395 protein-coding genes, 5 tRNA genes, 1 pseudogene and 1 riboswitch (2 of these 402 running past the window's edge) are annotated in these 461373 nt (G+C 55.9%); of the genes and pseudogenes, 208 read left to right on the top strand and 193 right to left on the bottom strand.

Going from position 1 to position 461373, the window contains the following annotated elements:
- From H6815_02240 to H6815_02230, 3 genes are all read left to right on the top strand, one after another.
- Positions 1 to 832 carry the 3' portion of a beta-lactamase family protein gene (locus tag H6815_02240; protein ID MCB9859247.1) on the top strand. It extends 428 nt beyond the left edge of the window, so the window shows 832 of its 1260 coding nt (coding positions 429-1260); its start codon lies off the left edge, out of view; the stop codon is at positions 830 to 832.
- Positions 833 to 1935: 1103 nt separating this feature from the next.
- Positions 1936 to 2736 carry a hypothetical protein gene (locus tag H6815_02235; protein MCB9859246.1) on the top strand — a complete coding sequence of 267 codons (801 nt, stop codon included), beginning with the start codon at positions 1936 to 1938 and terminating at the stop codon, positions 2734 to 2736.
- A gap of 506 nt (positions 2737 to 3242) precedes the next feature.
- Positions 3243 to 4052 carry a hypothetical protein gene (locus H6815_02230; GenBank protein ID MCB9859245.1) on the top strand — a complete coding sequence of 270 codons (810 nt, stop codon included), beginning with the start codon at positions 3243 to 3245 and terminating at the stop codon, positions 4050 to 4052.
- Between the two features lie 272 nt (positions 4053 to 4324).
- Here H6815_02230 and H6815_02225 read toward each other — a convergent pair.
- The 3 genes and pseudogenes from H6815_02225 to H6815_02215 form a co-directional block, all read right to left on the bottom strand.
- Positions 4325 to 5356: pseudogene (locus H6815_02225) on the bottom strand (transposase).
- A gap of 291 nt (positions 5357 to 5647) precedes the next feature.
- Complete coding sequence (locus tag H6815_02220; GenBank protein MCB9859244.1) at positions 5648 to 6952, bottom strand: PRC-barrel domain-containing protein; 1305 nt, start codon at positions 6950 to 6952, stop codon at positions 5648 to 5650.
- Between the two features lie 208 nt (positions 6953 to 7160).
- The gene (locus H6815_02215; protein ID MCB9859243.1) at positions 7161 to 7601 is read right to left on the bottom strand and encodes a BLUF domain-containing protein; all 441 of its coding nucleotides are present in this window, start codon (positions 7599 to 7601) and stop codon (positions 7161 to 7163) included.
- 173 nt (positions 7602 to 7774) lie between these two features.
- On the opposite strand from H6815_02215, the gene H6815_02210 reads away from it, so the two are divergent.
- Positions 7775 to 8359, top strand: coding sequence for an ANTAR domain-containing protein (locus H6815_02210; protein ID MCB9859242.1), 585 nt, complete (start codon positions 7775 to 7777; stop codon positions 8357 to 8359).
- 122 nt (positions 8360 to 8481) lie between these two features.
- Here the strand turns inward: H6815_02210 and H6815_02205 are convergent, their stop codons facing one another.
- The 5 genes from H6815_02205 to H6815_02185 all read right to left on the bottom strand — a co-directional run bounded on the left by H6815_02205 (position 8482) and on the right by H6815_02185 (position 11210).
- Positions 8482 to 9729 carry a mechanosensitive ion channel family protein gene (locus H6815_02205; protein MCB9859241.1) on the bottom strand — a complete coding sequence of 416 codons (1248 nt, stop codon included), beginning with the start codon at positions 9727 to 9729 and terminating at the stop codon, positions 8482 to 8484.
- A gap of 261 nt (positions 9730 to 9990) precedes the next feature.
- Positions 9991 to 10455, bottom strand: a complete 465-nt coding sequence (locus H6815_02200; protein ID MCB9859240.1) for a PA2169 family four-helix-bundle protein — start codon at positions 10453 to 10455, stop codon at positions 9991 to 9993.
- Between the two features lie 50 nt (positions 10456 to 10505).
- The gene (locus H6815_02195) at positions 10506 to 10694 is read right to left on the bottom strand and encodes a hypothetical protein (GenBank protein MCB9859239.1); all 189 of its coding nucleotides are present in this window, start codon (positions 10692 to 10694) and stop codon (positions 10506 to 10508) included.
- A 90-nt stretch (positions 10695 to 10784) separates the two neighbouring features.
- Complete coding sequence (locus H6815_02190; GenBank protein ID MCB9859238.1) at positions 10785 to 10967, bottom strand: DUF1328 domain-containing protein; 183 nt, start codon at positions 10965 to 10967, stop codon at positions 10785 to 10787.
- A gap of 138 nt (positions 10968 to 11105) precedes the next feature.
- Positions 11106 to 11210 carry an entericidin A/B family lipoprotein gene (locus H6815_02185; GenBank protein MCB9859237.1) on the bottom strand — a complete coding sequence of 35 codons (105 nt, stop codon included), beginning with the start codon at positions 11208 to 11210 and terminating at the stop codon, positions 11106 to 11108.
- A 331-nt stretch (positions 11211 to 11541) separates the two neighbouring features.
- Here H6815_02185 and H6815_02180 point away from each other — a divergent pair, with 331 nt between their 5' ends.
- From H6815_02180 to H6815_02165, 4 genes are all read left to right on the top strand, one after another.
- Complete coding sequence (locus H6815_02180; protein MCB9859236.1) at positions 11542 to 12216, top strand: response regulator transcription factor; 675 nt, start codon at positions 11542 to 11544, stop codon at positions 12214 to 12216.
- A 1-nt stretch (position 12217) separates the two neighbouring features.
- The gene (locus tag H6815_02175; GenBank protein MCB9859235.1) at positions 12218 to 13684 is read left to right on the top strand and encodes a hypothetical protein; all 1467 of its coding nucleotides are present in this window, start codon (positions 12218 to 12220) and stop codon (positions 13682 to 13684) included.
- Positions 13685 to 14239: 555 nt separating this feature from the next.
- Complete coding sequence (locus H6815_02170; GenBank protein ID MCB9859234.1) at positions 14240 to 14629, top strand: hypothetical protein; 390 nt, start codon at positions 14240 to 14242, stop codon at positions 14627 to 14629.
- A gap of 102 nt (positions 14630 to 14731) precedes the next feature.
- The gene (locus H6815_02165; GenBank protein MCB9859233.1) at positions 14732 to 14926 is read left to right on the top strand and encodes a hypothetical protein; all 195 of its coding nucleotides are present in this window, start codon (positions 14732 to 14734) and stop codon (positions 14924 to 14926) included.
- A 517-nt stretch (positions 14927 to 15443) separates the two neighbouring features.
- Here H6815_02165 and H6815_02160 read toward each other — a convergent pair.
- The 3 genes from H6815_02160 to H6815_02150 all read right to left on the bottom strand — a co-directional run bounded on the left by H6815_02160 (position 15444) and on the right by H6815_02150 (position 19216).
- Positions 15444 to 15857 carry a DUF3224 domain-containing protein gene (locus tag H6815_02160; GenBank protein MCB9859232.1) on the bottom strand — a complete coding sequence of 138 codons (414 nt, stop codon included), beginning with the start codon at positions 15855 to 15857 and terminating at the stop codon, positions 15444 to 15446.
- A gap of 560 nt (positions 15858 to 16417) precedes the next feature.
- The gene (locus tag H6815_02155) at positions 16418 to 17644 is read right to left on the bottom strand and encodes a hypothetical protein (protein ID MCB9859231.1); all 1227 of its coding nucleotides are present in this window, start codon (positions 17642 to 17644) and stop codon (positions 16418 to 16420) included.
- A 45-nt stretch (positions 17645 to 17689) separates the two neighbouring features.
- Complete coding sequence (locus H6815_02150) at positions 17690 to 19216, bottom strand: hypothetical protein (protein MCB9859230.1); 1527 nt, start codon at positions 19214 to 19216, stop codon at positions 17690 to 17692.
- Between the two features lie 24 nt (positions 19217 to 19240).
- On the opposite strand from H6815_02150, the gene H6815_02145 reads away from it, so the two are divergent.
- Together H6815_02145 and H6815_02140 are read left to right on the top strand one after the other, a co-directional pair.
- Complete coding sequence (locus tag H6815_02145; GenBank protein ID MCB9859229.1) at positions 19241 to 19885, top strand: sigma-70 family RNA polymerase sigma factor; 645 nt, start codon at positions 19241 to 19243, stop codon at positions 19883 to 19885.
- A complete protein-coding gene (locus tag H6815_02140; protein MCB9859228.1) occupies positions 19878 to 22658 on the top strand; it encodes a serine/threonine-protein kinase in 2781 nt (926 codons plus the stop codon). Before H6815_02145 ends, H6815_02140 begins: the two co-directional genes overlap by 8 nt.
- 248 nt (positions 22659 to 22906) lie before the next feature.
- Here H6815_02140 and H6815_02135 read toward each other — a convergent pair whose 3' ends face one another.
- The 3 genes from H6815_02135 to H6815_02125 all read right to left on the bottom strand — a co-directional run bounded on the left by H6815_02135 (position 22907) and on the right by H6815_02125 (position 28388).
- Complete coding sequence (locus tag H6815_02135) at positions 22907 to 24460, bottom strand: hypothetical protein (protein MCB9859227.1); 1554 nt, start codon at positions 24458 to 24460, stop codon at positions 22907 to 22909.
- 38 nt (positions 24461 to 24498) lie between these two features.
- Positions 24499 to 27078, bottom strand: coding sequence for a hypothetical protein (locus H6815_02130; GenBank protein ID MCB9859226.1), 2580 nt, complete (start codon positions 27076 to 27078; stop codon positions 24499 to 24501).
- Between the two features lie 68 nt (positions 27079 to 27146).
- Positions 27147 to 28388: a DUF3466 family protein gene (locus H6815_02125; protein MCB9859225.1), complete on the bottom strand. Its 1242-nt coding sequence runs from the start codon at positions 28386 to 28388 to the stop codon at positions 27147 to 27149.
- A 717-nt stretch (positions 28389 to 29105) separates the two neighbouring features.
- On the opposite strand from H6815_02125, the gene H6815_02120 reads away from it, so the two are divergent.
- Positions 29106 to 29684, top strand: coding sequence for a hypothetical protein (locus tag H6815_02120; GenBank protein ID MCB9859224.1), 579 nt, complete (start codon positions 29106 to 29108; stop codon positions 29682 to 29684).
- A gap of 209 nt (positions 29685 to 29893) precedes the next feature.
- Here H6815_02120 and H6815_02115 read toward each other — a convergent pair whose 3' ends face one another.
- From H6815_02115 to H6815_02100, 4 genes are read right to left on the bottom strand one after another with little or no spacing between them, the layout of a single operon-like run.
- Entirely contained in the window at positions 29894 to 30400 is a 507-nt protein-coding gene (locus H6815_02115) for a hypothetical protein (GenBank protein MCB9859223.1), read from the bottom strand.
- Between the two features lie 12 nt (positions 30401 to 30412).
- Positions 30413 to 33604, bottom strand: a complete 3192-nt coding sequence (locus H6815_02110) for an efflux RND transporter permease subunit (GenBank protein MCB9859222.1) — start codon at positions 33602 to 33604, stop codon at positions 30413 to 30415.
- A gap of 11 nt (positions 33605 to 33615) precedes the next feature.
- Positions 33616 to 35073 carry a hypothetical protein gene (locus H6815_02105; GenBank protein ID MCB9859221.1) on the bottom strand — a complete coding sequence of 486 codons (1458 nt, stop codon included), beginning with the start codon at positions 35071 to 35073 and terminating at the stop codon, positions 33616 to 33618.
- Complete coding sequence (locus H6815_02100) at positions 35070 to 36506, bottom strand: TolC family protein (GenBank protein ID MCB9859220.1); 1437 nt, start codon at positions 36504 to 36506, stop codon at positions 35070 to 35072. The genes H6815_02105 and H6815_02100 overlap by 4 nt, the downstream gene beginning before the upstream one ends.
- A 305-nt stretch (positions 36507 to 36811) precedes the next feature.
- On the opposite strand from H6815_02100, the gene H6815_02095 reads away from it, so the two are divergent.
- A complete protein-coding gene (locus tag H6815_02095) occupies positions 36812 to 36958 on the top strand; it encodes a hypothetical protein (GenBank protein MCB9859219.1) in 147 nt (48 codons plus the stop codon).
- Between the two features lie 440 nt (positions 36959 to 37398).
- On the opposite strand, the gene H6815_02090 is transcribed toward H6815_02095, so the two are convergent.
- The 5 genes from H6815_02090 to H6815_02070 form a co-directional block, all read right to left on the bottom strand.
- Complete coding sequence (locus tag H6815_02090; GenBank protein MCB9859218.1) at positions 37399 to 38751, bottom strand: HD domain-containing protein; 1353 nt, start codon at positions 38749 to 38751, stop codon at positions 37399 to 37401.
- Positions 38752 to 39327, bottom strand: coding sequence for a hypothetical protein (locus tag H6815_02085; protein ID MCB9859217.1), 576 nt, complete (start codon positions 39325 to 39327; stop codon positions 38752 to 38754).
- 358 nt (positions 39328 to 39685) lie between these two features.
- Positions 39686 to 40540, bottom strand: coding sequence for a hypothetical protein (locus tag H6815_02080; protein MCB9859216.1), 855 nt, complete (start codon positions 40538 to 40540; stop codon positions 39686 to 39688).
- 258 nt (positions 40541 to 40798) lie between these two features.
- Positions 40799 to 41443, bottom strand: coding sequence for a hypothetical protein (locus H6815_02075; protein ID MCB9859215.1), 645 nt, complete (start codon positions 41441 to 41443; stop codon positions 40799 to 40801).
- Between the two features lie 72 nt (positions 41444 to 41515).
- Positions 41516 to 42265 (bottom strand): hypothetical protein, encoded by a 750-nt coding sequence (locus H6815_02070; protein ID MCB9859214.1) that lies wholly within the window; start codon positions 42263 to 42265, stop codon positions 41516 to 41518.
- A gap of 129 nt (positions 42266 to 42394) precedes the next feature.
- Between H6815_02070 and H6815_02065 the strand changes: the two genes are divergently transcribed.
- On the top strand, positions 42395 to 42997 hold the full coding sequence (locus tag H6815_02065) for a sigma-70 family RNA polymerase sigma factor (GenBank protein ID MCB9859213.1): 603 nt from the start codon (positions 42395 to 42397) through the stop codon (positions 42995 to 42997).
- Positions 42994 to 46461 (top strand): protein kinase, encoded by a 3468-nt coding sequence (locus H6815_02060; GenBank protein ID MCB9859212.1) that lies wholly within the window; start codon positions 42994 to 42996, stop codon positions 46459 to 46461. The genes H6815_02065 and H6815_02060 overlap by 4 nt, the downstream gene beginning before the upstream one ends.
- 24 nt (positions 46462 to 46485) lie before the next feature.
- Here the strand turns inward: H6815_02060 and H6815_02055 are convergent, their stop codons facing one another.
- Positions 46486 to 48114 (bottom strand): sigma 54-interacting transcriptional regulator, encoded by a 1629-nt coding sequence (locus H6815_02055; protein ID MCB9859211.1) that lies wholly within the window; start codon positions 48112 to 48114, stop codon positions 46486 to 46488.
- 199 nt (positions 48115 to 48313) lie between these two features.
- On the opposite strand from H6815_02055, the gene H6815_02050 reads away from it, so the two are divergent.
- The 9 genes from H6815_02050 to H6815_02010 all read left to right on the top strand — a co-directional run bounded on the left by H6815_02050 (position 48314) and on the right by H6815_02010 (position 56235).
- Entirely contained in the window at positions 48314 to 49876 is a 1563-nt protein-coding gene (locus H6815_02050; GenBank protein ID MCB9859210.1) for a TROVE domain-containing protein, read from the top strand.
- A gap of 459 nt (positions 49877 to 50335) precedes the next feature.
- Positions 50336 to 50409 (top strand) — tRNA-Pro (locus tag H6815_02045).
- A gap of 181 nt (positions 50410 to 50590) precedes the next feature.
- Positions 50591 to 50663, top strand: a tRNA-Arg gene (locus H6815_02040).
- 34 nt (positions 50664 to 50697) lie between these two features.
- A complete protein-coding gene (locus H6815_02035) occupies positions 50698 to 52200 on the top strand; it encodes an RtcB family protein (protein MCB9859209.1) in 1503 nt (500 codons plus the stop codon).
- 29 nt (positions 52201 to 52229) lie between these two features.
- The gene (locus H6815_02030) at positions 52230 to 53243 is read left to right on the top strand and encodes an RNA 3'-terminal phosphate cyclase (protein MCB9859208.1); all 1014 of its coding nucleotides are present in this window, start codon (positions 52230 to 52232) and stop codon (positions 53241 to 53243) included.
- A 57-nt stretch (positions 53244 to 53300) separates the two neighbouring features.
- Positions 53301 to 53897 (top strand): YdeI/OmpD-associated family protein, encoded by a 597-nt coding sequence (locus H6815_02025; protein MCB9859207.1) that lies wholly within the window; start codon positions 53301 to 53303, stop codon positions 53895 to 53897.
- Positions 53898 to 54019: 122 nt separating this feature from the next.
- The gene (locus tag H6815_02020; GenBank protein ID MCB9859206.1) at positions 54020 to 54385 is read left to right on the top strand and encodes a winged helix-turn-helix transcriptional regulator; all 366 of its coding nucleotides are present in this window, start codon (positions 54020 to 54022) and stop codon (positions 54383 to 54385) included.
- A 341-nt stretch (positions 54386 to 54726) separates the two neighbouring features.
- The gene (locus tag H6815_02015) at positions 54727 to 55350 is read left to right on the top strand and encodes an SRPBCC domain-containing protein (GenBank protein MCB9859205.1); all 624 of its coding nucleotides are present in this window, start codon (positions 54727 to 54729) and stop codon (positions 55348 to 55350) included.
- A gap of 195 nt (positions 55351 to 55545) precedes the next feature.
- Complete coding sequence (locus H6815_02010) at positions 55546 to 56235, top strand: DNA alkylation repair protein (protein ID MCB9859204.1); 690 nt, start codon at positions 55546 to 55548, stop codon at positions 56233 to 56235.
- 114 nt (positions 56236 to 56349) lie between these two features.
- On the opposite strand, the gene H6815_02005 is transcribed toward H6815_02010, so the two are convergent.
- Both H6815_02005 and H6815_02000 read right to left on the bottom strand, forming a co-directional pair.
- Complete coding sequence (locus tag H6815_02005; protein ID MCB9859203.1) at positions 56350 to 57078, bottom strand: hypothetical protein; 729 nt, start codon at positions 57076 to 57078, stop codon at positions 56350 to 56352.
- Positions 57062 to 57436: a hypothetical protein gene (locus tag H6815_02000; protein ID MCB9859202.1), complete on the bottom strand. Its 375-nt coding sequence runs from the start codon at positions 57434 to 57436 to the stop codon at positions 57062 to 57064. Before H6815_02000 ends, H6815_02005 begins: the two co-directional genes overlap by 17 nt.
- A 135-nt stretch (positions 57437 to 57571) precedes the next feature.
- Positions 57572 to 57731, top strand: a riboswitch (SAM riboswitch).
- A gap of 57 nt (positions 57732 to 57788) precedes the next feature.
- On the opposite strand from H6815_02000, the gene H6815_01995 reads away from it, so the two are divergent.
- From H6815_01995 to H6815_01980, 4 genes are all read left to right on the top strand, one after another.
- Positions 57789 to 59036: an aminotransferase class I/II-fold pyridoxal phosphate-dependent enzyme gene (locus H6815_01995; protein ID MCB9859201.1), complete on the top strand. Its 1248-nt coding sequence runs from the start codon at positions 57789 to 57791 to the stop codon at positions 59034 to 59036.
- Positions 59018 to 60727: a homoserine dehydrogenase gene (locus tag H6815_01990; GenBank protein ID MCB9859200.1), complete on the top strand. Its 1710-nt coding sequence runs from the start codon at positions 59018 to 59020 to the stop codon at positions 60725 to 60727. The genes H6815_01995 and H6815_01990 overlap by 19 nt, the downstream gene beginning before the upstream one ends.
- Positions 60702 to 61751 carry an aspartate-semialdehyde dehydrogenase gene (locus tag H6815_01985; GenBank protein ID MCB9859199.1) on the top strand — a complete coding sequence of 350 codons (1050 nt, stop codon included), beginning with the start codon at positions 60702 to 60704 and terminating at the stop codon, positions 61749 to 61751. Before H6815_01990 ends, H6815_01985 begins: the two co-directional genes overlap by 26 nt.
- Positions 61752 to 61924: 173 nt before the next feature.
- A complete protein-coding gene (locus H6815_01980; protein ID MCB9859198.1) occupies positions 61925 to 62722 on the top strand; it encodes a hypothetical protein in 798 nt (265 codons plus the stop codon).
- Here the strand turns inward: H6815_01980 and H6815_01975 are convergent.
- Positions 62708 to 63958 (bottom strand): aminotransferase class I/II-fold pyridoxal phosphate-dependent enzyme, encoded by a 1251-nt coding sequence (locus H6815_01975; GenBank protein MCB9859197.1) that lies wholly within the window; start codon positions 63956 to 63958, stop codon positions 62708 to 62710. The two genes, H6815_01980 and H6815_01975, sit on opposite strands and share 15 nt — an antisense overlap.
- Before the next feature lie 185 nt (positions 63959 to 64143).
- On the opposite strand from H6815_01975, the gene H6815_01970 reads away from it, so the two are divergent.
- Positions 64144 to 64797, top strand: a complete 654-nt coding sequence (locus H6815_01970; protein MCB9859196.1) for a YceI family protein — start codon at positions 64144 to 64146, stop codon at positions 64795 to 64797.
- A gap of 69 nt (positions 64798 to 64866) precedes the next feature.
- Here the strand turns inward: H6815_01970 and H6815_01965 are convergent, their stop codons facing one another.
- Positions 64867 to 65940 carry a hypothetical protein gene (locus H6815_01965; GenBank protein MCB9859195.1) on the bottom strand — a complete coding sequence of 358 codons (1074 nt, stop codon included), beginning with the start codon at positions 65938 to 65940 and terminating at the stop codon, positions 64867 to 64869.
- A 34-nt stretch (positions 65941 to 65974) separates the two neighbouring features.
- On the opposite strand from H6815_01965, the gene H6815_01960 reads away from it, so the two are divergent.
- On the top strand, positions 65975 to 69196 hold the full coding sequence (locus tag H6815_01960; GenBank protein MCB9859194.1) for a valine--tRNA ligase: 3222 nt from the start codon (positions 65975 to 65977) through the stop codon (positions 69194 to 69196).
- Positions 69193 to 70209: a DUF1570 domain-containing protein gene (locus tag H6815_01955; GenBank protein ID MCB9859193.1), complete on the top strand. Its 1017-nt coding sequence runs from the start codon at positions 69193 to 69195 to the stop codon at positions 70207 to 70209. The genes H6815_01960 and H6815_01955 overlap by 4 nt, the downstream gene beginning before the upstream one ends.
- Before the next feature lie 6 nt (positions 70210 to 70215).
- Here H6815_01955 and H6815_01950 read toward each other — a convergent pair whose 3' ends face one another.
- From H6815_01950 to H6815_01920, 7 genes are all read right to left on the bottom strand, one after another.
- Complete coding sequence (locus H6815_01950; GenBank protein ID MCB9859192.1) at positions 70216 to 72381, bottom strand: penicillin-binding protein 2; 2166 nt, start codon at positions 72379 to 72381, stop codon at positions 70216 to 70218.
- Positions 72381 to 72746: a hypothetical protein gene (locus H6815_01945; protein MCB9859191.1), complete on the bottom strand. Its 366-nt coding sequence runs from the start codon at positions 72744 to 72746 to the stop codon at positions 72381 to 72383. The genes H6815_01950 and H6815_01945 overlap by 1 nt, the downstream gene beginning before the upstream one ends.
- 42 nt (positions 72747 to 72788) lie before the next feature.
- Entirely contained in the window at positions 72789 to 73808 is a 1020-nt protein-coding gene (locus H6815_01940; GenBank protein MCB9859190.1) for a LysM peptidoglycan-binding domain-containing protein, read from the bottom strand.
- Between the two features lie 264 nt (positions 73809 to 74072).
- Entirely contained in the window at positions 74073 to 75077 is a 1005-nt protein-coding gene (rsmH, locus tag H6815_01935; GenBank protein ID MCB9859189.1) for a 16S rRNA (cytosine(1402)-N(4))-methyltransferase RsmH, read from the bottom strand.
- A gap of 15 nt (positions 75078 to 75092) precedes the next feature.
- Positions 75093 to 76430 (bottom strand): glycosyltransferase family 4 protein, encoded by a 1338-nt coding sequence (locus H6815_01930; protein MCB9859188.1) that lies wholly within the window; start codon positions 76428 to 76430, stop codon positions 75093 to 75095.
- Between the two features lie 24 nt (positions 76431 to 76454).
- The gene (locus H6815_01925) at positions 76455 to 77690 is read right to left on the bottom strand and encodes an aminotransferase class V-fold PLP-dependent enzyme (GenBank protein ID MCB9859187.1); all 1236 of its coding nucleotides are present in this window, start codon (positions 77688 to 77690) and stop codon (positions 76455 to 76457) included.
- Between the two features lie 27 nt (positions 77691 to 77717).
- Positions 77718 to 78737 (bottom strand): NAD-dependent epimerase/dehydratase family protein, encoded by a 1020-nt coding sequence (locus H6815_01920; GenBank protein MCB9859186.1) that lies wholly within the window; start codon positions 78735 to 78737, stop codon positions 77718 to 77720.
- A 73-nt stretch (positions 78738 to 78810) separates the two neighbouring features.
- On the opposite strand from H6815_01920, the gene H6815_01915 reads away from it, so the two are divergent.
- From H6815_01915 to H6815_01900, 4 genes are all read left to right on the top strand, one after another.
- Complete coding sequence (locus H6815_01915) at positions 78811 to 79590, top strand: triose-phosphate isomerase (protein MCB9859185.1); 780 nt, start codon at positions 78811 to 78813, stop codon at positions 79588 to 79590.
- Positions 79591 to 79745: 155 nt separating this feature from the next.
- Positions 79746 to 82637: a 2-oxoglutarate dehydrogenase E1 component gene (locus H6815_01910; protein MCB9859184.1), complete on the top strand. Its 2892-nt coding sequence runs from the start codon at positions 79746 to 79748 to the stop codon at positions 82635 to 82637.
- 91 nt (positions 82638 to 82728) lie between these two features.
- On the top strand, positions 82729 to 84027 hold the full coding sequence (gene odhB / locus H6815_01905) for a 2-oxoglutarate dehydrogenase complex dihydrolipoyllysine-residue succinyltransferase (protein MCB9859183.1): 1299 nt from the start codon (positions 82729 to 82731) through the stop codon (positions 84025 to 84027).
- A gap of 229 nt (positions 84028 to 84256) precedes the next feature.
- Positions 84257 to 85021: an rRNA pseudouridine synthase gene (locus H6815_01900; GenBank protein ID MCB9859182.1), complete on the top strand. Its 765-nt coding sequence runs from the start codon at positions 84257 to 84259 to the stop codon at positions 85019 to 85021.
- Here the strand turns inward: H6815_01900 and H6815_01895 are convergent.
- From H6815_01895 to H6815_01880, 4 genes are all read right to left on the bottom strand, one after another.
- Positions 85018 to 86094 carry a hypothetical protein gene (locus H6815_01895; GenBank protein MCB9859181.1) on the bottom strand — a complete coding sequence of 359 codons (1077 nt, stop codon included), beginning with the start codon at positions 86092 to 86094 and terminating at the stop codon, positions 85018 to 85020. The genes H6815_01900 and H6815_01895 overlap by 4 nt on opposite strands.
- A gap of 92 nt (positions 86095 to 86186) precedes the next feature.
- Positions 86187 to 86951 (bottom strand): SDR family oxidoreductase, encoded by a 765-nt coding sequence (locus H6815_01890; GenBank protein MCB9859180.1) that lies wholly within the window; start codon positions 86949 to 86951, stop codon positions 86187 to 86189.
- On the bottom strand, positions 86948 to 87394 hold the full coding sequence (locus H6815_01885; GenBank protein ID MCB9859179.1) for a hypothetical protein: 447 nt from the start codon (positions 87392 to 87394) through the stop codon (positions 86948 to 86950). Before H6815_01885 ends, H6815_01890 begins: the two co-directional genes overlap by 4 nt.
- A gap of 34 nt (positions 87395 to 87428) precedes the next feature.
- The gene (locus H6815_01880; protein ID MCB9859178.1) at positions 87429 to 88754 is read right to left on the bottom strand and encodes a COX15/CtaA family protein; all 1326 of its coding nucleotides are present in this window, start codon (positions 88752 to 88754) and stop codon (positions 87429 to 87431) included.
- Between the two features lie 485 nt (positions 88755 to 89239).
- Here H6815_01880 and H6815_01875 point away from each other — a divergent pair, with 485 nt between their 5' ends.
- The 12 genes from H6815_01875 (at position 89240) to H6815_01820 (ending at position 104207) form a co-directional block, all read left to right on the top strand.
- Positions 89240 to 90067 carry a hypothetical protein gene (locus H6815_01875; GenBank protein MCB9859177.1) on the top strand — a complete coding sequence of 276 codons (828 nt, stop codon included), beginning with the start codon at positions 89240 to 89242 and terminating at the stop codon, positions 90065 to 90067.
- Between the two features lie 77 nt (positions 90068 to 90144).
- The gene (locus H6815_01870) at positions 90145 to 93756 is read left to right on the top strand and encodes a TAT-variant-translocated molybdopterin oxidoreductase (GenBank protein MCB9859176.1); all 3612 of its coding nucleotides are present in this window, start codon (positions 90145 to 90147) and stop codon (positions 93754 to 93756) included.
- Positions 93753 to 95300, top strand: coding sequence for a polysulfide reductase NrfD (nrfD, locus tag H6815_01865; protein MCB9859175.1), 1548 nt, complete (start codon positions 93753 to 93755; stop codon positions 95298 to 95300). The genes H6815_01870 and nrfD overlap by 4 nt, the downstream gene beginning before the upstream one ends.
- A 2-nt stretch (positions 95301 to 95302) precedes the next feature.
- Positions 95303 to 95914, top strand: coding sequence for a DUF3341 domain-containing protein (locus tag H6815_01860; GenBank protein ID MCB9859174.1), 612 nt, complete (start codon positions 95303 to 95305; stop codon positions 95912 to 95914).
- 57 nt (positions 95915 to 95971) lie between these two features.
- Positions 95972 to 96853, top strand: coding sequence for a cytochrome c (locus H6815_01855; protein MCB9859173.1), 882 nt, complete (start codon positions 95972 to 95974; stop codon positions 96851 to 96853).
- The gene (locus tag H6815_01850; protein MCB9859172.1) at positions 96853 to 98121 is read left to right on the top strand and encodes a hypothetical protein; all 1269 of its coding nucleotides are present in this window, start codon (positions 96853 to 96855) and stop codon (positions 98119 to 98121) included. Before H6815_01855 ends, H6815_01850 begins: the two co-directional genes overlap by 1 nt.
- Before the next feature lie 48 nt (positions 98122 to 98169).
- The gene (locus H6815_01845) at positions 98170 to 98514 is read left to right on the top strand and encodes a hypothetical protein (GenBank protein ID MCB9859171.1); all 345 of its coding nucleotides are present in this window, start codon (positions 98170 to 98172) and stop codon (positions 98512 to 98514) included.
- Positions 98515 to 98537: 23 nt separating this feature from the next.
- A complete protein-coding gene (locus tag H6815_01840) occupies positions 98538 to 99494 on the top strand; it encodes an SCO family protein (protein ID MCB9859170.1) in 957 nt (318 codons plus the stop codon).
- On the top strand, positions 99491 to 100690 hold the full coding sequence (locus H6815_01835) for a c-type cytochrome (GenBank protein MCB9859169.1): 1200 nt from the start codon (positions 99491 to 99493) through the stop codon (positions 100688 to 100690). Before H6815_01840 ends, H6815_01835 begins: the two co-directional genes overlap by 4 nt.
- Positions 100691 to 100742: 52 nt before the next feature.
- Complete coding sequence (locus H6815_01830) at positions 100743 to 102524, top strand: cbb3-type cytochrome c oxidase subunit I (protein ID MCB9859168.1); 1782 nt, start codon at positions 100743 to 100745, stop codon at positions 102522 to 102524.
- Between the two features lie 63 nt (positions 102525 to 102587).
- Positions 102588 to 103265, top strand: a complete 678-nt coding sequence (locus tag H6815_01825) for a cytochrome c oxidase subunit 3 family protein (GenBank protein MCB9859167.1) — start codon at positions 102588 to 102590, stop codon at positions 103263 to 103265.
- 57 nt (positions 103266 to 103322) lie between these two features.
- Entirely contained in the window at positions 103323 to 104207 is an 885-nt protein-coding gene (locus H6815_01820; protein ID MCB9859166.1) for a cytochrome C oxidase subunit IV family protein, read from the top strand.
- 73 nt (positions 104208 to 104280) lie between these two features.
- On the opposite strand, the gene H6815_01815 is transcribed toward H6815_01820, so the two are convergent.
- Positions 104281 to 104751 carry a GNAT family N-acetyltransferase gene (locus H6815_01815; protein ID MCB9859165.1) on the bottom strand — a complete coding sequence of 157 codons (471 nt, stop codon included), beginning with the start codon at positions 104749 to 104751 and terminating at the stop codon, positions 104281 to 104283.
- A 173-nt stretch (positions 104752 to 104924) separates the two neighbouring features.
- Between H6815_01815 and H6815_01810 the strand changes: the two genes are divergently transcribed.
- Positions 104925 to 105668 (top strand): hypothetical protein, encoded by a 744-nt coding sequence (locus H6815_01810; GenBank protein ID MCB9859164.1) that lies wholly within the window; start codon positions 104925 to 104927, stop codon positions 105666 to 105668.
- A 21-nt stretch (positions 105669 to 105689) separates the two neighbouring features.
- Here the strand turns inward: H6815_01810 and H6815_01805 are convergent, their stop codons facing one another.
- Positions 105690 to 106115, bottom strand: a complete 426-nt coding sequence (locus H6815_01805; protein MCB9859163.1) for a hypothetical protein — start codon at positions 106113 to 106115, stop codon at positions 105690 to 105692.
- Positions 106116 to 106381: 266 nt separating this feature from the next.
- On the opposite strand from H6815_01805, the gene H6815_01800 reads away from it, so the two are divergent.
- From H6815_01800 to H6815_01785, 4 genes are all read left to right on the top strand, one after another.
- Complete coding sequence (locus H6815_01800) at positions 106382 to 107140, top strand: hypothetical protein (GenBank protein MCB9859162.1); 759 nt, start codon at positions 106382 to 106384, stop codon at positions 107138 to 107140.
- Positions 107137 to 107712: a LemA family protein gene (locus tag H6815_01795; protein MCB9859161.1), complete on the top strand. Its 576-nt coding sequence runs from the start codon at positions 107137 to 107139 to the stop codon at positions 107710 to 107712. The genes H6815_01800 and H6815_01795 overlap by 4 nt, the downstream gene beginning before the upstream one ends.
- Complete coding sequence (locus tag H6815_01790; GenBank protein MCB9859160.1) at positions 107709 to 108203, top strand: hypothetical protein; 495 nt, start codon at positions 107709 to 107711, stop codon at positions 108201 to 108203. The genes H6815_01795 and H6815_01790 overlap by 4 nt, the downstream gene beginning before the upstream one ends.
- A 226-nt stretch (positions 108204 to 108429) precedes the next feature.
- Positions 108430 to 109329 carry a hypothetical protein gene (locus tag H6815_01785; protein MCB9859159.1) on the top strand — a complete coding sequence of 300 codons (900 nt, stop codon included), beginning with the start codon at positions 108430 to 108432 and terminating at the stop codon, positions 109327 to 109329.
- A 124-nt stretch (positions 109330 to 109453) separates the two neighbouring features.
- Here H6815_01785 and H6815_01780 read toward each other — a convergent pair whose 3' ends face one another.
- Complete coding sequence (locus H6815_01780) at positions 109454 to 110569, bottom strand: hypothetical protein (GenBank protein MCB9859158.1); 1116 nt, start codon at positions 110567 to 110569, stop codon at positions 109454 to 109456.
- Positions 110570 to 110625: 56 nt separating this feature from the next.
- On the bottom strand, positions 110626 to 112824 hold the full coding sequence (locus H6815_01775) for a hypothetical protein (GenBank protein MCB9859157.1): 2199 nt from the start codon (positions 112822 to 112824) through the stop codon (positions 110626 to 110628).
- 480 nt (positions 112825 to 113304) lie between these two features.
- On the opposite strand from H6815_01775, the gene H6815_01770 reads away from it, so the two are divergent.
- From H6815_01770 to H6815_01760, 3 genes are all read left to right on the top strand, one after another.
- Positions 113305 to 114162, top strand: a complete 858-nt coding sequence (locus tag H6815_01770) for a hypothetical protein (GenBank protein MCB9859156.1) — start codon at positions 113305 to 113307, stop codon at positions 114160 to 114162.
- A gap of 69 nt (positions 114163 to 114231) precedes the next feature.
- Positions 114232 to 114948: a hypothetical protein gene (locus tag H6815_01765; protein MCB9859155.1), complete on the top strand. Its 717-nt coding sequence runs from the start codon at positions 114232 to 114234 to the stop codon at positions 114946 to 114948.
- A gap of 9 nt (positions 114949 to 114957) precedes the next feature.
- Positions 114958 to 115671: a hypothetical protein gene (locus tag H6815_01760; protein MCB9859154.1), complete on the top strand. Its 714-nt coding sequence runs from the start codon at positions 114958 to 114960 to the stop codon at positions 115669 to 115671.
- Positions 115672 to 115689: 18 nt separating this feature from the next.
- Here the strand turns inward: H6815_01760 and H6815_01755 are convergent, their stop codons facing one another.
- Positions 115690 to 116280 carry a hypothetical protein gene (locus H6815_01755; protein ID MCB9859153.1) on the bottom strand — a complete coding sequence of 197 codons (591 nt, stop codon included), beginning with the start codon at positions 116278 to 116280 and terminating at the stop codon, positions 115690 to 115692.
- 66 nt (positions 116281 to 116346) lie between these two features.
- On the opposite strand from H6815_01755, the gene H6815_01750 reads away from it, so the two are divergent.
- A complete protein-coding gene (locus H6815_01750) occupies positions 116347 to 116847 on the top strand; it encodes a TFIIB-type zinc ribbon-containing protein (protein MCB9859152.1) in 501 nt (166 codons plus the stop codon).
- A 5-nt stretch (positions 116848 to 116852) separates the two neighbouring features.
- On the opposite strand, the gene H6815_01745 is transcribed toward H6815_01750, so the two are convergent.
- Both H6815_01745 and aroC read right to left on the bottom strand, forming a co-directional pair.
- Positions 116853 to 117638 (bottom strand): TIGR00730 family Rossman fold protein, encoded by a 786-nt coding sequence (locus H6815_01745; GenBank protein MCB9859151.1) that lies wholly within the window; start codon positions 117636 to 117638, stop codon positions 116853 to 116855.
- Between the two features lie 43 nt (positions 117639 to 117681).
- Positions 117682 to 118866 (bottom strand): chorismate synthase, encoded by a 1185-nt coding sequence (aroC, locus tag H6815_01740; GenBank protein MCB9859150.1) that lies wholly within the window; start codon positions 118864 to 118866, stop codon positions 117682 to 117684.
- Positions 118867 to 118894: 28 nt separating this feature from the next.
- On the opposite strand from aroC, the gene H6815_01735 reads away from it, so the two are divergent.
- Positions 118895 to 119806, top strand: a complete 912-nt coding sequence (locus tag H6815_01735; GenBank protein ID MCB9859149.1) for a thiamine-monophosphate kinase — start codon at positions 118895 to 118897, stop codon at positions 119804 to 119806.
- Positions 119807 to 119819: 13 nt separating this feature from the next.
- Here the strand turns inward: H6815_01735 and H6815_01730 are convergent, their stop codons facing one another.
- Complete coding sequence (locus H6815_01730) at positions 119820 to 120395, bottom strand: N-acetyltransferase (GenBank protein MCB9859148.1); 576 nt, start codon at positions 120393 to 120395, stop codon at positions 119820 to 119822.
- A gap of 38 nt (positions 120396 to 120433) precedes the next feature.
- Complete coding sequence (locus H6815_01725) at positions 120434 to 122959, bottom strand: hypothetical protein (protein MCB9859147.1); 2526 nt, start codon at positions 122957 to 122959, stop codon at positions 120434 to 120436.
- A 502-nt stretch (positions 122960 to 123461) separates the two neighbouring features.
- Between H6815_01725 and H6815_01720 the strand changes: the two genes are divergently transcribed.
- Complete coding sequence (locus tag H6815_01720) at positions 123462 to 124109, top strand: sel1 repeat family protein (protein MCB9859146.1); 648 nt, start codon at positions 123462 to 123464, stop codon at positions 124107 to 124109.
- Between the two features lie 698 nt (positions 124110 to 124807).
- A complete protein-coding gene (locus tag H6815_01715; GenBank protein MCB9859145.1) occupies positions 124808 to 126556 on the top strand; it encodes an SEL1-like repeat protein in 1749 nt (582 codons plus the stop codon).
- Between the two features lie 11 nt (positions 126557 to 126567).
- Here H6815_01715 and eno read toward each other — a convergent pair whose 3' ends face one another.
- Positions 126568 to 127869, bottom strand: a complete 1302-nt coding sequence (eno, locus tag H6815_01710; protein MCB9859144.1) for a phosphopyruvate hydratase — start codon at positions 127867 to 127869, stop codon at positions 126568 to 126570.
- Between the two features lie 243 nt (positions 127870 to 128112).
- On the opposite strand from eno, the gene H6815_01705 reads away from it, so the two are divergent.
- Positions 128113 to 128820 (top strand): hypothetical protein, encoded by a 708-nt coding sequence (locus H6815_01705; GenBank protein ID MCB9859143.1) that lies wholly within the window; start codon positions 128113 to 128115, stop codon positions 128818 to 128820.
- Positions 128821 to 129064: 244 nt separating this feature from the next.
- Here H6815_01705 and H6815_01700 read toward each other — a convergent pair whose 3' ends face one another.
- The 4 genes from H6815_01700 to H6815_01685 form a co-directional block, all read right to left on the bottom strand.
- Positions 129065 to 130018, bottom strand: a complete 954-nt coding sequence (locus H6815_01700) for a hypothetical protein (protein MCB9859142.1) — start codon at positions 130016 to 130018, stop codon at positions 129065 to 129067.
- A 256-nt stretch (positions 130019 to 130274) separates the two neighbouring features.
- Positions 130275 to 132866 (bottom strand): prolyl oligopeptidase family serine peptidase, encoded by a 2592-nt coding sequence (locus H6815_01695; GenBank protein ID MCB9859141.1) that lies wholly within the window; start codon positions 132864 to 132866, stop codon positions 130275 to 130277.
- 51 nt (positions 132867 to 132917) lie between these two features.
- Positions 132918 to 134279 carry an FIST C-terminal domain-containing protein gene (locus H6815_01690; protein ID MCB9859140.1) on the bottom strand — a complete coding sequence of 454 codons (1362 nt, stop codon included), beginning with the start codon at positions 134277 to 134279 and terminating at the stop codon, positions 132918 to 132920.
- 83 nt (positions 134280 to 134362) lie between these two features.
- The gene (locus H6815_01685) at positions 134363 to 135874 is read right to left on the bottom strand and encodes a hypothetical protein (protein MCB9859139.1); all 1512 of its coding nucleotides are present in this window, start codon (positions 135872 to 135874) and stop codon (positions 134363 to 134365) included.
- Between the two features lie 503 nt (positions 135875 to 136377).
- Between H6815_01685 and H6815_01680 the strand changes: the two genes are divergently transcribed.
- Positions 136378 to 138168 (top strand): TolC family protein, encoded by a 1791-nt coding sequence (locus tag H6815_01680; GenBank protein ID MCB9859138.1) that lies wholly within the window; start codon positions 136378 to 136380, stop codon positions 138166 to 138168.
- 101 nt (positions 138169 to 138269) lie between these two features.
- On the opposite strand, the gene H6815_01675 is transcribed toward H6815_01680, so the two are convergent.
- Positions 138270 to 139241, bottom strand: coding sequence for a hypothetical protein (locus H6815_01675; protein MCB9859137.1), 972 nt, complete (start codon positions 139239 to 139241; stop codon positions 138270 to 138272).
- 303 nt (positions 139242 to 139544) lie between these two features.
- Between H6815_01675 and H6815_01670 the strand changes: the two genes are divergently transcribed.
- The 6 genes from H6815_01670 to accC all read left to right on the top strand — a co-directional run bounded on the left by H6815_01670 (position 139545) and on the right by accC (position 146540).
- Complete coding sequence (locus H6815_01670) at positions 139545 to 140120, top strand: threonylcarbamoyl-AMP synthase (GenBank protein ID MCB9859136.1); 576 nt, start codon at positions 139545 to 139547, stop codon at positions 140118 to 140120.
- A gap of 171 nt (positions 140121 to 140291) precedes the next feature.
- Entirely contained in the window at positions 140292 to 141755 is a 1464-nt protein-coding gene (locus H6815_01665) for an isocitrate dehydrogenase (GenBank protein ID MCB9859135.1), read from the top strand.
- Between the two features lie 74 nt (positions 141756 to 141829).
- Positions 141830 to 142330 carry a hypothetical protein gene (locus H6815_01660; GenBank protein ID MCB9859134.1) on the top strand — a complete coding sequence of 167 codons (501 nt, stop codon included), beginning with the start codon at positions 141830 to 141832 and terminating at the stop codon, positions 142328 to 142330.
- 44 nt (positions 142331 to 142374) lie between these two features.
- Positions 142375 to 144435 carry an asparagine synthase (glutamine-hydrolyzing) gene (gene asnB / locus H6815_01655; protein MCB9859133.1) on the top strand — a complete coding sequence of 687 codons (2061 nt, stop codon included), beginning with the start codon at positions 142375 to 142377 and terminating at the stop codon, positions 144433 to 144435.
- Positions 144436 to 144665: 230 nt separating this feature from the next.
- Complete coding sequence (gene accB / locus H6815_01650; GenBank protein ID MCB9859132.1) at positions 144666 to 145136, top strand: acetyl-CoA carboxylase biotin carboxyl carrier protein; 471 nt, start codon at positions 144666 to 144668, stop codon at positions 145134 to 145136.
- A 60-nt stretch (positions 145137 to 145196) separates the two neighbouring features.
- A complete protein-coding gene (accC, locus tag H6815_01645; GenBank protein ID MCB9859131.1) occupies positions 145197 to 146540 on the top strand; it encodes an acetyl-CoA carboxylase biotin carboxylase subunit in 1344 nt (447 codons plus the stop codon).
- A 2-nt stretch (positions 146541 to 146542) separates the two neighbouring features.
- Here accC and H6815_01640 read toward each other — a convergent pair whose 3' ends face one another.
- Both H6815_01640 and H6815_01635 read right to left on the bottom strand, forming a co-directional pair.
- Entirely contained in the window at positions 146543 to 147496 is a 954-nt protein-coding gene (locus H6815_01640; GenBank protein MCB9859130.1) for a toll/interleukin-1 receptor domain-containing protein, read from the bottom strand.
- 23 nt (positions 147497 to 147519) lie between these two features.
- Positions 147520 to 148782 carry an insulinase family protein gene (locus H6815_01635; protein MCB9859129.1) on the bottom strand — a complete coding sequence of 421 codons (1263 nt, stop codon included), beginning with the start codon at positions 148780 to 148782 and terminating at the stop codon, positions 147520 to 147522.
- 303 nt (positions 148783 to 149085) lie between these two features.
- Here H6815_01635 and H6815_01630 point away from each other — a divergent pair, with 303 nt between their 5' ends.
- Positions 149086 to 149757 (top strand): hypothetical protein, encoded by a 672-nt coding sequence (locus H6815_01630; GenBank protein MCB9859128.1) that lies wholly within the window; start codon positions 149086 to 149088, stop codon positions 149755 to 149757.
- A gap of 127 nt (positions 149758 to 149884) precedes the next feature.
- Here the strand turns inward: H6815_01630 and H6815_01625 are convergent, their stop codons facing one another.
- Entirely contained in the window at positions 149885 to 150241 is a 357-nt protein-coding gene (locus tag H6815_01625) for a hypothetical protein (GenBank protein ID MCB9859127.1), read from the bottom strand.
- A gap of 333 nt (positions 150242 to 150574) precedes the next feature.
- Here H6815_01625 and H6815_01620 point away from each other — a divergent pair, with 333 nt between their 5' ends.
- Together H6815_01620 and H6815_01615 are read left to right on the top strand one after the other, a co-directional pair.
- Complete coding sequence (locus tag H6815_01620; protein MCB9859126.1) at positions 150575 to 150907, top strand: hypothetical protein; 333 nt, start codon at positions 150575 to 150577, stop codon at positions 150905 to 150907.
- Positions 150908 to 151081: 174 nt separating this feature from the next.
- On the top strand, positions 151082 to 152347 hold the full coding sequence (locus H6815_01615) for an amidohydrolase family protein (GenBank protein MCB9859125.1): 1266 nt from the start codon (positions 151082 to 151084) through the stop codon (positions 152345 to 152347).
- A gap of 42 nt (positions 152348 to 152389) precedes the next feature.
- Here H6815_01615 and H6815_01610 read toward each other — a convergent pair whose 3' ends face one another.
- Positions 152390 to 152599: a hypothetical protein gene (locus tag H6815_01610; protein ID MCB9859124.1), complete on the bottom strand. Its 210-nt coding sequence runs from the start codon at positions 152597 to 152599 to the stop codon at positions 152390 to 152392.
- A gap of 129 nt (positions 152600 to 152728) precedes the next feature.
- Here H6815_01610 and H6815_01605 point away from each other — a divergent pair, with 129 nt between their 5' ends.
- Together H6815_01605 and speA are read left to right on the top strand one after the other, a co-directional pair.
- Positions 152729 to 153571: a phenylalanine 4-monooxygenase gene (locus H6815_01605; GenBank protein MCB9859123.1), complete on the top strand. Its 843-nt coding sequence runs from the start codon at positions 152729 to 152731 to the stop codon at positions 153569 to 153571.
- A gap of 137 nt (positions 153572 to 153708) precedes the next feature.
- Complete coding sequence (speA, locus tag H6815_01600) at positions 153709 to 155745, top strand: biosynthetic arginine decarboxylase (GenBank protein MCB9859122.1); 2037 nt, start codon at positions 153709 to 153711, stop codon at positions 155743 to 155745.
- Between the two features lie 5 nt (positions 155746 to 155750).
- Here the strand turns inward: speA and H6815_01595 are convergent, their stop codons facing one another.
- Both H6815_01595 and H6815_01590 read right to left on the bottom strand, forming a co-directional pair.
- The gene (locus H6815_01595; GenBank protein MCB9859121.1) at positions 155751 to 157310 is read right to left on the bottom strand and encodes a PDZ domain-containing protein; all 1560 of its coding nucleotides are present in this window, start codon (positions 157308 to 157310) and stop codon (positions 155751 to 155753) included.
- A gap of 34 nt (positions 157311 to 157344) precedes the next feature.
- Entirely contained in the window at positions 157345 to 158520 is a 1176-nt protein-coding gene (locus tag H6815_01590; protein MCB9859120.1) for a DegT/DnrJ/EryC1/StrS family aminotransferase, read from the bottom strand.
- Between the two features lie 511 nt (positions 158521 to 159031).
- Here H6815_01590 and H6815_01585 point away from each other — a divergent pair.
- The 5 genes from H6815_01585 to H6815_01565 all read left to right on the top strand — a co-directional run bounded on the left by H6815_01585 (position 159032) and on the right by H6815_01565 (position 167084).
- Positions 159032 to 159919, top strand: a complete 888-nt coding sequence (locus H6815_01585; protein MCB9859119.1) for an efflux RND transporter periplasmic adaptor subunit — start codon at positions 159032 to 159034, stop codon at positions 159917 to 159919.
- 195 nt (positions 159920 to 160114) lie between these two features.
- Positions 160115 to 162166, top strand: a complete 2052-nt coding sequence (locus tag H6815_01580) for an HlyD family efflux transporter periplasmic adaptor subunit (GenBank protein ID MCB9859118.1) — start codon at positions 160115 to 160117, stop codon at positions 162164 to 162166.
- Positions 162167 to 164359, top strand: a complete 2193-nt coding sequence (locus H6815_01575) for an efflux RND transporter periplasmic adaptor subunit (GenBank protein MCB9859117.1) — start codon at positions 162167 to 162169, stop codon at positions 164357 to 164359.
- Between the two features lie 7 nt (positions 164360 to 164366).
- The gene (locus H6815_01570; GenBank protein MCB9859116.1) at positions 164367 to 166376 is read left to right on the top strand and encodes a hypothetical protein; all 2010 of its coding nucleotides are present in this window, start codon (positions 164367 to 164369) and stop codon (positions 166374 to 166376) included.
- Positions 166377 to 166478: 102 nt separating this feature from the next.
- Positions 166479 to 167084 (top strand): hypothetical protein, encoded by a 606-nt coding sequence (locus H6815_01565; protein MCB9859115.1) that lies wholly within the window; start codon positions 166479 to 166481, stop codon positions 167082 to 167084.
- Between the two features lie 13 nt (positions 167085 to 167097).
- Here H6815_01565 and H6815_01560 read toward each other — a convergent pair whose 3' ends face one another.
- From H6815_01560 to H6815_01550, 3 genes are read right to left on the bottom strand one after another with little or no spacing between them, the layout of a single operon-like run.
- Positions 167098 to 168408 carry a SpoIIE family protein phosphatase gene (locus H6815_01560; protein ID MCB9859114.1) on the bottom strand — a complete coding sequence of 437 codons (1311 nt, stop codon included), beginning with the start codon at positions 168406 to 168408 and terminating at the stop codon, positions 167098 to 167100.
- Positions 168409 to 168464: 56 nt separating this feature from the next.
- Positions 168465 to 169016 (bottom strand): DUF192 domain-containing protein, encoded by a 552-nt coding sequence (locus H6815_01555; GenBank protein MCB9859113.1) that lies wholly within the window; start codon positions 169014 to 169016, stop codon positions 168465 to 168467.
- Positions 169013 to 170014, bottom strand: a complete 1002-nt coding sequence (locus H6815_01550) for a tRNA glutamyl-Q(34) synthetase GluQRS (GenBank protein MCB9859112.1) — start codon at positions 170012 to 170014, stop codon at positions 169013 to 169015. The genes H6815_01555 and H6815_01550 overlap by 4 nt, the downstream gene beginning before the upstream one ends.
- Before the next feature lie 155 nt (positions 170015 to 170169).
- Between H6815_01550 and H6815_01545 the strand changes: the two genes are divergently transcribed.
- Entirely contained in the window at positions 170170 to 170478 is a 309-nt protein-coding gene (locus tag H6815_01545; protein ID MCB9859111.1) for a 4a-hydroxytetrahydrobiopterin dehydratase, read from the top strand.
- A 173-nt stretch (positions 170479 to 170651) separates the two neighbouring features.
- Complete coding sequence (locus H6815_01540) at positions 170652 to 171200, top strand: hypothetical protein (protein ID MCB9859110.1); 549 nt, start codon at positions 170652 to 170654, stop codon at positions 171198 to 171200.
- Between the two features lie 62 nt (positions 171201 to 171262).
- Here H6815_01540 and H6815_01535 read toward each other — a convergent pair whose 3' ends face one another.
- Complete coding sequence (locus H6815_01535) at positions 171263 to 172081, bottom strand: type III pantothenate kinase (GenBank protein MCB9859109.1); 819 nt, start codon at positions 172079 to 172081, stop codon at positions 171263 to 171265.
- Between the two features lie 51 nt (positions 172082 to 172132).
- On the opposite strand from H6815_01535, the gene H6815_01530 reads away from it, so the two are divergent.
- From H6815_01530 to H6815_01490, 9 genes are all read left to right on the top strand, one after another.
- A complete protein-coding gene (locus H6815_01530; protein MCB9859108.1) occupies positions 172133 to 173215 on the top strand; it encodes a hypothetical protein in 1083 nt (360 codons plus the stop codon).
- Between the two features lie 319 nt (positions 173216 to 173534).
- Positions 173535 to 177254 (top strand): hypothetical protein, encoded by a 3720-nt coding sequence (locus H6815_01525; protein MCB9859107.1) that lies wholly within the window; start codon positions 173535 to 173537, stop codon positions 177252 to 177254.
- A 122-nt stretch (positions 177255 to 177376) separates the two neighbouring features.
- The gene (locus H6815_01520) at positions 177377 to 177733 is read left to right on the top strand and encodes an STAS domain-containing protein (GenBank protein MCB9859106.1); all 357 of its coding nucleotides are present in this window, start codon (positions 177377 to 177379) and stop codon (positions 177731 to 177733) included.
- Positions 177734 to 177820: 87 nt separating this feature from the next.
- Positions 177821 to 178279 (top strand): ATP-binding protein, encoded by a 459-nt coding sequence (locus H6815_01515; GenBank protein ID MCB9859105.1) that lies wholly within the window; start codon positions 177821 to 177823, stop codon positions 178277 to 178279.
- A 217-nt stretch (positions 178280 to 178496) separates the two neighbouring features.
- Entirely contained in the window at positions 178497 to 179759 is a 1263-nt protein-coding gene (locus tag H6815_01510) for an IscS subfamily cysteine desulfurase (protein MCB9859104.1), read from the top strand.
- Positions 179760 to 179818: 59 nt separating this feature from the next.
- Positions 179819 to 180244, top strand: a complete 426-nt coding sequence (gene iscU, locus H6815_01505; protein MCB9859103.1) for a Fe-S cluster assembly scaffold IscU — start codon at positions 179819 to 179821, stop codon at positions 180242 to 180244.
- Between the two features lie 83 nt (positions 180245 to 180327).
- Positions 180328 to 180693, top strand: a complete 366-nt coding sequence (locus H6815_01500) for an iron-sulfur cluster assembly accessory protein (GenBank protein MCB9859102.1) — start codon at positions 180328 to 180330, stop codon at positions 180691 to 180693.
- A gap of 354 nt (positions 180694 to 181047) precedes the next feature.
- Positions 181048 to 181527: an acetolactate synthase gene (locus H6815_01495; protein MCB9859101.1), complete on the top strand. Its 480-nt coding sequence runs from the start codon at positions 181048 to 181050 to the stop codon at positions 181525 to 181527.
- A 30-nt stretch (positions 181528 to 181557) separates the two neighbouring features.
- Positions 181558 to 182283 carry an SOS response-associated peptidase gene (locus H6815_01490; protein MCB9859100.1) on the top strand — a complete coding sequence of 242 codons (726 nt, stop codon included), beginning with the start codon at positions 181558 to 181560 and terminating at the stop codon, positions 182281 to 182283.
- Between the two features lie 71 nt (positions 182284 to 182354).
- Here the strand turns inward: H6815_01490 and H6815_01485 are convergent, their stop codons facing one another.
- Complete coding sequence (locus H6815_01485; protein MCB9859099.1) at positions 182355 to 184685, bottom strand: S41 family peptidase; 2331 nt, start codon at positions 184683 to 184685, stop codon at positions 182355 to 182357.
- A gap of 350 nt (positions 184686 to 185035) precedes the next feature.
- Positions 185036 to 186928 carry a hypothetical protein gene (locus tag H6815_01480; GenBank protein ID MCB9859098.1) on the bottom strand — a complete coding sequence of 631 codons (1893 nt, stop codon included), beginning with the start codon at positions 186926 to 186928 and terminating at the stop codon, positions 185036 to 185038.
- A gap of 95 nt (positions 186929 to 187023) precedes the next feature.
- Between H6815_01480 and H6815_01475 the strand changes: the two genes are divergently transcribed.
- Both H6815_01475 and H6815_01470 read left to right on the top strand, forming a co-directional pair.
- Positions 187024 to 187515, top strand: a complete 492-nt coding sequence (locus H6815_01475; GenBank protein MCB9859097.1) for an LURP-one-related family protein — start codon at positions 187024 to 187026, stop codon at positions 187513 to 187515.
- 58 nt (positions 187516 to 187573) lie between these two features.
- Positions 187574 to 187930 carry a hypothetical protein gene (locus tag H6815_01470; protein MCB9859096.1) on the top strand — a complete coding sequence of 119 codons (357 nt, stop codon included), beginning with the start codon at positions 187574 to 187576 and terminating at the stop codon, positions 187928 to 187930.
- A gap of 81 nt (positions 187931 to 188011) precedes the next feature.
- Here H6815_01470 and H6815_01465 read toward each other — a convergent pair whose 3' ends face one another.
- Positions 188012 to 188230, bottom strand: coding sequence for an antitoxin (locus H6815_01465; protein MCB9859095.1), 219 nt, complete (start codon positions 188228 to 188230; stop codon positions 188012 to 188014).
- Between the two features lie 38 nt (positions 188231 to 188268).
- On the bottom strand, positions 188269 to 189558 hold the full coding sequence (locus H6815_01460; GenBank protein ID MCB9859094.1) for an NADH-quinone oxidoreductase subunit D: 1290 nt from the start codon (positions 189556 to 189558) through the stop codon (positions 188269 to 188271).
- 119 nt (positions 189559 to 189677) lie between these two features.
- Between H6815_01460 and H6815_01455 the strand changes: the two genes are divergently transcribed.
- The gene (locus H6815_01455; protein ID MCB9859093.1) at positions 189678 to 190478 is read left to right on the top strand and encodes a hypothetical protein; all 801 of its coding nucleotides are present in this window, start codon (positions 189678 to 189680) and stop codon (positions 190476 to 190478) included.
- Positions 190479 to 190688: 210 nt separating this feature from the next.
- The gene (locus H6815_01450) at positions 190689 to 191390 is read left to right on the top strand and encodes a hypothetical protein (GenBank protein MCB9859092.1); all 702 of its coding nucleotides are present in this window, start codon (positions 190689 to 190691) and stop codon (positions 191388 to 191390) included.
- 164 nt (positions 191391 to 191554) lie between these two features.
- Here the strand turns inward: H6815_01450 and H6815_01445 are convergent, their stop codons facing one another.
- Entirely contained in the window at positions 191555 to 192451 is an 897-nt protein-coding gene (locus H6815_01445) for an OmpA family protein (protein ID MCB9859091.1), read from the bottom strand.
- A gap of 637 nt (positions 192452 to 193088) precedes the next feature.
- On the opposite strand from H6815_01445, the gene H6815_01440 reads away from it, so the two are divergent.
- The 3 genes from H6815_01440 to H6815_01430 all read left to right on the top strand — a co-directional run bounded on the left by H6815_01440 (position 193089) and on the right by H6815_01430 (position 196856).
- Entirely contained in the window at positions 193089 to 194339 is a 1251-nt protein-coding gene (locus tag H6815_01440; protein ID MCB9859090.1) for an amidohydrolase family protein, read from the top strand.
- Positions 194340 to 194542: 203 nt separating this feature from the next.
- Positions 194543 to 195016, top strand: coding sequence for a hypothetical protein (locus H6815_01435; GenBank protein ID MCB9859089.1), 474 nt, complete (start codon positions 194543 to 194545; stop codon positions 195014 to 195016).
- A 136-nt stretch (positions 195017 to 195152) separates the two neighbouring features.
- The gene (locus tag H6815_01430) at positions 195153 to 196856 is read left to right on the top strand and encodes an AI-2E family transporter (protein MCB9859088.1); all 1704 of its coding nucleotides are present in this window, start codon (positions 195153 to 195155) and stop codon (positions 196854 to 196856) included.
- 12 nt (positions 196857 to 196868) lie between these two features.
- Here H6815_01430 and H6815_01425 read toward each other — a convergent pair whose 3' ends face one another.
- Together H6815_01425 and H6815_01420 are read right to left on the bottom strand one after the other, a co-directional pair.
- The gene (locus H6815_01425; protein MCB9859087.1) at positions 196869 to 197339 is read right to left on the bottom strand and encodes an Rrf2 family transcriptional regulator; all 471 of its coding nucleotides are present in this window, start codon (positions 197337 to 197339) and stop codon (positions 196869 to 196871) included.
- 159 nt (positions 197340 to 197498) lie between these two features.
- Positions 197499 to 197582: transfer RNA gene (locus H6815_01420), tRNA-Leu, on the bottom strand.
- 125 nt (positions 197583 to 197707) lie between these two features.
- Here H6815_01420 and H6815_01415 point away from each other — a divergent pair.
- Positions 197708 to 198292, top strand: a complete 585-nt coding sequence (locus tag H6815_01415) for an asparaginase (protein MCB9859086.1) — start codon at positions 197708 to 197710, stop codon at positions 198290 to 198292.
- On the opposite strand, the gene lpxK is transcribed toward H6815_01415, so the two are convergent.
- The 3 genes from lpxK to maf are packed head-to-tail and all read right to left on the bottom strand — an operon-like array spanning position 198284 to position 200606.
- Complete coding sequence (lpxK, locus tag H6815_01410; GenBank protein ID MCB9859085.1) at positions 198284 to 199378, bottom strand: tetraacyldisaccharide 4'-kinase; 1095 nt, start codon at positions 199376 to 199378, stop codon at positions 198284 to 198286. The two genes, H6815_01415 and lpxK, sit on opposite strands and share 9 nt — an antisense overlap.
- The gene (locus tag H6815_01405) at positions 199375 to 199821 is read right to left on the bottom strand and encodes a hypothetical protein (protein ID MCB9859084.1); all 447 of its coding nucleotides are present in this window, start codon (positions 199819 to 199821) and stop codon (positions 199375 to 199377) included. Before H6815_01405 ends, lpxK begins: the two co-directional genes overlap by 4 nt.
- A complete protein-coding gene (gene maf / locus H6815_01400; protein MCB9859083.1) occupies positions 199818 to 200606 on the bottom strand; it encodes a septum formation protein Maf in 789 nt (262 codons plus the stop codon). Before maf ends, H6815_01405 begins: the two co-directional genes overlap by 4 nt.
- A 116-nt stretch (positions 200607 to 200722) precedes the next feature.
- Between maf and H6815_01395 the strand changes: the two genes are divergently transcribed.
- Positions 200723 to 201565 carry a carbon-nitrogen family hydrolase gene (locus H6815_01395; GenBank protein ID MCB9859082.1) on the top strand — a complete coding sequence of 281 codons (843 nt, stop codon included), beginning with the start codon at positions 200723 to 200725 and terminating at the stop codon, positions 201563 to 201565.
- Here the strand turns inward: H6815_01395 and H6815_01390 are convergent.
- The 3 genes from H6815_01390 to H6815_01380 are packed head-to-tail and all read right to left on the bottom strand — an operon-like array spanning position 201531 to position 206841.
- Positions 201531 to 203333 carry a glycosyltransferase gene (locus H6815_01390; GenBank protein ID MCB9859081.1) on the bottom strand — a complete coding sequence of 601 codons (1803 nt, stop codon included), beginning with the start codon at positions 203331 to 203333 and terminating at the stop codon, positions 201531 to 201533. The two genes, H6815_01395 and H6815_01390, sit on opposite strands and share 35 nt — an antisense overlap.
- Before the next feature lie 41 nt (positions 203334 to 203374).
- Positions 203375 to 205090: a glycosyltransferase family 2 protein gene (locus H6815_01385; GenBank protein MCB9859080.1), complete on the bottom strand. Its 1716-nt coding sequence runs from the start codon at positions 205088 to 205090 to the stop codon at positions 203375 to 203377.
- A 29-nt stretch (positions 205091 to 205119) separates the two neighbouring features.
- Positions 205120 to 206841, bottom strand: coding sequence for a glycosyltransferase (locus tag H6815_01380; protein ID MCB9859079.1), 1722 nt, complete (start codon positions 206839 to 206841; stop codon positions 205120 to 205122).
- A gap of 78 nt (positions 206842 to 206919) precedes the next feature.
- Between H6815_01380 and H6815_01375 the strand changes: the two genes are divergently transcribed.
- The 3 genes from H6815_01375 to H6815_01365 are packed head-to-tail and all read left to right on the top strand — an operon-like array spanning position 206920 to position 208696.
- Positions 206920 to 207606: a PH domain-containing protein gene (locus H6815_01375; GenBank protein MCB9859078.1), complete on the top strand. Its 687-nt coding sequence runs from the start codon at positions 206920 to 206922 to the stop codon at positions 207604 to 207606.
- A 13-nt stretch (positions 207607 to 207619) separates the two neighbouring features.
- Positions 207620 to 208120, top strand: coding sequence for a hypothetical protein (locus H6815_01370; protein ID MCB9859077.1), 501 nt, complete (start codon positions 207620 to 207622; stop codon positions 208118 to 208120).
- 51 nt (positions 208121 to 208171) lie between these two features.
- Positions 208172 to 208696 carry a hypothetical protein gene (locus H6815_01365; protein MCB9859076.1) on the top strand — a complete coding sequence of 175 codons (525 nt, stop codon included), beginning with the start codon at positions 208172 to 208174 and terminating at the stop codon, positions 208694 to 208696.
- Between the two features lie 72 nt (positions 208697 to 208768).
- Here H6815_01365 and H6815_01360 read toward each other — a convergent pair whose 3' ends face one another.
- The 9 genes from H6815_01360 to H6815_01320 form a co-directional block, all read right to left on the bottom strand.
- Positions 208769 to 209785 carry a tyrosine recombinase XerC gene (locus H6815_01360; protein MCB9859075.1) on the bottom strand — a complete coding sequence of 339 codons (1017 nt, stop codon included), beginning with the start codon at positions 209783 to 209785 and terminating at the stop codon, positions 208769 to 208771.
- 142 nt (positions 209786 to 209927) lie between these two features.
- Complete coding sequence (locus tag H6815_01355; protein ID MCB9859074.1) at positions 209928 to 210737, bottom strand: hypothetical protein; 810 nt, start codon at positions 210735 to 210737, stop codon at positions 209928 to 209930.
- Between the two features lie 132 nt (positions 210738 to 210869).
- A complete protein-coding gene (locus H6815_01350; GenBank protein MCB9859073.1) occupies positions 210870 to 212267 on the bottom strand; it encodes a PD40 domain-containing protein in 1398 nt (465 codons plus the stop codon).
- A 220-nt stretch (positions 212268 to 212487) separates the two neighbouring features.
- Positions 212488 to 213159, bottom strand: a complete 672-nt coding sequence (locus H6815_01345) for a flagellar basal body L-ring protein FlgH (GenBank protein ID MCB9859072.1) — start codon at positions 213157 to 213159, stop codon at positions 212488 to 212490.
- A 21-nt stretch (positions 213160 to 213180) separates the two neighbouring features.
- On the bottom strand, positions 213181 to 214230 hold the full coding sequence (locus H6815_01340) for a flagella basal body P-ring formation protein FlgA (GenBank protein MCB9859071.1): 1050 nt from the start codon (positions 214228 to 214230) through the stop codon (positions 213181 to 213183).
- Between the two features lie 45 nt (positions 214231 to 214275).
- A complete protein-coding gene (gene flgG / locus H6815_01335; GenBank protein MCB9859070.1) occupies positions 214276 to 215082 on the bottom strand; it encodes a flagellar basal-body rod protein FlgG in 807 nt (268 codons plus the stop codon).
- Between the two features lie 64 nt (positions 215083 to 215146).
- The gene (locus tag H6815_01330; GenBank protein ID MCB9859069.1) at positions 215147 to 215911 is read right to left on the bottom strand and encodes a flagellar hook basal-body protein; all 765 of its coding nucleotides are present in this window, start codon (positions 215909 to 215911) and stop codon (positions 215147 to 215149) included.
- Positions 215908 to 216141, bottom strand: a complete 234-nt coding sequence (locus H6815_01325; GenBank protein MCB9859068.1) for a hypothetical protein — start codon at positions 216139 to 216141, stop codon at positions 215908 to 215910. The genes H6815_01330 and H6815_01325 overlap by 4 nt, the downstream gene beginning before the upstream one ends.
- A gap of 138 nt (positions 216142 to 216279) precedes the next feature.
- Entirely contained in the window at positions 216280 to 217374 is a 1095-nt protein-coding gene (locus H6815_01320; GenBank protein MCB9859067.1) for a sigma-70 family RNA polymerase sigma factor, read from the bottom strand.
- 663 nt (positions 217375 to 218037) lie between these two features.
- Between H6815_01320 and H6815_01315 the strand changes: the two genes are divergently transcribed.
- From H6815_01315 to H6815_01300, 4 genes are read left to right on the top strand one after another with little or no spacing between them, the layout of a single operon-like run.
- On the top strand, positions 218038 to 218682 hold the full coding sequence (locus H6815_01315; GenBank protein ID MCB9859066.1) for a superoxide dismutase: 645 nt from the start codon (positions 218038 to 218040) through the stop codon (positions 218680 to 218682).
- A gap of 11 nt (positions 218683 to 218693) precedes the next feature.
- The gene (locus tag H6815_01310; protein MCB9859065.1) at positions 218694 to 218981 is read left to right on the top strand and encodes a hypothetical protein; all 288 of its coding nucleotides are present in this window, start codon (positions 218694 to 218696) and stop codon (positions 218979 to 218981) included.
- Positions 218878 to 219621, top strand: coding sequence for a hypothetical protein (locus H6815_01305; protein MCB9859064.1), 744 nt, complete (start codon positions 218878 to 218880; stop codon positions 219619 to 219621). Before H6815_01310 ends, H6815_01305 begins: the two co-directional genes overlap by 104 nt.
- A complete protein-coding gene (locus tag H6815_01300) occupies positions 219618 to 220115 on the top strand; it encodes a hypothetical protein (GenBank protein ID MCB9859063.1) in 498 nt (165 codons plus the stop codon). Before H6815_01305 ends, H6815_01300 begins: the two co-directional genes overlap by 4 nt.
- Here the strand turns inward: H6815_01300 and H6815_01295 are convergent.
- Entirely contained in the window at positions 220096 to 221442 is a 1347-nt protein-coding gene (locus tag H6815_01295) for a DUF1015 domain-containing protein (protein MCB9859062.1), read from the bottom strand. The two genes, H6815_01300 and H6815_01295, sit on opposite strands and share 20 nt — an antisense overlap.
- 164 nt (positions 221443 to 221606) lie before the next feature.
- The gene (locus tag H6815_01290; GenBank protein MCB9859061.1) at positions 221607 to 222308 is read right to left on the bottom strand and encodes an SDR family oxidoreductase; all 702 of its coding nucleotides are present in this window, start codon (positions 222306 to 222308) and stop codon (positions 221607 to 221609) included.
- Between the two features lie 67 nt (positions 222309 to 222375).
- Here H6815_01290 and H6815_01285 point away from each other — a divergent pair, with 67 nt between their 5' ends.
- Entirely contained in the window at positions 222376 to 223965 is a 1590-nt protein-coding gene (locus H6815_01285) for an extracellular solute-binding protein (GenBank protein MCB9859060.1), read from the top strand.
- Between the two features lie 20 nt (positions 223966 to 223985).
- Entirely contained in the window at positions 223986 to 225605 is a 1620-nt protein-coding gene (pyk, locus tag H6815_01280; protein MCB9859059.1) for a pyruvate kinase, read from the top strand.
- 1104 nt (positions 225606 to 226709) lie between these two features.
- Here the strand turns inward: pyk and H6815_01275 are convergent.
- Positions 226710 to 227642, bottom strand: coding sequence for a universal stress protein (locus H6815_01275; GenBank protein MCB9859058.1), 933 nt, complete (start codon positions 227640 to 227642; stop codon positions 226710 to 226712).
- Positions 227643 to 227775: 133 nt separating this feature from the next.
- Here H6815_01275 and lepA point away from each other — a divergent pair, with 133 nt between their 5' ends.
- Together lepA and H6815_01265 are read left to right on the top strand one after the other, a co-directional pair.
- Positions 227776 to 229665 carry an elongation factor 4 gene (lepA, locus tag H6815_01270; GenBank protein MCB9859057.1) on the top strand — a complete coding sequence of 630 codons (1890 nt, stop codon included), beginning with the start codon at positions 227776 to 227778 and terminating at the stop codon, positions 229663 to 229665.
- A gap of 3 nt (positions 229666 to 229668) precedes the next feature.
- Positions 229669 to 230349 (top strand): hypothetical protein, encoded by a 681-nt coding sequence (locus H6815_01265; protein MCB9859056.1) that lies wholly within the window; start codon positions 229669 to 229671, stop codon positions 230347 to 230349.
- Between the two features lie 2 nt (positions 230350 to 230351).
- Here the strand turns inward: H6815_01265 and phrB are convergent, their stop codons facing one another.
- Entirely contained in the window at positions 230352 to 231782 is a 1431-nt protein-coding gene (gene phrB, locus H6815_01260; protein ID MCB9859055.1) for a deoxyribodipyrimidine photo-lyase, read from the bottom strand.
- Between the two features lie 118 nt (positions 231783 to 231900).
- Between phrB and H6815_01255 the strand changes: the two genes are divergently transcribed.
- Complete coding sequence (locus H6815_01255; protein MCB9859054.1) at positions 231901 to 233385, top strand: AMP-binding protein; 1485 nt, start codon at positions 231901 to 231903, stop codon at positions 233383 to 233385.
- Between the two features lie 61 nt (positions 233386 to 233446).
- Here H6815_01255 and H6815_01250 read toward each other — a convergent pair whose 3' ends face one another.
- Entirely contained in the window at positions 233447 to 234895 is a 1449-nt protein-coding gene (locus H6815_01250) for a hypothetical protein (protein ID MCB9859053.1), read from the bottom strand.
- Positions 234896 to 235124: 229 nt separating this feature from the next.
- Positions 235125 to 236120 carry a type II secretion system protein gene (locus H6815_01245; protein MCB9859052.1) on the bottom strand — a complete coding sequence of 332 codons (996 nt, stop codon included), beginning with the start codon at positions 236118 to 236120 and terminating at the stop codon, positions 235125 to 235127.
- 774 nt (positions 236121 to 236894) lie between these two features.
- Here H6815_01245 and H6815_01240 point away from each other — a divergent pair.
- Positions 236895 to 237371: a RidA family protein gene (locus H6815_01240; protein ID MCB9859051.1), complete on the top strand. Its 477-nt coding sequence runs from the start codon at positions 236895 to 236897 to the stop codon at positions 237369 to 237371.
- Between the two features lie 10 nt (positions 237372 to 237381).
- On the opposite strand, the gene fsa is transcribed toward H6815_01240, so the two are convergent.
- Genes fsa through H6815_01210 form a run of 6 tightly spaced genes read right to left on the bottom strand, consistent with a single transcriptional unit; the run spans position 237382 to position 244657 of the window.
- The gene (fsa, locus tag H6815_01235; protein MCB9859050.1) at positions 237382 to 238029 is read right to left on the bottom strand and encodes a fructose-6-phosphate aldolase; all 648 of its coding nucleotides are present in this window, start codon (positions 238027 to 238029) and stop codon (positions 237382 to 237384) included.
- 45 nt (positions 238030 to 238074) lie between these two features.
- Positions 238075 to 240315 (bottom strand): hypothetical protein, encoded by a 2241-nt coding sequence (locus H6815_01230; protein ID MCB9859049.1) that lies wholly within the window; start codon positions 240313 to 240315, stop codon positions 238075 to 238077.
- A gap of 10 nt (positions 240316 to 240325) precedes the next feature.
- A complete protein-coding gene (locus tag H6815_01225; protein ID MCB9859048.1) occupies positions 240326 to 241540 on the bottom strand; it encodes a glycosyltransferase family 4 protein in 1215 nt (404 codons plus the stop codon).
- A complete protein-coding gene (truA, locus tag H6815_01220; GenBank protein ID MCB9859047.1) occupies positions 241537 to 242973 on the bottom strand; it encodes a tRNA pseudouridine(38-40) synthase TruA in 1437 nt (478 codons plus the stop codon). Before truA ends, H6815_01225 begins: the two co-directional genes overlap by 4 nt.
- A 3-nt stretch (positions 242974 to 242976) precedes the next feature.
- A complete protein-coding gene (locus H6815_01215; GenBank protein ID MCB9859046.1) occupies positions 242977 to 243165 on the bottom strand; it encodes a hypothetical protein in 189 nt (62 codons plus the stop codon).
- Between the two features lie 58 nt (positions 243166 to 243223).
- Positions 243224 to 244657 carry a bifunctional folylpolyglutamate synthase/dihydrofolate synthase gene (locus tag H6815_01210; protein MCB9859045.1) on the bottom strand — a complete coding sequence of 478 codons (1434 nt, stop codon included), beginning with the start codon at positions 244655 to 244657 and terminating at the stop codon, positions 243224 to 243226.
- Positions 244658 to 245174: 517 nt separating this feature from the next.
- Here H6815_01210 and H6815_01205 point away from each other — a divergent pair.
- The 4 genes from H6815_01205 (at position 245175) to H6815_01190 (ending at position 248935) form a co-directional block, all read left to right on the top strand.
- The gene (locus H6815_01205) at positions 245175 to 245858 is read left to right on the top strand and encodes a sigma-70 family RNA polymerase sigma factor (protein ID MCB9859044.1); all 684 of its coding nucleotides are present in this window, start codon (positions 245175 to 245177) and stop codon (positions 245856 to 245858) included.
- 290 nt (positions 245859 to 246148) lie between these two features.
- The gene (locus H6815_01200) at positions 246149 to 246856 is read left to right on the top strand and encodes a hypothetical protein (GenBank protein MCB9859043.1); all 708 of its coding nucleotides are present in this window, start codon (positions 246149 to 246151) and stop codon (positions 246854 to 246856) included.
- Between the two features lie 108 nt (positions 246857 to 246964).
- Positions 246965 to 247690 carry an SDR family NAD(P)-dependent oxidoreductase gene (locus tag H6815_01195; GenBank protein MCB9859042.1) on the top strand — a complete coding sequence of 242 codons (726 nt, stop codon included), beginning with the start codon at positions 246965 to 246967 and terminating at the stop codon, positions 247688 to 247690.
- Positions 247691 to 247702: 12 nt separating this feature from the next.
- Positions 247703 to 248935, top strand: a complete 1233-nt coding sequence (locus H6815_01190; GenBank protein MCB9859041.1) for a hypothetical protein — start codon at positions 247703 to 247705, stop codon at positions 248933 to 248935.
- Positions 248936 to 248949: 14 nt separating this feature from the next.
- Here H6815_01190 and H6815_01185 read toward each other — a convergent pair whose 3' ends face one another.
- A complete protein-coding gene (locus H6815_01185; GenBank protein ID MCB9859040.1) occupies positions 248950 to 249375 on the bottom strand; it encodes an EVE domain-containing protein in 426 nt (141 codons plus the stop codon).
- 69 nt (positions 249376 to 249444) lie between these two features.
- On the opposite strand from H6815_01185, the gene H6815_01180 reads away from it, so the two are divergent.
- Complete coding sequence (locus H6815_01180; GenBank protein ID MCB9859039.1) at positions 249445 to 250485, top strand: Gfo/Idh/MocA family oxidoreductase; 1041 nt, start codon at positions 249445 to 249447, stop codon at positions 250483 to 250485.
- Positions 250486 to 250492: 7 nt separating this feature from the next.
- Here H6815_01180 and ispG read toward each other — a convergent pair whose 3' ends face one another.
- From ispG to H6815_01155, 5 genes are all read right to left on the bottom strand, one after another.
- Positions 250493 to 251860, bottom strand: coding sequence for a flavodoxin-dependent (E)-4-hydroxy-3-methylbut-2-enyl-diphosphate synthase (gene ispG / locus H6815_01175; protein MCB9859038.1), 1368 nt, complete (start codon positions 251858 to 251860; stop codon positions 250493 to 250495).
- A gap of 61 nt (positions 251861 to 251921) precedes the next feature.
- Positions 251922 to 254966 (bottom strand): phosphoribosylformylglycinamidine synthase, encoded by a 3045-nt coding sequence (locus H6815_01170; protein ID MCB9859037.1) that lies wholly within the window; start codon positions 254964 to 254966, stop codon positions 251922 to 251924.
- Positions 254967 to 255041: 75 nt separating this feature from the next.
- The gene (locus H6815_01165; protein MCB9859036.1) at positions 255042 to 255746 is read right to left on the bottom strand and encodes a hypothetical protein; all 705 of its coding nucleotides are present in this window, start codon (positions 255744 to 255746) and stop codon (positions 255042 to 255044) included.
- Positions 255743 to 256462: an RNA polymerase sigma factor gene (locus H6815_01160; GenBank protein ID MCB9859035.1), complete on the bottom strand. Its 720-nt coding sequence runs from the start codon at positions 256460 to 256462 to the stop codon at positions 255743 to 255745. Before H6815_01160 ends, H6815_01165 begins: the two co-directional genes overlap by 4 nt.
- A gap of 106 nt (positions 256463 to 256568) precedes the next feature.
- Complete coding sequence (locus H6815_01155) at positions 256569 to 257267, bottom strand: cobalamin B12-binding domain-containing protein (protein MCB9859034.1); 699 nt, start codon at positions 257265 to 257267, stop codon at positions 256569 to 256571.
- Between the two features lie 337 nt (positions 257268 to 257604).
- Between H6815_01155 and H6815_01150 the strand changes: the two genes are divergently transcribed.
- The 5 genes from H6815_01150 to H6815_01130 all read left to right on the top strand — a co-directional run bounded on the left by H6815_01150 (position 257605) and on the right by H6815_01130 (position 261097).
- Positions 257605 to 258009 carry an NADH-quinone oxidoreductase subunit A gene (locus tag H6815_01150; protein MCB9859033.1) on the top strand — a complete coding sequence of 135 codons (405 nt, stop codon included), beginning with the start codon at positions 257605 to 257607 and terminating at the stop codon, positions 258007 to 258009.
- A gap of 3 nt (positions 258010 to 258012) precedes the next feature.
- A complete protein-coding gene (locus H6815_01145) occupies positions 258013 to 258498 on the top strand; it encodes a DUF2752 domain-containing protein (protein MCB9859032.1) in 486 nt (161 codons plus the stop codon).
- An 86-nt stretch (positions 258499 to 258584) separates the two neighbouring features.
- The gene (locus H6815_01140) at positions 258585 to 259286 is read left to right on the top strand and encodes a hypothetical protein (GenBank protein ID MCB9859031.1); all 702 of its coding nucleotides are present in this window, start codon (positions 258585 to 258587) and stop codon (positions 259284 to 259286) included.
- A gap of 45 nt (positions 259287 to 259331) precedes the next feature.
- Positions 259332 to 259994: a hypothetical protein gene (locus H6815_01135; protein ID MCB9859030.1), complete on the top strand. Its 663-nt coding sequence runs from the start codon at positions 259332 to 259334 to the stop codon at positions 259992 to 259994.
- Positions 259991 to 261097, top strand: a complete 1107-nt coding sequence (locus tag H6815_01130) for a hypothetical protein (GenBank protein MCB9859029.1) — start codon at positions 259991 to 259993, stop codon at positions 261095 to 261097. Before H6815_01135 ends, H6815_01130 begins: the two co-directional genes overlap by 4 nt.
- A 3-nt stretch (positions 261098 to 261100) precedes the next feature.
- Here the strand turns inward: H6815_01130 and pyrF are convergent, their stop codons facing one another.
- Positions 261101 to 261958 (bottom strand): orotidine-5'-phosphate decarboxylase, encoded by an 858-nt coding sequence (gene pyrF / locus H6815_01125; protein ID MCB9859028.1) that lies wholly within the window; start codon positions 261956 to 261958, stop codon positions 261101 to 261103.
- Positions 261959 to 262190: 232 nt separating this feature from the next.
- Between pyrF and recG the strand changes: the two genes are divergently transcribed.
- Positions 262191 to 264554, top strand: coding sequence for an ATP-dependent DNA helicase RecG (gene recG, locus H6815_01120; GenBank protein ID MCB9859027.1), 2364 nt, complete (start codon positions 262191 to 262193; stop codon positions 264552 to 264554).
- 18 nt (positions 264555 to 264572) lie between these two features.
- On the opposite strand, the gene H6815_01115 is transcribed toward recG, so the two are convergent.
- The 5 genes from H6815_01115 to H6815_01095 form a co-directional block, all read right to left on the bottom strand.
- Positions 264573 to 265703 carry a hypothetical protein gene (locus H6815_01115; GenBank protein ID MCB9859026.1) on the bottom strand — a complete coding sequence of 377 codons (1131 nt, stop codon included), beginning with the start codon at positions 265701 to 265703 and terminating at the stop codon, positions 264573 to 264575.
- An 81-nt stretch (positions 265704 to 265784) separates the two neighbouring features.
- Positions 265785 to 266048: a hypothetical protein gene (locus H6815_01110; protein ID MCB9859025.1), complete on the bottom strand. Its 264-nt coding sequence runs from the start codon at positions 266046 to 266048 to the stop codon at positions 265785 to 265787.
- A gap of 87 nt (positions 266049 to 266135) precedes the next feature.
- The gene (locus tag H6815_01105; protein MCB9859024.1) at positions 266136 to 266312 is read right to left on the bottom strand and encodes a DUF1328 domain-containing protein; all 177 of its coding nucleotides are present in this window, start codon (positions 266310 to 266312) and stop codon (positions 266136 to 266138) included.
- Positions 266313 to 266420: 108 nt separating this feature from the next.
- Positions 266421 to 266837 (bottom strand): VOC family protein, encoded by a 417-nt coding sequence (locus tag H6815_01100; protein ID MCB9859023.1) that lies wholly within the window; start codon positions 266835 to 266837, stop codon positions 266421 to 266423.
- Between the two features lie 59 nt (positions 266838 to 266896).
- Complete coding sequence (locus H6815_01095) at positions 266897 to 267769, bottom strand: NERD domain-containing protein (GenBank protein ID MCB9859022.1); 873 nt, start codon at positions 267767 to 267769, stop codon at positions 266897 to 266899.
- A 227-nt stretch (positions 267770 to 267996) separates the two neighbouring features.
- On the opposite strand from H6815_01095, the gene H6815_01090 reads away from it, so the two are divergent.
- From H6815_01090 to polX, 3 genes are read left to right on the top strand one after another with little or no spacing between them, the layout of a single operon-like run.
- Positions 267997 to 268554: a helix-turn-helix transcriptional regulator gene (locus H6815_01090; GenBank protein ID MCB9859021.1), complete on the top strand. Its 558-nt coding sequence runs from the start codon at positions 267997 to 267999 to the stop codon at positions 268552 to 268554.
- Positions 268469 to 268837 (top strand): hypothetical protein, encoded by a 369-nt coding sequence (locus tag H6815_01085; GenBank protein ID MCB9859020.1) that lies wholly within the window; start codon positions 268469 to 268471, stop codon positions 268835 to 268837. Before H6815_01090 ends, H6815_01085 begins: the two co-directional genes overlap by 86 nt.
- Positions 268838 to 268872: 35 nt before the next feature.
- Positions 268873 to 270687, top strand: coding sequence for a DNA polymerase/3'-5' exonuclease PolX (gene polX, locus H6815_01080; GenBank protein MCB9859019.1), 1815 nt, complete (start codon positions 268873 to 268875; stop codon positions 270685 to 270687).
- 41 nt (positions 270688 to 270728) lie between these two features.
- Here polX and H6815_01075 read toward each other — a convergent pair whose 3' ends face one another.
- From H6815_01075 to H6815_01020, 12 genes are all read right to left on the bottom strand, one after another.
- Complete coding sequence (locus H6815_01075) at positions 270729 to 271772, bottom strand: class I mannose-6-phosphate isomerase (GenBank protein MCB9859018.1); 1044 nt, start codon at positions 271770 to 271772, stop codon at positions 270729 to 270731.
- Positions 271773 to 271776: 4 nt separating this feature from the next.
- A complete protein-coding gene (locus tag H6815_01070; protein ID MCB9859017.1) occupies positions 271777 to 272340 on the bottom strand; it encodes a hypothetical protein in 564 nt (187 codons plus the stop codon).
- A gap of 28 nt (positions 272341 to 272368) precedes the next feature.
- The gene (locus H6815_01065) at positions 272369 to 272539 is read right to left on the bottom strand and encodes a histone H1 (protein ID MCB9859016.1); all 171 of its coding nucleotides are present in this window, start codon (positions 272537 to 272539) and stop codon (positions 272369 to 272371) included.
- 171 nt (positions 272540 to 272710) lie between these two features.
- Positions 272711 to 273814 carry an aminoglycoside phosphotransferase family protein gene (locus tag H6815_01060; protein ID MCB9859015.1) on the bottom strand — a complete coding sequence of 368 codons (1104 nt, stop codon included), beginning with the start codon at positions 273812 to 273814 and terminating at the stop codon, positions 272711 to 272713.
- A 54-nt stretch (positions 273815 to 273868) separates the two neighbouring features.
- Positions 273869 to 274738 (bottom strand): ribosomal RNA small subunit methyltransferase A, encoded by an 870-nt coding sequence (gene rsmA, locus H6815_01055; protein ID MCB9859014.1) that lies wholly within the window; start codon positions 274736 to 274738, stop codon positions 273869 to 273871.
- Between the two features lie 15 nt (positions 274739 to 274753).
- Positions 274754 to 276208, bottom strand: coding sequence for a GGDEF domain-containing protein (locus H6815_01050; GenBank protein ID MCB9859013.1), 1455 nt, complete (start codon positions 276206 to 276208; stop codon positions 274754 to 274756).
- Positions 276209 to 276228: 20 nt separating this feature from the next.
- On the bottom strand, positions 276229 to 276801 hold the full coding sequence (locus H6815_01045; GenBank protein MCB9859012.1) for a hypothetical protein: 573 nt from the start codon (positions 276799 to 276801) through the stop codon (positions 276229 to 276231).
- A gap of 71 nt (positions 276802 to 276872) precedes the next feature.
- Positions 276873 to 278117 carry a UDP-N-acetylglucosamine--N-acetylmuramyl-(pentapeptide) pyrophosphoryl-undecaprenol N-acetylglucosamine transferase gene (locus H6815_01040; GenBank protein MCB9859011.1) on the bottom strand — a complete coding sequence of 415 codons (1245 nt, stop codon included), beginning with the start codon at positions 278115 to 278117 and terminating at the stop codon, positions 276873 to 276875.
- The gene (locus tag H6815_01035) at positions 278110 to 279525 is read right to left on the bottom strand and encodes an FtsW/RodA/SpoVE family cell cycle protein (protein ID MCB9859010.1); all 1416 of its coding nucleotides are present in this window, start codon (positions 279523 to 279525) and stop codon (positions 278110 to 278112) included. The genes H6815_01040 and H6815_01035 overlap by 8 nt, the downstream gene beginning before the upstream one ends.
- Before the next feature lie 70 nt (positions 279526 to 279595).
- On the bottom strand, positions 279596 to 280243 hold the full coding sequence (locus H6815_01030; protein ID MCB9859009.1) for a hypothetical protein: 648 nt from the start codon (positions 280241 to 280243) through the stop codon (positions 279596 to 279598).
- Positions 280244 to 280249: 6 nt separating this feature from the next.
- Positions 280250 to 280576, bottom strand: a complete 327-nt coding sequence (locus H6815_01025) for a signal peptidase I (protein MCB9859008.1) — start codon at positions 280574 to 280576, stop codon at positions 280250 to 280252.
- A 306-nt stretch (positions 280577 to 280882) separates the two neighbouring features.
- Positions 280883 to 281269: a VOC family protein gene (locus H6815_01020; protein MCB9859007.1), complete on the bottom strand. Its 387-nt coding sequence runs from the start codon at positions 281267 to 281269 to the stop codon at positions 280883 to 280885.
- A gap of 226 nt (positions 281270 to 281495) precedes the next feature.
- Between H6815_01020 and H6815_01015 the strand changes: the two genes are divergently transcribed.
- The 5 genes from H6815_01015 (at position 281496) to H6815_00995 (ending at position 287197) form a co-directional block, all read left to right on the top strand.
- Positions 281496 to 282407: an AraC family transcriptional regulator gene (locus H6815_01015; protein ID MCB9859006.1), complete on the top strand. Its 912-nt coding sequence runs from the start codon at positions 281496 to 281498 to the stop codon at positions 282405 to 282407.
- Positions 282408 to 282616: 209 nt separating this feature from the next.
- The gene (locus tag H6815_01010; GenBank protein MCB9859005.1) at positions 282617 to 283396 is read left to right on the top strand and encodes a hypothetical protein; all 780 of its coding nucleotides are present in this window, start codon (positions 282617 to 282619) and stop codon (positions 283394 to 283396) included.
- Positions 283397 to 283540: 144 nt separating this feature from the next.
- A complete protein-coding gene (locus H6815_01005; GenBank protein ID MCB9859004.1) occupies positions 283541 to 285259 on the top strand; it encodes a methylmalonyl-CoA mutase in 1719 nt (572 codons plus the stop codon).
- Positions 285256 to 285732, top strand: a complete 477-nt coding sequence (locus H6815_01000; GenBank protein MCB9859003.1) for a GNAT family N-acetyltransferase — start codon at positions 285256 to 285258, stop codon at positions 285730 to 285732. Before H6815_01005 ends, H6815_01000 begins: the two co-directional genes overlap by 4 nt.
- 79 nt (positions 285733 to 285811) lie before the next feature.
- Entirely contained in the window at positions 285812 to 287197 is a 1386-nt protein-coding gene (locus tag H6815_00995) for a hypothetical protein (GenBank protein ID MCB9859002.1), read from the top strand.
- Between the two features lie 7 nt (positions 287198 to 287204).
- Here the strand turns inward: H6815_00995 and priA are convergent, their stop codons facing one another.
- Positions 287205 to 289616 (bottom strand): primosomal protein N', encoded by a 2412-nt coding sequence (gene priA, locus H6815_00990; GenBank protein ID MCB9859001.1) that lies wholly within the window; start codon positions 289614 to 289616, stop codon positions 287205 to 287207.
- A 16-nt stretch (positions 289617 to 289632) separates the two neighbouring features.
- Here priA and carA point away from each other — a divergent pair, with 16 nt between their 5' ends.
- Both carA and H6815_00980 read left to right on the top strand, forming a co-directional pair.
- Positions 289633 to 290892, top strand: a complete 1260-nt coding sequence (gene carA, locus H6815_00985; protein ID MCB9859000.1) for a glutamine-hydrolyzing carbamoyl-phosphate synthase small subunit — start codon at positions 289633 to 289635, stop codon at positions 290890 to 290892.
- 138 nt (positions 290893 to 291030) lie between these two features.
- A complete protein-coding gene (locus H6815_00980) occupies positions 291031 to 292260 on the top strand; it encodes a PQQ-dependent sugar dehydrogenase (protein MCB9858999.1) in 1230 nt (409 codons plus the stop codon).
- 13 nt (positions 292261 to 292273) lie between these two features.
- Here the strand turns inward: H6815_00980 and H6815_00975 are convergent, their stop codons facing one another.
- Entirely contained in the window at positions 292274 to 292777 is a 504-nt protein-coding gene (locus tag H6815_00975) for a hypothetical protein (protein MCB9858998.1), read from the bottom strand.
- Positions 292778 to 292967: 190 nt separating this feature from the next.
- On the opposite strand from H6815_00975, the gene H6815_00970 reads away from it, so the two are divergent.
- Positions 292968 to 293462, top strand: a complete 495-nt coding sequence (locus H6815_00970; protein ID MCB9858997.1) for a hypothetical protein — start codon at positions 292968 to 292970, stop codon at positions 293460 to 293462.
- Here H6815_00970 and H6815_00965 read toward each other — a convergent pair.
- Positions 293449 to 295125 (bottom strand): 2,3-bisphosphoglycerate-independent phosphoglycerate mutase, encoded by a 1677-nt coding sequence (locus H6815_00965; GenBank protein ID MCB9858996.1) that lies wholly within the window; start codon positions 295123 to 295125, stop codon positions 293449 to 293451. The genes H6815_00970 and H6815_00965 overlap by 14 nt on opposite strands.
- A 153-nt stretch (positions 295126 to 295278) precedes the next feature.
- Between H6815_00965 and H6815_00960 the strand changes: the two genes are divergently transcribed.
- Entirely contained in the window at positions 295279 to 296196 is a 918-nt protein-coding gene (locus H6815_00960; GenBank protein ID MCB9858995.1) for a YggS family pyridoxal phosphate-dependent enzyme, read from the top strand.
- 11 nt (positions 296197 to 296207) lie between these two features.
- Here H6815_00960 and H6815_00955 read toward each other — a convergent pair whose 3' ends face one another.
- The 5 genes from H6815_00955 to H6815_00935 form a co-directional block, all read right to left on the bottom strand.
- Positions 296208 to 296567 carry a hypothetical protein gene (locus H6815_00955; GenBank protein MCB9858994.1) on the bottom strand — a complete coding sequence of 120 codons (360 nt, stop codon included), beginning with the start codon at positions 296565 to 296567 and terminating at the stop codon, positions 296208 to 296210.
- A gap of 92 nt (positions 296568 to 296659) precedes the next feature.
- On the bottom strand, positions 296660 to 298018 hold the full coding sequence (locus tag H6815_00950; GenBank protein ID MCB9858993.1) for a 2-oxo acid dehydrogenase subunit E2: 1359 nt from the start codon (positions 298016 to 298018) through the stop codon (positions 296660 to 296662).
- A 36-nt stretch (positions 298019 to 298054) separates the two neighbouring features.
- Complete coding sequence (locus H6815_00945; GenBank protein MCB9858992.1) at positions 298055 to 298993, bottom strand: DUF4268 domain-containing protein; 939 nt, start codon at positions 298991 to 298993, stop codon at positions 298055 to 298057.
- Positions 298994 to 299007: 14 nt separating this feature from the next.
- Positions 299008 to 300090 carry an alpha-ketoacid dehydrogenase subunit beta gene (locus H6815_00940; protein ID MCB9858991.1) on the bottom strand — a complete coding sequence of 361 codons (1083 nt, stop codon included), beginning with the start codon at positions 300088 to 300090 and terminating at the stop codon, positions 299008 to 299010.
- A gap of 145 nt (positions 300091 to 300235) precedes the next feature.
- A complete protein-coding gene (locus tag H6815_00935; GenBank protein ID MCB9858990.1) occupies positions 300236 to 300874 on the bottom strand; it encodes a hypothetical protein in 639 nt (212 codons plus the stop codon).
- A 252-nt stretch (positions 300875 to 301126) separates the two neighbouring features.
- Between H6815_00935 and H6815_00930 the strand changes: the two genes are divergently transcribed.
- The 3 genes from H6815_00930 to H6815_00920 all read left to right on the top strand — a co-directional run bounded on the left by H6815_00930 (position 301127) and on the right by H6815_00920 (position 304067).
- Entirely contained in the window at positions 301127 to 302920 is a 1794-nt protein-coding gene (locus H6815_00930) for a sodium:alanine symporter family protein (GenBank protein MCB9858989.1), read from the top strand.
- 97 nt (positions 302921 to 303017) lie between these two features.
- Positions 303018 to 303530 (top strand): N-acetyltransferase, encoded by a 513-nt coding sequence (locus H6815_00925; protein MCB9858988.1) that lies wholly within the window; start codon positions 303018 to 303020, stop codon positions 303528 to 303530.
- 174 nt (positions 303531 to 303704) lie between these two features.
- Complete coding sequence (locus H6815_00920; GenBank protein ID MCB9858987.1) at positions 303705 to 304067, top strand: hypothetical protein; 363 nt, start codon at positions 303705 to 303707, stop codon at positions 304065 to 304067.
- Between the two features lie 94 nt (positions 304068 to 304161).
- Here the strand turns inward: H6815_00920 and tig are convergent, their stop codons facing one another.
- On the bottom strand, positions 304162 to 305544 hold the full coding sequence (tig, locus tag H6815_00915) for a trigger factor (GenBank protein ID MCB9858986.1): 1383 nt from the start codon (positions 305542 to 305544) through the stop codon (positions 304162 to 304164).
- Positions 305545 to 305821: 277 nt separating this feature from the next.
- Positions 305822 to 306226 (bottom strand): fluoride efflux transporter CrcB, encoded by a 405-nt coding sequence (gene crcB, locus H6815_00910; GenBank protein ID MCB9858985.1) that lies wholly within the window; start codon positions 306224 to 306226, stop codon positions 305822 to 305824.
- Positions 306227 to 306375: 149 nt separating this feature from the next.
- On the opposite strand from crcB, the gene H6815_00905 reads away from it, so the two are divergent.
- From H6815_00905 to H6815_00895, 3 genes are all read left to right on the top strand, one after another.
- Complete coding sequence (locus H6815_00905; GenBank protein ID MCB9858984.1) at positions 306376 to 307434, top strand: hypothetical protein; 1059 nt, start codon at positions 306376 to 306378, stop codon at positions 307432 to 307434.
- A 108-nt stretch (positions 307435 to 307542) separates the two neighbouring features.
- On the top strand, positions 307543 to 308763 hold the full coding sequence (locus H6815_00900) for a PEP-CTERM sorting domain-containing protein (protein MCB9858983.1): 1221 nt from the start codon (positions 307543 to 307545) through the stop codon (positions 308761 to 308763).
- 127 nt (positions 308764 to 308890) lie between these two features.
- A complete protein-coding gene (locus H6815_00895; protein ID MCB9858982.1) occupies positions 308891 to 309793 on the top strand; it encodes an alpha/beta fold hydrolase in 903 nt (300 codons plus the stop codon).
- Here H6815_00895 and H6815_00890 read toward each other — a convergent pair.
- A complete protein-coding gene (locus H6815_00890; GenBank protein MCB9858981.1) occupies positions 309782 to 310183 on the bottom strand; it encodes a flavin reductase in 402 nt (133 codons plus the stop codon). The two genes, H6815_00895 and H6815_00890, sit on opposite strands and share 12 nt — an antisense overlap.
- Before the next feature lie 352 nt (positions 310184 to 310535).
- Between H6815_00890 and H6815_00885 the strand changes: the two genes are divergently transcribed.
- From H6815_00885 to H6815_00855, 7 genes are all read left to right on the top strand, one after another.
- Positions 310536 to 311006: a hypothetical protein gene (locus tag H6815_00885; protein ID MCB9858980.1), complete on the top strand. Its 471-nt coding sequence runs from the start codon at positions 310536 to 310538 to the stop codon at positions 311004 to 311006.
- A gap of 360 nt (positions 311007 to 311366) precedes the next feature.
- A complete protein-coding gene (locus H6815_00880; GenBank protein ID MCB9858979.1) occupies positions 311367 to 312248 on the top strand; it encodes a hypothetical protein in 882 nt (293 codons plus the stop codon).
- Between the two features lie 213 nt (positions 312249 to 312461).
- A complete protein-coding gene (locus H6815_00875; protein MCB9858978.1) occupies positions 312462 to 313301 on the top strand; it encodes a spondin domain-containing protein in 840 nt (279 codons plus the stop codon).
- A gap of 360 nt (positions 313302 to 313661) precedes the next feature.
- Positions 313662 to 314819, top strand: a complete 1158-nt coding sequence (locus H6815_00870) for a hypothetical protein (protein ID MCB9858977.1) — start codon at positions 313662 to 313664, stop codon at positions 314817 to 314819.
- A gap of 223 nt (positions 314820 to 315042) precedes the next feature.
- Complete coding sequence (locus H6815_00865; GenBank protein ID MCB9858976.1) at positions 315043 to 317901, top strand: hypothetical protein; 2859 nt, start codon at positions 315043 to 315045, stop codon at positions 317899 to 317901.
- Between the two features lie 315 nt (positions 317902 to 318216).
- On the top strand, positions 318217 to 319224 hold the full coding sequence (locus H6815_00860; protein ID MCB9858975.1) for a hypothetical protein: 1008 nt from the start codon (positions 318217 to 318219) through the stop codon (positions 319222 to 319224).
- A gap of 281 nt (positions 319225 to 319505) precedes the next feature.
- Positions 319506 to 322766, top strand: a complete 3261-nt coding sequence (locus H6815_00855; GenBank protein ID MCB9858974.1) for a hypothetical protein — start codon at positions 319506 to 319508, stop codon at positions 322764 to 322766.
- 17 nt (positions 322767 to 322783) lie between these two features.
- On the opposite strand, the gene mutS is transcribed toward H6815_00855, so the two are convergent.
- Positions 322784 to 325594: a DNA mismatch repair protein MutS gene (gene mutS, locus H6815_00850; protein MCB9858973.1), complete on the bottom strand. Its 2811-nt coding sequence runs from the start codon at positions 325592 to 325594 to the stop codon at positions 322784 to 322786.
- A 60-nt stretch (positions 325595 to 325654) separates the two neighbouring features.
- Between mutS and H6815_00845 the strand changes: the two genes are divergently transcribed.
- Positions 325655 to 327136 carry an NAD-dependent succinate-semialdehyde dehydrogenase gene (locus H6815_00845; GenBank protein MCB9858972.1) on the top strand — a complete coding sequence of 494 codons (1482 nt, stop codon included), beginning with the start codon at positions 325655 to 325657 and terminating at the stop codon, positions 327134 to 327136.
- Positions 327137 to 327445: 309 nt separating this feature from the next.
- On the opposite strand, the gene H6815_00840 is transcribed toward H6815_00845, so the two are convergent.
- Genes H6815_00840 through icd form a run of 4 tightly spaced genes read right to left on the bottom strand, consistent with a single transcriptional unit; the run spans position 327446 to position 330630 of the window.
- The gene (locus H6815_00840; GenBank protein ID MCB9858971.1) at positions 327446 to 328615 is read right to left on the bottom strand and encodes a hypothetical protein; all 1170 of its coding nucleotides are present in this window, start codon (positions 328613 to 328615) and stop codon (positions 327446 to 327448) included.
- A gap of 51 nt (positions 328616 to 328666) precedes the next feature.
- Positions 328667 to 328840 (bottom strand): hypothetical protein, encoded by a 174-nt coding sequence (locus tag H6815_00835; protein ID MCB9858970.1) that lies wholly within the window; start codon positions 328838 to 328840, stop codon positions 328667 to 328669.
- A complete protein-coding gene (locus H6815_00830) occupies positions 328837 to 329310 on the bottom strand; it encodes a PIN domain-containing protein (GenBank protein ID MCB9858969.1) in 474 nt (157 codons plus the stop codon). The genes H6815_00835 and H6815_00830 overlap by 4 nt, the downstream gene beginning before the upstream one ends.
- 3 nt (positions 329311 to 329313) lie before the next feature.
- Positions 329314 to 330630 (bottom strand): NADP-dependent isocitrate dehydrogenase, encoded by a 1317-nt coding sequence (gene icd, locus H6815_00825; GenBank protein ID MCB9858968.1) that lies wholly within the window; start codon positions 330628 to 330630, stop codon positions 329314 to 329316.
- Between the two features lie 262 nt (positions 330631 to 330892).
- On the opposite strand from icd, the gene H6815_00820 reads away from it, so the two are divergent.
- From H6815_00820 to H6815_00805, 4 genes are all read left to right on the top strand, one after another.
- On the top strand, positions 330893 to 331864 hold the full coding sequence (locus tag H6815_00820; protein MCB9858967.1) for a hypothetical protein: 972 nt from the start codon (positions 330893 to 330895) through the stop codon (positions 331862 to 331864).
- A 7-nt stretch (positions 331865 to 331871) separates the two neighbouring features.
- Positions 331872 to 332420, top strand: coding sequence for an RNA polymerase sigma factor (locus H6815_00815; GenBank protein MCB9858966.1), 549 nt, complete (start codon positions 331872 to 331874; stop codon positions 332418 to 332420).
- The gene (locus tag H6815_00810; protein MCB9858965.1) at positions 332413 to 332748 is read left to right on the top strand and encodes a hypothetical protein; all 336 of its coding nucleotides are present in this window, start codon (positions 332413 to 332415) and stop codon (positions 332746 to 332748) included. Before H6815_00815 ends, H6815_00810 begins: the two co-directional genes overlap by 8 nt.
- Positions 332749 to 332925: 177 nt before the next feature.
- Positions 332926 to 334659, top strand: coding sequence for an AbgT family transporter (locus tag H6815_00805; protein ID MCB9858964.1), 1734 nt, complete (start codon positions 332926 to 332928; stop codon positions 334657 to 334659).
- Here the strand turns inward: H6815_00805 and H6815_00800 are convergent.
- The 3 genes from H6815_00800 to H6815_00790 are packed head-to-tail and all read right to left on the bottom strand — an operon-like array spanning position 334645 to position 337759.
- Positions 334645 to 335985: an Nramp family divalent metal transporter gene (locus tag H6815_00800; protein MCB9858963.1), complete on the bottom strand. Its 1341-nt coding sequence runs from the start codon at positions 335983 to 335985 to the stop codon at positions 334645 to 334647. The genes H6815_00805 and H6815_00800 overlap by 15 nt on opposite strands.
- Positions 335982 to 337409, bottom strand: a complete 1428-nt coding sequence (gene aroA, locus H6815_00795; GenBank protein MCB9858962.1) for a 3-phosphoshikimate 1-carboxyvinyltransferase — start codon at positions 337407 to 337409, stop codon at positions 335982 to 335984. Before aroA ends, H6815_00800 begins: the two co-directional genes overlap by 4 nt.
- Positions 337406 to 337759, bottom strand: a complete 354-nt coding sequence (locus H6815_00790; protein MCB9858961.1) for a co-chaperone GroES — start codon at positions 337757 to 337759, stop codon at positions 337406 to 337408. The genes aroA and H6815_00790 overlap by 4 nt, the downstream gene beginning before the upstream one ends.
- Positions 337760 to 337830: 71 nt before the next feature.
- Here H6815_00790 and H6815_00785 point away from each other — a divergent pair, with 71 nt between their 5' ends.
- The gene (locus tag H6815_00785; GenBank protein ID MCB9858960.1) at positions 337831 to 338382 is read left to right on the top strand and encodes an adenine phosphoribosyltransferase; all 552 of its coding nucleotides are present in this window, start codon (positions 337831 to 337833) and stop codon (positions 338380 to 338382) included.
- A gap of 10 nt (positions 338383 to 338392) precedes the next feature.
- On the opposite strand, the gene H6815_00780 is transcribed toward H6815_00785, so the two are convergent.
- From H6815_00780 to H6815_00765, 4 genes are all read right to left on the bottom strand, one after another.
- Complete coding sequence (locus H6815_00780; GenBank protein ID MCB9858959.1) at positions 338393 to 338968, bottom strand: PEP-CTERM sorting domain-containing protein; 576 nt, start codon at positions 338966 to 338968, stop codon at positions 338393 to 338395.
- An 80-nt stretch (positions 338969 to 339048) separates the two neighbouring features.
- A complete protein-coding gene (locus tag H6815_00775) occupies positions 339049 to 339663 on the bottom strand; it encodes a hypothetical protein (protein MCB9858958.1) in 615 nt (204 codons plus the stop codon).
- Positions 339664 to 339900: 237 nt separating this feature from the next.
- On the bottom strand, positions 339901 to 340449 hold the full coding sequence (locus tag H6815_00770; GenBank protein ID MCB9858957.1) for a PEP-CTERM sorting domain-containing protein: 549 nt from the start codon (positions 340447 to 340449) through the stop codon (positions 339901 to 339903).
- Between the two features lie 376 nt (positions 340450 to 340825).
- Positions 340826 to 341491 carry a CDP-alcohol phosphatidyltransferase family protein gene (locus tag H6815_00765; protein MCB9858956.1) on the bottom strand — a complete coding sequence of 222 codons (666 nt, stop codon included), beginning with the start codon at positions 341489 to 341491 and terminating at the stop codon, positions 340826 to 340828.
- 347 nt (positions 341492 to 341838) lie between these two features.
- On the opposite strand from H6815_00765, the gene H6815_00760 reads away from it, so the two are divergent.
- The 3 genes from H6815_00760 (at position 341839) to H6815_00750 (ending at position 348535) form a co-directional block, all read left to right on the top strand.
- Positions 341839 to 346131, top strand: coding sequence for a hypothetical protein (locus tag H6815_00760; protein MCB9858955.1), 4293 nt, complete (start codon positions 341839 to 341841; stop codon positions 346129 to 346131).
- Positions 346128 to 347192: a terpene cyclase/mutase family protein gene (locus tag H6815_00755; GenBank protein ID MCB9858954.1), complete on the top strand. Its 1065-nt coding sequence runs from the start codon at positions 346128 to 346130 to the stop codon at positions 347190 to 347192. Before H6815_00760 ends, H6815_00755 begins: the two co-directional genes overlap by 4 nt.
- A 131-nt stretch (positions 347193 to 347323) precedes the next feature.
- Entirely contained in the window at positions 347324 to 348535 is a 1212-nt protein-coding gene (locus H6815_00750; GenBank protein MCB9858953.1) for a hypothetical protein, read from the top strand.
- A 30-nt stretch (positions 348536 to 348565) separates the two neighbouring features.
- Here H6815_00750 and H6815_00745 read toward each other — a convergent pair whose 3' ends face one another.
- From H6815_00745 to H6815_00725, 5 genes are all read right to left on the bottom strand, one after another.
- Entirely contained in the window at positions 348566 to 349759 is a 1194-nt protein-coding gene (locus tag H6815_00745) for a phospho-N-acetylmuramoyl-pentapeptide-transferase (protein MCB9858952.1), read from the bottom strand.
- A 57-nt stretch (positions 349760 to 349816) separates the two neighbouring features.
- The gene (locus H6815_00740; protein ID MCB9858951.1) at positions 349817 to 351283 is read right to left on the bottom strand and encodes a UDP-N-acetylmuramoyl-tripeptide--D-alanyl-D-alanine ligase; all 1467 of its coding nucleotides are present in this window, start codon (positions 351281 to 351283) and stop codon (positions 349817 to 349819) included.
- A gap of 3 nt (positions 351284 to 351286) precedes the next feature.
- Positions 351287 to 352888: a UDP-N-acetylmuramoyl-L-alanyl-D-glutamate--2,6-diaminopimelate ligase gene (locus H6815_00735; GenBank protein MCB9858950.1), complete on the bottom strand. Its 1602-nt coding sequence runs from the start codon at positions 352886 to 352888 to the stop codon at positions 351287 to 351289.
- 87 nt (positions 352889 to 352975) lie between these two features.
- Positions 352976 to 353470, bottom strand: coding sequence for a hypothetical protein (locus H6815_00730; protein MCB9858949.1), 495 nt, complete (start codon positions 353468 to 353470; stop codon positions 352976 to 352978).
- An 18-nt stretch (positions 353471 to 353488) separates the two neighbouring features.
- Positions 353489 to 354046 (bottom strand): phosphatidylglycerophosphatase A, encoded by a 558-nt coding sequence (locus H6815_00725; protein MCB9858948.1) that lies wholly within the window; start codon positions 354044 to 354046, stop codon positions 353489 to 353491.
- A 221-nt stretch (positions 354047 to 354267) separates the two neighbouring features.
- Here H6815_00725 and H6815_00720 point away from each other — a divergent pair, with 221 nt between their 5' ends.
- The gene (locus H6815_00720) at positions 354268 to 354477 is read left to right on the top strand and encodes a hypothetical protein (protein MCB9858947.1); all 210 of its coding nucleotides are present in this window, start codon (positions 354268 to 354270) and stop codon (positions 354475 to 354477) included.
- A gap of 127 nt (positions 354478 to 354604) precedes the next feature.
- On the opposite strand, the gene H6815_00715 is transcribed toward H6815_00720, so the two are convergent.
- Positions 354605 to 357382, bottom strand: coding sequence for a hypothetical protein (locus H6815_00715; GenBank protein MCB9858946.1), 2778 nt, complete (start codon positions 357380 to 357382; stop codon positions 354605 to 354607).
- Between the two features lie 73 nt (positions 357383 to 357455).
- Positions 357456 to 360215 (bottom strand): hypothetical protein, encoded by a 2760-nt coding sequence (locus tag H6815_00710; GenBank protein ID MCB9858945.1) that lies wholly within the window; start codon positions 360213 to 360215, stop codon positions 357456 to 357458.
- Between the two features lie 108 nt (positions 360216 to 360323).
- Here H6815_00710 and H6815_00705 point away from each other — a divergent pair, with 108 nt between their 5' ends.
- The 4 genes from H6815_00705 to H6815_00690 all read left to right on the top strand — a co-directional run bounded on the left by H6815_00705 (position 360324) and on the right by H6815_00690 (position 365559).
- On the top strand, positions 360324 to 360941 hold the full coding sequence (locus H6815_00705) for a sigma-70 family RNA polymerase sigma factor (protein MCB9858944.1): 618 nt from the start codon (positions 360324 to 360326) through the stop codon (positions 360939 to 360941).
- Entirely contained in the window at positions 360942 to 363575 is a 2634-nt protein-coding gene (locus H6815_00700) for a serine/threonine protein kinase (protein ID MCB9858943.1), read from the top strand.
- 44 nt (positions 363576 to 363619) lie between these two features.
- Positions 363620 to 364096 carry an acyl-CoA thioesterase gene (locus H6815_00695; GenBank protein MCB9858942.1) on the top strand — a complete coding sequence of 159 codons (477 nt, stop codon included), beginning with the start codon at positions 363620 to 363622 and terminating at the stop codon, positions 364094 to 364096.
- 224 nt (positions 364097 to 364320) lie between these two features.
- The gene (locus H6815_00690) at positions 364321 to 365559 is read left to right on the top strand and encodes an HDOD domain-containing protein (GenBank protein ID MCB9858941.1); all 1239 of its coding nucleotides are present in this window, start codon (positions 364321 to 364323) and stop codon (positions 365557 to 365559) included.
- Positions 365560 to 365562: 3 nt separating this feature from the next.
- Here H6815_00690 and H6815_00685 read toward each other — a convergent pair whose 3' ends face one another.
- Complete coding sequence (locus H6815_00685; protein ID MCB9858940.1) at positions 365563 to 368229, bottom strand: alpha/beta fold hydrolase; 2667 nt, start codon at positions 368227 to 368229, stop codon at positions 365563 to 365565.
- A gap of 89 nt (positions 368230 to 368318) precedes the next feature.
- Between H6815_00685 and asnS the strand changes: the two genes are divergently transcribed.
- A complete protein-coding gene (asnS, locus tag H6815_00680) occupies positions 368319 to 369731 on the top strand; it encodes an asparagine--tRNA ligase (GenBank protein MCB9858939.1) in 1413 nt (470 codons plus the stop codon).
- Between the two features lie 100 nt (positions 369732 to 369831).
- Here the strand turns inward: asnS and H6815_00675 are convergent, their stop codons facing one another.
- On the bottom strand, positions 369832 to 370797 hold the full coding sequence (locus H6815_00675; protein MCB9858938.1) for a fasciclin domain-containing protein: 966 nt from the start codon (positions 370795 to 370797) through the stop codon (positions 369832 to 369834).
- A gap of 305 nt (positions 370798 to 371102) precedes the next feature.
- Here H6815_00675 and H6815_00670 point away from each other — a divergent pair, with 305 nt between their 5' ends.
- Together H6815_00670 and H6815_00665 are read left to right on the top strand one after the other, a co-directional pair.
- The gene (locus tag H6815_00670; protein ID MCB9858937.1) at positions 371103 to 371669 is read left to right on the top strand and encodes a sigma-70 family RNA polymerase sigma factor; all 567 of its coding nucleotides are present in this window, start codon (positions 371103 to 371105) and stop codon (positions 371667 to 371669) included.
- Entirely contained in the window at positions 371666 to 372505 is an 840-nt protein-coding gene (locus H6815_00665; GenBank protein ID MCB9858936.1) for an anti-sigma factor, read from the top strand. The genes H6815_00670 and H6815_00665 overlap by 4 nt, the downstream gene beginning before the upstream one ends.
- Before the next feature lie 263 nt (positions 372506 to 372768).
- Here H6815_00665 and H6815_00660 read toward each other — a convergent pair whose 3' ends face one another.
- Together H6815_00660 and elbB are read right to left on the bottom strand one after the other, a co-directional pair.
- Positions 372769 to 373095, bottom strand: a complete 327-nt coding sequence (locus H6815_00660; GenBank protein ID MCB9858935.1) for a hypothetical protein — start codon at positions 373093 to 373095, stop codon at positions 372769 to 372771.
- A complete protein-coding gene (elbB, locus tag H6815_00655) occupies positions 373092 to 373766 on the bottom strand; it encodes an isoprenoid biosynthesis glyoxalase ElbB (GenBank protein ID MCB9858934.1) in 675 nt (224 codons plus the stop codon). The genes H6815_00660 and elbB overlap by 4 nt, the downstream gene beginning before the upstream one ends.
- Positions 373767 to 374007: 241 nt before the next feature.
- On the opposite strand from elbB, the gene H6815_00650 reads away from it, so the two are divergent.
- Positions 374008 to 374745 carry a phage Gp37/Gp68 family protein gene (locus H6815_00650; GenBank protein MCB9858933.1) on the top strand — a complete coding sequence of 246 codons (738 nt, stop codon included), beginning with the start codon at positions 374008 to 374010 and terminating at the stop codon, positions 374743 to 374745.
- A complete protein-coding gene (gene tcmP / locus H6815_00645; GenBank protein MCB9858932.1) occupies positions 374711 to 375910 on the top strand; it encodes a three-Cys-motif partner protein TcmP in 1200 nt (399 codons plus the stop codon). Before H6815_00650 ends, tcmP begins: the two co-directional genes overlap by 35 nt.
- An 18-nt stretch (positions 375911 to 375928) precedes the next feature.
- Here tcmP and H6815_00640 read toward each other — a convergent pair.
- Positions 375929 to 376002 (bottom strand) — tRNA-Arg (locus H6815_00640).
- 342 nt (positions 376003 to 376344) lie between these two features.
- Between H6815_00640 and rpsT the strand changes: the two genes are divergently transcribed.
- The gene (gene rpsT / locus H6815_00635; protein MCB9858931.1) at positions 376345 to 376620 is read left to right on the top strand and encodes a 30S ribosomal protein S20; all 276 of its coding nucleotides are present in this window, start codon (positions 376345 to 376347) and stop codon (positions 376618 to 376620) included.
- A gap of 82 nt (positions 376621 to 376702) precedes the next feature.
- Here rpsT and fabF read toward each other — a convergent pair whose 3' ends face one another.
- Together fabF and acpP are read right to left on the bottom strand one after the other, a co-directional pair.
- A complete protein-coding gene (gene fabF, locus H6815_00630) occupies positions 376703 to 377986 on the bottom strand; it encodes a beta-ketoacyl-ACP synthase II (GenBank protein ID MCB9858930.1) in 1284 nt (427 codons plus the stop codon).
- Between the two features lie 176 nt (positions 377987 to 378162).
- Positions 378163 to 378411, bottom strand: a complete 249-nt coding sequence (acpP, locus tag H6815_00625; protein ID MCB9858929.1) for an acyl carrier protein — start codon at positions 378409 to 378411, stop codon at positions 378163 to 378165.
- Between the two features lie 500 nt (positions 378412 to 378911).
- Here acpP and H6815_00620 point away from each other — a divergent pair, with 500 nt between their 5' ends.
- From H6815_00620 to H6815_00610, 3 genes are all read left to right on the top strand, one after another.
- Complete coding sequence (locus H6815_00620) at positions 378912 to 379721, top strand: DUF1444 family protein (protein ID MCB9858928.1); 810 nt, start codon at positions 378912 to 378914, stop codon at positions 379719 to 379721.
- Positions 379722 to 379832: 111 nt separating this feature from the next.
- Entirely contained in the window at positions 379833 to 381344 is a 1512-nt protein-coding gene (locus H6815_00615) for a YihY/virulence factor BrkB family protein (GenBank protein MCB9858927.1), read from the top strand.
- A 9-nt stretch (positions 381345 to 381353) separates the two neighbouring features.
- The gene (locus tag H6815_00610) at positions 381354 to 382337 is read left to right on the top strand and encodes an FAD-dependent thymidylate synthase (protein ID MCB9858926.1); all 984 of its coding nucleotides are present in this window, start codon (positions 381354 to 381356) and stop codon (positions 382335 to 382337) included.
- A gap of 4 nt (positions 382338 to 382341) precedes the next feature.
- Here the strand turns inward: H6815_00610 and H6815_00605 are convergent, their stop codons facing one another.
- A complete protein-coding gene (locus H6815_00605) occupies positions 382342 to 384468 on the bottom strand; it encodes a SpoIIE family protein phosphatase (protein MCB9858925.1) in 2127 nt (708 codons plus the stop codon).
- A gap of 60 nt (positions 384469 to 384528) precedes the next feature.
- On the bottom strand, positions 384529 to 386247 hold the full coding sequence (gene dnaB, locus H6815_00600; protein MCB9858924.1) for a replicative DNA helicase: 1719 nt from the start codon (positions 386245 to 386247) through the stop codon (positions 384529 to 384531).
- Positions 386248 to 386368: 121 nt separating this feature from the next.
- Between dnaB and pdxH the strand changes: the two genes are divergently transcribed.
- Both pdxH and H6815_00590 read left to right on the top strand, forming a co-directional pair.
- Positions 386369 to 387067 (top strand): pyridoxamine 5'-phosphate oxidase, encoded by a 699-nt coding sequence (pdxH, locus tag H6815_00595; GenBank protein ID MCB9858923.1) that lies wholly within the window; start codon positions 386369 to 386371, stop codon positions 387065 to 387067.
- 184 nt (positions 387068 to 387251) lie between these two features.
- The gene (locus H6815_00590) at positions 387252 to 387701 is read left to right on the top strand and encodes a hypothetical protein (protein ID MCB9858922.1); all 450 of its coding nucleotides are present in this window, start codon (positions 387252 to 387254) and stop codon (positions 387699 to 387701) included.
- Positions 387702 to 387711: 10 nt separating this feature from the next.
- Here H6815_00590 and H6815_00585 read toward each other — a convergent pair whose 3' ends face one another.
- Positions 387712 to 390078 (bottom strand): right-handed parallel beta-helix repeat-containing protein, encoded by a 2367-nt coding sequence (locus H6815_00585; protein MCB9858921.1) that lies wholly within the window; start codon positions 390076 to 390078, stop codon positions 387712 to 387714.
- 90 nt (positions 390079 to 390168) lie between these two features.
- Here H6815_00585 and H6815_00580 point away from each other — a divergent pair, with 90 nt between their 5' ends.
- Complete coding sequence (locus H6815_00580; GenBank protein ID MCB9858920.1) at positions 390169 to 390831, top strand: nuclear transport factor 2 family protein; 663 nt, start codon at positions 390169 to 390171, stop codon at positions 390829 to 390831.
- A 28-nt stretch (positions 390832 to 390859) separates the two neighbouring features.
- Here H6815_00580 and H6815_00575 read toward each other — a convergent pair whose 3' ends face one another.
- Positions 390860 to 391297 (bottom strand): hypothetical protein, encoded by a 438-nt coding sequence (locus H6815_00575; GenBank protein ID MCB9858919.1) that lies wholly within the window; start codon positions 391295 to 391297, stop codon positions 390860 to 390862.
- A gap of 82 nt (positions 391298 to 391379) precedes the next feature.
- On the bottom strand, positions 391380 to 392348 hold the full coding sequence (locus H6815_00570; protein MCB9858918.1) for an isoprenylcysteine carboxylmethyltransferase family protein: 969 nt from the start codon (positions 392346 to 392348) through the stop codon (positions 391380 to 391382).
- A 95-nt stretch (positions 392349 to 392443) separates the two neighbouring features.
- On the opposite strand from H6815_00570, the gene H6815_00565 reads away from it, so the two are divergent.
- Positions 392444 to 393052, top strand: coding sequence for a carbonic anhydrase (locus H6815_00565; GenBank protein MCB9858917.1), 609 nt, complete (start codon positions 392444 to 392446; stop codon positions 393050 to 393052).
- Positions 393053 to 393062: 10 nt separating this feature from the next.
- On the opposite strand, the gene H6815_00560 is transcribed toward H6815_00565, so the two are convergent.
- A complete protein-coding gene (locus H6815_00560) occupies positions 393063 to 393803 on the bottom strand; it encodes a hypothetical protein (GenBank protein MCB9858916.1) in 741 nt (246 codons plus the stop codon).
- Positions 393804 to 394172: 369 nt separating this feature from the next.
- On the opposite strand from H6815_00560, the gene H6815_00555 reads away from it, so the two are divergent.
- The 12 genes from H6815_00555 (at position 394173) to H6815_00500 (ending at position 409743) form a co-directional block, all read left to right on the top strand.
- The gene (locus H6815_00555) at positions 394173 to 396353 is read left to right on the top strand and encodes a response regulator (protein ID MCB9858915.1); all 2181 of its coding nucleotides are present in this window, start codon (positions 394173 to 394175) and stop codon (positions 396351 to 396353) included.
- Positions 396354 to 396640: 287 nt separating this feature from the next.
- A complete protein-coding gene (locus tag H6815_00550) occupies positions 396641 to 398188 on the top strand; it encodes a diguanylate cyclase (protein MCB9858914.1) in 1548 nt (515 codons plus the stop codon).
- A gap of 168 nt (positions 398189 to 398356) precedes the next feature.
- Positions 398357 to 398656 (top strand): PilZ domain-containing protein, encoded by a 300-nt coding sequence (locus tag H6815_00545; GenBank protein MCB9858913.1) that lies wholly within the window; start codon positions 398357 to 398359, stop codon positions 398654 to 398656.
- Positions 398657 to 398885: 229 nt separating this feature from the next.
- Positions 398886 to 399092: a hypothetical protein gene (locus H6815_00540; protein ID MCB9858912.1), complete on the top strand. Its 207-nt coding sequence runs from the start codon at positions 398886 to 398888 to the stop codon at positions 399090 to 399092.
- A 147-nt stretch (positions 399093 to 399239) separates the two neighbouring features.
- Complete coding sequence (locus H6815_00535) at positions 399240 to 401540, top strand: PAS domain S-box protein (protein ID MCB9858911.1); 2301 nt, start codon at positions 399240 to 399242, stop codon at positions 401538 to 401540.
- 190 nt (positions 401541 to 401730) lie between these two features.
- Positions 401731 to 404877, top strand: a complete 3147-nt coding sequence (locus H6815_00530; GenBank protein ID MCB9858910.1) for a hypothetical protein — start codon at positions 401731 to 401733, stop codon at positions 404875 to 404877.
- Positions 404874 to 405977 carry a PEP-CTERM sorting domain-containing protein gene (locus H6815_00525; protein ID MCB9858909.1) on the top strand — a complete coding sequence of 368 codons (1104 nt, stop codon included), beginning with the start codon at positions 404874 to 404876 and terminating at the stop codon, positions 405975 to 405977. Before H6815_00530 ends, H6815_00525 begins: the two co-directional genes overlap by 4 nt.
- Before the next feature lie 59 nt (positions 405978 to 406036).
- Positions 406037 to 406297, top strand: coding sequence for a hypothetical protein (locus H6815_00520; GenBank protein MCB9858908.1), 261 nt, complete (start codon positions 406037 to 406039; stop codon positions 406295 to 406297).
- Positions 406294 to 407238, top strand: a complete 945-nt coding sequence (locus tag H6815_00515; GenBank protein ID MCB9858907.1) for a PEP-CTERM sorting domain-containing protein — start codon at positions 406294 to 406296, stop codon at positions 407236 to 407238. Before H6815_00520 ends, H6815_00515 begins: the two co-directional genes overlap by 4 nt.
- Positions 407239 to 407283: 45 nt before the next feature.
- Positions 407284 to 408387: a PEP-CTERM sorting domain-containing protein gene (locus tag H6815_00510; GenBank protein ID MCB9858906.1), complete on the top strand. Its 1104-nt coding sequence runs from the start codon at positions 407284 to 407286 to the stop codon at positions 408385 to 408387.
- On the top strand, positions 408359 to 408595 hold the full coding sequence (locus H6815_00505) for a hypothetical protein (GenBank protein MCB9858905.1): 237 nt from the start codon (positions 408359 to 408361) through the stop codon (positions 408593 to 408595). Before H6815_00510 ends, H6815_00505 begins: the two co-directional genes overlap by 29 nt.
- Positions 408596 to 408627: 32 nt before the next feature.
- Entirely contained in the window at positions 408628 to 409743 is a 1116-nt protein-coding gene (locus H6815_00500; protein ID MCB9858904.1) for a PEP-CTERM sorting domain-containing protein, read from the top strand.
- Positions 409744 to 409795: 52 nt separating this feature from the next.
- Here H6815_00500 and H6815_00495 read toward each other — a convergent pair whose 3' ends face one another.
- A complete protein-coding gene (locus H6815_00495) occupies positions 409796 to 411424 on the bottom strand; it encodes a SpoIIE family protein phosphatase (protein ID MCB9858903.1) in 1629 nt (542 codons plus the stop codon).
- 192 nt (positions 411425 to 411616) lie between these two features.
- Here H6815_00495 and H6815_00490 point away from each other — a divergent pair, with 192 nt between their 5' ends.
- Positions 411617 to 415684, top strand: a complete 4068-nt coding sequence (locus H6815_00490; GenBank protein MCB9858902.1) for a protein kinase — start codon at positions 411617 to 411619, stop codon at positions 415682 to 415684.
- Positions 415685 to 415798: 114 nt separating this feature from the next.
- Here the strand turns inward: H6815_00490 and H6815_00485 are convergent, their stop codons facing one another.
- Complete coding sequence (locus tag H6815_00485; protein ID MCB9858901.1) at positions 415799 to 417091, bottom strand: tyrosine-type recombinase/integrase; 1293 nt, start codon at positions 417089 to 417091, stop codon at positions 415799 to 415801.
- A 556-nt stretch (positions 417092 to 417647) separates the two neighbouring features.
- Between H6815_00485 and H6815_00480 the strand changes: the two genes are divergently transcribed.
- The 18 genes from H6815_00480 to H6815_00395 all read left to right on the top strand — a co-directional run bounded on the left by H6815_00480 (position 417648) and on the right by H6815_00395 (position 433855).
- Positions 417648 to 418358, top strand: coding sequence for a hypothetical protein (locus H6815_00480; GenBank protein MCB9858900.1), 711 nt, complete (start codon positions 417648 to 417650; stop codon positions 418356 to 418358).
- 130 nt (positions 418359 to 418488) lie between these two features.
- Positions 418489 to 419073, top strand: a complete 585-nt coding sequence (locus H6815_00475) for a hypothetical protein (protein ID MCB9858899.1) — start codon at positions 418489 to 418491, stop codon at positions 419071 to 419073.
- The gene (locus H6815_00470) at positions 419070 to 420902 is read left to right on the top strand and encodes a hypothetical protein (GenBank protein ID MCB9858898.1); all 1833 of its coding nucleotides are present in this window, start codon (positions 419070 to 419072) and stop codon (positions 420900 to 420902) included. Before H6815_00475 ends, H6815_00470 begins: the two co-directional genes overlap by 4 nt.
- Before the next feature lie 218 nt (positions 420903 to 421120).
- Positions 421121 to 421504 carry a hypothetical protein gene (locus H6815_00465; protein MCB9858897.1) on the top strand — a complete coding sequence of 128 codons (384 nt, stop codon included), beginning with the start codon at positions 421121 to 421123 and terminating at the stop codon, positions 421502 to 421504.
- Positions 421505 to 421576: 72 nt separating this feature from the next.
- A complete protein-coding gene (locus H6815_00460; protein MCB9858896.1) occupies positions 421577 to 422488 on the top strand; it encodes a hypothetical protein in 912 nt (303 codons plus the stop codon).
- A gap of 62 nt (positions 422489 to 422550) precedes the next feature.
- Positions 422551 to 423654, top strand: a complete 1104-nt coding sequence (locus H6815_00455; GenBank protein ID MCB9858895.1) for a hypothetical protein — start codon at positions 422551 to 422553, stop codon at positions 423652 to 423654.
- A gap of 72 nt (positions 423655 to 423726) precedes the next feature.
- Positions 423727 to 424191: a hypothetical protein gene (locus H6815_00450; protein ID MCB9858894.1), complete on the top strand. Its 465-nt coding sequence runs from the start codon at positions 423727 to 423729 to the stop codon at positions 424189 to 424191.
- 146 nt (positions 424192 to 424337) lie between these two features.
- Positions 424338 to 425213, top strand: a complete 876-nt coding sequence (locus H6815_00445; GenBank protein MCB9858893.1) for a hypothetical protein — start codon at positions 424338 to 424340, stop codon at positions 425211 to 425213.
- An 11-nt stretch (positions 425214 to 425224) separates the two neighbouring features.
- On the top strand, positions 425225 to 425857 hold the full coding sequence (locus tag H6815_00440; GenBank protein ID MCB9858892.1) for a hypothetical protein: 633 nt from the start codon (positions 425225 to 425227) through the stop codon (positions 425855 to 425857).
- Between the two features lie 11 nt (positions 425858 to 425868).
- Positions 425869 to 427452: a hypothetical protein gene (locus H6815_00435; protein MCB9858891.1), complete on the top strand. Its 1584-nt coding sequence runs from the start codon at positions 425869 to 425871 to the stop codon at positions 427450 to 427452.
- Position 427453: 1 nt separating this feature from the next.
- On the top strand, positions 427454 to 429520 hold the full coding sequence (locus H6815_00430; protein ID MCB9858890.1) for a hypothetical protein: 2067 nt from the start codon (positions 427454 to 427456) through the stop codon (positions 429518 to 429520).
- Positions 429521 to 429531: 11 nt separating this feature from the next.
- Entirely contained in the window at positions 429532 to 429996 is a 465-nt protein-coding gene (locus H6815_00425; GenBank protein MCB9858889.1) for a hypothetical protein, read from the top strand.
- 3 nt (positions 429997 to 429999) lie between these two features.
- Entirely contained in the window at positions 430000 to 430428 is a 429-nt protein-coding gene (locus H6815_00420) for a hypothetical protein (GenBank protein MCB9858888.1), read from the top strand.
- 30 nt (positions 430429 to 430458) lie between these two features.
- Positions 430459 to 431529 (top strand): hypothetical protein, encoded by a 1071-nt coding sequence (locus H6815_00415; GenBank protein ID MCB9858887.1) that lies wholly within the window; start codon positions 430459 to 430461, stop codon positions 431527 to 431529.
- A 2-nt stretch (positions 431530 to 431531) separates the two neighbouring features.
- Positions 431532 to 432047: a hypothetical protein gene (locus H6815_00410; GenBank protein ID MCB9858886.1), complete on the top strand. Its 516-nt coding sequence runs from the start codon at positions 431532 to 431534 to the stop codon at positions 432045 to 432047.
- A 7-nt stretch (positions 432048 to 432054) separates the two neighbouring features.
- Positions 432055 to 432321 (top strand): hypothetical protein, encoded by a 267-nt coding sequence (locus tag H6815_00405; GenBank protein MCB9858885.1) that lies wholly within the window; start codon positions 432055 to 432057, stop codon positions 432319 to 432321.
- Positions 432318 to 432530, top strand: coding sequence for a hypothetical protein (locus tag H6815_00400; protein MCB9858884.1), 213 nt, complete (start codon positions 432318 to 432320; stop codon positions 432528 to 432530). The genes H6815_00405 and H6815_00400 overlap by 4 nt, the downstream gene beginning before the upstream one ends.
- On the top strand, positions 432527 to 433855 hold the full coding sequence (locus tag H6815_00395; GenBank protein ID MCB9858883.1) for a hypothetical protein: 1329 nt from the start codon (positions 432527 to 432529) through the stop codon (positions 433853 to 433855). Before H6815_00400 ends, H6815_00395 begins: the two co-directional genes overlap by 4 nt.
- 222 nt (positions 433856 to 434077) lie before the next feature.
- On the opposite strand, the gene H6815_00390 is transcribed toward H6815_00395, so the two are convergent.
- Both H6815_00390 and H6815_00385 read right to left on the bottom strand, forming a co-directional pair.
- Complete coding sequence (locus tag H6815_00390; GenBank protein MCB9858882.1) at positions 434078 to 434593, bottom strand: hypothetical protein; 516 nt, start codon at positions 434591 to 434593, stop codon at positions 434078 to 434080.
- A 6-nt stretch (positions 434594 to 434599) separates the two neighbouring features.
- The gene (locus H6815_00385) at positions 434600 to 434950 is read right to left on the bottom strand and encodes a hypothetical protein (GenBank protein MCB9858881.1); all 351 of its coding nucleotides are present in this window, start codon (positions 434948 to 434950) and stop codon (positions 434600 to 434602) included.
- Positions 434951 to 435083: 133 nt separating this feature from the next.
- Between H6815_00385 and H6815_00380 the strand changes: the two genes are divergently transcribed.
- Positions 435084 to 441200, top strand: coding sequence for a hypothetical protein (locus H6815_00380; protein ID MCB9858880.1), 6117 nt, complete (start codon positions 435084 to 435086; stop codon positions 441198 to 441200).
- A 219-nt stretch (positions 441201 to 441419) separates the two neighbouring features.
- Here H6815_00380 and H6815_00375 read toward each other — a convergent pair whose 3' ends face one another.
- Positions 441420 to 441782, bottom strand: a complete 363-nt coding sequence (locus H6815_00375; protein ID MCB9858879.1) for a hypothetical protein — start codon at positions 441780 to 441782, stop codon at positions 441420 to 441422.
- A 105-nt stretch (positions 441783 to 441887) separates the two neighbouring features.
- Between H6815_00375 and H6815_00370 the strand changes: the two genes are divergently transcribed.
- Positions 441888 to 442562: a hypothetical protein gene (locus H6815_00370; GenBank protein ID MCB9858878.1), complete on the top strand. Its 675-nt coding sequence runs from the start codon at positions 441888 to 441890 to the stop codon at positions 442560 to 442562.
- Between the two features lie 17 nt (positions 442563 to 442579).
- The gene (locus tag H6815_00365; GenBank protein ID MCB9858877.1) at positions 442580 to 443644 is read left to right on the top strand and encodes an ImmA/IrrE family metallo-endopeptidase; all 1065 of its coding nucleotides are present in this window, start codon (positions 442580 to 442582) and stop codon (positions 443642 to 443644) included.
- On the opposite strand, the gene H6815_00360 is transcribed toward H6815_00365, so the two are convergent.
- The 6 genes from H6815_00360 to H6815_00335 form a co-directional block, all read right to left on the bottom strand.
- Positions 443641 to 443898: an RNA-binding protein gene (locus tag H6815_00360; protein ID MCB9858876.1), complete on the bottom strand. Its 258-nt coding sequence runs from the start codon at positions 443896 to 443898 to the stop codon at positions 443641 to 443643. The two genes, H6815_00365 and H6815_00360, sit on opposite strands and share 4 nt — an antisense overlap.
- An 87-nt stretch (positions 443899 to 443985) precedes the next feature.
- Positions 443986 to 444252 (bottom strand): hypothetical protein, encoded by a 267-nt coding sequence (locus tag H6815_00355; protein ID MCB9858875.1) that lies wholly within the window; start codon positions 444250 to 444252, stop codon positions 443986 to 443988.
- Positions 444253 to 444508: 256 nt separating this feature from the next.
- Positions 444509 to 446401, bottom strand: coding sequence for a hypothetical protein (locus H6815_00350; GenBank protein MCB9858874.1), 1893 nt, complete (start codon positions 446399 to 446401; stop codon positions 444509 to 444511).
- Positions 446402 to 446404: 3 nt separating this feature from the next.
- Positions 446405 to 448027 (bottom strand): hypothetical protein, encoded by a 1623-nt coding sequence (locus H6815_00345; GenBank protein ID MCB9858873.1) that lies wholly within the window; start codon positions 448025 to 448027, stop codon positions 446405 to 446407.
- Between the two features lies 1 nt (position 448028).
- Positions 448029 to 448394, bottom strand: coding sequence for a hypothetical protein (locus H6815_00340; protein MCB9858872.1), 366 nt, complete (start codon positions 448392 to 448394; stop codon positions 448029 to 448031).
- A 12-nt stretch (positions 448395 to 448406) separates the two neighbouring features.
- Positions 448407 to 448988, bottom strand: a complete 582-nt coding sequence (locus H6815_00335) for a hypothetical protein (GenBank protein MCB9858871.1) — start codon at positions 448986 to 448988, stop codon at positions 448407 to 448409.
- 24 nt (positions 448989 to 449012) lie between these two features.
- Between H6815_00335 and H6815_00330 the strand changes: the two genes are divergently transcribed.
- Entirely contained in the window at positions 449013 to 449399 is a 387-nt protein-coding gene (locus tag H6815_00330) for a hypothetical protein (protein MCB9858870.1), read from the top strand.
- On the opposite strand, the gene H6815_00325 is transcribed toward H6815_00330, so the two are convergent.
- A complete protein-coding gene (locus H6815_00325) occupies positions 449315 to 449941 on the bottom strand; it encodes a hypothetical protein (GenBank protein ID MCB9858869.1) in 627 nt (208 codons plus the stop codon). The genes H6815_00330 and H6815_00325 overlap by 85 nt on opposite strands.
- 91 nt (positions 449942 to 450032) lie before the next feature.
- Here H6815_00325 and H6815_00320 point away from each other — a divergent pair, with 91 nt between their 5' ends.
- A complete protein-coding gene (locus H6815_00320; protein ID MCB9858868.1) occupies positions 450033 to 450335 on the top strand; it encodes a helix-turn-helix transcriptional regulator in 303 nt (100 codons plus the stop codon).
- On the opposite strand, the gene H6815_00315 is transcribed toward H6815_00320, so the two are convergent.
- The 16 genes from H6815_00315 to H6815_00240 form a co-directional block, all read right to left on the bottom strand.
- Entirely contained in the window at positions 450309 to 450563 is a 255-nt protein-coding gene (locus H6815_00315; GenBank protein ID MCB9858867.1) for a hypothetical protein, read from the bottom strand. The genes H6815_00320 and H6815_00315 overlap by 27 nt on opposite strands.
- Positions 450560 to 451891 (bottom strand): hypothetical protein, encoded by a 1332-nt coding sequence (locus H6815_00310; GenBank protein ID MCB9858866.1) that lies wholly within the window; start codon positions 451889 to 451891, stop codon positions 450560 to 450562. The genes H6815_00315 and H6815_00310 overlap by 4 nt, the downstream gene beginning before the upstream one ends.
- Positions 451892 to 451976: 85 nt before the next feature.
- Positions 451977 to 452990 (bottom strand): phage Gp37/Gp68 family protein, encoded by a 1014-nt coding sequence (locus H6815_00305; protein ID MCB9858865.1) that lies wholly within the window; start codon positions 452988 to 452990, stop codon positions 451977 to 451979.
- A gap of 294 nt (positions 452991 to 453284) precedes the next feature.
- Complete coding sequence (locus H6815_00300; GenBank protein ID MCB9858864.1) at positions 453285 to 453704, bottom strand: RusA family crossover junction endodeoxyribonuclease; 420 nt, start codon at positions 453702 to 453704, stop codon at positions 453285 to 453287.
- Complete coding sequence (locus tag H6815_00295; protein MCB9858863.1) at positions 453688 to 454035, bottom strand: hypothetical protein; 348 nt, start codon at positions 454033 to 454035, stop codon at positions 453688 to 453690. Before H6815_00295 ends, H6815_00300 begins: the two co-directional genes overlap by 17 nt.
- Complete coding sequence (locus H6815_00290; protein MCB9858862.1) at positions 454032 to 455084, bottom strand: hypothetical protein; 1053 nt, start codon at positions 455082 to 455084, stop codon at positions 454032 to 454034. The genes H6815_00295 and H6815_00290 overlap by 4 nt, the downstream gene beginning before the upstream one ends.
- A complete protein-coding gene (locus H6815_00285; protein MCB9858861.1) occupies positions 455081 to 456766 on the bottom strand; it encodes a DUF87 domain-containing protein in 1686 nt (561 codons plus the stop codon). Before H6815_00285 ends, H6815_00290 begins: the two co-directional genes overlap by 4 nt.
- A 37-nt stretch (positions 456767 to 456803) precedes the next feature.
- Complete coding sequence (locus H6815_00280; GenBank protein ID MCB9858860.1) at positions 456804 to 457256, bottom strand: hypothetical protein; 453 nt, start codon at positions 457254 to 457256, stop codon at positions 456804 to 456806.
- Positions 457257 to 457373: 117 nt separating this feature from the next.
- A complete protein-coding gene (locus tag H6815_00275; protein MCB9858859.1) occupies positions 457374 to 458177 on the bottom strand; it encodes a hypothetical protein in 804 nt (267 codons plus the stop codon).
- Positions 458174 to 458323, bottom strand: coding sequence for a hypothetical protein (locus tag H6815_00270; protein MCB9858858.1), 150 nt, complete (start codon positions 458321 to 458323; stop codon positions 458174 to 458176). Before H6815_00270 ends, H6815_00275 begins: the two co-directional genes overlap by 4 nt.
- On the bottom strand, positions 458320 to 459456 hold the full coding sequence (locus H6815_00265; GenBank protein MCB9858857.1) for a PD-(D/E)XK nuclease-like domain-containing protein: 1137 nt from the start codon (positions 459454 to 459456) through the stop codon (positions 458320 to 458322). The genes H6815_00270 and H6815_00265 overlap by 4 nt, the downstream gene beginning before the upstream one ends.
- A 163-nt stretch (positions 459457 to 459619) precedes the next feature.
- Positions 459620 to 459693: transfer RNA gene (locus tag H6815_00260), tRNA-Arg, on the bottom strand.
- Positions 459694 to 459767: 74 nt separating this feature from the next.
- Positions 459768 to 460391 (bottom strand): hypothetical protein, encoded by a 624-nt coding sequence (locus H6815_00255; GenBank protein MCB9858856.1) that lies wholly within the window; start codon positions 460389 to 460391, stop codon positions 459768 to 459770.
- Positions 460378 to 460521: a hypothetical protein gene (locus H6815_00250; GenBank protein MCB9858855.1), complete on the bottom strand. Its 144-nt coding sequence runs from the start codon at positions 460519 to 460521 to the stop codon at positions 460378 to 460380. The genes H6815_00255 and H6815_00250 overlap by 14 nt, the downstream gene beginning before the upstream one ends.
- Entirely contained in the window at positions 460518 to 460769 is a 252-nt protein-coding gene (locus tag H6815_00245) for a hypothetical protein (protein MCB9858854.1), read from the bottom strand. The genes H6815_00250 and H6815_00245 overlap by 4 nt, the downstream gene beginning before the upstream one ends.
- On the bottom strand, positions 460766 to 461373 hold the 3' portion of the coding sequence (locus H6815_00240) for a hypothetical protein (GenBank protein MCB9858853.1). Its footprint extends 52 nt past the window's final position; 608 of the gene's 660 nt are visible here — the last part of the coding sequence; the start codon falls outside the window, past its right edge; it ends in the stop codon at positions 460766 to 460768. Before H6815_00240 ends, H6815_00245 begins: the two co-directional genes overlap by 4 nt.

The raw sequence follows: 461373 nt of genomic DNA, 5'->3' as shown, positions 1-461373 counted from the left end.
TCGCCCGGCAGAATACTTTGCGTCATGGGATAACGATCGTTCGCGTCATATCACAGTTGAGCAGTTGCTGACGCATACAAGCGGTTTTATCCAGGAGGGCTGGCCGGTTCCTGCGGCAAGCTTTGATACGCTCCAGGGAATCGTCGATGTTTGTGGCAAGCAGGGGCCGCAACTCTCTCCCGGCGATCAGTTTACCTACAGCGATGTCAACTCGTTCACGCTTGGCGCGCTCGTGACACATCTCTCGGGGATGCCTGTAGAGCAGTTTATTGCAACCGAAATTCTGATGCCGCTGGGTTTGAACGACACACACATTGGCTACTCACCGAGTGAACAATGGGCAAGCCAAATGAATCCAACGTATCAGCGCGACGACCAGACAAAGGAATGGTACAAGTATTGGACACCGCAGGAGTCAGAAGTCTTTCCATACTTTCGAGCTTCCGGCGGGCTTGTTTCAACAATCACGGATTATGCAAGATGGCTTTCGTACTGGATGGATTGGATCAATGAGAGCAAGGAAGATACTTCGCCATCCACGCGGCAGTTGCTGTCTCAACGTCTTGTAGAAGCGGCATTGACACAGCACGGCTTTGATCAGGACGGTGGTTATGGATATCACTGGAGTCTGTATGGAGATGATCCACTGGTCTTTGGGCACTCCGGCTCGGATGGCACAGTTGCCGTCGCGGTTCCGGATCCAGATGTCATCGTTCTGTTCTTTACGCAGTCGCGAGGGAGTGACAACGGCACAGTTGATGAGTGGTTTGCAGCCGCACGTGCATTAGGCCTGCATCGGGTTAACAGTGAAATGCCAGATGAATCATTATGATTCAAGATTGTGGAGTATTGCTACGCGATCTCGAGCATTCAGATACACCTTTCGGTTGGCTTGGTTTGGGTGATCTGGTTTTCAACCTTGAGGTTCTGCAACTGCCGCGCAAGGTCGATATGTTCGGTCGACGCAATCCGTGCAAACAACGGCAGGAGCAATCGCGGCACAGAAGCATCCAAGTCCACAGCAGATCAACTGCCGCGCCGAACGCACCAGCGTCTCGTGCGTTCGTGAAATGCGCGTAGGGTTTTGAACCCCAGAGTAATGCTGGCCAGCAGGGCCGATTGGGTGCCCGGCTGTCGCGAGAATAGACGGCCTCCGGGACACCAGCGCCCGAGGGTGCCAAATCCATCGGTTACGGCCACAAGGTGCCAGAAACTGCCAGCAACGGAAAAAGTTGCGCATACCATGCGCAGATGCGAGTTCTCAGAAATCGTGTAAGTATCGGTGAAAGCGGAGGTTCGCCATCTGCGCTTTCAGCTTGCCAACGTGAATGTCGAGGGTTCGAATCCCTTCACCCGCTTTGTCAGACAGGTGTCAGCGCGTGACTAGAGCAGCCAACTGCGGACAACATCCCCACTTACCAACCCGTTCTATCCAAAAACTGAACTCACGCCGTTTTTCGATGGTAGGAACGCAGTTAGCCGCTCAATCGTTCACTGCAACCAACTTCCGTTGATGGTTCATACTCGGGTGGTGAGGGCTTGCCGATTCGCACGTTGCCAAACCCCTGATGAGGACATCCTACCCAATTATTAAGCAGGAGCATAAGACGAGTGATGACAGTTACTTACTGGCATCCCGCAGCAGCAGCAACGACCACAACTCGTCGCCTGACTGCAGAGACATGTAGATTACGAGCTCATTTTCCTCCGCAAGTAAATCTCAACTGCCGGCTACTCGTGTGTGGGATGGCGAAGCAAAAGGTAATCCCATTGCATTCGAAACCCTTCGCGGTGCATAGAATCAAACTGAGTTGAGTATTTGGACCGACGTGCAAGAGGATAGCATTTCGACTGCCTAGCACATCTGGTCTATTAAATATAGGCACTCACTCGACATTACACTGATGACAGAGATACCGCATATACAAGGGGATTATGACAGTGATCAATAAGAACCCACAGGAACGAGCTACAGCTCCAATCTATGCTGCAATGCGTTCGCGTGTAGCTGAGGTGTCCAGTATCAAAATCTTGAATACGACACCGACTACTGGACAGCGACCAACACTTGGACTTCCAGGCAGTATGATGGTTTTCTTAAGCAAGGGGAACTCTCAAGCAATCGAGGAAGTCCGCACTGCAGCAATACAAGGCGGTGAACGGGCAGCAAGCATCTTTCGACACCTCAAAAAGCAATTCGCCTGCCGAAAGACGCTGCCAATTGGCGAGGCTATCGAGTTGATATCAAAACAAAGCGTGTTTGCCGAGTTGCGATACGGCGGTAATATATTGGCATCGGGCTTGGCAGTGCCGGATGACTTGGACTATACCGTGCTCGTCTTACCGTACAATGGTGGACGGCTGGCGCCGGAGGGTTTCGAACTTGTCGAATACCTCGAAGAGCCTGGACAGGCAGACAGACTCCAAGGGATAGTAATTCAGGTTACGCCAGATCTCAGTGAAGCTGAAGCAGAGCTGATGAAAGCTCAGAACGACATGGACCGCTGGAGGAACGTGGCCTACGAGTTCGATTGTGATACAACGGCATGGGCAGTCGCGGCGGCATTTGCGATAGGCGTTACAGTAGGCTTGGCTGTCACATGTGCCGGTTGTGTCGTTCCCGATCTTATGCACCTCGATCAATCTGACATCGATCGGCTCGGACCCAGCGCATCAGTTCAAGAGCTCTTGCAGCTTCGGCACCAGTATCTCAGGCAGATGGTTGGGTATGCATGATTAGATTTGCACTTGATTTCACCGCCATCGGGATTCTAGTGATTTGGTTCCTCTCATCGGTACTAGTGCTTATCCCGCAGTTGAAGCCAACTATTCGTCGTTGGGACCGCTTGTCGATGGTGCCAGTGTGGACGTTTTTTGCACCGAGGCCTCTCACGGGTGACTACCACTTGTTGTTTCAGGATAGATTCCCTGACGGGACGTCAACCGACTGGACCGAAATCAGGATGAGAAGCGCCCGTCGATGGTGGAACTTCATCTGGAATCCACAAAAGCGCAATTCTAAGGCGCTGTTCGATTCAGTCACGGAGATGGCCGAGTTGGTTCGCCGAGCGGATCGGGCGATCGTTGGATCGATACCGTACCTTACGTTACTGTACTTCGTGTCCTCTCTTCCGCGTTCGATCAAGCCGCAATCGACTCAGTTCCTTTTGATGCAGTCATTCGGAAGCCAGAGTGAAGAGCGACCGCGTGTTCTGCTTCGATCTGCCTTACACTCAATATAAATGAATATCGATCTACAGACATGCCTGTTATTGACCGCGAAGATTAGCGCTGTAGGGGTCGCGATTGCCGATGCCGAGTATTTGGCAAATCGGCGATTACTTACAAACTCAGGTCTTATGAGCTGGATACTGGGACGCTTGAGAGCACCTGTCTTCGCCGTCGGTACGCTGGCCACCTGCCTAGATTCGGTCCTGCGATATCCAAATGTACTGGTGCTTATAGGAATGCGCATGGCCCTCGCAGTGTGCGTGGTAGCAGGTGATGAAGCTGTGGCCTTAAATGGCCTGATTCTTCTGGCCATCGCTATTCTGTCTATGTCGCTTGTCGTCCGAACCACTTATGGTCATGACGGATCTGATCAGATGACCAGCGTCATATTTTGGCCACTTGGAATCTGTATGCTTGTTGGAACCGACCTAGTAACTACCGCCGGGGTGTGGTTCATTGCTATGCAAGCCTGCCTTTCCTATTTGACTGCCGGCGTCGCAAAAGCCTCTGCGCGAGGTTGGCGCGACGGTTCATACTTGGTCGGAATCGCGGGAACACAAATCTACGGGAATGCGTCGATTGCGGCTCACCTCAAGGCTCACCCGCGACTGGCCAAATTGATTTCGCGATTCATTATTGGATGGGAGTGCTTTTTCCCGCTCGTGATTGTCACTCCTTACCCGCTCTCAATCGCAATTCTCATCTCCGGAGTATTGTTTCATGCTTTGAATGCGGTGCTGATGGGGCTTAACTGCTTCCTTTGGACATTCGTTGCAACATATCCTGCGATCCTCTACTGCGTTCAATCGCGTGGTTGGTGATGAGAGTGGATTGCATCTTATTCACGCCGCTTTATTGACTGCAGCAACTGACCTGTTCAAATATTCGTGCGGCCTATAAGACCATGGTGCGACATCGTGTAGGGTCCAAATACTCAGTTCACGCTGCTTTCGGGTGATACGAACGGAGCAAGCCGCCCAATCGTTCGCGCGATTCGACGTTATCTGGAGGTTTGTCGGGCGTGTTCAACGACCCGATGATGCATCTGTTGCAAATGCCTTGATGCCGTCCCCGTCCTATCCAAATATTGAGTTCACGCCGCTTTTCGATGGTAGGAACGCAGCAAACCGCCTAGTCGCTCACTACAACCAACGTCTGTAGCCGGTTCATACTCGGGCGGTGATGGTTTGCCGATTCGCAGATTGCTCAACCCTTGGTGAGGGCGCTCTGCGTTGTAGTGTTCCACATACTCAGCTATAGCGTGGCGCAGTTGACACTCGCCAAACAGGATCATGTGGTCCAAGCACTCGCTCTTGATCGAGAGCACAAACCGTTCTGCAAAGGCATTGAGATTCGGACTTCTGGGCGGGAGTCTGACGCACCCAATGCCGGACTCTCTCAGCAGCCGTTGGAATGCCATTGTGAACATTGGATCTCAGTCGTGGATCACGAGCCGATTGTGAAGCAGGAAGCCATCGAAGACATCCGTGAGATTCCGAGCGACCTGCTGCATCCATGCGTCTGAGAGTTTCGACGTGATGCCAGCGACTTCGACTTTGTGCGACTCGAGTTCAATAACGAAGAGCACCCAGAATCGTGTGAGCCCTCTTGATGTCCACACCTCGACGGTAAAGAAGTCCGTTGCGGCTAGCACCAACCAGTGCCGCTTCAGGAACTTGCGCCATGTGGTGCGCTTTGATCGCTCAGGTGCTGGCTCAATGCCTTGCTCGTGCAGGATGTTGGCAACGGTCGAAGATGACACACGATGCCCGAGCACTTTGAGTTCACCAACAATCCGCTCATAACCACAATCGTTGTCAGTTGCCATCTGGACAACGAGTTTGCGTATGTGCTCCATGACGCGTGGTCTACCATCGTACTTGCGCGCGATCAACTTCCGATGCCAACGCAAGAGTGTTGCTGGAGTAACAATGCAGCACACATCCCGAAGTACTCTCCTGCCAAGCCGCTTCGCACGAACAGCCAGCCTGCGGCGCTGCTTGTCGGTGAATTTAAGTCGTCGCTTGCCGAACTGCTCCCTCAGCACACGATTTTCTTCACCTAGGTACTCAATCACCAACTGCTGCTGCTCGTTGAACAGACCTGCAACGATCACTGCGAGCATCTGCCAGGGCTTGACAATCTAATTCATATCGCAAAGGAATGAGAGCTAAACTCGCATGACAGCCTTGGATCCTGAGTGTCTGAAAGAGACTGCAGACCTAACGTTGATGTACTGAGACACCAAAGCGGGCGCTAGTGGTGTGAGAGTTGCATCCAATGCAGTTCTCATCAATCCACTAGCGCCACGACAGGGGGGCAAAATCGCAGAGTCATCTTTGGAAGGGGGACGAAAGCCGCACGCCACGTGGCTGGGAACGATATGTGACGGCGGCTCTCGTGCTCCCTTTTCTGTTCATCGATTATCTGAAGCGTCGCTGCTCCGCATCTGCTTTGTATTTGCATCATCCCAGTACGGCTTAACGTTGAATGTTTCATGAAGTCTGCGACTCCATTCAGCATCATCCCAGACAGGTTCATACTCATCGGTGAAGGTTGCTGCGGTATCAACCTGCTCCTTTTCGATGTTTACGATGCACTGCGTGTCAAAGAAATGGCATACTCCCATGGGAATCGCAACATTACCAGCATCGGTCCGAACAATCACAAACGCAACTCTGCTTCGCATGGGATCAATCACAAGATCGCTGATTGTGCCAACGTCCTCACCCTCGCGCGTCTTGAGTGTTTCGCCGACAACTTCTGATGCTTTCACAACTTCATACACTTCATGTTTGTTGTCGTTCGCTTCGACTGGGTTTGACGTCCATTGCAAGTTACTTTGCAGTGGCCAGTTGTCGTCGTCAAAGCCATTGAACGAATCGAGAACCTCGGTGTCGAAGCCGACAGTGAGTTTGTCATTTTTATAGTTTGCTAGTTCCTCTGTCGGAACAGCGTACAACGATTCGCCGATACCAAGGAAGCCGCCTCGACTTAGCACCCCGTAGACCACGCGGCCGGTTCTGCCCTGGATCGCGAAGTCACTAATTGTGCCGATAGATTCATTGCTGAAGTTTTCAACACGTGTATTCATGATATCGGTTGCTCGATACAGACGGGGAGCCCTGCTTGCATCGCTCGCTTCTGCGCGCTGGCTGTCGCCATACACGTTGTACATTGTGATCCGAGCTTCGGAAGGCCAATACATGTTTGAGGAGTTTGCAGCTGATGCCATTCCGACAACGCTCCCCTGGCGCATGTCGACAATGACGTCACGCACCTGTGAGTTCTCCATGACACATGTGACTGTTGCAAAGCATGATGGATTCACTGAATAATCTGTTGGTCGGTTTACATTGCTGGCTTCGTCTACGCTGTCCTCGCGCATCGGCAACTCTCGATTGAGGCGATTCTTGTACGACCTGACATCGATAATGGTGTCGATAGACGGGCTGATTCTGCATCCAATTGCGGTGCCATTACAATGCTTTTCAGCAATCTGAACAGCATTGGCAAGTGATGTCTGCAGCATCTCTGCCCGAGTTGCCAGCTGAATTGCCTGTCTCGATCCATAGAGCTCAATAGCAGTGGTGTGAGGCGAACTCTGTGTTGCTTCAGGTGTTTGCTTTGTTGTGGTAATGTTGCCATCAGTTTGTGCAAACGCTGTTCCAGCAAGTGTGCTGAGGAGCACGATCGATGCGGTTGTTGTCTTGTTTAACATGTGTATGTCTCCTTTATCTTCGTTGTGACCGGGCAGGGCAAGCTTTGTATAAGCTCAACATGATCCATCCCGAGTCAGCTAGAGACATATTCAGCTCGTAGTATGAACATCCCGTGACTTCAACATGAATTATGGTTCATATTTCGGTTTGTATTCCTGATCCTGTTAGTACTTGATGCCTTATGGAGATTCAGCACTGTTCGGGTTCTCAGAACCAGAACAAGCGAGTAAATGTGCCGAACAGTGTACGGTGCGGTGCGCTCTCTTCTGTTTTCTGCGGAATCTCACTTCCCGCTTCAGCAGAGATGAGTAGCTTCTTAATATCAAATCTTCCTTTGACGGGCACAACCTGCATAGAGAACCGCTCGAAGTGCCTTATTGGCAATGGTTGATCAATCAGCACCTCAACATTCGTGTGCCGGTGATCAGCACAGATTCTGTGCATAAGTGTGTGCAATACATCAGCCGCACCTTCCAGCAGTTGCGCAAAGTATGTGTCGTTGAACCAAAGACATCCGGTGACATCGAGTATTCTGTTCTTTCGCATAGCAGGGAGCACAATGCCGTCGATGATCTCGGAATCGGAAAGCGACGATTGTCGTTTGCTGCTGTATGCCATCATGTGCAACTGGCTTTGAGCTTCGTTCATGCGGTCCTCAGGTGTAGCTGCATATCTGCAGTTGTAGTTGCGTGTGAGAACTTGGTACTGTTGGTTGCATGTTTGTGCTCTTGACTTCTGGTGCTGCGATGGGAGTACAGTTTTACAAGGGGGTTGTTTCGGCATCGTGCCGCACCCCTTGTAGAGCCAATCAAGGAAAAACCATGATTCAAAATCTCAACGTTGTTATTGCTCATGGCAGCGACGATACATTGGAAGCCGTTGCTGCTGCCATACGCACCAGTCACAATATCGTTGCCAGATGTAGCACTATCGTTGAGTTGAAGTCCGCAATCACAGTTGATAAGCCTGATGTTGTTGTGACAGGAATCGTTTTTCCTGATGGGGATGGGCTTGAAACAATGATTGAAGTCGGTGAGATCGAACCGTGTGCGAGTGTGATTGTAACTGCACGACGTTCGATGGAACTCGTCAATAAGGCAATGGAAGATCATGTCATGGCGTATCTGATTGAGCCAGTTGTTGCTGAGGATCTGAAGGCAGCCATCGTGGTCGCTTACACACGATTTGAACAACTTCGCATTCTGACAGAGCAGATCGGAGACCTCAAACAAGCACTTCAGGACCGAAAGGTGATCGAGCGAGCGAAGGGAATCTTGATGGGGGAGAACGAGATGACGGAGGGTCAAGCCTTCGAGCAGCTGCGCCGCGCGGCTCAAGATAACAGAATGAAACTTGTTGAAGCAGCAAAGCAGGTGCTTGATACAAGCAGCGAGAAAAACACCTGATCTATGGGGTATACCCACTTCCGAACTCCAAAGGCAGGCAGTTCCAGCACGGAACAAAGTTACGCCAGCCCCTGACAACATCGGCAGGGTTTTGGGTAGTATGCGCTAGTCAGAATGAAATGTCAAGTTGCTGTTGCCGATTCGCGCACCTGTTCGGATTCAGTGGGTTTGAGCAGGTTTTTGCCTTCGCCATCCAACTCATTCTGATCAGCGAGCCGCTCGATCGTCGTGTCCTTCATTATGTCTGCAGGAGATGTTGCGGTGAATGGGACACGATGGCGAACTGATACAGACCCCGTGTCTCGATTTTCTCCTTGATGCGCGTTTTCGTTATGCTCGCTCAAATCGCGAACTAAAGTTTTGATTTTTTCTCCGAGGACTTTGATGCTGTAGATTGGTTCTGGCATGTCGATATCGAGACGATCGTACTCTGCTTTGACAGCCTGCATTGCTTGACTGCGTACACGACCGAAGTCATGCTTGGCCTGATCTACCCATCCGAACAGGTGGACGGTGATGCTTGAATCGCCTAGCTCTGTTATCTTCGCGAATGGTGGGGGAGATGTCATAACACCCTCGTTGTGTTTGAGTACGTTCACGCCAACACTGAGTGCTTTTTCAAGATCGACGTCGTATCCAACGCCGACTGTAAAATCAAATCTTCGCTCGGGGTTCGATGTATAGTTCATGATTGTTGATTTGAACACGGTCGCGTTTGGAATGCGCACAACATTGCCATCAAACGTTGTCAGTACGGTTGATCTTGTTGTCAATCGTGTCACGAGTCCTTCGTGCCCATCAATCAATACGTGGTCACGTGGGCTGAACGGTTGCCTGATTGAGAGGAGAATACTCGCGATGTAGTTTTCGACGAGATCACGAAATGCAAAGCCGATTGCGATACCGGCGACTCCAGCTGCTCCGAGCACCCCGCCCACAAGTGCCATTGCATCAAGCACCTCAAGTGCAAAGAGGATGCTGACAACAAGGCACACGATTTGTGTGAGTTTTTGTGTGATATCACGCAAGAACGGGTTGGAAACCATGTGCATGAATGGCCAGCGCCACTTACCGATCAACCAGGAAAGAAGCATGCCCGCAGCAACAATTGCAGCAGCAATGGGTAGCAAGGGAAGGTATGCAAGCCATTGCTCGGCTCTCTCGCCAACCCGATCCGCTGCTCCTCGTACGCGATCGCTGATGTTGTACGATAACTCGATCCGATTATCTATAGTTTCAATGCCCGTGATACTTTGGACAAGCTCGCTTGCCTTTGTGACCACGCCAGAATCAATGGCTTTACCAGTCAGCACAATATTGTCATCGAAGATATCTACATCACTTGAATCAAGTCCTGGGAGCTCAGCCAATGCTTGCTCTGCCCGAACAATTCTTTGGGGTAAGTCAGGAGCAGCCTCCTGAGACTGTGACTTGCACTCCCCCGCAGCACAGAGAACAGTTGTTGCGAGAAGTATGACAAGCCCGGTGAGACGCATTACCCTACTCCTTTGGTTACCGCAGAAGTCCAAAAAAAATGGGAAACCGGCCCTCAATCACCGTATCTGGTACGGAGTGAGAGCCGGCCTATCCCCACAAGTGCGACCTGTTCACCCTCTTTGTGAATGCCGCCACTATGCTCGAGCATCACGCATATCGCGAATAGTGTCGTGTGCTTCCTTGACAGATGCATACTGGCGCTGCAGCACCGCGTTGTAAGGGCTTCCGGCTGTTTCTTTCAGCACATTCTCATAGCGGGCTTTGATCGCATCTTCGCCTCGCTCGGCTTCTGAGAGTACAGCGTGCTCGTCACCCCCTTGCACCGTGCCACGAATGTTCAGCCACCATCGATGCACAGTGCCCGAGATACTGCCGTGATCTGTGGGATTTTCTCCAGTCGTTTTGATAGCTCGCTGGAGCTCGTGCGCAAATGTACCTCTACGCTCGCCGCAGCGACGGAAATAGTTTGCGATATCCTTGTTTTCAATCTGCTCGGCTGCAGCTTCGAAGCCGTGCTGACTGTCAAGATTGATGGTAATAAGATCCTGAAGGCCTTTGATCGTTGATTTGTCTAAATTCAGGACGGTTTCCATTGCCATATCCTTTCGTATTGTAAAGTTTGCATGCGATGTGAGTGAGGATTCCAGATTCAGTTGCTGTTTGGTGTTTCTGGTGATGCACTGTTCTCTAGATCATCCGTTGCGTCATCGACTTCGTCGGCGATTTCCTCAACGGTGTCCTCGATTGCATCGCCAGCATCATCCACGGTATCTTCGACTGTATCTGAAATATCGTCAATATCAGTTGAGTCCTCACAGCCTGTGATTGTTGCAATCATGCATGTGCCAAAGACTGTCGTTATGAGGAGCGTGATGATTGCACTTGCGTATCGTGCCATAATCGACCTCCTTTACGAAAACACAGCGATTTATACCAATGGATGCGATGAGCCGCGACGAACCAGTCCTGCAATAAGTGAGAGTAGGAAGAGCACCACAAAGACGAAGAATAAAATCTTTGCGATGGATGCCGCTCCGGCTGCGATACCTCCAAAGCCAAAGACTGCTGCGATGATCGCCACGATGAAAAATGCGAGTGCCCAGCTTAACATGATTGTCTCCTTTACTGTAACTGTGCTTAACTAATTCCGTTTGAGAATGCTGTTTTGTCAGTTCTCGTGCTTCTGGTGTAGTATCCATTGCTCGTATGAGATCACGCTGAAGGATGTGTGAAATCGAAATAATTCTGATTACTCACCATCTCGAGCATCTTCTGCAGTGTCAGCAATACCATCGCCAAGCGATTCAATATCCTCTCCAACTCCTTTGGCCGTGTTGCAGGCAGTTATCGACATACCAAGAAGTGCCAGCGCTGATGCTGCAAAGAGGCCGAGAGTGATCTGCTTTGCTGTGGTTCGTGTTGTGCGTGTCATTTTGTGTCTCCATGAATGAGCGGTGTCTGGTTCGTTGAGTTCAAGCTTGTGCCATGCGGCTGAACTCCACTAACCACATCTTCCTGAACCCACATGAGTCGTCTCTGAACCTTTTATGAAAAACAGTTCATTTTGCATCCTCTCAGGTTAAATAGATCGGAACCACTCCCACTGAACTGCGAGGAGAGATATAGTTTGTCGTTGTCGCTGTGATTCAGTTGATCACACTCAAAGCAAGTGAGAGGAAGCACGTATGCGCGTACTGATCGTTGAAGACAACCCGAAAATAGCAGCAGGACTACAGAAGGGCTTGCAGGAGAACGGCTTTGCCGCCGATATCGCGCATGAGGGCTTCAGTGGAGAAGAACTCGCAGCTGGTGGTGAGTACGACGTGATCATTCTCGATCTGATGCTCCCGGACCGCGACGGTGTTGAAGTCTGCCGGAATCTTCGACGCCGAAAAATTTCAACTCCTGTTCTCATGCTGACAGCGTTGTCCGGGACAGACGATAAGGTTGCTGGTTTGGATGCTGGTGCTGACGACTACCTGACAAAGCCGTTCGAGTTTGAGGAGTTGCTCGCGCGTGTTCGCGCCCTGCTCCGTCGCGGCGAAGCATCCGAGGGGAGAGTGCTGAAGTTTGAGGATCTCGAACTCGATCTTTACTCGCGCCATGCAAGACGAGGCGAGAGGGATGTAGAGTTGTCAAACAAGGAGTTCGCGCTGCTCGAGTATCTCATGCGGACTCCCAATCGAGTGCTCAGCAGAGCCCAGATCAGCGAGAAAGTCTGGGATATGAACTTTGATGCAAGCAGCAATGTTATCGATGTCTACGTCTCAAGTTTGCGCAAGAAAGTCGATCGTGGATTTGATCGGGAGCTGATACACACTGTCAAAGGCGCGGGCTACCGATTTGGAATCATGGATTAAAATGGATACCCGGGAGAAGAAAATCGAACATGCTCGTGGAGTTAGTCTCAGGACTCGCCTGACGCTATGGGTCTTTGCCATCTATGTTTTGATCAAGCTGGTCACGGGGTGTGGATACTATTTGATTCAGCGTGAAAATGCACAGCGCGAGTTTGACACAATGCTTCTGGAGCGAGCAAGCAACATGGTTGCTGCTATCGAAGGCACACTGCCTTCAATCTCAGCAACCGAACTCTACAACCTCTCAAACAAAGAGTTGGGCTTCGTTCAGTTTGAACGATTTGCTGTTGATGTGGTAGATCATGAAGGGAAAAGTATTGTCAATGATGTGGAAAGGTGGCCGAAAACAATCCAATCACTTGCACTTCCTGCCATTGAGAATGATGCTCCTTTGCAGGGGGATCTTCGTGACGAGACCCCAGTGTTCGAAAATACACAAGGAACACCCCGTGCTATTGCTTTGCCTTTGACCGATTCGTTTGGCAGTCATTTCGCTCTGATTGTCGTTACAACAGATGCATATATTGACAGACAGCTAGCGATGATTTCGCGTGTGCTGGTTATCGGCGCGTCGCTTGGATCGATTGCAAGTTTGATTAGCGGATGGTTTATTGCCGGAATTGCTGTACAGCCGCTCCATAGATTGAAAGAGATTGCCGGGCAACTCAGACCGGAATCCATCAGCCACGAGTTAACTATTGACAGCAAGAATGCTGAGGTTGCTGAGCTTACCGACGAACTCAATCAGGCACGCGAGCGCATCAGCAATGCCTTTGCAGCTCAGGAGCGATTCCTGTCGAATATATCCCATGAAATCAAAACACCTATCGCAACGCTCTTGCTGGAAGCGCAGACGCTCAAACGTGATCAGCTTGATGAGAATGCGGCATACTTTGTTGATTCAACAGAAGAAGAAATGCGGCGACTGGGTAAACTTGTTGAAAGTTTTCTGATGCTGACGCGTGTGCAAGATGGTCGCGACCTTGAGCGACGAGATACATATCCTGCGAATGAACTTGTGATGGACTCTGTAGAAAACTGTGCCGTCATGGCAGAACAGTACGGAGTTCAGTTGGTTCCCACACTTCTTGATAATGATGGGACCATCGATGCTGTAGTTATTGGCGATTCTGAGCTGCTTCGGACAATGATCGACAACCTGCTACGAAATGCTATTCGCTTTGCACCAAAGGGCAGCGATGTGCGTATTTCAACAACGTGCAAGGACAGCTGTCTGTACGTTGCTGTTTCGGATAAAGGGCCTGGTTTGCCACCAGAACTGCTCGACAAGATATTTGACCGATTTGTGCAGAGCAAGGAGGAGGTGAGGCGGGGACGCGGTCATGGGCTGGGGCTCAGCATTGCGCAGAGTATCGCAGAGCTACATGATGGCGAAATTACTGTGCGTAATCTTGAGACAGCCGGAGCGGAGTTTACAGTCAGAGTTCCAGTTGAGCTTGGGCGCTGACTTCGCATTGAATCGGCACGGATTGTTTGATACAAGTCATGCGATTTTACAACTTTATTCGATGCATGCAAAGAGTGGCAGGAGCAATCGCGGCACGGAAGCATCCAAGCCCACAGCAGATCAACTGCCGTGCCGAACGCACGAGAGGCTGGTGCGTTCGTGCAATGCACGGTGCGGATGGGGTTGTTGAACCCCGGAGAATGCATGCCAGCAGGGCCGATTGGTGCCGACTGTCGCGAGAATAGATGGCTTCCGGGATCAGCGCCCAAGTGGCCGAAATCCATCGGTTACGGCCACGAGGTGCCAGGAGCTGCCAGCAGCGGAAAAAGTTGCGCATACCATGCGCACATGTGAGTTTTCAGAAAACGTGTAAGTAGCGGCAGGAGTGGAGGTTAGCCATCTGCGATTTCATCTTGTCAACGTGAATGTCGAGGGTTCGAATCCCTTCAGACGGCCTCCAACAAATGGCTGGTTACTGAACGTAAGGATAATTGAGTTGTTGGAGAGCGAATAACATTGGTGTGCATTAATGGATTTCGGATCAAAAAGCTCCGTATGAGCTGCTTTGAGTTGTACGAAGGGAATAAAAGAGTCGCGACAAGAAAAATCATCGAAGCTTTAGGTTTGGAATGCTTAGCTATGCGAGCGAAAATCCACTGGATCAAGAAAGAAGAGGGAGGACGAAGCAAACCGCCAGCAGGTGTGGGTTCCCCTCCGTATATGACGATGGTGCGATTCACCGATGCTGACGAACCGTGGCCCCCAGAAATCGCATGGTCATTGGCAATCAAAAAGCGAGAGGCGGAAAGCTCTGAGTACGACTGGATTGCCGATGTCAGCTACAAGATGGAGAATGCTCCCCACGAGTCACTTCGTCCCGGCAGAATGTTCGAGTTGTACGAAGGCAACAAGTGCGTCGCATCCGGAACGCTCATAGGTGAATGAGCAGTTTGCGTGTTTGTTTGTTGCCCCCAGATATCGCGCTAACTGACCCGTGATCGACACGCGATCACACCACATGGATTCTGAGGATGATCTCTGGTTTGTATGATGATCGCAACTCTCTTTGCGAAGATAGTCGATCACCAACTGCTGCCCGCTGAGAAGACCGGCAACGATCACCGCGAGCATCTGCAGGGCTTCAATAATTCGATTCATAACGCAACGTATCGATACCGAGCAATGCCAGCATTAAACACAAGGATCATGGAAGAACTGAGAAGCTGGAAGGTAAACTATTGACGCATGACATCTTTCGTGCAACTGAATGACGGCTGGAACGCCGAACCCAATGCGCCAGATCCTCGAGCGAAGGTTGATGGGGTCGATTTGGTGCTATCGTTTTGGTTGAATACATGGAAGTTTCCTCGGTACAAGGAGGGTGACGTGGGGATGCTTCGATTTCGGCGTTGCTCACGGTATTGTTTGGGTTCGACAAACGACGAGGGGTGGTACCGAGGCCAGTGCCGTTTCAGCGGAGTTGCACCTCGGTGGGGTGAGTTTTATGAGGTAAGGGGAGATCTTCGTTTACCCCTGTGCCCGAACGACTGGATTCATCTCAGTCCACCGAGCACAGCTTCACGGCATTTTCTTTTCTATTTGCGAGATGGCACGTTTGAATGCGATGCTGAGGGTTGGGATTTCACGGTAGACCGACCAACGTGAAGCTCTCATGCTCAAAAATCTTCTAGAAGTGTTCTGTTGGCCACTGTCACCTTGATTCAATATCACGAACACTCTCTTGCGTACACTTTGATGTTTATTTGTCGGTTTCGGACTCAAACCAATACTCAAGGCGATAGAAATGCTTGCCGTCGGTGATATCGATTGCCATCTGACCAGCTAAACCCTCAAGTTGATCTGTTCCGGAATCGGGAACGACCGAGATCGATTGTGTCGGCACTCCCCTCTTCATTATGGAACTGTGCTGAAGAACGAAAGATCCGGTGCGTCCTGCCAATGTTCCCACAACGCGTTCCATAGCGACGTATCCTCCGGACCCATCGGTTGCTGAACGCACACCAAGCATTTGGCCAAGACTGTGGGCTTCGAGATCGCCGTGGAACTGCTTGTCGAGCGACATTCTGCCGATGTTCGGATCGCCTATGCCTGCCGCGTCAGATTGCATCGCGAGGTTTACATCGAAGGGGCCAGATGCGGTCTGCGTATCCATAGTCATCTCCGATTGTGGGACCCGCAGGCTGTCAGCATGGCACCCCGCGAACATCAGCAAGAAAAAACTTGTGGGGAGATAGCCGAGGAGAACGGGTTTGTGTCTCATTGGTAGACTGTAGGCGTATGTGTCTACAGCCGGCTATCCGAGCAGGCAAAGAGCTCTGAAACCAACCAGGATGTATCTCGGACATCAGGCAGAACACATACATCGCGTTTGGATACTTCACGGGATAGTACGCAACCGATGACAATGAACTTGTTTTGTGTCTTTGATTCAAACTCAACAACATCGGGAAGCCGTGTTCTCTTATCCTCGGAAATCGAGGTTCTCGTAACGCGATGAGCAGTTCCAAGTTCTCACGCACAGCGCATGAGCACTCGGTTTGGTTCTGGCGATTCACGCAAGTGAGATTTCGATCCATCGCGGATATCGATTGTGAATCGATGTGTTATCGTGCCAGCTTTTACCCTGTTCCGTCAAGCGACAGCATTGGTTGTGCCAAAGGGGAACGCACATTAACACCAGCGTCGCGCAGATGGATCATAGTTGCGTATGCATCAGTTGCCAATAGTAACCGTACCGAATGTGGCGCGATACGTTTTGGGAATGGTGTAGATCCCGACTCCTGAGTATGTTCCCGGATCAACAAATAGTGTGCCACCTTGTGGCGTAAAACCGGCTGCTTGATTGAAGCTGCCGTTGAACGGTTCCACGAACGAACCGACACCCGACCCGCCTGCGCCCTGTCGCAGCCAGCGATCGCCCGAGAATGGGTAAAGGCCTCTGCACGAGAGCGTGTCAATGAAGCTGAAATGGTCTCGCTGTCCGATGGCGTTCTGCCACTGGCTGTTCCATTGTGTGTTGACAGTGATCGTGTCCTGCCCGTTGCACGAGAACGCGCTGCGCCCATAGTGCATGAACGAGTCGAAGTCGTACGGTCCCCACACTGATGCGGCAGGCACAATGTCAAAGTTGAAGGCGCATGAGATAGGTGTACCACCAGTGTTGATGCAGAGGTTACATACGCTGGCGTTGCATGCATTGCCGGGGACAGTGCTTGATCCGCAGACATTGCCATAGTTGATTGTGACATAGGAACTGCGATCAAATGCGGACTGCTCGTGCCAGAAACCCAGCGCGTGATAGAGTTCGTGTACAATGATGATCTGGGTGTTCCACGAGACAATGTTGATAATCTGCGTGCCGCCCTGCATTCCCACGGCTGAGTTGTTGAAGGTGCTTGCCTGGAAGCGGACTCTATTTGCATCGCCAGCGACTGCTGGTCGGAAGACAACGCCAGCGCGCTGCCCAATCGCATTCATTGCATTGACTGCGGCGGTTTGCTGCGATGCTGTGACACCGCTCATAAAGTCGTATGGAACAACAACCGGCCAGTAGTTGACCGCGCCGAAGACGGCTTCGGGGCCGCTCATCTTCCACGCTTCCTGTTCTGCGGGCGAGAGTTGGATATCTCCCTGAATCACGATGTATCCCTCGGGCAGATCGGGCACGATCATGGAGCCAGCCATGCCCTCAAGAGAGATTCGCGGATCTACGGACGCTTGCAGTGCGTCTTCAGTTGCAATCAGACCGGGTATGGCGGTTGTTGCTTGTGTGCTTTGCATTGTGCCAACGCGCAGTTCTCGCGCGAGTTGTGCGTCACTTGCGGCATCGGGTCCAGCCTCATGGATCTGTCCGAATGCTGCGCCCGATGACATAAGTACGCACGCTGTGATTGCGATATGACGGATAAATGTGTCTTTGCTGTGCATTGTGTGCGTCATGAGAGAACCCCAATGGATCTGATCACATGAGTCGATGCGGCGATGTTACTGAAGATTCACAAGCACGAGCACCAGCCCCTTGCCCTCGTGCAGCGGTGTCATGGCCTTGCCGATGACGCACCCGTGCGATCGTTCGCGATCTGAAGCGACCATCGCGTGACCGGGAGTTGTCGAAGTTGTGAGTAATGCGCCGGGCTCAACTGCACCGAGTGTTGCGTCGACCATACACCATACGCGCCCTGCCATCGCAACAGCGTGCTGACCGTGCGCCATATTCACATCCTCTGCACCGAGCACCATGCCAGCATTGAGCCCGTTTGCTCCGCTGATCACTCCGGCAACTTTCATGTCGTACGATGTATCGCTGACGCGAAGCGCGCCGGGCTGTGCCGGATTAATCACGACAACCATGCCTGGCTTTGGTAAAGTTGAGTCTGCAGGTGCAATGTCGAATGACTCTGCAACATCCGCACCACCGAGGATTTGCAGTGTCTTTGTCTGCGTGAGTCCATCGACCCACAGGGCCGAGCCTCCAGCATTGTTTCTGAAGTATCCGCCCCATGCTCCGGCGTTGTTTGTAATGCCCGCAAGTGAGGCGTAGCCAGCTTCATCATTTACTGCGATAAGGGCGTTGCCAGAATCGTTCGTTGCATAGATTGCAGCGCCATTTGCGCTTGTCGCTCGCGCGTATACACCATAGGCACCGCCATCAGCGTACACAGCGGTTCCCTGGGTGAACGATGAGGTGATCGAACGCACACCATAGCCAGTGTCGGTGAACGCATATACACCGGTATTGCTCCCATCGGCATCGGCCCAAATTGCGTCCTGTCCAGGTCCAGCCCACGCAAAGAGTCGTGTCTGCGTTGATGCAGCGGGTGCTGTGCCGACACCAACATTGCCGTTGAGACGTATTGGCACCGAGTTACCACTATACCCTGCGATAATCAGTTCTGACGCTGTGCCAGTGCTTGTGGAGTTGTATGCTTCGAGCCATATCTTGTTGTCGTCTGGGTTGTTCGCTAGCACGAGAGCGCCACCGCCATTCTCTTCGAGTCCGAGACGCAGATACTTCCCGCTCACATCAAGATCAAACCCGTGATTGGCAAATGTTGCGTCCGGCTCGCGCCCGATGCCGACATGTCCATAGGTGTAGGCAAGGTCGTAGGTACCGGGGATCTGGTAGAACGGTCCCATTGCGTACTGGGCCATTGGCGCTGGGGTGATTTCTTGGAGTGGCGAAAGCGCGGTGTATGGGCCGGTTGATGCGCCGGGCCGAACTTCGGTCTGGAGCCACGTCTTGAAGCCTGTAAACTGGATCCCAAAGTCGAGTTCGACCGCAAACATTCCATCTGTGATCTGCACGTCTTCGATGTCAACAGGAGAGCCGGCGAGCACAGTACCCGTTTCATCGCCATACAGACTGAAACGAAGGTCGTAAATGCCGTTTGCTGGCGAACCGCCCGCGTCAAGCCGTCCCTGATACGTGAATCGCGTGTCAAGGGGTGTCTGTGCGGCTGCAATCCTGCAGCACAGAGCGACGGCCAATAGACCGATCTTCCGCGAACTCATGGCATTCTCCTCAGATACACTGATATGGACAACGAGAATGTGACCATCCTCCAGTCCACCCCGCGAGAAAACACTGTGCCTTCGGACACCGGTCCTGAATTTTCTTTTTCCGATGCCGTCGACGGGCTGAGCACGCGCGAACTGCTTTCGCGTACCTATCGCGATCTGCGTGCGATTGCCCGGTCCCAGATCGAGAAAGAGCCTTCCGGCCACACGCTTCAGGCGACCGCCCTCGTTCATGAGGTCTTTCTACGCCTGACATCCCAGCGTACCAAGCGGTGGGAGAATCAGGAACAGTTCCTTGCGATCGCATCAGTCATGATGCGTCGGATTCTTGTAGACCATCACCGAGCCAAGCACGCAGCAAAGCGGGGAAAGCATCTTGCTCGAACGCCAGTGACGGTCGATGTTGCACATACGGTGGCTATGTCAGACGTTGATCTTGTCGCACTCAACGATGCGATCGACACGCTGGCAGCGGTTGATGCGGATGCTGCAAAGATTGTTGAGATGCGATACTTTGGTGGCATGCGTGTTCAGGAGATTGCACGGCATCTTGGTGTGACCGAGCGATCAGTCCATCGCCGATGGACTTTCGCCAAGGCATGGCTCGCACGGGTGCTGTACCCGTTTGATAGCGAGCAGGAAGGGACGCCTTCCGATGCATGAGCCAGAATCACATTTACTCGCGCGCGTGCAGGAACTGCTTGAGCGTTCACTTGGATTGCGTGCGGATCAGCGCGAGAGCTTTGTATTGCGAGAGAGTGCAGATGACGAGAAGACCGCGCGCGAGGTGCTCTCGCTGCTTGATGCGCTGACACGTGCCGGTGATGCGCTCGAACCGCCGGAGATTGATGGAGAACGCTCAAGCAACGAGTCGCTGATTGGCGTAATGATCGGCACAGTGCGCATTGATGAACTGATTGGTCAGGGCGGCATGGGTGCGGTCTACGCAGGAACAGACATGAGGCTTCACCGACGCGTGGCTGTCAAGGTATTGCCCGCATCGCTCGCAACAGACGCTGATCGTCGATTGCGACTGGAGCGCGAGGCTCGAACTCTCGCGGCGCTCAACTGCCCCGGCATTGCAACAATCTATAGCATTGAGGATTCAACATCTGGTCCCGTGCTCATCATGGAGTATGTGCACGGACAGACGCTTGCTGCAAAGCTCAAGCGATCACGACTGACACACGAGCAGGCAGTATCCATTGCGGATGCAGTACTTGTCGCGCTTGCAGCGGCGCACGAGGCAGGTGTGATCCATTGTGATCTGACACCATCGAACATCATGCTTGGTGACGACGGTACTGTGAAAGTACTCGATCTGGGCATCGCGCTCGCAAGGCAATCTGAGGGAGTGGCCGAAAGCAGCGGTCGTGCGCATGTAGCGGGTACGCCTGACTACATGAGTCCGGAGCAGGCCCGCGGCGATGCTGTCGATCGACGGACCGACATGTGGTCCTTTGGTTGTGTGCTGTTTGAGATGATGGCAGGTGTGTCATACGCGCGATGCCATCCGCAGCAAATCGAAGCGCATCTTGAACGCATGCCGGATGCTGTGCGCCGCGTTGTTGCGTCGTGTCTGCGGACGGATGTTCAAATGCGCAGACGTGATGCAAGCGATGCTCGCATTGATCTGCGTGAGCCGGAGCGAAGGGAGTTGACTAACGATCCCGCACGAGTGCCATCGATTGTTATTGCGATTAGCGCGCTCGTGTTGATCCTTCTCGCGGCATGGATGACAAGCCCTCAATCAGGATATCTTCCCCATGAGCCGCCCCCTCTGCTGACGGCAACTCTTGACACCGGTGATCATGAGGTTTTTCTGCAGTGTGTTGGTGGTTGTTTTTCACTCTCACCAACACTCGATTGCGTGGTATTCACGTCGCGCAACCACGAGGGCAAGACGGTGCTCTGTGTACAGGAGTTGCTGTCGCAACAGACGCGACGGATCGAAGACACCGAAGGTGCGTTCTCGCCGTGCTTTACTGCCGACGGCAGCGCCGTTGTATATTACGACCATGATGATGGGCAGATCCGACGTGTGCAACTCGACAATGGCGCACCGATTGCATTATGCTCGCTTACAGACGCTGCATGGGGCCTGTGTGTTGCGCGTGACGGGTCGGTGTACACAGTTGGATCCAACGGACACGGTCTGTTCCGTGTCGATGCTGCTGCACGATCACTCCTGCCTGTCCCGGTTGTCGGGCTGAATATGAGCGAGGTACTGCTTTGTCAGTTGACGATATCGGCTGACGGTCGCTCGCTGGTACTTGTAGTGCATGAGCCAGCATTACAACACACGCGCATCGCATCAGTGGATCTCGAATCGGGTACTGTGCGCACGATTGTGGACAATGCCTCGTGTCCCCGCGTACTTGACGACGGATCACTTCTGTTTGTGCGTGATGGCGTGATCATGCATGCAACGATTGATCCGGTATCCGGCACCGCGTTGGGCGAACCCACAACCATTGTTGATGGCATCGGGTTTGAACTCGGGTTAACTTATCCTCGCTTCGATGCACGCAACACGTCCATGCTTGTGTTTGTCGGCGATGGTATTTCATACACATCGCGATCGTTCCTCGAATGGCACAGCGCAGAAGGAGAGCGGAGGATCATGTTTGATGCTCAGATGACGCTCGATATGCCACGTCTGTCATTGGATGAGCAAACGGTGGTCTACGTCGCAACCGACGAGTATGGCACTGATCTCTGGCGTGTCGACATTGCTCGCAGAGTACCGGTGCGACTGACCAGCGGAATGCATGTGAGTTTCCCGTGCTGGTCGAACGACGGCATGTCGGTGCTCTTCGCTGCACCAGATGCAGATGATGTCATGCATGTTTGGAGCATTGATGCGCAAGGAACCATGCCAGCCAGATCCATCTACACCCACACAGAAGCGCAGCGCGGCATTGTCCTGAGCGAGCAGTGGGAGGATGGCACGGTGGCGCTGGCAGTGGAGACCGACGGGCACGGTACAACAGACATCTTTCTGCTGCGTCCTGGCAGTGATTCGCTTGAGCGCGTGTTTGAAACGTCGGCTGATCGTGTAAGCCCCAGACTCAGCCCCGACGGCACGATGCTCGCATACACATCAATGGAGACCGGCGGGCTTGAGGTCTATGTCGAGTCATGGCCATTGCGCACGCGCAAAGTGCGCGTGTCCTCAGATGGCGGATTACGTCCGCAGTGGTTGCAAGGTGACGGCACCCTCGTTTATCGGCGAGCAGGCGATGTGTTTCGTGCGGTACTCAATGACGCGCTGGTGACAGCCGAGCCTCGGCGCACTCATACGGGCCTGCCGGACACGCGCTACGACATCACAGCCGACGGACGCGATGTGCTCAGCGCGTCGTACGCCGAGACAACACAACCGCATTCGCTATCAGTTCGAACAAGCTGGATGCTTCGGTCAACGATGCGATAAATGGGCCGAGCATTTACACACATAAAACGTGTGCCATCCAGATTATGCAGATGACGACCGAAATGAGCGACCACAACTCGCCATCTGATTGATGCGACTTGCGGATCATGAAATTTACCAAATAGTCCTGCTGGATGTTTATCTTGCACTTGTTCTAACATCTGCTATGGCATTGACAATGTGATTCGTGACACACATGTATAACAACGTGAAACGACAGCCAAGCTGGGATTGATTGACAGGCCAGCTCATTGGCATCCGTTTGAATATTTGTTGCCATAGCAGATGTAATCAAAGATGCTGAATCCACCGGATCCGTCACAATCCGCGTACGGATTCTGACTTGCGTATGCATTGCCAAAGCAGATGTAGTCAAATATGTTCAGCATGCCGTTTTCGTCGCAATCTGCCGGGCAGAGTGCTGTGCCTCCCAGATCAATCTTCACGACAACTGACGACCATGTCACCGGGTTGCTGGAGAACCCGTTACCCCATCCAGAGAAGTACGCATATCGACCGTTTGGATCGAGCGCGAGATTCTTCCAACTGAATGACGTGCTGCCGCCAGCGAGATCGCCCTCGACTGCATCGATCAGTGTCCCATCAGCTGCGAAGTGATGGATGATGTAGTCTGGCCCAGGCTTGTCTGTGTCACATCCGAGTCGAACCACCTCACCATTGGGAAATGTTGCGATGTTCAGGCTCTGGTCTTCTGCAAACGCAGGGCCGATTGATCCGTAGATGTTGAACAGCCTCACCTGTCCGGATGAAGTGTAGCCGAGCGTCTGGATGTCGAAGTACTCCCAGCTCCACCCTTTCCATGCTTCGCCAGTCGCGTAGACCTGATCGTCCAGACCAATCGCGAGCGCATAGCCACGATCCCACCCATTGCCCGGACCGTTGTAGTTTCTCTGCCAGACAACCGCACCAGTCGGCGAGAGTTTCACCGTGTGCATGTCATCGGTGGATGCACCGAGATCGACAGTGCCCGTTACAGCAAGATTGCCTGCTGAATCAAACTCGACATCGAATGCATCTGCATTCCCGGGCACGGACGGTTCTTTATAATATGTCCAGAGTGTGTTGCCGTTGGCATCCATCAATGACGCCATGTACGCGAGGATTCCCGGCGAACTTGTTTCTGATCCAGCAATACCGAGCCGCCCCTGCGCGTCAACAGCAATATCTGCGATGCGATCCCACATGTCACCCCCGCGACTGCGGATCCATTGCAGGTTACCATTGTTGTCGTACCGCAGAACTACGCCGTCTATAAAGTTGCTCCCAGGACCATACTCCTCGCCAGCAACATACACATTATCGTTCGCATCAAGGGCAATATGATGCGGGGTCGCGTTTTCAATACCAGCTGGGCCTGAGTACTCGTGAGACCAGACTGTGTTGCCGGTTGCATCGATGCGCACTGTGCGAATATTGTCGGGATCGCCGGTCGAGAGTGTGGTGGCTGTCCCGAACGTCGCAATGATGTCGCCGTTGGAGGCAATCGCAAAGTCCTCGAGGAAATCACTCTCTTCCCACTCTGACTGCCATTGCCAGAGAATGTTTCCATCAGGATCAAGTCTGACGAGCCAGCCATCGTACACGGGCACGTTTGTCGGGATGTTAAAGACTGTCCCAACAATGCGTGAGCCACCGACAATGACATCGCCGTTGCCTGCTACTCGAATCCGCGCGGGGGATCCCTCAAAGACACGCATCCATTGTTCGATGATGTCGGCTGATGTCGTTCCTGCAGCCAGCATCACTGCAGCGATCGATGTTGGAATGAACTGTCTCTTCATTGTTTGTGTCCTTGTGTCTAGTTGTTTTCCACCGTGTTTCAGTTGCACCCTGCCGCGTATGCGCTGCCGAAGCAGATGTAGTCGAAGATGTTCCACGCACCCGAGTTGTCGCAGTCGGCGTATGTGCTCATAGCTGCATACTCAACGCCGAAGCAGATGTAATCGAAGATATTGAGGCTTCCTGAGTTGTCGCAGTCGGCGTAGCAGGGCGCATCCGGCACTAGAGTGATCGTCGCGCTTGTCGCAGAGGTCACCTGGAATCGCTTGTCGCGAACGATGACACGAACGATCGCTGTCATAGGATCAACCAGTTCGGGAAGTTTCCAGTCGAACTGGGCTTTCGATCCATCGAGTTCCTGGGCAATCACGCACCAGCTTGCGCCGTTGTCGTATGAGGCGTGAATATCGACGTTGCGAACAAAGTCATCATCCGAGGCAGACCATGTAACAGGTACAGTCTGGTTGCTACCGTAGGTTGACGGCGATGTGAGCGAGGTGAGGCTCACTGTCGGCGGCGCATCACCTGTGCTTGCATCAGGCCGGATAGAGAAATACGGTGTGTACTCCCACTTGTAGAAGTTGTTACCATAGTTGAAACGAACACCGATACGTGCAAGGTCTGTCGATACAGCCGGTGTGTCAAGCCCCAGTGGCAGGCAACTCACGCCGGTGTGCGCGCCGCCGAGGGACTGCGCATACCGCATATCGTCGATGAAGAGATATACACTGGTCGTGCCGCTCGCACCCTGAGAGGTGTAGCAGACATCAACATTCTGTCCGGGTTGCAATGGTCCTGTGATTGGGGTTGGTATGACTGTCCCCGGAACATCCGAGATCGGGTATCCGAACATGACCTCATCAAACCCCTGCTGACCAAGCTCGTCGATAACAACAACACGGAACACCGCTGCATCGAGAAGATTTGATGGGACATGATCGGGGATCGTCACCGCGACACTGCGCGCATTCGGTGCGATATCGGGAACAAGAATCTCGAGTGGCAACCCATCGTGATCAGCAAAGTACAGGTGCTGGGTTGCAATAAATCCATCGTCCTCGACTTCCCAATGCAGGATAATCTGGTTCCCCTCGCGCTGGAGTGCACCGATTGGGAGCATTCTGACGAGCGGAGGATGGTTCGTTGTTTGGGGGGGTGTTGTTCTCCACGGCTGAACGAGTGTGTTTGCCGTCACATTATCTCCCTGGCCGGAAGGGTTATAGATTGCATGGTTGGGGCCAGACGGATCTCCCCACCAGTTGTTCATGGCAGTCGCGTTGTTGTTGTTCCGCACCTCAAGACCGTATGTGTTGTTCTCGAATGAGTTCGGATTCCACTGCCCGTCCATTCTGACGGAACCTGTTTGTGTTGAGGTCCGAATTCCAGCAACAGTATTGTTCGTAAAGATAGATCCTTTTACATCCAGAGTGCCATAGTTCGACACGTAAGCGCCCACTTGATTTTCTTCGAACACGCATGAATCGATATACGTCTTGGTCTCGTCACTAATTACCCCAAGCTCTGAACCAGTCATCTTCCAGTATCGCGCATGCGGGCGGTTTGAGTTGATTGCGAAGTTCACTGTGAGAAACTCGGTTCCAGGAATATGAGGCTTGAAAGTAATGGGCTGTTCGGGCGTTCCCATTGCGGTAATTTCGGAGTTGTATGTCGCCCAGAAATATGCACCGGGCATGAACTCAACTTCGACGCCAGGTTCAATATCGAGCCTTCCGCCTAGCCACATAGATTCGTTAGGGTCATGGTTGACCACGTACGGCATGCCAAGATTTGGGAATGTTACCCATCCCGAGATCTGTGGCACCGGCATATACAAATGGTTGTTGATGTTCCCTGATACGGGCAGAGTACTGCCAGGTTCAATGCCAGCGCCATCAAGAACAACCGGATATAGATTGTTCTGGATCGTGTTGTTGGGACCAAAGAAGTAATCGAAACCGTTAATGTGGAATGGCGCATCAGATGTGTTGTCCGATGCACTGACACCATCTATGTGGAGTGTTTGGGCAAGATGGTATCTGCCCGATCGGAATACAGTGTTGCTGAGTGTGCCCCCCTCATAAATCACATATGTGTCATTAAGGTCAATCGTTGCCGCACTGAAGTTGCAATCATAGATCGCAACAGTCCCCCATCGCGTATAGAAGCCGCCCTGATTTGTGAATGTGCAGTTGCGAGCGACGATTGTTGCAGCTTCTGAAAAGAGTGTGCTCGCGTTTGCAGTTGTCAATAGAGCAGAACATTGAGTATTCGCAAGATCAAGAACGCCGGATCGCGCGATGACAGGTGGAGAAAAAATGCTCGTGCCACCATTAATCGTCACCGGGCTCCCAGATGTTCCCTCAGCTCGGACGGTCCCGTCGATGCGTATCTGACCATTCGGCCCGATGTTTACCGTCACACCCGAATCAATGATGAGTGTGGCTGTATCGGGCACGGTGATCTGGCTCGAGACAGACACCGGACTCATCGCATTTGTCCAGTGCACCGTCTGACCAGGCCCAGGGACTGTCTGAGCGACTGCACTGGCACAGATCGAGATGGCAAGCGTTGCTGCGCATATCGATCGAGCATAAGAATGTGTGTGGAATAGGTCTGTCATTGTGTTTCTCCGTTTGCATTGTGTCTGCAATGGCTAGGTGTTTCGAATAGAAACGCAGTCTGTGCTCCTTACGGGCATCCAGTGCTGTACGCGTTGCCAAAGCAAATGTAATCGAAAATATCCCACGTGCCGTTGGAATCACAATCGGCGTACTGCGCCATGGCAGCATATTCGTTGCCAAAGCAAATGTAATCAAAGATATCTACCGAACCGCTCGTATCGCAGTCGGCGTAGCATGTTGAGTCGATCGGAACGAGCACGAATCCTCGCGATGTACCAAATCCAGGGCCGAAGTGGCCGTACCCCGCAATGTTGCCCGAGTTCGAGATCGAAACAGCCCGATCAAGAATGAAACCGCTCACAGGATCAACCAGATCATTCAGATCCTCAATGCCGTGTGATGGAGACCATCTGTACGCAACACGTGAGAATGTGCCCGCAGGAGCTGCTGCCCCAACAACGATGTTTTCATCATTGATGTCGAGTGGTGTGTTATTGCTGGAGAGCCCGCCCTGCAATCCGGGCAGATATTCGAATCCGCTGGCGAGAGACCATGTGTACGCGGTCTGCACAGCACCGTCCCAACCCTGCCCAACAACAACACCAGTGTTGTTGATCGCGTACGCGTTGCTTGTTCCAAGAGATGAACCAGCGAGCGCGAGGTGCAGATCGACATGCGTTCCTGTTACGGTGTCGTAATAGAATGCCTCAGTGTCTGTTTCCTGTGAGGTGACCGACACATATCCTACAACCTGTCCTGACTCGTTTGTGTCGTGGATCATGCTGGCGGCTGGAACAAACTGTGCCACATCGACTGTGCCCGTGGCCGGAGTCCAGTAGAACGCTCGGTCATATGACTGATTGCTCGTGCTGCGCCAGTGAGCCGCACCAACCACCATGCCTGTATCCGTCATTGCTGACGGGCGGATGTTGGCATAAGAACCGATCCCTGGAATAACAGCTGTCGAACCACTTATATACCTGACAACACTCCCAGCAACCAGATCACCTGTGTTATTCAGCGTGTCAATAGATGATGTAGCAGTATCCACAATCGAGCCGCCAGCTGGTGTCCACGTATACCCCTTGTATGACGTGCTCATGCTCCCACTGGGAAGGGTCGTCGTGTACGTCATGAATCCGACTGCAGTGCCTGCGTCGTTCACATCATGCGTATAGCACTCTGGAATCCCGAATGTGGACAGGGCCTCGATAATGTGCAACTCATACTCCGCTTGCGCAGCTGCACTGCCCGCCATTGCTGCGAGCAAGAAAAGTCCCGCGATACCTCTGGTTGTGTTGTGTGTCACTTTGTGCTCCTTCTTTCTTTTTCTTGCAGACCGGGGTGAGTTTGATCCAGAAAGGCACAGCACGACACGGCTGCATTGCCCTGACAGATGTAGTTGCAAGGCCCGTGCCAGTTCGAAGCCTGCGTATCTAAGCCTGCTGGCTCTGATATGTGTGGTTACAGAGAGTGAATGGCTTCATCTGGCCACTTGCTCTGAAACCTGCTGGCAATCTCTGGCCAGAGATATGTGAACGATGTTTCCGAGCACCCGTCTACACATAGCCAGACAGACTTGATCGCCGATCGTGCTGCGCAAGGTCTCCATGTTCACATGACGTGATCCGTGCAAAGAGTCGCAGGAGCAATCGTGGCATCAGAGCTTGCAACGCAAAAGGAGATGAGCCACCACGCCGAGTACACGAAGTGCTCGTGCGTTTCGGCTATGCGAGGTTATGCTCCGTAGAATGTTGGCTAACAAGGCTGATTTGTGCCCAACGTTGCACAATCGAGAGGTTGCCGGGCTCAGTCTCTGTGCAGGTCCACTCCATTGGTGACGGCAGGACGTGCCAAGAGCTGCCAGCAGCGGAAAATCGCCGCATACCATGCGCAGTTGCGTGGTTTTAGAGCACGTGTAAATGATGTCGATAGTGCAGGTGAACAATCTGCGTTTGCAGGTTGCAAACGTGAATGTCGAGGGTTCGAACTCCTTCATGTTAATACGGTGATGTAATAATATGTTATGGCCAAGGCTCCAACATGGCCACAAATCGTATTAATACAATGTGTAGCGGCAAAGGTAAATACAATGGCCCATGATTGTTTGACAAATACCGAGAGTAAGAAGACTGGAGCCTTCTGGAATAAACTATTCATTGCGATCGTTGTTGCTGTATTGTTAATAGTGATATTTATGCTAATATCTTCTTTGAACGGACTCGGTCCGGGAAACGTGCCTGCATATGGATATGATCAGACAGTCCAGTTTGAGAACAAGAGTTTAGGCTTGCTTTGGATAGCAGTAGAAGGAGATGTACAGTTTGCAACTGTCAACATGGAGACGGTGTTGATCGGCCCCGACAAGAGCAAGTGGATTCCGATTAAATCGCAAGAGGAAGTAGTTATTAGCGGCAAAGTATCAGATGCGTATGGTTTGTCGCGTAATGATCCTGTGGTTTTCTATGTGGCTATTGATTCAGACACAGGTCCTTCAGTAAAACATGCTGCGGCAGTTCGACTCGGTGAAGGCCGCTTCAGAGTAAAACTAAGGCTAGACGACAGTGGTTTACCGCATGCGGAGTTTGAGCGGAGCCCGTTGTAGCTTTCAAAGAGCCGCGTGACATGTGCTATCCAAATATTGGGTAGTGGGTCAGTTTGAGTCTGCCTTTTTCTTGTAGGCAGTCGCTCTTAATCGAAAGCACGAATCGCTTGCCAAAGAGATATCCACCGAACTAATCAGTGAGCTTCTGAGCAAGCTGTTGCATCAATGCGTTTCTTGCTCGGAGTTGGCACCAAATAACGAACAGCCGGTTATCTGGGTTGGATTGATCCGACGTGCTTTGTGCCGTCAGGTTTCTCGATCTCAATCCACCACATTGTGTCTTCGGGCAATGGATCGGGTGCAACTGCGTGGATGTCGTAGTCGTCGTGTGATGGTGCGTACTCACCCCTTGCAACAATCGACGCGAATCGATCCTCCGTGCCGATCCACGCACGAACAACAGTTGACCCATCATCGGAATAGGGAAGTTTAACAACGAGATGCAGTTCCTTCCCGGGTTCGATGGTCCCGTGCCCCTGGGCGCAGCTGATCTCGTGCCCGCCGATCAGCACACTGCCGAGACTCACCTCTTCGTCGTGTCCGTGATCATCACTGTGGTCGTGGGCGTGGTCATCGGCATGCTCATGACTGTCTGGTTGTGAGGTTCCAGTGGTCGAGTCGCCGGAGTTGTTGGTCGCGGGCTTCTTCTCGCACCCTGGAAGGGTAAGGGCTGCTGCCAGACCAAGTGCTGCAAAAATGTACCGTGTGTTTTTCATGATGGGTTCCTTTCAGTGTGTGTGTACGTGGTTGTGCTTGCTGGTGTTCTCTTGTATTGATGATGGTTTACAGAGCAGAGAGAACCCAGCCGGAACAATAACGAGATTAAGAAATGTCGAGCTGAGCAAGCCTCCCAGCGTGACAATGGCGAGTGGTGCAAGCAGTTCGCTGCCCGGCTCGCCAGCAGCCAGCGCGAGCGGCACAAGCCCCAGCGCAGCGCAGATCGCGGTCATGAGAATCGGTGACAGCCGCTCCATGGATCCCCGAACGATCGCCTCCTCGAACGGAACGTGATCAATGCGCATGAGATGGTTGTAATGGTTGATGAGCAGGATGCCATTGCGAACAGCGATTCCGAACAGCGTGATGAATCCGACAAGGCTCGCGATCGAGACAACCGGTGCAATATACCCGTTGCCCGAGCCGAAGATCCCGACGATGTTGCCAATAAAGCCGCTGCCCTCAGTGGCAAAGATGGCAATAACGCCGCCGATCATTGCCAGCGGCATGTTGAGCATGACAAGCAGTGATGCACGGAACGATCCCGTGGACATGTGCAGCAGCATGAGCATGATGACGACAACGCCGAGCCCTGAGATCATGATCGTTCGCGTTGCTGATTGCTGGGCCTCAAACTGCCCACCGAACACAACGGTGTACCCGGCCCTTTGGACGATCGGAGTGACACGCTCGCGAACCTCTGCGACAAGATCACCAAGGTTTGATCCTTCGGCAACATTCAGAGAGATCACGGCTTTTCGCTGGGCGTTCTCGCGCGTGATCAGGTTGCTCGACCGCTCAGGGCCAATGTCCGCAACATCGCGGAGTCGGATGGTTGCACCGCTTCGTCCGCGGAGCATGAGTTGCTCGATCTGCTCAATGGATTCACGCTGATCTTCTGTCAGTCTGACGACAAGCCCGTATTGCTTTAAGCCCTGATTCACCATGGCAACAGTCTCGCCGTAGATTGCCTGGCGGACCTGTTCAGCAGCATCGGCCGGCGCGAGCCCCGCATTTGCAAGGTCGAGATGTCTGTACCGGATTGGGAGCGATGTGATCATGACCTCGCGGTTCGCATTGACATCGCGAGCGCCTGGCAGTGATCTGAGCTCGGTCTCGATCTCCTTCGCAACGGATCGCAACTGCGACAGATCATCGCCATAGACACTGATTGCGATCTCGGCCGGTGTTCCCGAGAGCACGTGGCTGAGCCTGTGTTCGATGGGCTGTCCGACCTGCGTCACAATCCCGGGGACGGAACTGAGCACGGTATCAATCGCAGCGCGCACATCGAGCCTGTCGTAACCCGGCGAGATAGTGACCTCAATCTCGGAGTTGCTGACCGGTTCGGCGTGCTCGTCGCGTTCCGCGCGTCCGGTTCTGCGAGCAACCGTCTGCACACCATCGATCTCTGACAACCGCTGCTCGATACCGCGCGCGAGCCGGTCGCTCTCGATCAGTGACGTTCCGGGTGGCGCAAACAGAAACACCGTGAATGTTCCCTCGTTGAAACTGGGCAGAAACGATGTTCCGAATGTCGACGCAAGCCAGAGTGATGCTGCGGTGGCGACACCTGCCAGTGACAGCACAAGCACACGAAAACGCAATGCGAACCTGAGCGCGGGGGCATACCACGCTTTGAGCCATCGGACAAGAAACCCGTCCGTTTCTCCATGCGATTTGTTTCTTCCTCCACGAAGCAGCACCCTGCATAATGCTGGCGTAACTGTCAATGCGACCGCAAGCGATGCCAGAATGGAAACCATGTACGTCAGACCCAGCGGGCGAAAGAAACGCCCCTCGAGCCCCTGCAGAAACAGCAAGGGGATGAACACCATCACAATAATGATGGTGGCAAAGACCATCGCTGGTCTGATCTCGTTGCTTGCATCGAATACAACATCGGTGATGCGTTTTCGTTCCTGCTCTGGCGCTGCCGCGTTCTGCTTCAAACGCCGGAACACGTTCTCAACGTCGATGATCGCATCGTCAACCAACACACCAATGGCAACCGCAAGCCCACCCAGTGTCATCACGTTCAGTCCGAGATGCAGCCAGTCCATGATGAGCAGTCCTGCTGCGATCGACACCGGCAGTGCTGTCAACGTGATGATTGTTGTTCGGATGTTGAGCAGGAACAGAATCAGGATGAGGGTGACGATGATGACCGCATCCCGCAACACCTCAAGCACGTTGTGGATCGACCGGTTGATGAAATGACTCTGCCGCACGACATCCCGATTCAATGTCATGCCATCCGGGAGCACAGGCTCAATCTGATCAAACATCGCATCAAGCTTCTCTGTGAGTGCGAGCGTGTTCACGCCCGGCGTTTTCTTGATGGAGAGAATCACAGCCGGGAGTCCGCGTTCCGACCCTGTGCCGCGCTTAAGCGCAGGACCCAGTCTGACATCCGCCACCTGTCCGATTGTGACTGGCACGCCGTTGTGGTGTTTCACAATCGTGTTTGCAATGTCATTCTCGGATGTCACTCGACTCTGTTGCCTGAGTGGTATCTCCTGGTTGTTCGTGTTTGTGAGAAAACCACCACTGACTGTGCTGTGCGAGCTTCGTGCAGCTTCAACCACATCGGAGATGGTCAGGCCATAGAGAAGGAGTCGTTCCTGATCAACATTGACCTGGTATTCTGGAAGATCGCCACCGATTGCGACGACTTGCGCTACACCCGGTACAGACAGCACCTTATTGCGAAGATCAAACTCCGCGAACGATCGCAACTCCATCGGTGAAACGCTCCCGTCCGGCGACGAGACGGAGACAAGCATGATCTCGCCGACGATGGAGCTGATGGGTGTGAGTTCAACATGCACATCCTCCGGCAGATTGCCGCGTACCGCGTCTATCCGCTCAGAGACGAGTTGTCGTGCGCGGTACAGATCGGCACCCCAGTCAAGATCAACCCACACGATGGAGAGCCCGATCGCGCTGGAACTGCGAACACGACGCACGCCCGACAAACCGTTGACAGCCGCTTCGATGGGAAACGTGACATACTGCTCGACCTCGTCGGCCGCAAGTCCGCCTGCTTCAGCCATGATCACAACGGTCGGGGCATTCAGCTCTGGAAACACATCGACACTCATTCTCGGCACGCGATACGCTGCATACGCGACAAGCATGATCGCAGCAAGGATCACAATCGAGGAGTAGTCGAGCGAAAACCGAATCAGTTTCTTCAGCACAATCCAGCTCCTTACTTGTCTTCGCCCTCGTGGAACGTGCCATCCGCGTGGAAGTGCCCGCCTCGTTGCTGCGTGCCAGCCGACGCGGTCGCAAGCATGAGCTGGAAAGCGCCATCGAGCACAACCTCGTCTCCGGCGCGCACCCCACTGTTGACGACAACCCAGCGTCCGTCATCGCGCCCGAGATCCGCTTCAACGCGAACTGCTCTATCCGGGTTCTGTGGATCGCGACGAAAGAAAACGGGCACAAGTCCATCTCGTTGCACGGCTGCAGCTGGAATCGCCAGCGTCGGTGATGCGGACGCGTCTGTCACAATCTCAAGCTGCGCAGACATGCCCGCGCGCGCCCATGCTGAGAGCGAGTCTGGCACAACATACAGATCGATCGTGCGCTCTTCGGGGTTGCCTCCCGGTCCGAGCATGATCGTGCCATGCATTGAGTCCATCATGTCGATCACGTTACGATTTCGGGATGATGTTGGCGGAACAACGGTCGCATCCAGCCCGTCACGCAAAAGTCCGAGATCGGTCTGCAGTCCGCTCGCTTTGAAACGCAGACGATCCGGCTGAACGATCGTCACAACATTCTGCGAAACCTCGGCCCACGCTCCCTGTGTCAGCATCACCTGCTCGACGATGCCGTTGTCTGTTGCGAGCACCTCTACCGATGCGATTGTTTTCCAACGGGGTTCCGGTGCATGCTCAGTGTCAACGATAGATGTGAGTGCATCGACGGGCTGACGAAGCAGTGTTGATGCGGTGTGAAGAAGATACAGGCGCTTTGACACAGCTGCTGCGCGCTCTGACTTTGCTTCGATCTCTGTAGCCTCAATCTCAGCTTCTTTCTCAAGAATCTCAGCGAGTTCTGCCTGGGCTGTCGCTACAGCATCCCGTGCTGTGTTGAGTTCAGCGACACGACCACCGCCAGCCTGCGCAACGCTTTCGATCTGCGCGACGCGCTCCTGTCGAATCTCGATTGTCTGTTCGAGCTGCTTTTCATGGTTTCGATGCGCTTCTCGCAACGGCCCGAAGCTCTGCAACCTTGCTTCGACACGCTCTACCGCGGACTCCGCATCAACAAGCTGCTGCTTCAGGCTCCGCCAGTCGGGAGAGTCGATCCGGAAAAGCGGTGTTCCCGTCTCGACTGCGTCAAACTGATCGACAAGCAACTCAACGCGACCTGAGAGTGTCAGCCGGTACTCCCTGCGAGCCGATGGAAGGTACTCGAAGTGCCCTGGCACCCTGAGTGTTTGTTCAACGCGGCGCACCTCAGCTTGCACAAAGGTAATGCCTAAGTTCTGCCGAACCGAGGATGGGATATCAACTGCGTTTGACGGTCCTGTCTGCGCCGGGGCAGACTCATGGTCGGATGATGTGTGATCATCGCCTTGCGTGGTGCTGCGCCCGCATGAGCTGAGTGCAGCAGCAAGAAGACACAACAATGCTGTCTGAAGTGTGCGCGATGTCATCGCGATTCTCCTGATTGTGTTGGTTCGTGTGTGTTCGATTCGAGATGTTCCGGCATATCGCGTGGTCCAAGGATTTCAGCAATATTGATCGCGAGTTCGCTTTCTTGTTGCTGCAGTTCAAGTGCTCTGACCCTCGCGAGAGTGATTCGTGAGAGTGTCTCCACGAGCATCAGCGCATTTACCTCACCGAGTTCGGCAAGAGCTGCCAGCTCACGCGACTGTTCGTCGAGAAGCGTCAGCACGCGATGCTCATACTCCATTCGTTGCGATGTGGCTGCCTCATACATCGAGCGCGCCGATACCAGCGAGTTACAGATATCTTCGAGTGCACGCTCTGCATCTGCTCGCGCGATATCGCGGAGCGCAGCAGCTTCAGCAATTCCCGCTCTGTTGGCGTTGAGTATGGGAACAGGCAGCGACAGACCCAGCAGCAATCGGTGGTCGTCTTCGTTGCTGTACCCGCTTCCGATTGTGATGTCCGGGTACTGTTTCTGCACCTCAAGGCGCAGTGACTCTTCCGCAACCTCATACTCGGCGATCAACGCTGCAACCTCGGGGCTGTGCTCGATCAGATGTGTGTCAATCTGTTCAGGCAGTGGGGGAGGCTCGGCGTGAATCTGCGATTCGAACACAAGGTTCCCATCTGCAGAAAGCCCAAGCAATGCCAGCAGCGTCTGTTTCGCTTGTGTTCTGTCGATTTCAGCCTGGAGTTGATCTGTATGCAGTTGCTCGATGTCTATCTTCAGCAGCCTTGCTTCAACCCGGCTCATTTCACCCGCCTGCACGAGTCGATCAACAACTTGCTCAACGTCCGAGGCATAATCGATCGCTTCACTGAGCATGCGCTCCCGCTCGACCTGAGCAGACCATCGAATCCACGCCCTGCGAAGATCCATCCGCGTTGCCCATTCCTTGCTTGCAATACGTCTGAGCTGCGATTCGTGCGCAGCGTCCGCCCTTGCTCGTTCAACGCGCAGACGCCCCGAAACCGGCACAGTAAGTTGCAGCGTCACGCCATACTCGAACGGTGATGCGGGTGAGAGAATCTCTGCGCCGTCAAATCCCAGTTCGGGATCGTCCCAAAGCCCCGCGTTCTCCTTTGTCGCGAGCGTGAGACCAGCACGCAGGCGCTCAGTGCGTAAATCCGCGTTGTAAAACAGCGCGATCGCCTCCGCCTCATCCATACTGATGCCATCTGTCACATCGAATACGTGGGCGTCCGGCATGTCCGGCGACGGCGAAGATCGCATGTGTTCAGCAACAACGGACAACTGCTCCGCACGATGTCGGAACTCCTCGGCGTGCTGCTGTAGATCCAGAGGCGACGGCTGATACCGGGCACATCCCGAGAGAAGCACGAGACCACCGATACACGAAGCGAAAACCGCATGGCGCACACGCACGCTCGCAGCGTGACGAACACTCGTATCCATTTGAAAACTCCTGCATATACACAAAGCACCAACCGATACAGCGCATGCTGCTCAGGTTGCGATACCGGCATGCCAGCAGGAAACTAAATGATCAATCGTGTCGTTGAAACGATCCCGTCGCGTTGAGACGTAGCACATTGAATGTCACCGCTCCCAGGCGGAGTTCTGCGCGGACCAATCGCGACAAGTTGGTTGTAGACTCGCGCACATGGAACAGAACGAGCAGGAATATACCTGCCCAGTTGCGGGAACTGCACAAGCGTCAGTGTAACTGAATGAATGCACAATGCTTGGGAGCAATGGCAATGGTCGTGATCCTGTTCTGTCTCATGCACGCTGCCGCACTCACAACTGGAGTGCCAGTGCGTACTTATGTCGATGTGCGTGTGCTCACAGCCATGGGACGCGACACTATGCGACTCGAAACGATTGCTTCCAGAAAGACTGGATAGGAGGCATGCCACAAGCACTGAGAAAGCGAGGAGAGTTGGGCCGCATATCCGCATTCCACGTAGAGTATCGTCTCTTTCCCATCAGTTCCATAGCAGAACTGAATCAAATGGTGCTCAGTCGCCTTGTGGGCCGCAGACGTTGCAGCAGAGTCTCTAAATTCTGAAACAGGCCAGGAATGCACCCAGCGTGCGAATCCAGTTTTCGGTCGATGCCCGGTGCAGATACAGGATTAAACTCCGAAGTTTGCTGGTAAGCACGGCCAACTAGTGGCTGGCTGTAGTGCCAGACCAACGCACTAATAGGCCAAGTCTATGGGTTACGGCCAGCAGTTATCCCCAAAGTACCAGCAGCAGAAAAGTGCTGCATTGCATGCGTATATGTGAGTTGTTAGAGAAAGTGTAAGTAATGTTGAAAGCGAAGGTTTGAATCTTTTCAGATATTATACAGAAGGTGTCCAAGTCTCCCGTAGTTTCTTGGCATCGTTCCTCGCCTCTTTAGGGACATAGTAAATTCGCATTGGCGGCGGTAGATTCGTAACAGCGGCAAGACGAGGCAAGTATGATGATATTTCTATGGGGGCAGATTCTCCCTTTATGCGCACGCGTATCGCTGTGCTTGCACTCTGCTGCTGCCCCTCTTTTTCTGGCTTATAAGGTCGGCGATACTTGCCATCGACATCATCAAATAGACAGTAACAGGCTGGGTTCTCAAATCCCGCCTTTCCCACAACTTCTGCAAGTGCTTGTAGCCATTCGGAATCGCCACCGCTTTCTAGTGGGTTCTCTCCACTTGGGGCTGGTATCATGGCGAAACCATCACGATTGAGGAAACGATGAGCAAGATCGGAGAGCGGTTTATCTGGATGATTTCTCCAGACGTCAATTTGTGAAAGAACAGCGAACTCCTCGATCCGGAGGTATTTCTTTAGCGGCAAACTTCCAGGGGTTCGGTCTGAATGACTCCAGAAATCCTTTAGAACAGGCGTTGCATGCACATCATCGCCATTCTCCATAAGTGTTGTGGCACGTTGCCACATAGCTTGGAGCAACTGTTCAAAGCCGCGAGTTGTCTTGTGTAGATATACATTCTGATACATATAGAAGCGTGCGAAGATATATTCTTCAATAGCTAGTGCAGCTTTCTCAGGCCATACGAGATCGAAATCGGACGGGTCATCTCCAAACAACTCTACTGTTGTCAATAATCGATACCAATCAAAGTGTCCATATCCTGCACCTGTGAAGAGGCTGTCACGACGAAGATAATCGAGCCGATCTGCATCAAGTTGACTGGACAAAAGCAGTTTCTGCCAAGTCGGCTGATCATGATTATTCTCATCGATGAGGTTTGCGACTCTCTGAGGCAGAAAGTTGTCACGTTTTTTTAACGCAGAATGCACTTCTGATTCGGAATCTAGCACTACAGCGATTGACCACTTCTCATGCTTGATTCCGAGGCATGGTTCAAAGAGGTGGGAAAATGGACCGTGTCCAACATCGTGCAGGAGTGCGGCGGCAAGAAGTGCATCACGCGCCGCTCCGTCATTACTGACTTGTGGATAATTGCGCTGAAAGTGAGAAACAATCATCTGCATCAAGTGCACGACACCGAGCGAGTGAGCCAATCGATTGTGATCTGCTCCCGGATAGGTGTAGTTGCTGACACCAAGCTGGTGAATTCGACGAAGTCTTTGTACCTCGCGGGTATCAAGAAGTTTCAGCAACCAACTGTCTTGGTCACGGTCAACGCTGATGTAGTTGTACAGGGGGTCTCGAAAGACCTTGTCTGACATTCAATCACCTCGTTCTGAGGCATTTCCAGCAAATCGCTGCGCGAGTTTGAGAGCTGCCAGTGAAATGGGGTTTTTAGAATCTGCGCGCTTGTACTTGCACGCTTGGTCGAAAGCGGAATCCCAACTCTGGTTGGGATGCTGAGAGTGATAGAAGTAGAGGATCGTGGATCCGAGTTCGAGTTCCCGGAGTTCCCAGTTGAGCAGTTCAACTGCTCTTTTATGGAAGTTCTTGAACGATATGATTGATTCGTTATCGCCAATCCGCTCAATCATGCCGCGTGTGTTGCTGCCAAGCGTGTAGTCGTACTGGCCACCTCCCATGCCGCTGCCGCTCTGCTCATTCAGCAGACCTTCAGCAACCATAACATCTGTCACATTTGCCACTTCGCTTGAGTATGGGCCATAGTGATGCAGGGTGTAGTCAGCATAAATCGGACATCCTGCCTGTTTTAGAAAGTAGATCACTTTCTGCATGCGTTTTCGTCCTTTGATTCCTCCCAAGTTGGCATCTTCGGCCCACTTTGTCAGCAGTGCCAGTTGAAGTTTGTCCATACCGCGTGCCCCTTTCGCGCTCATTCATCGCGCCTTGATTGTACGGCATTTGTTAGCAGATTCAAGCCTGTTGCACTCCGTTTATTGTGCATATCGGTGGCAAGCATACACCATCTTGATGTCGTACGAGTGCATGTTCGTTGTCACTTGACATGCTTGAATTGGCTCCAGATCGACCAGAAATGGGTCATATGTCAAGCAGCAAACCACAATGGCATCCGTTTGGTCAAGCGTCGAAATGCTCTCGGATGAATGCCGGCCTGACACATGTGACCTGTCCAGTTGCCTGATATTCAGGTTGATAAATGGCGGTCTCTCAAACTTCGGCTGAAGGTCGTCTCACTTTGGTTCCTCTGCAGTTTGTCAACTTGTCTAGGGCAACTCATGGGCACCCAGCGGCATATGCATTTCCAAAGCAGATGTAATCAAAGATATTGAGCTGGCCGCTGCCATCACAATCTGCGTATGGGTCCTGCATGGCATAGGCGTTCCCAAAGCAGATGTAATCAAACAGATCAAGCGAACCACTGCCATCGCAGTCCGGGTAGCACGCCTTTTCTTCAATGACGATGTTGTCAATTGCTGTCGCGGGTGATGGTGATGGCTTATCAATGCTAATTGCAACGAACTCATCGAACCGCGTGTATCCCGGGATGACAAATGGTGGTGTGATCTGTTGTGTCACTGAGTTGAGCACTGCGCCGGTGCTGGGGTCGTACTCATCGACCATCACAGCTGTCGCGAGCACATCATTGCTTGTGTTCGAGTTCTCGATGCACAATGTGTGTCTGTAGAATCGTCCGGGTGTGAAGGTCGGCCATGTCCAGAACGATCCACCCGATGCCCACACCGCTTCATAGGAACTCGAACTCGTACCATTGAGTGTGAGCGTGATGTTTCCATTCGTGCCAACAAAGGTGTAGGTCGCAAGAGTGCCGATTGGCAATGAACCGGAATTGGAGACAGAGATATCAGCTTCGACACCTGTTGGAGAGACAGGATGCGCAACAATGACACTAGCAGAAGTTGTCGCAGCATTTGTTGCGACAAATGTCGTCAGTCCTGTACCCAGTGCGCCAAAGGTCCCTGCAGACGAAGGAGAATGCGCAGTGCACATGAGCGTGCCACCTGTGACATTCCAGCCAGCAGGTGCTGTTGCACATCCTGATTCAAAGTCGAGTATGACTGGGCCAAGCAAAGCAAAGAGCGCACCGATCATTGAGCAGACTCCTTTCATCGATCAATCGTTATAGTGTACCGAGTTTTAAGGGTTTTCATAGATGCTTTGCTCGGTTTCGAGGATTGCGATCTGCCAGCAGCTACAGAATCCATGACCGATCCGATTCGTCCGTCCGGAAACCATAAGGCGGAGATGCTTCAACGCAGTACAAAGAGTTGATCAATCTCAGGCACTTTGAAGTCAGGTCAGAACAGCGTCCCGGGTATCGAGGACACAATACCCGGGACGAACTGGATGAGAAAGTAGCTGGTGCATCTACCGCTTCCGACGGAGCGCAACCAGTCCGCCGAGACCAAGCAATGCGGTTGCGCCGGGTGCTGGTATAGGCATGCATTGCGTATCAATCACGACCTGATCGATCACAGTTGCAGCCCCAGCGATGCCGCCGAAGATTGTGATTCGTTCGAGCGATGGGCACGATGCGACATTCCACTTGGTCAGCTCGTGCACCCAGCCGTTGGGCAGGAATGTCTGCTGGGGCGCTCCAATCTGAGTGAACACTCCAGTGGTACCTGCAACGGAGTAGTTCGGCCCAAATCCCGCACCTGTCGCATCGTAGTATGTGACCTGAAGCCAGAGTTCCTTCTGATGCTGTTGAACGCCGGTGTTTGGCACCTCAAACTGCAGATCGCCGGTTGTGATTTCCCACACGTCGTTTGCACCTGCAAACGTCGGGAACCACGTGGATGTTGTGCTCGGCTGAAGCAGCGGCGTGCCGTATGGGTTGTTGAGTGGAAGCGCGTCTGGTGTTACTCCCGTTGGACCGCTGGAAAAATCCCAGTGCTGCACGGTCGTGCCGGGGTTGAAGCGCCACGGCGGCGGGGTCAGATCGTCGGCGTGTGCTGAACCAGCGAATGCAACCAGTGAAACAAAGGTGAGACGTGAAACTGTGGATGTCATGGTGATGCTCCTTCTTTGATTGAACAGTGAACGATGTCTTGAATGTGTGTGATGATGCGAACTGAAAACGTGCTATCTGCGCTGACGCCAGGCTGCGGTTACACCCGCAATGCCCATCAGGGCGAGTGGACCTGGAGAGGGAATGGGTGTGCCGATCCACATGAACATGAGATCTACCGCCTGCGCGTTCGGGGCGAGCAGGCTGTTTGTGAGTGTCATCCGGATCTTGCCGACGTTCTGTAATCCGCCGAGCAGGATGACTCCGCCCTGACCGAGATTTGGATCTGCGCTTGTGTCACTGACATAGAACCGAGACGCAAGCCCATTCGCACTCCGTTGTGTCGAGCTTGTTGAGAAGTACCCGGAAGATCCCGGCGCGGTGCTCGCGTACTCGGGTCCAATCTGTTGCCAGGTATTAACATCAATGGGGTTGTTTGCAAAGTCCCACGCGGCTATCTCGTACTCATAGTGATTGTGGATGTTTCCGAGAATCATCCGACCACCGGATCCCCACGCATACCCGGTTGAGAACGCAAACTCAGCGAATGACGACGTGCTTGTAGCACCGTTGATCTGGAAGCCGGTCGCAAAGGGGCCCTGATTTGTGATGGCTGTGGGCATTCCCCACGAGCCCGGTCCAGCAACGAATCCCGGATACACGCTCTCGCCTGTGATGGTCCCCGCGCTGCTGGTGTTGGTGAAGTTCCATTTGACGACGTTATTGGAGTTTGTCAGATTCGCAGTCCAGTCGTGATAGTCGTATTGAGCGAGTACTGGTGTCGTTGTGATTCCAGTCAATATGAGCGAAACTGCGGCTTTCATGGGTGGTTCTCCTGCTGGCTTGATGCCAGTTCCACACAGTCTGCGTTGCAAACAACTGAACCTTGCACTTGTGAAAAGAAGATATGATAAATTGCGTCTTCAACCCTCCGTTTCTGAATGGGAGCCATCATGCACCCGCTCGCGACCCGAACCACCACAGCCCTGCTCGCGGCTCTTCACGATGTCAGAGACCCTGCATGGGAAGCGTTCGACGATCGGTACCGACCAATCCTGTATGGGTTCGCGCGTTCGTGGCATCTGCCTGAAGCTGATGCAATGGACGTAGCGCAGGAATCACTGACGCAGTTTGCGCGCGACTATCGCGAGGGGAAGTACCAGCGAGAGAAGGGGCGACTCAGCTCATGGTTGATCTCAATTGCCCGGAACAGGATTGTTGATACCCAGCGATCCATGAAACGCCGGGGTCTGCTCTCGAACGAGACAGCGATGATCGATGTTGCAACAGAAGATCATCTCACGAGAGAATGGACGTTGTCGCGTGAACGCGCCATTCTTGATCAGGCGATGGCTCTCTTGCGATCAAACTCGCGCACTAGCGATGCAACTATGCAGGCGTGGGAGCTTGTTGCCGTAAAAGGTGTACCAGCCTCAGAAGCTGCCAGGCAAACCGGGCTATCTGTTGACGAGGTGTACGTTGCAAAGAATCGGGTGACAAAGCGGCTGCGCACAATTGTCGAGGATCTGACAGCGGCGTGGGATGATGAGCCATGATGGATGATGGACCATCGGTCGAATCATGCCCATCACCATCATCACTCGAAGCGTTTGCTGTCGATGGAATAGATCCGGGTGGCTCGATTGCATCACACGTGCACAGGTGTGATGCGTGCGCGCAGTATGTGATTGTATCGCGCGAGAATGCCCGGTTTCTTGCGAGCATGCCATCGGTCAGGCTTGCACCATCTCCAAGGGAACCAAAGCCGGTATCTTCAAGTATCGCACCCGGATACACAATCGTCCGCGAGATCGCACGAGGCGGCCAAGGAATCGTGTACGAGGGTGTGCAGATTGATACGAAACGACGTGTTGCTATCAAGATGCTCCACTATGCTGCGCTCGGTGCCGACGATGGGCGTCAACGACTGCGCCTCGAACGCGAGGCAGAGATTGCTGCAATGCTCCGTCATCCGGGTATAGCCACCATCTATGAAAGCAGCGAGATCAATGATGACGGTCGAATGCTGGTGATGGAGTACGTCGATGGCGTGCGACTCGACGACTGGCTTGCACAGATCGGCGAACCAAAGTCGCTGACAAGAGAAACGCTTCGAGACCGCCTTCTCGTCCTGCAGCGGGTGTGCGAAGCGGTTGAGCATGCACACAGGCAGGGTGTTATTCATCGTGATCTCAAGCCAGGCAATGTGCTCGTGCGGACACCGAAGGAACATGTCGACAGAGCAGGCACAGGTGAACACGAGATTGGTCCCACGCCATGCCTTCTCGACTTTGGGATTGCGCGTCCGCATTCACGCGAGCAGGACGATCCACTCTACACAATGACCGGAGCGTTCGTGGGCACGCTCGCTTACACATCCCCTGAGCAGGTTTCGGGCGACCCCGAACGTGTTGATACGCGCAGCGACGTGTATGCGCTCGGTGTTCTGCTCTACGAGGTCATTGTTGGTCACAGACCGTATGAAACAGACGGTCCGCTTCACGCAGCACTCGAACAGATCACCTCGCGAGATCCTGTCCGTGTCAAGGGGATGGATGGGGAGTTATGGACAATCATTGCCAAGGCCATGAATAAGGACGTTCATCGCAGGTACCAGTCGGCTGGAGCACTCGGCGAGGATATCCGGCGGTATCTCGCGGGAGAAGCAATCGATGCGCGCCGAGACAGCACGCTGTATGTGCTGCGAAAGGCGCTCTGGAAACGCAAGGAACTGACAATCTTTGCAGCGGCAGCCGTTGTTGGCGTGACGGTCTTTGGCATCATCATGGCATGGCAGGCTGGGATGTTGCGCATTGAACGGAATCAGAAGACACGGGCACTGCGTGAGCAGAACATCACGCTTGGGCGCACGCTCACAGTCACAGGAGATACACTCGGTGCTGCACGGTATCTTCGGAATGAGATACGGGTATCTCCAGACGAGAACTCGTTTTATAGTATTGATCCCCTCACACGTCGTGCAGCGTGGGGACTGCTCGAAGCCGCCACATACGACCCCAGACTCTGCGAGATCGATACGAACGCGGAACTGTCTGATACCAATCTGCCCGGGAATACACCTGCGATTCTGCATCTGCAGAATGACGTTGTCACGCTGACACGTGCAAACGGTATTGTGCAGTCGTGGCGCGTGTCTGACGGCAGCAGCACAGAACCAGCACAACTGACTCCTGTCTTTCTGCCATCGGACGATGAGCACGTTCGCCTTAGTGGGAGCACCCGATTCGCAGCAACGTGGTCACGCTCTTCCCTCCGCACGATTGACATGCAGACCGGTGAAAATGTTGCCAATATATCTCTTGACAAGGTTGGCCTGATCGATGGATCCTTTACTGCCGATGGCGCGAGATTCGGTGCAACCATGTCGAATGGTGAGATATGGATCTTCCCCGTTTCGCTGGAAACTCATTACGTGCTTCCAGCCGCTCAGGAAAACGGCAGCCGGCTCACCGCCCCTGTGTTTACTTCAGATGGAGCGTTTACACTCGTTGCAACCGATCGATCGTGCATTGAATCGCTCTACGTTTTCGCGCAGCTCGATCAGATTGCACGCGGCGAGATGGCAATGCAGCTCTCTCGGTTCCAGTCACAATCAGAGTTTGATTTCAGTTCTATTCATGTATCGCAACGCTCGCCTGTTGCTGTAGCAGTACATCCCGATCTGCTCTTCATGTTTCGAGCGGATAATGTATTGAACCCGACTTCACAGCAGCAGTCACGGCTTCTTCGTAGCGATGGTGAGTGGGCAGGTGAGGCTGCGTTCAGTGCCGATGGTTCAAGGATGTTCGTTGCACGGAAGGATCGGCGCGTGTCGGTGTGGGATACCAACGGGCTTCTTGTCACGGGATCCGAACCGACGGAGGGACCGCCAGCACAATACGTTACCGGTCAACTGCACGGAGAGTGCGTTCTGCTTGCTCCTGACGAGCACGGAGCCCGACTTGCTGCACTGGATCACACGGGAATGCTGACCGTGTTCGATGTTGATGCGTCATGGAAACGGACTGTCAATCCGTGGGATCAGATCTCAAATGTGAATCCTGGGTCGGTATCGGCTGTCGTCTGGAAAAAGAAGTGCATTCTCATTGGAGCAAAGGATTCGCCACGTGTGCGTGTGTTCGATCCAGCAGGGAACGCATCAAGACGAAGTGTGCAAGCACATGTAGGTGGGGTCGAGCACATTGTTACAGGAGTTGCAGTGAACCCGCTTGACACATCACAGTGTGTGTCGGTTGGGCGTGATGGTGTGTGTGTGCTCTGGGATGATGCAGACACCATGCTGGAGGCAGATCGCACCATTGAATGCCTTGGACCTGCGAATGATGTTGTGTGGTCACCCGATGGCACGTGGCTTGCCGTTGCATGTGACGCTGACAGTCAGGTAGCTGTGTTCCGTGATCTCGACTCCCACCAGGTGAACCGGGCGGAGATTTCTATCCCAGGGGTTGGCGAGGCACGCCGAGTTGCAGTCCATCCCGACGGTTCGCTGATTGTTGCGATCTTCGCAGCAGAGCCGCGGAGTGAGCAGGCCACGACACTCGCAATGATTGATCCGCAGAGTGGAAAAACCAGAACGATGTCGCACGAGATTGATCGTCCGAGTGCGATACGGTTTTCTGCAAACGGAGATCGGCTGTTTGTTGGGAGTGAGAATGCCAGGATGTATATCTGCAACCCGATGACCGGCAGCGTCCAGCGTGAGGGACCAATCCTTCATAGTGGTATCCTTGATCTTGCCCCTGATCCAAATGGAGCAGTGGTGTACGCAGCACTCCGCACCTCCGGATTTTATGTGCTTGATGCCGAGTCAGGGCAGGAGCTTGCGCGGGTGGCAGGGCCGGATGATGCCGAGTGGAGAACAACGTGCATTGACGTATCCAATGATGTGATCGTCACCGGGCATGCAAACAGCAGGCTGAGTCTCTCAGATATTGGTCGACTCATGCAGAGCACAAAGCTGAACATCAATCTGACGTTCGGCCAGCATGAAACGAGATAAGTTGCAGTCAGTTTTTAGAACTATTTACTTTGAAATGATGTCCCAACTCAGATCAAAGCGTGAAAGATACTTGCGAAGGCGATCGGCATCGTTTGTCGATGCTCGTCGCTTGCGCGATGCTGCAAACAACGCTCGACCTGCTTCGGAGATCGTCTTTGACTGCCTGCACACGGAGATGACAGCAGCAAGCTGCGCTCGATCAAAGAGGTCGATCGCGTCAAACTGTGCTGGTGTCAATACAGAGAAAATCAATGCATCGATGCTCTCAGCTTGCCTGCCCGTCGACCATGCCCCGCGCAGTCGATCAATCTCCTCACGGACAATGTCGCGCGAGATTCTCCCGCCCGGCGCAAGGGTCGCCATGCGGATCAGCGCAGCGTTGAGATCGCGGAAGTTCCCTGTCCATGCTGCATCCGCAGATGTTGCAAACTGGAGGAACAACTTCTTCGCCTCAGTGCTGAACCTGACAAAGTGCCCTCTCTGATGCGCAAACCGCTCAAGCTCGTACTCGATGTTGGGCTCGATGTCTTCTGGACGTTGCGACAGCGACGGCAGCGCAAACGACCACAAGTTGATTCTCGCAAGCAGATCCTCGCGGAACTTGCCATCGCGAACATGCCGGGCTAGATCGCGATTTGTTCCTGCGATCAACTGGAAGTCGCTGGTGATCTCCGTATCGGCACCAAGCGGAAGAAATCGTTTCTCCTCGAGCGCGCGAAGGAGCATCGCCTGCTCGTCGAGCCCGAGCTCGCCTATCTCATCGAGGAACAGCACGCCGGTGTGCGCGCTGCGCAACAGCCCCGGACGATCATTTATTGCACCCGTGAACGCACCCTTCTTGTGTCCAAACAACGTGGACATCGCAGCGTCCCCGCGGAGTGTTGCGCAGTTCACCTCAACAAGCTCACCAGCAACAAGTCTGCGATGCTTGCGAAGCTCATAAATACGTCCAGCGAGTCTGGATTTACCTGCTCCCGTAGGGCCGGTGATGAGCATGGGATCGGTTGTGCGCGCAGCGACGTGCTCAATCTGATCAATGAGTTTGTTGAATGCAGCGTTTCGTGTCTCGATCCCACCCTTGAGTGACGCCACCGCATCCTCGTGCTCGCGTTCGAAACGCGATGCAAGCCGATCGTACTTTGAAAGATCGAGATCGATCAATCCGAACTTGCCCGGGCCATCGGCTGCTCTGCGCGGCGGCGATGTCTGCATGAGTTTGCCTGGAAAGTATCGCGCTTCGGTCAAAAGGAATGTGCAGATCTGCGCAACGTGCGTGCCGGTCGTGATGTGGAACAGATAGTCTTCAGCATCAGGATCAAAGGGATAGCTTGATGCAAAGTCGTGGAGTGAGCTGTAGACCTCCTCAAAGTCCCACGGATCGCGCATGTTGATGATGTGGCGAACAACCTTCGTCTCGGGTGAGGCCGCGCCGATGTCTGCTTCGATGACATCGGCAAGTGAACCAGCGCGCTTGTCGTGGATGAGTTCGAGCCGATCGACGAGAAAATCCTCGTGCTGGCACAGCGACACGGTGGGCCGCCAGCGCTCCCATCGCTTTGGGCCCTTTCCTGCATCAAGGGTTGTGCCGAGCAACCCCACGACAACCGTGGGTCGCGGAGTTGCATAAGAAGTTGAAGTCGAACGACGGATCATATACGATACTATAGTATAAAAATGATACAAATCTATAGTTATTCAGCTTCAACAAACTCCTTTCGATAATCCCAATATCAAACCCAAACGCTATCTATGCGTTGGAATCAACGATTTTCAGCTGCCTTGCTCGATTGTCCCGTCGTTTGGCACGGTGTGTGCTTTTCTGGTCGGCATACCTGAGAACAGGAGACCGATCATGGCAAGTAAGTCACTCTTCAAATCAATACGCGGCCGACTCGCTCCGGCAGCCACAGCCCGCAACGAAGCGGGTGGAAACGCCTACGCGATGTCTGCAGAGCAGATGCTCGCACAGTACGTTGCGACCGGCTGCATGAACTCGACGTTCTATGCGAGCGCCCAGGATCAACTCGACACAGTGCTCGCGTTGTGCGAGAAGGTCTCACCAGAGTTCATCGCGCGAACCGCGCTGTACTGCCGATCGAAGGGGCACATGAAGGATCTGCCCGCGCTCTTGTGTGCGGTGCTCTCCGTCCGTTCGCCCGGGTTGATGGCTGAGGTGTTCGATCGCGTGATCGACTCGCCGAAGATGCTCCGCAACTTTGTGCAGATCATGCGCTCGGGTGTCGTGGGTCGTAAGTCTCTGGGAACACTGCCCAAGCGGTTGGTGCGCTCGTGGCTTGAGTCACGCACGGACGACGCGTTGTTCTTCGCATCGGTTGGGAACGATCCGTCGCTGGCGGACATCGTGAAGATGGTGCATCCCAATCCGCAGACATCGTCGCGTGAGGCGCTGTATGGGTACCTCATTGGGCGTGATCACGACGCGGACGCGCTTCCCGACATCGTGAAGCAGTTCGAGGCGTTCAAGTCTGGTGCGACATCAAACATACCGGATGTGCCGTTCCAGATGCTCACATCGCTGAATCTTGACACCAAGGCGTGGAAACAGATTGCGCGGAATGGATCGTGGCAGATGACGCGAATGAACCTGAACACGTTTGCACGTCACGGCGTGCTCAAGGACAAGGATGTCGTGAAGGTGATCGCAAACCGTCTCGCAGACGAGAAGCAGATCATGCGTGCACGGGCGTTCCCGTATCAGCTGCTGGTGGCGCATCGGATGGCATCGAAGGACGTGCCCGACACGATCAGGCACTCACTCGAAATCGCGACAGAGATCGCAACGCGCAACGTGCCTGCGATCGACGGAACGACGTATGTCTGTATCGATGTGTCCGGTTCGATGCACTCACCTGTGACGGGGCATCGAAAGGGCGCAACGAGCGCAGTGCAGTGCATCGATGTCGCGGCGTTAATCGCAGCGACCGTGCTCCGCAAGAACCCGGATGCGACGATCGTGCCATTCAACGACACCGTCGTGGCCATGCGTCTCAACCCGCGTGACACGGTGATGACGAACGCGGCGCAGCTCGCATCAGCACCGTGGGGTGGAACGAACTGCTCGGCTCCGCTTGTGCACCTCAACAAGTCGCGCTCGCACGTGGACACGTTGATCTATGTCTCGGACAACCAGTCGTGGGTGGATACCACGCCGAACTCGTGGCGCAACGGAACGCGCACGATGCAGGAGTGGAACACACTCAAGCAGCGCTGCCCGAAGGCAAAGCTCGTCTGCATCGATCTCCAGCCGTATGGAACGACGCAGGCGCAGGACCGCAACGACATCCTCAACATCGGCGGGTTCTCTGATGCTGTGTTCGAGGTGGTGAGCAAGTTCGCGTCGCAAGGCGCGGATGCAAAGCACTGGGTTGATGTGATCAACGCCGTGTCGATCTGAAAACATATGTGGTGGGGTCTCCGGCAATCGGGCCGGAGGCCCCGGATAAACAAGAAGAAGTACGCGAGTAACGGAAGGAAATATGAATCGTCTTCGCTGGATGCGGTCGTGACTCCATGGATTCCAAACCGTACATGTCTCGACCAGACCCTTGCCAGTGATTGCGATTCACAGTGAATGTTGGAGTGCCAGCAAATGCAATCGGGAGTACATTGGTGAATGCGGGTTCGAATCCCGGAGCACGTCGGCTTTGCGGCTCGTGCGATTCGTCTCTCGATACTGGTTGTTGCTGGCACACCGTGCGAATGTGCTGACAAGTGAATGCCTGTGGGACTACAGGTTTCAATCCTCGTGGTCGCGGGTTCGAGTCCCGCCAGCTCCGCTTGATCTTTTTCGGGGCTGTAGCTCAGCTGGTTAGAGCGCGAACGTCTCACGATCTCTTGTCACTGTCAGCCGATCTTGGATGTAGCTCAGCTTGGTAGAGCGTGTGCTTTGGGTGCACATTGTCGGAAGTTCGAATCCTCCCATCCAGATTCAGAAGGAAGCAGAACACGTGCAGGAAAGGAACGTGGATGGTTTCAGCGAATGCCCGAGGAACTACATCTGATCCGTATGTTGTGGGTTCGAGTCCCATCATCAGCATTGCTGGTGTAGCTCAACTGGTAGAGCACCGGGAACGTTTCTCAAGCCCTTGTCGCTGAAGCTGTGTGTAGAGCCCCGTAGCTGAGCGGATGAAAGCACCGCGCTACGAACGCGGAGATCGCAGGTTCGAATCCTGCCGGGGCCATTGCCAATCAATAATGAATGCAAAGGGATATGTCATGAGCAACGAATCAACACCATCTCCGTTCATCGCAACAGGCGAAGCAACCGCGATGCTCCCGCTCCCAAACGATCAGCGGCCTGTCACCGTCATCGGGACGGACGCGATCCGCGCAACCTTCGACGAGGGGTGTCTCAAGCAGACGATCAACTCCGCGATGGCGCCGGGTGTGTCGCATCTTGTACTCAACCCCGATGCGCACGTCGGCTATGGCACACCTGTCGGTTGCGTGATGTCGAGCCCGTCGCACATATATCCGGGCCCTGTCGGTGTTGACATCAAGTGCTCCATGAGCCTGCTCGCGATCGACATCGACAAGAGCGCGGTGACCGACAAAGCAGCGCGTCGCGCACTCATCAACGCCATCTGCGAACGCACGCCAACAGGTGCTGGTCGTGGCCAGCGCAGCGTACCCAAAGCGCGTGCTGTAGATCAGCTGCTCGGCGAGAAGGCGGTCACCGAAGGCGCATCGCGCGAGGTGTGCGAAGCACTCGGCATCCCATTCGATTGGGCGAGCCGATGTGAGGACAGCGAGCACACCGGACACGACGGTTCAACTGCTGCGCTCGTAGAACGCTTGCGTGTGCTTGGTCGTCAGCCCAAATTCCATGAGCGCTTTCCTGCGAAGATGCGCCAGCTCGGCTCATATGGCGGGGGAAATCACTTCGGCGAATGCGAGATCGTGCGTGTGCACGACAACGAGCGCGCACAACGTGCTGCGGAGGTCTTTGGTCTGCGCGATGGCGGCGTTGCGTTCCTGTCACACTGCGGTTCACGCGGATTCGGGCACGATCTTGCAAGCGGGCAGTTCCGCGTATTGCAGGACAAGTTCACATCGTGGGGAATCCCGCTCCCGGGCGGCGACAGACAACTCGTGCACGCACCGCTCGGATCACCGGAGGCGGACGCGTATCTCGACGACATGGCGCTCGGCGCGAACTTTGCGACCGTGAACCATCTGCTCATTAACGCGCTCGTGCTCGAAGCGTTCCAGGAGATCTTCCCGGGAGTCACCGGCCAGTTGGTGTACTTCATCAGCCACAACATCGCGCGAAAGGAAGTCGTCGATAACAAACTCGAGTGGGTGCATCGCAAAGGCGCGACGCGCGCGTTTCCCGCGGGTCATCACGAACTCAAGAACACTCCGTTTGCAGAGACGGGCCATCCCATCCTCCTCCCGGGAAACCCGCAGGCAGGGAGCGCTGTGATGGTGGCCGACCCCGGTGCTGCGCTGTCGTGCTACAGCATCAACCACGGCGCGGGTCGTGCGCTTGGTCGAAAGGCAGCGGGGCGCACACTCAATCAGGCGCAGGTCGACGCGTCGTTCGCAGAACGTGATATCCTCACCAACTGCAGAATGTATCCCATCGACGAGGCGCCCGAGGCGTACAAGGACTTCGACGAGGTGCTGCGATCGGTCGAACTCGCGGGTCTCGCCAGCGAGGTCGCGCGGTTGCAGGCACGGTTCGTGATCAAGGATGGTGACAAGGCGGATGATTAGTGACTCGAAAGTAACACATGGCAACAACAATGGTGCAACTTGACGGCTCAGTTGGTGAAGGGGGCGGGCAGATCCTGCGTACAGCGCTGTCGCTTTCAATGGTGACGGGCACATCGTTCTCTATCACCAACATCCGCGCCAACCGTCCCAAGCCGGGACTTCTTCGTCAGCATCTGACCGCCGTGCTCGCTGCGCGCGACGTCTGCAACGGCGAGGTGCAGGGCGCAACGGTCGGCTCGACGGAGGTCACGTTTACGCCCGGCACTGTATCGCCGGGCGAGTATCACTTTTCCATTGGCACAGCTGGAAGCACAACGCTGGTATTCCAGACGCTGCTCCCCGCGCTGATGACTGCGGACAGCCCATCAACGATCACACTCGAAGGCGGCACGCACAACATGTTCGCGCCGACAGTGCATTTTCTTCAGCGTTCATTCGTGCCGATGCTCGCGCGGATGGGACCGAAGGTTGATGTCGCACTCGAACGCTACGGGTTCTACCCAGCGGGCGGCGGTCTCGTGCGCATGCGCATCAAGCCGGTTTCAATGCTCACGCCAATAGAGTGTGTCGTTCGCGACGAGATCACGCACCGGCGCGCTATTGCAACGCTCGCGAGCCTGCCCGCTGAAATCGGAAAGCGCGAGCTTCATATCGTGAAGAACGTGCTTGCGCTCGGGGATCATGAGATGGGTGTCAACCAGCTTAAGGACACGGACGGCATGGGTAACGTGCTCGGTATCGAACTCGGCGACGCAAACCACGTCGAGGTGTTTACGGGGTTCGGCCAGCGCGGCGTCTCAGCAGAACACGTCGCGCGCAGTGCAGCCAACGAGGCGCGGGACTATCTCAAGTACGGCGCACCGATCGGCACGTACCTCGCGGATCAGTTGATGCTCCCGATGGCGCTCGCGGGTGAGGGGAGGTTCTGCACGGGGCCGTTGTCGCGCCACGCCGAGACAAATGCAGCCGTAATTGAGTCGTTCCTCGGCACGCGTATCCACCAATCACACACAGATCGGATCACACAGATCGAGATAGTCTAAGGTTGAATGACACGATATGACCGCTATAGCGAGGTTGATGCTGTATAATTCTGAGCTATGCACAGATTCAAAGCCCCCGATGAGTTTTACAACAATCCATCGCAATGGCATGACGAACTGCTCCGTTTACGGGAAGTGCTTCAGCAAACGTCACTTGACGAAACGATCAAATGGGGCGTTCCGTGCTACACGCACAACGGCAAGAACATTGTTGGTGTTGCTGCGATGAAGAACTTCTTTGCACTGTGGTTCCATCAGGGGGCGCTTCTGAAAGACCCGAAGAACGTGCTGATGAATGCGCAGGAGGGGGTGACCAAAGCCCAGCGACAGATGCGCATGACATCTATGAAGGACATCAAAGCGACCGTAATCAAAGCCTACGTGAAGGAAGCAATCTCGCTGCAGGAAGCGGGCAAGGAGATTAAGGCCGATCGAAACAAGCCGGTCGTGGTTCCGGCGGAACTCAAAGCGGCGCTCGCAAAGAACAAGAAGGCGCATGCAGCATTCAGCGCGATGCCCAAGGGCAAGCAGCGCGAATACGCCGAGCATATCTCAAGTGCAAAGCGCGACGAGACCAAGCAGACCCGGCTGAAGAAGATCGTCCCGATGATCGTGAGTGGTGTTGGATTGAACGACAAGTACCGAAACTGCTAAATAGTCCAATAAGTATAGTTGACTTTGGAACCCTCATTGACTTTGAGGCGTTTATGCCTTTGTGCTTGACAATATTTTACTTTATAGTAAAATAACTGATCGGTTGAATAAGGTAGTTCCACATGGTCGCACTCGATCCAATCAGTCAGAAACTCTCGGCACTGGCCGATCCGACGCGCCGGGCGATCCTGTCGAGACTCTCGCGGGGCGAGGCAAGCGTCACCGAACTGGCAGAGCCGTTCGACATGACTATGCCCGCGATTACAAAGCATCTGAAGGTGCTCGAACGCGCGGGATTGATCGAACGCAGGAGAGAAGCGCAGAAGCGGCCGTGCGTACTGGTGCCGAGCGCACTGGACGAGACACTGGAATGGCTTGAGAAGTTCAGGGAGCAATGGGAATCGAACTTCAATCGTCTCGATGCGGTGCTTGAGCAACTCAAGCGCGATCACACCACAGAGCACACTCAGGGAAGGGATCAGTCATGAGATCGGACGATCGCGAGATTCTGTTTACTCGTCACTTTGATGCATCACCCAATCTTGTCTGGCGCGCATGGACCGATTCAGATGTGCTGGGCGAGTGGTGGGGGCCAGACGGATTCACAACGACAACCCACTCGATGGACTTTCGCGTCGATGGCCAATGGCGCTTCGACATGATTGGCCCTGATAAGCGCGTGTATTCGAACCTGATCACCTATCAGGATATCGTTGAGAACGAACGGCTGGTGTACGCGCACACTGGTGTTGATAATACCGACGACGTTGCGTTTACTGCGATTGTGACATTCGATCGCACAGACACCGGAACAAAGCTGACACTTCGGATGGTGTTCCCATCGAAGGAAGATCGTGATCGCGTGTGCAGGGAGTACGGCGCAGTCGATGGCGGGATCCAGCACGTTGCGAATCTGGCAGCATACCTCGCACCTGGTTCGGATGCGGTGTCAAACGTGTTGACCATCGCGCTCCCGAACGAGCACGACATTATCTTCTCGCGCAACTTTGATGCCCCTCGCGATCTTGTCTGGAAAGCAATGACCGACCCCGACATGCTCAGGCAATGGGTGTTTCTCCCGCCGGGCTGGGAGATGACGATGTGCGAGGACGAGCACCGCGTCGATGGATCATTCCGCAGGGAGTGGAAGCACCCGCATGGCGATATGGCAGTGCATGGCACATACGCAGAGTTTCAGCCGCCGGAGCGGCTGGTGCGCAGCGAGATCTTTGACATGGGTTGCGATGCTCCGATGGCTGACGAGATCGCGACGCTGGTGCTGACCGAACTGGCAACGGAGCGTGGCACGATAACGAACATGCACATGACGTTCAGGTACACGTCACAGGCCGCGCGTGATGGCGCACTAAAATCCGGCATGGATCGGGGCATGGAAGCAGGATACAGAAATCTCGATGGCTTGTTCGCCGAAACCCATCACGCTCGGGGATAGCGCATGGCACCAAAGACAAAGCGAGCACCGACAAAGAAAACATCAAAGAAAGTACCAAGGAAGAAACCCACTGCGAAAAAGATTGTGGCGAAGAAGCCAGCAGCAAAGTCGCGACGGACTGCACCGAATGGGGGCGCTCGAACTGCGCAGGAGCGGAAGCAAATCGTCAGCGAGCTGGTCGATCAGCTGCGCGCGATGGGATCGGATCGCATCCTGAGCGACATGGTGTCTCGCTTCGGCATCATCACAAAGAAAGCGTTCGGCGTGCAGGTCGGCCGCATCAAATCACTTGCCAAGCCCATCGGCAGGGACCACGATCTCGCGCTTGCGCTCTGGAAGACGGAGTGGTACGAAGCGAGAACCCTCGCGTGCTTTGTTGGCGATCCGGACAGACTGACATCAGCGCAGATGGATTCGTGGTGCAAGGACTTTGATAACTGGGCGATCTGTGACACCGCGTGCTTCCATCTGTTTGACAAATCTCCTCACTCACACGCGAAGATCACGCAGTGGGCAAAGAGCCGCGACGAGTTCGTCAAACGTGCAGCGTTCGCATTGCTCGCTTCGGTTGCGCTCCATGACAAGAAGGCTAACGATGCAGAGTTTGCAAGGTACCTGCCATTGATCGAGCGCAGCGCGACCGATGACAGGAACTTTGTGAAGAAGGGTGTGAGCTGGGCGCTGCGCTTGATTGGGTCGCGCAGGCCGGGGCTCAAGGCTGACGCGCTCGCGCTGGCGAATCGGCTGGCTGCTTCTGACAACGCAGCTGCACGATGGATCGGGAAGGACGCGCTGCGTGATCTCTCCAGAGTAAAGCCGAGTAAGAAGGGTGCTGTGACGAAGAAGAAGCCAACGAAAAAGAGGACAAAGAGAGCAGCAAAGTAGATTCTGTGTTGTGTGTTAAACTCTAACTGCGTACGCTCGTATGCTGTCCGGCATTGATCTTCACTTCAGACGTATCAATGATCGGTTTGTACTCAATTGTTCGCACCTTTCTGATCACATAACACCTCCAACTCGCGCTAGTAGTGCATACTCCCGCACCCATTCAGGAATACGGCGTGTGCTGAGAAACTGGTCGATAATTGCTTCGCATCGGTCGGGGTATTTGTAGTGCTCATGTCCAAGCCCGTGGAGTGCGCTGATGTGACAGGTGCTAAGCTTGCACTCCTGTAGTATGATCGAAAGCACTTCAAATCCGGGATCAACCAGATGGGGAAACTCCTTTGGGAATGTAAACGGACTGGATATACAGTCCATATCCCAGATCATGTAGACAGCTCCATCGATCTTGGTGTGTGAGTAGTTTCCCGTGAGGCTAGTCAAATCAATATCAGGTGACCGACCTCTGTCGCCGCATACTTTGTCGTACAGATTGAGATACATCGAAGCAACAGCGCGGAGGCATGTTATCTGCTTTTCAACTGGGACGATGCTCTCTCGAACATGGTGGAGGTAGCTTGATGCAATACCAAAGAGAAACCATGTTGCATCTGCAATCTGATCATCTGTGTATCTGTCAGCGATGAACTCCGGCGCTACGAACAACCTGATCAGATAGTCGGTCAGGGTTTCATCATGGATGCGATGAAACCTGATTTCTCGCACATCTGCTGCTGGAGTATCGATGTCTTCACTGTACCCGGAGAAGTCTGCATATCCCTGCGTGAAGCAGTACTCGACCCATTCCTCGAATGTTGGCGTCTGGTCGTTACACATCAGATCCATCACGTTCTGTAGTGAGTTGTTGTTCCATTCTTGCGATTACACCTTCAAATCGATCCTGCAAATGCTCCCATCGATCAAGGATACGGCTGTACCGTTCAGCCTCTTCGAGCGACTGTTGCTGGATTTTTTGATTGATTTCATTCTGCGTGTTCCAATCAGCCATCTGTTGTTCCCATCGGATGCGATCTTCCTCTGCTTGTGCATTTTCACGCTGAAGAACTCGTTCGCTGTAACGGGATTCAAGCGTGAAGCGAATATGGAGACCACACTCAGGGCATCGACCGGATTCTTTCAGCCTACGCAGGTCGTACCCGCAGGCATAGCAGTTTGTTGATTCATGAATCGTGAAGTCAGACATGGGTACTCCTCGCATGTGTATATCACAGCATCAGATCCAAGGATACCAAAGATCGCTAGGGTGAGAACAATCAGCGGATCTGAGGAGTTGAACGAACCCCTTGACGTGCCAGCCGATATTGGGTACGCTCTGTCCAACTTGCATCAAGAGTCCCGGATCGCCTCTGACGGTTCCGGGCGGCAACCGAGCTGGAAACCCCAGCCACGGTGCCGAGGCCAGCCCCGGCGTGGGGAACGATGCGGACGAAACGAGTGCACCTTCTTGTGCAGCGGATTCGTCAAACGAGCAGCGATGGTCGCTGCGGTCCACGCCCATGTCTGGATGCTCTCGATGCTGTGAAGGAGTTCACAGCATGGGGTATCTCAATACCAACATCGATTCGTTCTCTCCCGCTCCGCTTACGCCCGAGCAGTACTGCCCGGGGATCGGGCACACCGGTCTCGATGGCGAGCCATTGGTCGCGTCCATCACGCAGTCGACCACGTTCTCGCGTGATTCGGTCGGCTCGACTGCGACGCACCAGTACTCGCGCGTCTCGAATCCGACGGTTGCGACGCTCGAAAAAGCACTGGGCGATCTCGAGCATGCGCTCCCCGCTGCGTGCTTTGCGACGGGTCTCGCAGCCGAAACCGCGCTGTTTCTCGCGCTCCTGAAGCAGGGCGATCACGTCGTCTGCGGCCGGTCTGTCTATGGCGGCACGACGCGTTTGCTCGATCAGGTGCTTCGCGATCTCGGTATCACATCGACGTTCGTTGATTCGACCGATCTCGACGAGATTCGCGCAGCCGTTCGCGAAAACACAAGGCTGATCTTCGTTGAAACGCCCGCGAATCCGTCGCTCGATATCACGGATATCCGCGGGATTGCACAGATCGCAAGGATTACCGGCGCGCTGCTGGCGGTGGACAACACGTTCCAGACACCGGTGCTCCAGCAGCCGTTAGACCTCGGCGCAGATATCTCCGTGTACTCGACGACGAAGTTCATCGACGGCCACTCTGTCGCACTCGGCGGCGCGCTGGTGACACGCGATCAGCACCTGCTCGATCGCATCCGGTTCATCCGCAAGTGCACGGGCGCGATCCAGACACCGTTCAACGCATGGCTGACCATCAACGGGCTCAAGACACTCCCGTTGCGCATCCGTCAGCAGGGGGCAAACGCGGAGACAGTTGCGCAGTGGCTGAACGAGCAGGCTTGCATCAAGGCTGTGTACCACCCATCGCTTGCGACAGGTGCTGCACGCGAGTGTGCCGAGGCCCAGCATCTCGGAACAGTCGGCAAGCACGGTGCTGTTGTGACGTTCGAAGTCGAAGGTGGGATCGATGCGGGAAGAGCGTTTGTCGAAAGCCTGACCCTGTGCACATTGGTTGAGCATGTCGGGTCTGTCGAGACGCTCATCACACACCCGGCATCAATGACGCACGCGGACGTGCCTCGTGATCAGCGGCTCGAAGTGGGCATCACCGACGGTTTGCTGCGGTTGTCGGTGGGGCTTGAGCCGACCGATGCTGTCATTGCCGATCTTGCCCGCGGACTTGAGGCAGCGCGTGCATGTACGTCTGCGCGAGAGGAGGCATCATGTCCGGCTCACCTCTGATCGTGCTGAAGTTCGGCGGTTCCGTGCTGATCGACGAGACAAGTCTGCGCATCGCGGTGCACGAAATATACCGTTGGCGGCGCGATGGATACCGCGTTGTCGCTGTGGTGTCAGCATTTGCTGGCGCAACCGATGCGCTCGTTTGTAAAGCAGAATCAATCTCCGACGACGCATTGCCACACACAAAGGCGGCGCTGATCGCAACCGGCGAGACGGTCAGCGCAGCAACGCTCGGCGTGTGTCTTGATGCAGCGGGGATTCCATCGACAGTGTTCTCGCCCGGAGCTATCCAGCTCCGTGCAACGGGTGATGCGCTCGATGCAACACCCGTCAGCGTTGATGGTGCACTGATCAAACGCGCTCTGGATCGTGACGGCGTTGTTGTTGTGCCAGGATTTGCAGCGATCGACGAATCGGGGAGGACGGTCACGCTCGGTCGTGGCGGGTCTGATCAGTCAGCGTTGTTTCTCGCTTATGCACTCGGTACTGACCGGTGCAGACTCATCAAGGACGTGGACGGGCTCTACGAGTGGGACCCTGCGATCGCGGGCACTCCGCCGAGACGCTTTGAGAGGATTTCGTGCGACGATGCGCTGCAACTCGACGGTTCCATCATCCAGCACAAAGCGGTGCAGTTTGCGCGTGATCACGAGATCACGTTCGAGCTCGGCGCGTTCAACGCAACGCAACCAACGGTGGTGAGCGGTGCCGCATCTGTGCTTGAAACTCCACGTGCTGCGGCTGCGCCGACACGCGTGGCGCTGCTCGGGCTAGGCACAGTGGGCAGCGGCGTGCTGGAACTGCTGAACCAGCTTCCCGATGAGTTTGATGTCGTTGCAGCGTGCGCACGCAATCCTGATCGACACGCTGACAAACCATTGAACGGGATTGTTGTGTCGGGCGATCCCGTTGTCACTGCTGACACAGATGCGGATGTTGTTGTCGAGGTCATCGGTGGTATCGACGTTGCAAGAGATGCTGTTACTGCAGCATTACGCAATGGGACGCACGTCGTGACCGCAAACAAGGCGCTCATCGCTGACTTCGGCGAGTCTTTGGCGATGCTTGCTGACAATACCGGTGCTGCACTATTGTGCTCAGGTGCTGTTGGTGGTGCTGTGCCCGTGCTGGAGCACGTGCGAGGGAAATCGGTGCAGGCTGTTCGAGGTGTCGTCAACGGCACGACCAACTTCATTCTGAACCAGATCGCTGATAGTATCAGCTTTGATGCAGCGATTGATCTTGCACAGGGTAATGGGTTTGCTGAAGCGGATCCATCGCGTGACCTTGATGGCACGGACGCTGTTGACAAGCTCCGCGTGATTGCGGAATGCGCTGGAGTACGTGCTGATGAGGTGCGTGTTGATCGCCAGCAATCAGTGAAAGATGCGGGCATGTCCAGATCTGACAATGGTGTGGTGCTGCGGCATGTCGCAACACTCGATCGCGACGGACGCATCGGAGTTTTGCTCACACCTGTGAGCCCGGACGATGCGCTGTACGACCTGCCCGGCGCGTGGAATGCTGTTGAGATTGTGTACTCGGACGGTTCGTCGATCGTGCTGCGCGGGAAGGGAGCAGGTAGACTGCCGACTGCTCAGGCGGTTGTGGCAGACCTGCTTGAGCTTCGCAGAAATCTGCAGAATACAGCGAATATTACTGAATATGAACCGGAGGTGGTGTGTGCTTGATCAACTGCGTATTGCTGTGGTCGGCGCTTCGGGTGCGGTCGGACGGGAGGCGATCTCTATCCTGCGCGAGCGTGGTGTTCCAGCAGCAAAGATCACCTTGTTCGGGTCGAGCCGATCCGCTGGAGAGTCTGTCGAGTACGGAAGTGATCGACTTGTGATTCGCGCGTTGAGTGAAGAGAGTGTGCCATCATGTGATGTCGCGCTCTTCTGTGCGGATGCAGACACCGCCCGGGAGTTCGCGCCGATCTTTGTTGCGCGTGGTGCGTACGTCATCGACAACTCGTCTGCGTTCCGTCTTGATTCTGCCGTTCCCTTGATCGTTCCCGAGATCAACACCGATCAGCTGCATGCCAATGATTCGCCCTGCATCATCGCGAATCCAAACTGCTCGACGATCATCATGCTGACAGCGCTCGAGCCGATCCGTCGAGCGTTCGGCGTGCGCAGCGTGATTGTGTCGACATATCAGGCGGTGTCCGGAGCTGGGATCGCAGCGATCGACGAACTCCGCACGCAGACACGGGCAGTACTCGACGGAATCGTAATCGCGCCGAGTGTGTTTCCTGTGTCGTGTGGATGGAACGTGTTTCCGCACGAATCCGCGATTGATCCGGACACGGGTTTGTGCGGTGAAGAGGAGAAGATGATTGCAGAGTCGCGCAGGATATGGGATCATCACAATCTTGCGATTGTGCCGACATGCGTGCGCGTGCCGGTGATGCGTGCACACAGCCAGTCCATTACGATCGAGACGGATTGCAGAGCAACAGTCGCTGAGATCGAACACGTGCTGAGGGATGCACCCGGTGTCAGATTCTGTGATGGTGTAGCACACCCACTTGCTACGCCGATTCATGCGACGGGACAGGACGACGTGCTCGTTGGTCGCGTGCGTGAGGACGTGACATCAAACGGCAGGCGCTTCTCGCTGTGGGTGTGCGGGGATCAGCTCCGCAAGGGAGCGGCCCTCAACGCGGTGCAGATCGCAGAATGCCTGCCTGTTGGTGCTCCAGCCCATGTATAAGCAGAGGATTAATCTGCGAAACGCAGGGCAGAAAAATCCCATAGAATAGGTGGATGCGATTCAATCAATATCAATGTCTCTTTGTTTTCCTGCTGCAGACTCTTGTAGCGACTTCATATGCAACTGCTCAGATCACTGCGCCGGACAATCAACCATCTGGACAGGAAGATGCTGTGCCCTTGGACGATGGCGAAGAAACGGCGAGGTTGTACAAGGAGATCGCAACGAAGCTGTCCGATTCGTGCAGAGATGTTGCGTGGTTGGAACTCAGCTACGACGGCTTCGAGATTCCGCTGAACATCTACGAGTACCCTATCCAGCCCTATCCCAATGCGCCGTTGCTACAGGATGTTCTCGACAGTTTCGAAGCTGCGCAGCCTGACATCGAGAAACTCATCGAAGTAACACGAAGGCCGGTGTGCACATTGGAGCACGCGGACATGAACGACGAGAATGATCCTGCTCATCAGAGAGTAATTGAGGTGGCGAGTTCACTTCGAAAATGTGTAAAAGTACTTGCTTGTGATGCGATCAGGCATCAAGGACTCGGTAACGAGGAAGCGGCTGTCGAGCGGATACTCGCTGTGTACAGGCTTTCCAATCATCTGATGCTGCAGGAGGATTGGACGTTCCTTCTGATCGGAATGGGAGGCGTTGACTATGCGAGGGGCCACGCAAACTGGCTTATCCGCTCATCCGGCAAAGCGCGAGTTTCCGACGAAAGCTGCAGGCGGATTCGTCGCGTCGTGAAGCAGATTGTCGATACGTCTCGTGTTGAGGTTCGGGAAAAATGCAGGGCGATGGCACACTGGCTGCATGATTCAGATGTGTACTCCGAAGATGTCAAGCAGATAATGTATTCAGATGGGTTTGATGAAGATATTATGTATGATAAGTGGCTGAAGAGTATCTACGCCTCAATTCATGCTGTTGATGATCGACTGGATCCGTATCGATTACAATCGCCGTAGGGCGCCGACTAACTCGTCAAGATGCTCCGTTGTGTGTGCTGCTGATATCTGCACACGCAGACGTGCTTCTCCTTCGGGCACGACGGGATACCCGAATCCGATCACGAACACGCCCATTTCGAGCAGTTTCTTGCTCATGGAGATGGCTGTTGCAGTCTCGCCGACGATGATGGGACAGATCGCGGTGGGGGATTCGAGCACGTCGAACCCTGCTGACTTGATGCCCTTGCGCGCGTAGGCGACGTTGTCGCGGAGCTTCTGCACCCGCTGCGGCTCGTTCATCAGGATCTCGATCGCTTTGTTCGCGCTGCACGCGACGGTGACGGGGAGCGCATTTGAAAACAGCGTTGGTCTGCCCCGTTGGATGAGCAGTTCCGTGCATCGCTTTGATCCAGCAACAAACCCGCCAGCACCGCCGCCGAGCGCCTTGCCGAGTGTGCCGGTGAAAAAATCAACCGCGCCACGCGAAGCATCGAATCCGCTCACACCGGGCAGCATGTTGTAGTGCTCGTGGATACCGCGCCCGGTTGTTCCCATTACACCGTGGCCGTGTGAGTCGTCAACAACAAGCATCGCGCCGAACTCATCGCACAATGCGCGCAGCTCGGGAAGCTTTGCGATATCACCCTCCATGGAGAACACGCCGTCGGTAATGACCCAGATTTGACCAGTGACATCCGGGTTCTGCACAGCAGCTTGCAGCTTCGCGCGCGCGTCGCCCATGTCAGAGTGCTTGAACACAGCCTTGTGGACACCCTTCTTGATGACGGGTGTCAGGCGCATCGCGTCGATGATGCACGCGTGGTTGAGTTCGTCCGAGATGATGATGTCACCGGCTTCGCTCACGGTTGGGAAGAAGGCTTCCGTCGCGGTCCAGCATGACACGAACGTGTAGCTCGATTCCGTGCCCATGTACTTCGCTATGGTGCGTTCGAGTGTTTCGTGAGGCTCAAAGGTGCCACAGATGAAACGCACAGAAGCGGTGCCTGCGCCGTACTTCTTGAGACCGTCGATGCCCGCCTGCACAACCTCAGGGTGATTGGCAAGCCCGAGGTAGTTGTTCGAGCAAAAGCACAGCGTGTCCCTGTATGCCCCGTCCGATTGACGCATGCGCACGACAGCGTCCATCGGCGAGTCAAGCATGTGCAGGTGTTTGTACTGGCCAGTGGTGTCCAGTTGCTGGAGTGTGGCGTCGGTACGGGTGTCGAACGGGCGGGATATCTTTGTTGTACTCATTAAAAGAAGAGTAGATGGGTGAACTGGTTGCGTAGGGAATGAACGACACGATTGGTGTGTTCGTCTGCCGAGGGTTGATTCGAACGCATGTCGCGCTAACATAATGCGAACGTGTTACTCAAAGGAACCACGACGCATCGAACACGGCCGCAGCGCACGACGCGCTGCACATGAGGAGTTCATACATGGATATTCGGAAGGTTGCACTTGGTCTTATTCTTGCTGGCGCAGCTGGCGTTGGTGTTTCGGTGCTGAGCGGCTTTGGGATATCAGATGCACCAAAGATGGAAATAACATCGGTTTCTGATTTCAGCAACAAGGCTGTCTACAAGGTTGATGGCGTGCATAGCTCGCTCGTGTTCTCCATCCGTCACAACGGTGTCTCAAACTTCATGGGACAGTTCAATGGGATCTCGGGGACATTTGTTGCTGTGCCGGAAACCAATCAGGTCGCAACGGTTGAGGTCTCTATCAAAGCTGATTCCGTGAATACCGGAAACGAAGGCCGCAACAACCACCTGAAGGGTGGCGACTTCTTTTCTGCAAAGGAGTTTCCGGAGATCACATTCAAAGGGTCAGGTTCAGCATTCGCTGACAGCAAAGGGAAGATACGTGGTGATCTGACCATGCTCGGCGTGACAAAGCCCATCGAAGCCGAGGCCGAGTTCATCGGCACTGGTGAAAGCCGCGGCAAGAAGATTGCAGGCTTCCAGGTGAAGTTCGAGATTAAGCGGTCAGACTTTGGTATGAACTACGGGATTGCTAACAACGCGCTTGGTGATTCGGTCACCATTACCGCGTCATTCGAGGGCGCTGAGCAGGAAGGCGAAGGCCGCTGAACATAACAGATTGATTCAGTGGTTCAATGAGTACTTCAGCGCGATCCGTCAGAGCATGGATCGCGTTTTTTATTCGCCGCCTCCAGCATCAGCCAGCTTCTGGTTCAATCTGTCAACCATGCGTGCTGCGTTCTCCGCACCGAGTTGTTCGGCACTACGTGCAAAGTCGAGCGCTTGGGCAAAGTCTTCAGCACGCTCGAACCATGCTGCTGTTTCCATCAGGAGCGTAGTGTTTTGCCGATCAACTTCCACTGCGCGCGCATACAGGTTCGCTGCGTCCTTCGGCCGGTTGAGCTTTCCACACACCTCGCCGTACAGCCTGCGCACATGCTCCTTCAAAAGAAAATTCACATTGAATGTTTGCAGGAGCAACAACGCCTGTTCTGGTTTGTTGATCCGATTGAGGCCTCGCGCCTCGATCAGCTTCCACACCTCGTTGTCCGGTTCCACCTTGCGTGCAATGGCGATCTGACGAAGTGCTTGCTCAACCATGTTGTCTTCGAGCAGCATGTCTGCGAGTGTACCTGCAGCGATTGCGTTTTCAGCGTCAAGGCGCAGCACCATCATCATGCTGGCTTCCGCTTCAGTGCGCTGTCCTGCGGTTCGCTGTAACTGACCAAGGTAAAGTGGGTGCTTCGGATCGTTGGGATCAAGTTGCTGCGCAGCTTTGTAATGGAGCATGGCGGCATCAGGCTGCCCGAGTTTGTTCGCGAGCGTGCCAGCAGCCGCTTCAATCCACGCCTGCTTCGGGCCAATCCGCTGCGATTCAACGTACTGCTCGTATGCCTGCTCTTCCTTGTGAACGCCGAGGAGTGACTCCGCGTACGCGACTCGAAGATCCTGGTCGGCAGGATAGTCGATAATGGCGAGTTCAAGCAGGACGCGCGCCTTCTCGGGCTGGTCCTCCCGCAGGTATGCGCGGGCGCTCTCCAGAATCTCCTCAGCATGTTCTGGCGTGCTGATGCCGGTGCCCTGCGTGTGATCCGGCGTGGTATTTGTCTGTGTTCCAATGAGTGTGTTCCACAGATACACGCTGCCACCGACAAGTGCCGCGAGTAGTACCAGCACGATGACAATCAGTACAGTCGACCCGCCTCGATGGTGTAGGGAACGAAAATCACGGACTGGCTGTGCGATGCGCATGTGTTCTCCTGCCAGCGTCAACCTAAAGTTGTTCATGACGAACGCAGAGCCCACTATCGAACACCAAACATCTGCTGGTGCGCTGCCGGAACTCCCGAAACAGTATCGGCCGGCGGACCACGAGCAAGGTATCTTCCAGCGCTGGCTGGACTGTGGCGCATTCGATGCCGATCCGAATCGCGTCGTCTCGGGCGAGGCAAAGCCGTTCGCTGTCCTGATTCCGCCGCCGAACGTCACAGCGAGGCTCCACCTCGGCCACGCGCTGAACAACACCCTGCAGGACGTGCTCGTCCGCTCCCATCGCATGAAGGGGTACGAGGCGATGTGGATGCCCGGCACGGACCACGCTGGTATCGCCACGCAGACTGTTGTTGAGAAACGCCTGATGCAAGAGGAGGGCAAGCGTCGCACCGAGTACGCACGCGAGGACTTTGTTGCGCGCGTCCAAGCGTTCAAGGATGATTACGAGGGGCAGATCACGGATCAGCTTCGCAGGCTCGGTGCATCATGCGACTGGAAACGCCAGCGGTTCACGATGGACACTGTGTGCGCACGCGCTGTGCGCGAGGCGTTCTATCGATTGTTCAAGGACGGATTGATCTATCGCGGCAAGCGCCTTGTGAACTGGGATCCGGTGACACAGACAGCGCTTGCGGATGATGAGGTCGACATGATTGATGTCGACGGGTTCTTCTGGTACCTGCGATATCCGGTGGTGGATGACAAGGGCAACGCCACTGGTGAGTATGTGACCGTCGCAACAACACGCCCCGAGACGATGCTCGGTGATACAGCTGTTGCTGTGAATCCGACTGATGGGGAGCGCGCAATGTTCATTGGCAAGCGCGTGAAGCTGCCCATCGTTAACCGCATCATCCCGATCATCGGCGATGACTACGTGGTCAAGCCCGATCCCGAATCGAGCGACAACAAAGCGAAGTACGCATCGGGTTTCCTGAAGGTGACACCTGCGCACGATCCGAACGACTGGCAGATCGGTCAGCGTCACAGTCTCGATGCGATCAACGTGATGGCGCCGAACGGGTCGATCTCGAACCAGCACGGCTGGCCCGAGGAAGACTTCGCACAGGCTGAAACATTCGCGTCGCACCTGCTCAACATGGATCGGTACGAGGCGCGCGAGGCGATCGTTGCGTGGTTCCGAGAGAAGAGCCTGCTCGAAGCGTCAAAGCCGTACACCCACGCCGTGGGACATTCGTACCGCAGCCATGTGCCGGTCGAGCCGTACTTGTCTGACCAGTGGTACGTGAAGGTGACAGACGATGCGCTGGTGGGTGCTGCGCAACGAGCCCTGCACAACGAAGGACTCACATTCCATCCGGACAGATATGCCCATTCGTACTCAGCCTGGCATGAGAACCTGCGCGACTGGTGCATCTCCAGACAGCTGTGGTGGGGGCATCAGATCCCGGTGTGGCACAAACGCATCGAAGCAAATGATGTTGCTGCCTTTGCAGATGTCGAACCGTTGATCAATCGCACTGTCCAGGGCGCATCGATCCAGGTTGTCAGCGCAGCCACAGGTGATCATGTCGATCACGCTGATGCAGCAGATGCGCTTGCAATAACAGATATCGACGTGTATCTGTGTCTTGAGGACACGGTACACACAGCACAGTGGGAAGCGATCGGGTTCGAGCGCGATCCCGACGTGCTTGACACGTGGTTCTCGTCGGCGCTCTGGCCGATGTCCACGATGGGCTGGCCCGACGCCGAACTCGCCGCACGTGACACAGGCATCACAGACTTCCCGGCGATGCTCCGCGCGTTCAATCCGACGTCGGTGCTGTCGACCGGGCGTGACATCATCACGCTCTGGGTGTCACGCATGGTCATGTTCAACCGGTACCTGCTTGCTGAGATGGACAACGCCCAGCCGGGTGACGGCAGGCTCCCGTTCCGTGATGTGTTCATCCATCCCACGGTGCAGGACGGGCAGGGGCAGAAGATGTCAAAGAGTCTCGGCAATGGCGTCGATCCGCTCGATGTTGTTGAGACACACGGTGCCGATGCGCTGCGTCTGACCATGTGCCAGATTGCGACCCAAACGCAGGACGTGCGCATGCCGCTGGAGATCATCTGTCCGCACACGGGCAAGATGTTCGAGCCGAAGATGACGACCACGCCAAACGGGCATCGCGTTACCGCGCCTGTGCAGGACTCTCCATTTGAGCCGGGCAAGCAGATGGTGACGCTGTATGGCGTTGTGTCAGGTCTGGCAAAGCCGACCGAGGACATGCCGCTCGCGTCGTGTTCGTCTCCGCGGTTCGATGCAGCACGCAACTTCTGCACGAAGCTGTGGAACGCGACAAAGTTCGCGATGATGATGCTCGGCGAGGTCGAACGCACCACCCACAAGACACCGGTCGATCCCGCTGATATGTCATTCATCGATAAATGGATGCTGTCAAAGCTGGCAAAGGCTGTGAAGGAGATCGACAACGCGATCAGCGAGTATCAGTTCGCGCACTACTCGCAGGTGGCGTACGACCTTCTCTGGCGTGATTTCTGCGACTGGTACATCGAAGCAATCAAGCCGACGCTCAAGTCAGACTCTCGTCAACAGGCAGTGCTCGCGCACACGCTCGAATCGATCCTGCGTGTGCTCCATCCGCTCATCCCGTTTGTGACGGAGACGATCTGGGGCGTGTGGAAACACGTCGAGACACGGCAGATCGATGGCGTCTCACTTCCCGCGCCGCGCAAGGGAGGCATGCTCTGCACCGCGGGCTGGCCCGAGATCGATGACGTGTGCATCTCTGATGATGCTGAGCAAACGTTCGAGGAACTGCGCACGCTGGTGTCAGCCATCCGTGAGGTCCGCGCCGAACAGCAGGTCAAGCCGCGTCAGAAGATCACGTTCCATCCAAACGCAGCGCTTGCAGCGAAGCTGGATGCCGACGGCGATTTCTCGCGGGCGCTCTGTACGCTTGCTGGTATTGGCGAGATCACAACAGCTGATCCCAAATCGAGATCGATCCCGCTTGTGATCGGTTCTGATGAGCACGCGCTCTCCGATCTGTCAGACGCTGTCGATGCAAGCGCTGAGCGAGAACAGTTCGCCAAGCGCATAGAAGAACTGACAAAGAGCGAGAAAGCACTCGCGGGCAGATTGTCCAATCCCGGGTATGTTGACAAAGCGCCCGAGCATCTGGTGAACCAGACCCGTGAGCAACTCGAACGCACGCGAGAGGAAATACGTACGCTCACGCAGGCGATGGAACAGCTCGGATGAATCGAACAGCTGCAACAATCCTGTGTGCAGGTATCACTGCGTTGTGCAGCTGCTCGTCGCACGCACCCGACGCTCGCTCGTCACCGAGCCCATCGTTGTACGCGGTCGAGCCGTGGCGCGCGATCAATGCCAACGGCGGACAGGTCGCGACCGCGTCGCACAAGCTGTACTTCACGAACGCAACATCTCCGCTTGTGCAACACCTGCCTGCATTTCTTGACGGCGCTTCGCTGCACTACGCAAATGCGCTTGCAAACCTACCGATTGCAAAGACGCAGTATCGCACGTTCATTACAACCACGCAGAACGAGTACAAGTTGCTCGCGACGCAGCATCTCGGATCAGACGCATCCGCGTTTGTCGGCATACGTCGCGGCGGATTCTCAGCGGGCGGCATCGCGATCTACATGGACATCGGACTCCACGACACGCTCATGCTCGCGTCGCACGAGGGCTGGCATCAGTACGCCCAGACTACTTTTACTGACCCGGTTCCGATCTGGCTCGACGAAGGTGTTGCGACGTATATGGAGGGGTTCCGTCTCGATGGAACGCTCGGTAAGCCGCGTTTTCTCCCGTGGGCAAATCTCGAACGATTCGATCGGTTGCGTCTGATCGTCGAAGCGAACGAACTCACGCCACTACCAACACTGCTTTCGCAGTCGCCCGATGAACTGCTGAAACAGTCCGAGAGTCGCGCACTCGATTACTACGCGCAGGTCTGGGCACTCATCCACTTTCTGCACGAGTACCGCGATGGTGCGTACGCAAAGTCGCTCTCGACCATGCTTGAGGATGCAGCAAACGGAAGATACGAGCTTGTGCTCCGTGCGCGTCTTGATGCACGCGAGTACGAGATCGCCCGCGCAACACGACGTGGATCGACAACGTTGCAAGCGTATCTCGCGCGTGATCTTAACTCTCTCGACCTGGAATACAGAGAGTTTACGCGCGAGATCACGCGCATTGGAGCTCGCAATAATGTCGTTATGGGCGAATCGCCAGTGCGATGAGACGATTTACTGGGGCTGAGAACTGGCGATCTGCTTCGGCTCAGCTTCTTCGATGATGTTCGGCATCGTTCCAAGATACGCCAGCGTATCTTCCATCACGCGGCGTACTACAGGCCCTGCAACATCAGACCCGTAGTACCGCACAGCCTTAACCATCTTCGGTCCGGGATCATCGATCAGCACCAGCACAACAATGCGAGGCTCTTCAACTGGTCCGGCTGCGACAAAACTGGAGATGTACTGGTTCGGGTAATACCCCTTTGCCAACCCATCGGGTTTGACCTTGCCTTCTGGCGGTGCGCCAATCGCAACTTCTGCTGTGCCGGATTTGCCGAACATGGTGTAGTGCCATGTCTCGACTGGCTCGTTGTCGAGTTTCTGGCGAGTCGCAAGTTTCTTTTCCATGTTCTTTGCGACTTCAGCCATGGGGCCTCGCGTCAGGATCGCTGCGTCAGCACCGACGGCTCGCTTGCCCTGCGTCGGGAACCCACCGTGGTCCGTCGTCAGCACCGTGATGTCCGGGATGGTTCCAGCAAGATCACCCGATCGTGCGAACGCGGAGAACGCGCGAATCATCTGGATCGGTGTGACACCGACCTCCTGTCCGAATGACACAGCGGTCTGCGAGTAGTAGCTCCAGTTACGCCGCGATGTGAGCATGCCCTTTACTTCACCGGGCAGTTCGATGCCGGTTTCCTCGCGAATGCCGAACTTCAGAATCGCGTCGCGAAGCTCTGTAAACTCAAGCTCGAGCGCACCGATCGCCATGCCAACGTTCGATGAGTACACCAGCACGTCGTACCAGCTACGTTCGTTGCGCGTCTTGCTGACGTCGTTGATTGCGCGGAAGAAGTCGCCCTTGCGCACACCATTAGACACATCAACCATCTGGTCCGGTTTCATCCCGCCATGATCAGTCACGATTGCCCAGACAATGGGCTTAAAGATCGAGCCGGGTTCGTATGTTTCGGTGAGGTTTCGATTGCGTCCCAGTGCAGGATGCAACTCCCGGAGTGGGTCCTTCTCGATGAGTCTGTATCGGGCGGGCACAAATGGTGTCGGTCTGAATCCTGGTACGGGTTTGTCCGACCAGCAGAACTCGTCGACAACATCAATATCACGCACAACGTCGTCCATCGCGAGCACTTCGCCGGTATGGGGATCGAGCACAATGATGCGCCCGCCAGCTGCGTCGGCGTACTCAACACCGCTAGCAAGATGTTCGTGGGCGATGCGCTGGATCTCGACATCGATGCTCAGACGCACGGTCGATCCGCGCTGTGCGCGCTCGAGTGCGTTCGGTGCGATCCATAGCGGCCTGCGGGCAGCATCACGCACGTACCGCACATGACCGTCAGCGCCAGTTAACTTCTTGTCCATCACGCGCTCAATACCGACGGTGCCGTTGATATCGACACCGCGCAATCCGACGATGTTCGCAACCAGATCACCGGTGGGATACTCACGCACGCCAATCGTTTCGATGCCAAGCCCCGGTATATCTTTTCGCAGCGCGCGAACCCGCTCTGTTTGTTCCGGTGTCAATGCGCCAGTCAGTCTGATGTACTGGTTGAAGTGGGGAGAGTCAGCGGTTGCAGCTTCGTCGTTTGTACTGCGACCAAGCCCAACCTGTGACTTGACCGCATCGATCAGTTCACGCCGAATCTCATCAGCACTGCGCGAGTTGTCAACATCATCTGGATGGATCCAGCCACGGCTGATGTTTTCTGCGATCTTTTCGTGGATTGTCTCGCCGAGCGCATCGGGCTCAATGTCCAGCGCATCCGCGAGCATCATGACGACAGGATCGACATCCTTTGGCAAGAGTGTCGGATCAAGAAACGCTGCGTGGCCGAGACGCGTCGTCGCGATGAGTCTGCCACGACGATCAATGATGTCGCCGCGCGCAGCTGTGACGGGTCGGCCCGAGATCGTCTGCAGCGACAATGTTTGCAACTGTGCAGGTGGACGATACTGCAACTGGGCAACGCGCCCGATGACTGCAATCAGGCCAGCAGCAAAGACGATTCCAATGACGCGTGAGATGCGGTTGATGCGGGTATCAATGCAAGCTGCCTGCTTGTCATGAGAAATGTCGCCATCATCATGCGTGCCAGGAACCTGCTCAAACAGTGTGGTTCCGTCATGTGAGTGGGCATGCCTCGATGTCATCAGTGCCCGCCTTCTGGTTGCGCATCATCCGGTTGCGAGAAGTCGATCTGATGGAAGATCGGCGCATCCGCATGGTCGATTGATGGCAGAACAAAGTCAATCAGTTCGGCGTCATATTCCGGCTCGGGTTCTGGAACGATAGGTGCAAGCTCGCCAAATCGCTTGGAGAGCTCGTCGATGCGCTCGGGAGTGACATTCGCAGCGATTTCGGCTCGCAGATCCCAGAGTGTGGCATCCAGAGAAAGAATGCGCAGACGTGCAGCTGCCATCTCGTGGTCGGCCTGCAATCGCAGATGCCGAGCAACCAGTAGCGTGAGCGCGCCACACGCGATCGACACAATCAGCACGACGAGCTTGGCGTGCATCGGACCATCTCTCCGATCTTCTCAGGTATCACACACACGTTGCTACTGGATGGGAATCTGCAGGGTCATGCCAGCAACGATCACATCGTTCTTTTTCAGACCGTTTGTTTCGAGCAGCACCTTGGTAAAGCGCACACTCCCAAGCTCACGCTGTGCGATATGTCCGAGCGTGTCGTTCTTTTTTACAACGTATGCACGAGTCTTCGCAGCATGGGCGTCGGCAATCTTTGCGGAGTCGACTGGCTTTGATGCGGGCTGCTCAAGCTTCGGCTCAGCCTTTGCAATCACCAGATTTGTTCCCAACGGAACTCGCAACTTCACACCCTGCTTCACGGAACCGCTCTGACTGACCTTGTCCGCGTTGAACTCGGCGATGCGCCGCCACTCATTGCCATTGCCGTAGTACTCCTCAGCAATAGCGTAGAGACTCTCGTTCTTGCGAACGGTGCGGAACTCCCAGTCGACCATCTCGTTGGCCGACTTTTCACCAGCCGGATGGAACCGACTCTTCGGATCCATGCTGAAGATGGCAGGATCATCGTGCTGCGCGAGCGTGGTTTGTCTGGTTTCCTGTGGAGGGGCAACCAGTAGACGCTCCGCCTCACTTGCTCCCTGAGGAGCAACGCGATCTGTCTGCGACGCAGGCTGCGCATTCTCAAGTGACCCCTTGATTGCATCTGCAAACCGGTCACCAAGTTCGCCTGCGGTCGCCAACATCCTTGTGCTGGCAGAAGAACGATCACTTTCGTTGGGCTCTTCGCTCTCTGCCGGCGATTCATTGCGGATCTGCGAACCTGACGCATGCGCATCCGAGAGCGCGCGAGTGTTAGAAGTGGGAGCGTTGTAATGCACACCGATCTGGCGCTGCTGCCCGGTGCCCGTCATGTCAACGAGTTGGATCGGTTGCGATGGCAGCAGGTCGTCGGTGATGAGACTGTCTTCCTGGCCAACCGCTGCCAGAGGTGTGTTGCGTTCACTCGACATGTGGTCGGTCAAAAGCACAAAGACCAACAGCACAACGGTTACGCCAATGATCAGACTCAGTTTGTGTTCGCTTGTCATCCGTGCAAACCCCTGGTGATACGCCATCCAGCCTCAGTCTGCACAATGCGCAGACCGACCAACACCGGAGCGGATGTCCCAAATCCACTCCTGATCTCAAACTGCACCACCACCAGTTGGTTTGTTCCGCGGACACCACTCCGCAGACTCCTCCAGAGTAGGCCATATCGTCGCCCGGGGCGATGCGCCTTGACCTGCCTCTTGTGATTCTGTTCTCTCCGATGGCTTCTGTCAAACCTCCGGCGTTTCGGAGCATCTGCGCGATCAGCCTCGAAGTCGAACAGCACGCAGCTTGGCCGACCTGGATCGGGGGTTCGCTGCGACTTCTTCTTCATCGGGGCGCAACAGTTGCTGGTTGATCCACGAGGCATGATCAGCCTCCACCAGCGCCCGCATAGACCGCTTGACCGGTCGATCCTCCAAAGAATGAAAGCTGATAATGCCGACTCGCGCACCCGCTGCCAGCCAGGGGTCGGTCTGTGCGGTTTGTATCGCGGGCCGGCTGTGCGGGTTGTGAGGCCCAGCTGCGCGGATTTCGGCAGCACGCTCGATCGATTTCAGCAGTCTCTCGAGCGAGCCGAGTTCGTCATTGACCGCGATGCGCAGTGCCTGGAACACGCGGGTTGCCGGGTCAATCCCCGGCTTTGCTCCTTTTCGGCTGGATTTCAGTGCGTCACGAACCACCGCAGCCAGCTGATGGGTTGTCTCGATTGGGGTGTGCTTGCGATGCTCCACGATTGCTCGCGCGATCTGGCCCGCGCCTGGTTCCTCACCAAACTGCTTGAAGATCCGCGCAAGCTCACGATCATCCATGGTCATCACAAGATCGCGTGCGGTCACTGGGATCGATCGGTCCAGACGCATGTCGAGCGGTCCATCAGCCCGGAACGACATACCACGCGACGGATCATCCATCTGGCTGGATGAAAAACCGAGATCGGCAAGCACCATGTCAGCGACAATCCCGCGCTTTTCAAGCTCACGAGGTGCGTCTGCAAAGTTTCCTCGGATTGTCTCGATGTGCGGAGCAATTGCTCTGGCCTGCACTCGCTGTGCTGCGCGTGACAGATTGCTCTCATCAAGGTCGACCAGCACGATCGTTCCACTTGGTCCCAAATGCGGCGCGATCTCGCACGCGTGTCCGCCAAGTCCTGCTGTCAGATCGACATACGTTTCGCCGACCTGCGGTGCAAGCGTGTCGAGCACTGTCTTTGGCAGTACTGGGACATGGTCAAACTGAGAGGGGGATGATGCGTCGCTGCTGGTCACACATGGAGCGTAGCTTCACTCGCTGGCGCTGGTTTCATCGTCCTTGGTTGTGATCTGGGCAAGGTCTTCTTCAGCCGCAAGGTCCTCAGGACGCAGTTCCTCGGTTGGTTCCGGGATCAGCTGGAGCATTTGCTGGGCAATCTGAGAGGGTTCGCACAGTATTGCGACACGTGCTGGCCCCTGCGATCGAGCGCTGGCTGCAAGCGACGGTGTGTCCAGCGCATGCATCAGCGCCTTTGCAAGCTGTTCATCATTGTCTGGAGGTGCTAGCAGCCCTGTGATGTCCTCGTCGATGATCTCCGCCTGCCCGCCAGCGTCGGATGCGACAACAGGCACTCCAGCTGACAATGCTTCGAGCACAACGGTGGGGAAGTTTTCGAATCGTGACGGCAGACACAAGGCTGCTGCGCTCTGCATCATGGGACCAAGGGACGCTCGATCGACACCGCCAAGAAACCGGATTGAGCTGTTCAGGTTCATTGCAGAGACAAGTGAGTTCAAGTAGCTTCGCATGGACGAACTGTGAAACGAGCTGTCACGCGTCGGTCCTGTGTGCGTGTCTGTGCCGACAATCACAAGCTGGGCATCCTTGTGGTGCATCTTGACACGAGCCCACGCACGAACCAGCGTGTCAACCCCCTTGCGCCATTCGAGCCGACCAACGTAGAGAATCGTTGGTTGCTCGAAGACTTGTTTCGTCTGGCACAACTGGGTGAAAGATTCCACGTCAAATGGATTTGGGATAACACGCTCGATCTTCGGCCAGCGATCACTTGATCCAAAGCGTGATCGCACACGATCTAAGAGCGCCCGAGAAGGGGAGACCACAACATCAGCCAGCAGGATCGACTGGATCTCCAGCCTGAATACAGGCACATGGTCCTTTGGGCTTGGGCGCTCGCGATTCAGCTCCATGCACATCTGCAAAGGAGTATGCAAGCGGACAACCAGTGTTGTTGCATGGATCTTGCCTAAAGCTCGCCACGCTCCGATGAGAGCACCCTCACCACCAAACTCGGGATATTCGACCAGATCGAATGGTTGTTCGAGCGTCAGAATGTGCATCGCTTCTGCAACAGCGCGCGCATAAATGTCGTTCCATGTGGGCGGAACCTTCGGAAGCGATGACTGAAGCACTGCCCGCGCACGATCAATGTTTACTGGATGGATATGGATACCATCCAACTCGCTCGCATCGCGAATCTTCAGATCAGGATGCGGCCCCGTGACGATATGTGTCTCACACCCGGCATCGCGCATTGCACGCGCCAGATTATTTGCATGCACCCCGATACCCGCACCATAAAACGGCATCAACTCGTGCGACACAATACAAACGCGTGGCCGAGTCACGGGATACCCCTTGCATTCACTCAGTCAGGAACTCACACTCGCACTTGCGAGCACTCTCGGTGTTGCCACACTATCGGCAAGCGCACTCAACGTTCGCTCAATATCGTGCGAAGTGATGTACGGCCCGAGGCTTAGTCTTGTTGCACCCAACGATCGGGGATTTTCCAGTGTTCCGAATGTGCGGTGTGCGCGGGGTGCGCAGTGAATGCCGCTTCGCACAAGAACCTGATGCTGTTCCAGTCGCTGTGCAAGTGTTGTTGGTGCAATAGATTGATGGACAACCGAGAACACCCCGACGCGAAGATCCATCCTGGCAGGTCCAAGCAGTTGAAGTCCATTGCAGGAAAGATCAGCAAACCCGCGAATCAACTGTTCTCCCAGTGTAACTTCATGCAGTCTCAGTGTTTCTACTGATTTCTGTTTGAGCCACTGCAGCGCAACGCGCCAGCCCGCGATACCAACGGTGTTGTGCGATCCAGCTTCGAAGCGCTCGGGCATCGCGTCTGGTTGCACGTCCAGTTCATAGCTGCTCCCCGTGCCGCCCTCGCGCACGGTTGTCATGCGCTGCTCGATGCCGGGCCTGATGTAGAGCGCGCCTGTTCCTTGTGGACCGAGCAGTCCCTTATGTCCCGGCACAGCAAGGAGATCAATGCCGAGTGTCTGCACGTCGATTGGCAGATGCCCTGCGGCTTGCGCTGCATCGACCAGCAGTGGGATGTTTCTTTTTCGGCAGATGTCAGCGATGGATGCGACGTCCTGAATCGTGCCAGTGACGTTCGATGCCATGTTGATCACGACGAGCGCGGTGTCGTCTGACATTGCGTCGCGAACAGATGCAGGCTCAATCACACCGGTCTTGGGATCGGCATCCACGCACGTCCATTGCACGTCGTGTTGAGAATGCATCGCAGCAAGTGGTCGCAGGACCGAGTTGTGGTCCATTCTGGTTGTAATCGCATGCACGGGGCGGGTGGTTCGCTTGCGTGAAAGGATTGCGTGACCGAGAATACCCTTGATCGCTAAGTTCAGTGCATCCGAGGTGTTGAGTGTGAAGATGACATGATTTGGATCTTCGCCGTTGAACAGATCGCACAGGAGTGATCGTGTCTCGGCGAGTATGGCTGCGCCCTGTTTCGCCTCTGCGTAGTGTCCTCGTCCAGGTGATGAGCCAATATGTGTGCCAAACTCCAGCATTGCTTCATACACGCCCGGCGGCTTAGGAAAGGATGTCGCAGCATTGTCAAGGTAGAGACGGACCATCGCGTGCATCGTAGGTCTGGAAACGAGCTAGTTGAGCATGTTTTCACGATACCACGCGACGGTGTTTGCAACGCCCTCGTGCAAGGGGGTGGCAGCGTGCCAGCCGAGAAGTGCTTTGGCGCGCGATCGATCGAGGCTGCGGCGTGCAACGCCGTCGGGCTTTGTGGTGTCCCACTGAATGTCGCCGGTGAACCCTGCTGCATCGCACGCGCATTGCACAAAGTCCTTCAGCGATGTCTCCTGTCCTGTACCAAGGTTGATCGGTACTGGTGCCTGATCGGTCACACGTTCGGCAGCAGCAACAACACCCTTCGCTGCATCCTCGATGTACAGGAACTGGCGCGTCGGTTTTCCTGATCCCCAGTTCGTGATGGTGGGTTCGTTGTTGTGCGCAGCGATCACGCAGCGCTCGATGATCGCTGCAGCAGCGTGCGAGGTCGCAGGGTCAAAGTTATCGCCGGGGCCGTAGAGATTCGTTGGTATGACGTATGCGCTGGGAAGTCCGTGCTGGGTGTGATACGCACGAAGCAGTTCAAGCGACGCGAGCTTTGCGACAGCATACGGGAACGAGCCTTGCTCGGGCTTGCCCTCCCAGAGTGTGTCCTCGTGGAACGGGACCGGAGCATCTGCCGGGTACGTCACCATAGAGCCGACAAGCACGATGCGACCGTTCCGTAGCGGGAGCATGTCGGTGCGGCACGCCTCGACGAGATTGAGTGCCATCGCCATGTTGTCGTGGAACATGCGCGCGGGGAAGTTGCGATTCGCGCCGAGACCACCGACGAATCCTGCGCAGTGGATAACGACATCGGGCTTTGCATGCTGATGGGCAAAGGCTTCACGCAGCATGGCAGATGCAGCACCGGGTTGCGTGAGATCGTACTGGTGGTGCGATGGTGTTGCGATGTGCCTAACCGGGACTCCACGCGTTCGCAGCACGTTGACCACATTCCGTCCAAGAAAGCCCGATGCGCCGGTTACAACCACGCGAACCTGCGTCCAGTCGATGGTGATCGGGAGTTGTGTCTCGGATGGGTCGTTGGGCATGGAGTATTCTTTGCACTTGATTGCTCGGCTTTAGAAGAAAGCGGAGCCGATTTGATCTGGACAGGAGATATCGATGGCACAGCGCAAGCCGATCGTTGGTGGAAACTGGAAGATGAATCTCGATCGTCAGCGATCAGTCCAACTTGCTGAAGCAACAGGCAGGGCAGTGCATGACGCGTCCACATCGGTGGATGTCACGCTGTTTCCAGCGTTTCCGTACCTTTATGCGGTTGGAGCCACTGTCCGTGCGAGTGCTGCTTCGGTCGAGATGGGTGCCCAGGACTGCAGCCAATATTCGGATGGTGCGTACACCGGCGAGGTTTCTCTGCCCATGCTAAAAGACTGTGGCTGTGCGTGGGTGCTCGTCGGACACTCAGAACGTCGCCACGTCATTGGTGAGACTGACGTGATTGTGAACCAGAAACTTCGAGCTGCACTCGATGCAGGCCTCGACGTGGTTCTGTGCATCGGTGAGACGCTCGATCAGCGAGAGGCTGGCCAGACAGACGCGATTAATGAGCAGCAGCTTCGATCTGGTCTGGCACTGGTGCCGGATGATGTTATAGGACGAATTGTTATTGCGTACGAGCCGGTCTGGGCAATTGGCACGGGCAAGACAGCAACTCCAGCCGATGCACAGGCAGCACATCAGCAGATTCGGGCTGTTCTGGCTGATATGCACGACGATCGGCTTGCCAGTGAGATCCGCATCCAGTATGGCGGCAGTGTAAAGCCGGGAAATGCGCCCGAACTCGCCCAGATGCCCGATATCGACGGGTTTCTGGTGGGTGGAGCATCGCTTGACGCAGGGCCATTTGCCCAAATCGTCGAGGCGATGGCTGCGAGCATCTGAGCGCGAAATCAGCCTTTCCACCCATTTTTCTTGTGCATTTCGGGGTGTCGGCTACGATTCAGCCGATGGCAAACGGACCTGCAGCGTTCGCCGGCTGAAGACAGGCTTTGGTTCGGCTCGTCCGCGGCTGCAAAGGCACGGTCCGAGGGACCCTTATGACCTCCACACGTGGAACAACCGGAACGAGCGCAAGTCCAGCAGCTACAAATGGTTGGAACGCAGCGTACCTGGATGCCCAGCACGAGCAGTACCGCACCAACCCGGATTCACTGCCGCCCGATGTCAGGGCCTTCTTTCAGGGATTTGAGCTCGCTTCAAGCCTTGGCAGCACCTCCGACAAGACCTCTGGCGTCGATCGTGGGATCGCTGATCTGATTTATGCGTACCGCCAGCTCGGGCACATCGCAGCCACCGTCGATCCGTTCGGCCGCGTCAACGAGCGTCCGAAGGCGATGACACTCGAACATCATGGGTTGGCGAAGGCAGATCTGACGCGCCACGTCGATCCATCAGCTGCGAGCCTGTATGCGGGCGGGCCCTTGCAAGAGGTTATCGATCATCTTGATCGAACCTATTGCAGGAACATTGGCTTTGAGTACATGCACGTGCAGAACACCGAAGAGCGCGAATGGCTCTGGCGTGTGATCGAGGAGAACGAGGGACGCATTCCCATCAGCGATGACACCCGCAAGCGCCTGCTCTCGCAGGTACTGAAGAGTGAATCATTCGAGACGTTCCTCGGCAAGCGCTATCCGGGCGACAAGCGGTTCAGTCTCGAAGGCGGCGAATCTCTGATCGTGCTGTTGGAACAGATGATCGAACGTGCTTCAGATCTCAATGTCGAAGAGACCGTGATCGGCATGGCCCATCGCGGCAGACTCAATGTGCTCAACAATGTTGTTGGCAAGAGCTACGAGCAGATTTTCACTGAGTTCGAGGACACGTGGGGCGAGGACTTTGTCGATGGCGGCGGCGACGTAAAGTACCATCGCGGATATTCCGGTCAGCGCACGCTGGCAAACGGAAAGACAATGCATCTTGCGTTGTCGAGCAATCCAAGCCACCTTGATGCGGTCGATCCCGTTGTGCTTGGCCGAGCACGTGCAAAGCAGTACCTTTCAGGTGATCTCCAGCGCAAGCACATTATGCCGCTGCTGATCCACGGCGATGCAGCTATTGCTGGCCAGGGCATCATCGCAGAGTGTCTGAACCTGTCGCAACTCGAGGGCTACACGGTTGGCGGCACGGTCCACGTCGTAATTAACAACCAGATCGGTTTCACAACGCTCCCCGAAGACGCTCGATCGACCCGCTATTGCACCGACGTCGCGAAGATGATCGATGCGCCGATCTTCCACGTGAATGGTGACGACCCTGAGGCGTGTGTGACAGCTGCGCAGATCGCGGTCGAATACCGCCAGAAGTTCGGCAAGGACGTGTTCATCGACCTTGTTGGATTCCGCAAGTATGGTCACAACGAGCAGGACGAGGCAGCATTCACCCAGCCCTTGATGGCGGACAAGATCAAGAAGAAGCCGAGTGTCCTGAACGTGTACGCTGACAAGTTGCTCGCAACCGGTGTCATCAACAATCAGGTGATGCAGGCGATCAAGGACGAGATCAACGAGGCGCTCGAGCGCGCGCAAGACGCTGCAAAGAACCAGCCATATGACCCTACGATCGATCCGGGTTCGCGCCGATGGTCGAAGATGAAGCGGTCGTGGGACTTTGAGCCGGTGAACACCGGTGTTCCAATGAAGACGTTGACGCTGATCTGCAACGCGCTTGGCACAGTCCCTGAAGGCTTCAATGTCCATCGAAAGCTTGTGAATCTGCTGAAGGATCGCAAGGAACTTCCAAAGACGAAGAAGATTAGTTACGCCGATGCAGAATCGCTCGCGTACGGGTCGCTGCTGCTTGAAGGCGTGCCGGTTCGTTTGAGCGGTCAGGACTGTCGCCGAGGCACGTTCAGCCACCGTCACGGTGTGCTCCGTGATGCAAAGACGGGTGAGGCATATATCCCGCTCGATCACATCACCGAGGTCGGTATGCCCGGTACCGATACACCGCCGCTCTCCAAGATGGACGATGGCAGAAAGCGTCAGGCGCAGTTCGGTGTGTGGGACAGCCCTCTTTCGGAAGCGTCCGTGCTCGGGTTTGAGTACGGCGCCAGCATGGTCGATCCGTATCAGTTGGTCTTGTGGGAAGCGCAGTTCGGTGACTTTGTCAATGGCGCGCAGACCATCATCGATCAGTTTATCGTCAACGCAGAAATCAAGTGGGATCGGTGGTCGGGTCTGGTGATGCTGCTCCCGCATGGATATGAGGGCGCAGGCCCTGAGCACTCGTCCGGTCGCATGGAGCGGTTCCTCCAGTCGTGCGCACAGAAAAATATCCAGGTCGTGTACCCATCCACGGGTGCGCAGATGTTCCATCTGATCCGTCGGCAGGTGCAGCGCGATTTTCGGAAGCCGCTTGTTGTGATGACGCCGAAATCAATGCTTCGCACTGCGACGAGCACAATCGACGAACTGACGAAGGGTTCATTCCTTGAAGTGATCGACGATCCGAAGTTTACAGCTGCGGGCGCGGGTGACAACGGCAAGCGCACTCGCAAGACATCCGTGAGCAAGGTCAAGCGTGTGATCCTCTGCTCGGGCAAGGTTTTCTATGAGCTTGCAGCAAAGCGCGACGAACTCGGACGCGACGACGTTGCGATTGTCCGCGTCGAGCAGGTGTATCCATTGCACACCGAACTTGTGAAGAAGACCGTCGGCAGGTATCCGACATCCGCAGAGTTGGTCTGGGTGCAGGAAGAGCCTCGAAACATTGGCGCGTTCCTGTTCCTGCAGGACAAGCTCCGCGAGAAGGCGGGCATCGAGATCGCACGATACATCGGGCGCGATGCGAGTTCGTCGTCCGCAACCGGTTCCAAGCGCATGCACAAAGAGGAGCAGGAGTGGCTCATCGCGCAGGCGTTCGCCGATGAACCCGAGAAATCATCCTCGGTTGCTGTACGAGCAAAGGCAAAGGCCGGCGCTAAGTAAGCTGCCTCCCATTGGTTTTGTTTTCTGATCCATTTTCTCTGCAACCATCCAACCACAGGCACCCACAGTGAGCACAACGGAGACAACAACCATGGCGACGGACATCGTCATCCCAACAGTTGGTGAGAGTGTGACATCCGGCGTGATTGCTGCGTGGCTGAAGCAGGATGGCGAATGGGTCGAGCGCGACGAGACCGTGCTCGAACTGGAAACCGACAAGATCACGATGGAGTTGCCAGCACCGGCTGCTGGTGTGCTCAAGCGCACCGCAAACGAGGGCGACGAGGTGGAGGTCGGCGCGACCGTCGGTTCGATCGATGAGTCTGCAGAGAAGCCGGCAGGTGCCGCTCCAGCGAAGCAGGAAAAAGCAGCAGCAGCGAACGCCTCAGCAACAACCGCTGCACCACCAAAGCCCGCTGCGACTGAAACGAAGGCATCACCCGAACCAAAGCCCGCGCAGTCAGCACCGGCAGCATCGGGTGGCGATGTGTCCATCACGCCCGCTGCACGCAAACTCGCGGACGAACTCGGCGTGAATCCTGCGTCGATTGTTGGCACGGGGCCGGGGCATCGTGTTCGCGAGATGGATGTCCTTGCGTTCCATCAGGCGCAGTCCAATGGCAGCGTCTCAATGAACGGCACGGCGCACGCAGCGCCTGCTCGGGGGTCGCGTAACGCGCCGCGTGAGTCGATGTCGCGCCTGCGCCAGCGTGTTGCCGAGCGCCTCGTTGATGCGCAGCACACCGCTGCCATGCTCACAACCTTCAACGAGATCGACATGACCGCGGTCATGGATCTGCGGAAGAAATACAAGGAAGACTTCGCGAAGAAGCACGATATCAATCTCGGTTTCATGTCGTTCTTTGTCGCGGCCGCAACCAGCGCGCTCCGCGCATTCCCCATGGTCAACGCGTTCATTGCGGGTGGCGACAAGGGGCCCGAGATCGAGAAGCATGACTACTGCGATGTCGCGATCGCAGTTTCGAGCCCAAAGGGACTCGTTGTTCCCGTGCTCCGCAATGCTGAGGGCATGTCGTTCGCAACGATCGAGAAGACCATCAAGGAACTCGCGATCAAGGCACGCGACGGCAAGCTCACTATCGAGGAGATGACCGGCGGCACGTTCACGATCACCAACGGCGGCATCTTCGGCTCGATGATGTCAACGCCGATTCTGAATCCGCCGCAATCAGCCATTCTTGGCATGCACGCGATCACGAAGCGCGCTGTCGAAGATCCAAGCAACCCCGGAAGCATCGCACTCCGCCCAATGATGTACGTTGCGCTGAGTTACGACCATCGCATCATCGACGGTGCCGACGCGGTCAGCTTCCTTGTCCATATCAAGAAGTCCATTGAGGATCCGTCACGCATCCTGCTTGACATGTAACAGCTGCACGCGTTGTGCAGCACGATCGTCGTGAGACAGATCACCCCGAAAGAGAGTTACAGTGAAACAACAACGAAGCGCACGCGCGCCGTCAAAGAGCGCGCCGAAGAAGAACTCATCCCACACAACTCGGAACGCAGCATCCAAGCCGTCGCGCCAGCATAGAAAGAACGACAACCGTCCGTCGGAACTGACCGACGCGTCGCGCGGTGAGCGTTTGCAGCGTGTGATGGCGGACGCGGGCATCGCCTCGCGCCGCGACTGCGAGCGCATGATCGAGGACGGGCTCGTCGAGGTCAACGGCAGGATTGTCACCGAACTCCCCGTGTGGGTGGACCCAGCGGAGGACACGATTGTCGTTGAGGGGCGCAAGCTGAAAAAGCCCTCAAAGAATGTCTATGTGATGTTCAACAAGCCCGCGCGCACCGTCACAACAACGCGCGACGAAGAAGGCGCGTTGCGTCGTATCGTGACGGACTTTGTGAACCATCCGCTCGCGCCGAGACTGTTCCCCGTGGGCAGACTGGACTTTGAATCGGTAGGCTTGCTGCTGCTCACAAACGATGGCGATCTTGCGCACGCGTTGACACATCCGCGGTATGGATTGCCCAAGACGTATCTCGTGCATGTGCGTGGTTCACTGGACGACGATCAGATCGAAAAACTCCGCGATGGTTTGTATCTGGCCGATCGAAAATCAGGAAAAACAGTCGGCGCGAGCCGGACTGCTGAAGTGAAAGTGGAACTCGTCAAACGCAACCGCGACACGACGGTGCTTGAGATGACGCTCCACGAGGGGCGGAACCGGCAGATCCGGCGCATGCTCGCACACGTTGATCATCCCGTCAAGAAGCTCGAGCGCATCGCGATCGGACCACTCAAGATGAAGGGCGTGCAGCGCGGTCACTGGCGCGAACTCACGCCGCCCGAACTGCACGGATTGCAGAAAGCCGTGAAGCGTGCATCGAAAGCAGCGGCTGCAAAGACCGATTAGCGTGGGTCAAGCATCGAGTAGTCGTACTCATAGTCATATGTACCACTCTCTGCACTATTGCCAGTATGCAGGAGAGCTGCGCCCGCACCGCAGAACACTGCTGCGATGACGACTGGCACGCTCAGTCGAATGGCGAGATGCTTGTTTCGTGTGATCTCAAGGAACACACTCGGCAGAGATACACCAAGCAGGATACAGATCCCCGCGATCGCGGGCTTCGTTGGTGTCATCCATGCAGAAGCAGAACTCGTCCACATACCGACCAGCCACGTCGTGGTCAGCACGACGATGGCTGCGCCTGCGAATCCTCTCGATGACGAGGTCCATCTGTCCGGTTCATTTCTGTGAATGACTCTGTATGTCACAGCGCACGCAACAATCGCTGCTGTGATGCCAGCAAATGTCGCGCCAAGTGCGGGCGGAAATGTTGACAGCCCCGCATCCAGCAACAACTTTGCTGCAATGCCCGCTCCGATCAACAGTGGGAGTGCAGTGCTGAAGAACACATTGCAGAGGAAGTGATGTGACGTTGTCTGCTTGTTGTCGCTGTCACATCTGCGCACGTGTACCGCGTTGTCAATCACGGTCCATGCAATCGCACCAAGCATAGATGCCGGCGCGATCCATGCAACTGTTTCGGTGATAGACCATGACTTTGAGATCAAACGCCAGTTGACGATGACGAGCGATGCTGCGATGGCACTTGCGCGAAGCGCAACGCCTGTTCCAGCGGTCAAGAGCAACTTCAATGTGGACTGTGATCCGATGAGTGTCCGTTGGCGCAGCAGATGCGCGAGAGACGAGACGGCGATTGCAACTATGCAACCAACAGTAATCGCCCACGGGGACCGATCGACCGCCCGCTGCAGCGGAAACGACTGAAATCGGATCAACAGGCCGAGCGCAATCGCAGCGGATGCGCACGCTCCCGTTGCAAGAAGCAGCGTGCGAAGCATCGAGTGGACCTTGCGTGTGCCCGCGACTGCACCGATCACAGCACCCACAGCACACGATGCTGCGGTCGCGATCATCGCGGCCTGGATTGCTTCAGCGGGTGGTGCGACTGCCTGCATGCACGGTTCCTAAGGAGTGCGAGTGGGAGTGCGTGTGTGATGCACGCGATGTACATCGGGTAACGCGGTGCAAACACTTCGCACAACAGGTCTTATTTCAGCGAGCGTCCGCCATCAACCGGGAGGATGTGCCCCGTGACATACGCAGCATCGCACGCAAGCCATGCGACTGCGCTTACGGCATCCTCGGGTGTTCCGGCCCGATTGAGCGGCACACGCGAAAGATACTGCTGCTGTATTGCCTCGTCGCTCTCGGGTCCATCTTCGGGCCACGCAACAACACCCGGCGCAACGCCGTTCACACGCACGTTGGGAGCGAGATCAACCGCAAGCGAACGGACCATCTCTGTGAGTGCTGCCTTTGACATTGAGTAGGGAATATGGTTCTTCCTTGGTAAACCCATCGCGTGGATATCGCACATGCACACGATTGCCCCACCGCTCGGGAGCGCACTCTTTGCAAGCAGTGGCGCAAGTGAAACGGACATCAGGAGTGGCGAGAGCGCGTTGATACGCATGCACGTGCTTGCGGTGTTGGTATCGATCGAGTGTAATGGTGTCGGATGGTAGATAGAGGCGTTGTGTACGAGGACATCGAGTCGAGGCAGATGCTCTGCGAGTTCCTTTGTCCACGCCCGAACACGGTCCGTGTCGTTCATGTCAACTTGGTACGTTGAAGTGCCTAGTGCAGCATTGATGGTGCGGATTTTTTCGATGGTTGCGTCGGGTGTTGTCGTGTGCCAGGTCAGTATGAGATCGAACCCGCGCGATGCGAACTCGCACGCGATAGCCTGGCCGACACGCTTTGAAGCGCCGGTGATGAGGGCAACAGGACGGGCAGCCTCTTTCTCACTCATCGCGACGGGCCTCCGTGCCGTGGTGGTGTGCGTGTTGGTCCATCCGATTGGTCATTCGCATCGTCATCATCGGAGTCGTCAACGTCCTCATCATCGAGACGCTGAGATAGTGGGGGTAATGGTGGATCAAAGCGTGGGTTGTGTGTGATGCGTCGGCTCGATCGTGTGTGCGAGTCGGGGTCAACGACATCGGGCTCGTCGAAGTCGTCAGCATTGACACGCTTTCCCGCTTCTGTCCACGGGTCGATATCGGTCTTCGCTCGCGTGGCCGATGCGCGAATCGAGCTGTGCTCGCGTACATGCTTCCGCCACAGAATGACAAAGCCAGTCAGGATCACAAGCGTACCAAGTGAGATACCAAGCAGAAGCACTGCGAGATAGCCGGCTGCCTTGCGGGCGGAGGGATCATCGGAAACGGAATGCGCGATTGTCAGCAGCATCATGTGTGGGATTGTACGAGTGAACTTTGCCAGCGTATCAGGTCTGGCTTGCACTGCTCGTATGACGTTTCAGCCAGCGACCCCACACACACGCCATTGCAGCGGCTGCAAGAACAAGTGCACCGTTGAACTGATGGGCTGCGGTCGTCAGAGCACGGCTCCATGGCACCTGCGACATCGTGGCGACATCTTCTGCATTGGGAATGACATTCTCATCTGGCTTGCCCAGCGTTCTCATGACCGCAAACAACGCCATGAATCCGAGCACGATCTGCAGCGACACGACCGCAATCGAAAACCACCCAAGCCGGCGTGCCGTGGGTTCGAACTCATCTTTCTCGGTGTCACTGCGCGAGATGAGCATGGCACCAGCAGCAACGCCAAAAAGAACAACAATTGCAGAGAATCCAAGATGTGTCCACAGCGCGTGGTTCGCAGCCGTTGAGCCGCTTGCTTTCATATGTCTGAATGTTGCGCCGAGGATCAACTGCAGGATTGACGCGTGCAGGAACCCCATGCCGAACAACTTGATTTTTCGATCACGCGGATGTGCATGAAGGGTGGAACTGGAACGATAAAGGGTGGTCTGCCAGACAATGCATGTAAAGACCAGTGCAAAGATGAGTTGTGCAAGCACGCCGTGAACAACTGCGAGGATTTGGCTCTTTTCTTCAACACGATTGCCGCCAATATATCCTTGGATGCTGATCAGTACGAGCGCAACCGTGACTCCGATGCGTGCCTTCTTTGATGCATCGCCAAGCCAGATGTATGCAACAGCAAAGATTGCAGCGATACCGATGAGCATTCCGAAGAGCCGATGAGTGTGCTCGAAGTAGATATTGGGCTGGGCCATCAGACTGAGCGGGTAGAAGAACATGTACGCAGAATCACTGCGTGGCCAGTCCGCGATAGCCAATCCGCTGCGTGTTGAGGTAACGAGACTCCCGGTTGCAATCAGAGGAACGAGTGCTCCCGCGAGCACAATAATCATTCGCTTCGGTGTCGTGCGCGCAGTCCATGTTGCACGGGCATGGATGAGCCACGCTGGTCCCTTGACAAGCACGCTCCCGAGGCTCGCGAGCAGTGCGCCAGCAATGCTTGCGCCAACAACAAACCCGATTGAGGCTCCAACAGCACCTGGTCGCAGCCCTTCTGCACCTGGTGCTGGAGTGTCGCCGACACTTGGTTGATGCACCATCGAAGACGAGAAAACAATGAGTGTGGTGAGTATTGCTGCAACTAATCCGGTCGTTGCGCCGAGCATGAATGCGCGCTGGTGCGATGCTGACCCGATCCCACACCAGAACAGCCCCAATGCAAAGAGTGCTGCAAGCACTCCAGCGGAAGACGATGTGTTCATGCTGAAGGCCGGAAAGTGTGTGATGTATGCCCCGAGCGCGACGATAACTGCGATTGCAACACCCTGCACAGTGCTTTGCGCCCAGATTGGTGAGGTTGGTTCGTTGGGGACGGAATGTTCGTTTTTTGTTTGCATTTGAGAGGCCGTGACTTGGGCAAAACACAGCCCGTCGATATATTGAGAATCATTCTCAGTTAAATAAACGACATGTGGGTACATTGAAAGATGCACCCGACTTGCAGACAGTAAACGCCCCGGTTCAGCGAGTCCTGCGTGAAGTCGCGGCACGTTCGATTCTGTTCAGATTTTTTCCCGACGGGCAGCGCAAACCTTGATTTCACCGGGGGGGCAGAAGTGCGCCGGATGGCGTGTTTGCTGTCGGTCTCGTGTTGTGTTGGAGGAGGCTTCGGTGTCCTCTGACAAGTGTTGGTGACGGCTTTCCTTACAGCTGCTGTTTTGCAGCGTTGGAGCAACGGAGAAGCGTTGTGGCATCACTGTTTCCGAAATGGATGAACGCGATTCCAACACTTGGTGCTGTGTTTGGGTTGTGCGGCGCATCCACCGTGATTGGCAGCGTGTGGTACTGGGCGACGCCCGAGTTCTGGGAAGTGGGATACATGCCCCGTCAGCCGGGTGGTGGATTTAACCATCAGATCCACGCGGGCAAACTTGGCATTGATTGCCGGTACTGCCACACGCACGTTGAAGAGTCTGACGAAGCGAACATTCCGAATGTTGCGACATGTATGGGGTGTCACACCGAAGGCAGACTGAATCTGGAAGTTGAGACAAAGGTCGGAGCAAAGGTGCAGTTCGTCCGCGATGCGTACGCAGCGGGCACCCGGTTTGAAGAGATCGAAGCGCTCCATCATGAGGGCATGCACGACGAGGCCGACGAGAAGCTTCACGAATACGAACTTGCAGGACTTGCGGTGGTTGAGGGTGGCGCATCGATCGAATGGCGCCGAGTTCACAAACTCCCGGATTACGTCCGCAACTTTCCGCACAGCGCCCATATCGCAGCGGGTGTGAGTTGCTACTCATGCCACGGCCAGATTGCGGGCATGCCTGAGGTCTACCAAGCCAAGAGCTTGAGCATGTCATGGTGTCTTGACTGCCATCGCCAGATTAAGGGCGAGAACAGAAATCATGAAGCAAATCCGCAGAACTTCCTCGTTCCGCCGGACAGAGTGACGCAACTTAAGTGGGTTGAAGACACGTGGTTTGCGAACAGGGAATCAAACAGGGCGCAGGCGATGGAACTTGCGGAGGGGTTGAACCCGCCGCAGGACTGTGGCAAGTGCCATTACTGAGTTGCGCACACAGCAGTTGAAGAGTCAGCGCAGGGGACGGGACAGCATCAACCCGAGCAAACGGAAGAACGCAACCGATGAAATCGCTCGATCAGTGTCCATCGACAACCGAATCGCACCCGGCGGAGATGCGCGCACAGACGCGACGCACGCTGCCGACACTTGGCGGCTCGCCGATCTGGCGCAGCTTGGACGAGTACTCCGATACACCGGAGTTTCGTAACTGGGTGGAACGTGAGTTCCAGTCTGGCGCGTCGGTGCTGGATGGTGAGTCGCGCCGTGACGTGCTCAAGATCATGGGCGCATCGCTTGCACTCGCGGGTGCAGTTGCATTGCCGGGCTGCCGCAGACCAGACCACAAGATTCTCTCGTATTCATCAGAGATCCCCGAGGAGACAATTCCGGGGCGAGCGCTGTACTTTGCGACAAGCATGCCCACACCGACCGGTGGTGCAGAGGGTCTGATCGTTGAGACGCACGAGGGCCGTCCGACAAAGGTCGAGGGCAACCCGCTCCATCCGGTGAATCAGGGCAAGAGTTCGCTCTGGGCGCAGTCGTCGGTGCTGGAGATGTATGATCCGGATCGTCTCTCTGGTGTGACGTTTATGAACCCCGCACGCGGGAGGCTCGACGCAACGTGGGCAGACTTTGATGTCTGGGCTGCCGAGCACTTTGCAAAGTATGACGGCACAAGCGGTCGTGGTCTTGCGTTCGTTGTTGACAAGGTTGACAGCCCCTCACGTGAGCGCATGCGTGAAAAGATCATGACTCGATGGCCCGAAGCGGAGTGGGTGCCCTACAACGCAGCCGAAACAAACGCTGTTGCAGAAGGCTCACGCATCGCTCTTCGCACACCCTGCCGTGAAGTGTTCAATCTGAAGAACGCGAAGGTTGTGGTCTCGCTCGATCGCGATTTCCTTGAGAATGAAGCTGGTTCACTCGTGGCGGCTCGCGACTTTGCCGCATCTCGCAGGGTGATGACCTCGCATGACGAGATGAGCCGTCTGTATGTTGTTGAGAGCCGATACTCGAACACTGGTGCAGTCGCCGATCATCGTGTTCGTCTTGCCCCCTCTCGTGTCAGGGCGTTCGCCGTTGCGCTTGCCAAAGCGGTGCTCCGCAAGGCGGGTGCACACGCAGAGGTGCTCGCAGCGCTTGATTCGATACAGGATCCCGGCAAGTTCGAGATTGAAGTGAACGAGGACTTCGCTGGGCGTGGTGGCACGTTCATTCAGGCACTGGTCGATGACCTGACAGCCAGCGGTATTGTTGGCCACTCGCTGATCATGGCTGGCGACTCACTGCCCGCAGAGATCCATGCCCTCGTGCATGCACTCAACAGCGCACTTGGCAACGTCGGCTCTACTGTGTCGTATCTGCCTATGCAGCCATCGCAGTATGCTGATTCTGCAAACGGTCTGACCAATCTTGTCGGCCTGCTTGATGCGAATCGTATTGGCACCGTCGTATGCCTGAACGTCAACCCCGTGTATGACGCGCCGAGCGATGTTGAGTTTGCTGGCGCCTTCATGAAGGCAGCCAACCGGATCACACTGACAGTTGGTCAGTCTGAGACACAGGCTGTGTCGACATGGTCGCTCAACGGCACGCACTATCTCGAGCAATGGGGTGATGTGCGTTCGTATGAGGGAACGATCTCGCCGATCCAGCCGATGATCGCGCCGTTGTATCGCGGTCGATCGGATATCGAGCTGCTTGCAACACTGCTTGGCGAAGCACCGGATGGTCACGAGATTGTGCGCGACACATGGCGTGAAACGCTCCAGTGGGGCGCAAACTTTGAGCGAAACTGGAAACGAGCACTGCACGATGGTGTGGTTGCAAACTCTGCACCAGCTCCCGGCAACTTGAACCTGAATGCACGCGGTATTGCGGACGCGGTCGGGCGAATCTCGCTGGCCGCGGGGCCATCGACTGAATCGATGGATGTGATCTTCCACGTTGGCAAGATGCACGATGGCCGATTCGCGAACAATGCGTGGTTGCACGAACTCCCGGAAACTGCAACGCGGGTCGCATGGGGAGCCCCTGCCTGCGTCAGCCCAGCTACAGCGGAAAAGCTCGGTCTTGAGCCCGAAGGCAACACCGAGAACGTGTACATACACAAGATGCCAAAGGGTGAGCATGTCACCATCACAATCGGCGATCGCAAGGTCACCATGCCGCTCTGGGTGATGCCCGGGTTGAGTGATGACACGATCGTGCTCCCGCTTGGATATGGCAGGACGGTGTGCGGCGCCGTTGGTAACGGCATTGGTCATAACGGGTTTGCGATGCGCACGGCTGCCGCACTTGCGATAGCGAATGGCGCGAAGATCGAGCGTGCGACCGGACGCGAACTGGTTGCTTCTACCCAGAACCATTGGTCGATGGAAAACCGGGAGGCAATTGTCCGGCAGATCGACTTCTCGTGGTGGAAGAAGCACGCTGCTGAGTTTGAGGCGAAGCACGACGGTCGTGAAGAGAAAATCGACAAGATGTATCGGTACGAGGATGAACTGAACCTCGCCGAATCAATGGGTGAGTTGTCGCATACACCTCCTAACAAGAGCATCTACGAGAATCCGCTCAACAAGAGCCACGCCGACGCCGCTGCTGGTTCGGTCTACTCCAAGGGACCGCAGTGGGGCATGACAATCGATCTGACAACCTGCACGGGTTGCGGCACATGTACTATTGCATGCCAGAGCGAGAACAACATCCCCGTCGTTGGCAAGTATGAGGTCGCGAAAGGTCGTGAGTTGGCGTGGATCCGCGTTGACCGCTATTTCACCGGCGACCTGAATAACCCGTCGCAGATGCTGCACCAGCCTGTTGCGTGCGTGCAGTGCGAGAACGCGCCATGCGAGACGGTGTGCCCCGTGACCGCAACAACGCACGGCAACGAAGGCATCAACCACATGGTGTACAACCGGTGCATCGGCACCCGGTATTGTGCGAACAACTGCCCATACAAGGTGCGTCGATTCAACTTCTTCGATTATGGTCAGGTGCGTCTTGCTGGCGGTTTGAATCAGGAAACAAAGAATCTGACAGGCGATAAGCTGAACGACAGCCTGCCGAAGAACATCAATCTCATTCCACCGCGTCTTCGTGAGCGTCTCACACAACTTGAGCGCATGCGTCAGAATCCGGATGTGACAGTTCGTGGCCGTGGTGTGATGGAAAAATGCACCTACTGCATCCAACGCATCAACGAGGCGAAGATCGAACTCAAGACAAAGTCAGGCATGCAGGACTTTGCCCGCGTGCCCGATGGGTTTGTGCAGTCAGCATGCCAGCAGGCATGTCCGAGCAACTCGATTACGTTTGGCAATCTGCTCGACAACAACGCAGCGGTGACAAAGCTGCGCAATAGCCAGCGTTCGTACATGCTGCTTGGGTACCTTGATACCCGTCCGCGTACGACGTACCTGCTGCAGATCCGCAATCGCAACCCGCTGCTCATGACAAAGGCCGAGATCGAGCACGATCCGCTGCATCATGGGGGCGGACATGGTGGTGATCACGGCGGCGGGCACAATGAGCCGCATCGTCCTGGCGGCGGACACGAAGAAGAATCACACACTGGCGAGGGTGAGCACGCATTTCTCGACCGCGTGAAGCAGGTAAATGAGAAGGGATACAGAATGAGCCTTCGAGTGCTGGGATCGGGGGTGCTGGCATGACCACACTCTCACCCGAACGCCAGAACGCAGATCTGCTTGCGGGGCGAGGTCACATTGGCGATCTGCCGCGTCCCGGTACGATCGACGGGACAGTCAACCTGCCCCCGGATGAGCGTGCGCCGCTTGTTCTCAACAATCGCTCATTCCATGAGATTACCGAAATCGTTTGCGGCTATGCTGAGAATCCGCTCGGCAAGTGGTGGCTGCCCCTGCTGGGCATGGCCGCAACACTGGTTGGTGTGTTGCAGTTGATGATCGGGTACCTGATCATCACCGGTGTCGGTGTCTGGGGTCTGACGAACCAGGTCGACTGGGCATGGGACATTACGAACTTCGTGTTCTGGATCGGTATTGGTCACGCTGGCACACTTATCAGTGCGATTCTGTGCCTGCTGAAACAGAAGTGGCGTACCGCTGTGAACCGCTCTGCCGAAGCGATGACAATTTTCGCAGTCATTTGCGCCGGCATCTTCCCTGGCATCCACGTCGGCCGAATCTGGTTTGCTTGGATGCTGTTCCCAATTCCGAACTCGAACTGGATCTGGCCAAACTTCCGTTCGCCGCTGTTGTGGGACGTGTTTGCGGTGTCAACCTATGCCACCGTTTCAGTGCTGTTCTGGTACATGGGGATGATCCCCGACTTTGCGACACTCCGCGATCGTGCGGATGCCGAGTGGCGCAAAGGTCGCCGGTCGATCGGACTATTCTTCCGCGCCTATGTACTCGGATTTCTCTCGCTGGGCTGGCGTATGTCGTCGCGTCACTGGCACAGATATGAAAAGGCGTACGTTCTGCTCGCAGGTGTGTCGACGCCGCTCGTGCTGTCGGTGCACTCAATCGTTTCGTTCGACTTTGCAACATCGGTACTCCCCGGTTGGCACACCACCATCTTCCCGCCGTACTTCGTTGCTGGTGCCGTCTTTGGCGGGTTTGCCATGGTGCTGCTGCTGCTGATCCCAGCTCGTGAACTGCTCCCGAACTTCAAGGATCTGCTGACAATTCGCCATCTCGAGAACATGTCCAAGATCCTTCTGGTCACCGGCTGGATGGTCGGGTTTGCATACATGATGGAGTTCTTCATCGCGTGGTACGGCGGCAACGAGTATGAGTGGAGTGTGTTCATCAACAATCGTGTTACGCCACTCTGGGTTGATCCGCACAACGGTGCGCCGTACTGGTGGGCCTACTGGACGATGATCTCGTGCAACGTGATCTCTCCGAATCTGTTCTGGTTCCGAAAGATGCGGCAGAATCCGGTCACAATCTGGATTGTCGCGATGTTTGTGACAGTCGGCATGTGGTTCGAACGATTCGTCATTATCGTGACGAGTTTGCACCGCTCGTTCCTGCCCGGTGAGTGGCACATGTTCCATCCAACCATCGTGGACATTCTCACGTTCGTGGGTTCGTGTGGGCTGTTCCTGACGTTGTTCCTGTTGTTCATGCGGTTCCTGCCCGTGTTCCCGATTGCGGAAATCAAGGCTGTTACACCGCAAGCAGATCCGCACGGTCATCATGATGATCATGCAGAGGGAGGGCACTGATCATGGCTGAGATCACACTCAGTGACTATCTGCCGTTCCTGTTCAAGCCAAAGCCGGCGAAGTTTGTCTCAGAGCGTGGTAATCCCGTGCATGGGATCGTTGCCGAGTTTGATACAACCGCCGATGTGACCCACGCAGCTGAGCACATCCGCGATGCGGGGTACACAAGCTGGGATGTGTACGCTCCGTTCCCGATCCACGGGATTGATGAGGCAATGGGTGTGAAACGCACCATACTTCCCGTCATTATGGCGCTCGGCGCATTTACGGGTGTTGGCGGCGCGTTCCTGATGCAGTGGTGGATGAGCGCGGTTGACTATCCGGTTGTTGTGCAGGGCAAGCCATACGGCGCGTGGGAGCCGTTCGTTCCCATCATGTTCGAACTCGGTGTTCTGCTCTCAGCGTTCACTGCGCTGGGCAGCATGCTCATGCTCAATGGTCTGCCGCGATGGAACCACCCGTTGTTCTCACACGAGCGGTTCCTGCGTGTTTCAGACGATCGATTCATGGTCTGTGTTCAGGCAGATGATCCGAAGTTTGATCCGCAGGGAGTGACATTAATGCTTCGAGAGCTTGGCGGCACACACGTCGATCTGATCGAGGATGAAGGCTGAACGAGTTTGAACAGGGTCCTGCACGTTTCGATGAAAACGCACGTTTCGGAATCACGCATGCATACGACACACACACACACAACCACATCAAGCTGCGCACGACTTGTGTGCAGTGTGCTGCTGGCTGTGACAGTTGCAACGGCGTTCTCCGGCCTGACTGGGTGCCGGGGTGATCGCTCACGCAAATCCCCACACCAGTTCTTCCCCGATATGGATGACCAGCAGAAGTGGAAGTCGCAAACAGAGAGCGATTTCTTTGCGGACAACCGAACCATGCGTCCGCGGGTTGAGGGCACGGTTGCGTTCTCGCGGGTTGCAGTATCTCCGGCAATGTTTGGTACCGACGCATCGCTTGCGGTATTTGCAAGTGATCGCGAGGATCTGCTCGGCGACAACGCACAGCTTTACTTTGGGACCAATGGTGCCGACGGCAACGATGGCGCGTTCCTCAACACCATACCGGTGGAGGTCACGACCGAACTGATTGCTCGCGGCAAGGAACGATACGACATCTTCTGCTCAATGTGCCATGGATATGAGGGCGAGAGCATCAACGGCGTTCGACCTGCGACAGTGGGCCAGCGGTTTGCCATCGCACCTGCGAACTTCCACGATCCAAAGTACACAGACAGCGCTCAGCGTCAGGGCAAGGACGGCTACCTCTTCAACGTGGTTCGTCACGGTGTGTGGAGCCAGTGGACGTTTGCTGATGGCGAGGCGTTGCCTGGAGGAAGCCAGACCATGCCTGGATATTCCCACGGCGTGAATGCGCGTGACGCATGGGCGATCGTTGCGTATATCAGAACATTGCAGCAACTCGGACCCACGAATCCGGTGCCAACAACAGCGGCTGCTCCCGAGCTCTCTTCGCAACCCGAGGGTGAGCCAAATCCTGTGCCACCGGATGAGAACACGAATACCGGGGAGGGTGGAAACTGATGAGCCACGCGATTTCAGTGACAAACCATCCCGCACTCGCGCCCGAGAACGTCACGCTCAAGCGCGAGATGATCTCGACTCGTGCTATGGCCATGATGGGTGTGGGCGCGGTGTGCGGCGTTGTTGCGATCATCATGGGCACCGCGATGGGCATGCAGAAGCAGGCGATCATGGGCTATCTTGTTGGCACCATGATCTGCATGGGGTTATCGCTCGGCGGGCTGTTCTGGACACTCGTGTTTATGATGTTCGATTCCGGCTGGACTGCGATGATCAAGCGCCCATTCGAGAATCTCGCCAACATGCTCCCGTTTGCGTTCGGGCTGTTCCTTGTATTCTACTTCATTGAGTTTCTGAGCGGTGGCATCGTCTGCTCATTCCGTGTCGAGAGCTACACAACCGGTGACGCGCTGTTTGAACACAAGAGCGCCTACTTCAGTGTGGCATTTGTACTTGCACGCCTTGTGATATACGCAATGATCTGGGGTTGGCTGCTCATGAAGGTTGTGCGTCCGAGCTTTGAGCAGGATCGCACTGGCGACAAGTGGATCACCGCGAAGCAACGTTTCCATGCGTCATACGGACTGCTGCTCTTTGGTTTCTCGGTTGCATTCTTCTCATTCGACTGGCTCAAGGCTGTTGCCGACTATCGATTCTTCTCAACCATGTGGGGTGTGTACTTCTTCGCGGGATGCGCATTCTCATCGGTTGCGTTTGTGACATTTGCCCTGACCCGTATCAAGAGCCTGGGTTTGCTCAAGCAGGGCGCAGCATCAGACGAGCACTTCCACGATCTTGCGAAGCTGATGTTCGCGTTTACGGTGTTCTGGGCCTACATCGCGTATTCCCAGTACTTCCTTATCTGGTACTCCAACATCCCGGAAGAGACGTCGTTCTTCTTGTTCCGCAAGCAGAGCTGGCCTGTGCTCACAGCGACACTGGTCATTGGGCACTTCCTTGTACCGTGGTACATTCTGTTGTGGCGTCCAGTCCGCCGCAACATGAATGTGCTCGCATTAGTTGCTATCTACATGCTGCTGATGCATGTGCTCGACATCTACTGGATTCTGCGTCCTGCAGTGGACCAGGGGCTCGACGCGGAGATCGCATATGGTGGTATGCACATCATTACAGACATTGTTTCGATTCTCGCGCCACTCGGGTTGTATGTCGGCTGGTACATCATGAACCAGATGGCTGCTCGTCCGGTTGTAGCATTGCACGACCCTCGCATTGGTGAGGCACTCGCACACAAGAACTATGTCTGATTGAGTTGTATGGGTTGATACTGGTTTGACACTGACGGAAAGATGCACATGGCACACGGACACGACACATCACACGGCAGCACGGTCGTCATGGACTCGTGGTTCCGCCATACCCACAGTGAGAGACCGCAGGAGGAGCACGGCTCGCACGTCAATCCGCTGCAGCTTGGCGTGTTCTTCGCGTTGCTCACTATCAGCGTTGTCGCCACCATCATTGTTGTCTCTATGTATTACAGCTCGCATATGACCACGGTCCGCATGCGGAAGATGGAGACCACCCTCCCCGCAGGACCATGGCTTGAGATGCGTGAGGCGGCAGAAACAAGATTCGATCAGGCGGCTGCGCTTCAAAACGCAGCGAATGCAGTTGTTGAGAGGTACAGCAGCAGATAACAGATCAATCGGAAGAGTACAGAATGTTAATCCGCACACTCATCACCAGCACATTCCTTGCGAGAATCTCTCGCGTTTGTGCTATTGCAATCGGTGTGATGTGTGTTGTTGCTACCTCGCACGCGCAGTACAACACCCTGCCAAAGGAAACCAACGATGTTGGTGTTGTTGATCGCATCGGCGAGAAGCTTCCACTCGATATCGATCTGGTCGACGAGAGCGGGGAGACAGTCAAGCTGGCAGAGTACTTCAACTTCCAGTCACGCTCTGGCGGTAGACCGGTGTTCCTTGCCATGGTGTATTATGACTGCCCGGTCGCATGCCCCGCGATGATTGCAAAGCTGAACCAGGCACTCAGCCAGATCGATTATGTTGCTGGAAAAGACTTCAATGTTGTTGTTGTGTCGTTCGATCCAACCAACACGACAGAGCAAGCGAATGAGATGCGTGAGGACACGCTTCGCAGCTACGCCAAGATGGCTAGCGACAAAGAGCCTCTGATCGTTGCTGATGGGTGGCACTTCCATACCACAACCGATGAGAACGCAAAGCGTCTTGCAGAGGCGCTCGGATTTCAGTACAAGTATCTGCCGAAGGTGGATGAGTACTCGCACCCGACAGCCGCATTCATTGCAACGCCGGAGGGTGTGGTTTCCACATACTTTGCAAACATGTTCTCGCTCGCGAGTTCGCCACGCAACGCGGAGCTTGCGCTGATCGAAGCATCCAATGGCAAACTCGCACGCGACTTTGCGGACAAGGTGGCAGCGTTCTGCTATCGCTTTGATCCCAAGGCGGGAACCGCATCATTCAAGGCGTTCCGCCTCATGCAGATTGTGGGTTTGGTCACGATGTTCGGGATTGCTCTGCTCATCGGATCGCTCAGATATTACGAAGTCAAGAAGAACAAGGCAGCACGCGGTGCAAAGACTCGCGCCGTGGCGCCTGCGGGGTCGACAGCTTTGGGGTCACAGGCATGACGTTGACAAACTTCATCACAGCACCCATGCAGATGCTTGCACAGACTCAGAGCAACGGCTCGGTCTGGTATGGTCCGCGCCATGACGACGCTGCAATCGGTGGTGTCGGGCATACGCAGCAGGGCAGCGAGGTGGAAGCGCTCTTTGCATTCATTAACTGGGTCTCCATTGTCTCACTGGTGCTGGTATGCGGCCTTTCGCTCTACTTTGTTGTTCGGTATCGCCGCAAGGCCGGTGTGCCGATCGAGCGGAGCCCCGCCCACAACGCACCGCTTGAGGTTGCGTGGACTGTTGTTCCAACAATCTTCCTTGTCATTATGTTCTTCTGGGGATTCTGGGCCTACGCCGACGGGCAGATCGCTGGTTCCGATGCAGAGACGATCGACGTCACAGCACAGAAGTGGAACTGGGATTTCCAGTATTCCAACGGAGCGCTTTCCACGGTGATTGTCGACAAGGGAGGATTCAAGGAAGCGAAGATGTTCCTTGTGCCAGCAGACACGCCTGTGCTGTTGCGTTTGAAATCACTTGACGTGATCCACAGCTTCTTTGTGCCGGATTTCCGCATGAAGTCAGACGTGTTTCCGAACCGCATGACGAGCTATGCATTCCAGACGCATCCCCTGACAGATGAGTACGGGTTCCGCTGGAATGAACCGGAGCAGAACAAGGAGCAAGGCCGTGAAGGTAACGTGGTGTGGACGACACGGTACAAGTACCGCGAGCACGTGATCTTCTGTGCGGAATACTGCGGTGATGCGCACTCCCGTATGAGCGCCGTCCTCCGTGTGGTTGAGCCGGAGGTGTACAAGGAACTCGTGAGCCAATGGTCAAGACCTGATCCCAACGCAACGCCGGAGGAAATCGGCAGGTGGGTCTACCTTGCCAAGAGTTGCAACGGATGCCACAGCGTCGATGGAAAAGCCAACACAGGTCCAACCTGGCAGAATCTCTTTGGGTATGAGCATCAGTACACCGATGGCTCGACGATTCTAGCCGACGAAAATCACCTCCGTGAATCCATTCTTATCCCGGGCGCGAAGGTTCGCGCCGGGTTTGCAAACCAGATGAGCATCATCCCGCTGACCGACAAGGAACTTAACAGCGTGATTGCTTACATCCGCAGTCTGAGCGACAAGGCACCGAGCACAATCATCCCATCGAACGGTGAATCGACCGAAGGCGGAGAGGGTTAAGCGGTGAACACATGTGTGCACACGCGTTTGTGTACATTGGAGTGAGTGCGATATGACGACGATTGACACATCAAGGCCAGCCGACCATGGTCACGATGATCACGGCCACCACGGGAGTTACCTGAAGTCCCGCGGTTCAATTTGGGCAGACATCATCAACTGGGCGACGACCGTCGATCACAAGAAGATCGGCGTGATGTACCTGGTTGCTGTGCTGTTCTTCTTCTTCTGTGGCGGATTGATGGCAATTCTGCTGCGCACCGATCTGCTTGATCCGATCCGCGATACAGCAACCGGAGTTACCGGAGGCAGTTCTTTCCTCGTGTTTAACAAACCGGAGTCGATCGGTGCTGCAGGGCAGAACTACAACCGTATCATGACGCTCCACGGCGCGATCATGGTGTTCATGTTCATCGTGCCGGGTATCCCCGCATCTCTTGGCAACTTCTTTCTTCCTCTGATGATCGGAGCGAAGGACGTTGCATTTCCAAAGCTCAATCTGTTCAGTTGGTACGTCTACCTGTTCGGGGCTCTGTTCGCGTTGTGGTCCGTTGGCATGGGTGGCGTAGAAACAGGATGGACGTTCTACACGCCATACTCGTCATCAGAAGCAGTCGACCACGCAAATGTGGTGCTTGTTGTGTTGGGTGTGTTCATCATGGGATTCAGTTCGATTATGACCGGACTGAACTTTGTGGTGACTGTCCACAAGCTCCGGGCACCGGGTATGGGATGGTTCGACATGCCGCTCTTTGTCTGGGCGGTGTATGCAACAGCCTTGATTCAGGTTCTTGCAACGCCCGTCATCGGTATCACAACCTTGCTGCTGATCTTCGAGCGTGTGTTCGGTATCGGTATCTTTGACCCGGCACTCGGTGGAGATCCGGTGCTGTTCCAGCACTTCTTCTGGTTCTATTCGCACCCGGTGGTGTACATCATGATCCTGCCCGCGATGGGTGTGATCTCTGAATGCATTGCTGTGCATGCCCGCAAGCCGATCTTCGGATATCACGCAATCGCGTTCAGTTCGCTCGCGATTGCTGGTGTTGCGTTCCTTGTGTGGGGACACCATCTGTTCACGTCCGAGGGTGAGCTTGCTGCAGTCGTCTTCTCCGCACTGACGTTCCTTGTTGCGATTCCCACCGCGGTGAAAGTGTTTAACTGGGTGAGCACGCTGTACAAGGGCTCAATCGCGCTGAACACAGCGATGCTGTATGCACTTGCGTTTATCTTTACGTTCTCGGTCGGTGGTTTGACGGGACTCCCGCTCGCGACGCTCGCGACGGACCTCCACCTGCACGACACCTACTACGTCGTTGCGCACTTCCACTATGTGATGTTCGGCGGCATGGTGATTGGCATGATGGCCGGCCTGCACCATTGGTGGCCGAAGATGTTCGGCAAGATGGTCTCTGAGCCGATCAGTATTACAGGCTTTGCATTGGTATTCATCGGATTCAACCTGACATTCATCATCCAGTTCATTCTGGGTGTGAACGGCATGCCACGTCGGTATGCAAGCTATATCGATGAGTTCCGTCAGATGCACCAGTTCAGCACGATCGGATCATGGATCCTCGCGCTCGGGTTCCTCATTCACCTGTTCGCATTCCTGCATTCGATGTTCAAGGGCAAGCCAGCACCAGCAAACCCGTGGGGCGGCCTGACATTGGAATGGGAAGCCGATGCGCCACCGGATGAGCACAACTTTGCACACGAGCCACTGGTGACTCACGGTCCATATGACTTTGATGATGTTGTGCCGCCGCACTGCGACCCGGCAGACTTCCCGCTGCCAGAACCGCTCCCTGCTGGTGCAAAGGGTCATCACTGACGCGATTGAATGTATCGATTGACGTGTTTCGACATGTGATTTGAAGCAGGTCCGGAGACCTTGATGACAAGTATCCACAGCACATCCGTAGACAATCGACCGTACCACGAGAGGTACGTGCAGGGCCATCACTGGCGTACCGCAGACGACGAGTTCGATGCTGCAAAGCTCGGCATGTGGTTGTTCCTCGCAACCGAGGTGCTGCTGTTTGCCGGTTTATTCTGCGCATACGCCGTCATGCGCATGCTCCATCCGGAAGCATTCTCGAACGGCTCCCACCTCCTCGACTGGCGATTCGGCGCAATCAACACAGTTGTGCTTCTTGTTTCCAGCTACACGATGGCGATGAGCATTCGTAATGCGCAGCTGGGTCAGTTTGCACGCATGAAGTTCAACCTTATCTTCACTCTTTTCTGTGCGGGGTTGTTCCTCTTTATCAAGCTCTACTTTGAGTATGGACCAAAGTGGTCTCAGGGCAAGCGTCCCGGCCGCTTGTTCAACTACCCCTTTGCAACCGATCCCAACGAACCGATCTGGTGGAGCGTGTATTACTGTGCGACCGGCATCCACGCGACGCACGTTATCATCGGCATGGCGCTGATCTTCTGGGTGTACATACGAACAGTTCGAGGTCACTTCGGGCCGAAGCATTACACCGCTGTCGAAAATGTCGGGTTGTACTGGCACATCGTTGACCTTATCTGGATCTTCCTGTTCCCGTTGCTGTACCTCATCCACTAATCTGTCCGGTAGATCGGTTCTCAGGAAAGCCCATAGAACACACGTACGAGTGAGCACATGACGACGCACAAACCAAATCCAAACTGGGACCCCAACGATCCGCACGGTTTTCACGCGGGTCATGGCGATCATGGGGCGCATCATGTCGTGCCAGCGTTCACGAATCGCACGGTGCTTGTGATTCTTCTGTTCTTCACGATTCTGACTGTTGCGTTCTCTCGTTTCGAGCAGAGTATTGCATCTGCACTCATGGTGACTGTCCCGCACTGGTTCAATGTCGGTGTTGCCATGTTCATCGCGCTTATCAAGGGCACGCTGGTGGTGCTCTTCTTCATGCACATCAAGTACGACAACAAGCTCAACGCGGTTGTACTTTCAACGTGTCTGCTCGGATTGATGCTGTTCATTGGTCTGACGATGCTTGATCTCGACAAGCGTCAGACAGTGTATGATTTCAAAGCAGCGCCGATGGTTGCTGGCGGCACCCAACATCAGGTCAAGCCAAAGGAAATAGACGAGCTGCTCGAACTGACACGCTCCAACACCCCGATCGTTGCCTATGCGAAACAAAGATATGTCAAGGAGCAGGGATTGCGTGAGTGGATTGCTCAGCGAGATCATCTCTCTGCCGAAGCAAAGAAGAATCTCAATCTGAAGAAATGGCTCAAGGACAACAAGGCTTCCAAGGAACCCGTCGACCTCGACTGGCAATGGATCGAAGCGCGAGGCGAAGAGATCTGGCAGCACGAGTTTGATCTGCATCATGCACATGGTGGTCACGGACACCATGTCGATGCGCATGCATCAAATGCTAACCAGACACGCGAGCGTCACGGCACGACGGCGCATCTGTTCGATGCCGATGCACCCACGGACCACCAGAGCCATGACTCGGAACATGACGCGGGTCATGCAGAGCCTGAGCACACTGAAGGGCACTGAACGTTACAGAACCTGATTTCAATCGAAACGGGGATCAGCCAATCCCCGTTTTTTCTTTGGTTGAACGCAGCGATCACTCTCCGTGTGGCACAAAGTGCATCCGCACATGCTGGATGCCAGCCTCGGTGAACTCGTCGCCCTGCTGCTGCCAGCCGAGTGAGGTGTAGAACCCGCTCGCGGTTGTCTGTGCGTGGCAGTAGATCTCACGCATGCCTAGCTCACCGAACGCCAGCGACTCGATTGCTGTCACCAGCCTGCGACCAACACCCTCGCGCTGACGCTGTGGATCAACCGCCATTTGGGTCAACTTGCCCATGGTCGGATCATCACCCGAAACCACGAGCGTCGCGGTTCCAATGATTTTCGGTCCTGTTGGATGATCGAGCACAGCCACCACGTGCATGCCTGCGTCATCAACCGCTGCGTACTCGTCACGGAATCTGGCAAAGGAGTATCCGATCGGCATGAGCAGCACCTGCTCGCGCAGCTGCGTCTGCTGGTGGTACAGCGGATGATCGGGTGAGATGTGTTCGATTCGGATCACGCAGCACTCCACGAGCAGTCCAAAGACTGAGACAGCACAAAGCATAACCACATACCCAATCAAACGCCAGCCCGGAGAGAGACGAAACCGGAGATACCTTCTCTGCGGATACCCTTTGCGGAGTTGAGTTCGCACCTGAAAAGAGATGCTCGTTTCCACCCCAAGGAGCATCCATGCAACGCACCCACCAGCCGGATCTTCCACGTCTCTGCGAACGCTGCGGCTACGACGTTGACTCCCTTTCAAAAGATCAGGTCTGCCCGGAGTGCGGATCATCTGTCGATGGTGTGAGAACGGGCAGCGCGTGGCAGCAGCAGCCTTCACTGGGATCATGGCTGAAAACAAACACTGCTGTTGTGTTGCATCCATTGCGTACATTCTCGAACATTATCCCGGAACATGCGCGATCGACAAGGCTGTTGTGGATCAACAGCTTCGTGACAGCGTTGTGCTTTGCAGTGATACCAATGCTGCCGGGGCCGAGCAGATCCGGTCTGCGCACGTGGCTGACGCACTCGTCGAGCACGCGTATCGAGTTTGTCGTTTCTGGTGCAGTCCTTGTGCTGGGAACGCTGGCAGTTGCTGGTTTGTCGCACGCAGAGAGTCTGGGATTCAGGCTGATCGGCAAACGCAGAAAGTGGCGCATCACACCCGATGTTGCACGGTCGATTGTTTCCCACGCGTCGATCGGCTGGCTGATCTTTGCCGTGGTAACGATCGGGCTCATGATCGTGGCAAACCAGATAGCAGACAACGCCCTGCGTCATGGATCGGGCGAGAAACGCCTGTACCTGATGTTCATGCCAGTGGAAGCAGCGCTGCTTGGGGCTGGGTTGTCGCTGTTGTGCTTTGAGACGCTGGCGTATATTGGATTGTTGCGATGCAGGTATGCGAATGGGCACTCGCCAGTAGTGTAACACTACTACTACGTATGATGATCATTGTTTAAAGTTGTCAATGTGTGTTAGTAGCAGATCATACTCACTTTGATGACAGAAGTCGAATCGAACCGACTCGTGATGGCCGTGTCGAGTCGCTCCTGCGAATGTGCTATGCCAATCACTGTTTTTACCTACAAACACTGGAGTATGGAAATCGCTGAACTGATCTGCTGTGATATCAATGATGTATTCGTCAAGTTCTGCCCATGCGTGGGTTGCGCATTCTCGTCTGCCATTAGCAACAAGCACGCCACGGTAGATGTGTTCTTTGTCGCTTAGTAGTTTTAGAAAAAATTTTGAAGAAACCGAGCAGCAGCTGTCCGGAAAAAGTTTAAGAACTTCCACATAAGTTCCTGCATGTGAACTTTCAAGATATCGTCTCAAAGCAGTGGCGTGCTCAATCAGCAAGTTTTCTATAGACATATGTGCTGCCCAAGTTGGTCTTTGTTAGACAGTATATCGTACTCAATACTTGATGGGCTAGTTCACTTTGAAAGTGACCGTTCCAGACTCAGTAAGTGGTTGTCTCGCTTCGTCGTAAAGTTCAACATGATGAGATTGTGTTCCTGTGTGGTTTGGGTCGTTGCTGTATTATAGTTCAAACTTAAGTCAGTCTTTAATCAGTAATGATTGATAGACGACTTGGGCGTATTTAGCCTGATTAGCCCATCTACTACCTACACTTTCCCATGCCTCCAGTGGTTCTCCTGCTCTTTGCACTCTTTGCACTGATAGCTATCGTTGCGGCTGTCATGGGCAGCAAGGCTGCGAACCAGCGCCGTGATGAGTTAATAGCGCTCGCACATCAGTTCGGGCTGTCGTTCTATCCCGGGCACGACCCGGACCATGACGATCACTACTCCCACTTTGAGATCTTCCGCAGGGGACACTCACGCAGCGCGTACAACACGATTGCAGGAATGCTGGAGGAGCACGATAGCCCGTTCTCCACCGCCATGTACGTGCGGATGGGCGACTTTCAGTACAAGGTCACGACCAACAACGGCAAGACAACGACAACAACCACATACAGATTCAGCTATCTCATTGTCCACATACCCTTTGCGCACTGCCCGAACCTGCTTATCCGGCGCGAGGGTGTGTTCGACTGGATCAAGGGAGCGCTGGGGTTCAACGATATCGACTTCGAGTCTGCCGAGTTCAGCAAGCGGTTCTACGTGAGCAGTTCCGATCGCAAGTTTGCCTACGACGTGATCACGCCACTGATGATGGAGTTCCTTATGTCGCATGACGCGCCGACTGTCGACATCGAACGCGCTCGTGTTTGTATCTCAAACGGCAGAACCAGATGGCAGCCCGCGGAGTTCGGGCAGCGTCTCGATTGGCTCTTCCGGTTCCTTGATCTGTGGCCTGAACATGTACGTGTTGAGCTTGCCCAGCGCAATACGATGCATCCTGATCATCAAATGCTGGAGGAACCGCGATGAATCCCGCTCTTGGCATTCTTCTCTGCGTCGGCTTCATCGTGCTTGTGGTGCTGGGATGGGGTATCGCGATCTACAACCGCCTCGTCAAGCTGCGCCTGCACATTCGCGAGAGCTGGTCTGACATTGATGTCGAGCTTGTGCGAAGGTACGAGCTGATCCCGAATCTTGTTGCGACCGTCAAGGGATACGCAAAGCACGAGCGGGAGACGTTGGAACGCGTTGTCGAGCTTCGCAACAAAGCAGCTGCAAACCGCGGCGCATACGACAGCCAGGCAAGCGATGAATCGTCGCTCATGCTCGGTGTGAAGCAGTTGTTTGCGGTAGCCGAGGCATACCCGCAACTGAAGGCCGATGTTCATTTTCTGGAGCTGCAGCGGGAACTCGCATTAACCGAGGACCGCATCGCAGCCTCCCGCAGGTTCTTTAACGCGAACGTGCGCGATTACAACGCGATGTGCCAGTCGGTGCCGACAAACATCGTCGCGGGCATGTTCGGGCACGAGCCGCAGACGTACTTTGAGATCCGCGACGAAGCCCAGCGCGTCGTGCCGAGGGTGGAGCTTGATCCATGATGAAGTGGATGCGTGGCTCTGTGGAGGACGAACGTGGCAAGTGTGTCGTGCTGTATCGTTGGTATCGCGGGAAGTACGACAAAGAAGTGAGCTTCCGAGAGCGCAAATCGCGCAGCGCGGTGTCATGGAAGTACTTTGTCATATTTCCTTGTGCTTTGGTTGTGCAGCTCATTGCACTCATGGTGTGTGCATTCAGCCCACGCAATCTACTGAATGGTCCAAGGTTATCGACGGGAGTGTTTTACAGTATTGGTGCATTACTTGTTGCGGAGTATGTGATGTATATGTTTGTCATGACAAACAAACAGCGAGCCCAGGCAACTGCCAATGCATGCCTTCGCCACAGACTGTGTCCGGGATGTGGATACTCGATCCGAGATCTGCCAACAGACGAACTTGATTGTGTGATATGCCCGGAATGCGATTCAGTGTGGAAGTTGTCGCGGCCAATCGGGTCACCGGGCGCAGCAAACACTGTGCGGTGTCCATAGCTGCATGTTCTGTCACAGGAGGAACGATGTCGGACAACCGACCGCTACCCGTGCAAAGACAGTTCGCATCCAGGGAACAGCGGTTGGAAGCCCACGCATTTCAGCAATCCCGCCCATGTCGCCTGTCTCCTATACTTTGGAACAGAGCAGATGACCGTACGTCTTATATTTGCAACATTAAAGATGCACTTTTTGTACCATTTTCGACTCGACAGGAGACTTCTCAATGCGCACTTTGGTTGTTACAGCACTTGCGATCTTTGCAACCCTCGGCGTGGCCTTTGCGGCGCTGGCAACGGGTGAGTATTCGTCCCAGCCCGACGACGTGAAAGCGCTCGACGGCGATTGGATCTTCGTTGAGGATCGCACCGAGGGCCGCCCCGTCGAGAAGCACCAGCCCAGCATGAGCACACGGGTCAGGTTGCGCGTCGAGGATGATGCACTCGTCCTGGTCCGCAGCAACAGGGAGATACGTATACCACTCGATGGCTCGCCCACCGAAGTTGCCTGGGAAAACTCGGCTTCGCTCTACAGTGGTCAATGGAAGGACAATGCCTTCACATACCAGAGTGAACCCGTGGGCGGCGGCGGTCTGATCCGGTGGGAGCTGCGCATCACGGAAGAAGGAATGATCGCCACTGTGATGGTTGATCCACCGGATGGCTTCACCTCGTCGGCGCTCTACCGCCATCCGGAGGACATCGAGATGCCAGCTCCGGCAAAGGCGAAGATTGACGACATGGCGTGGCTCACCGGCGCGTGGGTTGGAACGAGCGGCTCGAACGGCACGACATCGATCGAGGAGCGTTGGACCCCGCCACTGGGCGGCGCGATGCTCGCCGTGTCGCGCACGGTTTTACGTGACAGGTTGCGCGCGTTCGAGTACCTGCGCATCGTCGAGCGCGACGAGGGACTGGTCTACATCGCGCAGCCCAACGGGCGTCCGCCGACCGAGTTCATTCTCACTGAGATTGGCACAAATCGCGCGGTGTTCGAGAACCCGCGCCACGATTCTCCGCAGCGCATCGTGTACGAACGCTCGGCGGAGGGCGGCCTCACTGCCTCGATCGGCTATGCCAATGGTGGCACGCCCCGGAGGTTCGAGTTCGGTCCCGAAGGCAAGTAAATATGCCCGGCGTGTATCGTGAGTGATCGCGGATGATTTTTTGTGATGTGAAATATCTGTTTACGCATACCCAACCGCGCACGCATTGCCGAAGCAGATGTAGTCGAAGATGTTGAATGTGGCGTTACCGTCGCCACGCCGCTGGAACGCCATCGGCCTCCCACCAGACACCAGACTCGGGCAGACGGTGAACGACCTCTGGTGGGATCGGCTTTGGTACGCCCGGCGGTAGTGGGCCAAAGTCCGCGATCGCGTCGTAGCCATCGATTATCTCAACAACGCCGCGTTTGAGATCGCGCCGGAGCACGCGGACCCATGCTCTGCTCTTACAAAATCTCTTGGCCCGGTACGTCATCCACAATGCTGCCAACCCAGAACTAATAACGTGCGGCCACAAGTGCACATAGCCCGTCCAGATCAGGACAACCATCACCGGGAGTGCGACCATGACTGCTGCATATACGAAGTAGTACATCGGGTCGGCGTTCAAGGAGGCCCTCTTGACATAGCCGGCAAACTCCTTGATTTCTGCGGCATCGAGCGTTCGCTCACTCGCACATTCCTTTGCGCGCGGGCTCACAGGTCCCTGTGCAGGCTCGATGAGCGGGAGAGGTGAGACGGGCTCAGTGATATGCTGGGCGACCAACGATGACTGCATTCGCGTGATCGTGCGCACCGCGACGATTGGCAGAAGACGCGGCACACGGTCGCCGACACACAGCACGGCGCATGTCTTTGGGTCGAGCCAGATCTCGCGCGGCGCACCCGCGTAAGGGATGGGCTGACCCAGCGCTTCGGCAGCCGCGGCCTCCGCCTGGATGTGCTCGCCGAGAACGAAACACTCGATCTTGTCACGCTTGAGCGCACCCTTGGACCGCACGCGGAACTTGTCATGATCGATCGCCAGCAGCAAGCCGACCATCACCAGCGCTACAGATACAACGACACACACCGTCACGATCACGTTCCCGATCACAGCGCCGGTCTGCGGGCGGAGATCCTGGATGATCGGGACGCCGGCGAACACGATTGCCACGGGGACAAGCAGCGAGATCAGCCACCACCGTCTTCGCCATGTTGAACGACGGTGGAGCGCGGTGACTCTTTCGCGGAGTGCCTGGGGCCATTCGGTGAGGCCGATCGAGCGGTAGTCACCGATCCACCGATCTTCCTCTGCACCGACATCTTGCCCGGGATCGGAGTCCCAGCGAGGTTGCGGGTTGCCGTGCGATGATGCCATTCATACGTATCGTCGATGTGACCAGCCGCTCGTGAGAACTGATCGCCCGGCGGCGATTATGGGCAGCCGGTGGCGTACGCGCTGCCGAAGCAGATGTAATCGAAGATGTTGAATGTGCTGTTGCTATCGCAGTCTGCGTACGGCTCGTTGTTGGTATAGGCGTTGCCGAAGCAGATATAGTCGAACATGTCGATCATACCGGATTCGTCACAGTCCGCGTAGCAGGTGAGCTCAAGACGCGCGAATCCGGGTGAGGACAACTCACCAACAGAATCGAACTCTCCCGCCATCAGCAGGTGACCTTGGTGTGAGGCAATCGTCCGAATCCACTCATCCGGCCCATTGCGAGATATACCAATCCACTGCTCGCCGTCATATGCGTTGATGTATGGTGAGATCGAGTTACCCAGCACATAGAAGTCACCCGACGCAAACAGCAACCCGTTATGGACCGCGAGATCGGACACATGCTTGTTGGAGTCGCCTATGCCATTGACCGGATGCCATTGGCTGCCATCCCAGCGTGCAATATGATCGCTCCGCATCCCGTTGATGTAGCTGAATCGACCACCAATGTATAGATCGCCGTTGTACTCTGCAAGGACACCTGGATCTGCAAACGACTGGAATGTGCCAACCCGAGTCCATGCTGTTCCGTCGTAGCGATCGACGTACGTGCCGGTTTGGAAATAGCCCGTAAGGTAAAGATCACCGTTGTATACTCCGAGTGCTTTTGCATCGGTCAGGGTGCCATCGCCGAACTGGTGCCATGTGCTTCCATCCCATCGTGCCAAGCACTTGACATTGATTTTGTTGATTGTGTCGAACCTTCCGCCGAGAATGAGATCGCCGTTGTACGACACCATCGTCCTGACCTGATCGTATGATGAGCCGGCATCTTTACTTGCAATTGATTCCCACGCCGTGCCGTTCCACCGCATAACAAGATCGTACACGTTGATCGGTTCAGTGACTTGAAAAATACCGCCAACATAGAGATCGCCTTTGTGATGTTCCAACGTGGTTCCATATGGATCAGGCCCGAGCGGGCCGAGTACCCGCCACGTGCAACCGTCCCATTCAACGACCCCGCCCTCGAATCCGCCCGTAGCATACAGATGCGTGCCGACAGACTTGAAGTCGAAGACATAGTCGCCGATGCCGCAGGCAAGCGGCGACCACGTTGCGCCATCCCAACGCACGATGTGCTGCGCTTTGTGTGGCGCATTGTGCGTGAAACTGCCGCCGACGAGAAGATCCTGACCGAATGCCTGCACCGCAGAGACAATGAGTGTGCTGTCAACAATGCCGCCACCGATCGCTAGCCACTGACCTCCACTGAGCACATACGGCGGGTTCGGCGGTGAGGGGGGCCATCCCTTTTTTCCGGTCAGGATGAGTTCCCCGTTCCAGACATCGAGCCGTGGCGATTCGAGAGCAATCGCTGGGGCAGCTTCGACCCAGCCCGTCGGTGTATCACGAAATATTCGTGTTGTGACGTAACCTTCCGTAATCGCAACATAGAGTTCGCCATTGTGCATAACACACGACCAGCCGCGATATGTACTGGAGTTCGGTAGTGGCATGGTGGTCCATGACGTGCCATCCCACCGAGCGCAATGTGCTCCAAAGAGCAGATTCTGTTCGCCGATCACATAGAGAAAACCGTTACCGACAACAAGATCCCGCACAGTCCCATGAAGTCCTTCACCGAGCGTCTTCCAACTCAAGCCGTTCCATGCAACAATTCGCTGCGCTGTAATGGGAACGGAGAAACTGCTTCTGGCACGACGGAAACTCCCCCCCAGAATAAGATCGCCGTTGTACTCAGCGAGCGCATACACATTGCCATCGACACCGTTGTAGTTGGCGCCGTTCCCGGCAAGTGGTACCCAGTCGCTCCCGTCGTATCGCGCAATGTGGTTGAGGCTCGTCGATGAGCCGTTCGCTTTGTCAAAGAACCCGCCAATATACAACTCATTGTTCCACTCGAACACTTCGGACACTTGGGAGTCTACACCTTCACCGAGAGGTTGGAACGTAGCGCCATCCCAGACTGCGACGCCGCCTGTCGGCGACTTGCCCGCAAACTGAAAGCCACCGACAACTACGACGACGGGGTCGGCGCCGCCCGGCCCATCAGCATCCCACATCATCAGATCCGACACTGCGTTCTCTGTGCCCGGATACCCACCGTCCGCTTTCCACCGCGGATACCACTGCGCTTCTGCACGCACAGCAATGGCCAATGTCATCAGACACAGGAGACTTTTCGAAACCGAGAGCCTTCGAATCATGGGTTGATGTCCTTGCATGGTCGGCTGAGATGGATCGGCGCGGGCAGGAACAGGCCCGCTATGACTTACGATACCTGAATCAACTGGAGATGACAAGACACTTGTTGCGATATCCGGATCTGTGTCTGCACAATGCAAAGCATCCATGTATGTATGGCATTCCAGCCTCGTTCGATTGAGAGCGGGTGCATGAGAACCACGATCGGAACCTCTGGCATCGAAGCCCTACAGATGCAGGTTGCGATCGGGCAGTAAGGACCGCCGACCTTGCATTCCTGCTTCACGGTCCACTGGCTGGAAATCGCATTCCCGCAGGATGGGGCCGCGATCCCCCCTCACGGGATCGGCATTTCATGCGCGTTGGATCGCTCAATATTGGTATCTGCACGCCGTTCTTCTTCGCCGAAAATCACCATCGCACCGGCAAAGGCGGAGATCATGACAATCAAAGCCTGCGTTGGCACGAATGTTCGCATGTCAAGGCCGTATCAAGGGCAAACCGGCGTCCGTTCGATGTGCATTGCAACACACGCCATCCGCGCGAAACAAACGCAACGCCTCGAACGAGACACCGAAATCGAACCCAAGCGAGACCGCACGATGCCCACCGTCCCAAAGCCAAAGAACAAAGCCATCGAGTGGTACGAGCAGCGCGCAGCGGATTGGGTTGCAAACGCACGCGACATCGGGCTCTCCGTTGATGTTGCATCCCGCATCGAGTCGCTCACGCAGATCGCGCGGCAGAAGCGTGACGCGGCACAGATCGCAATGATTGCTGCGAAGAACGCGACGCTCGAAGCGGACACCGCACTCGCGGAACTGCGCGCGATCGGTGGCAAGGCCATCGTCACCGTGCGCGCCTATGCCGAGGTCCAAAGCGATCCGGCCAGTGTGTATGCGCTCGCCAGTGTGCCACCTGTTGCATCGCACGGCTCGCAAGCACCCGAAGTGCCGCACCAGATCACGGCGACGCGCACCACCGAGGGCTTTGTACGTCTGTCGTGGAAGGCGCGATCGCGCGGCGGCACGGCGTACTTCACTGTGTCACGCTCTGTCCAGCTCGCGCCGGCGCATCCGGGCGATCCGATGCCCGCGCCGTTGCCAACCGAGCAACTCGGCGTTGTCGGCGCGCGGCAGTATCTCGACACGACCGTCCCGCCGTGCACGCAGTCGGTGCAGTACACCATCACAGCGCACAAGAACACCTATGCGCCAGCAGCGTCGATCCCGGTCTCGATCATGCTCACGCCCGCGGCCTATGCACAGCCGAACACACCGATGCGCATCGCAGGGTAGATTGCTTGGGATGCAATCGCTGAGGATAACAAGCGCGGTGCCGCGGTGAACACGAGATAGAATACTGTTATGGGTGCAACACGGAAGCATCTTCGTCGTGGGATCGTTGCGATCATTGTCGGTGTCGTTGCGACGGTTGTTATGTCGTGGCTAGCGATGTCAACGCTGCTGTTTCGGAGTTTTGAGGATGCCTTTATAGACACAGATTTTCATGTGATTGCAACCAGTGATCAATGCGTATGGAAATCCAGTTTTTTAGAACAGTACTGGGTCACAGTAATGCTATGTGATCTGACGTCAAACAAACCTGACGTTGAGCTTGACACAAGGGACCATCATCGCGTTCACTTGGCTGATCTTGCAGCTTTTCCCGAGTTCATTCGTTCTCGAATGTTTCTTCAGCAGGAAGCAGACGATGTGATTATCATCGCGGCAGGATGGCCGATGCGATCGCTGATCTGTGATACAAGAATCGAGCCTGGCGCTACCCGGCATTCCGAGAATGTCGTTACTTATGGCGGTGTGCAACTCTTTCGCAATCGGATCATTGAGTTCTTTGTGATTCCGTATGTTCCCATCCTCCCCGGCTTCATTATCAACACACTCTTCTACGCGACGATCTGGCTCGGCATCGCGCTCGGCATTGGCGCGTGGCGATCGCGTCGAAGAGTCAGGCGAAACCGCTGCGCCAGGTGCGGGTACTCGCGTGAGGGGTTGAAACACTCCGCTGCGTGTCCGGAGTGCGGAACGGCTCCGAAACAAACGGCACCGATCGGACAACACTAAAATAGGGCAATGCGTTGCACTCGAAAACACATTCGCCGTGGTGTTGTCGCGATCTTCGTTGGCGTTGTCGCGACGGTTGCTGTGGCATGGGTTTCGATGGCTCTTGTGCACAGTAAATACGTTTTACTCAACGCGCCAACCATATCATTGGTTTCGTCAAAGGATGGGAAAAACCTATGGGTTTTGACCAGTTCAACTGGTGAATTGTATAGATCGTTTATATACTTTGATCGTACTGGAACAGTTGAGGAGTTTGCGTCTCAAGCAGGCGACCGATTGCCAATTGTTGTTGAAATGGATTCTATTTCCGTACACTTGAGGCCACAATCACACGATGGATCTGGCGATTTTCATAACTTCTGCGATGTTGGTTGGCCGCTGTGCTCCCTGACATGGTCGGTTCATCAGGAATTTGACTCGGTTTATGTAGCATCACCATCTGGGGAATACCTGCATCATCGTGTTCATGTTGCTGGCGCGTGGCATTTGAATAATGACAAGGAAGGGGTGCCAAACGTACTTCCATTTATGCCCGTCGTTCCTGGCTTCATCATCAACACACTCTTCTACGCAACGATTTGGCTCGGCATCACGCTCGGCATTGGCGCGTGGCGATCGCGCCGCAGGATCAGGCAAAACCGTTGCGCCAGGTGCGGGTACTCACGTGAGGGATTAGAGTCGGCATCAGCGTGCCCGGAGTGCGGGACATTGCTTACTAACTAATAACAATCAATCTAGGGCCTAGTTTGTGTCGAATACCATCTCGTTGACACGTTCAAAGACGCGCATCGCGCTCGGATTTGGTTCGTCGCCGGTGAAATATACTTCTTCCACACCCACGTGATCGTTTGATGCAGGAAACTCCATTGTCAGCAGGTGCATATGCGCACGATCCCGATCGCCTGTCAGTGTCACAAGGGAGAAGTGCGCGACAGTGCCATCGAAGGAATCAAGACGCAGGATCGGCTGGTTTCCCTGCGGGCAGTAATGGCGACAGTACACCACGCCCTGATCGCGGTAGAACACGGTGATCGAGTGGACGGGTTCGTTCTTTCTGCGCCACGTTTCCACAATCGATCCGCCGCGCGATGCATTCTCAAATGTGACGTACGTTGTTCTTGCTCGCTCCGTTGGCACGAGGAATGTGCCGTCCAGTTTCGAGAGACGTTCGAAGAGCGCAGTTGATTGTTTTACGAGGCTCTCGTCTGGTGTGTCGATTGCGGCAACAGTGGAAGACGCGGTGTCCTGTCTGACAGTGCACCCTGACAGCAGCGAGAGAACACAGAAGATCTCGATGGCTCTTGTCGTTCGGTGTGGTTGTGTGACAGTCATGCTCGCATCATAGCAAATCAAGCGACACAGCAACGCACCAGAAGCACCGCCTCTATAGAATCACACATGCCGCTTGCACGCGCCAGGCTGTGGATGGGTATCACACTCGTGTGTGCTGCCCTGTGCATCTTGTTGCTCGTCGCGTGGTTCGCGACACGGCATCGCACGTCGTTCTATACATACCAGCCGAAGTTTGTCGAGATCCATCGCGGAAATGTCGTGCTCATGTCGTCGATCTGGAGCGGCGGGCTCTCAAGCAAGGGCTGGATGTACGACGTTTTCTTTGTAAGCAAACCGAGCTTCCATCCGACATACTTCAGGATCGGTCAGTCATATCTCGGCACGCCCGCGTTCAACACGAGGTTGTACGGATTGTTCATCCCGATATGGAATATTGCAATCGTGCCGGGGCTGATTGCGATCTTTGCTGGCCGGCGAGCGAGAAAACTCTGGCACATTGCAATGGCGCACGGATGCCCGAAGTGCGGCTACTCGAGCGAGGGGCTTGTTACTGAAGACTCGAACACAGCAGTATGTCCCGAGTGCGGCACGCAGATCGCAGTGTAATGTTGTCAATGCTCGCCGAGGAACCAGATTCTGTGCGGCTTGCGTGCGATTGCGATCTCACGTGCGTTCCGCTGCATCATGCTCTTTACAACACAGATCGCTTCGTTCACATCGTCGGTGACTGTCATCAGATCGATATCTTCCGGGCTGATGGTTCCCTGTGGCACGAGCGTGTTGCGGAGGAAGTCGAGCATCGGCTTCCAGTACTCCGTGCCCATGAGGATGACCGGGAAATCCTCGATCTTGCGTGTCTGCACCAGCGTGAGCGTCTCGTAGAGCTCGTCGAGCGTGCCGAACCCACCGGGCATGATGACAAAGGCGTGCGAGTACTTGACGAGCATGACTTTGCGCACAAAGAAATATCTGAACTCGACAAATTTTTGGACGTACGGATTTGGTTGCTGCTCGTGCGGGAGTTGGATGTTCACACCGATGCTCTTGCCACCAGCCTCGTACGCGCCGCGATTCGCAGCTTCCATAATGCCGGGTCCGCCGCCGGTGAGCACAGTCAGCTCGAGCTTTGCGAGTGCTGCGCCGACCTGTCTTGCGAGTTCGTAGTACCTGTTGCCTTCCTTGAACCGTGCCGAGCCGAAGACGGTCACGCACGGACCCGCAAAGTGGAGAGCACGGAATCCTCTGATGAACTCACGCGAGATACGGATGACGCGCGCAAGCTCGGTGCGCCGAAACCCTCGCTCCTCAAGGAAAGCTGATTCATGCTTACTTGCTGCTTTTCCCCAGCGCTGGTGTTGTTGTTTGGTTGGCGGGGGACACTGGAACTCGTCAGCCATTGTTGATACGTCTCTTTCTCTCTGTCTTCGTCTTCAGTGTGTATTACTCGGTTGCCAGCTTTCTTGCTGCATCAAGATGATGCTGCCACGCGTGGACGAACTCGTCCACGGTATCGCCAGCGTACTTTGCCATTGCAGCACGCGCGATCTCGAATGCGACAACATTCTCCATCACGACGCTCGCCGCTGACACAGCGCACACGTCGCTGCGTTCGTACTGGCTCTGCTCGGGTTGCAGCGTATTGAGATCAATGCTTGGCATGCCCTGGAGTAGTGTCGAGATCGGCTTCATCGCGCCGCGCACAACGATGGGCTGCCCGTTTGTCATGCCTCCCTCGATGCCGCCCGCGTTGTTGCGTGATCGCACAAATCCGAGTGCTGGTGTGCTCCTCAGCGATGCGTCATACCCGATTGGATCATGCACCTGCGAGCCGGATACATCCGCGACATCGCGACCCATGCCAATCTCGACGCTCTTGAACGCTTGGATGCTCATGACCGCAAGTGCGATGTTTGCATCGAGTTTATCACGCCAGTCGACGGTCGAGCCGAGTCCGATCGGGCACCCAAACACATGCACCTCGCACATGCCGCCGAGTGTGTCCTTGTCGATCTTCGCCTGTCGGATCAACTCGCACTGTCGCGATGTAACTGCATCGTCCGGGCAGTATGTCTCGCTGGCGTTGCGAGCGATGAGCGCATCACGCCAGTTTGTTGCATCAACTGTGACATTCGTGCGCACGCCGCCGATGGACCTGACAAACCCAAAGACCTCAACCCCGATCTCGCGGAGCAGGCATCGTGCGACCGCACCCGCAGCGACTCGACCTGCAGTCTCGCGTGCGCTGGCGCGTTCGAGCGTGTTCCGGCAGTCCGTTGTCAGCGTCTTGATCGCGCCAGCAAGGTCCGCGTGCCCCGGTCTTGGGCGCGAGACTGGCGGCGTGCGTTCCAGATCATCAAGGCGGCTGTCCCTGTTGACGACGCTGATCGTCAGCGGGCTGCCGATCGCTTTGCCCAGACGAACACCAGAGAGAAACTCGGCGCGATCTGTCTCGATCTTCTGTCTGCCGCCGCGACCGTACCCGCCCTGCCTGCGCGCGAGCTCAGCATTGATAAAGTCGGTATCAACTGCGAGCCCAGCGGGCAATCCCGTGATCGTTGCCAGCACACACGGGCCGTGCGATTCACCCGCGGTACCATAGTCGAGACCGGTGTTGCGTCCTGCCATGCAACAGGGTACACCGGATGAGTCAGCCATGCGAGAACAGGATCTGCTCAACCACATCGAACAGCGCTCGCGATCACTCGCGGGCAGGTTTGGCATTGTTGTGCCGCCAGGCGATGACTGCGCTGCGATCCAGACAAGCGCGGGCATCCAGCTGCTGACCGTCGATCATCTCATCGAGGGCCGGCACTATCTTCCGTCCGCGACGCCCGAGCAGATCGCGCACAAAGCCGTTGCTCGGAGTGTGTCGGACATCGCTGCGATGGGTGGCACACCAGTGATTGCGCTCGCAACAGCAGCAATGAAACGGAACGACCAACGCGCAAATGCCATCTTCGATGCGATGCATGAAGCCGCGCTGCGCATGGAATGCCCATTGGTGGGTGGCGACATTGCGATGTATGACGAGACACTGCACGAGGGCGCGCCCACAATGTTCACAGTGACAGTGGTGGGGAACGCGCATCCGATGCGAGGCCCAGTGCTGCGATCTACAGCAACGCCGGATGATGGTGTATATGTGACCGGGAAGATCGGCAGCTCTTTCAAGACAGATCATCATCTGACATTCACGCCTCGGGTGCGCGAAGCAAAGCAGTTGTGCGATCAGCTCGGCAATGCGCTCCACGCGATGATCGATATCTCCGATGGGCTCGGCATTGATGCGGGCAGGGTTGCCATGGCGTCCGGAGTTGCAATCGAACTCGATGCAGTGGCGATTCCATTGCGTGTATCAGGTCAGGATCCGGTGGAAGCAGTGGGGAATGGCGAGGACTACGAGTTGCTGTTGACCGCGAACGACGAGATAGCGAGCCGATTGATTACAGATGTCCCATTGACCCGGATAGGGCGCGTTGTCGACGGCACACTGGGAACGGTCCACCTTCGCATAGAGAACAACATGGTTGCTGTCCACTGTCGCGGCTGGGACCACGGAGTATAAAAGACGCTGTGTATCAAACTGATCGCATATCGAGCTGTGCGCACGCATCTGCAACACTGAGCACCTGCTTTGGTGGATCAAGATCATCCACCAGATGCAACTGCCAGTACCCGACACTGCGCCACGCATTCATCTTGTATCCGACGTGCTCGAACACACCCGCTTTTTTGAATCCCATCGATTCGTGCAGACGCACGCTCGGCTCGTTCGGCAGCGCAATCCCACCAATGGCTGTTCGGTAGTTCTGCGCCTTCAAAATCGTAAGAGTTTGTGTGTACAGAGCCTTGGCGATCCCCTTGCGGTGATGGTCGGGGTGCACATACACGCCAAGCTCAACAGCCCAGTCGTACGCGCATCGCGATTTCCACTTGCTCGATCGCGCGTACCCGATGCACTGTGCTTTCCCATTCTCATCTTCTTCAACAGCAACCACCCACGGGAGCATCGCGTGGTTCTGACGGAAATCTGCAAGATCGTCTTCGACTGCAATTGGACATGTGGCAAAGTGCGCGAACGATGTGGCAATAGACTGATTGGTTATCGCCGTAATAGCGGGAACATCATGCTCGGTTGCCAGACGGGTATGCATGTGAAACAGTATCCGCGATCACAGCAAACTCTCAAGGTCTACTGGCATGCAGCAAAGTTATTTCCAAACGCGATATAGTCGAAGATGTTCAAGGTGCCGCTTTGGTCGATGTCCGCTCTCAAATCTCCCGCTGCATACGCATTGCCGAAGGCGATGTAGTCGAAGACGTTCTTGGTGCCATTGTGGTCAAAGTCTGCGATGGGGCACGGGGTAAGGAGGTATTGCGCAAGCAGATCAAGCCAGACCTCCGCCTGGATCGTGTTGCCTCGAGCTGTAATATGCGCAGTATCCGATCTCATACCATCGGTAATCTGCTGCTCAAACGTACCAAGTCTTGGATCGTCAAGGGATGACAGCCCGATCACATCTGAGTTGTCTGCATTGTCAATAATATACTGATGCCATGGAGCCTGCGTTGCTCCTGGGCCGCCACCGTGAGACATCTCGCCAGCCCATATGATGTCGCAGTTGGGAAGCGCTTGCCGTATGAATGTTGTGTATGCCAGCATTGTTGGTGGCTGAGAAAACTGGTTTGCTGTTACCTGCAACCAGATATCCGCCTTGGTTTCTTTCATCCACTTCACTATGGCTTCAGGAGAGGACTTGTCGATCTGGAGCTGATATCCGTTGCCTCCCCAGCCGACGGAGCCCATGATAAACCCGTTTACATTCGGCCTGTATGCGTTGACTGAAAAGACGACCGCGCCCGCTCCCCCCGGGACTTCCGCGAACTCGAACCCTCGCCATGTGTTCGGATCACCGGATGCAACCTGTGCAAACTCATACGAATAGACACGCATCTCAAACGGACCTGTTGCAATCTGGTCACCTGCGCCTGGTGTTGCGTGGAGAGGGTGCTTCAGTGTTATTGACGTGTGTGTGCCGTTTAATACAACACTCTCGATCACACCGCTTGAGGGAAACGCAGGCCCAGTTGTTACAACAAGCAATGCTCCTGGTGCGTACACCGAAGTATGATCACCCTCCAGTTTCACAACCTGTCCAACGACTGAGTCGTTGGATCCAAGTGTGTGTGTGTGGGTGCTCGTGTCACATGGGACAACGGTTGGTGCAGCGGTTGTCCCGACCGTTGCCTGAGATGGACCACGCTCTGGAGTGATACGAAGCATGCTTGCGCCGGGATACGCGAGGTAGTTTGCCTCAACAACAAGCGGGGCGTCAGACGTCATAAGCGAGCCTGGCTCAGATTGCGCCTTGATCGCACACAAACCGCCGTCAAACAACCAGACTCCGGCTCCCGGTCCATTTGAACTTGCCCCGACAGATCCGGTATGCAAGTGAGAAAAATCACGGCACGGATGGTTTGTGGTGGTCTGCATGATCGATTCCACCGTGCCGGAATGCCGCATGACTTCCTGCCGAAAGCTGAAACCGAACCATGTGTGCAGTGTCGGAAAGGTCCAAAGTGACAAAGGGCGCTGTGCTATTCCCGCGATGCTGCTGCGATGTGTTGCAAGAAATCCGTGCAAAAAGTTCGGCGCATCTCCACCGTCACCATCGAGAAAACGCATTGCGCGGCTATTGGCACTGATGACAACTCGTACCAGACCGTTCGGCCCCTCAAGCAACTGTCGCGCCCTGTGTGCAAACTCGTGTCCGGCGATATCCTCTGTCGGACCATCGGTGGGCACGGGACGCACAAAGAAACCGTCAAATGGAGGTTCAAAGTGCGACACATATACGAGATCCTGCACATGGGAAACCGGTTGCACAACACGGAGCCGATTGTGCCAGTGCATTGATGTCCCGCCAAATGTGCTGTTGTACACGTGTACGTTTGTTGGAATCACGCTGCTTCCAACGGTCGCAGATCGTGTGTAAAGAGTGCCACCAACACCACCATCAAGGGCGCCAGCGGTCATGCCATGACCCACCATCCAGCGACAGCCATCGACACCATTCATGTAGCCGCACGGGTTCGGGTTCGTGTACATATGTGGTGCGAGAAAATCATGGCTGGCATACATCTGCTCCATGTCACATGATCCAAGCACATGCGTACGGAGTGCGACAAGACCAAGCATGCCCTGTAGCGACGGCGTGCCTGCTTTGTCGGCACCGATGTGGAATGTGCCCGTCGCAGGACCGAGGCTTTGAGTGCCTAAAGCAGCCAAGGAAATCGTGTTGCTGGCGTGGAGTCCGGATGAAGTATGTGTCCAGCAACGAAACACAGCGTTTGCACGGTCAACGCTCACTCCGATCAGTGACCACTCGTTTGTCGGGAGAGGGAATGGGACATCAGCTATAAAAGGGCTGCCGATGCTCGATGAAGCGAGCACAACTCGGGTGCTGGTTGGCAGGGCAACAACTGAAAGAACACCCGGGTAATCGAGAACTGAAGCACTACCACTGATCGCCTGCTGCGGAAACACCCAGCACAGAAGTGAAAAATCGTTCGAGAGAAACTCGTTTGGAACATTGACTGCATCGAACTCGACTCGCGCATTTGGTCCCTGCGTTACAAACTGAGCTTGAACACGGCTGAAAGAGAAAATCAGCAGGGCAGCACATGCGAGACCAAACGTCCGATAGTGTTGTGACACAAGAATGCTCCAATGCGAACGATGAACAGTGCTTGTTTCGGTGATCGCGCGAGAAGAAAACAACGACTGGCATGAACGTCCAGTAACAAATATGGTTGCATATCAACCACGAATCCATCCCATGGCAAACATCACGGATTGACGCTGCTGCTGATTGCAATGCTTGATGCCATGAGTTTCAGCCAATCAACAGGGTTTTCAGCTATGAACATATCCGATTATGACGAATTTGCAAAAAAAAACGATCAAATGGGTTGCACAGACCAAAACCTGTGGCATGTTGAGGTTGTCTTGTCTCTCTCTCCTCCTATGGCCTGGCTGCGGGCGGAAGCGAACGCAGTTGGGTTCGGCAAAAAGCGGAAGCGTTCCCACCGACACTGGTGCAATCGTCTTTGGGAACGGTCCCTCACGCAGGGCCAACGCCGATTCATGAGCCCGGGTGAACTTCACCCGGGTTCGTTCTTTTTGTACACTCTGACTTACTGGTACCATTCTGTATGAAATGACAGTTCACTTCGACATCGCTGCATACACACGTGCTGCTGAGCAGGGTGACAGCGATGCCATGTACACCATTGGTTGGCGCTATGCAGATGGTGATGGTGTCGAGCAGTCCTATGAAAAAGCGGCGTACTGGTATCAGCAGGCGGTTGAAGCCGGGCATCTTGAAGCCATGCTCTTCCTCGGGTTGTTGTATGCGCAAGGTAGGCATGTGCTGCAGGACCATAAGCAGGCAGTGGCCCTGTATGCGAGGGCTGCGGAGGAAGGGCATGTTGCGAGCATGACAGCGCTCGGTATTGCATACGAGTGGGGAGAGGGGGTTGAGGTCGATCCGGAGGAGGCGTTTCGTCTCTACAGCATTGCAGCCTCACAAGACTACACACCAGCAATGAACTTTCTTGCAAGCATGTACTTCAATGGATGGGGTGTTGAGAAGTGCCTGGAATCATCGTTCAAGTGGTATCAAAAATCTGCTCTGCTCGGTGATCCGGGTGGGATGTACGATCTTGCGTGGTGCTTTGCAAAGGAGTACGGGCATCCAGTTGATCGTGAGATGGCAGAGCACTGGCTCATTCGTGCGCACGAGGCTGGGCATGACAAGGCGAAAGACGCAATGAAACAACTCGATCTTGGACTGGATCCTGAATGACCAATCGAGAGCCGGTGCCATTCGGGGCAAGCCCTCGTCTCAGAGCCACGTTTCGTTTGAACTGGACAGACGAGGCTGACTATATCGTATTTTCCAACGGAGCCACCGCAAATGGTGCCGGGATTATTGGGATTTCATTTGCATGCTTGATTGTGGGCGTGCTGGTACTCACTCAGCCAAGCCTTGCTGGCCCCGACACCAGATTCTTGGCTGTTGGTCTCCTTGTTGTGTCGGTGCTCCTGTTTGGATTCGGGGTCGTCGAATGCAGGCGAAGGACAACAGTTCGATTTGATCCACACTCGGAAAAGGTCATTTTGTATACGATATCTCGATTTTCGTCGAGTCAGTACGAGTTGGAACTCGATCGAGTTGACTTCTTTCGTGGGAAGATGAGGTTCCACTACAAGACGAGAGGGCCGACCTGGACCTTTGAACGTGAAGGTGTATATATATCCGTAGATTTCAACGTTGTGATGATTTTGTGCTCCTCAAAGAAACCACAAGAGATAGATACATACATTCAGTCATTGCCATCTTTTATTTCACAGCGCATCAAGCTTGCACAGACAACTTATGAAACTCAGAAGTACTAGCCATGGCCGAAGTTCAGGATTTGACCTTTGTCTGAGTATATTTTTGAGTTGGAAGTATGATGCTATGATTCAGCACGTATCTGCGGGACAGAGGTGGAGGACAGCATGCTTGCAAAGTCGATACACCATACGTTGTGCGTCGTGGTCTCGCTGATTATCTCGATTGCCGCGACCGCCCAGCCCGCACGCGAACTTGCTGAGTCATTGCAGTCAGCAACGCAGCAGCTTAATGCGATTGCAGCTATCACCGACATCGAGGATCAGCAGAAGCAGGCAGCGGATGTGCTGCTCTCACTCCGCCCGCACATCAATGATCTTGCGCTCCCCGACGAGCAAGCGAAAGACCTCTGGCTGGTTGCAGCAAGAGCAACTGTTCTTGCAGACGACATTGTTAACGCACCGCTCGTCGCTGCGATGGTACATCATGTGCATCCGGACTTTGCTGCTGAACATCCGGAACTCGCTTCAAGTATCGATGAACTCGCATTCGACTTTGATTACAAATGGATGCTCGACCAGCGCAAGAAAGCAAGGGAGCTTTCACTTCGCGCAGAGACGGATCCGGAGGCAATGACGGAACTTGCAGAAGTACTCGCATTTCATACGGAAATGATGAAGGACATTCACGGTTCAATGAACGTGCTGAGGCGTGCTGCAGAGATGAAGTATCCCCGTGCAGCAGGAAAACTTGGAGCAATATATATTGCTGGTCTTTCGGGCACCACAGTTGTAAGGCCCGATCCGGCGTTGGGGATCAAGTTATTGCAACAAGCTGTAGATGGAGGAGATCCGGAGGCTCTCTGCAACCTTGGGGTTGCTTACTTGCAAGGGCTTGGTGTTGAACAGGATGTTACAAAGGCGGTCGAGCTATTCTCCAAAGCAGTTGAACTTGAAAGCACACTTGGGATGGTGTTTCTCGGGAACTTGTATAGAGAGGGTTTGGGTGTTGAGCAGGACGCCACGAAAGCTCTGGAACTGTGGCGTCAAGCTGCAAGTCTGAATAATCCACAGGCAATATTGAAGGTGGGATTAGCATACTCAGACGGATTCGGTGTTGAGCAGGATGCAGCTTTGGCAGCATCGTGGTATATGTCGGCAGCAGATATGGGTAACCCCGACGCGATGTTCAATCTTGCCCGCGCATACAGGACTGGCGAGGGGGTCATACAGGATGCATATCTGGAACTGAAGTGGTTTACAAGATCAGCCCAACACGGCAATGCAGAGGCGATGGCTCAACTCTCTGCAATGTACATAAGCGGATGGAGTGTTGATCGGGATGTGGCAAGAGGCATGATGTGGTTGAGGCGTGCAGCAGAAGCTGGGCAGCCCTTTGCCATGTACATGCTGGGTAGAGCTTACGCCAGCGGTACCAATGTGAAACAGGATAACAAGATATCGCTCTATTGGTACGAGAAAGCTGCCGGAGCCGGAAACACAGACGCGATGGTTGTGCTTGCAAATTTGTATCGGGAAGGCCGTGGTGTTGAGCAAAGCTACGATAAGGCCTTGAGCCTATACAACCAAGCGATAGAGCAGGGCAATGGGATAGCAATGGTGAATATTGCTTGGATGTACGAGAAGGGCATTGGGGTTGCTGAAGACAAGCATGCTGCCGGTGTGATGTACGAGCGGGCGGCAAAGAATGGGCGAACAGACGTGATGTACCGCGTTGCGTGGATGTACCTTTATGGTATCGGCTTTGAGCGGGATGAGCAAAAGGGACGCGAGTGGCTCCATCGTGCCGTGGAAGCAGGTGATGAGCATGCGATTGAATATCTCAAACAGCATCCGGAGAAAGAGCAGACATTCGAGGAGTTCAGGTACAAGTTTGACTATCGACCAAAGCCGTAGTTTTTTCCCGTTCACCCTTTCCGCCACATGCTCCCGCCATAGACGCCCGCCTCGCCCAGTTCTTCCGCGATGCGAAGAAGCTGGTTGTACTTGGCGTTGCGATCGCTTCTGCACGGTGCGCCTGTTTTGATCTGCCCGCAGTTTGTCGCGACAGCAAGATCAGCGATCGTCGCATCCTCCGTCTCGCCGGAACGGTGGCTCATGACAGCAGCCCACCCATTCCGCTGCGCAAGGTTCACGGTGTCGAACGTCTCGGAGAGCGTGCCGATCTGGTTCACCTTCACGAGCACCGCGTTTGCGCTGTGTTCCCTTAGCCCGCGTTCGACGAACGTGCGATTGGTGACGAAGAGATCGTCGCCGACGAGTTGCACCTTATCGCCCAGCGCCTTTGTGAGCTTGGCCCAACCTGCCCAGTCATTCTCAGCGAGCCCGTCCTCGATCGAGCGGATGGGATACTTCTTCGCCCAGTCGATCCACATCGAGACCATGTCGTCGGACGACAGCACCTCGCCGGTGGACTTGAACAGCTTGTACCCCTTCTTGCCGTCTTTCTCTGCCTCGTTCCAGCACTCGCTTGTAGCAGGATCGAGCGCAACAAAGATCTGCTCACCCCACGAGTATCCAGCTTTGCCGACTGCCTCCTCGATGATCTGCAACGCCTCTTCATTTGTCTTGAGATCCGGCGCGAATCCGCCCTCGTCACCGACTGCTGTGGAGAGCTTGCGCTTGTGAAGCACGTTCTTCAAAGAGTGATAGATCTCGACGCCCGCGCGCAGCGCCTCGTGGAAATCGTCGAATCCCCACGGCTGGATCATGAACTCCTGAAAATCAACAGTGTTGTCAGCGTGCTTGCCGCCATTGAGAATATTGAGCATCGGCACGGGAAGCGTGCGCGCTGCAGTCCCACCAAGGTACCGGTAGAGCGGTAAGCCCGACGCTTCCGCTGCTGCGTGCGCAACAGCCATCGACACACCAAGGATCGCGTTTGCGCCAAGATTGCCCTTGTTCGCGGAGTTGTCGAGTTCGACCATCGTCGCGTCGATCAACTCCTGCTCGCGCGCGTCCATGCCTTCGATCGCGGGCGCGATGCGCTCGATCACATTGTCCACCGCCTGCATCACACTCTTGCCGAGATAGAAGTCCTTGTCGCCGTCGCGAAGCTCGACCGCCTCGTTCTCGCCGGTCGATGCGCCTGATGGCACAGCCGCTCTTCCGATCACACCCGAATCGAGCCCGACCTCGACCTCCACCGTTGGATTGCCTCGCGAATCAAGAATCTGGCGAGCGTGCACGAGTTCGATGGAAAATGCCATATGGGTTTCTCCTCGGTGAAGATCACGGACAGTGCTGATCTCACGAATGCAGGGGAGCAGGATAATCGGCACATTCGACCGTTTCCTGCACTCACACCAGTGCCACGACAAACGTCATCACTCAACGCCCGTTTTCACGGGAAAACACAAGGTACGAGTCAACCTGCGTGCTGGTTCGTGCCCGCAGCAGGCGGGCTACCATCGAGGCCGATCAGCATCGATTCCACCGGAGTGCATCTTTCTATGGCAAGTGCCCCGTCGAGCGAACTCACCCAGGGTCTCAGCAATCTCCAGGACGAGATCCACGCGCAATGCCAGCGCGTGCAGGAACTCGTGGAGGTTGCCTTTGAATCCATCTTCCAGATGGACAAGGCAAAGGCTGAGGAAGCGATCAATCGCGACGAGGCCATCGATCGCATCGATGTCGAGATCGAACGCAAAGCGGTGGCGCTGCTCTCTCGCGCAGCCGAGTTCGGACAGTCGCTCGGCCAGGCAGAAGTCCGCCAGACGCTGATGATTGTCAAGATCAATAACCAGCTCGAACGCATCGCAGACGCGGGGGTGTTCATCGCAGAGCGCGTCACCGCGATGGCTGAAAGCAATGACGAGATCCCCGCGTCATTCCGCATGATGGCAAACTCTGTCCTCGGCATCCTTCGTGACATGACGCGATCGCTCTCGCGCATGGACGATGTACTGGCGCGTGTTGTGCTCAACTCCGAGCACACGGTCGAAGCATTCAAGGAAGCGATCCTGCGCAACGCCGAGGAACGCATCGCCGATGGTCGCATTGCGGTGGAGTTTGCGCTCCTGCTCCACGAACTTGCGAACCTGTGCGAACGGATGGCAGACCACGCGTCGAACATCGCAGAGCAGGTGATTTACTCAGCAACGGGCGCAATCGTCCGTCACACAGGCGGCGCGTGGCAGGACATCGCGCTGGGCGAGTAGCAGATTGTTTCTTGTGAATATGTGCTTGTTCAAGTGCCACTGGTGTCTCATGAAACGAATACCAGTGAGTTGGTCTTGTTGCTCTATTTGTCGTACACGGAACGCTAGCGATGTGATGATCTTCGTTTCTCTGTCGTTTCTTGCCCGTTACGTGTCTATTGTCTCGTATTCACGTTTGTGTTGATCTTCAAAGTAGATATGAGCTGAACTCAGGTAGTGGTATTGATAACGCAAGGACACAGATTTATCCTTTTTCTTGGACAAACGGTGAATTCTTTGGCCTAAGATGATCCTCTGCACATAGCAACTCGGGTGCTGGTACTGGACTACAGCTAATTAATGACATGTCATCAAGTCGAGCTAGCTCCTTTATGTTGGCTTTCTTGGCTTTATCAAGAATAAGCTCTGCAGCAATCAGTTTTAGTTGAATAACTCGATTAAAGTGACTTTCAAGCCGACGGTATCGATCAAATAACACATCGAATGGCCACAGACCGCTAGGGGGGCACTTGGTGTATGAAATAACATCTTCTTTTAGATCTTTTTCATATTCATCAACTAGTCTCAGTAACCGTTCTGAGATAGCAGGAGTCAATCCAAGCAGATTAAGAAGTCCGTCCATCCCTGATGTTAATGCCTTAAACATTTCAGGGATATCTGAGATAGATGGAACGTCGATCCCGAGTGCTTTTTCAATTGCTAGAAGTCGAATAAGAGAGTTGTGAGTTGAGGGGCTGTCCTTCTGCGACCAGGTTTCAGTAATTGCCCTTTGGATTTCTTCTTTCATAACAAGAACTTCGGTGTGCTTGCCTGTGTAGTTGTATTCCGTGTATCGTAATCCCTCGATATCGAACACTCTTCCTGTACGGTTGTCTTTTAGTAGCACAGCTGGTTTGTCGAATGCTTGACGAAGACCGAGCTCGAACATGACATTTGCATTTTTAGAACTCAAATCACAAACAACTAAATCCGACTCAATTGTCTTCTGAATAATTTCAGCTTGAATGAAGTTTGTGCCCTTTGTATCGTCCGCACGAAACGGATCAAAGCCAGCATCGATAATCGCGGGCTTAATAATGTAGTTATAAACCTCTGTGAAGTGGTTGGTGTCGTAACCTTCCTGGTCACTTATTGGCATCACAACGAAGCAGGATTTGCGTGATGGTTCCGATGCTGTGGTGGTCTTTAAATTTGTCATTAGAATCGTACCTCACTGCAGTTCTTTCATATCATAGGGTTGGCCTGACACAAAGTAGCTATTGGCTGAGTGCGGGGATGATGGTACCGAAAGACCGGAATCAGATCACGATATCGACCCTGTGCTTGCGCACAGGGCTCGTTCAGATTGTGCTTTTACTGGGTCCCCGCTTTCGCGGGGATGACGAATGAGTTTGATCACCTTTTCTCTGTGTCTCCGCGCCTCTGTGGTGAAAATCCCACCAGCACAAGTTGCCTTAGTTATCTCCCATCAGCCATCGGTCAAACAACGCTTCGATCCGTCGATACTCGTTGAGCCAGCTGCTCGGCTCGGTGAATCCGTGCGCCTCGATCGGGAAGATCGCGACCTCCCAGTTCGTCTTCTCCAGCTCGATCAGTCGCTGCGCGAGGCGCGCGGTGTCCTTGAAGAACACGTTGTCGTCGACCATGCCATGACAGATTAACAGCGGGTTCTTCAAGCCTTCCGCGTACTCGATCGGTGATGAGAGTCGGTACGCTTCCGGATCGTCGTCGGGCGTGTTGAGAATGTTGCTGGTGTACCCGTGGTTGTAATGCGCCCAGTCGGTGACGGGTCGCAGGGCTGCGCCGCACGCGAAGAGATCGGGCTCTGTGAACATGGAATAGAGTGTCAGGAATCCGCCGTATGAACCGCCGTATGTGCCGACGCGCGCTCGATCGACGTTGTGATGCTCGACGAGCCAGTCGACACCCGACGACAAGTCCTCGACCTCGGGCTTACCCATGTGGCGATAGATCGCGGTGCGCCAGTCGCGCCCGTACCCGGAACTGGCGCGATAGTCCATGTCGAGCACGACGTACCCCTTGTGCGCAAGCAGACTGTGAAACATGAACTCGCGGAAGTAGCTGCTCCATCCCTGATCTGCGTTCTGCAGATATCCCGCGCCGTGCGTGAACAGCACCGCGGGACGCTTGTCCATGCGCGGAGCATCCGCTGGTGGCAGGTACAGGCGCGCGTGGATCGGCTTTGTGTCAACGCCCTGAATTGTGACAAACTGCGGCTCGATCCACGGGAGTGAGGTGAACTCGTCGGTCACAGTCGTGGTTACTTTGATGACGTCCGCGCCGGGCGTTGTCTCCTGCACGAACAGTTCTGGCGGGCGCATCGCGGTGGAGTGTTCGATGAGCAGGCGGGAATCGTCGGGTGACAGCCACGCGCGATTCGCACCGCCGAGCGATGTGATCTGCGTTGGCTTGCCCCATCCGAGCGAGAGGCGCTCGATCTCGTAAATGCCCGGATGATCACGGTTCACTCGGAAGTATACATTGCGCCCGTCGCGATCCTGCTGTATATCTGTCACGACGCATTGCCCGTGCGTGAGCTGGCGCACGACCACCGCGCGCCGCGGGTCCTGTGCTTTGCCCGTCGCGTCGGCAACATACAGATGAGCATACCCGGTGCGCTCCGATACGAACAGCAGCCGTTCACTTCCGTTCACCCACTCCATCTCACTCATCCGATCGTTGATCCACGCGGGATCGTGAAGGTGCTCGATAACGATCGGCGTGAGTGCGTCGGGCTGTGCCTTCGCATCTCCCTTTTCTTTGCGATCGTCTGCGCCCTCGTTCCAGTCATTGAGGCGTGCAAACGCGTGCTCGAACGGGATCGTCACAATCCACCTGTCCTTGTTGTCAGCCGAGTGGCACTGGAGCGCAACCCACGAACCGTCGTCGTTGAATCGCACGCTGCGAATCCCGATATTTCGTGGCTTGGGTTTGCTGGGCTTCTTCTCCTTGTCCAGCGTGCCATCTTCCTTTGCATCCGCAGGTTTCTGCGAATCGCGTATCTCAGCGAGGGGATCATCGGTGCGCCCGGGGAGCGCATCAAGATCGACCTGGATCAGCGTGCCAGTCTCGATGTGTACCAGTGCGAACATGTCATTGCTGGATTCGCTCGTGCCGACGAGCGAACGCACGTTGCGTGACTGCACGTACCCGTCGTCATTGATCCATGTTGGCATGGTGTCGGGCTTTGCGCGTGAGCCGGAAGACTTGCTGTAGACAATCGCGAGCCAGCGTCCGTTCGGTGACAGCTGCGACTGTCCAAGGTCTAGACCGTTGCCCAACCATGTCGTGGGATAGCTGCGCGTGGTTTCAGCATTCCGGAGCAGTTCCATCTGCTCGCGGCGCTGATCCGCCGATTCGTCGCGCTCGCGGATTATCTCGAACAAATGCTCCTGCTGGTTTTCAAGGTACGACTTCTCGCGCGACTCGCGTTTCTCTCTCGCGATATCCGGATCCTCGCCTGTGCGCACATCACCAGCCTGCTCTTCAGCACCTGTTGCAAGATCGCGCACAAACCACGTCGATCCCTTTCGAAAAGCAAGCTTGCCGTTGGTCAGAAACATGGGCGACGATTCGTTGTCGCCGGTGCGCGTGATCTGGATGATGTCGCCCGTTTCCATGGTGCGCACAAAGATGTCGCCACCGCTTGACCATGTCACGCGGGACCGGTCGCGTGAGTACGAGACATTTCGAGGATCGGCAGCAGCGCGCTGCTCTGGTGAGAGCAGTTCTTCCTCATCATTCGCGTAATCCACCGCGAACATGTCGCGCAGGTCTGTGCCGAGTTGCTTCTGGCTGTAATAAACTGTCTTCGAGTCGAGGGACCAGTACGGCGATTCGGGCGAGCGCGTCACCCACTCCGGATCGCGCATGATCTTCTCAAGCGTGATGGTGTTGTCCTGCGCGGACGCTGGCGCAGCGGCACCCAGAGCAACACATGCAAAGACAGCGACAGACCGAATCCTGACCATTTGTGCATCTCCCTGCGCAATCCGTATCAATAGTGCGCATCCAGCATAACGCATCGGGCATTCGATACCAGTCGCTTGGAGATCGGTGAAGCAGGATGTTTGTCACTACGACGTCCGAGAATGGCTAGCTTGTGGCACCGGAGATGGATCCTGATCATCCGCCCCTCTGAACATCAGTGCGCATGCCGTATGCCCGTGCAGATAGCTGTCGTTCCCGATCGGACCTATCTCACCGGCTGCGAACATGCCAGCAAGTGCCATGCGACTGGAGTTCTGTGTTGCAACATACTCGCCAGCCTTTGCGAGTTCCGGCCCGGGTGCGAGTGAGTCAAACGCGCGATAGATGGTGCGAGCATCATGACCAGCTGTGCGGAACAATCTTGAGCCTCGTCCGTTGCATGTCAAAAGCAATGTGCCAGCGGGTTTGCCGAGTAGACGCTGCCCGTCGAGCAGCAGTTGCAGATCATCGTGTGCAGACTGTGCATCGCGAAGATGCAACTGCACGGTCTGTCCGACGCGCAGAAAATCCTGCACAGCCACCGCGCCCGATTCCTCATCTGCACCAATAACATTGCGGATAACAAAGTCATCGCGACCAAATCGTGTTTTGTATTCGTGGATCACGCGCCCGATGAGCAAGCCCCGCTTGAGTTGCTCTCGCTCTGATTCGTTCAGTGATTCGATCTGATCCTGCATGAACTGCAGTGCCGGGCGGCCGCCAATCTCAACGATCAAGTTCTTGTGTACCTTTGTGACAATGCCCGGATCGCCGAACGGATTGCATCCTTGGGAAACGACAGTGCGAAGGTCGAATCGGTGTGGTTGATCCGGCTCATGCGAGAAGCTGATGCCGACGCCGCCACCATCGAACATGCGAGGCGTGTCGATGCCGGATGAGAGAATAAAACGGTTATCGCCGCGTTTTTCTGCAGCAGACGCAACACCGCCGATGAGACTGCCGATCGGTTCGTTGTGCGAATTCTTTGTTCTGCACTCGTTCATCGCGGGCAGAAGCTCCAGCAGGGGCACGGTGAATGGATCAACAAAGATCACGCTCGACGCGAGATGCTCGTCTGCACCAATCACCCTTGCAACACGCCGCCGCGCGTCCTCGCTGGCGTAATCGTGATGGGCCATGTCATGCACACTGTAAAGACGCACACGACAGTGGGGGATTGTGCCAAGAAACACCGAAAGCCCGCACGTGCGTTCAATCTCGCGTTCACCCGCGATCACTCCCTCGCAGCTCACGCCAAGAAGGTTCGCAGCGCCGGTCTCTTTGCGGACCAGCTCCGCAACTTTGTCCGCATACTCGACATGGTCTTTGGTAAAGAAGACAAACGCTATATCCGCACTACGGCGTAATGGCTGCACCGCCTGCTCTGTTGCAGCTTTGGCAGCAAGGTACCAGTACTCGTTCGTTGAGAGCCCCGCGCCAAACAACGGGGTCTCGTGTGAATGAAGCATGGAGGACTGTACGCGCTGCGTACAAAGAAAAACCCGATCAAACGCATTGTTTGACCGGGCATGTGGTTCTCCTAGGCTCTGGCTTACCTGTTCTCGTCTGGTACATAGACGAAGTCGCTGTTTGGCGCACCAGCGGGAGCTGGGTTTGTAGTATTCGCCGGCGTTGATGAGGTTGGTGTTGCGAGGGAAGACCCCGACTGCAGAGTCTCAATGCTGACGGGATCAACAATGTTCAGGTTGACCCCTTTGCTCAGCTTTGTTTCGCCAACAACGCCCACAACACGTCCAACCATCGCGCCGAGATGGAACTTCTCAGTCGGCTTGATGTACGCAAGCGTCCGCGGATACGCCTCGCCAACAGACTGGATGCGATACATCATGGGCATGCGATCACCGTTGTACACGGCGCTTGTTTCCAGTCTGCCGATGATGTTGTACTTCCGGGTAGGATCCGTGAGTTGCAGACGTTGCTCGACCGTCTGGTTGATGCCCTTGATCTTTGCGAGTTGCTCTGCCTGATCCCGGTAAATCCCCTGCAGATCGCGGCGCAGAACGAGCAACTCAAGCCGCTGGCTCAACACCCGATGCATCGACGCATCCTCGATTGGATCGAGTTTGGCAAGCGCAATCTGATACTCGTTGATAAGCTCGCTGAACTCTGCCGTATGGATATCCTGCTTCTGCACCGCGTCGAATGCGTTCAGCAGCGGCATGTATTTCTCGTACGGATCCTTGGGTGTCGTCTTTTCTATCGGAGTGCCACCAGGATTCTGGGTTGGGTCGATTGCAGGAGAAACCTCGGTCGAAGGATCGACTGGTGTGCTGGTGTTGTTGCCTGCTGATGTTGGCGTTTCTGTGTTTGGAGAAAGTGGATCGGGTGTTTCAGTTTGAGTCGATGTGTTGTTTGCTGGCTGAGGTTGCGCTGTGTTCTCTGCGGAGTTTTCGTTTGTTGTTGGTGTGTTTGATTCGCTCGTCTGGGTTGGTGTTGTGACCTTCCCGGTGTACGACAGCCCCAGCATGGCAAGCCCCGCCTCATGCTCCTTAATCTCTGTCGGAGTTGCATCCCGCACATAGCTCTTGTGGACAAAGGCCCGAGCACTGAGCGGGAGTTCGACCACATAGATTGACTTGCCCGAGCTGTCCTGTTCGGTCGAGAGTACCTTGAAGGCGTCGGTTGTTTTCACCGGAGGCTCAAACCGAATGAAACGCCAACTGCCACGAGCGCCATATCGCGTGTTCTTTGCCTTCACTGCGTTTGCGTTCTTTACAAAGAGCGTGGAACCATCGCTGCTGATTTCTGCATCTTCCGCCTTCACGTACGCAGTCGATCCGGCGGGGTACGACACGCGGTACCAGTTGTCACGCTCTGCATCGGCGCGCAGTACAAGATCCGCGGGCGGATTGGCGACGACGTAGTTGTTATCGCTATCGCCAGCCCGAAGCACAGCATCCGCTGTTGTTGTCGTGATGAAGTGGGGTGTCATAGCGATCATGTCGTCCTGAGCAACTGCATTGCTCGCAAGCATTAGCGTGCTGCTGATGACGATCGCGGTTGAACCGAACCACTGGCCGAAGCGAGTATGTGTGTGTGCCATGGGAAAAACCTCCTCTACTGCCCGGGTATCAGCCAAATCAGCCGATTTTCGCCAGCATGGCATAATCTCCCACGCAGCACCCAAACGTCGGGGCTGGGTATTTGGCATGCCATGGAGCGATCTCCAGTGTACGCCGACGCAGGAGCATTTCGGACCAAATCATTGGAACGGGGCGTGTCGGTTGCTCGTGAAAAAACAGGGGGTATGCCGAGATCGTGTTGACAACGTGCATCTCAGCGTGGGAGTGGTATTTGGGGCCTACCAGCGCAACAATGGATTGCACCAGCGGTCGGGCTGTCAGGCGGTGACGGCACCTTGGTTTCGCACAATGATGCCCATATACAGGGCAATGTGGAAAACCCCGCTCGATAAGTGACAACAATTCGACCGCGTCGGATGTGTGACACCCGCTCAGCATTGAGCGAACTCTGATCCGCACGTCGAGCCGGGTCTCTCTGGATCGTCAGCAGAATGACCAGAAGAGCAACATGAGGGAAAGCAGTATGAACCTTCAACCACGACCCACAGACACACGCAGGGCTTGTCTGAGCGCGCTGGGGATATCCGCAGCCTCTGTTCTTGTGCTTCTCTCGGGCTGCGCATCGCCATTCCAGCCGACAGGCCAGGAAGAGATGCGCACGCAGGTGCTCAACTCACTCGCGCGCGAGCTTGCTCGCTCAAACGAGTACCCCGAAGCCCAGACCGTCCATCGCGAAACATCGAGCGATGTCCTCGGTATCCGCCCCGAGTTCATGACCGAGGTCGAGCAGATGGCAGGCCCCGACTCATACACAGCGGACATGCTGACGCCGGGCGAGGATCTGTTCGGCCAGCCAGTCCGCGTTGCCCGCATCGGGCTCGAACGTGCGGTACGAACTGCGCTTGCGAACAACCTGCAGACCGCCTTTGCTCGTTTGAATCCCGCGATCTCGCGCGAGCAGCTTGTCGAGGCGCAGTCACAGTTTGACACGGTGCTCTTCGCGGACAGCACGTACTCGAGTCTGGATCAACCTCGAACACGCCAGACTGTTGGGTCGAACACGATCGGTACCGGCGCGTTTGCTGAAAACTCAACAACGCTCAACAGCGGGTTGCGCAAGAGACTGGAAACCGGAGCGACGCTGGCGGTTCAGCAGGATCTGACGCTGACAGACTCACGCACACCGAGCCAGACCTCCGATCCGGATCCGTCGAATCAGGTCGCCTGGACCCTGCAACTTACTCAGCCGCTGCTGCGCGGGTTCGGTTCTGATATCTCTCTCGCGTCAGTTCGTATCGCGCGTAACGCCGAGCGGAGCGAGATCGAGGCACTCCGCGCGAATCTCATCCAGCTTGTGACCGATACCGAGCAGGCGTACTGGAATCTATACGTTGCTCAGCACGACGTGATGATTCTCGAACGCAATCTTGAGCGGGCGCGCGAAACCCTCCGCCAGATCGAGCTTCGGGATTTCAAGACGAACAGCGCCCAGATCGCAAGTGCGCGTGCCGATGTGCAGTCCCGAATCCAGAATGTCATCGAGGCGAGAAACACGCTGAGCGTGACATCGGACACACTCAAGCGATTGATCAACGATGATGAACTCACGCTTGGGTCGGATATTCTGATCCTGCCAAGCGACATCCCCGCAGACGAGACCACGACATTCAGCATCCGTGATTGTCTTATGACCGCGATAGAACATCGCCCAGAACTCATGCAGGCGGTGCTTGGGATGGATGACGCGTCGACACGGGTTCGTGCTGCAAACAACGCGCGTCTCCCGCAACTCGATCTGCAACTGCAGGCGAAGCTGAACGGGCTTGACGACGACTGGGGTAGCGCGTGGTCGGAGACCGCCGAAGGCCAGTTTGTTGACTATCTTGTCGGTTTGAACTTCGAGTATCCGCTCGGAAATCGCGAAGCCGAAGCTATATATCGACGTCAGCGCCATCAGCAGGCCCAGGCATCGCTCTCATACCGCGACGCGGTGCAGGGGGTTGTGCAGGAAGTGCTGACCGCCCTGCGTGATGTCCGGACAAACTACATTCTGATCGGTCAGGCAGAACTCAGCCGACTTGCAGCCGCCGAACAGCTGCGAGTACTCAATGTTGAGAAACAGTTCACCCGTGAGAACTCGATCGCGCTGCTGAATGAGGAACTTCGCGATCAGGATTCGCTGGCCAACGCCGAACGACAGGAGATCCGTGCAATCGCAAACTATAACACCGCAATTGCTCGCCTGTATGCTGCGATGGGCACAAGCCTTGAACGAAACAGGATCGACATGCAGATGCCCGGGGTCGAGAACTGATGAGCCAAAAGCGGCGCAGGTGATGTGATGTAAACCAAAGACACCCCGAGGAGTCTGAATCCACGGGGTGTCTTTCTTTTTTCGAGTCCGAAGTGGAACAGTTACGGGCAACCGTTTGCGTACTCATTGCCAAAGCAGATGTAGTCAAAGATATTCAATGTTCCGCTGCCATCACAGTCTGCATATGGATCGTTGTTCGCATATGCGTTGCCGAAGCAGATATAGTCAAAGATATTCAAGGCGCCGCTCCCGTCGCAGTCCGCGTAGCACGGCGCATCGATCTGCACAAAGTCGAGATTGTCCCACGCGACGCCGTTGCCTGCGTTTGTGCCGCCACCGAACATGCGGAACCCGGTTGCCTGTGCCGGTGCGCCAGCGGTGCCTCCCTCAAGATACACATCGACCAGTGTCGCGCTTGCCGTCGTACCGGTTGAGAGATCCGTAATTGAAACATCGGTGATCTGGTTTGCACCAAAGTCGATCGTGGTCTCGAAGTGGTACCAGAAGTTCTGTGTCAGCCCTGTCCACTCAGGCCCCGGCGATGTGCCCGGTGCGACGGCTGGGGTTCCTGCAGCATCATACCCAAGATAGAACGCCTGCCACTTGGGGCCGCCAGCCAGATCAACATATGAGAACAGATGAATGTAACTACCCGAGCCTGGGTACGGTTGAACAGAAAAACTCCCAAAGTTGTTTGATTGTGCGACCGCAGGATCGGAAATGCACAGCGCGTCATATGACACTTTCCACACACCCGTACCCCATGCGGCACCGGTTGTGATGTCGCGCTGCGCACGCGCAAAGGTTGGGTTGGCCGGGCCAACACCCAATGTGAAGTTGTTCCCGCCGTTGGGATTCTGTGGGATGCCAGCAGGATTGCCGGCGTACGTGTGTACAAATGCATCCACGCTTGTTGTGCCTGCGGGGATGTAATACCCATCCTGCCCTGTGAGCAGTTCGCCTGCGGCAGAAGCAGTCAACCCCTCAAAGTCCTGCGCGTACTGCGCCAACGTGGGCGTACCAATCGCCCCGACCAGCACGGCGCTGGCCAACACTCTGTGACTCCGTTTCATGATCGTTTCCTCCTTCGGGTTCCCCCGTGGCGCGTTGCGCCTGCGTGCGAGATCCAGTCGAATCAGCACAAAGACGATATTGAAGCTGATTCGTTCGATATCAGTAGAACACAAAGAGCAGACACTGTCAAGCAGTCCAGTTGGCAGCACGTACCGAGTCTTGTTTTTTCCCTGTAATCTTGAAAGTGGTACGAACAGATTGTGAATATAGTTACAGAGATTGTACCGAGTATTCCCACTTCGTTCGTTGTTTGTACTCATTCCGAAATGTCAGCGCTATCACAAGACATCTGCAATGCGGCATTGCACCTGAGGAGGGGTGCAGTAGTTGCGTTCCCAACTGAAACTGTCTGGGGACTGGGTGTGCGCGCAGCCGATGCACTCTCAGTTGAGCGGTTGTACATACTCAAGGGCAGACCGCGCAACAACCCGATGGCGCTCCTCGTGCGCGACGTACACATGGCGCGATCGTGCGCATCGAACTGGTCTGATGGAGCAGAGAAACTTGCTCGCGAGTTCTGGCCCGGCGCGCTCACACTCGTCGTGCCGTCCGCATCTCACATCCATCCCATCATTACCGCGCACTCTCACACTGTCGGGCTGCGCTGCCCGGATCACCCGATCGCGCAGCAGCTGATCGCAGCACTTGATGAGCCGCTTGTTGCGACCAGTGCGAACGTGTCCGGGCAATCCGCGCTGGCTTCCGCCGCTCAGGTGCGTGAAACATTCGAAGATCGAGTCGGGCACGAACTGTTCGTGCTTGATGTGCCATCGGAATCCAGCGGCTCGCCATCGACGGTGTATGACGTTGAGAACAGACGGGTGCTTCGTGAAGGCAGTGTCACACAAACCATGATCGAGCATGCACTTCACAGGTGAACTTTGAATTTGCGCAAAGTGTGATCAAAACTTGGTTCTTCCCGGACGTTGACAACGCCCGGCTTGCTCCAGACCCTATCTTCGGGCCGCTTGTCCCTCCAAGCCGATCATGAGTTGACCTCTCGCGGAGACCTTTCTGGCATGACTGACACACAATCCTCCTCTTCAAAGATCCGCATTGCGATCGCCCCGGGTGATGGCATCGGCCCCGAGATCATGGACGTTGTCCTTGCGATCTTCAAAGCTGCTGGCGTGAATGAGTCCATCGAGTTTCTGCCGGCTGAGATGGGCGAGGCGGTGTTTGATAAGGGCATCACGCGGGGCATGACCGATGAGGCTGTGTCTACCGTTGAGTCCTGCGGGCTTCTGTATAAAGGACCAATGGGTACACCGAAGGGTGGGGGTGGCAAGTCCATCAATGTCACCGCTCGCAAGATGTGGGGAGCATTCGCGAATCTGCGCCACTTCCGAACGCTGCCCGGCGTCGACACGGTGTACTCGCGTGCGGGCCAGGAAATCAACATGTACGTCGTTCGCGAGAACGTCGAGGACACGTACGGTGGGATCGAGCACAGGCTTACAAACGACGTGACGCAGTGCCTGCGCCTGATCAGCGCGCCAGGGTGCGATCAGGTCTGCCGGTTTGCGTTCGATACCGCGAAGAAACTCGGGTTGACACGGATCCATTGCGGCCACAAAGCCAACATCATGAAGCTGACCGATGGCATGTTCCTCGAGCGCTTCCGCGAGATTGCCCGGACTGAAAACGAGATCGTGTCCGAGGATGTCATCGTCGATGCACTCTGCATGAATCTCGTCATGCGCCCCGCACAGTTCCAGATGGTGGTGCTGACCAACCTGCAGGGCGATATCGTGTCCGATCTGTGCGCGGGGCTTGTCGGTGGGCTTGGGTTTGCGCCGAGTGCGAACATCGGTGAGCACATCGGTATCTTCGAAGCAGTTCATGGCACCGCGCCGGATATTGCTGGCAGAGGCATTGCTAACCCGACCAGTCTGCTGCTGTCGGGTCTGATGATGCTCCGCCATGTCGGGCTTGTGCGCACAGCAGCAATCATCGAGAACGCGCTGCTTGCAACACTCGAAGCGGGTGTGCACACCGGTGATTTCGGCGACAAGAACACGCCAAGCGTCGGCACGATGGACTTTGCAGGCGAGATCATTGATCGCATTGGGGCAAAGCCTGACTCGACACCTGTCCGCGTTCCATCGCAGGATGTGCCGCAGTTCTCACCACCCAGTCAGCCGAGCAAGCTCCGCATGATGCGAGCCAACGATACTGGTGAGCGCGCTATGACCGGTGCGGATGTGTATGTGCAGACGATGAAACTCCCGAGCGATGTTGCAGAAGCTGTAAAGACTGTGTGCCAGGGAAGCAAGTTCGACTTATCGATGATCTCAAACCGCGGCACGCAGGTCTGGCCGACCGGCTCTCTGTATACCGAGTGTGTCGACCACTCATGCCTGAGATTTGCGGCGAGGGACAACGGAACCATTACCCAGAACGATGTGCTGAAACTGGCAGAGCAGATCGGCACAGTGTGCCCCGTTGTCAGTGTTGTGCCGCTCCAGCACTTTGACGGCCAGCGCGGGTACTCGCTGGCGCAAGGCCAATAAGCACGCATAATCAAGGTCGTGCTGTGACATGTCTGTGACGTGAGCAGTGTCGAAGTGATGTATACTACTGATCGATGAAACCCGCTCTTCATTTTCTCGCAGCGATTGCTGCTTGTCTGGTACTTGTCGTGATTGCGGCGCGTCTGCCCGGGCCTGCAAGCTCACCATTGGTTCAGCCGGAGGGATCGGAATCCAGCAAAGCACCATGGAGCGAGGAATCTCTCCAGGAAGCGCTGACCGTTGGCACATCGTCAGAGAAGTCAGACGCACTTACATACGTTCGCGATGTGCTGGCTGTACGCATGATGCATGAGGTCATCGAGTTGATCGACGATCCCTCGTCGCTCCCACGAGAGGGTGACACAGGGTGGGGGTTTGTCGGGCATCAGGCTGCAACCGTTGTGGGCGATCTTGCATTTGCCATAGATCGCATCAGTATTGAGCACAAAGGTCGAAGAGAGTACTCGTTCTTCGACGACGCGTATCTCGGTGGTGAAGCGCTGAGCAAATCGGGCAGACTGGTCGAGGTCCGCGACAACTGGCGGCGTTGGTGGCAGGATCACATCAACAGGTGACGAGTGGTGATGTGTGACGGGTTTCGCTCATATCCTCCCGTTCAATGTGCGGCCTTGGATGCATCATCAGATACCAGAAGCAAGCACTGCTTGCGCCGGATCGTGCGATTCCGGAGGCGTGGCTCAGCGCGATGGATCCCGTCCTCTCACGCCGCGGGCCCGATGCTCGCAATGTCTGGCGGACACGGGTAACGCTTGCTGATGGTGCGGTGCTTGATGTTGCAATGGTCCATCATCGACTCAGTGTCATCGACCTTACAGATGGCGCGCAGCCGATGGTCAGAGAAGGGGTTGGTGATCAGGGTACGATCGCGGTCATCTTCAACGGGTGCATCTACAACCATCGCCAGCTTCGCACGGAACTTGAATCGCTCGGTCATGTCTTTGCAACGGATCACTCAGACACGGAGGTGCTCATCCACGGCTGGCGGCAGTGGGGCAGGAAACTCCCGAACCATCTCGACGGCATGTTCGCGTTTGTTCTGTGGGACGAGAAGCAGAAGACGCTCGTCGCGGCTCGTGATCTCGCTGGTGAGAAGCCGCTGTATGTCTGGGATGATCCTGCAAGTTTCGATGATGATCACGTCGTTGTCTTCTCAAGTGCATCAAGCGCGTTGATGCACTGTGTGCACGCGATAGGTGATGGTGTCGCCGCTGTGGATGCCCAGGACAACGACGCGAGAATGCACGCGTGGATGGAGTTTGGTTTTCTCGACCACCCAGCCGAGCAGCACACGCATCAGGTTCCTGCACGATCGATCGAGTCGTGGAGTTGCTCTCGATCGGGTCTCAGACATGTGTCGCAACGCTGGCGCGAACTGCCGACCAGAAAACCAAAGCGGTCCGTCTCATTCGACGAGGTAAAGTCGAAACTTGGAGCCCTCATCGATACAGCGGTCGAATCGCGCCTGGAAGCGGATGTTCCCGTTGGATGCCTGCTCTCGGGTGGGATCGATTCGGCCCTCGTCGCACATGCTGCACAGAAAGCACTCCGGAAACAGGGCAGAACACTCCGTACATTTACGATGCGCATGCCGGATGCACGCTACGACGAATCTGCGCGAGCCGAAGCGGTTGCAAAGGCACTCGGCACGGACCATACGACGCTCGACGTGCAGCCGAATGTTGCACAGGACATGATTCAGCTGATCGAGTTCCTCGGGCTCCCGTTCGGTGACAGCTCATTGCTCCCGACGTACTGGGTGTGCAAAGCTGCGCGAGAGCACGTGAAAGTCGTGCTGACAGGCGACGGCGGTGACGAGCTGTTTGCTGGGTACGAACGCCATCGTGTTTCTGCGATGCTCCAGCGATGGAAGAAGCTCATTAGATTCATGCCCGCGTCCCTGTTTCCAGATCGCGATCCAAAGTCGAGATCAAGCAAGATCAGGCGATTGATCGAGGCTGCACGAGGAGACGGGTATCCCGATCTGCTGCGAATCAACTGCGTTCGACCAAAGAAGCAGGACTGGTGGCCAAACGAGACCATCATGTACAACATGGCCGATCCGATGCGTGCGGATTTCTCTGTGTACCTTCCGGACGATCTGCTCCGCAAGACGGACACCGCATCGATGTTCGTCGGGCTCGAAGCGCGATGTCCGTTGCTCGCGCCCGAGATCGTTGAACTGGGATTGTCGACACCGGTCGATGTGCTCATGCAGGGGAACACAACCAAGCCGATACTCCGTGCGCTGGCGCGCGATCGACTTCCGGCAGACGTTGCATCCCTGATTGCTGACGGCCCCAAGATGGGTTTTGCCATCCCCATCGGCCAGTGGTTCCGCGACGACACCGGCGGCGTGCGGACACTGCTCGAAAGCTACCTTGCAAGGCGCGAGATGTTCCCCGGTGTTCCGAACTCGAAGCTCAACAACACGCTGATCGCGCGCTGGCTGAAAGAGCATGATGCTGCTGTCAAAGGCACGGGGCGCGACTTTGTGGATAGCCGCGATTGGAACAGTGCATTGCTCACACGTTGGTGGCAAGAGCATAATGCTGTCGGATGCAGCAAGGGCCGGGACCACTCGCAGCGTCTGTACCTTGCGCTTGCAATGGCCATCTGGTGCGACTGGCGTGAGCGAGTACTCTCCACTGTCCCGGATTGATCCATCCTTTGGTCATTCTCACCAGTTCACGCGATGTTTTCCACAATCGTAGATTCGTGACATGTCAGGGTCGCAACCGTCACACTCCCTCTTTATACTTCTGACCACGCCGGAATCCATCCCAGCCAGTCATGGCGGGGTGTCGGCTGGCCTTGTGCAGATCGCTTTCCAGCGAGTCTGCCCGTGACATCATGCTTTTTCATTCGGCTTTGGCCGCTGGGTTATACAACATGATCGACATCAGAAAGCTCAAGGAACTTGTCAAACTCATGGTCGAGAACGATCTCTCGGAACTCGATCTCGACGACAAGGAAGAAAAGGTTGTCATTAAGCGGGGCGGTGTGGGCGCACCCGTCGTGCAGTATGCCCAGCCCAGTGCACCTATAGGGATGCCATTCGCGCCGGCTGCTGCGCCGAGTGAGAACGGCACCGCAGCGCCCGCTGCTGGTAATGACGACGGGTTGATCGTGGTCGAAAGCCCGATGGTCGGCACGTTCTACTCCAAAGCCAATCCGGACGCAAAGCCCTTCGTCTCGGTTGGTGCGAATGTCTCCAGCGACTCCGTTGTCTGCCTCATCGAAGCAATGAAAGTCTTCAACGAGATCAAGGCAGAAGCATCGGGCACCATCGAGCGCGTGCTGGTCAACGACGGCGACGCGGTTGAGTTTGGCCAGAAGCTGTTCCTCATCAAGCCAGCATAATCCACCACACGCCTTGTCGTTCCCCTTCACCATCTGTGTCTCAGAGAGCGATACCAGTCCATGCTCAAAAGAGTTCTGATTGCAAACCGTGGCGAGATCGCACTGCGCATCATGCGCGCATGCCGTGAACTCGGCATTGAGACGGTCTGCGTCTATTCGACCGCCGACAAGGATGCACCGTACCTGAAACTCGCCGATGAAGCGATCTGCATCGGTGCCGGCCCGTCAAAGGACAGCTATCTCAATATCTCGCGCATCATCGCCGCTGCTGAAGTGACCGATGCCGACGCGATCCATCCCGGGTATGGGTTCCTGTCAGAACGTGCAGACTTTGCTGCCGTCTGCCGCGACTGCAAGATCGAGTTCATCGGCCCCAGCCCCGAGGCGATGGCAAAGCTCGGCGACAAGGTCGAGTGCAAGCGCGCTGCAAAGGCTGCCAAAGTCCCCATCTTCCCCGGGTCAGAGGGCGCGATCGACGACGAGGACGAAGCAGCAAAGGTCGCTGAGGAGATCGGGTATCCCGTCATCATCAAAGCAGCTGCTGGCGGTGGCGGTCGTGGTATGCGCGTCTGCCGGAACGAAGCGTCACTGCGCACCAATCTCCGCGCAGCTGCGCAGGAAGCCAAGGCTGCGTTCGGCAACGGCGCTGTCTTCATCGAGAAGTTCCTCGAAGAGGCTCGCCACATCGAGGTGCAGGTGCTTGGCGACAAGCATGGGCACGCTGTACATCTCTACGACCGCGACTGCTCCGTGCAGCGCCGCCATCAGAAGGTCATTGAAGAAGCGCCCGCGCCGGGCATCGATCGCAAGAAGCGTGAGTCCGTGTGCGAATCTGCTGCCCGGCTCATCAAGTCCGCCGGGTACGCGGGCGCTGCAACCGTCGAGTTTCTGATGGACAACAAACAGAACTTCTACATGCTCGAGGTCAACACGCGCGTGCAGGTCGAGCATCCCGTGACAGAGATGATCACCGGCATCGACATCGTGCAGATGTCGATCCGCATCGCGTCGGGGGAAGCGCTTCCGTTCCGTCAGAAAGACATCGATATCAACGGACACGCGATCGAGTGCCGCATCAACGCCGAGGATCCCGATCGCAACTTCATGCCGTCCGCAGGCGACGTACACCAGTGGGAACTACCCGGTGGCCCCGGCGTGCGCATCGACTCGCACGTCATCCCCGGATATCGCGTCCCTCCAACATACGACTCCATGATCGGCAAGCTCATCGTCCACGCGCCCGATCGTGCTGCTGCGATCGAACGCACCGCACGCGCGCTACGCGAGTACAACGTGGGCCCGATCAAGACCACCATCCCGCTCCATCGCAGACTGATGGAACAGTCTGAGATCCGCACCGGTGGCGTTGATATCCACTATCTGGAACGGCTGTTGAAGCAGTAGAATTACTTGAATTTGATATTGCTTATTGCGCTTTTGACATGGCCTTTATGATCCTCGATCAATGCCTGCTGCTGCTGGTCCTTTAGCCAATGTTTTCTTGTTAGTGCAAAGTACTCGCTATTTGCTTTTTCAACAGCCATTCTTAGAGTTTTTGTATGTGTATCTCGCAGAAATTCAACTGTTGTGCGATCTAGTATGATTCGATCACCTTGTACTTGTGCAATGCCGGGTTGATGCATTGTGGTATATTCTTCCGGGTGGTTCCACGCTTGAACAAAGAACTGTCGCCACTCCAATGGAGGGGACTGGTTTAACTTGATTGGAATCGAGTAAAGGGCTGAGCCAGGAGTGCCATCATTTCGTGGAGTCCCTACTTCATCTTCTAGGACTTGAATAATTTCAACAGGACTAAACTGTGATTTCTCAACTGGTTTAATGTCTGTTATCTTTTGCCGAGGTGTGGCTGTTAGTGGTTGAACAATCGGTGGAGCTTTTTCTCGTCGATCAAGCATCGTGGCTACAAGCTCATCGAACTGCTCCTCAGAATATGGATTATCTGACAAATCAATGTCGCTTTTACCCGTGAGCCAGGACGGTATCGCTGATTGCCTTGTGCCCGATCGCAATATCGGTATGAACTTGCGATGGTTGCTCTTGGTGAAGACTTCCGCTGTAATGATTGTGGACTCATACCCTACACCACCTTTACGCTCTTCCGACTTTTGTTTGTATATTGGGGTGCAGACAATGAGTACGTAATTGCTTTCACGAACCCTTTGCTCCATAAACTCAGGAAGCGGATCTCCGGGTGCTACTTCCCATTTGTCGATTTTCGCGTCAATGCCGTTGTTTCGTAGACGAGCAGCAAGATCCTTAACCCACGTTCTGTGCTGCTCACTGTCCCAAGAATACGAGATAAATGCTACTGGAGGATGTTTATGTGCATCGACTTTCATTGCGAATTGTAGTCGGGAAGTATTTATACACCCTCCGGTGCCTTCAGTGCTGCTGGTCCGAGCGTCTGGATCGTGGCGTGTGCGAGTGATCGCCGCTGCACGTACTCGTTGAGTTGATCCAGTGTCACTGCGTCGATCTGTGCTGCCAGTTCGTCCAATGCGCGGGGCTTGCCGAGCCTGAACTGATCGACCGCGAGCGCCGACGCGCGTGCAGCGGTCGATTCACCCTCGAAGATGGTCGATGCTTTGAGGCCGGTCTTTGCGATGGCAAACTCATCCTCGGTGATCGCTCCTCCGGGTGATTTCAGTCGGTGGAGTTCTGCCCACAAGACATCCAGCGATTCCTGCGCACGGTCGGGCATCGTGCCGACGTAGCAGCTCGTGCGCCCGAAGTCGCGCGATGTCGCATACCCGGCGTTGACCGAGTAGCACAGCCCGCGCTTCTCGCGCACCTCGGTGAACAACCTGCCCGACATCCCGCCCGAGAGCACCTGCACCATGAACCGTTCGAGGATGCAGTCCGTGTGCGACTCTGACGGCGCATCGAACAGCACCACGATCTGCACCTGCTGCGAGTCGTCCTCCTCGTGGTGGTACCCGCGAGGTCCCATGCCGGACACCGTTGGAACGGATGCGCTACCCATCCACGACTGCACGAGTGGTGCAATCGCAGCGACGGCGTCGTCGTGCTCAATGTTTCCCGCGAGCGCAAGCACTGATCCATCAGAAACCGCGCGATGATTCCAGTGGCTTGCCACGTCATCGCGTGTGATCGCCTTGATGCATGGTTCTGTGCCAAGCCCGGTGCGATCGAACGGCGATCCCATGTGATGCGCGCGTGCTGCCAGCGATGCTCGTTGTGTTGGATCATCCTGGAGTGACTCAAGCCCCATCAGGGCAAGAGCACGAGCGGGTTCGATGGAGCCCGACTCGAACTTCGGCATCTGCACCATGTCGTTGAGCAACGATAACGCGCCAGCGACATGCTGCTGCATAACTGTCGTGCCCAGTGTCATGTGCGTGGATCCGGACTGGATGACGCGGGTCATGCCGATGGCATCGCACGCGTCGGCTTGTGCTTTGGAATCGAGATCTCCCGCACCGCGGAACATCAGTTCCTCAACCACAACCGAGAGTCCGAGCCTGTTCTCGGGCTCTGTGGTGTAGCCAGCGGGCACAAGCCATCGCACACTTACGGACTGGAGCCCGGGTATGTGCTCGGTGATGACGGAAAGTCCGTTTTCAAGTGAGGTTGCTCGGATCAGCGCAGATGTGGACAAGGGCACAGGATTCTCCAGTGGAAAGGGGTGTTTCTTTCAGCACCAATAAAGCGTAGGTGTTATGTAACCACCGGACGTGCGGCCCTGCGGTCCCGTATTGCCGGTGTCCGCGATTGCATATCGGGCTTCTGATGGTGCAAATCTATATGGAATCACCCATCTGATGCGCATAACCGGCGCGGCAAACCATGGGTTATGCGCCCGAGATGTCCAGTTGTTGGTTGAATCGGCAGATACATGTATGCAGCGCACGCAACGATTGTGTGCGCGAGGGGTTACCCGCACAGTGCGGGCAGTTGAGGCATGCACATGCGGTGGTTTGTCGATCTGCTTGTTGTCATTGCTGTTGTCACTGCAGCATGTGGTTTCATTTGGCTCAAGGGCCAGAACCGCATCAAAGAGACCGATGTCAACGCGCTCATAGAGAATCGTGAACGGCTTCAGGTCGAGATCAAGGCGCGTGCTGCTGCCAAGGACGCAGTTGAACTGAACAGTAGAGGCTGGCCGAGAAGTGTCAGCGTCCAGTGGTTCCTGACAAACTGCCCATCAAATCCGCTGCTCCGCGGCGATCGTCCCTGGATCGAGATTGCCAGCGAACTCGAAGCCTACCTCGAACATCCGCTCCATCGCGCTGCGACACGGGCAGAGCACGCGACATTCTGGTATAACCCCTACAACGGCGTTGTTCGTGCTCGCGTGCCCATGCAAACGACAGATGATCAGACACTCAGGCTGTACAACCTGGTGAACGAGTCGAACCTGCCGACGCTCCACACAATCGAGTCCATGCCGAAAAACGATATCGCGCTGCGAGATTACATGCGGGTTGAGTCGCAGATCCGGCTTGCGCGCGAAGCAGAACTGCGGACAAAGGCGGCTCAGGCAGTCGAGTTTGTGGAAGAAAAGCACGAAGCACCCGATTGGGCAGAGTTGACTGAAGATGAACTCGACTGGCTGCGCACCAACTCCATGCCGCTCTAAAATGTGCCGATATTGCATCGAACATGCAGCGATTTGCGCCGAAATCGCAATGTGTCGGAGCGTTTTGAGATCATTTGTTCACCGTTCACACGAGCATTGAGGCATTACTTAAAAGGATAGATCCGCTTCATAGCTGCTTGTGCTGAACGCAGCATTGCTCATGTGTCCATGATGCAGATATCCGAACTTGCAAGTTCATCCTCAAGCTGTTGAAATGGATCGACAACACATGCCACGAAAGTGCGTAATGCGCTTCTGAGCAGATTTTTTGTTGAGTTGCGGTCGTATCAGCACTCACAATGTGAAAAATTTTTCTCTTGTTCACTTCAGTTGCTGGATTGAGTTTGATGGTGGATGACGCTTCGATGTAGTCGATCATTGCCACATGGTGCAATAGAAATCGCAGCAACAGCGGCACTCGCATTCTTGTGCGATATTGCTCTGTTTTTGCGGATTTTGGCGTGCTGCTCCGTTTGTGTGCCATCGGAAGCAGATTGGGTGTACGTGTTGTTTGCGCGAGTCAGCATAGTTGAGTTGGTGCGAGATGAAGCGCCACTGCAATCGACAGAACAGAGATGAAATCACATGTCATATGCGAACATCACTTGACACATGCATATGTGTTCGTTCAAGATTACGGTGTTGGCTTGTGTCGGTTGCTGCTCAAGAAATGATGCAGGACCAACCGATACCACGCCAGAGCCGGGTTGTGCTTGTGTCGCGTGGCGACGATGTACCGAGCCGGCCCATACAAGTTTGCGAGTCAGAACGTGATGATTCTGCCGCAACAAAGAACTTCTGATCAGGAGAATTTCAGATGGCAAAGAAACGTGCAACCAAGAAGCGCGCAACCAAGAAACGCGCAACCAAGAAGGCTGCAGCACCCGCCAAGAAACGTGCAACCAAGAAGCGCCGCACCAAGAAGAAGGCAGCTGCAAAGAAGGCACCTGCCAAGAAGCGTCGCACAAAGAAGAAGGCTGCTGCAAAGAAGGCACCTGCCAAGAAGCGTCGCACAAAGAAGAAGGCAGCCGCCAAGAAGGCACCTGCCAAGAAGCGTCGCACAAAGAAGAAGGCTGCTGCAAAGAAGCGCACGACCAAGAAGCGTCGCACAACTCGTCGTAAGACAACAGCGATGATGCCCGCATTCTGAGATAAAAATGGCGTTCTGATCCGGCCATGCACCAAACAAAGTGTCCCGACCGGATCTGTCTCAGGAACATAGATTATGTTCGCCACCGACCGGAGCTTGCACAACGCAAGCTCCGGTTTGTTGTTGGATGAAGCGGTTGCTCTGTCAGTGTGTCCGGGCTGATTACACTCTGAGATGCGGTTACAGAAGACAGGGCTGATCGAGCACCATGCACACCTTGCCCAACTAGGTCGCTCGCTGTCGATGATCGATATGACTCGTTGTGAGTCTGTTGAGATGTGCCTTGATCAGATCTCTGCCCGGATACGCATGGCTGGCAATGAAGAAGTGGGCTGGGTTCTCGCGCATGGAATGCGCGTGGAGGGGTGGAGCCACCAATCACCGCCGACGAGGCAGCAACTCGATTCTGCCTCCGGGAACAGACCAGTTGTGGTGTGGTCGTTCGACCATCACATGATCGCTGCCAGCAGCGCGTCTCTGGAATCAGCGGGCATCAGGCGAGGTACGCCGGATCCAAACGGCGGCTATATCGAGCGTGATGCCGCGGGCGATCCGACCGGTCTTGTGCTGGAACGCGCAGCTCACATCGTCTGGGATGCTGTGCCCGAACCCAAATCGGATCATCGTCGTCGGCACGTTGTCGATGCGATGGAGTTGCTTGCTTCCCACGGATTTACCGAGGTGCATGATCTGCACGCGCCAGTTTGGCTTGGCCCGATGCTGGGCGAGATGGATCGCACGTCAGGTATTCCACTTCGCGTACGGTTGTTTCCACCAGTAGCCGAACTGGCAAAGATCGCAAGCGAGGTAGATGCATGGCAGACTGATCGGGTAACTCTGGGTGGTGGAAAACTCTTTGCAGATGGCACACTCAACAGCCGAACTGCGTGGATGCTCCAGCCGTTCAAGTGTCCGATTGCTGGGCATGAGTGCGGCACGCCCATGTACACAGTTGAACAGATAGACGAGGCGATTCGTGTGTGTGACAGGCTGGACTTGCCGCTGGCAACCCACGCGATAGGTGACGGTGCTGTGCGGGCAATGCTTGATGCGATTGAACGCGTGAGACCAAAGAGCCAAGGCCAGCGAATCGAGCATGCGGAGCTGATAGATGAGCAGGATGTTCCGCGGTTTGCTCAACTGGGTGTGATCTGCTCTCCCCAGCCATGCCATCTGCTGACAGATATTGAGGCGCTCGAAAAATACCTGCCGCATCGTCTGGAACGGGTCCTGCCGCTTCGCGAAATCATCGATTCCGGCTGTACTCCGGGTGAGTTGCTCGTATTCGGTTCCGATGCTCCGATTGTGCGACCACATCCAGAGGATTCAATTCGGGCTGCGGTGTATCGCTCGCGCGTCTCAGAGCCTGATCGCACGATTGCACCAGATCAGGCAGTTTCAGAAGCAGAGGCTTGGGCTGCGTTTGGTGCAGTCGGGTGAAAATCCGGTTCATGTATCACGTCAAACGGCAACAGGGTGTTGTTACATATGAAAGAGCCTGCGCAAGCCGCCAAACAGCGTGCTCCGTACTCTGCCCTGCTTGATGCCTTCTGCAACAGGATGCCCATCGCCTCGCAGTTCCTTTGTTTCGGCGGATCGCTTCGCGTGTTGAGAAAGCGCCTCACCGAGTCGCTTCTGTGGGTCTCCCTGCTTCCCGCTGAGTTTCTCGTACAGAAGTGGGTCAATTGTCATCGCGGGCTCCTGTTGCTGGATTGCTTGGATCGTGCACTAGAATGTACAGGAGAAAGCGGGTTTATGCAATCCTGTGGCTCTGCACGAGTTGATGGGTTCGCATAATCCAGACCCTGACAGGAGGCAATCATGCGTGCTGATATTGCATACAACGAAGTGATTGATGGCGAGGACTTTCGTCGAGCTCAAGCAGCCGCAGATGCATCTGGTGACCTTCCTGCGGAACTGATCGACCCGGACAAGTTCTATGTGACACAACTGTGGGATCGCTACAACGAGGAAAACCATCGGACGTGGCGTGAGTTGTATCACGAACGCTATGAGACACTTGAACAGCAGGCATCGCGCGTGTTTCTCAATGGTCTGAACGCGATCGGTCTCACGCCGAATGAGGTGCCGCGACTTGAAGATGTGAACAAAAATCTTGCTCCGTTGACTGGCTGGCAGAGCAAAGCAGTGCCGGGGTACCTTCCTGCAAAGTCATTCTTTGCGTGCCTTTCAAAGCGTGAGTTCCCAGCGACGATTACCATCCGTCCGCACAAGCTGAAGTATTACCTGCCAGAGCCTGACATCTTCCATGATGTCTTCGGGCATGTGCCTTTGCACGCTGACCCGATCTTTGCGGACTTCCTGCAGACCTACGGCAAGGCAGCGCTGCACACAGACGATCCGTATCACATCGAACGCCTTGGCAGACTCTTCTGGTTCACGGTTGAGTTCGGACTCATCAAAGAAGATGGCAGGAACAAGCTCTATGGATCAGGGCTGATCTCGTCGATTGGTGAGAGCAAGTTTGTGCTCTCATCATCCGATGTGGATCGAAGACCGTTCAACCTTGATCTTGTCTGCGACACCCCCTTCGAGATCCATCACTACCAGCCGATCGTGTATGTGCTTGAGTCGTTTGAGCAGCTACGCGACGCGATGAACTCGTACTCAGAGCGTTTGCTGAACGAAGCAGTGGGGGTTTGACCACGGCTGCCGATGAGGGTTCTCAAGCTTCGGGACTCGCCCGACTGCGGCGTGTGCCGCACCCACGTCGGTGCTGATTGCAATCGCACCCAACCTGATTTCCACTGCATGTGTGCGGATCCCGTCTACAGTTTGGCATGACACAAACCGCTGAGTCACAGGACACTCTCCCGACAGATCAGGCCGAGTCCGAAACATCACCCTCACAGGACAGGTGGTCAGCTGCGCAGTCGGCAGAAATGTATGGGCTGGAGGCGTGGGCTGGTGGGTATTACGCCGTCAGTGAACGGGGCACTATTGTCGCTCAGCCCATGCGCACCGAGGGTCAGGGCGTTGCAGGCGCGATCCCACAGATTGATCTGCATGAACTGATTGAGGGGCTCAGCCAGAGAGAGATCTACACGCCTGTACTCATCCGCTTCACGGACATGATCCATACGCGCGTGCGCGAGATCTTTGGCGCATTTGCCGATGCGATCCGTGATAACGAGTACAAGAACACCTATTGCCTTGTCTATCCCATCAAGGTGAACCAGCAGCGACAGTTGTGTGAGGAGATCCGCGACGAGCATCAGGTCTGTGGCGGCGGTCTGGAAGCCGGCTCCAAGCCCGAACTGCTCGCGGTGCTTGGACTCACCAGCACCACACCCGATATCCCAATCATTTGCAACGGATTCAAGGATCGTGAGTACATCGAGATGGTGGTGCTCGCGACAAAGCTCGGCAGAAAGATCATTCCGGTCGTCGAGCGTTTTCACGAGTTGAATCTGATCATCGAGATCTCAAAGCAGTATGGTGTTCGACAGCCGATCGGTCTACGCATCAAGCCGACCGCCTCCGGTACCGGTCGATGGCAGTCCTCTGGCGGTGTGCGATCGAAGTTTGGTCTTGCTGCACCTCAGGCACTTCGCGCGCTCGAGTATCTCAAATCGCTGGGGATGGAGGATCAACTCGAGATGATCCATTTCCACATCGGCTCGCAAGTCTGCGATATCCGCCGGTTCAAGACAGCTATCAACGAGCTCTCCCGTTTCTACGTGGAACTGGTCCGGCTCGGCGCGGGGCTCAACACAATCGATATCGGTGGAGGACTCGGGCTCGACTACGACGGCTCGCAATCCACATTTGATTCCAGTGTCAACTACACCCTACAGGAGTACGCAGCCGACGTCGTGTACCGCATCAAGTCATCATGTGATGATGCAGGGATTCCGCATCCACGCATCATCTCAGAATCAGGTCGGGCGGTGTCGGCAAACTCCAGCGTGATGGTGATCGACGTGCTGGGCCGAGCGGAGTTTCCCAGCGTGCCAGATATGCACGCGATGCAGGCAGAGATCCGCAAGGACCCCGAGACCCCTCAACCGGTGCTTGATCTGCTCGATGCGTACGACCGGCTCTCCTCCGGTGAGTATCTTGAGGTCTACCACGACGCTCTGCAGGCAAAGGAAGAGGCTGCGACGCTGTTCAATCTCGGGTACCTGTCGCTCACGATGCGTGCGCACTTTGAACGGCTGTTCTGGACAACCTGTCGCGGGGTGCTCGAACTTGCAATGAATGAGGATGAGCCGCTGCACGACGATCTGCGCGATCTGCCCGTCCTCCTGAGCGAGATCTATTTCTGCAACTTCAGCCTGTTCCAGTCGCTCCCGGACTCGTGGGCGATTGACCAGTTGTTTCCAATCTGCCCAATCCATCGGCTGAACGAGGAACCGACGCAGCGTGCTGTGCTGTGTGACATCACCTGCGATTCGGACGGTCAGATCGCAAAGTTCGCATCGCCGGACTCTCGCGAGTACAAGGAAACGCTGGAACTGCACACACTGCTCCCATCAACAAAGCCGAACGAGGAAGTCCAGCCCTACTACCTCGGGCTATTCCTTGTTGGAGCATATCAGGAGGTGCTGGGTGATTTGCACAACCTGTTCGGTGATACGCATGTGGTGTACGTGAGTCTGACCGAGGATGGCGGGTACATTATCGATGAGATCATCGAGGGCGACACGGTCGAGGAGGTGCTCGCGTACGCCCAGTACGACTCAAAGCAGCTTGAACGCATGATCCGCAAGGAAACGGAACGAGCGGTCAAGTCAGGGAAGTTCTCGGTTGCCGAGAGCAGGGCGCTCCTGAAGTTCTACGAGATCGGGATGGAAGGGTACACATATCTTGAGTAAGTCTGTTATGGGCGCTGCAGTGTCACTTTGCCAGTGATCTCTTTTCCCCGGCGAAGCACGACAACATCCACGATGTCGCCGGGTTCGTAGTCACCCAGCACCCTGTAGAGTTCGTTCAGGTCGCGCACGTTTCGTCCATCGACCGAGACGAGTACGTCGTTCCGTCGGAATGTGCGAGCACTCCGGTTTCGAACGGCTTTGATCGTTAACCCTTCACCGTTGCCAGCGTCGGTATCAAGTCCGAGTGCCGCTCCTGGAATGCGTCCTGCTTCAGAGACCTCATTGAGATTGCGAACCCACTGCTGGTATTCGCGGTTGACCTGCGTCAGATCGTCGCCCAGTACGCGCGTGATCGCGGTGATTCCCGATGGATCTGCGCGGTAGGTCTCGTCATAGACACGATACCACTCGCCGAGCTTGCCCTGTCTGTACAGGTAGTAGAAGAACGTGCGTGCCATCGCGTAGTTTGCGAGCGGTCGTGTGCTATTGAACCGATCACGCTCCATCTCCGCCAGCGTCTCAATCGGCATGAGTTTGCCGAGTCGTGCGAGTCTTCGCGCGGTGTTGGTTCGATAGTTCTCGCGAATCACTAGATCACCATCCGGCATGATGTCAAAGTCTTCAACCAGCGAGCAAAGCCCCTCCTGCACCCAGACCGCGTGCAGATTGCCAGCACGCTCGTTGGATCGCCAGTGGAGCACGTGGAAGTATTCGTGGCGCAGCGACGTTCCAAGATTCTGCGAGACAAGCTGCTTCTGGTCGTGCAGGTATGAACCGCCGATCTGTTGCGTGCCGGTAATCGCGTTCGAGCCATAGATGCTGACCGCCCATCGCATGAAGTCCTTTGCGTTCGGGAGCACCACACTGACCCACGCATCTACCTTCTCAGGTGTTTTGTTGTCTTCGTTGGAATCTGGAGCCGCTGTATTGGTGTCTGTATCCGGCGCGGGCAAGTTGTAAAAAACATGCTTCGATCCCCACGCAGCAAGCAGATACATCTCGCGCTTTGCCTGCGCGAACGACACGTCGCTGAACGCAGACGCGAAGATCAGACGAAGTTGTTCGTCCTTCTCATACGTATATGTTGGGCCGTACTGCTTCTGAAGGATCTCAAGCGTCTGGTCGGATCGTGTCTCGCGGATCAAATCCCACTTATCGATGAGATTGATAAACCGTGGATCATCGCGCAGCGGGTTCAACTGCGGATCATTGTCAAGCAGTGTGACTCGATCGAACCCGAGTTCGACAGCCTTGCGAAGTGCTTCCCACGCGTCATCGACTTTGTCCTGCATCGACAGCGCACACGCGAGGTTGTACCACGGCACAAAGTTTGTCTGCTGAAGTTCAATCTGTTTCCGGAACTCGGCTTCAGCTTTGGCATAGTCGCCAGCCTGCATCGCTTCGAAAGCGATCTTCTGATGCTCGAATCCCCTGTTGTCCCAGGTTTTGTCGATCGGTTGCGCAACGGAAAGCGAGGCAGAGGCGCACACAACCCCGGCAGCGATCGCTGCGCCTATCCGAGTGGGGAGATTGAGCCGGAGGTTCATCGACACGGTCTGATGCATCGGCGATGCATCGGTTCCGCCTGCGGCAGGTTGATTACGCCCGGTAAGCGTCAGCAACCTTCGTCAGTGCCTCACGCACGATCCGGAAGTGGTCCTCGGTCAGCGCGTGGTGCATCGGGATGCAGAACACGCGCTCGGACAGTTTTGCAGACACGGGCGGGTGTTCTGTTACAAACTTCGCAAATGCGGGCTGGCGCGTGAGCGGCTTGGGATAATGCACTGCGTTGGGAACCCCTTCAGCGGCCAGTGCCTTGATGAACTCGTCGCGTGTGCAGGTGAACTTTGCAGGATCGAACTTCACGGTGTACAGGTGCCACGATGGTTCCGCGTTTGGTGTGTGTGTCGGAGCTTCAAGGCCGTCGATCTCTGCAATGATCTCGTCGTAGCGCTTCGCAGCTTTCTGGCGATCGTGCGTCTGGTCCTGAAGTGTGTCCAGTTTCGAGCATCCAATTGCGGCAGTAATGTCGTTCATGCGGTAGTTGAACCCGATCGACTCATGCAGGTACTTGTCGGTCTCGCCGTGCGAGCGGAGCATCCCCATTTTCCGTGCGATGCCGTCGTCGTTTGTCATGACCATGCCGCCCTCACCCGTGCCGAGGTTCTTTGTGGCATAGAACGAGAACGTTGTCGCGTCTCCATAGGCACCAAGTCCCTTGCCGTTGTAGCGTGCCAGATGGGCCTGAGCAGCATCAAAGATGACGTGGAGATTGTGCTTCTTTGCGAGGGTGAGGACGCCGTCGATGTCAACAGGCATGCCGTAGAGATGCGTGCACGCGATGGCTTTGGTGTTGGGTGTGATGCGCTTTGCGACATCATCAACATCAATCTGGAATGTGTCCTCGCGAACGTCACAGAACACGAGTTTGCAGCCAGCCGCTGCGAGCATGGACGCAGTCGCGATGTATGTCCACGCTGGGACGATCACCTCATCGCCTGGCTCAAGCATTGCGCCATACGCGAGTTGCAATGCGCATGTGCCGTTGGCACACGTCAGCGCGTGCTTTGCATCGCTCATGCTCCCGAACCGCTCCTCGAACTCCGCGCATTTCTTTGCCTGGCGGAGCATGCCGGACTTGAGCACCTCGTTGGCTGCGTCGATGTCCTGCTGCGTCAAACCCAGCGACATGAATGGCACGGGTGTCGCTGAGACGGGCGAGCCACCATTGATCGCAAGCGAAATGGTGTGGTCGGTCGCGGTGGCATTGGGCATTCGTGAGCTCCGTGTGGCGTGATGTGGAACTTGTCCGCCAAACCGGCGGATATACTCCCGTCGCACCCAAACCGACTGGTGGTCCGGGTGCTGGAGCGGTACGATCATGCAGTGATCGAGCCGGCTGGGACCAAAGGGTAGCTGAGAAACGCGAAAAGTCGCGATAATCAGCCCGAACACGTGCTCAACCCCAAGACGCAAGCTGTGAAAACAGCATTCCGTCGAAGCTGAGCAATCACATAGATATAGGACGTTGGACAGGCGATGTGTTCGTGCGCGTCCTGATGTTCCGGAACAATCCCGCAGTGCTCCGAAAATGTGGGAGGGAACGATGCGGAGTTTCCCCGCATTTTGATTGCAGAGAATGAACCCACTCTCATCTCACCCAAGGATTGGCAAAGCATTGTGAGAGTGAAACTCACCGAAGGAAGAGACCATGCAAAGACTGCTATCACGCTCACGTCTAACCTCGTTTGCCGTTTGTGCAACGCTGTGCAGTGGAACACTGGGCATGATCGCATTTGCCCAACCGGAAGCACCGGCTCGGAATCGCAGTGCGACACTTTCGAATCCGGAACTGAAGTCGTTTGATGGATACTGGGGATTTGCTGATCCTCATCATGACACGACCATGGGATTCAACTTCCCGACCGACATCGCAGAGGTGCTGGTGAAGGTCGGGCAAAGTGTGAAGGAGGGCGAACTGCTCGTCCGCGCCACTGACTCAGAAATCCGCGCTCAGGTTGAGTTGCAGCGTCGGCGTGTGGTGAACACCTACGAGGTGCAAGCGGCCAAAAACGAGCTTGATTTGCGCGAAATTGAGTTCCAGAATGAGGAGACTGTTCGGCAGAAGGGGGGCGGACAGTCGTCAGAGTGGGAAGCTGCGAAGGCACGACGCGATGGCGCTCAGATTGCGTACGAAGCCGCAAAGGAGAGCATGGAAGAGCAGAAACTTGTGCTCGATCGACTCGAAGCGCAGCTTGCGACATACCACCTCAAAGCGCCGTTTGATGGCACCGTCGCAGCGGTGCAGGTAGACAAGGGACAGGTGCTCTCGCATGCAGATCCGGTTATTCGGGTTGTTGATGTGAGCAAGCTGACCATGCTCGCGCTCGTTCCGAGCAACGAAGCGCTCTCGCTGGGCCTGAAGAAGGATGACGCCGCGTGGATTGTGCTCGATGTGCCGGGAGAACTGCGTGTGATCAAGGGGAAGGTGACCGAGGTCAATCCCGTGATCGAGTCTGCCGCCCGACGGATGACAATTCGCGTCGAGTTCCCGAACCTGCTCAGCGTGCCGGCTGGTCTTGATGCGTATGTCAGGTTCACAGAGCCGCAGGGCGAGTGGGCCGCGCGCATCTATGCTGCAGAGAACACAACAGCTGGGGCTGGTGGCGAATAACCCAAAGCGGGTACTCGGTCGTTGGAGCAGAATCCGGACGTCGTTCGGACACATCATGCGGACCAAAGATTGTGTTGTGACAGTGTTTGCGACGCGTTTTGGCTGCACAATCGCTGCCTTGGTGTAATATGTGACAGTGACTGAGTTTCGCTCGTGAACTGATATGTTCAGACTGGATACAGGAGAGATTGCGGGTTGATCGACGTATCAAACATCAAGGCTTCCGGCTGGAACAGGGTGGTTGAAGAACTTGCGTCACCTGCGCCGGATGACCGCATCTTTCTTGCTCGGCTTGCGTCAGTGCTGGGGCGGGTATCCAGTGCGCGGCTTGCACTCCTGTTCCGCGTTCCCATGTCGCAGGAGAGCCCAGAGCCCGACCACGAGCAGGCGCCCGAGCTCATGTTCATCTGGCCCGCTGAACATATGCTGAAGATGGGTGGGAAACCGGACCTTGGTGTGCGCGTTCCGGACGAGATTGCAGATCAGGTCGAAGCAATCCATGATCAGCGTATCGCGGCTCGCGTAGTTGCGAGTGGAGCGGGTTCCAGCAGCGTGCGCGTGTTCAAGCTTGAAGAGAACTCCGAGTATTACACAAGCGATGCGCCAAAGGGCATGGTTGTTGCAGTTTCGGTCCCGCTCGTTGAAGCGCCAAATCAGCCCGCGCCAATAGGCGATCGCGCTGTTATCACGATTCTGATCGAAAACCGTTCTCAGCAGGCCTTGCACACGACCCTTGCAATGATCGAGTCGCTTGTTGGATACGCGCATACGCACGTTGTGCGCCAGGTGGCAAATCGCACGAAGCAGTCGAGCGCTGCGCTCGATCTCGCAGGCAGACTTATCGCGTCGATAAACACTGCCAAGGGGTTCAAGGGCGCGTGTATGCAGGTCGCAAATGATCTGAGCAGGTACGCCGGGGCAGATCGTGTCACCATCGGCTGGGCAGCAAGCGTTGGCAACAAGGCTAACGCAGGGCAGGCCTGTCGCGCTGTCGCGATGAGCGATACCGAGCATCTTGATCGGCGCACCAATCTCATCCAGCGTATCGAAGCAGCGATGGACGAGTGCCTCGATCAGGAGCAACCCGTTGTGTATCCCCAGCCTCCCGAGACGGGCGAGGGTGGAGATGCGCTGCTCGGTCGAGCAATCGTTCATTCCCATCGTGAGCTTGCCTCTGCTGATGCTCGGCTCAAGATCGCGTCGATCCCACTGCGCATCGATGATGGTGTTGTTGGTGTTGTCACGATTGAATCAACGCACGAAGGACAGGTCTCGCCGACGATCATCGAGATGATCCAGGCGACGCTCGATCTTGTGTCGCCCGTGTTGGTGCTTCGCAAGAGTGACGATCGTGTGCTGCCATTGCGTGCGTGGGACGAATCGTTGAAAGTTGGGGCGTGGGCAGTGGGACCAAAGCACACCGCGTGGAAGCTCGGCGCGATCGCGCTAGGGCTGTTCATGCTGTTTGCGACGCTTGTGCCGCTACCGTACCGTGTTGAAGCACCAATGGAACTGCGCCCTGTCGAGGAACGCGTTGTGTCTGTTCCTTTCGGTGGGATTCTGTCCGTGTTGCCCGATGGCATTGAGCCGGGTGCTGAGGTTGTCGAGGGTGATCTGCTCGCGACGCTTGACACATCCGAGATGCTCGATCGCCTGGCTGAATCGATGGCGAATCTTGAGCTTGCGGACAAACAGGCCGACGCGGCACGCAACGCTGGTAAGTTCGACGATGAGGATCAGGCGCGCGCTCGTGCAACCCAGGCGCGCGCGCAGATCGACGTGATCAACCAGTATCTCTCACGATCAGAAATTCGTGCGCCGATCTCGGGCACGATTATCGCGGGCGATCTTGCGTCGAGTGTCGGCCAGACACTTCAGCAGGGGCAGCCGTTGTTCCAGATCGCGCAGCTTGAGGGCATTCGTGTCGTGGCGCGTGTGCGTGACGAGGACATCAAGCTCGTGAATGATCGACTCGCGCGTGAGGGTGAGGTCACCGGGTACATGGCAACAAAGGCGCAGCCGGGCAAGCGCGTGCCGATCGTTGTCGAGCGTGTGGTTCCATCGGCACAGCCGATCGACGGACAGAATGTCTTTGAGGTCTACGCGAAGCTTGCTGACGAGGCGCAGGGCAGCGTCTTCCGTCCCGGGCTTGAAGGGATCGTGAAACTTGATTCCGATCGCCGTCCATTGATCGATATTGTGACTCGCAGATTGCGGAATCGCATCCGCCTGTGGATGTGGTGGTAAATGAGAGAACGCGAGCGTCCCACATTCAGCCCGGTCTGGCATCGCGTTGCGCGCATGACGCCCACGCTGCGCTCGCACGTGCAGATCACGCGCCAGCATTATCGCGGTCGGCGCTGGCACGTGGTGCATGATCCCACGTCCAATCAGTTCTATCGCCTCAGCCCTGTTGCGTATGAGATGGTTGGACTGCTCGACGGCGCGCGCACGGTCGAGGAGGTCTGGACGCACGCGCTCGAACGTCACGGCGATGCTGCGCCAACGCAGAACGAGGTTGTCGAACTGCTCGGGCAGTTGTACTCATCGAATCTTCTGCGTGTTGAAGACACGCCGGATGTTGAGCAGCTGCTCACACGATCCAACAAGCGTCTGAAGGGTCAGGTGATCCAGAAGGCGCTGGGTATCATGTATTTCAAGATCCGGCTGTTCAATCCTGACTGGATTCTCGAAAAGCTGGAGCCCGTGTTCCGCCCGCTCATCGGCCAAACTGGCTTTGTGTTCTGGCTGGTGTGGGTGCTTGCAGCAATCTATCCGCTTCTGACAAACTTCGACAGTTTCAGCACTGGGTTTGACAGCGCGATTGCGCCGAGCAACTGGTTCTGGCTTTCCATTGTCTTTGTGATCACGAAGATCATCCACGAGACCGGGCACGGTGTGATCTGCAAACGTTACGGCGGGCTTGTGCCCGAGACGGGCGTGATGATCCTTGTGCTGTTCCCGTCGCCGTATGTCGATGCGTCATCGTGCTGGGCGTTCCCCAGCAAGTGGAAGCGCATGGCGGTTGGTGCGGGCGGCATGATATTTGAGCTTGCCATCGCAGCTGGTGCAGCGTGGGTCTGGGCGATGACATTGCGAGGCGATGAGTCCACCGGGCTGGTCAATCAGATCGCCTACAACATCGTGTTCATCTCCAGCATCTCGACAGTGCTGTTCAACGCTAACCCGCTCATGAAGTTCGACGGGTACTACATCCTCTCGGATCTGCTCGAAGTGCCGAACCTCATGCAGCGTTCGCAGCAGATGATCCAGCATCTGATCAAGAAGCACGCGTATCGGCTGAAGGACGATCGTCCGCCGTCAACCGTGCCGAGTGAGCGACGTATTCTTGTTGTGTTTGGGATTCTGTCGCTGCTCTACCGTGTGTTTCTGTTTGTTTCGATCACGTTGTTCGTCATGGGCAAGATGTTTGGGCTCGGTGTTGTGCTTGCAGTATGGACCATGGCATCGTGGTTCATCTTCCCTGCGGGCAAGTTCATCCACTGGCTGTCATCCTCGCCGCAGCTTGCGGACCATCGCATGCGCGGGCTGGGCACATCGCTCGTGATTGGTGCTCTGGGGATAACAGTCCTGGGCATCATCCCGATGCCCGATGCAAGGTATGCCAACGGGATTGTGGAATCGAAACACCGATCCGGTGTGTTCTTTGGCTCACGCAACGGGTTTGTGACAGAGGTGTTTGTCGAGCCGGGGCAATGGGTCGAGGCAGGCCAGGTGCTGCTGGTGTGCGAGAGCCCGCAGTTGCTCAGCGAGATCGCCTCCGCAGAGGGCTCGCTGGCCGAGCGCCAGAGTATTACGCGATCGATTGCAACGCGCAGTGCTGCAGCGATCGATGTCGCCCAAACATACATCGATGCGATCAATCAGCAACTCGATACGTTGTATCGGTTGCGTGAGAAGCTCGTTGTGCGAGCGCCGCACGCCGGTCGTGTCATCGGGCCGGACCCCGGTCGGCTGCTTGGCTCGTACCTGAGTCAGGGCGATCACATCTGCGAGGTTGTTGACACAGAAAACGTGCAGGTGGCTGCGGATATGTCCACCGCGCAATGGCTGCCAGTTCTTGATCACAGGATTGAGGAAGGCCAGATCAACGCCTCTGTGCGCAGGCTTGCCGATGTGTCATCGTCGGTCAGGACCACGGATGTGACATTCGTTGAGGGCGGCACCCGCCAGTTGAGCCATGCGGCGCTCGGGTACGCGGGCGGTGGTGATATCGAGATCGACCAGACGCAGGAATCGGGTCTTGTCTCGCGCAGACCACACTTCGTTGTCGAACTGCAACTCCCGGAAGATACGGATGCGACATTCGGCGTGCCGGGCGAGCGTGTTCGCGTGCGCTTTGCGCTCGAACCCAAGCCGTTGATCGCGCAATGGGCCGATCGTCTGCGCCGGCTTGTCCAGGGGCGTGCTCAGTTGTAGGTGAACGATGTCCCAGGCACTCACACGCTACAACGTTCTGCATGAATCGCTGCGCAGCAGACGGCGCAGGCCCGAGTTTTCCCATGGAATCGATGCGATCGCGACACGTCTGCTGGTGCGGAATGATGCGCGCCAGTTCACGATTGCGCAGCTTCGATCTGAAGCGGAAGCTGTTGCTGTTCTTGCACCAAAGATGCACGCGATGTCTGAGGCTGCGCTTGATGACGCTGTGATGGCGGTGCGAGAGACGTTCGTTCGTCAGCGTCAGGACACGGAAACACTGCACCACGGGCTTGCGCTTGTGCGAGAGGTTGCTCGCAGACAGATTGGTGAGGAAGCGTACATCGTGCAGTTGATGGCTGCGCTTGCAATGTCCCGCGGGCGTGTCGTTGAGATGGTTACGGGCGAGGGCAAGACGCTGACGGGATCAATCGCTGCGGTGCTTATTGCGTGGCAGCGCAGGCACCTGCACATTCTCACCGTCAATGATTACCTCGCGCGTCGCGACGCAGAATCCCGCAAGCCGATCTATGCCCGTTGTGGATTGAATGTTGGTGCTATCCAGCAGGAGCAAGCGCCGGACGAGCGGTTTGGGTTGTACGCGCGTTCCATTGTCTATGGCACGCCCAAGCAGATCACAGCGGACTGGCTGCGCGATCAGATCCGTCTGCGCAAGATCGACTCGGCGTGGTCGGGGCGCTCGTTGATGGCGCGATCGCCGCAGGGCATGCAGGCGGGGCCGATGGTGCCGGGACTGCGTGCCGCACTCGTTGATGAAGCGGATGCGGTGCTGATCGACGAGGGGGTTGTGCCACTGATCATCGCGCAGTCGCGACAAGGCGATTCGATGTCCGGTGTGTATCGTGCTGCTTCACACATGGCTGCACAACTTGATGAGGGGCCCGATTACACAATCGATCACGTTCGTCGCAAGGCGGAACTCCGTAAACGCGGCGAACAGCGATGCGACGAGATGTTCGAACGCACAAACGAACCCATCTTCCGTGCGCGTCGGCGCGGGCAGGAGCTTGTTCGTCAGGCGCTGGTAGCTCGCCATTGCTATCGCAGGGGCGATCAGTACCAGATTGTTGACGGTCGCGTTGTGATCGTGGATGAATACACGGGGCGGTTCCTTGCAGATCGGTCATGGGAGCACGGACTGCACCAGGCGGTCGAAGCGAAGGAGCAGGTCGAGATTACAGCCGATCGCGAGACAATGGCTCGCATGAGCTTCCAGCGGTTCTTTCGCAGTTATCCGTTCCTTGCGGGGATGACGGGTACCGCTGCCGATGCAACCGGCGAGATTGAGCACGTGTATCGCACGCCGGTGGTTGTTATCCCAACCAACAAGCCACTCATCCGCAAGCAGTTGCCCATGCGCATTTTCAACGATGCAAAGACGAAGTGGAACGCGATCGTGGAATCGATCGAGCAGGTCAATGCGTCAGGAAGACCGGTGCTTGTCGGCACGCGGTCCATTGAAGCGTCCGAGCATGTGTCTCGTCTTCTCGAGGAACGCGGGATGGTTCATCGTGTGCTCAACGCGTATCACGACGAGGAAGAGGCGGAACTGATTGTGCTTGCAGGACGAGCGGGCGGTGCTGAGGGACCCGCGATCACAGTCGCGACAAACATGGCAGGTCGCGGGACGGACATCAAGCTCGATGAAGCTGCGCGCATGGCAGGTGGGCTGCACGTCATGCTGACCGAGATGCATACCGCGAAACGCATCGATCGTCAGTTCATCGGGCGCGCGGGCAGGCAGGGTGATCCCGGATCCGCACAGATATTTGTCTCGTTCGACGACGACCTCATGCGTCTTTACGCGCCACGCGTCGGGCAGCGACTCCGCTCACGGATGACATCCGAGGAGATGGCGCACGAGTCATCGTTGTGGAAACTCTCCTCGCGCATCTGGCGGTTCGCACAAAGGCGCGCTGAGGCTCGTTCGCGTCGGAACAGATCGAGCGTACTCCGCCAGGACGACTGGATTGAGAAGCATCTGCCGGGTGCCTAAGTTAGGATTCATTCAAATAACTCGTATTTCGATTTTTCTTGCTGTAAATGCGGTGTTTGTTGTATACTGGGATCATCGTGGGCAGGGAAGGAGATTGACATTATGTGGCATCGTTCTGGTTGTCTTGCGTGTGTGTGTAGTGCGTTTGTCATGTCGTTGACATGCGGTGTTGCTGCGGACGTGTTTGTTGAGATTACTTATGCCGGGCAGCAGCCGGATGGGTTGTGGGACAGCATCCCATTCGGCGGTCAAGGCACCTTCGATATCTGGATGTGGGGGACCGGGCCTGACACCGAACTTAAAGCGTTTGTTATGGTTGTCGGTGGAACGCCTGCTGCACACAACACCGAATGGACGGCTCTTTCAGTGGGTCAGGTAGATCCGCACAACTATTTTACGAACTCGCTTATAGAAGATAATGGAGAACTCAACACAGGCTTGCTTGATGGCATCGCAATCATTCCGTCGTTGCCAAATGAGCCCGGTGTTCCATTTGATTCGCTCGCAAACGCAAAGCGTATCTATGCAGGGTTTGATGCAGTCAACATCGCTGCAGGTGGTGAGTTGACAGCTGCTCTTGCTCTTATTCATACAAACGTGGCGACAGGTCGACCGGTGACTGTCATCGGTGTTGTCGAAACACCAGCTCCGGGTACAGCAGGTTTGCTTGGTTGTACAGGCTTGCTTGCATTGCGCCGCAGGCGATAACGAGTTGTAGGGCTTACGCAGCAGCTCTGCTCTGCTGAGCAGCCTTCGGCGCGATAACGAGAGCTGTCAGGTCGTCAGCCTGATGCAGTGAGCCCGCGTGCCCACCCACAATCCCTCGCAACGCATTAACGACATTCTGCAGGCATCCATCAGTCTTTGTCGGCCAGGGAAGATTTGCAAAGTGGTTGACATATTCTCGCGAGCCACGTCGTTGAATCTTGTTTGCTTCCTCGTCGTCAGGGAATGCGGTTTCAAACCCATCTGAGTAAATAAGGAGCGACTGCCCGGGAGTGAGTGTCAGGGTGAGATCCTCATATTGGGCTTCCGGGAACACGCCGAGCATCGGCCCTGCCGCATCCACCTCTTTGACGTAGCCGTTTGAGCCATCGAGACCCGCAAGCAGCGCGGGTGGATGTCCAGCACACGCGATTTTGAGTGTGTTCGTGTTCGCGTCGAACGAACCTGCAATCGCTGTCGCAAATCTGCCGCGCCCTGCTCCGGCGCATGAGAGTTCAGTATTCAAGTGTGCTATGCGCGCAGCTGGTGAGTCCTCGTAGCTTGATTTACTTGCGACTGCGATATCCGCATCCTTGTTCATCGCGCGGCAGATCAGCACAGAAAGCAGCGCAGCAGGCATGCCGTGGCCGACCGCATCAGCAAGGAAGAACCAGACAACGCCCGGTGCAACCTCTCGCACGCCATACACATCACCACTCACAAATCCGACCGGCTGGAAAAGCACGCCGATATCTGCACCATCCACCTCTGGGAGGTCCTTGGGCATGAGCTCCTGCTGGATCTGGCCGGCGAGTTGGAGTTCCTCATTCACCTGCTCCATGTGTCTGACGGCGCCCTGTGTTGACGACTGCACAATTGCAAGTTCTGCCAGCACTGCATCGACGAGAGACTGTCCTGCACTCGTGCCGCGCATCGCAGAGGCTAGTTGCTCTGCTGGTGTATCCAGGGGCAACAGCAGCACATTTGGGTGAGCGCACGAGATCGCGTTGATATGCTGCGCATGACACAGCATGATCGATACTCTGTCGAGCGAGCGCACACGCGACATCAATCGATTGATCTCGCTTGCATCAAGTGCTGGATCACACACGCACACGAGTTGGCACGAGAGCAGATCCGAGGACTCGGGCGCAGAAAACACATCATCGATTGACGAATGCACAAGACTCAACTGCTCGTCATCAGACCAGCAGTTCACCAGATTCGTCTCGAGCGAGCGAGTGATCAGGTCAACCTGCGGTGTGTACGACGATACCGCGATACATGCGCAGAAAGACGGTGCGGCGTTCCTGTGTGTTCTGCCCAAGGTCTGATCCTCTTGGTGCGACGCGCACAACACGCGCTGCATATAGAGTGATCGGGTTAGGATGCAAGGTCCTTGAGCTTCCCAGTGTCCAACGTGACCTGATCGCCTACTTTGACACCGATTTCGGCCATCCGACCGCCGCGAAGTTCGATAACAAACTGCACATTGCTGAATCGGCTTGGGTATCTCTTCAGCCGAGCGTTGTACTCGGCATCGGACTCGCCCTCGCGTTGTGGCTCTTCCACCGTCATCTCATGCATCGTGAGAATCTTCCCCCGGGAATCGAGATACATGATGTCAATGTCAATGGGGCAGTGGCGCATGACAAACGACTGCGAAGACGGCGATCGAAACACAAAGATCATGCCGCCGTCGTCGGCAATGAAATCACGATTGCTCAACCCCTGGAAACGTGTATCAGCGTTCGTTGCCAGTTCGAGCGTGAATCGCTTCCCGGCGATCTGAACCGACGTCACCTTGTCAGTAGTGACGGTCCCGCTTTGGCAGTTTGAAAGTGTCATGACAGCACCAATAGCAGCTGCCAGCGCGACGAGTAGCAGACCAATGCGGATCTTGATGTTACTTGAAGACTGAGCTGCACGTGTCATGATTCATCTCCTATCAGCCAGCGCTCGTCCTGTGGTGTAAAGACCACACGGTCGCGGGGCATTCTATCGTACCGAAATCGCACAAGAAACTCGGCTGCGGACATTGGTTTCGGCTCAGTTCTGGGCAAAACTCCGCTCCACGCAGCTATCAGCCCCGTGACACGTTCGGCTGAGACACCTTTCTGGCGATACATCGAGAGACGTGAATCGCCATGACGCTTTGCCAGTCGCCTGCCATCCGCACCAACTACGAGAGGCAGATGCCAGTAATGGATGGAATCTTCTGGTGCTGTGATGTACTCGAGAGCGATTCCAAGCAGGATCTGCCGACTCGTTGATTCCAGCAGGTCGTCACCACGGATCACGTCTGTGATACCCTGCCTGTAGTCATCGACGACAACTGCAAGCTGGTACGCTGGCTGATCCTGCTTCGTCCAGACAACGAAATCGCCGGTGATGTTGCTCGGGTTGAATGACTGTGTGCCTGCAATAACATCGGTGAACCCGACGTCAACGTCGTGGACAACAAAGCGCCATCCCATGGCAGATGGTGCACTCGAGTTTGGTGGCGTGTGCTGCGAGAATGTGCTTGGGCGCAACGATTCGTCCATCCGCAGTGATGCGGGAAAGAGCAGTTCGTGTGACCCCTCTTGGGGTGCAGACGCAGCTTGTGAAATCTCATTTCGAGACAGTGCGCATGGATAGACCAGTCTGCGTGCAGCAAGCTTGTCCATTGCCTCGATGTAGGGCGCTAGATCTGCTGTCTGCGTGACGGGGTCTCCATCCCAGTCAATCCCCAGCCATTGAAGGTCGTCGATTGCCTGCTGCATCGCCCATGGCTTGGTCCGCGGAGTGTCAAGATCCTCAATCCGCAACATGATGTTCCAGTGTCTCTGCCGGGCAATAGCCCAGTTAATCAGAAAACTTCGCGCATTCCCAAGATGGAGTGCCCCCGTCGGAGACGGTGCGAGGCGGGTTTTGTGTTCCTTGGCGGGCATTCGTTTGGAAATTGTTTGTAAACCGGGCTGGACTTGGTGCGAATATGGGTACAGTGTTCGCTTCATATCGGCGGCTGGCGATGAGGGAGCCATCCGGTCGATCTGCTGAGCAAACACACACCCGTGGGTGGGGCCACGGCAGAGGAACCGTCATGATGACCCAGGCACTCGACAAACTCGATGACAAGGCAATCCAGTCCGCGCTGGATGAGCGTGCAGACTGGGACGAGATTTCAGGCGTGATCCGCCGAACATACGCGTTCGATGACTTTGTCCAGGCGATGGTGTTTGTCAACCGGATTGCAGATGAAGCGGAGCGAGTCCAGCATCATCCCGACATTCTCATCAGGTACAACAAGGTTACATTGTCGCTCTCAACGCATGATGCAAACGGCATCACCATGAAGGACTTTGCATTTGCGGATGCTGCAGACAAGCTGAATGAGTTTGAATCTGCAAACTGATGCTTGTGTGTTAGTGCAGGTCCGAATAGCACACGACTACATGTCCAATAAACATAATTCTGCTCATTGGTTGTATTGAGTGTGCACCTGCAGAGCGTTTTTACTTTGGCATCCCGCTTTCTGGTGATATATTGCATCTACGGACGCCTGACAGCGTTCTGAGGAGAGTATAGATGAAGACGAGCAATGCACTGCTGTGCAGCGCGCTGGTTGCGCTGCTTGGTGGAACGACCGCTGCCTCTGCGCAGACCCGCAGTTCGTTCCTTTCCGTTGATGCCATCGCGGGCGTGTCTGTGACACAACTGACTGCAACCTCGTTCGAGGTCTCGGTGAGTTCGAGTCCAACATTCTCGGTGGGCGGCTCCACATACAACATTACAGATCTCTTCGGATTCTGGGCGTTGGCGGATACCAACGACCTGCTCGGTACGTCCACATCTTCATTCAGCGTGTGGAACGAGAACGAGAACAATGCCAGCGCTGGCGGCATTGCAGGCTGGAAGACCAATCCCAACACCGGATTGACAGCGTCAACAACGCTTGTGTTCAACTTCGATGCGTTTGATGCGAATGAGGTCGATCGGTTCGGGTTCCATGTGCGTCTTGATGGCACATTCCCGGGTACGTCTGGTAACACGGGGCACATTACAGTCGTTCCTGCGCCCGCGACGTTCGCCGGGTTTGCTGGTCTCGGTCTGGTTGCGACGCGCCGTCGACGCTGAGGTAGAAACTCATACATCACATATCGCCTCACCGATCTTACTGGTCGGTGAGGCTTTCTTATTTACGACGAAACTTCCTCTTCCCCCGCCAGCGCGACATCGCACACCGCTTTGATACCAAGCAGTTGCAGGTCGGGCACGATGTGCTCGACCACATCGTCATTTGAGAACAACCGCACAGCGTCGCCACCGGTTGCAACGACCTGCGGGTACCCCTCGTAATGCTCAGCATACTTCATGACGAGTTCGTGGACGGCACCGACAATGGCAGCACGTACGCCGACTGCAATCGCATCGGCCGTGTCCCTACCCCACGGTGTTGCTGCGTCGGGCTCATGGCATGGGCTGATGTCTGGGATTGCCGCGGTGCTCGTGTGGAGTGATCGCAGCATCATGCCCAGTCCCGGCAGGATTGCACCACCATGGAATGTGCCCTCGCCATCAACAAAGTTGATAGTGACCGCAGTACCGGTGTCGACAACAATGCACGCCTGACGTGCTCGTGAGTATGCGCCGAGTGCGCAGAGCAGCCGATCCTGCCCGACTGTCGATGCATCCTTCAGATTGTGGGGTATCTCGATGGGCAGATCGGTACCAATCCGAAATACGCCCGGGTCTGCTGGGAGCAGTGTGCCAAGCGCATCGCAGACAGTCTTTGCAACGGGTTCATTCACCGATGCGACTGCGGCGGCTCGTGTGCCAGACCTTGAAACCAGGTCGGCGAGTCGGTCGGCGGGGTTGGGTGTTTCAGCATTTACCCATCGTTCGGAACGATCGAGTTGATTGCCGATAAAAACACCAGCAGCAGTGCGGGTGTTTCCCACTGCCACAGCGAGCAGCACTGGTTGGGTCTGTGATGACGCTTTGGAGTTGTCAGCCATACGCTGAGCATATTCCAACGCTCTGCAAGGTACAGGGGGAGATGCAGCAGGATGCTGACATGCGCGGTTGACAGTTCGCTCAAGCGGATCCAGGTGGACGGGTTCTCGTTCCCGCTGGGTGTGTATCCGCTGGAATCAATGGTGCCCACTCCCGGGTACACGGTGGAGTTCGAGCCTGCAGACACGGACTCTGACGAATGGGATGAATGGCCTGACAGATACCTGTTCGATATCAACATCAGCGCGAATCGGCTGGGGGCGCTGCTGCGACTGCTGCTCACGCTCGCGCCAGGGCGCGTCTTTCCGATTCTGGATGTTCTTGGCGTTGATGCGTATCGCGAGGTCGATCCGTATCTTGCCTACGAACTCATCGGCATCGAGCACGTTATCGATGCGCTGCGTCGGTTTGAGACATTTCTGCTTGAGGATGGGCTCGTCGGGTTTGGCGTGATGAGCGAAAACCCGTTCATGTACCTCTTTCTTGATGAGCACAAGATACTGACGCTGCGGGTTGAGGTCCATCTGCGCGAACAGGTTGAAGCCATGCTTGCTGCGTTCGAACTGATGCCCGTCGAGGAACTTGCGAGCGTTGATTCGTCAACACATGAGCACACCAGCGTGCTGATCGCGCCGGAAGATCGGCCAGATTTACTCTCACCCGAGGAAATTGTTGAATATCTGCGCGACCATTGGCTGCTGACATTGAATGTTGACCCAGAGTCAAATGTGGACGACGAGGGCAACGATCTCGGGTTTACTGCCTGGCGATGCCTCGTCAGATGCCGGATGGAAAAGCCGACGCCCCAGACACGATACGCCGAGGTGTTTCTTCTTGCGGATGGTCTGATGCGCGCAGAGGAACTTGCACTGGAATCAACGGGCGAGTGGCCGGACAACAACTCGAAGCAACCGCAACGGTCAGCCCCATCGACAAGTACAGCGCCAAAGCCGACCCGTGGCAAACCCACCGAACAACCTTCGGAAGATGTCGAGTTGACTGAACGAGCAATGGTGCTCGCAGATCGGGTGCTTGCCGAGGAGGTTGCCAAGGTTCTTCGGGAACCCGCGATGATTCGAAGCATCGAACAGGCAAAGGCTGCTCGCGTGCTGCGTGTTCGCTGGCTTGAGGGATGAGATTCGGGCAGAACAGCCCAAACTGGATGCAGCCAGCCTTGACGTTCGGTCTTCTCGTGAGGCGAGTTGAGAAACCGATCCGTGAAAATGCGGATCCAACCCCTGCTGGCAGCCGTATCACAATGCCCAGCAGGTGGTGTGTTCATTCGGATGGTTCTATCTGAATGAACTTGGTTATGCGATGGTGTTGCGGTGTATTGACGCTCACTGTCGGTTTAGCCAGGGAGGCTCCACGCCATGACCATGGCGCGTAGGCTTTGTACATCCGTTGGCAGGCTGTTCGGGCCTGCCAATCCACGAACCAGAACCATGTCGTGTCGTGCCACAGATGATGTGCGATGCGCAGAACTCTGCTCGTGGTGCATTTGATTGGGTGCCGGGTCAGCCCGGCACGGTTTGCGAGCATACGCTCGTCCCTGCGACTCGCGGGGCAAGCCCTCTGTCATCAGGCTGTCATCCAATCGCAACCGCCTTATTCGGCAATCCCGTCGCAGCATTACGTCACACAGTCACCCCGTTCATTGTGCATGATCCGGAGATACGCATGGCTCGCACCAACAAGCGATCAGGCCCGCTCTCAACAACATTCGTCGCAAGTGCCATGTCAATGGCTGCTTTGCAGTGCTCAATTGTCGCTGCTGCTGGCATGCCGGTCGACGCATTTGATGGCTTGCCCGAGCCAACCGTTATGACGGCTGGGCTTGCGCACGAGCAGGCATCAAAGCTGCTCGAGCAGGGCAAACCTGTCCACGCACTCGACATTGTTCGTTCGATGCTGTTGGGACCAGCGAGTGACGAGCTTTCACCTGATCAGTCAGATCGTCTTCTCTCGCTGGCGACTATCGCAAAGGAGCAGATAGACCAACTCTCACCGGTTGAAGTCTCACTCCAGCGTGCAGAACTCGCGATGCAACAGGGCGATCTTGCCGTCGCAGAGGTTCACGCATCGCGTGTGCTTGAAACAAGCACTGCGCTGCGTGCCGATCGCTCGCGGGCTGAAGCTGTGATGATACGTGTGAGTGAGATGCGAGGAGATCTTGAGCCGATGCTGACGCGCGTGCTGTCGCAGGCAGAGCGAGATTTCCACGCGGGCCGGTACGCCGACGCAAAGCAGGGGTTCTCACGCATCCGTCGCAGCGGCATCACACTGACGAGCGGCCAGGAGCACACACTTACCTCGTACCTTGATCGTCTGATCGAGCTTGAGCGTGTCAATGGCGGTGCGTTTGAGCCAACCCGCACGCTCGGCCTGCTCACTCAGCCCGATGAGCCACAACCCGGCGTCGTGTCACCAATCACACCATCAAACACAACGCCCAACAACAATGTTGAGCCGCCGAGTCGTCCTGCAACACAGCCAGACCCGACTGTTCCTGCAACATACCAGCCAGATAATCCCGCAACATCGCCTTCGCAGCCTTCAACAAATCAGCCCGTAGTGACAATCGATCCTCAGGCAAACAATCAGCCGTCCATCACGCAGATTGAGATTCAGGCCCGCAGGTTGCAGGCACAGGAGCTGCTCGCAGAAGCCGATCAGGCATATATTGCGAACAACTTCGCTCGTGCTCGCGATCGTTATAACACACTGCTGAATAACTTCTCCGATGTGCTTGACGCAACACAACTCGAGCAGGCCAGAACGCGTTTGCAGAACTCCAGCATCGAGATGCGTGGCCCCGACAGCGTTGATCCGGATGCTCACGGCCAAGGGATTGAACTGCAGCGTCAGGTCATCCGTGCTGAGTTTGACAACAACATCGCGACAGCAGATCGCAAACTCCAAGAAGCCGACCTGATTGCTGCTCGTGCAGCACTCGATGCAGCGCGTCTTTCCATCGATCGCAATCAGATTCTGCCCCAGTCCGAGTACGAGGACAAGCAGGCGATCATTCGCAGCGTTGGAAACAAGATCGACATGAAGCAGCGGCAGATTGACGACAAGATTCGTATTGATCAGGAAAGTCTTGAGGCAGAAAATGCAAAGGATGCAAAGGAGCGCGAAGCCCGCATCCGCGCTCAGGAAATCGACGAGCTTGTGAAGCAGGCCCGCGAGTATCAGGCAAACGGTCAGTATCGCGAAGCGCTGAGCACAGTCGATAAGCTGCTGTTCAAGTATCCTCGTGATCCGTCCGGACTGCTTCTGCACGCGGTGTATCAGGATCTTGTGTTCTTCGAGCGTGTTGCAGAAATGCGCAAGCTGCGGGCAGAGGCGTTCGCCCATCTGTCTGTGGAGAACCAGGTCGCAGCTGTTCCTCCAACGAGCATCGTCAGCTATCCCGCTGAGTGGCGTTCGTTCCAGGCAAACCGTGTTGGTGCACAGACGTATCGCGATTCGCCAGCAAACGAGATGGTGGTGACCCAGCTGCGCCAGCGCAGAGTGCCCGAGGTAGAGTTCAACGACAATACACTCGGAGACGCAATCGAGTTTGTGCGCTCGACCAGCGACCTGAACATCACGCCCCGTTGGAATCGTCTTTCGGATGTCGGGATTTCTGCCGAGACACCGATCTCTATGCAACTGACCAATGTTCCGCTCGAAACACTGCTCGATCGTATTGCAGAGGAGGTTTCTCCTGACGAACTGAGCAAGGCTGGCTGGGCAGTGATTGATGGCGTTGTGTCGTTCTCTTCAGACGAGGATATCCGTCTGCGTACGCGCGATGCTCGCTTCGTGTATGACATCTCTGATCTTCTGCTTGAGATTCCTGACTTCACACAAGCCCCGACACTGGATCTTCAGCAGGCGCTGCAGTCATCGCAGGGTGGTGGTGGGCAGAGCCCATTCCAGGATCGTGGAAACAATCAGGATCGTGAGCGTCGTCCGCTTGAGGACATGATCCAGGAAATCCAGGACATTATTCAGGAACAAGTGGATTTCGAAGGGTGGGTCGACAATGGCGGACAGACAGGCACAATGCGTGCGTGGGGCCGCAACCTCATTGTCACAAACACGCCGCGCAACCATCAGCAGATCAGCGATCTACTCAGCCAGCTTCGCGCATCGCGAGCGGTGCAGTTAAACGTGGAAACCCGGTTCCTGCTTGTGAACCAGGACTTCTTTGAGCAGATTGGGTTTGATATCGATGTTTACCTGAACTCAAACAACAATCAGTTCCGCGCGGCACGTGCACAGAACCCGATCATTCAGCCTCGTGACTTCTTTGAGAGTGGACAGCCTGTTCGAGTTGCGACGGCACCAAATCCGACCTTCCCAGCAACAATTGGTGCAACGCAGGGGTCTGCTGTTGTCAACCCAAGGCCGTGGTCCATCATTGGTATCACTGGGGATTCGTTGGGTCTGACATCAGGATTGGCTCCTGCGTCAGATTGGGCTTCAGCGATTATTGGTGGTGCGCCCGCCCTTGGTCTTGCTGGATCGTTTATCGACGATGTTTCGGTTGACTTCCTGGTCAAGGCAACACAGGCCGATAGACGCTCAACCCAGTTGACAGCGCCGCGTCTGACATTCACAAACGGTCAGATTGCAAACGTGTTTGTCGGCACACAGGTTGCGTATATCTCCGATCTCGAATCGGTTGTTGGCGAGTCGGCAGTCGGCTTCGATCCGACCGTCGATGTGACAACCGAGGGTGTGTCGCTGATTGCCGAAGGTACCGTGTCGGCAGACAGAAACTATGTCACGATGAATGTTGATACCGGTGTGTCGCGAATTGAAGGCTTTGCTCAGCAACCAGTTGTCGCGCTGGCTGGTGGTCAGTTGATTAACTCGTCAGCTGCGCAGCAGTTCATCCAGCTTCCGACTGTGACAGTCACGCGAGTCCAGACGACGGTGAATGTTCCCGATCAGGGCACCGTGCTGCTCGGTGGGCAGCGTCTCGTAACCGAGTTTGAAGTGGAATCCGGTGTGCCGGTTCTTTCAAAGATGCCAATCATCAACCGCTTCTTTACAAACCGCCTGCAGAGCAAGGAAGAGCAGACGTTGCTTATCCTGATTAAGCCAACCGTGCTTATTCAGGCTGAGCAGGAGGCTGCCCACTCACCCGGTACGTTCGGCGATGCGATCGGTGGGTTCTGATTGACCATCGAGCATTGATGATTCTCTGTACGAGGCCCGGTTTGCTCCGGGCCTCGTTTCTTTTTCAGCATTTGTCTGTCGATCGTCCTACACTTTTCGGCTTACGTCTTCGGAGGAATGCAATGGCGTCAGAAGAGTCACGGCTGCGGATCTCACACGCGAACGATGTGACGGAAGTCTCGTTCGTTGATCGGAACATCCTTGATGAGGCCAACATCCAATCGATACGAGATCAGATCTCGTCGATCGTTGCCAGTCAGGAGAGACCGAAGCTACTTATCAACTTCCAGAATGTAGATCATCTCTCGTCTGCGGCACTCGGTGCCTTGATCCGTATTCGCTCGGAGATTCTGGAGAAGGAAGGCGAACTGCGTCTTGCAGAAATCGATTCGCAGATCTACGACGTCTTTGTCATTACCCAGCTTCACACACTGTTCCAGATTCACCAGTCAGCGGATGAAGCGAGGGCGAGTTTCTAACGCTGCGTTGATTGCTAAACGCGACCACGTGTTTCGCGTCTGCAACACGCGCCGATCAGCTTGGATTTGGAGGTTTTGCACAGTCGTATGGCGGAAACACCCGGCCAAGACAGCAGATTTGAGAGGCACGGTGAGTGTATCACGCTGCTTCTGGAAAACGATCGTGCGCAGATAGATGCTGCTCGCGAGCAGCTCGTGGAAGATATTTCTCGCGCTGGGTTTGATGACTCAAGCACATTTGCCATCAGGCTCGCGTTTGAGGAAACAGTGTCAAATGCCTTCCGTCATGGGCACAAGCAACTCGATCCATCGGTGCCGGTTCGTGTTGAGTATCAAGTTATACCCGGACGTGTTGTGCTGACCGTTGAAGATCAGGGACCGGGATTCGATCCTGCAAATGTATCAGACCCAACCGCGCCCGAAAACGTGGAACTCCCCGGCGGGCGCGGGCTGCTGCTCATTCGGGCATACATGGCCGAGGTCGAGTATAACGATACGGGAAATCGCGTTACCATGGTCTACACAGGCAAACCTGCCACCTCTTGAGCGGGTTTCTTGCCGATTGCGGCGAGAATCAGTCGCAATTGACCAACTCTGGACCAACAATATCCTGAATAGGCAGCAACCCAATTCGTTGTTACTTTGTTCGGTGTGACGGATTGAGATGGTGTCGCATCAAACCGAATGGGAAGGCTTCCGAGCGAGAGCCCACTGAGAACCAACGTCCCGCACGGATGATCGTGCGGGTGAGTGAGATTTGTTCATGAGCGCAGACACATCAAGGCATATCTATCTCGACCACGCAGCAACCACGCCGTGCGATCCGCGCGTGGTGGAGGCCATGCTCCCGTACTTCACGGACAAGTTCGGCAACTCCGGCTCGCGCAATCACGCATTCGGCTGGGAGGCTGAGGACGCGATCGAGCATGCGCGCAAGCAGGTCGCGACAGTCATCGGCGCCGATCCAAAGGAAGTGATCTTCACATCGGGATCGACCGAGTCGAACAACATCGCGATCAAGGGTGCTGCGTACATGTACGCCAAAGCGCCCGCGGGCAGCGACAAGCGCGGACAGATTATCACAGCGATGCACGAGCACAAGGCTGTGCTTGATCCGTGCAAGCGTCTGCAGCGTGAAGGGTTTGATGTCACCTATATCGAGCCGGGCGAAGATGGACTCATCACTGCGGAACTCGTCAAGAACGCAATGCGCGACGACACGATCCTTGTCTCGATCATGTGGGCGAACAACGAGATCGGTACGATCAACGAGATCCCGCAGATCGGTGCGCTGTGCAAGGAGAGGGGCGTGCTCCTTCACACCGACGCGACGCAGTGGGTCGGAAAGATGCCCACGAATGTCGAGAAGGATAACGTCGATCTGCTCTCACTCAGCGGGCACAAGATCTACGGCCCGAAGGGTGTTGGTGCGCTGTATGTTCGCAGACGCAAGCCGCGCGTGCGATTGCAGGCGTTGGTCGATGGTGGCGGTCAGGAACGCAACTTCCGTTCGGGCACACTAAACACGACGGGCATTGTCGGTCTGGGCAAGGCTTGTGAGATCGCCGCAGCGGAGATGGATGTCGAACGTGAGCGGTTGTTCAAACTCCGCCAGAAAATCGAGAACGAGCTCACATCGAAGCTCGATGTCGTGAAGGTCAACGGCCATCCTGACAAGCGTCTTGCGAACATCACAAACATCTCGTTCGGATTTGTCGAGGGTGAGGGACTGATGATGGCGCTCGCCCGCTCGGTTGCGAAGCATCCGCTGGCGGTTTCCAGTGGGTCGGCGTGCACCAGCGCATCACTCGAGCCCAGCTACGTCCTCAAGGCTCTGGGCGTGGGGGATGAACTGGCACACTCTTCGCTGCGTATAAGCCTTGGCAGATGGAACACGGAAGAAGAAGTCGATTATGCGATTGCTGAGATCGTTGATGCGGTCTCCCGCCTGCGTGAGTTGTCGCCGCTGTACGACATGCACCAGGAAGGGATCGATATATCGAAGATCGAGTGGCAAGCGCACTAGGAATGATTTCGAAGAATGGACATCATGCACGAGAGTGCAGCATTGAATCGAGGTAGATGATGGCGTATGGACCAAAGGTAATCGACCACTACGAGAATCCGCGCAACGTCGGCACGTTCGGCACGCAGAAGGAGATCGCAGAGCGCAAGGACATTGGCGTCGGGCTGGTCGGCGCGCCCGAGTGCGGCGATGTGATGCAGCTTCAAATCAAGGTCAACGACGAGACCGGCAAGATCGAGGATGCGAAGTTCAAGTGCTTCGGGTGTGGCTCGGCGATCGCATCAAGCTCACTCGCGACGGAATGGCTCAAGGGCAAGACTGTTGACGAGGGGCTTGAGATCAAGAACACGCAGATCGTGCAGGAGCTCAGCCTCCCGCCGGTGAAGATCCACTGCTCTGTACTTGCAGAGGATGCGATCAGGAAGGCAATTGCTGATTACAAGAACAAGCAAGGCGCAGAGAAAGCTGCGGCTGCGAACGCCTGATTGGACTGACAGATTGTGCCGATAGAATGCGAGTATTCGCACCATGCCGGTGGCTTGCCGGATGAACTGGATGGAGATGCATCATGAGTACCACCAACGCACCCGAAACCGCTGCTGCTCCCGTTGTCCTGACAAAGGCAGCGGTTGAAGCTATCCACAAGATTGTCAAGGACGAGGGTCTGGACCTTGCCAAAGTTCGTCTGCGCGTCGGCGTCAAGGGTGGGGGATGCTCAGGGTTCAGCTACATCCTCGATCTGACCGAGCATCAGCGCGATACCGACGAGGCGTTCGATATCGATGGCATCACCGTGATCTGCGATCCAAAGAGCCTGCTGTACCTGAACGGGACCCGGGTTGACTACAAGGATGAGCTGATGGCCAAGGGGTTCGTCTTTGAAAACCCGAACGCCACCAGCACCTGCGGATGCGGATCAAGCTTTTCCGCCTGAGCGCTGAAATCGTGTGGAAACTCTGTCAGATTGGGCATTTGTGCGTCCGATCACCACACCAACATCGGGGTGAAATCAACGCTGACAGCGATGTCGGCGTTTTTTTATTGACCCGACCCGTCATTTTCGGTTACCATGATGGCTTGGAGCAGCCAGCCGGACCGCCCTTGCGAATGCGTGAGGACTGTCGAGCGGCCGGGGTTGGCGCAGCGGATCAGCCGCTGTTCCGCGATGTGGAAAGCAGATCGCTGGAACGCTCTGGTGGAAGTCATGGATGTGCAGCACGTCGGGCCAGCGAGTATTCGAGGCGGGTCGTCGCGTGGCGCACGGTCATGACGGGTTGGAGGATCGACGATGGCTGAAGCAGCAGTTCCGCTCGAAACAGGACGCGACTTTGCGCCACCCACTGTGACGCAGTTCAGCGTGTTTCTCGCGAATCGTGTGGGCAGACTGTTCGATCTGGTCGAAGCCTTCGAGCATAAGGGATCTGACATCTGCGCGCTCAGTGTGCATGAGGCATCGGATCACGCTGTTGTCCGTCTGGTGACGAACAACGCGGATATTGCACGTCGAATTCTGAAGGATCTCCAGCTCCCGTACTCCGATCGTGACGTATTGGTTGTCGAGATGACACACAACAACACCCTGTCGAGCTTGTGTCTTTCACTTCTTGCTGCTGAGTTGAACATCCACTTTGCGTACCCGCTGATGCGCCGACCCAACGGTACTCCGACGATCGCGCTTGCCGTGGATGACATCACACTGGCGGGCCAGATCCTTCGCCGAAAGATGTTCCGACTCCTCGGCGAAGCAGACCTGCCGAAGACACGGTGATCGTGTAGCAGGCTGAATGATCTACAGTTCATGATGTGCGGCAGGATTATCCACAAGTTCACGTGGCAGGAGATACAGAACCATCTCGATGAATACAGGATACGTATCCGCGAGGATCTTCTCTTGTCTGGTGGGCCTGCATCGAATGAGGATGCCGCACCCAAATCGCGTGTTCCTGTCCTGTACGCTGTACGCGACGCGCTCAAGCCCGGCGAGCAACTTGTGCTTGATGGCATGATGATGCTGTGGTCGCTCGTGCCACACTGGGCAGAGTCATCGCAGGTCAGGTTTTCAACGTTCAATGCACGAAGTGAGAATGCAGCAACGAAGCCCGCGTTTCGCGAGGCGTTCCGATCCCGCCGATGTGTGCTTCCGGTGACCGGGTTTTACGAATGGCGTACCAATGAGGATGGTTCAAAGCAACGGTTCCTGATCACACGCGCAGACGGTACACCCATGTACATTGCTGGATTGTGGGATCGCTGGGTGTCGAATGACGGACGCGAGGAGTTGTTCAGTTGCACCGTATTAACAACCGAGCCCAACGCAGAGATGCGTTCAGTTCACAATCGGATGCCGTGCATTCTTGAGCCGGAAGATATCAAGGCGTGGATCAATCCAGCACTGAATGAAGTAGAGTCGATCCAGCGATTCCTCAAACCCGCTGCCGATGGATTGCTGATGCTGCAACGGCACAATGCACCATCCCAAAGAAGAAAGCCGCCAGATCAGGCCGGGCTTTTTGAGTTTCTGTGAGTCCCTTCGTGCAGAATGAAAAACCCCGGCATGTGCCGGGGCTGTATTAACAGAGCAATGTGTCTTAGAGATTACCGCTGTGAGCCACCGATTTGTGCATGGCGCGGCTCACCCTTGGTCAGCTTCGCTTTCAGAAGCACGACAGCTGTGTGCAACTGCAGGTCGGTGCCTTTGTCGATCAGATCGTCCGGGTTTGGTGTCTCATCATTGACAATCGGCAGACCGTTCTCATCAAGCGTGACCACGTCCGCTGCCTGACGAAGCAGGATCGCTTCTGTTACCTGGTTCGGCAGCATCTCGACCTCAATGTCAGGCTCGACACCATGATTCTCAGAGCCGGGATGCTTATGGATCAGACGACCGCCCGGCAGCTTGTAATACTGTGTTGTCAGTTTCAACGCTGCGGGTGGTGATGAACGCAGGTACCACACGTTCTGCACCGAGCCCTTTCCGAATGAGCGTGAACCGAGAATCACAGCGGGTATCGCACCGGCGTGCGCGTAGTCCTGCAGATTGCCGGAAACGATCTCGCTTGCCGATGCCGATCCTTCGTTGATCAGCACAACAACCGGAATGCCAGCGAGTGAATCGCGATGACCCTGGACAACTTCCGGACGCATCTGTGGCAGATTGCGTTTGTTCTCTGTAGAGACCACGACAGCGCCGTTAATCGCTTCATTTGCTTCTTTGCGATCAATGAACCTGCTGACAACACTGACCGCTTCATCAAGCAGACCGCCGGGGTTGAACCGCAGGTCGAACACCAGACCCTGCAGCCCCTCGGCCTTCATCTGCGCGATGGCGCGATCGAGTTCGATCGATGTCTCCTCATGGAACTGGGTCATGCGGATGTATCCGATCTTCGAATCATCATCCACAAACCAGTTCCAGTTATCTTCGTTGGCGTCGAGGCGCTTCCACCCCTTGATCGAGCGGAGCTTGATGACCTCGCGACGAATGTTGTACTCGTGCTCGACAAGCTCGCCCTCGTCGTTTTCACGATCGATACTGACGACAACATTCGTTCCCTCAGGGCCTGTGATGTTGTCGACAGCCTGATCGAGCGTAAACCCAACAGCGGATTCACCATTGACCCTCTTGATGACATCGCCAGAGCGAACGCCGGCACGCTGCGCCGGTGTGCCTTCGAGTGGCGTCACGACCTCGATGTTGCCGAGTTCGTTCATCTGAATCTGCACGCCGATACCGATGAACTTGCCCGAGGTGTTGCGCTCAAAGCGTCGCACCTCGTCGGGCCAGATGATCGCGGAGTAGTCGTCGAGCGCAGACATCGCGCCATTGCCAAGCTCGTGCAGAAGCGCTTCCTTGGGGATGTTGATCGTCTCGCGGTTGATTTTCTGAAGATCATCGATGAGCGAGCTTGCCCGGGTCATGGTCAGGCCAAGCTGCGCACGACGAGAGCGAACCATGGAGAGGAACCGCTCACGCGCTGCCTCATCTTTCAGGCCTTCAAATGTGTCGGCGAGCTCAGGCGTTTCTGCAAATACCTCAAGTGCCCGCAGTCCATCACGAACCAGATCGAGCTCATCGCCGAGTTCGACGTGCAGCCGTGCCGCACGGCCGACAGCATCAATCACGATTTCGTCACTGATGCCGGAAAGTTTCTCGCGGAAATCTTCGCCGACGTTATTGAACGGCGGCAGTGGCTCTGCTTCGTCTTCGAGCATGCGGCGCTCGTTGCGCATCTCCCAGAGTTTGTTCGGGGCGTACAGACGGATCATTGCAAGCCGGCGACCGAGTTCATGCACCTTCTCGTCGTAGGTGGTGTTGCCGGGAATCAGGAGACTGAGCCTGTAATAAAGCTCGTTTGCCATCAGCCAGTCCGCGCGATCTTCTGCGGCAACTGCGGCTGCATCAGCTTCCTTGATAAGGTTGCGGATACTCTCGTCTGCATGGAACGCGGCCTTGTCCGCCGAGTACATCTCAATCTCGACCGCATCGCGCAGCGCGGTTGTCAGCACAAGATCGGTGTGCTCCTGCGCCATCGTTTCTTCGAACCGGGCGCGAACTTCGGACAAATGCTCCTTGCGCTGATTCTCTCGTTCTGCAAAGTTTGCACGCAGATGGGCGATGGAATCCTTCAGCGCCATTGCCTGCATGGAATCTGAATCCGGCATCTGATCGAGCAGAGCGAAGAACCGCTTTTCATCGCCTTGCGCAGCAGCCTGCCACACACTGCCCGACCACGAACTCAGGCCCATACCAGTATCGCGCTCAGCAATCGCAACGCCACCATCCTGTGCCAATGCTTGGTTTGGTGTGATGAAAGCCTGACCAGCCACGGTAAAGAGGCACAACGAAACAAATGAGAGTCGAGTGCCAGCCCTGCGTCCGAAGACGGAACGGCGTGCTGGTGTGCGACATGGTGTGGTATGCTGCATTATGTGCTCCATGAGCCTGATTGATGTCCCGCCCGCGGTCTCCATGATGTATGTCCTACACCATGTAGATGGGCCTGACGGGGTGAACAGGCGTGCTGCCCGATTTCATCCCGCGCAAACTGCGTGTGACACATCGGATGCGCAACCCCTGCGTTTGAGCCGTTACAGCCGGATCGTCACGATGCATCATACGGGAGCCAGCACAACCGGTTCGGCCGGGATGATCGTCATCCAAGAGTGCCGAAGCAGACCACAGGCACTGAGCGCATCGTTATAAATAGTCCAATAACTGTTCCGTTCTATCTCCGGCTGAAAGTTAGAACTTCATGAAGGTGCCCGTCAGCATCTACTCAATCCATACCCAGTCTTCGACGGACGGTGCCTGCTCTCTGCGTATCGCCGTTCCGCTCATGCTCACGCGCAAGGAGCACGCCGACACGATACCAGTTGCTCTGCGCTCTGAACTGCACAGCAAAGTCATCGGGCTTGCGTATGCGCTTCCAGACCTTTTCCAGCATTGGGGTCGCGTTCTCTTTCCGGCGTTGATTGCGTGAGAGCAGATTGAGCATCTGCTCGACAGCTGGAACTGTGTCAGGACTCTCGTTTGCAAACCGCATCGCAACGTCGTTGTATGCGTCCCACGCTTTGCTAGGATCTCCAGTCTTCTCCCACATGGATGCCTGTCTGAATCGCGCTGCCGAAGCAAGATCCGGTCGGCGGGAGAACCGATCAAATGCCCAGTCCCACATCCTTGATTGCTCATCCGCATCCGGGACCGCGCTGATCATGTCAGCAAGCACCTCAAACGAGAAATCTGCGTAGTCTTTTCCTGACAGCTTCAGTAGATCGTCGGCCCAGGATTTCATCTGACTCATGGTCAGCCTTCCCTGCTTTGCTTCACTCGCGAGCGCACGCCAGATCATCGCATCATGCGGACATGCTTCTGATGCAAGTCGCAGAAGTTCAAGTTGTCCATTGATATCGATGGTTCGAGGCTTCGTTGCCTGGCGAAGCCCGAGGATGGGTTCGAAGGTATCGGTGGGTGATGTTGTGTTCAGCCGAGCAGCAACATCGATGAGCGCTGCTGCGGTTCGACGTTCAAGCTGGGTGTGTTTGGCAAACTCGGCAATCAGCGCAACCTCACCATCACTGATCCACCTGCCTGAGACAGGGCACATCACCTCCCCACGGAGGTTTTCATATCCGTCGTATCGGCCGGAGTCAAAGTTCCATTCCGACTTCGAACCCCTGATGACAAACTCGCCAACCCACGCGTGCGCAACATCAACACCTCGACCGCGCACATATGCAGTAGGGATGCCGAATGCCTTGCCCACATGCGTTGCATAATGCGCCTGATCGGCGCAGACACCGCCATACTTCTGGATTGCTGGTAAATCGAACCTGCCCGAAGCGGTCAGTTTCTTCTCTGTGCCACGCTTGAAGTACGAGTCATCATATCGAATCTGGAAGTAGCAGCGATCAAGATTTGGCTTTCGATTCCGGTACTCCTCGAGCGCCCACTCAAGCTCTCTCACAGGCGCAGCTGAATCCACAACGTAGACGAGTACTTCGGCTGGCGTGCTTGCTGGGTCCAGTGCCATCGCCTGACGATGCTTCACGAAGTAGTCAAAGAGTTCTCGTGCAGAACTGCCCCGCGCGACATTCTCATTGATACTTCTTACAAACTGCTTTTCATGCACCGCTGCAACCGCAGCCGCAAGATTCGGGTATTCTGTTACATCCTTTGATCGTTCCTTCGCAAGACGGGCGAGTGTTTGATATGACGGTGCTCTGTCCTTGGTTTCCACGCGCAGGACGTACGCAAGAGACTCAAAGGCAAGCGGAGATTCCCGGTACGCCAGAAATAGTGAATGCGAATCGCGCGCCGCGTTGATATCGTGCATTACCCTTCGTGGAGCATCCGCCAATGCAATCTTCTCAAGCGATGACTCGTTGGCAGTGAGAGCGATTCGAATACACAGATCCGCAAGCTCCTGTTCGATGATGTCTGGTGTGCGTTCTGATCCGGTTGCGGTGAACACCTGATCGACAAGTTCCTCGATAGTGGGAGGCTTGGGCGCCTGTTCGCGTTGCTTGATTGCCTGGGCATTCAGGCCGGAGGTCCAAGTTATCAGAACCGTAAGTACCAACAGAGAAGCACGCAGTCTGAAACCAGATGCCAGGGACTGTCCTGATTGTGCTTCCTTTCCATGCATGGAGTGCCTGTCTTTCGAGTTCATCTGATACCAAAGCCAAGCCCAGTATACCGCAAGTGAAAGGTTGTGGCGGCACCTTCACGGTTCTCAGGTGAGAAACTGTTGGAATATAGTTTCACATGCGGTACGTAATGAAACAGAAACTCTTCGCGTGGGGCGATGATTTTCTTATCAAGGGAGAGCTTGGTCAGAGCTTGTACTTTGTTGATGGCAAGGTGTTCACATTCGGGGACAGGCTTTCATTTCAGGATATGGATGGCAATCAGCTTGCATTCATCTATCAAAAACTGCTCTCGATTGGTCCGACATATGAGATTTATCGTGAAGGACAACTCGCAGCTGTCGTAAGAAAGAAGCTGTTCACCTTGTTCAAGTGCGTTTTCACAATCGATGAGCCCGGGCCAAACGATCCCGTGGCGGAAGGGGATTTTCTGCACCAAGAGTATGTCATTTCGCGTCACGGCAAGACCATTGCCACAATCTCAAAGCGATGGTTTACTATGACCGATACGTATGGCGTGGAAATCGTTGATACCGAAGATCAGATTCTGTTGCTTGCCTGCACAGTTGTGATTGACATGGCATGCCACAACGCACGCAAGCACGCTTGAACTGCTGTTCGCACATGACAAACGAAACTTCGACGTGTCCAATGAATGGAGTATATATATGGCTGCAGTGATTCGATTGGCTCTGTTTCTGTGCTCAGTACTCGTGTTGACAGCATGCACCCGCATGCATGTTGAGCAGGGTGAGGTGACACTTGCTCATGGTGAATCTCACGAGTGGACTGTTGACGGATTGGATGTGAGATTCAGTGTTGAAAACGAAGGTGACGCGTGGCTTGCCGTGTATGCTGCTGAGCAATCTCATCGATTGGTTGCGCCAAAGAGATCGACCAGCATTCTTCTGAATCATGCTGTTTCAGCACAAACCATGACTGTCCGAGTTGAAAACACCGATGTGGCTCAATCTCTCCACGCAAAGTGGAAGTTCCGCGGACCGATTGGATGGAGCCTTCGCTAGCATGCATCGGGCGACTAAAAGAAAAACGCACCCGACAATGCCGTGTGCGTTTCTACTTGAAAAGCTATCAAGACCCAAGATTTACCAGTTGAACACTTTGTCGATACCCTTGTCAATCACGTTGTCGGTCTTCTGGTCAATCTTCTGATCAACCTTGCTCTCAGTTCGATTCGATGCACGCTCTGCTTTCTGTTCTGCTTTGTTCTCAGGTGATGATGAGCAGCCAGCTAGCATCACTGCACACAGACCAGTTACCGCCAGCACCAATGAAGTTGCACGATATGAAGTCAGACGATTCATGTATTCTCCTTGTTTTCAGATGCTTATTCTAAGTGTGCTTACCTGTCGAGTTCTGCAGCAACGATGTTGATCGAGCCAAGAATGGCCACCGTGTCCGCAAGCATGTGCCCTTCCAGCAGCTTCGATACCACCGAATAGTTGATAAACGATGGTGGGCGTACCTTCACACGCCACGGGCGAGGCGAGCCATCGGAAATCACATAGAACCCGAGTTCACCGTTTGCTGTTTCATTTGCGCCGTAGCACTCCGCAATCGGCGGCGTGAAACCACGATTGGACATGATCAGTTCGAAGTGCTGGATCAATCCCTCAATGGAACCGTACACATCGTTCTTGCTCGGCTTGACGATCTTTGAATCCGCGAACGCGTCCATCGGGCCGCCGGGGATGGAGTCAATCAGTTGATCGATGATCTTGATCGACTGTTTCATCTCCTCGACACGAACGAGGAATCGGCAATACACATCGCCATCCGTCGCAACGGGGACAGTAAACTTGACCGCTTCAGCACCGTCGCCGTTCCAGTTGTCCGCGTAGCACAGGTACGGGAAATCCTTGCGCAGATCGCGACGTACGCCGCTGGCGCGCGCCATGGGGCCGGACATCGAATGCGCGATCGCCTCGTCGTGCGTCAGCACACCGATGCCCTGCGTGCGATCCATGAAGATGCGGTTGCGGTTGAGCAGGTTCTCAAGATCCTTGATCGCGCCGGGGAGTGTCTCGTGGATGAACTTTTTGATCATCCTCTTGAAGACTTCCTCGTCGGGCAGATCCTTCATTGCGCCCCCAACGCGCGTCCAGTCCGGGTGATACCGCTGCCCGGAGATGTAATCGCAGATGTCGTAGATGTCCTCGCGGCAGTTGAATGCGTACAGAAATCCTGTAAACGCATTCAGGTCTAGACCCGCAGCACCAACACACAGCAGATGGTCCTGGATGCGTGCAAGCTCAGCCATGATCGTGCGCACCACCTTGCAGCGCGGTGTGATATCGATCGCGAACAGCTTTTCGATCGTGTGATGCCAGCAGATGTCGTTGGCGATCGGCGACAGATAGTTCATCCGCGAGCAGATCGTGACGTACTGGTTGTAATCAAGGTGCTCGCCGAGCTTTTCGAACCCGGAATGCAGATATCCGATGTGCGGCGTGCATCGCGCAACGCGTTCGCCATCCAGTTCCAGCACCAAGCGCAGCGTGGTGTGCGTTGCGGGATGCTGCGGACCGAAGTTCAGCACCCACCGGTCGCCCGTGTCGACATGGTCTGCGATGTAGTCGATTCGGTCAGCGTCGACATCCAGCCCCTGATCGGGACGCAAGGTGTACGGCATGGGTGGGGTCCTTCGACTGTGCGAAACCAACGAAAAAACGTGGTGCCATCATAGGGCCTCGACCCTGTTCTGCTCCCGAAATAAGGAAACTTCAGCCTCGGAACCTACCCTGTCGCACCATGTCACGAAAAACGCATCTGACGATCGCGTCCATCGCTCTTGTCATCTGTGCAGTCTCGGTCTGGCAGATGGTCTTGAAAGTACGCACATTTCAGAAGACAGCCCCAAGAGAGGTCTTCTCTGTCCAGAGAGTGGATCTTCGCCAGTTCGGATTCGCGGGCCGAGATGTCAGGATTGATGACATCACAATGCCCGGCGGCGAAGACGGTATTGCTGTCCATTATGGTGACGAGTCATTTGAACTTCGTGCGTCAATGACGCCCGGTCATCCAGACCTTCCCAAACTCGAGCGTCACAAAAACTGGCTCGCTGTCGTCAGATTCGCGCCAGCACTCGGCATCGACCTTGCCGATTTGGACAACGAGATTGAAGCTGGCAACATCACGGATCGGCTCGCGATTGTGACAAGAACTCAGCGTCTTGGATCTGATGAAGAAACATGGGGTGAGATCGACCGCAAAGCGTGGAAGTTCGATTTCTATGAGTTTTTGCCGGAAGGTGGGTTCGATCACACGTCCGGGCATCTCGCATCGAGCAGAAAAGCTGCCGATCCAGAACGGGGTGAGATCGATCGATTTAGCTGGCAGTATCCCGCAGCATACCAGATCATGCCAAACATCAGTTTCGTGCCATCGGTGGGGGGCAGGCCGCCCGCCGAACTGCCCGAGATCGTTCACGCACTCAGCTGGACCTCGCCTACAGCGTTTGTTTCGTGTTTGATCGCAGTTCTGTCGCTTGCACTTGGCTTGGGTCCCTCGCGAATAAGACAGCCTTCAAATCAAACAGTACAGAGCGTCTGAGTGTGGAAAACTAGGCTTCGTCCGAGAATCATTTTGACAATGGAATGATGCGATGACTTTGTAAGGGGTCCGTAAATTCTCCCCAAAATACGCAGTTTTCCTAGTCAATATCGGAGCCGATTCCGGTATACTTGTTACGAATCTGGCGACAAGACAAGACACCATGCCAGTGACATCCGGTTTTTTGTTCATTGTGAAGGAGAGAGAGCAATGAAGATCACACGCGCCGTTATCGGCGCGGCTGCTGCAGCAGCGTGCGTAAGCGCTGCACACGCTCAGCCGTATTCCCAACTCAAGTTTGACATCAATGGCATGGCGATTGGGTTTACAGATGGCCCAAATGGCACGGGTAATGCTGTGTCCACAATCAGTTCAGGCGGTGGCAACAACTTTACCGGTTCATGGGGCATGAACTTCGGTGCAGCTGCGTTTCTCGACAACAAAGTCAGAGGAAACAACCTGACAGGCGGAAACGGTCCCTTTGTTGTTGCTGGTTCCGCAACACTCGTCAGTGTTGACGGCTTCCTCAACTTCAACAATGGTGATCTGGTTGATGGCACGTTCAAGTTCGGCGTAACGAACAACGGTGCGGGCGTCGACTACGTGCAGGGATCGTTCTCTAATAGTGGTACAAGCTTCATCACCGGCGGTGGTGCAGGCCCGTGGAACGTTTCAGGCCTTGTTATCAACTCGGTCTTTGTCGACAATGACAACGATGCAAACTATGGGCTGGATGTTGACATCTCGCTCTTTGTGAACCAGGTCTTTGGCGGCTCATTTGCTGAGTTCTTCCTTGCTGACAACGGCTCCAATGGCGACTTTGACATGATCGTTGAAGTTCCAGCGCCAGGTTCAGCGGTCCTTGGTCTTGCAGCAGCAGGCTTGCTCGCCTCTCGCCGTCGTCGCAGCTGATACAAACTTCATACTGAGTTTGAGCAAAATCGATCAGATGCATCCCTTCATTGGGATGCATCTGTTTTCGTTTCTGAAGTTCGTGGTGTGTGCAAAGAAAACACGGACGCGTCTCTGAGTTGACGGGTCCGTGCGGTTTATACATCAAAATCGTAAACTCTGCTTTACTTTACAACCTCTTCAGGCACCTGTGTCACGGGACGGTTTGGTGTTGTTGTGATCGGAGCCATGTTGTTGGGAAGGTTGCTGCCATAGCCGATACCTGCAGTTGATTTGGTCAGGAAGATTTCAACGCGACGGTTCTGTGGTGTGTTTCCATTTGCGGCATTGGGCACGAGCGGGCGATACTCACCCCATCCACCAGCCATGATGCGCGTTGCAGGAACACCCGTGTTCACAAGCGAGTTTGCAACCGCGATTGCTCGATGGCACGCGAGATGGCGGTTCGTTGGATGATTCTTGGCAGACTTTGAGCTGATCGGTTGTGAGTCGGTGTGACCAACAACTTGCACGTCGTAGATTGATGCCTCTGTTTGGAGCACACGTGCAAAGGTCTGCAATGCTTCGAGCGCGCCGGGGTTGACAACGTCCGAACCTGAGTTGAACGTGAGATCGCTCGTGAACCGGATCATGCCGGTTTCCGAGTCATATGACAAAAGGTTTGGATAGCTCAACGCCAGATTGCGCAGAGCGCGATCTGTGCCGGGGTCCAGCATAGTGAGCGGCGTATCCACCAAGCGGCGATTGAGGTCATCAATGCGACCGCCCATGTTGGTGATCTGATCAGTCAGCTGTGTGTTCGCCTGCCGCAGATCTGAAATCGTCTGCTCCTGACGGATGAGTTCTGACTGTTGCACACCAGCGGCTGACTGATATTGCAGGTTCTCAGAACTGAGTTTCGTGATGCGTTCATTAAGTGCACGGTTCTCTTCGCGGATGTCGGCGTAAGCCTGCTCAGACGTACAGCCTGTCAATGCACCAAACCCGACAATCACTGCAGCAGCCCCAAAGACTGCACGGCGGACGGTTGAGCCGAAGCGAGACGTGTGATTCCTGCTCATGTTGCCAATCTCCCAGTCATATGTTCGATCGAGCGGGGTGTGTTCCCTTGCGTGCAGGTCCCACCCCGTGTCGGACCAGCGTGTATGAGTTGCCAGCAAATGCAAAGACCGTGCAAAGGTCGCATGCATACGCATGCCAGCCATGCCCTGTCTTCCCGGCACGCAAACCACGTAAAACGTCTGGTGTGCCTCGCGTGTCGAGTCGTGACTTTCCCCACAATAGGCTTGATCTCGGCCAATTCGCGAGAAGATGATCAAACTGTCAATACATCAAAGTCACATCAGCAGAATATCGGCATACAACCGACAGAATCACCAAAACACCCTGCATGTGCAACACGAGTGGATAACGTGGGGAAAAGAGTCGCCGGTCCCAAACTCCGCTGCACATGGATACCGTCATTTCGTTCGTACGAGTGTTCACCATTCAGGACATCATTGAACCAGGAGTAGAAATGGGAGTGGAATGACGCCGGAACACGCGCAACATCTTTTACAACAAGATGATACTTCATCTCTGAAGCTGTTCGTTGGGCGAGCTTGTGTGTCTCCTGATGGGGGGTTCTGGGCTCCAGCCGCTCTTCTGGCTCAGCGTGCAACTGATGAGCCGGCTGACTGGAGGATTCTTGCAGTTGGCATGCCAGATGAAGTCTGTGCCCATCCTGCTGCCATCCACGCTACTCGAGTGGAACTGCCGGACTCGGTGCTTCTTCCGGGTCTGGTCAACGCACACACCCATCTGGATCTCACCCACATTGGACCGCAACTGCACGATCCAGCAAAGGGGTTTGTGCCTTGGGTCGACATGATTCGTGCCAACCGTCTGACGGACGATGCCATGATTGAAGCGTCGGTCCAGCGCGGGATTGAACTGAGCCGTGCAGGCGGGACCGTCGCGATTGGCGATATTTCTGGAGCAATGCCGAAGCGAATCAGTATTGCACCGTACCGCCAGCTTTCAGCTTCAGGCATGCGCGGTGTGAGTTTTATCGAGTTCTTTGGGATTGGGACGTATGAAACCTCGTTTGCATCAATGTTTACGGAACACGTTGCCGAACTGCTTATTGGTGCTGGCCAACCCGTTGTGCAGGAGTTTGAACACGAACCGATCCCATCACCTACGTCGCGCGTCAAACTGGGACTCCAGCCGCACGCGCCAAACACGGTCGACATCAGACAGTACCAATGGACGATGGTGCGCGCGTGTTTACTCGGTTGGCCCGTTTCCACGCACCTTGCGGAATCAGTTGAGGAGCGGGAGTTTGTTGCGCGCGCAACCGGGCCGCAACGGGAACTGCTAGAGCGTTTCGGTATCTGGGATGAAGATATTGCTGGACGCATCGGGCACGGATTGTCGCCCGTGCAGCACCTTGCGCCGGTGCTGGAACTTGCGTCTCAAGCAAGCACACCGATGCTGCTTGCGCATGTGAACAACGCAAACGATGAGGATATTCAAATACTTGCTGATTCGAACGTCGCGGTGGCTTACTGTCCGCGCGCAAGCGACTACTTTGGTGCGCATCTGCACTTTGGACCACATCGATACAGAGACATGCTGAATGCAGGCATTCCTGTTGCGCTTGGCACAGATTCGATCGTGAACCTTCCGGATACTGCGAACGATGCAACGCGAGATGGGATGAGCATATTTGATGAGATGCGTTTGCTGCACTCGCGCGATAATGCAGATCCGCTGATGCTGCTCCAGATGGCAACAGTACACGGTGCTCGTGCGCTTGGGTTGGATCCCAGCCTGTTCATCATCCGAAATGAAGCGCAAGTGGCTGGCATCATCGCGGTAAGGGTTGAGCAATCCGCGACGATTCACGATGCAGGATCGTGTCTGGCTGTGGTGCTTGAGGGCATGCACCCGTGCAGGGTGTGCTGACGCTGCACGCTAACCATTTCTGAACGACCCGCCTTCTCGGACGAAAGCACAAGTCAAGCGCTGCTGTTTGTCCGTGAATAACCGTGCGCAGGTGTCATTGCGTGGTTTCGGTGAAAACCCGATGGATAAGGTGCTGACACGATGCCAAACATGGAATACCATAAACATACAGGCGTGCTGTGCGTGCCGATGGAGAGTGTGGCGTGGCATCGATTGAGTCGTACTGGGATCTGCTGAGAGCGTGCGCTGGCGATTACCCGCCGGAAGCGTTCGAGTTTGTCCGCCAGGGACTCTCACACACCGCCGAGATGGTGCATGGCACCAACGCATCAAGTGAGGAAGATGCCGACGATCCAAGTATTGATCTTCTGTCGTCTGATGAAGAAGCAAGTCGTCATGTTTCTGGACAGCAACTCTGCATGGGGCTTCGCGACTTTGCACTTAAGCGATATGGCCTGCTTGCTCGAACGGTGATGTCAAAGTGGGGCGTGAATCGCACGGAAGACTTTGGCAACATCGTCTTTGCAATGATCGACGCAGGGTTGATGCGCAAATCTGACCAGGACACGGTAACAGACTTCCGGGCAGTGTTCGACTTTGACGAGGCGTTTGGGCCCAATGATTCGGTCTACAAGCGCGGCGAAAACACGCAGCAGACCCCCAAAGCCAGCAACTGAGCCGATTTTCATTCGTTCTCAGGTTCCGATTCTCACCTGTTTGGGTCGGCGGTGTCGATAAAACACCTCGATGGCCAAACGCAAGACCACGTCCTCATCCAGTCGGAAACAGGCTCCCAAGTCGGGTGCCGATGACATGCCTGAAGTTTCCGCGCAACCGGTCTGGCAGGATCGCCATCTCTGGCAGATTCAGCCAGTGCGCGATGTGCTGCTTGGTCTTGCAATCGTTGGGGTGTTCCTGATCGGGTACAAAGCGAGCATCGTGACTGTCCCGATGCTGCTTGCGCTTTTGCTTGCCTATCTGTTCGAACCTGTCATCAACTGGCTGGTTGTTGTACGAGGATGGTTCAGTCGGCAGGGTGCTGTCGCGTTTCTCATCGGATTTATTGTGTTCATTCTTGTTGTGCCTGTAGCATTTGGTGCTGTGCTGGCTGTGACACAGGGGGCACGGTTCATCTCGCAGATTGCGACGACAACCGAGGATGTGCTGCAGGTCGTCAGGCTGAGCAACGAGACCAGAAGTGTGCTCCCGATGATCGAGTTCTCACGGCAGAAGAGCTATCTCAACAATGGGCGCTACCTGCTCCTGATCGAACGAGACGAAGAGTCCATCACGACGATTGAAACCCAGATCAAGGAAGCAACAGAAAAGCTTGACAAGTCGGAAGAGGATCAACAGAAAGCAAAGCAACTGCTCGAACAGTCAACACAACCGCCAGCAGGTACAGGTGAAGATACATCTCAAACTGAGCAGCTCAGTGAACGTGAACTCGACAAGCTCAGGAGTGAGCTGGAAACGTACGATGCTGTTGTTGCCCAGCAGCGAAGAGAGTTGCTTGATCTTGAGTACAACCTGAAGAAGGCAATTGCGATGGCGGGTAGGTTTGATACAAATGGAGGGGATCCCAAGCCTGTTGTGCTCGAAACCGAAGACGACAAACTCCGTGACACAATCCCGAAGCTTCGCGAAACGTTCAGCCGGTTGCCGGGAATCGTTCAGTCCGGATGCTTGTTTGTGATGAACCGCGATGCGGTCGGGCATATCTCAGACTTCGATCGTGTGCGCCAGTATGGTGTCTTTGAAACAGCGTTGAACTGGATTAAGAACAATGCTGATGCCATTGCAAGCAGGGCGGTTGGTTCCGGTGTCGACGCTGCCGCGACATTGCTGCGGACGGCGACATCGCTCGGGAAACTGCTCTTCGCACTCTTTTTGACCGCGTTCTTCTTCTTCTTTATCTCCACCGGCTATCCGGAAGTGCTGAAGTTCGGTCGATCTCTGCTGCCCGACAAGAACGAGACGCGTGTTGTTGATCTCATCTCCCAGATGGACAATGTCGTTGCTGGGTTTGTGCGAGGCAGATTGATTATCGCGTTGATCCAATCCGTGCTGTTCTCGATCGCGTACGCGCTCATCGGTGTTCCGATGCCGATTGTGCTCGGTGTGATCGTCGGGTTCCTCTCGATGATTCCGTACGTTGCGCTGGTTGGTATTCCAGCTTCTGTCATCGGACTTGGCATTGCAGCGGGAGATCACACCGGGTTCCGTGCAGCATGGTGGTGGGTCGTGATAGCGCCAGTTATTGTGTATCTCGTATTGCAAGCATTTGATGACTACATCCTGACACCCAAGATACAGGGGCAGAGCACGGGGATGGACACGCCAACGATTCTGTTTGCATCGCTCGCGGGTGGTGCCCTGTTTGGCGTGTATGGATTGCTGATTGCGATTCCAATCGCTGCGTGTGTCAAGATCCTGCTCAAGGAAGTGTTCTGGCCACGGTTCCAGGCATGGACGGAGGGTGAAGTGCAGGACTTCCTGCCGATCGGAACAAAGTAGCGACAAGCTGTTTTACGGTCTTGGCTTGGGAATGCGGATATTCACTTGCTGGATCTTCTCACCGTTGGCCCGCGCTTTCTGGGTTGATTCAAAGGCAGCCATGTCGGCAATCGTTGTCGAGTGGAGAAAATCGTGATACTCGCCACGATGGCTTACCCAGAACACGTGGCATGGGCACGCACGATCGTCTGAGCATTCCTCTGTTCCGAGCATGCATCGCTTCTGGACGATGGGATCGTCGAGCGCATCACACACCTCGAAGAGGGTGATTGATGCAGGCTCAACCATTAAAGTAACACCACCGCCGACACCGCGCCTGGTTGAGACAAACCCGCGCTTGGCAAGCTGCTGGATGATCTTGGCAAGATACGGAGCGGGGATCCCAGCTTCGGTGGCGATATCCTTGACAAGATGGGTCTTCTTCTTATCGAGTGCAATGACGGCTAGCGCCTGGCATGCATATCCCACACCCTGTGTAAGCATCTCGATCCCCCCATGGAATACGCCGCATCTTCTCAGATGAAATGGAGTTACAACAGTTCCAACGATCCTCTTTGAATTCTGGAGTTGTGGATATGGTATTCCGTTTGTCCTTTGGAAGTTCCGGTAAGCGGGATTTTATGTTAGGAATATGATAGGAAATGCCGAAGGGGGGACTTGAACCCCCACTGGTTTTACCCAAGTGGATTTTGAATCCACCGCGTCTGCCAATTCCGCCACTTCGGCTGCGGCTCCAGCCGAAGGCCGGAGGGGCTGATGGTACGCTCAAGACGATCACCATCCAACCGATACCATGTTTGCTCGTCATCCCTGACTCCTGCACTCCGTTCGAAAGGCATGCCGTGCGCACCATCACCCTTGTCACAACTGGTGGCACCATCGAGAAGACATACGACGAGTCGACGGGCGAACTCTCGAATCGTGGCTCGATCGTGCGCCAGATGCTTCGACGGTTGCGCCTTGATGATGCGTCGATCAACGTCATTGAACTTATGAGCAAGGACAGTCTGCTCATGACCGATGCCGATCGAGCACGTATCACACAGATTGTCCGAGCGATTGCAGCACCCAACTCTGCGACGAAGGACTGCGACGCTGCCACCAGCGCGATAGGTGGTGCAGATGCCAGTCCGGTTGTTGTGCTGCACGGCACGGACACGCTCGAAGTGACCGGAGAGGCGTTGCATGCAGCGATTCCATATCCATCTGCACCGATCATTCTGACGGGAGCAATTCGTCCGTACGCGATGAAACGATCGGATGCACTCCAGAACCTCACAGAGTCAATCTTTGCTGCTGGAGTGCTTGCGCCGGGTGTCTACGCGGTCTCACACAGCAAAGCGCTGAGGTTCCCCGGCGTGGTGAAGGATCGCCAGCGCATGACGTTCGTCCGCAAGGAGGATGCGGAAATAACGCTGCGCGGCTCGTCAGCCTGACAGAGGCTTCGTTGCTGCGCGTGCACGCTCAAAGACCGACAGAATGTGCTGCGTCAGCACACCGGGGTTATCGAGTTGCATTCCCACGATCGGTCGTACGACAGGACATGGCCAGCGTGAAGATTGCACATGGCGCAACTTTGACCAGTCCTTGTCGGTTGTCAGAATGCAATCGGCACTGCTCTTTGCTGCACAATCAATCAACTGCAAGACTGTCGCGTTCTCATACGGATTGTGATCGCGCAGCATCATGGATCCTGCGATCGATGTGGTGTGCTGCTCGCATTGCCGGAGAAATGAGCTGGGATTTCCGATGCCAGCGACCACAAACACGGACTTGTCTGAAAGCCACGACACGGGACGAGCCATATCAGTGTTGTTCTCGTTGACAATGCACTCGGTCCATGTATTCGATGCTCGAACCGGTGTGACATCCGGTGCGTGCTGACGAACAGCTCCGAAAGCTTCATCGAGTTCCACTGCATCCTGTACGCGTGTCATGATGATAACATCTGCACGTTTCAAGGACGAGATCGGCTCACGCATCCAGCCCTTTGGCAGCAACGAGTCTCGATGGATCGGCTTCGATGCATCAATCAATACAATGTCGCAGTCCCGCGCAATCTGCCGGTGCTGAAACCCGTCATCGAGCACAACACAATCGATGTCTTGTCCTCGCTCACTTGCGAGTAGATGACGAATCCCATTGATCCGATCGGGTTGTGCAATGACTGGTACTTCGGGAAGCGCGCGTGTGTACTCATCCTGCTCGTCGCTGGGCATCCCGGGTGTCGCGCCATATCCGCGCATTGCGATGCATGGTCGGATGTCAAGGCGCTGAAGCTCGCGCACGAGATAAATCACCATCGGAGTCTTGCCTGTGCCACCGACAGTGAGATTGCCAACGCTGAACACGGGTATATCAAGTGTTTCGACACCGATGCCTCTATCAAACTTCTTGTTCGCACGGGCAATACCGATTGTGTAGAGAGGTTTGAGCACACTGCCAAGGAATGCTGGCACTGGTCCGCGATGCTCAACAACTGATGCATTATTTGACTGACCACGACCATCGATGGAGGTCATGTGGTGGTCTCTCCGTGCGCATCCTGGCCTGTCTGCTCTTGCATGAGTCGTGCGCACGCCTCTCGAACCATCTGGCGCTGCTGTTGCTGCAAGGTACGTAGCTTCGTGCGCACCTCACGCCCGGTGACCAGTGAATCTGAGAGCGCGAGCACGAGAATCACGCTGACAAGCACCATTACACCAAGCCATGAGAGTATAAAGATCTTTGGTTGGTCAGTGGTCGCGATACTGAAAGCGACTGCTAAGAGCGGGGCTGTGATGAGCGTCAGCCACGCAACCGCTGTGCGGATGCTTTTCCGACGGTGGTCCATCGTCCCGTGTCTGAGTGTGAGGATGTGGGCAGCCGCAGCGAGCATGACAACACCAGCCATCGGCACGGCGAGCCAGATGGGTACAAGCGAGCTTGCTTCACCAAGCGTTGCGGTTATACCCATCTGCTTCATGTGGACTGCTCCGCCCGAGCAGGTCGAACGCCGAGCAGTGCCAGTTCAACACGGACGCGCTCCATTGGCAGGCCGACCACATTTGTCGGGTCACCATCGATATCGATGTTCCAGCCGTCGTCGAGCCGCTCGGCGAGGTTGTAGGCGCCAGCCTTGCCCTGCCATGCATTCGATGCAACGTATGCATCAATTGCAGCTTCAGAGAGTACATCAAAGTACACACGCGAGTGCCCCGTGAACATCACGCGCGATTGTGTGTCAAGGTCAAGAAGAGCAACGCCCGTCAGAACATCGTGCGATGCCCCGGAGAATGCACGCATCATCGAGTGTGCCTCGTCGGCGTTTGCCGGTTTTCCAAGCATCACGTTGTTCTGCACACACACCGTGTCCGCGCCGAGGACCACAGGCGGGCGCGTGTGCAACGCATCAAGTGTGTTTGCGGTGCGCGGGATGGGTTGATCGAATACGGACATCGAAGGGTTGATCATATGTGCCGATGCCATCGCCTTGAAGTATGCGAGCGCCTGCACCCACATGTCCGGATCAACCGCACCACGATGCAGATGTGAGTCGTCAACATCAGGAACAAGCACTTCAAAGGTGTAGCCGGAGTTCGCGAGCAACTGCTCACGACGTGGCGACCTGCTCGCCAGCACCAGCGCGCGCGAAGCCGATGCACGTTGCGAGCGCACAGAGTCGGGACGATGGCCAGCACTTGTTGGAATGTCAGCGGAAAAACCCATCATGGCTCGCTTGTTCGGGTACATGGCAGTTGACTTCATCATTGTACTGGTTGTTGGCAATTGTGCGATTGGATTTCTATCAGATTCCCGTAAAATCGGCTTGGCTGGCTGGAACAAATGCGAGAAACGTCCCAGGAGCGTCCGCATACACTTTGCCCATGCGCGCCCATCTTGTCCAGTTTGACATCCTCTGGCAGAACAAACATGCCAACTTCGATCGTGTTGCGAATCTCCTGTCGGATGCGCGTCCCGAAGCAGGTGACTTTGTGTTGCTACCAGAGATGTTCGATACAGGGTTTTCCTTCGCAGTTTCAGCAACTGCTGACGAGAATGGTGAAACAATCGACTTTGTGCGCTCAATCGCGCTCAAGTACGACATCACAATCCAGGCAGGCAGAACAGTGCGATCTGAGGACGTGTCGCGTGCCCGCAATGAAGCACCGATCGTGACGCGGGATGGTGTCGTTGCCACTTACACGAAGATCCACCCGTTCTCACACGGATTCCCGGGGCAGCGGGAGGTCGACACGTTCGATTCGGGGGCCGAGGTTATTACATACGCCTGGCGATGTGATGGAGTCAGTATGCGCGTGTGTCCAGCGATCTGCTACGACCTCCGCTTTGCGGAGTTATTCAGGCGCGGACTCGATATGGGAGCAGAGGTGTTTGCTCTCGGTGCAAACTGGCCCGTCGCAAGGCAGGAGCACTGGCGGGCACTGCTGATCGCACGGGCGATTGAGAATCAGGCGTTCGTGTTCGGTGTAAATCGGATCGGACGCGATCCGTCACTCGAGTATGTTGGTGGGACGATCGCGGTCGGACCTCGCGGTGAGGTTCTTGGCGAACTGAAGGACGAGGAAGCAGTGCTGACAGTTGAGATTGATCCTCGCGATGTGACGCGATGGCGCGAGAAGTTTCACGCGTGGGAAGATCGCAGGCTTGGACTTGATGTGCCGAAACGCTCAGCTATTGTGCCTGCAGCACCGAGTGATCCGCTTTGACTTCTATCTCGGGATGTTGCGCATTGGTGTGCTTCACCGGCATGTCACCAAGAAACTCGCGGTAGATCGATTCAACCTCGCGTACGTGATCCGGGTAGCTTTGCAGTATCGGCGTCGCATCGTGGATCTCTTTCGGGCTTGGAACTACAACATCACCGGTGACGCAACGCGTGATGCACTGAGCAAGTCCATGCGGATCACCCCCAGCGAACATGAGGCCGTTATAGTGAGCATGATGTTCTGGCTCCTTGAGCCACTCAACAGGGCCGCCAAGCCGCGATGAAATGACAAACTTACCAGCGTGCAGGTGTTCAAGAAGCACCAATGGCGAGTTCTCAAACCACACATGCGAGAGAACGCCGATGTCGTACTCGCCCCATGCTGCGATGAGTTGAAGCATGTCGTATCCGCCAGCGAACTGGACTTCCGGATACACGCTGAGGCGTTTGCGGAACGGCCAGTCCCAACCGCTTGCTCGGATCAAAAACTGGCACTTCTGTCTGACCTCTGGAGAGAGCAATGGGATCGCGCGCACAAGCACGTCGAGCCCCTTGTTGTTGCGTGTGGTGCCGAAGAACCCGAACCTGAGCGGCCGATCCGGATGCGAGGCATCCCACGGGCGATGTTCGTAAAGTCGGTGCCGTCTCGCATGTCGATTGATCTGATCAAAGTGAGGCTGGCCGAGTCTCACAACGCGAAGTTTGTCCTTGTCCACGCCCATGCGCGCATGCACATCGGCAACGAACCTGCTGGGTGGTGTCACCAGCGATGCATGGTTCAAGGCGTCAGCACCCGCGTGTCTCCGCTTGCCGTACTCATTCAGAACAACAAGATGACGGTCGCCGTTCGAGTTGTTATCTGGTGCGAGCATGCGCTCGTTCTGATCGATCGGTGCAACGCCAAGCTCGGGGGTCTGTTCGTGCGAGTGGAGTGCAAGCCCGTGTTGGATAATGACATCACGATTGGTGTTGCGTGCCACATTGAAGCCGAGTGCAAGCTCCGGATCAGCAAGTGGTTCATCATTGCCGGCGAGTTCAGTATCCTTGGAATGCTTGTTTCGCACACGATCTGCAAGGCTGTACGCTGTGCCACGGATAATGTTGGCTGGGTTCGGGCCAAGCACGCGGTCAAGTGCTCGTCCAGCAGCGCGTTTGAATCGTTGCTTTGCATAGCTCGGCGATCTCGGTAGACAGTTCACGCAGCGATCGCCGCCCTCGTAGTTGTCGCACACATGCGTCTCGTTCCAGAGAAGATCGACCTGTGGGCACACGAACCAGTAGTTGTGCAGCGTGCAGACAACGTGTCGATCTGTTGCGCGAATCGCGCTGATGAGATCAAGCGAGTATCCCTCAAGTGAGTGGATATGCACGATCTGGATTCGGTGCTCATCAAGCCAGCGAATGATCCGCTGGGTGAGCGTGGGAGAATGCAGTTCACGGGGCATGTTTCGGAAGTTCATCGCAGCGGGCGAATGGCATGGACTGTTGATGATGTCGTAGCACTCAATGTTGCGCCACGTTTCAAGATGCCTGATACGTATGCCCGGGATCGGCGAGTATCGCATGCCGCAGGATAATCCAACAACTGTGTGCCCGCTCATCGAAAGCCCTGACGCGAGTTCGGATGCTGACAGGTTGTACCCTGAGCCCTCACGTACCTGCATGGATAGACGGGCCCATCCGAGGATTGCAATGCGCAACGGCGTATCGGTCCGTGGCCATGTCGGTCGGGCATCCTGATGGGATATGTGTCCGTTTGGAGAACTCACATGAGAGGGTAGGTCACCGGTTGGCACGTCTTGGCGATGCGTCATGACACAGATGTTGCCCGTGTTCGTTCGTCGGTATCGTGCGAAATAACCAGCGTGCTCCACACTGCTGTGCACATGGTCCTCGCCCAGATCACACACGCCTTTGCAACTGCGAGTGCACCAGCCCGCTCGGCTTGTGCTTTGTCCGGCGCGCGAGAATCAACATGCACGTTCCAACTACCACGGAGCAGCGGCATGTCGTTGACCTGATCGAACACCACGACAGCATCAATGCGGCTGGCGATCAGCGGGAACTGTCTGCGGATCTTTGAGGCCAGACGTTTGGCATAAACAATGCGAGTTGTGCCGGCTGGCTGATCTTCGCAGTGGGGCACGTCATTCCGAACGATTTCGATCCATTCGGGTGAAACACCAGCAGCAGAAACCTGCGCGTGGAGTTGTCGGGCCAGCGACACATCCATCTCTCGTGAGCACAGACAAACGATGCGACGCTTTGACGCGAGCAGATCAACAACGGACTCCTGTGCAGGCCCGGTATCATCAAGTTTCCCGCCTTGGTCGTGTGCAGCGTCCCGCAGTGTTCGCATGATGATGCTGGCATGAAAAAGTCTGCGATGCAGCACCGCGTACATCGCATCACGCAGCAGCATCGCGTACCACACAGCGGTTGCACGCTTCAGACGTATGCCCGAGAACGCCTTGCGCGTGACCCACATCGCGTTGCGCTGGGCGTAATACAACCGCGCGGGCGTGAGCTTGTCGAACCACGGTGTGTGATAGACAATCGCATCAAGATCGCACAGGACCTTCCTGCCCGCGCGTTTGAAGCGAAGGCACCAGTCGGCGTCGTCGCAGTAGATGAAGAATCGCGGATCCCAGAATCCGATTTCGCGCACGTCTTTCCATCGTGCAAGCAGGCTGCACGCGCTTGCAATGTCAACCTCCCGCTGTCCTGAAAACGCACGCTCGCCCTTCGTGCCGCCCACCTCTGCTACCCATTCGTCGTGCGATCGACGGAGAGGATGGCCGTGGGGTGGAGTATCGCACATACGACCGCTTGCAAAGTCGAAATACACCGTTGTTTCGATAGTTGTCTTTCGATCGTGCATGTTGACAGCACGCGACCCGACCAAGCCAACGGCGGGTCTGTTTTCAGCGGTTTGCACGAGTTGTGCGAGTGAGCCAGCGGGCAGTTCCACGTCGTCATCAACCAGCCACGCATAGTCAATGGGCCGCTCCCGATTCGGGTCGGCCAGGTATCGATCAACATACCGCAAGCCGGTATTGAACCCGCCGCACCCGCCGTGATTGTGCGTGTTGCGGATGACAGTAAACGATCGAACACCAAGTGTGTTTGTCTGTTGCGTTGGGACGAGCGCAAACGCCGGTTCGTGGGCGTGTGCTGTCGGGTTGTCGACAACGACTTCCGGCTTGAATGTCTCAGTGAGATGCTCGGTTGTGCCATCGGCAGAGCCATTGTCGATAATGACAATATCGAGTGCATTCAGCGCGTACTGCTGGTTTGCAATCTCGCGGAGCACGGTCTCTGCAACATGCTTGCGATTCCATGTCACGACGATCGCAGCAACATGACATGTCCTGATCCCAGTTCGTGCAGATCGTGTTGTGCGCGCACGTTCGTGTGGTTCCAACTGAGCCATGATGGGTGGCTCGACTGCCACTGGAATCGCGCTTGCGATGGCATCCATTGTTGGTGCATTGAGACGATATGGCTCTGTCGAGTCGTGGGGCACTGAGGTGGCGTTCCTTGCGTTAAAGTGGATCAGGAGGATACGTGCGATGACTGTGTTTGGCTGCGTTTGACAGCGGAATACTCTGCTTCCATCTCTGCTGCGTGTGTTTCCATGGTCTTCGGAGTCTGCACGTTGGTACGCAATCGATCGAGTTGATGTGGATTTCTCGCGATATCGACCAGCGTGTGCGCCAGATCGTGTCTGTCATTGCCGCGATGGAGTAGTCCATTGTGCCCATCCACAACGAAGTCCGGTATTCCACCCAGATTTGCTCCAAGCACCGGGACGCCGCACGCAAGGAACTCCATGACAGTCTGAGGTCCGTTGTCCCACCAGACGCTTGGAACGAGTCCAAGATCCCTCCCGCCGCAGATCCATGGCACATCGGGGGGGTGGTAGCTTCCACCGATTTCCAGTCCAGCCAGTCTTGGTTCAAGACGTTTGAACCGCCATGCGATTGAATCAAACCCGAACGCATGCACAGCCAGATGGAATCGGCGCAGATACTCGGGCGTGAGCAACTCGAGCGCGTCGGCAAGCATCGGCAACCCTTTGTACCAGTGATTGGCGCCCATGAAACATAATCGAACAGGGCGGGTTGGATCCTGTGCTATTGGTCGAGGGGCAAACGCCAACTCGGCATGCCGCTCCGCAAGAGCTGGCATGCGGGTGCCGATGGTTATCGCATGTATTCGGCTGCTGTCAACACCCATCCGGAGATAGAGATCACGAACAAAGCTCGATACAGCAAGCACGCGATCACACGAGTTGAGCATGGCGATCATTGCGTGTCGACGATGTGCATATGGGTTGGCATCCGAATCAAGCAGTGTTGTGGGATCAAATGTCGGATCAGACTCGGGTGTATTTGAAACGATCTGCCACTCAGTGTCTCCTGCGTTCTGCCAAGCTCTGGGAGCGGATTCGGCAAGGAACTGCCGTGTCATGCCACGTGAATCATCATCTGAAAACGAAAACGCTGCAGTGAAGTCCAACTTGTTACGACATGGGCGTGTGAGCGGTTTCTCTGCTGGTGTGACTTGGTTTGGCACTTTCAAGTGCGACCCATTGAGTTCGGGTGTAGGTTCACGCGAGAATGCACGTGAGAACGCGGTACGCAGTGTGCGCAATGTGTCCCGAGAGGAAGATGGTGGCGGGGTTGGTTCGGCGGGAATCACACGAATCTGCTTCAATCGCTGTACCCTTGGGTCTGGCGCGTCGATGCAGGTTTCACAGGCTTTGCCGCTGTCATAGCACCTGCAGGGCGTGCGATGTCCGCGCATCAGGTACACCTGTGGGCAGAGCGTGTGGTAGTTGTGCAGGCTGAACACAACGGATGCCCCTGCCTGCTTTGCTTGCAAGACGCATCCGACGGAGAACCCCTCAAGATTGTGAAAGTGAACGACATCGGGCCTCATCGCTTCGAACAGTCCGCCGACGACGCGCTCAAGCTCGGGCTGAGACACCTCGCCCGCCGGATCTCGAAACTGGTCCAGCGATGGGGCAAGCACAGGAGAGTTGATGACCTCGAACACGTGCACGCCGAGCCAGTCTGCATGGCGATCGATACGTAAGGGTCCAGGCGCGTCGGTTTCCGTTACACACTCAGTGACGCGTCCGCCGCACAACCAGGAGATCTTGTGCCCACGCTCCTTCAACGCGAGCGAAAGCCCTTGGGCGTACCCATTGACACCACCGCCGGAGGTTGTGCCGTCCCATATGCGTGCCCAGTTGACCATGACTATGTGCATCAGCGTGATGGTAGGGGGTCTGAAACGGGTCTTAACGTGGATGACACATGCTGGTTTTCCCAATACTACTGTTGCACGATGCCACGAGGCACAGGAGTCGAGGAACGCTCTATGACAGACGACAACACCACATCAAATGAACCCCTGGACATCGTGAAGATGCATGGTCCAAAGACGGATGAGATTGAGCAGGAACAAACCTACGACGTTGTTAATGAGGGGGATGAACAGGAGCGAGTGGGTAGCGAAGTCGCTATGGACCGACCGCTCGACAAGGCTGAAGCAGCGGGGCTCCCACCCGATCGCGGACCAGAGGTCGACGTGATCAACGTCCGACCAGCGATGTTCCGAGCACATCCATTCATCTTCTCAGCAATGGCGCTAGTTGGGCTTCTGGGGCTGATGCTGCTCTTCTGGAAGGGGCTGTTCCCGTACTCGCTTGCGTGGCTTGTTGTTTCTCTTGTGCTCTTTCTAGGTGCGTGCGGGATGTGGGGTGTGTGGAAGATCAAGACACTCGGCACGTCATTGCGCATCACAAACAAACGCACCGTGGTCATCATCGGATTGTTCAGCAGAGCAACCAGCGAGGTTGTGCACGACAACATTCGCAACATCCAGGTGACGCAGAGCTTTCTCCAGCGAGTGTTTCGTGTCGGGCGGATCGGGCTCTCCAGTTCCGGTCAGGACGGGATAGAGATCGACGTGCCAAACCTGCCGAATCCCGATCAGATTCGCGAGATCATTGACAAGTACAGGCCGCTCTGATCTACAGTTGCATGTGAGTGAGGCAACAACCACAATCAAATGTGCCGGATGCGGCGCAGATGTCCCGGACATTGTCGGCCCGACGCATGCCTACATCGGCGCTTCGCCGGGGTGCTGGAAGGTGTACGGCGACGTGCTTGCACGCGAGTATGGTGAGTACGGGTATCCCGAGTGCCACCGGCTGACAATCGATGCGTACGCGGCACAGCATCCCGGGACGCCGTCGCGACGATCCATCCAGTCTGTCGCTGGACACCTTATCGCGTTGCACGTGCTGTTTGAGCAGAACGTGTCAGCTGCTGAGGCAACCCGGCGCATTGGCGCTGCGGTCGCACAAGCAGAGTCATTCCACTGGCTTGAACCACCGTCGTTTGCGGATGCTATGACGGTGCTGGATGTTGCAGCGACTGCCGATCTGGAGACTCATCAGCGCGTTGTTCGTGCGTGGGCTGAATCTGTCTGGCACGCGTGGAGCGAGCATCACGAGACGGTGAAACTGTGGGCGCGAATGTAGATTACTTCGTTCTTAGCTGTAGTCCTCGTGGGAACTGTTGGAAGAGAGCGAATGGATCGATTCGAGCACATACTGGAGTCAATCACTAAGGCATTTGGTGATCTGTCAAAGCCGCATTATGGTTTTATGGAGCAGCAGCAAAAAAAACTGTTACTTCACCCAATCATCTCGGAACTGATTTCAAGATTCATTCTGACAAATGACACAGATCTCAATGCAGATCACTCTCTTCATCTGCGTGTTGGCAAGAAGAATCTGGGCCAAGCACAAGCGAGCGTCCAATGGGCGGATTACGCAGTTCGTCTTTCCTTTGTCCACCCTTGGGCCGCTGTGTTTCGGATATCGAAGCAGAGTGGATGGTATGAAGAGGTGATTGAGCCCTCAACGCCGGGCATAAGTAGAGACGACATGGAAATGCTGGACGTGTTAGAGATACATGGGTTCAAGTTGCTCACCAGAAGTGAGTTGCAGCGCCCGATTCAAATGCGTCTATTTGATACTTCTCCTGAAGACATCCGCGTGTATCATGCGCTGGTAGCGGATGAGCCGATTCGGCCGAGCCCGTTTAGTGGGTGAGTGTGCTGGGCTCACAACAAAACACCCCACGAGAGTCGTGGGGCGCATGAGTACTGTGCAGCGTGATTGGACTTAGCTTGCTTCTGCGCGAGGATGTGCCTGCTCGTACGCGTCCTGCATGCGCTGGGCGGTCAGATGCGTGTACACCTGTGTGGTGTTGAGCGACTGGTGTCCCAGCATCTCCTGCACATCGCGCAGGCTTGCGCCGTTGTCGAGCAGGTGCGTTGCAAACGAGTGACGCAGCGTGTGCGGCGAGATCGACGGATCTAGACCGACCTGCTTGAGATACTTGTCGAGCTTGCGGCGGACCGAGCGCGAACTCAGGCGTTTGCAGTGCTTGTTGAGGAACAATGGCTTACGACTGGAGTCTTCACGCCACGCGCCAGAGAAACGTGAGTCAGAGCGGACACGCTCGATGTAGCGCACGATCGCAGCGAGTGCGTGCGAACCCATCGGCACAATGCGTTCCTTGCGACCCTTGCCGTGGATGCGGAGCGCTTCATTCTCAAGATCAAGATCGCCAAGATCAAGTGCGACAAGCTCTGAGACGCGGATACCTGTTGAATACAGCGTTTCGAGCATGGCGCGGTCGCGGCAGCCCAGCAGATCGCGGTCATCAGGTGCTGCAAGCAACTGTTCGATCTGCTCGATGGAGATTGCCTTGGGCAGGCGCTTTGCCTGCTTGGGTGTGCGGATGAGCGTCATCGGGTTCGAGGCAACCAGCGAACGCTTCTCGGCCCACTTGAAGAACGAGCGGAGCGTTGCGATCTTTCGTGCCATTGTGGCTGCCGAGTACGACTGCTCAGCAAGATGCGCGAGGAAGTTGCGAATGACATCGGGTGATGCATCGCGGATCACGCCAGTGATCGTCTGTGGTCCAATTGAGGCATGCACGTCGTTGGTCTTTGGCGGCGCGGTGCTCTTGAACGCTTCAAGCTCAGCAGCGTCGTTCTGCTCAATGCCGAACTGCTGCGCGATGAAATCTGTGTACTGGCGAAGGTCTGCGCCATAGCAGCGAGCCGTGTACGGACTGAATCTGCGTTCGTCCGTCAAGTACTCTGAAAATGCGTCGATCATCGGAAGTGTCATGTGAATCATCCTCCACCACCGGGGTGCTTCCCGGCCCACGCATTCTCGGCTCGATCCTGCACTCGACCGCAATCCGTTGCGTGCTTTTTCTGTGATGCGCAAGTCACGCCGTTCTTGGCTGTTCACTGCTCCCCAACAGCGTTCAACCCCCTCGTTCTCCATATACCCATCGGCCTCTTGTGTTCACGCCCGAGAGACGGACCCATTCCCGATCCATCAGTTGTCGCAGCGCTGACCACGAGCCGAACTCTGTAAACAAATCCATGCTCGCGAGATAGGTTTCCCATCCGAGTGCCGAAGGTTGCCTCATGCGCCCTTCTGCGTAGCTTTGCAGTTCTGCCTGCACCCGGTGATTCCTCCCATCAAGGGTAGTCCCGATAACAGATACGGGCGAATCGGCCTCCTGGATTCGTTCAAAGTATGAATAATCCGTCGGCTGATAGATAAGACGCTGCGGATTGATGCTTTGTTCGCCCTTTGTTGCCATTTCGCCCGGTAATGCGTACAAAGCCAACCCAAGGCCGTATTTTGGTGGGTCGTACGGCTCATACGACGTAATTGATCCAACCAGGACCGCATCCACCTGCATCTCTTCAGCAAGTGCCTTCAGGTCTTTTGGAGACTGGGGGTAGCTCATTTCAAGCCGGCGCATAGCCTCGATCGTGCGATTCAGCGGCACTACGGTCAACCCGTCGATCTGGTCTGCCTGTTGGATGAGCTTGTCTGTCAGCACCATCGAGTCCGCCAGCGTTGTGCCTGACTCATTCCTGAGCGGAACAACAGCCCAGACAGGCCCGCCGAACGTCTGGTCGTACGGGTTCATGATCGTTTCAGGCGACGTCAGTCGTGAGCCAGAACTTGCACACCCGACGAAAACCATGCATCCTGTGAGAGCAACTGTGCCAGTCAGGCATGCCCGTAAAGCCATGTTGCGGAAGCGCTGGAGCGTCATCGAATCTCCGGGAGCAGAACGACAGAGTGTGTCTTCGATTGCGATCGGGTTGAAGCGTGCTCACGGATGTCTCCACCCGTGAGCCGCGTTTGTGTCGCAGCTGGTCTCCGCCAACTGCGCGAGTTTCATTGATTAGTTGCCGGAATCGGTATCGACACCAGCGAAGCTGGAGTTCTCGCTTGATGAGTTGAACGGGTTGGATGTGATGGTTCCGTTGCTGGGTGATGCGATGCCGCCAGCAGCGATGATTGCGCCTGACGCGTTCATGCGCCAGATGTTGTCAACGCCACCACGATCGGACACAAAGAACACGGTGTTGTCAGGACCGAAGGTCGGCATGAGATTGACCGACTCTGTGTTTGTCAGAGGCACGAGCGAACCACCGGTCGCAGAGACCAGCCACAGGTTTGCATTCTGCGGACGGGTGTCGTTCTCCTGGGCCCACTGGCTCGGATTTGGCACTGTTGCAAAGGAGATCCAGTTGCCGTCTTTGCTCCATGTGGGGTTGATGCACGCGTGGTATGCGCTCTGAGCGATCTCTGTCTCGTTGCTTGCAACACCGTTTGTGTTGAAGTCGATGGTCCAGACGCTGAATGAGCGGTCGCCGCGCTTGCTGGAGCGCTGGAAGACAATTTGGTCCGTGCCGTTCTCGCCGGAGCCAGAAACAGGCGACCATTCCGGGAACAGACCGTATGTCAGGAAGTGTGCAACGCCGGAGTTGCCGTACTCTGTGACCCAGATCTCCCACTTGCCGGAGATCTCGCCAAGACGGGAGAAGACGAGGTACTTCCCGTCAGGCGACCATGTCGGGTGCAGTTCGTGTGATGACTCAGTTGTCACCTGAACGGCCTGACCACCAGTGGATGAGATCACGAAGATGTCCCAGTTGCCAGAGCGGTTTGATGCGAATGCAACACGGCTGCCATCGGGTGAGAACACTGGCATGACATCGTTTGCAGCATCGTCGGTCAGCTGTGTCACGGTGCGGCTCGATGTTGACTTCATGTAGATGTCGGACGACATCGAGTGCTGTGTGGACGAGTACACAACAAACTCACCATTTGGTGAGACGCACGGGTCAAAGTCTGCACCTTCAAGTGTAAAGCTGAGCTGCGACAGGCTGCCACCACCGGCGCGAGCGGGATCTATTGCGTCGTATCCGGGGCCTTGTTCAGCGAGCACCTGACCATAGAAATCTGTGGAGACATTCGATGCCTGCATCTGGACTGGTGTCTTGGGTGAGAGCGACATGGGACCAGCGGACGGTGCTGCGCCGGTGAAGTTCCATGTGCCGTCTCCGGTGACTGATGCGCCGTACGGATCAAACGCGCCTGCACGGTTTGAGGAGTATGTGCCGGGATTTGTGCCGTATGCGCCGCCACTGTTCGTGAACGACCTTGAGCCGTTGCTATATGAGCCGTTGTTTGCATCAGTGGTGCTGTTCTTGCAGCCGGTGAGTCCGACGATGCAGCCAGCGATCGCTGTCATGGCAAAGGATGTTGTGATGAATGATGTTCTGCTTGTCTGCATCCGTGCAATCTCCAAATGTGTGTTTCCAGTCTGGGAACAGGTGAATCTGAGTGATGTGGTCTTCAGACCAGTTTCTGTGTACTGCTTGCCGCTCCCTCTGTGGATTCAGCGAGCCTCGACGCGTGCAGCGTCTCGATATGCATCGACGAGATCGGGGAAATAATGAAGCGACATCGTGTTATCAGACGTTTTGAGTCCACCAAAACGTCGTTATCTGCTGTCAGAAAGCGAACAATGACTCCAGTGCTCGTGGGATGATGCCTTTCTCACCCGATTTGGCGAGTTCGCCTTCGTGCGTGATGAACAGCGTGAGGTTGGCCATCTGGTTCGAGAGGATCGTGCCCTGTGCGGTGATATCCTCGCGTCTGCACAGGCCCGACAGCACCAATGTCTTGACCTCGTCGCCTACACCACGAACCACGCGAGCTTCCAGCAGCAGCGTGCCGTTCGGTTTCACGTCGATCACCGTCGCGGTGACGCGATCCACAATCCGGTCCGATCGCGATGTCTTGCCATCGCCCTTAAACGCGTGCCCGCCCTGAACGTCGAGCAGATCGACGCCATCGATATTGCCCTCGCGCAGCTGGAGTTCTGCCAGCTTCGCAAGATCGATGAAGGCGTTGATGGTTGCGTCGGACGAGTAGTCCTTGTTGGTTGTGAGTGACTGTGACGAGTCAGACTTGCTCGACTCGTTGATGATGATCTGCACGAGATCGTGCATGCCATAGATACGTGCCTCGTCCTTGCGCACCGAGTGCAGTCCCATGACAAACAAGTCGCCGGAGACACCCGAGCCAAAGTGTTGGGTTGTGTTGGTGCGTTCGAACAGGCTCTGCGCTGATGCGCATGTTGTTCCTGCGAATACTGTCAGTATGGCGAATAACTTCTTCATGCAAACTCCTCCAGTGAGTACTCACCGGCTTGTTACAATCACTGCCTTGCCTCTGCCCTGAGCAACTGCGTGGATGCGTCTGCGCTGGGTTCGATCGGGTTCGAGTGTTTCGAGTTCCAGATGCTCATTCGCACGTGCGTCCGCGAGCGCCTTTGCGCGAAGCTCCACAACCACCGTCCCAGCGATGCAACGGACGATGACGATGTCTCCTCGCTCGATCACGCGTGATGGCGTGATATCTGCTGTGCGAATGATCGCACCAGCGCCGAGTCCCGTGCGAAGCTCGGTATTGATAACCTGGTCCTGAGACGCGATGGTCAGGCTCGGGCGGTACCACTCCTCGCGCACCGAGAAATCCTCGAGAGAGAGCGCATGACGAGGACGCAATGCCTTGTTCGTGCGTGCTACAGCACCTTTCAGTTCCACCGATACGCGGATCTCCTGGTCAAGCACAGTTCGCTCGTCCGCGTTGATGCGCACGCGCATCTGTGTTTTATCAGATAGCGAGGAGCACTGAATTTGGACAATCCGGCCGGCTGTAACTGTCTCAAGAACACCAGCATCGTCACTATCGAATCCGATGCGAACACGATCGGGAGGCAGATCCGCCATTACGCAGATCTCCAAAGCGATCCGTCCGAGCAACTGATTGCGATCAACATCCGTGGCGATTTTCCAGATCGTGTGATCTTCTCGTGATGCGTGCGACGCAGCAGCTCTCTGATGCGGTTGTTCTTCGGAGATTCGGACGATGGTGCAGATACTCCCGCTGAGAATGACCGAACCCCAGTTCACATCGGAAAGTTCAGCTTGGATTGCGTCGCGGATGTCCTTGAGTTCGATCTTTGATCTGCCATTATTCAGCTCGATTGCTTCGATTGTGTCCGCCATGATGCCAGAGACTCTCGCAACGTGGCCAATTGTGAGTGTTCCTTCGGTTGCACGCACACTCGTGCGAAGCTGGATCGACGTGATCGACTGCGCTGTCACATGCGATGCACTCACGCAGACCATGCACACGAGAACGATCGTGCGTGCAATGATGCGGAAGTGTGTGCGTGCGTGTGTCATAGCGGGCTCAGTGCGTCCTTGTCTCCGTGTATTGACCATGATTCACTACGATCTCAGTTGTGCGACTGTCTGGAGTGCCTGGTCGGCTGCTCTGATGGACTGCGAGTTCATCTCGAATGCGCGCTGTGTGCGGATCATCTCGATGAGCTCGCGCGTGGGATCGACATTCGATGCCTCGTACCTGCCGCCGATGATTGATCCAAAGCTCTCCGTGCCGGGCTGACCGACCGTTGCAGCGCCTGACCCCGCGGTTTCAATGAACAGGTTCTCGCCCGCCTGCTTGAGACCCTCAGGGTTTGCAAACACAGCGATCTCGATCGGCCCGACCTCCGTTGGTGCAGTTGCGCCATCCTCGATGTACGACACGATGCCGTTGCTTGAGATGGAGATGTCCTTGGCGTTGACTGGAATGGTGATGTTGGGGATGAGGCGACGACCCTGCGAGTTTGCGAGCACGAGTTCGCCGTCTGGGTTGCGAAGGAAGTTGCCAGCACGTGTGTATGCGACGCCGTCACCGCCTTTGCCTGGCTCCACCTCGACCATGAAGAACCCGTTGCCGTCGATCATCATGTCGGTCGGTGAGCCCTCGATCGCGGTGCCCTGCGCGAAGTTCACTTGCGTGCCCGAGACGCGCACGCCGAGACCAACATAGAGTCCGGTCGGTTTCTCATCACCAGACGCGTTCTGTGTGCCCGGACGTGAACGCTCAACGTAGAGGAGATCCTCGAAGTTTGCTCTGCTCTGCTTGAAACCGATGGTGTTGACATTCGCGAGATTGTTCGCGATGACATCAAGGCGCGTGTTGAGCGACGAGAGTCCGGATGCTGCTGCTTCGAGTGCGAGATTGGCCATTGGGTACAACTTCCTTTGGTCGTGTGTGTCGTTGCGGTTCGTGCCGTTTCTGTTTCAGTCAGTCTTACGAGACTCGTCCAAGCTGGTTGATTGCGCGATCAAGCAGACGATCATGGTTTCTGATCATGTTCATGTGTGTGCTCATGGACCGTGCAGCACTCGTGACGGCCATCATCGCCTGGATCTCGTCGACAGCGGAACGCTCGACGGATCCTGAAACAATGGTGCCAGACGCGGGCTGCGCTGTTTCCATCACAGCAGCGCTCGCGCCGTACAACCCCTTGCCTTCTGGAACGAGTTGTGACGGATCAGCGATGTCGACAAGGCCGAGCTGCGCAATCGGCTGATCGTCAGCCATTACGATCCCCGCTTCGCCGATACGAACATGCGCGTTGATTGGGAGGCGAATGGTGCTTCCGGATCCATCAAGTACCGGATACCCGCTGGTCGCATGGACAAGCGTGCCGTTTGCATTCAGGAATCGACCGTCGCGCGACAGCGATGGCGTTTCATTGCCCGCATCAATGGTGAAGAATCCGTTTCCACGGATCGCGGTGTCGAGAGGGCGATTTGTGACCTCCATACCGCCGGTGCCGAACGCCATCTCATTGTGCGCCATGGTGACGCCAGCACCAAGCGATTCAAGAAGTTCGTTTGAGGGAACCAACCCAAGCCCGTCCTCAACGCGCGCCGCGGCACGCTGGCGCGTCATTGGGAGCACACGTGCAAACCCGGGTGTCTCGATATTGGCGAGGTTGTTCGCCAGTACGTCCTGCTGGTACATGCTGGTGAGCGCGCCCGATGCTGATATCTGCAAGCCATAGTTCATCTGCGGACCTCCGTGTCCTTTGCTGCGCTGGTGCGCAACTGCTGCGTCACAATGCGCACGCTGCCGGGCAGTTCCTGCGTGCCAGATGCCTTCGCAAGCATCCGTGCCCGCTCGATCAGCACATGTCCAAGCCTGCCCTCCTTGAGCAGTTCATACGCCGAAATTCCCGTTTCCACCGGGGATGTGACGCGTGTATGTGCTGATCTGGATGTGCCAGTATGCTCGTGCATGCGCGGTGTTCCTCGCAATGAGAAACACAATCCGCGTGCCAAGACAATGTGACAATGTAAAAACACCCCGGCGAGCGAGTCGGCGGGGTGTTTGGGTTGTTTTGAAATAACCTATGAAGGACTCAGTTCTTCGGCGTCTTAGTTCATCTGGGCAACACCGGCGAGATCCTGTGGCTGATCATCGACCTCCTTCGTGCCGAGGAAGTTTGCTTCCAGCTCAGCGCGGATCTTTTCCATCGCCTTGTTCTGAATCTGACGAACGCGTTCCTTTGTGACACCGATAATCTGGCCGACCTGCTCGAGCGTCATCGGCTTCTCGTTTTCCTGTGTCTCAAGACCGAAACGATGCTCAATGACGGTGCGTTCGACACTGGTCAGATCGGCACGGTTTTCAAGAACGATGCGCTTGACCTCGTCAGCAGTGTCGCGCTCAAAGTCTGCGCGCTTCACTTCGAGATAGTTCGACTTCTCGAGCTTTGGATCGAAGTCGGTTGGGAACCGCTGGCGATATTTGGACAGCTTCATGCCCTGACGCGAGAAGGCCTTGAGGATCGCTCGACACGCGTATGTCGAGAACTTATACCCACGGCCCGCGTCGAACTTGTCAACCGCGCGGAGCAGCGCCATGTTGCCTTCCGAGACAAGATCTGCAAAGTCGACCTCGCTCATGCGCGTGCGCTTGGCCATGGCAAGAACAAGCGCGAGGTTCGTCTCTGCAATCTGCTCACGCACGCGCTCGGCGACGTGGTACCAACGGAGCATTTCCTCGGCCTGGGTGCGTGTGGGCTTGCGGCTGGCGCTCTCCTCGATCTTGATCTGCACTTCACGGATCCGGAATCTCGCGTAGTTGAACTTGTGAAAGAGCACTTTTTCCTGTGCGCCAGTCAGAATCACTTGCTGCGATGACTTGACGGTTCGTGTTCGTGTCGACGACAGATCATCCATGACGGGGTGATACCACGTTGTATCCGGCATTTGGATGTCATCGCCCTGTGCGTAAATGAACGATTCTGCACCGTTTTCACGGAACGCCTCGGAATCGATAAAGTCCTGCGGCTTTGCCATAATCTGTGACAGCAGGCGGTTTTCCTCGGGGCTGAATGCGCGCCTTGGTCGACTTGCGCGTTTTTCCTTGCCTGATTCGGGAGCTTCCACGACCGCGACCTGATGTCGGCGACGGATCTGCTCAAGCGGGCTGAGTTTCTTCATTACTGTGTTTTGTGTGCTGGTCATTGTGATTCAGCTTTCCTCAATCATCCTGCAACCTGGGTGTGAGCCCGATTGCCTAGCCGAACTGTGAATGCGATTCCCGGTCGCACCCGCCTTCGACGTGTGTTGCGTTTCTACACCATACAGGATTCGAGTATCCCTTTGGTGTGGATTTGGTCCAGCCCTTGAAGATCGATCCGAAATCAGGAATTTTCCGGACTCAGTTGCCAGACTATCCACCATGTTGAGATGCGCGAATCCTCCCTTGTGGTACGGGAATGTGTGTCAAAAGTTCCGCGGCATTTGGAATTCGCGAAGAATTCAGGTATTTTGCCGCCTCTTCGTCTGTTGACAGACACAGCATTCCCGAACCATTACCCCTGAGGCTCCCACCACCGCAGGGCAGTTTGTTCGAAAAATGTTTGTTATTCAGATGTGTTTCCGGGTCGCGGCGTGGTTATGCGAGCTTGATTGCTCACACACTCTCTCGTCCAGTCGCGATGTCGTTCCACGCGGCAATGCGGTCGGCCTCTGTGATTTTCGGCCCGTCCTATGCTGCCTTCATGTGGGCCGCCAGCATAGCCTCTATTGCAACTCGTTGCAAGCCGGGAAACTCCTCGGTCACACCAACTTTTTTCACGCATCTCAAGTTCTGAGTATTTCAGGACTTCCCAGTAGGAGAACGCCATGACAGACGCACTCAAGCTCCCCGATCTTCCGTATCCGCACAACGCACTCGAGCCCGTGATCGATGCCAAAACGATGGAGATTCATCATGGCAAGCACCACAACGGATATGTGACGAATGCGAACAAGGCGATGGAGGGCACGAACCTTGTTGGTAAGAACCCTGTCGAGATTCTCGAAGATCTCGGCAATGTGCCGGAAAACATCCGTGCAGCTGTTCGCAATAACGTCGGCGGGCACGTGAACCACTCACTGTTTTGGACGATCATGGCTGCACCTGGAAACGGTGGCGGCGGAGCGCCCACCGGTGAACTTGCTACGGCGATCAATGAGTCGTTCGGATCATTTGATGCATTCAAGGAGCAGTTTTCAAAGGCTGCAGCAACACGCTTTGGCTCGGGCTGGGCGTGGTTGTGCGTTGATGGCAACGGCGCGTTGATGGTCACATCTACACCAAACCAGGATTCACCATACTCAGATGGTCACACACCAATCCTCGGGCTTGATGTCTGGGAGCACGCATATTACCTGCACTATCAGAACCGCAGGCCTGATTATGTCAGTGCATGGTGGGGTATTGTGAACTGGCAGAAGGTTGCAGAACTCTTTGCCAGCGCCAGGAAACTGGTGGGCGTAGCCAGATAACGTTCACCTCCATGGAGATACATGACAAGAACGAGCATCCTTCAGCACCCGGGGACACCGCACCCCGGGTGCCTTCGCGCCGTGAACTGCGAGGCTCGCGGCTGGTTGTGCTTGTGCTGCTGGTGATCGGTCCATTCGCTGTGATTACGGGCTTGATGTGGTTGATCGCGATCGAGATTCCGAAGGAGCAGCGCGATGCCAACAGAAAGCGGATGGAAGAGCAGCGCGCTCCTGCGATCGAAAACACCACCGAGTTACCCGCTGATCCAGCGCAACAACGTGAAGATGACGTTCGGTGAGTTCTGGGAATATACAAAGACGCTCATTGATGAGCAAGGTGAAGAGTGGCGTTCTATTCGGCTGAGGGAGATAGTTGAGTACCCTGATCGCGACAAGAGAACAAAGAAGTTTCTAAAACAGTTCTCTGGACTTCAAGAGTGTTCGGAGCCTGAATGCGAGCAGGTGTACATTGAGTATCAACTCTATAAATCGTGGTATGGAAGATATGGTAATGGCACTTTGAGCATGGCTGTTCGGCCGTTCAGACCGATGTGGCCAGCTATGGCGGTGCTGGTACCTGCGCTTATTATCAGTGCGATTGTGTTGCTGGTTCTTGCCAGCGACATTCAGTCTGGGAATCTGTGGATTCGCATTATGATTGCACTCATTCCGATCACGGCTGTTACTGTCGTTCTCTGCTTGTTTGCTTCGGATATTGCGGGCAAGCATGAGCAGGAGAAAATGTACAGGTTTGTTCGAAGGGTGCTTGGCGTGTACCTTGTCACAACACCTAACTGTGGTAATTGTGAATACAGCCTGCTTGGACTTCCGGTTGAGGCGGAGAAAGCAACGGGCAGATTGCGCGTTGTGTGTCCCGAGTGCGGCGCAGCGAACATCCCGCCACGCCAGCAACTCGTACCAGCCGAGGAATCAGCATGAACCTTCGGTGGTACACGGTGCAGCCGTTGTGGCGACGGTACGAGGAACTGGATGGGCTGCTCGATCTGGAGGCGGAGAACCTGTATTGCAGCGTGGTTCAGCGAAACCGCAAGCTGATGTACTATCGAAGGATGCGTGCCGTCGTCAAATCATGTATCGGTGGAGCGATTGTGTTTGGAGGATATGTTGCATTCATCTGGATCTTCTGTTCTTTGTTTCGAGTGAATATTGGTGTGCGTTTCTTTGCGGTCCTGGTACTGATTGGCTTTGTGTGTTATGTGTGCACGCCGTTTGTTGTCTTTGTTCACGCAAAGCATCGCATCATTGTGAGTCTGCTGCAGTCCCAGCTTGATTCCAGCACCTGTTTTCAGTGCGGATACAGCTTGCGTGGGCTTGAGAGTTCGTCGAGTGCGGGCGCAAAGATGTACGTCACATGTCCGGAGTGTGGCACAAGCAATGTGCGATTCGATACCCTTACGCCAGCGGATTCATGAACAGCCCTGTCGCGAGCTTCGGATAGAAGAACGTGGATTTCTGTGGCATAAGTTCGTTGGCTTTGCTCACGTCACGTACAGATTGCAACGGTGTTGGTCGCACGATGACCGCGAGCTGCGCAAACCCAGCGCCGCCTCCAGCGCCCGTTTCTGATCCCTCGCCAATTTCGAGCACCTCGGGGATCGAGTGCGGGAATGCCCACTTCACGTCGTTGCCGTCGTTGAGCTTTGGTGCGCAGATCTGCTCGACGATGAGATGCTGCACAAGTGCAACATCAAGCTGGCGCCATGACTCGTGCCGATTGGCGCACGTTGCCTGAAGCGGATCAGGGTCCCTGGGTGTGCAGATTGCCGCTCGCTGTGTTGCAAAGTCGTAGAGTCCAAGCACGTTGACGTGCGTTTCGCCCTTGGAGTGCATTGCTGCTTCGATCGAGTCGATCCCGCCGGAGACTGTTTCAATGGAAAGCAGGTCCTTGGCTGTGTCACAGAACGCATCGAAGGTGTAGTGCGCCATCCCGCCCAGCACTCGGTGCGTCGGACCGATTGCCAGTCCGGGATCTGACATGCTCACCATGACCATCATGGTTCTGCGTGCTGGATGATCTTCTGCAACATCGCCAGCCTGTTTGAGGTACTCGAGATAGTTCAGTGCTGTGTTGTATCGATGGTGCCCATCTGCAATGAACACGTCCTCTCCATCGAGTGCATCCTCATAGGCTTTCATTGTCTCGTCGTCGTCGATGATCCAGACTTCTTCGGTGACGAGCTTCGGTCCTTCACCGAGTGTCGTGCTGATGTCCGGATCGCGCGAGTCCATGACAGACCTGACGAGCTTTGTTGCAGCGCCGTCGTCATCGGGATGTAGACCGAAGATGGGTGACATCTGCGTCTGAGTCTCGCGCATCAGCGCGAACCGGTCTTCCTTGGGGCCCGAGAATGTCTGCTCGTGCGGGAGGATGCCGCCGCCGGTGCGCGGGCCGAAGGGAACGGTTTCCACAGTGCAGCACATGCCACATCGCTGGTAATGCTGCCCAAGAAAATCGAACGACTGGCGGTAGGCGAACATGACGGGCTTTCCCCGGCGCGCGAGCGTGCCGTCGCTCAGCCACAACTGCAACGTTGTTGCGGCATCCTGATAAGCCTCTATCGGGCCGAGTTGCTTCGGTGGTACGTGCGGGAGATCAATCGCGACGATGTTCCTTGCATCGCGATGGAGCAAAGCCTGTTTGTCCTTTGCGGAAAGCACGTCGTAGGGTGGAGCGATCTTCGTGCCAATGGCAGTGAAATCTGTGTACTGGATCGCGGTGAAGGGAAACACTTGGGGCATCAGCGTGGTCCTTGCAAACGGTGCGAAAATACCCGTGTTGTGCGGGCGGGGATAGTAGAAGCGATATGCCTTGGTTTTCATCCAAACGCATGTGTATTCATCGCCGCGGGCGTGTTCGGTGTGCGTCCGGACAGTTGGGCAGATACAAGCGAGGCGAATGCGGATCAGTTGGCTGAGAGCAGAATGGGTGTTCCAGCGTCATGAGCGCGCTGACCCGTCACACAGCCCACAATGACGTTTGCAACGGCATCTGCTGTCAGGCAATGTGATGGTGGTAGCATTGTCTCGTCAAAGAGAGATCGAAGCATCGGTGTATCCACAGCGCCCGGCGCCACAGAATACGCCTCGATGCCATGTTCGCGTCCCTCGTTCATGCACGATCGCACGAGCGAGTTCACCGCTGCCTTGCTCGCCGCATATGCGAAGAACCCCGGGAACGGATCAACAGATGCCATTGATGACGTACACACGATTCGACCGTGATGCTGCTGGACAAAGATCGGCCAGCACTCGCGGATCAGCCGTGCTGTCCCCATGACGTTGATGTCAAAGCACTGTGCGAAGACCTCGTCGGTGGTTTCGGCGATCGGCATTAGAGGGGCTGTGCCAGCATTGCAGACAATTGCATCGAGCGAGCCGAAGGCATCGATCGCAGAGTTGACAAGCGTTGCAGATATCTCGGGCTTGCCGACATCGCCAGCGACGATACGAACATTGGGTGTTGTTGCAATCGAGTTGAGCTTTGCCGCATCGCGAGCGCAGACGACCAGTCGCCAGCCGAGCGTGGAGAGCTGTTCAGTCACGGCCCGTCCGATCCCTGAACTCGCACCGGTGACAATCGCAACAGGTTGGTGTGTGGTTGGCATTGTGCAGAGTGTATGAAGCTGGGAGCAGGCAAGCAGTGATTGAGTCCTGCCAGCATACAGTTGCCTGATGGCACACGAACATCCACAGGTTCGGGACAGGACAGTTGCTCTCGGGGTGTTGGCACTTCTGCTGTTGGTTGTCGCAATGCCGATCGTGCTCCGCCCGAAGAACAGAGCCGCATGGCCCGAGGACACGCAGTCGCTCATCATACTAACGCCGCATGTCCAGCAGATTCGTGAAGAGTTCGCACGGGCGTTCGATCAGTGGCACCAGGCAAAGTATGGCACCCGCGTGCGCATCGATTGGCGCATTCCGGGCGGCACGAGTGAGATCCGCAGACTGCTAGAAGCGAAGTACGGCGCAGCGATCCGTCAGGGGAAGTACACGCTTGATGAGCACGGCGTTGCCAGATTCGAAACGGGTGCGCTCGAGTTCGACATGATGTTTGGTGGTGGAAGCTACGACCATGGGAAACTCGCGGCGAACAACGCAGCCCGCGCAGCAATCAGTGGTGAAGAGGTTGCAGGGCCGATCTCTGCGCCGCCGGAGCCGCCGTTTGAGCAGTCTCAGCTTGACGGATGGTTCGGTGAGAACGTGATCGGCACCGGGAAGCTGTACCACGACGATCAATACTGGTTCGGAACAGCACTCTCAGGGTTTGGTTTTCTCTATAACCGCGATGTGCTGCGGAGGCTTGGTGTTGCTGAGCCAAAGGTGTTTGATGATCTGACGAATCCGAAGCTGATGGGCTGGATAGCGCTCGTCGATCCCCGGATGAGTGGCTCGGTTGCGACACTGTACGAATCAATCCTGAACGCGAAGGGGTTTGATGAAGGATGGCGCATCCTGCGCGAGATGAGCGCGAACTCACGCACGTTCGCGTCAAGCTCCACGCGCACGCCGATTGATGTTGGCCAAGGTGAAGCGGCGATTGGCGTGTGCATTGATTTCTATGGGAGATCGCAGGCGCAATCGGTCAGCCAGCCAGGGACACCGCCCGAGCTTGCGCGCGTCGGGTATGCCGACCCTGCCAACGAGGTATACGTTGATGCCGATCCGATCTCTATCCTTGCTGGAGCGCCGAATCCGGTTGTCGCAAGGCACTTTGTCGAGTTCTGCCTGACCGAACAGGGCCAATCGCTGTGGCAGTTTCACGCGCGCGAGACGGGGTATTCCTCCCACCAGACAGAGGATGGGCTTGGACCAGCGAAGTATGAGCTTCGTCGCATGCCTGCTAGGCGCAGCATGTACGAACGGTACATGGATCGGTTTGTCGACAAGGCGAATCCGTTCCTGTTCGCGTCGGATGCGCCGAATCTGCGCCTTCGCGGATCGATCAATGTGCTGATGTCATCGATGGCTATCGATGCTCACGACGAACTCCATCATGCGTGGAAGATGCTGAATAAGGCTCGTGCAACGTCCGGATTTCCTGCGTCAGCCCTCGCCGAAATGGAAGCCGTGTTTTATGCCATGCCCGAAGTGGTCGATAAGGATGGGCAGAAGGTTCTGCTGAGTGCCGAGAACGCGACGGACTTTGGGTCATTGTGGCGTGATGAGATCACGGCTGCCGAGGCCAGGATTGCGTGCACTCGATTCTTCAAGGGCCAGTACGCTCGTGTGGTTGTGATTGCGCACGAGCATGGCGTTCGATAAGAACGAAAGGCGATGGTTCCATGCAGGCGCAGGCAACACAACGATCGGATGTACCGTCGGCACAGAAGGTGGCAGACCCAGCAATGATGGTGCTCGGTCCGAGTGTGAATATTGCGCAGCCGCCAGCACGTGCGCTCACGCGCATCGTTGCAACGATTGGACCAGCCAGTGAGCATCCTGATACGGTTGCAAAGCTCATCCAGGCGGGTGTGAGTATCTTCAGGTTCAACTTCTCTCATGGTTCGTTTGAGGATCACAAACGGAGACTCGACACAGTCCGTGGTGTTGCGAAACTGCTGCGCACTCCGACAGCGTGCATGGGTGATCTGCAGGGACCGAAGATCCGTGTTGGCAAGGTGCCATCGCCGGGTATCGAACTCGTTGCCGGGCGTGATGTTATCATTCGTCCCGGTGCTGAGGTTGCAACGACGGAATCATGGTCGGGCGAGCAGGTTGTTGTTCTACCTACAACATATAAACAGCTCGTCGACGAGGTCGAGCCGGGGCACCGCGTCCTGATCAATGACGGGCTGATCCGTATGCTCGCGGTAGCTCGAGCGCCGGACCGTGGCGAACTGCTCTGCCGCGTAACGGTGGGCGGACTTGTGACATCTGGCAAAGGCATCAACCTGCCACAGAGTCAAATTTCAGCAAAGGCGATCACGGACAAGGACTGGGAATGCGTGCACTGGGCAGTGGAGCATGGGCTTGACCTGCTCGCGCTCTCGTTCGTGCGCACTGCTGACGAGGTGCTCGAACTCAAGCACGCGCTGTCGGGCATGTGCTCGATCGATAGGACCAAGGCGGATCACGTTGCCGATGCTGGCGGCGCATCGCGGATCCCTGTTGTTGCCAAGATCGAAAAACCGCAAGCGGTCAACAACATCGAGGAGATCGTCGAAGCCGCAGATGTCATCATGGTTGCTCGCGGCGATCTTGGTGTGGAGATGGACATCTCACAGGTGCCCGTTGCACAGAAGTCAATCATTGCATCATGCCAGCACCTCGCAAAGCCATGCATCGTCGCAACGCAGATGCTTGAAACAATGGTCGAGAGCGCAACGCCGACGCGCGCAGAAGCGAGCGATGTGGGTAACGCGATCTTCGATGGTGCTGATGCGATCATGCTTTCTGCCGAGACCGCGACGGGCAAACATCCCGTGCTTGTCGTTGAGACAATGCGCAGGATTGCGGACACGGCGGAGAGCTTTATCGCGAAAGGCCCCGAGCGTCATGGACCGCCAACACGCTGGCGGGGGTCATTCGATGGTGTTGCGGCACTTGCGCACGGCGCGAAGTACGTAGCAAAGGACATCGGGGCCTCGCTCATCGCGTGCTGGTCGGAATCGGGTGGTGCAGCTCGTGTGCTGAGCATGTTCGATTTCAATATCCCGATCATCGCGTACTCGTCAGATGTCCGTGCGAGCCGGCGAATGATCGTCAATCGCGGCGTGATTCCCATCGTTGCAACACCACCAGCATCCGGCATCGTTGCCGACTGGATCGAGCAGGCAAACAGGGATCTCATTCAGCGGGGATTGGCAAAGCCGGGCGATCGTGCTGTCATGATTGCGGGCAAACCGGTGGGGCAGGTGGGCGCGGTCCAGGCGATCGTGATCCATATGTTCACGCCCGCGTGATGACTGTGTAGTCGTCATAGACATTTCTACATACATCATGTTGTTGACGAAGTCGAACCACACCCGATGATCGCGGAATGCGCCGATGCCGATGACGCCCTGAATGAAGACGGGGTTGATCCGTGGGATAGATGTACTTAACAGGAACGCGTGCGATGGTTGGATATCCAGCCCGTGAAGGGAGATCGTCTGGCGAAACACTGCCAGCTGCGCGTGGAGTCGTGAGTTGTGATGGTTCAGACGATAACGACGCGATGATCCGACCGGAAACACAGGCGGCCCCTGCCACAGGAACTCGCCGGTAAACCCCGTATCAACAAGCGCAGTGAATGACTCCGTCCCGATGCGGGCGGTCACACACGGCGAGCGGGTTGAGAGCTCCGTTGTGATGCTCAGAGATGACGGCCAGCGCGATGGTTCGCTCGTTCCATCCAGCAGTGTTTCAGGGATCGATTGTGTACGAAGCCACTCGCGTGCGTCTGCATTGCTCATGAAGAAGGGTGAGTCCACCGTCACTGATCGGCCGTATGGAAGAAGCGGGACACCCTGCCAGTAGCAGCCTTGTTGGTTCTTGGGCATCGTTGGATATTGTGCAGTCGAAATAAGCAGAATGTTGTGCCGAACATCAACGATGACATGACCCTGATGCGCAAACCACTCGGATCCAAGCAGATCGTACCCAGAGAAGTTGTCATACTCCTGAAACGTATCCACGCTGTACTGCGTCTGTATGCCACCGATATTCAAAGTGACATGGGTTGCGTTGACGCTGCTCATCCAGTTCCGCGCCTTCTGCACTGGCACGTACGAGCCGGACGCGCCGGTGTCTACAAGCAGCTCCCGCACGCAGACATCGTTTCCAGATTGCAGCGTTGCCCGAATGATCGGGCGAGCGCCGCGTGTTGTGCGGATAGGTATCTCGATCCATCGATCATTGCCCGGCTGATATGTCGGCAGCGCAAGCACCTGTGTTTGCAACTCGACGGACGTTGAATAGGAGATGCAGCCTGTCGCGATCGTGATCAGTGCGCACAGGCAGATCAGCACCAGCAGTCGATGCGTTTGGTTCATGCGGGAACAGTATCAGCTGTTCGAGTTCAGTGCTCAATCAAACAGATGCTTGATTCCATCGAACCATCCCTGGAACAGCGACGGGTTCCGCTCGCACCAGATGCAGCAGTTTGAACTGCGGATAAGCTGCTCACTGGTGTGTCCGAGCAATGACAGCACCGCCGATGCGCGCGCGTGTGTCGAGATCACAAGAATGTCGATCTTGTGCTCTTCTGCGAGCGCGGGGATCTTGTCAGTGGCTGCGCCTTCCACAATGACGGCGTTGATGGCGACATCAGGAGGAAGCTTGTCCTTGAGGCGTTTCTTCATGTCCTCTAGATCTTCCACCGCAACAGCGCGCATCTTCTCGACTGCCTGATCCCATGGACAGAAGTGGTCGTATCCCGCTGGGACTGTGAACGTATGGAAGAGCGTGATCTCCTTGATGCCGAGCGACTTTGCGAGCATTGCAGCACGCACCACACCCCAGTCGCCGTCCTCGCTCAGGTTGGTTGCGACGCCGATGGTGTCGAGTTTATCGCGGAAGTCCGGCGGCACCACCAGCACGGAGACCGGGAACTTGCGCACGATTCTTGTCGCGATCGATCCGATCCCGCCCGGCTTTGGGCCACCCTTGCCGAACTTGCCAATGACCAGCAGATCAGACTTCAGGTCGTATCGAAGCTCTGTCAGGGCTTTCATCAGATCGCCTGTCAGCACATGCAGGCTGCTGCGAGGCCCATCAAAGTTGTGGCTGGTCGCGAATCGTTCCAGTTCTTCAGCCGCAACCGCTTCCTGCTTTTTCGCAATTCCTGGAAACGCGCGCTCGTGCGCCTTGGAGATGGTGGTGACAACGTGCGCGGCGTGCAACGGCGCCTTGAGTTTGCGTGAGAGCTGCGCAGCCAAGAGAAGACCGCCCGACGATTCGGATGTCAGGCCTGTTGCGGTCAGAATGCTGCGGATGGGTCGAACCTGAGCGTTGGCCATGGAGAGTCCTGTCAGAGTGAATGGTCTGAACACACAAGCGACGGTCGCTGGGCTTGTGTCATCGGCGAAATCGCACGAAAACGTACGGATTTGGGTGCATGTTTGCACGCTGTCAGGCTAGGATTGTCCCAGCATGACCGACGCGAATCAATCATCTCCCCCAGTTTCGGATGCCCTTGCCAGCAAGCTCGCGCACATCCGTAACTTCTCCATTATTGCGCACATCGACCACGGCAAGTCCACTCTCGCCGATCGGCTGCTCCAGGCGACAAAGGCGGTCTCCGATCGCGAGGCCAAAGCCCAGCTTCTCGACTCCATGGACCTCGAGCGCGAGCGCGGGATCACCATCAAAGCGTCCGCTGTCACCGTCCGCCACGCCCACCCGGGCAAGGACGATCCGGCGCAGCTTGAAGAGTACATGCTCAACTTCATCGACACGCCGGGCCACGTCGATTTCAACTACGAGGTCTCGCGCGCGCTCAAAGCGTGTGAGGGCGCGATCCTCGTCGTCGACGCGTCGCAGGGTGTCGAGGCGCAGACCGTTGTGAACGCGTATCTCGCGATCGAGCAGGATCTTGAGATCATCCCCGTGCTCAACAAGATCGATCTGCCCGGCGCGAGACCGGAAGAGATCGCGATGGAGGTCGAGCACGTGCTCGGATTTGCTGCCGAGGATTGCATCCTCGTTTCCGCAAAGACCGGGCAAGGAATTCCGGAGTTGCTCTCTGCGATCTGTGACAAGCTCCCCGCGCCGCGCGCACCGAAAGTGAAAGAAGCGCGCGCGCTCATCTTCGACGCGGTCTACGACGACTATCGCGGCGTCATCGTCTATATCCGCGTGTTCGACGGACATCTGCGCGTGGGCGACAAGATCCGCATGATGGGGCTCGGGCGTGATTTCCAGATTACAGAGCTCGGCAAGTACAGACCCAAACCCGAGAAAGTGAAGGAACTCGGCCCGGGCGAGACGGGGTATCTCATCGCATCGATCAAAACGCTCGGTGACGTTCGCGTCGGCGACACCATCACACATGTCCATAACCCAGCCGAGGTTGCGCTCACAGGCTACGAGCCACCGAACCAGATGGTCTTCTGCGATTTTTACCCCGCAACGTCAGAGAAGAAGGGCAACGACTTCGACGAACTCCGCGACGCGATGGAAAGACTCTCACTCAACGATGCATCGTTCACGTTCCAGCCCGTGCACTCGGAAGCGCTCGGATTCGGATTCCGCTGCGGGTTCCTGGGACTGCTGCACATGGACATTGTGCAGGAGCGCCTCGAGCGCGAGGGTGGCGTCGAGATCGTCCAGACAGCGCCCACCGTGTCGTACCGCGTCGATATCCGTGGCAAGGGCGGCGAGATCACCGAGCAGGAGGTCAACTCACCCGCCGACCTTCCCGACATGGGACAGGTTATGGAGATCCGCGAGCCTATCTGCCGCGTCGAGATTATGACACCCGTCGAGTTTGTCGGCGACGTGATGAAGCTCGCGCTTGATCGGCGCGCGATCTACAAAACGCAGACGCACGTCTCTGATACGCGCGTGATGATCCAGTTCGAGATTCCGCTCGCCGAACTCATCTACGACTTCTTCGACAAGCTCAAGGGCATCACGAAGGGCTACGGCACGATGGACTACGAACTCACCGGGTTCCGCGCAGACAACCTCGCGAAGATCGACATCCTTATCAACGGCGAACCGGTCGAAGCGCTCGCTGCCATCATGCACCGCGACAAGGCGGAGCAGCGCGGACGCGTGCTCCTGACAAAGCTCCGCCAGCAGATCCCACGGCACCAGTTCGAGATCCCATTGCAATGCGCGATCGGCGGCAAGATCATCGCGCGCGAGACCATCAAGGCCTACCGCAAGGACGTTACAGCAAAGTGCTACGGCGGCGACTTCACTCGAAAGCGCAAGCTCCTCGAAGCCCAGAAGCGAGGCAAGGCGCGCATGAAGAACATCGGCTCCGTTACCATCCCGCAGGAAGCGTTCATGGCTGTCCTGGAGACGGGGGAGTAGCGCATGGGGGATTTAATCAATAAGGCAGCAAACGCGGCTGGTGGACTTACTGGTATTATTGCTTCAGAGCGAAAAGACATTGTGCTCTCAGCTGGAAGATTAGTCCAAGCTGGGATTGAATGGAGGTTTCTAAAACAGCTCAAAGGTGAGTGGGAGGCGTTAAAACAGAAAGGCAAGATTCCGAGAGAATATGAATCAGACGAATGCCTTGAAGACAGTTTGTGCGTGATGCTTGCATACATCGATAAGTTAAGTGTTGAATCCGATATTCTTGAGTTGCTGCGAAAAGTCTTTCTTGTAAGTATTACTAGTAATCCAGCTGATGTAGATATTGCATTTCATCATCAACTATTGCTAATTGCTTCGAGCTTATGCTCAGGGGAAGCTGCAACTTTGTTTGCGCTATACCAAATTGGAGACACCTACTATGAGGGCAAAAGTAGCGGCATTCTTGGCGCTCAACAAATTATGGAAGCGGTGGCTCGTCAATGCGAGTTAAGGCACGCTGATTTGGTGCTTGTTCAGATTCGAAAACTACAAGACAAGGGGTTGGTTACCCAGTTTGCGTATGCAGACAAATCTGGTTTGTATCCGGGGCCACAAAAGAGTGGTCTAACTGGTTTGGGTGTTGAACTGGTAGAGCACATTCTAAAATATGAAAAAGTTAAGCAAGATTTGGATTGACTTTACTTCAACTCCCGAAACGCTTCAATCGCCCTTTCTCGTGTCTGTTTCAGGTCCACGATCGGCTGCGGATAGTCGAGATTTGCTCGCGCGAGTTCGGGGAGTGTGCTTGGGTCGTGGATCGCGTCGTTGTCGACGTCCTTGAGTTCCGGGACAAACTTCCTGATGAATGAGCCGTCGGGGTCGAACTTCTTCGACTGTGTGACGGTGTTGAAGATGCGGAAGTAGGGCGCAGCGTCCGTGCCTGTGGATGCGGACCACTGCCAGCCGCCGTTGTTGGGCGCGAGGTCGCCGTCGATGAGATGCCGCATGAAGAAACGCTCGCCGAGGCGCCAGTCGAGGAAGAGATTTTTGGACAGGAACATCGCGACGATCATGCGCAGTCTGTTGTGCATCCATCCGGTCTGGACGAGCTGGCGCATCGCAGCATCGACGATGGGGAACCCCGTGCGCCCCTCGCACCACGCTGCGAAGTGCTCGTTGTTGTCGTTCCATCGCAGGCGTTCGGTCTCGACTTTGAACGCGCGGTGCTTGCACACACGCGGGAAGTGGAACAGGATGTGCTTGTAGAACTCGCGCCAGACGAGCTCGGATATCCATGTCGTCGCGCCAATGTTCCCGGTGTCGAGCTTTCCGTTGTTCGCCTGCACAGCAGCATGCACGCATGTGCGCAGTGAGACAACACCACTGGCAAGGTACGGCGAGATTGTGCTGGTGCCGTTGATCGCGGGGACGTCGCGTGCATCCTTGTACGAGCGCAGTCGGTTCTCGATGAACGCGTTGAGTCTGCTTATTGCGTGCTTCTCGCCAGCGTGCCAGAGATCCTCGCGCGGATCAGCGATAGAGAACCCCTTGATTGATGCGGGAATGTCATCGGGCGTTGACACCATCTCCGCGAGCTTGCGCGGCGCGGATAGCAGCTCGATGCGATCGCGATCTTCGTCGACAGCTGCGCACCACGATTTCTTGAACGGTGTGAACACTGTGTATGGATCGCCCTTGCCCGTTAGCACTTCACCCGGCGCAAAGACGCACTGATCTGTGAATGCGTGGATGCTTATGCCAGCCGATTCGAACACCTTCGTGACTTCCTCGTCGCGCTCCTGCTCGTTGACCTCGTACTCACGGTTGAAGTACAGCGCATCGCACTCGTGCTCGTTTGCGAGTTTCTTCAGGAGTTTCGGCACGGTTGCGAACGTCGGCGTCTCGATGATCTTCAGCGCGATGTTCTTCTTCGCGAGCGTCTCGGATAGGTCTTTGAGGTTCCGCAGGATGAACGCAGCTTTGATTGGCGCCATGTCGTGCGAGAGCCACTGCTTCGGACAGATAGTAAAGACCGCGACGACACCCCGCGATGATGCTTTGCATGCATGATGCAGCGCGGGGTTGTCATGGGTACGCAGATCGGTTCTCATCCAGACCAGTGGTCGCATGTGTATGGCTCCGCGAAGATCGGTATCGGTGAACGTATGCGAGGGTTCGTGTGCGATGCCGGTTTAGATGCCGACCGACAACTGCTGCGCGTGTGGAAACTTGCGTACCCTTGCGTCCATGTCGATCCACTGGCCCATCATCCGGCATCTGCTCCGCTCGCCTCGCCGCGTCGCGGTGGTGGACGATCGGCGTTCGTACCGCGCGATCGAGATCCTTGTCGCAGCGATGAACGTCGCAGATGAGATCGAACGCAGGTGCTCCACAGAGATGGTCGGGCTGATGCTTCCGACGTCCGGCGCGTTCCCGATCGCGATCCTCGGCGTGTGGATCGCGGGCAAAGTCCCGGTGCCACTGAACTATCTCCTCAAGCACGAGGAACTGGAATACGTCGTCGGTGACTGCGCTGTAGACACGATCATCACAGCCCAGCCGATGCTCGATCACCTTGGGCTGCAAGCGAACACGAAACTCGCCTGTGCGAACCTCGTGCGGATGGAGGACATGGCGCTGAAAGGTGTGCCGTCGCCACGCTGGCCCGCGCGCAACGCGCCCGACGATCTCGGCGTGCTGCTGTACACGTCGGGCACATCGGGCAAGCCCAAAGGCGTAATGCTGACGCACAAAAACATCTCGTCGAATATCTCACAGTTCAAGCGCATCATCAATCTTGATGCCAATGACTGCCTGCTGGGCGTGCTCCCGCAGTTCCACTCGTTCGGGCTGACCGTGCTCACGCTTGCGCCGCTGATGATCGGATGCAAGGTGGTGTACACCGCGCGCTTTGTGCCCGGAAAGATACTGAGCCTGATACGCGAGCACAAACCGACGATCTTTGTTGCGATTCCTTCGATGTACGGCGCGCTGCTGAATGCGAAGAACATCACTGGCGATGAGTTCGACTCGCTCCGGTTGATTGTCTCGGGTGGTGAGCCATTGTCAGACTTTGTTGCCGAGACGTTCTATGAGAAGTTCGGCCGGCGCATCAACGAGGGATACGGATTGACCGAGACAAGCCCGGTCACGCATGTGTGCCTGCCGGACAGTTTCAGACGTGGTTCGGTCGGCAGACCACTCCCCGAAGTAAAGCAGCGCATTGTCGATCTCGATAATGGAAGAGATCTGCCGCAATGCTGCGAAGGTGAGATCAGACTCACCGGCCCAAACATCATGCGCGGGTATTACAAACTGCCCGACGAGACTGCGAAGGCGTTCGACAATCAAGGGTGGTTCCGCACGGGCGACATTGGGCAGATCAATATTGATGGATCACTCTCGATCACGGGCAGGCTCAAAGAGATGCTAATTGTTGGCGGTGAGAACGTGTTTCCGCGCACGATCGAGCAGGTCATCGACACACATCCGTCCGTTGCTGCGTCGGCGGTGGTGGGGAAGAAGGACGACGTGCGCGGTGAGGTGCCAGTTGCGTTCGTCGAGCTTGCCGAGGGTGTCGAGCACGACTCGTTCGATCCGGCGCAACTGCTCTCGTTCTGCCGCGAGAGCTTAGCGCCCTACATGATCCCGCGAGAGGTGCGCGTGCTCGATGCGCTCCCGCGAAACCCGACGGGGAAGATCATGCGACGCGAGCTGCAGACACTCGTATAAAAGAAAACCCCGGAAGCAGCGCCTCCGGGGTAAAGATATGATTCAACCTGCAGGTGTGGTGTTATGGGCAACCCGCAGAGTACAAGTTGCCATACAGGGTGTAATCGGCAATTGTGAAGTACGTGTCACCGTTCATATCTGCGCGAGGATCTTGCGCGTTGTACCATGTTGTGAAGAGATCCTGATCATCTGTGTCGAGATTGCCATCCTCGTCAAGATCCGCGAAGCAGAACTCTGCATCAAGCAGCGCGAGATCTGTTGAATCAACGTCACCATCAAGATCAAGATCACAACGGATATCGTAGTCTGCATCAGAAGCGCCGTTCATATCGGGAGATGCTGAAGCGCCGTCACGAACAATCAGATTGATTCTGTCAAGCATGTTATGATCAAGGTCTCGATTCGTATCCACAGGATCGCTGCTCTGCGTGTTGCAGGACTCATGGAAGATTGTGACCCTGACAGTGACCGCTTGCGTTACAACAGGAGAAGAGGTGTAACTGACAGCGTATCCACTTGATTGAGGATACACTCCAGATCCCACCTTCGTTGTTACCGATGTTGCTTCGGTAATGTCATCGCAATACTCGTGCGTTGTGACTTGGCAGGAGCCCCCTGTCGACATGTCCGAGCAGGTCAGGTCGTCTGGGCCTATGAGGTAGGTAATAGAACCGCCGCCGTTTGCAACTCCTACAAAGTTGTACGTCTTCGTCGCGTACTGTGTGGTCGAGTCGAAGATCTCGTAGGTCAACTTGTCCCACACAACGGTTGTCAGAGCGTCTATATCCGGCGCGCACGAAAGACTATGGCATTCCTTGCCGTCATCGTACAGGATATCATGTATGTATTGCGAAAACAGAACTAACTCCGGTTGGCACTCGATGGTAATCGTCCCGTCGCCGCCAGTTGAACCGAGCTCGTACTCTGCGGTATGCCTCACCCACACACAAAGGTTGGCATCGTCTTTGATAAAATAATCCACTTCTGGTTGGCAGTCGTTTGCGCCGCATATTGTGCTCCGAATGGTAACATCTGTTGAAAATACAGATGCAGCGTCGTTTGTACGTGACGCATCCACTCGATGACCAAGTCCGCTGCCCCAAATAAACGTCGGATTTGGAGCTTCGAGGGTGTAGATTATGCCGCAAAGATAACCGCTCACGCCGAGTTGATACATATCGCTGTAAACAGAACTGTAGAGCCCTGAAGTGATTGGTCCTGAGGACGATCCAAAGGTTCCGGTGTCATCTATCAAGACTCGCTCTGGATCTTTTCCTGTGCAATCATTATTAGGGCTGGGATCGAGTGTGGCATTAAACCAGCCAAATGTTGATTGCGATGCAGAGTTGAATGCTCTTGCGCTGGGGAAGTCGATGGTGTAGCCGAGATGGTTTCCAACGACATGCTGTTTACTCTCTGGATCTGCTCGACATAACGAAGGAGCACATGCTGCTCCAGCAAGCAATGTGTAATACAACGCGGTTCTTATTCTGGTGTGGATGCGTAACATGGAATAACCCTCAGAAAAATGCTCATAGACCGAGTAAACAGAAGCTCTTCTGTTTGATCAAACTCAGCCTTTCTCTGTAGTAGTAGATCAAGGCAAGTTGACAGAAGGTGTAGGTCAAGTCAAGTTCGGGTTAGCCTTGTGGAGTTAATCAAATATGAAAAAACCCCGACCGCACTTTCGTGCGATCGGGGGAACGAATCATCTCAAGGTGTCTACGAAACGTGAAGCCTTACTTGAAGAAGAGCAGGGCCTTCGGCGTCAGGTTCGGACCCTGCATTGCGCCTGCCTGCTGCAGGAACGCGTTGCGCTTGGAGTTGGTTGGAACCGGACGCAGATCGACTGTGCTGTTATTCATCATTGGCTGATCGGCCATACCGGTGTCGTCGTTTTCAAGGACGAGCACGTTGTCTGGCTGGGTACCGACCGATGTCTGGCCGAAGGTGAATGTCACTGCCTCGGGATCTGGGCGCTGCTCGTACTCGGCGTGGCCGTCGTTGTAGGCGATGTTACCTGTCCAGCGGTTGCGCGGGCCGTGGATCGAGAGCGTGATTGATGGGGTGGTGCCTGTGATGGGCTTTTCGAGCCAGCGACGCTGACCAACGGTTTCGAGCGTGAAGTCAGGACCACGGTTGCCGATAGCAGGCTCAACCGAGTTGAACGAGTTCTTCCAGCGAGCACGCTGATTGCCTGCGGGAAGGACGTGCGCGTAGCTGAGACCACCGACGGTGGCATCGCCGCCAGCGGGTGGGGGTCCGTTTGGCTTGGCACCTGCGCCCGAAACAGCCTTGAACTTCGGATCCCACAGAGCCTTCATTGGCTGCGCTGCGCCGGTTGGATCCTGGAACTGGTATCCTTCGTACACAACGATTTCACCGTCAGCTTCTGCGGGGGAGACCAGCAGATCGGGCGTGAACATTTCGTTCCAGATCATGAGCGAGAAGATGTTGTGGGAATCATCAAGGGTGATGTTCTGAACAGCAGCCACTGTGGGCAGTGTGAACCCTGAAATCTCGATCTCGCTGGGAAGCGGATACTTGTCCTTGTTGGTGTTTGCCCAGATTGCCATGGCCTGAACAACACCACGAACCTGGCTGGAATCCTTGAGCTGCTGGGCGGTACGGCGAGCCTGGCCGATGGCAGGCAGCAGGATACCGATCAGCAGAGCGATGATGGCGATAACCACCAGAAGCTCGATGAGCGTGAAGCCCTTATTCTTGCGTGTCATATGAATCTCCTTTGATTCTTCTGATGACTGATCCACGCTGGACCAGTGCTTTGATTTGAATGTTGGTCCTGATCAGCCTGCGGAGAACTCCACAGGAAGCCCGGACCGTATGCATCGAATACGCATCATGCCAGCCAAACAACATGCTGGGCACAAAGTCTAAAGGACTCAGTGCAGGCCGCTGCAATTCACGCAGCAGTCCATGAGGTACTCACCCACACGAGACTCGATACGTTCGGGGAACCGAACTGAGTGTTGCCTGAGCGTGTTGAGTTTGCTTCGGACGCAAGGTCCGCAGCCTCAGCATCGCGCAGTATGCAACGTGAGCATCCAACGCAAGTTGTCAAAATGTCAGTATCGTTCCGATACGCATGAACACATGTCACGCTTCGTTGATCCGGATGCGTTAACACGCAATGAAGCCGGACCGCTGAGACCACATCTGCATGATGCTTCCGCATGAGATCACACGGGCAGATGGGGAATCGGAATGTCTCAGCTGGTAGGGTTTTTTTATCAGGGGAGCGGCGCTCAGGCCGCGTGATAAGAGCATTTCATCAACATGCCCAACCAGCCAATATGTCGACCCTGCAGGGATCTCCAATACGTTACTGTATGTAGTATTCGGCTGTCAAGGGGCGCGGGTTCCATTTTTCGCATATTTCATCATCGATCAAAGCCAGAAAACAGGAATTCCACTTGCCCTTCGAGACGCTTCCAGTCGAGCGGCAACAATAACAGGAGTGGACGGAACCAGAGATAATGGAGAATCACATGACAATAAGCTCGATTTCGGCGGAAACCCGGGCAACCGAACTGGGACTCGATCTGCATGCTCCAGCAGCTCCTGTGGCGGCCTATGTACCTGCAAACCAGAGCGGAAATCTCGTCTTTATCAGCGGGCAGATACCCATTCGTGATGGTTCGGTCATGATGCGCGGCATTGTTGGTGACACGGTGACCCTGGAGCAGGCCCGAGAGTGTGCGAGGCAGTGTGCAATCAACGGGCTTGCCGCTGTGAAAGCCCATGCTGGATCGCTGGACGGGATTGCCCGCGTCGTACGGGTTGGTTGCTTCGTCGCGTGCGGGCCGGGGTTCGGCGATCAGCCAAAGGTTGCCAACGCAGCAAGCGAGCTTCTGATCGATGTCTTTGGCGATGCTGGCAGACACGCACGTGCAGCCGTCGGCTGCTCCAGTCTGCCATTGAATGTGCCGGTCGAGATCGAGTTTCTCTTTGAACTGAAAACGTGACGTACTGGTCTTAGCTGCCAAACGCCTTGGCATAGTCAGCCAGGAAGGTCTTGATCCCCGAGTCCGTCAGGGGATGGCTCATCATCTTTTTGATCACGCCGAAAGGAACTGTGGCAACGTCCGCACCCGCGAGAGCGCAATGCAGCAGGTGATTGGTGTGTCTGATTGATGCAGCCAGGATCTTGGTGTCTAATCCGTAGTTGTCGTAAATCACTCGGATTGCGCGGATCAGATCCATGCCGTCCTCGCCGATGTCGTCCAGTCGGCCAATAAACGGGCTGACAAGGAACGCGCCGGCCTTGGCAACCATCAGCGCCTGCAGCGGCTGGAAGCACAGTGTCAGGTTTGTGCGGATACCAGCATCGCTGAGTGCCTTGCAGGCTTTTAGTCCGTCAATTGTGCTTGGGAGCTTGACGACAATGTTCGACGCGATCTTCGCGCGTTCTTTGCCCTCGGCAATCATCTTCTCTGCTTCGGTTGCAATGACTTCGGCAGAAACAGGGCCTGAGACAACCTTGCAGATCTCTGCCAGCCGCGTGCCGTAGTCGACGCCTTCCTTTGCAATCAGCGATGGGTTTGTTGTGACGCCATCAAGCACACCCAGATCGTGTGCTTCACGGATTTCATCGATATTTGCAGTGTCAATGTACAGGTCCATATGGCTGGTTCCTCGTGCGCGAGTGCGATGCGTATGCCAGAGAGCTTATCCCTCCGGTCTGCGGTTGGCGCGGACAGCCTCAAGTGCGACAAATGCGCGCTGCGCGGCGTATGAGCGGAACTGCTCAGCAGTCGCGTCTCGTGACGAGCGATTGGCGTACTCCTCCGCGTATCGGCAGGCGCTGGCAATATCGGGGCGCGAGCCGATCAGCCAAGCATTGTCCGCTGGAACGCCGAACGAGATTTCGATCATGGGGAGCAGTTGATCGGGCAGCCGATTCAGATCGGCTGGATTGATGTCCGGTGCAGATCTGCCAATATGAAGAGAAGCTGCAGCATCAAGCTCGCCAGCCAACAGCACGACAGCGTGATTCTGCCGGATCTCCTTGGCCTTGTCCAGCGCATCGTACGGATCGCTGTCAATAGCGAGTGTAACCAGTTGGTGCAGGTCTGGCTCGAGATCGTCGAGCAGCATGCCGAGCGCTGTATTTGTGAGTTCCCATCCGGCCCAGTGCTGGACCCATAGCTCGCGCGAGTTTGCTGTAACGTTACTGTTTTGTTTCCACCCGGTCACATCAGCAACACGAACAGCGGAGACAAGTATGTCCATCGTTTCTGTCAGAGCATCAAGGCGGAGCGCTTCCGGCTCTGCACCCTCACGACCGAGCTTGGTAATCCACTCCTGGCGTGAAACCGGGATCGTGTTTCCAAGTTCCGCGTGACGGTTGTTGGTTAACTTTGCCCATGTCGAATCGATTGACTTTGATGCTTGGCTCAATCCATCTTCGCCGGGCAGCAGCCCGAACCGACTCAGATCAAGCAAAAGCTGGCGGAATTTTTTCTGTGCCTCTTCAGCACCTTCACGATTGTCGAGATCCTGCGAGAGTTTCAGTGCCTGATCGGCCGCGCGCGACCAGAGTGGGGCAACGGAACGCATGCCCGTGCCAGGATCACCAATGGTGCCGCAGAGTGTATCGCTCGCAGCAATCAGCAGTCTCATTGCTCCGATCATGTCGCGCTGGGTTTGCATAGCTGAGAGCAACCCGGGGTCAGCTAGCGTCACCTTTCCCGTGAGTACGTCAGGGAGAAATCGTGCGAGTTGGTCGGTGCTTGTGTTGAGTTCCTTTGCAAAGTATCGTCTGGCGGGCTTTAGCTGGCGCACCAGCCTGTCTTCATCGGGCAGATGCATGGGGCTTGAGAGCAGTGTTACCATTGCGTCCACAGCATCACGCACCTCATCGGAGAGGATTGTTTGTCCGGCACGGACAGGTGTACCAGCATCAGGGATCCGGTACTCAATCATCGAACGCAACGGGTCGCGCATCGTTCTGTTCGATGCGTTTGAGAGCGATGCTTCAAGCAGTTGCCACGTGCGCACCGACCACGCGGAGATGCCGAGTTGATGCTGCGCATGAAGAAAAGCACCCTGATCTGCATCCGGATCGGCAAGTGTTTGGGCGCATGCACTCGCAATGCTGACAAGATGATCTGCGGTGTTGTTTCCAAACCGTGTGCGAGCGTTCTCGCGTGCGATGATCAGTTCGCTGATGTTGCGCCACGCATGCTGCCATTGCGCAAACGCTGCGGGAATGCGTGAAACAGCTTCGCCCTGCTGCGCAAAGGATCGCAGTGATGAGGCGGTATCCGGATCAATCTGGCCTGTCGCAAGCCATTGGTTAACAGTGGCAACCGGATCCGAATCCTTGCTTTCTTCGTTTGAACGTTCGGAGCGTTCAAGCCACCACCCACCGTGCTTGACACTCTCGTCAAGTGTTGCCGACGCAAGCGGGGCAAGCGCACGAGCGAGCGCCTGGTCGAGTTGTTCCGGCGTACTGGCAACCGAATCAAAAGCGCCACTACCCGGCTCGCTTGCTGCGACGAGTTCAAGGATCGCGGCATCGACACTGCCCAATCTGTTGTCGATCAGATCATCAAACGCACGGATATTTGATGCGAGTGTCAGCCCATACAGCACAGCCGACGAGCCACTTGCTCCTGCATTCTCGCCGGATCGCAATAGCTCGGCCGCAACCATTCGCAGCGATGCTTTGGCGCGATTTCTACGTTTTTCCGCTGTGCTTCCACGGTCGTTGTGGAGAGCTGTCGCCTGCGAACTCAGTTGTTGGGCAAGCTCGAGCGCGTGCAATCCATCGCCAGCACGAGGTGTATTGCCGGGATCAAGGTTCAGCCCTTGCGCCAGCACATTCGCTGAACACAGGCTGCACAGTGCCCATACGAGGACATTGCGTGTGACGTGCGATACAGATGTGTGCGACGGTGTACCCATGAATACGAGATCATCCCTGATATTGTGCGATATGAAGCGCTCGCGTGTACACGTGCTCCAGCTTGTCGACCATCGTTTGTGCTCCAAACTGGTCCCTGCACCACGCCTGCCCGGTTCTTGCGAGTTGTGCCCGCAAGTCAGGGTAGCAATACAGTCGAACGATCGCATCGCGCAGTGATTGCACATCGCCCGGCGCCACGAGCAGTCCTGTATGTTCGTGCTGGCAGGCTTCGCCGGTGCCGTCAACGTCGTACGCAACAGGACAGACGCCAGCAAGCAGCGCTTGAGGCACCGTGCGAGGCAGACCTTCCCGATAACTCGGATGAGCAAGAACATCCATCGCAGCAATCATGTTGGGCACGCGATCGCCTGGAACCAGACCGGTCATGACAACCTGTTTACTGAGTCCGAGTGCGTGGATGCGTTGTGTCAGTCGATTCCGCCACCATCCATCGCCGATCCAGAGAAGCTTCCATGTCGGGTTCGTTCTTAGATCGTCCGCAAGCGCATTGAGAAGATCATCATGCCCCTTGAGCTCAGCGAGTCGTGCGACAGTCCCGATGACAAAGTCATCCGCATCCAGTCCGAGCGAACGCCGTGAGTTTGAACGCACTTCCGGAGAGTCCGCCCGAAGGAACCGATCGGTTTCCATGCCTGAACGCACAGTGACGTACTGGCTCGATGCGCCAACATGCTCCGCGAGATACTGGTCTGTCATTGCATCAGCAACACTGATAATACTGTGGCATCGGTTTGCGGCATAACGCTCACTATGAACATAGAAGCTATGCGTAAAGCGACGCTGGTACTTGTGGAACGGTGGACCATGGATCGTGTGAACAACACCGAGTGGCTTGGACGCTGGACGATGTTTGGCAATACTCCACGCAGCAAGCCTTCCGAGGATGCCAGCCTTTGACGAATGCGTATGCACAATATCGGGCTCAATTGTTCGAATGAGTTCGCGAAGCTCAAAGTAACACGAGATGTCCTGCACAGGGCTGATCTCGCGAACCATGCTCGGGATTTCGTGCATGGTCATTGCTCGATTGTCCTGCGTACGAAACTGCGCGACACGATCACGCAATGATCCCTCAGGTCCGAAGATGGGGCCGAATGCAAGATGCACATTGTGCCCGAGATTCGCCTGTCCCTCGCACGAGAGCACAGTGTTCTCCTGCGATCCTCCAAGAATCAATCGTGTCGAGATGTGCAGGATTCTCATGCGCTTACTTCCTTTGTGCGCATGTCAGTCCATTGTCTGTGTGTTATCGAAAACCATCGGAGTGTTGTGCCGTAAAACCGCTCGGTGAGCCCGTGCGATGTCATGCCAACTTTGGTCAACACTTGCATCGATGCAGTATTCTCTGGATGCGTCAAGCCGAGAATGCGGTCGAGCGACGTTGTTGTGAAGGCGTAATCAAGCGCAGCGCGCGCAGCTTCTGTCGCATATCCGTTCCCCCACGCAGATTGTTTGAAGCGGTACCCGAGTTCGATCTCTGGCCCCTCCCAGTTGACGGGGCACACGCCGCAGTCGCCGATGATCTCCGGATTGCCGGATTCGTCCTTGCGTTCAACAGTGAATAGTGTTGCACCAGTCTGTTTTAACTGAGCGATTCGTTTGAACGTGCTCTCTCGGACACGCTCGATTGGGCGCACAGAGCCATCGCCAATGTACTTGGTCACCGCAGGATCCTGCCACATTGGTGCCAAGGCGTCAGCGTCTGATTCGACGGGTGCCCGCAGGGTCAGCCGAGGCATTTCAATCGGAAGACTCGTGTTGCATGTTTCGTCAGACCGAAGGAAAAGCCCTCGCTCAGGATGTGTGTACTCAATCCATTCGAGCGTGAGCCCGGACGGATCAAGTGTTACCCCAGCCTTGGTTCGATCACGCGCTTCAATGATGCTGCGTACATGCTCAGGAGGATATCGATGTCTTCCGACTTCTGCGAGCGTGCCAGCAATAATGCGCACCATGTTGTACAGAAACCCATTCCCTTCGATTTGCATCTTGATGCGATCAGGGGCGATGCGTTTCACATCACACCGGTACACTGTGCGGACGGTCGATTGTCTCCCGTGATCTGCTGCGCACATACTCACAAAGTCATGTTCTCCAATCAAGTATTGTGCGGCCTGATGCATCAGTGTTGTATCGAGAGGATGCCAGACCTGCGTGACGCGATGACGATCCCAGAGCGGCCGGTCCCGCGAATCGTGAAACACAAACGAGTACTCCTTGCGTGTTGCGCCGCCAATCGGGTGAAACTCATCCGGCACCACACGTGCAGCTTGAACAAGCACATCTTCCGGCAGCTGCGCGTTGATTGCACGAACAAGTGGCGCCAATCCTCGTTCGATCGGCCAGCCCCGACCCCTGCCATCGTGCTCAGATGAAAACGAAGCGACCTGCCCCCGTGCATGTACGCCGGAATCGGTACGGCTTGCACCAACAAGTGTCACCTGATCACGAACAGCCTGTCTGACAGCCTTTTCAACAACTGCCTGGACTGTGCGCAGTGCCACGCAACCCGGCTTTGCTGCTATAAGTGTTGGATCAGCACGACGCGCGAGCACGCTGGTTGCATCCACTTCCTGCTTCTGCCATCCGTGAAATGCGGTGCCTTCATAGGCAAGAAAGAGTGCGTAGCGTGGCATGGTTTAGTGGTCAGATGATGTGTTGTTCAGTTGGTCTTTGGAGATAACGGTTGCATTAATATGTGGGTTCAGCGGCTCCTGTTCAGTGGATCTTGAGCCTGGAAAGATTGCATCAGAAAACTTCCACCATGCCAGTGCAATAAGCACACCGGCGGCGACCACGATCAAACTGACAATCACGATCAACTGCATGCAGAAGTGTTCGCACGCGAATCCGAATTCGCGAGCACACGCCAGGAAAAATTGAGCTTTATTGAGGGCCGGCCTGCGCGGCAGAAAGACGTGAGCAGACGTGTTCCTTCGCCTGACCGACAAGATGGAACGAGCCTGTTACGCAGATAAGGTCATCCGGTGTGCATACAGATGCGGCATCTCTGAGAGCGTCAGGGACTGTCGCAGCGACTTGAGCAGGGCGGTCTGTCAACTCGTTCCAGTGCTGCAAAAGCAGGTTCGGATCGACAGCGCGCGAAGAGTCTGCTTGGGTGAAGACAACCTTGTCGGCGACAGTTGCGACGTGCGCCAGCATGCCGCGAATGTCCTTGTCGCTTGCACACCCGAAGACAACGTGCAACGAGTCATAGGTGTGATGCAACGCAAGTGTCTTGACAAGGCATTCGATCGATTCTGGATTGTGCGCACCATCAATCAACACACGCGGTTTTTGGCAGATAAGTTCCATGCGTCCCTGATGCATGGTTCGCGACAACCCCTCAACCAGAGCCGGCTCAGAGAACGAGAAGTCGTTTCCTTTGAGCAATGAGATTGCAGTCAAGGCAAGTGCGCAGTTGACTGCCTGATGGTCACCAGCCAGAGGGACGGGAATATGTTCAAGCGAGATTGTCGGACATGCCAGGTTAATGACAGTCTGTGGTTGACCATTAGCATTGGCAGATACGCGCCATGAGAACGGGATTGTGTCTCTCAGGACGTGCAATGGAGCATCTGCTGCTTCAGCCTTCTTGCGGATGACCTCCATCACCGACGGCGGATGATCGAGCGTGACAACAGGCACCTTTGGCTTGATAACTCCGGCTTTTTCGCAAGCGATTGCTTCAAGCGTCGAGCCGAGTATGGCTGCGTGCTCGAGGTACAGAGCGCCGATGATACACACAGCAGGCTGAATCACATTGGTTGAATCAAGTGTGCCACCAAGCCCCACTTCAATAACGGCAATATCGACCGCCTGTTCAGCGAAGTAGAGAAACCCTGCCGCAGTCATGACTTCAAAGTACGTTGTGTTTTCACGTGTCAACCGATGTTTCTCTGTCGCGCGAGCCACGCGGGCAAGAACATCTGCGAAACTGCTCTCATCGATCATCGCATCATTGATGCGGATGCGCTCCCGTGGAGAAACGAGATGAGGACTCGTAAAAACGCCAACGGTGTATCCGCATCCCTGAAGGGCGCTTGCGGTCATTTCGCAAATACTGCCCTTGCCTTTGCTGCCTGCGACATGAATCAGTGTCAATGTGTTCTGAGGGTTCCCAAGACTACTGAGGAGTGTGCGCATCCGTTCCAGTTTGAAGGTGGCTGGAGAAATCCGTTGCGGGACTGTGCGCTCGAAGTTTGGAAGCTGATTCAGATATTGGTAAGGGTCAAATGAGTTGCGAATCTGTGTGTGCATAAGAGCGCCGTTCGATGGCTCAGCACATGAGTTTGGATAATGGTTGGGTATGGAGTTCAACGCGATGATTCACCAAGATATTGTGTTGCGATTCTGTGAGCCACACTGTACAGCGCACCCGAGTATGACCCAAGTGAATTGTAAAAACTTCACGTTAGGAAGATGATTGGTATTTTATTCGAGTCCGAAAAAAGTTCGCAAAATCAGCCGGTTTTGGCTTGCAAAAGGATCACTGGGTCTTATAAAATCTCCGCTACACTCGATTTGATTTTTCTCGGACATCACAAAGCATTGGTTTTGACGGAGATCCCAGGCTATGGACAGGCAGGCAACTTCACGTCGATCGACCACCTCTCGCAATGTGGATAACTCTTCCAGAGCAAGTGCTGTGAATGCCCGGATACCTTCTGACACAGGGGTGGCGCGCACAAGAGGGTCAAGTGCTGCGGCTCGCAAGAAGGTTACACGTTCAAACACGAAATCGCAGACTGCCCGGTCGGGATCAATCCACGACGTGTGGATCGAATACAAAGCGACCGGTGCGGTAGCTCTGCGGAACCAACTCGCAGTGCACTACATGCCCCTTGTGAGAACGACAGCAGAGCGAATCCGCTCGCGTCTTCCAGCGATTGTGGAGGTTGATGATCTTTCATCAAGCGGCATGTTCGGGCTGATGTGCGCAATCGATTCATATGACATGAATCAGGGAGCGAAGTTTGAAACCTTCTGCGCGAAGCGTGTCCGCGGAGCGATCTTCGACAACATTCGAGCGCTTGACCCTGCTTCAAGACTCGCTCGCAGGCGCGAGTCGCAGGTCGCCAAGATTCGAGAGTCGTTTCGAAAAGAGCACGGTCGCGATATCGCCGAGGATGAACTTCGTGAACAAATTGATGCGGTCCCTGAGGAAACAGATCGCATTGTGAGAGATTCTCGGGTTCCTGTGCAGTCGAGTCTGTCGGCAGAGCGTGCTGGCCCATCCGGTGAAACAGTGTCAATCATCGATTCGATCGAGGGTCGACGCGAGGAGGGGGTATCACGGATTATGCAGCGCACGGATCTGCAGGATTGGGTTACGAAGGGTCTGACTCCCGCAGAGCGTTTGGTTGTGCTGCTGTACTACTACGAGAACATGACAATGCGGGAAATCGGTATTGTGCTCGGTCGTTCAGAGTCACGCGTCAGCCAGATGCATTCGCTCATTCTCCAGCGTCTAAAGGCCCGTTTGCGTGGTGCAGACCACGAGTTTGAAATCGCGAGCTGAGTGCTGTTTTGTATGGTTGTCACGCTTTGGCTGTTTCCGGGTGTTTACAGCGGTTTCATCGCGTTGCGTTATAGGTCGTGCCTGAAGCGCTCCGATCGGACCTTGAATTCGCAAAAAAACACGATTGTTCGCTAGTTTTTCTCGCAACCGCGGAAGGATGGGGTACTAATCTGTTTGTGAGGATATGAGCTTTCCATGGAACAGTGTCTGTGGGGGCTTTGTCAGTATGGCACTGCTGAACAACGCATTCCTTGCACTGGGTGCCGCAAGAAAAGATGAGGGAGTCTCACATGAAGAAGATGGGTATTGCTGCGGCGATGTTGATCGCTGGTGCAGCACAGGCACAAATTATCAACGATGGCGGGTTTGAACTTGGTATCGGTGGCGGTTGGGTTGAGTTCTCATCGAACTTCGGCACGCCGCTTTGCGATGCTGCTTGCACCGCCAACCCGGCGTTCGGCCCAAATAACGGCACATGGTGGGCATGGTTCGGTGGTATCACCACATTTGAAGAGGGCAGCGTGAGCCAGAGCGTTGCACTCCCCGCATCCGCAACCAATCTTGAGTTCTACCTGCACGTTCCCACCGTTGGTGAGTCCACGGACTACATTGAAGTCAAAGTGAACGGCACGGCAATCTGGCACAAGCTGGTTGGCGAGTTTGATCCGGGAACATTCGGCGTCGACTATCAGTTGGTCTCGCTCGACATCTCGTCGTACGCAGGCCAGACCGTGACAATCGAGATCTACTCTCTGATCAATGAGCTCTTCCAGACAACCGGTCTGTCCAACTTCTTCGTTGATGACGTTGCAGTGACCGAAGGTGTAGCCTGCTACGCAGACTGCGATGGCAGTGGTGCACTGAACATCTTCGACTACATCTGCTTCGGCAACGAGTACGCAGCGAACACCGCCTACGCAGATTGCGATGGCAGCGGCTCGCTGAACATCTTCGATTACATCTGCTTCGGCAACGAGTACGCAGCAGGCTGCCCGTAATCGACACGTCGATTGCTTCTGATAATCACGCGGCTGGCGAGAGATCGTCAGCCGCGTTTTTTGCTGTGCGCACGTATAGTCGGGTGTCCATCATCGGAGACCTTCACCATGCGCAGCGCAAACGTAGATCGGTTTGAAGGAAAACACGTCGTTGTCACTGGCGGGACGGGAGCGCTCGGGCGAGATGTTGTCCAGCAACTGCTCGATGAGGGGGCAGTCTGCCATGTGCCGGAGATGTCCTCTTCAGTACAGGATGTTCTCTGGCAGGATCACGAGCGTGTGCGCATCTCACATGGTGTCGATCTGATAGACGAAGAGAATGTTGCGAAGTTCTATTCTTCGATCCCGGCATCCCCCGGGTTGTGGGCATCGATCCATGTCGCAGGCGGTTTTGCGATGTCGCCACTGACTGGTGTTTCTAAATCCGACTTTGTCTCGATGATGCAGATGAACGTGCTGACATGCATGCTCTGCTGCAAGCACGCTGCGATCGCGATGAAGAAAAAGGGACATGGTGGGAGACTTGTGAATGTCGGCGCACGGCCGGGGCTCTTTCCGGAACTCGGCGCAGGGATGGTCGCTTACACAACGAGCAAGGCTGCTGTGTGCGCATTCACGCAGGCCTTTGGTGCTGAAGTTGCAAGTGACAGCATCCTTGTCAACGCAGTAATCCCGTCGATCATGGACACGCCAGCGAACCGGAATGCGATGCCCGATGCGGATCACGCCGCGTGGCCGAACACGCATGATGTCGCGCAGACGATGGTCTTTCTCGCATCCCCCGAGAACACAGTCACACGTTCTGCGCTGGTTCCGGTCTATGGGAAGTCGTGAATACAGTTGCCCATGACGATAACCGAAACAACGCACACTGTCACAACCGAACTCACCGAGCAGTGCAAGCGCGACCTGCTCGAACTGACGCAACTTCCGACCGCTGCTGGCAAGGAGCAACGGGTTGTCAACTGGGTGGAGCAATGGTGTGTTTCGCGAAGCGGTGTTGTGCTTGCTGCGGACACCCACGGGAACCTGACATTGTCGCTGGATGCGTCCTTGTCTTCCGTTCGGCGCGATGAGCCAGCTGTGTACTTCACCGCGCACATGGACCATCCAGCGATGGTGGTGGAGCGCGTCGTCTCGCCGCACACGCTTGAACTCTCGCTTCGCGGCGGCGTGATGGCATCATATCTTGAGAATGCGAAAGTCCGTGTTGTTGGCAGCGATGACACAACTTGGAAGGGAACGCTCGTCGAGAAGATGGAGTTCGACGAGACAAACCAGCCGGCCGACGGTTTTACGCGATATATCTGCGAGACGGATGAAGAATGCCACGCAAATGTGGGCGATATTGCGATGTGGGATCTTCCACAGGCGGAGATTATTGATGGTATCCTGCACACGAACGCCTGCGACGATCTTGCAGCCCTTGCAGCTGCGCTCGACGCGTTTGATCGATTGCGAGAGCGCGCACAAGCAGGAGATTCAGTCCAGGACGTGCGTGTGCTCCTGACACGCGCCGAGGAGATCGGTTTCATCGGCGCGATCGGCGCGTGCAGGGACGAGACTATGCCAAAGAATGCGAGAGTGATCGCGCTTGAGAACTCTCGGGCATTTGCAGATGTGCCGATCGGCGGCGGCCCCATTGTCCGGGTCGGCGATAGACTGAGCATCTTTTCGCCGAGACTGACGAGTTCGTGCGCAACCGCTGCGGAGGAAGTGTTTGGTCGGTCCGCGCTCCCGCGCGCGTCACAGAAGCAGAGCGAGATGACCGGAACGCCGTGGCAGCGCAAGCTTATGGCTGGCGGTGCGTGCGAAGCGACTGTGTTCTGCGCTGCGGGGTACGACGCGACGTGCCTGTGTCTCCCATTGGGCAACTACCACAACATGGGTGACCTTGCAGCGGTTCAGGAGGGAACAAACACGGACAAGCCGACACTCGCGCGTGAACACATCGCGATCTCGGACTACCTCGGTCTGGTTGACCTGCTTGTCGCTTGCGGCACGAAGCTTCCCGAGCGACTCCCGATCGATGATCGGATCGAATCACTCTGGATCAAGCATAATGATGTGCTGAAGTGACACAACGATGCGAGTCACATGCCCATCATCTTTTTCAGCACCTTGTCGTGCTTGGGGTCGACCGGCACGACGCTGAGCCTTGACTGACGCACTAACAGGAAATCATCGAGCAGCCCGGAGTTCTTCACGTCCTTGAGTGTGACGAGATTCTTTGGCTCTTTGAGTGGCTTGATATCGAACAGCACTCGCTTGGGATCGCCGTTGGCGGTCAGGCCGGGATGGTCCGGGTCCGGATATGCGCCCTTGACGACCTCGCAGATGCCGACGATCGCCTTCTCATCACCCGTGTGGTAGAAGTAGGTGATGTCACCCTTCTTGATCGATCGCATGTGTTTCTGGGCAGCAGCGTTTGTCACGTCGGTCCACGCGGTGCGCTTGTCACGCTTCATATCATCCCAGTGGTAGCAGTCCGGTTCGGTCTTGATCAGCCATGTTGCCATGGGTGTCCTCCGCGTGTGAATGATTGTGCGTGCGAGTGGGTGTGATGATAGTTCGTGACGGAGCGATGCATGCAGGATGTTAATGGTGCAGACCCCGGAAAATCATCGATCGGTGTCGGGATCATCGGCATGGGGTTCATGGGCTGGACGCACGCCCGTGCATACCTTGCTGCAAACGCAGCTGGATTTGGATGCAACCTTGTGCATCTGTGTGACTCCTCGCCGATCGATAAGGCAAAGATCACGGAGAAATCTGGCAATCTTGACGGTGGCGGGCTCTCGCAGATTGAACTGCTGAAAGACACGCGAACGACATCCAGCATCAATGACGTGCTGGAGAACGCAGATATTGATCTTGTCAGCATCTGCACCCACACGGAATCGCATGTTGATCTTGCCATTCGCGCATTGCAGGCGGGCAAGCACGTGCTCGTGGAGAAACCGATTGCGCTGTCACACGCCCAGGCGATGTGCCTCGCGGATGTTGCAGCGAAAGTTGACCGTGTGTGTGTGCCCGCGATGTGTATGCGATTCTGGCCAGCGTGGTCGTGGCTCAAACATCAGATTGATGAAAACACCTTTGGCACTGTCCGCAGTGCAGTATTTCGTCGGCTCGGCACACTCCCAACATGGGCACAGGATTTCTACACGAACAACGCGCGCACAGGCGGCGCACTCTTCGATCTACACATCCACGATGTGGACTTTGTTACATGGTGCTTCGGTAAGCCATTGCGCGTGACAAGCACCGGCTCGCTCTCGCACATCTCCACGCTGTTTCACTTTGAGAGTGGCCCATCGCACGTTGTTGCAGAGGGCGGATGGGACCACACGCCCGGGTTCCCGTTCCAGATGCGATACACCGTTGTCTTCGAACACGCGACAGCGGACTTTGATATCAACCGCACAGATCAGTTATTACTCTACCGCGACGGGACATCAGAACCTGTGAAGATGGAACCGGGCACGGGATACGACGGCGAGGTCAGACACGTGCTGTCGTTGATCCAGCACCAGCGTGCTGGCGCATCAATCGAGCAGCGAGCGACTGTGAAGGAAGCAGCGAGCGTCATCCACATGCTGGAAACCATGCGATCACAGCTGGGATAGGAATGCTTTAGTTTGCTTTGTTGCCAATGGTGAGCGACACGGGTGAGCTTTGTGTGCGCTCGCGTGCGATCTTCTCCCAGCCGGAGCCGAGCTCGCCGATAGGGTCGGGTGGCACAATATCGACGACCTTCTCACCGAGCTTGACCTCGCCACGCTCGACGCGCGCCTGGAACGCTTTGCACTCGTCGAGCAATCGATCTAGGATTTCACTCTCTGGCACGTTCGCGACGCGCTCGCCCTGCACGTAGATGATCCCGCGACGATCGCCAGCGAACACCGCGACATCCGCGCCCTCGGCTTCGCCCGGTCCGTTCACAACACATCCCATCACCGCGACCTTGATGGGCAGGTAGATGTCGGACGCGAGTTTGTTGTTCACTTCCTGCACGAGCGTGAACAGATCGACCTGGATGCGCCCGCACGTCGGGCACGCGATGAGCTCTGCGCCCTTGCGCTCGCGCAGTCCGAGACAGTACAGCATCTCCAGCGCGTCCTGCACCTCGTAGACCGGATCGCTCGCGTAGCTGATGCGAACGGTGTCGCCGATCCCGTTTGTGAGCAGCGATCCGAGCGCAACGACGGAACGGATGCAACCAGTCTCCTTGGGGCCTGCGTGCGTGACGCCGAGATGCAGCGGATGATCGAAGCGCTTGCTGATCTCCGTGTACGCGTCGATGGTGATCGCAGCATCCATGCTCTTGGCGCTGATGCAGATGTCGTAAAAATCCCGCTCGTAGAAAATGTCGAGATACTCCTCGAGCTTTGCGATCATGATCGCGAGCAGATACCCGTGCTTACGGTCGGAGAAGAACGCGCCGAGTTCCTTTGCGCGCTTCTGTTTGTCCTTGCGCTCGATGATGGAGCCTTCGTTGACACCGACGCGGATCGGGATGCTTCGTTCCTTGCACGCGTCGATCACCGCTTGCACCTGCGCACGGTCGGAGATGTTGCCGGGATTGAGTCTGATCTTGTGGACACCCGCTTCGATTGCTTCGAGCGCTCGCTTGAAGTGGAAGTGGACATCCGCGACGATCGGGACCTGTGTCTGGTTGATGATCTCGCGCAGCGCCTCGGTGTCCTTGCGTTCGGGCACCGCAACGCGGACGATCTCTGCGCCCGCGGTGGTCAGCTTGTTGATCTCAGCCACGCACTTGTCGATGTCGTGCGTGTACCCCGCGGTCATGGTCTGTACAGACACCGGCGCACGGATGAACTCGGATGCCAAGTTTGCCGGCGCGATTGCAGGCAATGGCGCAGACGGGAGCTGCTGGACCGCACCGTCTGTGTGTGCTGTATCAAGACCGCCACCGATCTGGATAACGCCGACGCGCTCGTCACCGACGTAGATGGGTCTAGTTGGTCGTGGTGTCTGCATGCAGGTGTCCGGTGATGATCCATGTGGTGCTGGGGTGGTACGAATGGGCGTGCAGAAATGTTCAGACGAGCTGCGGGTCGGCCTGCGACCAGTTGAGGGGCGAACGCCAGATGGACGCGAGTTCCTCGACGTTCTCGTCGACGCTCTGCTGACTCCAGACGAGCGAGCCGGAGCTGTTCAATGTGCCGAGCACATGCAACTCGTCCGCGAGTGATCTGCAAGCGTCGAGATGTTCGGGCTCGATCTCCATCACATATAGTCCCGGCGTCTCCGCGAACGCGAGCGCGAAGGGATCGATGCTGGCAACGTCGCACGCCATCTCAAATCCGATCGGCGCGTGCTTCGTCGAGCCGGCGATCAGCATCTCTGTAATCGCGCACAGCAAACCTCCATCGGACACGTCGTGGCACGATCGCACGAGCCCCTTCGCGATCATGTCCGCGACAGCATGGGCCCGTGCGGGAAGTTTCTGAAGATCAACTGCTGGCATAGAAACATCGGCACACACACCGCCAAGCACAGTTTGCGCGTGCGAGCCGCCCATCGCGGTCGCTGGCGTGCCGACCAGCACGAGCACATTTCCCGCGAGCTTCGCATCCATCGTGATCGACTTCGCGATCGAGGGCACGATACCGAGCCCCGTGATCAGCAGCGTCGGCGGGATGCGGATCGTTCTGCCGTCGTCGGTCGTGAACTGGTTGTTGAGCGAGTCCTTGCCCGACACGAACGGCGTGCGATACGCCTTTGCCGCGTCGTAACACCCCTCGCACGCGCGCACCAGCCAGCCCATTGATTCCGCGTCGTTGCAGCTCGGCCAGCAGAAGTTGTCGAGGATCGCGATACGCGACGGATCAGCACCAACGCACACAAGATTGCGCACGCACTCGTCGATCCCTGCGAGGGCCATCAGATACGGATCGCCCCCGCGCGACGGATCACCCATGCCGATCTGAAGGCCGCATCCGATCGCGATCCCGCGATCTGTACTTTCAGTGCGTTCGGGAACCGGATTCACGATGCTCGCATCGCCCGGCCCGCGCAGGGCAGGGCCAACAAGTGGGCGCGTTGTGACGTTCCCCTGCACCTCGTGGTCGTACTGGCGGATGATCCAGTGCTTTGACGCGATGTTCGGATGCGACAGCAGCGACTGTAGTGCATCGCCGAACGCGGGAATCTGTGTTGCTCTATGAATAAGTGGCGCCTTCGCATTCCATACTGCGTCGCGCGTCGGCATAGGAATGCCGTCGTGCAATAGCGACATCGCGAGCCTGCCGACCTCGGTGCCCCGGTAACTGAGTACGAGTTCCTTGTGTTCGTTGCCGAACGTGCCCAGCACCGCGAGCTCGACCTGCTCCTCGTCGCAGATTGCCTGCAGCGCGTCGAGTTTTTCCTTCGGTACAGCCAGCACCATGCGCTCCTGCGCTTCGCTGATCCAGATCTCGGTATAGCTGAGCCCTGCGTACTTCAGTGGCGCGTTTTCGAGTTGCACGTTCGCGCCGAGTTTTTCGCCCATCTCGCCAACTGCCGAGCTGAACCCGCCAGCGCCACAATCGGTGATCGCGCTGAAAAGTGGTGCATCGTGCTCATCGCGTGCACGCATGATCGCGTCGAGCACGCGTTTTTCCTCGATGGCGTTCCCAATTTGCACCGCGTGACCGAACTCGTCGGCGTGCGTGTCTGTGAGTTCCGCGGAACTGAATGTTGCGCCGTGGATCCCGTCGCGTCCTGTGCGCCCGCCGAGCGCAACGATAAGATCACCAGGCTGTGCTTCGCCCTCGGTCAGATCGCAGGGCATGATGCCGATCGAGCCGCAGAACACGAGCGGGTTTGCGACAAAGCGTTCGTCGAAGTACACCGCGCCGTTGACGGTGGGGATGCCCATGCGATTCCCATAGTCGCGCACACCAGCGACAATCTGTTCGAGTGTCCGCTTTGGCGCAATACACCCTGCGGGAACAGAAGTGTCGTTGGGAAATGAGACGCAGAACACATCGGTGCTGGCGATCGGCTTTGCGCTCAGGCCTGTGCCGATGACGTCGCGGATGCACCCGCCTATCCCGGTCGCTGCGCCGCCGTAGGGCTCGATTGCCGACGGATGGTTGTGCGTCTCGACCTTGATGCACACCGCGTTCTCGTCGTCGAACGCAACGATGCCCGCGTTGTCCTTGAACACGGAGAGTGCCCAATCGACACCATCATCCATCAGTTCGAATGTTGCAGTTGCGATCGTGGACTTGAGCAGGTTCTCGATAGTGACCGAGCCGTCCGCGTTGATTGTGTGCCCGGGTCGGTTCTTCAGGCGTGATGTGTCGGTTGGCTCGCCATCTCGAGACTCGCGATACGAGACGGTGCTCTTGAGTGTTTTGTGGACACAGTGTTCCGACCACGTCTGCGCGAGTGTTTCAAGCTCAATATCGGTCGGCTCGCGACCAGCGTCCTGATAGTACGACCGGATCCGCTGCATCTCGGTCAGACTCAGAAACAGATGCGCATCGCGACTCAGTTTGGTCAGTTGCTCATCGGAAAGATCACGGATCGCAACATGACGAAGCTGGAACGAGTGCTCGTGCCCCGACGGCAGGGTCTCGGGATGGAACGGCGAGGTGTGGATTGCGTGGATGACGGTGTTCGCGAGTGTCTGCTCTGCAAGCAATGTAGCGTCGGACTCGGTCAGCCCGTGCATGTCGTATCGCATGCCCGTGGACACATGTGCGCGAATGCCGGTGAGTGAGAAGACCGCATCCTGCACCGACTGCGCTGCTGGGTCCATCACACCGGGAAGCGGATGGACTTCAATACAGACTTCCCCTGACTTCGGCTCGGTTGCACCAATTGTCGCTCGCTCAAAGACGGGATCAACAAGCAGCTCGTTGACAATGAGATCAAGCTGCGCTTTGCTGAGATCACCCTGAATCAAATACAACTTGGCGGTGCTGACGTCAGAAAGCCCGATCCTGCGTCTTTTCGCCTGACGCAGCAAAGCAGCACCTCGCGTGTCGTCGCGACTGGGGAGCGTCCTGACCTCAACGCGATACATACGCCCGCTGATCGGAACGATGGATGATTCCGCGGTGTCCGCGGCACTGATTGTGGTGTGATTACCCATGGCTGGTGAATGATAACCAGAGCGGGCAGATCGCCAAGCAGAGCAACTTCCTGAGGGTATTTCACGTCGAAACTGTCAGTTTTCCGCGTAGATCACAGCGCCCGCTGCAGGGGGGGGAGGAGGGGCGGGCTGGTGATACGACAGCCACAAGTCCACGATCTCCGTTTGCTGAGCGGCAGGCAGAGGAGCGATTTCTGTGAGCAGGTTTGGCATAGATAGGTTGGCGTAGGTACCAACAAACCGTGACGAGGTCATCATGGTTGAAGCCAGCCCATCCTTCTTTGGATCGTTCAGATTCAGCGGAGGCAGGCTGTTCATGATGCCATCGGCAGTCAGGCGCGGGCGTGAGAGGGCTGGTGCAAGATTCTGCGTAGGCACAACATCTGACTCGGATGTTGCTGAGCGATCGGCTGGTGTACGTGAAGCAAAGGTGTACTCGCTATTGGATGGAATCTCGTAGACCGCACCGAGTTGCACGTATGCTGTGAACGCGAGACAGGCAGCGAGCAAACCACCAACTATCCCAACTCGGCGTGGCGTCACAGTGATCAACCGACGATTGGGTTGAGGAAAGAGCAAGGGACGCGTTTTTTCAAGGTTGTCGAGGATAGTGTCAGTCAGGTCTGGTGCGTTGCGTGCAAGCACTTGGCCGTCATCATGCAGAACAAGATCAACAGAGTCTGAGCGCGATGATACGCGAATTAGATTCCAATCGGATTCCGAAGTGCGGGCCGTCGAGCGTGCGCGTTTGTGTAGTCTGTGTCTGATGGAGAGTCTCATGACGCGCCCCCCATCTGGATGCCCAGTGAACCGAAGGATCCGGAGGTAGATCTGCCACCAGTCACGCTTCGAACACGCGCCTTTGCCTTTGTGATGCTGAGTGACTCCACAAGTTCGCTGTGTGGTGTCGAGGTCAACCCCAGTCCCGGTGAGTACTGCAACCCCGCTGCAAGCATGGCTTTGTGCAGGCGTCGACGGGCTCGATGAAGCTGGCTTTTGACTGTGCCTTCCGGAATATCCAGCGCCTTTGCGATCAGACTGATCGACCATTGCTGCTGGTGATAGAGCAGCACAACCTCTCGCTGCGCAACGGGAAGTGAAAGAATGGCTTTGCCAAGCGCTTCGCGTGCGCACAAAGCAGTATTCTCACGCTCAGCATTGGTATACGGATCTGCTTCCGAGTTGCACGAAGCTGCATCCATCGATATTGACAGCGTTCTTCTCCGCGTCTTCTTGCTCAGGTCTGACATCCACACGTTTCGTGCTATTGAGAACAACCACGTCGAGAACCTGTATTTCGGATCAAAGGTGTGCAGGTTGGTCAGTGCCCGTATAAACGCATCCTGTACAATGTCTTCAGCCAGTTCGTGCTGGCCTGTCAGCCGGTAGAGATAGACATAAAGTGATCGCTGGTGTGCGCGGACAAGCGCTCCCGCTGCTTTGCGGTCGCCAGCCAATGCCTGGGCGATGATGAGTTGTTCTTCTGCCCGTTTCACACAGATCTCCTGCACCAATATACATGCGAGCAGGTTCCGGGTTGCAGGTTGTTTCAAAAAAGAAAAACTCCGTCAGGAATGACGGAGTTTTTTAGTCCAATAATATTTATGCTGCTTTTCGAACGGTTCTTCGCGGAGCCCGATCGCTTCGGTCGGCTTGTGGCACACCCATGCACAGGAGTTCCACCAACTCAATCGGGTCCTCGGCCATGCCATCGGCTCCGATCTCCTCAGCGAGTCCCTCAGCGCGGTTGTACACACCGCCCCCAACCACGATTCGCAGATTCGGGCACGCGCCGATCTCATGGATTGTGTCGATTAACTCCCGTGTATGAGGGAGGTCGCCTGGTGCGGATGCGAATAGGACCAGCAGATCAGGCTTTGTTGATTGCACTTGGGCCAGTATCTCGTCAATCGCGATACCGCTTCCAGCGAATCGGATGGTAAATCCTGCAGCTTCCATCATATCGACTGCCATCTGGGCGCCGAGTTCGTCCGCATCTTCGGGGCCGCAGAAGGCGAGTACCTGCTGGCCATTCGGATCACAGCGGAGGAAGTTGGCAGATGCCTGATCGACCATGACTCGCAGCAGCCGAGTTGCGGCATGATGCTGAAGCTTGGTTATCTGGTCAAGCCGGAAGAGTGATTCAATCCTCTGGTATACCGGCCAGAAGAGGGAAGGAACGAGGTCCTGTGGCTCGCGCACATTTGCGAGCGACTGGGCCAGAAATCGACGGGCCTGGGCCCGATCGCCATCCAGCAGTGCCTCAAAGAACTGTTCTGACGTCGCGTTTATACCGTCCATGCTCACGTTGCCCGCTCCGATATGACACAGGTGCGGCGGCAAGCGCGGTTCCACCGGGCTGACGCAAAGATGTGGAAAGTGCTCCTGTCCTCAGGAGCTGGGCACCCCCGATGCCCGCCAACCTATCGAACGATTCCCTCGTGATTTCTGCGTGAGATAAAGACTTTCTCATTGGGGACCACCAATCCCGATCCTCGGCGGCCCATAAGCACAAGAGAACAGTGGTAACTTGCGCGTTGAGATCGAGATATAGACCAGAGAAGACTGGCACGTCTCTCCTGCGTGTCGGTCGTGGATGATCTGCAATGTGCTGTCATGTGCGCTATGATCGCTGCTTATGACACCAACGCTCACACTCGGTGCGGATATCGGCGGCTACCTGCCTGTCATGGTTGTGATCATGATGGTGGTTGGCTTTGCTGTTGTGAATGTTGTGGCATCGCTCGTGATCGGACCGCGCAGAATCGGCGGTGTAACGAAGGGGCAGACATACGAGTCCGGCATGGTGACTGTCGGAACCGCTCGCAAGCGCTTTAACGTCCGGTTTTATCTCATCGCGATGGTCTTTCTTGTCATTGATGTCGAGATTGTGTTTCTGTACCCCCTTGCGGCGACGTTCATGAACCTTGAACCCGGTGCGCCGGAGCGAGATCTCTGGCTCGGCAGAATTCTTTTCTTCCTCTTTACAACCATTGTCGCCTACCTGTATGGATACAGGAAGGGCGTGTTCCGTTTCGATTGAGTCATGTCACATGACACCTCCAGCGTTGTTCCTGCGCCGCGCACGCTTCTGCGCTCGGCGGACGCGATGCGCGCAATGGAACGGACCAATCGACGAGTGCTGGGAGCAATATTTGCAGTTGTGTTCGCAGCAGTGTTGGGTGTTGCTGTATGGTTATCACCTGATCCAGCAGGGCATGGCACGCATACGCAACTCGGCTTTGCGCCCTGCGCGTGGATGGAAAACTACAACACACCATGCCCAACCTGTGGGATGACCACAGCGTTCTCGCACGCTGCCCATCTTCATCCTGTGAGAGCGTTTTTGACACAGCCAGCAGGCTTTGTGCTGGCTGTGTTTACGGCGACAGCCTTCTGGGCCTCGGCGCTGACGGCTATCTTTGGATGGAATCTCCCCATGGTCTTTCCGTGGTTTTTCCGCCTTCGGATGGTTGTGGTAGGGCTGGTGCTGATTGGGCTCGGCTGGGTCTATACCCTTCTGACGTGGTGATGAGTCGCCGTTGGCACACTCTCCTGTGCCGATCGTCGAACCACTGACCGGTCCTGGCCGGATAGATATGCCCCGGAGGTCCTTTTATGCGTCAACGTATACATCAACGTCTTCTCAAGCACAGCGGTGTGGTATGTGCTGCTTTTGCATGCCTTGCGTGTACATCGCTTCTAACGGGGTGCGAGCTTATCGCGATCGCGTTGATTGCGAAGCGGGATCTACCCAAACATGTCGATGCGTCCTATCGAGGACTCGATAATGCGCAGGGGTTTGCGGTGATGGTCTCTGCTGATCGCTCGATTCAAGCGACAAATCCCGGCGCGGTGATGGAGATTGCTGCTCGCACAGCTGAGAACCTGCGTGACTTCTACGCGAAACAGCCAGATCCAGTGCCGGGGTGGGTACCTCCCGTCGATGTGCTGAGCTATCAGTACGACAATCCACGCTGGTATCTCAGACCGCGAGGCGAGGTTGCTGCTGATCTTGGCGTTGATCGATTGATCGTGATCTCACTGGAAGAGTACCGGCTGACAGATCCGGGCAACACAATCGAATGGAACGGTGTTGTATCGGGCCGTGTCACTGTGTACGAGGAGGATTCGCTCGGCATGGATGATGTGGCATTCGAGCATCCGGTCACGGTGCGGTTCCCCGACAAGACCGGATACGACGAGAACTCATACCAGGCAAACCAGATCGCATCCGTGCTTGTGTCAAAGTTTGCCAAACAATCGGCTGAGTTGTTCTACGATCACATGACAGAGGGCCGCATCTCGTCAGCAAACTGAGTTTTTCAGAAGCATTTACGAGGCGCGTTCGTATTGGAGTGGTTCATGCATTACACTCGGTTCCTTGGTGGTTTCATTGCGGCGATCTGTCTCCTGTGTTGTGCGGGTTGCAACTGGGTTGGCGCTGGTTACCTGCTTATTCATGGCGGTCCGAAGAACCCTCGCGTCTACGAGCTTGACAAGAAACGCACGACTGTGCTGGTCATCGAGGATCCACGTGGCTCGATTCCACGTCGCACGCTGCGATACGAGATAGCAGAACGCGCGGTTGCCGACATGCTGGATCAAGGGCTTGTAGAGAACATGATCAGCGCTCGATCCGCACTGGATGCAGTGGCTGCAGAAGATCCGTCTTCGCGCAAGACCATTGCAGAACTTGGGCAGGCACTTGGCGCAGATGTTGTAGTCTGGGTTGGCGTGGAGTCATTCTCATTATCGCCTGACGGGCAGACGTTCCAGCCAAGTTCATCTGTGCGGATGCGCGTCATTGATGTGACGGAAGACGCAGTGCTATACCCATCTGATGACATGAAGGGGTATCCGCTGGTTGTTGCGCCGCCTCCAAACACCGGCGACATCCCGACGACACGCTCCGCAATGAATCAGGCTGAACGCGAACTGGCTGTGCTGACAGGTCGTGCAATTGCTGAGCTGTTCTACGAGAAGGAGCGTTCTCGCGCAGCTCGTTCGGGTAAGTCGAGCGAATGACAGGCCGGGACCCACTGACGATTGTGCATGTGCTCGATCCTGTTTCATTGCAGGACCGGGCTATGCTGCGTCAGCGTCGAGTGCCGGGTGTTCCATGCACCGATGCTGCGGCGATGTGCTGCGTGTCAGCTGTTCGAGAGATGCAGCAGGTCGATGCCGGATTGCAGCATGAGTATGTTGTTGTTGGTTCTGCGCGCGAGGAGCAACTGCTCGCACGATGTGGTATCAATACATCCAATAGGATCAACCGTTCTGCAGCAGCACGCTCACTCCGCAGGTACCTGCGTGACAGATTCGACTCGTCAGATTCGTGTATTGTCTGCTGCTGGAGTTCAACGTCGTTGTACGCACTCGCGAGTGAACTGCCCGACGTACGCGTGATTGGTATTGTGCTCGATGATCCCGGTCTTACTTCTGGCTCACCAATGGTGTATCTCGATCCACCGTTTGTTGATGTGCCGGATGCATTACCATCGTGTTCGTATCTGATCCCGTCGCCTCAGCATCGCGACACATTCAGATCGCAATGGCGTCAGGACAATGAGGTGCCTGACAATGCCTGTGTGCTCGCGTTGCTCGGTTCGCACGCGCACACTGAGCCTCCATTCCAGTTCGCGATGCTGCTGGGCAGGCTTGCTGCGTGCGGTGTCGATGTTATTGGTGCTGCGCGATGCGCTTCTGAGCCGGTTGCCAGGTTTCGCCAGTTTGAACGCGCAACCAACGCGGCGTGCATCATAATCAATGAACCGGAACGCACAGTTATCGATCAACTTCTTTGTGCTGATATTGCTGTGTCGTTTCGTACCGCTGGTACTGTGCCCGTTGCGCATGAGGTGTCCATAGCACTTGCAATGGGCGTACCCATTGTGATCGGCTCTGGTGTTGTGTCCGAAACTATGCTGCCCGACGTGCATAAAAAGCAGGCTGTGGCGCTCGCCAACGATCCATCTGCGATGGCACGGCCACTACTGAAACTGCTCGACGACATGGCGTTATGTCAGCCGTTGATCGATGCTGGTGTGATACACGATCCAACGCGCGACGAACGGTTTGCACGATCCGTGCTCGAACTCGTGCATGCAGCTTCACCGATGCGGGTGTGATATTTATCGATAGAGCGAACGAAGCTCTTCTGCGAAGTGTTGTGCACGGGTAGCAACGCCATCCTGCCACGACTCGGATTCCGGTTCTTTCGGATACAGCACACTTCTGCTGGCGTTGACAATCACGCCGGGATTGCCGGAGAGCCTGACCAATGCGCGGATATCGTCGATGGTGCCTCCCTGTGCGCCGTATCCGGGCACGAGGAACATGGTGTCGGGCATGTGTTTGCGTAGGTCTGCGCCCTCGCTCGACTTTGTTGCGCCGACGACTGCGCCGACATCGCTGATGCCCGATGTACCCATGTGCGATGCGCCGAGCGTGCTTACCTGATCAGCCATCATTTGCGCGACCGTGCGATTATCGTTGAGTGTACTGCACTGCACCGCATCACTCCCGGGGTTGCTCGTACGCACCAGCACGAACACGCCGAGTCCTGCATCAAGGTACGGCTCGATCGTCTCCATACCAAGATACCCGTTGACGGTGATGGAGTGTGCGCCGATCTCTTGCGCCCACGCAGCGTAATGCGCTGCGGAGATACCAATGTCGCCACGCTTTGCATCGAGGATGATGTGCAGGTTGTGCTTGTTTGCATGATCGCACACACGTTCGAGTGCCCGCATGCCCAATGAGCCGTAGCGTTCGAAGCACGCGCTCTGCGGTTTGACAACGCCAACGTGCTGCATGGCAGCATCGATCACACCGATACAGAACTGTTCGATTGCGTCGACGGGTGAGAGTTGCTTGAGTTCATTGGGGAGACGATCAAGGACGGGGTCGAGCCCGACGCATGCGGGCGAACGCACACGATCGATGGAGAGAACGAGATGGTCCATTGCGCCGATGACAGTCTCTGGCATGTCTGATCCTAGCCATTACCGTCGAAAAGCAAAGCACCAGCCGATCCCATTTGTGTCGTTCGTGCATATTGTCACATCGCATGGCAGCTATCCAGCCCGCACACATCGACCTGAAGAAGGATCGCGGTCTCACGATTGAGTGGGCTAACGGCACAACGTCGTACTACACGATCGCCTATCTGCGCGCCATGTCTCCCTCTGCGGATATGAAGGAGCTTCGCAGGTCCATGGAATCCAATCCGCTGACCGTGCTCCCAACGGGCGCTCGCGGCGCAGCTACGGGCGATGTTGTTGCGGTCGATGCAGAACTTGTCGGGAACTACGCGATGCGCATCACGTTCTCAGACGGTCACGCGTCGGGCATCTACTCGTGGTCGTATCTGCGCTCGATCGATCCTCGTGCAAACTCGGAAGATCAGATCGAGAAGGACACTATCCAGCGCGAACTCGACGAGCACGCGCAATGACACACGCGCATCCCATTCAGTTGACGACGCAGGTTGCGGATATTCCGGGTGTGAACGATCGCACCGCGGGATTGCTGCGCGAGCTCGGATTGACCAACGTTGGCAAGCTCATTGCGCATCTGCCGATGCGTCACGAACGCTACGAGACAGCACCAGCTATCAGCGGGATCGAGCCTGAATCCGTCGTGAGTGTGCAGGGAACAATCGACGCGACGCGCATGGTCCGTGCCGGTCGCAAGCCAAGGTTCGAGGCGGTGATGACAGACGAGTCCGGCAGGCTCGATCTTGTGTGGTTCAATGCGTCGTATCTTGCGAAGAAGATTCATCCGGGACACCAGTTGCGCGTGCAGGGAAAAGCGAAAGCGCGTGCGGGCAGCATCCAAATGGTGAATCCCAGATTCTGGATCATCGAACAGGACGGCTCCGAACACGTGGACACGAACACAGAAACAGATGCTGCGGATCAGCCGGAACTTCGCCCGGTTTATTCCGCGTCTGAGCGCATCAAGAGCGCCCAGATCGCTCGGGTGATCGAGACAGTTCTCGATGATGCACTCGCGCAGATTGACGATCATCTGCCGGAAGTCTGGCGCGACGAGCGAGGACTCGTTCCGCTTGCGACCGCGTACCGGATGATGCACAAGCCTGCAAGCGAGGACGAGGTGGGGATGGCTCGGCGCAGGCTTGCCTACGACGAGCTCTTCATGCTGCAGGTCGGCGTGCAGATCAAACGCAGATATCTGCGCACGACGCTGGTCGCGCCGGAACTCGCGTGGTCGGACGAGATCGATCGTCGCATCCGCGCGCGTCTGCCGTTCGATCTGACAACGCACCAGAACGCGGCACTGCGTGATGTTGTCGCAGACCTGACAACGACCGTGCCCGCGAACAGGCTCGTGCAGGGCGATGTTGGCTCGGGTAAAACCGTCGTTGCGCTCTACGCGATGCTGATGGCGGTTGCATCGGGTCATCAGGCTGCTCTCATGGCACCAACGTCCATTCTTGCGGAGCAGCACCTGTCATCAATATCGAGCATCCTGACGTCGTCCGATGTGCGAGTGGAACTGCTCACGGGTGCTGTCTCGACAGCAGAGCGAGAATCGATTCTATTGCGGCTTGTCAACGGCGAGATCGACATCCTCATCGGCACGCATGCGCTCCTGACAGAGGACGTGCGTTTCAAGTCACTCGCACTCGCGGTGATCGACGAGCAGCATCGTTTCGGTGTCGAGCAGCGCGCCAGCCTGCGCACGGGCTCCACCGTCGATACAGACACGTCGCACAAGTCAACGCCGCATGTGCTTGTGATGACTGCCACACCGATCCCTCGCACACTGACGATCAGCCTGCTCGGCGATCTTGATGTCAGCACGATTGAGGGACTCCCCCCCGGCAGAAAACCCGTAGAAACCAGGGTCTTTCCGTCGACGCAGCGCGAGCGTGTCTATGAAAAGGTGCGCGAGCGCATCGATGCGGGCGAACTTGTGTATGTCGTCGCGCCGACGATCGACTCGACCGACGATATGGGCGGTGTGCGCGACATCGCGAAATGGCTTGAGAACGGGCCGCTCCACGATGTACGCGTTGCAGTCATGCACGGGCAACTCAAGCAGGCAACGCGCGATGCGGTCATGGAACGGTTCCGTCAGGGCGAGATCAAGTGTCTTGTTGCGACGACCGTGATCGAGGTTGGTGTCGATGTTCCCCAAGCGTGCGTCATGGTGATCGAGTACGGCGAGCGCTTTGGATTGTCGCAGCTCCATCAGCTTCGCGGGCGCGTCGGTCGCGGAAGCGCCGCGAGCGCGTGCTGGCTGATCGCAGATCCAACAACGCCCGAAGCGCATCTGCGTCTTGACGCGATCCGCACGATTTCCGACGGGTTTGCGCTCGCAGAGAAGGACTTTGAGATCCGCGGCCCGGGCGAGATGTTTGGTACGCGCCAGTCCGGCAAGCTCCCATTTCGGGTTGCTGATCTAGCAAAGGACCACGAACTTCTGCGTCAGGCGCGCCGGGATGCGATCATCTGGGTTGAGCATTCTCCAGCACTCGATAAACCGGGGGATGCGCTGCTCGTACGCAGACTGGGAAAGATGTGGGGCGACACGCTGGGACTAGTGGATGTCGGGTGAACTTGCAGGGCGAAGCGTTTATGGGCACCCAGCTACGTACGCATTTCCATAGCAGATGTAGTCAAACACATCCAGTTTGCAATCTTCATTGCAGTCAGCAGTGACAAGCTCGTTCACGTACGCATTGCCGAAGCAGATGTAATCAAAGATATTCAATGATCCGCTGCCATCGCAATCGGCGTAGCATGGTTCCGGCGGTTGTGTGCCTTGCATGACGCGATATACAACAAAGCGGCTTGCGACATACATCACGTCGCCGGATTGTGAAAACAGCATGTCGCCGTTGTAATCGGGGAATCCTGCGAAGCAGAACCCGGTCCCAAACAGTGTGACGTTGCCGGTATCGTCCATCTGGTAGATGTTGTCGGTGGCAAAGTCGCTGATGTAGACCAAACTGCCAAAAGCGCCTCCAGGCGCCTGAGACAACGAGACGGGATCGAAAAGCGGTGTTGAGCCTGCGGGCGTAAGGTTGTTTGTGGTTCCGCCCGGCGCGATCGTCCAGACCTTACCGTCGAGTTGAGTATAGTTTGCAGCATCCAGCATGAGCAGCGTTGCTGCGCCAAACGTGCCGCCGGATGCAAAGGTGATCCCTGTTGGAGTGGTTGCGTTCGACACAGTCAATGTGCTCATCGATCCAGCGGTTGTCATGCGAAACACTCGTCCCGGATCGCCACCCGACTCTGCGCTGTGGCTGACGTAGATATCAAATCCATATCCCGCGCCGACACTCGGACCCATGAGAAGGTCGGTCAATCCGTTTGATGCTATGTTGATGGTCGCGATTGTCGTGACGAGCCCGATTGCTGCGATACGTTTGACGTTGCCGGTCTGATTCTCGCAGATGAGCAGATCGCCACCGAGTTGCCCGCTTGTGTCGAACGCGATCCCTGTCGGTATCATGAGTGGATCGGTGGTAGTAAAAGGCGTCACATTGCCTGCGCTGTCGATCGTGATGATGCCATCACCGGACGTTGCGTAGATGTCACTGCTGAATCCATTTGCACTGGATCCCCACACCATATCGCGAACGGTGACATTCGCGAACGGGTCGATACGAAACCCCGCAGGAACTTCCGGGCCAGCGATTGCTGGGACACAGCAGAGCGGCACGACACAACAGTACAGTAACGGTGCTCGACGGTTCATCATAACGCGATCTCCTCTTTCTCCAGCAACAGATATTTTCTCTGCACGCAACATACAGGGTTGTCAAGAATCTGTCAAGTCGGATTATTTTCGATTGAACAGGTACCGGACCGCGCTCGTGATCCCAGCGTACTTGAACGACGGATCGACATAGTTTGTGATAACGTAGAACGCGAAGTAATACGCCCGGCAGAACGCCCAGATGCAGACAGCAAGCACGATCAGTCGTTCCCACCACACGTCTGTAATGTTAAGCACAACAAGGCTGCCCGCGAGCACACCAAGGAACACAAAGAGCACACCCTTGAAGATGATCAGTCGGGTTGATCGAATGTCGCCAAGATTCATGCTGGAAAGACTGTACGGATTCCCTGCGAAACGAGTTCCCAAAGTCTATCCGACGTCAAGTATTCGACATATCCGATGAAATCGTGCTCAGGGAATTGGCGGCTTGCCCTTCATCACACGGGTAACCATGCTCAGCACAAACAGCACAATGAACACAACGAAGATGATCCACGCGATCTTCGCGGATATCCCCGCAACACCTGTTGCGCCAACGAGCCCAGCGATGATTGCAATAACAAGAAACGTGACTGCCCAGCCCAGCATGAGAAACCTCCTTTGCGTGCTGTACAACCATGTGCGCGATCGCAAGGTCGCGACCATCGCACGATTGTATGCCCATGCTGAGTTGGGTGAAAAAGACGAAAAAGAACGCTACTTCGTCGAAAACACGCGCGACATGTCCGCGAACCCTTTTACCTCAATCGGGTTCCCGGATGGATCAGCAAAGAAAATGGTCCACTGCTCGCCATTTTCGCCCGGGAAGCGCACGGTCGGCTCTAAGATAAACTTCACACCCGCGTGCTGGAGGTTCTGCGCAACCTCGTCAAACCGGTTCTTTGGAAGCACAACACCAAGATGCGGCATTGGCACCATGTGATCACCGACCTTTCCGGTGTTCGCAGTGGGGAACGGCTCGCCCTTGTGAAGTGAGAGTTGGTGCCCGAAGAAGTCGATGTCGAACCACGTCTCCGCCGATCGCCCGGGTTTGCACCCGAGCACGTCGCAGTAGAACGCGCGAGCCTCGTCAAGGTCACGGACATGGAACGCGAGATGGAACGGTGTGAGCATTTTGTATTGTCTCAGATGAGAGTAATGAGCGAAAGTGTATCACATTGAAGAGGTTTGGTTCAGTTGCTATTGGCATGGATGTGATCAGTGAGCGCGGCTGCGATGCGCTTGATCTCAGACGGATCAAGTGCTGTGTCCCTATTGGCGGCGATCCGAGTTTCTGTTGTAATCCATGCGAAGACGCGCGAGGGGTTGAGCACCCATGCGCCTTCATTGGCACCTTTGGGGTTTATTGTTTCTTCAACCCACCAGTCAGGAAACACGACAACAGGCCTCGGCTCTAGATGCATGTCGGTGCGGTGTTTGATGATTCGCCCAAGTTCCTTTGCGATCTGCTTGGCTTGCGAGCGTGGATCAGGTTCTTGTGGGAATCCTGCAACCAGCAGCCTTCCATTAGCATCTGCAGTGATCTTGGCAGGCATCGCTTTGTCTTTCGGCTTCGATCGCATCTTGGTCTCGAACGCAAAGACACCAGCGGGTCCGATTGCAATGTGGTCGATGTTAGCTACAACGGATGACCGTTCCATCAGTCCAGAGATACCCTTACTGGTGATTCCCGTACTTGACACGATTGGGATGTCATGCATGATGATATAGTCGTGCTTACGCAGATCTTCGAGCATTGCTCCGACGGTGATCTCGCCTTCCATACCAATGAGGATGTTCCTGAGTGATCGAAAGCTCGCCTTGCCGAAGAAGATACCGTACAACAGGATGCATAGGCTGCCTCCTGTCATCCACATGAGATCTCTGAGCCCAAAGCTGTAACCTAGCACAATCTTGCCCCACCCCCAAAGTGAAGCCCAGACCATTGCGCCAGTGAATCCGATGAGAAAGCTCCACCATGCGAAAATGGCTTCGGACTCGTCCCGTAGATGTTGTCCCGGCTGACGAACAGTTGTGCGAGAGCGGTGCTTGGTTGTTCGTGGCATGGAACGCAGTATACAGATGTTGTGGGGTGTGGGATATGCCTACAGAGTGATCCTGCAGCCTGATTCCTTAACTTCTGAATCTCCCCCTGCAACTCTGTGCCAACTCCATTGCATTCTGCCACAAACTCGTGCCGGCACACGAAAATGAGTGTGGAAAACTCCGTATTCGGGGTCCTGCAGGGTTGACAATGCCCGTACAGGGCACGATTTCGTGGTACCATGTTCGCGTGGATACGACGCAACTCCATGAACGACTCATCGCAGCTGCTGGCGGCAGGACGTACCGTCATCTGTCGGAGCTGACCGGGACAAACTCCGAGACCGTCCGCAGATACATGAACGGGCAGTCGCCAAGCGCAGAGTTCCTGCAGGCGCTGTGCGTCTCGCTGGGCATATCCGGCACGTGGCTGCTGACGGGATCGGGCCCGATGCGTTCGGAGGACCTCAAGGGCGACGCGCTCCGCATGGCCGACCCGTCCGATCTGCTCGGCGCGATGGCTGCGACTGTCGAGGGCATGCTCGATCGTGTGTCCCGACTGGAAACGTATGTGCAAACGCTTGAAACGCGCGTGCGCGCAAGCAAAGCCGCTGCTGGCAACGGTTCGGTAGCGAGTCTTGAAGCAATGGATCCATCCCGGAACGCGGGCGTGAATCATTCCGCTACGATAAAGGAACTCTCAACAGGCACGGAGCAGACGCATGCTGAAGCTGCCCAAAGGGCAAAGCACATCGCACGATCCATCAAAGGCACTCAGTCAGGGCGATCACGTCCGTCTGCTGATTGAGCTGCTTCAGCCGGCGGGGCCCGACCTTGCCCGGCGATGGCTCGCTGCGCTCATGCTCGTGCCGCGCGAGGAACGCGAAGCACTGGTCGAGGAGATCGAAGCGAAGATCGCCGAGGTCTATGCAGGCGATACCAACGTGCATCGTGACGAGGTAGAGGTCCACGTTACAGGCCTTGCTGTGCAGAAGGATGGGTACGTCGAGCAGGTAACGCGGACCTATGCCAGGAAAGAAGGCACCGTGGGCAAGGCGAAGAAAGTGGATCGGTCGCGCGGGGTCGGCTGATTCGGTTTGGCACTTCGCTGCGAATACCATCACGCATGGCTGAGAAAACGTCTGTTGGTGCGCATCTCACAAACAAGGATATCGCAGAAACCTTCGAGCATCTGGCGAAGCTGATGACATTGATCGGCGTGGACAAGTTCCGCGTCGCTGCAACGGATCGCGCTGCACGCTCGATCGAGCAGACGCACACACCCGTTGCATCGCTCATCGACAAACGCGACTCACTGCTCACGATTGAAGGCATCGGCGCAAAGACCGCCGACAAGATCATCGAGCTCGTGACAACGGGAAAGATCGAGGAACTCGACGAGCTCAAGGGGCAGGTGCCCGATGGCGTTGTTGCGCTCATGGACATCCCCGGGCTTGGTCCCAAGACCGTCAGCGCGTTGTGGAAGGACCTCAAAGTCGAGAGCATCGATGATCTGAAGACATCGATCGAGTCCGGCTCGATCATGAACCTGCCCCGGATGGGGAAGAAGACCGTCGACAATATCAAGGACGCGATCGAGCACATGCAGGCAGCCGGTCACAGGCTCCCGATCGGGTTGGCGATGCCGATCGCAGAGCGCGTGATGGACGAACTGCGAAAAGTAAAGGGTGTCGAGCAGATCACGTGCGCGGGCTCACTCCGCCGCGGCGCAGAGACCATCGGCGACATCGACATCCTCGTTGCCACGAAGAACCCCGAGCCTGTCCACGAGGCATTCACAACCATGGACGGCGTGATCAAGGTGCTTGCGTCGGGTGAGACAAAGTCATCCGTGCGCCTCGACGGCGAGGTGAACAAGTACCTGGGCTTGTCAACGCAGATGCAGGTTGATCTGCGAACGCTCGCGCCCGAGCATTGGGGTGCAGCACTGATGTACTTCACGGGCTCGAAGAACCACAACATCCGTTTGCGCGAGATCGCACAGCGACACAGCATGAAGCTCAACGACTACGGACTCTACAAGGACGACGAGAACGACACGCCGCCGCAACAGCGAGGTGTCAAACCTGTTGCATCAAAGACCGAGGATGAGGTCTACAAGGCGCTCGGCGTCCCGTGGATTCCGCCCGAGCTCCGTGAAGATCTCGGCGAGACGAAGTGGACGAAGCAAACAGACGTGCCGGACCTGATCGAACTCGACGACATCAAGACAGAACTGCACGCGCACACGACGTGGTCCGATGGCTCTATGTCGATGGAGGAGCTTGTCACGCTCTATCTGGATCGCGGGTTCCACACGATCGCGGTGACGGATCATTCAAAGTCGCAGGTGCAGGCGAATGGATTGAACGCGGAACGACTCGTCGAACAACGCAAGGAGATTGAGACGAACCGAAAACACTTCGGGAAGAAGATCACGATCCTGCACGGGTCGGAGGTTGACATTCTGACGAAGGGTGAGCTCGATTTTCCTGATGATGTGTTGCAGGAACTCGACATCGTTGTCGCATCGCCTCACGCTGCGCTGACGCAGAAGCCGAACGTTGCGACAAAGCGCCTGATCAAAGCGATCGAGCATCCGCTCGTGCACATCATCGGACATCCGACGGGCAGGCTCGTCGGCAAACGCAAAGGGCTTGAGCCCGCGATGAATGAGATCATCGCAGCTGCAGTCGAGAACAACGTTGCGCTTGAGATCAACGCGCACTGGCGCAGGCTCGATCTGCGCGATATCCACGTGCGCATGGCAGTGGAAGCTGGGGCACTCATTGCGATTGACTGCGACACACACATTCCCAAGCACGCAGACAACCTGCGCTATGGCATCTTCACAGCGCGACGCGGCGGATTGTCCGCCAAGAACTGCATCAACACGTGGCCAGCAAAGAAGCTCCACGCGTGGCTCAAATCAAAGCGATAAATAAGTACCAGCCTTGAAGATACCACTGGTATTGTGCTGTGTTAGCCAATCACTGTCGTCACAAGGCAGACACAATCATCGCTCATCCCTGTGATAACACAGTCACGGCTTGCACTTGCGGGCACAACAGTTGTTGAGCCTGTTACAAGATGCAGTGGTTCTGTTGAGCGATCAGTACCGGTGACAACACTCGACCCACGAAGCTGCATAATGACGACCGGCCGAATGCCGGACGCATGCGCATTGGGAGCGCCGGTGCACGAGTAATTCCGTTCAAGCCGCATCTCCTCGACAATGAAGAACTCTGTCTGCACGAGCGTCTTACGCAACCCATTATCGGAGAGCGGACTATCCCATTGTGTGGCGACGGGTGCCAGGTCGAAATCGATGCATTGCATCGCCTGGGCTATGTGGAGTTCGCGGCCGGTTCTGCCCCAGTCGAACACACGGAACGTTGTATCCGATGGTGTCTGGACCTCTGCAACCACCACACCCGCACCGAGTGCGTGGACGGTGCCGCTGGGCAGGTTGTGCATGTGTCCGACAATCGCGGGCTCCGCGTGCATCAGATCAACAACGGTCCCGTCGGTGATCGCTTTCTCGAACTGCACACTGTCCACACCAGGCTTAACACCCTTGTAGATCACACTCCCCGGCGCAGCGTCGAGGATGTACCAGCACTCTGTTTTGAGATGGGCTTCTTCGTGTGACTCGGCGTAGGTTGGGCTTGGATGTACCTGCACAGATAAGTTTTCAGCGGCATCCAGAAACTTCACCAGAAGTGGGAACTGGGGGTGCTTTGGTTGTGCAGCATCGCCAAGTATGGCGTTCGGATCGAGTCCGATCAGATCTCGCAGCGTCTTTGCGTTTGGTATCTCGGGAGATGCGATGCGCGAATGGGCTGCGCCTCCACCGGCGCCCGATGTGCTCGTGGAATCAAGATCTGCAAGCTCCCACGACTCACCAACCTTCGCGCCGGGTTTGACGTTTTTTCCAAATCGCGTAAGCCGATCACCACCCCAGACCTTGTCAATCAGGAGGGGGTCGAGCAGGATCGGTTGTGCAAACGGCACGTTTGGCGGCATGCTCTTACTGCCCGGGGAACGGATCGGGGAGCTTGAGCCCGCTGACGCGTGTCTCAAATGCAATCCTGTTATTGACAACGCCCTGCACATCGGAGCAGAACCGACGCATGCTGAAACTGACCTCTTTTAGAAGCAAGAAAAGTGTGTCGCCTGGGACCACTGCACTTCTGAACGTGGTGTTCTCGATCTTGAGAAAAGCGGCGAGCTTCGGTTCATCAAATCGCGCGTTATAGCAATATCCCGCAAGCTGTGCGGAGGCTTCAACCATCAGTACGCCTGGAAATAGGGGTTTGCCGGGGAAGTGCCCCGGCACCCAGAACTCGTTTTCACCGACGTTACGAACACCGATAGCTTGCGTGAGATCATCGCTTTTCCACACGATACCGTCAAGCTGGGCCATGTCGCCACGCTGAGGATTGAACTGCTCAAGGTCGCTGCGACCAAGCAGGCGCTTTGACAGATCAATCCCTGTGAGATTAAACAGGAACTGCTTTCCTGCTTCATCTGCATCACCAAGGAGATAGCCAGTCACCTGATCCTGGCATGGGATGTCCTGTGCGTGTGTCATAGTGTGAAATGACGGCGAGGTTTGTGCCTCAGCTCCCACGGGCTTCGAGCATGTCAGCGCGGATTTCCTGTGCGAGTGCCTTGATGTCCTGCATGGCCTTGCGGACGCGTGTGCCAGCCGCTTTGTTGCCACCCATGCCCTTTTCAAAGTCCTCGCGGCAGTCGTCAATCATCTGCTTCATCTTGGCCAACTTATCCATTTTTGTCGTTCCCCATTTCTCATCTGTGGTTGCGTGTGTTGTGTGGTCGAGCCACGAGCCTGTCTACCGGGTTCTGGTAGAGCCAGAGGATAGCGTCTTTATATGCTGTTTGCATACCGATGTGAATCGTAAAAATGCAGTTGATTATCGGTCTAATATCAGTTCAATGATCTAAGAATCGCTCGTGACGACCGGTAATAGTGTTGAAAGTACGCGGCAGGCTTCCGCAAGATACTCGGGATGCCCGGTTTGATGCAGGAAAGCAGGGCTGGTCGCAGACATCAGCACCCGCCGGATGTTTGCCAGTAACTGCCACGAACCTTCAAGCGGTAAACCGAGTCGTTCGCGATGGGCTGCCAGCGATCTGACAGGCTTTACACCAAACAGAGCTCCGTGCGTGCCCCAGCGCTGGCGATCGAGATACACCGCATCCTCGATCCAGCAACCGGCATGCACCATCGCAAGGTCGATCAGCACACAGCACTCATCATGTGGGTTGTCTGGGTCCAGCGATCGGACAAACGCGTTTCCAGGATGCAGGTCGCCATGGCACCATGTATCAATCGGACGATCATGCCAGATTGAAACCAAGCGCGGCAAGTGCTTTTCAAGATTATCGAGCAAGCGCATCCATGTATCTTCTTCAGGTACTGTTCCTGCTTCAATCTGATCGCGCGAGCGCTGGACAAGCTTCTGCCAGTCAGGCTCGTCTGGTGGATCTGTGAGTTGATGTTCCTTGACAGCACTCGCGTGGAAACGTGCTGCAGTATACAGCAACTGGTCGACGTGCGGCTTTGTGATGTGATGTGAGAGCGGACGATCGTTGAATCGCTCCATCACCAGCCATGCAAGATCGTGTCCATCCAGATTATCACCAGAGGCAAGCACTCGTGGTGTAGGTTTTTCGAGTGTTTCCCGCGTATCCCATGCTTCAGCCGAAGGGTGATTGAGGCGGGCGGTCCAGAACTTTTCACGATGACCAACTGGGAGCTTGATCATGACATCAACAACGCGGTCGTCGTCGAGTTGCCATTTGCCGTATCCGGTTGTGGCGCCGGATGTTTGCCAGGTTGTTTTAAACCACTCGATCTTGTGCAGCCTGCCGTGACACGCATCCTCAAGCACTGTTCTCAGCTTCGAGCCGAGTTCGCCGGTATCGTGGATATTCGGTGTGTCTTCGGCGAGCGGGCGATGCAGCGGGTCCGTGCCCAAAGGTTCGGGCCAGTTTCCCGATGCGTGTGAGAGGTAGTGGTCTTCAGTTCCTTCTGTGGCCACACCTGAGCATATCCGAAGTCCGCAGGAAATGTGTGTGATTTGTAAAGATCGACATCATGATGTGGATGAACAGTCGGATACAAGCAGCGCAAGTTCGGTTATCTGCTCTGGCGATAGGTTCTCAGCTCTTGCGGTTGATTGGGCAATAGAAGCAAAGTTGATACCCCCATATCCCATGGCTTTGAGCGCACCAGCGAGTTGCTTGCGCCTGCGGGCGAACAGGTCGCGACAGAAGATTGCCAGGAATGAGGGGTCTATCGATGGAGATTCCGGCTTCCTCCTGATCGCAACCATCGCACTGGTGACATCTGGAGCTGGCCAGAAACATGAAGGCGGCAGTGTTGCAAACCGTTCCACGGTGCAACATGTTTGTGCAACGATCCCAAGCGTGCCATATTCCTTTGTGTTTGGTTGGGCGAGCAGACGATCGGCGACCTCGTTCTGGATAGTGACAAACATCCCATCGCATTTCGGATGCTGAGTGATGAGCGCCAGCAGCACGGGCGTGGAGACTGCGTAGGGCAGATTTGCTACGAGTCTGTACGTTTGTGTCCCGTGCGCGCGCATGGCATCATCAAGAGCCTGGATGATCTCAGGCGCGATGCTGCTCTTGGATGCGAGGCAATCACCCTCGATGAGTGCGAATGTGTCGGGCCAGTTGGTGATCGTGCCACGGAGCAGTCTACACATGCCGTGATCGATCTCGGAGGCAATAACGGTTGCGCCATGATCGAGCATGGTTTCTGTCAGCGTGCCCGTGCCGGGACCGATCTCAAGCACGACCTTGCACGACGTGCCGACACCAGCCGCATCCACGAGCAGCGAGAGTTTGTTGTGGTCAATGAGAAAGTTCTGCCCGAACCGCTTTGTGGGGCTCAGGTCGTAGGCGTTCAGTGTGTCGCGAATCTGCGAGAGTGTCTGCACACGCAAAGGTAGGCACTAGCGTGATGCCTGCGCCGGGCCGAAGGTGATGGTGTCCTTGCCGGAACGCTTTGAGTCGAGCGCGCGGGCATCGGCTATCTGCAGCACCTTCCACGGGTCGGTGCCGTCAGTCGGGATCGATGCGAGCCCACCCGAGATGGTGAGCGAACGGGGCGCGTTGAGTTTCAGGCTGGGGAACTGTTTCTCGGCGATGGCTGTCTGCAGTCGATCGACAAGCGTGCGCACGTTGTCCATGCCCTGCGATGCGCTGATGTCTCGCGGTCCCTCGGGGTCATAGAAAACGACGACAAACTCGTCGCCACCGATCCTGCAAACGCGATCACTCGGGCGGATGACCGAGCGGAGAAGCTGCACCGTCTGGCACAGGATGTCGTCACCAGCCTTGTGCCCGAATCGATCGTTGAATGACTTGAAGTTGTCGATATCGAACACGAGGATGGCGATCTGCCTGTCGTGGTGTGAGCCCTCCTTGATGATGCGGGGGAGTTCTCGTTCGAAGAATCGGCGGTTGAACGCACCGGTCAACGGATCAACAAACGAATCGTGACGCATCTGCTCAACACTCTGCTCCATCGCCAGCCACGAGCCAAGCCAACCGGCGTGCTGTTGAACAGATGCAGCATCCGCCTTGGGCGATGCAACAAGTGAGCCGACGATTGCACCTGCGACGCTCACCGATGCGCCTCGTGCGTTCTTCTGCGATGATGCGTTGTAGATGACTGCCCCAGTGCCGAGACGATGCTCTATCAGCTTCAGTGCGGGTTTCAGGATGGATTGTCCGCGCATGAGTGCTTGTACCATTATCTCGTCGCCGGTGCTCGATACGATTGTGTCGACTGATGTTGCTGGTGAGCCAGCTGTATCGGCAGAGCCCGAGAGAAACGCGAGCAGCGCGTGCGAAACACGCGACTGGTCTGCGCCTGGCTTGGGTTCTGCGTGCATGCCGGCAGCATCATCCACATGCAACACTGTTTCGGATGCGGCTTGTTTCTGTTCTGGTCTGTCGGCGTGGATCGCGAACATCATGCCTTCGAGTGAATCGACGAGGCTGTCAATACCGACTGGTGTTGCGATGGTAGATGCGACAGACGCACTTACAGCACACGCGATGTGTGCCATTGGCGCAACCTGGGACACAGCGTGCGCAAACTGGCGCGCCCGCGCGCTACGTGTTGTGATGTGCGTTGTTGAATCGTCAATGTCAAACACGCAGTCGTCAGCAAGCAGCACGACAGTGAACGAGCTGTCGCTGTGCGCATCGAGTTCGGGCGAGAATGTGAGCTCGCCGATAGCATCGACGCACGACCGAGCCCGGACAAGCATCAGCTTCCGCGAGAAACGCAAAGTGTTCTCGATCGCGAGTGACTGCCCCGACGCAGGACCAACGAGCAGCACGCGCAGCATGGGATCGCGCGAGTCTGTGTCTGGCTGATGTGTCGAGGTCTGTGTCATTGGAATCAACTGTTCGTATCCTACACGATTCTGTTCATCACGCGGGTTCGGTTTGTATGTGTCTGCTCGAAAACTGCGTCAAGGAGCGAGCTTTGCTGCGAATCCGGACGTATCTGTGTGTGTATCCCAGCGATCGGCTTGGGCTCGATCGTGCTCTGGGTGGTACGCCCGGGGATGGCGATGTGTTTGGTGGTGCTGGCGTGTGATGTGATTGGACGGATAGATAATCCGGGATTCAGTTCTACTCTTTTCACAGCAACCCGACTGGTGAACTTTGCGAGTTGCTCAGCGAGTCTTGCGCCAGCGGATTCCAGCGAGCGATCCGTGACGAGGATCGCGACCGAGCCGTCTTCGTTGTTGTTGTCCATCGCTCGGGCGAGCGAAAGAGCCTGTGCAGTGACAGCAAGCACATCCGTTCCTGCGCCAGCGAACGAGCCCGCTGCCGAGAGAATCGTCATGAGCGCCTGTGGCGGCTCTGCGCCGATGTGCCAGACGATCGCGCGCGAGAAACTCACGCCATGCTTGTGCGTGCAATAGCTCCGCTGCGGCGATGAATAGGCGGATGTCTGATGTCGTGGGCTGCTTCCCTGCATTGTGGTCGTCCTGTACTAGCACACCGCGATCGTGCATCTGACACCGATCGCAATGTTCTCAGACGATCGGTTCAGTAGAGGGCCAGACTGGAAAGCAGAGCAGTCGCAGCGAGATCAGCACCAAAAGGTCCAATATAAATGGAATTTTCATCCGATTCGCTCTTGCTGAGTGAGACAAGACGTGATCGGATGGCATCGCGCGCTGCCTGATCGCCAAGGAGCGGGACGACCGTCTCGGCAAACCGGTTTACGGTTGCGTTCGGATCGTTGACGATTTCCCGCACTATCTCGGCAGCGGACCGGTTCTTCAGCAGTTCCGCATTGTAGAGCTGGTGCATGTCTTTGTGATAGGGGTAAGGGACGAACACGGTTGGCGTGGCGTTGGCTGCGACCTCAGCCACCGAACTCGCGCCAGCCCGCGAGATTGCAAGATCGGCAGCACCCCAGACAACGCCCATTGGATCGAACAACGACTCGATGCGAGCATCAATCTTCGCGCTGTCGTATCCGGCGCGGAGTGTGTCGTGCTCGTCCGCTCGTGCCTGATGCAGCACGTGCCAGTGCTGAAGCGCGTCTGCATGCTGCGAGACGAATCGCATCCACGCAGTGTTCAGACTCGTTGCGCCGGAACTCCCACCGATGACTGCCAGAACAGGTCTTTCAGGATCAAGTGAGAGCAACTGCTTGCACTGGTGCTGATCTCCCGGCGCGAGCGATGCCCTGCGGAGCAGTGGTCCCACGCGATGCGTTGCGACACCTGCCTTTGCGTGTGGGGTCGATTTTCCGTGCAGGGTGGCATCGAGCACGATCCCGCCGTGACGTGCAAGCATGCGTTCGATCAGCGCGTTTGCCTTGCCCTCGACCGCGTCCAGCGAGCACATCGCGACGAGCGATGGTTCCTTGCATGCAGCAGCGACAACAGGGGCAGCAACAAATCCGCCTGTTGCGATGACGATGCAGTGCGTGCTTGATTTCGCCGCATCACGAATCACATCTCTCGCATGACGGACAGTCGGGCGCCACGACCGAGCAAACGACAGCAGCCCACGCGGTGATGTCAGCATCGGCTTTGCGCCGGTAGGAATGATCTCGATCTGAGCGTGCTCGATTGTTGTATTCGAGAGAATCGTCTGATCTATCTGTCTGTCCGAGCAGAGAAACACACAACGGAGCGGCGTGTCGGGGTGTGTGTCCTTGATTCGCGCGGCGAGCGCTTCGGCGATTGCAATGGCGGGGTATAGATGCCCGCCTGTACCGCCGCCAGCGAAGATCGCGGTGATGACGGGTGAACTCTGTTGTGTGCTTGGGTCAGGCAACAGCCAGTCCGTGTCCGTCTCGAGCGTGTGTTGGTGCTTCTTCTCGTGACAGAATGGATGCGTCTGCGCGAGAGTGTCTGTCTATCGCGATAAGCAGGCCGAGCGAAGCGCATGTGAGGATCCAGCCCGTGCCGCCGAAACTGATGAGCGGGAGAGCGATGCCCTTGGTCGGCGCGAGCCCCGTGACAACGAAAAGATTGATGAGTGTCTGGAACGCGATGGTTGATGCGACACCGAGCGCAATGAGTTTGAGCGCGGGCACGGTCTGGTTTCGTGCGATCCCAAGGGCGGTCCATACCAGTGCGCAGAGCAGGAACACAACGAGAATGCCCCCGCCGATCCCGAGTTCCTCACATATCACTGCGAACAAAAAGTCGGTTCGGTCTTCTGGGAGGTATCCGAGCTTCTGGAGCCCGTATCCAAGTCCGCGTCCTGCGCCATCGCCGCCCGAGATCGCCAGGAGCGACTGGATGATGTGATACCCGTCGCCCATCGGGTCGTCGTACGGCTGGAGGAAGGAGATGAGTCTGCGGATGCGGTAGGGGGCAAGCCAGATCGCTGCGAACGCGCCCGCGATCATGACCGGCGAGAACGCAAGGAAGTGTGGAATCCGCGCGCCCGCTGCGATCAGAACAACGCAGGACACGACCGCGATGAGCGCAGCTGTGCCAAGGTCTTCCTTTGCGATGACGGCGATAATGAGCCCGAGCCCGATGAGCGCGGGGCCGAGCCCACGCGTGAACGACTGGAGCACTGCAGCCCGGCGTGCGCAGTACCACGCGAGCACCAAGACGATCGCCCACTTTGCGACCTCGCTCGGCTGGAACGTTTGCCCGCCGAGCCCCGGGAGCAGGATCCAACGGTTCGATCCGTTCCGCGGGCTGCGCAATCCGGGGACGTACACGCATACAAGAAGTGCACAGATCAGGATGACCGCGGTCGCAGGGAGGAGATAGTCCCTGTGGAGAAAGGGCTTGAACCATCGCCACGCGATTCGGAGTGTCTTCTTGTGCCACGGAAAATCGGAAGGCATGGGGAGCACTGGCGTTTCTACAGGCGGGTGTGAGTCGCTGGCGTTACTTTGGAGTCCAGCAAGTGCGAGCAGTTTGTTGATTGGTATGAGCGATGCGACCAGCATGGCAGTGATCGCCATCACGAAGTACATGACCTGCGATGAAGTGGCGATCCTGCGGAGCATCGCGCCGACCGATTCGATCTGCGCTGGTGCTGAAACGCTGGTTGCCTCGGGTGTGGCAACATCGCCGAGGCCGAGCGGCGTGTCCGGGATGCGAGAGACAACGCGCATATCAGCACTTGTGACCATGACAACGCCCACGCACAGGAGCGCAAGAGCCAATACCGCGATGACACCGCCAGGTCGAATCATGCCCGCACACACTATCGTCATGTGGGTTGCGATTCCGCGAGATTCGGCCTGACGTCAGTGAAGACGTGCGATGGAGTTGAGTTTGGGCTGATCAGGTTTGGGTGATATCGATTGGACCAACTGGTACAGGCTCGCCACGCTGGAGCGCTTCAATAGTCGATTGAACCCAAGGGATGTGCTCTTTTCGGCACTTGAACCCGCATGCAAAGAACACCGATGATTCGCCGTCCATCTCGATCGTCTTGATGATAAGTCGTTGCCAGACCGTGCTGACGGTGATGATCTGGACAGCTACTTCCTGCGGCCATTCCATCAGTTCGGTCTTTGCACCTTGCCTTCCCCATTCCCTTCTTCCGATGCCAGCCCACGCGAACGTGATCTTCTCCGTTGGCTTTGATTTCTGGCGGGATGTGAGGAGCATGCCTGTTGTCGCCGCAAGGAGCACAAGAAACACAATGCCCACGATTTTCATCGCACTCGATGCGAAGAAGTACATCCACGTTTGAGACAGCACTGCACCAACTATGATGAGGATGCCCCAGACGATGCGTCGCCACAAGACCGTTTCCGATCTTTGAGGGATTCCGACAATACGCATATGCGACTCGGGTCCAAACGCTGTGCCGCACTCCGGACAGTGCTCAACATGTTCCAGCCCCGCGAGGTTGTAATCGCATTGGGCGCATTGGTGCGCGGCAGTAAGATCAGGAAAGGGCAGTGGCACACGGCGACGGGCCATGGAAGATCAAGCTGCCGCAGGCCCCTGGTACTCGGCTTTCCCGAATCCCAGAATCGCGAAAAAGATAAATCCGAGGAGGATGAGTCCGACTGCAAAACCAGTGCCTTTTCCAAAGGACTTTGCCAGATCGATCATCACGATAATCGCGATGACCAGTGAAACAATCGGGATAAACATAAGAATGAGCCACCATCCCGGTCTGCCGACGATCTTGCACAGAAGGTAAAAGTTGAAGAACGGAATCAGCACACCCCATCCCGGCTGTCCGGCTTTGACGTACATCTTCCATGCACCGGCGATCATGAGAACAATGATCGCAATGTAGACCAGCATAAGTACGATCCCAATGAGGCCTGCTCCCAAGGCTCCGCTGTTGTTCTGGGCGAGTACGATACCTGTCATCGTGTTGTTCTCCTGTGCGCTCTTGCGGATGGATATGCACGCCGCTGGTGGACAGCCTGTCATCCGGCCCCATATCAAGGGATGATACACGGGACGGTGGTTCCATCGTCAAGTCATGCACTATCACATGAGATCAGGAGTCACGGACAACGGCATGCCTTGGTGCAGCACGCGATCTAGACGCAGCCTGTGCGAGGAGGCTTGGAGGGCAGTATCACAGGCATGTGCCGGGCTTGTTCAGCTACCCGGTTTTGGCACGTGCTGATCGAACAGGATCATGTTTCCATCGGGGTCTATCAGCGTGAAGTTCGCGACGCCTGTGGAGTTCTCGTCCGCTTCGGTCGTGAGTGTGATACCCCGATTCTTCAGCGACTTCTGGATCTCCCGGACATCCATGAACGAGTCCAGAGGCTGGGCTGCGTGGGTCCAGCCCGGGTTGAACGTCATGATGTTCATGTCGAACATGCCTTGGAACAACCCGATGGTGGTTGTGCCGTTACGCAGAACGACCCAGTTCTGTGAGATGTTGCCACCCGCCTCCTCAAACCCAAGCGCTTCGTAGAATGCTTTGGACGCATGGATGTCCTTGACAGCGAGGCTGACGGAGAAGGCTCCGATCGGCATGGTTCCGTGTGCAGGTTGAGGCATCGATGATGCTCCCGTGTGATGGTTCGTGTCGGTGTGCTCGTTTGATGTGCAGCCGGCAAACCCAGATACGATGACGGTGGTCGTGACAGTCACAAGCAGTTTCATGGTCATGGTGTGGTTCCGGTGTGATGGATGTGTGATGCTCAGGAGCATGGTACAACATTACACGCCAGCGTGACTTGTCATATCTTGCGGATCTGCAATGGCACACAGCAGCACAACTTCGGATGTCTATCTTGAGCGCGTCAATTGCGCGATCGACTTTGTGATGACCAATCTGCACGAGCCAGTCCGGCTGGAGGATGTTGCGCAGGTGGCCCATTTCTCGCCGTTCCACTTCCATCGCATCTTCCAGTCGATGGTGGGTGAGACCCTGGGTGAGTTTGTGGGTCGTGTGAGATTGGAGCGCGCTCTCCAGATGATGTCGCATCCGCAGGGGAGGTCGCTGACGCAGATCGCATTGGCGTGCGGGTTCGCGTCATCGTCTGATTTCTCGCGCAGTTTCAAGCAGCGGTTTGGTGTTGCGCCGAGTCGGTTTGATATTGCAGCATACAGAGAAACCAATCGTGATCAGCTGGGCAAGTCGACCGCGAATGCGATCGGTGTCCATCGTCTGGATCGATTGCCTGCTGGCGAGAATCCGGACGGATTCTCTGTGACGCTGCGCGATCTACCCGCGCGCGTGGTTGCGTACATCCGCGTTTCAAATCCGTACCACAACAACGCGGTGATCGATGCGATGAAGCATCTGTACGACTGGGCGGTGATGCATGGTGTTGCGCACAGACAGTGGCTGGGGTATCAGTGGGAGAATCCGGAGATCACGGCACTGGAAGACTGCCATTATTACATTGCGGTCGAGGTCGATGATGTTGCGCCCGAAGGCGAGATCGGCCGGTATGAGTTTCCCGCGATGCGCGTGGCGCAGGTGACCGTGAAGGGCGGGATCGATCTTGAGCTTCGCGCGCTAGATTGGCTCTACACGACGTGGTTGCCAGCAAGCGGGTATGTGCCCGACGATCTGCCATGCTTTGAAGCGTGGATCAATACACCGACCGAGTTCAATCATGAGTACTTCGAGCTGTATGCGCAGTTGCCGGTAAAGAAAGTGTAAAGGCAGTACAGCAAAGCGTATGCGATGAAATAGTGCTCATTATCACACTCTCCGTGTGTGTGGGCTGTACTGATTGTACGAGCAGGTGTTGCGCTGCACACCCCAAGCACGCGGGGTCCCATCGGAATGACGTTCGATCGTGTCGATGCAGGATCAAGCGGTGTTGCATGGTGCGATTGCTGCTCAAACGACCTGATCTGGAGAAGACAATGCCGATCTTCCGTGCTCTCTTTGCGGGTGTGCTTTCAGGTGCAGCGTGCGCGATCGGGTGGGCCTATCTCACGCATATTTCAGGCGTAGATCTTGGCGTGCTGGCATGGCTGATTGGTATTGTTGTTGGTGTGTGTGTGTCGATCTTTGTCGGCTCGAAGGTTGATCTCGCGTCCGGTGGCGTTGCTGCCTTGGTTGCTGTCCTCGCTGTGATTGGTGGCAGGTTTGCAGCGTCATACCTCCAGACTCAGGAGGAGGCAACGCAGATCCGTGCAGCAGCATCCACAGATGAGTATCTTATCTCATGGGTTGCGATTGATGTTCAGAATGAGTTGACAAAGACTGGCGCGGAACTCGTGTGGCCTGAGGGTGCGGACAAAGAAAAGCCGATCGGTGAAAAGGATTTTCCAGCCAGCGTGTGGGACAAAGCAACATCGCGCTGGGCAGCATTTTCTGACAATGAGAAGGCTGAGTACCGTGAACTTGCGGACAAGTCCAGCGAACTTGCAAGCTCATCACTCCCATATCTGACATTCTTTACAAACTTCACACTCCTTGATGGGCTTTGGATGATGCTCGCGCTCGGAAGCGCGTTCAAGCTCGGGTCCATGCACATGCGTGGTGGCGGTGGGAGGGTCGTTGTTGATCCAGAAGGCGCGAGCAAAACGCTCTCTGCGTTCTACATCCCCATCCCGGATGGAGCGACAGATGTGTCATTCGACGCAGACGATGTCGAGGCTGCAGTCGTTGCTGAAGAAGAAGCTGTCTCGGCTGCGTGAGGACTGTCATGCTGTCGTATTTTCAAGCCCATGGATTGGAATCCCTGGGCTTTTCTTCTGTAGACGAATACATATTCAGCAGACCTGCACCCCTCCTAGAATCGACTGACGGCACATGACTCCATCTCAGTAAGGACTCCGCGCATGACCACCGCAACATCCACATTCACCGGCCCCGGGTTTGACAAGGTCGATCCGCACGCGGTCACCATCTCGGGCATCGTGCTCAACCCGTCCTACGGTCCCGACAGCCCGACGGAGAGCCTCCAGCACATCGATCGCGATATCGCGTCGCCGGGCGAGTTTCCATACACGCGCGGGCTGTTCCCGCAGGGATACCGCACGCGACTCTGGACCATGCGTCAGTTTGCAGGGTTCGGATCGGCTGACGACACAAACAAGCGATTCAAGTACCTTCTTAGTGCAGCCAAGACCAACACAGCTGCCAACACCGGGCTCTCGACGGCTTTCGATCTGCCCACGCTCATGGGTCGGGATTCAGACGATCCGCTCTCCGCGGGCGAGGTCGGCAAGTGCGGCGTCGCGATCGACACCATCGAGGACATGCATCGGTTGTATGCTGACATCCCCATCGACAAGGTCACCGTCTCGCAGACCATCAACGGCCCTGCCGCGGTCATCTGGGCGATGTATCTCGCGATGGCGAAGCAGCGCGACATCTCGTGGGACACGCTCGGCGGCACATTGCAGAACGACATCCTCAAAGAGTTCCACGCGCAGAACGAGTTCATCTATCCGCCCGAGCCCTCGGTCAAGCTCGTCGTGGACACCATCGAGTTCCAGTCCCGGTGTGTTCCCAAGTGGAACAGCGTGTCCATCTCCGGGTACCACATCCGCGAAGCAGGATCCACCGCGACGCAGGAACTCGCGTTTACACTCCGCGACGGCATGGAGTATGTCGAGGCGTGTCTTGCGCGCGGGATGGACATCGATGAGTTTGCGCCGCGTCTCAGCTACTTCTTCAACTCCCACAACGAGTTCTTCGAGGAGGTCTGCAAGCTCCGCGCTGCAAGGCGCATCTGGGCGCGCATGCTCCGCGACAGATACGGCGCAAAGAACGAGCGTTCGTGGTTCATGAAGACACACGTGCAGACCGCGGGATGCTCACTCACGGAGCAGCAGCCGCTCAACAACATCGTCCGCGTCGCGTACCAGGCGATGGCTGGGGTGCTCGGCGGGTGTCAGTCACTCCACACAGACTCCATGGACGAGACGCTCGGACTTCCCACGGAGCAGGCTGTCACCGTTGCGCTCCGCACCCAGCAGATACTCGCGCACGAGACCGGTGTGACTCGCGTCGTTGATCCGCTCGGCGGGTCGTGGTTTGTCGAGGCGCTCACCGACAAGATGGAAGACGAAGCGCTCAGCTACATCGCAGAGATCGACGAGATGGGTGGCGGTGCGTGGTCAGACAGCGTGCGCACTAAGCGTGTCGGCGCGGATACCTATCGCGGCGGCGTCGTCGAGGGCATCCACAAGGGATACTTCCGCAGGCGCATTGCAGAAGCGTCGTACAGGTTCAGCGAGGAGTGCGAAGCGGGCGACCGCATCATCGTCGGTGTGAACGAGTACGTTGACAAGGACGAGAACCGCCCCATCGACATCCTCGTCATCCCCGAGCAGGTCGAGATCGACCAGGTCGAGCGTCTCAGCGCGTTCAAGAAGAACCGCGACGACGACGCGGTGGAGCGCGCACTCGACAACATCCGCGCAGCCTGTCGCGACGAGAAGAACGTCATGCCGTCACTGGTCGATGGCGCGCTCGCCAACTGCACGATGGGCGAGATGACACAGGCGATGGCCGACATCTACGGGCGCTACACCGGCGGGCCGGAGTGGTGAGTGAGGTCGTCTTCCGCCCCGCGACGCGCGACGATCTCCCCGCGATTGTCGCGATGCTGACGGACGATCCAATCGGAAAGACACGCGAATCGGCTGACATCGCGCCGTACGAGAGCGCGTTTGCAGCTATCACAGCATCACCCGACAGCGAGGTGTACGTTGCGGAGCTGGACGATCGCGTCGTCGGCACATTGCAACTGACGATCATTCCGAACCTGTCGCGATCCGGCGCAACGCGAGCCCAGATAGAGGGCGTGCGCGTCCACACGTCCGTGCGTGGCATGGGCATCGGCAAACAACTTGTTGAGCACGCGATACGCATCGCGAAGGAGCGAGGCTGCGCACTCATGCAACTGACGACCGACAAGGCCCGCCCCGATGCAGTTCGGTTCTATGAATCGCTCGGGTTTGAAGCAACGCACGAGGGGATGAAGCAAATTCTATCAGGAGATCCACCTATTTTGTTTTGTTGAGCAATAAACAGTATTGCAGAAAATTATGCGATACATTATTCTTCGTGCGAAACGTGTTTGGTTGTTACTGGAGGTTGATGTGGGTAGTGCAATTATTAGAATTGAAGGGGCTGATCAGGCTGGCAGCTTAGAATGTGTCCTGAGGAAGCTTGTTAGTGGCAATAATAATGATGACACTGCATATAAGAGCTCAAATATTGATGCGGCATGGGTTAGATCATTTGGTGAATATGGGGGCGTTTTATTGGAAGTATCCGACTCTTCTGTGAAGAAAAGTCGTATAGATGACCCGGATTTTATAAAAACAGTTAATGAAGAACTAAAAATGGCTGACCCTGACGGGGCCATAATGGCCAGGGCTTTTCCGGTTCGAGAAGAGAAACAGTCAAAGACAAAGTACGCTAATAGGCATCATTTTATCTTTTCGCTCAAGCAGCCAGTGGCTCGTCGAGATAACGGAGCGATAATCGAAAGTGATGTAAGTTATAATAAAATATACTATCAGTTCCTTGAACTCATACATAAACCTCGCAATGACGATCATTGTCCTTTGGAGGTTGTTCAGCATGATTCATATCCTCAATGTCAAGATGGTAAGATTGTAGCAATTTCGCACATGTTTAGAGCGTATGGCCCAGCTGGGGTTTCAAAGAGTGAGCTTAAGTTAAGTTTATATGCTGCTTGGAATGATTATTTGTCGAAGAGAAAAGACATTGGCGATCTCGACCATCGCGCTAAGTGGCTGACTGAAATAGAGTACAATACTCCCAATTTGACTAGTATAATTAGGGAAGTACAAGAGATAGAGAAGTTAGTTGAGGGCGAGTTTGTTGTAGTACAGATCTTTACACCTGATGCAAGTGGAATTTTTTCAAAGACAGCTCAGGCTTTGCAGGGTGAGTTAGAGAGGATTTGTTTGAGAAGTAGTTGCCGATCTTTGTGCGGCCACGCCTGCATGCTATTCGCATATAGCTGTGATGGTATAGATGAAAATCGTTTAAATAAAATTCATGATACTATGAAAGTGAAGCTGCGACATTTTCTTCTGGAAGAAAAAACAGAATGTCCTGATGACGTCTTGTGCGTAAATGTTCAAAGGAGCAACGTGTCGCCATATGGTGCGGTGAATCCATGGAAGGATGATCTTGAAGCGTCTTTAATAGCTTTTTTTGTAACATTGTCTGACGACAAGCCGGGATTCGTACTTAACCTGTTGCGAAGTCTGTTGAGTGACAGCTGCAAATACTCTCCTTCGGTATATCTTATGGATGCACATCCAGGTCAGTGGGAAAGTCGGGGTTTTTCAACCAGGATCGGATTTTTGGTGCCGGCAAACGAGTCTCGCGGTGCAATGTCGAGACTTGCAAATAGACTGCTCGATAGTAATAATGTTGCTGATGGATGGTGGAGTAAATGCTTAGAAGGATTTGAGATACATCACGGTGTTAGAAACAAGGAAGTTTAATGCCGTCTTACATCATCCCCACAGGGTCGATATCCACCGCGGTCTTCGCATCTGACTTGAGCAAGCCCTGCGATCGGAGTGCGCGGAGCGGTGCGAGCAGTGCGCCAGCGCCTGGCGCGCGGAGTTCGATCGCGATCCGCCATTGATTGTGCAGCCGGTTGATCGGTGCATCCATGGGCCCGTCGATGGTGAGATTGGATGTTGCTCTGATCCGTTGCGCGAGATCCTGTGCGCGTGAAAGGGCTTTGTCGTGGTCCTCGTCGCGGACGACGATTCGTGCGCATCGCCACGCGGGCGGCAGGTGCGATCGCGTGCGCACCGCGAGTTCCTGCGTCGCAAACCCGATGTAGTCGTGGGAAGCTGCTCGCACGATCGCGGTCGATGTCGGCTCCATCGTTTGCACGATGACGAGTCCCGGCTGATCGCCGCGTCCGGCTCTCCCAGCGACCTGCGACACCAGCTGGAATGTCCGCTCGGCAGCGCGGAAGTCGGGCAGATGCATCGCTGTGTCTGCGCTGACCACGCCGACGAGGCGCACGTTCGGGAAATCGTGCCCCTTTGCGAGCATCTGTGTTCCCAGCAGCACGCGCACGTCTCCCGTCGCAAATCGCGAGAGCGCGTCGTGGTACGTCTTTGCGCTGGTCATGGTGTCGCCATCGATGCGCAGCATGGTGTCGTCGCGCACGAGTCCGACGCGTCCATCGCCCAATGGCACGTCGATGAACTTCTGTTCGAGCTCGTCCTCGAGTCGTTGTGTTCCCAGCGAGAACTTGGTGATGTTTCCCTGGCACGCCGGACACACACGCGGCACGCGCGACTCACTCAGACAGTGATGGCATCGTGCAACGCCGCCAAGTGGGAGCGATGCGCCCCGATGATGCACGAGCCTCGCGTCGCACTGCGAGCATTCGAGCACCCATCCACACTTTGCGTTCGGGCAGTGCAGGTATCCGGCGTACCCGCGCCGGTTCAGCAGCAGGATGGCCTGACCGCCGGCTTCGAGTGTGCGATGGAGTTGCGTTTCGAGCTCGATGCTGACGAGTTGTTGAGATTTGAGTGACGCGATGTCCTGCTTTGCGCGGAGCGCCCGATCGTGCATGAGATCGACGATGCGGACGGTTGGCATTGGTTTGTCGCCGACGCGCCTGGGGAGCGACCAGAGCGTGTATCTTGGATTATCGCCGGTCGCGTTCGCCCATGATTCAAGGCTAGGCGTTGCGCTCCCCATGACGACCGATGCGCCGAGTTCCTTCGCACGCACGATCGCGACATCGCGCGCGTGGTATCGCGGGAGCTGGTCCTGCTTGTAATCGGTCGCGTGCTCTTCGTCGACGATGATGAGTTTTAGGTTCGGGACGGGTGCAAAGACTGCGGAACGTGCGCCGACAACAACGCGGGCGCTCCCGTCGGATGCGCGAGCCCATGCTTTCGACCTTTGCGACGCGGTGAGCCCGGAGTGCAGCACGACAACGCCGGAGTCTGCGAATCGCGCGTGGAATCTGCCTGCGGTCTGTGGCGTGAGTGAGATTTCAGGGACGAGCACGATGGCGCTGGCGTTTGCATCGAGCACGCGCTGGATGAGTTGCAGATAGACCTCGGTCTTGCCCGATCCTGTCACACCGTGGATGAGATGCACGCCGAACTGGTTCGTTGTCAGTGCAGTGTTGATCCCGTCGGCGGCGTGCTGCTGATCCGATGTAAGCGGTGGGGGCGTGGCTGTGGTTGAATCGTGCGCGAGCGATTCGAGCATCGGGTCGTCGGACCTGACATAGGTCTCGTCCGACTGCACAAGCACACCGAGCTCCAGCAGTTTGTTGATCGGACCGATGGTGCGGAGTTCGAGCAGACCTTTCAGTTCCTTCGGTGGGATCGGCCAGGTGTCATGTGGGAGTGTGCGGATGGCATCGCGTGCTGCGCTCGCCGACGGTGTTGTTTTCAGCTCCCACACAGCGTCGTCGAGCGCGACCGGCGACACTACTTGTCGCGTGCGCACGCCGACACTCTTCTTCACAGCTGCGGGCATCATTGTTGAGAGCACCATGCCCATTGGACAGATGTAGTACTCACTCATCCATTGGGCCAGCGCCACGAGATCTCGCGGGAGCGCACCGCCGGACACTGACGCGATCGGCTTGACCTTCTCGATCGGGTAGCCGTCGAGCAGTGAAGCGTCGCCGATGTCGAGGATGATCCCCGCAGCGAGTTTCTTCCCTAGGCCGAGCGGCATGGTGACGCGACAGCCGGGATGGGCGGAATCGACAAGCTCATCGGGGATGGCGTATGTCAGCCCGCCAGCCGGCGCGTCGAACCCGCGTTCAACCGACACCCGACAGAACCGCGAGAAGGCGGGTTTGTTGTGTGGTTTGTCACGCGAAATCCCGCGATTTTCGGCCGAGGTTTGGAAGAGTGAATCGGTCACGTTCTACACTTTACGGATGCCCATGACGAACCAGCCGTCCAGTGCCGATGCAAATCCCAACGAACTGTCACATGACACGGAAAAACGCATCGCCAGACTTGTGCTGGAGGACGGGACCATCGTGCGTGGCGTGGCATTCGGCGCGACAGGCCGGGGGCTGGTTGTCGATGCCGAGGTCGTCTTCACAACATCCATGACGGGGTACCAGGAAGCGCTCACCGATCCGTCGTACACCGGGCAGATTCTGGTTGCGACGTTTCCGCTCATTGGGAACTATGGCGTCAACGCTGAGGACGTGGAGAGCAGCAGGTTCCAGGTGGCTGGATTCATCGTGCGTGAGCTCGCACATCTCCACTCGAACTACCGCGCAACGAGCAATCTTGAGGATGAGCTTGCGCGACAGGGCATCCTTGGACTTGCTGAGGTTGATACCAGAGCGCTCACACGCAGGCTTCGCACCGCGGGTGTCATGCGGGGCACGCTGACCGATGACGAATCGGTCTCGGATACTGATCTGCTCGCACGATGCAAAGCTGCGCCTTCGATGGCTGGACAGGATCTTGCAACGAAAGTCGGCTGCTCATCCGGAAGCACATGGTCCGAGGATCTTGGCATGTGGATGCGCTCGGGTGTTGGCGCGGGAACAGATCGCAGATTGCGGGTCGCAGCGATCGATTGCGGCGCAAAGCGGAACATTCTTCGGCATCTGACAAGTCGCGGATGCGATGTGACGCTCGTCCCGGTTAGCACGACTGCAAGTGAACTGATTGCGATGCGAGATCGTGGCGAGATAGACGGGCTGTTTGTATCCAACGGTCCCGGCGATCCGGCTGCTGTTGAAGGTGTTATCACGCTGCTGCGCGACGTGCTGAATGACAGGGACACGATGCCGATCTTCGGTATCTGTCTTGGGCATCAACTGCTGAGCCTTGCACTTGGCGCGACGACGTACAAGCTGCCGTTCGGACATCGCGGGATCAATCAGCCGGTGCTCAACACGCTCACAGGGCAGGTCGAGATCACCAGCCAGAACCACGGGTTTGCTGTAGAGCGTGAATCGCTCGAGGCGATTGGCGCGGAAGTGACGCATGTGCATCTGAACGACAACACGGTGGCAGGATTCAGGCTGAAGGACAAGCCGGTGTTTGCTGTGCAGTACCACCCCGAAGCTTCACCCGGGCCGTCAGACTCTGCGTATCTTTTCGATGCGTTTGTGCGGATGATGCGCGATCGTAAGCCGGCAGATGCCGAGACCATGCGCCGAGCAAGAGCGTGATACATGAGATAGTTTGAACAATCAAAGCCCAAGGATTGCAATCCATGGGCTTTCTATATGCACTTCCTCTGGGAACACAAACTCGTGCTGCACAGTTCCCTCCTATGCTGTCGTTCCACAGGACTGAAGGAGAACACGATGCGTTCAGTATCAGCGGTTGTTGGGGTGATGGTCTTTGCGGGCGGTGTTTCGGCACAGCATCTCCAAGAAGTATGCGGCGGGCTGACCCAGCCTGTCGACATGGCGTTTGATCCTGCACCAGCTGCGATCGACACTGAATCCCGTGAGATGCCTGTATCGCAGCGAGTTTTCATTGTCGAGCAGAAGACTGGCAACATCCGAGTGATCGAAGACGGGACACTCCGCGATGAGCCGGCGCTGACGATGCCCAAGGACACGTTTACGATAAAGGGCTGGGAGCAGGGGATGCTGGGCGTTGCACTGGCGCCCGACTTTGCGACATCCCGCCACATGTTCATGAACTATTCCGGACCGTACGGCGAGACGATTGTCTCACGGTTCACATTCAGCGATGAAAACACGATTGATCTCGCATCAGAACTCGTCATCCTGAAGATCCGTCAGCCGTACGGAAACCACAATGGCGGATGCATCCGCTTTGGGCCTGACGGGATGCTCTACATCGGTATGGGTGATGGTGGACTTGCAAATGATCCGAAGGGGAATGCGCAGAATCTGACGTCGCTTCTCGGCAAGATGCTGCGCATCGATGTCTCGCGAAGTTCAGTTGAGACTCCATACGCGATTCCACGCGGCAATCCGTTTGCTGTGCGCGATGACGCGCAGCCGGAGATATGGGCGTTCGGTGTGCGCAACCCGTGGCGGTTCGAGTTCGATTCGCACGGACGCATCTGGATCGCGGACGTTGGGCAGAACGTGCGCGAATGGATCCACCTTCAGCCTGCAGATTCAAAGGGCGGCGAGAACTACGGCTGGAACTACATGGAGGGTGAGGAGAAGTTCACCAAGCGTCCCAAGGACCAGCAGGAGATCATCCCAGAGCCCGGAACGGTCACACTTCCAATCTGGTCGTACACGCACAAGGACAACAACAACCAGAATGGTTCTATTACAGGCGGGTATTTTTACGAAGCTGACGGCGTGCCCGCGCTGAAGAACAGGTACATCTTCGCGGACTTCATGTCCGGGCGTGTGTGGTCGTTCAGGATTCGTGGTGAGGGTGAGAATGCACGCGCTGACGATGTTGTAGAACACACAGACGCGTTCAAGCCCGCGTTTGGCGACACGGGGATGAATCTTTCCATCTCGAGCTTTGGCAAGGATCCGGCGGGTGAGCTCTACCTGTTCGATCACAAGACAGGGCGACTATTCAAGATTGTGGAGTAAGTCAGCGACTTCTTCAGCGGGTCATCCACACCACAAACATGGCAGCTGCGAGCACGCCGAGCGAGAGCGATGCCATCAGCATCACCGCGATCTGGAAGTTGCGCACGCTGGGCGTTGCTACGCGCTGCACGCACGAGAGTCGGTGCGTCGCGTCGGTGCTGAGTGACTCAAACCCCTGACGTGCGTTGTCCTGTACGATCGCGATTACAAGTTGCACATCGAAGGGGCGCAATCCAAACTGCTTCCCCATCTCCACGAGTTTCTCGCGGTTCTCGGGTGAGATTGCGCCGATGCGTCCACCCTCGAGTTTGGAATGGGCCTGGAGCGCAAGGACCCAACGCGGGTCTTCCGGCTGTGTGATGGGATGGTCCGGCTTTTCGTGATGGGTGGGGTGACGGATAATCATGTCCGTGTCGCCCTTGAGCGTCATGGACCGCCAGTTGATCCGATCGAGCCCCTCTTCGGGCAGATGAATCGCAAGTGCGTCTGTTTCATCCTGTTTTGTGTTGTGTTTCATGGTCAAGCTCTATGCCACAGTGCGAGTGAGGCTGGGTTCTCCCACCTCAGCGCCATCAGCATGCGCGAGCATTGCCGGTATGCAAGGAATACCGCGGGCTGTTACAATGGTTGGCGCAGATTCTGCCTGATTAACCGGAACAGGTTGCATTGTCCATATGATTCAGGCGATAACTCTCGTGGGGAAGCGCATGTCAGAGCCAACACAACATGCAGGGATGCTGCCGTCTGTCAGGACTTCTCTGTCCGATAGCGATGTCGTCGAACGGTTGTCAGCATTGTCGCGTCGCGGCAAACTTGCTGGGTATAAGCAAGGCGGACGCGGGCTCTTCGAGTGCGATGCGTTCGGTCAGCCGTTCGACTCGTCGCTCATTGGTTCACGTGCGAGTGAGAATACAATCGGATTCTCGCTGAAGATGAAACCGACGCTCCCGCTCATCTTTTGGGTGCTGATGGTGCTTTCTATTTGGCCGGGCGTGTGGCTGACCGATTCGATGCTTCGCACGTGGTTCGGCTGGTACGATTTCAACACGTATCTGTGGTATCTGCCATTGACAATTTTGCCGCTTCCGTGGATCTATAAGAAGACGATGCCCCAATCGCGCAACGCGTCGATTGCTGAAGCGCACACGATCATTGATCGGATCAGCACGACACTCGAAGGCGAACTCGTTACTCCAGAATAAGTGACTGGCCGGTCATTTCTCTCGGTTGCTCCAGTCCCATCATGTGAAGGAGTGTCGGCATCAGGTCGGCGAGTCTGCCGCGATGTGCGCGCACGTGCTCATTGAACCAGCCGTTGATGTCGGTGTCACCTCGGAGTGTTGCACGCCTCACGTTCTCACCAATGACGATACACGCCACATCGTACATCGTGTGCGCGGTGTGCGGGGAGTTTGCGTCGGGCTGCCACATCTGCTCGGCGTTGCCGTGATCTGCTGTGACAATACAGTTGCTGTCTCGTTCGAGTGTCGCGCTGACAATATGACCGACGCACTCATCGACCTTTTCGCAGGCTTTGATGCACGCATCGAGCTTGCCCGTGTGTCCGACCATGTCGGCGTTTGCGAAGTTGACGATCAGCAGGTCCTCGCAGTCGCTTGCGCGAAGTCGATCGAGCACTGCCTGGCACACTTCCTCGGCTGCCATCTCGGGCGCGAGGTCGTACGTTGCAACGCGGGGCGACTGCGGGTTATTGCGATACTCGCCAGCGAACGGTTCATCGCGGTAGTCGTTGAAGAAAAATGTGACGTGTGGGTACTTTTCTGTTTCGGCGCAGCGGAACTGTGAGAGCCCTAGTGAGCTGATGTACTCGCCCATGATGTTTGCCATCTTGGGTGGGCGTTCGAACGCAACTGAGACCAGTGGTTTCAGCTCATCCTCGTACGAGGTCATTGTGATGTACGCGGAGAGGTTGATCTTCCTGCCGCGATCGAACCCTTTGTTTCCAGTGTCGGGTGAGGGTTTGACGTTCCCGTGAAACTCATCCATGACGAACGCACGGGTGAGTTCCCGCGGACGATCGCCGCGGAAGTTAAAGAAGATGACAGTGTCGTTGTCGCGCACCGGCGCAGGATCGCCGACAATGCGCGGGGTCACGAACTCGTCGCTTTTGAGTGCTTCGCTGGTTGGATGCTCGTAGTAGTGATTGAGCGCGTCGTGCGCGGTGGCAAATGCGGGTGTGTTACCGTGCTGACCTGTCAGCAGATCGTACGCGAGTTGCACCCGCTCCCATCGGTTGTCACGGTCCATCGCGTAGTACCGACCGCAGATCGATGCGATGCGTCCGATGCCAATCTCTTTCAGCTTTGCCTCGATCTCGGCGATGTACTTTTCACCCGAGAATGGGCCGCTGTCGCGACCATCGGTAAACAGGTGCAACACAACATTGTGCATATTGAGTTCTTTGCACAACTCGATTGATGCGTACAAGTGGTTCAGTAGGCTGTGCACACCCGCGTTTGATGCAAGCCCGAGGATGTGGACACTCGCGTCCGCATCGCGTGCCTTTACAATGCCCTCGGTAAGGGCAGTGTTTGAGAAGAACGATCTGTCGCGGACCGCTTTGGTAATCTTTACTGACATCTGATCGACAATGCGACCCGCGCCAATGTTCTGGTGGCCGACCTCGCTGTTGCCGACGGTGCCATCATTCAGCCCAACATCCTCGCCACAAGTTTTGATCAGTGTCCACGGCCAATCCCGTTTCAGCTGTTCATCGATGGGTGTGCACGCGAGTTTTACGGCGTTGAATGTATCGTGCGAGGCGTAAGGGTTTTCCCCCCAGCCGTCACGTATGATGAGCACAGCGGGTTTACGTGTATCAGAGCGTGTGGAGTTGTCTGCCATTTGCGAGGATAGCCCGCGATATGCTCCGTTGGGAAGGTTCCTGTTTCTTGGATTCTTCGTAGCCGGCGCGGGAGGAACAGACGTACCCTGCATGTTGGTTTCCGTGCGATGCAGCGACGTGTCGCGGATGTACGTCTCGGTCGGGAGGTTTTCATGGGCACGACGACAGCAAAGCGAACATCAGCCGACATTGACGACACTGCAAAGGATGGAACTCCAGAGATCACGGGTGAGGCGCTCAAGCAACGGTATGAGCAGGTGCTGGAGAATGTAGCAAATGCTGCCAAGCGATCGGGTCGCAGGGCGCAGGACATCATCACGGTGGCAGTCACAAAGTACGCGTCGCCCGACCAGATCAAGGCTGTCTACAACTTGGGTCACTCGGACTTTGGCGAGAACCGTGCGCAGCAACTCATCCAGCGTGCCGCGATGATGGAAGAGCACGTCAAGCGTCGTGACATCCTCGTGCAGACGCGCCGCGAGCTCAGCTCACTCTTCAAGGACGATCCCGAGCAGGAGCACGCGGGGCATCCGGTTCGCTGGCACATGATCGGACATCTCCAGCGCAACAAAGTGAAGAAGACGTTGGAAGTCGTTCGACTGTTGCATTCAGCAGACTCACTACGGCTTGCTGAAGAAGTTCAGCAGTACGCGATGAAGCACGATACAACGGTCGAGGTGTTGCTGCAGGTGAACTCAACAGGCGAGGAATCGAAGGAAGGGTGTCCGCTTCCGGCTGCGAAATATCTCGCAGAGCAGATCGACACGATGGTGTATGTGCGCGTGCGTGGGTTGATGACAATGGGCCCGACGCCGGTCGAGGGTGAATCGCACCAGGAGTTTCTCTCGAAAACGCGCGAGTGTTTCGAACGCACGCGTGATCTCTTCGAGGATATCGGCAAGCTCGATATCAGCGAAGGGCAGTTTAATCTGCTCTCGATGGGCATGAGCAACGACTATGAGATCGGCATTGAGTGTGGTGCGAATCTCATTCGTGTCGGCTCTGCGATATTTGGTGATCATCAAGAGGCAGATGCTACAAATGATGATGCCGATTCTGGTGAGGATTGATTGACCTCGTGTTACTCGCTCTCTGCATCGAGTGATACCGATCCGCTGATTCTGCCTGCAACAAAGGGATCGGAAGGATCCGTGGTGTAGTTTGTGTGCGTGGGCAGTGGTTTCTTCCTGCTCAGATTGCCCACTGTGCCCGGGCCGCTATAGCATGAGACGCTCCTTCCGTCGCATCCATTGGGATCGCACGATGCGGCGTTTTCCGGCTTGCTCATCAGCACGAATGGGATTATGAGCGCGCCGATGCCGAACAGCAGGATCAGCAGCGATACGTTCCGAGCGACAGGGAGCAGCAGAAAGAACAGCAGGCCTGTGCCCAGCAGGATCATGGCACTCATCGCGACCTTTGTTGCTCTGTTCTTATTCATAGGACCCATCCGTTGCGCGTCAAAGCACGCTCGCACTTTGATGCGGGTGCTGACAAGAGTGTAACCGATGGATTGCGTGTCGTCAGACAGGCTTAGACGAGCAATGTTGCCGGACGTTCGAGCAGATCCTTGACAGCACTGAGATAGGCTGCTGCCATCGCACCATCAATGATGCGGTGATCGGACGACATGGTCATGGACATCTCGTGTCCGATGACGAGTTCGGGCTCGCCGTTCTCGTCACGCTCGATGAACGGCTTCTCGATGGCCTGCCCGACCGCGAGGATCGCTGCGTTCGGCGGGTTGATGATCGCGGTGAAGTGATCAACGCCGAACATCCCGAGGTTCGAGATGGTGAACGTGGAGTCCGACATCTCCTCGACGCTGAGCCCCTTCTCACGGGCCTTGTTTGCGAGGCGCTTTGTCTCAGCAGAGATCTGACGCAGGCCGATGGAATCGGAGTTCCGGATCGTTGCAACGACGAGACCGCCACCGCGTTCCTCGGGGAGCGCAACAGCAACACCTATGTTGACGTTCCCGTGGATCTGGATGCCTGGTGAACCTGAGCCCGCGTTGTCTACCCACGACGAGTTTACAAACGGATGCTGATGCATCGCAAGTGCGCACGCGCGGACGAGGAAGTCGTTGACGGATAGCTTCACGCCCTGGCCCGAGAGCTGCTCGTTGAGCTGCGAGCGAAGTTCCATGAGCGCGTCCAGACGCGCAGAAACGGTGACCTGGTAGTGGGGGATGGTTGTCTTGGACTCGACAAGTCTGCGCGCGATCGTCGTGCGCATGTTCGAGAGCTGGACAAGTTTCGATTCGAGTGTACCAGGCGATTGCATCGGCATAAATGATTGCTGCGATGCGCCGGTTGCACCCGATTGGGCCGCGCGCTCAACATCGGACCGAACGATGCGACCGCTCGGACCTGATCCTGTCAATGAGCCGAGATCGATGTTCGATTCCGCTGCGATCTTCTTCGCAAGTGGCGACGCGAAGATGCGGTTGGTGTGCGCTGAGCCGTTCGATGTGCCGTGTGCAGAACCATTGGAAGTTGCGTGCGAGGGAGTCGAGGTTGTGTGTGCGGGCGGTTCTGCAACAGCCGTCGCGCTCGCGGATGCAGACGAGATTGCATCAGAGCCGGCAGCTTTGGTCGCGGTCTGTGACGCGCTCTTTGACCCGGCAGCTTTGGCGGCATCGACAGACTCACCCTCTTCAGCGATCACACAGATAACCGATCCGACGGGGACGGTGCGCCCCTCCTGAGCTGGCAGATCAGCGATCGTGCCCGCGTCGAAGGTTTCCAGTTCCATGGTCGCCTTGTCGGTCTCGATGTCCGCTATGACCTGGCCGGACTCTACAGCATCGCCCGGCTTGACGTGCCACTTGACGACAGTCCCTTCCTGCATGGTGTCGGACAGACGCGGCATTGTGACGGAGATGGGCATGGTGGATTTCCTGTTCCGGTCGCGGATTGAGCCGAGTTACAGTGATCGTGCGGTTTCTTGCAGGGACGTGCGGATTGCGGCCTCGAATCGGATCATTGTATCGATCATATCGCTCTGAATGTTTGGCCACAACTCCCTTTCGGATCGGTATCCACCTGTATCAGATGCGAATGAAATTCGGCAGGCCTGCTTATCGTCGAGGCGTTCCCAGTTGAGCGGCTGGCCAAATGCAGATTCGATTTCCCTTTGTTTCTGTGCAATGGCATCAAATATGTGCTTGTTCTGGGTACTCAGATCTCTGCCACGATCGATGTATAACTCCGTTCGCCACCATGTCTGGCCAACGACATATACATACATGCAGCCGGCAATACCCGAGCTTGCTCCGATCCAGTTTACTTGTGACGGAGAGATATTTGCGTGAAGTTGTGTTCGCTTCTTTGCTTCTTCAAGTAAGCCGGTCCAGAACTCGTGACGCAACTCGTGACGTTCCGCTTTTTCTTGTTTTTGCTTGGCAACAATCTTCGAGCCTGCACTTGGTCCGACTATTGGTGTCAGAAGTAGTGCTGCAGGAGAGTTACCAATTTTAACAGCTTCGGCACGGAGCAGGTGGAAGTCTGCTGGGCTTGAGTCGTTGAGCCAAGCCACTGCCTTTGTGTGTTCTGGACGAGGATCGGAGGCTATCCACACGGCAACTTCTGCGTCATGCGCAGCAAGGTAAGTCAAGAGTTTGCCGAGATGATCGTGGTCGGTTCTTTCGAGTTGATTCTCAATGATCACCGTACGACCATTGGAATCTTCAACAAGCAAATCAACACTGAAATCACCTGCTGCTGCCTCGCGCTCAATAAGAGACAGATCCAGTGAGATGCACTCTGACAAGACATCCAAGTTATCAGCGAGCCACGTTGTAAAGTGATGTGCCTCATGCGGCCAGACCTTTCGCAGAGGGAAGCGATCAATCTTTCCAATCAGCGACTGTGTCTCACTCATGCGTTCACAATACCTCGCACCGCGTCCGCGATCCGCTCGGGGTTCGGCAGATACGCGTACTCAAGATTCTTTGCGTACGGCGTTGGCACATCTGCTGTATTCACCCGCACGGGCTGATGATCGAGCCAGTCGAAGCAGCGCTCGCACACCTGCGCCATCACCTCGCTGGCGATGCTGGCGAACGGCCACGACTGATCAACAATCACAATCCGATTCGTCTTCTTCACGCTCTCGATGATCGAATCGATATCGAGCGGCCTGATCGTGCGCATGTCGAGGATATCGCAATGGATGCCCTCGCTCTCTAGCACATCCGCTGCCTGCAGGCAGAAGTTCACCGGGCGCCCGAACGACACGATCGTGCATGCGTCGCCCTCGCGGTGCTTGTACGCGCGCCCGAACTCGATGTAGTACTCTTCAGCTGGCACGTGCGCCTTATCGCCGAGCATGCGTTCCGATTCAAGGAAGAACACAGGGTCGGGATCGCGGATTGCTGTCTTGAGAAGGCCCTTGGCATCGAACGGGCACGACGGGATGACGATCTTCACGCCGGGCACGTTTGCATACAAACCCTCGACGCACCACGAGTGTGTTGACCCCAGCTGGCCGCCCGCGCCGTCGTTCCCACGGAACACCATGGGGCAACCCCATTGCCCGCCTGACATATACAGCATCTTTGGTGCGTTGTTGAGAATTTGATCGGCAGCAACGAGGCTGAACGACCACGACATGAACTCGACGATTGGGCGTAAGCCGTACATCGCTGCTGCGATGCAGAGTCCAGCAAATCCATTCTCTGAAATGGGCGAATCGATGATGCGCTTCTCGCCGAACTGCTCAAGCATCCCTTGGCTGACCTTGTACGCGCCCGAGTACTGCGCGACCTCCTCGCCGATCAGAAACACGCGTTCATCGCGAACCATCTCCTCGGTCATTGCTTCCCGCAACGCTTCGCGGAAGGTGATCTCGCGATCGCCGGAACGCGAAGGAAGCTGGTCCTCGGAGAGGTACTCAGGGAGCGGCTGGTCGAAGACATTTGGTGCCTGACCGGGGAATGTTGCTGTTGGGGTTGCAGTCATACCTGATTGTTCGACGGTTTGATTGTGTTGTCGTGTAAAGAAGGTCAGAAAGCTGGCGTATTTCGTTCTCGAGATGGGCTTTCAGATGAGAACGAGTCCTGTACTCCTTACAAAGTCCAAGTAGAGTTAAAGGGAGTCGAATCGGTTATTGTGAGACTGGCCACACTGCGATCGAGCACCACGCGTTTCCGATTCGATCCGTGATCGGTTGGCCGCGAATGATCGGTGATCGGAGGGCGACACCCCTGTCCAGCGCTCGCGTGAGGGCGATATCCAGATCGTGGCAGACCGTGCGTTCATCCGGCCCAAATGCCAGAATGGCGAGGGCACTGCGCTCGATCAGCGGATCTTCTGCCAGTTTTTCCACATCCGAGATGGGGAGTTGGATCAGTTCCTTCGACCATCCTGGGTTTGGGCGGACACCCCGCTCGCCGGTGATGAGCGCTCTGGCAAGTTTGATTTCCAGCCAGAAGCAGTCGCTGGGGTCTGCCAATCCTTTATGCGTTACAGCTTCTACTGATGAGCCAGCAAAGAGGGTGTCGGCAACAGCGGCACGCTCGCGTCGAACCTGCTCGGGATCGGCAATCGATGTTGAGCCTGCCGGGAGCAGCACGAAGTCGCAGCGCTGGCGATCGGTGAGTTTTGGCCCGGAAAGGGGCTTTCCGGGAAAAGGTTGCTCACGTATGCACGTCAGGTCAGGGAAGTCAGCGACGAACTGCTGCTTGATGATCTCGTGCAGTTCGAGTTCGGTGTGCATATCAACACCAACCGGTGACTGTTCCATAGCGAGGCGATTGTCAGCTGATGTGACAGCACTCGCGATCGATTCGCACAGATCGAGAGGGGTTGGGTTTTCGTTTGACATAGATGAGAGCACAGGAATGAGGACCAGAGTGTCTGCAATAGCCTATGACGAATGTCGGTTTTTCGCTGCAAAGCGAGGGTAGATGGTGTATGCTGTCAGTCCTGCTGGCAGAACGAGCACGATGCCAGTGATTGCATTGAACTGAACGAGCAAACGTAAGGGGCTGAATCTATGGCAAAGCTGATTGAAGCGTTTGGCATTATCGAGGGGCTTCTATGGCACGATTATGTGCTTTACACCATCCTGATTGTGGGTGTTCTCTTTACGATCTGGTCGGGCTTCGGGCAGTTTCGTGCGCTCACGCACGGTGTGCAGGTTGTTCGTGGCAAGTTTGACCACGCAGATGACCCAGGCGCAATCAATCACTTCCAGGCACTTTCGGCGGCTCTTTCTGCAACGGTTGGTCTTGGAAATATCGGTGGTGTAGCACTTGCTATCAGCCTGGGTGGACCCGGCGCAGTCTTCTGGATGTGGATTGTGGGTTTCTTCGGGATGGCTATCAAGATGACCGAAGTGTCAATGGCGATGCTGTATCGCAACACAGATGATAGGGAGAATCCCGAAGGTGGCCCGATGTGGGTTGCCGAGAAAGGATTCCGTGAGTTGTTCCCAGGGCTTGCGCGTTTCGGTGTGTTCCTTGCGGGCATCTTTGTTGTGACACTTCTGATCTCAACGGCGACTGGTGGCAACATGTACCAGGCATGGAACGTTGCTGAGATCACGCACAGTTATTTCCACATCGACAAGATTGTTACTGGTGTTATTCTGGCTGTAGTTGTTGGTGCAGTCATCATTGGCGGTATCAAGCGCATTGGAAATGTTGCTGGCAAAATCGTGCCGGTGATGTGCGGGATGTACTTCGTTGCTGCGGTTGTGGTGATCTTCATGAACATTGGCCAGGTTCCCGCATTACTCAGCATGATTGTTTCGTACGCATTCAGCCCGGGCGATGCTGCAGGTGCGTTCGTTGGTGGGACAGCAGGTTATGCGTTCCTTTGGGGCATGAAGCGTGCGCTATTCTCAAACGAAGCCGGACAGGGGTCAGCACCGATCGCGCACTCTGCTGCACGAACTGATGAGCCTGTTCGTGAGGGTGTTGTTGCTGGTCTTGAGCCCTTTATTGACACGATTGTTGTCTGCACACTTACTGCTCTTGTGATTCTTTCGAGCGGCATCTGGAATCGCACAGATGGCGAGGCACATCTACCAGCCGGCACAGTCATGGTCGAATCAGAAGGTGGGTGGAAGCCGAGCGAGGTTGTGCTTCCTGCTCGAGTTGATGAGTCACCATGGAACACTGGCGAGAAAGTATTCGTTATCGCCGAAGTTCCTGCAAATCCAGAAAATGCCAATGTACCGATGAACGCCGATTCTGGCAACAACCTGGTGCGTGTTGGTGGTGAAGTGATTGAAGATGAGAACAGCGTCCAGAAAGTGAAATGGGAAGCGGTAAAGTCGCCTCACGGTGCGCCTCTTATTCAGGTATTCGATGAGAACGGTGTGTCCCGTGCAGCGAGTTCTGAAGATGTGGTCATGCTCTTTGATGATTATCAGGGAGCAACACTTACGGCGCAAGCATTTGATCGTGGAACAGGAATGCCGTTAGGTATGTACCTTGTGACAGTTGCAGCGTGGCTGTTTGCCATCTCAACGATGATCTCATGGTCCTATTACGGTGAACAGGGTGTAGCCTACTTGGTTGGTCGAAAGTTTGTTATGCTCTATAAGATCATCTTCTGTGCACTCATTGTTGTGGCTTGTACCCCGCTTCTCCCCAACGACAAGGCGGTTGGCACACTCACAGGATTCGGCACTGGTGTGATGCTCTTTGCAAATATTCCGATCATGCTTATCTTCGGTGCGGTGACAATGAAGCGATACCATGAGTACATGGGCAAGCTCAAGCGTGGCGAGTTCCATGAGCATGCAGCCCGTTCGATACATGATCTGACGGACGGAGATTAACCACCAATACTGTATTGATGTGCATTCCGGCGATGAGAGCGAGCAGTTCGTTCTCATCGCCGGTTGTTTGTCGGGCATGGGCGGGAAACGATAGATCATGCGATCACCACGCCTGCTCACGCCAGAGGATGCCGATGCATTCTGCGAACTGCGCAGGCGCGCACTTGTCGATACACCATGGGCGTTCATCGGTGCGCCGGGTGATGACCCAGCTTCCAATCCGGTTCACATGAAGGAGTATCTCGCTGGTCTTGAGCAGTGTGTTGCTGGCATGTTTGACCCCGATGAACCAGCAAAGCTTGTCTCTGTTGCTGGGATCAGTCGTGTCGATCGAGTCAAAGCGAGGCATCGCGCGTATGTGTGGGGGGTGTACACCGATCCTGCACACCGAGGCCGAGGGTATGGGAAGGCAGTGATGCGCGCAGCGATTGATGTTGCACGATCGTGGGATGGAGTTGAGGTCATCGGGCTGTCAGCATCAGCAAACTCGCCCGACGCAGTTGCTGTCTATCAGGCGTGCGGGTTTGCGGTGTGGGGTGTCGAGAAAGACGCGATTCGTCTTGATGCCAAGCCGTACGACGAGGTGTACATGCAACTCGATCTGATGTGAGCAGCGGGGTGCCATTCCCGAATCGGGGAGAAATCCGTCCGAATAAACAGTCATGTTGGAACTTTTCTGCGTGCTGGCTGCGAATATACTTGGAGCCGAGCAGTGTGTCAATGGAAGATGCAACTGCAACGGTTGCATCTGCCGATGAATTTATCGGCGTATCGGAGACGATCTGTGCCCCAAAACTGGCTCAAACGAATCAGATTGACTGTGCTGACGACAGTGACCATCGTCGCGATTCTTGCGTGGTGGGTGGTGTCCATTGCTGCTCTGCCTGCACTTCCCGTGGTGGGCGTGGCGGTTGCTGGCGTCGCTGTTGTGGTCAATGTTGTGGCTGCGAAGCTTCGGCCAAATACACTGTCCTGCTATAACTGCTCACAGGATCTCACGAAGCAGCCTGTCGGTGTGTATGGTGTGGTTTGCCCGGAGTGCGGTGCGATCAGTCAACCGATCCAGCACGACGCGACGGATGCGATGCTTGCGTTTGATGACACATCTGATGATGAGTTATCAGATCGAACGATTGAGCAGGCTTGAACATTGGATAAGCGAACGTAGAAAACGCGAGAGGTGGTGTGTGACCCTCTCGCGTTTCTTGTTTTTCGGTTTCAGCGTGCCTCTTTCGGCTGGCTCAGGCCGGCTGGAGTTCCTTCATCGCGTTGTTGAACGCGTCAACATCCATCTCCTCAATCTTGCCCTTAGCAACGATCGCGTCGAGTGTCTTGTGCTCGCGGATCTGGTTGAATATCATGCCGATCTGATTGTGCTGGATAAGCTGCTGGCGGAGCTTGTCCGGGCGCTGGTTTTGTTCCATCGCGAGCTGTGCGATGCGCCCATTGATCTCGGCTTCGGTGACCTTCACGTCGAGTTCTTCCGCAACTCTGTTGAGAATGAAGAACAGCTTAAGCTCGCGCTGGGCCATGTCGGTTGTCTGTGAGCGAAGCTCGCCGATGTGCTCCTCAATCTTCTGCTGATCAACGCCGCGGTACATAAGTTCGTACCGCTGCTGATCGAGCTTGCGACGTGCCTGGGCTGTCGAGAGCTTCTCGGGAAGCTCCATCGTTGTGTTGTCGATGAGGTGCTTCGCAACCTGCTGGCGCATGAGAGTCTGCTGACGGATCAGCACGCGCTGCTCAAGACGTGATCTGATGGCATTCCTGAACTGTTCTTCGTCCTCGAATCCGAACATGCCGAGCAGTTGTGAAACATCTGCGGCGATGATACGGTCGACGCGCGCGATCTCATACTCAATGACGACGTCTGTGCCACGAAGATCCTCAACCTCGTGGTTGTCAGGGCCCTTGGCTTTGATGGTGATTTTGTCGCCAGCCTTGGGATGACCAACCTGCTTACCGAGATCATCGACAGCAATCCCGAGGATCATGCCTTTGCCCTCTTTGTCAGGGGTCGGAATCTGGACAACTGCGCCGTTGATGTTGTAGAACTCCTTCTCTTTGTCCTTGGCGCTTGTCATGATTGCATGACCGGTGACATAGTCGCCATCAGAGGCCTCATCTTGTGATTCCAGATCGCCCTCGTTGATGCAGATCCGATCGAGTTCCTCCTGCACCATTGCATCAGTGACTTCGAGCTTTGGCTTTTTGATATCAAGATCTTCGAACTTCGGCAGCTCAAACTCGGGGAGAACCTCGACTTCGACCTCGAACTTGAGTGGTTTGCCAGTTTCGAGTTTGATGTCCTTCAGTGTTTCGCTTGTGGGCTCACCGATGACCTTGAGTTTGTGCTCATCAACCGCCTCCTGGTAAGCGGATGCAACGAGCTGGTTTTTGGCTTCTTCACGCACATGGTTACCAAACTTGCGTTCGATAAGTGATTGCGGAGCTTTGCCCTTGCGGAATCCCGGGAGTTGAGCTTCGGCGGCGAGTGTTGCTAGTGAATCGCCGATGTTTGCATCGACCACGTCCGCTGGAATCTCGATGGAGATCTTCTTTGCGCAAGGTCCTGCGTCGGCGATTGTGACCTTGTTCTTGGAATCTGTTGCGGTATCTGCCATTGATCGTCATCTCCGTTGCATGGTCGCCGGCGCGGGCCAGATATTCGTTTTGATGTGGGGTCAACCAGACCTCACCCATGTGTGCGCATGGGCGCGGCAATTGTGGAATGTGTGTGGAAGGGGCGCAAAGAGTTTGCGACCTGTCCCACCACCAAACAGCGCGAATCGAATCCTAGCCCGCAGGCGGTAGGCTTGCGAGCACCTTGGACGTGTTCAGTACGAATGAATGAGCAGAGATACGTATGTTCGCTCACTCGTATGAGTAGATTCGAGGGGGTCAGGCTGGCGTGCCCGTGCCCGGCACAGTGCCGCCGATCAATGTTCCGATCCAGACTCCGACAAGTCCGAGGACCACATTGGCAAGAATCCAGCATCCTGCTGCGATGAGCTTTCCGGTTGATAGCCACGACCACGTCTCATAACCAAACGTTGAAAACGTTGTCAGTGAACCCAGGAGGCCGGTCACGAGCATGAGTTTGGTTGGATCCTGTGGTGGACGATCGCCGAGGATGCCCTCAAGCAGCCAGCCAATTGCCACGCAACCAATGACGTTGACACACAGTGTTGCCCATCGGGGGTCATTGAGCCCGAGTTTCAGAGCAACTGATGTGGTGGCGTACCGTGCGAGAGCGCCAATGCTTCCGCCCACTGCAACAGCCGCAACTTGTTGGAACCCAGCCATGATCACACTGTAGATCTGCAAGGACGCCCGAGAATGAGGCGCCTCATTTCGTTTGGCAGAATCCGCCTCATGCAGTACACTGCAGGCATCTGCAGCCTGCCTGCGTCAGGTGCCTGCTGCAACTGAGCACAAGAGAATGGAGAGAGATCATGGTCTTCCACGTTATGCGGATCGGTGCAGTTTCATTGATGGTGTGTGCGGGTACCGTCTTTGCTGGACCAACAACGTACAGCGTTGCTATTGATCAGGCACAATCATCGGTCGGTATTCAAACCGACGCGATGATTCCGATCGATGGAGCGCTCATCGGCAACTACGACCCGACAACGAATCCAACCGGCACGCAGACACGCCCTGGCCTCTTCGGCGGCTCCGGGAACAATCCCATCGATATGTCGATGGATCTGCACACCGTATTAAACGATTCCTCTACGCCGATTGGCGCATTTGATCTGGTGCTTGATGAAGTTGGCGGCGTTGCTGAGATTGCAAACTTTTCACTTGACGCGCTCGGCGGTACACCAATCACAGTGAATGTTGAAGGCGATGTGCAGTACAGCTCATTTAACACAATCAACCCGACCTCAGCATACATCGGTGGGATCACGGTCACAATCCCGCTTGGTTCAGGCGAGGTGACACAGTTTGATATCGTGCAGGATGGCACAGCAGTTGGTTCGATTGTGCCGACAGGTCAACCAAACGAGTATCTGTTGAGTGTCGGCGTGCCCGCGCAGATGATGATCACAATCGACGCTCTCGGGCAGCCGGTTCCTGTGCCTCCGACACCGATCCTTATCCCGGTGACTGGAACGTTCACTGTTGCTTCGGGTCATGTCGACATGTCTATTTCTTTCCAGAGCGTGAATAACGCGCCAACACCTGCAGCACCCGGTGCACTGGTGAATGTGCCGTTTGATCTGCCAACGATCCTGCCTCCCGGGAGTACAGCGCACATTCTTCTGAATGCTGATGTGCTCGAGGGGATGATCGATTCAACAATCGATGTTGCGATTGTTGCGGGTGGCGATGCAACCGGGTGCTATCCCGATTGTGACACGAGCGGATCACTCAATATCTTTGACTACATCTGCTACGGCAATGCCTACAGCACAGGCGATCCATACGCAGACTGTGATGGCAGCGGCTCGCTGAACATCTTCGACTATATCTGCTATGGCAATGCGTACGCGGCAGGATGCCCGTAAACACGTGATGACATTCCAAAGTCTTTTCGACGCCCGGGTTTGTATCCGGGCGTTTTTTCAATAGGGATGTCACAGTGAAATCTCGCTTCACTATGAAGGAGGTACCACATGAAACACAACGGTTTCACAACGATCTTTGTTCTTGCAGCATGTACTGGGGCAGTCTGCGCTCAATCGAGTTTTCAGGGCATCGGGTTCCTATCAGGCGCAGGACACCGCAGCTATCCGTACGACATTTCCGGCGACGGATCGACTGTTGTTGCGTATGCGCTCGACACAAACGGCGCGGGCCAGCCAGCACGCTGGACCAAGTCTGGCGGGCTTGAATCACTTGGTGAAATTCCCGGGGCGTGGTCGCTGACAGCAAATGGCGAGGCGCTTGGCGTGAACTACGACGGGTCGGTCATTACAGGATCATCGCCCGGCGCGCTGGGGCGTGAAGTGTTCCGATGGACACAGGCGACCGGCATGGTTGGACTTGGCGATCTCAACTCGCTCTCGATCACACAGGCATACGGGCGTGCGATTTCTGATGATGGTGCTGTAATTGTCGGGCAGGGCGATTACAGCTACGGGCTTCCGGGACCGTTGTATGGCGAATCGTTCAGATGGACAGAATCGAGTGGGCTTGTGGGGCTTGGGCATCTGACTTCGCCGCCAGCGCAGCAGTATGGGATTGCGATGGGTTGCTCTTCAAACGGAGATGTTGTAGTTGGTTGGGCAACGACGCCGAACGGCACAGAAGCGTACCGATGGACAGAGTCTGCAGGCATGGTTGGGCTGGGTGATGTTGCGGGTGGTGCGGTTGATTCTGGTGCGACCGCGTGCTCTGCCGACGGCAACACAGTCGTGGGTTGGGTCAGAACAGAGCTTCGGTACGAGCCAGCGTACTGGACCGAGTCAATTGGCTGGACGAGTCTGGGGACAGGCTGGAGTGCTGGTATCGACAACTACGCTGGAGACTGCACGCCGGATGCGTCCGTGATTGTTGGTGCGCTGAATATCACATACGGTGGGGTGGTTGGTGCTGAGATTAGTGGCGACGCGTTTATCTGGGACGCAACAAATGGCATGCGCAATATCAAAGATGAACTGATGCTCGGCGGTGTGACCGATGTTGCGGGCTGGACGCTGCTTGGCGCATCAGGCGTATCGCATGACGGCAAAACAGTTGCTGGTATCGGCATCAATCCACAAGGCGAGTATGAGGGATGGGTTGCGACGCTCTCTGGCGACAGCGCCTGCTACGCGGACTGCGATGAAAATGGATCTCTCAATATCTTTGATTACATCTGTTTCGGGAATGCGTTCGCGGCCGGGTGTCCGTGAGTGTGTTTGTAAGCATGATCCTCATAGAGTGGGAATCTGTCTCGAAAGAGAGAGGAAGAAGAGAAGGCAAAGCTCGGGGAGAGATCTCTGAGCTTTGTATTATTCTGTGATCGTCAGCGGTTGACTCATGCGGGCAGTGTGTGATGATCCTGTCATGCACGTGCCCGGCAATATCCCCGCGAGATTCAGTCAGTTTCCGAAGTCACTCTCTGATCGTGCGGTGTTGACGCGTCTTGGCCCTGATGTGCCTGCGCTGCTTGCGCACCCTGATGGAGAAACGCCAGTTCCTGTTGTGCTCTGGCTGCACGGACGGAGTGTGTTCAAGGAACTCGATCCAGGCCGATATTTGCGCTGGATCCGGAGCGGAATCGCTGCGTGTGCGATTGATCTGCCGGGGCACGGTGAACGCACGATCGAGGGCTGGAATGGGCCGGAGCACACGCTCGATGTTCTTGAGCAGGTGATTGGTGAGATTGACGACGTGATAGACGATCTTTCACGCTCGGAGCATGCGCACTTGTATGACACGTCGCGCGTTGCGATCGGTGGGATGTCCGCAGGCGGTATGGCTGCGCTGCGAAGACTGTGCGAGCCGCACCGGTTTGCGTGCGCAGCTGTCGAAGCAACGTGCGGCGATCTTGAAACAATGTACTTTGGTGATAGTGAGCGTGTTGTGCGCACAAGGACGGATGATGCGGATACGGATCGCCGGTCCTCGTGGCCGATTGTGCATGATAGAGAACGTGTGTTGAAACTCAGCGCAATGGAACATCTCAGTGGGTTCGATCCAATCCCATTCCTCGCAATCCATTCGGAAGCTGATCGTGTTGTGCCGTTTGATGCGCAGGCAAAGTTTATTGATGCATTGCGATCACACTATGAACGCAGCGGGTCAGATGCATCGATGATCGAGTTTGTTCATTGGACAGAAACCGGTGCGCCGGACGAGCACAACGGATTCGGGAATCGTGCAAACGATGCAAAGAACGCGCAGACATCATTCTTTGTGAAACATCTGCTAGAGCGGTAGTGGTAAACGACTGAGCGCGATCGCGTCAACGACACGGCCCACATACATCTCATATTCATCCTCAAGATCAATGTGACGCACCATCACGCAGTCGACGACAAACGTGCAGTGCATGAGTATGGGCGAGCCAGTTGTCAACGTTGTGTGCGGAAGCGCGTCGAACTGATCAAGATCCTCATCGGGGATGCGTGTGCTCGCGAAGGTTTTCTGGACAAGCATGCTTGCAGTTGATACCTCGGCAACAGAGAAGGCGCCCGAGTCGCGGATGAGTTGTTCGATCGCGTGTCCCTTGCGCAGGGAGACCGCGACCATCGGCGGTTGGGTGCAGCATTGATGCACCCATTCAACAGCGGTGCCCCCGCGTTCATCCTCGAATGCTGATGCCAACACGTATCTGCCTCGTTGGAAATGCGAGAGTGCTCGTGCAACTCGAGACTCGGTAGATTCTCCCGAGCCATTCTTTCGAACGAGCGGTGGTCGAAGCGAGTTGGGCATCACCAGTCTTTACGTATGAACCCGTGCTTCGGGTGCTTCAGATTTGATGAATGCGATGTTCACCTGAGATAAGCAGAACACAATCCAAACACAGAGATTTTTTCTGTCAATTCGAGCAGATTTTGTGTGTAGACTACAGAGAAATCGGGAAAGAGGGCGATGAGTGGGGAAGAATCCCATGTCATCCCATCACTCGACATGAGTCCTCCCATGAACAACCTCGCAACCCAAACGACCGAGACACCCCTTGCTGTTCACAGGCCACTCCGAGCACACGATCGACGCGAAGCTGCGACTTGCAGTGCCAGCGAAGTATCGCAAGCAGTGGGACGAGGCTCGGGACGGAACGATGTGGTACTGCGTCCCGTGGCCGGACGGCTCGCTGAGGCTGTATACCCAGAAAACATTCGAGCACCTTTCGGATCAGGAGCCGCAGACGTTGACACCCAACGCGGACACGGCTGCCCTGGAAGAGATGTTTGCTCTGGCCGAACCGATGACGATGGATGGTCAGGGCAGAGTCGGATTGCAGCGATACCAGCTGGAACTGGCGGCACTGACACCATCCGAGGGCGAATCGACGATCGACGTTGTGATCATCGGCAAACGGAACCGTCTGGAAATACGAGACCGCAAATCGTGGGCCGCTGGGCTCAAGGAACGGTTCCAGCGACTGCCGGAAGTGGCAGAACGAGTGAGTGCCAAGCAGCGTCAGTGAGATCGAGGAACTCGATGCTGAGAACTCCAGGCAGACTCGCTGGCAGTGATTTTTCCGAACCAGAGATGTTGACAGACACCGCCATCATCTTTATGCCAGGCCGCGAGATCTGAGAGAGAAAGGGCGGGAGTAGGAGAGATCCTGCGAGCCTGCCATTTACACCACCACCAGGACGACGGAAGCTCCACCACCACCACCATTCCTCCCGGCTTTCGTTGTCACAAGCTCTGCCCGCTCCGCGTCCCCGGAGCGGGCGGTTTTTTCTTTACTCCTTTTTGTTCAGGAATAGGTGCGGCTCTCGATGATTCCAGTGTAAACTGCACATCTGCGGGCGTGGTTGCCCCCACTGGAGTATTGTGTATGCGTACGTTGACAGCTGTCGTTGCCTCTCTCATTCCGTTTGCATCAGTGCTGGCTCAGGACACGCTGTACGCTCTGGAAAATCCCACGTTCCCGCTCCTCCATACGCTGGATACAAGCAATGGAGCTGCGCTGACATCGGTGCTGGTGACTGGGCAGGAAGCGCTCTTCGGCGGACTTGGCGTTGGGAATGGTGTGCTGTACACCATCGACGGGTATAACGATGGCAATCCGGATCGGTTGTTTTCTATCGACCCCTCAACCGGAAATGGGATGGTGATCGGTTCGACCGGTGAGAACTGGAACTTCCGGTGTGTTGATGTGCATCCTTCGACGGGTGTGATCTATGCAACGCGCGATAATGCGCTGTACACGATGGATCCGAATACAGGTGCGGCGTCGCTCGTTTCCGCACTGAGCGCACCAACGCTCGACCAGCTCACAGCCTTTGCGATCGCGCCGGATGGAATGGCATACGGCACAGATATTGGTGATACCGGGCTCTTTCGGATTGAACTGTCGACCGGGGCAATGACGCACATCGGAGATATTGGTGGCAGTGGCAACTGGTATGAGGATCTCGCAATAAACTCGGCTGGCCAGATGTATGGCGCTCGGTCACAGGGAAGTGTGTACATCATCAACCTAGCGACAGCGCAGGAAACATTCGCGTTCGGCGGCGTCTACCGAGGGCTTGCGTTCGCGTATGACAACTGCTATCCGGACTGCGATGGCAGCGGCGCATTGAACGTCTTTGACTATATCTGCTTCGGCAACGCGTACGCGAATCTTGATCCGTATGCCGACTGTGATGGCAGCGGATCATTGAACATCTTTGACTACATCTGCTTTGGGAATGCGTACGCCAGCGGATGTCCATAACTGATTGGCAAGTGTTTGGTTGATGGTTGTGTTCTCATCTGATTTTTTTCTTGCAATCGTAAACAAGTGTTTGTTTTCGGTGAAGCTGTCAGTTTTCCTGTGTGAATACGACTCATAGTTGTACACTGAAACTGTTCGGCGCGTGTCACTTTGGATGTGTGCTGGATGTTGTGTGTTTGACAGATGAGCAGGATCAAGAACAGCGGAGCACACATGATGAAAACAAGAATCGCTTTATCAACGGCAGTTGGGATCTCATTGTTCATGATGCCGTGTGTCGCGCATGGCCAGTGGAACTCCAGGACATATCAAGTGACGTTTACCGCTGAGTGGAGTGCTGCGACACACCCGACATCGTTTCCGCCATCGCCCCATTTTTCTGGTGTTGTCGGTGGGGTTCACAACAGTTCGACGAAGCTCTGGGAGGATGGTCAGCTTGCATCGCCCGGGATCAAGTCGATGGCTGAGACGGGGAGCAAGACACAACTGCTTCAGGAAGTCAATGCGATGATTGGTGCGGGCTCAGCCTTGCATGCTGTGAGCGGAAGCGGGATCGGGCTTTCGCCTGGGTCGCTTACGTTCCAGATCGAGGTTCGTGACGACTACCCGCTCGTGACCATTGTGTCGATGATTGCGCCGAGTCCGGACTGGTTCGTCGGCACTGAATCGCTGAACTTGCGACCAAACGGACACTGGGAATCAGAGATTGTCGTTGACTTGTTCCCGTGGGATGCTGGCACAGACACCGGCGCAAACTACACGTCTGCAAACCAGGCAACAGTGCCACCTGTGTTGATCTCGTCGCTTCAGGGTACGAGTCCATTTGTTGGCAGTCCACGTCTCGGTACGATGACATTCACTGATTTGGGATATGCCTCTGGACAGTGCTATCCCGACTGTGACACTAGCGCCGCGCTGAACGTCTTCGACTACATCTGCTTCGGGAACGCGTACGCGAATCTTGATCCTTACGTCGATTGCGATCAGAACGGTTCGCTGAATATCTTCGACTATATTTGCTTTGGAAATGCGTATGCCAACGGTTGCAACTGAGCTGATGCTGGGTGTGGCGCATTCAAGGTGTGAGATGCCAGTAGAGCGATAGCGAATACCGATGCTCGTCAGAAACTGGTGGTGTAGATGTGCAGTTGTTGTGGTGTCAGAAATGGCTGGCCGCGGCATTTATTGCTTGTGTACGCTGATTGCATCGTGTAGCATGTTGCTTTTGGTGTGACCGGAATCATCATCATTGCGTACCAGCATGTGCGCATGCTTCAGGCTGCTGGAGACCGTTTGAAAGGGGAAGTTATGATGGCTCGTTTTTCCTCTGTTCTTACTAGCGCAGTCTTGGCTCTGGCTTTTATCGCTGGTGAAAGCGGTGCTTCTGCACAGTGCGAGCCGGAGTGGCAAGCCATGGGTTCTGGGATGAATGATATTGTGTGGTCGCTCATAGTGTTGCCTAACGGCGACTTGGTTGCGGGAGGCCCATTCAACACCGCTGGTGGCACGCCGGCGAATCATATTGCCCGCTGGGATGGCTCGAACTGGTTTCCTCTCGGTGTGGGGTTTACTGGTTCTGCGTTTTCGTTGGCCGTGCTGCCCAACGGCGACCTTGTCGCAGGGGGTAATTTCGCAATTGCTCGCTGGGACGGATCGGTATGGTCCGCCTTTGCAGTGGGGCTTTCAGGTTTTGTACGTTCGCTGGCCGTGCTTCCCAATGGCGATTTGATCGCGGGAGGCTATATCGAGACTGCCGGCAGCGTAACCGTGAACCACATCGCGCGTTGGGACGGATCTGCATGGTCTGCTCTTGGGTCTGGGATGAGTGGGCCGGGGTTCTTGTCGGTGAACGCGTTGGCTGTACTTCCAGGCGGCGACTTGGTTGCAGCAGGTTACTTCGAAACCGCCGGTGGTGTACTGGTGAACAACATCGCCCTCTGGGATGGCTCGAACTGGTCCGCTCTGGGTGGGGGGTTGTTTGGACCCGAAGTGCTATCGTTGGCCGTGCTGCCCGCCGGTGATCTGGTCGCGGGAGGTTTCTTCTACAATACTGGTAGTGGTGTGCCGGTGAACAATATCGCTCGCTGGGATGGTGCGAACTGGTCTGCCTTGGGAGGAGGTTTTTTAGACCCCAACGTGCTGTCACTGGTTGTGCTTCCCGATGGCGATTTGGTCGCGGCTGGGGACATCACCTTGAGCGGCAGCGGCATGCTGAACAATATCGCCCGCTGGGACGGCGTGAACTGGTCTGCCCTTGGGTTGGGGTTATCTGGAAGTGGCTTCCCAACCGTGCATTCGCTGGCTGTGTTGCCCAGTGGAGATCTAGTCGCGGGAGGCATCTTTGATACCGCTGGTGGTGTGCCGGCGAACAACATCGCTATCTGGTCCTGCGTGCCAACCTCGTGTTATGCCGACTGCGACGAGAACACGACGCTGAACATCTTCGACTACATCTGCTACGGAAATGCGTACGCAAACAATGAGCCGTACGCAGACTGTGATCAGAATGGTTCGCTGAATATCTTCGACTATATTTGCTTTGGAAATGCATATGCCAATGGTTGCAACTGAGTTCAGCGTTGCTTGTGCTTCGGCAGGCAAAGGAGAGAACACCATATTCCGCCCAAGCTCGAAAAGAGAGCCCTGGGGGTTGTCTATAACGTCCATATATGTGGACGGCTGCGCTATGTCGTATGAGCTTGAACGTGTTTTGGCTTATCCTACAGAGTTTGTGTCAGAGGATGTCACCTCCTGAGTATATTGGGTAGCCACGTACTCACTCCGGGAGATGATGATGAATCGTACAACTGCTTTGATGATCGCTGCTGGTGCTCTGGTTTCGGTTGCTGGGCAGGCGCGTGCCCAGACACAATACACCTGGCAGTTTGGCATCGGCAGTTGCTATATGGGCAGTTGCCTGCCGTACTGGAATGAGAGCGGGAACTGGACGCAAAGCACATGGGCTGGCGTTGGTGATCGCGTCGTGATTGATACCGGGCTGGGCGGGTCTGTCCAGTTCATCTGGCTCCAGCTGTACGGGTTCCCAGCACACTCGGGTGCTGTCCCGGTGCCGAGCGAACTCGTCGTGCCAACGAATGGGAACCTGGCTATCGGCGGTGTGGCAAACTACCCGGGGGTTGGGCCGGTGCAGAACCCGCTGGAGATGGTTGGCGACATCGTCATGAACGATGGGCAGATTATCATCTCCGATGTCACTGGAACACCAACAGGGTTGTATTTCGGGGATGTTGCGGGTGTGACCGCGCCAACCATCACGGGCTCCGGCATGATTGTGCTGGACACGAAAGTCAGTTTCAACACAGAACTGACAACATTTGGTCCCTACACGACGTTTGGTGCGACCTCGCTTCCGATGTTCCACGACGCGGGGCACACGATCAAGGGCATCGGCACTGTCCACGGCGACTTTGTGAACAGCGGCACGTTTCTCAATGACTTTGGATCGCAGTCCCGGCCGTTGCGTCTGCGAACGCCTGAGATCGTCCAGACATCGACCGGGCTGATCCGCGCAGATGGTGGTGGCGTGACGCAAGCCGAGGTGCATCTCGTTGGTGAGACCTTTGCAGGGATGAGAGTTGTCGGTGGAACGATCGGTGGTATTGGTGGCGGCATTATCCGCGTGTACCACGAAGACACCGTGTTTGAGTCGCTCACGGTGGATGGTCTGGTTCGAATGAATGGCGGTGTCCAGACACTGACATGCAAGGGCGACATTACCAACGACGGCGAGATCGTTCTGACGGGCGGAACCGGAGGTGTGGACGGCCACACCATCGCGATTGATGGCGATTCAACATGGTCGACGACGACGGGCGGTGATTTGCATCTCGGCGCGGTGAACAACATCGCGACGCGCGCAAAGATTGTTCCTGTCACGACCGGCGATGTGCTGACCAACGGTGCAAGCCATGCCATTCGCGGCAACGGCGAGATCCATATTGAGGTTGACAATCAGGGAATCATCAGCGGCGATGAGGGAACCGGCAATGGCTGGGATATGTGGTACCTGAACCCCGTACTGACAAACTCTGGAGACGTGCTGGCTGAGAACGGTGCGCAGCTGCACCTTGATGACGTGATGGTGACACAATCATCGACCGGTCAGATTCGCGGCATCGGTTCCGGAAGCGATGTGTTTCTGGAGACCGGCACTGTTGTTGTCGGTGGCAAGGTTGGTGGCATTGGTGATGGTGCAGTCATCGCACAGGATGGCAGCGCGATCGACACGCTGACGATCAACGGATTGCTGGAAATCAGCACATCTGGCACCGTTATCACGAACGGTGATATCACCAATACCGGCACAGTGCAGTTTCCCGCATCATTCAATGCAACGGAGCTTCAGTTTGCTGACAGCAGCACCTGGTCTGGGAATGGTGAGATTGTACTGAACACGTTCAACAACGGCACAGGGCACGCGAATCTTGGGTACAGCGATCCTGCCAATATCCTCACGAATGGTGCCGATCACACCATCCGAGGCAACGGTGATATCACAATCAACCTCAATAACCTTGGCACCGTCCAGGCAGACAAGGGCACGAACTGGATGATGAGATTGCGTGACCTTGACAAGTCAAACTCCGGCACAATGCGATCGATCAACGGCACTCGATTGGTTGTTGATGGCATCACGGTTACACAGTCTGCGACTGGTCAGATCGTTGCCGGTGCGGGTCCGAGTAAGGTGGACCTTCTCAACACCCCAGTGATCATCGGCGGCACTGTCGGCACAGAAGCCGATGGTATCTTTGAGATCGCTGATGCGACAACAGCGGTGCTTGATGGTGTTGCGACTGTCGGTCGTGTCGGCATAACAACCGGACGGACGATCGAGATACGAAACACGATCACAAACAACGGCGAGATCGTTGTTCATACACCCGTGCCAGGTTTCAACATTCACACGAAGCTCCATCGATCCGGCCCCGTGACAGTCACGGGCAACGGTCGCATTGTTGTGAACTCAACCGGTTCAAGCTCTCTCATTGCACAGATCAACTACAACACACTCGCGACCGATGTGTTCACAAACGCTGGCAACCATCGCATCGAGGGCAAGGGTGGGTTGCACGGGAAGTTCGTGAATGAAGCGGTCATTGCGCCGGGTTCTGACTATGTGAATCAGAACGATCTCACCGGCAGGCTCATCATGGTTGACGGTGGCATTGATTGCGAGCCCGCGTCCCGAATCGAGATGCAGATCGGCGGCACTGTGGCGACCGCAACCGTCGATGAGTACGACCGAATCCTCGGAGAGACAGGCACAACGTTTGAATGTGACGGCGAACTGATTCTGGAGAATATCAATGGGTTTGCCGGGCTCAATGCTGGCGAATTCATCGACATCATCGTTGCGCCGGGCGGTGTGACGGGGACATTTGACACGGTGACATCAATCGGTGGCGCAAGTTACGACGTGGTGTACATGTCCGATCGTGTGCGTCTGGAGATGGGCAGCAACTGCTACGCTGATTGCGATAGCAGTGGGGTACTGAACATCTTTGACTACATCTGCTTCGGGAATGCGTATGCGAACTTTGATCCTTACGCCGACTGTGATGGCAGCGGATCATTGAACATCTTTGATTACATCTGCTTCGGGAACGCGTACGCAGCGGGTTGCCAGTAATCAGAGTGTCTTTGGCAGCGGTTTCTTGTTCGGTATGTGCTGTGGTATCCAACGGATAGCACGCAGTCAAGGCTCGATCCCACTGATGTGTGGGTAGCGGGAAGGTGTCTCCACGAGTACGCTCTATTGCAATGCACTTTGTTCTGCGTTCTGAAGCGAATGAGGGGATGGATACACATGCGACGAACCAGTTGTAGTGTTTACTCATTGCCGGTCACGTGTGCGATTCTGTGCGTGGGATTGCGTTCTGTGCATGGACAGCAGTGTGTCCCAGTCCATATGGGATCCTTTCATACACCCCAATATGCGCGGGGTGTGGCTGTTGATGGTAATGTGGTGTATGTTACTGCGTTTACATCCGGGCTCTTTTCGGTTGATGTTACAAATCCGACATCGCCGATTCAGGTTGATTCATACGACACGCCAAACGATGCGCTTGATATTGCAGTTGTGGGTACATTTGCATTCGTGGCAGATGGTGCAACTGGCCTGCTTGTCTTCGATGTGAGTGATCCTGCGTCACTTCAGTTGATTGGGCAGGTTAACACGCCGGGAATTTCAACAGGTCTTGTAATTCAAGGTGACCGGGTGTATATAGCCGACGGAGATGGTGGATTGCAGATAGCTGACATCAGCAATCCTGCTCAACCAGCGTTGCTTGGTTCAATCGATACGCAGAGTGATGCAAAGGATGTAGCCATCACAGGAGACATCGCGTTTGTTGCAGCTGCATTCTTCGGGTTGGAATGCTTCGACGTGTCTGACCCTGTCTCTCCCAAACTGGTTGGATCTATTGCATTGCCCGGTGTAGCACAGGGTGTTGCGGTCGTTGGGTCGAATGTGTACTTCGCTGATGGTTCGGCTGGTTTGTATATCATTGATGTGAGCGACCCTTCTTTGCCGCAGATAGTTGGATCGTTGTCGACATTGCACGGCTCGACCGATGTTGTTGTGGACGGCTCGATTGCCTGTGTTGCTGATAGCTCGGCAGGTGTGCAGATTGTTGATGTCAGCAATCCCGCACTTCCAGTATTGGCCGGAACGTTCAGCACTTCGCATATCGCGTTTCGACTTGCAAAGAGAAACTCGACGGTGTTTGTTGCAGATGGTTTCTCGGGACTTCAGATAGGAGATATTGAGTCGTGTATGGCTGAGTGCTATCCGGATTGTGACAAAGACAATAATCTGAGCATCTTTGACTACATCTGCTTTGGTAACGCGTACGCGAATCTTGATCCTTACGCTGATTGCGATCAGAGTGGTTCATTCAATGTGTTCGACTACATCTGTTTCGGGAATGCGTATGCAACAGGATGTCCATAAGCCTTGGGGTGGAGCATCGAACGATTTGTTGCGCAATTGACCACGTGTTCAGATCTTGTTCAGCTTCCATCTTGCCAGGTTTATCGGTCCCGAAGCAAACACAAAGAAGCGATATTTTTTCCGATATTGCGCGAGTCTTGTCAGAATGTACTGTGATTTCTGTATAGTACTTTGCCCCCCGTTCTTGCGGGTGCATGTGCTATCTTGTGCGCACAGCAAGGCCAGTGTCAGAGTGACACATTGAACGTCATGCCGAAGAGAGTTTGAGAAGAGGAGAGATCATGAGCCGGACAACGAAGACTGTGATCGTAGCAGGACTTGCCCTTTCTGTATCCAGCGTTGCAAGTGCACAGCACGTATGGAGCAACTCAGGTGGCGGTTCATGGTTCGTCGGGGGCAACTGGAATCTCGGCACAGTGCCTGCTGTTGGAAACATGGTTCAGATTGGTGCTGGTGGCACGTACACCGTCTCGATGGACACCAACTCAGGTACATCCGCTGACCTTGCCATTACAAATGCGAATGCAACGCTCGCAATTGAGAGCGGTCGCTCATACTTCCTCAATGGTGGTATTGTCAACGATGGCTTGATTGTTGTGAATCCTAGTGCCGGGACAGCGTCCGCTTACATCCGGTTTGACAATAACGGATCGAGTATTACTGGAAACGGCGTGATCATGCTCAACGGTGTGGCTGCACTCAATGACGCCTATCTCACCTACGGATCGATCAACAACATCGTTACACAGGGGCCGGGCCACACGATCATGGGCAGCGGCGAGATCTACACGAATATGAACAACCTTGGCACAATCCTTGCCACCGGGACGGGCAACACGCTCCACTTGAGGACCACTCCGAAAGTGAACTCCGGTATGTTCACAGCATCCAATGACGGTACTTTGCAAGTTTCTGTGACGGTTGATCAGACGGGCGGTGGTGTCACCACCGCTGATAATGCGCTTGTGATGTCGGATGGAGCGACGTGGAATGGCGGGACGCTGCAATCGATCAATGGCGGCGAGATCGCTGTGACGGGAACATCGACTATGAACGATGTCGTGATGTATGGCGATGTCAATATTGACGCTGCCCAGTCGATCTATGTGCAGAACAACATTGAGAACAACGGTGTGATCACCGTGAACACGACCGGTGGTACATTGAGTTCAACAGTTCGGTTTGACACGAATGGTGCTTCGATTCTCGGCAACGGCATGATCGTGCTCAACGCTGTCGCCGCAAGCAATGATGCGTATCTCACGTACGGCACAATTGGTAACGTCATTACACATGGTCCTGACCACACAATCACAGGCAACGGAGAGATCTATACAAATCTAATTAATGAAGGAACGATCCTGGCGACGGGCGCGGGCAACACTATTGACCTGCGTACAACGCCGAAGACAAACAACGCCGACATCATTGCAGAAAACGGAGGCACCATTCTGCTGACCCAGACAATCGATCAGACTGGTGGCGGATTGCTGACAGCTGACAACGGCACCATCGCTTCGAGTAATGGTACGGTGGTTGGAGGGGTTGTGCAAACGATGAACGGCGGGTCGTTCCAGACTGATGGTTCCACGACGTTCGACAATGTCACATTGAACGGAGAGATGGACGTAAATACGAACAACTCTTTCTTTATTAAGAATGATCTAGTGAACAATGGCACCATTGTATTGAATCCGACAGGAGGAACACTTTCCTCAATCATGCGATTTGATACGCCTGACAAATCGATTCTTGGTACTGGCACGATCGTGCTCGCTGCCGACCAGGCGCTCGATGATGCGTATCTCACGTATGGTACAATCAGTAATGTCATAACACATGGCACCGATCACACGATCACGGGCAATGGTGAGATTTACACAAATCTGATCAATGAGGGGACAATCACTGCAGATGGTGTAGGCAACACCATCAGCTTGCGTACAACAAGCAAGACAAACAACAGTCTCATCCAGGCGATCAATGGCGGCGAGATATTCGTTAACAACATTACAATCAATCAGAACGGTGGCGGTCAGCTTGTTGCTGATACAGGCGGATTTGTGTCGCTCAATGGCGCCACAGTTGATGGTGGACTGATCGATGCTTCTGGCAGCTTTGCTCAGGTTGTCCTCAGTTCGACAATCGATGACATTGCGCTTGTTGGCACTCTAAATGTGAACGAGAGCAGAATGTTGTTTGTGAAAGATGTGTTGACAAACAATGGATCCATTATTGTCAATCCCACAGGTGGTGAACTCGCCTCTGCCGTTCGATTCGACACAAGTGGCACCGTGATCGATGGAAATGGTGAGATCGTCCTCAATGCAGACATTGCGATTGATGATGCGTATCTGACTTATGGCACTATCTCGAATGTGATAACAAATGGCGAGAATCACACGATCCGTGGCTCAGGCGAGATCAGAACAAATATTGACAACCGGGGACTGATCACAGCCGACGTTCCCGGCAAGACACTCCATCTTGAGACCACGGACAAGGCGAACCGCGGCACGATCCGCGCCGATGCAGGAACACTTGCTATCACGGGCATCACAGTTGACCAGAGCTCTGAAGTTGCGGGTACCATTGATGCGATCAACGGTGGCGTTGTTTTTCCGAGTGCTGCAACAATCGTCAACGGCTTTGTTAATGTGACGGGTGGTCAGATGATCATCGACAACGCAACAGCCTTTGATGGGGTGACGACTGATGGTCCTATTCATATTCCCGGTGCAGAAGAGCTTAGAGTAGTCAACCTTGGGTTCACGAACAATGGCACGATCCACGTGAACTCGGATGATTCTACCTTGGCAGCAACCGTTCGAATCAACACGAACGCAGTCACTATCGATGGCACCGGCGAGATCGTTCTTGACGCAACAGCAGCCTCCGATGACGCCTTTATTAACTATGGCACAATCACTTTCTCGTTTGTCAATGGTCCTCAGCACACAATCTCCGGCTCGGGTGAGATCAGACTGGACATGCAGAACGAAGGCACGCTCAGTCCAGGGCACGCAACACTGACGGGTGATCAGACACAGACGCTGTACTTCAATACCGCGTCGGATATTACATGTACGCCATCCAGCGTAATCAATATTGAGCTTGAGGGAGATCAGGCCGGCGAGTACGACTCCATTGAGGGAAGCTCCAGTCGCACATTCCAGTGTGGCGGCACACTCAATATTGAGCATCTTGGTGGATATGCGGGGCCGGCATGGGGAACCACCATCGACATTATCATTGCACCTGGCGGTGTGACTGGGCAGTTTGATACGGTGAATGTGCCAAGCCTTGGTTCTGATCGGTACGAACTGGTGTATCTGGCAGATCGTGTCCGTCTGCTGGTCACGTGCTATGCGGATTGCGATGCAAACTCAACGCTCAACATCTTTGATTACATCTGCTTCGGTAATGCATACGCGGGCAGTCCGACAAGTCAGTTGTATTCAGCGGATTGTGATGGAAGCGGTTCATTGAACATCTTCGATTACATCTGCTTTGGCAATGCATATGCAGCTGGATGTCCGTAAGCGATTCCTGAAGTAGGCTAGCTCCGTTTGATCAAGTCGAGCAGTTCGCGTAGCGTGTCGAATGCTGCAAGAGGACTGAGACTGTCGAGCTTGACTTCCCGTAATCTGTCGACCGCAGGATGCGGCGCAGCAGATTCAAAGAGGCTTGGTTGCGAGGTGCGTGCGTGTGACGTGCCTTGCACCGAGCCTTTTCTTGTTGGCGCAGATCCAGTTTCAGCGGTCAGTTGTGTGACAGCGTGCTGTGATTCTAATGTGTCGAGCATGACGCGGGCACGCTCAACCACATCCTTTGGTACGCCAGCAAGCTTTGCGACGTGCAAACCGTACGACCGGCCGGCGCATCCGGGTTTGATCTCGTGCAGAAACACGATCTCACCCTGCCACTCGCGCACGGTGACATGTAGATTGCGCACGTGTTGTCTGAGTGTGTGTTCGAGTTCCGTGAGTTCGTGGTAGTGTGTCGCAAAGAGCGTGAGCGGCCCGGAGTCACGCGCGAGATATTCAACGATGGACCACGCGAGGCTGAGCCCGTCGAGCGTGCTCGTGCCCCTGCCAATCTCATCAAGCACAACCAGCGACCGGTCCGTTGCCTGGGTGAGGATGGCAGCGGTTTCCGCCATCTCGACCATGAAGGTTGACTGCCCCTCGTGGAGCGCATCGTCGGCGCCGACGCGCGTGAAGATGCGATCGCACAACCCGATGCGCGCGCGTTCTGCCGGAACGAATGAGCCCGCGTGGGCGAGCAGCACAAGGAGCGCTGTCTGGCGAATGTATGTGCTCTTGCCGCCCATGTTTGGGCCGGTGATCAGCGCGAGTAGCGCTGCACTTTCGTCGTTCCGTGCTGCGCACAGTTGTGTGTTGTTGGGAACGAAACGGTCTTCGAGCAGTTCGTCAAGAACCGGATGGCGACCCTGCGTGATGTCGATCGTGCGTTTTTCGCAGATCTCGGGTCTGGTCCAACCCCGCTTGCGCGCAACCGCAGCGAAGCATCCGATCGCGTCGATGGCTGCGATGGTGGATGCGCACGTGCTCATCGCGTCGAGGTGTGCGCATGCTCGTGTGCAGAGCTGATCAAACAGATCCTGCTCGCGCTGGAGGGCACGCGCGTCCGCGGTTGCAACCCGCTGCTCGAACTCGTGCAGTTCCGGCGTGATGAACCGCTCGGCATTCTTGAGTGTCTGCTTGCGAGAGAAGATGGGTGGAGCATCTTTCGCCTGAGTGCTGGTCAGCTCGATGTAGTACCCGAATATCTTGTTGTATCCGACTTTGAGTGTGCTCAGGTCGAACTCACTGATCAGCTTCTGCTGGTACTGCGCAAGCCAAGCACCAGCGTCGCGCTGGAGCGAGCGAGCTTCATCAAGCTCGGCGTCGATGCCGTCACGGATGAGTCCGCCATCACGAAGATGGACGGGTGGCTCATCAACACAGGTCGATGTGATCTCGTCAGCGAGTGGTATGAGTGCTTGCGCGACATTGATCAAGGATGCTCGCAGTTCTACGAAAGACTGAGCATTTTCCAGCGATGATCCGAGTGAGGCGATGCGTGACAGCGATGTGCCGAGCGCGACAAGGTCTCGCGGCGTTGCTCTGCCGAGCGCAAGCCTGCCAGCGATGCGTGCGATGTCGCCGATACCGTCGAGCTGATCGCGCAGTTCGCTGGCAAGGCGTGTGTCACTGACGAGTGTTGCGACGCACGACTGGCGAGTGTTGATCGCGTCAAGATCGCGCAGTGGGGAGCGAAGCCACTCCGCGAGCAGTCGCTTGCCCATGGGTGTTTCGCAGCCGGATTTGCCGGGGCCGAGGAAGACGCCAACAAGTGAGCCATCGATCTGGCCCGTGCGGATGGTCCGGTCGATCTCCAGCGCGCGCAGGCTCACCGCGTCGAGGACGAGCCTGTCCGATCGCGTGATGTGGCGCGGCGCCTGGAGATGGCTGAGCGAGCGGTTTGACGTGTTGCGTGAGTGTGTGCCGTCGGAATGTGCAACATCGAGCCCGGTTTGTGTTTGTTTGAGATACCTGATGAGTGCGCCGCACGCGCTCGTTGCGAGTGAGCCGGTCTGCATGCCGAACCCCGCAAGCGATGACACGCCGAACTGAGACTTGATCGCCTCGTCGGCCTCTTCCGATCGGAACTCCCACCCGGCACGTGGTGTCAGTGCGCAGTCGATCGCATCGCATGTGCGCGCGAGTTGCTGCGATGGTTCATCGTTCCCGGTGCCAGCAGCGAAGAGCAGCTCGCGCACGCCAAGACGCACCAGTTCATCGCGGAAACTGTCGAGTGTTGTTTCCGCGATCAGCAGCTCGCCGGTCGATGTCTCAACGATCGCGAGTGCAGCTTCGTTTCCATCCATCGCGATGGACGCGAGTCTGATCGGTGTTTCGTCGGCGACCAGTGTCTCGTCGACGAGCGTGCCGGGCGTGAGCACGCGTGTGACACCTCGCGCAACGATGCCCTTTGCCTGCTTCGGATCTTCGAGCTGATCGCACACCGCAACGCGGAACCCCTGATCGATGAGCTTGCGCAGATACGTGTCGAGCTGATGATGCGGCGCGCCAGCCATCGGGATGCCGTTCTGGCGCTTGGTCAGTGTGAGACCGATGGCTTTGGACGCGACGATTGCGTCGTCGCCGAAGAGTTCATAAAAATCGCCCATGCGGAACAGCAGGATGCAGTCGGGATGCCGATCCTTGAACTTCTTGTACTGCTGCATCGCGGGCGAGTTGTATGGGTCTTTTTCGCTGCCTTTACTGTGCATAGTGCGCGTAGACCCTGCCTGATCGTCGCTCGCGGAGGTGAGTGTCAGCGTTGTCTGTTTCCGTCTCGGCATTGATCACACAGGGTAGGATGGAACAGTGTGAATACGCTTGGTTTCCGCGTGATCTGGCGCATGACAACCCCACCGGGAGACGGGCAGATGGCAGCACATGCACGATTTCGGACGCAGAACCTCATCGCTGGCGCGTGGGCTGGCTCGCACACCGGTAGAACGTTCGCAGTGTCCAACCCCGCGACCGACGAACATCTTGCGGACGTTCCGGATTGCGATGAGAAGGACATTGCCCGCGCGATAGATGCTGCGGTTGTGGCACAGCGAAACTGGGCTCGCATGCCCGCGCCGGAACGGGCGAAGATCATCCGCAGGTGTGCTGACATCATGCACGACCGGATCGACGATCTCGCGACCATCATGACACTGGAGCAGGGAAAGCCGATCGCAGAAGCTGCGGGCGAGATCAGATACGCTGCGAGTTTTCTCGTCCACGCTGCGGGCGAAGCGGAGCGCGTGTACGGCCAGACGATCCCGAGTTCATTCGAGGACAAACACATCCTTGCGATCCGTCAGCCCGTTGGCGTTGCGTGCGCCATCACGCCGTGGAACTTCCCGTCTGCGATGATCACGCGCAAGCTCGGGCCTGCGCTTGCTGCGGGATGCGCAATGATCGTCAAGCCCGCGGAACTCACGCCATTGAGCGCGCTTGCGCTCGGTGATGTGTGCATCGACGCGGGTGTTCCCGAGGGATTGGTGTCGATCATCACGGGAGACGCTGCAACGATCGGGAAAGCGATGTTTGCGGATTTCCGCGTGCGGAAGATCAGTTTTACGGGGTCGACCGAGGTCGGGAAGATACTTGTTCGCCAGAGCGCGGACAATCTTCAGCGGCTCAGCCTGGAACTCGGCGGGCACGCGCCGTTCATCGTGTTTGAGGACGCGGACATCGATGCTGCGCTTGATGGCGCGATCGCGTGCAAGTATCGCAACGGCGGACAGACGTGCATCTGCGCGAATCGGTTCATCGTGCATCGCTCGGTGCATGATGCGTTCGTTGCTGGGCTGGTCGAGCGCTCGCGTGCGCTGAAGGTTGGCATTGGGACAGAGAAGGATGCGAACATCGGGCCGCTCATCAACGACGATGCGATCGAGAAGGTTGATCGACACGTTGCTGACGCGAGGGCAAAGGGCGCAACGATTCACTGCGGCGGCGAGCGGGCGAAGGTCAATGGCGGCGCGGATCGGTTCTATCAGCCGACCGTCATGACGGGGATCACGCGCGAGATGGTCTGCTGGAACGAGGAGACGTTCGGTCCGGTGTGCCCTGTCATGGTGTTCGACGACGAGGACGAGGCGATCAACCTCGCCAACGACACCGAGTACGGGCTCGCGGGGTATTTCTACACGCGGGACGCGTCACGCCTGATGCGGGTCGCTGAGGCGCTGAAGTTCGGCGTAGTCGGGGCGAACGACGCATCGCCATCCACTGCCCAGGCGCCGTTTGGCGGTGTCAAGATGTCCGGATTCGGGCGTGAGGGCGGGCATTTCGGCGTTTCCGAGTATCTCGACACGAAGTATGTTTCGTGGAACGTGTCGTAAAACGACCTATAAATGTTTGCCTATGAGCCTAAGAATGGACTGAATCGATAAAAACGCGCAGCAATTGCGCGGGTGTGTGAGCGGGGCACATATGGGGAGCCTGTCGGTTGGGAAGGCCGATCTCGAACAGGAGACCGCAGGTGGTGGTCTTTCCGACTGCACCGAGCTTGCTGGCAGCCAAGGATCGGCACGAGGCACGCACGCGGGGCAGGAGGTGGTGGGAATCCGCATTCCGGACGACCGCTGGCAGCGCGATGAGCCACGGATATGGCGCACCCGCACTGTCAGCGGTTGTTTCATTTTGGGGTGTTACGACGTGAGTGCGAGTTCCTGCTCAACTCGATCAACGAGGTCGTTCATCTCGTGTGCAACCAGGAACTGTTTGATCTGGCTGTAGAGTCTCTGTGCAGCATCGGCCTCAACACATCGGGCTTGTGCGATGACAAGGAATGCTTGAAACTTACAGATAGTTGCCATCAGGAGTGGTGATGCTCGAACCAAAGGTGTCAGATTGTTTACGACTCCCTGCAACTCGTCGCGAGCAGCCTGATTCTGCTGCTCATTGAGACGAACAACTCCGTCCAGTCCATCCAGAAACAGAGATGTTAGTTCTGTCGATGACTCACGATGAAATCCGGAAAGAGTTGCCCGAGCTTCAGCATGCAGATGAGGAAAGTGTGTTGCGAGAAGCTCCACATAAGTCAGCTGGACACTCGGTTCATTCGGAGCAACTGCGAGCGACTCTGTGAGAAGTTCCTTGGCCGCTTCAAACTCATGAAAGAAGACGCAGTATTCCGCTCGTTTCAAGAGAGCGTACCAATCAGGAAATCTATCGTCAGTATCGTACATACTCAAGAGTTGTTCTGCCTGCGCGGTATCACCAGTCTTTGCTGATGCGACCGCTTTCCAGAGTGCTGTTGTACCGATGTAGGATGGATTGCCCGATTCGGCTACAACGGAGTCAATGCTCGAAAAAAGTTCGAGTGCTCTTTGCCACTCACAATCAAGCATTGCTCGCTGTGCTTTGTCAAACACTCGCGCGGGGTTTGGCGATGTGAGCCATTTGATTATGTCACTCACTGTGGGGGCGATGAAAGCAATAAGAAGCATCCCCGTGATGATCAGGCTGGACTTTGTCGGATTGAAGAAGGTGTTGATACCAATTAACACTGCAAGGATACACAACATCACTACATGCGGAATCGCTTTCACCGTCGCGCGGTATATGAACGAACGCTGTGCAAGTGTTGAGTTGTACAGCCACACCTTTGCTGAAGGTCTTTGACGCTCTCCGATTGTCGGAACCTGTTCACTGAGATCGTCTGTGTAGAATACGATGTCCTGGCAGCCCTGTTCTTTCAGAGACCGCAGTGCTGTCTGCGCATTCACAGCTGTTACCCATCGGGGAACGGGCTTGTCATGCAACTTCGTTGTGACGAGATAGTCTCGGGTTGGCGTTTGGCCTCGTTCTTCGTGCATTGGTTTTTGCACTATGTGCTTCGCAAGATTGTCCGTGAACTGGGAGCACCGTTACGCAGCATCAACTTCCGGCGTTGGTGGGGCTGGTACAACCTTGCCTTTGTGAGCCTGTTCGATCTCACGAATGCGCTTGGCGAGCGCGTCAACAGTTGTAGATCGCTTTGCAGCATCCTGCTTCAACTGGCGAACTTCTTCTATGAATGGATCTCTTTGGGGTGCTGTCATTCCGGGTCCTCCCACAGCAGATCTGGTGTGACGATAGCAGGTGGCACAAGTCCAAGCCTGGTACAGATAATCCTCAGATGGTCGACCTTTCGAGGATTTGCCAGGTGCCGAACATTCCAGCTGAGCAGATATTCCATGTTGTGTACACAGCACGCAGCAACATGCAGCGCATCGCCGCTCACTGGTCCGGGCATGAGCTTGTGTGCAATGAATGCTGCAGCAAGCCCGAAGGCATCTTCGTTGAGTTCGAGTAGCGGCAGATCACTGACAAGCTGGAGTGCTGCGTCTCTGTGAGAGAACGCAGCGTTATCCAGTTCGTTGATGACTTCGGCAGAAACGAACACACTGTGGAGGTGTTGTTGCGTGCTCAGCCATTCACTCGATGTTTGTCTGCGCACGATACTTGCAGGATCATCGCGTGTTGTAACACACGCAGAGACAAAGCTTGTATCAAAGTACACTCGTGCCATAACTTATGCCATATGCTTCACAATATCCTCCGCGAACTCGGAGCACTTGCGCAGTGTCGCCCCGTCCATCAGACGCTCAAAGTCGTAGGTCACGGTCTTGGCGCCGATCGCGCCGTTGATCCCCTTGATGATCAGATCAGCAGCTTCCGTCCAGCCCATGTACCGAAGCATCATCTCGCCCGAGAGAATGACCGAGCCCGGGTTGACCTGATCCTTGCCCGCGTACTTGGGCGCGGTGCCGTGGGTCGCCTCGAAGATGGCGCAGCCGTTGTCGTAGTTGATGTTTGCGCCTGGCGCGATGCCGATGCCGCCGACGCAGGCTGCGAGGGCGTCTGAGATGTAGTCGCCGTTGAGGTTCATGGTCGCGACGACGTCGTACTCCGCGGGGCGCGTGAGCAACTGCTGGAGGAACGCGTCAGCGATGACGTCCTTGATGATGATCTTGTTGGGATCGTTCTTCGCCTTGCCGCTCTGCGTTGGCACGTGCTTGATGTCAGCCGCGGTGCGCGCGCGTCCGAGCTTTTCGAGATCGATGACGTGCCACGGGCCGCCATCGAGTGGTGTTGCGCCGAAGTGCTTGGCTGCGACCTCGTAACCCCACTTCATGAAGGCACCCTCGGTGAACTTCATGATGTTGCCCTTGTGGACGAGGGTGACGGACGTGCGCCCGTTGGCGATGGCGTACTCGATCGCGGCTTTGACGAGGCGCTCGGTGCCCTTCTCTGAGATCGGCTTGAGACCGAACCCGGAGGACTTGGGGAACCGGATCTTTTCGTACCGATCCGCGAACTCCTTCTTCATTATCTTGCGGAACTTCTCGCAGTCCTCGGTGCCCTCTTCAAACTCGATGCCGGCGTAGATGTCCTCGGAGTTCTCGCGGAAGATGACCATGTCTGTGAGGTCGGGGTTCTTGACGGGTGAGGGGACGCCTGTGAACCAGCGGACGGGGCGGAGGCAGGTGTAGAGGTCGAGCTTCTGGCGGAGCGCGACGTTGAGCGAGCGGATGCCGCCGCCGGTGGGCGTGGTGAGCGGTCCCTTGATGCCGACGAGGAACTTCTCAAAGTCTGTGAGCGTGGCTGCAGGGAGCCAGTCCTTGGAGGCGTTGTACGACTTCTCGCCAGCCATGACCTCGTGCCAGTGGATGCGCCGTGAGCCGCCGTAGGCCTTGACGACAGCAGCGTCGAAGACCCGCTGTGACGCGCGCCAGATATCGGGTCCGGTGCCGTCGCCCTCGATGAAGGGGATGATGGGCTGGTCTGGCACGTTGAGCTTGCCGTTGTCCATCGTGATCGGCTGGCCGGTGATCTGGGCTGTGGTCATGGAACATCTCTCCTGAAAATCGATGAGAATGCCGTAAAGTCCGGGATTCCGGGTGATGGCATGGTGTGCGAAAGAACGACCGATGGTGAAGTCATCGGACCGGGCGCAAGTGTAGCTTCGAAGTGATCGGTTTGGGGAAGAAACTGCCGACGCGTGCGGGAGTGGTTCGGCGAAGTTGTCGGTTTTTTCGAGTTCGCGTGACACAACGGATCCCGGGTGGTGTCTTGTGGGTATCGCAATGGTGCGAGTGGAGGATGTTCCGATGCGGATAGGACGGTTGATGGTGGGCTTAGTAGTTGCTGGAACCTGTGCAGGGTCGATGGCAGCCGAGGGTGACGGGGCGAACGCGGCGCTCGGGTACTACCGGGCCTGGATGAACCAGACTCCGGAGCTGCAGGAGGTGCTCGTCACCGGCGGAGAAACGCTCTCGCTTGCTGCAGGGGGTGAGGATTTGCTTGCGTCTTCGCAGGAGACGATCAATGCGTTGTTGTCTGCAACGCGGAGCGGTGAGGCGGACTGGGATATTGCGTATGAAGAGGGGCCGGGCGCGCTCTTGCCACACCTCGGAAAGATGCGCGCGAGCGCGAAGATTCTTGCAGCTGATGCGCTGCGCTGCGCGAATGCGGGCGATCATGCGGGCGCTGCCCAGCGCGCAGCTGCGCTGTACCGCATGTCGGGGCAGGTATCTCAGGATGACATTCTCATTTGCTCACTGGTCGGGATGGCTATCTCGCAGTTGGGTAACGGATTGACAACGCAACTGATCGATCAGGGTGCGCTCGATGCGGCTGGTGCGACAGCAGTGCTGACAGCAATACACAGTGCACCGAGCGATCGGTTTGGTATGCGCGACGCGATCATCGGTGAGTGGCGGATCATCAGTGAGTCTGTGCTTCGCAACTCTGGCGAAGAGCATCCCGGCGCGTGGCTGATGGAGCAGATCCAGATGGATGAAGAATCCGAGTTGCAGCGCGATGTTGCTGCGATGACACGTGGTGAGTTGCTTGATCAGCTCGGTGGGTTTGCGCGGTACCACAGCGACATGCTCGTCGCGTGGGATGCGAAGGATGCAGAGGCGCTCTCAAAGGTTGAGGCCGGCGTTGAAGAGAACACATACGGAATGCTGACACGATTGCTCGGTGCGCCCATGTCGCGTGCGTTCGCATCGCAGCAGCGGTTTGATGCTGATCTGGAAGTGCTCATCGGAAAACTTGAAGGGATCGAAAGGAAGTAAGCGCCACATGGGCGATCCTGATGTCAGGACATTGATGCTCAAGATGCATCGCGGAAGTGAGTCTGCAGCGGAGACGCTGTGGGCTCACTTTGCGTCGCCATTGACAGGCTATGCGCGGCTGATTCTCCCTCGCGGGATGGAATCGTCTGCCGAGGATGTGGTGCAAGGGGTCTTTGTGAAGGTGCTGAAGATGCGTCGTCGTTCTCTGCGCAACGTGCGGGATGGCACAGCGTTTCTCTATCGTGTGACCCGCAACGAGACGCTGAACGCTGGACGCGGGGAGCTGCGTCAACAGAAACGTCAAGCGAAGATACAACACGATGTATCAACAACACAAGTGAGTGACGAGGTACACCGAATGCTTGCTGCGATTGAGCAGCTTGCAATAGAACAGCGCGAGGTGATTCTGCTTCGGTATATCAGGGGATTGACGATCGATCAGGTGTCAGAAACAGTGGGAGTGAACCGGAACACGGTGGCGAGCCGGGGACGGATCGGGATGGCTCGACTCAGGGAGACGCTGGGCGCGGAGACTGATGGGGTGTGCGATGGATGAGCTGAAAGACGTGGATTCAGGTTTGTATCGTGATGCTGGTGCATTGCCGGATGCGCTGCGGATGCAGGTGCGCCGTCGGCGCATTGTGCATCGGTTGAAGACCGGCAGCGGTGTTGCTCTTGGGGTGCTGTTGATGACGGTGGTTGGTGTATTTATTGCTCAGCCAAATGCGAGCAATGAAAGCATCAATCGCCCGCTCAATGGAGCTGTGATCAGTATCGACGATCCGATCTTTGATACACTCGATGTGGAGGCAGAGCGATCGCCCGATGCGACAGTCTGGCGCGCGAGCATGCTCCTGAACAGCGACTGGTCGATGGGGCTGTAGCGCTGCTGCTTGATGACGTTCGCGCGCAGGCATGACAGGTGTGTTTTTGACGCAATCCAGCCGGGTTTCCCGGGTTTCGGTTGCTGACGTGTAATCTAATCAGTGCAAGTTTGCGAGGACGAAGGGATTCGTGTACCCTGTCGATCCGCGTTATCGCTGTCTCTCACGGAGTGATCCATGTCAGATTCAACACCTGTCTCACGCACCGGGCTGCTCGATCGGATCGAACGAATCGGGAATCGCCTGCCCGATCCCACGATGCTGTTCATTGGCGGCACACTCATCATCATGGTCGTGTCTGCGATTGCGGTATCGCTCGGGTGGTCGGTCGAGCGCGTGACGATGCAGGCGATCACCAACGCGGACGGCTCTGCTGGGACGCAACTCGTTGGGACGGGTGTGTTCGTTGAACCGTTCAGCCTGCTCTCGCGCGACGGGCTCGACTGGGTGTTCTCGAACATGGTGAAGAACTTTGTTGAGTTCGATCCGCTCGGCATTGTGCTGACGGGGATGCTCGGGATCGGTGTTGCTGAGCGCACGGGATTGCTCGCTGCGCTGCTCAAAGCGTTCATGGCGATTGTTCCCGCAAAGTTGCTGACACCCGCGATGGTGTTCCTCGGGATCATGTCGAGTATGGGGCTCGACGCGGGATATATCGTGCTGCCGCCGCTTGCTGCGATGTTGTATATCGCGGTGGGGCGTTCGCCGTTGGCAGGTATTGCTGCGGTGTTCGCGGGTGTGTCTGCCGGGTTCAACGCGAACCTGCTTGTGACGGGCCTTGATCCGATGCTGTCGGGCTTGTCGACCGAGGGCGCGCAGCTGCTCGATGAGAACTACGCGGTTGCGCCGACGTGCAACTGGTACTTCATGATCGCATCGACGTTCATTATGACACTGGCTGGGTGGTGGGTGAGCAGCGCGCTCGTCGAGCCAAGACTGCGCAGCAAGCCCGCCGACGATGGCGGCCCCGTGCCGGAGGGCGATAGAGATCCGAAGGCACATCTGCTCAACGATGATGATCGCAGAGGTCTGCGCGCAGCTGGTATCGCAGGGGTGATCGTGGTTGGTGCGCTGCTTGCGTTGGTGCTGATCCCGGGTGCGCCGCTCTACACTGCGCACGCGCCGGATCCCGCATCGATCGGCGAGAACGCGCGGATGATCACGGTGGAGATCGTCCCCAACGGAATGGCACTGGAAGAAGCTGAGCGTCCTGCTGGCGCGTTTGTCCATAACGATCAGCTTGTTGTACCGAGTACGCGCAGGTTCGACCGGTGGGTCGACGCGATCGTGCCGATGATTTTCCTGTCGTTCCTGATTCCGGGATTGGCGTTCGGTGCTGCGACTGGTTCGGTGAAGTCGTCGAAGGATGCTGCCGAGCACATGATCGAAGCGATGAAAGCGATGGCGCCGATCATCGTGCTGGCGTTCTTTGCGGGTCAGTTCATTGCGCTGTTCAACCAGAGCAATCTCGGCACGATGCTCGCGATCTGGGGTGGATCACAGCTTGCAAACATGGGCTTGTCGGCCGGCCTTTTGATGGTTGCATTCGTGCTGGTGACGATGGTGTTCAACCTGTTCGTCGGTTCGATGAGCGCCAAGTATGCGCTCTTTGCACCGATCTTCGTGCCGATGTTCATGATGATCGGGATCAGCCCCGAACTGACGCAGGCCGCGTACCGCATCGGTGATTCCGTGACGAACGTCATCACGCCGCTCAACGCGTACCTTGTCATCATTCTTGTGTTCATGCAGAAGCATGCGCCGAAGTCCGGTCTTGGCACGCTCGTCGCGATGATGCTCCCGTACTCGATCGTGTTCCTGATCGCGTGGACAATCCTGCTGCTGATGTGGCTGTGGCTGGGCATCCCGCTCGGACCTGCAGGACCGTTGTCATACTCAGTTGGCGGGTGATTGTGCTGGCGTTTCTGCTTGCTTTGACCGCTTGCCGAGTTTGTTCTTGACTTCGAGCGTGCCAGCGACAGTAAAGAACACAATCGCGAGCACGAGCACGCACTTTGTCAGAATCGATGATGTGTATCGCCCGCCGATGAGCGACTTTCGTGATGTAAGTATGAGACACGCTAGCGCAAGCCCAGGGATGAAGAACGCGCCGATGAACGCGTAGATCAGCTGGATGTCATTGAACTTGAACAGCACACCAAGCATCGGGACCGTTGCGATAAGCAGCAGTGTTGCTTTGTAGACTCTGCTCTTCGTATCAACTGGCGGGAGTTCCCCTGCACTCTCTCCCTTGCCAACATGGTTGCGGAGTCTCCAGACATCGGCGTAGATGTACGGCACAGACTGCCACACACCAAGCACGCTTGAGAAGGCTGCTGCGAAGGCGCCGCCGAGAAAGATGTATTTTCCTGTAGGCCCGATTGATTGTTCGAGCACATCGCCCATGCTTGTGATGAGTGCGCTCCCGCTGCCGCTTCCTTGGGCCTTGCTCGCGATAATGACAACCGCTATCCCAAACAGGGCGCTGAGTGTGTACGCGATGAGCGCATCGATGCGTGCGATGCGCAGATGTGCTTTCGTGGTGCGCCCCGATTCGCGCATCCAGTACGAGTAGCAGATGATAGTGAGCGTGCCTCCGACGCCGCCCATGTACGCGATGGTCCGTGTCAATCCACCGGTATCCCATTGGGGCAGGCTGATCGGTAGCAGACCCGAGACGATCGACACGGGATCGGGCTTGAGCATGATCGCGGTCGTGATTACGCACGCGAACATAATGCCGACCGCGACGGTCATCACGCGAGCGAACAGTTTGTATCCGCCGAACCAGACAAGAATGAGTCCGACAAGGCTCGACGCGATGCCGAAGATGATCTTCTCGATGTTTGGCTCAAGACCCGAGACGTTGTACGGGATCATTGCGCCAGCGAACACACCGCACGCGTTGATGAGTGCTGCGCATGTGACGAATGTCCACGGGACAAGGTAGATCACGAACGCGATGAACGCGAACCAGCCGAGATGGAGCATCGCGCCCTCAAGGATGGTGCGCTGTGTAGCGATCTGCCAGCGCGCGAGACACTCGGTGAGGACGAACTTGAGTGTTGCGCCGAACCCAGCAGCCCAGAGGATGGCAACGCCGAGCATTGACCCTGCGATGGATGCGGTTGCGATATCGCCCGCACCGACACCAGTCGCAGCGACCAGCACACCCGGGCCGATGATGGCGAGGAGTGGAAACTTCCTCGCAGGGGTTGCTGGCGTTGGATCGGTCATGACGTGTAGAGCAGTGAGAAGTCACGCCAGAACGTCGGATATGTCTTTCGCACGCACGCGGGATCACGGATGACGACGTTCGGTCTGCGCAGACCAATCAGCGCGAGTGACATCGCCATCCGATGATCGTTGTATGTGTCGAACGCAACCAGGGGCGCATCAGCTGAGCAGTCGATACCGTTTGCTGGCGGCGTAACGCGGAGCGCATCGCGGTCCGCGCCGATCTCTTCAACGCCGACACCTACTTTGCGTAGTTCTGTTTGTATCGCGTGGATGCGGTCTGTCTCCTTGACGCGCAGTGTGCCGAGCCCGCGCAGTGTCGATGTGCCTTTCGCGAAGCAGGCAACTGATGCGATGGTCATCGCGATATCGGGCATGTCTGCGAGATCGACATCGATGCCTTTGAGTTCGCCCGATGACTGGATAGCGGTGTAGGCTGCATCCTTGGCGGTGCTTCTGCCGAGCGTTGCGCCCATCTGTGAGAGGACTTCTGCGCAGGCGACATCACCCTGGAGAGAGTGTGCGCTGAGACCCGGGATGCGCACGGTTGCGTTTTGCAATAATGCGCCAGCGCCGAGAAAGTAGCTCGCGCCCGATGCGTCTGGCTCGATATCGAACGCGAGATCTGACAGCGCGTGTTCTGCAACGCGGAGCACACGCAGGTCTGCGCTTGCGCGCGTCGAAACACCGAGTTGATCGAGCATGCCCAGTGTCATGCGGATGTACGGCTCGCTCGGTGGTGTTTCCTTGAGCTGGATCGTGATACCGCCGGGCAGGAACGGGCCGATGAGCAGCAGCGCGGAGATGAACTGGCTTGATACAAGCGTGCCAAGATGGACCGTTGCTGCGCGCGGGAGTGGGGCGGGCGCTGTAATTCTGATTGGTGGGCAGAAGGGGCTCGCAAGAAACTCGACCTTTGCGCCGAGTTGTTCGAGGGCATCGACGAGACCGCCGATGGGACGCTCACGCATCCTTGCATCTCCCGTGATGGTGGTCGGCCACTTTGAGAGGAGTGATGCAGCAGCAAGAAACCGTGTGGCTGTGCCCGCGTTGCCAAGGTCGAGCTCTGCGCCGGGCGGTTCGACCCGGAACATGCCGCCGATGCCCTGCACGCTGGCAGTTGTTCCTGTGATGCGTGTCTGCACACCGAGCGTCTGCAGTGCGCCGAGCATGCGCTGTGTGTCGTCGGCATCGATGAGCGCGTTTGCAACGGTGGATGAGCCATCGGCGAGTGCAGCCAAGAGCAGCGCACGGTTGGTCAGGCTCTTTGAACCGGGCGGCTGCACAGAGATCGTGCGGAAGTGTGATTGGTGTATGGGGAGAATCTGAAGCTCGTTCGGCAGCGCATCGATCGGTGTGCGCAGGACATCGAGATACGCCTGCATGGATTTCTGATCGGTCTCACGGGCTGCCATACTGCTCACGCGCTCGTTTCCCGGCGGATGACTGCGACAATATCCTCGACCGGCACGACGAAGAGCCGGTTGTCGCCTTCGAAGTCGACCGGGATGGCGTGCTTCGGATTGAACAGGACGCGGTCGTACTGATCGATGGGGTAGTCGCTGTCGGACTGGACCTGGGCTGAGATGGTCACGACTCGGCCTGTCAGCGTGGGGATCTCGACCTTGTCCGGCAGATGGATGCCCGACTTTGTCTGCTTCTTGTCCTCATCCTTGCGGATGAGGACGCGCGCCCCGATCGGCTCGACCGTCTCGAAGACCGACTTTGACGCGTCTGATTTGTTGTTCCCTGATGTCGAACGAGATGAACTCATGCACTATGTTATGCTGCCCGTCAGCGGTGTTGCCGATGAGTCATAAACCGCCTGAAAGTGCAGGAGTGCCGATGCCAGCAACCAATCCGACACAGCATCTGATGGGATTCGTGCGTGATGTGCCCGATTTTCCAAAGCCGGGTATCGTGTTCAAGGACCACACGCCGCTTCTTGCGGATGCGGAGGCGCTCGCGCTCGCGGTTGAGTTGATGGCCAAGCCGTGGCTGAATCTGTCAGACGATCAGCGTGTGCAGTATGTCACTGGCGCAGAATCTCGTGGGTTTATCTTTGGGACCGCGATTGCTCGCAGACTGAATGCAGGGTTTGTCCCCGTGCGCAAGCCGGGCAAGTTGCCCAGAGCAGTTCGGCAGGTGTCGTACGACCTTGAGTACGGGAGTGATGCACTCGAGATCCACGAGGATGCACTTCCGAAAGGGAGTCGCGTGCTGATTGTCGATGATCTGCTTGCGACCGGCGGGACACTCAAAGCATGTTGCGAGCTTGTGGTTCAGGCACAGGCTGAGATCGCGGGCATGTCGATTCTGATCGAGTTGTGCGCACTGAACGGTGCATCGCATGTGCGCGATTATGCGATGCTGCACACTGTGCTGAAAGTGCAGTGAGGCTTTGCGTTTATCGACGACGACGCACGAGGACGAGACTGCCCAATCCAAACGCAGCGAGGGTATTTGGAGCGGGGATGTTGTAGATCACAACGCCTGCGAGTTCGTTGATATTGCTACCTAGATTCACTGCTGAAGGCAGGGTTGGGCTTGTAAACATCCACAGAACTGTAGTGTCAGTTGTAAAATCAATGAGCGATCCAGCTGGCAGTGACAAGTTTGTTACTGTGTATGTGACATCAAACATGGCAATGGGATTTGCAGTGTTTGCGAATAGGCCAGCACTTGGAAAGTGTTGCTGGCCCGACACGACTTCCGCAGAGGTTCCGAAACTGGATGTGACAAGGTACTGTGGATCCATCATGCCTGCACCAGTTACTTCAATGATTCCATGATCTGCGTAAATCGTGGTTTCAATTGCGCCAGCAGCGTAGTAGATATTGGAGTCAAAAGACACGTACACTGGAAACGTGACGGAGGGATTCTGCGACGTGACCGACAAGCCTGAGGGCATGTTCAGCATTGGCTGAGCGAAGCTTGTTTGCGTGGCACACGCGACGGCGACGAGTGTTGTGATTGGTTTCATGTCTCTCTCTCCAGTTTCTTTGTTGCCATTCGAATAGATGCTCTTCAAGTCAAATAACCACATGGTAAAAGAGCAACGATTCATGTGGATGCTGCAGTTTGGGGTTCTGAGCGTCTTCGCTGCAACCCGAGCAAGCTGCAGAATGCACACGCTGCTACTACCGTTGCTGGTGCAGGTATCACTGTGATCGTGCCAAGGAGTTCGTTGACATTCGGCGGCTCATACAGTGTTGCCGTTGGAGTAAACCAGCCGTCGTAAAATGCAACAGCATTGGTCGCTGAGGAAATTGTCACATTGTGTGCCGTTGAAAAATCTGTTGCCGTAAAAGTGATCTCTACAAACTCACAAGGGTTTGATATGTTTGGTGGAACAATTTGTCCTGGCATGTAGAGCTGGCCCGAAATGACCGACAGAGATGTGTTCACGATTGTGCTCTGAAAAAAGAGCGGATCGGTACCCGCGTATCCAGTGGACGAAATCATCCCTTCACTGAATGAGAGTTCGCCATCGTATCCTGCAAATGCAAAGTGCAGACTACTGTCGAAACTTGCGGACACGGTGAACGTGACGCTTGGATTCTGGGGTGAGACCACAAGCCCTGCAGGCATATGCAGTGCGGGGAATACCGAAGGCTGGCTGGAAGCTGTGCAGTTGATGAGGCATACAGCGGCGATCGAAGCGGACAGGTATCTCATCAACTCCTCCTTTGGACAGCATTGTGCGAACTTTTTGAGCAAGGGAGCAACTGCTATTGGGGACTCACTACGCTCTGCTTTGAGTATACTTGAAGGTTGATGTACCAGATCCGGTGAAGTCTGAGATTTTGCAAAAAAGAAACACCCCCGATCGTGATACGACCGGGGGTGCGATTGATCAATCTTCAGAGCGTGTGTCTGAAGTGCATGGTTGCCTAGGCGGCAACCATTATGGTATTAGCGGCGACGACGTGTCGCGACCAGACCGCCGAGGCCAACGAGAGCCAGTGAGGACGGTGCGGGAACGCCGATGACCTGGATGGTGCCAGCGAGCTCAGTTGCCTGAACAGCTGTTGCCTGCGGACCTGATGCGCTGTTGTACAGTGACAGCTGGTTTGTTGCTGTTGTGATATCAACGGTGTAGCTGCTGGTGAAGTCATTCGCTGTGAATGTTGCTTCGAAGATATCGAAGGGGTTGGCGGGGTTCGCGTTCACGCCTGGGGGGAAGTGGAGCTGACCGGAGATCACGTTGTTGCCGTTGGCAACGAAGAACAGCGGATCGGATGCTGCTGGGCCGGAGACAGCGATTGTGCCAGCGGAAGCGTTGATTGCGCCATCATAACCTGCGAAAGCAAAGTATGATGCAGCATCGAACGAGAGGCTGACGTTGAATGTGACGGACGGTGTGCCCGAGTCAACGGACAGACCAGCGGGCATGCTCAGAGACTGAGCGGATGCTGCAGTTGCAACGCCAGCGACAGCAAACAGTGCAAGAACTTTCTTCATTTCTTTCTCCTCAACAGAGATTACGGGGGTCGGTCCCCATGCTTCAGACACCTTGCTGACCGAACGACTCAGTCAGCCGATGCCGCTAAGGTACATCAAGTTGCTCTGGAATGCCAGCGTTGTATCAAAAAAAACGATGCAAGTTCATATGTTCTTTGTATTTCACCCTTTTTTCATGATATTATCGGACAAATATATCAGGATCCGAGCCAATGATTGGAAAATGATCGGGTCGTGTGGGATTCAAGCCAATATCAGGGTCTCTATGCACTATAGAGCAGTGTGGTTTGAAGTACAAAGTAGAGATTTGTGGGGTTTTTCAGTGGGTCGTTCGATGCCCCGGCGTCGAGCTTTCTGGAGACACAATCATGGAGTGTCACGAGTTGGCGCCAATACGTCGCACATATGGGTATGCTGAGACGGCTGTCACTCCTGCTGTAAGCCACATCATGAGATTGTTTGCATGAATCCAACTTGAGTCCGGAAGGGCCAGCCCAAGTCCTGCTATCAGCATGACAGTTGGAATACACACAGACTGCAGAATCATTTTCGCTTTTCCGAACTTGCCAGCTGAAAAATCGTATCCATCTGATTCGTAGACTGCGCGAATCGAAGTCACAAGAAGTTCTCTGATCAGAACAATGACTGCAATAAGTACATTCACCCCGGTGATATGTACTAACTGAGCGTTTTCCCCTGCATTTGTGGTGAAAACTGTGTACGCTGGGCCAGCAAGGCATGCAAGTGTGCCGATGACGAGCGCTTTGTCTGCAAACGGATCGATGATTCGCCCGAACTTGCTGACAACATTCCACCTGCGTGCCAGATGTCCGTCGAGCATGTCTGTGATCGCTGCAACAACAAACGCGATCATGCATCCAATCAGGCGCCAGTCTGCAGCCATTGACCCACTTGTATCAACACCATGATGTGGGGATGGAGCTGTCGCAAGGACAACGATGATGCCAGCAGCAATGAAGCAACGGGCCACACTCAGTGTGTTTGGCAGACGTTGTTTCCATTGTGGTTGGGGGGTGTCCATTGGCCTCTGGTTGGTGATTTCAGGTCCTGATTGAAAAGTGATGTGCGAGCATAGCCAGCCAATAAATGCGGGCTGGTATAGATGGATTTGTTACGTGTCCGTTGCATGCAATTTTGGAACAGAACCGCTGGGGATGGGTGTTCGGCATGGCAGCAGCGAGTTTGAGAAGGATCGGATGATGCCGGATTCGTTCAAATGGGGCTTTTATTGACGAAAACGGACGATTGAAGACCCTTGTAAGGCCGATAGAACTGTTGAGGATTCGGTACGAATGAATATGAATGCATAGCCCGTGAATCTGCTCGTCAGATGACTGGGAATGCAAGGCCTTCTTTGCGGGAGCACGAATGACTCAGACACACACCCAGCGCCAGCCGGACGTGCAGCGGGTGGCTCGTGCACTTGCTGGGTTCCGTGCGAGGATTCGACGTGTTCTGGTGCTCGAACGAGTGCTCGTGGTCCTTGCTGGACTTGTGGCAGCAGTCTTCCTTGCTGGAGCGCTCGACTTTGTGTTCCGCGCTCCATCGAGTGTGCGACTGGTTGGATTGGTGTGTGCAATCGTCGTCATTCTTTTCATCTGCCGGCGATGGGTGCTTCCTGTCCTGCGATTCCATCCGTCGCTGCGTGATATTGCGTTGCGGGTGCCCGGTGATGCTCGGAAAGACGAAGCTCTGGCAGCAGTTGTGCAACTCGCTGAGCATCAATCAGGTGATCAGCAGCTTCGTCACGAGATAGGGAACAGTATTGTTGGCATCGCTGAAGCAGATGAACGCCTCCATGCGATAGGACGATTTGTCCAGTCGAAGCGTCTCGTGCGCGCAACGCTGGTCTTTTCGGTTGCAGCGCTTGCTGTATGCGTTGCTGCAGTTGTCAGACCTGATATCACAAGGATTGGCGCGCAACGAGTTCTTACGCCGTGGTCGGATGTCAGTTGGCCGAAACGGACGCAGATAGCTGACGTGACTGGTGCAACAGTGCAGCCAACGACTCGTGCACTTGTGTTGCGTGCAAACATCGAGAAAACGAATCGAGCACCCGGACAGACCAGAGTGGTTGCAAAGTACCAAGTGTTACAGGGACGCAAACCAGTGGGTGATGTCAGGCAGGTGGTGCTCGCAGCACAGCCAAGCGACGGCACTCACGCTGATCTGTACGAGCAGGTCATCGGGCGTGAAACATGGGCGTCCCGCAATGAGGGTGACAACTCAACGTGGAGTATTCGATACTGGTTTGAGACGCTGGACGACAGCACGGACACAATGACAGTGAGGTTGGCAGATCCACCAGCAGTGACAACGGCGCAGGTCCACGTCTTGCCACCCGCGTATTTTCCAGACAGTGCGTCGATCTCAGTGGGTGCTGACGCGTCCCGGTTTGTGGTCGGTGATCAGGTCATTGCGTTTGCGGATCAGGGCAGAAGCACCATTGCTGAGCCTGTTCGCGTGCTTGAGCAGTCCGCAGTGCATGCGACGCTCAGCATGAACAAACCGATCACTCGTGTGGAGTGGGTGAACAGGAAAGATGGTGCAGGCGACGCGACCCCAGTCGTACAGATTTCCCATGCTGGCTCTCAGGTGACAGTCGAAGCCAAGTTACACGAATCTATTCCGATTTCACTGCGATTTGAGGATGGCGACGGGCTTGTGAGTGAGCGGAATACGACACTGCTACTGGAAACGGTGGCTGATGAGTTGCCAGCCCCTGCGCTGCTCGAACCTGCGCAGGACGAGTGGGTGCTGCCGACAGCAAAGTTTGATGTTATCGGTGAGGTTGTCGATGATGTGGCGCTCTCACGCGCATCGGTTGCGTGGCAGCTTGCAAGAGCGGTGCAGGGGTCGGCTGGTGCGCCGCCAGAACCTGTGAATGATCGCATGGAAGTTGCTTCGCGCGATGCTGATGGAGCCGTCCTGCTGAACGTCAAGCTGACTTCGATGCTCTCGATTGCAGAAACTGGCGCACAACCCGGCGACGAGGTGCATCTTGTCGCGCTTGGCACGGACATGCGCATGGCAGGTCTTGATCCTCCGATGGAACCGGTGATATCGCGGATGCGTCGGTTGCGGGTGGTGTCGGAGGAACAGTTTGTTGACCGCATGTGGCAGTCGCTGGACATGGTGCGCGATGCGGCGAAGGCCCTTGATGCTCAGCAAGCCGCGATGATCGAAAACACCACCTCCGGCGTTCGATCCACAACACAGCAGGAGCAGCAGGCTATCACCGATCGCCTCAACGCGCAGTTGCGTGCGATCGTTGACGCAATGCAGAGCGCCGAACGGAACGGGCTCGATCGTGCAGATGTTTCGCGTTTGCTCAGTGATGCGGCAAAGGCAGCACAGCGTGCGTCGGAAGCATCGCAGGAGGCTGCGCAGAAATGGAACAACGATCAAGCCAGCGAGGATGAAGCAGATACCGGGCCATCAAAGGTGTCGGGAGAGCACCAGCAGGATGTGCGTGATGCGCTCGGTGATCTGCTGCAATCTCTGGACAGGGGTTCTGATGCCTTCCTTGCACGGCGCTCTGTTGCGAGATTACTTGAACAGCAGAAGCAGTTAAATCAGCGTACTGCGAACTTTGCTGAACGAACGCTCGGCAAGCGCGACAGTCAGTTGACACCAGCAGAACGTGCCGAGATGAATGAGCTCTCCCAGGCGCAGCAGGAACTGTCGCAGCGTGCAGCGGAGATGCTCGACGAGCTTTCAGATCAGCAGCAGCGCCTGCAACAGTCTGACCCGGTCGGTGCTGAGGTTGTGAACAACGCCGAGCAGACAGGGCGTCAGCAGAACCTGTCCCAGCAGATGCAGCAGGCATCGAGCAGCTTGCAGAACAACCAGAATCAGCAGGCACAGAGAGACCAGACGGCCGCGACAGAGACACTCGAAGAGATGATGGAGCAGTTTGAGCAGGCGGAGCAGACACGTGATCGCGTGCTTGAGCGATTGTTTGCTGACATGAAGCAGCAGATCGAGTTGCTTGTTGGGATGCAGGAGTCCGAGCTTGGCACCCTTGACGCAAGGATGTCGCAACACCCCAATGCGCCGGTGCTGGAGTTGCTTGATCGTGGCATGATCGCTTTGCATCAGGCGACGGGGCCTGTCATTGAACTTGCGAACGGTGCGATGCCTGATGCTGCACCGGTTGTGGATTCACTCAAACAAGCAGAAGAGTCGATGCTTGATGCGATCGAGATGCTTCGAGTTTCAAATGCGCCGGGCGCGCACGATGCAGAGACGATGTCGCTTGAACATTTGAGTGTTGCACTGGAGGACGCCGAGCGACTGCGTGCGGAGAGTGCAAATCGCGAGCGTGATCGTCAGCAAAAGGAGTTACGCAAGGCGTACGCGGAAATACGTGAGATCCAGGTGCGAGTCCAGGAAGAGACCGTGCCGTATGTAAACAAGGATCTGAATCGCAAGGAGCGTGTGCTGGTGCGCAGACTTGCAGCGTCGCAGCGCGAGGTGGGGCAGTTATTGAAAGAACTTCCCGAGAAGTATGAGGGGTTGTTTGATGCGTCGACACTCGCCTTTGCGCATCGTCGCATGGACACTCTTGTTGAGTCGACGGCTGGCACGCTCAACGACGGAGCCGCAACAACGCGCGTTGTGCGTGATCAAACTGCGGTAATCAAGCTGCTTGACCAGCTTGCAGATGCGATGGACCGTGCGAGTGAGAACAGTCAGGAGTTTGCTGAGGCGCAGTCCAATCAGGGCGGGAGTCAGCAAAGCCAGAACGGGCAGGATCAGCCGCTCTTTGAAGCACTTGCAGAACTGGAACTGCTCCACGCGATGCAAGTTGATGTCAGCGAGCAGACGCGATTTGCGGACGAATCGAGTGCGAGCGAAGCAGATGTTGAATCGCTTGGGCAATATCAGCAGGATATAGCGAAGGAAGTACAGGTACTCATCAAACGCATGACTCGTCAAGGCCCCGGTCAGGCTGCGCCGAATGAGCAGCCGGTACTTCCGCCGGGCATGGGGTTCGATGTGTTCGTTTTTTCGAATGAACAAGATGCTTTCAATTCTCAGCCCGAACAACCCTCCGATCCAGAGCATAAACAGCCTGAGATTGATCCCGGTTTGAGGTCGCTGGATGATCTGCTCGGTCTTGAAGAAGCTCCCGATGAGAAAGTGGAGGAACACAATACAGAGCTATGGCAACTGCTCGAGGGTGAGCGTGAGAGCAATCCGTTGGTTAATGCCGCTCGTCTCATGTCTCGAGCTGCTGAGCGTCTGACGCAGAAGATCGATCCGGGTATCACAACGCAACGTATTCAGGAACAGATTCTGATCGATCTTGAGAAGACGATTGAAGATGCGCGGAATCAACAGAACCAGCAATCGCAGCAGCAGCAACAGAGCCAGAACCAGCAGCAGAACAATCCTGATCAGCAACAGCAGCCATCGCAGCAGAATCAGGAAATGAACCAGAACCCACAGGGCGACAACACTGGCCAGCAGAATACGGTTGCAGGTCGGGACGCGCAGCCCGGCACGATGGTGACCGCGGCACAAGCGCGCTGGGGAAGCCTGCCGGCGCGCGTGCGTGACACGCTGACGCAGGGATCAAGCGATTCGTTCAGCTCGATGTACCGATCGCTTACGGAAGCGTATTACAAGCGACTCGCAGAAGAAGGGAACCGATGACCGAACGTGTGGGGGCAATCTTTTCGATAATCGTATGCACGCTTGGCGCCAGTAGTGCGTTTGCGCAAGTTGCGCCACAACCTTCGGCCAGTGCGCAGAATACGCCAACGCAGGACGAGTTTACTGAAGCTCTGCAGATGTCGACGGAAAGGGGACTCGAAGCGCTCGCAGCGATGCAAGCATCTGACGGGTCATTCGGTGGCAGGTTCGGTCGAAATGTTGCGATTACTTCACTTGCAGCAATCGCGTTTATGGCTGACGGGAACCTGCCGGATCGAGGGAAGTATGCCGAGCAGGTGCAGAAAGCCCTTGATTATGTGCTCTCGTGCAGTTCAGAGAGTGGTCTGATCGCTGATGAAGCTGTGACAAGCCCGATGTACGGACATGGGTTTGCGACGCTGTTTCTTGGTGAGATTGTGGGTATGAGTGCGGGTGGCGTGGAATCGCCCGAATCGCAGCGTGCGCACGAGGCTCTTGTCAAAGCTGTTCGTTTGATCGAACGGACACAGAATCAGCAGGGGGGGTGGAGATACAACCCTGTGCCGTTTGATGCGGATGTGAGTGTGACAATCTGCCAGGTGATGGGTTTGCGATCAGCGCGGAATGCAGGGCTGGAAGTGTCGTCAGAGGTCATCGATAAAGCCGTGAAGTATGTGCGCGACTGCCAGAATCCTGATGGTGGGTTCAGGTACCAACTGGATCCGGGGACAAGCGGATGGGCGCGTTCAGCTGCCGGTGTGGCGACGATGTATTACGCGGGCATTTATGAAGACAAAGCCATTGATGAGGGTCTTGATTACATCAAGACGGTAGGAATGCCCGGTCTGACCGATGAGCAGCCGCATCGCTGGTATGGACATTACTACGCTGTGCAGGCGATGTACCTTGCGGGTGGTGATCACTGGGCACAGTGGTGGCCAGCGGCAAGAGAGGAACTGGTTTCCTCACAGCTTCGCAATGGCACGTGGTCTGATAACAGCTTTGGAGACGATTATGCAACAGCAATGGCGTTGATAGTCCTCCAAATGCCCAAGCGATATTTGCCGATCTTTCAGAAGTGAAACGCATGATCTCTCACCGTATTGGCAAGCAACTGTGTTCGCGTTGGCTGGCACCTTTGGTGTGGAGTCTCGTTGCACCAGTGTGTGTCTATGGACAGTCGTATTACGCTGATGCGGAAATCATAACAGCGTTGCCAGATGAGATCGTGGGCACACGCACGCAGGAAACGCTGCGAGGGTCTGTGCTGACCGATTCACTGCAGGTGTTCACTGGTGAACTGACAATCGGACGTGATGGTTCAATCGGTGTCACCAATGTTCTCGGCACACACACAACGGGTCTGTTGCACCCTGCTGAAGAACTTGATGCAGGTATGCGACGGTTTATTGGTGTTGCGTTTGATCGGGAGACGAAGCAGTCAGATCAACGAGTCCGCGTTTCGACTTCGCGACGAAGTTCATCACAGCAGATTCTTGTGCTTCGCAATGGAGATCGATTTGCAGGTCATCTTCGTGCAAGCCAGAGTGATGACATGACGATCGCGTGGTCACACCCGGTGCTTGGTGAACTCGGTATTGATCTTGATCATGTTCGAGAAGTTGTGCTACAAACCTCAAAGAAAGCAAGCATGCCTGAGCATGATGCGGATCTTGTGGAGCTTGACAACGGCGACTGGCTCAGCGGGTTTCTTCTCGGTATTGGTGAGCAGGTGAGTATTGAGACAGATTCCGGCGTGGTCAGTGTGCCGATCTCTGGTGTTGCCCGTGTTGAGTTGGCGGATGTGAGCGGGACCGAGCCCGCAGGCAACGAGGACTTTGCGAGTGTTCGCCTGACCGATGGGACGCAGATTGCATGCGAGATGCAGCGTCTCGACATGGATGGTGCTCGTGTGGTACCTCTGGTGACCGGGCAGTCGACACTGCTGACGCTGCCCACAATCGAGCAAATCGTGTGGGTGCGAGGCTCATTGGAAGCACTGGATGAGACGAGCGTTCTTGATGTGCAGCCGATCGATGGTCGCGAGTGGACACGCGATCCACACATTGAACCCACGCGTCGTTTCGAGTCGTTCGCGATGGATCTGCCAGGTCCAATGCGTGTTGATGTCGATGTTCACACCGTTTCTCAGACGGGGGCATTGCTGGTCGGCACGGTCGTGTTGCCTGAGGAATGCCGCACGTGGGGGAACTGCACGCTCGATGTGCGCGCCAAGCAGAACGGTGCTTGGGGATCTATCTGGTCAGGCACGTTCACGGGAGATGCACCTGTTGCTGCCATGCGGGCAAACATCCCGTCTGGTGTGTCGGAGTTGCGCTTTGAGCTTGGCAGCGGTGCGTACGGTATGATTCAGGATCATCTGCGCATTACAGATATGCTGCTGTTCGCTGAAGGGGCTTCCTGAGTCTTTGCAACTTTGTGACAGCGCGGGGTTTTAGCGCAGCTTCAATGTCGCAAGCCCAAGAATAACCATGAGCAGTGTGATGAGCCAGAATCGCGCGACAATGCGCTGTTCGGGCCAGCCCTTGTGGTGCAGATGGTGGTGGTAGGGTGCGATCAGGAAGATGCGCTTGCCGTTGCGCAGTCTGTACGAGCCGACCTGCAGAATAACAGACAGAATCTCCCAGACGTACACAGCACACATGACGAGCACGACGACTTCCTGACGGATGACGATTGCGACAAACGCAATGATGCCACCGATAGTGAGTGAGCCGCAATCACCCATGAAGATGGATGCCGGTGAGCAGTTGAACCAGAGAAACCCGATCAGGGCTCCGAGCAGTGCGCCGCTGACGACCGCGAGTTCGTCTGCACCAGGCACATACGGAACAAGCAGTCGCGATGCTGGCTGTTCCGTTCCCGCAACGAGGCACAGCACGATAAGACCGATGCTCACAAACATGCCGATGCCTGCTGAGAGACCATCCTGCCCATCTGTGATATTGACAGCGTTGCTGAGCAAGCCGAGCAGGAGTGTTGCAACAGTGATGTAGACCACTGGACCAAGAAACCACACCGCTGAGTTGATCGTGAGTCCTGCGATCTGATCATGCACGTAGGTGCGCTGGAACGGGATGTTCAGGGCGTGCTGGATATTGGGAGCGGTCTCGGGGTTGTCGCCAGCCATGTACGAGAAGACACCGATGATAAGCCCAAGCCCGAGTTGGAAGACGAGTTTTTCCCAAGCGCGGAGACCCTGCCTGCCACCGCTGCGCCGTGCTTCTGTGAGTTTGAGCCAATCATCGAACCCGCCGAGAATCGAGAGCCAGACGACGGTCACAAGAACGAGATGGACGTAGGTGTTTGAAAGATCGCAGAGCAGAAAGGTCAGGATGAGTACCGCGCCACAAATGAGCACGCCACCCATCGAGGGTGTGTTCGCTTTGGATTGTGCAACACTTCGAAGCAGTTCGGCATCTGTCTGGCCGGTGTCTCCGATCCGTTTTCTGACGAGCCAACTGATCGTCGGTTTTCCCATCACCATGACAATTGCAAACGCGATCCCCGCTGCAAACAGCACGCGGAACTCAATCTGATTGAACAGGCCAGCGAGCGATCTGATCGGCCTGCCGATCCACAGTCCCTCGCACCAGCGGAGCAGCATGTCGAGTATGGCGAGTATCACAGCAGTGTTGTAGGTTCTTGGTGAGGTGCGGGCAGTGGATGAGGGATGCTTGTCATGTCATCGGCTGATTGGTGCATTCTGGCGCACGAGATGCTCCGCAACACGTTCCAGCCCGATCGATCTGGATGCTTTGAGCAGCACGAGATCGTTCGGCTTGGCATGCTCAGCAATCTGTGCTGCGGTTTCGTCAGAGCACGACTGGTGTTCAACGAACAGGTGTGAGGCTATGCCAGCCTGACAGAGCCGATCGTGTGTCCACTTGACAGATGTACCAACGAGAAACGCGACAATTTCGAGGCGTGCCTGATCTCGAAGCGAGACGATGTGATCTGCAAGTTCCTTGTGAACCGCTTGCGCATGAGTGCCTGTCTCACGCATGTCGCCGAGCACAAGCACGACTCTCATATGCCCGTATGCGATTGCTGCCAGTGTTTCCATAGCCGATTGCATGGAGTCAGGGTTGGCGTTGTACGCGTCGTTGATGAGCGTGAGCGCGCCGTTACCGGTTTGGTGCGAGGATACTTCCATGCGCATTGGTTCCGGCTGACGATTCGATATCGCGCTGATGATCCCGGGGAGAATCTCACGGGTGTTTCTTCCCGTGCGCTGCGCCACACACATCGAGGCAGCAAGAGCCATCGATGCGGTTCGAGCGCTGTGTGCAGCGATGGTGTGCAGGTGCAGCGTGACCGGTGTTCCAAGCAGAACTGGTGCCCGCAGCGTCATCGTTATTCCATCGATGGATTGCTCATCGATGAACACACGCGCATCCGCGTTTTCATGAAATCCTATGCGAGTTGTTGTACATTCTGGTGCAGTCAGATTGCTTGTGAATGGCTCGTCCGCGTTTGTGATGATGAAGCTGTTCTGTTGCATGGATGCAAGGCATGATTCGATTTCGCTTGCGGATCCTTCGACTGAGCCGAGTCCCTCAAGATGTTCGCGACCAGCGCCTGTGATGACGAGGATGTTTGGCTGGACCATTGCTGCGAGTGGGGCGGTCTCGCCAGGATCGTTCGTGCCGATCTCGCAGACAACTGCTTCATGATCAGCAGTCGTATTCAGCAGCGTGAGAGGGACACCGAGATCATTGTTGAAGCTCTTTGGTGCTGATCGAACGTGCGCGAACGAGCCGATTGCGCACGCGATCGCAGCTTTGGTTGATGTCTTGCCATTGGCGCCGACAACCGCAACAACCGGAACGGAGAGTCGATTCCGATGCTCCGTTGCAAGCTTGCCGAGCGCATCGATCGTGCGATCAACACGCAGGATCGGGCATGTGTGATGTATCGAGTCCGGGTCAATATCCTGCTCGACAATAACGAGACGCGCGCCGGATGCGATTGCCTTCGCAATGTATTCGTGCCCGTCTGTCTTCTCGCCTCTGATTGCTGCAAACGCAAGATTCGTTGTCACTTCGCGCGAATCACTGGTCAATCCAGTAACAGGCGCGGTATCCGTTGGTTCGGTGATCCATTGGCCATTGGTGATCGACGCAAGCTCGTTGAGTGGTAGTGTGTGCATGGTTCAGAGTGCGTGCGGGGTTAGTGCGTCGAGAGCTGCGCGAGCAACACGTCTGTCGTCGAAATCTCTGCGAAGGATGCCACCTTTGCCATCTGGCAGCAGCTGGTAATCCTCGTGCCCTTTCCCTGCGATCACGATAACGTCCCCTTGCTGCGCGTGCTGGATTGCCCATGCGACCGCCTGCTCGCGAACATGATCGACGTGAACGGTTTTCTCTGCATCACCATTCCTTACGCCATCCGGCAACCCAGCGAGAATATCGTCGATGACCCGCAGCGGATCTTCCGTGCGTGGATTGTCGCTGGTGACAACGACAACATCGGATAGCGCATAGGCGACACGTCCCATGCGAGGTCGCTTGGTTCGGTCTCGATCGCCGCCGCACCCAAAGACACAGATGAGCCTTGCGTTCGCTGGAACAATCGAACGAGCTGCGTTGAGTGATTTTTCGAGCGCGTCGTCCGTGTGGGCAAAGTCAACGAAAACAGCGATCTGTTCGTCCGATGACGTGACAGGTTGCAGCCTGCCTGCTGGCGCGGTGACGTGCGGGAGCGCGTCTGCAATCTGTGTAACAGAAAGGCCGAGTCGATGTGCGATGACAACCGCCTGCAGCGTGTTCATGGCGTTGTGTGCGCCGACGAGGGGGACGGTTTGGCTGATTGCTCCAAAGGGGCCAGTCAATCGAAGCTTCATGCCGGAAAGATTAGCGCCAAGTGTTTCGACACGCGCGTATGCAGGGTTGGAAGCAGAGCAGAGAACAACATTCGCTGTGCAGTCCTTGAGCATTGTTGCGTGCGCCGGATCATCGGCGTTGACGACCGCTAGCCCATTACTGGGCAGCATGGCAAAGAGACGCGACTTTGCTGCTGCGTACTGGTCCATTGTCTCGTGGTAATCGAGATGATCACCGGTAAGGTTCGTAAACACGCCGATGTCGAATGAGAGCCCATCAGCGCGATGCTGGTCCAGCGCGTGGCTCGACACCTCGACAGTTGCAATCTCGCACTGTGCCTGCATCATGTCTGCAAGTGTGCTTGAGAGGTCTTCAGCGAACGGGGTGGTGAGCTTTGCTTTGGTATGTGTATCGCCAATGTACACGCCGGTCGTGCCGAGAGTGCCTGTCTTGTGCCCTGCGTGCTGCATGATGCAGCGGACGAGCCACGCGATGGTTGTCTTGCCGTTGGTGCCTGTGATCCCAACCAGCGAGAGCGCATCAGAAGGGTTGCCATAGAAACATTCAGCGAGATGGGCTGATGCAACCGGCGCATCGTTGGTTGTGATCAGTGCGATGTGATGGGGAAGATCCAGCGTGATGTCGCTGTTGTGTTCGACGAGCACCGCTGATGCGCCCCTCGCGATGGCATCCGGAATGAAATGCCGGCCATCGTGGGGTGAGAGGTCAGAGTCTGGACGGGCGTTTCCCGTGCGTGCTGGGCGGGCGACAAACAGCGAGCCCTTCTGCACGCGCCTGCTGTCCTCAGTCACGCTGGTGATAGTGATCTGATCAGTAGAGGGGAAGTCTGTCCATACAGAGACTGCATCCTGACGTGATAGTGAATCAAGAAGGTGCTTCAGGGTTGTGTTTGGTGTCGGGGAACGTGACATTTAAGCGAACAATACACATCGGCTGGCGTTGTTGTCCGGCTGTCTGTTTTGTTCCAGATTGCCCTTGAGATGCTCAAAGTGGCTGGTTCAATCAGCCCGCCAGTCAAGCCAGTCATCCATGCTTCTGACATAATCAAGACCTATTGCATCAAACTCATCAGTGCCTTTGCTGGGGCAGGCAACCCCGAGCATGCGCAACGCGCGATTTATTGGCCATTGATGTGAATCTCTGCTTTTCGATTGCGGCGTTCCGTGCTTGGATGCTCGAAATGTTAATTTCCCTTGCTCAAAGAACGCTGCGCTTTGTGTTCCGGTACCACCCTGATAATCGGTTTCGATATACGCAACTGAGGCTTCGTTTGACAGACGGAGCAGGTAATCAGTCAGTGCTGATCCCAGAAACATGAAATCTGGAACTACTTCGCCGATGTTGTTTTCAAGAAGAAAGTCGAGCATATCGCTTGTCAGCGGTAGGAATGCAAAGTCCTGTTGTAGCTCCACAGGAGGAGAGAGTTTCTTGAATATACAGATTGCACGGATTGCAGAAAGGCGAGTGACAAGCCCTGTGATATGGTGTCCCATGTCATCTCCAGAGCACAGTTACAGCGTCTGCATCTGCCAGACGAGCACAATCAGGTGCAGGAAGACCAGTGCCTGGATCCCCGCGATGATGTCATCAACGAGGATGCCCACGCCGCCACCAGCACGCTGGGATTGCTTGGCTGGGGGGAGTTTGATGATGTCGAAGATGCGGAACGCGACAAACGCAACGAGCACAAAGAGCAGCTTTCCGGTCATCGTGGGCACAAGATGCACAGGCAGGAACATGAGCGGGATGGCCTGCCCCGCGGTTTCGTCAGCGACAACCTGCGACGGATCCTTTTTTCCGAACTTCTGCTCGGCTGCTTTGCCCAGTGTGATGCACGCCCATGAGAACCCAACGAGCACGCATGCCAACACCGTGTGATAGATGACGGGCGAATCTGTTGGGCCGAACCCTGTCAGGATCATCAGTCCTGCCAGTGCAGCAGTGGGGACCGAGCCCCATGTGCCGGGGAACGGCTTCATGTGGCCGAGTCCAAAGGTTGTGACAATCGGGAACAGCGGGCTTTCGCGATCTTCCGGCTTCTTTGTGCGTGTGTTTGTGGTGTGGGTCACTCGAACCTCCCTGCGATGCGCGACGAAGCATAGTGTACACTGAGTACCCAGGGCATGATTTGTATGGAAGAGGAACCAACATGAGAAACCTGACAGGTTCGGTGTGTCTGCTCGCTGCGTTGAGTTTGTGCGGGTGCAAGCCTGCATCTACAGCGCAGGTTGTGACACAGCAGACAGGGTATCAAACGGTCGAGGCTGCGTGCGGCGAATGTCAGTTCGGCATGGAAGGTTCGGGGTGTGATCTTGCTGTCAGGATAGATGATGTCGCATACTTTGTCGATGGCACCGCGATCGATGATCACGGCGATGCACATGCAACGGACGGTTTCTGCAACGCGATCCGCTACGCGAAGGTGAAGGGCGAGATTGTGGCAGGCCGGTTTAGGGCGAGTGAGTTTGAGTTGCTGCCCGATGACACAGAACCGAACTGAGTTCAGCTCGGTTGTTGTATGGTTAAGGACTATGTGCGACAGTGCGTTCTGAGTGCCCTTTGGCTTTATTCTTCTGTCTGCATGAAAGCCTCCGGTCGGGTTTCCTCGACCTGAGGCGGAGGGTGTATCACGGGCATCCTGCAGCGTACTCGTTTCCGAAGCAGATGTAATCAAAGACGTTGAGCGATCCGCTTCCGTCGCAGTCGGCGTATGGATCACCGGCTGCATAGAGGTTCCCAAAGCAGATGTAGTCAAAGATGTTGAGCGATCCGCTTGCGTCACAGTCCGCGTAACAGAGGACAAGCTGCACCGCGGTTGCCGTGTACACGATCTTGTAATGCCCGTGTGCAGGTGCTGGCAGATTCACAGTCGAGAATGTGCCGGTCACAGTGTTCGCGGTAATGAGATTGATCGTCGCTTGTCCATCGGGGCCATCAAACCCATTGGTGTGAGAAACATTGAGTGTGCCATCGCAATGGAAGGCGTTGTTGTTGCCGCTGTGGTAGATCCGATCGAACTCGCCTGTGTTTGTGCCCGCGAGTTGGAGATTTACCACGCTGGTTGATTGGCAGTCGATCGATGTGGCAGTATCGATGCGTAACTCACCAACCTCGGAACCAGGATTGGAGTTCTCGCCCGGCGCAAGTGTGCCGTGGTTCACCACTGGAAGTGCAGCGATCCTGCCGGTGCCTTCGATCGTGTGGTTCTGGTTCTGTACAAGATCGGCTCCGCCCGTGACAGCCAGCAGGACAGCGTTCGCAACCGCAGGACCACCCAGCCGCACTATCCCGATGCCATCGAACACAACCGAACCATCCAGATACAGAATCTGCGCACCGGCAATGGAAGTCGGATTCTGCCAGATCACACCATCGTTGGTGATCGTGTTGCGGAGTTCGGTTGAACCGCTCTCAATGAGCAACTCACCGAGCAGATGGATGCCATCGAGCTTGTTGCTCGGTGTTGCGACTCTTGCAACACCACCGGCGACATCAATTGTGCCGTTGATAATCTCGGATCCACCGTTCCCGCCGATTGCAATCTCACCACTGTTGATTGCCTCAATCAATCCGCCGCCGGTCTGATCGAGTGTGATTGCTGTGATATCAATGATGCCGCTATCAGCCCGGATGGTTCCAGTGTTCTTCTTGTCATCGGTCTGGAGACGCAATATCTCTCCGGGCACATCCGCTGAGATAAGCCCCTGGTTGTTGATTGCAGCGAGGATGAGTCCGGTGCCACGAATAGTATGTGTTGGGGCATGCACCACCTCATCGCCTGCGGTCAGACGAGTGAGCTGAGCATCCTGCAGGGTTGTTACTGAGTTGAGTACGATCTCGCCTGTGCCATCCCATGTTTGTGGCGCGTCAAAGCGCACGATGCCAAAGTTTCCGCCATCGCGTTGAAGCACCATGCTGCCATTATTTGTGTTTCCGCCACGGCTGTAGAGAGTCTGACCAAGCAGGTCGGTATCTGTATCAAAGGTGACGTTCTCGATAAATCCATTTCCCGATTCAATCCGAGCCTTGCCTCCGTTTGAGCTGACAATTGTGCCGCCGGTAACGCTTGCGATGGGAGACGCTGAGCCAAAATCAAAGAATCCCCCGTCGACCGCAATCTTGCCCGCGCCAGTCTGCGTGAGTTGGCCGGATACTTTGAATATGCCATTGTTTGTCGCTTTGAGTGTCCCTTCGTTGGTCATGCTGGTACTAGCAATCAGGTCAAGCGATTCATCGGGCACATCAGCGATAACAGATCCCTGATTGATTGTGTCGATAGCAATGCGCGCCTTGCCACGGATGGTGTGATTGACTCCGTTTGTCAGTACGCCGTTGCCGCCAGGCACGTTATCTGAAACTGTCGGCGCTGCGCCAGGGTTCATCCCGGCAGGATGTGAGAAGACCATCTCGCCCACACCATCAATGGTGTATGGCGTCTCATAGATACCGATTGCGTTGAATCCGTTGACGCCGTCACCAGCAAGAGAGATGGAGCCGTTGTTTGTGAACGTAGAACCATATAACCGGTATCCGTGCCTGATCTCGCCGGTTGCATCGCCATTGAGAACCATGTTTTCAAAGTCGGCGTTGCCGGAAATGGAACGAAGAAGTCCACCGTTTGCAGTGCTGACTGTGCCGTTGGACAGTCGCTGGATAAACGAACTGCCATCAAAGTGGATCTCTCCGCCATCGGCAAGCACAGTGCCGGTGCTCATCAGATCAAGCGTTATGTTACGAAGCTGGATAATCCCGCCACCGTTCGCTTCAATAGTTCCAACACTGCTCGTGGGATTGGCTGCGCCGGTCGTCAGTTGGAGGTAGTCGCCAGCACCGGCATACAGCGTGCCTTCGTTGTGGAATGGGAGGCTGATGCTTCCCGAGCCTGTGATCGTCTGTCCGACACCTATCTCGAGCGATGATTGTGCAAATGCCGTATCGATGCGCGCATTGGTCGGTGTTGGACCTGAGATCAGGAGCACTGTGCCGGAACCAGATAGTGTTGCAACAGAAGTATCCCTGAACCGCAGAACTCCTGCCCCAGCACCAGCATCCACCGTAATCATGCCGTTGTTCACAACAGATCCGCCATAGATACTCAGCACGCGACCCTCAATGAGTAGCTCTGCTGTCGGACTCGTTACGCTGAGGTTGTTAATCGTGACGTTGTTTCCAGTCAACGAAACCGTGTACACGCCTGCAGCACCGATGACTGCGGATTCTGTTGTTGTATCAGGTACACCAGCCGGCGACCATGCAAGTGGCTCATGCCAGGAGTCACTGACACCCGCGAGCCAGTTGTATGTCACCTGCGCCTGTGCCGCTGAACCAAGCGACAAAGCCACGCCAGCCGCAAGAAGCACATGACGTGTTGAGATGCTGCTGTGTTGTTTGCTTTCCCGATTCATCGTTCTCTTTCCCGTTTCAGTCTAAGTGAAACAATGCAACCACAGTGGCGCATTGTGAATTGGTTCTTCGTTATCACGGACATCCTGCAGCGTATTCGTTCCCGAAGCAGATGTAATCGAAGACGTTGAGCGATCCGCTGCCGTCGCAGTCGGCGTATGGATCACCGGCTGCATAGAGGTTCCCGAAGCAGATATAGTCAAAGATGTTGAGCGATCCGCTTGCGTCACAGTCTGCGTAACAGAGGACAAGTTGCACCGCGGTTGCCGTGTACACGATCTTGTAATGCCCGTGTGCAGGTGCTGGCAGATTCACAGTCGAGAATGTGCCGGTGACGGCGTCAGCTGTAATCAGGTCAACGGTTGTGGGCTCGCTGGGACCAGTAAAGCTATTGATATGCGAAACATTCAATGTGCCGTCGCAATGGAACGTGTCCGGTCCACCGCCACCATTAAATATCCGATCGAACTCACCTGTGTTTGTGCCCGCGAGTTGGAGATGAACAGCGCTGGTTGATTGGCAGTCGATCGATGCGCCCGTGTCAATGCGGATCTCGCCGATCTCTGAACCCGGATTGGTGTCCTGACCCGGGGCAAGTGCGCCGTGGTTCAGAATAGAAATACCCTTGAAAGATCCTGTTCCCTCAATAGTGTGCGAAGCGCCGTTGGTGATATCGCCATTGCTGGTCTGCTGAATAATCGAGCCTGAGACAATCTGACCTCGCATGCTGAGTATGCCTGAGCCGTCAAACGTCACGGGGCCAACTGCGACGATGTTGTCGGTGGCGCCGGTGTCCTTCAGAATCCAGAGCCCGTTGTTCGTGATCGTGTTGTACACATTCAGTGTCGCGCTGATATCAAACTGGCCTGCGAATGTGATCCCGTTGATCTGGTTTGTGCCGCTGGAAGTAAGCATCAATCCGCCGGTAGCATCAACTTCACCGTTGATCAGCGTTGCAGATCCCAGCCGAATCTCGCCGTTATTCACAGCTTCTATCAGTCCTCCACCGGTCTGATCGATATCGATCGACTGGATACGGAGGTAACCCGAATCAGCACGTATTGTCCCGGTGTTCTTCTTGTCGTCGGTTTGTAACAGCAACGTACGATCTGTCACATCGGCTGTGATCAGCCCCTCGTTGACGAATGGAGCATAGATAGTGCCCGTTCCTCTGATCGTATGATCAGCGCCGTGCGTCACTTCGTACCCTGATCCTGCACGGTTGATCTGCGCGTACTGCAGCACGTTCTCGTTGTCAGCATTGAGCACGATCTCGCCGGTACCACTCCACGTCTGCGGCGCATTGAAACTGAGAATCCCATAGTTCCCACCGTCGAGCTGCAGCACCATGGTGCCGTTGTTGACGTTACTACCAGAGCTGGTGATCTGCTGACCAAAGAGATCCGTATCCGTGTTCAGAGTGACGCTGTTCATCGTGCAGTTGCCCGAGACCATCACGATCTTTCCACCGTTCACTCCATTGATCGAACCGCCGGTCACGGTCGGAGCGGGTGAGCCCGCACCAATATCGAAATAACCGCCATCGAGTTCGACCTGCCCTGCGCCTGTCTGTACGAAAAAGCCGAACACCTTAAATATGCCGCCGTTTGTTGCTCTGATTGTTGCTTCGTTGGTGAGCGTCTTGCCCGGTAACAGGTCGAATGACTCGTCCGCCATGTCAGCAGTGATCGTTCCCTGATTCACCATGTCGATTGCAATACGTCCCTTGCCTCTTATCGTGTGGCTCGGCCCGTTTGTCAGTACGCTGCCGCCACCAGTCACACTGTCGTTGATCGTCGCTGCCGAGTTTGGGTTCAGCGCGCCAGGATAGTTCAGAATCATCTCCCCAGTGCCATCGAATGTGTACGGTGAGTTGTATACTTCAAGTGCGCTGTATCCGTTCACTCCATCGGCGGTCACTGTCACCGTGCCATTGTTGGTGAACGACGATCCATAAAATCGGATAGTCCGGCGCAAATCAGCAACCATATCACCGTTCAGTGTCATGTCCTCTAGCTCAGCGGTGTTGATCGCGCGGACAAGACCGCCATTTGTTGTAGTAACAGTGCCGTTGGTCAGGCGCTCCCGGTACGACCCTTCAAAGTGAATATTGCCACCATCACCAACAACAATGCCAACACCCATCATGTCCACATTGACATTTCGAAGTTGGATGACGCCTCCGTTTGTCGCCTCGATGAGGCCAGTGCTGAAGTCCGGCTCAGTAAACCCTGGGCTGAGCACGATACGCGAAGCATCCGCCGTGATCGTGGCTGCGCTTGTGATCGGTGTCGATATCCACCCGTGCCCTGTGATCGTTTGACCAGCACCGATTGTCAGGCGATTTGCACCACTGAACCTGCTGATCGTTGCTGTGCTCGCTTCAGGATTTGTCGCAGCGAGGATGATGGTCCCAGTGCCGGTCAGGGACTGAGCAGGCAGATTTCGCAGTCGTATCGCACCACCTGTGACACCGTCACCAACTGTGATCAGGCCGTCATTGACGATTAATCCGCCGTACACATCGAGCGTACGCAGCAACTCGAGTTCGGCCGATGGCGCAACCACGCTCAGGTTTCCAACAGTGACGTTCCCCACCGACAGTGTGACCGTGTATGGCATGCCGCCCGCGAGCAGTGTCGCATTGTGTGTCTGTGCATTCGGTATGCCTGTTGGCGACCACAGAGCGTTGTTGTGCCATGATCCGCTGATTGGGGTCGTCCAGTCGTAGGATTGTGCGATGGCATGTTCGGCACAGATCGGTACTGCGAGTCCGCATACAAGATAAAGCTGAATACGGGCGATATCGATTTCTTTGATCCCTCGCAGGTTCATCATCCTCTCCCTTGTGTTACAATGGACCGGCAGGTTCCGTGCCATGCGGGCACCGCCTCTCACTCTGCGCCAAAGCTGTGACGAGTCCGCCACAACGCGGGAGAACAGATGTCTGATGGACCAGAACATCCCCCGGCAGTTGAGCCGATAACTGATCCGGCGCGCATCACGTCGCTTTTGGGCGCTATTGAAACGGGGAGTACCGATGCTGCTGAGCAGCTCTACCACGCGGTCTATAGCGAAATGCGGCGACTTGCCCAGTCGATGATGAGCAGCGAGCGTCCAAATCACACGCTTCAGGCGACGGCGCTCGTTCACGAGGCATATCTGAAGCTCCTGGGCAGCGATCAGGTTATGTCAAATCGTGACCACTTCATGGCGTGCGCTGCAAGGGCCATGCGACGCATTCTCGTGGACCATGCCAGATCAAAGAATCGGATCAAGCGTGGCGGAAACCACACGCAAACCGCGCTGGATGAGACAGTAGACGTGTATGAGTCCTGCTCGGGCGATCTTGCATTGCTTGATGATGCGCTGACGCAGCTTGCTGCGTTTGATGCTCAGAAGGCGAGGTTGGTTGAGTTGAGGTTCTTCGGACAAATGCGAATGGAAGATGCTGCAACATTGCTTGGACTGTCTAAACGCACAGCGGAGCGTGAATGGACACTCGCTCGTGCGTGGCTGAAGTCCCACATGGATACTTCGTCTGAGGATGTAACGACGTAAATGCCAAAGCGCAGTCCGACAACCCCTCCCGACCAGTCAACATGGTCGCATATCGAGCATCTGTTCCATCAGGCGATGGATGTGAATGGTGACGCAAGGGAGTCATTCCTGCACTCGCTCAGTGAGTCGGATGCGGAGCAGGTGCGCAGACTCCTGCATGCATCTGCAACACATGGCACGGGGTTTCTCGAACCTCCCGAAGTGGTTGTTGTTCCGCAGAGCAGTGAAACGCCGTTGCGCATCGGTGATTTTACGATTCTTCGTACAGTTGCGCGCGGCGGTATGGGGATTGTATATGAGGCGGAACAGGCAACACCAAAGCGCCGAGTGGCGTTGAAAGTCCTGCCAAGAGCGATCGCAAAGGGAAGTTCTGCGCGTCTTGCGCATGAGGCTTCTGTTCTGGCCCGCCTGCTGCATCCAGCAGTGGCGCAAATGTATTCAATGGGTGTGGATGATCAGGGCACACCGTTTCTGGCTATTGAGCTTGTTGAGAACGCCCAAACGCTCAACGCATGGGCGAAAGGAAAGCCCGAACGCGACATCCTTGACATTTTCGTGCGTATCAGTCACGGTGTGCACCACGGACACCAGCGAGGTGTTGTGCACAGGGATCTGAAGCCAACGAACGTGCTAGTCAACAATCGAGACGAACCGAAAGTAATTGACTTTGGTATCGCGAGACTGACCGAGAATGACGTCGAACGTATCACGCAGGAAGTTGATCGGAGCAAGTTGCTTGGCACGCTGGCATACATGAGCCCCGAGCAGTGTGCTGGCAACACCGATGAGATTGATGCCCGCACAGATATCTACTCTCTTGGAGTTGTTCTCTATGAACTCCTGACAGGATCGCTGCCGCATCCGGTCGAAAGTAAGCCGATCACAGAAGCGATTCGACTGGTGAGGGACACGCCTCCACGCAGACCGATGCGCAATGGCAAGCCGTTGCCCACGGATCTCGAAGCGATCGTGATGAAAGCAATGGCGCGTCAACCATCGGATCGATACGCGTCAGCAAGTGAGTTTGCTGATGATATCCAGCGGTATCTGCACAACGAACCAACGAGAGCAAAGCCACCTGGCACCCGGCATGCGATTTCGTTGTTTGCAAAGCGTCATCGCGCTGCTGTTGCATCTATTGTCGCAATCAGTATTGTGCTTCTTGGCACTGTTGGAACGCTAGGCGTGATGAATGCGCAGTTGACTCGTGCTGAAAGTCGAGCTGTGGCCGAGCGGGATGCTGCGAACAAAGCGAGGGACCTTGAGAAGCAACAGCGGATTCTCGCAGAGCAGATCGCAAATATCATGCGTAATAGTCTTCGCAGCGCGAATCCGGAGCTGACAGAGGGGGCTGAGCTCACCATGCGTGAGTATCTCGATCAGACATCAACGATGATCGACACAGTTGAGGATCCACTCGTTGCGAGCAAGCTCTTTCTGACAATGAGTGAGGCGTACTTCGCATTGGGTCAGTTTGAGGTGGCGCTTCAGCACGCCGAGATCGGGCTCGGACGTGCCGAATCCGCTGTGCAGCAGGATGCAAGCAGTGCAGAATCTCTTGAGCTTGTTGCGCCACTGGTTGCCGCGAAAGCATCCGCACTCGTTCGGCTGGGCAAGGGCGAAGAGGCTCTAGCACTGATGCAGCCAACAGTTGATCTTCTGAAAGAGTCAAGACTTGAGGACTCCGACCTCTACGGTGAACTGCTCTCCCGTGTCGGGGATGCACAGGTGCAGATGGGTAACTTTGCCGCTGCACAAGCAACGTTTGAGCAGGGTCTTTTGATACGAGAGAAGCTCTTTCAGCCCCCGGACATAGATCTCGGCGAATCGCACAACAATCTCGCGAATGTGCTCTGGCAACTGGGCAAGCGAGATGAAGCCGAGCGCCACTGGCAAGCTGCACTGGAAAACTTCTCCGGCGTGCTGAACGAATCTCACCCGTACATTGCGACTGCGCTCGGGAATCTTGGTCACGCCTACGAGATGAAAGGCGATCATGAGAAAGCTGAGGATGCATACGTTCGATCTCTCCAGCTTCGAGAGCAGACATTCGGCAAAGACAACCTCTCGCTCGCAGTGGCGTGGGAACGCCTCGGTATCTTCTATAACAACATTGGTCGATATGAGGAGGCCGATCGTGCGTTTGCCCGAATGAATGAGATTCGTTCTTTGCATCTTGACGTGAATCATCCGCAGGTTGCCAATGGCATTCTGAATCAGGCCTACGCGTATATCGAGCGGAAAGACTTTGAGCGTGCGAACGAACTGCTTGAACGCGCGGTTGCAATACATGAAGCGATCTACCCGTCGAACCATCCAGCGGTTGGTGGTGCTCTGTTCTTGCGTGCCAGTGCTCTGGTAGGCATGGGGCGTCCCGATGAAGCACTCCCGTTTGCTCGGAGCGCGTGGGAGCTTCGCGCGGCAAGCTACGGCCGAGAGAGCTGGCGCGCTGCAAACGCGCAGAGCCTGTATGGAGAGTGTCTAGTCAGGACCGGGAGCACGCAGGAGGGAGAGAACCTGCTGCGTGAATCCCTTGATCTTCTGTCTGCATCGCTCCCACCCAATCATTCACTGGTGGTTGAAGCGCGACAACGGCTGGATCTTGTTCATGGAACTGCGAGTCCGACAAGGTAGACCGATGGCAAAGCTACACGTCAGAACTGTGCATAGTCTTCCACATGAATGATCATGTTCACATGAGGCAGGAGGGGAAGCTCCGGGTCCGTGTGCGATATATCGAGTGTGATGCACAGGGGATTGCCCATCATGCAAACTATGGCCCATGGCTTGAGATGGGGAGGACCGAACTACTCCGTGATGCAGGCACATCGTACAAACAGCTGGAAGCGTCGGGGGTGTTCATTGTCGTGACACGGATGGAAATTGTCTATCGCAGACCGATCAGGTACGACGATGTGATTGAGATTGAGACGCTGGGCGGCTCCTCAACACCGATCAGGCTGCGACATGAGTATCGGATCAGGTTGATTGAGCGGAACGGCCTCATACCAGATATCGGTACTGACTCCAGTGTGCCGGTTGATGGAATATGTGCGCGTGCCACAACGGAAGTTGCGTGCGTTGACGCAGATGGCAAGCCGATCCGTGTGCCTGACTGGCTGGTGCATGCCCTTGGTATTGGTTCCCAGCAATAACTGCGCAGCTGTGTACATTCTGTGACGTCTGTGCCGCACGGGACGGTTTCACCACTCATGTCCTTTGTGCTGGTTGGGAGGCCTTCCGCTGCGCAAGGCAGACATGGCGTTGCATGGCGGGTTGCCAGGAGGCTTTGTGTTTCTGAAATTGAACACAGGCCAGATTAGTGGCCCAGCAGACATCGCGCGGAAGGACGCACAGGCAGCAGGCGTGAGGCTGGTATATGACGGACACCCCAACAACCAAGGCGAGGATCGATCTTTCCGCACGAGAAGTGGAAGCACTTCTTGAACAGATTGATCGCAGGCTCGATTCGATTGGGCTTGAAACACAACCGGAGGTCGCATCCAAGGTACTCGATCTTGCCGACAGTGCAAGCTCGGGTGCTGCGGACTTTGCGGACATTGTGCGTGCCGACCCCGCACTGACCGGTCGCGTGCTTCGAATGGCAAACTCAGCGTTCTTTGCACTCTCAAACCCGGTCACATCGGTCGATCGTGCATGTGTGGTTCTCGGCATTGAACGTTTGCGGTCCATCGCGATAAGTTTCTTTTTGAGTCGCGGCTCCGAGCAGGATCCCGCCCGCATGCTCTCGCGACAGACGTGGACCAATGCGGTCTATCGGGCGTGTCTGTGCTCATCGCTCGCCCGTGCGTATGCTCCGCAACTGGAGAGCGAGGCATTTGTTGCGGGTCTTTTGTTGGATGCAGGCATTCCTGTCGCGTATCAGATGCAACGCGAAGAAGGCAAGGAGTTGTACTTGCAGGCAATCCCACCTGCCCAGCTCTTCCGCCACGAGACGCACAAGCTTCCGTTTACGCATGTTGATGTGGTATGCGCGATGGCTCGCAGATGGTCGCTACCGGATGTGCTGTCACATCCGATTGTGTGGCACCACGAGGAGCCCTGCTCACAGACACCGAAAACAGAATCGCAACTGCTGCATCGCTTGACATATGTTGTGGGAGGCATCTGCTTGCACGGCAAACGCGCGCTGAGCGCCGAAGATTTTCCGTTCGACGTGGCAAGGAAGCAGCTCAGACTCGAACGTAAACAGATGGAGGATGCAGTTCACACTGCTCGCGAACAACATCAGGCAACATCCTACAAGCTCGAGTGTGTTGCGCACGGCGAGCACAATCTTGCCACCCTGGCCGATGAAGTCTCGCGCCGTATCCAGTCGCGGATGGATTCCGAGATGATCCATTCGATCAAGCGTGATTGCCGATCAACACCTGAGCGGTTTATCCTTGGCGGACGGACAATCGAGTTGTGCGGTGATGCAACGTCGCCTCATGTATCAGTGTGCTTGCTTGATTCACGCGAAAAGCCGCTGGCATCGCTGCGCATCTCCCCTGCGGAGCAGACCGCGCGAAGCATCAGTTCTGCGCTCGGATTGAAGGTGCGTGACGATGACGAGGTCATGCTGATCGACGAGTTCCTGCGAGCGCTGGCAGCGTAACGTTTACAGATCTGGTTTGCCATGGTTGTGTTTGCGCCACCCTGCGTAGAGCTCTCGCAGAGAAGCAGGAGACGCGCCCGCTTTTCTACGCGCTATTGCAAGATCGAACAGCGTACGGATGTGCCTGCAATAGACACTCCACGCCCAGTACACCGAATGCGACGGGTCGTACATCTGCGTCGGTTCGGCTGTTGTGCCGTTGAGCTCGACAATGCCAATGCCTCGTCCCTGTTGGAGCAGTTCGTCCGACTCGTACTTGATGTCGAACCGACCAGTGTCGAGTCCGCCAGGCCCCATTGATTGCATTTGTTGGTTATCAAGTGATGGATGCGGAACATTTCTTGCGACAGCATCGATCGCTCGCTCAAGTTCGGGTGTGATCAGATGATTGCCGTCGGTAAATCGCGCGCCACGGATATGGTTGCCGACACTGCTGACGCGAACGGTCTCTCCCTTGACCGGGATCGTTGTTCGCTGCTCGCCGAGATTCCGGATAATGGTTCCCGCCTGGCATCGATGGCGTTTGTGACGGAGCACCAACTGCTCAAGCGTGTGCTTTCCCGTGCCTGTTACGGTTGGGAGCTCGCGAAGGTTCACACCGGTGATGCGCCCGACACTCTCGGATTGCGGCGAGGTGTGTCTTGCCCACATGATGGCACACTCTCTCGGGCCCGGGTGGTACTTCTGCACGATCAGATCCCGGTGCATCTTTGTGAGATACGAGCGAAGGTCATTCTCGTCGCGTGCGAGTTTCACCGCGTAGCCGTGGAATCCACTGTCAGGCTTGAGTACGAGAGGGAGTGAGCCGAGCTCGCAGTTGTCCTCAGAAAGCCATTGCATGACGGTCTTCACGCGCGCGTCAACATCGGCGCTGGCGTGGAGCATACGCCACGGGAGTACGTGCGGGCTGACGCTGATCGCGCGGAGAATATCCGCCTTTGATTCACCGATGATGCCACCGCCAGCACCCATGCCGGGATTAGCGCATGTAATCGTGCGGATTCCCTTGCGTTTGAGGGACAACCAGATCAGGTACGCAACTGGCACTGGATAGTAAAGATGCATCGGCCAGTATTCGTGGTGCAAGCGTTTGATCTTTGCGACGAGCCTGCGATGTCCAGCTCGCGACTTGACAAGCGGGAATGTAAGCCCGATTGCGCCGGTCAGAAGCGATCCTGCGATGAGTGCGCCACCGGAGGTGAGCCAACCCATCGGCAGATCATGCAGCCGATATACCGCGAGATGCAGCATCGCGAAGTTCAGGAGACGCGCGACAACGATCACCACAACACCAGTACAAATCGATCGCACGATCTTCGATGTGATCGAACGAGCACGTGACCAGTGCAATGGGTCGGGCACTCGTGTCGCGTCTTTGTCGTCGGATCGAAGTGCAAACGCAATCATGGTTGCGATCATCATGACGAGGATGTCGACGACACCCCGTGCGACGATCATCGCGCCGAAGGAGACACCAAGAAACGGCGATAGGAAAATCAGCACAGCGAAGATCACAAGCTGGACTGGCCAGATAAGCGGATAGAGTGTGTTCTCCACCCATCGCTGCACGCTGCCAAGTGCAAACCACGCTGGCGATTCATCGCGAGTGTGGGGGAGTGTTGCAACCGCTCTAGATTCGACAGCACGAAAGAATGTGGCGAGTTCTGTTACCGCAAGTTGCGGCTGCATGAACGGCATGAAGTGATCGGAGTTGAGCATCACAAGCACGCTTTCGGGCATGATCTCGTGATGGCGTTCAGCAGCTCGCGGACTGACAAGGAAGTCGTTTCTTCCGTGCAGGATCATGACGGGGATGTGTTTCTCTGGAAGTTCCTGCATGAGGCGCTTGAGCGGACGCTGATCAGAATCCCAGAACGGACGGATGATCTGCTCGCGCATGTGGCGAGTACCAAAAGTACCAAAGTGGGGAAGCAGTTCGGGCAGGTACTCGAAGACACCGATTCCGATCGCGTACTTGAAGTGCTCGAAGGAGTACCCGCCGGATCCCTCGACCTCCTGCGCGCCGATCGATGCGAGCAGCGTGATGCTGGCGACGCGCTCCGGCGCGATGTCAGACAGATAGAGTGCTACGCCGCCGCCGTTGGACCAGCCGACGATATGCGCGCGTTTGATGTGCTCTTTGTCGAGCACATCGCGCAGCGCAAAAGCAGTGGCACGGATGGAATGGGATGGAGATGTTCGTGTGACAGGATCGATGGACTTACCAGCGCCAAGCAGATCCGGGACGATGACACGCCAGCCCTGCGTGCTGAGTTGTTCAGCCATTTTGTCGAACGCGTTGCCATCACCCGGCGTGCCGTGGAGCAGGACAACCGCTGGTCGATCTGTTGGAGTTGCTGACGGGGTGTCGCGGTAGTACAGGGGGATCCAGGTCTCGCCATCAGCCGAGTGCACGGTTGCTGACGCGGTACCGGATGGTGGTGCCCAGCGATTGTGCTCTGCACGATGCGAGAAGACCAGCACAACTCCGTACACAATGACCACCCCGGTCCACACAATCATTCGCCTGCGCGTTTGTGCACTTCGAGAATGTCCTGATGAGTGTTTGTCAGCCACGCGAAGGTCCGCAGTCGATGATGATCCGCCCGGATAATGAGCGATATTGAAGGCATCAACCAGCACACTGGCACGTCTGTCGGGTCGGCACATACCATCGCCCTCGTTGGGGCGGGTGTGTCACAGCAATCGGCTCGAATCATCAGAACCTGGCAGCGCTGGACAGAAAGAGGAACTTCTCGATGGCAGATCAACAGAAATGGCTTCGCGTGTGCGATGCGCTGAAAACAGACCCGGGTATCGAGGTCACCGTCAAGGGCTGGGTCCGCACCCGTCGCGACTCCAAGGCCGACGGCGGATTGTCCTTCATCCAGATTTCGGATGGGTCGTGCTTCGACTCGATCCAGATCGTGGCGCGGGGTGATCTGCCGAACTACACCGATGAGATCGCCAAACTGACCACCGGCTGCGCGATCGAAGCGGACGGGATACTGGTTGAGTCCCAGGGCAAGGGGCAGTCCGTTGAGATCCAGGCAGAGAGCATCCGTGTGGTGGGCTGGGTCGAGAACCCCGACACGTACCCGGTCAGTCAGAAGCGTCACACGTTCGAGTATCTGCGCGATGTTGCGCATTTGCGTGTCCGCACGAACACCTTTGGTGCGGTAGCCCGTGTGCGTCATTGTCTTGCGCAGGCGATCCACAGGTTCTTCCACGAGAACGGGTTCTCGTGGATACACACGCCGATTGTGACGGGGTCCGACTGCGAAGGGGCGGGTGAGATGTTCCGCGTCTCTACGCTCGACCTTGCGAACATTCCAAAGAACAAGGATGGCTCGGTCGATTTCTCACAGGATTTTTTCGGCAAAGAAACCCATCTGACAGTGTCGGGTCAGCTCAATGTCGAGACGTACTGCACCGCACTCTCGCGCGTGTACACGTTCGGTCCGACATTCCGCGCTGAGAACTCCAACACCAGCCGGCATCTTGCAGAGTTCTGGATGATCGAGCCCGAGATCGCGTTCGCGGATCTTGCCGATGACGCGCAGCTCGCAGAGGACATGCTGCGATACGTCTTTGACGCTGTGCTGACTGAACGCGCCGACGATATGGCGTTCTTCGACGAGCGCATCCAGAAGGGTGTGATTGATCGTCTGAAGCTGATGCTGACCGAGTCGTTTCGGCGCATCGATTACACAGACGCGATCGAGATCCTGAAAACCGCGAAGAAATCGTTCGAGTTTCCCGTCGAGTGGGGTTCTGACATGCAATCAGAGCACGAGCGGTATCTTACCGAGGAGTACTTCAGGCAGCCGGTCGTGGTGATGAACTATCCCAAGGACATCAAGGCGTTCTACATGCGTATGAACGACGACGGAAAGACCGTTGCTGCGATGGATGTGCTCGCGCCGGGGATTGGCGAGATCATCGGCGGCTCGCAGCGAGAGGAACGCCTCGACGTGCTCGACCAGCGCATCGATGAGATGAAACTCGTGAAAGAAGATTACTGGTGGTACCGTGATCTTCGCAAGTACGGCACCGTGCCCCACGCCGGATTCGGTCTCGGGTTTGAACGCCTGATCCAGTTCGTGACTGGGATGGCCAACGTTCGCGATGTCATCCCATTCCCGCGCGCACCGAAGCAGGCAGAGTTCTAATTAAAAGTTGCTTGCTTCTTGTTTCCAAAAAACAAACGAGGCGGTTTCCCGCCTCGTGTAAAGCAGTTGCTGTGAACGGTGTTCCAGCATGCAATGTGCTTTACTCAGGGAGAATCACACGATCAATGACGTGGATGACGCCGTTGGACGCATCGATGTCGGTCTTGATGATGCGAGCATTGTCTGCAAAGAGCTGGCCATCACGAACAGTGAACATCACGCTGTTGCCTTGTAGTGACTTGCCGGCTCCCATCCCGATGGCATCGGTCGAGTAGGCCTTTGCCGGGATGACGTGATACTTCAGGATCTCGGCGAGCTTCTGCTTGTTTTCTGGTTTGAGAAGCGACTCGACAGTGCCCGCGGGCAGCTTTGCAAATGCTTCATCGGTCGGAGCGAGAATCGTGAATGGTCCTTCGCCCGAGAGTGCCCCCGCAAGACCCGCGTGTGTTGCAGCTGTCAGCAACGTGTTGAATGATCCGGCACTGTTCGCTACTTCGACAATGTTGCGCTGCTCAGGCAGGATGACAGTATCGATCACGTGAATCGTGCCATTTGTGCACTCAATGTCAGCAGCTGTGACCATGGCGCCGTTGACCCATGCGCCCTTATCGTTGGTAGCAAAGTCAATGCGCTGACCGTTCAGTGACGTTGCACCAGAGCCAAGTGTGACATTGCGTGAACTCACATCGCCCTTGACAACATGGAACAGCAGCACGGATTTGAGCATTTCCTTGTTCTCTGGCATGAGCAGGCTTTCAACGGTGCCTTTCGGTAGTTTGGCGAACGCTTCATCTGTTGGTGCAAAGACAGTGAGAGGCCCCTTGCCTGACAGCGCATCAACAAGCCCAGCTGCTTTAGCTGCAGCGAGCAGAGTGTTGAAGCTGCCAGCCTTCTGTGCGGTCTGCACAATGTTGTCACCAAGCTCATGCGATGCAAGAGTGATGGTTGCGTTGTGTTCGTTTGTGTATTCTGAGCATGATGAAGCTGTCGTAGTCGACGAGCACTGGGCGAGTGCGGCACCAGAGCATGCGAGGATTGCGAATGCGGTTGTGTACATACGTGTCATGTTCGTTCTTCCTTGTTCTTGAATGATCTGTGGCGGTGTCTGAGTTGAGTGATTTGCATCGATGCATGCGTCAGCAACCCTTGCTGTGACGCGTCCGCACCGGATTCGAGGCAGCTTGGAAAGTGGATTCAGAAGACTTCGAAAATCGCCAACGAAAAAACATCCAACCTCATGGACTTATGTAAACAAAGTTGTTTCGACAGGTGAATCCAACACGCAACGGTCTTCGAAAACATGAATAAGATTGACCCAAACCCTGACTTTGTCGGTTGTCAGAGTCATTTTCGGAAGGATGCACGGAACCTGTGACCACCACGCTTCTCCAGCGCGTTGCCGATCGGCACGATGGGGCTGCTTCAGAGCTGCTTGACAGCTTTGGTGGTCTCGTGTGGTCGCTTGTTCGCAAGCGAGGGTTTGCCTCTGCTGAAGCTGAGGACATCGTGCAGGACATATTGGTTGATATCTGGCAGTCCGCCCACAGATACAAATCAGAGCTTGGAAGTGAAGCAACATTTGTTGCCACTATTGCGCGACGACGGATTATCGATCGAATCAGGAAACGAACATCTGCTGCATCTGCACACGCCATGATTGAACCAGTCCCCGACACCTTCGCGCCAGTCCCCTCACCCGGCGAGGTGAAGGATGACGTGTCGGCAGTGCTCGCAGCAATGTCAGAGCTCTCTCCAGATCAGCAGCAGATCATCCGTATGTCTGTCGTTCAAGGGCTCTCGCACGAGCAGATTGCCCGCGCGACCAACATGCCTCTCGGAACAATAAAGACGTACATCCGTCGGGGGATGATGCGTGTACGCGATGCACTTCAGATTCATAATCAGACATCGATTCAAAAAGTGGAGGTGCAGCCGTGAGTACGCAGCACCCACCCGAGCACGTTGTTGAGCGTGTTGTTGACCTGCAGATTGATCAGGCTGTTGGCTGTATTGCAGAAAATGATCTTCGTGAACTGAATCACTTGCTCTTGCAGTACCCGCAGCTCCGCACAGAGGAGTATGAATATGCTGCATCGGCAGTTGAGCGTGCACTCACAAAGGATGATGAGATCGAAGAACTGCCGGACCAGTTCAGTGCGAGCATGGTCGATGTCCTTGAATCTTTCTCTGTGTCAGGTCGGGACGAGAACCAGATTGAGGAGAGCCCACTTCGATTGCATGGAGATCTGAGGCAATCAGCATCTACTACTCGCTCAATGTCCAGCTTCATTGGTTGGTTGGCTGCTGCTGCGTGTCTGGCGATTGCTGCCATGCTGTGGTTTACGCGTCCTATGCCGGTACCGCCGCCAGTCATTCAGACTGCCTCCGAACAGCTCCAGCAGTTTGTTGAGTCTGCACCCGATCTTGCCGAGGCCGATTGGGGCGACTGGGACGATCCCGAGATCAAGGGCGTGACCGGCAAGGTCTACTGGAGTGAGTCGCAGCAGTCAGGGTTTATGCAGTTTGCGCATCTCACTCCGAACAATCCAACGAAAGAGCAGTACCAACTCTGGATCATTGACGAACGAGGACTCGAAACGCGTGTCTCGGGTGCGATCTTCGATACCGATGCTGACGGCAGCGCCATTGTTCAGATCGAGCCGTCGATTGCGATCCGCAACGCTGCGTTGTTCGCGATCACGATCGAACAACCGGGTGGTGTGTGGGTGTCTGACATGTCACGCCGGGTTGTGATCGCGTCGCTGGGTGAATGAGCTATACGCCTATTACATAGCCTAAAAACAATACCCACCAAAGCAGGCATAACCAGTATGCAGCTGTTGTGAACACAATGCACGAGATGATCTCGTACCTGCGTTCTAGACATCCCTTCCGCAACAGGATTGTGCAGACGACGAAGTGTAAACAAAGAACGCACGCGACCGACATGATTGCTATGGCTGCAAACGCGATGAAGTGGAGTTTGTCCAGCATGTACCAAAGCTTCAATGATCTGATCGGGAACAGGAGAAATGGATCATCTAAGGAGCGGGAGAACGATTGTTTTCAGAATCAGCAGTGCGAAGCACACAGCAGCCGGAAGCATGTATGTCCGAGGATCGAGTGTCGCATAGCTTTGCGATGATGTGATTTCTGTTGCAAGTGATCGTTCATGCACTCTGCCACACTCAGGACAGCGCGCTTTGTCTGGGAGTGATCGCATGTCATACCCGCACTGTGCGCACTGCGTCGCTGGATATCTCTTCATCCATTTTTCTGCGACGAACTCGATGCCGACAGCGAAGACGAGGGCAACAACATACGCCATCACGAGTGGCACGAGTTCGAGGGGCAGGATGATCACGCAACCGCACTCGCGCTGGCCATCTGCAGCACGCGCTCGACCATCGCGTCGATGCCCTTGTGCACCTCGCTAATCCGCGCGTCGTACATATACGCAGGCGTCGTCACAATGCGGTTGGCTTCATCAACCACGATGTCCGTCACCGGCGCGTTGGTGTGCGATGCGCCCATCGCCTGCACAGCCTGTGCGGTGCCTGCGTCGTTCCCGATTGTCACGTTCGGATGGAGCAGGTTTCCGAAGACGCGGGCGCAAAGAGCTGGCGCAATGCACGCGAACCCGAGCACGCACCCGCTCGCGTGGGCTTGCGTCAGGAACGTCTCAACACCCGGATCAACCGAGCACGACGGACCTTCCGTTGCGAACGTGCACAGGTTCTTGGCAGCACCGAACCCGCCCGGGAGGACCACAGCGTCAAAGTCAGACGCTTTGGCTTTGGTGATGTCCTCAATCTTTCCGCGACAGATCCGCGCAGCTTCCGTCAGCACGTCCCGCGTCTCTCCGCTGGACTCTTGTGTCGCGTGGTTTACGACATCGAACGACTTCGACGGCGCAAAGCAGCGCACCGCAGCCCCGCGCAAGTCGAGCGCGAGTAGCGTTAGCACAGACTCGTGGATCTCCGCTCCATCGAGGAACCCACAACCCGAGAGAACGACAGCAACGCGGGGAGCCATGACGACCTCCATTTCTGACCACATATCTGAACGAGCCACAGCTGACCAGCGCAATCAGCCCAAAGAAAAACCGTGCCAGCCGCGAGGGTTGACACGGAAATATATGCATTAGGCATAATTTTTGCGTTGCAATTGTCAAACAAAATGCTAACATTTATCAATGAGAATCGTTCGCGATTCGTGTCCCGACATCCCGATTTAGTCGTTTTGCTGTTAACTGGTTGTAACGAAAGAGGCCCACATGGCAGGGAACTCCACAATCGAGTGGACTCAAGCGACTTGGAATCCGGTCACAGGCTGCACAAAGGTCAGTGCCGGGTGTAAGAACTGCTATGCTGAGAGGATGTCGAAGCGGCTCAAGGCTATGGGCAAGCCGCAATACCAGAATGGCTTCAAACTCACTCTCCACCAGACATCTGTTCCTATCCCGTTGCAATGGAAGAAGCCTCGTGTTATCTTTGTAAACTCAATGAGTGATTTGTTTCATCCTGAAGTTCCATTGAGTTTTATTCAGGAAGTTTTTTCTGTGATGAATGCTTGTCCTCAACATACCTTTCAAGTTCTAACTAAGAGGCCAGAAAGAACAGCTGAGTTATCCGATGAGCTCGAATGGACTGAGAACATTTGGATGGGGACGAGCGTCGAGGACAATCGGGTCCGCCACAGGATTGCACAGTTAGCAAAAGTGCCAGCATATATACGATTTTTGTCCGTTGAACCACTCATTGGTCGAGTTCCACGCATCCCTTTGCGCGGCATCGACTGGGTCATTGTGGGTGGAGAAAGCGGTCCAAAGTCTAGGCCAATGAGTGTAGATTGGGTTCGAGAGATACGCGACAGGTGCACTGAAATGGAAGTGCCATTCTTCTTTAAGCAATGGGGTGGAGTGAATAAGAAACGAACAGGGCGCATCCTCGATGGCCAAACTTGGGATGAGATGCCGAATGGCATTCGAGTGGTTGAGGAGGCCTATGTCTAGCTTGGGGACAATCTGGGATGCAGAGCCGCATACACTCGCCAAACACCAAATACTGGTAGAGTATTTGAAAGCGTGGGTTCCGATCCTTTCTCGCCAATCAGCCAAGTTTCCTGGTTCAACAGTGATTCGCTTTGTCGATGGCTTTGCTGGGCCGGGCGTGTACAAAGACGGTCAGCCAGGCAGTCCAATCCTTGCAATTGAGAGTGTAATCAAGCACTCTCAGGACATACCTATTCCAGTAGAGTTCTTTTTCATCGAGATTGACACTCAGAGGTTTGCTTCGCTTTCAAATGAAATTGAAGCAAGACATGATCGCATTTTGTCTGCACAGTCTGTCAAAAAAGTAAACAAACGATGTGGTGACTGCAAAGAGTTGCTTCCAGATATAGTCGCGTCAAATGGAAAAGAGGGCTTTGGCCCAGCCATATTCTTCCTTGACCAGTTTGGTTATGGTGAAGTGACAATCGAAATGGTTCAATCACTCCTTGCTATGCCCATGTGCGAGGTCTTTTCATACTTAAACTGGGATCATTTGAATCGTTTTATTACGGACAACAATAAAGCATCGGCCTTGACAGCAGCAGTTGGCTCGGATAGTTGGCGCCAATGCATTGATCTACCAAAGGAAAAGCGAGAGAAGTATTTTTTAGACCTTTACAAAGATGCGCTGAGAACAAAGGCTGGGGCAAAGTATGTCCTCCATTTTGCCATGCATAATAAGGAAGAAAAGCTGTTGAACTGGCTCTTTTTTTGCACAAACAATATTCATGGTGTAAAAGAAATGAAACGTGCAATGCACAAAGTTGATGCTTCAGGGTCTTTTCGATTTTCTGACCGCTTCGGTGGAGATCAACTGATTCTGCTTTCGAAGCTTGATGACAAGTGGTTAGCAAGTGTTTTGATGAACGAACTCAATGAACGGACCATGACCATTCGTGAGATTGAAGAGTTTGTACTAGTCCATACCCCTTGCTATAAATATCGAAAAACACTGGCAACTCTTGAAAAAGCTAACAGGATACATGTCCTTTCGCCACCTCAGAATCGCAGAAGTGGCACATACAAAGACGAAACAATGCGGATTGCGTTCTTCCCAGACTCATCAAAACCCAGCAGGATTGCCCGCACAAGGCAACCCGATAGATCACTATTTGAGCTAGATTAATAGCAGAGCGAAAAAGAACACGGGCGGAAGGATTCGAACCCTCAACCTCCTGATCCGTAGTCAGGTGCTCTATCCAGTTGAGCTACGCCCGCTCCGCTGCGCAAAGCAGGGCCGATAGTAGACCGATTGGTGCTGGTCGGCAAACAAGCTGGATGCGTTCGAGCTGCGGCATCTGGTCTGAGAGCGAAGCGTCAGCCCCACCATACCGGTGCGATGTGGTCGCTTCAGGGGGCTTGATGTGTCGTAGAATGTCGTCTTGGGTGTCGATCCAGCGTCTTTGAGGGTCTGTTTTGCCCATTGGGTTGAAATTTGTGCTCAGTAGGCCCATTATTCAGGCCCGACAGGCGCCAGCCGTGACTGGATCGGGAGAGCAATCGTATCAGTGGCGGCCCGGGCATTGAGCCGAACGGGCGGATGAAGGAAGATCGCAGCGTATGGCAAACACCAAATCAGCAAAGAAGCGCATCATCACCAACGAGAAGCGTCGTGCCCGCAACCGCTGGCGCCTTCGCGCGATGCGTACTGCGATCAAGGATTTCTCTGAGAAGCTGGCCCACGGTTCGCTGGAGGACGCACAGTCCGCGTTCCGCACCGCTGCGAGCACGATCGACAAGACAGCTCAGAACGGCGTGATCCACAAGAATCAGGCAGCACGTCGCAAGAGCCGCCTGAACGCGAAGCTGAAGGAACGCGCACTCGCCGCGAAGTAAGTTTCCGGCAGTCGATGAAGATAAAGAAACCCGCGTTGATCACGCGGGTTTTTCGTTTGGACGAGCGTTATCTGCTTGCTTGTTAGCCGTCGTACCGACCGAAGATCATCGCGACGTTGTGGCCGCCGAACCCGAACGTGTTGTTCATCGCGTACTTGATTGATCGCTCGCGAGCTTGATTGGCAACAAGATCCATGTCGAACCCTGGATCCTGGTTGTCTAGATTCATGGTCGGGGGGATGATGCCGTGCTGAAGCGCACCGATGCATGCGACAGTTTCGACAGCACCCGATGCACCGAGACAGTGCCCGTGAATGGACTTGGTGGAACTCATCAGGAGTTTGCCACCCGCGCTGCGTCGTGCGTGATCGCCAAAGACCGACAAGACAGCATGGACCTCTGCGCTATCGCCGAGTGGTGTGGATGTGCCATGGGCGTTGATGTAATCGATGTCTTCCAGGTTCAGGCCAGCATCCTGCAGTGCCCATTGCATCGATCGTGCAGCGCCCCTGCCCTCGGCGTTGGGTGCAGTGATGTGGCTGGCATCCGAACTGTTGGCTCCACCAACGAGTTCGCCGAGGATGATCGCTCCACGAGCCTTTGCGTGTTCCTCACTCTCCAGCACAACCATGCCTGCGCCTTCGGCGAGCACAAACCCGTCACGATTCAAGTCGAACGGGCGCGACGCCTTCTCAGGAGCGTCGTTGCGGGTGGAGAGTGCTTTCATGGTCATGAACGCACCGATGCACAGTGCTGACACGGCTGCTTCTGTGCCGCCAGCGAGCATGACATCCGCCTGTCCACGCCTGATGTACCCCGCAGCATCCAGCATCGCATGACCCGAGCTGGCACAGGCTGTCGCATGTGCAGACGCGGGGCCCTGCAGGTTGTAGCGGATTGAGACATTGCCGCTGGTGGCGTTGACCATGAGGCGTGGTACGGTGAAGGGATTGATTCTTCCCGGCCCTTTCTGGGTCAGAACAATGAATCCTTCCTCAATAGTGATGATTCCACCAACCCCGGAGCCGACAACAACGCCGCGGCGCTCGAATGGACCAGTATTAAAATCAAGCCCGGATTGCTTCACAGCCTCTTCCGCAGCGACCATGCCCAGTTGGGTTGAGCGATCCAGCTTGCGTGCGTCGCGAGGATCTATTGCCACACTGAAATCAAAGTCTTTGACCTGACCAGCAATCTTGACCGACCAGCCGTCATACTCATGTATAAACGGCGCCTCGATTAACGAGATGCCGTTGCGGCCTGCGCGCATTGCATCCCACGTCTCTGGCGCGGTCTGGCCGAGATTCGTCACAGCACCCATGCCTGTGATCACGACCCTGTGATGCTGCTGCGTACGGCTGGTCATCGCTTTGATGGTACGGCCTCTGGATGGATGGGGCGATGGGGTCTCTTGCATTGGTGCAATCGACACAGATCAGGGCAACCTGGCATCGAAGTGTGCGGAAACAGCGCAGAAAAGGCCCGGTTGGACCGGACCTTCGTCAGTTGCGTGATCTGTTATCGTATGGAACGACGCACAGATTACGAGATTCCGTTGACATCCTTGATGACGTCAATTGCCTGACCAACAGTCTTGATCTTCTCAGCTTCGGAATCAGGAATTGAGGTGTCAAACTTGTCCTCAAACTCCATGATGAGTTCGACCTGATCAAGACTGTCTGCGTTGAGATCTTCCTGGAAGGTCGTGTCGCGCGTGATCTTGTCACGATCAACATTGAGTTTCTCGACGACAATATCGATCACCTTTGCTTCAATTTCCTGCTCGGTCACGTGTCATTCTCCAAAGTCGCCCCGATCGCAGTGGATGAAACCGGGTTCGGCCGTGTGTGATGCCCGTCGTGGGCACAATGTGTCGGCATTGCTGGTGGGGCTGACCTGACGGAAAACCTCCGCCCTGAGATGCCATGCGCCACAGCGATCCAAACGCCGATTCTACCCCGTCTGTACCAAAAGCACAATTCGAGCCCTTCCGATGACACATACCCAACAACCGTTACAGCCTGTCGTTCGAGTACGGGCCGTCAAATATGCGTTTGTTGGCTGAAACTGGGGGAGTGCACGCCGGGCGAGTCCGTGTATCGGATCGGCTGCGACCTTCACACCGGTTATGCAGGGGGCTTGGAAAGTTCGAGAGCGTTCTGGGTTCACACGCCTCCAATGCCCGCCGATGAGCGTGTGTTGCCGGCCGGATGGTCGCTGTGTGGTGGTCGTGTGCGAGGGGGCTCGCAGCCACAAGGGCGATCTGCCGGACTGGGACGGAGGCGAAGCTCATGGGTCACATGCCGCACGAACTTCAACCATTCGCTGAGCGAGTTGCAGAGATGCTGCGCAAACTCCAGCCGAGCTTTGTGGTTGAACTGGAAGGTGCATCCGAACTGATCATCGATGGTCGACGCCTCGACCTTCTGAATCTGCATCGCATGGTCTCCCACGAGCCGGATCGCGGCGAGGAGATTGTGGGCCACTACCTCAATCAGTTGTTCAATGCGGATGTTGCAGATTTGAACAATGCATCGTTCGAGTTTGCACGTACACGCATCATGCCGCGCATCCAGCCCGATTCCATCTTCCAGCATCTGTCTCGTGAACTTGTTGCGCACGTGCCATATGTCAACGATACCGTGATCGTCTTTGTCATCGATCTGCCACAGATGACCGTCAGTGTGACCACCGAGCAGATGGTCCGCTGGGGTGTATCAGTCGATGAACTCGATGAGATCGCACGCAAGAATCTGGCAGAATATGTGCCGCAACTTGAGTTTCAGATTGTGGAATCCAAGGAAGGTGGTCGCGCTGCTATTCTTTCAGAGCAGGACGGGTACGACGCTGCACGTCTGCTCCTGCCGGGATTGCACACGCGTTTGATCGATGCGCTCGGACCCAACTTCCTTGTTGCGGTTCCTGCGCGTGACATGTTCGTTGCCTTGTCTGATGGCCCAACAGATTTCCTGGACCGCCTGCACGATCGCGTCGAGCAGGACTACGAACGCCTGCCATACCCGATCTCGCGTGACTTTTTCATGGTTACCTATGATGGTGTCGTCGGACTGGGCGAGCCTCCCATCGCGGACGCTGCATAATGGACCTCGGGCGATGCCCGCGGTTCATTCCAGCAGAGTCGTCAGATAGTCCGATGTGTGCACGGGGACAAAGGGTGATTGTGCGCACAACCGCGATCTGTAGGACATCCCGTGCTCGAATCGGTCAGAAAACTCTCACATCAGTTCGGTCCGGTTGCGGTGCAAGCCGCGCGTGGGCTTTATAAGTCCCGTCTGCCGCAGATGGCAGCTGCGCTTGCCTACCGCACTATCTTTGCTCTTGTGCCGGTCATCATCATTGGCTTGGTTGTGCTGAGACTACTCATCGTCGACGAGACCGAGTTGCGCAATCGCATGAACAGCGCGGTCGACTTTCTGGGATTGCGACCCTTGGTTGAGGTTGACTCTGGAGCAAGTAGAAAGACGCTCGATCTGATCCCGGAAGATCGTGCCGCACGGACGTTCAGTTTCATGTCTCCTCCGGGCGAAGTGTCGTATGAGCCTGGAGCGGAACTGCTTGAGACACAAGGAACAGAACCTGAGAACGCTGAGCTTTCCCAGACATCCATTGACTCAGTGATTGACGGTATTCTTGCGCACTTTGCGAAAATTCCATTCGGTGCGATCGGTGGGTTCGGTGTACTGTTGTTGGTTTACGCGGCGATTTCGATGCTTGTGGAACTCGAACGCGCATTCAATCAGATCTATCACGCGCAACGGGGCAGGTCGTGGGTGCGTCGTGTGACGCAGTACTGGTCTGTCCTGACGCTTGGCGTGATATTCCTTGTTGCCAGTTTTTATGTTGGGCAGACGTTCACCAACCTTCTCAACAGCTTTGCTGCTGAGGATGGCGTGTTCAGTAGACAGGGATTCGCATTTGGATTGCTCGGATATCTGACGACGGTTGCGATCTCCAGCGCGCTGCTGCTGTTTACCTATAAGACGATTCCGAACGTGCGCGTGCCGTTCGGGCCCGCTGTTATTGGTGCGGTTGTTGCAGCGGTGCTTTGGGAAGCGGGCAAGTGGGGGTTCACGCGCTATCTCTCGTTCTCGACGTCGTACCAGTACATTTATGGATCAATTGCGATCGTGCCATTGTTCATTCTGTGGGTGTACTTGACGTGGCTGGTCGTGCTGTTTGGATTGCAAGTGAGTTACGGCTTGCAGTACGCGTCATCATCGCGCAGCAGCGTGTCTGACAATCAGTCCGGGCCGTCCGTTGTGGATGCGTCGCGGTCGATCGATCTCGCGGTGCTGCTGGCGGAACGCTTCGAGGTTGGAAATGCTGTTGATGCTGAAGAAGCAGCCCAGCGCCTGTCAATGCCGAACGATGTCTGCACGTTGATGCTGGAACGTTTCGAGCGGGCCGAACTGGTCCGTCGGGTGGAGACGCGCGATGCCGACGATGATCCGTCGTGGGTGCTTGCCAGACCAGCGGGCAAGGTGCTTATTGCTGATGTGCTTTCGAGCACAACCGACAGTACTTCGAATGAAGGGACTCTCCCCGATTCTGTTCTCCCTGCCTCGACGAGAATCATGCGATCGATGCGGGATGCCATCGCGGGCAAAACGATCGCGGATTGTTTGCATCGCGAAGAAGTGCCAAGGGACACCCAGCCCACAGCCGCTTCTCAACCCGGAGGCGAGCCAGTTCCTGCCTCCTAGACTGGCAGCATGAGTACCCCATCCGATTCGCTCCACTCCAGTCCCTCCGGTGTTGTGAAAACACTTCGTCCAGTAGAGCAGACAACACCCGCGTCGGGGCTTGTTGATCTGATGGGTGGGGATTCTCGCAGACATATCAGGATTGGTGAGCACGGATTTGTTGCGCTCGTTGATGTCATGCCGCGACTCGTTGAGCCGGCAGATAATGGTACCGCGAGTGCAGATGCAGCGATCGTGCAGGCAGCCCGCGTGTCGTATGGCGCGGGCACGAAGAAGGTGCACGAGGATCGTGGTCTGATTCGGTATCTGCTGCGTCATCGCCACACCACGCCGTTTGAGATGGTGGAGTTCAAGTTCCACGTGTCGATGCCGATCTTTGTGGCTCGCCAGTGGATCCGCCATCGCACCGCGAACGTGAACGAGTACTCCGGCAGATACTCAGAAATGCCGGATCATTTCTATCGCCCGGATGCTGGCGGCGTGCGACTGCAGAGCACCACGAACAAGCAGGGAGGTGAGGAAACGATTCCCGCAGGTTCGCAGACGGAAGGTTCGTTCTTCGAGTACCTCGATCGTGCCGAAGCCCTCTACGAGGAGTACCAGCAACTCATGGAGAAGGGTGTGAGCCGCGAACTTGCTCGCATCGCGCTCCCGCAGAGCGTGTTCACGCAGTGGTACTGGAAGTGCGACTTGCACAACACGCTCCGATTCCTGTCGCTGCGCATGGACTCGCACGCGCAGAAGGAGATCCGCGATTACGCCGAGGCGATGTGCCAGTTGATCGAGCCGTTGTGCCCATTCACAATCGAAGCGTGGCGTGACTACGAACTCGAATCCGTCCATCTGACGCGACTTGAGATCGAGGCGATCCGCGAGCAGGCAAAGAGTTGCGAAAAATCGTGCGAGATCGAGTTGAAGACAACCAATAAGCGCGAGCAGGCAGAGTGGGATGCGAAACGCGCAGCTCTCGGCTTCGAACGCGCACAGGCGTGAACACTTACACAAACTTCGCGACAACGAGTGTGATGTCATCGAGCGCGTCAGCGTCGCCACGGAACGTGTTGACAGCATCCACGAGCGCATCGAGAATGTCTGATGCGCTGCGCGAGATGTGATCGTGGATAACCTTCTCCATGCGCGACTTTCCAAACATCTCACCCGCGGCGTTCCTCGCCTCCCAGATGCCGTCTGTGCCAAGCATGATGACCGAGCCGGGTTGGATGCTTGTCCGCTTGAACTGTTCGTAATGGAAGTGGGGCTCGATCCCGAGCGGGATGCCGCTGCCGTGCAGGTGCTCAATCGTACCTTTGGGGGATATGAGGACAGTTGGATCGTGCCCTGCACAGACCCATTGTAGTGTGCGCGCCTGCCCATCCATCAGCATCCAGCAGAGTGTCATAAACCTGCCATGCGACACATCTGCAGCGAGTTGGCGGTTGATATCAGTCACCCGTCGCGCCATGGTTTCAGCGACGTCGTGCTCGCCAGCGCGTGATCGGAGCATCGCGCGGGCGGATGTCATGAGCAATGCTGCAGCAATCCCGTGTCCGGTGACATCACCGATGGCAATACCCACGCGGCCATCGTCGACCGGTCCCACTTCGAGAAAGTCGTAGTAATCTCCCCCGACCTCGTCGCACGGGATGGATTTGCCGGCAAGTTCGAGTCCGGGCACATTCGGTGCAACCGCTGGGAGCAGATGCTGCTGGACCTCCATCGCAAGATCGAGCGCGCTGCGGACGCGCATGTGGTCGCGAAGGCGCGGTGTCATGGTGTTGAACGTTTCGGCGAGTTCCTGAAGTTCATCACCCGTCTGCACATCTGCTTTGGCATCGAGATCACCCGATGCGATTCTGCGTGCAGCATCCATCAGATGGTTGATCGGTTGCGTCAGTCGGCGCACGCCGAGCAGTGTCGAGATAATCACAATACCGAGCACGCCTGCAATAATACCGAGATTCGCAATCAACCTGCTCTTCATGTTGCGGAGAATTTGCTTTGAGGCGTTGTCTGCGTGACGTGTGACGACGTCTTTCGGGATCATCGTAATGATGCCAACGTCAGAGTCTCGCGCAAAGTCGATTGCTGCGGCTGAAGCAAGCATCTCGCGCCCGTTCTTTGTCACGTGGTGGATCGTCACTTCCGTATTCTGGAGAGCATCAACGATGAGCTTTGTGTCTTCTGGTGTATCAAGCGAGAAGAACTGATCTTTCAGCCGTTCACCCTGCTCCACATCGGATGATTCATGACCGGGATGGGCGATGATGAACGGCTCGCCCTTTTCATTCAGACCGTTTCGGGCGATGATGTAGAACTGTGAATCGCGCTGCCAGACTCGATTCGGTGTGAACGAGCTCTGCAACGAGTTGACCGAGACCAGCACTCCCGTCACACCAACATAGTTTCCTTCCGGATCATGCACGAATCGTGCCAGTCCGACCAATACCTTTCCCGTCAGCGGATCTCGAAAAGCTGAAACTCCATTCCCGTTCACTACACCTGCCGCGATTTGTTGAAGGAAGGATTGCATGAATGGGAGCTCGCGCGCATCAAAGCCGTCGGGCAGCTGTGTGCCTGGGTACCACGCACTGGATCCGCTCTTCAGAACAGCAAACTGCCAGGTTGCGATGTCTCTCAGCGAGAAATAGATCGAGTTCAGCACGACGGTCAATGATGCAAGCCGGAGCGCGTCATCATCAGCAGAATCTCCTCTTGGGTCAACAACAGGTCTGTCGTATGCCACCATCAGGTCGGGTCTTGTGTTCTTGTCTGCTTCGGGGTGCAGCACCATCTCGAGTGTCGCGTTCTCGGCGAAGTCATTGGATGTCATCAGAAAGACGCGGTTTGCCTCGTTCGGCTCGTTCGCGAGCATCTGCTCGAGTTCGAGTTGCTGGATAATGCATCCCGAGATGATCTGGCGCGTTGATCTGTTGAATGTCTCGGCAATGCGTTCGGTGTCGTACTGCAGGCGCTGCATTGCCTCGTTGAGCAGATCCTTGCGCTGTTCGGATGCGATACGACTCCCGAGAAGACGGAGTGATCCTTGCCCGACCACCATCATGATGACCATCGGGAGAAGTGAGGCGAGCAGCAGGGCGGTTAACAGCTTGGCACGTAGGGACATGCAGGCTCCTTCCGGCAACAGGACACCGGTGCAGGACAATAGGAGGGATGAATCTCTAAACTAGAATGGCACAGGGAGATCGCTGAAATCGTCGTCAGTGTCTTCTCTATCTTCGTCGCGCTCGCGCGGAAGCGCAGCTGCACTGATATCATGTGTGGGTGGGTGATTGGCCTCGTCCGGGTCAACCTTGCGAAAGCTTGATCGAAACTCGATTCCCTGCGATGTATCAGCAACAGGCTTTGCCTCGATTGTGCGTGCTCGCTGCACGAACTCGTCGGGTACATCGTCACGCCGATACCCGACGCGGTTCTCGAAGCGGGTGATGTTCTCGTTCCATTTCAGTTTGACCACGCCGGTGGGGCCGTTTCGTTGTTTGACAACGAGCAACTCAGCCGTGCCGACCTTATCCGCATTTTCCGGGTCTTCCGCCCACGACGGATCGTTGCGGTGGTAGTAATCCTCGCGATGGATAAGCATCACCACATCGGCGTCCTGTTCGATCGAGCCCGATTCGCGCAGATCACTCATGCGCGGACGATGCCCCTCTCGCTGCTCGCTTCCGCGGTTGAGCTGCGCAAGTGTGATGATCGGCACGTTGAGTTCACGCGCAAGCGCCTTGATGCCGCGACTGATCGCCGAGACTTCGACCTGGCGCGACTCGCGTGCGAGTCCGGGAGCGCTGAGCAACTGGAGATAGTCAACAACAAGGCACTTGACATGGTGTTGTGCGAGCATGCGCCGTGCGCGCGCACGCAGCCCGAGGATAGAAAGAGCAGGCGTGTCGTCGATGACGATGGGCGCTTCACCAAGAATAAACGATTTCTGGATGACCCTTGTTAACTCGGTCTTTGTCAGTCCACCGGTGCGGAGTTTCTGTGAATCAGCACCAGTGAATGAACTGACAAGGCGCTGTGTCACCGCATCCTTTGACATTTCAAGGCTGAAAACCCCCACAGCAACGTGGTCCTTTGGATTGCCCGTGTGCTCGTTGGGCGCTCGTCCACCGAATGCGATCTGCTCAGCCATGTTCAGTGCGATCGCTGTTTTGCCCATCGATGGACGTCCAGCGAGCACCAGCATCTCGCCGCCTTTCAGGCCCGAGAGCATCTCGTCGAGATCGTGGAACCCGGTCGCAAGACCGAGCAGCCTCGTGCCATCAGATTTCTCGATGCGTTCGATCTCGGCCATCAGCAGTTCGCTGAGTCGTTGCGGGTCTGACTTCTCGTCGCGTTCCGCGATCTTGAAGATCTCGCCCTCAGCCCAGTCGATGATCTGACGCACGCCCTCGGCGTCGTACTCACCCGCGCTGTGCGCCTCATAGGCGATCGTGCCCGCCGTTTGGATGAGCTGGCGCAGGCGCGCCTTGGCGGCCACGATCTGCGCGTAGTACTTCGCGTTGGCGCTGGTGGGGGAGTCCTCGGCCAGTTTGACCAGAAACTCCGGCCCGCCGATGTTCTCAATCGCGGTGTGCTTTGTAACAGCCTCAACCAGTTGCACAAGGTCTGCACTCTGGTGCTTCTCGTAGAGTTCGATGACCGAGCGGAAGATGATGCCGTGTGAATCTGAGAAGAAATCGTCGCTCGAACTCACATACGGCAGCACTTCGGCAACCGCTGACGGATCGACAATGATCGCTCCGAGCAGCGCCATCTCAGCCGACAGCGAGTGCGGCGGTTGGCGTTCAAGGATCGACTTCACCTCGACTGCGCTACGCGACTGGCGTTTGTCTCGGCGGGATTGTCTGGGATTGCCTTCGTCCATTTCGAGGATCGTCTGCATGAATCCTTGTTGATTCCAGAACATGACAAGTGGCTGCCTCACATCACAACAGATGCCATAATCCCCGCAAGAATTAAACATGTAAACGACATCCGAACAAGGTTCGAACCTACCATTGTGCATGTCAGATATCAACGAGTTTCAGCTTGCTGTTGACCCCACCCGGAACGATGGTCGCGGCCTGCCGGCCGAGTTGCCGGAGTCGCCCATGCCGACGCTTGCCAAGTGGCTCGACCACGCGACGAGCGAGCGTGTGCAGCCGAACCCCAACGCGATAGTGCTGTCGACAGTTGGCGCTGACAACAGGCCGAGTGCTCGTCTGGTGCTGTGCAAGTTCCTTGATCCTGATCGGGGCACGCTGAAGTTTCACACCAACTACACATCGAAGAAGGCGCAGGACATCGACGCAAATCCGCACGTCGCGCTGACGTTTCACTGGGACACACTCGAACTGCAGGCACGGATCGAGGGCATTGCAACGCGCACGCCCGAAGCGGAGAGCGAGGCGTACTTTCTGACACGGCCGTGGGTCAGAAAGGTTGGCGCGTGGTCGAGCGATCAGTCCCAGCCGATCGCGTCCCGTGATGCCATGATGGCAAAGGTGCGCGCAGCAATGGAGCGGTTTGGGATCGACCCTGAGAATCCGCCCGCGCACAATGCGAAGATCGACATCCCGCGCCCTTCCAACTGGGGCGGGTACAGCGTGACTGCGCTTCGTGTTGAGCTCTGGGTTGGCGGTCTCGGTCGCGTGCACGATCGCGCGGCGTGGGAGCGAGCGGATGCAGCGAGCCCGTGGAATGCGACCAGGTTACAGCCGTAACAGTTGATCGGTCTGTTTCATTTGTGACATCTGTACTGGTTGTGCGGCTTGCCGCGCACGGTGTGCGCGTCGGTTTGGTGGCGGCGCGGATGTGTTGCGTGCATAGTGCATCTGTTCCGTCTTCCAGACAGAGAGAGACACCGTGCAGAACTGGGAGAAAAGAAAAGCTAGTGGGGATGTGTCGATGCGCAGGACGCGTGTCGATGGGGCGATCAGTTTCCAGCGGATGATCCGGCATCGCACATGGACAGGACTCGCGATGCTTGCAGGCCTGGTGCCAATCGCTGGCTGCGTCGCCCCAATCCCTTACCGGCATCAGGGCAGCGCGATGGTGCCCGCACTCGACGGTCGCAACGTTAACGCGCCGTCGTGGAATGTTGTATTCTCGCCAATAGACACGTACGACCAGTCACTGCTCTCTCGCAACGATGCGTATCTCAACGCGTCATCGGGCGGATCGAGCGCGTGGCAGCGTGCAGAACGTGCTGCCGACGCACCAACACTTGACAGTTACAGGCACCTGCATCTCCATCGGTCGCCCGATCGGTATCTCTACTTCAATCGCTCGTATCGTCAGTACAACCGCGGATTTGCACCGAACTGGAATAACGGTGGGTACAACAACTGGCGCTGATAGATATATGTCACTCCGGCGCTGCGATCTTTTTCACGTCTACCTTCAGCACCGCGTGCCCCATGATCTCAAAGTACTCAACACGGAAGGTTACATCCTTTCCGTTCGGGTGCTCAACTGGGTCGACAGTTATGGTTGCGTTATCGTGTTCCGGGGCGTGATGTGTCCAGTTCTCGATAATGATCGCGCCGTCTGCGTGTACTCGGATTCCGTCGTCCGAGACAGTTTCAACCGACCATGTGCCGGGTGAGAGATGGGCAGTTGTTTCCGCGACGATGCCGAAGTAGTCGCGTTGTGTGTCTGCTCCTTCAAAGAACACTACCTCGTTTGCATTCTCAAGCACGCGCGTGATGGCTTGCTTCGGACCGGAGCCGCCAAAGGTCAGGTCGAGCGTAGACACTGTTCCGACCCAACTGGTTGTTGTGTCCTGCCACTGCAATTCATCGTCCGGCGGCGCGGGCTGCTGTGTTGCTGGATCCGGTGTCCACGGGAATGTGCGAATCTGCCATGGCATGCGCGAAAACTCACCGATGAGATCGAATACCTCGTCATTGTGCGTGATACGGATGTCATATGGCACGATGTTCTCACCTTGTACCGCGTCAACGAGCACGCGCGATACGGCAAGATCAGGCGAGGACTTCTGGCTCGGCATCGGTTCGATGCGCACACCCACACCCGAGTCGTAGACCTGATCAACGGCTGTGCCGAACCACATTGGCGACTTTGAGTAAATGCGGTATTCGTGCGTGCCGCTCCCGGGGGTCTTCGGTCGTGCGACCACAGTTGGCGCTTTGTGATCCCACGGGAACCATTCCGTCATGACAATGTTCTGTCGACCCGCAAGATGCTTGCGCGCGCCAACAGCCTGCAATGTGCCGGGTACAGAGCGTGGCGGCTGTTCACCCATCGAATCGATGAGCCACTGCTCGGTTGTGTGCTCCACTGATATGTCTGGCGGTACGTCCTCGCCGATCTGCACACCGACGAAGGTGTTTGCCGAGATCCGTGTATCTTGAAAGTGGATTTTTTCGCCGCGATTGATCGCGTCGTCACGGATCTGGATCCCCACCTTGTCTGCGCGGAAGGCATTGTTTACAACACGATTTGAACGCAACGGCCCGTAGTTGAGCTTGTACCACGGCACACCAGCAAGCCCACCCGGATCATCCCACCACAGGTGCACACCACACTCGTTGGAGACGAACCGATTGGACACGATGGTGTTGCGCTTGCTGTGCTCGATATTGATGCCGCCCCGTTCGAGTCCATATCCCTTGTCGCCATTTCGCTCGAACAGATTGTGCGTGATGGCTGTATCCTGCGAGAAACCGCCCCAGATACCGCAGATCGCATTGCCAATGAAAGTGTTGCCCGAAATCGTGTTGTCAAAGGAGAATGTGAGTTCAAGTCCATGCGCAGCTGCATACGAGAAATCGTTACCAAAGAACTGGTTGCGGTTGTTGCCCATCTTGCTGGGCATGGTTTGGTTTGGTTCGAGGAACTCGCCGAGCGCCTCGCGCCCAGCAAAGGCAAAGAGCCCGTCCCCCGAATGTGTTGCAGAGTTTTCCGCGATAATGTTGTCGTTGCACTGCTCGAACATGAGAATGCCGGCTGAGTCCTGTCCCCGGTTGTAGATATCGTGCGAGTATCCACGGATGCAGAAATCGGTCTGGTTCCGCGCGATGATGTTTCTGCTGGAACGCCACATCGCGATGCCCCATCCGGACAGAAACGAGAAGTCATTGTCATAAATGCGCGAATCGGTCACTCGATCGAGAATCAATCCGTTCTGCCGGCGTCGGGTGTAGCAGTTTCGTACTGTGACATCGCTTGAGTTCTCTATGCAGATGGCTGCCCCGTGCTGGGTTACCCACTCGCGATCATCATTGTTGTGCGGGAAGAGCCAGTCGCCCGAGTCCTCACGCTCGGGTGTTGATTTCAGTCGTTGCGCGTATCCACCAGCGACATCACATCGGTCGAGTACGAGCCCGTCCGCGTTCACCGCGAGGATGTTGACTTTGTACCGATGCGCGTGCGCGTTGCGGAGCGTGACATTCTTCACGTCGCGAATGACATATCCGATGCCTGACTTTCTGTCCCAGTTGTCGCGTTCGGGGTCCGCAATCAGTTCTGCCTCGCCATCAACGCACTCGATGGTGATGTCGCTTGCAGCAATGTGTACAACGCCATTGTTGTTCGAGTCTGGGATGAACACGCCCTTTGGCACGATAAGTCTGCACGACTGGCTGATGATGACGTCGTCGTGATCAACGATGACGGTCGGCAGATCGATCTGCTGGGCTTGGGCAATGCCGAACAAACCAGCAACAACAGTCAGGCTTGCGATGCGTGGAACAAAGCGATGGCTCATCATGTCCGTAGGATATGTATCAAAGCGGGCTGGCGGGACAAGCAGACCCCGTCGTGTCCGTTCATCAGAACACAGCACAACAAGGGAGTTGATATGGATAGCACAGCACAGAGGTTGTTCTCGCGTAAAGGGATTGTTTCGGGCTTGGCTGTCGGGTTGGGGTTGATTGCAGGATTCAGCACGATGACTGCTGCGACGGCGCCGGGGCGTATTGCGTCGTACAACGCGATCAGCAATGCGGACGCCGAAGCAATCGACACCACGATCAAACGCTTGTATGCGTGCATCTCGGGGCCGAAGGGCGCAGAGCGGGACTTTGAGACGCTCCGCGCAGTACACACGGAAGATGCGCGCATGACGGTCGTCAGGCCGAGCGGTGCAGGTCCGTTCGTCATGACTGTTGATGAATACATCGAACGTGCGGGAGAGATGCTGGTCAACTCCGGTTTCCGTGAGAAAGAGATCCATCGTGAGACGCAGGTCTTTGGGGGTATTGCGCATGTTTTCAGCACGTATGCGTCGACACATGAGAACGACAAGGGAGAGGAAGTGCCATACTTCCGCGGGATCAACTCCATCCAACTTGTAAAGATTGGTGACGAGTGGAAGGTGTTCTCTATCCTTTGGGACAATGAGACCGGCACAAACAAGATACCGGCGCAGTACGATGAGGGTGCAGGCCAACTGCACGAGCATGCAGATCATGACGATGAAGATGATCATGAGGACCACGACGACGATGATGACGATCGTTAAGTGAACAGGAACGAAGTGTCAGAATGCTTCATTCGGGTTTGCCGAGTGAGGCGTTTTTTCGTATTGTGATTCCTGCCAGATGCCACACATACAGGCCCGCAACTGCAGCAACTGCTCCTGTCACAATCAGAATCCATTGTGGTGAACCATGCCGGAGCATGTCGTCTGCATCGCCTGCGTGCGTGAATGAACCACACGCGATGTAGCAGCCGTTGACAACAAGACAGAATCCAGCAACGAACTGAGACCATATACCGTAACGCTTGTGTACAGACTTGACACCAAGCCACAGAATCACGGGGAGCGTGCAGCCGACGACCATGCCACCCCATGCGACAAACAAAGGCGATGGGTTCTTTAAGAGATGTGTCTGAGAAAATCCAACGAGTGGGAATGATACGTGCGAGACAGTACCACCTGAGAACACTGCAAAGACCACATGTCCGAGTTCATGTAACGCTATCATGCAGAGCCAGCAGAGATAGAGAAAGAGGCAGTACTTACATGATGTTCGGAGTAAGTAATGACAAGGCTTGGGCATAGCAGACTCAGGTGGTTATCTGTTTAGAAGAACATTCGTACCCCGGTACGATGGGTATCCAACATCTGACATGTTTTTTGTAAGCTTGATACTCAGTGCTGAATCTACACTGGAGATCATGCTCTTCCAATGGACGCAGAAAAAAGTTCCAGACGATCCCTCCGAGGAGCACATAGATTGTAGCAACGGGTGAGCCAAGCCATAGCGCAACAGCCGCGCCTTGCGTCAGGCCGCCAATGGCCATCGGATTCCTGACATGCTTGTATGGTCCTTCAATGACAAGCAGTCGTGCCGACTCAAGGGGGATGGGTGTGCCCTTTCCAATCCGCGCCATAATGTATCCGCTCATTAGCCCGAGTGAACCACCCATGATGAAGATGAAAACGCTGGCAACACGCAGCAGGGGTGGCGTTTGAAATGTCGGAATGCGCGCATTGCGCTCGAGTGCGTGCAATCCAGCGGGGAGTAACACAAGCAGCGTGAGCCAGAACAATGCGGATTGCAACAGCGTGCGCGCCAGAATCTGGTGATCGGCCCGCACTTGTGACACACGAAACAACTTTGATATTGCTCTCTCAGAACTCACGAGAATCGTGCACGCGATCGACATGCACAGTGACAACACCATCAGGACTGTGCCAAGCCATCCCTCGTTTGTGTACAGGCTTGCGCCAAGTATGAGCAGGAATGCGTATGACGCGATACCAGCAACAGAAGCGCAGGCTAGGCCAGCAAGCTTTGAACTCCGAACGCAGATAGTTGCAGCTACGCACGAACCGATTGCGAACAGTGAGATATCAGCTACTGCAATCGGGATGATCCAGTCCTGTGCAAACTGCTCGGGGAGAAACCAGTGACGTGAAGATGGAGATGCAAGCAGCAGAACCCACCACAGCATGCCTGAAACACCCTGAATGCACAGGTAGTTTGCTGCAACACGCCTGACAACTGGGTTCCATTGGTGCTTTGCTGTCATGCATGCTCCGGTCTTCAGGATTATCATAGAATCCTGCACATTGGATTTGCTGAAACTGGAGAAGTTGATTGACCGACACCAACTCACAACCCAACGTGACCGCTTCTGATGCCCTCACTCGACTGAAAGAGGGAAACCAGCGCTTTGCTGCTGGCATCCAACGGAGTCTGGATACGAGCGAGACCCAGCGAAGCGCACTGCTCGCGGGTCAGAAACCCTTTGCGATTATCCTTGGGTGTTCGGACTCGCGCGTGCCAGCAGAGATTGTGTTCGATCAGGGGCTGGGTGATCTCTTCGTTATCCGAGTTGCTGGAAATGTTGTCGCGCCCTCTCAGATCGGCAGCGTGGAGTTTGCGGTTGAGCAGTTCGGTACGCGGCTTGTCGTTGTGATGGGGCACTCGCAGTGTGGCGCAGTCATCGCATCATTGCAACAGCTTGAACGCCCGTCTGCCCAGCGATCACCCAACCTGCGATCCATCGTGGACAGGATCGAGCCAGCAATCGAGCCGCTGCTTGAAACAGAACTCAGACATCATCCGGATGCACTTCTTGAGAAAGCCATCCGTGCCAATATTCGTGCAGCCGCTGGGCATCTTCGTCATGGATCGCAGATTATTGAGAGCCTCATCGAACACGATGGGCTTCTGGTTGTTGGCGCTGAGTATTCGCTTGAGACCGGTGTTGTACATTTCTTCGATCAGTAGTTGTAAGAAGTTATGGTGCCAGAATGCTTTTCATTGCGCCAGCCATCCATTTGCGGCGCGTGTCCGTCAGAATGGATGCAAATCGCACGATCTTGTCAGTTTCAATGACAATGCATGGCTGTGACTGGTCGTTCTGTGTCCATGTGGTTTTGCCAAGTTTGACAGACTTGATTTCGTTAAGATCAAACCGTCGCTTCCAGCCGATCGGACCGACACCGGTAAACGCTTCCACGGACGATCCCTTGATACGAACCCTGCACGTGCCGAATGCGCTGGTAAAGACAACCGAGAGCAACGTGAAGCCAATAAGGATGAACGGAGTCAGGAAAATCCAGAGAAAAATCAGCATGAACAATGGCATGGATGAAGCACTGCCGCTGGACTGAAACTTCGGTATCCATGAGGGCAGCTTAATCCCAAGGTGCGCGAGTGTGTTCGCAACTGCAAGCCCGACAAAGATCGATACGATCGAGTTCCAGAATCCAGCAACGAACAACGCGCCAAGTGTCTTGCCGATGGATCGAGCGCTTGCGCGTATCACAATCTCATTGATATTTTCATCAATGCGGCAGCCGGATGGTGGGGTTGTCAAATCAACGTGCGGAACTTCTACGGCACTTGAGATGCCTTCAACAATGTCTGATAGCTTACTGAGTTGATCGCATGCTCTGCAGAATGCGATGCCCTCCGAGATGTTGACATCCTCTTCAGGAATGAGTGCAGAGCAATGGGTGCAGTAGAGATGGGCCATGGGTCTGATATCGTTCTTTGCGTCACTGGGAGAGTCCGAATCCTGTTCAGCCCGCCTTGTTTCTGTCGGTTATTCTGACATTCGTCTTCAAGGAACACAGACCAAAGCAGACTCACGATCAATACCGCAACTCAGCTCACAATGGCAGGTGGATGTCCTTGATAAAAAATGAACAGGGAACGAAATCCAGATACACGCTTTATCACCCCTTCGGTTTGTTCGATACAGGGGTGTCCGGCTCAGTTGTCCGGTTCCAGATCTTCCATAACTTCCGAAGGACAGAGATCGTTGTCGCCCGCGGATTACGCCAGCCTTACCCGGCATACACCTGTTCGTGTGCTCACGGCAGCGTGCGTATGTACTGTGCTGATGCTTGCCTGGCTCGGGTGGCGCATTTACAACCTTGATCGCACGTCAAATCTCCAGCTCCAAAGGAACGAGGAAATAGCGTCTCTGCGGGGGATCATTTTGTACCTTGATGAGGTGCTGACAACGTCCGCGCGGATGGCTGTCGTGACAGGTGATTTGCAATGGGAATCACGATATCGTCGATACGAGCCACAGCTCGATGCAGCGATTCAGCGAGCGATGCATGCGGCACCAGAAGCATATCGCGGTGAAGCAGCGGCTGAAACGGAAGCAGCAAACACTCGCCTTGTTGCTATGGAATCAAGAGCCTTTGATCTTGTACGCGAGGGCAGACTCACAGAAGCCTACGACATTGTTTTCAGTGACGAGTATGAAGAGCAGAAGCATATTTACTCTCTGGGCATGGTGCGTTTTTCACTTACACAGCAAGAAGATCTGAGACTCTCTGAACTGCGAGGTGAGATCGCGTACCTGCATGAAGCAGTTGCGATGTCGATAAAGCTGGCGGTTTCTACAGGTGATGTGCGATGGGAAGATCGTTATAGAATGCTTCAGCCACAACTAAACACGGCTTTACGGGAAGCTATGAGCATTGAGCGATCGACAACTGGCCGTATCTCATCTGTGTCAGCTCAGACAAACGAAGCTGGAGCGGCACTCGTGCGAATGCAGAACCAGGCATTTGGATTCGTGATGCATGGTCAGTTGAGCCACGCGCAGCAGTTGCTCGCAAGTCGAACATATCGTGACTATGAGCAAGTCTATTCAGAAGGTGTTGGTGCGCTCAATGAGCGCCTCAAAGCGATTGCAGAAGACCGAGAAAACACGCGTGGTGTTCATACCGCGATGCTTCTTTCCGCTGTAGCACTCGTTCTTTGTGTGATTACGGTTGGTTGGTGGATTGTGCTCAGGCTTATACGAAGCTGGCAGGCAGAACTTGTGTCGTCAAATGTCAGGTTGATCGAGCAAGGCTTTGCATTGAGCGAAGCGCGCAAGATTGCAGAGTCAGCAAGCGGATTCAAGAGTGATTTTCTTGCCAATATGAGTCATGAGGTCAGAACGCCAATTGCAGCTATCCTTGGATTTGTTGATGTGATCGCTCCGAACCCCGATGATCCACAGAGCATTGATGCAATAGCCACGATCCGTCGCAACGGCGAACACCTGCTCCATATCGTGAACGACGTGCTTGATCTGTCCAAGATCGAGGCTGGCAAAATGACTGTCGAGCGGATGGAATGCAATCCGATGCAGCTTGTTGAGGATGTCAGGATGCTGATGGCGGGGCGTGCTCAGCAAAAGGATGTGAACCTCACAGCAAAGTTTGAGGCTGGCGTGCCTGCGCGAGTGATGACGGATCCAGTGCGTCTGAAGCAGATTCTCATTAATGTCTTTAATAACGCTATAAAGTTTACGGAGCAAGGAAGTGTTGCAGTCGTTGTGCGCTTTATTGAACAACAAGGTGCCGAGGAGCTTCTGCAGTTCGATATCACTGATACAGGAATTGGACTCTCTCCAGAGCAGCTCGCGAGATTGTTCCGTGCATTCACTCAGGCAGACGCTTCAACGACGCGGAAGTTTGGTGGAACAGGTTTGGGGTTGACGATCAGTAAGCAGCTTGCAAAGTTATTGGGAGGCGATGTCTTTGTTCTGCATTCAGAACTCGGGGTTGGTACAACATTCAGAGTCGAAGTCAGCGCTGCCAAGGCGGTGTCAGAAGTTGTCTTTGATTCGAAGACGCAGCATGCACCTCCGGAGTCTGCCGATTCTGCGACTCACTCCAAACTCAGTGGTTACAGAGTGCTGCTCGTTGAAGACGCATTGGACCTGCAGCGCCTTGTCTGCATGATTCTGAGAAAAGCCGGTGCAAACGTGACAGTCGTTGATAATGGGCTTCTCGCAGTAAGAGAGGCTTTGCGCGCGAAAGAGTTAGGGCTCGCTTATGACTGCGTGTTGATGGATATGCAGATGCCGGTCATGGATGGGTATAAGGCCACTGCGGACTTGCGATCACTTGAGTACACAGGTTTGATTATCGCTCTCACTGCACACAGCATGTCGAGTGAGCGAGCTCGCTGCATTCACGCTGGATGTGATGACTATGCAACCAAGCCAGTTGAACGGGAAAGACTCATAGAGTTGATTGCTTCAAATGTGCAACACGGGAAATCAGCAGCATAGCCTGCCTCTATAACACCTGTCGACAAACGACTTTATCACGTTGCCTTGTTCAGATTTGTGCATTTCTGTCAAATGCAACACACAAGGTAGTAGGTGAAGTTCTTATTTGGGGCCAGCTAATCCCCACTTTGTTGGGTTGCGGCCCAATAAGAAGTAGGCATTATGAGTTTTATTGGTTTGAATTAATCGTCTGAGGGTTATTGCTCGGTAAATACGATGATTACTGAGATCACATCTCAATCAGCATCCGATGCTCCGTCTGTGCCAACGTGCGCGGGAGTAATCGTATGGACAATGCAAAGATACTTCTCATCGATGATGACTCAGATCATCAGCAGCTGGTTCTTTTGGCGCTCCGAAAGAGCAAGCCGGATGTAGATGTCGTTTCTGTCACAACGCGCTGGCAGTTTCTCGAAGCATTGCGCAGAGAAGAATACGACTGCATCGTGCTTGACTTCAATCTCCCACCTTTTACCGCGCCGGAGCTGATTCGGGAGATTGAGGATGAGCAGCCCGAAATACCCAGAATTGTGATCTCATCAAGTGAGGAGCAACGTGTTGTTGTCGAATCACTTCGCCACGGCGTTGCGGACTTTGTTCATAAGGCCGATGCGGTGTGCGGAGACATATTGTGGAGACGGGTTGAGGAGGCGATTGAGATCGCGCAAGTCAAACATCGCGAGCGGCGAAGACTGAATCGAAGGTTGAAAGTGCTGCAAAGACAGGCGGAAACCGATCCGCTCACTGGACTTTCCAATCGACGGTTTACAGAGCGAATGCTGAATGGAGAGCCAAGACAAACAGATCGTCGAGCGCTCACTGCGTTGATAATGGTAGATCTGGACAGGTTTAAATCTGTCAATGACACACTTGGTCATGCTGCTGGTGATGCGCTTCTGAAGGACGTGGCGGACCTTATACGATCCAAGGTTATGCCCACTGATACTGTTGCGCGATGGGGTGGTGAAGAGTTTCTTATTATCCGGCAATCCGAAACGCTTGCAGATGCATGGGTTTGGAGTGACAATCTTCGCCGAGCCATCACCTCAGATATTCGCATCGACGATCCTGTCCGGGCCGTCACCGCAAGTATTGGTGTTGCAGTGTTGCCGACGAACTCACTCTGCGAGGACTCTGTCACGCAAGCGGATCATGCGATGTATCTGGCGAAGGAATCTGGACGCAATCGTGTCTGCACCTGGCCAATGGTTGTTGCAATAGATGCTGCGTCTGATGCTCAAATGCACGCTGAGTTGCCAGCTCGAAAGAGGTTAGAGCTGGTGATTGATTCGCTGAGAGACTCGCTTGGTACAGTGCAACTTGAGCACGTGGGTGAGCATGGTGTCGCAGTCCGCAATGTGTGCGAACAGATTGCGAATATAATGCTTGATGATCCGGATGAACGTGAGGACTTGTTGCTCGCTGCCGAGTTCCATGATATTGGCAAGATAGCTCTGACGGAGCGCGTGCTGGCACTCCCCCGCGCTCTGACAGAAGGTGAACGTCGATTCGTAGACCAGCATGCACGCATTGGTGCCGAAATTCTTCATGCTTGCGGTGTGAATAACCGTGCGAGCGCGACAGTGGAGTTCCATCATACTCGATTTGATTCCTCCAGCCCGACACAAGTGCAGGACGAGTTGCATCCACCCCTTGAGTCAATCCTCTCAGCGTGCGATGCATTTGTAGCAATGCTCAGCAATCGCCCATACGCGTCTTCTCGCACACGCGCTCAAGCGATAGCCGAACTGAAGCAGGAACGAGGTCAGCAGTTCCATCCGGATGTTGTTGACGCGATTCAAAGCATGGAGGAATCCGAGCTCTTGCAGATTTGAGTATCAAAGACAGCAGTGCGTCGCACGTCTGCGGTCACAGGCAGTACGCACGAATCAAATACATCCGAGCAGCCGAATCGCGTAAGACGTACACACGATGGCTGCTCATTTCATAGAGGAAAGGTGGCGGATATGGGCGTGGGTCTTCGCAGTCGAACACGGTACCGGATGAGTCGGGAGAAGGTTGCGTGGGGAGTTGGATTTGGGCGTCCTCTCAACACAGCTATGGTTCGGGATGTGTCAGATTCTGGTATTGGACTTCGGTGCGACGGGGATGTGCAACCCCGTGTAGGAGCAACGATCCGCTTGCTATCGAGACGATCTGATTTTCCCCATCGAGCACGTATTGTTCGAGTGAAGCACGAAGCAGGCGAGACAACTCTGGGTTGTGAATGGGCATCATCAAACGAGCATTGCCCGCCTGAGTTTACACATCACGCCAACAGGCATCGAGTTCGTTCACATTGACGCATGTATGCAGTAGACACGGAAAGATATCCCAATGAAGAGCACAACATCCACATACTCACGAAGAGCTCCCCGGGTCACAAGATCGAGCGCAATGTTCTGGCGTCAGGGGCAATACGATAACTTCGAGATGGGCTGGCTTCTGGAGGCCTCCAATGACGGCTGCGCTTTTGCTTGGCGAGGAGAAGGACCTCCGCAAGTCGGAGCCGTGATTGATGTGTGCCTGGATATGTCTTCATCCCAGCGGGAAACAAAGTCGGCTGTCGTCCGAAGAGTTCGTGTTGCCCATGCAGATATGACGATTATCGCTGCCGAACTTATGAATATTCGCGATTTTCCTCCCGCACTGTCCGCAGTTATCGACGAAACAAAGCCGTTTTCTGCTCGCAAGGAAGCAAGGGACGAGGCGGCTATCTCGCTTGCGACTTCTGCATGAGGGTCGGGTAATAGGAAATCACCCAGTTTGTGTGTCAATTGTTTCTTGGCATGGATTGAGGACATTCACCGTTTGCATTGTCGGGTAGCATCATTGCCAGTACACTGATTGTTGTCGGTGGCATCTGGCGAATGGAGTGCCCGGAGAATGCTGGCCACACGAGTTACCGGTGTCATGCTTGGGCTTGTACTTGCCACCGCTCTTGCCGTTGCATGGTGGACGCACAGGCAACTCCAGCGTGTTATTGTCCCAAGCGAACTGGTGCAGATGCGAGCGCACGCACAGCAGATCGCTGACAGACTTAACATGTTTGCACAAACGGCATCATCTGATGCGAAGGCGATTGCCCATGCGCCGGTTGTTCACGACACGGCTGCTGCATCGCAAACCAACAATCCAAGTGCGCCGCAGAGAGCCATAAACGAAAGCTGTGCCAGGTTCTTTGCTGCACAACTCGAAGCCAAGCCGTGGATTCAGCAACTCCGTGTGATTTCTGCTCAACCGCCCGGAATGGAGGTTGTTCGAGTAGATCGATCTGGAGTCGACAACGCTGTGCGCATTGTTCCTCCGGAAGAACTGCAATCAAAGGGAAGTCGAGACTACTTTGACGCGGGCGTGCAACTCCAGGATCAGGAGGTGTACATATCAAAGGTTGAACTCAACGCTGAAAAAGGAGCGATTGAGTACCCATATCAACCTGTATTTCGATCGGTTACTCCTGTTATTGACGAATCCTCGGGCCGTGCAGTTGCGATTGTTGTGATTAATGTTCGACTTGAGCAGGTCTTTGATTCCTTGACATCCACGCTGTATCCAAGCAGCAGAGTCTACATTGTTGACGGAAATGGGGATTACCTCAGACATGCGACCAATCCAGATATGGAGTTTGCGGCAGCTGCTGGCCTTCAACACCATCGCTGGGAGGAAGACTTTGATACTCGTCGGTGGACAAGTGGAAAATATGCGCAAAGTACAGCAGTCGTGACAGGGCCGGACGAAGTGCGCGTTGGAGCGGTTGTTGCGCGGTCTCAGTTGGAGCCCGGCGTGCAGGTGATTGAGACAGCACCGTTTGCCGAGATTACCCAGTTTGCACAGACAGCAACCACAGCCGCACTTTCTGTTGCCGGCATTGCAATGATCGGCGCGCTACTGCTTGCTGTGTTGGTGTCAACATCGCTGTTAAGACCTCTGAAGCAACTCTCACAAACACTCAAGCTCTTTGGAGATTCACACTGGGATACATCCAAACTTCCAAGACATGGTGACTTTGGTTTTATTGCTGCATCATTCGATGAACTGGCAAATCAGATCACCCAGCGAACGAATGCTCTGAACGCCGAAATCGCGGAGCGGAAAGCCACAGAAGAGCGGATCATTCAGGTGATTGATGCTGCGCCAGTCGGAATGCTTGCGATTGATCGGAATGGAAATATTACACTTGCGAACCGTGAACTGCAGAGCACCTTTGGATATACAAAGGATGAACTGCTTGGCGCTCCAATAGAAATATTGTTACCACAGCGGTTTCGCGAAGGCCACGTGCATCATCGCACAAGCTTTGTTGCTCATCCAGTGTCCAGACGTATGGGTGGGGATAGAGAGCTGTACGGGCTGAGTAAGGATAAGCGACAGGTTCCGGTAGACGTTGGACTCAACCCATTAACAACAACGAGTGGCCCTGCGGTTATTGCTTCCGTTGTAGATATAACAGAACAAAAGCAAACCCAGGATGCGCTCCGGCAACTTAACACACAACTCGAAGACAAGAACGCAGAGCTTGAGCAGTTCCTGTACGCGGCTTCGCATGATCTCAAATCGCCAATTGTGACAATAATGGGGTATACCCAGCATCTGATGGATGACGTACAGCAAGGCGATAGATCAACGCTGGTCGATTACGGCAACCGCATTCGTGATGCTGCCTCGCATATGCACGGAATAGTCAATGACCTGCTTGAACTCAGTCGGGTCGGCAGAGTGAAGTCACAAAGACAGGTTGTTGAACTCAAGCCGCTGGTTTGTCAGTTGTGGGATGCTGTTCTAGAAGCATCAGGCAAGCCGTATGCAACGCTCAAATCCGAAATTGAGGACAATATTTCAGTGATGATGAATCCGGTTCATGCCGCACAGTTGTTGCAGAATGTGCTGGAAAATGCGATGAAATATGCAGTCTCAGAAAACACCTCCCAGATTGAAGTTGCAGCGACTGTTTCAGATGATGATCGAGTTCAGTTGACCGTTCGAGATCACGGGCCTGGAATCAATCAACAATACCATGAGCGAGTATTCGGTCTCTTTGAGCGATTGTCGCAGGACAAGAGTGGTACCGGAATTGGGCTGGCAACTGCACGCCGAATTGCGTCCTTGAATAAGGGCAGAATTTGGGTCGAGGACACACCGAATGGCGGAGCAACATTTGTCATCGAGATGGAAAAACCATCGGACTGACACCCACGAACTGCGCATGGAACCAATCGGCAGCAAGATCTACATCTTCTTCGACAAAGAGATTTTCTTATATTGCAGCTTTCAGACTTTGCTAAATCACGACCAATAAGTGACTTTGGTGTGCAACCTCCCAAACCTGTGGCATAGTACAACATCGCGCACGCAGCGGTTTGCGGCAGGGAGGTTACTGATGCTCAAAGGGAATGGCGGGCTCGGATTGGTTGTCACGTTGGTTATCGGATTATTCACATCGTGTGCTCTGGCAGGCGAGAGAGGAAAAGCAAAGCGAACTCCAGCACCATTGGCGTTTGTTGTTGCCGACACAAACACCGCGCTCTCACACAATGACGTGTACTCGATCGGTTCGCAGCGCCAGTACGGCACCTATGAGGTTGTAGTCCGCATCTACAGCGTCGTGGATGATCTTTCCTTGACCGATATCGTTGTTGCGTTATCAGCCGATGACTGGATCGTCGAGCAGGATCCTTCCGGGCAGGAACTGTCATCAGGTGAGTCCGCGTATCTCCGCATCAGACTGCAGACGCAGAACACGTCGTCGAGCCCGCTCACATGCCCCATCATCGTAACCAGTTCATCCGGAAGCACAACGTACGACCCCTTCGTGTTTACGCTCCGAGCCGAGAGCATCGACGCGGAGGACGAGGTGTCAGCCACACCGTCACTGGTATCTGGAACTGGAAGCAGTGTACCATCGTGGGTATCAGCAGATTATTTCGAAACTCAAGCTGCCGCGAACTTCACACGCACACCGCACCAGTTCATCGGTTGGGACCTTGACACAAATGCTGCGACGACTGACTCCTTCTATCTCGGCGTGCATGCAGCGATGGAAGGCGGCATCAACCGCGTGGAGTTCTATCTGAACGGAACTGTCGAGGAAGTCACTGAAGAGATCATGGAGCCTGGCGCAGCAACAGGCGAGGGTGTGCCCGGGTACTACGTCGAGATTGATCCGGCGAACTTCTCCGGGAGCGATGTCGAGAAGATCGAGGTGTACGCTCGCGTCTATGCCAACTCCCCCGCAGCAGAGCCTCGCGTCATCGGGCCGTGGATCGCGTGGGTGTTCCCCGAAAATGTAGAACCACATGTTATCGAGTGTGAGCCACAAACCACTACGTTTGCAAGTGAGAATGATGATGATGACGCACTCTGGAAAATCCTGCTTGAACTCATGCAGTCGCAGTCGATTTCAACTTATGGTGTTGGCACGTCATCAAACTCCGCATCATCTATCTTTACAACCAACAACCCTCCAACAAAGCCGGTTGTGCTGATGTTGCCATCAGGCAACCACATTCTGCCAACGAACGTCAGCACATTTGCAGTCGATACATCATCCGGCGTTATTGAGCGACCCGACTCCGTATCGGGGAGCAGCTTGCGCTTTGACGGATGGGAGGTTCCGCTCGTCATAACAACCGAATCTGGAGCATATGACCCAACGGTGACGCTTCTTCCCAGCCCTGTTGCGGCAGGAACAAATGCTGTTCCGGCAGCATCCGAGGTGTGTGCTCCTGTGACGATACTGAGAAATCTGCGCCTGAATCAGCATGACTTTGCATACTACGAAGTGCAAACAACGATTTGGAATGACGAGACCAACCTGATCTACATCCCAGTCCTGACAGTGTTTCAGAACTGCCTGATAACCAATACCGATGGACGCTACGCGCTTTACACGCCCAGTCATCAGCTTGCAACAGACGTCGATGACGAGGGTATTCGACCAGCACCAATGATTTCCGTGAGCCAGGGCGGGAGTGCGTTCTATGAGTTTTGCTCCGTCAAGAATATCGATCGCGGACTGGTTGGCCCATCCTTCGTGCGTGGCAAGCTTGCCAGCGAGAGCAAGACGTTCAGCACGCTCGCGGGCAGCGTGATGAACAACCCGCAGGTGGTGCTGAATGTCACGGCTGAGAAGATCAACACCTATCCGCCAAGAGCTGATGTTGAGTTCGGTGTCCTGACATGGCACGGCGGAACCAACGGAGGCATGCGGAAAGTCGGGTCGAACAGCAATGTGTTCACGCTGAATGACAGTGAGACAGACATTGAACGCGGCGCCCTGCTGCTGTATGAAAACGGCAATCCAACCGTACCAAAGCATGTGCTTGTACTGGGAAAGACATCTCCGAACGCACCGACACCGATCCCCAATCTGACTTCATGGACTTCATACACAAACACTCCTATTGAATGCTTGACAGCCGATGCGCTTGATGATGCATTGACAACGATTGCTGCAAACTTGGGTGGATTGTGGTCGTACACCTCGCTGCTGTCGCAGCTTCCGTCGCCTCCAACCGTGTCGGATAACGGTCGCGGTATGCGGTATCTGACGCGCGATTGTGAGCCCGGCATGACCGCATTCCCAATCGATCAGAACGATCCATACGCGAAGGTGCCGCCGAATGAGGCGGTCACGCTTGTTGCCGCGATAGACACACACAGCGCGGTGATGCAGTGGTTTGCGACCGGCGGGAATCCGATCGATAATCGCATGGTGTGGGGATTCGAGTATGATCAAGTGGAGGATCCCGTGGGATCAGGGTGCCGGGACCGTGCAGACCCGACCGGTCTTGAGGTTCAGCAACTTACCACAGTATCCGATCCCGGTATCTACAACAGCTCAATCCTTGCGATGCGTATCCGTAATCGTGTTGCGCTTGCGGGATCCGGCGGGAGTGTCCAGGCTGCCACGAGCGGTTCTTTGTTGCAGGCACCCATGTCCAACGTGCTGATTGCGCACTGCTCGTTCGAGCATCATGGGTTTGGGCTCTCCAGTAACATGGTCCAGGAGCAACGTCTTCGATTTGAGCCGTCGTGGGTGCGTGTGCGCAACTGTTTCTTTGAGGCGCTTGCGGCTCAGCATCCAACGGTTGATCCGAATGACCCGTACGCTCCAAGCCCGTGGGGGATCAACTTTTCGGGGATTGCAGATTGCACTGCGCAGGCCTCGGGCGTGCCCAGCCTCATGGTGTTTCCAGATGGGATCGAGCAGATCGCGATTATCAACTGCCATTACACCTCGGCGTGCCAGATGGACCCGTCGAGCATGTCGAACCCGTACGGGATCCAGAATCCGATGTTCTGCTCCAGCGGCCCGACGACCAGCGCTGCGTCATACTGGTTTGGCACCTATCCCTTCGACGACGGCGGCTGCTCGTGGGGACTTGATGCCGACCTTGGATCAGACGGGCGACCGAACACGAACTCGCCATTGCTCAGCAGAACGTGCCTGCCGATACTCAAGTTTGGTTTGTTCGGTGATGCCATCCCCGCCAACACCGGCTCGATAGGAGCGTTGCAGCCATGATGAGACACGTTGTTGTATGTGTTGTGTGCGGATCGGCTGCCTCTGGCGCATGCGCCCAGGCGTGGTTTACCGGGATCGGCGATCTGCCCGGAGGAAACTATTTGAGTGGTGCCGCTGCTGTGAGTGGGAATGGACATGTCACGGTCGGCGGTAGTACCGGTCCAGTGGGGTTTGTCGAACCCGTTCGATGGACGCATGCCGGTGGGCTCTCTTCACTGCCGGTGAGTGGCATGTGGGGTGAGTTGAGCACCGCAGAAGGTGTGAACATTGATGGCTCTGTTGTTGTCGGTCAGTCATCCGGGGAGGCGTTCCGCTGGACTGATAGTGGCGGGATGATGGGGCTGGGATTCCTGCCGGGGAAAACCAACAGCTGGGCGTGGGGTGTGAGCCACGATGGCAACACCGTGGTGGGTTACAGCGGGCTCTCGCTCGGCGCCGGCCGTGAGGCGTTCCGCTGGACACCATCGACAGGCATGGTTGCGCTTGGCGATCTGCCGGGAGGGGAGAATGCGAGCGAAGCTCTCGGATCGAACGCTGATGGCACTGTGATTGTTGGTGCAGGTCATTCATCATTGGGTTCGGAAGCGTTCCGCTGGACACCATCTACAGGGATGACTGGCCTTGGTGACTTGCCGGGTGGAGAGTTTGGGAGTGCTGCACGTGCTGTCAGCGCCGACGGTCTGGTTGTCGTTGGCGCGGGGAACTCTGCTGCGGGGAAAGAAGCAACCATCTGGAAGAATGGTTCTGTGATCGGGCTCGGTGACTTGCCTGGTGGTGAATACAGCAGCATCGCCTTTGCAACAAACTTCGATGGTTCTGTTGTCGTTGGTTCTGCAAATCTGAGTCAAGACGCGTTCTACTGGACCGAGTCGCTCGGGATGGTGAAACTGCATGACCATCTTGTCTCGCTGGGGGTAACCGGTCTTGACGGCTGGACACTGACAGCAGCAAACGGGATCTCCGATGATGGTTTGACCATCGCTGGCATGGGCATCAACCCCCTCGGCCAGAACGAGGGCTGGGTTGCGCACATCCCCGCGCCATCGTCGTGCGTTGTGCTCGCGATCGGTGGTGTGATTGCCTCGCGAAGGAGGAGGTAAACGAGTTCCTTGTCTTGGATTGCCATTACACCTCGGCGTGCCAGATGGACCCGTCGAGCATGTCGAACCCGTACGGGATCCAGAATCCGATGTTCTGCTCCAGCGGCCCGACGACCAGCGCTGCGTCATACTGGTTTGGCACCTATCCCTTCGACGACGGCGGCTGCTCGTGGGGACTTGATGCCGACCTTGGATCAGACGGGCGACCGAACACGAACTCGCCATTGCTCAGCAGAACGTGCCCGCCGATTCTTAAGTTTGGCTTGTTCGGTGATGCCATCCCCGCGAACACCGGCTCGATAGGAGCGTTGCAACCATGATGAGACACGTTGCTGTATGTGTTGTTGTGTGCGGATCGGCTACCTCTGGCGCATGCGCCCAGGCGTGGTTTACCGGGATTGGGAACATGGTCGGAGGAGGACCGGGAAGCTCTGTCTTCGCATTGAGCGGGGACGGAACTACTGCGGTTGGTTCTGGCAATGCAATTACCTATTCCGAGCCCGCTCGCTGGACGGCATCGCAAGGGCTGGTCGGAATCGGAATACTTGGAGCGAGTCCATTCAACTCGGCGTATGGCACCAGTCAGAATGGCTCTGTTGTTGTCGGTCAGTCATTCGGGGAGGCGTTCCGCTGGACTGATAGTGGCGGGATGATGGGGCTCGGGTTCCTGCCGGGAAAAACCAACAGCTGGGCGTGGGGTGTGAGCCACGATGGCAACACCGTGGTGGGTTACAGCGGGCTCTCGCTCGGTGCCGGTCGTGAGGCGTTCCGCTGGACAGCATCGACAGGGATGACTGGCCTTGGTGACTTGCCGGGTGGAGAGTTTGGGAGTGCTGCACGTGCTGTCAGCGCCGACGGTCTGGTTGTCGTTGGCGCGGGGAACTCTGCTGCGGGGAAAGAAGCAACCATCTGGAAGAATGGTTCTGTGATCGGGCTCGGTGACTTGCCTGGTGGTGAATACAGCAGCATCGCCTTTGCAACAAACTTCGATGGTTCTGTTGTCGTTGGTTCTGCAAATCTGAGTCAAGACGCGTTCTACTGGACCGAGTCGCTCGGGATGGTGAAACTGCATGACCATCTTGTCTCGCTGGGGCTGACCGGTCTTGACGGCTGGACACTGACAGCAGCAAACGGGATCTCCGATGATGGTTTGACCATTGTTGGAAATGGCATCAACCCCTTCGGCCAGAACGAGGGCTGGGTTGCGCACATCCCCGCGCCATCGTCGTGTGTTGTGCTTGCGTTGCGAAGGAGGAGATGAGAATATGGCTGTGTGGATCACCGGCTCGATAGGAGCGTTGCAGCCATGATGAGACACATTGTTATATGTGTTGTTGTGTGCGGATCGGCTGCCTCTGGCGCATGCGCCCAGGCGTGGTTTACCGGGATCGGCGATCTGCCCGGAGGAAACTATGGGAGTGGTGCCGCTGCTGTGAGTGGGAATGGACATGTCACGGTCGGCGGTAGCACCGGTCCAGTGGGGTTTGTCGAACCCGTTCGATGGACGCACTCTGCTGGATTGTCTTCACTGCCGGTGAGTGGCATGTGGGGTGAGGTGAGCACCGCAGAAGGTGTGAACATCGATGGCTCTGTTGTTGTCGGTCAGTCATCGGATCAGGCGTTCCGCTGGACCAAGGGCAGCGGGATGGCTGGGCTCGGGTTCCTGCCGGGAAAAACCAACAGCTGGGCGTGGGGTGTGAGCCACGATGGCAACACCGTGGTGGGTTACAGCGGGCTCTTGCTCGGTGTCGGCCGTGAGGCGTTCCGCTGGACACCATCGACAGGCATGGTCGGGCTTGGCGATCTGCCGGGAGGTGAAACATCCAGCACAGCGTTTGCAGCAAGTCAGAACGGTGATGTTGTTGTCGGCTGGAGCACAACATCTGTTGGGTCCGAGCCGTTTCGGTGGAAACCATCAACAGGCATGGTTTCACTTGCGCCGGGACGGGGCGGGCAAGCGCGTGACGTGACACCGGACGGAACGATCATTGTCGGCACGCTTGAGTACACCTTCGGTCGGTTTGCAACGATGTGGACACCGGGTGGCATGGTGTCGCTCGGTGATCTGCCAGGCGGTGATGATGATAGTGGTGCAGTTGGTGTCAGCGCTGACGGGACAGCTGTGATCGGGAGCAGTTCAACTGGTCCGGGTGTGTACGAACCGTTCTACTGGACCGAGTCGCTCGGGATGGTGAAACTGAAAGACCATCTGATCGGCCTAGGTGTGATTGGATTGGAAGACTGGACACTGACAGCAGCGAACGGGATCTCCGATGATGGTTTGACCATCGCTGGAAATGGCATCAACCCCCTCGGCCAGTTCGAAGGCTGGGTTGCGCACATCCCCGCACCGTCGTCGTGCATGGTGCTTGCGATTGGTGGTGTGGTTGCGTCGAGGCGCAGAAGATAAGACCGCTCGTGGTACCTATCCACTCAATGACGATGGTCGGTGCTCGTGGGGTCATCTGCCGGGATTGTCATCGAACGGGAATCCGATCATCAGCCAGTCGCCGCTGCTCAATCGTGTCGATCCTCGCCATGTCAAGTTCTATCTTGGTGGCTCGATCATCGATTCGTGCGATCCTATCGGGGCACTGCCAGCGGTCAGCCAGGAGTGAGGAAAGAGAGAGAGAATATGTTGTTCTATCCAATGAGATATACAAGTGTTGCCACCCTCGTGTGCTGCGCCGCTGCAACAGCGCAGCCGAGTTTCTCTCCGATTGGTTCTTATCCGGGCGGCCAACTGCCGAGTGTTGCGCTCGGTGTGAGTGGTGACGGTTCCACCGTTGTCGCGTACGGCGGTCCCACCTCGGGTTTGACTCGCGCGTTCCGGTGGACAGTGCAGACCGGGACCGTTGGGCTCGGCTCGCTTCCCGGTGGAAATGATGTGAGCCACGCGCAGGGTGTGAACTACGACGGCTCGGTGATCGTCGGTTTCGCGGTCGGGAGCACCGGCGGTGAGCCGATGCGATGGACCGAAGCGACTGGCATGGTCGGGCTTGGCGCGCTCCCCGGTGGCTCGTTTCTAGGTGAGGCGTACGGCACCAACGACACGGGCGATGTGGTTGTTGGGTTCAGCTTCGGTGCCAATGGCAGAGAGGCGTTTCGATGGACCGAGTCCGGCGGTATGCATGGACTCGGCTCGCTCACCACAAGCAACATCTACTCGTGGGCCTACGACGTGAGCAACGACGGCGATACCGTCGTTGGTTTGGCTGTTGATTCAAACGGTGTATCGCGTCCGATGCGATGGACATCGTCTGGCGGCATGTCTGTGCTTGGAGATTTACCTGGTGGCAGTCTGAGTGGCTTTGCATCGGCCACGAACAGCGACGGTTCAGTTATCGTGGGTGGTTCATCCTCATCGAATGGTGGCGAGGCGTTCCTGTGGAAGAACGGTGTGATGATGGGACTCGGTGATCTGCCGGGCGGAGCATTTGCAGGAAGCGCGCTGGGTGTGAGCGAAACAGGTGAAGTTGTTGTTGGGGTAAGCGAAGGACCAGCGATGATTGCAGAGGCGTTCTACTGGACCGAGATGCTGGGCATGGTCAACCTGAAGGACCATCTGGTGTCCCTTGGCGCGACGGGTCTGGACGGCTGGACGCTCGAATCGGCGCGCGGCGTCAGCGCCGATGGTCTGACCATCACCGGCATCGGCTTCAACCCGCAGGGCCTGAAGGAAGGCTGGGTTGCGCACATCCCCGCGCCGTCGTCGTGTGTTGTGCTTGCGATTGGTGGTGTGGTTGCGTCGAGACGAAGGAGATGAATGCACAGTTGCGAAATCGTGTGATCATGTTGTGAGGCTGCGGCGCAAATACTCATCTGAACGTGATAGAGACAATAGACGTGTCATCGGCAAAGATGCTCGTGGATGCAAAGTCAGTCAGTGTGTCGACTGTGTGTTGTACATCCTCCTTGATAGATGTGTTGCCCCGAAGCGATGCAATCAGACGATCAACACCAAAGAGTTCGCCTTCGTTGTTCGGCTGTTCAATGATCCCATCGCTGTAAAGAACCAGCCTTTCGTTCGGAGCAAGTTGCAGAGTTTCGGCGCAGAAGGACGCGCTAGTGACAATGCCAACGATCATGCTGCCTGTGTGGTCTGGGCAGAGTGGTGTGCCATCCTCCGGCATGAGGAGCCAATGCCCATGCCCCGCATCGACATACTCCAGTGTGCGTGTGACAGAGTGAAACACTCCAATCCAGAGACTTGCAAAGCGATTGGATGGCGAGTGCTGGACAACATACGCATTCACGGCGTTTGCAACATCCGTGGGGTTGTCTGAGTGTGCAAAGGACGCGCGAATCTGCGCATGGATCGCAGTCATTAAAAGAGCAGATCCGATACCGTGGCCAGTGACGTCGCCAAGACAGATCGCGACTTTGTTGTTGTTGATCTCGAAAATATCAAATATATCGCCGCTGACAACCGATCCCGGAATTATGCGCGAAACATAACTGGCTGAACCTGCAGTGCCTTCCGATGGTGGAAGGATACACGCCTGTGTTTCCTGTGCGATCTGCAACTCCATGTCGAGTTCGTGCTGCCTCTTCGCTAGGTCAACCCTGAGCAGACTCGACATCGCAACACTTGCGATTTGTGCGACCGCGCTGCAGAAACTCGCTGCATCGGTGTGCATGGACTGCTCGCCATCTCGTACATCCATGTACAGGCCTCCGACGACCTGTTGATCAATGATCAGTGGTGCGCACATTGCAGCACAGATACCAAGTTTCTCGATGCTGTGGCTGGGTTGTGCGCTCGTGTTGCGCGTGAGCTGGACCAGATGGCCGGGCTCAAGTGCTGCAAGCACGGATCGACTAAACGAAAACTCCGTCGTGCTAAATCCGCTGTTGTCTGACGAGGCCAGAACCTCTACTTCGTCTGGATTGCCTTCCCATCGAAGCATCGCCGCACGCGGATACCCCGTACCTCTCATCGCGAGTTGGACGATTGCGTTTGCAAGCTCCTGTTCGTTCTCTGCATCATGTACTCTCGCTGTACCATCGATGAGCAGCGTGAGTCGTTTGTGCGACAGCGACGTCATCTCGTGACCGAGCACGGAATCGACGCGAGTCTGCGGCGCAATAGTGGCATCGGTGACAACACGCCGCGAGATATGCGATGTACCAAAACTGATACGAAAGGCGCTCTGCCCTGTGCGCACGACATCGCCCACGTTCAGTGTTGCTGGCTTGAGTGGAACAAGCGAAACGCTGTTGAGCTTTGTCCCGTGTTTGCTCTGCAGGTCTGTGATAGTCCACATGCCGTTGATGCATGCAAATGCGGCGTGCTTGCGCGACACTGCAGGATCTTGCAAGCTGATGTCGCAATCGGTCGCACGCCCGAGCACCGTCCGGTGAGACGGGTCGCAGACATGCGGCGATGTTCCGGTGTTCAAGAGCGGAATCAACTGAAGCGGGTGTTGTGGTTCTTTACTGTTCATATGTGTTCATTGGTGTTGCTGTGCTCTCACGTGTGAACTGTATGTGTTTGCAGTGACCAGTGGGGAATCGCCAGTTTCCCGTGAAGTTGGGCAAAGTGTTGGACTCGATGTTCCGGTCAGCGTTGCAATCCGGGACACACACAACGAGTTCGTGGTATACTGGCCTGCTCACACTGGCATGCAGGAGCAGGTATGGCACGCGAAACAGGACACGATGCTGGAAACTCCACGAAGGATGAGACGGTATCTATTGAGCCGAAGTCTACCGTGCAGAGCGCTCATAGCGAGGGACCCGGAAGCAGGATTGGTGTTTACAAGCTGTTGCAGCAGATCGGTGAGGGTGGGTTTGGCTCAGTGTACATGGCTGAGCAGGAAAAGCCTGTCAAACGCCGTGTTGCTCTCAAGATCATTAAACTAGGGATGGATACGAAGCAGGTGATTGCCCGCTTCGAGCAGGAACGGCAGGCGCTTGCCATTCTTGATCATCCAAACATTGCCAAGGTGTTTGACGCGGGAGCAACCGAGACTGGTCGACCGTACTTTGCTATGGAACTCTGCACAGGCGAGCCGATCGACGAGTACTGCGATCGGAATAAGCTCAGCATCGCGGAGCGACTTGAGCTGTTTGCGCAAGTATGCGCAGCGGTCCAGCACGCGCATACAAAGGGGCTTATCCACCGCGATCTCAAGCCAAGCAACGTGCTCGTCTCGACACAGGACGGCAAGCCGCTGGCGAAGGTGATCGACTTTGGTATTGCAAAGGCAACGTCGAGCAAGCTAACCGAGCGCACGTTGTTTACCGAGCACAAGCAACTGATCGGCACGCCCGAGTACATGAGCCCCGAGCAGGCAGAGGGCAGTCTTGATATTGACACTCGATCAGACGTGTACTCGCTGGGGGTGCTGCTGTACGCGCTCCTGACTGGCACAACACCGTTCAACAGTCGCGATCTCAGGTCGGCTGCGTACGCCGAGATCCAGCGAGTTATTCGTGAAGTGGATCCGCCAAAGCCGAGCACACGACTGACACAGTCCTCGGAGACGCTCGCCGATATCGCGAACCATCGTAAGATCGAGCCCAGCAGGCTGAGTGCCATGATCCGCGGGGAACTCGACTGGATTGTGATGCGAGCGCTCGAAAAGGATCGCACTCGGCGATACGAATCGGCGAGCGACTTTGCAGCAGATATTCGGCGATATCTCAGCGGCGAGGCTGTTGAAGCTGCGCCGCCGAGTACAACGTACAGGGTTCGCACGTTCATCCGGCGGAACAAAGGTATTGTTGCTGCGGGGGCATTGGTCTCGGCGGTGTTGGTGCTCGGCACCATCGGAACCAGCGCCGGGTTTATATCTGCATCGCATCGTGCTGAGGGCGAGAGAGTTGCCAAGGTCGAAGCAGAGAAGAAACAGAAACTCGCGGAGCAGAAAACAACAGAAGCGGAGTTGGCCCGGAGCGATGCAATCGCGGCTCGCAACGAGATCGAGTACAACTCGTATGTTGCGAATCTCGAGATGGCTGATGCATGGAGAGCACTGGGCAGATACGCCCGCGTGTTCGAGCGCCTCGCCGCGTGCCCCGAGCGGCTTCGCGGGTGGGAATGGAACTGGTATTCTGCTATCAGCGATACGAGTCTGCTCACGTTCAATCCCGACAGCGATCGAATGAGTTCAGCGACGTACAGTCCGGACGGACGGCATATCGCGCTCGCGTGCTGGTCCGGAGAAGTACACATTGTACATGCTGAGTCAGGCGAGACTGTTCGCGTGCTTCAATGTCCTGATAGCATCATTTCGCCTGCTACATACAATCACAGCGGCTCACGCATCATTACCAATCTCGACTTCGACTCGTTCACTATCTTTGATACCGAAACCGGGCGGCGCGTCTGTGATCTGGTGGGCCATGCAGGGCAATCGGTGGTCGCGGTGTTCAGTCCTGACGACTCTATCATCGCGACCGGATCGCACGACAAGACGGTGCGCTTGTGGGATGCCAGTACGGGAGAACAACTCGCGGTGCTGTCGGGGCACTCAGACCGGGTTGTTGCCATTGATTTCAATCCGGATGGTTCCAGGCTCGTGTCATGTTCAGAAGATGGCAGTGCATGCGTGTGGGATGTCGCATCGCGCACGTGTGTTCACGTCTTGCGGGGGCATACAGACAGGTTGTACCAGGCGAAGTTCAGCCCGGACGGAACTGTGATCGCAACAGCGTCTGCGGATGGTACTGCTCGTGTCTGGGATGCGGAAACCGGCAATGCGACACTGGTATACACAGGCCATAGTGCTGGGTTGGGTGATCTGAGTTTCGGTGCGCGCGGCTCTCTCGTCGCGACAGCGGCCGGGGACGGTACCGCGCGCGTGTGGGATGTGCGCACGGGTGAAACACAGGCGGTGTGCTCGGGGCACGAAGGATTCATCGCGCACGTCAGAATGAGTCCCGATGGAGATCGGGTTGTTACATATGCGTACGACGGGAAGTTGCGACTGTGGGATGCTCGAACCGGTGATCTTATAGCGAACTTTCGTGGTCACACTGAAACAGTGCAGTCTGTTGAGTTCAGCCCGGACGGAAGCCGTGTGGTGACTGCGGCACTCGAGGGTGTCGCGAAAGTCTGGGATGCACATCTGTACCAGCCAAACTACATCTTTGAGGGCCATAAGGACGGCATCGGTGCGATAGCGTTGACTCCTGATGGAACGAGGCTTGTCACAGCATCTGATGATTCGACTGTCCGTGTGTGGGATGTTGTCAGCGGACGATCAATATTCTGCTTGCAGGGTCATCAGGACTTTGCCAATCGACTTGCGATAACACAGGATGGCACACGGGCGGTGTCCGGCAGCTTTGATGGCACCGCCCGAGTATGGGACATCTACAGAGGTGAGCAGGTATCTGTGACGGCGAAGCATCAGGGAAATGTCACGTCGGTTGCGTTTGATCGTGACGGGACGAGATTTGTGACAGCATCCGAGGATGGCACATCGCGAGTGTGGGACACTGCAACAGGTGAGCAGATTTCGAGAGCGCAGTTCGAGCCGGCATATTTGTATGATGCTGAGTTTCTGGGAGACCAACACGTCGTTTCCGCGGGAGAGGGCAATGCTGCCTACATATGGGATGCAGCAACCGGCGAGGTCACACGCACACTCGAAGGGCATCTCCACACTATTTACGATATTGATGTGAACCACGACAACACCAGGGTTGTGACTGCTTCGGCTGATGGCAGGCCGAGACTGTGGGATGCGCGCACTGGTGAGTGCATCGCGGTGATGCGGGGTCATAGCTCAAATGTGCTCAAAGCCAGTTTCAGTTCTGATGGCAGTCTGATCGTGACATCCGGGTTTGATCAAACGGCGCGTGTATGGGACGGGGTGACAGGGGAGCTCAAAGCAACAATGTCGGGGCATTCAAGCATGGTGTACCAGTGTGTGTTCATGCAGAACAACACTCGTCTCGTGACAACATCCGAAGACGCGACAGCACGTGTTTGGGATGTGACAACTGGCAAGTCGCTCGCTGAGCTTCGGGGACACACGATGACGACACGTGCGGTTGCAATCAGTCCGGATGGAACAAGGATATATACCGGTTCGTACGACGGCACCGCGAGGGTGTGGGACACTGTTCCGGCGCGAGAGAGGCTTTCGAGTTTTCACACAATACGAGAGGCTCGTGCAGATGTCCTCCCAATGCTTGACACTATGCTTCAGTCTGGTGCTACCGCGAGCGATGCTCGTTCAAGAGTGCTGGCGCATGCATCACTAACGCCAAACGAACGCGATGCTGCGCTTATTGAGCTTGTCCGTATCGAAGATGCTGGCAACGTGGTGGACGAGCAGAAGCTCGAGCGCGCGTTGGATCTGAACTCACTGGCATGGGCGGCTGTGGCGCAGTTGCCTGTGACAAAGGAGGCGGCTGACAAGGCTGTGCAGCAAGCGCAGGAAGCAGTCGATCTCGCTCCATCGGATGCTGATATCCTCAACACGCTCGGGGTTGCGCTCTACCGAGCCAGCGAGTACCAGCAGGCACTTGAGACATTGCAAATATCGGCAGAGATGACACATGCATACGGACGGGATCTCTCACCAGCCGACTGGGCATTCATTGCAATGTCACAGTGGAATCTGGGCATGAAAGACGAAGCTGCCCAATCGCTCGCCGCGTTTCAAGCGATGGCTGAGGGAGCAGCATGGAATCGAGATCCGGACACTGTGCAGTGGATTGAGGAGATCAAGACACTCATGCAATACTGAGTACAGCAAGGGGACTTTGCAATCGCAGATGCACACGACAGAATATGGAGCAGTTCGAGTGTGTCGCTGTAATAAGCAGCTTTTTGAAGTGGCTAGAAGAACTGAGTAGCACCTCTATTGCACCAAGCGTGCGCTCGCATGCTCTTGGACAAACCTCAAGACAGATCCTTGTAATGACCCCAAGGGGATTTGAACCCCAAGGTCCAAGCGGGACCTGTCAGCTCTACCACCTGCCCCAGTTGAGTGACAACCTTCGATTCCTGCGTCAGTCAACGAACCCCGAAGAAGACTTGCAACATCTCGGAGGGGCTCGGAACATTGACGCAGGATCCGATTTTTGTCACTGGGTTGGACGTGGTGTCTGACCCGAGATGTTGCAGACCCAATATATCGGCTCGGTGGAGGTTGTGCAAGAGGAAAAATATCAGAATCGTCAGAAATGTTTTCCTCGCGTGTTTTCAACACACCATTCACATTCGGCGTTTTTCCCGCGATTTCCCGCAGTTTCGCCCCGCTCATGTCCCTGTAATGCCGCAGCAGAATGTCAACAGAATGCCGTGTCGTGCTCGCGATGTCATGGATGTCCTGCCCGATCCGCAGCCTGTGATTCACCGCACCCTTGCGGAACGACCTGAACCCTGCCTTGCGCCCGCGAGTGTCCTCTCGGGGCACGTTCGCCCGGTCCATGTCCTTGAGCAGCGTTCTGAAGCACACCTGCCTGAACACCTTGGACTTCATGAAATCACCCAGCACATGAGCGCCGTCACCCAGAATCCGCGGGTCGTCACCCAGCTTGAACCCAAGCAGGTTCCGAAGTGCCTGCACAGCTTCCTCGTGGAGACCGATCGTCGGCCCCTGACCCTGCTTGTCAGACCTGATCGTGAGCAGTGACTCATCGAAGTCGATGTTGCGCCACTCCAGCCGGTCGAGTTCCTCGGGGCGTGCTCCCGTGTGCCAGGCAACGATGTAGTAGGTCGATCGGTTGGGCCCAAACCGGCTCGCCTGCCCGTGTTTCTGCTCGCATCGCTCGGCAATGTCGATTATCGCAGCAGCCTCTTCGAACGTGAACGCACGCACGCCGGGGCCTCGATGCTCAGCCTTCACCTTCGGGTTCATCGCATGTTTGAGCGGATCCTCGGCGATCATGCCCAGACTCAGGAGCCACTTTGCAAAGTTCCGCAGCTCGCTCAGTCGGTTCTTGCGGGTGGGGGGTGACATGGGCGCGACCCACTCAGACACACTCGGCCCCGTAAAGTCGTCGATGGTGCTCCAGCCCATCTGGCGAGCACAGAGCAGGGCACTGTTCTTCGCACGTTTGGCCCACGATGGAGCGCATCCAAGGCTTGTGACAGCCTCGCTGGCCCAGACCTCGATCGCCTCGTGGATGTCGCGAGAACGCAACGACATAATGGACCGTTCGCGCCAGAGGCCAAGCTGTCCATTGCAGTCAATAGGTGAATCTGCTATTTCTGGACCAATGCCGTCCAGTAACCACCAAAAACAGGGCTCAAACTCGATACGAGACGAACGGGTGCGTGGTGATAGCCCTCTCGGTCTCGCATCATCATCCATGGCATTCCCCTGTCGGTTGGGTCTTATTCAGGGAATAGAGGCGTTTGGATCGCGCAAAGTTCTGATAAACAGGGGAATTTACTTATTTTGTTAAAAAAGGCCAGATGTGGCCCCAAACGAGACAAGGGGCGGCACAGTGTGCATGGTCGGCACGGATTGTATCTCAGATATCGCGAATCATGAGTGACAAACGACGTTGTGTCTCACGGGTGAGACGGCAGTCTGTTACCAGATTATCCCAACCTAAGCCCCAATCAATCCACGGTTATCCCTGCGGTGGTTCGGAGCAGAACCATTTGATACCCATATTTCAACCCATAGTTGAAAACACAAGTCTGCTTGATCTACCGATTGGTGTCGCCCCTCCAGTGCCAAGCACGAGGGGTATCACATGGTCACAATTCAGCGCTGGGCGCGCGACAACAAGGCATGGCTGGCGATGATGTCGCCAGCCATGCTGTTTTTATTCGTCCTCGTGGCTTTCTCGGGCTGCAGCTCCGTCGACGATTGGGCGAGCCAGCCCGGCATCTCGCCAGAGCAGTTCGAGAAGAACCAGCAGATCATCGACGAAGGCGAGGAGTCGCTCTCAGATGTAATCGCCGAGGTCGACAGGCTCAGGGGCGAACTCGAATCGCTCGACCTGCAGGGCAAGTTCGGCGAGTATCGAGACAGCGTTGCGGCAATGCTTGCATCAGCGACCGCGCGTGAGCAGGAGTACCGGCTTCTGATACTCAAGGCCGAGCAGGCGAACGCCGCAATCTCCGAGGGTGAAACCCGTGGAGAGCAGATCGGCCATGGCATCACATTCGCCAGTCAGTTCCTCAACGCGATACCTGGAATCGGCAACGCGCTTGCGTGGGCAGGCAGCATCGTCGGTCCACTCATCGCAGTGCGCTACCGAGGCAAGCTGAAGAAGGCGATCAACGGCGCAGCTGGTCTTGTGCGATCCGTTGACAAGGCGATGAACGAGACCCTGAACACATCCGAGACGCTCACGAAATTCAAAACCACTATGGCAATGAATCAGGGCACGGATGCGAGCGACCTCTACGAGCGCGTTCGACCGCTTGCCAAATCGGCCTGTTCAGAGATGCCGGGTTAACGAGTCACCGGCTATCCCTGTGGCCTGTCGCGGGGCCAACCCCCCCGCGGCGGGTTTATGAGCAAACGCACACGCGATGTTGCAATGGAGCAACACGCAGAGAACCTGCGCAGGAAGCGGAGGGCGGGACGTGGCAGAGACAGTCAAGTCGGCAGTCGACGACCGGATCGTCAGAATAGAAGCGATCCAAGAAGAACAGGCGAAGGTTCAGGTAGCGCTGACACGTGATGTGGCTGGACTTGCGCGAGAGATGCGCGAGGGCTTTGCTGAGGTAAGGAGCGACCTGAGCAAGATCGGCAAGACAAGCTGGCCATTGATAGTTTCGATGATTGGTCTCGCGTTCGTTGTCATTCAGTACAACGACGATCGATCAGAGCAGCGTTTCAGGCCCCTAGAGGACATGGTGCGCCAGCACGTCGCGCTCCCCGGTCACACTGAGGCGATGAAGTTTCACGCGCAGTACACGGAGAAGTTCGCCGCCGGTGAGCAGAAGAACGCAGATCAAGACAGGGCAATTGAAAAAACTGTTGAGAGCAACAGACACGAGATGGAACTGGTACTCAAGCCAATCGTGGACGAGATCAATCGCATCAGAACAACAGTGGAGAAGCAAGGGGACAGCATCGAGTCAATCCGCTCAGATCGCTTCAATGAGAAAGACGGAGAGAAGCTAGAGCAACGCATAAAGGAGATGTTGAGAGGTGGAGGCGAATGAAGCTGGTCATCCCACAACCGCAGGACATGACCGAGGCGATCGAAGCGTCCAATGAGCGAATCGAGAAGGTGCGCAAGCGTCGCGAGCAGGGCATGCGCGAGTACGCGACACGTATGTACGGCGAAGACAACGTGTTTCGGTACGTGAATCTCATCGCGGGCTTTGTCGACACGCTCATGCCGCAGCTATTCTCGCACCTCCCAGAATCCATGGTCGAAGAACGGTTCTCAACCATCAGGCGTGCGGCAAAGAAGCTCGATATCAAGATGGGCCTGCTGTCAGAAGAAGCGGGACTCGAAGACGAGGTCAACAAGGCGCTGCAGGACGCGATCTTTGCCGGTATCGGCATCATCAAAGTCAGTCAAGTTGGCTCTGGTGCCTACGCGCAGGTCGGCACGCAAGAGATCGAGACAACACGCCCCGCGCCGTGCCACATCTCACTCGACAAGTACATCCTCGACCCAGAAGCGACCTCGGACAACGAGATTGAGTGGGAGGGGATGCTGGTCTCTCTCAAGGACACAGAGATCGAGGACTACCCATGGGGCATCGATCCTGACCTTGAGGGGCAGATAGATGGGATTGATCAGCTCGTTGACACACCAGAAGAAGCACTGCAGCGCGTTGCATCTGAAACTGATCGAAATATCAACAACCAGACGGACCGTGCCGCTGACATTGGTGGAAAGAGCGAGCGAACGCTGCGCCCGACGGTTCAGTTCTACGAGATCGCGTTCTATCTGGGAGGCGAGACCTACATCGCGACCATGCTCGCAGACGCATCGTCTGGTGACCCCGCACAAGGCAAGTACCTGAGCTTCAACAGATACGAGGGACCGGAGCGAGGGCCGTATCAACGCCTTGTCCTGCTCCCAATCAATGACAACGTGATCGGCGTGCCGTACATCTCGCGCATCTTCGATCTGCACTTCGCTGTGGTGAAACTGGCTCGCAGGCTCGTCAAGGGCATGATGAACCAGAAGCGGGTGCTGACATACGGGCCGGGCTCGGCTGAGGAAGCAAAGCGCGTCATCGCAGCACAGGACAGCGAAGCGATCGAGGTCCCGAACACACAAGACTTGATCCCGGTGGACGTTGGAGGCACGCACGAAAAGATCACTGAGAACATCGCCACACTGCAGGCGTGGGCTAACAACTCAGGCCCCGACATGCAGCTGCTCGGTGGGAACAGATCGAGCGCGGACACGGCGACCGAGGCACAGGCGCTTGCAAACAACACGAACATCAAGATCAGCAAGGTGCGCAGGCGTGTCGACAAGTTCATCGAGCGGGTCGTGCGCGCGTGCTCATGGATTGTCTGGCACGATCAATACACCGAGGAACTGCTGCCGCTGAAGATGAAGTCTGGTGCGATCGCGACAGTCGGGTTCTCGCCCGAAGAACGCGAGGCGGACTTCATGGACATCGTGATCCGCATCAAGCCACGCAGCACGGTGGACCTGCTCGACCCGATGGCAAAGACCAATCGCATCATCGAGTTCATCAAGGTCATTCCCGAGATTCTCCCGCTCATCATGAATGGGATCGTGGACCTGCAGGGACTCAGCTCGCTCGTTGGCGCAGAGGTTGGCAACGAGGATCTGGCGCGTGCGATCAACGACACGGAGATCCGTGCGATGCACGCCGAGGTGTACGGAAGTCTCATGCAGCAGGACCCATACGCGATGAATCAGGTGATGGGCGGCATGCCTGGGGCGGGCCCGGTCAGCGCGCCGAATGGGCAGACAGTGCAGGCGCACGCGGGACAGATTCGCTCTGACTACGGGGTCGGAGCGCCGCAGCAACCAGCAACACGGGGAGGCGTGTGATGCCGCAACTCAACGGAGCGTGGACAGAGCGTGTCATATGCGTGTCGTCAGTCGTTGCTGTGTTGATTGTGTTTCTCTCGCTGTTCTTAGACACTGAGACTGCAAGAGGCTTTAGCGACTTGGGGTTTGCAGTGCTGATTGCGAACCTGATATTCCTGACCATCATTCGCCCAAGAGGATAGCAAATGCCCCTCTACGCACGCAAATGCACATCCTGCATGCACACGCAGGAGACGCTCATCGATCTTGAAGACCCGATCGATCAGAAGCTCGCTGTCTTTGACATTGTCTGTGAGCTATGTGGCTGTGTCACCAGCGCACACGTTCCAAATGAAAATGGCGGTGTGCCATCTGTCGATCGCAAGTTCGCGGGTCGCAAGTCCGAGCTTGTCATGGACGGGTGCCATCCGTCAGAGGTCAGCGAGGCCCGGCAACTCTTTGCCGGGACAGGGCTCAAGATCGAGGACGACGGGACGTACAAGGTCAGATCGAGATCAGACTATCGAAACTACCAGCGGCGTGACCTTCAGATGCGAAAAGATGCAGCCGAAAAGCAAGCCGCACATGACGCGAGTGTTGCTGCGCGTGGCGATGAAAACTGAGAAATATCAAAATCTGTGCCCGCACAGTAGAAAACACGAATACGCGCAATCGAGAATACCGCGAGGACATCCATGAACGACGAAAACACACCAATCTCAGCCGGGGAACTGTCGGACGCGGCAGGCACGACCGATGCGGTCACTGACAAGGAGTCACTGCGCGAGCTTCTCATCAACGGGCCGTCGGGCGGCGGAGATCAGCATCACCAGATGACACCCGATGATGACGAAGCCGAACCCGATGACGCAGACATCGAGGATACGGACGACACCGATGATGCCGAGCCAGCCAGTGAGAGCGAGCCAGACGAGGACGAGTCTGATCGCACCGACAAGCCAGATCCGAAGCCGGTATCGAAGGTGGCTCCGCCAAAGCAGGCAGTCGCCCCTCAGGCAGCACAGTTGCCACAGATCGAGGAGCCCGAGCCTGCGCCGCGGATGAGTGAAGAGGATCGAAACAAGCTCATCGACGAACTCGGAGAGGGACCGGCCAAGATCATCATCGGGCAGTCTGACGCACTTGCGGAGCAGACAGACCGGGCGAACAAGCTGGAACACTCGATGAAGGTCCAGCAGCAGCAGGCGCAGATGGCGCAGGTTGATCAGATTGGCAAGACGATCGACTCGATGTTCGACAGCACCGGGCTGGTTGATTTCGGATCAACCGCGTCGCTGACTGCGACACAGCATCAGGAACGAAACAGGATCGTGCAGGCGATGACGCGCCTCTCTGTTGCGTATCCGGATGCAACGCTCGAACAGGTGTTTGAGTGGTCGGTCGAGCCTGTCAGGGCCGCGATGCTCGCATCAAACGCCAAGTCAGAGGCCGAGCAGGCCCAGAAGACAGAGAAGATCGCCGGACATCTGATAAAGCGCAGACGGCAGATCACCGCAACGCCAGGACGAGCGAAGAACACATCGTCAAGCGGCAAACCCAAGAACAAGGAGGAGCTCAGACAAGAGCTGCTCAAGACACTCAGATAACACGTTCAACCACCTGAAGCGTTACCGGGCAACGCGACAGAGAGATACACGGAGCAATTACAATGCCAAGCCCGACAATGGATCTGATCACCGATCTGAACGAATCCACCCTGCCGTCGTTGCGCAAGAACGTGATGATGATCACGCAGGAGTACGACGACTATCCACTGACAAAGTACTTCCTCGAGCGCGGACAGAAGGCATTCACCGGCACGCGCGAGCAGGTGCAGTGCCGCCTCTCAAACAGCGGAACTGCAAAGTTCGTTGGTCCATACGAGGTCCGCTCGGTCAGCCACAAGAACCTGATCCAGCACTACGAGCAGGACGCGTGCCCATTCGATGATCAGATCATCATCAGCAAGCTTGTCAACGAGCGCAACGCGGGCAAAGAGAAGATCGTCGACATGCTCATGACGCAGATGGACGACAAGTTCGAGAACCTGTACAACCTCTGCGAGGAAGGCATGGCGAGCGCGCCGTACACGCACAACGACACCCAGTCGCTGTGGGGTCTACCGGCCATGCTGCCGTATCTCGACGACGATGTCGTCGACCCGATCGGCGGCTACAACGCGATGACAACGCGGTATGGCGATGGCAGCACGTCAACACTGCTCCCGTACTCAACGATCGACAGGTCGCTGACGAAGAATCGCCGTGCCCGCACGATGGCGGCGACACACGGCGGTGTCTTCGATCCGGTGCTCAACGACACACTGCGTCGTCTGCTCACACGCAGCAACTTCAAGACGCTGACCAAGTACAAGGTCAAGATGGATCAGGCGAGCGGTGGGGACAGGATCTACACGTCCCACGAACTGGTCGATGGTCTTGAGAGCTACACCGAGAGCGCGCCGGACGACTGGAAGGGCGACTCGCAGCCGAGCAAGGGCATGGTCGCTATCCGAGGCATCGATATCCAGCGTGTTGCTGCGTTCGGCGATCTGACCGAGATGCCGATCTTCGGTGTCCGACATCGCTTCTTCCAAGCCATTGTCCCGAAGATGGAGAACGGCAAGAAGCGCTGGATGCACATCAACGATGCGATGCAGGAGCCTCGCAATCCCAACATCTCGTACATCAACATCGATAACTCGATCAACACCGTGTGCCTGAACTTCCAGCGCGCTGGGTTCAACTGCCACAAGCCGATCCTGTCGTCGTAACGAGCACGACTTCTGTAGCGTCAAACACACATACCGCAAGGATTCGAACGAACACACCGACGGAGACACACCATGGCACACCAGCAGCATGGACCGACGATTGAAGAACAACTCCCATTCGCGACCGAGTGGGGCTTTTACAGCGGAACGGACACGATCCTTGTTGGCTATGCGATGTGTTTTGCGGCATCGCCGGCTGATCAGTATGAACGCGCCCGAAAGCTCGATAAGCCCGCCTCGGGCAACATCACAAAGCCAGCGGGTGTCGTGACCAAGGTCGAGAACATGCCCGATGGCACAAAGCGGATCTACTACATCCCGCTCAGCGGCGGGGCGGTCAACGACATCCCGCTCTGGTGCGATGAGTCGATCACCGCGGGCAATGTCCTCGGCATGAAGGCAGCAACGTACGCATTCAAGAAGACCACCACAGGCACCGCAGACTGCGCCGTTGCGCACGAGACCGTGGACCGCTCAAGTACCGCGGGCGTGGTGAACTGTCATTACGGACGGACGTGCGGACTCGCACTGTCCTGATGGATCGTTGTATTGGTCAGCCCGGAAACTGGCCAGTTCCTCCAGCCCGCCACCCAATCACCCGGTTGAGGGCGGGCATTCTTTAAGCCAGCGATGGCACAAGTGCGCTCGGCATGTGCGGAACACGCCCGTGCCGGGTTTCCCCGATGAACACCTATCTCGACACAACCATCACACTCGACGAGCTTCGCATCCGCGTGGCTGAGGCTGCTGGTCTGTCCTACTACGGCGCAAACGCTGACAGCGCTGCGCAGGTCAACGTCGACGAGCAACAGATCGACTCGATCGACCGTGCGATCGACGACGGCTTGCACATGTTCTACTCGTACACGAACCCAGCAGCTCGGTTCATGTTGTGGTCGTTCCTGAGACCAACGGTGTCGATCAACATATCGAGCGATGCAACCGCGCCGAACTGCATCGACGCGGACGCGAGCAAGTACCGTCTCCCGCCGATCATCCAGTCGTGGCCGGTTGGCAACTGGGGATGGGCCGGGGAGAACAACCTCGGCGGAGAGCTGACAACAACGAGCCTGCAGAGCGTTGCCCGCATGCACGCGAACAACCCGTCATTGACCGGGTACCCGCAGATGATCGCGATGGGTCCAGATGTTGCCGGAGTCAACGTCGGCGACAATGTTCGTTCGTTCCAGCTCAGGGTGTTCCCAAAGCCAGACGTGACATACACGCTCAGTGCGGAGTTCAGGGTCCAGCCGTCACGGCTTCGCAATCCAGACGAGAAGCACATCGCGGGCGCGATGAACGACGCGGCTGTGATTGCTGCCTGTGTGTACTGCGGCGTGAAGGAGCACGGACCATCCGAGGACATCGACCGACGCAAGGCCGAGTATGACGAGTTGGTAGTGCTCGCGGCAATCAACGACGTGCGAAATGGTCCAAAGACACTCGGTGTCATGGGCGACGCGGACATGCCTCGAATCCAGACCGTGACGCGCTCAAGCACGTATCCAACAAACACACCGCTGGCGGACATCGACGGTGTCCCGGTCAGCTACGTATAAGGAGGCCAGGAATGGCTGGTAGCAACGAGATCGAACGCGCAGCATCACAGATCGCAAGCCGACGCGGTGGCATGACGAGGGTCTACAACGTCCCGCTCAGTTCTCTGCTCATCTCGACACGCGCGCTGATTGGAACAGGTACCGCGCCCAAGGTTGCGGCGCTTGCAACATCGCTCGACATGATCGAGTGGGTCACGGCCAACGGTGCTGCGAACTTCGTGACAGCAGAGTTTGTGGTACCAGACACTTACGCGTCTGAGAAGACCGGACTTGTCGTGAGGATGCTCGCACGAAAGGCGGTGGGTTCAGGCGATGAGAACACGGATCTGAAACTCTCTGCCACACCGTATTGGTTCACGCCCGGATCGGACACTGCTGTGCAGACGCTCAGCGCTGCCGTGACACAGACACTTTCGGCTGCTGTGACAGAGGCTGATCTCTCTGGATTTGCCTGGTACGAGTTCGATCTCGGCGCGGCCATGCGTGACGAGAGCAAGACCATCGAGGGCGGCGATATCTGCAAGCTGCTGATCGGTCCGAACGAGACGGTCGGATCTGACAGCATGACCCTGCAGGTCGCTGGCATCGAGGTGTGGTCTCGCGAGCATCTCGCCATGAGCACACCCGCTCGAAACAACATCTGATGGAGTGATCAGTGCCATCACGGACACGTGTACAACCACCAATCCGTGGCGTGTCCGAGGCAACAACATTCACCGACACGCCGCCAGAAACATGCCCGCCGGGCGCGATGGACAACATGCGCCCGTATGGCGATGACTCCAAGCACATCCAGATGGGCACGAGGCCCGGCCTTGCGCCGTTGTTCCTTCGCGGCATCGGTGGGGGCGCACCGGTGCAGGCGATCGGGAGTGTCACGCGCTCGTCGGGCGTGAGCGGATACGAGGTCGGCTCGTGCGAGCCGATCGAGGGTGAGTCGATCGATGCTGTCGGGCTTGAGGGGCACGCGTGGCTGTTCAACGGCGGCAACGCGATGGTGCGTGAGTTCTTCTGCGATGCCACTGCCCTTTTCAACCCCGCATCGGGTCAGGACTCGGCGATTGATTGTGCGATTCATGAAACGCTCGAGCGCATCGCGGTAGTTGTGAACATCAGCGACTCGAACTCTGCCTCGGGAAACATCGAGACGTGTCTCTGGGTGTTCGACTTCGAAGGGAACGTGCTGGCGACATGGCCCATCTACGACTCGACCGAAGACAGGTTCAGCAACTCGGTCGAGTTCAGCGACAAATACTTGTTCCTCACAAGCAACGAGGCGGTGCATGTCTACGACGCGGAAACACCGACGACCAAGCGCGGTGCCTACGACTGTCAGGGCTGGTCGCAAGAAGCCACATCGATGGCCGTCCACAAAGATTCAACAGGTCAGGAATACCTGTTCGTTGCGTTCCTCGGGTCGAGCGTTGGAACGACACTCCCGAGCGCTGTTGTTGTCGACAGCGGGATCTACGCATCGCACTGGCGCTCTGGCGTGATGAAGTTCAAGATCCGCAACGACACACCGGCAACGCCCCTGCTGATGGAGATCTTCGGTGTGCAGCTTCCTGCGAGCGCAGCGTACTACGAGGACAACGGTCTTGGCGCAACACACGGGTACTTCCGCATCAGCGAGCAGTCGTTCGTCAAGCCCTTCGGATGCTATATCACAGGTATCGATGTTGATCCTGCCGGCAATCTGTACATATCGAGAACGAATCAGGGGTACGGACCGAACTCGACATTCGATCCCGCATCGCTGGTCCTGCCATATGTGACCGTGATGAAGGTCGCTCCGACCGGCGCGGTGGTGTGGGAGGCGGACACCAACTCGATCAGGACTGGGTCACTCGGCAACAACGACATCGACAATCCGAGCATCAAGTCGATCGCTGTTGACAGCGACGGGGATGTGTATGTTGGCGGGCGCGTCACAGCAGGCGGGCAGTGCGCGTTCAAGCTCGATGGCGGTGCTGGCGGGATCCTCTGGGGCGCAGCGCTCGAGTCTGGCAGCAAGGCCATCCGCGACAACGGGATTGCGGTCGACCCGAAGGACAAGTTCCCCGTGTTCTTTGGTGATCGTGACAACGCGTGGAGCGGCGGAGCAAACGCGCACGGATGGAAATGCAACAAGCAGTCGGGCGCGATCGTGACCACGTGGGATCTCGGTGCGTCCGTGAGCGGGCTTGGTGTTGATTTCGGTGGCGGGTTCATGGTGTACTCGACTGATTACGTGAGCTGAGATGGGCTGGACACAGGATGCAAACACAGGCGTGTGGACACAGACGGGCTCGACCCGTGCTGTTGTCATTGCCGAGGGCACGCTGGCTGCGACCGCTCGTGTGCGTCTGCAGTGCTCATCCAAGGCGCACAATGTCAAGGTGCTGCTGCTCAACTCGCCCAACGCAAAGTATGGGTTCGAGGTCGGTATCGAGGGGACCAACACGACAATCAGGTCCGTGCGCCATGGCGTGCCATTCACGGGAACGCACAATCCAGCAGCCGGTGATGTGAAAGTACTTGACGCGCACTCGCTCGGCTCTGGCCCATTCATCATGGAGGTCGAGTACAAGGACGGGGTGATCAATCTCTATCTCAATGGAGCGTCCTCGCCCAACAGCACATTCAACAACAGCACGTACAAGCTCTTTTCCGGACATTCGTCTTTCGGGTTTGTGTCCGTCGTCGATGGCGCGAAGGTGCTCGTCGCCGAGGTTTGTGAGCTCGTCCCCATCCTCGTGCAGCACGCCGAGATCGGCTACGCGATCGCGGGCGGGAACCTGTACGCGTGGGAGGACGAGAGCAATATCTCGCAGGTCGCGACACTGGTCGCACGGTCTGCTGGCCCGATCATCACTGCAGTGTTCGATCAGAAGGTGTACATCGCCGGACAGCCGAACATGACCATCTTCGACCCGGTCACCATGTCCGTGACCTCTTGGGTGCCCGACACCGGGACGCTGCCGGGTCAGGGGTCAACGCCCGGGACATCGACTGCGACATTCGTCGGTGTGTTCGGTGGAAGAGTCGGGCTCAATGACATCGACGACCCGCAGAACATCTACTTCTGCGCCGTAGGGAACCCGCTGAACTGGGAGCTCGGAACAGAGGATGAGGGCGGCGCACAGGCGCTCAATCTCGGGATCGCTGGCAAGCTCGGCGAGCCCGTTGTCGGGTTCTCGCAGGCGAACAACACGACGCTGCTCGTGGGCTGTACCCGCTCATTCTGGAGGATACAGAGCGATTGGGCGCTCGGCCCTCCGTCTGTCGACCCGGTGAAACTCGGTGTTGGTCTGACAAGCGCGAGATCGATGGCAATGATCGACGCTGGCGTGTTCCTCGCGCACACGACCGCCGGTGTTGCGGTGATCGGCATCGATGGGTCATTCACGCCACTGAGCCAGGGCACGCTGACAACAAACATTCAGGAGCCCGCAGAGCCCGCGCTCGTGCAGGTTGTTCGAGACGCGGAGCGCCATGGGTACCTCGTGCTGCTGCCCTCGTATGCAGGCGGTGATCGGCATTACTTCTACAGCGAGACCATCGGCGGCTTTGCGCGAGGGCAGGGCGGGTTCTATCCCGAGGGATACGCGTCGTGGCTCGGTCCTTCGTGTGCTGGTATCTGGCGCGGTCGTGTGATCTTCGGTGGGCTCAATGGCTTCATGTTCAAGTTCGAGGATGGTCTGACCACCGATGGTGGACAGAACATCTGGTCGCACTGCCCGGTGAGCATTGTCGTCCACGGGAGCCTCGATCGAGACACGATCCTGCGGAGGCCGCGACTCATCACCACGCTCGATTCGTCACCGATCGATGTGTACCTGATGGGCGGGCGCACGGCGCAGGAGGTGTACTCGCCTCTGGCGCAACATGTGCTCTGGCACCGCGAGGGCGTGACATCGAACACCGTGCTGTCAAACGTCGGTCGAGCGCCGGCGCTTGTTGCCGAGCTCTGGTGCCGTGACGGTCGCTTCGAGGTCGAGGCGATGACTGCCGAACTCTCAGAAGCGCCGCGACGGATGGTCACGTACAAGGCAACGAGCGTCGACCCATCCTGCCCATTTGTTGATCCGAACCCCGAGCCTCCTGTCACGACTGTCCCGCCATCAACTGGTCCGGGTCCGGGTGGCAGCGGCGTGTCGTCGACAATCGACGAGTTCGTGCCGCTTCATGTGTATTCGTTTGGATCGTTTGCAACATCAACATCGTCAGACCCCGGCTCATATGTCACATCGATCACGCCAGATCCGGGCGGGAGTGGGAGCGGTATTGAGTCGTCAGAATTTTTCGGTTCCGGAGTAGAAGATTAGGAGATTGAGTCATGGCTGGTAACCTCGGTTGGGCGGTCAGCCCAGAGATCGCACTTGTATCAGGGAACAAGGCATACGCAGTAGTAACATCGCCCTCGAACTATGTCACCGAAGTGAACACCGTTTTACTCTCGTTCGACGGTACAGTCGCCAGCGATGCACCACTGTTCTGCAGGGTTGCGCGTGTGTCTTCGGCTGGAAGCGGAAGCAGCGTCTCGAACGTGACAGTCGGAAAGCGAATTAACGGTTTTCCCACTATCAACACCACGGTCGCATGTGGCGCACACGACACGTCAGATCCGACGCTTGTGTCGAATGTTGCTGGTGTAAACATCCATCCGCGCGGTGGTGGATACACGCACTCAATCCAGTTCGCGCCCGTGCTGCTCGCAGATGGCGAACGACTCGCAGTGTTCATCAATAACGACGCGGGGCTGACATGGAGTGTCGTTATCACAGTTGGTATGAACGAGTAATCCATGGCACCACAGAAGGTCATATCGCCGGTCGATAACACCAGCCCAGACGGGATCAGGCAGTTCATGCGCTCAGTCGCGCAGGTGATCGATGTGCAGATCCGGTCTGTGTCACAGACCGCAAGCGCGGAAGATACCGATGTCGTGACATTCACGATGCAGGTCGTCGACAGGCGTGGCAACGCGATGAAGCGACAGTGTCTGTTCAGGTGCTTCGTGCGCGACGAGAGCAACGCCGCGGCCTCTGCGACCATCACGGCCAACACGGGCGAGCTTGTCACCACTGTGACAGCAGGACGCGTCTTTGATGTGCTCAGCGACTCAGATGGTGTAATCGAGGTGGATCTTGAGGTTGCCGGGACAGCCCAGCGACAGATCGCGACGGTGTATCTGGGCGATTACACACTTGGTGTCATCGGAACATTCGCATAGTGTCATAGTGCCGGGTGTAGAGGCTTTGTCATGACAGCATTTCCCCTTCTAGCTGCTGGTTCGCTCGCATCATCGGTCGGTGGTGCGCTCGGAGCACAATCAGCAAATCGGAACGCGCGCAAGGCCCGTGACTGGTACGACCTGCACACGCAGATCGGCTCTGGCATGCTGGGCAATGCCTTCCTTGGGCCATCGTACAACAACAACCTGCTCTACTCGGGAGATCCAAACGAGCGCACGCAGGGCATGGATCAGATCACGGGCGCGCTCGGCGGACCGCTCTGGCAGCAGCTTCAGGCGCTGAGCCAGCGGGGCACGCAGGGGCGGTCGAACATCCTGCGGGACTTTGACAACAACTCAAGTTCGATACTGAAGTTCGGAGGCGACTCGACCGGCAGGGTGCAGGACTACTACGGCGGGGCTCGAACCGGCGCGATGGGTCGATTCGATCAGGGCACGAGCCAGGCACGCGGGATCGCGCTGGGCTCTGAGGACATCGCACGCGGGTATGGCGCGGGTGCCGAGGCACTGATCGACGAGGACGCGCAGCGCGCGACAACACGGGCAAACCGTGCGAGCGATGCGCGATTGATCTCGATGGGGCTCGGGAGTTCATCGACACGCGCAAGTACGGCAGCAAACAACGAGGCGAACATCTCACGCGAGGCAACACGACAGAAACTCGACGCACGACGCGAGACGACTGATCGAGTGCTTGCGGCTCGTGGGCAGCGGACCGCGCTTGAGCAGGGCGCAGCGGGCACGGGCCTGAACGGGGATCTTGCGTTTACGGGCATGCAGGGCGGTGCGCTCGAGAACAGTCTCGCAAGCCAGCTTGCCCAGCTCTCACAGCGAAGCGCGATGCGGACGGGCGTGCAGCAGGACAATCTCGCGGGGAATCAGTCGCAGCAGCAGGGCAACATCCTGCAGGCGCTGAACCTGCTGTCGTCGAGCAACATGAACCCGTGGCTCGGCCAGCCCACGACCCAGTTCTATCCCGGTGTGAGCCCCGCTGGTAGCGCGCTCACCAGCGCTGGCAATGCGGCTGCGATGCTCGGCGCGTACGGGCTTTTCAATACCGATCCAAAGAAGGTGGCGTAACCATGGCAGCAGAGATGCGCACGACATTCTCACAGGCAGTCCGCAAGGACGGTGCCAGCAGCGTATTTCCCGAGGGGCGCGCGATGGTCAACACGATCTCGCTCACCGATGGCCGGATGGACAAGCGAGAGTTTGTGCTCGGCCAGGACGAGATGGTGAAGGTCTGGGAGTTTACCACCGGACAGCAGACGTTCGAGACCATCACGATCGAGCCTGTTGGCACGGGAACAGTCGATGTGTCTGTGCTGATTGACACCCCGACGTCCACGACTGATCTGACCCCAACTGGATCGAACGAGGCGTGGATGCCGTGGCCCGGCAAGTGCAACCTTCCGTGCATCATCAACGACGACGAGGTGCTGGCGCTCTCCGGCGCGGGCGAGGGCGATCGGTTCGGGGAGACGGGCGGTTTTCCAAGCGCGTGGCAGGGCTCGGGCGTGACACATCGTGTGTACGCGGTTGCCGTGCTGAACAGGAACACGAGCGATGTGCGTGTGCAGGCGTGCATCGTGAACTGAGGTGATGATGAACACTCTGTCTTACAACGACTTTGATTCAGATACTGAGAACACAACGCCGATCTGCGATGCGAGCGCGACAGACCTCGCTGAAGAACTGATGCGTCGTTTCACTCACTGCGTCATTATTCACGAGAACCTCAAAGATGAAGACGTGCTAGATGTGCATGTCAATGGCGAGACCGACGACAAGAAACTGAACGAACTGTTTGTTGAAGGATACAGATCGATCCGTGAGGTTCGACGCAGAGACGATTATCAAGGATCCCTATGAGCGTCGGATCAACAAGAGAACTCATGCGTGTAATGCGATACAGGGGCGTGATGTACTTCCTCAATGAGTGCCGAGGCATCAGAGGGCCAAGGGAGTTTCACGACGCGTTCAATCGTGCGCATCTGCATCCTGAGTACTACAGACACAGCAGTAATCATCGCCTTGGAACCAAAGAGGAACTGCTCCGGATTCTGGAGAACGAAACATGAGCGTCTTTGATACAGGTCTTGCAAACTCGATTCAGGGCGGGCTTGCGCTTGCGCTGCAACAACTCCAGCTCAAGCAGCAGGCGGAGCGCGATGCCGAGCGGACACGCCAGTACGAGGCGGAAGTCGCGTACCGCACGCTTGCGGACCAGCAGGCGCAGCGTCGACAGGCGATGCTCGATCGTGAGCGGAGGCAGAACACTGCTTTCAATCAGCGCAACGCGATGGCAGACAACGCGCTGAGCCGTGAGCGGTTCGAGTATGGTCGCGAGCAGGACGCTCTGAGAAGCGCCGAGCGTGCGAACGCGGCTGCGATGGAACGAGAGAGGCTGCTTGCGGAAGAGCAGCGTCTTGTCCAGGCGAACCGAAGCCTCATCGAGCAAGATTACATGGCGACGGCGAACCCCGTCGGGCCAAATGGTCCAGTGGATGTTGTTGGGGACCTCGATCGGTATGCACACGCCATGAGTTACGCGAGCCCTGATGTGCGCAACGGATGGATGAAGCAGCTCAGGACGGATTCAGAACGCGCGAGGCTCCACGAGAAATACAAGCAGTTCCTTCAGAACATTGAAGAGTTCACTGGCTATGAAGAGCTGACGAGTGAAGAGGTTGACGAGGCCCATCGGATGTTTGCAGAAGCGACCAACGATGTGGAGCGCGAGCGGATCTTAAACAAGAGCAATATCAGAGCCTCATTGAACGATCGCATCAGCCGCGGCGAGATGCCGATGACTCCGGAGATGACCCGAAGAGCGTACGACAATCATCTCGCGAACGCTTCTGCCATACCCAACATTCGACCAGAACAAGCAGCAATGACAGCAACCTACTTGACTGGCGGCGATATTGGGATGGATATGACAACGTCAAGGGCTGCGCTTGGGCCGAGCCAGTACCAGAATCAAGCAGAAAAGGGCATGCTCGATGTGGTCGAGTACGATATTAGAAAAGCGAATGATCTTGTTGAAGCTATCGAACGAGAGATACGAGAAGTAAAAAACAACAAGGCGATGTATGAAGACGACAAGCGTGTCGCTCTCGAAGACCTCAACACAAAGAAAGAACAGGCTATTAAAGAGCGCGACCAGATAGAGACTCAGTGGAAGCAGATGAAGACCGGGAACAGCGAACCTGTCCCGCATAACGGTTCTGTGAAGGGCGAGGGCCAATCTACCGAGGTTCGAGTCGATCAAGTAACTGCTGGCCTTGTATTGCAAGCACAAGAACAGTTGCGTAAAGAACTCGCGCCACTCGGTCTTGAGCCATCCAGACAACAGGTCAGGCAGCGTGTGGAGCAGTTGCGGTCGTCCGTCGAGATGCGATGACATAGCCGCACAGCCCCGCGCCTATTGCTATCGGTGCTATTGATCTAGGTATGCAATATCCAACATATGGGCTCAATGCCTGTGAATAAAATGAACGCTCTGGCTGGTACTCTGCTGGAGGTGAGGGCTCAAGCACGGTGAATCTTCCGATCGTCCAGCCCATAGCGATGCCATATGCAATGAGAGCGCAGCCGATCGCGAAGATGATGGGTTTGATTTGGTTCATTGATTATCACTCCTCTGTGCTACAACGGAGAACACAGGCCACGCAACAAGCATTGACCCGATCTTGATCGGAAGGATGTGGCGTGGAAGCATGTACTTGTAGTACGGGTCGATGGTTGCCTTGCGCATGCTGTTGTTATCTGTGTCAAAGCCGAACACAAAGTCAGACTTACCAACGAGCACCACATCCATCGCGTACCCGTTCGCGAGACCGAACGCCAACAAGCCCACTCCGATGACGAATGAGGCCGCACGAACGGCGGACTTGTTACGAACGAGCGATGGCACAGCCGGCCTCCAGTTGAACAGTTCTTTGACCTCGATCTTGCCGCCGAGCTGTAGAGCGACACTCAGCAATGGGACAATTAGTAATAACGTGAGCCCTACCGCGATCAGTGACTTGGTAGTTTCATTGCCATCTCGCTGCTCTTGGAAGTACATCACCACTGCCACGCACGCGTAAGAAATCGCGATGATGAGTATTGACAAAATCAGTAGCTTGTATCTGCGCATAGGTCTCTATTCAAATCTGTTGAGGATTGTGCATTCGGGGGCTTCGAGATGCGGCTCTATCAGTTCGCCATGTTTGTTCTCATCAACGCGCACGAACCACTCGCCCTCGATATCGCCGTGCATGGCGATGCGGTGTATGCCAGGGCCCGCAAAACCGACAAGGAAGTTAACGAAACGGTCGCGTATTACGTGTGGCGAGATTGGCGTGCCGCGATTGGTCTGGTTCACCAGGTTCCAGTTCGCCCCCTTGCCAGTGAACAAGCCCGGATCGTTCCTGTTGTCCAAGCAGAGCCCATGAAATTGGCTGACATAACCAGCCCACTGAAAGTCAGGTTTGATTGCGGTCTCGATCGTCATGGATGGACCTCCGTCGATCATGGTACACGATTCAGATAGATGACGATGTTCTGTGGGTCATACTCCATGTTTTACGGCGAAATACCTACAGTTCTCGGTCGCCCACCCCAGCGCATTGCGTTTGGGGTATCACATGACACGACTCGCCACAACCCAGTTCGGGCCACCCGCTCCAGTACAGCCAGTTCAGCCAGCACGGCCTGAGACCGATGGCCTGGATGAGCTTGATCTCTACATCGAGCAGCAACTCGCAGCAACGAGGCAAGCACCGACATCGCAGCCGATGGATGCACTCGATATATACATCGAGCAGCAGCTTGCGGCAACGGCGGCTCCGGCTGCTCAGCCTCCCATGACAGACGCTCGCTGGGTTGATCAGCAACGTGCACAGATGCCCGGCGCACTGCCTGTCCCAGCATTCAACCCCGACGCTCGTGACCCTACCCGCCAGTTCCGCGAGATGGAGACTGCACCACAGCCACTCACAGAGTACCGGACTTGGCTCGCAACACAGGGGGACGAGGGAGCGCAGCTCGCGCAGCACGCTCCACCAGAAGTCATCCACTCACTGATGCAGATGCAACCACAGCAGGTGCAGCAGTATCTCGCAGCGAGGCAGGCACAGACCGATCCAAGCTACGCGGGCATGGTGTACAGCACACCCGGTATCAAGCAGGCGATCGACCTTGGCGCGGGCATTGCGCAGGGCGGCCTTGGTGACCTTGTCTCGCATGCGCTGACAACCGCCGGGGGCACGCTTGAGGGCGGCTACGACAGGTTGACAGAGATGGCGATCGACGCATCGGGGAACAGGGCGCTGATTGATGCCAACCTCAAGGATGAACATGGGCGCATGCTGCCCGAGGTGCGCGACGATGCGAACGATCCGATGCGCCAGATGGCAAACGCCTACTACGACGCGGGGCGAGCAACATCGACCATGTTCAGGCCGGATGGCGCAGGTGCTGCGTTCACAGCGGGTCGCATTACTGGCAATGTCGCTGGCACAGCAGGGCCGTACTTGTTGGGTGCAAAGGCGCTCGCGCTCGCCAACATGGGCACACAAGCATTCGGCGGGAGTGTGCAGGACTATATTGCGCACGCTGAAGCCAACGGGATCGACCGCAACACCGCTGATATGTTCAAGGTCGGCATCGGCAACGCTGCTGTTGAGATCATCTCAGAGCGCCTCGGGCTCGGTGTGATCGGCAACATCGGTGGCAAAGCGATAAATCGGGTCGGGGATCTGCTACTGAGGGGGCAGAGGGGCAAGGCTGCGTCGGCGATCGCTGGCGCACTGGGCGCATCGTCTGCAACGAACGCGATCGAGGAAGCGCTTGCGCAGGTCGGGCAGAACATCGTTGACAAGGCGGTGTACGACATGGACCGTCACATCGGCGAGGGTGTTGGTGATGCGGCTGCGATCGGTGCCGCGGCTGGCCCGCTCATCGGTGGTGCCGGTATGACGATCAACGCGCTGCGAAATCGTGCGGGTTCAGATCAGGGTGTGCGCGGGACAGAGCCGTTCGATCAGGCGCAGGATCGCCAACAGATCGACCCGCGTGCTATCGAGTCTGGTCTTGTGACTGATCCTGCGCGTACACCATTCTCCCAAGGTCAGGAAGAAGGTGTGCCGGTTCGTTCTGATCTGAGCCGTCGCCTTGTCCCGCCGTCGAAAATGAAGAACACGCCACCGCCCACCGAGATGGAGAATGTTCGATACATCGACGACAGCGGATCAACAACCCAGCTCGGGCATCGTCCGGGTGTCTCGCCAATGCAGGAGCCAACGAATGTCAGCCAAGAGCAGTCGCAACAAACGCCGGTTCAAGTCGCGCAGCAACCCCAACCCGAGAGCGAAGTGGGAAGTCCAGCGAGAACAGCCGGGCAGCCCGTGGACCAGCGGCAAGCGCAAGCCGGGATCGGTGCAGAGGTCGATACTGTTCGAGCAGATCAGGCGGGAACTGGGGCTGTAGAGCAACGCGAATACTCGATGTCCGACTCGCGTGATGACCTGCTCGAAGCCGCTGAATCGCTCGGTGTGCTCGATGGCCCAAAGACAAAGACCAAACTGCTGGAACGTGTGCAAGGCGCGATGAAATGGTCCCACATGCGTGGTCTCGAACATGTGGAATACAAGGACGCGATTAACAACATGAGCAAGGATGAGCGATCTGCTTACCTTGCATGGGACAGATCGGTTCGGTCTGGCAAAGCCAGATCACGCGCAGGTTCCAAGGGTGTTGCAACAAAGCAGCGAAAAGCAGAAGCACTCTCGAAACGAGAATCGACACCGCAAGGGCAACGGGTTATTGCTGCTGAGAAGAAGATCAATCTGCTTGGAACACTGGCCCAAGAAGGGAAGGAGATTCCAGAGGGGGAATGGACAACGGCACAGATCGAACTTGAAGAAGCATCGCTCGCCGAAAGACTCCTGAACTCTGCGAATGAGCCCACGGTTGAAGAGTCAAGGCGAGATGCAGAACTGCCTGACTACACAATTGAAAGCGGACCATCACCAGCGAAAGCAATGCGATCGACTGGTATCCCATGGCGCGTGTCTCTCTTTGACGGTGATTCTCCCGCAATAATCAGTGGCGCGCGGGTTGAAGATGCAGGGAACGGAAAACGACGGATTGTTCTGTATGGTATCGACAAAGGCACCATGGACGGGACACATGGTGCACTCATGGTCCACTTTGATAGTGGTGACCCAAGTGTATCGCGCAGGGCACGTCGTCTTGTTTGGCAGATCGCTAATGGTAAAAGCAGAGAAACAGATACACAGACACTTCGGAGCGAGATTGAGGGCAATCCCAAGCAGACCGCTGCGCCCACGGGACAACCTGATATCACCATACCGAACCTTGGCGCTGGAGCGAACGCAGGACAGTCAAAGGTCACTGGTTTTCCGCAGAACACGCGCACCACACCAACCACACAGGTCACTGATCGCACCATCGCCCAGGCAGCAAAGGACCGGCCCGAGAAGCTGCCCGGACAGATCAAGCGCATCAGGGCGGGCAAGGAGCAGCCACGCACGTACCGGCAGATCATGGAGGACCTGTCGTCGGCATTAAACCTCAGTGCGCCCGCGACGGGCGGTGCTCGTTCGTTGGGTCGCATGGGCGGGTCACTCGGGTTCTACCGCCCGCTTCGACGCGAGATACGCAACAAGTCTGCCACCGATGTCGATACACACATCCACGAGGTCGGGCACGCGCTCCATGAGATGCTGTTCTCGGGATACCGAGAGTCGATGATCGCAAAGCCCGGCGAGCGGCGACGACCGATCAATCTGACGTTCCCGAAGGAGTGGCGTGGTGATCTGACAAAGCTCGGCAAGCAACTGTACGGAAACACACAGCCCGCGATCGGCTACGCGGGCGAAGGCTGGGCAGAGGTCGTTCGGTATCTCGTTGTTGACCCATCGCACCTGAAGACACAGACACCGACGCTCTACAAGGCCGTCGTCGGAAAGATGATGGCAGAGCACCCAGAGGCGTACAACGCGCTGATGCGCGCTCGTGCCCAGTTCAAGCAGACCGAGGCACAGGACAACCCGGTCGCAAAGTACCGCAGATCATCACTAGGTCGCATCCCGTGGCGGCACGCGCGTGACTTCTACGACAGCCTCCGCACGCACCTCTTTGATCGGATGCAGCGGGCCGACACGATGCGCAAGGACCTGAAGCTCGACCTTCCAGCGGACAAGGACCCGTACATCAGGGCGCTGCGCACCAACGGGCTCATCGGCGGGCACGTCGAGCACGTGCTCCACTGGGGCACGTGGGACACAAACAAGCCCGGCGAGGGTGTGACGGGCAAGAGCATCGAGCAGACACTCGCGCCCGTGATGAACGACATCCGCGGCTGGGAAGACTACATGATCGCCAAGCGTGCGCTCGAGAAGCGCAGCCAGGGCTTCAGGGTCATGCCAGAAGAAAGCACTGCATCGCTGCGCTCGTTCGTCGATCGGTCCGAGCGTGACAACCCGCACTACAAGGACGTAGCCGACGACTTCCAGAAGCTCAACGAGTGGCTGATCGGGCACTACGCGGTCAACCATGGCTTGATCAGCGAAGAGAGCGCGCAGCAGATCATCGCAAAGAACCTGCATTACATCACGTTCCGTTACGAGAACGGGGACACCTCGTCTGCGAGCATGGGCAGGTACCGCCAGTCGATGACGAACCAGACGAGCGGGATCAAGCGGTTCAGCGGTGAGGGTGCGGACCTGATCGATCCCATTGCAGCGTTTCTCTCGAACGTCCAGACAATCGTCGCGCGCGCGCAGCTCAACGCGACGGCACGCACCTTCACCGATCTCTATGACAAGGCGATACCAGAGATCGGGAGATGGATCGGCAAGATCGACACGCCGATGAAGCCGCAGCGCGTGCATGACGATCAATACAAGCAGTCGGTGCTGAGCCAGCTCGGGCCAGTCGTCTCACGATTGCCAGAGGCAGAGCGCGACGCGGTTTTCGACGCGATCGAGAACATGGACACGCCGACGTTCTTTGAGAACTCCGTGCAGGCGAACAAGGAGAAGCGCCAGTTCAGCGTGCTTGTCGATGGCAAGCGTGTGTGGTACGAGGCGAAGGACGATCGCCTGTTCAAGCTCATCGAGGGTATGGTCAACCCACAGCAGGTCGAGGGACTGCTCCGGTTCCTGACGATCCCCGCAAAGACACTCCGCGCGGGTGCGACGGCGAATAACCCGTCGTTCTTCCTGCCCAACCTGATCCGCGACATGATCCAGTCGGTCGTCATGACCAAGAAACGGTGGCGGGATCTGCCCAAGGATGCGAAGCAGCGCGTGCGTGGGATGAATGAAGCATTCACCGGTGGCGAGATCGAGCGCCTGTTCCTGCTCTCGGGCGCTGACATGAGCGGGATCCTCTCTGATGCGATCGATCCGAAAACAAACGTGATCAAGCCATCGATGATCTTCGGTACAAAGCTCAGGTACAGACAGGACGCGAGGAAGGTCGCAGCAGAAGCAGCGAAGGACATTGCCACGCTCGCGCCGATTCGTGCTGGCAACAGAGGAATCGAACGCCTGTCGCGGTTCAGCGAGTTCGAGGCTGTCCGTGATGGTGAGACCGGCATCAGCGCCCTGATGGAAGCGGGGCAGGCCGCTGCCGATATCACGCTCGACTTCCAGCGTGGTGGCACGTTCTCAAAGGCAGTGAACCAGTACGTTCCGTTCTTCAATGCCACCATGCTCGGCACAGACAAGCTGGGCCGGTTCTTCAAGGAAGATCCGATCACGGCAGTCACGCGCACGATCGCCCTGACCATGATGCCATCGATCGTGACCATGCTGCTCAACTACGACGACGAGGACTACTGGGCCATCCCCAAGGATCAGCGTGATCGCTACTGGTTCATTCCGCGAGGTCGCAACGCGCAGGGCAAGATGCAGTACACGCGCATCCCCAAGCCATACGGGCTCGGCATCGCCTCGATCGTGACAGAACGATTGTTTGCAACACATCTTGGCATCAATCCAGAGACCGGCGAGCGGAAGGACCCAAGGGCGACCGATGGCATGGTGACCGCGGTTGTAAACCAGCTGCGCCCCGACTTCATGGTCGCATTCATGCAGCCGCTCATCGAGGTTACAGCCAACTACGACTTCTTCCGCCAGCGCCCGATTGTCAGCCGCGGCGATGAGACATTGCCCGAAGCGGACCAGGGCGCTGCGTTCGCGTCGGCGACGGCCAGACAGATCGGCAAGATGCTCGATGTGTCACCCGCGAAAGTCGATCACCTGATCAGCGGGTATTTCGGCGGGCTCGGCGAGGACGTGGTGGGGCTCGGTCTCGATCCGATGGTGTCGATGGTCACGGGCGAGACCAAGGGTGAGCGCGTGCGCCAGCAGGACATCGAGGGATTGCCCGTGCTGCGTTCGTTCCTCGCGCGTGAGACCATGTTCCAGCATCAGGCGTTCGATCGGTTCTTCAATGACTTCGATGAGTACCAGAAGGTGCATCGGAAGATGAACAGCCTTGAGGGAGACGAGGCAGCAAAGTACACCGAGCGACATCAGTACGAGCTGCAGCGCTACTACGCATTCAACAGCGTGCGCACACAGCTTCTTCGACTGTTCAAGGAACGCCGGAATGTGATTGAGCAGGCAAAGGAGGATCCTGAGAAAGCGGAGCGTCGTCTGCTTGAGCTGCAGCGCGCTGGGCTCTCCATGATTCAGGGACTGTATCGGTCCACACGCCGGTCTCGTTGAAGTATTCGAGTTGCAGCAGTTCTTCCTCGGTGGGTGGATCGAGTTCTGCGATCATGTCAAGCCCATCGAGGCCACCGCCTCCGCCAGAGTCACGGTACTTGAACGCGCCGGGACCGAGCCACCATCCGAACGCGGTCAGTGCTGCAAGACCTGCGAGCGTCTTGATGGTCTGGATGTGCTTCGAGCGCCGGTCCATCGACATAGTGTACACGATCTGGCTCACCCAAGCCCACCCCAGTCGGCGACCGGTAACAGCGATGTCAGTGGGGGACGATCGTTGTCATCGACCCACTGGATCACAGTGCGGAGCACCTTGCGTGGGATCCTGATCTCGGGCACGTTGATCTCGACCTTGTGATAGCCCGGCTTGCCGAAGCACCTGAACAACAATCGGACGCGCTCGGCTTGGAGGCCCACCACATGCTCATCGTGGTACGCAGCACATACCGGGCCGAGGTCGGTCAGAAGCTTCAGGACCGTTCCCTTGGCAACGCCGGTCATTCGGGAGGTCGCACGGATCGAACATCCCTCGACCAGTGCGGACACGATTCGGACCCGATCAGCGGTGGAAAGCTTATTCATACTGACCATTATATCCAACCGCTTCGACTTTTGGCCATTTTGATGAATAAAATCTTGAATATTTTGGGTTGTTTTTGCGCACATAGTGTGCTACCATATGCGATCATGATGCACAGGCCAATTGACGACAGAGAAATCGTTTGCGTGACGGAACCTTGGTATCCCGCATTCGCGCTCGCGCTGGAAATGAGCATGCGAGATGTTCGAGCATGTCTGCCGTTCTCCGGTTCTCTGAAGAAAACCGAGCGAGCAAACTTGATGCACGCAACGGGACGGCGGCACTTTACAAACCTTGTTGATGCAGCCGGCATGCCCGCACTGACTATTTGTGAAGAGCCCGACGGACGTGGACTAGACTACATGGTGTTGAGTACCGGCGAAGTGCCCGTTGCAATTCGGTGGGCTCGGTACAACGGTGATGGAGTGCGTCGTAACAGCACCAAACGATCATTCGATATTCAATCCAGTGGGCACATCTGTACGCAGCCGCGTTTGTTTGGTGGTGATGACGAAGTTGATGAAAATGGAACGGATTGTCCGATGGTCACGCTCGCCTACACGGTGGAAGATGACTACACAGAAGCTGGCGTCGCACAATGGTGGATTGGCCGCATCGTTCTGATACGAGAACGACTTGAGGGCAGTGAACTGATCCGTGTGGTTCGTGAATACGAACGACCACAGCGGTCAGGGTCCATCGACGATGAGATGCAGTTGAGAATCAGAGAACGAGTCAGCGATTTTGAAAGACTTCAGAGACTTGTTCCCAAAATAGCGTAAAACGAAGAGGTTACAACATGACAGCGGTCAATGGAGAGATGATCGCACTTGCCCGCGAGTCGCGTGGCTGGAGCCAGAACGATCTGGCTTCTGCGCTCGGTGTATCGCAGGCTTCAGTGTCGAAATATGAAATCGGCAGTGTTGCAGTGCCAGAACAAGTCGTACGCGACATCGGAAGGGTTTTGCGCTATGACACATCGTTGTTCTACCAGCACGAGTCTATATACGGAATTGGTGGCGACTTCCTTTATAGAAGTAGAAAACGAGTTCCTGCCGCTCTAAAGAGGCAGGCTCAGGCAAACGCAAACATCCGTCGCCTTCAGGTAAAGCGACTGCTTCGATCATCTGAGGTTCTAGCACCAGACATGTTCCCGCACATTCCTGTTGACGAAGTTGGTGGTCGTCCAGAAGTTGTCGCACAAGAAGTGCGAAAGATTCTGAGAATCCCGTCGGGGCCAATACGGAACCTGACGCGTATTGCTGAGCGCGCCGGTGCAATTGTTTTTCATTGTGACTTTGGTACAAACCAGATTGATGGCACAAACATACGACTGCCCGGCGAACCTCCATTGCTGTTTCTGAACTCGGAATCTTCCGGAGAACGCTTGATATTTAGTCTTGCGCATGAAATAGGACATCTTGTGATGCACTTCACGTCTGTGTCTGAGAACGCAGACCAAGAAGCAGATGTCTTTGCAAGCGAACTTCTTATGCCAAGATCGGAGATTCGTTCAGACCTTCGCAACTTCGATCTAAACACTGCGCTTCGGCTAAAGGCCACATGGCGAGTATCAGCAGCCGCACTCATACAACGCGCGCTTCAGCTTGGAATCATCAGCCAAGATCAGCAGCGTCGATTCTATACAAAGATGAACGCTACAAACATGAGAGCGGTGGAGCCTCTCCCCATTGAGAAGGAAGTACCAGAAGCATTCGACGCACTTGTACGTCTCCATAAGGACAAGATGGAAATGGACGACACAGAAATGTACAGGCTTTTGTATACTGACGAGATTGGAAGCATTCCAGTCCCGCCAATGCTTAGGCTCACCGAGTATTTGCCGTTTGCACAAGAAGGCTAGTCTTTGTTGCGGCGAGCGTTCGATGCATTTCGGGCACTTTCGCGGCGCTGTTCAGATGATTGCTTAGCCGCCCGGGCTTTTCCGCCTTTGCGACCAAGTTCAACAGCCGCAGGGTCTTTGCCGTCGTCCTCTGCCCCCTCGCCCGTAGCCTGTTTGAGTATTCTCGCCGCGATCTTGTTTACGTCGATACCGCCAGACTTCTCCCGCTTGGGGGAGGCTGGCTTCTTGTCGTCGTTGCTTGATCGCTCTGGCATCCCGTTACGATACGGTGGGCGTGATGGTCAGTCCAAACGAGGGTCGGAATTCCGGATTTCAAACTGACCCACTACCTGGATTTCCGTTCATTCATTCGATCCCTCCTGAATGTCGCTAAACACACCCGCATCATCGGGTGAAAAGTAAGGTGTATCTATCAGGCTGCCATCAACCGGGTCTATGTAGTGTCCCCATAGATTCACTGGCTGGCCGTCATCGTCATACCAGCAGTAACACTCCTCCATCCGTTCGTGTGTGTCTGGATCAATCCACTTTCCATATTGATTAACTGGAAGTCCTGCATCTGTGTACAAGACACGAGTTGGATCAAATATCCATCGGGCAAATGTCATCGCCATGGATAAAACAAAGAGTGCGACGAAGAAGACAATGATATGAATCAAGAACAGGAGTGTGTCTTGGGCCGTATCTATTGTCTTGCGAACTATTCTCATAGGTTTGTCTTATCCGAAGATGGATTTGAATACAGCTGTGGTAACGTCGGCATCAGCCTCAATAAAATCACCACCATGTGATTCATCGACGCGACGTTGAGTGTCATCTATCCTGCTCTGTAGGTCATTGTCCATCGTTGCCCTCCGCCACATCTTACACCGCGTCCGATTCCAGATCATCTAGGCTCGAACTTACCTCAAGCTGCTTTTCCCGCCATCTCTGCGATCCCACCGGCGGGTCGATCTCCTTCGCACGTGTCTTTGGTGCGCTGCGGCGCGCCCAGTTCGCAAGCGCGAACGCGATCGACCTGTCACCGTGCGAGGACTTCTCGTTCGATGGCGCGTCCTCAAGGTGGCCCGGCCCGATCGTCGGTGTCCCGCCAGTGCCACCACGCTCGTACCACACATAGGTCTCGCATTCTGCGATACACATCTCAGACGGGGTCGAGCATTCGTGGCGCTTGAGACACATCTCAAGGAACTCGAACACCTCGATCTTGGTCTTGTTATTCGATGACCACCCGTACCGCGATGTCTGCTTCGTGTCGCGTGTGCCGGTTGGCTTGTCGAGATAGATCCTGTGATACCCACATCTGACGATCTCATCACCGACGGTCGATCCGAGCCCGTTGTTCTCAAAGATGATGAGCGCCTCGCGACCCTTCCCGCGAGCAGAGCCGAACCACCGACCGAGCAGGACTGCTATCTGCGCAAGCTCGTATGGCTTGATCTCGTTGCACGCGAGCTCAGCGACAACCTCGCCCGTGTCGGCGTTCATGACATTGATTGTGCTATTGCTCTGGCCCACACCGCCGCAGACATCGATGCCGATCGTGAAGTCTGAGTCGCTGCGTCTGCCGACCTTGTGCGGGTCTATCCAGAGCTTGAGATTGCCCTCGCGATTGGTCCGCAGTGTTGGCCGTGCGAGCTTCTTCGTGAAGAACGTCTCGTGCTCGCTCTCAAGAGTCGGGAGTACGACGAGCCCACGCCACACGGGCTCGCGCGTGTACGTTGCTCGGTGGATGCTGAGCACCTCGGGATCGATCACCATATCGCCCGCAGCGCCATGATTCATGTCAAGGTTCTGCGCGATCTCGCGTCGTGTCCGAACCGCGTCCTCGTACCGATAGAAGGGGCTCGTCCACTTGCGTGTCCCGTCTTCGAGCTGGACGAGCTCGCGACCGATGCCCTTGTTGGGATGGTCCCACCACGGCATGATGATGAACGGGATCGTGCCCGAGTACCGCAGGCGCGCAAACGCGGTCGGTCCCTTCGCGGTCGAGTTGTAGATCCTGCAGGGAGTCGCGCCGTGCAGGGCCCTGATGATCTCATCAAGCACACGGATCGATGAAGCCTCGTCGATCAGCGCGGCTCTGATTCGATCACCACGCCCCGCATCTCCGGATGTTGCGCTCCCGCTGATGACCGCGCCGTTGTCCTTGTTCTCGAACGTCATGTGCGAGCGACCGATCGTTGGTCGCATCGACGGTGGCAGGTTCTTGTACAGGTAGTCGAGCTTCCAGAACAGGCTCTTGGGGTACGCCTTCTTGTCGACATCGTCCTCGATGCGCGCGATGATCAGAAACAGCGAGCCGGGCTCGAACATCCAGAACCAGAAGAACACGGCGGCGCAGATCCAGCTTGCGCCCATGTCGCGGGACTTGTCGATGCCAATATCGCCGCCGTTGCGTATTCGGTCGACGATGCGAAGGATCGCCGTATCCTGCACGGGCCATGTGATAAAGGGCACGTGCATCTCGTCCGGCTCTGCGCTTCGTGTGTGCCCGTCTGGCTCGACATACTGCTGGCGGTAGGTCCACAGAAACAGGTTGAAGAAGAGCAGTGGGGACTTGCGGCACAGCTCGATCACATACGCGAGCGCGTGCTCGTCAGCCTCGATCAGATCGAGCGTTCGCTTTCTCGATCGCAGGTTCTCAAGCGGGTCCTTCGGGACCTCGATGCCGGTCTCGGGGCAGGTCCAGACGTGATCAGTTGCCGCGTAGTCGAGCGGGTGCGCGGAGAGTGGGACCTTTGCATGTGCGACCATACATCACCGGAATGTGCGAGTACGAAAGCGTGGCCGGGCTGCGCGTGGTCGTCCTCCTATCAGTGACGGATCGCCCGGATCGAGCGTGATCTGTGGCTTGCGCTCCATGACCGACGCCATGAGCGGCGCAACCTGCAGCGTTTCGCGTGCGTGGTACATGCGCTCGTGCATGATCTCTTGATCGACATTGCCATATCCAACGTCTGCAAACGATCGATGCCCGATGATCACGATGTCGTTCATGACGTACTGCGCACACTTGAATCTGTTGGTCCAGAGAACGCCAGATCCGTTGTTGTCGAGGGGCACATACGACGGTGCCTGGGCCCAGAGGAAGAACGGCGCGATAGGCTCCCACCAGAACTCTGCATCCGGGTGCCACGATTGATACAGCGCCAGCAACTCCTTCCATCGGTATGCTGAGCAGTAGTCGTGACGCATGGCGTCAAGCCCCAGCCCGTACCCCTGACAGCCAGTGAGCAGGATCGTGTGCTCGTTCTGGATGTTCGAGAGGTGAGTCGCGTTGTCTGGATCGAGAAAAGTGCCTGATTTGTTATTGAATGGCAGATCGATCCAGTCGGAGTTGCCGTGCCAGAACATGAAGTCGATCCCACGCTGGCGGAGCCGCGGGAACTCGGTCAAGCAGTCTGCAAGGCTGGGATATGTCGCATCAGGCGCTGGATAGAGCGACGTCGACCCCGAATAGCCGAACATTCCCGTGCCTGCCGCGAATGGATAGTCATATGAGGTTCCTTCGCCATAGCAGCCGCTCGCTGCCCACAGCATCGGTCCACGAGGCCAGTAGGGCGATGTCTCGATGATCTTGTCAACAAGCGGACCAAAGCCGTTGGTGTCGGCGCGCAGACCGCCAGATCCGTCGTTGAATCTTCGTGCGTTCCCTGTGTTGCTGACACCGACGTTCGAGATGAAGTGTGACGCGCGTGCCCTCAGGTCGTATGGGTACTTACGCACCATATCGCACGTCGCGTGCGCGTACTCCTTGAACATCTTGAGCGACTTCTCGTACGCGCCGGTCTTGCCCTCCTCGACAAAGTAGATCACAACGTCAATGACAGTTGGTGGATCCTCGCTGCTCAACGAGAGTGGCTGCTCCATGGGATCGCCAGCCCATGTGGGATCATTGTAAAAATCAACTCGGACATAGTGCTGCAATGAGGTTTTGCTGTAGAAGTCACCGCGCTTGACGCCGATCCTGTTGTCAAACTGGGCTGTCTCGTAGGGATAATGCACACTGACGCAGACTGAGAAGTCCGTGCCCGTGATGATGCGGACGGGCATGTACGAGTTGCCTGGGAAGTTTGCGTAGTGACCAAACTCATCAACGCCCGGATCGTCGAGCCACTCCTTCTGGATCATGTTCACGTACGACGCGCCAGCGATGTTGAAGTCGAGCAGGGCAATGCCGTATGGCTTGCCGTCGCCCGAGTACGAGCAACGCAGGATCAGCCCGTCGTCGATCGGGATGAGCGTGATGTCGGGATCGATGTCGGCGTCAAAGTTGTACGAGAACGTGAGCGAGAGGTCCTGCCTGAAGACCTCTGTGCTGCTGGCAATATGCGTTATCACGATATCGCCACCGTCGAGTGAATATTGGAAGTCAGGCATTTCAATCCTTTCCAGCGATCGTCTTCTTCACAAGGCTCTTTGTTGCGTTCTCAATTTGCAGTCCGAGATCGACCTTGCCAGAGTGTGAGACCTCAACCTTCTGGCGTGCCTTGCCGCAGCATTGCTCGATGACAAAGCGGCATGCGGTTGTGTGTTCAAAGTGATCAGGGTTCCGAACGATGGCGTCGATGCCTTCCAGTGCCGCTTCAAGCGTTGTGCGGTGGTCGAGCTTCTTCGTGCCCTTGATGTGCTTCTGCGCACGATCGCTGTATGGCTCATTGGCCATGCGCCACTCAAGGTCCTTGGCGGCAGCGCCCTTCTTGCGGTTCGGCGCAACCTCTGGTGCTGTCGATGCTCGCTTTGCCATATGGCCCCTCTCTTAACCTGAGCGGATCCAGCGCACGAGCGCAACCGCTCCCTTGTCTGCGTTGGCGGTTCTGAGATCGATTCTGATAAACTGGTAATCAAGTGTGTCGATCAGCAGCTTCGCAGTGTCGTTCTGGGGTGTCGCAGGTTGCAGTTTTCGAACGATCGAGTTCTGCACATAGTCACGGTCAACATTGATCTCGTCGGCGATACGGAGCGTGTTGTCGTACATGCCACCGCTTGGGCCAACCTTCGATCCGAGCGTGGCCGTTACGTCGCAGATTGGCTCGATCATGTACTGGTTTGGCTGGTCGGTGCCGGCGTTGGTGTTCTCGGCCATCACAACGCCGCTGATTCTTGCGACGATACCCTCGTTTTCGTCATCATCGCCCCTGAACGAGATGATCGCGCTCGAGCCCGCCTGGCACTGGATGTAGACAACGCCGTTGGCAATGTCGGGCTGCGGTGGTCCGAGCACATCGACCATCGAGTTGGCGGCAGGGAGAGAGCCGTTCGTTGTGATGAGCTTCCCGTTCGCGAACGTGCTCTTTGTGGATACGACCGGGTTCAGCAGTCCTTGTCTTGTTGAAAGCATGGTGTGTCTCCTAATGTTTCATCGATGTCAACGCTCAATCTCACCCATGATGGGCTTGTCGAACTCGGTCGCCTCGATCGGATTGATGTGGTGTCTGCCGCCGCAACCCTCTTTGCTCAGCTCCCCCCGACCTCTGTCTTTGCAAGCGCGCTTCGCGATCAGGCTCGTGTTCATCACCACGGTGTCAGAACCATCATGCTCACTGGTGCCCAAACAATCCCGTGGCCTGCGCTGTGCATTGGTGTCGATGCGTACAACGGTGATTCGAGGACGTTCCTGCTGTACGAGCACCCAGGCGCTGGCTGGAAGTACGCCATCGCCTCGTATCAGTCGTCTTCGGTTTCACCATCGCCCGGTACGAAGACCTCATCCTCGTCGATCTCTGATTCATCAGGGTCTTCATCTCCCTGATCGCCCTGCGCCGGGCGTGATGTGTTGACAAGGTGCGGATACTTCTTTTCAAGATCGGGTCGCATGTTCGCGAGAGCCGTGAGTATCTCGGGCTTCTTCGCAGACTCGATTCCCAGTGTGACCGCCATGCCCCTGAGCTGGAGCGAGTGGAGCGAGCTGAGGTTGGTGTGGTTGAGCACCAACGACACGGTGTTGTAGAGAGTCGTCTCCTGCGCGTCGCTGTGCTCTCGCTCGTCGCGGTCGTCGATCTTCTCGGGTCGTTCTTCGAAGACCTCGTTGTTCTCGACATACTCGCGCCCGGCGGCAGTGACCCAGATGTGCTCGCGACCCTTCCATCGTCCCGAACCGTGTATATCAGCCCTGATCAGGTCGGCTTCCCACAGGGTGCCGAGCGCGTCGGCGACGGGTCGCTTTGATTTCTTGAGGAAGTGGTGCTCGATCTCGCTGGTCGGAACAGCCTTGTCTGGATAGTTGCCACGCACGGACGCGATGTGGTTCAGTAGTTCAAGTTCGAACGTCTTCAGTCTTTTCGGCGGTGCCAATTGCCCTCCACACCCGGTTGACACAAAATACTAGTGATTTCGCGTGGTGACATACAACTATGACACTGACATTTGGCGGGCAGGGGAGCACATGACAACATATGTCTGGACACAATGGCACAGGATTGAGGATGATCTGCGTGTGCGGTTCCAGACACGATGGACAGGGAAGAACCAGACCGTGAGATCGGCAGAGCGGCTCGCGGGCATCAAGCACCCAAAGCTGTCGCGGTGGCTGCGTAGGGAAGTGACACTGAGTCCTGATGAGATCGCCTCGCTCGCAACCGTGATGGGCATGACACCACAGGTGTGTATCGACGAGGGCAGGTCGGCTGGTCCATCGAGCACAGTCACTGCTGTGAGGATGCTACAGGACCGTTCTCCATCCAGCTGATCGAAGCAGGCTCTGAGCCTGTTTGGGATTGTCTACTTTGAGGCACCTGAGATAGAGAATGCCCGAGTAGCGTTCGACGACCTGTGTGACACCTGCTGGTGTTTTGTAGAAACATCCCTCGTAGAGATTTGCAGCAGAATCGTCGTGGCGATACCAGAGCGTCGGCTGGAGTTTCAGCCGACGCGTGTTCTGGACAAAGACGCGCACCTCTGGCATGGGTCGCCTCACAACACCTCCGGCAGTTCCTTCATGCTCGTCACGCCTTCGAGCGTGACACGGCCACCCCCAACGAGTTCTGCGCGCATCGTCTTTGTTGGCGGCACAACGATCACCGGCTCTGGCTGAGTTGCGCCTGTCTGCACAACTGGATACCCGTGGCGATCGACCGGGTACAGCGGGTGCGGTGTTGTTGGCATGAATGGTTGGCCCGTTTGTGAGTTTGACGAAAGGTCGATGTGTAATCCATTGAGATCGATAATCGGAACGTGATTGTTCACGATCTGCAGGTCGTGTATCATCATTGGATTCATCATCTTCGAGACGATGATGCCACGCAACCCGTCGTCGTACTTTGGCGCGACGAGGAGATTCGCTATCACGAGCCCGCGTGTCTCGCCATAGATCGCCACTGGCTGCTGCGTCGCGCAATATGAGTCCTTGAACATCCCACCAGCAATCAGCCCGCTTGCAGCGCCTTCGAGTCCGATGTACGTGTAGTTGGTGTTTGCGTCTTTGTTCCCGCAGTTGATCGCGTCGCTGTTGATAACTGTGGAATCAATGAAACATGGCTGTATGAACTTGACGATCACATCGCCATCAAAGTCCTGCAGCGAGCCATCGATCTCACACACACCGGCTCCGTAGCGAACAACAGTGTACACATCGTCGCCAACGCGCACATGGGTCGGTGCCTCGATCAGCGCGTAGGGGTTTCTGTTTGAGACGTTCCTGAGGTTCGAGAGTGTGCGTTCGATCGCGTGCCAGGCGCAGAGGCGATCTGCTGTGCTGTGCGGGTGGATGAATCCGTAATGGGCGTTGTTGCCCGGGTGCGCCTGTGCGCAGTCGCGAGCAACCAGACGGTCGATTACCGCTCCCTTCAGCACTCCGGAGATGGTCGCGCAGTTGCCCGTGCATTCGACGTTCGTCAGTTTCAGTCCCTTTGTTGTTCCAGCAGGAACGATCGACTGCTGCCCGTTGTGCAGATTCGTGTCCTGCATTTCAACATTGTCGCTGTTGTGGACGAAGCACCGGCCCGCGAGACTGGAAAATGTGACGTCACATCCACAAATCGCGGCCCCGTGCGAGAAGTAGAAACGCAGCATCGAGTTGGGGGTTGTGGCACGCATCCACGCGTGTAGAAGCCTGACATTCTTTCCCACGTTGAGAACACCGGCGAATCCGACATCCATGTTGTTGAAGTCAATGTCGCACGGCTGTTCGCGTGCATTGAACCTGCCTTCGAGCACAACGGGGTCGGTTGTGTTGACCCTAAACATAGTCTCCTTTGGGTTCGCATTGACTGCCTCTATCACGTTTCCATCATTGATCATGATCATGTCGGTTCTCCAAACAGTGTGGTTTCCTGTGTATAACTCTGCCCATTGATCAGCAGGATCGACTTGATTGGCATGGGTGCGGTGGTCATGCTGTCGCTGCGACCTCCGGCCATTGGCGCACGCGAAGATCCTCGGGCCACTCGGACGGATCGCCGCCTTTCATGTCCTGGAGACTCCATACCCCATCGCTTCCAGTAGTGTTTGGAGCAAACTCTCCTCTCGGGACTGCACCGAGCTGTTTGACAAACACTGGAACGTTCGCCTCTTTGCATTGCTTCACAACACTGCGAATCCATGTCACATCGCACACGCGCGCGTTCGGACCAGACTCGCCGCCGACGATCACCCAGTCGATCCATGGCTTCCATCCTGATTTGGTTGTGCCACCGGTCGAGGTGCGAGCGATCTCCAGAGGATGAGGATGACTGAACAAATCAACTGGTCCTAGTAGTGGCTCAAGACTGAGAAAGTGAACCGCCGCTTGGATCTGGCCGAAGTTCGATGCTCTTTCGCGGAGTGTGTTTTGGTTCTCAGCACTGGTCCCAATCCAGACGTTTGGGAGGGGCCATATGCGCGACTCATAGTCGGTATCAGTTTCTCCACACCAGTGGCTTTCATTGGCATATTCATAAAGTTGCCCCATGCAGACTCCGGCAACAAGATCGTCTCGGTTCATGCCTGTACCAGAACTCCAGTTCAGATACTCCGCCATCCGTTCTGGCCGCTTCGTCAGCACCTGAAACACATGCTGCGGGCACAAAGCCATCACCGCGAACACCTTGTCGATGAACTCGAACGGCACGTCCTTGTGGAACAGATCGCTCATGCTGTTCACAAAGATCATGCGGGGCTTGCGCCAGCGCAGCGGCTTCTCGAGCGCATCCTCGATCGTGCGGACCGTCCCGTTGAAGTGGCGATCGCCCTTGTTGTTGAGCACAGTCAGGCCCTTGTACTGCGGCTTGCCCATGCCTTCGAGCCGGTGGCTCATGCGAACTGCATAGCAGTTGTCACAGCCCGCGCTTGCTCGTGAGCATCCAACGACCGGGTTCCACGTCTCGCCCTTCATTCCGTTGCCGTGTGTCCATTCGATGTTGGTCATCTCGTCTCCAGTCCCAGCTTCTCGATGCTTTCTTGCAACGCACCCGCAACACGAAGTGCTCCAACGTTTCCTCCACACGTCTGAACGATCCGTAGCCTCGCAAGGTCCATCGCCTTTAGTGCCTCACATACTGGACACTGGCCGCTGTGCGCGATCTCGGCGTGTCCGGCGGAGCAGAAATAGACAGGGTGCTGCTTCGTGCAGTCGTCGCACACAACATACTGCACAACATGGTGTATTCGCTTTGTTCCAACTGACTTTCCGCATTTGGCGCAATCGTTCGGCAACATCACTTCATTCCCTCCGTGTGCTTGTGGTATCGCTCGACCCATGTGAAAGATTCACAAACGTCATTTCAACACAAGGAAACTCGCTGTTCACTTCAGCGTCCGCCTCGATCTCGCACAAGCATTTCCAGTTGTCGTCCTTGATGATGCCCGCGTCAACGATTCCATCGAGATACGGCTTGCACGACTGGATTAGGTTCGCAATGTCACGATTCCGCGCATTGGGCATGTGGAACACATATGTGATCTTCGCCCGCTCGAATGGCTTGTGCGAATCTGGCTTTGCAGACAGCGCAATCAGATATGCAGATCGCCTGGCTTGCTTCACCGGATCAGACTTCACTCTCCAGTGCCCTTTGTTGTGAGCGTGCAGCCTATTGTCTGGCCAAGGGAGTTCAATCGTGATGTGATCACGCTGCGTCGGCATTGGTCCTCCGCATTGCAAACTGGTGTGCTATGTCTTTGATACAGTCAACATGGTCGCAGATCAGGTACTTGTCGTGCTTGTCTTTGAGTACATCTGATGCCCTTGATCGAAACTGCTGGAGCTGCAAATAGGTCAGGTTCAGGGCGGGGCACACGACCTCGTCGGGCACTTTCGAGCGCGCCGCGATATGGACAATGCACATGATCCCGATGTACCGCGTGATGCCGTGCTCGCCAGTTGGCATGTAGACACGCTGTGAGCCCCAGCGCAGGCTCTCGTGGCTTGTATCGAGGAACGAGACCGCAGCATCTATAATGTCGTCGAGTGTCATGCCGCCTCCTGCGATTCGAGTTGCTGCTCGACAAACGCGCTGATCGTGAGCCTGATCGCAAACTCCACCAGTTCACCATCCAGCACGGCCTGCTCCATCTCCCGTTCCAGTTTGTGTCTGAACACACTTGTCTGGCTCACCGCGTTTGCAACGATGTCGCGTAGCCTCGTCTCGTCGAGAGCCTGCAGACGGGCCCTGAGTGCTTCGGTGTGCTGCTCCGCTTCGATCCGATTCTGCTCGGCTTGTGCCTGTTTCTGCTCGCGCTGCTCGTGCTCGTCGTGGATCTCCTGCTGCTCGCGATCCTGCCTGGCACGCTTCTTTGCTTCGCGCTCACGCACCTGCTCGCGAATCTCGTGCCGGTCGATCAGGCTCACGAAGAGTCCCGCCTTGTTCGTCGTCCCCGTCTTGGCACGATCGGATGCGATGCGGCACGCTTCGAGCCCATGCTTGTCGAGATACCCGACAGAATCCGACGACGTGAACCCGAGTGAGCACAGCGCGTCGAACACCTTGCGGACAACCGGGTCGGTGTCGAGCACGGCAGCAAACGAGTCCGGCTCTGGTTCGAGTGAATCCGCAGCAGCAGCAACCTCGGCTGGTGGCGGCTGCTGGCGCTGGCTCTGGCATGGCACGGCATGGTTAGGCAGGCCGTTTTTTTCTGGAATCGAATCTGAAACATTCTGGATTGTTCTGGGTTGTTCTCGATCGCGTTTGTTTGGCGTGGCGAAGCCTTCTGGCAGCTTCTTCACCTTCTTTTTGGTGTAGTCGTCTGCGTGCTCCTCCCAGTCGTGGATGACAAGTCGGTTGGTGTCACATTCATCAACGAGGCCGCAGTCAACAAGCGCGCGCACTAGTTTCTCGGCGTCGTCGGTCCAATAGACTCCCTCTGCGATCTCCTCATTCGAGTACCGACCTATGTCGCCTCTGACAGCGTACCGGTGTGTCCAGTGGTACAAACACTCAAGCACACCGACGGCGGCAAACACGTCGACCGAGAGGGCTTTGGCAAGCCGCCTGATCTTGGGATGTTCGGGACCGCCACGTTTCATTGGCACACCTCCGGAAACAGCACGTCGACAGCACGGACCATTCCGTTCTCGCGGTCGATCACGCCGGCGGTTGACAGCTTGCTCAGGTAGTTCGAGAACGTCCCTGAGTTTGCGTACCCGTTCGCCGCCGCAACATCAGCAACCTTGATCCACCGGCCCGGCTGTTTGAGATACTGCTGGATGAGCCAGTTGAGCAGTGTCGCGGGTATATTGCCACCCTTGAGTCTGCGAACCATCTCGACCACTGAGGCTCGCATCTCGATTGGCGATGGATGCGTTTCGTAGTTCGCCTCATACATGCCTTCGTCAGTCAGCGACAGTGTGCCGTTGTTGCGGTTGATGAGCCCCGATTTGTGCAGATCGCTCGCGTAGTTCGAGAACGTGCCACTGTTTGTGTATCCCGCGATCAGCGCGACCTGCTTGATGTGTGGAGCATCGATCCCCATCAAGTTCATGAACGCGATCGCATCGAGAATCTTCTGGTGTGGTCCTGAAAGCCGATCACTCTTTGTGGTAGGTTTCTTTGGCTTCGACGGTGGTGGTGCGTCTATTGGCGTGCTCGCCTGTGTCTTTGGCGGCGTTGCGTTCGCAATCTTGAACACATCACCAATCTCTCCGATGATCCCACCAAGCTGCTGCAGTGCCTTCTCAGTGATTTTCCGACGCAGATCGATCTCGTTCTGCCAGTATGCGTCACGCGCCCTGACTGCATCGTCTATCGATGACTGGTCCGGCTTCTGTTCCTTGACCTGCTTCTCCAGTTCCGCGATTCGCTTCTTGAGCAGTTTCGGGTCGTTCTGCTCTGCTTGGGCCACCGCGTCCTTCATGCGGTCACCGAGCGCGTCAAGATTGATCTTGACCATCTCAGGTGTGACAGCCTTGCGCCCCTTCGCCTTTGGTGCCGCGCTCGAGTCGAAGCTCTTTCGCTTGCTCACACCGATGTGTGTCGGCTCGATTCGCAGGCTTCCAAGCGCAAGCACGAGCGCATCGCCGGTCTGGTACTTCGCAACACGCTCAGTGATGGGCCTCCGGTCGCTCTTGGCGTACCCGAAGTAGTCGAGATACTTGTCGATCGCTCCAAGGTCGTTCGAGCTTGCAAGCTGATGCACAAACATCGGGTCACACTGCGTGAACAAATCCTTGTTGATGACCGCCGGACGCTGCGTAATCATCGTCACACCGATGCCTTTGGACCGCCCGCGCCTGACGACGTTCTGCCACGCGCCGAGACACTGTGCCTTGTTGCCCATGCCGGACTGTGGCGCGAACATATCGGCCTCGTCGAGAAACACATGGATCGCGTGCTTGTTCTTGGCATACAACCGACGCGCGAAGTCGGTCGCGAAGCGCACCATCTCGCCCTCGCCCATGTCGGACATGTCAAGCAGGGTCGGTACACCGCATTCCATCACGAAGTCGGCGACAACCTCTCCGGCCTTTGGATCGAGCGGGACATCGCCGTGTGCGCCTCCGAGAATCTGCACCTGATACTTTGTGCGAAGGCCCCACCAGTCGCCCTGCGGGTCGAGGATGACGAATGGGAGCGATCGCTCGCACATCTGCTCGGCCATCACGATCGCGGTGTTGGTCTTGCCCGAGCCTGTGCGCCCGACAATGCCCATCTTCCATGTGACAGCCTCCTCTGGGAGCGCAAAGTCATTGCTGAGTGTGATCGTGCTCATAATCACGCCCGCACGCTCTCGCGCACGGGAATGGGTGTCAGGCTGCAGACGCGCGCCAAATGCCGCGCGTCTTTGCGACCGAATCAAGGATCAGTTCGGTCATACTGGTCGGGTGGTCCGTGACGATCGGTTCGCCATATGGCACTGCCTCGTCCGCCGGGATGGGAATGTCCGCTGGCAACGAAGACTGGAGCAACTTCGTTGCGTGCGACTGCACTCCCTGTCCTGCGTGCGTTGCGGCACAGGAGATGCTGCCGAGTGGGTTCCTGAAGAACCGAAACTCCCATCCATCCTGCATTGCAGCATCGAGTTCGGCGAACGCGAACGCGGCTGCTGTTGAGAAATCTGCGGGCTGTGCATTGCCAGCAATAACATCAACCTCAACCTCGTCGAGCGTCTGCACATTCTGCTCTTGCACCGTCTCTGTTCCATCAGGCTCCTGCGCCGTCGGCTGCGGTGCCTGGGTTGTCTGTGTTGCTTGCTCAGTCATGTGTGTGTTCCTTCTGCTGCTGTGTTCGTGTCACAACCGCGCTGCAGCGGGCGCGGTCGATTGAAATCCCCGCACACGCGCTTTCGCACGCGGCGGGCGGGTTGAGAAGAGAGAGACCTATTCCTTTGGAGCAGGTGGCAGTTCACCCAACTCCGACATCACTTGCTCGCGTTTCTCGTTGTTCTGCATCACGCGCATCTTGTCGGGATTGAACCCGTAGTCGTCTGCTTCCTCGCGGATAATGAGGCCACCGAACGCATCAGCGAGCGTGTCGCGGAGTACAAACCCTCGTGCTCGCATCTGGAGCATCCGCCACGGGTAGTTCGCCCACGGTCCCTTGCGGCCCCACAAGCCAGCCTTCTTCGCGCGCTTCACCGTGAACAGGCACGAGTGTTCGCCAGACACGCCTTTGCGGACAGCGCAGCAGTACGCGCCAAACTCATCTGAGTCTTCGTCGCCCTCAAAGCGTTCCTCGAATCGCTCAAGCAAGCCACTGCTGTACGCGATCGCGAGCATGGCATCGCCGTAGATGCTCAGCTTGTCGTTGATGACCGCAACGTGCTGCACATGCGCGATCGGGTTCGCGCCGATCGAGTGCAGGAAGATCATCGATGCGTAGAGGTCGTTTGTGTTCGCGTGACCGCCGATCAGGGGGCTCTTTGTTCGTATCAGTGTCTGGGCGATCCTGTACAGGTCCGCTTCTGTCCTGATGTCGAAACCACCATCCTTCAGCGCAAGCCCGTCGCTCTTGGGTGTCTTGATTCGCAGGGCCGTTGTTGTGTCAGACTCCCCCTCGTATGGCTTGATAGGCTTGTCTTGCTCGACAACCTCGCCAGCGACCACTGTTGTGCCGTTTGCGTGCTCGGGCGCGTTCTCGTACACCCTGTCGATGTCAGATTCGGTGATCTCGTTGTTGCTCATGCCGCTACGTCTCCTTCCGACTGCGACGCGGCAACCTGACCATCTTCGATGACGATCCCCACCGGCTGCCCGTCTGTTGTGCGTTCGACCCACACCTGCGCATCATGCTGTTGTGCAAGGTCGGCGATGATCTTCATGTTCTTCATGCCGCGTCCTCCATTTCGTCGCGCGATTCCTGTTCCTCGTTCTTGTCAAGGTTTTCAATCATCCAGTACGGCGGCTCCATGACCTCTGCTGTGTAGCGTCCGATCGTGCCGTCTGTTGCCCATTCCCAGCCATGCCCGGGCATCTTGCCGATGTGCAGACACGATGCGTAAAGCCTGAGCACCTGCATGCGCCTCGCGTCGGCCGCATCGAGCCAGCGATCGCCGAACACCTTGACCGATGCTGTGTACAGCCCGTTGCGGTTCTCGCACACAAGCAAACGCGGCTCACTCTTGTGCTGACCGGTGATGAAACCAACCGCCTCGCGGTAGTGCGCCGCGGCGATGTCGTACCCGTTGTTGCATGCTGCGCTTGTAAACGCAGCGAGCCCGCCGTTGGCAGCGGTCTTGATGTCGATCGAGTAGACCTTGCCAGCGTGCATGACGAGCCTGTCCAGACGCGCCTTCATGCGCAGTGTTTTCTCCACGAACCCATTGGGTGTCGTGTAGTCGCGGACCTTCATGGTCTTGTCCCATATGACAGTGACCTCTGAGAGCCCATCAGCCGCGAGATAGCGGCCACACAGCTCATGCGTGCGGAGCGCCTTCGCCTGCTCGTCGAGCATGGCGCGTTGTTCTTCAGGGACGATGTCAGATCCGGTGATGCGCAGCGCGGTCTCATAAGCGTTCGATACCCAACCTTGCAGATCACGGAACGCGGACGGTGGCGTGCCAACAACCTCATGTAGCTCAGTGATGTGCTCACCGACCAACTGCTCGATCGCGTCAACCCACTTCGCAAGTCCATCCTTGGTGCTCTTGGGCGCTTGAGGCATCGACACCCATCGCTCTGCGAGTTCGGGCTCAAGCACGAGCGTGTGCAGTCGCCTGCCGTTTCGGAGCGCGTCGGTGTCGCGTTTCTCCATGGCATGATTAAGATCGGCGTGCATGTGACGCGGGGTGCCATTCTCGGGAACACCTTGTTTGATGGCGTTGGCGTTCACAGCGCCTTCGATCGCCTTGTACGTCGGGAAGTCCATGCGGTAGATGCCCGGCTCGGGTGCTTCGCATCGACCGCGCGCGTCGAGTTCGGGCGTGAAGTCCTTGACCTGTGATTTCAGTGCGTCGAGATTCATTGTGTTTCCTCCAATGGGCCGGGCAGGATTCGAACCTGCTTGTGTTGTTGCGGTCCGTTCAGAACAGACGCCGCCAGTTTTCACTAGCCGCACGATCGCATCGTTTTGCACTCGCCCGTGCTTGCGTCGCGTTTCCCACACGCCGCCGACCCAAAATGTCAAACAGTGCAGGAAGGACTCGAACCCTCAACCAACTGACTAGGACTCAGCCGCTCTGTCCGATTGAGCTACTGCACCAAGCCCGCGCGCCAAAGTAAAGCTGGTCAGCAAACACGCGCGGGAGATCGCGGGCAACGCGCCCGCAGAGACAATCACTGCTTTTCGAGAAACTCGTTCACCGATCGACGATGATCTAGTTCTGCGCTATCAAGCTCGCGCCGCTTGTCCGTGTCGGCCTCGAATATCTCTTCCACTCGCTTTGCAAGGTCGTCCGTGATCAGCGCCTCGTCGAGCGCGTCGCGCAAGTCGCGAACCACATCGCCCTCGCAGCACATCGACAGCGGGAGCGAGGCGACGATGTCGAGCAGTGCGAACGCACGCGCGACCGCGTACCCGATCAACTGCTCTCGCGTGCGGATATGCGGAAGTACACCGGCCTCTAGAAACGGCACATCCACACGGTCATCGACAAGAGGCGCATACTCGACCGCGTGCCCGATCGAGACCTCATTAAGGCCGAGGGTCCGCAGCACGTTAGTTGCTCTGGTTCGCTCGTCATGCAGCAATACCGGTTTCTGGAGCGCCTGCAGTGGGTTCACAAAGCAAGCTGGTGACTTGCGTGCATGCTCGATGATCGTGTCGATCACCGACTGCGCGGGTCCGGTCTTTGCAGAACCATCCGCCTCGCTCACGATCAGCGGCCTGCGGCGACTGTCTTGCTCATGCGCGTCACGCCCAGGCATTGCCGACTTGATCATCTGTTCATTTGAAGTCATTGCGCTGTCCTCCAAGATACACGCCGTATTTGCGAGCCTTCGATGGGTTGGAACTGCACCACGCCGCTGTGAAGATCACACAGCCCACACACGCGATGGGCACGATGGTGAGATACAAGAGGATGTTCATTTCAGCGCTCCAATCGAACGCATGTACTCAAGCATCTCTGGTTCGTTCGACAATGATTCTTTGGGCATTTGTTCCAGTGTTGATTTCACCGCGTCATAGATGACCTTGCCCCTAGACAGCAGGAAGGCACGCGACGAAAATGGGTCTGGATTACTTCGAGCGATGCTCTCAGCGCCGTTCTCAACTAGTGCAAGAAGAATGGCCGCATCTTTCGCGCGAAGAATAATCTTGTGCTTCTGGTCGCTCATGCGTTCCTCCTGAGATGTTGCATTGCGTCCGCGAACGCCTGCTCGTATCCCTCGCCAACGAGTTGATACAGCGCGTCCTGCTTCGCACGTGGAAGCCTGCGATAGCACGGATAGCAGAATGTCTTCATCGCAGTCTTGGGTTTGTTGCATGCCGGACATGTGCCCGAGCGCAGGCTCATGACAAGATCGCGTGTGGTATTAAAAATGTGCGCGGGGTCCACGGTTGCGTGGTCGTTCACGTGTGCACGCTCCCGTTTCGGTTGGGTGCCCTCAACGGTGTCTCCACCGCATTCCCTTGTTACACCACAGTCACCGGATGCGTCGGTTGTCCCACTGACCCCGCGCGGTGCATCAGCATCACATCTCGCAATGGGATCGCCGCCGTGGTCCAGCGACGACCCCTCTCTGTATTGAGACCCATCCCCGGAATCGCACCCCTTCATGTGCCCTGCCGGGCAGTGATGGCCACCGACCACAGGTGTATCGCCGTTTCGATCCGGACCGTCGGCGACGGGCATGGCTTGGATGGCGGGACTATCACCCGCTTGGTCTCCCCTTGCGTTTCGTTTCAGCGCATGCAACGTCTCCGTGTGCGCTGGTGGTT

This window comes from Phycisphaeraceae bacterium (assembly GCA_020639155.1).
In the GTDB taxonomy this organism is placed as follows: Bacteria; Planctomycetota; Phycisphaerae; order Phycisphaerales; family UBA1924; genus JACKHF01.
Note: the sequence above shows the minus strand (reverse complement) of the source record. Positions and strands in the feature narration are given on the sequence as shown.

Excerpts from the sequence above, each read along its gene's own strand:
- H6815_02235 (MCB9859246.1), top strand. The coding sequence starts at position 1,936 with ATGACAGTGATCAATAAGAACCCACAGGAACGAGCTACAGCTCCAATC.
- H6815_02230 (MCB9859245.1), top strand. The coding sequence starts at position 3,243 with ATGAATATCGATCTACAGACATGCCTGTTATTGACCGCGAAGATTAGC.
- H6815_02220 (MCB9859244.1), bottom strand. The coding sequence starts at position 6,952 with ATGTTAAACAAGACAACAACCGCATCGATCGTGCTCCTCAGCACACTT.
- H6815_02215 (MCB9859243.1), bottom strand. The coding sequence starts at position 7,601 with ATGAACGAAGCTCAAAGCCAGTTGCACATGATGGCATACAGCAGCAAA.
- H6815_02210 (MCB9859242.1), top strand. The coding sequence starts at position 7,775 with ATGATTCAAAATCTCAACGTTGTTATTGCTCATGGCAGCGACGATACA.
- H6815_02200 (MCB9859240.1), bottom strand. The coding sequence starts at position 10,455 with ATGGCAATGGAAACCGTCCTGAATTTAGACAAATCAACGATCAAAGGC.
- H6815_02195 (MCB9859239.1), bottom strand. The coding sequence starts at position 10,694 with ATGATTGCAACAATCACAGGCTGTGAGGACTCAACTGATATTGACGAT.
- H6815_02190 (MCB9859238.1), bottom strand. The coding sequence starts at position 10,967 with ATGTTAAGCTGGGCACTCGCATTTTTCATCGTGGCGATCATCGCAGCA.
- H6815_02185 (MCB9859237.1), bottom strand. The coding sequence starts at position 11,210 with ATGTCGATAACTGCCTGCAACACGGCCAAAGGAGTTGGAGAGGATATT.
- H6815_02180 (MCB9859236.1), top strand. The coding sequence starts at position 11,542 with ATGCGCGTACTGATCGTTGAAGACAACCCGAAAATAGCAGCAGGACTA.
- H6815_02175 (MCB9859235.1), top strand. The coding sequence starts at position 12,218 with ATGGATACCCGGGAGAAGAAAATCGAACATGCTCGTGGAGTTAGTCTC.
- H6815_02170 (MCB9859234.1), top strand. The coding sequence starts at position 14,240 with ATGAGCTGCTTTGAGTTGTACGAAGGGAATAAAAGAGTCGCGACAAGA.
- H6815_02165 (MCB9859233.1), top strand. The coding sequence starts at position 14,732 with ATGATGATCGCAACTCTCTTTGCGAAGATAGTCGATCACCAACTGCTG.
- H6815_02160 (MCB9859232.1), bottom strand. The coding sequence starts at position 15,857 with ATGGATACGCAGACCGCATCTGGCCCCTTCGATGTAAACCTCGCGATG.
- H6815_02155 (MCB9859231.1), bottom strand. The coding sequence starts at position 17,644 with ATGACGCACACAATGCACAGCAAAGACACATTTATCCGTCATATCGCA.
- H6815_02150 (MCB9859230.1), bottom strand. The coding sequence starts at position 19,216 with ATGAGTTCGCGGAAGATCGGTCTATTGGCCGTCGCTCTGTGCTGCAGG.
- H6815_02145 (MCB9859229.1), top strand. The coding sequence starts at position 19,241 with ATGGACAACGAGAATGTGACCATCCTCCAGTCCACCCCGCGAGAAAAC.
- H6815_02140 (MCB9859228.1), top strand. The coding sequence starts at position 19,878 with ATGCATGAGCCAGAATCACATTTACTCGCGCGCGTGCAGGAACTGCTT.
- H6815_02135 (MCB9859227.1), bottom strand. The coding sequence starts at position 24,460 with ATGAAGAGACAGTTCATTCCAACATCGATCGCTGCAGTGATGCTGGCT.
- H6815_02130 (MCB9859226.1), bottom strand. The coding sequence starts at position 27,078 with ATGACAGACCTATTCCACACACATTCTTATGCTCGATCGATATGCGCA.
- H6815_02120 (MCB9859224.1), top strand. The coding sequence starts at position 29,106 with ATGGCCAAGGCTCCAACATGGCCACAAATCGTATTAATACAATGTGTA.
- H6815_02115 (MCB9859223.1), bottom strand. The coding sequence starts at position 30,400 with ATGAAAAACACACGGTACATTTTTGCAGCACTTGGTCTGGCAGCAGCC.
- H6815_02105 (MCB9859221.1), bottom strand. The coding sequence starts at position 35,073 with ATGACATCGCGCACACTTCAGACAGCATTGTTGTGTCTTCTTGCTGCT.
- H6815_02100 (MCB9859220.1), bottom strand. The coding sequence starts at position 36,506 with ATGGATACGAGTGTTCGTCACGCTGCGAGCGTGCGTGTGCGCCATGCG.
- H6815_02095 (MCB9859219.1), top strand. The coding sequence starts at position 36,812 with ATGGTCGTGATCCTGTTCTGTCTCATGCACGCTGCCGCACTCACAACT.
- H6815_02090 (MCB9859218.1), bottom strand. The coding sequence starts at position 38,751 with ATGTCAGACAAGGTCTTTCGAGACCCCCTGTACAACTACATCAGCGTT.
- H6815_02085 (MCB9859217.1), bottom strand. The coding sequence starts at position 39,327 with ATGAGCGCGAAAGGGGCACGCGGTATGGACAAACTTCAACTGGCACTG.
- H6815_02080 (MCB9859216.1), bottom strand. The coding sequence starts at position 40,540 with ATGAAAGGAGTCTGCTCAATGATCGGTGCGCTCTTTGCTTTGCTTGGC.
- H6815_02075 (MCB9859215.1), bottom strand. The coding sequence starts at position 41,443 with ATGACATCCACAGTTTCACGTCTCACCTTTGTTTCACTGGTTGCATTC.
- H6815_02070 (MCB9859214.1), bottom strand. The coding sequence starts at position 42,265 with ATGAAAGCCGCAGTTTCGCTCATATTGACTGGAATCACAACGACACCA.
- H6815_02065 (MCB9859213.1), top strand. The coding sequence starts at position 42,395 with ATGCACCCGCTCGCGACCCGAACCACCACAGCCCTGCTCGCGGCTCTT.
- H6815_02060 (MCB9859212.1), top strand. The coding sequence starts at position 42,994 with ATGATGGATGATGGACCATCGGTCGAATCATGCCCATCACCATCATCA.
- H6815_02055 (MCB9859211.1), bottom strand. The coding sequence starts at position 48,114 with ATGATCCGTCGTTCGACTTCAACTTCTTATGCAACTCCGCGACCCACG.
- H6815_02050 (MCB9859210.1), top strand. The coding sequence starts at position 48,314 with ATGGCAAGTAAGTCACTCTTCAAATCAATACGCGGCCGACTCGCTCCG.
- H6815_02035 (MCB9859209.1), top strand. The coding sequence starts at position 50,698 with ATGAGCAACGAATCAACACCATCTCCGTTCATCGCAACAGGCGAAGCA.
- H6815_02030 (MCB9859208.1), top strand. The coding sequence starts at position 52,230 with ATGGTGCAACTTGACGGCTCAGTTGGTGAAGGGGGCGGGCAGATCCTG.
- H6815_02025 (MCB9859207.1), top strand. The coding sequence starts at position 53,301 with ATGCACAGATTCAAAGCCCCCGATGAGTTTTACAACAATCCATCGCAA.
- H6815_02020 (MCB9859206.1), top strand. The coding sequence starts at position 54,020 with ATGGTCGCACTCGATCCAATCAGTCAGAAACTCTCGGCACTGGCCGAT.
- H6815_02015 (MCB9859205.1), top strand. The coding sequence starts at position 54,727 with ATGGTGTTCCCATCGAAGGAAGATCGTGATCGCGTGTGCAGGGAGTAC.
- H6815_02010 (MCB9859204.1), top strand. The coding sequence starts at position 55,546 with ATGGGATCGGATCGCATCCTGAGCGACATGGTGTCTCGCTTCGGCATC.
- H6815_02005 (MCB9859203.1), bottom strand. The coding sequence starts at position 57,078 with ATGGATCTGATGTGTAACGACCAGACGCCAACATTCGAGGAATGGGTC.
- H6815_02000 (MCB9859202.1), bottom strand. The coding sequence starts at position 57,436 with ATGTCTGACTTCACGATTCATGAATCAACAAACTGCTATGCCTGCGGG.
- H6815_01995 (MCB9859201.1), top strand. The coding sequence starts at position 57,789 with ATGGGGTATCTCAATACCAACATCGATTCGTTCTCTCCCGCTCCGCTT.
- H6815_01990 (MCB9859200.1), top strand. The coding sequence starts at position 59,018 with ATGTCCGGCTCACCTCTGATCGTGCTGAAGTTCGGCGGTTCCGTGCTG.
- H6815_01985 (MCB9859199.1), top strand. The coding sequence starts at position 60,702 with ATGAACCGGAGGTGGTGTGTGCTTGATCAACTGCGTATTGCTGTGGTC.
- H6815_01975 (MCB9859197.1), bottom strand. The coding sequence starts at position 63,958 with ATGAGTACAACAAAGATATCCCGCCCGTTCGACACCCGTACCGACGCC.
- H6815_01970 (MCB9859196.1), top strand. The coding sequence starts at position 64,144 with ATGGATATTCGGAAGGTTGCACTTGGTCTTATTCTTGCTGGCGCAGCT.
- H6815_01965 (MCB9859195.1), bottom strand. The coding sequence starts at position 65,940 with ATGCGCATCGCACAGCCAGTCCGTGATTTTCGTTCCCTACACCATCGA.
- H6815_01960 (MCB9859194.1), top strand. The coding sequence starts at position 65,975 with ATGACGAACGCAGAGCCCACTATCGAACACCAAACATCTGCTGGTGCG.
- H6815_01955 (MCB9859193.1), top strand. The coding sequence starts at position 69,193 with ATGAATCGAACAGCTGCAACAATCCTGTGTGCAGGTATCACTGCGTTG.
- H6815_01950 (MCB9859192.1), bottom strand. The coding sequence starts at position 72,381 with ATGACATCGAGGCATGCCCACTCACATGACGGAACCACACTGTTTGAG.
- H6815_01945 (MCB9859191.1), bottom strand. The coding sequence starts at position 72,746 with ATGCACGCCAAGCTCGTCGTGCTGATTGTGTCGATCGCGTGTGGCGCG.
- H6815_01940 (MCB9859190.1), bottom strand. The coding sequence starts at position 73,808 with ATGACAAGCGAACACAAACTGAGTCTGATCATTGGCGTAACCGTTGTG.
- H6815_01925 (MCB9859187.1), bottom strand. The coding sequence starts at position 77,690 with ATGGTCCGTCTCTACCTTGACAATGCTGCGACATCCTTTCCTAAGCCG.
- H6815_01920 (MCB9859186.1), bottom strand. The coding sequence starts at position 78,737 with ATGCCCAACGACCCATCCGAGACACAACTCCCGATCACCATCGACTGG.
- H6815_01915 (MCB9859185.1), top strand. The coding sequence starts at position 78,811 with ATGGCACAGCGCAAGCCGATCGTTGGTGGAAACTGGAAGATGAATCTC.
- H6815_01910 (MCB9859184.1), top strand. The coding sequence starts at position 79,746 with ATGACCTCCACACGTGGAACAACCGGAACGAGCGCAAGTCCAGCAGCT.
- odhB (MCB9859183.1), top strand. The coding sequence starts at position 82,729 with ATGGCGACGGACATCGTCATCCCAACAGTTGGTGAGAGTGTGACATCC.
- H6815_01900 (MCB9859182.1), top strand. The coding sequence starts at position 84,257 with ATGGCGGACGCGGGCATCGCCTCGCGCCGCGACTGCGAGCGCATGATC.
- H6815_01895 (MCB9859181.1), bottom strand. The coding sequence starts at position 86,094 with ATGCAGGCAGTCGCACCACCCGCTGAAGCAATCCAGGCCGCGATGATC.
- H6815_01890 (MCB9859180.1), bottom strand. The coding sequence starts at position 86,951 with ATGAGTGAGAAAGAGGCTGCCCGTCCTGTTGCCCTCATCACCGGCGCT.
- H6815_01885 (MCB9859179.1), bottom strand. The coding sequence starts at position 87,394 with ATGATGCTGCTGACAATCGCGCATTCCGTTTCCGATGATCCCTCCGCC.
- H6815_01880 (MCB9859178.1), bottom strand. The coding sequence starts at position 88,754 with ATGAACACATCGTCTTCCGCTGGAGTGCTTGCAGCACTCTTTGCATTG.
- H6815_01870 (MCB9859176.1), top strand. The coding sequence starts at position 90,145 with ATGAAATCGCTCGATCAGTGTCCATCGACAACCGAATCGCACCCGGCG.
- nrfD (MCB9859175.1), top strand. The coding sequence starts at position 93,753 with ATGACCACACTCTCACCCGAACGCCAGAACGCAGATCTGCTTGCGGGG.
- H6815_01860 (MCB9859174.1), top strand. The coding sequence starts at position 95,303 with ATGGCTGAGATCACACTCAGTGACTATCTGCCGTTCCTGTTCAAGCCA.
- H6815_01855 (MCB9859173.1), top strand. The coding sequence starts at position 95,972 with ATGCATACGACACACACACACACAACCACATCAAGCTGCGCACGACTT.
- H6815_01850 (MCB9859172.1), top strand. The coding sequence starts at position 96,853 with ATGAGCCACGCGATTTCAGTGACAAACCATCCCGCACTCGCGCCCGAG.
- H6815_01845 (MCB9859171.1), top strand. The coding sequence starts at position 98,170 with ATGGCACACGGACACGACACATCACACGGCAGCACGGTCGTCATGGAC.
- H6815_01840 (MCB9859170.1), top strand. The coding sequence starts at position 98,538 with ATGTTAATCCGCACACTCATCACCAGCACATTCCTTGCGAGAATCTCT.
- H6815_01835 (MCB9859169.1), top strand. The coding sequence starts at position 99,491 with ATGACGTTGACAAACTTCATCACAGCACCCATGCAGATGCTTGCACAG.
- H6815_01830 (MCB9859168.1), top strand. The coding sequence starts at position 100,743 with ATGACGACGATTGACACATCAAGGCCAGCCGACCATGGTCACGATGAT.
- H6815_01825 (MCB9859167.1), top strand. The coding sequence starts at position 102,588 with ATGACAAGTATCCACAGCACATCCGTAGACAATCGACCGTACCACGAG.
- H6815_01820 (MCB9859166.1), top strand. The coding sequence starts at position 103,323 with ATGACGACGCACAAACCAAATCCAAACTGGGACCCCAACGATCCGCAC.
- H6815_01810 (MCB9859164.1), top strand. The coding sequence starts at position 104,925 with ATGCAACGCACCCACCAGCCGGATCTTCCACGTCTCTGCGAACGCTGC.
- H6815_01805 (MCB9859163.1), bottom strand. The coding sequence starts at position 106,115 with ATGTCTATAGAAAACTTGCTGATTGAGCACGCCACTGCTTTGAGACGA.
- H6815_01800 (MCB9859162.1), top strand. The coding sequence starts at position 106,382 with ATGCCTCCAGTGGTTCTCCTGCTCTTTGCACTCTTTGCACTGATAGCT.
- H6815_01795 (MCB9859161.1), top strand. The coding sequence starts at position 107,137 with ATGAATCCCGCTCTTGGCATTCTTCTCTGCGTCGGCTTCATCGTGCTT.
- H6815_01790 (MCB9859160.1), top strand. The coding sequence starts at position 107,709 with ATGATGAAGTGGATGCGTGGCTCTGTGGAGGACGAACGTGGCAAGTGT.
- H6815_01785 (MCB9859159.1), top strand. The coding sequence starts at position 108,430 with ATGCGCACTTTGGTTGTTACAGCACTTGCGATCTTTGCAACCCTCGGC.
- H6815_01780 (MCB9859158.1), bottom strand. The coding sequence starts at position 110,569 with ATGGCATCATCGCACGGCAACCCGCAACCTCGCTGGGACTCCGATCCC.
- H6815_01775 (MCB9859157.1), bottom strand. The coding sequence starts at position 112,824 with ATGACATTGGCCATTGCTGTGCGTGCAGAAGCGCAGTGGTATCCGCGG.
- H6815_01770 (MCB9859156.1), top strand. The coding sequence starts at position 113,305 with ATGACAATCAAAGCCTGCGTTGGCACGAATGTTCGCATGTCAAGGCCG.
- H6815_01765 (MCB9859155.1), top strand. The coding sequence starts at position 114,232 with ATGGGTGCAACACGGAAGCATCTTCGTCGTGGGATCGTTGCGATCATT.
- H6815_01760 (MCB9859154.1), top strand. The coding sequence starts at position 114,958 with ATGCGTTGCACTCGAAAACACATTCGCCGTGGTGTTGTCGCGATCTTC.
- H6815_01755 (MCB9859153.1), bottom strand. The coding sequence starts at position 116,280 with ATGACTGTCACACAACCACACCGAACGACAAGAGCCATCGAGATCTTC.
- H6815_01750 (MCB9859152.1), top strand. The coding sequence starts at position 116,347 with ATGCCGCTTGCACGCGCCAGGCTGTGGATGGGTATCACACTCGTGTGT.
- H6815_01745 (MCB9859151.1), bottom strand. The coding sequence starts at position 117,638 with ATGGCTGACGAGTTCCAGTGTCCCCCGCCAACCAAACAACAACACCAG.
- aroC (MCB9859150.1), bottom strand. The coding sequence starts at position 118,866 with ATGGCAGGACGCAACACCGGTCTCGACTATGGTACCGCGGGTGAATCG.
- H6815_01735 (MCB9859149.1), top strand. The coding sequence starts at position 118,895 with ATGCGAGAACAGGATCTGCTCAACCACATCGAACAGCGCTCGCGATCA.
- H6815_01730 (MCB9859148.1), bottom strand. The coding sequence starts at position 120,395 with ATGCATACCCGTCTGGCAACCGAGCATGATGTTCCCGCTATTACGGCG.
- H6815_01720 (MCB9859146.1), top strand. The coding sequence starts at position 123,462 with ATGACAGTTCACTTCGACATCGCTGCATACACACGTGCTGCTGAGCAG.
- H6815_01715 (MCB9859145.1), top strand. The coding sequence starts at position 124,808 with ATGCTTGCAAAGTCGATACACCATACGTTGTGCGTCGTGGTCTCGCTG.
- eno (MCB9859144.1), bottom strand. The coding sequence starts at position 127,869 with ATGGCATTTTCCATCGAACTCGTGCACGCTCGCCAGATTCTTGATTCG.
- H6815_01705 (MCB9859143.1), top strand. The coding sequence starts at position 128,113 with ATGGCAAGTGCCCCGTCGAGCGAACTCACCCAGGGTCTCAGCAATCTC.
- H6815_01700 (MCB9859142.1), bottom strand. The coding sequence starts at position 130,018 with ATGACAAATTTAAAGACCACCACAGCATCGGAACCATCACGCAAATCC.
- H6815_01695 (MCB9859141.1), bottom strand. The coding sequence starts at position 132,866 with ATGCGTTATGCTGGATGCGCACTATTGATACGGATTGCGCAGGGAGAT.
- H6815_01690 (MCB9859140.1), bottom strand. The coding sequence starts at position 134,279 with ATGCTTCATTCACACGAGACCCCGTTGTTTGGCGCGGGGCTCTCAACG.
- H6815_01685 (MCB9859139.1), bottom strand. The coding sequence starts at position 135,874 with ATGGCACACACACATACTCGCTTCGGCCAGTGGTTCGGTTCAACCGCG.
- H6815_01680 (MCB9859138.1), top strand. The coding sequence starts at position 136,378 with ATGAACCTTCAACCACGACCCACAGACACACGCAGGGCTTGTCTGAGC.
- H6815_01675 (MCB9859137.1), bottom strand. The coding sequence starts at position 139,241 with ATGAAACGGAGTCACAGAGTGTTGGCCAGCGCCGTGCTGGTCGGGGCG.
- H6815_01660 (MCB9859134.1), top strand. The coding sequence starts at position 141,830 with ATGAAACCCGCTCTTCATTTTCTCGCAGCGATTGCTGCTTGTCTGGTA.
- asnB (MCB9859133.1), top strand. The coding sequence starts at position 142,375 with ATGTGCGGCCTTGGATGCATCATCAGATACCAGAAGCAAGCACTGCTT.
- accB (MCB9859132.1), top strand. The coding sequence starts at position 144,666 with ATGATCGACATCAGAAAGCTCAAGGAACTTGTCAAACTCATGGTCGAG.
- accC (MCB9859131.1), top strand. The coding sequence starts at position 145,197 with ATGCTCAAAAGAGTTCTGATTGCAAACCGTGGCGAGATCGCACTGCGC.
- H6815_01640 (MCB9859130.1), bottom strand. The coding sequence starts at position 147,496 with ATGAAAGTCGATGCACATAAACATCCTCCAGTAGCATTTATCTCGTAT.
- H6815_01630 (MCB9859128.1), top strand. The coding sequence starts at position 149,086 with ATGCGGTGGTTTGTCGATCTGCTTGTTGTCATTGCTGTTGTCACTGCA.
- H6815_01625 (MCB9859127.1), bottom strand. The coding sequence starts at position 150,241 with ATGGCACACAAACGGAGCAGCACGCCAAAATCCGCAAAAACAGAGCAA.
- H6815_01620 (MCB9859126.1), top strand. The coding sequence starts at position 150,575 with ATGGCAAAGAAACGTGCAACCAAGAAGCGCGCAACCAAGAAACGCGCA.
- H6815_01615 (MCB9859125.1), top strand. The coding sequence starts at position 151,082 with ATGCGGTTACAGAAGACAGGGCTGATCGAGCACCATGCACACCTTGCC.
- H6815_01610 (MCB9859124.1), bottom strand. The coding sequence starts at position 152,599 with ATGACAATTGACCCACTTCTGTACGAGAAACTCAGCGGGAAGCAGGGA.
- H6815_01605 (MCB9859123.1), top strand. The coding sequence starts at position 152,729 with ATGCGTGCTGATATTGCATACAACGAAGTGATTGATGGCGAGGACTTT.
- speA (MCB9859122.1), top strand. The coding sequence starts at position 153,709 with ATGACACAAACCGCTGAGTCACAGGACACTCTCCCGACAGATCAGGCC.
- H6815_01595 (MCB9859121.1), bottom strand. The coding sequence starts at position 157,310 with ATGCATCAGACCGTGTCGATGAACCTCCGGCTCAATCTCCCCACTCGG.
- H6815_01590 (MCB9859120.1), bottom strand. The coding sequence starts at position 158,520 with ATGCCCAATGCCACCGCGACCGACCACACCATTTCGCTTGCGATCAAT.
- H6815_01585 (MCB9859119.1), top strand. The coding sequence starts at position 159,032 with ATGATCGCATTTGCCCAACCGGAAGCACCGGCTCGGAATCGCAGTGCG.
- H6815_01575 (MCB9859117.1), top strand. The coding sequence starts at position 162,167 with ATGAGAGAACGCGAGCGTCCCACATTCAGCCCGGTCTGGCATCGCGTT.
- H6815_01570 (MCB9859116.1), top strand. The coding sequence starts at position 164,367 with ATGTCCCAGGCACTCACACGCTACAACGTTCTGCATGAATCGCTGCGC.
- H6815_01565 (MCB9859115.1), top strand. The coding sequence starts at position 166,479 with ATGTGGCATCGTTCTGGTTGTCTTGCGTGTGTGTGTAGTGCGTTTGTC.
- H6815_01555 (MCB9859113.1), bottom strand. The coding sequence starts at position 169,016 with ATGACACGTGCAGCTCAGTCTTCAAGTAACATCAAGATCCGCATTGGT.
- H6815_01550 (MCB9859112.1), bottom strand. The coding sequence starts at position 170,014 with ATGCCCGCCAAGGAACACAAAACCCGCCTCGCACCGTCTCCGACGGGG.
- H6815_01545 (MCB9859111.1), top strand. The coding sequence starts at position 170,170 with ATGACCCAGGCACTCGACAAACTCGATGACAAGGCAATCCAGTCCGCG.
- H6815_01540 (MCB9859110.1), top strand. The coding sequence starts at position 170,652 with ATGAAGACGAGCAATGCACTGCTGTGCAGCGCGCTGGTTGCGCTGCTT.
- H6815_01535 (MCB9859109.1), bottom strand. The coding sequence starts at position 172,081 with ATGGCTGACAACTCCAAAGCGTCATCACAGACCCAACCAGTGCTGCTC.
- H6815_01530 (MCB9859108.1), top strand. The coding sequence starts at position 172,133 with ATGCTGACATGCGCGGTTGACAGTTCGCTCAAGCGGATCCAGGTGGAC.
- H6815_01520 (MCB9859106.1), top strand. The coding sequence starts at position 177,377 with ATGGCGTCAGAAGAGTCACGGCTGCGGATCTCACACGCGAACGATGTG.
- H6815_01515 (MCB9859105.1), top strand. The coding sequence starts at position 177,821 with ATGGCGGAAACACCCGGCCAAGACAGCAGATTTGAGAGGCACGGTGAG.
- H6815_01510 (MCB9859104.1), top strand. The coding sequence starts at position 178,497 with ATGAGCGCAGACACATCAAGGCATATCTATCTCGACCACGCAGCAACC.
- iscU (MCB9859103.1), top strand. The coding sequence starts at position 179,819 with ATGGCGTATGGACCAAAGGTAATCGACCACTACGAGAATCCGCGCAAC.
- H6815_01500 (MCB9859102.1), top strand. The coding sequence starts at position 180,328 with ATGAGTACCACCAACGCACCCGAAACCGCTGCTGCTCCCGTTGTCCTG.
- H6815_01495 (MCB9859101.1), top strand. The coding sequence starts at position 181,048 with ATGGCTGAAGCAGCAGTTCCGCTCGAAACAGGACGCGACTTTGCGCCA.
- H6815_01490 (MCB9859100.1), top strand. The coding sequence starts at position 181,558 with ATGATGTGCGGCAGGATTATCCACAAGTTCACGTGGCAGGAGATACAG.
- H6815_01485 (MCB9859099.1), bottom strand. The coding sequence starts at position 184,685 with ATGCAGCATACCACACCATGTCGCACACCAGCACGCCGTTCCGTCTTC.
- H6815_01480 (MCB9859098.1), bottom strand. The coding sequence starts at position 186,928 with ATGAACTCGAAAGACAGGCACTCCATGCATGGAAAGGAAGCACAATCA.
- H6815_01475 (MCB9859097.1), top strand. The coding sequence starts at position 187,024 with ATGCGGTACGTAATGAAACAGAAACTCTTCGCGTGGGGCGATGATTTT.
- H6815_01470 (MCB9859096.1), top strand. The coding sequence starts at position 187,574 with ATGGCTGCAGTGATTCGATTGGCTCTGTTTCTGTGCTCAGTACTCGTG.
- H6815_01465 (MCB9859095.1), bottom strand. The coding sequence starts at position 188,230 with ATGAATCGTCTGACTTCATATCGTGCAACTTCATTGGTGCTGGCGGTA.
- H6815_01460 (MCB9859094.1), bottom strand. The coding sequence starts at position 189,558 with ATGCCGTACACCTTGCGTCCCGATCAGGGGCTGGATGTCGACGCTGAC.
- H6815_01455 (MCB9859093.1), top strand. The coding sequence starts at position 189,678 with ATGTCACGAAAAACGCATCTGACGATCGCGTCCATCGCTCTTGTCATC.
- H6815_01450 (MCB9859092.1), top strand. The coding sequence starts at position 190,689 with ATGAAGATCACACGCGCCGTTATCGGCGCGGCTGCTGCAGCAGCGTGC.
- H6815_01445 (MCB9859091.1), bottom strand. The coding sequence starts at position 192,451 with ATGAGCAGGAATCACACGTCTCGCTTCGGCTCAACCGTCCGCCGTGCA.
- H6815_01440 (MCB9859090.1), top strand. The coding sequence starts at position 193,089 with ATGCCAGATGAAGTCTGTGCCCATCCTGCTGCCATCCACGCTACTCGA.
- H6815_01430 (MCB9859088.1), top strand. The coding sequence starts at position 195,153 with ATGCCTGAAGTTTCCGCGCAACCGGTCTGGCAGGATCGCCATCTCTGG.
- H6815_01425 (MCB9859087.1), bottom strand. The coding sequence starts at position 197,339 with ATGCTTACACAGGGTGTGGGATATGCATGCCAGGCGCTAGCCGTCATT.
- lpxK (MCB9859085.1), bottom strand. The coding sequence starts at position 199,378 with ATGACCTCCATCGATGGTCGTGGTCAGTCAAATAATGCATCAGTTGTT.
- H6815_01405 (MCB9859084.1), bottom strand. The coding sequence starts at position 199,821 with ATGAAGCAGATGGGTATAACCGCAACGCTTGGTGAAGCAAGCTCGCTT.
- maf (MCB9859083.1), bottom strand. The coding sequence starts at position 200,606 with ATGATGAAGTCAACTGCCATGTACCCGAACAAGCGAGCCATGATGGGT.
- H6815_01395 (MCB9859082.1), top strand. The coding sequence starts at position 200,723 with ATGCGCGCCCATCTTGTCCAGTTTGACATCCTCTGGCAGAACAAACAT.
- H6815_01380 (MCB9859079.1), bottom strand. The coding sequence starts at position 206,841 with ATGCACATAGTCATGGTCAACTGGGCACGCATATGGGACGGCACAACC.
- H6815_01375 (MCB9859078.1), top strand. The coding sequence starts at position 206,920 with ATGCCACGAGGCACAGGAGTCGAGGAACGCTCTATGACAGACGACAAC.
- H6815_01365 (MCB9859076.1), top strand. The coding sequence starts at position 208,172 with ATGGATCGATTCGAGCACATACTGGAGTCAATCACTAAGGCATTTGGT.
- H6815_01360 (MCB9859075.1), bottom strand. The coding sequence starts at position 209,785 with ATGACACTTCCGATGATCGACGCATTTTCAGAGTACTTGACGGACGAA.
- H6815_01355 (MCB9859074.1), bottom strand. The coding sequence starts at position 210,737 with ATGACGCTCCAGCGCTTCCGCAACATGGCTTTACGGGCATGCCTGACT.
- H6815_01350 (MCB9859073.1), bottom strand. The coding sequence starts at position 212,267 with ATGCAGACAAGCAGAACATCATTCATCACAACATCCTTTGCCATGACA.
- H6815_01345 (MCB9859072.1), bottom strand. The coding sequence starts at position 213,159 with ATGAAGAAGTTATTCGCCATACTGACAGTATTCGCAGGAACAACATGC.
- H6815_01340 (MCB9859071.1), bottom strand. The coding sequence starts at position 214,230 with ATGACACACGCACGCACACACTTCCGCATCATTGCACGCACGATCGTT.
- flgG (MCB9859070.1), bottom strand. The coding sequence starts at position 215,082 with ATGGCCAATCTCGCACTCGAAGCAGCAGCATCCGGACTCTCGTCGCTC.
- H6815_01330 (MCB9859069.1), bottom strand. The coding sequence starts at position 215,911 with ATGAACTATGGCTTGCAGATATCAGCATCGGGCGCGCTCACCAGCATG.
- H6815_01325 (MCB9859068.1), bottom strand. The coding sequence starts at position 216,141 with ATGCACGAGCATACTGGCACATCCAGATCAGCACATACACGCGTCACA.
- H6815_01320 (MCB9859067.1), bottom strand. The coding sequence starts at position 217,374 with ATGACCAGCACACAAAACACAGTAATGAAGAAACTCAGCCCGCTTGAG.
- H6815_01315 (MCB9859066.1), top strand. The coding sequence starts at position 218,038 with ATGACAGACGCACTCAAGCTCCCCGATCTTCCGTATCCGCACAACGCA.
- H6815_01310 (MCB9859065.1), top strand. The coding sequence starts at position 218,694 with ATGGAGATACATGACAAGAACGAGCATCCTTCAGCACCCGGGGACACC.
- H6815_01305 (MCB9859064.1), top strand. The coding sequence starts at position 218,878 with ATGCCAACAGAAAGCGGATGGAAGAGCAGCGCGCTCCTGCGATCGAAA.
- H6815_01300 (MCB9859063.1), top strand. The coding sequence starts at position 219,618 with ATGAACCTTCGGTGGTACACGGTGCAGCCGTTGTGGCGACGGTACGAG.
- H6815_01295 (MCB9859062.1), bottom strand. The coding sequence starts at position 221,442 with ATGCCCCAAGTGTTTCCCTTCACCGCGATCCAGTACACAGATTTCACT.
- H6815_01290 (MCB9859061.1), bottom strand. The coding sequence starts at position 222,308 with ATGCCAACCACACACCAACCTGTTGCGATTGTCACCGGTGCGAGTTCA.
- H6815_01285 (MCB9859060.1), top strand. The coding sequence starts at position 222,376 with ATGGCACACGAACATCCACAGGTTCGGGACAGGACAGTTGCTCTCGGG.
- pyk (MCB9859059.1), top strand. The coding sequence starts at position 223,986 with ATGCAGGCGCAGGCAACACAACGATCGGATGTACCGTCGGCACAGAAG.
- H6815_01275 (MCB9859058.1), bottom strand. The coding sequence starts at position 227,642 with ATGGCCAACGCTCAGGTTCGACCCATCCGCAGCATTCTGACCGCAACA.
- lepA (MCB9859057.1), top strand. The coding sequence starts at position 227,776 with ATGACCGACGCGAATCAATCATCTCCCCCAGTTTCGGATGCCCTTGCC.
- H6815_01265 (MCB9859056.1), top strand. The coding sequence starts at position 229,669 with ATGGGGGATTTAATCAATAAGGCAGCAAACGCGGCTGGTGGACTTACT.
- phrB (MCB9859055.1), bottom strand. The coding sequence starts at position 231,782 with ATGCGACCACTGGTCTGGATGAGAACCGATCTGCGTACCCATGACAAC.
- H6815_01255 (MCB9859054.1), top strand. The coding sequence starts at position 231,901 with ATGTCGATCCACTGGCCCATCATCCGGCATCTGCTCCGCTCGCCTCGC.
- H6815_01250 (MCB9859053.1), bottom strand. The coding sequence starts at position 234,895 with ATGTTACGCATCCACACCAGAATAAGAACCGCGTTGTATTACACATTG.
- H6815_01245 (MCB9859052.1), bottom strand. The coding sequence starts at position 236,120 with ATGACACGCAAGAATAAGGGCTTCACGCTCATCGAGCTTCTGGTGGTT.
- H6815_01240 (MCB9859051.1), top strand. The coding sequence starts at position 236,895 with ATGACAATAAGCTCGATTTCGGCGGAAACCCGGGCAACCGAACTGGGA.
- fsa (MCB9859050.1), bottom strand. The coding sequence starts at position 238,029 with ATGGACCTGTACATTGACACTGCAAATATCGATGAAATCCGTGAAGCA.
- H6815_01230 (MCB9859049.1), bottom strand. The coding sequence starts at position 240,315 with ATGGGTACACCGTCGCACACATCTGTATCGCACGTCACACGCAATGTC.
- H6815_01225 (MCB9859048.1), bottom strand. The coding sequence starts at position 241,540 with ATGAGAATCCTGCACATCTCGACACGATTGATTCTTGGAGGATCGCAG.
- truA (MCB9859047.1), bottom strand. The coding sequence starts at position 242,973 with ATGCCACGCTACGCACTCTTTCTTGCCTATGAAGGCACCGCATTTCAC.
- H6815_01215 (MCB9859046.1), bottom strand. The coding sequence starts at position 243,165 with ATGCAGTTGATCGTGATTGTCAGTTTGATCGTGGTCGCCGCCGGTGTG.
- H6815_01205 (MCB9859044.1), top strand. The coding sequence starts at position 245,175 with ATGCCCCTTGTGAGAACGACAGCAGAGCGAATCCGCTCGCGTCTTCCA.
- H6815_01200 (MCB9859043.1), top strand. The coding sequence starts at position 246,149 with ATGAAGAAGATGGGTATTGCTGCGGCGATGTTGATCGCTGGTGCAGCA.
- H6815_01195 (MCB9859042.1), top strand. The coding sequence starts at position 246,965 with ATGCGCAGCGCAAACGTAGATCGGTTTGAAGGAAAACACGTCGTTGTC.
- H6815_01190 (MCB9859041.1), top strand. The coding sequence starts at position 247,703 with ATGACGATAACCGAAACAACGCACACTGTCACAACCGAACTCACCGAG.
- H6815_01185 (MCB9859040.1), bottom strand. The coding sequence starts at position 249,375 with ATGGCAACATGGCTGATCAAGACCGAACCGGACTGCTACCACTGGGAT.
- H6815_01180 (MCB9859039.1), top strand. The coding sequence starts at position 249,445 with ATGCAGGATGTTAATGGTGCAGACCCCGGAAAATCATCGATCGGTGTC.
- ispG (MCB9859038.1), bottom strand. The coding sequence starts at position 251,860 with ATGCAGACACCACGACCAACTAGACCCATCTACGTCGGTGACGAGCGC.
- H6815_01170 (MCB9859037.1), bottom strand. The coding sequence starts at position 254,966 with ATGGGTAATCACACCACAATCAGTGCCGCGGACACCGCGGAATCATCC.
- H6815_01165 (MCB9859036.1), bottom strand. The coding sequence starts at position 255,746 with ATGAGACTCTCCATCAGACACAGACTACACAAACGCGCACGCTCGACG.
- H6815_01155 (MCB9859034.1), bottom strand. The coding sequence starts at position 257,267 with ATGGACGGTATAAACGCGACGTCAGAACAGTTCTTTGAGGCACTGCTG.
- H6815_01150 (MCB9859033.1), top strand. The coding sequence starts at position 257,605 with ATGACACCAACGCTCACACTCGGTGCGGATATCGGCGGCTACCTGCCT.
- H6815_01145 (MCB9859032.1), top strand. The coding sequence starts at position 258,013 with ATGTCACATGACACCTCCAGCGTTGTTCCTGCGCCGCGCACGCTTCTG.
- H6815_01140 (MCB9859031.1), top strand. The coding sequence starts at position 258,585 with ATGCGTCAACGTATACATCAACGTCTTCTCAAGCACAGCGGTGTGGTA.
- H6815_01135 (MCB9859030.1), top strand. The coding sequence starts at position 259,332 with ATGCATTACACTCGGTTCCTTGGTGGTTTCATTGCGGCGATCTGTCTC.
- H6815_01130 (MCB9859029.1), top strand. The coding sequence starts at position 259,991 with ATGACAGGCCGGGACCCACTGACGATTGTGCATGTGCTCGATCCTGTT.
- pyrF (MCB9859028.1), bottom strand. The coding sequence starts at position 261,958 with ATGCCAGAGACTGTCATCGGCGCAATGGACCATCTCGTTCTCTCCATC.
- H6815_01115 (MCB9859026.1), bottom strand. The coding sequence starts at position 265,703 with ATGATGAACCGTCGAGCACCGTTACTGTACTGTTGTGTCGTGCCGCTC.
- H6815_01110 (MCB9859025.1), bottom strand. The coding sequence starts at position 266,048 with ATGAATCTTGGCGACATTCGATCAACCCGACTGATCATCTTCAAGGGT.
- H6815_01105 (MCB9859024.1), bottom strand. The coding sequence starts at position 266,312 with ATGCTGGGCTGGGCAGTCACGTTTCTTGTTATTGCAATCATCGCTGGG.
- H6815_01100 (MCB9859023.1), bottom strand. The coding sequence starts at position 266,837 with ATGCTCACACCGTTCCATCTCGCGTTCCATGTCCGTGACCTTGACGAG.
- H6815_01095 (MCB9859022.1), bottom strand. The coding sequence starts at position 267,769 with ATGCCACGAACAACCAAGCACCGCTCTCGCACAACTGTTCGTCAGCCG.
- H6815_01085 (MCB9859020.1), top strand. The coding sequence starts at position 268,469 with ATGCTGAAGCTGCCCAAAGGGCAAAGCACATCGCACGATCCATCAAAG.
- polX (MCB9859019.1), top strand. The coding sequence starts at position 268,873 with ATGGCTGAGAAAACGTCTGTTGGTGCGCATCTCACAAACAAGGATATC.
- H6815_01075 (MCB9859018.1), bottom strand. The coding sequence starts at position 271,772 with ATGCCGCCAAACGTGCCGTTTGCACAACCGATCCTGCTCGACCCCCTC.
- H6815_01070 (MCB9859017.1), bottom strand. The coding sequence starts at position 272,340 with ATGACACACGCACAGGACATCCCATGCCAGGATCAGGTGACTGGCTAT.
- H6815_01065 (MCB9859016.1), bottom strand. The coding sequence starts at position 272,539 with ATGGATAAGTTGGCCAAGATGAAGCAGATGATTGACGACTGCCGCGAG.
- H6815_01050 (MCB9859013.1), bottom strand. The coding sequence starts at position 276,208 with ATGACACAGACCTCGACACATCAGCCAGACACAGACTCGCGCGATCCC.
- H6815_01045 (MCB9859012.1), bottom strand. The coding sequence starts at position 276,801 with ATGCAGGGAAGCAGCCCACGACATCAGACATCCGCCTATTCATCGCCG.
- H6815_01035 (MCB9859010.1), bottom strand. The coding sequence starts at position 279,525 with ATGACGATAGTGTGTGCGGGCATGATTCGACCTGGCGGTGTCATCGCG.
- H6815_01030 (MCB9859009.1), bottom strand. The coding sequence starts at position 280,243 with ATGGCCCGTCGCCGTGTGCCACTGCCCTTTCCTGATCTTACTGCCGCG.
- H6815_01025 (MCB9859008.1), bottom strand. The coding sequence starts at position 280,576 with ATGCTGGTCTACATTGCGATCATTGTTCTCATGATCGCCGGTGCATGG.
- H6815_01020 (MCB9859007.1), bottom strand. The coding sequence starts at position 281,269 with ATGCCGATCGGAGCCTTCTCCGTCAGCCTCGCTGTCAAGGACATCCAT.
- H6815_01015 (MCB9859006.1), top strand. The coding sequence starts at position 281,496 with ATGGCACACAGCAGCACAACTTCGGATGTCTATCTTGAGCGCGTCAAT.
- H6815_01010 (MCB9859005.1), top strand. The coding sequence starts at position 282,617 with ATGCCGATCTTCCGTGCTCTCTTTGCGGGTGTGCTTTCAGGTGCAGCG.
- H6815_01005 (MCB9859004.1), top strand. The coding sequence starts at position 283,541 with ATGACCACCGCAACATCCACATTCACCGGCCCCGGGTTTGACAAGGTC.
- carA (MCB9859000.1), top strand. The coding sequence starts at position 289,633 with ATGCCCATGACGAACCAGCCGTCCAGTGCCGATGCAAATCCCAACGAA.
- H6815_00980 (MCB9858999.1), top strand. The coding sequence starts at position 291,031 with ATGCGTTCAGTATCAGCGGTTGTTGGGGTGATGGTCTTTGCGGGCGGT.
- H6815_00975 (MCB9858998.1), bottom strand. The coding sequence starts at position 292,777 with ATGAAACACAACACAAAACAGGATGAAACAGACGCACTTGCGATTCAT.
- H6815_00970 (MCB9858997.1), top strand. The coding sequence starts at position 292,968 with ATGTCAGAGCCAACACAACATGCAGGGATGCTGCCGTCTGTCAGGACT.
- H6815_00965 (MCB9858996.1), bottom strand. The coding sequence starts at position 295,125 with ATGGCAGACAACTCCACACGCTCTGATACACGTAAACCCGCTGTGCTC.
- H6815_00960 (MCB9858995.1), top strand. The coding sequence starts at position 295,279 with ATGGGCACGACGACAGCAAAGCGAACATCAGCCGACATTGACGACACT.
- H6815_00955 (MCB9858994.1), bottom strand. The coding sequence starts at position 296,567 with ATGAATAAGAACAGAGCAACAAAGGTCGCGATGAGTGCCATGATCCTG.
- H6815_00950 (MCB9858993.1), bottom strand. The coding sequence starts at position 298,018 with ATGCCCATCTCCGTCACAATGCCGCGTCTGTCCGACACCATGCAGGAA.
- H6815_00940 (MCB9858991.1), bottom strand. The coding sequence starts at position 300,090 with ATGACTGCAACCCCAACAGCAACATTCCCCGGTCAGGCACCAAATGTC.
- H6815_00935 (MCB9858990.1), bottom strand. The coding sequence starts at position 300,874 with ATGGAACAGTCACCGGTTGGTGTTGATATGCACACCGAACTCGAACTG.
- H6815_00930 (MCB9858989.1), top strand. The coding sequence starts at position 301,127 with ATGGCAAAGCTGATTGAAGCGTTTGGCATTATCGAGGGGCTTCTATGG.
- H6815_00925 (MCB9858988.1), top strand. The coding sequence starts at position 303,018 with ATGCGATCACCACGCCTGCTCACGCCAGAGGATGCCGATGCATTCTGC.
- tig (MCB9858986.1), bottom strand. The coding sequence starts at position 305,544 with ATGGCAGATACCGCAACAGATTCCAAGAACAAGGTCACAATCGCCGAC.
- crcB (MCB9858985.1), bottom strand. The coding sequence starts at position 306,226 with ATGGCTGGGTTCCAACAAGTTGCGGCTGTTGCAGTGGGCGGAAGCATT.
- H6815_00905 (MCB9858984.1), top strand. The coding sequence starts at position 306,376 with ATGGTCTTCCACGTTATGCGGATCGGTGCAGTTTCATTGATGGTGTGT.
- H6815_00900 (MCB9858983.1), top strand. The coding sequence starts at position 307,543 with ATGAAACACAACGGTTTCACAACGATCTTTGTTCTTGCAGCATGTACT.
- H6815_00895 (MCB9858982.1), top strand. The coding sequence starts at position 308,891 with ATGCGGGCAGTGTGTGATGATCCTGTCATGCACGTGCCCGGCAATATC.
- H6815_00880 (MCB9858979.1), top strand. The coding sequence starts at position 311,367 with ATGCGTACGTTGACAGCTGTCGTTGCCTCTCTCATTCCGTTTGCATCA.
- H6815_00875 (MCB9858978.1), top strand. The coding sequence starts at position 312,462 with ATGATGAAAACAAGAATCGCTTTATCAACGGCAGTTGGGATCTCATTG.
- H6815_00870 (MCB9858977.1), top strand. The coding sequence starts at position 313,662 with ATGGGTTCTGGGATGAATGATATTGTGTGGTCGCTCATAGTGTTGCCT.
- H6815_00865 (MCB9858976.1), top strand. The coding sequence starts at position 315,043 with ATGAATCGTACAACTGCTTTGATGATCGCTGCTGGTGCTCTGGTTTCG.
- H6815_00855 (MCB9858974.1), top strand. The coding sequence starts at position 319,506 with ATGAGCCGGACAACGAAGACTGTGATCGTAGCAGGACTTGCCCTTTCT.
- mutS (MCB9858973.1), bottom strand. The coding sequence starts at position 325,594 with ATGCCGAGACGGAAACAGACAACGCTGACACTCACCTCCGCGAGCGAC.
- H6815_00845 (MCB9858972.1), top strand. The coding sequence starts at position 325,655 with ATGACAACCCCACCGGGAGACGGGCAGATGGCAGCACATGCACGATTT.
- H6815_00840 (MCB9858971.1), bottom strand. The coding sequence starts at position 328,615 with ATGCACGAAGAACGAGGCCAAACGCCAACCCGAGACTATCTCGTCACA.
- H6815_00835 (MCB9858970.1), bottom strand. The coding sequence starts at position 328,840 with ATGACAGCACCCCAAAGAGATCCATTCATAGAAGAAGTTCGCCAGTTG.
- H6815_00830 (MCB9858969.1), bottom strand. The coding sequence starts at position 329,310 with ATGGCACGAGTGTACTTTGATACAAGCTTTGTCTCTGCGTGTGTTACA.
- icd (MCB9858968.1), bottom strand. The coding sequence starts at position 330,630 with ATGACCACAGCCCAGATCACCGGCCAGCCGATCACGATGGACAACGGC.
- H6815_00820 (MCB9858967.1), top strand. The coding sequence starts at position 330,893 with ATGCGGATAGGACGGTTGATGGTGGGCTTAGTAGTTGCTGGAACCTGT.
- H6815_00815 (MCB9858966.1), top strand. The coding sequence starts at position 331,872 with ATGGGCGATCCTGATGTCAGGACATTGATGCTCAAGATGCATCGCGGA.
- H6815_00810 (MCB9858965.1), top strand. The coding sequence starts at position 332,413 with ATGGATGAGCTGAAAGACGTGGATTCAGGTTTGTATCGTGATGCTGGT.
- H6815_00805 (MCB9858964.1), top strand. The coding sequence starts at position 332,926 with ATGTCAGATTCAACACCTGTCTCACGCACCGGGCTGCTCGATCGGATC.
- H6815_00800 (MCB9858963.1), bottom strand. The coding sequence starts at position 335,985 with ATGACCGATCCAACGCCAGCAACCCCTGCGAGGAAGTTTCCACTCCTC.
- H6815_00790 (MCB9858961.1), bottom strand. The coding sequence starts at position 337,759 with ATGAGTTCATCTCGTTCGACATCAGGGAACAACAAATCAGACGCGTCA.
- H6815_00785 (MCB9858960.1), top strand. The coding sequence starts at position 337,831 with ATGCCAGCAACCAATCCGACACAGCATCTGATGGGATTCGTGCGTGAT.
- H6815_00780 (MCB9858959.1), bottom strand. The coding sequence starts at position 338,968 with ATGAAACCAATCACAACACTCGTCGCCGTCGCGTGTGCCACGCAAACA.
- H6815_00775 (MCB9858958.1), bottom strand. The coding sequence starts at position 339,663 with ATGAGATACCTGTCCGCTTCGATCGCCGCTGTATGCCTCATCAACTGC.
- H6815_00770 (MCB9858957.1), bottom strand. The coding sequence starts at position 340,449 with ATGAAGAAAGTTCTTGCACTGTTTGCTGTCGCTGGCGTTGCAACTGCA.
- H6815_00765 (MCB9858956.1), bottom strand. The coding sequence starts at position 341,491 with ATGGACACCCCCCAACCACAATGGAAACAACGTCTGCCAAACACACTG.
- H6815_00760 (MCB9858955.1), top strand. The coding sequence starts at position 341,839 with ATGACTCAGACACACACCCAGCGCCAGCCGGACGTGCAGCGGGTGGCT.
- H6815_00755 (MCB9858954.1), top strand. The coding sequence starts at position 346,128 with ATGACCGAACGTGTGGGGGCAATCTTTTCGATAATCGTATGCACGCTT.
- H6815_00740 (MCB9858951.1), bottom strand. The coding sequence starts at position 351,283 with ATGCACACACTACCACTCAACGAGCTTGCGTCGATCACCAATGGCCAA.
- H6815_00735 (MCB9858950.1), bottom strand. The coding sequence starts at position 352,888 with ATGTCACGTTCCCCGACACCAAACACAACCCTGAAGCACCTTCTTGAT.
- H6815_00730 (MCB9858949.1), bottom strand. The coding sequence starts at position 353,470 with ATGGGACACCATATCACAGGGCTTGTCACTCGCCTTTCTGCAATCCGT.
- H6815_00720 (MCB9858947.1), top strand. The coding sequence starts at position 354,268 with ATGGAAGGTTCGGGGTGTGATCTTGCTGTCAGGATAGATGATGTCGCA.
- H6815_00715 (MCB9858946.1), bottom strand. The coding sequence starts at position 357,382 with ATGAATCGGGAAAGCAAACAACACAGCAGCATCTCAACACGTCATGTG.
- H6815_00710 (MCB9858945.1), bottom strand. The coding sequence starts at position 360,215 with ATGAACCTGCGAGGGATCAAAGAAATCGATATCGCCCGTATTCAGCTT.
- H6815_00705 (MCB9858944.1), top strand. The coding sequence starts at position 360,324 with ATGTCTGATGGACCAGAACATCCCCCGGCAGTTGAGCCGATAACTGAT.
- H6815_00700 (MCB9858943.1), top strand. The coding sequence starts at position 360,942 with ATGCCAAAGCGCAGTCCGACAACCCCTCCCGACCAGTCAACATGGTCG.
- H6815_00695 (MCB9858942.1), top strand. The coding sequence starts at position 363,620 with ATGAATGATCATGTTCACATGAGGCAGGAGGGGAAGCTCCGGGTCCGT.
- H6815_00690 (MCB9858941.1), top strand. The coding sequence starts at position 364,321 with ATGACGGACACCCCAACAACCAAGGCGAGGATCGATCTTTCCGCACGA.
- H6815_00685 (MCB9858940.1), bottom strand. The coding sequence starts at position 368,229 with ATGTGCCGACCCGACAGACGTGCCAGTGTGCTGGTTGATGCCTTCAAT.
- asnS (MCB9858939.1), top strand. The coding sequence starts at position 368,319 with ATGGCAGATCAACAGAAATGGCTTCGCGTGTGCGATGCGCTGAAAACA.
- H6815_00675 (MCB9858938.1), bottom strand. The coding sequence starts at position 370,797 with ATGACACGTATGTACACAACCGCATTCGCAATCCTCGCATGCTCTGGT.
- elbB (MCB9858934.1), bottom strand. The coding sequence starts at position 373,766 with ATGGCTCCCCGCGTTGCTGTCGTTCTCTCGGGTTGTGGGTTCCTCGAT.
- H6815_00650 (MCB9858933.1), top strand. The coding sequence starts at position 374,008 with ATGGCAGGGAACTCCACAATCGAGTGGACTCAAGCGACTTGGAATCCG.
- tcmP (MCB9858932.1), top strand. The coding sequence starts at position 374,711 with ATGGCATTCGAGTGGTTGAGGAGGCCTATGTCTAGCTTGGGGACAATC.
- rpsT (MCB9858931.1), top strand. The coding sequence starts at position 376,345 with ATGGCAAACACCAAATCAGCAAAGAAGCGCATCATCACCAACGAGAAG.
- fabF (MCB9858930.1), bottom strand. The coding sequence starts at position 377,986 with ATGACCAGCCGTACGCAGCAGCATCACAGGGTCGTGATCACAGGCATG.
- H6815_00620 (MCB9858928.1), top strand. The coding sequence starts at position 378,912 with ATGGGTCACATGCCGCACGAACTTCAACCATTCGCTGAGCGAGTTGCA.
- H6815_00610 (MCB9858926.1), top strand. The coding sequence starts at position 381,354 with ATGAGTACCCCATCCGATTCGCTCCACTCCAGTCCCTCCGGTGTTGTG.
- H6815_00605 (MCB9858925.1), bottom strand. The coding sequence starts at position 384,468 with ATGTCCCTACGTGCCAAGCTGTTAACCGCCCTGCTGCTCGCCTCACTT.
- dnaB (MCB9858924.1), bottom strand. The coding sequence starts at position 386,247 with ATGCAGACGATCCTCGAAATGGACGAAGGCAATCCCAGACAATCCCGC.
- pdxH (MCB9858923.1), top strand. The coding sequence starts at position 386,369 with ATGTCAGATATCAACGAGTTTCAGCTTGCTGTTGACCCCACCCGGAAC.
- H6815_00590 (MCB9858922.1), top strand. The coding sequence starts at position 387,252 with ATGCGCAGGACGCGTGTCGATGGGGCGATCAGTTTCCAGCGGATGATC.
- H6815_00585 (MCB9858921.1), bottom strand. The coding sequence starts at position 390,078 with ATGATGAGCCATCGCTTTGTTCCACGCATCGCAAGCCTGACTGTTGTT.
- H6815_00580 (MCB9858920.1), top strand. The coding sequence starts at position 390,169 with ATGGATAGCACAGCACAGAGGTTGTTCTCGCGTAAAGGGATTGTTTCG.
- H6815_00575 (MCB9858919.1), bottom strand. The coding sequence starts at position 391,297 with ATGATAGCGTTACATGAACTCGGACATGTGGTCTTTGCAGTGTTCTCA.
- H6815_00570 (MCB9858918.1), bottom strand. The coding sequence starts at position 392,348 with ATGACAGCAAAGCACCAATGGAACCCAGTTGTCAGGCGTGTTGCAGCA.
- H6815_00560 (MCB9858916.1), bottom strand. The coding sequence starts at position 393,803 with ATGGCCCATCTCTACTGCACCCATTGCTCTGCACTCATTCCTGAAGAG.
- H6815_00555 (MCB9858915.1), top strand. The coding sequence starts at position 394,173 with ATGCTTGCCTGGCTCGGGTGGCGCATTTACAACCTTGATCGCACGTCA.
- H6815_00550 (MCB9858914.1), top strand. The coding sequence starts at position 396,641 with ATGGACAATGCAAAGATACTTCTCATCGATGATGACTCAGATCATCAG.
- H6815_00545 (MCB9858913.1), top strand. The coding sequence starts at position 398,357 with ATGAGTCGGGAGAAGGTTGCGTGGGGAGTTGGATTTGGGCGTCCTCTC.
- H6815_00540 (MCB9858912.1), top strand. The coding sequence starts at position 398,886 with ATGTCTTCATCCCAGCGGGAAACAAAGTCGGCTGTCGTCCGAAGAGTT.
- H6815_00535 (MCB9858911.1), top strand. The coding sequence starts at position 399,240 with ATGCTGGCCACACGAGTTACCGGTGTCATGCTTGGGCTTGTACTTGCC.
- H6815_00530 (MCB9858910.1), top strand. The coding sequence starts at position 401,731 with ATGCTCAAAGGGAATGGCGGGCTCGGATTGGTTGTCACGTTGGTTATC.
- H6815_00525 (MCB9858909.1), top strand. The coding sequence starts at position 404,874 with ATGATGAGACACGTTGTTGTATGTGTTGTGTGCGGATCGGCTGCCTCT.
- H6815_00520 (MCB9858908.1), top strand. The coding sequence starts at position 406,037 with ATGTCGAACCCGTACGGGATCCAGAATCCGATGTTCTGCTCCAGCGGC.
- H6815_00515 (MCB9858907.1), top strand. The coding sequence starts at position 406,294 with ATGATGAGACACGTTGCTGTATGTGTTGTTGTGTGCGGATCGGCTACC.
- H6815_00510 (MCB9858906.1), top strand. The coding sequence starts at position 407,284 with ATGATGAGACACATTGTTATATGTGTTGTTGTGTGCGGATCGGCTGCC.
- H6815_00500 (MCB9858904.1), top strand. The coding sequence starts at position 408,628 with ATGAGATATACAAGTGTTGCCACCCTCGTGTGCTGCGCCGCTGCAACA.
- H6815_00495 (MCB9858903.1), bottom strand. The coding sequence starts at position 411,424 with ATGAACAGTAAAGAACCACAACACCCGCTTCAGTTGATTCCGCTCTTG.
- H6815_00490 (MCB9858902.1), top strand. The coding sequence starts at position 411,617 with ATGGCACGCGAAACAGGACACGATGCTGGAAACTCCACGAAGGATGAG.
- H6815_00485 (MCB9858901.1), bottom strand. The coding sequence starts at position 417,091 with ATGTCGTTGCGTTCTCGCGACATCCACGAGGCGATCGAGGTCTGGGCC.
- H6815_00480 (MCB9858900.1), top strand. The coding sequence starts at position 417,648 with ATGGTCACAATTCAGCGCTGGGCGCGCGACAACAAGGCATGGCTGGCG.
- H6815_00470 (MCB9858898.1), top strand. The coding sequence starts at position 419,070 with ATGAAGCTGGTCATCCCACAACCGCAGGACATGACCGAGGCGATCGAA.
- H6815_00465 (MCB9858897.1), top strand. The coding sequence starts at position 421,121 with ATGCACACGCAGGAGACGCTCATCGATCTTGAAGACCCGATCGATCAG.
- H6815_00460 (MCB9858896.1), top strand. The coding sequence starts at position 421,577 with ATGAACGACGAAAACACACCAATCTCAGCCGGGGAACTGTCGGACGCG.
- H6815_00455 (MCB9858895.1), top strand. The coding sequence starts at position 422,551 with ATGCCAAGCCCGACAATGGATCTGATCACCGATCTGAACGAATCCACC.
- H6815_00450 (MCB9858894.1), top strand. The coding sequence starts at position 423,727 with ATGGCACACCAGCAGCATGGACCGACGATTGAAGAACAACTCCCATTC.
- H6815_00445 (MCB9858893.1), top strand. The coding sequence starts at position 424,338 with ATGAACACCTATCTCGACACAACCATCACACTCGACGAGCTTCGCATC.
- H6815_00440 (MCB9858892.1), top strand. The coding sequence starts at position 425,225 with ATGGCTGGTAGCAACGAGATCGAACGCGCAGCATCACAGATCGCAAGC.
- H6815_00430 (MCB9858890.1), top strand. The coding sequence starts at position 427,454 with ATGGGCTGGACACAGGATGCAAACACAGGCGTGTGGACACAGACGGGC.
- H6815_00425 (MCB9858889.1), top strand. The coding sequence starts at position 429,532 with ATGGCTGGTAACCTCGGTTGGGCGGTCAGCCCAGAGATCGCACTTGTA.
- H6815_00420 (MCB9858888.1), top strand. The coding sequence starts at position 430,000 with ATGGCACCACAGAAGGTCATATCGCCGGTCGATAACACCAGCCCAGAC.
- H6815_00415 (MCB9858887.1), top strand. The coding sequence starts at position 430,459 with ATGACAGCATTTCCCCTTCTAGCTGCTGGTTCGCTCGCATCATCGGTC.
- H6815_00410 (MCB9858886.1), top strand. The coding sequence starts at position 431,532 with ATGGCAGCAGAGATGCGCACGACATTCTCACAGGCAGTCCGCAAGGAC.
- H6815_00405 (MCB9858885.1), top strand. The coding sequence starts at position 432,055 with ATGAACACTCTGTCTTACAACGACTTTGATTCAGATACTGAGAACACA.
- H6815_00400 (MCB9858884.1), top strand. The coding sequence starts at position 432,318 with ATGAGCGTCGGATCAACAAGAGAACTCATGCGTGTAATGCGATACAGG.
- H6815_00395 (MCB9858883.1), top strand. The coding sequence starts at position 432,527 with ATGAGCGTCTTTGATACAGGTCTTGCAAACTCGATTCAGGGCGGGCTT.
- H6815_00390 (MCB9858882.1), bottom strand. The coding sequence starts at position 434,593 with ATGCGCAGATACAAGCTACTGATTTTGTCAATACTCATCATCGCGATT.
- H6815_00385 (MCB9858881.1), bottom strand. The coding sequence starts at position 434,950 with ATGACGATCGAGACCGCAATCAAACCTGACTTTCAGTGGGCTGGTTAT.
- H6815_00380 (MCB9858880.1), top strand. The coding sequence starts at position 435,084 with ATGACACGACTCGCCACAACCCAGTTCGGGCCACCCGCTCCAGTACAG.
- H6815_00375 (MCB9858879.1), bottom strand. The coding sequence starts at position 441,782 with ATGAATAAGCTTTCCACCGCTGATCGGGTCCGAATCGTGTCCGCACTG.
- H6815_00370 (MCB9858878.1), top strand. The coding sequence starts at position 441,888 with ATGATGCACAGGCCAATTGACGACAGAGAAATCGTTTGCGTGACGGAA.
- H6815_00365 (MCB9858877.1), top strand. The coding sequence starts at position 442,580 with ATGACAGCGGTCAATGGAGAGATGATCGCACTTGCCCGCGAGTCGCGT.
- H6815_00360 (MCB9858876.1), bottom strand. The coding sequence starts at position 443,898 with ATGCCAGAGCGATCAAGCAACGACGACAAGAAGCCAGCCTCCCCCAAG.
- H6815_00355 (MCB9858875.1), bottom strand. The coding sequence starts at position 444,252 with ATGACATTTGCCCGATGGATATTTGATCCAACTCGTGTCTTGTACACA.
- H6815_00350 (MCB9858874.1), bottom strand. The coding sequence starts at position 446,401 with ATGGTCGCACATGCAAAGGTCCCACTCTCCGCGCACCCGCTCGACTAC.
- H6815_00345 (MCB9858873.1), bottom strand. The coding sequence starts at position 448,027 with ATGCCTGACTTCCAATATTCACTCGACGGTGGCGATATCGTGATAACG.
- H6815_00340 (MCB9858872.1), bottom strand. The coding sequence starts at position 448,394 with ATGGCAAAGCGAGCATCGACAGCACCAGAGGTTGCGCCGAACCGCAAG.
- H6815_00335 (MCB9858871.1), bottom strand. The coding sequence starts at position 448,988 with ATGCTTTCAACAAGACAAGGACTGCTGAACCCGGTCGTATCCACAAAG.
- H6815_00330 (MCB9858870.1), top strand. The coding sequence starts at position 449,013 with ATGTCAACGCTCAATCTCACCCATGATGGGCTTGTCGAACTCGGTCGC.
- H6815_00320 (MCB9858868.1), top strand. The coding sequence starts at position 450,033 with ATGACAACATATGTCTGGACACAATGGCACAGGATTGAGGATGATCTG.
- H6815_00310 (MCB9858866.1), bottom strand. The coding sequence starts at position 451,891 with ATGATCATGATCAATGATGGAAACGTGATAGAGGCAGTCAATGCGAAC.
- H6815_00305 (MCB9858865.1), bottom strand. The coding sequence starts at position 452,990 with ATGACCAACATCGAATGGACACACGGCAACGGAATGAAGGGCGAGACG.
- H6815_00300 (MCB9858864.1), bottom strand. The coding sequence starts at position 453,704 with ATGCCGACGCAGCGTGATCACATCACGATTGAACTCCCTTGGCCAGAC.
- H6815_00295 (MCB9858863.1), bottom strand. The coding sequence starts at position 454,035 with ATGACACTCGACGACATTATAGATGCTGCGGTCTCGTTCCTCGATACA.
- H6815_00290 (MCB9858862.1), bottom strand. The coding sequence starts at position 455,084 with ATGAAACGTGGCGGTCCCGAACATCCCAAGATCAGGCGGCTTGCCAAA.
- H6815_00285 (MCB9858861.1), bottom strand. The coding sequence starts at position 456,766 with ATGAGCACGATCACACTCAGCAATGACTTTGCGCTCCCAGAGGAGGCT.
- H6815_00280 (MCB9858860.1), bottom strand. The coding sequence starts at position 457,256 with ATGACTGAGCAAGCAACACAGACAACCCAGGCACCGCAGCCGACGGCG.
- H6815_00275 (MCB9858859.1), bottom strand. The coding sequence starts at position 458,177 with ATGAGCAACAACGAGATCACCGAATCTGACATCGACAGGGTGTACGAG.
- H6815_00270 (MCB9858858.1), bottom strand. The coding sequence starts at position 458,323 with ATGAAGAACATGAAGATCATCGCCGACCTTGCACAACAGCATGATGCG.
- H6815_00265 (MCB9858857.1), bottom strand. The coding sequence starts at position 459,456 with ATGAATCTCGACGCACTGAAATCACAGGTCAAGGACTTCACGCCCGAA.
- H6815_00255 (MCB9858856.1), bottom strand. The coding sequence starts at position 460,391 with ATGACTTCAAATGAACAGATGATCAAGTCGGCAATGCCTGGGCGTGAC.
- H6815_00250 (MCB9858855.1), bottom strand. The coding sequence starts at position 460,521 with ATGAACATCCTCTTGTATCTCACCATCGTGCCCATCGCGTGTGTGGGC.
- H6815_00245 (MCB9858854.1), bottom strand. The coding sequence starts at position 460,769 with ATGAGCGACCAGAAGCACAAGATTATTCTTCGCGCGAAAGATGCGGCC.